Source organism: Streptomyces sp. NPDC052301 (assembly GCF_044593395.1).
Lineage (GTDB): Bacteria > Actinomycetota > Actinomycetes > Streptomycetales > Streptomycetaceae > Streptomyces.
Genome location: NZ_JBIUBE010000007.1, coordinates 1 through 453,495, shown reverse-complemented (window position 1 = coordinate 453,495; position 453,495 = coordinate 1). Strand labels below are relative to the sequence as shown.

Below are 453,495 nucleotides of genomic sequence, written 5' to 3'. Positions count from 1 at the left end.
TCACCACGAATGAACGACGAGGTACGGACTTCATGAACGACCAGAACCAGCCCGGCGACTCGGCTGAGCACGAGTACGACCACGGGGCTCTCGGCGACGCCGAGTACGCGGAGTTCATGGAGCTCGCGGCGGAAGAGGGCTTCGACCTCGAGGACGTCGAGGGCGCCATCGAGGCGGCCGGACACGGGCCGCTGCCGGTCCTCGCTGTCGTCGGCCGGCCGAATGTCGGCAAGTCGACGCTCGTCAACCGGATCATCGGCCGCCGCGAGGCGGTCGTCGAGGACAAGCCCGGCGTCACCCGCGACCGCGTCACGTACGAGGCCGAGTGGGCCGGCCGCCGCTTCAAGGTCGTCGACACCGGCGGCTGGGAGCAGGACGTCCTCGGTATCGACGCCTCCGTGGCGGCCCAGGCCGAGTACGCGATCGAGGCGGCCGACGCGGTCGTCTTCGTCGTGGACGCCAAGGTCGGCGCGACCGACACCGACGAGGCGGTCGTCCGGCTGCTGCGCAAGGCGGGCAAGCCGGTCGTGCTGTGCGCCAACAAGGTCGACGGCCCGAGCGGCGAGGCCGACGCGGCCTACCTGTGGAACCTGGGCCTCGGCGAGCCCCACCCGGTCTCCGCGCTGCACGGCCGGGGCACCGGCGACATGCTGGACGCGGTCCTGGAGGCGCTCCCCGAGGCGCCCGAGCAGTCCTTCGGCACCGCCGTCGGCGGCCCCCGCCGTATCGCGCTCATCGGCCGCCCGAACGTCGGCAAGTCCTCGCTGCTGAACAAGGTGGCCGGCGAGGAGCGCGTCGTCGTCAACGAGCTGGCGGGCACCACCCGCGACCCCGTCGACGAGCTGATCGAACTGGGCGGCGTGACCTGGAAGTTCGTCGACACGGCGGGCATCCGCAAGCGCGTCCACCTCCAGCAGGGCGCCGACTACTACGCCTCCCTGCGCACGGCGGCGGCCGTGGAGAAGGCCGAGGTCGCGGTCATCCTGATCGACGCCTCCGAGAACATCTCCGTGCAGGACCAGCGGATCATCACGATGGCCGTCGAGGCGGGCCGCGCGATCGTCGTCGCCTACAACAAGTGGGACACCCTCGACGAGGAGCGCCGCTACTACCTGGAGCGGGAGATCGAGACCGAGCTGGGCCAGGTCGCCTGGGCCCCGCGTGTCAACGTCTCGGCGCGCACCGGCCGCCACATGGAGAAGCTGGTTCCGGCGATCGAGACCGCCCTCGCCGGCTGGGAGACCCGCGTGCCCACCGGCCGGCTGAACGCCTTCCTCGGTGAGCTGGTCTCGGCCCACCCGCACCCGGTCCGGGGCGGCAAGCAGCCGCGCATCCTGTTCGGCACCCAGGCCGGCACCAAGCCGCCGCGGTTCGTCCTCTTCGCCTCCGGCTTCATCGAGGCGGGCTACCGGCGCTTCATCGAGCGGCGGCTGCGCGAGGAGTTCGGCTTCGAGGGCACCCCGATCCACATCTCGGTGCGGGTGCGCGAGAAGCGCGGCGCGAAGAAGAAGTAGGCCGGGAAGAACCAGGCCGGGAACAAGCAAGGCTCCACCACGACGTGAAGGGCGGCCCCTGGAGGACCAGGGGCCGCCCTTCACGGTCCGTCACACACCCCGGCGCGGCCCCGGAGGCAGCGCCGCCAGGACGGGGTGCATCCCGGTGTCCTGGTGGTGCCGCCCGAGCATGCCGACCCGCTGCCACTGCGACTGCTGGCGCGCGCTGTAGGCCCCGGCGCTGTAGGCGCTGTAGGAGCTGCTGAACGAGCCCGAGCGGTGGCCTCCGTAGGTGCCCGTGCCGTCCGGGTGGCTCCCGAAGGCGCTGAACTGCAACTCCTCCTCACCGCTGCGGTCGCCCGGCAGCGCGCGGAAGGCCTTGACCCACTCCGCGTAGAGCGAGTCGTAGATCGGCGTGGCCGATGGTCCGCCGACGCCGTCGTGCGCCGTCCGCGCGGACGGAACGGAGGCGAAGGAGGACCGGCGAGGAGGAGTGTCGTATGCGTGCACGTATGTCCAAACGACCGGAACCTCAAAGAGATGCGGTCGCCGCGTCAGGGGCGCGGGCGGGCGACGCTCACGTACCGGCGAGAGGCAGCGCCGCCGCCACCAGCTTCCCGTTCGCCGCAGCCTTGTCCAGCGCGTCCCGGAGCAGGTCCTCCCGAGGCTGCCGGCCGATGGACCCCACCGGCGCCGCGAACATCAGCACCTGCTGGTGCTTGTTCGCCGCGGCCCGCCAGCTGTCCGTCACCTGCAGCGGCTGGTGCGCCTGCCACCAGGCGACCGGCTGTCCGCCCGCGGACGGCTGGAGCACGGCGTGCAGCTGACCGACGGCGAGCAGCACCGACCAGCCGTGCAGCACCGGAGGGACGGACGCCAGCTCGATCACCGGCATGAAGCCCTGCTCGATGAGCAGCGGCAGGAAGTCGTCGCCGGTCCCCAGACTGCCCGGGCGGACGACCGGCGAGGTCGGCTCGACGACGAGCGCGGGGTGCAACTCGCCCTCGATCAGGACGAGTCCGCTGGTCACACCGAGCACCGCCTGCTCGGGCACCGTCTGCTGGGGCTGCCCGGCGGCGGCCATGTCACCGCCGGTGCCGCCGATGGAGCGGACGGCGCCCTGGAGCTGCTCCTCGGTCACCTGGACGACCTGCGAGGGCAGGCAGCTGGCGTGGGCGAAGGCGAGGACGGCGGTCTCGTCGCCGACGAACAGAACGGTGCTGGTGCGCTCCTGCTCGGAGTCGCCCGGGGTGCGACAGGACGTGCAGTCGTAACTGCCCAGGGCGTTCTCTCCGGCGAGCAGCCGGTCGGCTTCTTCGTCGCCGATCTCGGCGCGTACGGCGTCGCTGACGTCGAGCATGCGCGGCACGGGTGGCTCCCTCGGGATGCGGTGCTGGGTCGGCCGGGTGGCTCCCGGTCGCTGAGCCCCGGGGGTTCCGGGCTCATGAAGAAGACAACGGGCGTCCTGTGGTGGGAGTCACGCCCCGAGAGGGACCGGTTCGAACCAACCACCGCATCTGGTCACCATCGGTGCGGAATTGACCACTCCCGGTCAACTCGGCGTCAGGTCAAGGAACTTGCGGGGGTGAGGTGGGTCACAGATCGCTTCGGCGTATGGTCGAGAAATCGGTATATCGGCGCATAAAGTGTGTGACCGAAAATCGCCGATACCCACGGTAACGCCCAACTGGCCTCGGACGACGGGCAGTTGGTTGATTCCGGGCGCTCGACCTTCCTACAGTCCTCCGCCGTGTGCAGCGAGCACCGCTCGGGTACGTCCGCCGGCCGGCACCGAACAGAGCACGAACACGGTGCCGGCGGCGGCGGACGGGGCGGGCGCGACGAACCACGGTCCTGCGTGGGGAGACGTGTCCCGTCCGGGGGAGCCCGGGTACGTGGAGAGGGAATTACATGTCCGAGTGTGCCGATACCACCCGCAACGCCACCCGTCCCGACAGCGCCCGCAAGGGCCGTACGACGGCCGCTCTCGCCGGAGCCGCCCTGCTGGCCCCGCTGGGACTGCTGGCCGCCACCGGCAACGCCGCCGCGGCGGACAACGGAGTGTGGGACCGCATCGCCCAGTGCGAGAGCGGCGGCAACTGGCACATCAACACCGGCAACGGCTACTACGGCGGGCTCCAGTTCTCCGCCGGCACCTGGCGCGCGTACGGCGGCTCCGCCTACGCCCCGACCGCCGACCAGGCCTCCAGGAGCGCCCAGATCGCCGTCGCCACCAAGGTCCAGAGCGCCCAGGGCTGGGGCGCCTGGCCGGTCTGCTCGGCCCGCGCCGGAGCCTCCGGCGCCGCCCCGGCGGCCGCTTCCACCGGGAACACCGGTTCCACCGGCTCCTCTCGTGCGACCACGGACAAGGGCAGCGCGACGACGAAGTCCGCCCCGGCGAAGGCGCCGGAACGCTCCGCGGCGCACACCGGCCGCAGCTCCGCCCGCGGCGACTACACCGTCCGCGAGGGCGACACCCTGAGCCTCGTCGCCGCCCGGCACGGGACCACCTGGCAGCGCCTCTACGCCGCCAACAAGGCGGTCATCGGCGGCGACCCGAACCTGATCGTGCCCGGCCAGCGCCTGACGCTCTGACCGCCGGTCACCTCTGCCCCGGACAGCCGCCGTCCCGCCCGGGACGGCGGCTGTCCGCCGTCCGGTACGCAGCGGCAGGAGGCATACGGCGGTTGTGTGCTCGAGCCGTGAAATTCCTATGCGGCGTCAGCTGCCGCGACGTGCCACCGCATTGCGCGGGGAATCACGCGCCGAACCCCGCCTCGACGCCTCTTCCGGCGCTTTCCGTCGGGTAATTGCAAGCGGCCCGTCGGCACGCGTGAATTTCGTTCGATTACCCCGGTAAGCCGTACGGGAACCCCCGTACGTGTGACGCCCGCCGGGCCCCGGTGGATGTCACGGCGACCGAATCGAGGGGCCGGGAACCTGTGACGGAAGTGTGACCGGACTCGGATACGGCTCTTACCGTGGTCCGGCAGGTTCCGGCTTCCGTCGGCCCCCGATGCGGCCTAGCGTGGGCCGCATGGCACCGATTCCCACTCCGTCAGCGGAGCCCCAGGACAGTCCGGACGGTTACGTCGGTCTCGACGCCGCCGACGCCGAGCGGCTCGCTCGGCAGCGGGGGTGGCCGACGGTACGGTCGCTGCCGCCGGGCGCGATCATCACCATGGAGTACCGCACGGGCCGGCTGAACTTCGAGGTGCGGGACGGCCGGGTGGCCCGCGCCTGGAAGGGCTGAACAGCTCGTCGTTCCTGCACGGGTACGGCGAAGGCCCTGTCTCCCCCGAGGGGGAGACAGGGCCTTCGCCGTGGTGCGGGGGTGGTGTGCGTACCGGGGCCCCGCTGCCCTCCCTGCCGTCAGCCGCCTGTCAGGGGGCGGGCCGGCTGGGACGTACCGCGCGGGAGCCGGTCGGCGTGCGGCGGGCGGCGGCTGCCCACCGGGGTGACCGGGCTGCGTTCGGAACGGGCCGTGTGCGGTCCGGGTGCCAGATGGATCGGGCCCCGCGACGCCCGCGTCGAGGCGACCGGCTCGCGCGCCGCGGCCGGTTCCTCGGCCGGGGAACCGAACGGCTTGAGCAGGACCACCGGGGCGACCGGGACGACGGGCTCGGGGACCGGCCGACCACGGCGGGCGCGCCAGCGGTCGCGCAGGTCGAAGAGTCCCGCCTCCGCCTTGGCGATCAGCGGCTCGAACCAGGGCAGGGCGAGCAGGATCAGCAGGCCCGCGGCCCAGCCCAGCAACACGTCGCTCAGCCAGTGCGTACCGAGGTAGACGGTGGTGAGACCGACGCCCAGGGACGTGATCGCGGACAGCGCCGAAAGCCAGCGGCGCGCTCTCGGGGTGGAGGCCAGATACGCCAGGATGCCCCAGGTCACCACCGCGTTGGCGGTGTGGCCGCTGGGAAATATATCGCCGCCCAGGCCCATCTCGTTCGAGCCGATCACGGTCGCGTAGTGCGGACCGAGCCGCCCCATGCCGAGCTTGGCGGCGCCGACCGTGATGTTCAGCAGCAGCAGCGAGGTGGCCAGGGTGAGCAGCGGTCGGAGGGTGTGCTGCCGCCAGGAGCGCCAGCCCAGCCAGGCCGCCACCATCACGGCGGTGGGGCCGCGCTGGCCGAGGACCACGTAGTAGTCGAGGAAGGCGTGGATCTGCGGCCACTGCTGGTACGGCCGGAAGAACATGACCTGCCAGTCGAGCCGGACCAGCCATGAGCTGATCACGACGGCCCACACGATCGCGAGGTAGAAAGCCAGGGTCGCGGTGAACAGGACGACCCGGTGCCGGCTCATCCTCGGCACATCGATGTGGGCCGGTCGTTCCGGCTCACGGTCCAGTCTGGCGAACACCCGGTCCAGACGCCGGGTGACGTTTCGTTCGGTACGCACCCAATCGACGTTACAGCGAGTGAGCTGTGTTCCCGGTCGAAACAGCGGCTTTGTGATGACGATGTGATGTGGGAAACCTCTCAAGGGCAGCTCGAATTCCGTGGATTCCACAATGCTGTGCCCTCGGCCCCGTCAATTCCTTTGATCATGCCGGGCGTTGTTTATATGGCGCTTATGAATGCGTTAACCCGGTCCTGGGGCGGAATTCTCCGGAGCGTCACCGCCGCAGAAGTCGATCAAGGTGGGCCGGAGCCGTTCAGCCAGAACGCCCCGTAGACCGCCGAGACGACCGCCAACGCGGCCGTGACCAGCACCGATCGGGACGTGCGCGGACGGGCGAGGGCGCGCGCGAGCGGCAGCAGGACCGGGAAGGCCGGCATCAGCAGCCGGGGCTTGGACCCGAAGTAGCTCGACGCGCACAGCGCCAGCGCGAGCACGACACCCGTGTACACCAGCAGGGCGACGGGCTGGCGCTGCCGCACGCAGATGACGTACAGCCAGATCAGCAGCGCGACCCCGGTGATCAGGCCGACGCCCGCGAGAGCCGACGGAATTGACGTGAACTTGGCGGCCACGAAGCGGGCAAAGGCATACCCGCCGTCGAAGCCATTACGCCATCCGGCCTGGACGTCCAGGTATCCGAGCGGACCCTTGCCGGTGCGGTGACCGACCCAGAGAACATAGGCGGCGGCACCCAGCGGGGCGAGCAGCATGCCGAGAGCACGGCGCCAGACGGGGGCGTGCCCCTCCTCGTGCGCGCCTTGGGCGCGCGCCGCGCTTCGCTCCCGCACGAACGAGACCACGCCCGCCGTCCACACCGCGGCGACCACCGCCGCTCCCACCGGCCGGGTCAGTCCCGCGAGGGCGGCCAGCGCACCGGCACTCACCCACCGCCCGGCGAGCACCGCGTACAGCGACCAGGCCGCCAGTGCCGTGAACAGCGACTCGCTGTACGCCATCGACTGCACGATCCCGACCGGCAGCACCGCCCACAGCAGCACCGCGCAGATACCCACCCGCGCCCCGTAGACGCGCTCCGCCACGGCGAAGATCCCGCAGGCCGCGGCGAGCGAGGCGAGCAGGCTCACCACCAGGCCGGCGTCCGCGTACGACAGCGGGGTGACCGCGTGCAGCAGCCGCTCCAGCCACGGCAGCAGCGGGAAGAACGCGAGATTGGAGTGGACGTCGCCGTTCGGCAGCCGCACCTCGTAGCCGTAGCCCAGCTCGGCGACCCGGGTGTACCAGAGCGAGTCCCAGCGGGCGGTCAGCAGGGTGTGCGCGCTCTTGCCGCGCGCGGCGCTCCACACCGCCAGCGCGACCAGCCCCAGGGCGCGCACGGCGGCGTAGCCCAGGAGGGCCGGGGCCGCCCGGCGCAGAAGGGGGGCGTGGGGTGGGACCACGCGCGTTTCAAGATCGGTCACGGGCTCGATTATCGACCGGGTCGGGAACCGGACGAGTCGTCGGGTTGTGGTCAAGAGGGGGCGACGTGGTGTACGCCACACGGGTTCCGTCCCGCGTGTGAGAGGTCCGCCACGTGACCGTGGGGTGAACTCGCGTACGCTGACGAGTCACCCGCGTGCGTTGCGCTGGCCGGAGACACCGCTCCTCTCCGGCCGTACGACAGGGCGTCCCCACCCCGTCGGTCCGCCGCACGCGAGGGATCATCTGGGAGGTACGTACATGTCCGGGACGACCACGGCTGCCGTACGGCCGCGCCGTCGGGCGGCCGGGGTGAGTGCCAACCGCTGGGTCGTCCTCGTCGTCCTCTGCGTCAGTCTGCTGCTCGTCGCCCTCGACGCGACCGTGCTGCACGTGGCGGTTCCCGCCGTCACCGAGGACCTCAGGCCCGGCGCCGTACAGCTGCTCTGGATCGTCGACGTCTACCCGCTGGTCTGCGCCTCGCTGCTGATCCTCTTCGGCACCCTCGGCGACCGGGTCGGCCGCAGACGCGTCCTGCTGCTCGGATACGGCCTGTTCGGCGTCGCCTCCGCGGTGGCCGCCTTCGCGCAGACCGCCGAGATGCTGATCATGGCGCGTGCCCTGCTCGGCGTCGGCGGTGCCATGATCATGCCCGCGACCCTGTCGATCCTGCGCCAGGTCTTCCCCGACCGGCGCGAGCGCGCGCTCGCCATCGGCATCTGGAGCGCGGTCGCCGCCGTCGGCGCGGCCGTCGGTCCGCTGCTCGGTGGCTTCCTCCTCGAGCACTTCTGGTGGGGCGCGGTCTTCCTCGTCAACATCCCGCTGATGCTGGTCAGCCTGCCCGTGGGCCGGATCCTGCTGCCCGAGTCGCGGGGCGAACGCGACGGCCCGTGGGACGTGACCGGTGCGCTCATGGCGGCGGCCGGTCTCTTCGGGATCGTCCTCGGCGTGAAGCGGCTGGGCGGCGGGGAGGCCCCGGCGAGCCCGTTGACCGTGCTGCCGCTGCTGGCCGGTGCGGCCCTCCTCTACTTCTTCGTGCGACGCCAGCGGCGGCTCCTGCATCCGCTGGTCGAGCTGCGGATGTTCCGCCGGACCGCGTTCAGCACCTCGGTCGGCTGCATCGTGCTGGCGATGCTCGCGCTGGTCGGCCTGGAGCTGATCGCCGCGCAGTACCTCCAGCTGGTGCTCGGCCTGTCGCCGCTGCAGACCGGCCTCAGGCTGCTGCCGCTGACCCTTGCCGCGATGGCGGCGGGCCTCGCGGGCGCGCGCATGCTGCGCCGGTTCGGGCCGCGCCGGATGGTGAGCCTCGGCTTCTGCCTCACCGCCGCCGCGGTCGTGACGCTCACCGCGATGGGCGGCACCGACGATGCGCCGCTGCTGCTCGCCGGGTTCGTGCTGCTGGGCTTCGGCCTGGAGACGACCCTCTTCGGCGCCTACGAGTCGATGCTCAGCGAGGCCCCGGCGGACCAGGCCGGCGGCGCGGCGGCGATAGGCGAGACCTCGTACCAGCTCGGCGCGGGGATCGGTATCGCACTGCTGGGCAGCGTGATGAACGCGGCCTACACGCCGGGGCTCCGCTCCGTGCCCGGTGTGCCCGAGCGCGCGTCGGACGCGGCCGGGCACTCGCTCGGCGAGGCCTATGAGATCGCCGGCCGGCTTGGCGGCAGCGCCGGGGACGCCCTGCGCCGGGCCGCGCGGGACTCCTTCGTGCACGGGCTGCACATCACGCTGCTGGTGAGCGCGGGCCTGTTGCTGCTGGGCGCGGTGATGGCGCTGCGGCTGCCGCGGACCATGCAGTGCGGGGAGGAGACCGCCGAGGTGGAACTGCCGGCGCCGCGGGAGGCGGAGGCCGAGAAGCCGAGGGTGTCCGCCTGACCCCCGCTCTGGACGTGCGGGACACTGCACCGTAACGTCGGCTGCACCATCGTAACTAGCGCTGCTAGTTTTCAGTGTGCGTGCCTGAGTGTCCCGGAGGATGTTCCATGTCCGCGAAGCTGCCCCCGTTCGACGCCGCCGACCCGCTCGGGATCGACGACCTCCTGGACCCGGAGGACCTGGCCGTCCGGGACACCGTCCGCAGCTGGGCCGCCGACCGGGTGCTGCCGTACGTGGCCGACTGGTACGAGAAGGGCGAGCTGCCCGGCATCCGGGAGCTGGCGCGTGAACTCGGCTCCATCGGGGCCCTCGGCATGTCGCTCACCGGGTACGGCTGCGCGGGCGCGACCGCGGTGCAGTACGGCCTCGCCTGCCTGGAGCTGGAGGCGGCCGACTCGGGCATCCGCTCCCTGGTCTCCGTGCAGGGCTCCCTCGCCATGTACGCGATCCACCGCTTCGGCAGCGAGGAGCAGAAGCAGCAGTGGCTGCCCCGCATGGCCGCCGGCGAGGTGATCGGCTGCTTCGGGCTGACCGAGCCCGACCACGGCTCCGACCCCGCCTCCATGCGCACCCACGCCAAGCGCGACGGCGACGACTGGGTCCTCAACGGCCGCAAGATGTGGATCACCAACGGCTCGGTCGCCGGGGTGGCTGTCGTCTGGGCGCAGACCGAGGAGGGCATCCGCGGGTTCGTGGTCCCCGCCGACAGCCCCGGCTTCTCGGCGCCCGAGATCAAGCACAAGTGGTCCCTGCGCGCCTCGGTGACCAGCGAACTCGTCCTGGACGACGTGCGCCTGCCCGCGGACGCCGTGCTGCCCGAGGTCACCGGGCTGCGCGGGCCGCTCAGCTGTCTCTCGCACGCCCGCTACGGCATCGTCTGGGGCGCGATGGGTGCCGCGCGCAGCAGCTTCGAGGCGGCCGTCGAGTACGCGAAGACGCGCGAGCAGTTCGGGCGGCCCATCGGCGGCTTCCAGCTCACCCAGGCCAAGCTCGCCGACATGGCGGTCGAACTGCACAAGGGGATTCTGCTCGCCCACCACCTGGGGCGGCGGATGGACGCCGGCCGCCTGCGCCCCGAGCAGGTCAGCTTCGGCAAGCTCAACAACGTCCGCGAGGCCATCGAGATCTGCCGCACCGCACGGACCGTCCTCGGTGCCAACGGGATCTCCCTGGAATACCCCGTGATGCGGCACGCGACGAACCTGGAGTCGGTGCTCACCTACGAGGGCACCGTGGAGATGCACCAGCTCGTGCTGGGCAAGGCGCTCACCGGGCTCGACGCCTTCCGGTGAGCACCCGGGGAGGCAGGGCCGGTGAGCGGCCCTGCCTCAGCTCTGGTTGAAGAAGCCGTCCGAGCGGTGCGCGGACGCCTCACCGCTGATGATCTCCGTGTCGGCCGGGGTCAGCAGGAACACCCGGTTCGAGACACGGTCGATGGAGCCGCGCAGACCGAAGATGAGCCCCGCGGCGAAGTCCACGACCCGCTTGGCGTCACCGGGCTCCATGTTGGTGAGGTTCATGATGACCGGGACGCCCTCCCGGAACAGCTCCCCGATGGCGCGGGCGTCCCGGAAGCTGTCCGGGGTGACCGTGCCGATCCGGCGGCCCTTCTCCTCCGCCGTGTCCGTGGCCACCTTCACCCGGGGGTCGGTCACCCAGGCGCCCTCGGACCCGGACTCGGTGCCCTCGGAGTAGTCGTCGTCGTAGTAGCGCTCGTCATCGTTGTCGTCGACGAGGCCGAGCCACGCACTCGCCTTGCGTACCGATCCCATGGACGCCTCCTCTCACAGCGGTTCTTCTTGCTTTCCGCATCCCTATGGTCATCCATGATGCGGACGGTGCGCCAAGTGGATAGACGCCGCGCGGGGGGTTTGTGACGGTACTGGTGCACAGCCGATCCGTCGAGAGTCCTTGTGCCCCAAGGGGCGCGTCCCATACGGCTGCTGACTGAGAGTGAAATATGATGTTCGACGGCGGATGGGTGACGAGCGGTGCGTACGGGTGAACGCATGACGGGGGATTGCGATGTTCGGAATAGTCAGACCCTGCTCCCACCGGCTCGGTGAGCGCCTCAAGACCGAGTGGATGGCGCACTTGTGCGGGATGTGTCTCGCGCTGCGCCGTGACCACGGACAGTTCGCACGGATCGTGACGAACTACGACGGCCTGCTGCTCTCGGTTCTGACGGAGGCTCAGTCCGGACCGGTGACCGGATCGCGGCGCACCGCCGGGCCGTGCGCGCTGCGCGGGATGCGCACGGCGCCCGTCGCGCAGGGAGAGGGGGCTCGGCTCGCCGCCGCCGTCTCGCTGGTGCTCGCCTCGGCCAAGGTGCGTGACCATGTCGCCGACCAGGACGGACTGCTGGCCCGCCGGCCCGTCGCGGCCGCCGCGCGCCGGGTCGCCGCGGGCTGGGGGCGGGCCGGGGCCCACAGCGGGGCGGCGGTCGGCTTCGACACCGGCGTCCTCGTCGACGCCGTCGACCGGCAGCTCGGCATCGAGGCCCTCGCCGGGTTCGGCACCCCGGTCCTGACGGTCACCGAGCCGACCGAGACCGCGACCGCCGCCGCCTTCGCCCACACCGCTGTGCTGTCCGGGCGGCCGGGCAACGCCGTGCCCCTGGGCGAGGCCGGCCGGCTCTTCGGCCGGCTCGCGCACCTGCTGGACGCCGTCGAGGACCAGGAGGCCGATGCCCTCTCGGGCGCCTGGAACCCCCTGACCGCCACCGGGACGTCGTGGGTCGAGGCCCGCCGGCTCGCCGACGACGCCCTGCACGGCATACGCCTCGCCCTGCGGGAGGCCGAGTTCGCCGACGGAAGGCTGGCCCACCTGCTCCTCGTCCACGAGCTGGGACGTTCGGTGGAGCGCGCGTTCGGCACGCGGTCGTGCGGGCACGAGCCGGAAGCCTCCTTCGGGCCGCCGCCGGGTCACCAGGCGCCGAAGGTGCCCGGCCATTCGTACGGCAACCCTTTCGACGGCCGGCCGCCGCACCCGGACAAGCGGGGCTTCTGGGCCGGTTGCGCGGCGGCCCTCGGCCTGTGCTGCACCTGCAAGGTGTGCTGTGCCGACGAGTTCGAGGGCCCCTGGTCGCGGAAGAAGCGCGAGGGCTGCTGCGGCACCTGCGACTGCAACTGCGACTGGTCGTGCTGCGAGGCCTGCGAGTGCTGCGAGTGCTGTGAATGCTGCTCGTGCTGCGACTGCGGGCTGTGACCGCGCCGCTCGGTTCTCCAGCCCGCGCCGCTCAGTTCTTCGGCTCGGGCGGGCTGATCCGTGACGTCTCGATCGCCGAGCCCGTCGTCCCCCACTTCTTCAGGATCCTGTCGTACGTGCCGTCGGCGATCAGCCGGTTCACCGCCGCCTGGAAGGCCGGTGCCAGCTTCGTGCCCTTCTTGAAGGCGAAGCCGACGTCCAGGCGGTGGTACTCGTTGAGGAACCTCAGGCCCGACTGGTGGGCGACGGCGTAGCGCAGGCCGTTGATCGTGGACATCACCACGTCACTGCGGCCCTGCTGGATCGACGACCAGATCGCGCTCGGCTCGGCGTACGTCTGCACCTGGTACGCCTTCTTGCCCGCGTCGGCGCACAGGTGCTTGTTCTCCTCCAGGGTGGCCTCGAAGGTCGTGCCGGCGCCGGTCGCGACGTTCAGGCCGCACAACTGCTTCAGATCGGTGACCTCGGACAGTTTGCTGTCCTTGCGGGTGACGAAGCCCTGGCCGTCGTTGACGTAGGTGACGAAGTCGATGGTTCTGCGCCGCTCGTCGGTGACACCGAAGTTGCTCGCGCCGAAGTCGTACTTGCCACTGTCCAGCGCGGGCAGGATCGCCTCGAAGCTCGCCTGCTCCACCTTCAGTCTGACCCCGAGGACCTTGGCGACCGCCTTGGTGAAGTCGACGTCCTGGCCGGTGAGCGTCTTGCCGTCGGACAGATAGGTGGTGCCGGGCGGGGTGCCGCCGACGCTGATCGCGACGGTGAGGCGCGTGGTGCCGGCGGGCAGCAGCCGCGCGGCTGCCGCGTCCTTCTTCTCCGCGGAGACGACGTCGGTGGCGGGGACCCGGCCGGAGTCGGCCGCCTCCGCGGACGCGTCCGGTCCGCCCGAGCCGCAGGCGGTGACGAGGAGAGTGGCGGACGTAATGGCGATAAAAGGCATGAAAAGCCGCGTGCGCATCGGTGGCGATCTCCTGGGAGCAGACAGGTGCAGAGCGCGAGGGGAGGGGCGCGTGTGTGAAGGCGGTGAAAGGAGAGGGAGAGCGCGAGTACGCCCGCCCTGAGGGCAGGCGCATGCAGGGGGTCAGCTCAACAGGAAGAGGACCACACGCGACCGAAGTCGATGTGGGAGCGCGTGACCAGCCACTGCTGTGGATGCATGGGCCAAGTGGAACAGGCATCCGGTTCCGCGTCAACTCGCTTGAGACGTAAGGCTCACAGTCCGGACAGCCTTGACAGCGAACCGAAACGCCCGCGTACTCTCGGTGGACGGCCCTGCTGAGGGGCTCGGCCGTATCCGCGCCGCATGGCGCGCTTCCGTGTGAAGGCACCACCCGTGTTCTGACGTCACTCGCGTCACGGAGCCTTCACATGTCATCCGACACCCTCGCCGAAGTCCCCACCGCACCGGAGATACCCGAGCCCGCGGACGCCCCGCGGATCGTGCCGCAGCGCCGGTACGGGCAGTGGGCCGCCGCCGTCGTGGTCCTCGTCCTGCTCGGGTCCGCCGTCAACTCCGTCCTGCGCAACAAGGCGTTCCAGTGGGACGTCGTCGCCGACTGGTTCACCTCGGACTCCGTCCTGCGCGGCCTGTGGCTCACGCTCTGGCTCACCGCGGTCGTGATGGTCCTCGGCTTCGCCCTCGGCACCCTGCTCGCCGCGTTCCGGCTGTCCGCCAACCCCGTGCTGCGCGCCGTCAGCCGGGGCTACGTGTGGCTGTTCCGGTCGATCCCGATCCTGGTGCAGCTGCTGCTCTGGTTCAACATCGGGGCGCTGTACCCGCAGGTGCTCGGCGTGAAGACCGTCAACCTGCTCAGCCCGGTCGCCGTCGCGATCGTCGGGCTGACCCTGCACGAGGCCGCGTACGCCGCCGAGGTCGTCCGGGGCGGCATCCTCTCCGTCGACCGCGGGCAGATCGAGGCCGCCCAGGCGCTCGGGCTGAGCCGGTGGCGGCGCGGGCGGCGGATCGTCCTGCCCCAGGCCATGCGCTCCATCGTGCCGCCCGCCGGCAACATGCTGATCGGCACCCTCAAGGGCACCTCGATCGTCAGCGTCATCGCCGTCGGCGACCTGCTGTTCTCCGCCCAGTTGATCTACCACCGCACCTACCAGGTCATCCCGCTGCTGATGGTCGCCACCCTCTGGTACGCCGTCGTCACCACGCTCCTCGGCATCGGCCAGCACTACCTGGAGAAGCACTACGCGCGCGGCACGGAGCACGCCCGATGAGGCCGCAGCTGGTGATCGTGGGCGCCGGTCCGCGGGGGGCCGGCCTCCTCGAACGCCTCGCCGCCAACGCGCCCGAGCTGTACGCCGGTCGGGGCCTGGACGTCCACCTGGTCGACCCGCATCCGCCGGGCGGCGGCCGCATCTGGCGCCAGGAGCAGTCACCGCTGCTGTGGATGAACTCGCACGCCGAGGACGTCACCATGTTCACCGACGACACGGTGCGGATGGACGGCCCGGTGCGCGAGGGCCCCACCCTGCACGAGTGGGCCGCCGTGGACGGCCGTACCTTCGCCGGCCGGCAGCTGCAGGGCCGGTACCTGCGGTGGTTCTACGAGCGCGCGGTCGCCGGCCTGCCCCCCGACGTCACCGTCCACCACCACCCCCGGCGCGCCCTGCGGATCAGCGGCCCGCGCGAGGGCCGCCAGCGGGTGTGGCTGGAGGGCCGTGCGCGCCCCCTCCTCGCCGACCTGGTGATCCTCGCCCTCGGCCACCTGGACGCCGAACCCGACGCAGGGCAGACCGAGTTGACGACGTACGCCCGCGAGCACGGCCTGATCCACCTGCCGCCGGACTTCACCGCCGACAGCGACCTGTCCGCGCTGCGACCCGGCGAACCCGTCCTCGTCCGCGGCTTCGGGCTGGCCTTCGTCGACCTGATGGTGCTGCTCACCGAGGGCCGGGGCGGGCGGTACGACGGTGACACCTACCTTCCCTCGGGGCGGGAGCCGGTGCTGTACGTCGGCTCGCGGCGCGGGGTGCCGTACCACTCGAAGATCGGCTACGACTGGACCGGCGACCGGCCCCCGCTGCCCCGCTTCTTCGGCCCCGCCGAGGTCGAGGCCCTGCTGGCAAGACCGGGCGGGCACGACTTCCGGCGCGATGTGTGGCCCCTGGTGGCGAAGGAGCTGGGCTTCGCCCACTACCACCGGCTGTTCACCGCGCATCCCGGGCGGACAGCCATGGCCTGGGCCGACTTCGAGGAGAAGTACGCCGCCGCGAGCGATCCCGCCGAGACCCAGGCCCTCGTCGCCGCCGCCGTGCCCGACCCGGCCGACCGCCTCGACCTCGCCGCGCTCGACCATCCGCTCGCCGGGATGCGGTACGCCTCCCACGACGACTTCCAGGAAGGGCTGCGCGGGTACATCGAGGCGGACCTGGGACGTCGGCACGATCCTTCCTTCAGCCCGGACCTGGGGGTCTTCCTGGGGCTGCTCTCCGTCTACGGGCAGCTCGTGCGGCTCGGCGGCCTCGGCCCCTGGTGGCACGGATTCTTCAGCTGTCTGGCGTCCGGGCCGCCGGGACCCCGGCTGCGGCAGATGCTCGCGCTGTCCCGGGCGGGCCTGCTCCGGTTCGTCGGGGCCGACATGGCCGTCACCGCCGAGGACGGGGTGTTCCGGGCGACCAGCCCCACCGTGCCGGGCTTCTGCGTCGACGCCCGGGCGCTGGTCGAGGCCCGGCTGCCCGAGCCCACCCTCGGGCGGACCCGCGACAGCCTGCTGCGCGAGCTGCGCGCCGACGGCGCCGCCGAGACCCCCGAGGGGCTGCTCCGGGTCGACCCCGCCGACGGACGGATCCTCGACGGGGCCGGGCACCCGCATCCCCGGCGCTTCGCGCTCGGCCCGTACACCGACGCCCGTACCCCCGGCGCCTTCACCCGGCCGCATACCGGCGGCCCCGCCTTCCGGCAGAACGACGCGACCGCCCGGTCAGTGCTCTCACTTGTAAAGGAACTCACGCGATGAGCGTCATGGTCGACATCAGGTCGGTGCACAAGAGCTTCGGTTCGCTCGACGTCCTCAAGGGCATCGACCTCCAGGTCCGGGCCGGCGAGGTCACCGTCGTGCTCGGCCCCTCCGGCTCCGGCAAGTCCACGCTGCTGCGCACCATCAACCACCTGGAGAAGGTGGACCGGGGCTGGATCAGCGTCGACGGCTCCCTGGTGGGATACCGGCGCGCCGGGGACAAGCTGTACGAGCTGCCCGAGCGCGAGGTGCTCCGGCAGCGCACCCGGATCGGGTTCGTCTTCCAGAACTTCAACCTCTTCCCGCACCTCACCGTCCTGGAGAACGTGATCGAGGCACCGGTGTCCGCGCTGAGACGGCCCCGGAAGGCGGCGGTGGAGAGCGCGCGCCGGCTGCTGGAGCGGGTGGGCCTCGGGGACAGGGCCGGCGCCTATCCACGGCAGCTGTCCGGCGGGCAGCAGCAGCGGGTGGCCATCGCGCGGGCCCTGGCCCTGGAGCCGAAGCTGCTGCTGTTCGACGAGCCGACCTCGGCCCTGGATCCCGAGCTGGTCGGTGAAGTGCTCGATGTCGTCCGGGACCTGGCCGGCCGGGGCACGACCATGATCGTCGTCACGCACGAGATCGCGTTCGCCCGCGAGGTCGCCGACACGGTGGTGTTCATGGCCGACGGCAGGATCGTCGAGCAGGGGCCGCCGGACGAGGTGCTGGGCGCTCCGCGCGAGGAGCGGACGCGGGCGTTTCTGGCGAAGGTGCTGTGAGTGGGGGCGCACGGGAGCGGGGCGTACGTCAGGGGGGTGGTGAGGTGAGGGGGCGGTTGTTGCATCTCGCCGGGGCCGTCGATCTGCCGGGGTGCCTCGATGCCGGGGGCCATGTCGAACTGGCCCGGCTCGCCGAGCGGGGCGGGCTGGACTTCGTGACGCTGGACGACTCGTCCGCCCGGCCGGGGCCCGACGCGCTCGCCGTGCTGTCCCGGGTGGCGCCCGCCACCCGACGGATCGGGCTGGTCCCGACGGTCACCACGACCCACACCGAGCCCTTCCGCGTACAGGCCGCCGTGGCGACCCTGGACCGGGTGAGCCAGGGCCGGGCCGGGTGGCGGATCGACGTGTCCGCCGAGAGGGAGGGGCGGCTGTCCGGGCACCGTTCCCCGGTACCCGCCGACGCGCTGTGGCAGCAGGCGGGCGAAGTCGCCGAGGCGGCCGGGAAGCTGTGGGACAGCTGGGAGGACGGCGCCGAGATCCGGTCCGCGGCGACCGGCCGTTGCCTCGACCGGGGCCGGCTGCACCGCGTCGACTTCACCGGCACCGGCTTCTCGGTCCGGGGCCCCTCGACCGCCCCCCGGCCGCCGCAGGGGCACCCCGTCCGCGTGGTCGACGCCACCGGGGGACCGGCCCGTGAGGTCGCCGCACGGTACGCGGACGTGGCCCTGGTCCACGCCACGACCCCGGCGCAGGCCGCCGCCGCACGCGGCGAACTGCGCGCCCGGGCGGCCGAGTCCGGGCGGAACCCGGAGACCCTGCGGGTCCTGGTGAGCCTGCTGGTGGACCTCGGCGACGGGGAGTACGCGGCCGAGCCGGGGCTCGGAGGAGGAGGGCCGCGCTCGACCGCGCGGGGCCCGCTGTACCGGGGTGGGCCGGTCGGCCTGGCCGAGCTGGTCGGAGCCTGGCACGCCGACGGGGTGACCGACGGATTCCACTTCGTCCCCGTCGCACCGCGCCGCGACCTGGAACGGCTGGTGAACGGCACGGTGGCGCTGCTCCAGCACCGCGGCCTGTTCCGTACCTTCTACCCGGGCGGCACCCTGCGCGAGCACCTGGGCCTGGCCCCGCCCGCCGACCGGTACGCCGTGACCGGGGGAACGTCATGACCGTACGACGGCATACGAGCGCCTCGCCCGTGTCGTCGAGTGCGGGCTCCGCTCCCACCTCGGGCTCTCTCACCCGACGGGGGAGGACTGACCACGGATGAAAGGAAACGACGGCATGACGACGGACGCATCCGATGCGTGGAAGCAGTGGCACGAGAGGCGCGTGGAGACGGTCTCGGCGCCCTACGGCCCGCTCGCGCTGACCGCCACGCACTGGGTCGAGGACGATCCGGAGGGGCGACTTCCGGACATTCCCGGGAACTGGGTGGCCGATGGTGCGGGGGTGGTGCTCAGCGCCGGTGGGAGCGACGGCCTGAGCGTGGACGGCCGGCCCTTCACCGGTGAGATCCACCTGGCCGCCGACCAGGGCCCGGAGGCCGAAGCGCGCGTCGCGCTCGGCGAGAAGCGGCTGGTCGTGCTGGTCCGCGAGGGGGTGTGGGGGGTGCGGGTCTACGATCCCGGGTCCGAAGGCCGCCGCGCCTTCCGGGGCATCGAGGCCACGCCCTACGACCCACGCTGGTCGATGCCCGGACGCTTCACGCCGTACGACGCCACGCGCACCGTGCGGGTCGGCAACGCGGACGGCCGCGAACGCGGGCTCGCCCTCGCCGGTGAACTCGCCTTCACCCTGGCCGGCCAGGAACGGACGCTGCAGGTCGCCCAGCAGGGCGACGGGCCCCTGTGGGCGGTGTTCGCCGACGCCACCAGCGGCGACACCAGCTTCCGGTTCCGCTTCCTCCATCCGCAGGCACCGGACGCCGAGGGCCGTACCACCGTCGACTTCAACCGCGCCCAGCTCCCGCCGTGCGCCTTCGCCGACCACTTCATCTGCCCCTTCCCGCCGCCCGGCAACAGGCTGGACGTGGCGATCGACGCGGGAGAGCGTGCGCTGAACTGACGTCAGGAGTGCGCCGGGGAAAGGTGGTTTAAAGTCCAACGGCCGAAAGGCACCCTTGTGCCGACCGGCCGTTCGGCCGAATACTCCCCCCAGCGCTTGCCAGGGGGCATGTGTGTTCGGAATCCGGCCCCACCCCTGGCTGCGCCTCACCGGGCCCCGACCCCACGCGGGCCCCCGACTTCCCTTGGAGGGAACGAAAAGTGAGGATCAAGCGCACCACTCCCCGCAGCGGCACCGCGAGACGGACCCGACTGACCGCCGTGGCCACCGGCTTCCTCGCCGCTGCCGCGTTCGCCGCCCCCACGGCGCACGCGAGCGACGCCCACACGTTCAGCGCCACCCAGCTCACCAAGGTGAACGACTCCGTCCGCAAGGCCGACATACCCGGCACGGCCTGGGCGGTGGACAGCAGCACCGACCGCGTCGTCGTCACCGTCGACAGCACGGTGTCCCAGGCCGAGATCGCCAAGATCAAGCGGCAGGCCGGAACCGACGCGGGCGCGCTCACCATCAAGCACACCCCCGGCACGTTCAACAAGCTCATCAGCGGCGGCGACGCCATCTACGGCGGGCAGTACCGCTGCTCGCTCGGCTTCAACGTGCACAGCGGCAGCACGTACTACTTCCTCACCGCCGGGCACTGCGGCCAGGTCGCCTCGACCTGGTACAGCAACTCCAGCCACAGCACGGTGCTCGGCACCAACGTGGGCTACAGCTTCCCGGGCAACGACTTCGCGCTGGTGCGGTACACCAACTCCTCGGTCTCGCACCCGAGCGCGGTGGGCAGCCAGACCATCTCCAGCGCGGCCACGCCCAGTGTGGGCACGACCGTGTACCGGCGCGGCTCGACCACCGGTACGCACAGCGGGCGGGTCACCGCGCTGAACGCCACCGTCCACTACAGCAGTGGTGAGACCGTGTCCGGTCTGATCCAGACCACGGTCTGCGCAGAGGGCGGCGACAGCGGCGGTCCGCTCTACGGCGGGTCCGTGGCCTACGGCCTGACCTCCGGCGGCAGCGGTGACTGCACCTCCGGCGGTACGACCTTCTTCCAGCCGGTGACCGAGGCGCTGAGCTACTACGGGGTCACGCTTCCCTGACAGTTCGGCCCGGGCCCCCGTACGCGACTCGCGTGCGGGGGCTCTTCCTTGCCGGGAAGCGTCGAGAACGAGCCACGCACTGTCATCACGTTCTGCTGAAAGCTACTTGCACGTAGTGTTTGCAGTGCGAATTTCCCGGTGTGGCCCGTGGCCGATCGAGCCGGTGGGGGTGCGCGCCCCCTCTCTGCGCGCGTCCTGAAGTCAACCTTGTGTGCTCCCTGTGCCGTTCGGAAGAGTAGGCGCCCGTCAACCAGCCTTCCGGCCCGTCAGGCCCCCACAGCCTGACCGGCCGTCCCCCCACAGGAGGACGTGAGTTGAAGCACCGACGGATATCCCGGCGGCGGGTCGCCGTGGCGGGCGCGGGAATCGCCGCGCTGGCCGCAGCGGGAGTCACCTTGCAGAATGCGAACGCCAGCGAGCCCGCGACGTCCGGCCCGCAGTTGCGGGTCCTGTCCGCCCCCGCGGCCGGAAACCTCGCCTCGACGCTGCTGAAGGACCTCGGCTCCGACGCGGCCGGCAGCTACTACGACGCCCAGGCGAAGAGCCTCGTCGTCAACGTGCTCGACCGGAGCGCGGCGCACACGGTCGAGGCGGCCGGGGCGAAGGCCAGAGTCGTCGCCAACTCGCTCGCCGAACTCGACGGCGCCCGGACCCTGCTGAAGAAGGACGCGAGCATCCCGGGAACCTCCTGGGCGACCGACCCGGTCAGCGACAAGGTCGTCGTCACCGCCGACAGGACGGTGTCCGGCGCGCGGTGGACCAAGCTGAGCAAGGTGGTCGACGGGCTGGGCGGCAAAGCCGAACTGCAGCGCTCGAAGGGGGAGTTCAAGCCCTTCGTCGCCGGCGGTGACGCGATCGGCGGTTCCGGTGGGCGCTGCTCGCTGGGCTTCAACGTCGTCAAGGACGGGCAGCCGTACTTCCTGACCGCCGGGCACTGCACCGCGTCGATCTCCACCTGGTCGGACGCCAGTGGCAAGCAGATCGGGCAGAACGCGGAGTCGCACTTCCCGGGGACCGACTTCGGTCTGGTCAAGTACACCTCCCAGGTCGACCACCCGAGCGAGGTCGACCTCTACAACGGCTCCACCCAGAAGATCACCGGTGCCGCCGAGGCGACGGTGGGGATGAAGGTGACGCGCAGCGGGTCGACGACCCATGTGCACGACGGGACGGTCACCGGTCTGAACGCGACCGTGAACTACCAGGAGGGCACGGTCAGCGGGCTGATCCAGACCGATGTGTGCGCCGAGCCCGGCGACAGCGGTGGCTCGCTCTTCTCGGGCGGCAACGCCGTCGGGCTGACCTCCGGGGGCAGCGGTGACTGCACCTCCGGCGGGGAGACCTTCTTCCAGCCGGTCACCGCGGCGCTTACGGCCACCGGGACGCAGATCGGCTGATCCCGTTCCGTGGAGCCCCGCCCCGTGCGCGTCCGGGGGCGGGGCTCCACGGTGTTTGCGCAGGTGGGAGGCGGCCCCGCGCCTGTCGCACAGATGTTCGGGAATGGGGGTATGGTGGGTGAGGAAGTAGGGAACTGATGTTCGAGAGCCGTTCGGGACTCACGAGTGCGGGAGGTGCGTGTGCCGGGCTTCGCGCATCTGCACACCGTCTCCGGGTTCTCCCTGAGATACGGGGCGTCCCACCCGGAGCGGCTGGCCGAGCGTGCCTCGGAACGAGGTATGGACGCGCTCGCGCTGACCGACCGCGACACGCTCGCCGGTGCGGTCCGCTTCGCCAAGGCCTGCGCCGGGGTGGGGGTCCGTCCCGTCTTCGGGGTGGACCTGGCGGTGGAGGAGAGGAGCGGGGCACGACAGGCGCGTCGGCGTACGCCGGTGCGCGGGGGCGCCTTCGTCGACGAGTCGGCGCCCCGGGTGACTTTCCTGGCCCGGGACGGCGCCCGCGGGTGGGCCGAGCTGTGCCGGCTCGTCACGGCCGCGCACGCCGGTGAGGGGGCTCCGCTGCTGCCCTGGTCCGGTCACCGGGGCGAGGGTCTCGTCGTGCTGCTCGGGCCGGGGTCCGACGTGGGCCGCGCCCTTGCCGCGGGGCGGCCCGACCGCGCCGCCGAGCTGCTGGACGCCTGGCGCGCGGCGTACGGGGACGCGCTGCGGCTGGAGGCCGTGTGGCACGGGCGGTCGGGCACCGGGCCCGGGTCGCTGCGGCTGGCCTCCCGTACCGTCGGCTTCGCCGCCGAACAGCGGGTGCGGCCCGTGCTGAGCAACGCCGTCCGGTACGCCGACCCGGGGATGGGCCAGGTCGCCGACGTCCTGGACGCCGCGCGGCGGCTGGTGCCGATCGACCCGCGCGGGGAGCTGGACTCCGGGGAGGCCTGGCTGAAGGACGCGCAGGCCATGCTGGGCGTCGCCGAACGGGTGGTGGAGGCGGCCGGGTACCGGCGGGACACCGCTCACCGGCTGCTGGAGCAGACCTGGGCCACGGCCGAGGAGTGCCGGGTCGACCCCGAGGCGGGCCTGGGCATCGGGACCGTGCACTTTCCCGAACCGCAGCTGGTGGGCGCCGGGCGGCGCACCGCCCAGCGGGCGCTGGCCTCGCGGACAGCGGCGGGGATGGTGCGGCTCGGGTACGGCGGCCGGCGCGCGTACTGGGAGCGGATGCACCAGGAGCTGGACATCATCGCCCACCACGGATTCGCCTCCTACTTCCTGACGGTCGCCCAGGTCGTCGACGACGTACGGGGGATGGGGATCCGGGTGGCCGCCCGCGGATCCGGGGCCGGCTCCCTCGTCAACCATCTGCTGGGGATCGCGCATGCCGATCCGGTCGAGCACGGGCTGCTGATGGAGCGCTTCCTCTCCAAGGAGCGCGTGGTGCTGCCCGACATCGACATCGACGTGGAGTCCGCGCGGCGGCTCGAGGTGTACCGGGCGATCATCGGGCGGTTCGGACAGGAGCGGGTCGCGACCGTCTCCATGCCGGAGACCTACCGGGTACGGCATGCCGTCCGGGACGTGGGTGCCGCGCTGTCCATGGATCCCGCCGAGATCGACCGGGTGGCCAAGTCCTTTCCGCACATCCGGGCCCGGGACGCGCGGGCCGCGCTGGAGGAGCTGCCCGAGCTGAAGCGGCTCGCGGGGGAGAAGGAGAAGTACGGCAGGCTGTGGGAGCTGGTCGAGGCGCTCGACGCCCTGCCGCGCGGGGTGGCCATGCATCCGTGCGGGGTGCTGCTGTCCGACGCCTCGCTCCTCGCCCGTACGCCGGTCGTGCCGACCAGCGGCGAGGGGCTGCCGATGTCGCAGTTCGACAAGGAGGACGTGGAGGACCTCGGGCTGCTCAAGCTGGATGTGCTGGGCGTGCGGATGCAGTCGGCCATGGCGCACGCGGTGGCCGAGGTGGAGCGGGCCACGGGGGAGCGGATCGACCTGGACGCGGTGGAGCCGGGGGATCCGGAGACGTACCGCTTGATCCGGTCCGCCGAGACGCTGGGCTGCTTCCAGATCGAGTCGCCGGGGCAGCGGGACCTGGTGGGGCGGCTGCAGCCGAGCACGTTCCACGATCTGGTCGTCGACATCTCGCTGTTCCGGCCCGGACCCGTCGCCGCCGACATGGTCCGGCCGTTCATCGAGGCGCGGCACGGACGGGCGCCGGTGCGGTATCCGCACCCGGACCTGGAGGAGCCGTTGAAGGGGACGTACGGGGTCGTCGTCTTCCACGAGCAGGTCATCGACATCGTCGCCGTCATGACCGGCTGTGGCCGGGGCGAGGCCGACCGGGTGCGGCGGGGGCTGTCCGACCCGGAGTCGCAGGGGCGGATCAAGGTGTGGTTCGCGCAGTGCGCGGCGGCCGGGGGGTACAGCGCGGAAACGATTCAGCGGACCTGGGAGATCGTGGAGGCCTTCGGGTCGTACGGCTTCTGCAAGGCGCATGCCGTCGCCTTCGCCGTGCCGACGTACCAGTCGGCCTGGCTGAAGGCCCATCACCCGGCCGCCTTCTACGCCGGGCTGCTCACGCACGATCCCGGGATGTACCCGAAGCGGCTGCTGCTGGCGGATGCGCGGCGGCGCGGGGTGCCGATCCTGCCGTTGGACGTGAATGTCTCCGGAGTCGCTCATCGGATCGAACTGGTGTCTGAATCAAGGGTGTGGGGGCTGCGGCTCGCCCTGTCCGACGTGCACGGCATCAGTGAGGCCGAGGCGCGGCGGATCGCGGACGGGCAGCCGTACTCCTCCCTGCTGGACTTCTGGGAGCGGGCCCGGCCGAGCCGTCCGCTGGCCCAGCGACTCGCCCAGGTGGGCGCGCTGGACGCGTTCGGTGCCAACCGGCGTGATCTCCAGCTGCACCTGACCGAGCTGCACCGGGGCGCCCGGGGCGGTGGCGGCGGTCAACTCCCCCTCGCCGGGGGCCGGAAGACCGCCCCGGCCGGACTGCCCGACCTGACCTCGGCGGAGCGGCTCAGCGCAGAGCTGGGTGTGCTGTCCATGGACGCCTCGCGCAATCTGATGGACGACCACCGGGAGTTCCTGAAGGAGCTGGGCGTGGTCTCCGCGCGCCGGCTGCGGGAGGCCCGGCACGGGGAGACGGTGCTGGTGGCGGGCGCCAAGGCGGCCACCCAGACCCCGCCGATCCGGTCCGGCAAGCGGGTCATCTTCTCCACGCTGGACGACGGCACGGGCCTGGTCGACCTCGCCTTCTTCGACGACTCGCACGACGCCTGTGCCCACACCGTCTTCCACTCCTGGCTGCTGCTGGTGCGCGGAGTGGTGCAGCGGCGCGGTCCGCGCAGTCTGAGCGTGGTGGGCTCCGCCGCCTGGAACCTCGCCGAGCTGGTCGACGTGCGGCACGAGGAGGGGCTCGACGGGGTCGCGGTCCGGCTGGCCGAAGTCCCCGGTCCGGCCGGGGACGGACCCTCGGCGGGCGACGGCGGCCCGTCCCGGGCCCGGCTCGCCGGTTCCGACGGGCTGCCCGCGCCGGCCGGCTCCGCGGCCCGTGACCCGATGGAGGGCCGGACGATCCGCATGCCCACGGGGTACGAGATGCACCCCTGGGCCGATCTGCGGCCCGCCGGTCAGGACGCCGCACAAGGGCCCGCGGCGATCAGGAAGTTGTGGCACCAGAGTCCGGGGAGTGCGGGATGACCATCCTCTGCGTACGTTTCCAGCTGCCGCCGATGTACGAAGCGGCCCTGCCGGGGCTGCTCGGGCTGCTGGAGGACTTCACCCCGGTGGTCGAGGCGCTGCCACCGGACGGGGCGCTGGCCGATCTCCGAGGTGCCGAGCGGTACTTCGGGCGCAGCGCCGTGGAGCTGGCCTCGGTGATCCGGGTGCGCGCGCTCGCACGGTACGGCGTCGACTGTGTGATCGGTGCCGGTCCGGGGCCGATGCTGGCCCGTGTGGCGCTGCGCGACGCCCGGCCCGGGGTGACCTGTGCGGTGCCCGAGGACCCGGACGGCATCGCGGAGTTCCTCGCCGAGCGGCCGGTGTCCGCGCTGCCCGGCGTCGGTACGGCGACCGCCCGCACGCTGTGCGAGTACGGCCTGGACACCCTGGGCCTGGTCGCCGCCGCGCCGCCGTCCACGCTCCAGCGGCTGATCGGCGCGAAGGCGGGCCGTGAGCTGCGCGAGAAGGCGAGCGGCGTCGACCGGGGCCGGGTCGTGCCGAACGCCGTCTCACGGTCGCTGGCGACGGAACGGGCCTTCGAGCTCGACGAGCTGGACCCCGGCCGGCACCGCAGGGCGCTGCTGTCGGCCGCCGAGGAGATCGGCGCCCGGCTGCGCGCGGTGGGGAAGGTCTGCCGCACGCTGACCCTCACCGTGCGCTACGCCGACCGCTCCTCCACCACCCGCAGCCGCACCCTGAAGGAACCGACCGCGCACTCGGCGGCCCTGGCCGGGACGGCGTACGGCATGTACGAGGCGCTCGGTCTGCAGCGCGCCCGGGTCCGCGCGCTCTCCTTGCGCGCCGAGGGGCTCACCCCCGCCGACCAGGCCACCTACCAGCTCACCTTCGATCCCGTGGACGAGAAGGTGCGCCGCATCGAGGAGGTCGCGGACCGGGCCCGGGCCAAGTTCGGACCGCGCGCGGTGATGCCGGGGACGCTGGCGGCCTGACTCCTCCCGGGGTCGTTGTCAGTTGGCCCACGGCGGGGTGACGAGGGTGCCGTCGGCCAGCTCGGCCGTGAGGCCGACGGAGGTGGTGACCCAGGAGATCGCGGTGTGGTCGGTCGGGTTCTCCACGGCGAGGGTCGCGCCGGCGCCGACGATCACCGTGTCGCCCGCCGAGATCCGCTCGGTGCGGCCGTCCAGGGTGATCAGCAGGTCACCGACGAGCAGATGGAAGATCTCCTCCCGGCTGACGGTGTGGGCGGGCGCCTGGGTGCCGGGCGGGATCTCGCCGCGCCAGGCGCACAGCTCCTTGCTGCCGGTGAGCGGGGTGGCGTACGAGACGAAGCGAGCGCCGTGGATCTCGTGGGTCACGGCCTCGGACGAGCGGATGACGGGCATGGCGGAGAACTCCGTTCAAGTGGTCAAGCTGCTTGACTACATGGTCAAGCAGCTTGACCGATGCGTCAAGGGTGTTTCAATGCCTCCGTGCAGAACTCCGAAGCCATGGCCCTGTCCGCCGCACTGCTCGCCGTCGCGGGTGATCTCACCCAGCGCATTCATGACGGGGTGACGGCTCGCGGGTTCACCGATCTCCGGCCCGCACACGGCTTCGCCTTCGGGCGGCTCGCCCCGGACGGCGCCACCGTCACCGACCTCGCCGTGCACCTCGGAGTGACCAAGCAGGCGGCGAGCCAGCTGGTGGACGAGATCGTGCGCAAGGGGTACGCCGAGCGCCGGCCGCATCCGCAGGACGCGCGGGCCCGGCTGGTGGTCCTGACCGACCGCGGCTGGGCCTGCACCCGGGCGGCCGAGGCGGCGGCGGCCGAGGTGGTGGGGGCATGGGTCGAACTGCTGGGCGAGGGTGACGTGCGCGTGTTGCGGGAGTCCCTGGTGCGGATCGCTCCCTACGGTCCGATCAAGCCCGCCTGGTGACGGTCCGCCCGGGCCCGGATGATGCCCCGGTTATCACTGGAAGTTTTTACTGACGCGTAACTTCACGTCTGCACTACCCGCCCGTAACTTGACGAGTGAACAGCATCCTCGTGATCCGGATCACAGGGTTAGGCCGTCGCACCTCCCTTGAGCCGCAAGGAGATCACACGATGCTGCCCTGGAAGCGAGTGCTCAGACCCCTCGCCGCGCTGCTCCTCACCGCCGCCGTCGCCACCGTTCCCGCCGCCACCGCACACGCCGCCGACGCGGCACCGAGCAGCGGGTGGAACAACTACTCCTGCAAGCCTTCCGCAGCCCACCCCCACCCCGTCGTCCTGGTGCACGGCACCTTCGGCAACTCGGTCGACAACTGGCTCGCCCTCGCCCCCTACCTGGAGAGCCGCGGATACTGCGTCTACTCCCTCGACTACGGCCAACTCCCCGGCGTCCCCCTCTTCTACGGCCTCGGCCCCATCGACAAGTCGGCCGAGCAGCTGTCCGCCTTCGTCGACAAGGTGCTCGCCGCGACCGGAGCCGTCAAGGCCGACCTGGTCGGGCACTCCCAGGGCGGCATGATGCCCCGGTACTACCTGAGGTTCCTCGGCGGAGCCGCCAAGGTGAACGCCCTCGTCGGACTCGCCCCCGACAACCACGGCACCGACCTGGACGGTCTCGCCAACCTGCTGCCGTACTTCCCCGGCGCCGCGGATCTGCTCAAGGCCACCACCCCCGGCCTCGCCGACCAGATCACCGGCTCCGACTTCCTCACCAAGCTCAACGCGGGCGGCGACACCGTCCCCGGAGTGCACTACACGGTCGTCGCCACCAAGTACGACGAGGTCGCCACCCCCTGGCGCACCCAGTACCTGAGCGGCTCCGACGTCCACAACGTCCTGCTGCAGGACCTCTGCTCGCTCGACCTCTCCGAACACGTCGCGATCGGCCTGTTCGACCGGATCGCCTTCCATGAGGTCGCCAACGCGCTCGACCCGGCCCACGCCACCGCCACCACCTGCGCGTCGGCCCTCAGCTGACCGTCGCCGGGGCCTGTCCGACCTGAGCCGCCGGACAGGCCCCGGAACCCTCACCGGCGGTGGCCGCCACCCGTCGCCCGCCGCCGCACCGACAGGAACAGCGCCGCCGACCCCAGCGCCAGCGCCGCCGCGCCGCCGATCGCGAGGGTGGAGGTGCCGGCGGATGCGCCGGTCTCGGCGAGATCCCGCGGACTTCCGTCCGCATCAGGCTCGTTGACCTCGCCGGACGCGGTGGAACCGTGGGACGAGTGGGACTCGCGGGACGCGGGCCCGTCGGACGCGGTGGACCGGTCGGACCCTTCGGACCGGTCGGACGCGGTGGTGGGATGCTCCGACGCGCCCGCCTCGTCGCCGCCGTGACCGTGGTGCGTCATCGTCGACTTGTCGGCACCGGCCGCGATCTGCTCGTCGGAGGGCGCCGAGGCGCTCGGGGCGGCGGTACTTCCGGTGCTCCCCGCACCGGTGCCGCCGAAGTCCACGTCCGAGCAGGAGTAGAACGCCTCCGGACTGTCCGAACGCTGCCAGACCGCGTACAGCAACTGTCGCCCCGACCGCTGGGGAAGCGCGCCGGAGAACGTGTAGAAGCCACCCGAGGCGACCGGGTCGGTGACCGTCGCGACCGGGTGCTCCAGATCCAGCTCCGACCAGGCCAGCGGCTTCGCCGGGTCGTAACCCGGCTTGGTCAGATAGACCTTGAAGGTCCCCTTGTGCGGCGCGGTCACCCGGTACCTGAAGGTGTACGACCCGCCGTGCACGCTCGTCGCCGGCCAGTCGGCGCGGGCCAGGTCGAGGCCCTTGAACTCCTCGTTGCCGGCGCTGCACAGCTTGCCGTCGGGGATCAACTGCTGGTGCCGACCGGCCGCGTCACCGATCCGGATGCCGTTCCAGTCGTACAGCGCCTGCGTCCCGCCGGCCGCGACAGCCGCCGTGCACGCGGCCGACCTCGGGCTCTCCGGTCCCTCCGCGTAGCACTGCGAGACACGGCTGACCGGGTCCCCCATCGAGCCGTGGGCGGCGGCGGGAGCGGCGGCGAGCGCGGTCAGGGCGAGCGGCGTCAGGCCGACAGCGGCGACGGCGGCCTTGCGGCGGACGCGAACGGACATGCGGAACTCCTCGGAAACGGTCCTTCAGCGGGGCGGGGATCCCGTGGGGGCTTCAGAAGCTAGCCCCAAGAAACCGTGAAATCGCCTGCTGAGGACCGGTGGAGGAGATCCTTATGGTCCCCTTAAGGGCGGGCTAACCGGGGGCTCAGGCAGGGGTGGAGGAACCTGGTCGCCCACCTGCGGCCGAGCAGCGCGACCGTTCGTGTGGGTCCGGGTTCGTTCGCCGTCGGACGGCTCGCTCGGCTCCCCGTTCGGCTCCCGGCGGCGCGTACGCGTTCATGATGCGGGCCTGCCCTGCCGCCTTTGGACCGGTGCGACGCTGGACGGAGTCCGCTGATGTACCGCTGCGTATGCAGAAGATGCGGGCACGCCGCAGCGAGCCCCGGTTAGATCGTCTGGCGCCGCCACCGCGTCGGGTCGCCGAGCGCCGCTGCCGTCCGCCGTCGTAGCCGTCACGCTGGGCGGAGCAGTGTGACCTCGCGGTACCGAACTCGGTCGTAGACCTGGCAGCGGCCGCCTTCGAGGCGTCCGCACCCCACCTCGCCTGGCCGCCGCCATCGCCGCGACCCTCATATGCCACCGCAGGCCACCGACTGAAACAACCAGGTGAGACCCAAGATCCAGTCCCGCCCAACCCCCCCTCGTTGAAAGGCCAGTTGTAAGCGAGATGCCAGCCGGGGGCGTACTTGGAAACCTCCCCCCCCGCAGGGGAAGAGCCATTCGAAAGGACAGTCGGAAGCAAAGGAGTCGAACGATGGGGACCCGAGACCCCGGCGCGCCCTGGGGCACCACCCGCATGGCAGAAGGGCCCCGAAGCGTGAGCGAGTGCTCGGGCTGCGCTCGGGCAAGTACCGTGACCGCATGATCGACAGGACCGCCCAGTCCGTCCGGGCCGCCGTCGCCGCCGACGTGCCGGCCGTGCAGGCCGTCACGGACGCGGCCTACCAGCCCTACATCGCGCGCATCGGTGTGGTGCCGCAGCCCATGGAGGCGGACCACGCGGCGAACGTGGCCGCGGGCAGGGTGTTCGTCACCGGGGAGCCGGTCGACGGGCTCGTGGTGGTCGAGGCGTTCGCCGACCATCTCTTCCTGGACAGCATCGCCGTCCGCCCCGACGCCCACGGCACGGGCGTCGGGCGGCGGCTGCTGCGCTTCGTCGACACACGCGCGCGCGAGCTGGGTCTCGGCGAGATCAGGCTCTACACGAACGCGATGATGTGGGAGAACCAGGAGATCTATCCGAAGTTCGGATACGAGATCGTGGAACGCCGTGTCGACGGCCCCTACGACCGGATCCACTACCGCAAGCGACTGGGCTGACGGCCCGCGCGACGTCTCAGCTGTCGGGCCACCAGGTGCGCGCGATGTCCTTGCGCACCTCGGGACGCCCCGAGGGGCGCTCCGCCGCCTCTTCACGGGTCCGGCGGCTGTCCGTCCTCTTCAGGGGCTTGTGCACGGTCACACGGCGCATGGCTGCCTCCTCCAGTGCCTACCGAGTTCCGCGTTGTCACGGAGGTAGACGCTTTTGGGGAGAGTTCCTCATCGGCGCCGGGTTGTCAGTGGCGGGTGTCACTGTTGGGGCATGACGAACGAGACCGGTCGAACGGTTGCGCCGGACACCCCTGAAGTGGACTGGGACGCCGAGGCGGCCGCCTTCGACGACGAGCCGGACCACGGCCTGCGCGATCCCGAGGTCCGCGCGGCCTGGGCGGCCAGACTCCGCTCCTGGCTGCCCGGGCGCCCCGCCGACGTCCTCGACCTGGGCTGCGGCACCGGGAGCCTGTCCCTGCTCGCGGTCGAGCAGGGACACCGCGTGACAGCGGTCGACTCGTCCCCGGCGATGGTCGAGCGGGCCCGCGCCAAGCTCGCCGGGCGCGACGCGAGGGTGCTGCGCGGCGAGGCCGCGACCCCGCCGGTGGAGCAGCGGCGCCACGACGTGGTCCTCGTCCGCCACGTGCTGTGGACGCTGCCCGATCCGGCGGGCGTCCTGCGGCACTGGCGGACCCTGCTACGGCCCGGAGGCCGTTTCGTGCTGGTGGAGGGCGTGTGGGGCCCGCTGGACCCGGTCGGCATACCCGCCGACCGGCTCGCCGCGCTGCTGGCGCCGCTGAGCCCGGCCGTGCGCGTGGAGCGACTGTCCGACGACCCGCTGTTGTGGGGGCGGGCCGTGACGGACGAGCGGTACGCGGTGGTGGCGACCGTGTGAGCCGGGCGGAGCGGTCAGGCCAGCAGGGCCCCGAAGCCCTGCTCCCGGGCCAGCGTCTCCAGGGCGTCCAGGGCGGCCACGGCTGCGGACGCGGCCACGGGGTCCGTCTCCGCGAGCCCGCTCTCGGCGAACTCGTCCTCGTCCAGCCGCCGTACGTCCGTACCGTCGGCGGAGCGCCACAGGTCCAGGTCGAGATCCTCCACGACCAGCTCGCCGCCGGACAGCACGGCCGGGCGGGTGATGTCGCAGTACCAGCCCTTCACGGTGCCGTCCCCGGCCCGGACCTCCTTCACCGAGTACCAGCGGTCGCGCCAGTAGTACTCGGTGAAGAGGTCGCCGGGTTCGAAGCGCACGAAGCCGAAGTCCCGGACGCCCGCACCGGCCCAGGGGGCGCGCACCGCGAGGCGTACGCCGTCGTCCGCCAGCAGCTCTGCCGGATAACGGATCTTCGTCCGGCCGCCCTTCACCAGCACGACCTCCACCTGGGCCGCCGGCTCAGCCGAGTTCGCGGACATAGCGCACCTCCGTCGCGCAGATCTCGTACCCGAGCCACTTGTTGATCGCGAGCATCGGACCGTTCCCGGTGTCGTTCCCCGTGAGGGCCTCGGTGTGTCCCGCGGCGCGGGCGCGACGCAGGGAGTCGGTCTTGGCGAGCTTGGCCAGGCCGCGCCCGCGGTACGCGCGTGCGGTACCGGTCATCGCGGTGGCGTACCGGGAGCCGCCGTCGGTGTACGCCACGCTGAACGCGGCGGGACGACCGTCGGCCAGTACCACCGTGGTCAACTCCCGGTTCAGCAGCGGGTGTTCCCAGTACTGCGCCACCCACGCCCGGAAGTCGGAGAACTCGGAGTCCACATCGCCCGGTTCGTCCGCCATCGTCTCCGCGTCCAGTTCGAACAGCGGGCGGGGATCGTCGGTGAAGTCGGCGGCCGTGCGCAGTTCCGTGCCGGCCGGGGGAGCCGGCGGCGGCAGCACGGCCGTCGCCAGGTCCAGGCGCAGGAAGTGGGCGGAGCGGCCGGCGCGGTAACCGCGGCGCTCGGCGAAGGCCCGGTTGGCCGGCTCGTCCAGCAGCCAGGCGAACAGCTTCGTCGCCCCGTGCGCGGCCAGGTGCTCCTCGGCCGCACGGACCAGCGCCCCGCCCGCGCCGCGTCGCGTCCGCTCCGGGTGCACATAGATGTTGAGCATTCCCTGGCCCGGCTCCGGGCTGTCGTGCGCGAGGCTCAGCTGCGCGGTGCCGATCACCTCGCCGTCCTCCTCCGCGACGAGGGACCGGGCGTGGGCTTCGGGAGGGGTGCGGGCGAGGTGGTGGCGGATGGCGTCCGGGGTCCAGAGGATGTGCGGCAGGGCGAGATGCCGTACCCGGGCGAAGGTCTCGACATCGGACCGGTCATCTGGGCGCAGGTCGCGCACGAGCACTGTCATGAGCAGGCACCGTAGGCGGAGTCGTGCCGGGGATGCCTCTCATTTTCCGGCGGGTACGGGAGAATCGCCGTGTGAGCCTGAAGATCCGCATCGATGACAGCGCGCCTCCGTACGAGCAGGTACGGGCACAGATTTCCGAGCAGGCGCGGTCCGGAGTGCTGCCGGTGGGGTACCGGCTGCCGACCGTGCGCGGGCTGGCCGAGTCCCTCGGGCTCGCGGTGAACACGGTCGCCAAGGCGTACAAGGCGCTGGAGGGCGACGGGGTGATCGAGACGCGGGGACGCAACGGCACGTTCGTGGCTGCCGCCGGCTCGGCCGCGGTACGCGAGGCGTCGCTGGCCGCCCAGGCCTACGCCGAGCGGGTGCGGCGGCTGGGGCTGGGCGAGGAGGAGGCGCTGGCCGCCGTGCGGGACGCCCTGCGGGCGGCCTACGGGGAGTAAGGGGTCCCTCACCGGTGCGTCACCGGTTCCGGGGTCCGGGTCACCGTCAGCCCCGCCTTGCGTGCCGCCTTCCCGAACACCACCGCGTCCGCCACCGCCGCACCCCCCGGGTCGTTGTTGAAGTAGGCGTAGACGTCTTCCCCGTGGGACCACGTCGTCGCGATGCGGTCCACCCAGGTGTCCAGGGAGCGGCGGCCGTAGCGGGGCCACGGCCGGGCGCGGCCCTGGTGGAAGCGGACGTAGCCCCAGTCGGCGGTGCGCCACAGCGGGGTGACCGGGCGGGCCAGGACGTCCGCCCAGCACAGGGCCGCACCCCGCAGCGACAGGACCTCGCGCACCTCGGGCGTCCACCAGGAGTCGTGGCGGGGTTCCACCGCGACCTGCGTGCCCGCGGGGAAGCAGGCCAGGCAGGCGTCCAGCAGGGCGGGGTCGGCACGCAGGGTCGGCGGGAGCTGGAGAAGGACCGGGCCCAGCCGGTCACCGAGGCCCGCCGCGTGGGTCATCAGGCGGTGAACCGGTTCCTCGGGGTCCTTCAGGCGCTTGATGTGCGTGAGGAAGCGGCTGGCCTTGACCGCGACCACGAAGTCCGACGGCACCCGCTCGCGCCAGGCGGCGAAGGTGTCGTACGACGGCAGCCGGTAGAACGCGTTGTTGATCTCCACGGTCGCGAAGAGCCGGGTGTACTCCTCCAGCCACAGCCGTGCCGGGACCCCGGCCGGGTAGACCAGGTCCCGCCAGTCCTTGTACTGCCACCCCGACGTGCCGACGAACAGGGTCATGCCACCATCAAAGCACTACAGGTACAGGCCCGCGTCCGCCCCCTCGCGCGCGCCCGGCACCGACGTCGGTGCCGTGCCCCGGCGCAGCGCGTACAGCTCGGCCAGCGTGGCCCCCTCCCGGCCGACGCCCTCCTCGGTGCCCAGCCACTTCACCGCCTCCCTGCGGGTCAGCGGCCCCACCTCGATACGGGCCAGACAGCGGCCGGGGCGCACCACGGCCGGGTGCAGGCGCTCCAGGTCCTCGTTGGTGGTGACACCGACCAGCACATTGCGGCCCTGGCCGAGCAGGCCGTCGGTGAGGTTCAGCAGCCGGGACAGGGCCTGGCCCGCGGTGTGCCGGGCCTCGCCGCGGATCAGCTCGTCGCAGTCCTCCAGGAGGAGGAGCCGCCAGCGGCCCTTGCCCGCGCCGTCCTCCTCACCGATCGCGATGTCCATCAGGTAGCCGACGTCGGAGAAGAGCCGCTCCGGGTCCAGGACGCAGTCCACCTGGCACCACTCCCGCCAGGACCGGGCGAGCGTGCGCAGGGCCGAGGTCTTGCCGGTGCCGGGCGGGCCGTGCAGCAGGAGCAGCCGGCCCGCGATGTCCTCCGGGGTCGTCTTCATCAGACGGTCCATCGCCTCCGCCACCGGCGCCGTGTAGTTGGGCCGGACCTCGTCCCAGGTGCCGGCCGAGATCTGGCGGGTGGTGCGGTGCGGGCCGCGCCGCGGCGAGACGTACCAGAAGCCCATCGTCACGTTCTCCGGCTGCGGCTCCGGCTCGTCGGCCGCACCGTCCGTGGCCTGGTCGAGGATCCGCTCGGCCAGCTCGGCGGTCGTCGCGGTGACCGTGACGTCCGCGCCCCGGTTCCAGCGGGACACCAGCACCGTCCAGCCGTCGCCCTCCGCCAGGGTGGCGCTGCGGTCGTCGTCCCGGGCGACCCGCAGCACCCGGGCCCCGTCCGGCAGCAGGGTCGCGCCGGAGCGGACCCGGTCGATGTTCACCGCGTGCGAATACGGCTGCTCGCCCGTCGCGAAGCGGCCGAGGAACAGCGCGTCGACGACATCGGAGGGCGAGTCGGAGTCGTCGACGTGGAGCCGGATCGGCAGAGCGTCGTGTGGGTTCGCAGACATGCCGCCATGATCCGGCACCGATGCCGTCCGCGCACGGCATTTCCACCGGTTGTCCCGGGTGTTCCACGACTGTTCCGGGTGTTCCCAAGACCTGCCCGAGCGGGGGATTCCGCCGTTACTGTTGCCCTTGATGGGACGTCATGGGTGGGATTCGGATACTCGGCGGTGGCGGCTCACCGCCCTGCTCGGTGTGGGCGCGGCGGCGCTGGCCCTGGTGGTGACCCTGGTCGGCACGCTGTCCGGCGGCCCCAGCACGGCCGGTACGACACGCGACGGCGACCGGGTGCACGGCTCTCCCGCCGCCCCGGCGGCGAAACCGGAGCCGTACGTCGGCTGGGGGTTCACGCACACCCAGTACAGCGCCGACGAGGGTGCGACGGCCGCCACCCGGCGCGTGCAGCAACTGCTCGGCCACAGCGCCGGACTGGCGCAGAACCAGCACATCATGGGCTGGGGCGCCGACAATCCCGAACCGGTCGAGGGCCACTACGACTTCGGCGCGCTGGACCGCCGTGTCGACTTCGTCCGCGCCTCCGGCGGCACCCCGGTCATCACCCTGTGCTGCTCCCCCGACTGGATGAAGGGCGGCAAGGCCGGGGTGGACAACACCGACTGGAGTCGGGCGGCCCTGGAGACCGCCCCCACCCCCGGCCACTACCAGGACTTCGCGGACCTCGCCGCCACCGTCGCCCGGCGCTACCCGGACGTGAAGCACTTCATCGTCTGGAACGAGTTCAAGGGCTTCTGGAACGACGCCAAGTCCCGCTGGGACTACGAGGGTTACACCAAGCTGTACAACCTCGTGTACCGGGCGCTGAAGAAGGTCGACAAGGACATCATGGTCGGCGGGCCGTATCTCGTCATGGACAGCGTCGACCCGCGCGACGAGAACGCCTCCACCACGGTGAAGGGCCCGTGGGGCGCCATGGACCAACGGGTGCTGGACGCCTTCTCCTACTGGAACACGCACAAGGCGGGCGCCGACTTCACCGTGGTCGACGGCTCCAGCTACACCCGCGACGACGAGCTGCTGCCGAACGAGTTCTCGGCCACCGACAAGCTGACCGCGGTCGGTGCGTGGGTACGACGGCAGACCCACGACCTGCCCCTGTGGTGGGCCGAGTACTACGTCGAGCCCGGCGACGGCAACGACGACCGCAAGGGCTGGTCGGAGCCGCACCGGCTGGCCGTCCAGGCCACCGGGATGATCGCCATGGTCAAGGGCGGCGCCGACTCCGGCTTCTACTGGAATCCGGAGGAGAAGACCGGCACCGACTGCCCCGGCTGCCTGTGGACACCGACCGACGGCGCCGGCGGGGGACAGGCGCGTCCCATGGAGGACCTGGTGACCCGGTTCGCCCGGGCCTTCCCGCCCGGGACCAGGTACGAGGCCGTGTCCGTCGCCCCCGACGACGTGCCCAACGTCCGTGTCCTCGGCAGCGGCAGGACCGTCCTGGTGGTCAACACCCTGGGCCGGTCGATCAGCGCCCGGGTCGACGGCAAGCGGTTCGACATGCGCGCGTACGAGGTGCGGTGGCTCGACCGCTGAGCCACCGCGCACCCGTCACTTCATCGTCAGGAACCGCTGCACCAGCGAGGCCAGCACCACCGCCAGCAGTGGCAGCGCGAACCAGAAACCGCCCTGCAGCAGACGCAGTTGGCGTACACCCGGCCGGACCGCGACCCGGACCACCTCGCGGGCGGCCAGCAGCACGATCAGGGCCACGGCGGCCAGTGCGCCGACCACCGACCACGGCGTCCAGGTCACCTGCGGCCCGATCGGCCCGGGATGCGGCTTCGGCACCGCGCCCGCCGGCTGCCTGCGCAGCGCGAACACCGTGACGTCGTCGTTCGCCAGGACCTTCGTCAGCTCCTGCCGGTCGTCCAGGTTCTCGATCAGCCGGGGCTCCCAGGTGGTGGAATAGCCCGCGTCCAGCTCCAGGTACGTCACCTGACTGCGGTTGATCATCAGGTACGAGTTCGGCCCCGCGTCCTTGAGCGCCTTGACCAGACCCGACACCAGCAGCGGGTCGGCCGGCGCGAGCGTCGGCACGTAGTTCACCCGTTCCATGTCCCGCGCGCCCCACGGCATCGCCGGGGTCACGTCGTTGACCGTGTCCTGGGTCAGCCACAGCAGCCGTACGGTCGGCTTGTCGTGGGCGTACACCCAGTTCATGGCCGCGACCTCGCCCGGCCGGACACGCTCGAACGGCTCGTTGCCCCAGCGGGCCACCAGGAAGCCGCCCATCAGCAGCAGCCCGGCGAGCAGCGCGGCCAGCGGGGCGAGGCTGACCCGGTCCTTCTCGCGCTCCTTCGCGGTGACGCCGGTGCGCGGGAAGAGAGCGAGGGCGCCGAGCAGGGCCGCGCCCGGTACCGCGAACATGAAGACGCGCAGCGCCATCTCACCGCCGTACGACTGCATGCCGAAGCCCAGGAACGGCACGAAGGTCAGGACCAGCAGCGTCCGCTCGCGGTACCGGTGGAAGCGGCGGCGCCACCAGCCCCAGCAGGCGAACGCCATCACCGAGCCGGCCAGCAGGACACGGGTGTACAGCACCAGCTTGTGGGTCGAACTGCCGCCCTGGATGCGGCCGGAGACGGAGGTCGAGACATTGCTGCCGACGCCGCCGACCCCGCCGAACAGGTCGTCGAAGTGACCCGACCAGTACGGCTCGGCCATGAAGCCGACCCAGACCGCGACCAGCACCCCGAACAGCAGTGGCAGCCCGCGCAGTTCGGACCGGCCCAGCAGGACCAGCACCGCGAGCACGCCGAGCATCACGAACGGGGTGAGCTGGTGGGCCGGGACGCTCGCCGCGTACAGGCCGATCAGCACCAGCAGCAGCACCGCGCGTTGGCGCCGGTCGGCCGGTTCCACCTCCGCCTCCCCGGGGCGGAACTTCGTCCAGATCACGCGCGGCGGTCGGAACCAGACCAGCAGGATCGCCACGAACATCAGGTACAGCAGGTAGGTGAAGCCCTGCGGGGAGAAGTAGTCCTGGCCGACCCAGCCGCACAGCACGAACAGCCAGACGCCGGTCCACTTCGCCCGCCAGCTCGCCCGCAGCGACCGGGTGAGCAGGAACATCGGGGCGAGGTAGGAGAGCTGGATGGCGGTCGGCCACCAGCGGATGACCTCGGTGAAGTCGGTGACCCCGCACGCCCGGCCGACGAACGCGGCCACCGCGAAGAAGCCCGGCCAGCTCCAGCGGGCGTCCAGGTCCGGTACGGCGGACCCGGTGCGGCCGATGTAGTCGAGGAACCCCAGGTGCTGCCAGGCCGTCGGGAACCGCGGCTCGGTCTCGACGACGGCGGGCAGCGCGTGCAGCGACACCACGGTCGCCACCAGTGTGAGCAGCAGCAGCGCCCGGTGCTCGCGGCGCAGCCGGAGCAGCGCGGCGAAGACGGTGATCAGCAGGGCCGCCCCGACGAGCGTCGGCAGCGGCAGCACCGAGATCAGCCCGAGGCCGCCCATCCGGTCCAGGTCGGCCTCGCCGAGCCGCAGCGCGGGCACCCAGTACAGCAGCAGCGCGGCGATCAGCAGACAGCCGAGGACGACCCCGGAACGGGTGGGCAGCAGCCGCTGCCGCGACGACAGCGGTGCCGGCGACCCGTCGGGCACGGGGTCCTGGGCCACGGACTCGTCCGGTACGGCGTGGCGGGAATCGGCGTGCGGGAAGGGCTCGTGCGGGAAGGCGGCCTCGAACCGGGTGAGCGACGCCTGCCTCTCCTCCTCGGTGAACGGCGCGTCCACCTCCGCCGCCTCCGTCTCCCGCAGCAACTCGGCCTCCGCCGGGCCGGGCGAGGCCTCGCTGCCGGGCTCCCGCTCCTCCACGGGAAGCCCCGCCGCGCCCCCCACCGGAAGCCCGGCGGGCGGCACCGGCGTACCGGTGGGCGGTGTGCCGGGGCCGGGGCGGACGTCCGGACGCCGCTCCACATGGTCGAAGTCCACGTGGATGCCGAGCGCGAGGGTCTCGGAGTCCAGCGCCCACGTCGGGCTGTGCCGGCGGGCCGGAGAAGCGGCGGCGGACTCGGGCGCCCCCAGGTCGGCGAGGTCACCGTCGGGTGCCGCCGTGTCCAGTACGGCGGCGGGCGCGGACCGGATCGTCCTCCACAGTCTCGGCGCGGCGAGCAACGCGATCACCGCGAGGCTGGCGGCTTCGGCGACGCCCGCGCCGGTCAGCCCCATCCGGGGCAGGAGCAGCAGGGTCAGGCCCAGCACCAGTGCGCACAACAGGCCCTGCAGCCAGGCGAGTCCGGCGGTGCGGCTGCGCGCGCGCAGCACCGCGAAGTACGTCTCGATCACGACCCGCAGCACCGAGCCGACCGCGAGCCAGCGCAGCAGCGGGGTCGCCGCGTCCGCGTAGCCGTCGCCGAACACGCCGAGGATCCAGGGCGCGCCGATGATCCACAGGGCCGCGATCGGCAGCATGATCCGGGCCATGCGCTTCAGCGCGGCGCGGGTGTTGGCGGCCAGCCGCCCCGGGTCGTGCGAGCCCTCGACCGTGAGGGACGCGCCCATGTTGATGGCGAGCAGGTCGGTGGTGCCGCCGATGGTGGTGGCGATGTAGAAGTAGGCGTTCTCCGCGGAGCTGACCCGCGCGGCGACGATCACCGGCACGAGGTAGATGACGGCGAGCGAGAACAGCGAGCCGGTGTAGTCCCCGGCCAGGAACCGGCCGACCTGCTGGAGCGTCGGCGGCTCCGTGTGACCCTCGGTCGCCTTCATGTGCCGGGGCACCAGCCGCCGGAACACCAGCCAGCCCAGCGGCACCACCGAGGTGGCGATCGCGGCCACCCACGAGACGAACACACCGGTGGTCGTGAAAGCGGCGGCGAACGCGACGAGCAGGGCCAGCTTCACCGCCGAGAACACGGTGTTGCCCACCGGCACCCAGGTCGCGCTGCGCAGCCCGGTCAGCACACCGTCCTGCAGGGTGAGCAGGTTCCAGGCGGCGACGGCCAGGATGAAGCCGAGCCCGTTGACCGTGCCGTGCAGGAACCGGTACGACGGCCCCCAGGTGTCCAGGGTGACCAGGAAGACGCCTCCCGCGAGCGCCACCAGCAGGGAACTGCCCGCGTAGGTACGGAAGATGAGCTTTCCGGTGCGCGCCCCGGCGACCGGGATGAAGCGGGCCAGGGCCCCGGTCAGGGTCACCGCGGTCAGCCCGGCGAGGAACTTCATCGCGGCGATGGCGGCCGAGCCCTGTCCGACCGCGTCCTCGGAGTAGTAGCGGGCGGCGGCCAGCCAGAAGCCGAGTCCGAGGACGGCGGAGATGCCGGTGTTGAGCATCAGCGCGTAGGCGTTGCGGAACAGCGGGCTGCCGCCCGGGGACCGGCCCGTGCCGGGCAGCCGGAGCCGGCGCCCGGACTTCTCGGGCGCCTCGGCGGCGGGCGTCGTGGCCTCGGTCGTGGTGGTCGTGTCAGACACGGGAACGGATGGCCTTCCGGCGGACCTGGCGGGCTCTGCGGACGAGGGCGTACCCCTTGGTGAGGGCGCGGTCCCTGGCGAAGGAGCGGGCGACGGCCCGGCCCTGGAGCAGTCGCTCGAACTCCTCCACGCCGGTGCCGCGGCGGACCGTGACCCGCTGGAGCGCGTACGGTCCCTGGCGGCGGCGGGCGAGACCGTTGCCGACGGCGAGCGCCTGCGCGTACCCGGCGGCGCGCACCGCCTGACGCACCCGGCGGCTGGAGTAGCCGTAGGGGTAGGCGAACGACACGGGCGGCGCGCCGAGTTCCTCCGCGACGATGTCCGTGCAGCGGCCCAGTTCGGTGCGCAGCTCGCCGTCGGTGAGCTGGTCCAGCTGCGGGTGGGTGTGGCTGTGGCCGCCGATCTCGACGCCCCCGGACGCCAGATCGCGCACCTGTGGCCAGTCGAGCATGGTGTCGAGGCCGCCGCCGGTGTCGTACGCGCCCCTGATCCAGCCGGTCGAGACGAACAGCGTGGCCGGGAAGCCGTGCTTGGCGAGCACGGGCAGCGCATGCCGGTGCACGCCCTCGTAGCCGTCGTCGAAGGTGATCAGCACCGGCCGGTCGGGCAGCGGGCGGCCGGTGCGCCAGCGGACGGCGAGTTCGGCGGTGGTGACCGGGGTCAGGCCGAGGTCGCCGACGAGCGCCATCTGCTCGGCGAACGCCTCCGGGGCGACGGACAGGGCCCGGGTGGCGTCGTTGGGGGCGGCCGCGACGGAGTGGTACATGAGGATCGGTACGGGAGTGTCACTCACCGGTGCCCCCTTCGATCGGCGCCGACGAGAACGCCGTACCGTTCCGGCGCGCCCGCAGGGTTCCCACCGCGTAGCCGCCGGCGGCGCTCAGCACACCCGCGACGATGGCGCCCGCGCGGCCCGGCCCGCCCGGGCGGCCGAGCAGGGCGTCCCGCAGGCCGCGGGCGACCCCGGCGGGCAGTACCCGGGTGGTGTACCGGCGTTCGGACTCCAGGCCCTTGTCCGCGCCGACGCTCCGTGCCACCAGTGCCTTGGACAGCCCCTCGGCGTAGGTACGGGTGCGGAAGTAGGCGAAGTGCTCGCGGGGTGCGGGGACGCGGTGGTGGATCACCGCACGGTCGTCGATGAGCAGGACGGCGTCGGGGCGGGCGCGGGTGAGGCGGATGCACAGCTCCGTCTCCTCGCAGCCCAGCGGGCGGCGGTCGCCGTCGCGGCCGATGCCGGTGGCGAAGCCGCCCGCCGCCTCGAACGCCGTACGCCGGAAGGAGGCGTTGCCGCCGAGCACGTTGCGGACCCGGACCCGGCCCGGGGGCAGCCCCTTGTACGTGCAGCCGACCACCCAGTCGAACTCCTCGGGGAACCAGGCGGGCCGCCGCCCCGACGCCCAGACGGGCAGCGTACGGCCGCCGACCGCCATGACGCGCGGGTCGGCGTAGCCCTCGGCGAAGCGGCGCAGCCAGTCGCGTTCGGCCACGGCGTCGTCGTCGAGGAAGGCGATGACCTCGCCGTGGGAGGCGGCGATGCCGGTGTTGCGGCCTGCGGACAGGCCGCGCGGGCCCGCGTTGGCGAGCACCCGGACGCTCGCGGTCTCCTTGTACTCGCGGGCCAGCCGGTCCTTCAGGGCCGGATTGTGGTCCACGACCAGGAGTGTCTCCAGCGCCGGGTACGACTGCGCGCGCACCGAGGAGACCGCCGCGAGGATGTCCTCCCAGCGGTCCTCGGTGTACACGCAGATCACGACGGAGATGCCGGGATCTCTCAAGACACCTCTCCCCGGACCGTGTCGAGCATCGGCGAGTGGTGTTCCTGGCGTCGCAGCTCGCGCCGGTTGGAGCGCTCCTCGAGGATGACCTTCAGCACCCGGATCCCGTCGCGCACGGCCCGCAGGTTGCTGGTGCCGTGGATGCGCAGGTACTCGTGGCTGGGGATCTCCTGCACCTTCAGGCCGGCCTTGACCACTCTGATGTTCATCAGTGTCTCGACCTCGAAGCCGGTGCAGTCGAGTTCGATCTTGTCCAGGCAGTGCCGCCAGAACGCGTTGTAGCCGTAGCACAGATCGGTGTAGCGGGCGCCGAACTTGCGGTTGACGACGGTGCACAGCGCCCAGTTGCCGAGCTTGCGGATGAAGGTCATGTCGTCGGTGCCGCCGCCGTTGGCGAAGCGCGAGCCCTTGGCGAAGTCGGCGCCGGAGACCAGGGCGGACACGTAGGACACGATCTCGTTGCCGTCGGCGGAGCCGTCCGCGTCGACCATCACGATGATGTCGCCGGTGCAGGCCTCGAACCCGGTGATCAGGGCGTCCCCCTTGCCCTTGCCCCGCTGTTCGACGACCTTGACGTCCGGCCACAGGGACCGGGCCACCTCCACGGTGTCGTCGGTGGAATTGCCGTCCACCAGCACGACTTCGTGGATCCAGTCCGGGAGCGTCTTGAAGACGTAGGGCAGATTCTCCGCCTCGTTCATGGCGGGAATGACCACGCTCACCGGTGGGGTGATCGCGAGGTGGGAGGAGATCGGCCGGTAGTCGGTGGAGATGAAAGGATCTTGACCCGAACTGGGCGGGCGGAGAACGGAACTCATCGGTCTTTTCCCTCTCGTCCGGTGGACCGCCCGCCCCTGGGCGGCCCGGTTGTGTGTCCGGTTCGAAAGGGGGGTTCTCGTCTTCGGCACGGCGCATCGATCTCCGTGCACACGGACGAGCTGGCAAAGCTGGCCGGTCCGCCGGCGAAAGTCGGCAGCCGGTCGCGCGGCACGACTCGGTCACAGTTGCGGTCACCGAGCACGGCACCCCCCTACCGCGCCCCGCCCCGATGACGCCGCGGCCCTGAGCCCTCCCCTGGAGCCGTGGTTCGACGCACCGACGCGGGTGAGATGTATGACGGTATTGACGGTTGAACCCGAAAGGCAAGCCCTGGGGGCTGCCTCACGTTTTTGTTGGTTCGTGCGTTACACAACTTTGGCCCAGATTGCTCAGCCTTGCGCGCGTTTTCGGGAAATTCGTCCCCGGATCAGCGTCAGGAGCACCAGGGCCAGACTCAGCGAGGTCACCGTGACCACGCCGCCGCGCACCGACCAGCGGTGGACGGCGAGCATGCCCTGGGCGACCAGCATGTCGACCACGACCGAGCCCGCGAGAGCGGAGAGCGCCCGGCCGAAGGGATCCAGCCCGCGCAGGGCCGCGGCGATCGCCACGGCCGGCGCCGCGAGCAGGAAGAACAGCGTGCACGGAGCGCGCAGGGCGGACGCGGAGTCGGTGAGCGCGAGCAGCGCCCCGACCGCCCCGATGGCGGTCGCGGCACCGGCGAGCAGCGGCGGCAGGTCCCTCCCCGGTCCTGGCCGTGCCCCCTCGGTGTCCTCCGCGCCGCCGTCTGATGAAGGCGAGTTGATACCCAAGGTCTGCATTGGCGACTTTGCCCCCCGACGCGCCGGATGCCGGGCTTCAATGTGGCGCAGCCTCCGGGGTGGCGTCAAGACGGGGACGGGGTGACCGCTCGTCAACCGGTATGGCATGTGCATGCAATAGATGAGCGGTGAACGTATCGGGCTGATCCTGTTGAGACCTGAAAAGTCTTGGCATGAACACTTCCCGTCAACACGCGTAGTTGCTACGACAGTTGAGGCAGAGATCCTGCTAAAGGGAGGTTCCATGAGACGTTCCCGACTTACCGGATTCGTGACCTCGCTCCTCCTCGCCACCGGGCTCTCCCTCACCGGAGCCGCCTCGGCGCACGCCTCCTCGACCGCCGCGAGCGGCGGCTATGTGGCACTCGGCGACTCCTACTCCTCCGGGGTGGGTTCGGGCAGCTACATCAGTTCGAGCGGCAGTTGCGACCGCAGCACCAAGGCGTACCCGTACCTGTGGAACGCCGCCCACAGCCCGTCCTCGTTCGCCTTCAACGCCTGCTCGGGCGCCACGACGGACGACGTGCTCGCGAACCAGCTCGGCTCGCTGAGCTCCGCCACCTCACTGGTCTCCATCACCATCGGCGGCAACGACGCCGGATTCGCCGACGTCATGACGACCTGTGTGATCCAGTCCGACAGCGCCTGCCTGTCCCGGATCAACACCGCCAAGGCGTACGTCGACTCCACGCTCCCCGGCAAGCTCGACGCCGTCTACAACGCGATCAGCGCCAAAGCCCCGTCCGCCCGGGTGGTCGTCATCGGCTACCCCCGCTTCTATCTGCTCGGACAGACCTGCCTCGGTCTCTCCGACACCAAGCGGTCCGCCATCAACGGCGCGGCCGACTACATGGACAACGCCATCCAGGCCCGCGCCGGCGCCCACGGCTTCACCTTCGGCGACGTCCGCACCCCGTTCGCCAGCCACGAGATCTGCTCGAGCGACTCCTGGCTGCACAGCGTCAACTGGCTCGACATCGGCGAGTCGTACCACCCGACCGCGGCCGGCCAGTCGGGCGGCTATCTCCCGGTCCTCACGAACAACGCCTGACCCGTTCGGGCTCGCCCTTCAGGGTGAACTTCCCGGCGAGCCCGACGCCGAAGCGGAGGCCCCGTCCGACGGGGTCTCCGTCGCCGTCGTACAGGTCACCGAGAACGGCACGGCGTTCGACGAGGTCCGCACCGGGGCGCGCACCTTCACGCTGATCCGGTCCTCGGTCGTGCCACTGCCGGAGTACACCGTCAGGGTCACCCGCACCTGCCGCGTCCTTTCGCCGCCGTCCGGGAACGACAGCGTGTGCCACCCGGGATCGGACACCGAGCCGCGCGTCGTCACCCACCGGTACTCCACCCGCGCGGGCAGCCGCCCCACCGTGAACGTCGCCGTGAAGGACGGCGCCTGCGCGTCCGGCGGCGGACACGTCCCGGCGTACGCGGCGTGCGCGCCGGCCACGGTGACGTGCACCGACTGGGCCGGCGGCGTGCTCGGCGCCGCACTGCTGCGCGGCGCGGTCGGCGACGTCCCGGTGTCCGCGTCGGTACTCCCGTGCCCGGTGGGCGCGTCCGTGCCGCCGCTCGCGCGGGTGGCCCCCGCGCCGTCGGTCCCCCCGCTCCCGCCGTCGCCGTGGTGGAGCAGCGCGTACGTCAGGCCGGCCAGCGCCAGAACGACCGCGAGCGCACCCGCGACCAGGACGAGACCGGCACGGCGGTTGCGCTCCGTCGCGGTGGACGCCGTCGCGGGGACCGGAGCCGGTGGCGTGGGCGACGGCTGACGGGACGGCGCCCGCACGGTCGAGGGGTACGGTGACGACACGGTCGGCGGGTACGGCGACGGCACCTGCACCGGCTCCGTCCGGGGCGTCCCGCCCGCCGCCACGAGCCGCAGCCCCCGCTCCGCCTGCTCGGCGGAGAGCCGCTCCGCGGGATCCTTGCGCAGCAGCCCCTCGACGACCGGCGCGAGCGGCCCCGCCCGGCGCGGTGGCGGCAACTCCTCGTCCACCACGGCACGCAGCGTGCTCAGCGGGGTGTCCTGACGGAACGGCGACATGCCCTCGACGGCGGCGTACAGCAGGACCCCCAGCGACCACAGGTCCGACTCGGGCCCCGGTGTCCGGCCCAACGCCCGTTCCGGGGAGAGGAATTCGGGCGAACCGATCACCTCGCCGGTCATGGTCAGCGCGGAGCTGCCCTCGACCATGGCGATCCCGAAGTCGGTGAGCACCACCCGGCCGTCGTCGGCCAGCAGCACGTTGGCCGGCTTCACGTCCCGGTGCAGCACCCCGGCGGCGTGCGCCGCGCGCAGCGCGGACAGCACCTCGGCACCGACGAACCCGGCCCGCTGGGGCGGCATCGGACCCTCCGCCTCCAGCACGTCGGCGAGCGACAGCCCCCGCACCAGCTCCATCACGATCCACGGCCGGCCGCCCTCCAGCGCCACGTCGTACACCGTGACCACGTTGCGGTTCGCGACCCGGGCCGCCGCCCACGCCTCGCGTTCCAGGCGCGCGTACATCCGCTCCACGTCGGAGGCGGCCAGCCCCGCCGGGGCCCGTACCTCCTTCACGGCCACCTCGCGGTGCAGCACCTCGTCCCGGGCGCGCCACACGGTCCCCATGCCGCCCTCGCCGAGCGGGGTCAGCAGTCGGTAGCGGCCCGCGATCACACGGTCGCGGCCCGGATCTTCGGACACGGGCGCCCCCCAAGGCATCTCGCGCGAATTCTCCCCAAAAGTAGCTCAGCCGAACGCGGATGCGGCCCCCTTGAGCACCAATCCGGCACCGAGGGCGACGACAACCAGGGCGGAGGCGAGCGGCACGGTCCGGCGCACCAGCGCGGCCAGCGGATGGGCGGTCCAGCGCGGGCGCCGCTCCAGCACCCGGGACACCCCCGAACCCAGCCGCACCACGGCGAACCCGGCCGCGGTGAGCGTCAGCGCGAGACCGGCCCCGTAGGCCACGACGAGCAGCAGCCCGAACCACGCCTTCCCGAGGGCCGCCGCACCGACCAGCACGACCACGGCGGACGGACTGGGCACGAGCCCACCGGCGAACCCGAGCAGGAGGGTGCCGCGCAGGGTGGGGGCGGTGGCGTGGCTGTGGGTGTGCCCGCCATGGGAGTGCTCGACATGGACGTGCCCGTCATGGGTGTGCCCGCCATGGGAGTGCTCGACATGGACGTGCCCGTCATGGGTGTGCTCGCCATGGGTGTGCTCACCATGAGGATGGTGATGGTGGTGGTGCCCCGGCCCGTGGTGTGCTCCCACACCGGCCAGTTGACGCTCCTCGGCCTCCTCATGGGCATGGGCGTGGCCATGAGCATGAGCGTGCCCGTGGGCGCGGTTGCGCCAGGCCCGGCGTACGAGGTTGGCGCCGGCCGCCAGCACCAGCGCGCCGCTGGCGAGGCCCAGCCAGGCGATCACCGAGGGCGTGGCGGCGGAACCGGCCGTCACCAGCAGGCCCAGGGCCACCACGCCCAGGGTGTGGGTCACCGTGACCGAGGCGGCCAGCGGCAGCACGTCCCGCGGCCGGGCCCGGCCCCCGCGTGCCGCCGCCGTCGCGGCCATCAGCGTCTTGCCGTGGCCCGGGGCGAGGGCGTGCAGCGCGCCCAGGGCGACCGCGATGAGCAGCGCGAGCGCGGCGAAGCCGACGGTGAGGTCATGGCGGGCGACGAGACCGTCCAGGGCGCGGGTCCAGCGGTCGGCGCCCCGCGGCAGCACGGCGGCGCCCGGCGCGTCCTGGCGCTCCTCGGTGAGCGCCGGCCCGCCGGGCCGCACGCGCAGGGAGGCCGTGACGGTGTCGGCGGGGGAGGACAGCAAGTCCTTCGGGTAGGTGGTCAGTTCATGCGAGACCGACGTCCTGGGGACGTCCGTGGCGGTGAGCGTCATCCGGTCTGCGCGCGCGGTGATCTCGTGCCAGCCGGGCCCGCCCGCGGCGCCCGCGCTGTGGAAGCCGAGGGCGACCGAACGCGCCCGGGGCAGGGAGGCGTCGAGCCGGCACTCCACCCGCAGGGTGTGCAGCCCGGCCTGCCCCGGCCGCAGCCGGGCTCGGGCGGCACCGGCGGTCAGGGGGACGGACCGGCCGTCGACGGTGACCTTGCTGTCCCGCGCGGCCCCGGCACACCGCCGCTCGGCCCATCCGGCCAGGCCGAGCCGCTCGATGTCCGGCTCCGCCTGGGTCGCCGGGATCTCCGCGAGGTCCTCGACATGGTCGACACGGAGCTGCCCGGGGGCGGCGACCAGACCGTCGTAACGGTTGACGGTGAAGTTGCCGAGGGGGTGCGCGCTCGCGGTGCCGGCCGGCAGGAGCGCGAGGACGCAGCCGGCGAGCAGCAGGAACAGGGGACGTCGCTTCACCGGGCGCCCTCCAGAGCCTTGCGGGCCGTGGCGGCGCCCAAGGGGGAGAAACCGGGGTTCAGCCTCAGCGCCGCCCGCAGGGAGGCACGGCCGTCCTGCGCGTGGCCCGTGGCCAGCTCGATCATGCCGAGGTGGTAGCGGAAGGCGGCGTTGCGGTAGCCGGTGGCCGTGGCCCGGCGGGCGTAGGGCAGGGCCGCGGCGTCCTCGCCGTTGACGTGCAGTGCCCAGGCGAGGGCGTCCGCGGTGTGCACGGTGTGCCGACGGGCCCACTCGGCGCGCGCCGCGCGCAGGGCGGAGGCCTTGTCGCCGTGGTCCGCGGCGGCCAGCGCGGTGTCCAGATCGGCGTTGACGCCGTTGGCGCGGGCCAGCGCGATCCAGGCGTCCACGAGGGCGTACTGCCGCTCGGCCCGGGCCCGGTCGCCCGCCGCGCCGCGTGCCTCGTACAGCTCGCCCAGCTCCACGAGTGGTCCCGGCAGCGGGTACCGGGCGACCACGGTCTCCATGCCCTCGATCGCCTCCGCCCGCCGTCCGCCGGCCGCCTGGGCGCGGGCCCGGCCCTCCAGCGCGGGGAGGTAGCTGTCGTCGGCGGCCAGGGCGCGGGCGTAGTAGGTGAGGGCCGTCGGGTAGTCGCCCTGGTTCCAGGAGAGTTGGCCGAGCTGGGAGGCGACGTACGCCGTGTCGCCCGGTGACGTGGCCGCGGCGAGGGCCTGGGTGAGCACACGCCGGGCCGTGGTCACGTCCCCGCGCAGCTCGTGCACGTAGGCGTACCGCGTGAACACCGGTACGCCCGGCTTGCGGGCGTCGGCGGTCTCGGCGGCGCGCGACGCCTCGTCGTACCGGCCGAGTTCGACCAGGGCGTCGATCCGCGAGCACAGGGCGCGTTCGCTGTACGGGTTCTGCTCCAGGGCCCGGTCCGCGTAGGTGAGGGCGTGCCGGAAGTCATGGCGGGCGGCGGCGAGCGCGGCCCGGCCGGCCAGGGCCTGGTCGTTGTCCGGGGCCAGGGACAGGGACCGCTGGAGCGCCTTGTCCGCCTGGGGGTACCGGGACGGATCGCCCTTGGTCCGGGCTTGCTCGTCGTAGGCCAGGCCGAGGGTGGCCCAGCCGTCGAAGTCGCGTGGCTGGGAACGGAGATGGGCCTGCAGTGCGGCGATGCTCGCGTCCAGGCTCCCGCTGCCCAGCAGGCCCGGGTCGACGGCGTCGGCGGCGGCGACGGACACCGGCGCCCGGTCCCGCCCGGCGCCCACGGCGACCGCCCCGCCGGTCACGGCGACGGCCAGCAGCACGGCGCACCCGACGCGTCGGGCGGCACGCCACCGCCGGCCGGCGACGGAGAACCGGCGGAGAGCGGCCACACGCTCCCCGGCCCCGGAAGCGGGGGGCTGCTGGGAGTCGTGGGGCACGCACTGGTCGGAGCCGGCGTCTGTCCCGGGCCCGGGGGTGGAGCCGGAGCTGCTCCCGGAGCCGGAGCCGGAGCGGGAGTCGGCTTCGGTCGCGGTCCCGGAACCGGCGTCGGCGCCTGCGTCGCTCTCGCCCACGGAACCGGAACCGGTGTCGGCCCGGCCCCCGGCGTTGCTCTCGCCCACGGAACCGGAACCGGCGTCGGCCCGGCCCCCGGCGTTGCTCTCGGTCGCGGAGCCGGAGCCGGAGCGGGAGTCGGCTTCGGTCGCGGTCCCGGAACCGGCGTCGGCCCGGCCCCCGGCGTCGCTCTCGGTCGCGGAGCCGGAACCGGCGTCGGGCCGGCCCCCGGCGTCGCTCTCGGTCGCGGAGCCGGAACCGGCGTCGGCCCGGCCCCCGGCGTTGCTCTCGCCCACGGAACCGGAACCGGCGTCGGGCCGGCCCCCGGCGTCGCTCTCGGTCGCGGAGCCGGAACCGGCGTCGGGCCGGCCCCCGGCGTCGCTCTCGGTCGCGGAGCCGGCGTCCGTCTCGGCCCGGGAGTTCGAGGCCGCCTCGGTGCCGGGCGCCGCGGTCTCCGTGCCCCTGCCCCGCGGATCCGCCCCGGTGTCGGTCGCGGCCGTGACCGGAGCCGTGCCGTCCTGCTCCGTGGCCGGCTGCCGCGCGCCGGCCTCGTCGTCGTTCGTACCCGGAGACATGGCCTCTCCTCGGTCGCCTGTCGCTGCTCGGTAGGGGAAGGCGCGGCCCGCCGTGGGGGGAGGGGAAGACGGGCCGCGCCGCTCTGGGGGGTGCGAGGGTCAGTACGGGCGCTGCATGCGCCGGCGCCACCAGGCGAACCCGGTGCCGAGCAGCAGGATCCCGGCCGCCCCGGAGGCCGCCGAGGCGGCGATCAGCACCGTGTCGCCGGACCCGCCGGAGGAGGACCCGGCCGGCTGGAGGGCGTCACCCAGCTGGCTGCGTACGTCCGTTCCCGCGGTCGTGCCCTTGGCGAGCGGGCCGCGAGAGCCCGACGTGGGCTCGGCCACGTACGGGAAGTACTTCTCGAACCCCTTGTCGTTCTTGTCCACCGCGTCGCCCAGGTCGTTCTTGGAACCGACCAGTTCGCCCTCGACGACCTGCAGCGCCTCGTCGATCACGTCGTCGGTGAGCCGGCGCCCGTTCGGGAAGCCCGCGTTGTCGCCGTCCAGCACGCCCAGCCGCTTGGGGTGCATGCTCGGCTTGATGGAGGTGTTCAGCCGCAGTTCCTCCGAAGGCCGCACGCCCGGCGGCTGGTTGAGACCCTTCACGCCCTTCAGGAAGACGTCGACCAGGTCGTTGCGCGGCTCGCTCGGCGCCTTGATCTTGTAGATCGACTCGATGAGCTTCGGCAGTTCGGGGTTGGTGACGTTCTTCAGGAACTGGGCGTCGTACGCGGGCTGCGACGCGTTGAACTTGTCCTTGTCCTTCTGCGGGTTGACCACCTCGTTGACCAGCGGGTTGCCGAGACGCGAGACCTGCGTGTAGTAGCCCTGCGCGTTGCGGCGCTGGGTGGTGGACCAGATCCCGACGACCGGCTGCCCGGCCGACTCGCGGATCAGGTCGTTCGGCACCTGCAGGGCGATGGTGTTGACGTTGTAGCCCTTGAGGGTGTCCCGGCCGACCTCGCTGAGGTTGCCGCCGTAGAGCAGGTCGAAGACGCGCAGGTCGGCGAAGAACGGGTCGTCCGCCTGACCGGCGAAGGTCGTGGCGCCACCCGCCGCCTTGTAGACGGCCTGGTCGCGCAGCTTGCCGTAGTACGGCATGGACGCCTTGCCGACGTTCGACGGCGCCACCGGCACGTCGTCCGCGACCTTCGTCCTCGAGACCGCGTGCCCGTGCTTGAGCTTGAGCAGTTCGAGGTCGTACGTCTGCGTGATGTTGAGGTCGGGGTCGGCCAGGTTGGTGACCGGGCCCGTGTTGTACAGGAACGTGTTCCCGTTCTTCGTGTGCGTCGTGAAGGTGTAGCGGAACACCAGGTCGTCCTGGGCGTCGCCGTTGCTGTCGACGTGCAGGTCGTACTGCGCGTCGTCGGCGAACGTGTAGAAGTTCGGCCCGCCCGCCGGTTCCTCGAACGGGATCCAGTTGGCCACGATCGTCGTCGTGTCCGGCTTGTCCGGGCTGACGAACGCGTACAGGTCCGTGTTGTCGTACTGCGGGGTCCCCGAGATCAGCGGGGCCTCCCGGTGGGAGGAGGCGGCGGCCTCCCCGGGTGCCAGCGTGGCGACGCCGGCGGCCACGAGCCCGCCGGCGGCCAACGCCCCGCAGATGAGCGCCACCAGGCCCGTGCGCCCCGCACCGCCCCTGGAGAAATCAGGTGTCATGCCGTCCGTCCTCCGTGCCGACTTGCCTTGACGGACGGAGATTCGAAGCGGTGCGCCGACCGGATTGGTCGGAGGGGAAGAAATCTTTTCCGGCGCCCGGACCCGCGCTTTCGGCCCGCTGATCCGTATCACCTGCGGGAGGTGTGTGCGGTGCGGATGCGCGGTACGCGAAGAAGAACCGGCTGCGGCCACGACGAGGGGGCCCGCACGGCGGCCGACGAGCTGCTCGTGCGCGTGGCGAGCGGCGACCAGAGGGCCTTCGAGGAGCTGTACGGGCTGGTGTCCGGTCCGGTCTTCGGGCTGGTGCGGAGGGTGGTGCGCGACCCCGCCCAGTCCGAGGAGGTCGCCCAGGAGGTGCTGCTCGAACTGTGGCGCTCCGCCACCCGGTTCGACCCCGGCCGGGGCAGCGCGCTGTCCTGGATCCTCACCCTCGCGCACCGCCGCGCCGTCGACCGGGTGCGCAGCGCCCGCGCGGCCGGTGAGCGCGAGCAGCGCGAGGCGATGCGCGCCGAGGAGCCCGCGTTCGACCAGGTCGCCGAGGAGGTGGAGGCGGGCCTGGAACGCGAGTGGGTGCGCCGGTGTCTGCACCGGCTGACCGCCCTGCAACGGCAGTCCGTGACCCTGGCCTACTACGACGGCTACACCTACCGTGAGGTGGCCGAGCGGCTCTCGCTGCCCCTCGGCACGGTCAAGACGCGGATGCGCGACGGGCTCACCCGGCTGCGCGAGTGCCTGGGAGGCGCCGTATGAGCATCCTCGGCACCCTGCTGCGCCGCGGGGACCTGCACTCGCTCGCCGCGCCCTTCGCGCTGGACGCCCTCGAACCCGGCGAACGGCGCCGCTTCGAGAAGCACCTGCGGGGCTGCGACCGCTGCGCCGCCGACGTCCGCGCCCTGGCCGAGGACGCGGTGCGCCTCGCCTGGTCCACGGCGGCCCCCGCGCCCGCCGCCCTGCGCGACCGGGTGCTGGCCGCCGTCCGCACCACTCCACAGGAGCGGACAGCGGCTCAGGCGCCCGCCCGCGAGCGCGCGGCCCAGCTGCCGCCGCACGTCTGGGGTGCCCAGCCCCCGCCGGGACGCACCCGTACGCCTCGCGCGCGCCCCCTGTTCGCCCCGTTCGCCACGGCGACCGCCGCAGCGGCCCTCGTCGTCGCCTCCCTCTTCGCGGTCCAGGCACACCGCACCCAGGACCGGCTCACCGCCGAACAGGCCCGCTCACGTGAGATCGCCCACGTTCTCGCCGCACCGGACGCCCGCACCACGAGCAGCGCCGACGCGCACGGCCGCGGGATCGGAGTGATCGCTTCCGCATCGGAGGGGGAGGCCGTCGTCACCCTCAGCGGATACGGCACCCCGTCCGGCGGGCGCGTCCACCAGCTGTGGCTCACGCGTCCCGGCGCGCAACCGCGCTCGCTCGGGCTCTTCGCGGGCGACACGCCCTTGCTCGCGAAGGGTCTCGAGCGGTCCTCGTTGTCACTCGCCGTAACCGTCGAGCCTGACGGAGGGTCAGCGCAGCCCACCAGCCAGCCCGTTGTCCAACTCACCCTGAAATCGGTCGGATTCGGAGAGTAGTCAACGAGGGATGGTCAACCGCCTTGCAGGAAAGGTGAATCCTGTGCCCGCGATACACGCGTGCCTCGCCGGGACGATAGGGTTACCCTGCCCGGGCCGGGTGGACTCGTACGGGTGGGGAGTGACATGGAGCAGATAGCAATGCGCAGCAGGGCCAGGGTCCCTGCGATCACCTGCGGGAGCAGCGCGACGAGTTCGCGTCTCGACCGCCATCTGTCGGTACTGGCGGGTCCCGCGATACCACAGGGTGAGACGCTCGAGGCGACCTCGCTGATGCGCGAGCTGACGGCGCGTGACACCGCTCAGCGGCACAGCGACAGGGGTACGCGGGTCAGCCGTGTCTCGCTCTTCGCGCCGCTGCGTCGGCTGCGTCGTTCGTTGTTCGGCAGCCACAAGCACTGAGCGCGACCTGCGCTCAGGCCACCACACCGTCCCGGCGCAACGCTGCGATCTCTTCGTCCGTCATCCCCACGGCACGCAGCAGCGCCCCGGTGTGCTGCCCGAGCGCGGGCACGTCCCCCATCCGCGCCTCGTCCCCGCCCGGCAGTGTGAGGGGAGGCAGCAGCGCCTTCAGCGGCCCGACCGGCGACCCCACCTGACGCCACCGCTCCCGGGCCGCCAGCTGTGGATGCTCCGCCAGTTCGTGCAGATCCCGTAGCCGCGCACAGGCGATGCCCGCCTTCTCCAGCCGGGCCAGCGCCTCCTCGGTGTCCAGCACGCCCAGCGCCCCGGCGACCAGCTCGTCGGTCCGCTCCCGGTGGGCCACCCGCGCCGCGTTGGTCGCGAAGGCCGGGTCCGTCCCCAGATCCGGCCTGGCCATCACCTGTTCGGCCAGCCGCCGCCACTCCCGGTCGTTCTGCACCGACAGCAGCACCCGCCCGCCGTCCGCCGTCGCATAGGCGTCGTAGGGGGCGATGACGGCGTGCGCGAGGCCGGTGCGCGCCGGGGGCTCACCCCCGTGCATCGCATGGTGCAGCGGATGTCCCATCCACTCGGCCAGCGCCTCCAGCATGGACACCTCCACCGGACCGCCCCGCCCGGTCGTCCCCCGCCGCACGAGTGCCGCCAGCACCCCCGAGAAGGCGTACATGGCCGCCGCGATGTCCGCCGCCGGGATGCCCGCCTTGACGGGCTGCTCCGGGGTTCCCGTCACCGACACGAGCCCCGCCTCGCACTGCACGAGCATGTCGTACGCCCGCTTGTCCGCGTACGGGCCCGAGGAGCCGTACCCCGAGATGTCCACGGCGATCAGCCGGGGATGCGCCGCGCTCAGGGTGGCCGCGTCCAGGCCGAGCCGGGCCGCGGCGCCCTGGGCGAGGTTCTGCACGAACACGTCCGCGTCGGCGACCAGCCGCCGTACGACCGCCAGGCCGCGCGGGTCCTTCAGATCGAGGGCGAGGGACTCCTTGCCGCGGTTGCACCACACGAAGTGCGAGGCGAGACCGCCCGCCGCGGTGTCGTAGCCACGCGCGAAGTCGCCGCCGTCGACCCGCTCCACCTTGATGACCCGGGCGCCCAGGTCGGCGAGCTGCCGGGTCGCGAAGGGCGCGGACACGGCCTGTTCGACGGCGACGACGGTGATGCCCTCCAGGGGCAGGGGCTGCTGGTCCATGGGCTGATCCATGAGCGGATCATGGCCTGTGACCGGCAGGTTTGTCAGTACCCCGTCACCGCTCCCCGAAGGAGTGGCGGCGTACCGCGAGCGGCAGGAAGACCGCCGTCAGGACGAGGCACCAGGCGAGCGCCCCGGCGACCGGGTGCGCCACCGGCCAGGCGGCGCCGTGCGGCACGGGGGCGTTGCCGAACAGGTCCCGCAGGGCGGTCGTCACCGCGCTGATCGGGTTCCACTCGGCGAGGGCACGCAGCCACCCGGGCAGGTTGTCCGTCGGGATGTAGGCGTCGGACAGCAGCGGCAGCACGAAGGAGGAGGCGCCGAGCTGTCCGGCCGCGTCCTCGCTGCGGGTGAGCAGCCCGAGGAAGATACCGGCGCAGGTGCAGGCGAACCGGAAGAACAGCAGCAGCCCCACGGCCCCGGCGGCCTCGATCGCGGACCCCTGGATCCGCCAGCCCACCGCGAGCCCGACCAGCAGCAGCGGCACGGTGCCGACGGCCGTGACGACGAGGTCCGCCACCGCCTGCCCGAGCGGTACGGCGGCCCGGCTCACCGGCATCGTGCGGAACCGGTCCGTCACGCCCCGGTGCGTGTCAGCGGCGGCCTGGAACATGCCGGTCATGAGCCCGCCGGCCGCGGTCGCCACCAGCAGCCCCGGTACCAGGAAGGACCGGTACTCGCGGCCGGGCATCGCCAGCGCGCTGCCGAACACGTAGCCGAAGAACAGCAACATGTTGACCGGCATCATCTGGGTCAGGATCGCCAGGCCCGGGTTGTTGCGGACGCGGCGCAGCTGCCGGCCGGCCATCGTCAGTCCGTCGTACGCCAAGGCGCTCATGCGACCAGCTCCTCGCTGTCGGCGATCTGTCCGGTGAGCCGCAGGAAGACGTCGTCGAGGGTGGGCGGACGCAGGCTCGCGTCGAGCAGCGGCACCCCCGCCGTGTCGAGTTCGCGCACCAGACGGGGCAGGGTCAGGGTCGGGTCGGTGGTGAGCGCGCCGACGGCGTGCCGCTCGTGGTCGAACACCGGCTCGCAGCCGGTCAGCCGGTCGAGCACGGCCGCCGCTCGGGGCAGGGCCTCGCCGTCCGCGACCACGGCCTCGGCGTACGATCCGATGAGCGCCTTGAGTTCGGCCGGCGAGCCGCTGTGCGCGACCCGGCCCCGGTCCATCAGGGCGATCTCGTCTGCCAGTTGGTCGGCTTCCTCCAGGTACTGCGTGGTCAGCAGTACCGTCGTCCCGTCCGCCTTCAGGTCGCGCACAGCCTGCCAGACGCGGCTGCGGCCGGCCGGGTCGAGGCCAGTGGTCGGCTCGTCGAGGAAGAGCACGTCGGGCCGGCGGACGAGGCTCGCGGCGAGGTCCAGCCCGCGCCGCATGCCGCCCGAGTAGACCGACGCCCTGCGGTCGGCGACCTCGGCCAGCCCGAAGCGCTCCAGCAGCTCGTCGGCCCGGGCGGCCGGTCCGCGCACCCGGTGCAGCCGGGCGAACAGCCGCAGGTTCTCACGGCCGGTGAGGTCCCCGTCGACGGAGGCGTACTGCCCGGTGACCCCGATCCGCCGGCGCACGGCGGCGGCTTCCCGGACGAGGTCGTGCCCGGCGATCCGCGCCGAGCCCCCGTCGGGCCGCAGCAGCGTGGTCAGCAGCCGTACGGCGGTCGTCTTCCCGGTGCCGTTCGGTCCGAGCAGACCGCAGACGGTCCCCTCCGCCACGGCGAGATCCAGGCCGCGCAGGGCGTGCACAGGGCCGAAGTGCTTCTGCAGCCCCTCACTAAGTACAGCGTACGTAGTTGTCATGGAGCGACCGTACCGCATTACGTACGCCGTACGTAACTACGATGGTGGCCGAGGTGATGACCGATGGCAGTCCGAGGGGCCGTACCCGAGGTGATCTGGGCGCGTCCCGAGCGCACCGGGCGGGGGCCGAGGCCGGCGTACACCCGCGACGACATCGCGGCGGCGGCCGTCCGCATCGCCGACGCGCGCGGGCTCGACGCGGTGTCCATGCGGCACGTCGCGGCCGAGCTGGGCTGCGGCACCATGTCGCTGTACAACTACGTCCCCCGCAAGGAGGACCTCCACGAGCTGATGGTGGACGCGGTCAGTGCGCAGCACGAGTCGTGGGAGCCGACCGGCGACTGGCGGGCCGACATGCTCCGGGTGGCCCGCCAGACCCGCGAGCTGATGCACCGGCACCCGTGGTTGCCGCGCCTGATGTCGCCCGTCTACGGCTTCAGCCCGCACGCCCTGCGCTACCTGGAGCACTGCCTGGCCTGCCTGGACCCGCTGGCGGCGAGCTACGGCACCAAGCTCGAGCTGATCGCGATGCTGAACGGCGTCGTGACGACGTACGTCCGCAACGAGCTCGACACCGCCGAGCGGGTACGGGCGCTGCCGTGGACGGAGGACGAGGAGAACGCGGTGCGCGGTGCCTACCTGGGCCGCCAGGTCGCTTCCGGGGCGTATCCGAGGATGGCGGCGGCGTTCACCGAGGACGCGGGGCCGATCGATCTGGAGGCCGTGTTCCAGCGGGCCCTGGAACGCCTCCTCGACGCCTTCGACCCCGAGCGTGGCAGCCGGTGAACCGGGAGCGCGCCGAACGGCAACTCGCCCTCGTCGCCGAAGCCTTGACGGCAGTCCGCGAGCACGGCATCCCGTTGTGGCTGCGCGGTGGCTGGGCCATGGACTTCTTCCTCGGCGAGGTCACCCGCGACCACGGGGACATCGACTGGTTCGCCCGGGCGGGGGACGCGGTGCGCCTCACCGGCGTGCTCACCCGGCTCGGCCACGCGCCGGTGCCCGGGCCGCCGGCCGACCTTCAGCTCGACTTCGTGAAGGACGGGCTGGACAGCAGCTTCACCCTGGTGGACCGGGACGCGGCCGGCCGGGTCGTCGTCGCCGGCGGCCCCTGGGCCGGCACCCCCTGGCCGGACGGCCTGCTCGGCGCCGAACCGGGACGCATCGGAGCCCTGGAGGCGCCGATCGTCAGCCCTGCCGCCCAGATCGAGATCAAGCGCATGATGCCCGTCTGGGACCCCTCGCGGCCCCGCCGGGCGAAGGACGCCGGGGACATCGCCCGGCTCGAGGCCGCCCTGCGCCGCCGCTAGAGCAGGGCGAACTGGCCCTCCGGGCCCTCTTCCAGGTGGTCCAGGACCGAGGCGGGGCGGCGGGAGGAGGGCGGGGCCGGGAGGACGCCCGCCCGGCGGAGGTCGGTCGCCGTGAGCGGTGACGTCACTTTCAGCCCGGCCCGGCGGGCCCGCACCTCCGCCAGCAGGGCGAGCACCGTGATCAGCTCCAGCAGCTCCGACGTCCAGCCCTGCGGCCAGGTCGCCGGACGGACCGCGGACAGCGTGCCCGGCTCGCCCGGGGTGGTACGGGCCGCGAACCAGGCCTCCAGGACCCGGACACCGGCCAGCTCGTACTCCCAGGCCTCGGGCGGGACGGGGGAGATGCGGCCCTCGTCGAGGTGCAGGGTCTCCTCGTCGCGGTCGTAGCGGAGGGACACGGGCCGGCTCGGCAGGGGCGCGCGGACGTAGGGACGGCGGCCTCCCGGCAGCTTGGGGCGCTCCCCGTCGCGGCGCATCAGCCACAGCATGCGACGGCCCACCCGCACGCCGGCCGACCAGAGGTCGGGATCGCCGGTGAGCGGGACCGTGAGGTCGGGGCGGATCGCCGCCAGTGTCCAGGCCAGCACGTCCACGGCCGTCGGACGCTCGCCGAGGCGCGTCGAGAGGTGCTCCAGCAGACCGGGGGCCAGATTCGGCTCCGTGCCGTGGGGGCGGCGGTAGAGGGGGCGGATGCGGCCGGCGCGCAGGGTGGGCAGGAGCGACGTCACGAGCAGCGGGTCCTCCGCGCCGGTCTCCACCGTGAAGACCTGCTGTTCGTCCGCCACCCGCCACAGCTCCGGGCGGGCCGCGTCGAGCAGCCGGTGGTCCGGGATCAGCCACTGCTCGTCGAAGGGCGCCGCCAGCACACGCACCGGCTCCGCGCACGGCCCCGCGGCGCGCGCGAGCCGCTCGGTACCGCTGGACCGGCCGGGCAGCTGGCCGACCGCCGAGTCGAGGCCACGGGCACGGGTCGGCTCGAACAGCGCCTGGCGCTCAGGCCCTTCGGCCTTCAGCAGGGCGTCCCAGCGGGCCTTCAGACAGGCCGGGTCGGGCGCCGTCGGCCAGGCGCGGCCCGGCCGCAGCGGTGCGACGGACCACGGCATGAGGTCCGCCAGCAGCGGAGCGTCGTCGTGCGTCACGCTGGGCATGGTACGGCGTGCTCAGCAGGGCTGGGGAGGCAGCCGCGGTCGGACAGGACCCCGAAGGGGCGCGAGGAACTGCGCGACCGGCCACGATCCGCGCCGCGGACGACCGACGGCGCCTCGCGGCACTTCCACCCTGTGTCCCCCGGCGGAACGCCTACGCGTCGACGGTGACGGTGAACGAGAACCGGTCCCCCCGGTAATGGATGACCGCCACGTCCAGCACCCGGCCCGCGACGTCGTACGTCACGCCCGTGTAGTGCAGGATCGGGCTGAGCAGCGGGACCTGGAGCAGCCGGGCGGTCTCCGGGTCGGCGAGCCGGGCCTCCACGGTGTCCGTGATCCGGCTGATGTCCGCCTGGACGACGTCCCGCAGCACCTTGGTCATCGGCCAGCGGACCAGGTCCTCCAGGTCGACGCGGGCGGCGAGTTCGGGACGGACGTGGTTGACGGCGTGGTTGGTCGGCTCGCCGGTCTTCTCGTCGCTGCGCAGGCGGTGGTACACCGCCACCTCCGTCAGGTCCGGGAAGTACTCGGCGAGCGCGGCCGGCACCGGCACGTGGCCGTGGTCCAGCAGTTCCGTCGTCATCCCGGACTGCTGGGCCACGATCGCGTCCACCGAGCCGAGCAGGCGGACCGGGGCGCCCCGCCGGACGTCCGGCTCGATGAACGTGCCGCGCCGCCGGTGCCTGCTGATCAGCCCCTCGCCCTCCAGCTCCTTCAGCGCCTGCCGCATGGTCAGCACGCTCACCCCGTAGTGCTCCGCCAACTGCTCCTCGGTGGGCAGGCGCAGCGGGTCCTGCGGCGAGCGGCCGAGTATCGAGGCGCGCAGCGACTGCGACACCTGGTACCACAGCGGCAGCTTGCGGTTCAGGACGATCGAATCCGGAGCGAAGGAGGTCACACGGTTATCCGTACCTGTCGGAGAACGTTCGGCGCAACGGACGTCACGCCCGGAAGTGCCGCTCCAGGCCGCGCCACACGTCGTCGTAGCGCCGCTGGAGATGACCGGCCTGTGCCGCGTGCGGGGCGAGGGTCACCGGCCAGCGGGTCTCGAACATGAACGCCAGCCCGTCGTCGATCTTCTGCGGCCCCAGCTCGGCCGCGCTCGCCCTGTCGAAGGTCTCACGGTCCGGGCCGTGCGCCGACATCATGTTGTGCAGCGAGCCGCCGCCCGGCACGAAGCCCTCGGCCTTCGCGTCGTAGGCGCCCTCGATCAGACCCATGTACTCGCTCATCACGTTCCGGTGGAAGTACGGCGGCCGGAAGGTGTTCTCGCCCACCAGCCAGCGCGGGGCGAAGACGACGAAGTCGACGCCCGCCAGGCCCGGGGTGTCCGAAGGGGAGGTCAGCACCGTGAAGATGGACGGGTCCGGGTGGTCGTAGGAGATGGTGCCGATCACATTGAAACGGCGCAGGTCATAGACGTACGGCACATGGTTGCCGTGCCAGGCGACCACATCGAGGGGGGAGTGGTCGTAGGTGGCCGTCCAGAGGTTGCCGCAGAACTTGTTCACCACCTCCACCGGACCGTCCAGCTCCTCGTACGCGGCGACCGGCGCCCGGAAGTCCCGGGCGTTGGCGAGTCCGTTGGCGCCGATGGGTCCGAGGTCGGGGAGCTGGAACGGCGCCCCGTAGTTCTCGCACACATACCCCCGGGCGGACTCGTCCAGCAGCTCCACACGGAAGCGCACCCCACGGGGGATCAGCGCCACATGGGCGGGCTCCACATGGAGCCGGCCGAACTCGGTGTGCAGCAGCAGCCCGCCGCGCTCCGGCACGATCAGCAGCTCGCCGTCGGCGTCGGAGAAGACCCGCTCCATCGAGGCGTCGGCGTGGTACAGGTGCACGGCCATCCCGGTGCGCTGGGTCGCGTCGCCGTTGCCGCCGAGCGTCCACAGGCCGGCCAGGAAGTCGGTGCCCTCCGGGGGCTCGGGCAGCGGGTTCCAGCGCAGCCGGTTGGGGTCGGGCACCGCCTCGGTGAAGGGGGCCGTGCGGATCGCGCCGTTGTCGGTGCGGGTGAACGCCGGGTGCGCGGCCGACGGGCGGATGCGGTACAGCCACGAGCGGCGGTTGTGCGCCCGCGGCTCGGTGAACGCCGTACCGCTCAGCTGCTCCGCGTACAGCCCGAGCGGCGCCCGCTGCGGTGAGTTGCGCCCCTCGGGCAGGGCGCCGGGCACCGCCTCCGAGGCGTGTTCATTGCCGAACCCCGTGAGATACGACAGTCCCGCGGCGGTCTTCCGCGCGTCCCCGCTCATGATCGCTCCCTTGCGTCCCTGATTCCTATGCATCACCGTAGGAATGAGTGCGGCCGGGCGCAAGAGGTCCCGCTCTCCTCCGTCCGGGGGACGAGCAGAACCAGACTTCAGGGGGATTCGTGGTGACGGATCACCGTTCTACTCTCCGGGGCATGTCGTGGACGCGCAGATCGCTCGCCGCGCTAGCGGTGGGCGTCCTGCTGCCGCTCGCCGCCGCGGGCTGTACCGAGAACCGGGCCCCGGACGGCGCGGCCTCGCCGTCCCCGGTGGGCAAGGTCCTGGACGGCACCGACGAGACCGGCCGGCATCTGCGCGAGGTCGCGCAGAAGAACGCGCCCGAGGTGGGCGTCGAGGTCACCCCGGACTCCCGCGGCGGCTGGGACGTCCGGCTGACCTTCCGCCGCTTCCGCTGCTCCGCGCCCGGCGCGAGGCCCACGGCGGTCACCGGGCGGGGGCTCGTCCACCTCTTCGTCGACGGCCACCGGGTGGCCCTGCTGCGCACCCACGGGTACCACCTGGCCGCCCGCCTGGTGCCGCGCGGCACCCACCACGTCACGGCGCGCCTGTACGCCGACGACGGCACGGTGTGGGCCGTACAGGGCCGGCCCGTCCAGCGCACCGCCGACATCACGGTGTCGGGCCCGGAGCCGGCGGAGCCGTCGGTGAGCACCGCGGCCCGGGGGGCCGGCGCATGAGTGCACCGGCCACCCTCTCCCGTACTGAGGGGTGAGCTTCACCCGACCCCGGCGGAAAGGCATCATGAAGCCCGTGCCCGACGCGACATCCCTCCGCCGTGCGCCCGTCCAGCGGCGCAGTGCCGAACGGCTGACCAGAATCCTCGACGCGTGCGCCGAACTCCTCGACGAGGTCGGCTACGACGCCCTGAGCACGCGGGCGGTCGCCCAGCGCGCCGGCGTGCCCATCGGCTCGGTCTACCGCTTCTTCGGCAACAAGCGGCAGATGGCCGACGCCCTCGCCCAGCGCAACCTGGAGCGGTACGTCGAGCAGGTCACCGAGCGGCTGAAGGCGGCGCGCGCGGGGGACTGGCGGGCCGCGATGGACGCCGTCCTGGACGAGTACCTGGCCATGAAGCGCACCGCGCCCGGCTTCTCCCTGGTCGACTTCGGCAACCAGATACCGGTCGGCGCCCGCCAGTGCGAGCCCAACACCCGCGTCGCCGACCGGCTCACCGCGCTGCTCTCCGGCTACCTCGGCCGCCGCCCCGACGACGATCTGCGCCGGGTCTTCCTGGTCGCCGTGGAGAGCGCCGACACCCTCGTCCAGCTGGCCTTCCGGACGGACCCGCAGGGGGACGAGGCGATCATCAGCGAGACGCGGGAGCTGCTGCGGGCGTACCTGGGGCGCGTACTCGACTGAAACGTCGTCCGGCCCCCGGCCGTCGGCCCGCCTCCTCATGGATCGTGCCGCCGATGGACTCCCCTCCATGCATACCGGTCGGTATGCTCACCTCGAGCCGGACCGCGCTCGCTCCGCGCCGCCGCCGACCCCCGGGAGGACCCGTGTCCCGCACCGCCCTGCGCATCTGCCCCCTGTGCGAGGCCACCTGTGGGCTGACCCTCACCGTCGAGGGCAGCCGTGTCACCGGAGCCCGTGGCGACCGTGAGGACGTCTTCAGCAAGGGCTTCATCTGTCCCAAGGGCGCCTCCTTCGGGGCCGTCGACTCCGACCCCGACCGGCTGCGCACCCCGCTCGTCCGCAAGGACGGCGCGTTGCGCGAGGCCACCTGGGAGGAGGCCTTCGACGCGGTCGCCGCCGGTCTGCGCCCGGTCGTGGAGCGGTACGGGCCGGACTCCGTCGGGGTCGTCCTGGGCAACCCCAACGTGCACACCGTGGCCGGCGCCCTCTACCCGCCCGTCCTGCTCGGCGCCCTGCGCACCCGCAGCCTGTTCACCGCCTCCACGGTCGACCAGATGCCCAAGCACGTCTCCAGCGGGCTGCTGTTCGGCGACGCCCACGCCATCCCGGTGCCGGACCTGGACCACACCGACCATCTGCTCCTCATCGGCGCCAACCCCCTGGAGTCCAACGGCAGTCTGTGCACGGCCCCCGACTTCCCCGGTCGGCTCAAGGCCCTCAAGGCCCGCGGCGGCCGGCTCACCGTGGTCGACCCGCGCCGCACCCGCACCGCGCGGCTGGCCGACCGGCACCTGGCGATCCGCCCCGGCGCCGACGCCCTGCTGCTCGCGGCGATGGCGACCGTGCTCTTCGAGGAAGGTCTGGTGGACCTGAAGGACCTCGCCCCGCATGTGCAGGGGATCGAAGAACTGCGGGACGCCCTGGCGGACTTCACCCCGGAGGCCGTGGCCGGGGCCTGTGACCTCGACGCGGAGCTGATCCGCACCCTCGCCCGCGAGCTGGCCGCGGCCCCCACCGCCGCCGTGTACGCCCGCATCGGCAGCTGCACCGTCCCGCACGGCACCCTGGCGAGCTGGCTGGTCGACGTCCTCAACGTCCTCACCGGCAACCTGGACCGGCCCGGCGGCGCCCTCTTCCCGCAGGCGGCCACCGACAAGGCGCCCCGCCCGGCCGGCCCCGGTCGCGGGTTCACGCTCGGCCGCTGGCGCTCCCGGGTGCGGCAACTCCCCGAAGTCAAGGGTGAGTTGCCGCTGTCCGCGCTCGCCGAGGAGATCGACACCGCCACCGAGGAGGGCGAACCGGTCCGCGCGCTGATCGTCGTCGCCGCCAACCCGGTGCTCTCCGCGCCCGACGGCGACCGCCTCGACAAGGCCCTGGACTCCCTGGACTTCATGGTCAGCGTCGACCCCTACCTCAACGAGACCGCCCGCCACGCGGACGTCGTCCTTCCCCCGCCCCCGCCGTCGCAGAGCCCGCACCACGACTTCGCCTTCAACACCCTCGCCATACGCAACCAGGTCCGCTACACCCGTCCCGCGGTCCCGCTGGAGCCCGGCCGGATGGCCGAGTCCGAGATCCTCGCCCGCCTGATCCTGGCCGCCACCGGCATGCACGGCGCCGACCCCGCCGTCGTGGACGCGATGGTCGTCGACCAGACCCTCGGCAAGGCCGTGACGCAGGAGCACTCCCCGGTGTTCGGCCGCGACCCGCAGGAGCTCGCCGGCCTGCTCACCGGCGACACCGGGCCCGAACGGCGGCTGGACATGATGCTGCGCCTCGGCCCGTACGGCGACGGCTTCGGCGTACGGCCCGACGGGCTGACCCTCGCCGAGCTGCTCGCTCACCCGCACGGCATCGACCTCGGCCCGCTGCGCCCCCGGCTGCCCCAGCCGCTGCGGACCCGCAGCGGCAAGGTCGAGCTGCTCCCCGGGCCGATCGCCGCCGACCTGCCCCGGCTCCGCCGGTCCCTGGAGGAGCGGCCCGAGGGGTTGGTCCTGGTCGGCCGCCGCCACCTCCGCTCCAACAACAGCTGGATGCACAACGTGCCCGCCCTCACCGGCGGCAGCAACCGCTGCACCCTGCACATCCACCCGCAGGACGCGTCTCGCCTCGGCGTCCGCGACGGGGCGGACGTGCGGGTGAAGGGTGCCGGGGGAGAGGTGGTGGCCCCCGCGGAGGTCACCGACGCCGTCCGGCCGGGTGTGGTGAGCCTGCCGCACGGCTGGGGCCACGACCGCCCCGGCACCCGCCTCGGGCACGCCGTCACCGCCCCCGGAGTCAACGTCAACCAGCTCCTCGACGGCAGCCTGCTGGACCCGCTCTCGGGCAACGCGGTACTCAACGGCATCCCCGTCGACGTAGCCGCAAGCCTGTGACCTGGACTTTCGCTCTTATTGCTCGCACGTCAACATCTTGCTGACGCCGGACGACGGGACCTAACGTCAACGCACCGCCGACCCCCAGGTGGGATGTTCAAGGGCGAACGTTAGGTATCCATTCATGCTGACCATCCTCGGCTTCGCCATGATCGCGACCTTCCTGGTCCTGATCATGCTGAAGAAGATGTCGCCGATCGCGGCGCTCGTGCTGATTCCCGCGCTGTTCTGCGTGTTCGTGGGCAAGGGCGCCGAGCTCGGCGACTACGTCATCGACGGCGTCACCGGTCTCGCCCCCACCGCGGCGATGCTCATGTTCGCGATCGTCTACTTCGGGGTGATGATCGACGTCGGCCTCTTCGACCCGGTCGTGCGGGGCATCCTGAAGTTCTGCAGGGCCGACCCGCTGCGCATCGTCATCGGCACCGCTCTCCTCGCCGCGGTCGTCTCCCTCGACGGCGACGGCTCCACCACCTTCATGATCACCGTTTCGGCGATGTACCCGCTGTACAAGCGCCTGAAGATGTCCCTGGTCGTGATGACCGGCGTCGCCGCCATGGCCAACGGCGTGATGAACACGCTGCCGTGGGGCGGGCCGACCGCACGTGCCGCCACCGCGCTGAAGGTGGACGCGAGCGACATCTTCGTGCCGATGATCCCGGCCCTGGCCGTGGGCCTGGTGTCCGTCCTCGTCCTCGCCTGTGTCCTCGGCCGCCGCGAGCGGAAGCGGCTCGGTGTGCTCACGCTGGACGAGGTGCTGGTGGAGGAGAAGGAGACCGTCCTGGTCGGCGGCGGCTGCGGGAAGTCCTCGGCGCGCGCCGGCGGTTCGGGCTCCGGTGCCGGTGCGGACCTGCCCGAGGAGGACGACGAGGGCTTCCAGGGCCTCGACCCGCACCGCCCCACCCTGCGCCCGAAGCTGTACTGGTTCAACGCGCTGCTGACGGTCGCCCTGCTCACCGCCATGATCATGGAATGGCTGCCGATCCCGGTGCTGTTCCTGCTCGGCGCCGCCCTCGCCCTGACCGTCAACTTCCCGCACATGCCGGACCAGAAGGCCCGCATCGCCGCCCACGCGGAGAACGTCCTCAACGTCTCCGGCATGGTCTTCGCCGCCGCCGTCTTCACCGGCGTCCTGCAGGGCACCGGCATGGTCGACCACATGGCGACCTGGCTGGTGGACAACATCCCCGACGGCATGGGCCCGCACATGGCCCTCGTCACCGGCGTGCTGAGCATCCCGCTGACCTACTTCATGTCCAACGACGGCTTCTACTTCGGCATCCTGCCGGTGCTCGCCGAGGCGGGCCACGCGCACGGCGTCTCCTCGCTGGAGATCGCCCGCGCCTCGATCGTCGGCCAGCCCCTGCACATGTCCAGCCCCCTCGTGCCCGCCGTGTACGTCCTGGTCGGCATGGCCAAGGTGGAGTTCGGCGACCACACCCGCTTCGTGGTCAAGTGGGCCGCGCTGACGTCCCTGGTGGTCCTCGGGGCCGGAATCCTCTTCGGCACCGTCTGAACACCTCGAGGAGGTACACCTCATGGCGCCCGGTGGGAACCGCGGCTGGCTGCTCCGCCTCGTCATCGCCTTCGGCTGCGCACAGGGGGCGGTGTCGATGGCCCGGCCCGCCGTCTCCTACCGGGCCCTCGCGCTGGGCGCCGACGAGCGGGCGGTCGGTGTCGTCGCGGGCGTCTACGCCCTGCTCCCGCTCTTCGCCGCCGTCCCCCTCGGCCGCCGCACCGACCACGGCCGCTGCGCCCCCCTGCTCCCGGTGGGCGTGGTCCTGATCGCCGGCGGCTGCGCGCTCAGCGGACTGGTGAACTCCCTGTGGGCGACGGCCCTGTGGAGCGGGGTGATGGGACTCGGCCACCTCTGCTTCGTGATCGGCGCCCAGTCGCTGGTCGCCCGGCAGTCCGCGCCGCACGAACAGGACCGCAACTTCGGGCACTTCGCCATCGGCGCCTCCCTCGGGCAGCTGATCGGGCCCGTCGCCGCTGGCGCCCTGATCGGCGGGCCGGACATGGCCCGCAGCAGCGCGCTCGCCCTGGTCGTGGCGGCCGCGGCCGCGGCCGCCGCGTTCACCTCGCTGTGGCGCATCGAGGACCGTACGGCCGTCGACGCGCGTGCGCCGCAGGGCACCCGGGTGCCGGTCGGTGGCATCCTGCGCGCCCGGGGCGTGCCCGCGGGCATGCTCATCAGCCTGTCCGTGCTGTCCGCCACCGACATCCTCACCGCCTACCTCCCGGTGGTCGGTGAACACCGCGGCATCGCCCCGTCGGTGGTCGGCGTGCTGCTCGGGCTGCGGGCCGGTGCCACCATCGCCTGCCGGCTCGTCCTCACCCCGCTGCTCCGGCTGCTCGGCCGGCCGGCGCTGCTCACGGCGACCTGTCTCCTGGCCGCGGTGCTGTGCGCGGGGGTGGCGCTGCCGGTGCCGGTGTGGGCGCTCGGCGCGATGCTCACGGTCCTCGGGTTCTGCCTGGGGGTGGGGCAGCCGCTGTCGATGACGACGGTGGTCCAGGCCGCCCCCGAGGACGCCCGCTCCACGGCGCTCGCCCTGCGGCTGACCGGCAACCGGCTCGGCCAGGTCGCCGCCCCCGCCGCCGCGGGCCTGGTCGCGGGCGTGGCGGGTGTGGCGGCGCCGTTCGTGATGCTGGGGGCCCTGTTGCTGGTGTCGTCGGGGGTCGCCCTGCGGTCGCCGGGGCGACCCCTGGAGGGGGCCGGACGGGTGACGGAGGGGCGGCCGCAACGGCCGGGATTGCGCCGCACGAGCGATATCTGACGGCGCGCCGGGCGTCGCTGCCGGGGGCTGAGCGGCCCATGAAGGAGAGTCCAGGCGAAAGAGCGATTTGTATGAAAATCGTCTGAACTCGGAGGACTGCCCATGCCCACCCTGTCACTCCCACGTGCCGTCGGCCCCCGCGCGGGCGCCACAGTCGTCCTCACCGCCCTCGCCGCGGCGGGTGCGTCCTGGGTGGTGGCGCCGAGCGCGGTGGCCCAGGGGGAGAACGGCGACATCAGGGTCCACGACGAACGGCATCTCAACGGAACGGCGCTCGTCGGGTCGGCCAAGGACGATCCTGTGGTGTGCAGGTTCTATCTGGAGGCCGTCAACTTCGACACGCTCACCAGCGTCCTGTACACCATCACTCCACAGCCCCCGTTGCCCACCGCCGCCACCGTCACCGGAACCATCCAGCTGGCCGCGGGCGCCGGGCACACCGATCCGCTGGGTCTCGCTGACGGCCAGTACAAGGTCAGCTGGACCGTGGGCACGCCGCCGGCCGTGAAGGAGAAGGTCTTCCGCGTCAACTGCCACGACGGCAAGCTGGACGGGGCGCCCGGCGGCCAGATCGAGGACCACCAGCAGGGCGGCCAGGACCACCAGCAGAACAATCAGCAGGGCGGCCAGGACCACCAGCGGAACGACCAGAACAACGGGTCCTGGGGAGGCCAGGACGACCACGACGGCCCGAAGGGCGGTGTGCACGCGGGCGGCGGCGGTCTCATCGACAGGGCGGCCGCGTACTCGCCGGTCACCGCGGCGGCGGCCGTCGGTCTGGTCGCGGTCTGCGGTGCCGTGTACGTCCGGCTGATCCGCCGGCGGCCCCATGGTGCCGCGTAGGCGCGGACGCAGGCCCTGGTACCGGACCCGCGCCTACCGCCTCGCCAGGACCGCCGCGCTCGTGGTCGTCCTGGTGATGGTGGTGGGCCGGTGCGGGGGACACGACACGCCCCCCGGGGCCGTCCGGGCAGGCGGCCCGGATGCCTCCCGTGCCGACGGCCGGGGCGCGGGCCATGACGGCTCCGGTGCGGACGGCGCCGCTCCCCCCGCCAGTCCGACGCCCCCGCCCCGCCCGCTGCCCCGGTCCCGGCCGACGTCCCTCCGCATTCCCTCGCTGGGCGTCGACGCCCCGATCGCGGCGCTCCGGCTCGACCAGGACCGGCATCTGCAGACGCCACCGGTCGACCGGCCCCAGCTGGTCGGCTGGTACGAGGGCGGCCCCACACCGGGCGAGCCGGGCACCGCGATCGCCGTCGGCCACCGCGACACCACGACCGGTCCCGCCGTCTTCGCCGCGCTCGCCCATGTCACGCCCGGCAAGCTCATCGAGGCCGGACGTGCGGACGGCCGTACCGCCGTCTACACCGTGGACCAGGTGAAGGTCTTCGACAAGGCGGACTTCCCGGACGAGGAGGTCTACGCCCCGACCCGGCGCCCCGAACTCCGCGTACTGACCTGCGGCGGCCTCTTCAGCCGGCGGACGGGCTACACCAGCAACGTGGTGGTCTTCGCCCACCTGACGGCGACGAAGTGACCGGAGGCGGGGGAAGGGCCGAAGCGGCCCGAACCAGATCCTCCGCTTTCCCGGCTGCCTGCGCCGGAGCGGAGCATGACGTGCCGTGTCTTCCCCCGGCCGGGCACATTCCGTTAACTTCCGTGACTCACAAGCCCCGTACGACCCGCACGGGGCCTTCGGACACGGAGCAGCGGCGCTCCGGACAGCCCCCGGGGGCGGCAGCCATGACACGCGCCATCTCTCTGCACGACGTGAGCAAGTCCTACGCACGCGGCCCGCGCGTGGTGGACCGGCTCTCGCTGGACATCACGCCCGGCGAGTTCCTGGTCCTGCTCGGCCCGTCCGGCTGTGGCAAGTCCACCGTGCTGCGGATGATCGCCGGCCTGGAGGACATCGACGAGGGCGTGCTGCTGCTCGACGGCGAGCACGCCAACCACTGGCAGCCCTCCGAGCGCGGCATGGCCATAGTCTTCCAGAACTTCGCCCTCTACCCGAACATGACCAGCCGCGACAACATCGGCTTCCCGCTGCGCATCGAGGCTCCCGGCACCGACCCCTCCCCGCGCGTCACGGCCACCGCCCGCATGCTCGGCATCGAGGACCTCCTCGACCGCTTCCCCGGCCAGCTCTCCGGCGGTGAGCGGCAGCGGGTCGCCATGGGCCGGGCCATCTCCCGCCACCCCTCCGCCTTCCTGATGGACGAGCCGCTGTCCAACCTGGACGCCAAGCTCCGCAACCACCTGCGCACCGAGATATCCCGGCTGACCCGCGAGCTGGCGGTCACGACGGTCTACGTCACCCACGACCAGGCCGAGGCGATGTCCCTCGGCGACCGGGTCGCCGTGCTGCGCGGCGGGGTCCTCCAGCAGGTCGGCACCCCGCGCGAGGTCTACGCGCTGCCCCGCAACGTCTTCGTCGCCGCCTTCATCGGCATCCCGCGCATCAACCTGCTGCGCGGCCTGGTCCGCGCCCCGCTGGACGGCGCCATGACCGTCAGCCTGGGCAAGCAGTACCTGCGCCTGCCCGAACCGCTGTCCCTGGACCACCAGTTGCTGCGGGTGCAGCAGGGCCGTGAGGTCATCGTCGGGCTGCGCTCGGAGGCCGTCCGCATTGCCCGGCACGGCTCCGCCCGGCCCGGCGAGGTGCCGCTCACCGGGCTGGTCGAGCACGTGGAGTTCCAGGGGCACGAGGTCCTCGTCCACTTCGACACCGGCTCCAGCCCCGCCGTCGTACCCGAACTCGAGGCTCCGCGCCCGGCCGCCCGGCCCGCGCGCCGCCGGCGCAGGGAGAGTCTGGGCGTGCTGGACCGGCTCCGGGAGCGGGCGGGGTCGCTGCGCGCCGGTCCGGTGGTGGTGCTCGAACACCCCGACGACGCCGAGCCGGAACCCGCCCCCACGGAGGGCCGCCTCCCCGGCGACCTGGTGGTCCGCACCACCCCGGACATCCGGCTGCACCGCGGCATGCAGGTCCCGCTCCTCGTCGACCTCGCCCACCTCTTCGTCTTCGACCAGCACGGCGACCGCATCTGCCCGTCCCCCGACCGGCTGCCCGACCTGGAGGAGTGAGCGGCCGCCCGCCCGGCGATGATGAGTCCCGAGTGCGTCTGGCGCGTAAAAACTATCGCCGCTAGTTTGTGTGCCGGACCACGCGGACCCGCCGGGAGGAAGCAGCATGAAGGCACACGACGGCCTGTACATCGACGGCGCATGGCGCCCCGCCGAGGGCAGGGACGTGATCGAGGTCGTGAACCCGGCCGACGAGCAGGTCATCGGCCGGGTGCCGGCAGGGTCCGCGCTGGACGTCGACACCGCCGTCCGCGCGGCCCGCGCCGCCCTCCCCGGCTGGGCGGCCACAGCGCCGGCCGAGCGCGCCGCACGCCTCTCCGCCCTCCGGGACGCCCTGGTGGCGCGCAAGGACGAGATCGCCGAGACGGTCACCGCCGAGCTGGGCTCCCCGCTGCAGTTCTCGCAGATGGTGCACGCGGGCGTGCCGATCGCGGTCGCCGGCTCCTACGCCGAGCTGGCCGTCGGCCACCCGTTCGAGGAGAAGGTCGGCAACTCCACCGTCCTGCACGAGCCGATCGGCGTGGTCGGCGCGATCACCCCCTGGAACTACCCCCTGCACCAGATCGTCGCCAAGGTCGCCCCGGCCCTCGCCGCGGGCTGCACGATCGTCCTCAAGCCCGCCGAGGACACCCCGCTCACCGCACAGCTCTTCGCCGAGGCCGTGCACGAGGCGGGCGTACCCGCCGGTGTCTTCAACCTGGTCACCGGGCTCGGACCGGTCGCGGGCCAGGCGCTCGCCGAACACCCGGGCGTGGACCTGGTCTCCTTCACCGGCTCCACCGCGGTCGGCAGGAAGATCGGCGCGGCGGCGGGCGCTGCCGTCAAGAAGGTGGCCCTCGAACTCGGCGGCAAGTCCGCCAACGTCATCCTGCCGAGCGCCGACCTCGCCAAGGCGGTGAACGTCGGTGTCGCCAACGTGATGTCCAACTCCGGCCAGACGTGCAGCGCCTGGACCCGCATGCTGGTCCACCGTGACCGGTACGACGAGGCCGTCGAGCTGGCGGCCGGCGCGGCCGCCAAGTACGGCGACCGCATCGGCCCGGTCGTCAACGCCAGGCAGCAGGCCCGGGTGCGCGGTTACATCGAGCAGGGCATCGCCGAGGGCGCCCGCCTGGTCGCGGGCGGCCCCGACAGCCCGCGCGAGAAGGGCTACTTCGTCAGCCCGACCGTCTTCGCCGACGTCACCCCCGACATGACCGTCGCCCAGGAGGAGATCTTCGGCCCGGTCCTCACCGTCCTCCGCTACGAGGACGAGGAGGACGCCCTGCGCATCGCCAACGGCACGGTGTACGGCCTCGCCGGTGCCGTCTGGGCCGGTGACGAGGCCGAGGCCGTCGCCTTCGCCCGCCGTATGGACACCGGCCAGGTCGACATCAACGGCGGCCGGTTCAACCCCCTGGCCCCCTTCGGCGGCTACAAGCAGTCCGGGGTCGGCCGGGAACTCGGCGCCCACGGACTCGCCGAGTACCTGCAGACCAAGTCCCTCCAGTTCTAAGGAAGTTCGCGAGTCATGGCCGTACGAGCCGCTGTCCTGCCCGCCATCGGCGCCCCGCTGGAGATCACCGCCGTCGAGCTGCCCGACCCGGGCCCCGGGCAGGTCCGGGTCCGCCTCGCCGCCGCCGGCGTCTGCCACTCCGACCTGTCCCTGTCCAACGGCACCATGCGCGTGCCCGCCCCGGCGGTCCTCGGCCACGAGGGCGCCGGCACGGTCGTGGCGGTCGGGGAGGGCGTCACCCACGTCTCGCCCGGCGCCTCCGTGGTTCTCAACTGGGCTCCCTCCTGCGGCAGTTGCCACGCCTGCACGCTCGGCGAGGTCTGGCTGTGCGCCAACGCCCTGAACGGAGCCGCCGACGTCTACGCCCGCACCGTCGACGGCACCGACCTGCACCCCGGTCTGAACGTGGCCGCCTTCGCCGAGGAGACGGTGGTCTCCGCGTCCTGCGTGCTGCCCCTGCCGGACGGGGTGCCGCTGGTGGACGCCGCCCTCCTCGGCTGCGCCGTCCTCACCGGCTACGGCGCCGTCCACCATTCGGCGCAGGTCCGCCCCGGCGAGACCGTCGCCGTGTTCGGAGTCGGCGGGGTCGGCCTCGCCACCCTCCAGTCGGCCCGCATCGCGGGCGCGTCCCGGATCATCGCCGTCGACGTCTCCCCGGAGAAGGAGGAGCTGGCCCGCGCGGCCGGTGCCACGGACTACGTCGTCGCCTCCGACACGACCTCCCGCGAGATCCGCGCCCTCACCGGCAAGCAGGGCGTCGACGTCGCCGTGGAGTGTGTCGGCCGCGCGGTCAGCATCCGCGCGGCCTGGGACTCCACCCGCCGGGGCGGCCGTACGACGGTCGTCGGCATCGGCGGCAAGGACCAGGAGGTCACCTTCAACGCCCTGGAGATCTTCCACTGGGGCCGCACCCTGTCCGGCTGTGTGTACGGCAACACCGACCCGGCCCGCGACCTGCCGGTGCTCGCCGCGCACGTGCGGGAGGGCCGCCTTGACCTCTCCGCGCTGGTCACCGAGCGGATCGCCCTCGAAGGCATCCCGGCCGCCTTCGAGAACATGCTCGCGGGCAAGGGCGGCCGGGCGCTGGTGGTGTTCTGAGGCGCGGGAGCCTCAGGGCACCTTCTCGGGTCGCGGCTCCTGTCCGGCCGCGACCCGGGCCGTACGGCCGGCGCGCGCCCGGGACCGGGACACCGCCACACCGGCGAGGCACAGCACACCGCCCACGAGCGTGAGCGCGCCCGGCACCTCACCGAGCATCAGCCACGACATCAGCACGACCAGCGCCGGCACCGCGTACGTCGTCGCGCCCATCCGGCTGGCGGTGGTGCGGGCGAGGGCGTACGCCCAGGTGGTGAAGGCGAGCGCGGTCGGAAAGACGCCCAGGTAGACCATGCCGAGGGTGGCCGACACGGGCGCGTGCGCGGCCTGGTGCGCCAACTGCCCGGCGAACGGCAGGCACGCCACCGTCCCGACCAGACACCCGAACGTCGTCACCTGCAGGGCGCTCGCATGTCCCAGGGCCGGCTTCTGCGTGACGACACCCGCGGCGTACGCCATCGCGGCGAGCAGGCACAGCACCACACCCAGCACCGAGGACCCGCCGCCGCCCGACATCGACAGCCCCACGGTCACCGCGCCCGCGAACGACACCGCCATCCCGGCCAGGAGCCTGGGCGGCATCGGATCACCGAGCAGCCGGGCGCCCAGCAGGGCGATCAGCAGCGGGCCGACGTTCACGACGAGGGCCGCGGTACCGGCGTCCACCTGCTGCTCGCCCCAGTTCAGGACGACCATGTAGAAGCCGAACCACAGCAGCCCGGACAGCAGGATCCCGCGCCAGGCGGCTCTCGGGGGCAGCCCTTTTCCGCGTACGCCCCAGATGAGTCCCAGAGCGACCGCGCCCGACGCCAGCCGGCCCAGGGCCAGCGCGCCGGGGGAGTACTCCTGCCCCGCACTGCGGATCGCCACGAAGGCCGACGCCCACAGGACGACGGTCACGATCGCCGCACAGGCGGGCAGCAGCCGGGCGCGACCACGGTCGGCGTTCATCATTCTCCCGAGGTTGGAGACCGGCCGGGTTCCGGACCGGCGGAATTCGGACGGGACGCAGCCACGCGTGGGCGCGAGCAATCACGACGGACCCGCACCCGGCGAACCAACGCACAGCCCGCCCCGGCAGCCGCACTCAGCACAGCTCGCCCGGCGAAATGCCCAGCAGCGCCGACAACTCCCGCTCCCCCGACGGAGTCACTTTCACGGCCCGGGCGGAGCCCACCCGCACGCACCACCCCGCCTCCAGCACGTGCCGGCACAGCGCGGCCCCCGCCGCCCCCGCCAGGTGGGGCCGCCGCTCGGTCCAGTCGAGGCACGCGCGGGCCGGCGGGCGCCGCCGGTTCGACAGGTCGAGGGCGATCCCGGCCGCGCCGAACCACTCCACCCCCGCGTCCGTCAGCGCGAACCCGGTGTCCTGCCGCAGCAGCCCCCGGAGGGTCAGCGCGTCGGTGACCGCGACACCGAGCCGCCCCGCGAGATGGTCGTAGCACGTGCGTCCCCGTGCCATCGCGGCCCCGGCGCTCGACGCCCGCAGCGAGCGTGGCCGTACCTCCGCCGGAGGCACCTGGGCGGCCAGTTCCTCCACCAGCCCCGCCACGCGCGCGTCGGCGAGCCGTACGTACCGGTGCCGCCCCTGCCGCTCCTCGTCGAGCAGGCCGCCGGCCACCAGCTTCCCCAGGTGCTCGCTCAGCGTGGACGCGGCGACCCCGGCGTGCCGGGCCAGCTCACCGGCCGTCCAGGCACGCCCGTCGAGCAGCGCCAGCAGACACGCGGCCCGGGTCTCGTCGGCCACCAGTGCGGCCAGTGCGGCGAGCCCGGCCGCCCGGGGGTCCTTGGTGGTCATGCACCCAGCATGCGGCACCGACACTTCGGCACCCGCCGAACCGTCCCGGCACGCCCCGACCCTTCCCCGCACGCCGCCGGCCTTCCCTACACGATCTGCCGCACCTGCTCGTACTGCTGCGCCAGTCCGTCCAGCAGCGCCGACAGCCCCGCCTCGAAGGCCCGCTCGTCGATCTTCTCCTGCTGCTCGGCGAGCAGGTGCGCCTGGCCCAGGTGGGGGTAGTCGGCGGGGTCGTACGCGCTCGCGTCGTCCACGAAACCCCCGGCGAACGAGCCGAGGGCGGAGCCCATGATGAAGTACCGCATCAGCGCGCCGATGGAGGTCGCCTGCGCCGGCGGCCAGCCCGCGTCGACCATCGCGCCGTACACCGCGTCCGCCAGCCGCAGCGCGGCGGGGCGCCGGCCCGGGCCGCGCGCGAGGACCGGGACGATGTTCGGGTGGTCGCGCAGGGCGGCCCGGTAGGAGACCGCCCAGTCGTGCAGCGCGGTGCGCCAGTCGCGGCCGTCCTCGAACATCGACAGGTCGACCAGCCCGCTCACCGAGTCCGCGACCGCCTCCAGGATCTCGTCCTTGGTGGCGAAATGGTTGTAGAGCGAGGGCCCGCTCACCCCCAGCTCGGCGGCGAGCCGGCGGGTGGAGACGGCCGCCAGGCCCTCCCGGTCCACGAGGTCGCGGGCCGTCTCGACGATCCGGTCGGTGCTGAGGAGGGGCTTGCGCGGTCGGGCCATGGCGCACATAGTAGGGCTGCGACTGGAAACTAGCAGTGCTAATTTAAATGTACGGCTTTCAAGATCTATCGGGTGTGGGTGATCGCGTGGTGCATCTGGGGCTCAGTGAGGAGCAGACCGCCGTACGGCAGCTCGCCCGGGACTTCGTGGAGCGCGAGATCGCCCCCCACACGGTCGCCTGGGACCGGGCCGAGGAGGTCGACCGGGGCATCGTGAAGAAGCTCGGCGAGGTCGGCTTCCTCGGGCTGACCGTCGACGAGGAGTACGGCGGCTCGGGCGGCGACCACCTCGCGTACTGCCTGGTCACCGAGGAACTGGGCCGCGGGGACTCGTCGGTCCGCGGCATCGTCTCCGTCTCCCTCGGGCTCGTCGCCAAGACGATCGCCGCCTGGGGGACCGAGGAGCAGAAGCGGCGCTGGCTGCCGGGACTGACCGCGGGCGACCACGTGGGCTGCTTCGGCCTCACCGAGCCCGGCACCGGCTCCGACGCGGGCAACCTCACCACCCGCGCCGTACGCGACGGCGACGACTTCGTGATCAACGGCAGCAAGATGTTCATCACCAACGGCACCTGGGCCGATGTCGTCCTCCTCTTCGCCCGCTCCACCGACGCCCCCGGCCACAAGGGCGTCAGCGCCTTCCTCGTGCCCGCCGACACCCCCGGCCTGGCCCGCCGGGCCGTCCACGGCAAGCTCGGCCTGCGCGGCCAGGCCACCGCCGAGCTGGTGCTGGAGGATGTCCGCGTGCCCGCCTCGGCGATGCTGGGAGAGGAGGGCAAGGGCTTCTCGGTCGCCATGTCCGCGCTCGCCAAGGGGCGGATGTCGGTGGCCGCGGGCTGTGTGGGCATAGCCCAGGCCGCGCTGGACGCGGCCGTCGGGTACGCCGGCGAGCGTGAGCAGTTCGGCAAGCCCATCGCCGGCCACCAGCTGGTGCAGGAGCTGATCAGCGACATCGCCGTCGACGTGGACGCCGCCCGGCTGCTCACCTGGCGGGTCGCCGACCTCATCGACCGCGGGCAGCCGTTCGCCGTCGAGTCCTCCAAGGCCAAGCTGTTCGCCTCCGAAGCCGCCGTCCGCGCCGCCAACAACGCCCTGCAGGTCTTCGGCGGCTACGGCTACATCGACGAGTACCCGGCCGGCAAGCTCCTGCGGGACGCCCGCGTGATGACCCTCTACGAGGGCACCAGCCAGATCCAGAAGCTGCTCATCGGCCGTTCCCTGACGGGGGTTTCGGCCTTCTGAGTAGCGGTCTGAGTAGGTGTGCGGATGTGGCCGCGGCCACGTCCGCCGATGCTCGGAGCATGAGTGACACACCGGTCAAGCAGCAGAGCACGGCCGCCTTCTACGGTCAGGCCGTCGCTTCGTTCTCCGTCGCCCTCCTGGCGACCGCCTCCGGCATCCTCCGGCTGGACGCCGGCGCCTGGGTGCGCGGCTTCCTCGGCATCGCCGTCCTGTACCTGGTCACCTCCGCCTTCACCCTCGCCAAGGTGATCCGGGACCGGCAGGAGGCCGGCCGGATCGTCAGCCGCGTCGACCAGGCCCGGCTGGAGAAGCTGCTGGCCGAACACGATCCCTTCGAAAAGCTCTGACCGGCTGCACTAAGCGCCCGCTCACCGTCGGCGGTATGGTGGTGCTCCTGTCATCGAGAGGGGCGAGCGAGCGATGAGTACGGCGGAGGAGACGACCGGCGGCGAAGTGGAGCCGTGGGAAGAGGTCACCCCTGACGCGGCACGGCGGCTGCTCGTCGCCGCCGTGGAGGCCTTCGCCGAGCGCGGCTACCACGCGACGACGACCCGCGACATCGCGGGCCGCGCCGGCATGAGCCCGGCCGCGCTCTACATCCACTACAAGACCAAGGAAGAGCTGCTCCACCGGATCAGCCGCATCGGTCACGACAAGGCCCTGGACATCCTGCGCACGGCGGCGCAGCGCGAGGGCACCGCGGCCGAGCGGCTCGCCGACGCGGTCGGCTCCTTCGTCCGCTGGCACGCCGGGCGGCGCACCACCGCGCGGGTCGTGCAGTACGAGCTCGACGCGCTCGGCCCCGAGGCCCGCGCCGAGATCGTCGCGCTGCGCCGCCAGGTCGACGCGGAGGTGCGCGGGATCGTCGAGGACGGGGTGGCCGCGGGCGAGTTCGACGTGCTCGACGTCCAGGGCACCACGCTCGCCATCCTGTCTCTGTGCATCGACGTGGCCCGCTGGTTCACCGTGAACGGCCCGCGCACCCCCGAGGAGGTCGGCGCGCTCTACGCCGACCTCGTGCTGCGGATGGTCGGGGCGAAGTAGCCCCGGCCGCGGCCCCTGGGGCCACCGGGGCCGCTACAGGTAGTACCGGGACACCGACTCCGCGACGCACACCGGCTTGTCGCCGCCCTCGCGCTCCACGGTGAAGGCGACCGTCACCTGGACGCCGCCGGCGACGTCCTCGACACCGGTGATCTTCGCGGTGGCGCGCAGTCGGGAGCCGACGGGGACCGGGGCGGGGAAGCGGACCTTGTTCGTGCCGTAGTTGACGCCCATCTTCACGCCCTCGACGCTGATCAGCTGCGGTCCGAAGACCGGGAGCAGCGAGAGCGTGAGATAGCCGTGCGCGATCGTCGTCCCGAACGGCCCCGCGGCGGCCTTCTCCGGGTCCACGTGGATCCACTGGTGATCCCCGGTCGCCTCGGCGAACAGATCGATCCGCTTCTGGTCGACCTCCAGCCAGTCGCTGTAACCCAGCTGCTCGCCCACGGCCGCCTTCAGCTCGTCGGGGGAGGTGAAGGTCCTCGGTTCTGCCATGTTCCCGGCCTCTCGCTCGCGCGTCTCGCTCACGTCTCTAAGCAACTGCTTAGCATGGTCGCGTCCGGGGCGCCTGTCAACGGATCCCGGTCGGTACCGGACCGCTAGGCTCTCAGGAGTGCCGCAGATTCCCGAGAAGATCCACGAGCTGACCGTCGGACAGCTGTCCGCGCGCAGCGGCGCCGCCGTGTCCGCCCTGCACTTCTACGAGTCCAAGGGCCTGATCAGCAGCCGCCGCACGTCCGGCAATCAGCGCCGCTACAGCCGTGACACCCTGCGCCGGGTCGCCTTCGTCCGCGCGGCCCAGCGGGTCGGCATTCCGCTGGCCACGATCAGGGACGCGCTGGCGGAGCTCCCCGAGGAACGGACCCCCACGCGGGAGGACTGGGCCCGGCTGTCGGAGAAGTGGCGGTCGGAGCTCGATGAACGCATCAAGCAGCTGAACCGGCTGCGCGATCACCTGACCGACTGCATCGGGTGCGGGTGCCTGTCGCTGGAGAACTGCGTCCTGTCCAACCCCGACGACGTGTTCGGCGAACGGCTGACGGGGTCGAGACTTCTGGCGGAGGGGCCCTGAAACTCCTGCCCTGAGGAGGGGCGCCGAGGCCCCCCTCCGCCGACGGCCCCTCACTCGTACTCCGTGCCACCCTTGCGCGTCAGATACGCCGGACTGACCGCCTTGGCGATGGCACGCCCCCCGGTCACCGTGCTGTACCGCTCCGCCGCGGGCCGTATCACCACACCCTCGCGCAGATGCAGCCCCCGCCCGGACACCGTCTCGCGTCCGCTCGCGAACTCCCGCACCCGCTCGATGTCGTACGGCCCCGCGTACAGCCGGGGCACCACCGGCAGCTCCCCCTCCAGCAGCTCCGCCGCGTCGAGCCAGCGCACGGTGCCGTCGATCTCCGCCGAGACGTCGAACGCCGCGTACCCCAGCGTCTCCCGCCGTCCGTCGGCCCCGTACGTCAGGTCCTGCACGCCCGCGCCGTACACCTCACCGAAGACGCCGACCCGGCGCGCTCCGAGCCGCTCGGCCAGCCGGGCGGCCACCTCCGCGACCCCGTGTCCACGCACCGCCCGCCAGTACAGGTTCCGTGGATCCTCGCGCAGCGCCAGGGACTTGGCGCCGAAGCCCTTGGAGGAGACGTGCACCCGCCCCTCGCCGGCGACGTACGTCAGCAGGCACGCCGAACCGTGCAGCTTCTCCGTGAGGACGACCGGCTCGCCCGGCGTGAAGATGTCCGGGTAGCGCTGGATGTTCTCGATGTCGACCCAGGGCAGCAGATCGGGAGCGGACTCCACCTCGCCGTTCATCGTCGGCGGGACCGGCGGCACCCACTTGACGATGCCCAGCCGCTCGGCGAAGTCCGCGCCCTCGGCCGCCGCGCGGGCCAGGTCGACGTCGGCCAGCGCCTTCGGCCGGCACACGATGCCCTGCGACAGCTCCCCGCGCAGCCGTACGGCCTTGACCCGGTTGGCCTCGCCGCCCGCGAGCCGCCCGGTCAGACCCAGCTCCTCGATCAGGGCGTGCGGGAGCACGGCCTGCTCGGGGATGTAGAGGGCGGCCTCACCGGTGCGGTACGCGCCCTTGGCGACGACGGCCCGGTACAGGCCCACCTGGGCCAGCTCGAGCGCGTCGGCGTTCGGATGCTCGTGGACGGTCAGCACTTCGGCGGTGACCCGCAGCGTGGACATGGGACTCCCCGTGTTCATCGGTTCGGTTTCATCGCCTCCACTGTCCGGACGGAAACCGGCTGGAGCGAGGGGATTTGAGGCTGGTAGCGTCACCCTCTTCGGCCGGCGGCGACGCCGTGCACGGAGTACCGGACGGGGATCCACTCCCATGCGTACGCCCGCCCTCACCGCCGCGCTCGCGGACATCGACACCGCCTTCGACGGGTGCACGAGCCCCGGCGAGACCGGCTGCGGCCGCTGTCACCTCCCCGAGGAGACCGCCTATCTGCGCACGCCGTCCGTGCGCGTGCCCCTGGACGTGGTGAAGATGTACCTCTGCGAGGTGTCCGACCACTTCGACGACCAGGCCGCCGCCATGCGGCGCCTGCTGCCGGACGCGGCACGGGCGATGGCCGACGGCACCCTGGACGGCCTCGGCTGGGAGACACAAGCCCTGAGCGGGGCGGAGCGGCGCTCCTGGTCCGCCGAACAGGTCTCGGCCCTGGAGGCGTTCGTCCTCGTGTGGTGGCAGGAGGTGCTCACGGTTCCCGAGCCGCCGTACCCGGTCGAGGACGTCTTCGAGGTCTGCGCCAAGATCCTGCGCACGATGACTCCGCTGCTCGACCGGTGGGAGCCGGGTCCCGTCGCCGACACCCATCTGGTCGGCTGTGCGGACACCTGGCTGTACGACCTGGTCGGGGACCAGTGGCCGTTCCGCTGGTGGGACCCGGACGACGAGGCCGCCGCAATCGCCGAGCTCCAGTGCTGGCTCGCCCGGCACGCGGCCGGCCGCCTGCGGGACCGGGGCGAGACGGACCTCGCGAAACGCGCCGAGCTGGTGGGGCTGCCCTACGACGAGCGCTGGAACGACCGGTACTGGGCCAGCCCCTCCGCCACCAACTGAGCGTTGGACGCGGCCCGTCCGCCGTCCGGCAGGAGCAGCGTGTCCTCCAGGCCGATCCGGGTGGCGAGGCCCAGCCGGCCGGCCAGCCGCAGCACCGGCCAGGTGCCGCCCTCCTCGCCGTGCAGCAGCACCGGCCGGCCGTGGGCGGTGCCCAGCTCGGTCAGCAGGGCCCGCGCCGAGGCCTCGGCGGTCGCCGGGTCCGGGTCGGTCACCTCCGCCAGCACCCGCAGCACCCGCGGCGCCAGCGGCGATGCGGCGAACCGGGCTGCGCCGTCGGTGCCGGACCAGATGCCCGCCTCCACGCCCACGCCACGGTCGAGCAGCGCGGCGGCGACCTCCTCGGCGCCCCGCTCATGCCAGTTGACGGAGGCGAAGTCGGGCAGCGCCGACCAACTGCGCACCCGGGCGAGGCGGGCCGCCGGATCGGGCTCCGCCCAGGCGCCCGTCGTCACCCCGACCGGCACCGGCACCCGCGCCCGGATCGCCTCCAGTGTCGGCGCGAGCACGCGCGGGGAGAGGCTGTCATGCCCGCACGGCGACCTGGGGTGGACATGGACCGACGTGGCTCCGGTCTCGACGGCCTCCGCCGCGGAGCGGGCCAGTTCCTGCGGGGACAGCGGCACCGCCGCACTCTCGGCGGCCGAACGGCGTCCGTTGAGACACACCTGCACCTGCACCATGACCCGATGGTGCCAGGCACCAATCATGAGCGGGGGCACGGCATCCCCTGCGCACCCCCGGTGAAACGCCCCGGTGGAACCCCCCGTTGCACCGCGGCGGTCAGGCAGACATCAACAGCTGTCCCCGCCGGGCGTACTGCAGAGCCCGCGGGGAGAGCACGGGGCGGGGCACGAGGATCCCGCAGTCCGTGCAGACCGGGCCGGACGACGGTGCGTGGTCCAGTCCGTACTTCCAGAGCAGCCGTTCCCCGCCGCACACCGGGCAGCACGAGCCCGGCTCGCGCTCCAGCGCGGCGATCAGCCGGCGCAGCACGTCGGCCAGCGGCCCGTCGGGGTGGATGCGCGGGTCGTCGCACCAGGCGACCCCGAACCCGCCCCAGGTGAGCCGGTGCCAGTCGTCCACGCTGCCGGGGCGGCGCAGCCCGTCGTGCTTCTCCTTCCTGCGCCGCTCGGTGAAATCGGTCTCGTAGGCCAGCCAGACGGAACGGGCCTCCTCCAGCTCCTCCAGCGCGGCCACGAGCCGCGCCGGGTCGGGGGAGCGGTCCTCCGGGCCGAAGCCCGCCCGGGAACACAGGTGGTCCCAGGTCGCCCGATGCCCGTAAGGAGCGAACTTCTCAAGGCACTTGCGCAGTGAGTACCGCCGCAGCGCCAGATCACAGCCCGGATCGCGTACCTGTCTCGCCAGACTCCGGAAACCGGCCATCGTCCTGCACCTCCGTCACACCTGCACCTGTACTTCGGTCACTTCGGCGTCTTGCACGGGCGTCGCCGAATAGACGTATCGACAGGCGATTTGGCTCCATCTCTTCTCGAGGCTCTTCCTGCGGACTCCGAAAAGTGACGCATGTTCATCTTCAAACTCGGGGATACCGGCGGTAACGTGCGCCCACCCCTGTCGCTAGGAGCTGCCATGCCACGGCGAACCCCACGTACCGCCCTTGACAGACTGAGAACGTCCCGCCGCTTTCCCGGGTTCCTGAAGACGGCGTCGATATGCGTCCTCGTCGCCGGACTTCTCTCCCCGCTCACCCAGACGGCGTCCGCCGCCCAGGCCACCGCCTCGAACGACTACTGCGGCGGGCAGTGCTCGGACATCCTGCCGCCCGGTGAGAACGGCAACGCGACGCTCGCCCAGATCCTGCTCAACCAGGCCTTCGGCACCCAGCCCTCGCACGCCGAGGACCAGCTCGGCCCCTACGCCAACCTGGCCAAGGGCTACTCGGGCCTGACCGACGCGACGATCAACTCCTTCTTCAACGACGCCTCGTTCGGCGTCCCGTCCGACCAGGTCGCCTCCACCGAGAAGCCGGGCGGGCGCGGTGACGTGACGATCGTCCGGGACAAGAAGAGCGGTGTGCCGCACATCACGGGCACCACCCGGTACGGCACCGAGTACGGCGCCGGATTCGCGGCGGCCGAGGACCGCCTCTGGCTGATGGACGTCTTCCGGCACGTCGGCCGCGGCCAGCTGACCTCCTTCGCCGGCGGCGCCGCCGCCAACCAGGGCCTGGAGCAGCAGTTCTACCGCAGCGCGCCGTACACCGAGGCCGACCTCCAGGCGCAGATCGACAACGCCGTCGCCAAGAACGGGGCGCGCGGCCGGCAGGCCCTCGACGACGTCAACGCCTACCTCGACGGAGTCAACGCCTACATCGACGCCTCCGACAGCGGCCGTTACTTCCCCGGCGAGTACGACCTGACCGGCCACAAGGACCCGATCACCAACGCCGGCACCATCCAGCACTTCAAGGTCACCGACCTCGTGGCGCTGGCCTCCGTCATCGGCTCCCTGTTCGGCTCCGGCGGGGGCGGCGAGGTCAACAACGCCCTCTCCCTGATCGCCGCCCAGGCCAAGTACGGCGTCGAGGAGGGCACCAAGGTCTGGGAGTCCTTCCGCGAGCGCAACGACCCCGAGGCCGCCCTCACCGTCCACGGCGGCGAGAGCTTCCCGTACGCCACCAAGCCCGCCGACGCCAAGGGCGAGGCCCTGCCCGACGCCGGCTCGGTGACCGAGGAACCGCTCGTCTACGACCGCACCGGCAGCGCCGGCGGCTCGGTGGCGAAGAACGCCTCCGGCAGCGCCGCCAGGAGCGCACTGGGCTCCGCCAGGCGCGGCATGTCCAACGCCCTCGTGGTGAGCGGCAAGCACACGGCGAGCGGCCACCCGATCGCCGTCTTCGGGCCGCAGACGGGCTACTTCGCCCCACAGCTGCTGATGCTCCAGGAGATCCAGGGCCCGGGCATCAGCGCCCGAGGCGCCTCCTTCGCGGGTCTGAGCATGTACGTCGAACTGGGCCGCGGCCAGGACTACTCCTGGAGCGCGACCACTTCCGGCCAGGACATCATCGACACCTACGCCGTCGAGCTGTGCCAGGACGACTACCACTACCTGTACCACGGCACCTGCACGGCCATGGACAAGCTCGAGCAGAAGAACTCCTGGTCGCCGACGACGGCGGACGGCACGCCCGCGGGGTCGTACACGATGCGGGTGTGGCGGACGAAGTACGGGCCGGTGGAGTACCGGGCGACCGTCGGCGGCAAGAAGGTCGCCTACACCAGCCTGCGGTCGTCGTACCTGCACGAGGCCGACTCGATCATCGGCTTCCAGATGCTGAACGACCCCGGCTACGTCAAGGGACCCCAGGACTTCCAGAGCGCTGCGCAGCACATCAACTACACCTTCAACTGGTTCTACGCCGACTCCCAGCACACCGCGTACTACAACAGCGGTGACAACCCGGTCCGCGCCTCCGGTGTCGACGCCGAGTTCCCGGTCTGGGCGCAGCCCGCGTACGAGTGGCGGAACTGGGACCCGGCCGGCAACACCGCCGACTACACCCCGGCCTCCGCCCACCCCAATTCCGTCGACCAGGACTACTACATCTCCTGGAACAACAAGCAGGCCAAGGACTACACGACCGCGTCCTGGGGCGACGGCTCCGTGCACCGCGGCAACCTGCTCGACGACCGGGTGAAGAAACTGGTCGCCGCCGGCGGGGTGACCCGTACGAAGCTCGTCCAGGCCATGGCGGACGCGGCCCTCGCCGACCTGCGCGCCGAGGACGTGCTGCCGAAGCTGCTCAAGGTGATCAACTCCTCGCCGGTGACCGACTCCACGGCCGCCGACGCGGTGGGCAAGCTGCAGGCCTGGGTGACGGCGGGCGCCAAGCGCACCGAGACCTCCGCCGGTTCGAAGGCCTACGCGAACGCCGACGCGATCCGCATCCTGGACGCCTGGTGGCCGCTGCTGGTCAAGGCGGAGTTCGAACCGGGCCTCGGCAGCGACCTGTACACCGCGATCACCAACGGCATCCCCGTGGACGAGGCACCGTCCGCCGGGCACGGCCCGACCGGCTCGCACGCCGGAAGCTCCTTCCAGTACGGCTGGTGGAGCTATGTCGACAAGGACATCCGGGCGGTGCTGGGCGAGTCCGTGCAGGGCGGCCTGGCGCACGAGTACTGCGGCGGCGGCAGCCTCGGCGCCTGCCGTGACACCCTGATCAGCACCCTGAAGCAGGCGGCCGGCGCCACCGCCGTCCAGGTCTACCCGGGCGACGACCAGTGCTCGGCCGGCGACCAGTGGTGCGCCGACTCGATCGTCCAGCGCACCCTGGGCGGCATCAAGCACGGCAAGATCAGCTGGCAGAACCGGCCGACCTTCCAGCAGGTCGTGGAGTACACGTCACACCGCTGAGGTGACCCCGGCGGCGGGTCAGGCGATACGGCCCGCCGCCAGGACCACCCGCGCCAGCTCGGGGTGCAGGATGTCGCTGTGCGCCCCGGCCGGCGGGCCGCCCCGCCGGACGACGGCCGCCGCGTCCACGTTCACGCACCCCGACGCCGGCAGCGCCCCGCCCAGCGCCGCCGCGAGGTCGAGGCGGGCGGTGTCCGGCACCGCCTGCACCCCGTCGTGGCCCATGGCGCCCCACCGCGGACCCAGCACCGCCGCGATCTCGCCGCCCGCGCACGACCGGTCGTCCCCGGCCAGCCGGGAGGCGAGCGGATAGAACGTGCCGAGCGCCGAGTCGAAGTGCGAATGGCAGCACACCAGCGGCCCGTCGATCCGCCCCTGGCGGTCCTTGAGCGCACCGGCCCTGTGGGCGTCCTGCGGCAGCCGGTCCGCGAACGCGTAGTGCGAGAAGGCGCCCTGGAGGAGGGTCACCGACTTCACCGTACGCACCCCGTCCGTCAGTCCGAGCAGTGCGAACGCCACCAGCCGCCCGCCGAAGCTGTGCCCGGCCAGATGCACCCGCACCCCGGGCGCCGCCTGGGCCAACTGCCCGAGCAGCGGCCCGAGTCCGTGCTCGCCGACCGTCCCGGCGCGCCGCTTCATCGCGTAGTACGTCGCCTGCCGCAGCAGCTCCTTGGCACCGTCCCAGGGGTTCGGGATGCCGAACCCGGCCGGTGCGCCCGGGGACCCCACCGCGGCGAGCGCCTCGGCGAACTCGTCGCACGCGTTCGCCGGGTCCCCGGTGAGGACGGCCGGCTCGCCGTCCTCACCGGTGTCGCCCATGCCGGGGCGCTCCCCGTCCGCCAGCAGCCGCACCAGCCGCCCGAACTCCGTCAACCCCTGCTCGCCGGTGGGGCGTTCGTCCAGCATCCGGGCCAGCTGGTCGATCACGGGCGCGCGGCCCGGGAACGCCTCCAGCAGCGCGCGCCGGGTGTCCTTGTCCAGCGCCGGGCGCGGCACCGCCTCCGCCTCCACGGCCGCCACGGACTTCGGGAAGTCGGGGATCGGCTCGTCGCTGAACCGCATCGACGGCCAGATCACACCCACGTACCCGAGGCGGGCCTTCGGCGCCAGCCGGGGGATCGGTGCGAAGAACCGGCGGTAGAGCGCGGTCGCGCCGGAGCGGTCGTTGTTCCAGCCGTGGGCGAAGACGATCAGGTCACGGACGCCGTGCTCCGTGACCTGCGCCAGCAGCCGGTCGCGTTCGGGGCCGTCCACGTCCCCGTCCGCGTCGAAGGTCAGCTCCCAGTAGGGAGTCACGCTCATCCCAGGATCCGCCATGCCAGGCTCCCTCGTCCCGCCTGAAACGATGCGTTACGGGCGCATCGTCCTGCGGCGGGGCGAAGTTGGCCATAGACCGCGCCTCACCCGTACCGGAGATAGCCCTTTCGGGTGCGCCGGAACGCCTCCAGCTCCTCCTGCCAGGCCCCGACCACCTCGTCCGTGGCCGCGCCCGCGTCGATCATCGTGCGGACCCGGTCGGAGCCGGTGAGCTTGTCGATCCAGTTGTCCGGCCGCCACGCGAACCCGTCCCACACCTGCTTCGCGGTCACCAGCAGTGCGATCCCGGTGCGTACGGGGTCGTAGGCCCCCCGGTCGGTCACATGGATCTGCACCCCGCCGACCGTCTTGCCCTGGAACTTGGAGAACGTCGGCGTGAAGTACGCCTCCCGGAACCGCACGCCCGGCAGTCCGAGCGCGTTCACGGCGGCGGCCCACCGCCCGTCGATCCCGTCCGCGCCGAGCAGCTCGAAGGGCCGGGTCGTGCCGCGCCCCTCGGAGACGTTGGTGCCCTCGAACATGCAGGTGCCGGAGTACACCAGCGCCGTGTCCGGGGTCGGCATGTTCGGGCTCGGCGGCACCCAGGGCAGCCCGGCGCCGTCGTACCAGTCCGACCGCTTCCACCCGGTCATCAGGACGGTGGCCGGCGCGACCGACTTGTTCAGGAACTCCCCGTCGAACAGCTCCGCCAGCTCCGCGACGGTCATGCCGTGCGCCTGCGCGATCGGTTGCCGGCCGACGAACGTGGCGAACTCCTCGTGCAGCACCGGACCCTGGGCCGCCCGCCCGGTCACCGGGTTCGGGCGGTCCAGGACGACGAAGCGCCGGCCCGCGAGCCGCGCGGCCTCCATGCAGTCGTAGAGCGTCCAGATGTACGTGTAGAAGCGGGCGCCCACGTCCTGGATGTCGAAGACGACCGTGTCGACGCCGGAGGCGGTGAAGATGTCGGCGAGCGGCTTGCCGCTCTTGAGGTAGGTGTCGTAGACCGGCAGGCCCGTCGCCGGGTCGTCGTAGCGGCCCTCCGAGCCGCCGGCCTGTGCGGTGCCCCTGAAGCCGTGTTCGGGGCCGAAGACCGCGGTCAGCTTCACCCGGGGGTCCTCGTGCATGACGTCGACGATGTGACGGGCGTCTCTGGTGATGCCGGTGGGGTTGGTGATGATGCCGACGCGTTGTCCCTGCAGCAGGGAGTAGCCGTCGGCCGCGAGTCTCTCGAAGCCGGTGCGCAGCTCTTCACGGTGGGCGGGGGTGTCCGGGCGTCCGGGGCCGGCCGGAAGGGCGGCCATCGTTGCCGAGGTGAGGAGGTTCCGTCGGGACAGGTCCATGGCTGGAGGTTGGTGCGACGGGCCTTCCTTCACACATACCGACCGGTTAGTCTGGTCCGGTCAGAGCCGATGCGCGCCGCGCGAGTCGTGTCGAAGGAGACCGATGGTGGAAGCCGTGCAGGATGCGGGAGTGGTCGTCACCGGGGCCGGCGGCGGGATCGGGGCCGCGCTGGCCCGGCGGTTCGCCGCGGAGGGGGCCCGGGTCGTGGTGAACGACCTGGACGGCGAGAAGGCCAAGGCGGTGGCCGAGGAGATCGGCGGGATCGCCGTGCCGGGCGACGCGTCCGCGATCGTCGGCGACGCCCGCGACGCGCTCGGCGGCACCGTCGACGTGTACTGCGCCAACGCCGGCGTCGCCTTCGAGGACTCGGGCGAGGGCGGCCCGCTCGACGAGAGGTCCTGGGCGGTGTCCTGGGACGTCAATGTCATGGCGCACGTCCGCGCGGCCCACGAGCTGCTGCCGCACTGGCTGGAGCGGGGCGCCGGGCGGTTCGTGTCCACCGTGTCGGCCGCCGGGCTCCTCACCATGATCGGCGCACCCTCCTACAGCGTCACCAAGCACGGTGCCCTGGCCTTCGCCGAGTGGCTGTCGCTGACGTACCGCCACCGGGGCCTGAAGGTCCACGCGATCTGTCCGCAGGGCGTCCGCACGGACATGCTGGCCGCGACCGGCAGCGCCGGCGACCTGGTGCTCCATCCGACCGCGATCGAGCCCGAGGCCGTCGCCGACGCCCTGTTCCGGGGCATCGAGGAGGACCGCTTCCTCGTCCTGCCGCACCCCGAGGTCGCCGAGTACTACGCGGCCCGGGCCGCCGGCCCCGACCGCTGGCTGGCCGGCATGAACCACATCCAGCGCAAGTGGGAGGAGGCCCGGTGAGCACCCTCCGGTACGCGGACCGCCCCTGGCTGGCCCTCCTCGACGACGTCCAGCGCGGTCCGGTCGCCCCCGCCGACTCCCTCGTGCACGCCCTGCGGGCCGCCGTCGCCGAGGCCCCCGAGCGCACCTTCCTCGCCTACTTCGACGCCCGGCTGAGCTATCGCGAGGTGGACGAGCTGAGCGACTCCGTCGCCGCCCACCTCGCCGCGCGCGGGCTGGAGCGCGGCGACCGGGTGGCCGTGCTGCTGCAGAACTCCCCGCACTTCGCGCTCGCCGTCCTCGGTGCCTGGAAGGCCGGCGCGACCGTCGTCCCGGTCAACCCCATGTACAAGTCGGCCGAGGTCGGGCACGTCCTGCGGGACGGCGAGGTGGCCGCGCTGGTCTGCTCCGACCGGGCGTGGGAGTCGTATCTGCGGGCCACGGCCGCCGACTCGCCCGTGCGGGTCGTCCTCACCGCGTGCGAGCGGGACTTCCAGACCCGCGACGACGCGCGCGTGCTCGGCTTCGAGCGGCTGCCGCAGGCGCCGGACGCCGACGACCTCGTGGCCGTCGCCCGACAGGGCGGCACGGCACCCGGCGGGCGCGACCCGCGACCGGACGACATCGCGCTGATCAGCTACACCTCCGGCACCAGCGGCACCCCCAAGGGCGCCACCAACACGCACGGCAACATCATGTACAACGCCGAGCGGCAGCGGACCGGGCTCGGACTGCCCGAGGCGCCCGTCTACTACGCGCTCGCACCGCTGTTCCACATCACCGGCATGGTCTGCCAGTTCGGCGCCTGCCTGAACAGCGCGGGCACCCTGGTGCTCACGTACCGCTTCGAACCGGGACTCGTCCTGGAGTCCTTCGCCGAGCACCGCCCGCACTACACGGTGGGCCCGTCCACCGCCTACATGGCGCTCGCCGCCCACCCGGACGCCACCCGGGAACACTTCGCCTCCTTCGTGAACCTGTCCTCCGGCGGCGCGCCCGTGCCGCCCGCCCTGGTGGAGAAGTTCCGCGGACTGTTCGGGCCGTACATCCGCGTCGGTTACGGCCTCACCGAGTGCTCCGGCCCGTGCGCCGCCGTCCCGCCCGCCCTGGAGGCCCCCGTGGACCCCGTCTCCGGGACGCTGTCGGTGGGCGTGCCCGGCGCCGACACGCTCGTCAGGATCGTGGACGAGCAGGGCGCGGAGGTGCCGTTCGGGGAGCAGGGCGAGATCGTCGTACGCGGGCCACAGGTGATCCCGGGCTACTGGCGGCGCCCCGACGCCACCGCCGAGACCTTCCCGGACGGGGAGCTGCGCACCGGCGACATCGGCTTCATGGACGAGCGGGGCTGGCTGTACGTCGTCGACCGCAAGAAGGACATGATCAACGCGTCCGGGTTCAAGGTGTGGCCCCGTGAGGTCGAGGACGTGCTGTACACCCACCCGGCGGTGCGCGAGGCGGCCGTGGTGGGTGTCGCCGACGGCTACCGTGGCGAGACCGTCAAGGCCTACATCAGCCTGCGTCCGGGCGCGGAGGCGGACCCGGACGAACTCGCGGTGTACTGCAAGGAGAGACTGGCCGCCTACAAATATCCGCGTCAGGTGGAGATCCTGCCCGACCTGCCCAAGACGGCGAGTGGCAAGATCCTCCGTCGGGAACTGCGTTCCCGCGCGCACGACACCCAGTAGACAACACGGAAAGGCAGGTGGCGGCAGTGCCCAGGACGACGGACACCGAGGGAGCACCTGTTCCGCAGCGGCTCCTCGCCGCCGCCACCCGGCTCTTCGCGGAGCAGGGTTACGACCGCACCTCGGTGCAGGAGATCGTGGAGGCGGCCGGCGTCACCAAGGGGGCGCTGTACCACTACTTCGGCTCCAAGGACGACCTCCTGCACGAGGTGTACGCGCGCGTGCTGCGCGTACAGATGGAGCGGCTCGACCACTTCGCGGACATGGACGCGCCGGTGGAGAAGCGGCTCAGGGGCGCGGCGGCGGACGTGGTCGTCACGACGATCGAGAACCTCGACGACGCGTCGATCTTCTTCCGCTCCATGCACCACCTGAGCCCGGAGAAGAACAAGCAGGTCCGCGCCGAGCGCCGGCGCTACCACGAGCGCTTCCGCGCGCTGATCGAGGAGGGCCAGCAGGCGGGGGTCTTCTCCACGTCGACCCCGGCCGACCTGGTCGTGGACTACCACTTCGGCTCGGTCCACCACCTGTCGACCTGGTACCGCCCGGACGGCCCCCTCACCCCGCAGCAGGTCGCCGACCAGCTCGCCGACCTGCTGCTGCGGGCGCTGCGTCCGTGAGGTGACGCACGAGGGCCACGGCCGCCGGATTACGGGGCCGTGCGCCGCGTCCCGCGAGCACGACCCTGCGGCCGGGCTCCGGCTGCCTTATCCGCACACAGGGCAGCCCGGCCCGCTCTCCGATGGCCCGGGGCACGAAGGCCACCCCGATCCCGGCCCGCACCAGCTCGACCAGCAGCCCGATCTGGGTGACGTCACAGGTGATACGGCGTTCCAGGCCGCAGTGCGCCGCCAGGCGCCGCACGGCGGTCTCCAGGCCGGTCCCGGCGCGGAAGTCCACGAAGGGCTCGTCGGCGAGGTCCCTGATGAGCGTGCGACCCGCCTCGGCCAGCGGATGCCCCGGTGCGGTGATCAGCACCAGGTCCTCGTGCCAGTCGGCGTACAGGTGCAGCCCCTCGGGCAGCTCGTGCGCGTCCGGGGCGAGAAAGGCCAGGTCCAGTTCGCCGGCCCGCAGCGCCTCGGTCAGCTCACCGACGGTCGCGTCCCGCACGGACACCTGGATGCCGGGGTGCTCCTGGTGGAAGGCGGCCAGTTCGGCGGGCAGGTCGACGCAGGTCAGCGTCTGGATGGTGCCGATGGACACACGCCCCGTGGAAAGACCCGCCACGGCGGCCACCGCGTCCCGGGCGGCCTGCGCGCCGGCGAGCAGCGCACGCGCCTGGGGGAGAAGGGCGCGGCCGGCCTCCGTGAGCACCGCCCGGCGGCCCGTGCGGTCGAACAGGTCGGCGCCCAGCTCCCGTTCCAGGTTCCTGACGGACGTGCTGAGCGCCGACTGGACGATGAGTTCGGCGCGGGCGGCGGCCGTGAAGCTGCCCTCGGTCACCACCGCCATGAAGTGGCGCAGCTGACGCATCTCCATCCATCCATTTTAGAGTTGGTGGTCAGCGAAACCATCTGTTGGACCGGTGGGTGGTCTGCGGGCCACGCTGGTCGCATGACACGCAGACCCCTTCTCCTGCACCGGTTCCTCGACTTCCTCCGGGCACTGGCCCGCGAGGATCATCACTACTCGGGCGGCTATTAGAGGTACTTCTTCAGCTCCCGCCGCGCCAGCGACCGCTGGTGGACCTCGTCCGGGCCGTCGGCAAGCATCAGGGTGCGGGCGCTCGCGTACAGCTCGGCCAGCGGGAAGTCCTGGCTCACGCCGCCCGCGCCGTGCAGCTGGATCGCCCGGTCCAGGATGCCGACCACGGCACGCGGGGTGGCGATCTTGATGGCCTGGATCTCCGTGTGGGCGCCCTTGTTGCCGACGGTGTCCATCAGCCAGGCCGTCTTCAGCACCAGCAGTCGCAGCTGCTCGACGGTGACCCGGGCGTCCGCGATCCAGTTCTGGACCACGCCCTGCTGGGCCAGCGCCTTGCCGAAGGCCGTACGGGACACCGCCCGCCGGCACATCAGCTCGATCGCCCGCTCGGCGATGCCGATCAGCCGCATGCAGTGGTGGATCCGGCCGGGACCGAGCCGGGCCTGGGCGATGGCGAAGCCGCCGCCCTCCTCGCCGATCAGGTTCGACACCGGCACGCGCGCGTGGTCGAAGACCACCTCGGCGTGGCCGCCGTGCGAGTGGTCCGCGTAGCCGAAGACCTGCATGGCGCGCTCGACGGTGACACCGGGTGTGTCGCGCGGGACCAGGACCATCGACTGCTGGCGGCGGACGTCCGCGCCGTCCGGGTCCGTCTTGCCCATCACGATGAAGATCTTGCAGTCCGGGTTCATCGCCCCGGAGATGTACCACTTGCGGCCGGTGATGACGTACTCGTCGCCGTCCCGCTCGATGTGCGTGGTGATGTTCGTCGCGTCCGAGGAGGCGACCTCCGGCTCGGTCATCGCGAACGCCGAGCGGATCTCCCCGGCGAGCAGCGGCTCCAGCCACTGCTTGCGCTGCTGCTCGTTGCCGAACTGGGCCAGCACCTCCATGTTCCCGGTGTCCGGCGCGGCGCAGTTCGTCGCGGTGGGCGCGAGGTGCGGGGAGCGGCCGGTGATCTCGGCGAGCGGCGCGTACTGCAGGTTGGTCAGCCCCGCCCCGTACTCGGCGTCGGGCAGGAACAGGTTCCACAGCCCCTGCCTGCGGGCCTCGGCCTTCAGCTCCTCGACCACGGCCGGGGTGTCCCAGGGCGAGGCGAGCGCGGCCCGCTGCTCCTCGGCGACCGCCTCGGCGGGGTACACGTACTCGTCCATGAAGGCGAGGAGCTTGGCACGCAGCTCCTCCGTGCGCGCGTCGAACGCGAAGTCCATGGCCGGTCAGCCTTCCTGAAGAGTGGTCAGTCCGTGGTCGATGAAGACGGGAACGAGGTCGCCGATCCGGTCGAAGCCCTGCCCGACCGTCTGGCCCAGCGTGTACCGGTAGTGGATGCCCTCCAGGATCACGGCGAGCTTGAACCAGGCGAACGCCTCGTACCAGGAGACGGCCGAGACGTCCCGCCCCGAGCGCTCGGCGTACCGCTCGATCAGCTCCTGCGGGGACGGATGCCCGGCGGCCTCGGCGGTGGTGGAGACGGGCGAGTTCGGCATGCCCAGCGACCGGCTGTACATCACCAGCAGGCCGAGGTCGGTCAGCGGGTCGCCGAGCGTGGACATCTCCCAGTCGAGGATCGCCTTGATCGTGTCGTCGGCGCCGATCAGGACGTTGTCGAGCCGGTAGTCCCCGTGGACGACGGCGGGCGCGGGCGAGGCGGGCAGCTGTCGGCCCAGAGCCGCGTGCAGCTCGTCGATGCCGGCCAGGTCGCGGTTGCGGGAGGCGTCCAGTTGCTTGCCCCAGCGGCGCAGCTGGCGGTCCAGGAAGCCCTCGGGGCGCCCGAAGTCCTGCAGGCCCGCTTCGGTGAAGTCCACCGCGTGCAGCTCGACCAGGGTGTCCACGAGGGACAGCACCGCGTTCCGGGTCCGCTCGGGCCCCAGCGGGGCGAGCTGCTGGGCGGTGCGGTACGGGGTGCCCTCGACGAACTCCATGACGTAGAACGGCGCGCCGAGCACCTCCTCGTCCTCCCACAGCAGTACCGGCCGGGGCACCGGCACGTCCGTCGGGTGCAGGGCGCTGATCACCCGGTGCTCGCGCTTCATGTCGTGCGCGGTGGCGAGGACATGGCCGAGCGGGGGCCGCCGTACGACCCACTTCGAGGTGCCGTCGGAGAGTGCGTAGGTGAGGTTCGACCGTCCGCCTTCGATCAGCCGTCCCGTCAGGGGGCCGTTGACCAGACCGGGGCGCTCGCGGTCGAGCAGGGCACGCAGCCGATCCAGGTCGAGACCGGGCGGGTGGTCGGCGCTCATACATCACTCCCTAGGGGCGGGTGGACCAGACCCGACCAATGATGCCGACCGGTCGGTATGTCGTCCAGTGTGCAGGCCGAACACGGTGCCGAACGTGACCGGAGCCACGATAGGCCGACGGCTCTCCGGCGCGCTGCCCGGGGAGCCGTCGGCCGGCCGCCGGCGCGGCCGTTCCGTGGTCGTCCCGGTGCCCCTCGTGTGCGGCGTGCCGGTGGCCGTCGTGCAGATGGTCGACGGGGTCGCCGTGCGGCACGGCGCCGTGGCCGCAGTCAGCGCCGTGCCGGTGCGTCCCGTGTGTGTTCCCGGTGAACGAGAGTCATGGTGCTCACCTCGGGGGGTACGGGGTTCCGGCGACGGACAGCGACGGACGGACCGTGCGTGCGATCCGGTGCACAACGGTGCACACCGGTTGCGCGGCGGACGAGTACCCCGGAGGGTCGGAAAACATGAAGGGCATCAGCTACAGCCGCTACGGCGGACCCGAGGTGCTGGAGTACGGCGAGGTGCGCGACCCCAAGGTCGGCCCCGACCAGGTGCTGGTCAAGGTGCGCGCCGCGGCCGTCAATCCGGTCGACTGGAAGTGCCGCGAGGGCCATCTCGACACCCTCCTCGACGCCGTCTTCCCGGTGATCCCCGGCTGGGACGTGAGCGGGGTGGTCGTCCAGCCCGGCGCCGCGGTCACGGAGTTCTCCGTCGGCGACGAGGTGATCGGCTACGTGCGCGAGGACTTCCTCTCCCGCGGCACCTTCGCCGAGTACGTCGCCGCGCCCGTGCGCACGCTGGCCCGCAAGCCGCGCAACCTCTCCTTCGAGGAGGCCGCCGGGCTCCCACTGGCCGGGCTCACCGCCTATCAGGTGCTGGTCAAGGCGCTGGAGATCAAGCGTGGCGAGACCGTCCTGGTGCACGCGGCGGCCGGCGGCGTCGGCTCGCTCGCCGTCCAGATCGCCGTCCATCTCGGTGCCCGGGTGATCGGCACGGCGAGCGAACGCAACCACGACTACGTCCGCGGCCTCGGCGGCGAGCCGGTGACGTACGGCGAGGGCCTGGCCGAACGGGTGCGCGCGCTCGCGCCCGACGGCGTCGACGCGGTCTTCGACACCGTCGGCGGCGACACGCTGAGGACCTCCGCCAACCTGCTCGCCCCGGAGGGCCGGCCGGCCTCGATCGCCGACCCTGAGGTGGTCGGCTACGGCGGTCGCTACTGCTTCGTCCGCCCCGACGCCGAGGACCTGGCGGAACTCGCCCGGCTGGTGGAAGAGGGAGCCGTGTCCGTGCACGTCCAGGAGACGTTCCCGCTGGAACGGGCGGCGGACGCGCAACGGGTGAGCCAGGAGGGCCGCACCCGCGGGAAGATCGTCGTCACCGTGGACTGGGAGACCGAGACGGACTAGCCGCGAGAAACCGGTCGACGGCGCCCAGCCAGGGGGGACCGGCTGAACCGGACTTGCCGAGGCGGACCGGCCGAGGGGGGGGGCGGCTGAGGCGGATTTGCCGAGGCGGGCCAGCCGAGGCGGGCCGGCCGAGGGGGGCCGGCTGAGGCGGACCGGCCGAGGCGCACCGACTGGCGGGACCGGGCGACATGGGCGGGCCGCCGATGCCGAGGCCGACCGGTCGACATGGACGGGCCGATGCCGAGTGAGACCGGTCGACGGCGCCCAGCCAGGGGGGGACCGGCTGAGCCGGACTTGCTGAGGCGGACCGGCCGAGGGGGGCCGGTTGTCGGGGGCCGGCCGAGGCGCACCGACTGGCGGGACCGGTCGACATGGACGGGCCGATGCTGAGGCCGACCGGTCGACATGGGCGGGCCGAGGCCGAGTGAGACCGGTCGACGGCGCCCAGCCAGGGGGGACCGGCTGAGCCGGACTTGCCGAGGCGGCCTGGCCGAGAGGGAACCGGCCGAGGTGGCACGGCTGGCGCGGCCGAGGCGGACCGGCTGGCGCGGAGCGGCATGGCGGACCGGCAGAAGCCTGACCGGGCGAGGCGGACCGGCTGGAGCCGCCGGCATGGACCGCTCGGCATGGACCGGTCGGCGGGGGTCGGCCGCGGCGGACCGGCCGGTGTCGAGAGAGGCCGGTCGAGGCCGACCGGCCGGCGCGGAGCGGTCGCGGCGGACCGGTTGGCGCGGACCGGCCGGCATGGACCCGTCGGTATGGACCCGTCGGTGCTGGTCAGACGACGAGCACGGCCGCGCACACGGCCGTCGCCACCGCGCACAGCACCGCAGCCGTCGCGTGCCGGGGCGCCAGCGCCGGCGGGCGCACACCGGCCGCGAGGGCCCGGATCCGGTGGTGGGCCACCCACAGAAAGCTCAGCCACAGCGCACAGCACAGCGCGCACAGCACCACTCCGGTGGCCGACGGCCCGCCGTGCAGCGAGGTCTTCACCGCGAGCACGGCGGCCACGGCGGCCGACAGCGTCGTCCGTCGCCACGCCAGCCGGGTCCGTTCGGGCTGCAGCCCCGGGTCCCGGCCGTCCGGGCCCGTCCCCGCGGTCACCCCTCCCACCCGAGCAGCACCACCACGACCATCGCCACGGCCACCACCGCGACCACCAGGCTGAGCAGCGCCGGGAACCGGGAGGCGGGCAGGTCCTCGCCGCGCCGGATCGCCCGCTCGCAGCGCACCCAGTGGTTCACCGCGCGCAGGGCGCACAACACCCCGGCCCCCAGCAGCGCCAGCGCGAGACCGACACGCCACGCCCGGCGCAGGTCCGGCAGGAACTGGTCCACCGCGAATCCGCCGCCGATCAGCGCGAGCGAGGTCCGCAGCCAGGCGAGGAAAGTGCGCTCGTTGGCCAGCGAGAACCGGTAGTCGGGTGTGCCGCCCTCGTCGCGCACCAGCTCAGGCGCGAACCACAGTCGGATGTTCCGTACGAATTCGCTCACGCAACCGACCCTACCGGCGCCTCACCGGCCCGCCCGGAACGCCCTCAGCCGCTCGTACGCGGCCAGCCCGTCCGGCACCCACTCCCACGTGCCGAGCCGCTGCTCGACCTCCTCCTCGGGCAGGAAGGCGTGCCACTGGACCTCCTCCACCTGGGGCCGTACGGGCAACTCGCAGCGGACCTCGTACACCGCCGACCACCAGCTGTGCCCGGCCCCGTTCTCGTACAGGAACTTGAAGAGGAACGCCGGCTGCGGCAGGCCCGTCACGCCCAGCTCCTCCTCCGCCTCGCGCAGGGCCGCCCCGTCGTAGGACTCGCCCGCCCCGACGACCCCGCCGACGAACATGTCGTACAGGGAGGGGAACACCAGCTTGGTCGCCGTGCGGCGGTGGACGAAGAGCCGGCCGGCCCTGTCCCGGGCCTGGATGAACACGCAGCGGTGGCGCAGTCCGCGGGCGTACGCCTCACCGCGCGGGCGCCGGTCGACGACCCGGTCGTGCTCGTCGACGATGTCGAGGATCTCGTCAGCAGGGTTCATGCCCCCCATCCAAGCAGGCATGATCGGCGCCGCCGCGGCTCCCGGGGCGGCGATCCGGGCGGGCCTGTTCAGCGCCGCCGCGGGTCCGGGCCGGGTGCGTCCGGGCAGGCGAGTCGATCGTCGTCGCGGGTCCGGCGCGGGGGTGGGCGAGACGTGTGCTCAGCGCCGCTGGAGGTCCCGGGCCGGAGGTTCCGCTTCCGCCGCGCCGCACGGCATCGCCGGGTGCAGCCCGAGCAGCACGATGCCCACGACCACCGCCGCGAGTCCGCTCGCCTCCCAGGCCAGCGCCCCGGTGTCGGTGCGCAGCCGGTCCCCGAGGAAGCCCACCCCGCACAGGATCCCGGCCAGCGGTTCGGCGGCGGTGAGCGCGGGCAGCGACATGCGCAGCGGGGCCGTCTCGAAGGCGCTCTGCACCAGGACCAGCCCGGTCACCCCGCAGGCCAGCACGCCGTACGGCTGCCAGCCGGTGAACAGCTCCGTGAGGCCGCCCTCGGCGAAGCGGGTGCCGCTCACCCGGGTCAGCGCGTCCTGCACGCCGTACAGCAGCCCGGCGGCGGTGGCCAGCAGCACCGGGCCCCAGCTCAGCCGGGACCGCTTGCCGTACGTCGTGAGCACCAGCGCCGCGCCCACCATCGCGCCGATGATCAGCCAGTGCCGCAGTGGATCGGCGATCGCGTGGCCGCCACGGGGCTCGCCCGCCACGATGAACGCGCTCACCCCGCCCGCGAGCAGGGCCAGCCCCGCCCACCCCTGGCGGCCCAGGGACTGCCTGGTCTGGTACCGGGAGAGCGCGAGCGCGAACAGCAGGTTGGTCGCGAGCAGCGGCTCGACCAGGGAGATCTCGCCCTTGCCGAGGGCGAACGCGCCCAGCACCATGCCGGCCACCATCAGACCGAGCCCGCCCAGCCAGCGCGGCACCCGCATCAGGTCCAGCAGCAGCCGGAAGGACAGGAAGTCGCTCAGCGGAGCCTTCTGTGCGGCGTCCTGCTGGAGCACGAACCCGAAGCCCAGACAGCAGGCAGCACTCACGGCGAGAACAAGAACCAGAACGGACACGCTGCGTACCTCGATCATCCGGCCGGACCACGGACGCGTAGTGGCCGACTGTAGCGTCCCGGGGGCGGCATTGACCCGGAAGTACCCTCGACCGGGCGGTTGACCCGCCATGCTCCGCGGCCGGTCGGCCGGGCGCCATGGCGTACGCCACATAATTCCGCCGGTGTGTCGCCGCCCACGGTCCGACCACCGGTGTGGAGCGCCTCAAGTTCCCGTCCAGTCACGCTAGTTGAACCCAGCAACAGCGGCGTTCCGCTTGACGTGATCCTTGGCTGGGGGTTTGCTGTGCGTGATCGGTCGATGGCAGCCCGAGAAACAGGAAGTCCCGCGGTGCCCCCTCTCCCACCCCTGCTCGGCGCCCCCCGGGCCCCCGCTCACCCGTCCGGCGACACCGCCGAGGACGACCCGGGCGCCTTCGACGACGCCCTCGACGACGCCGAACTGCGCACCGCCCGCGCCGCCTTGGCCCAGGGCCGCCGACAGGCCGCCCGCTCGCTGCTGCTGCACACCGGCGACGACTGGGACCGCCGGGGGCACCGCCTCACCGTGCTCGCCCAGGAGCCGTACGCCGCCGCCTGGGCCCGCGACTGGCTGCACGCCGAGCCCTGCTCGGCCGACCCCGCCGTACTGCTCGCCCTGGCCCTCGTCCACCGCGCCCTGCGCGGCAAGGAGGACCCCGAGCGGGCCCGCGAGGCCTGCGCCACGGCCGCCGGTCTGGCACCCGCCGACCCCACCCCCTGGCTCGGCCTGCTCCTGCTGGCCCGCGCCCTCGGCCCCGAGCGCGAACTGCGCGCCGACTTCGCCGAACTGCGCCGGCGCCACCCCGAGCACCACCACGCCCACCACCTGCTCGTCGCCCGTGTCGCGGAGCGGCCCTCGGGCGGCCGGGCCGAGTCCCACGAGGTGTACGACCTCGCCGAGCTGGCCGCGGCAGGGGCGCCCGCCGACTCCCCGCTGGCCGTCCTGCCGGTCGTGGCCTACGCAGAGCGCTACCGGGCGCTCGCCGCCACCGGCCTCGCCCCGGCCGACCCGGCCGCCTCCGGGCACTGGTCCGGCCCGCGCGCCCGCCGGATCCTGAACGCCTGCTTCGACTGGTGGCTGGAGTGGGAGCACGACGACCACCCCCGCCGCCACATCGACCTCAACCACCTCGCGTTCGCCCTGACCTGCGCCGGCCGCCCGGCCGAGGCGGCGGCCCTGTTCCAGCGCATCGGCCCGCACGCCACCCCGGCGCCCTGGTCCTACGGCCGCCGCGATCCGGGGGCGGCCTTCCACGCGGCCCGCACACGCGCGCTGGGACGCTGAACGGCCGGGGCCGCCCAGCCGTACGGGTGTGCGAGACCTGCGTGAGAAGTGCTTACGGAAGTCTGACCACCGACCCGTTTCCCTGGCTCCACGAGCCACCGAGTGCTCGAATGAACACGTGAACGCTGAACCATCCGAGGAGCGGGACGGCAGGCCCATAGGCCGCCGCGTCTTCCTCGGCACCCTCGGCCTGGGCGCGCTCGGCGTCGCCGCCGCGCCCGTGCTCCAGCGCGGCCTGGAAGGCCTCCTCGGCACCGTCGCCGGCAAGGACCCCACGGGCCTGACCGGCCTGCTGCCCAACGGCGGCGGCTTCCGGTACTACTCCGTCGCCGCCTCGGTGCCGCACCGGAGCGCCGCGGACTACCGGCTGAAGATCGACGGACTGGTCGACCACGCGCGCACCTACACCCTGGCCGACCTGCGGGCCCTGCCGCAGACCCGGCTGGTCAGGGACGTCCAGTGCGTCACCGGCTGGCGGGTGCCCGGCACCCCCTTCGAGGGCGTCCGCCTCTCCCGCCTCCTGGACCTCGCCGGTGTCCGCTCCTCCGCGAGGGCCGTCCGCTTCACCTGCTTCGACGGCACCTACACCGAGAGCCTCACCCTCGCCCAGGCCCGACGGGCGGACGTCCTGGTCGCCCTGCGCATGCAGGACGAGGACATCGGCCACGACCACGGCGGCCCGGTCCGCCTCTATGTGGCGCCCATGTACTTCTACAAGTCGGCCAAGTGGCTCTCCGGTATCACCGTCACGGACCGGGTCGAGCCCGGCTACTGGGAGCGCCTCGGCTACGACGTCGACGCCTGGGTGGGCCGTTCGAACGGACGGACCGATGACCCTACGAGCTGAGACCCCGGCCCCGCCCGGCGCCCGGATCCGCCGCTTCGGCCGGGCCGAGCGGTGGGTGCACCGCACGACGGCCGCGCTGATGGGCGTCTGCGTGGTGACGGCGGCCGTCCTCTACATCCCGCAGCTGGCGGTCGCGGTCGGCCGCCGCGAGCTGGTCGTCCGCGTCCACGAGTGCGCGGGCCTCGCCCTGCCGGTGCCGGTCCTGCTCGGCCTCGCCTCCCGCGCCTTCCGCGCCGACCTGCGCTTCCTCAACCGTTTCGGCCCGCACGACCGGGTGTGGCTGTGGGCCGCGCTGAGCCGCGACAGACGCCGGTCCTCGCGCCCGGCGGGCAAGTTCAACGCGGGGCAGAAGGTCTACGCGGCCTGGATCGCCGGCGCCACGCTGGTCATGCTCGGCACGGGGCTGATGATGTGGTTCACCCGTCTGACCCCGCTCATGTGGCGCACCTCGGCGACCTTCGTCCACGACTGGCTGGCCCTGACCATCGGGGTGGTCCTGGCCGGCCACATCGGCATGGCCCTGGGCGACCCCGAGGCCAGACGGGGATTGCGGACGGGGCTGGTGAGCGCGGAGTGGGCGAAGCGGGAGCACCCGCTGTGGCGCCCCTGACCGCGAGCCGACGGCCCTCGAACGCGGGCGGACGGCCCTCGGCCGCGAGCGGACCCCGCTGACGGGAATCGGCCTTCCGCCGACGGTACTTGGCCCCCGCGCGGCCCGCCGTCCCGGGACCGGCGGGCCGACGGCGCCTCGAAGGCGCCGACGCGGGGTAACCGGAATCTATGCTTCCGCAAAGCAAAATGGAAGCCCTGATTCCTGTTGACTCGCGACGTGCGACGACGCACCCTGAACGGCACGCGCACCAAGGGAGCAGCCCGATGAGCAGAGCCACCGACACCCTCCGCGTCGTCGAGTACTGGACCGACCAGGACACCCACGTGATCTTCCCCGTCCAGCGCAGCGACGAGGTCGACCGCATGAGCGACGCACAGCTCATCTCGGAGTACGGGGACCCCGAACACGGAACGGTCGCCCGCATCGTCCACTAGGGCGGCCGGGTCACCCCGCGAAGTCCAGCAGCACCTTGCAGGACCGCTCACGGTCGGCGGCCAGCACGAACGCGGCCCCGGCCTCCGCCACGGGCACCACGGCGCTGATCAGCCCGTCGAACTCCCCGCGGGCCGCCAGCAGTTCCAGAGCCTCGTCGAACTCGGCGTCGAACCGGAACGCGCCGCGCAGCTCGATCTCCCGGCTCACCACCAGGTTCCCGGCGAACGGACTGTGACCCGGCGGCAGCATCCCCAGCTGGACGACCACACCCCCGCGCCGCACCAGTCGCACACAGGTGTCCAGGCCGGCCGCCACCCCCGACGCCTCGACGGCCACGTCCACCTCCTCGGGCCACCCGGCATCCTCCGGATCGTCGGCCCGTACGAGCGTGTCGGCCCCGGCGACGGCCGCGTACCGCAGCGCCTCCGGGACCAGGTCGGTCACCGTCACCCGCGCCGCACCGGCCGCCTTCGCCGCCGCAACCACCAGGCACCCGATCGGCCCGGCCCCGGTCACCAGCACATGCCGGCCGGCCGGCTCCCCGGCCCGGCGCAAGGCATGCAGCGCCACCGACAGCGGCTCCGCGAGCACGGCCCGGCGCAGCCCGAGCCCGGCCGGCAGCGCCCTCAGCTGCCCGGCCGGCACGGCCACGCGGCCCGCGAAGGCGCCCTGCACATGCGGAAAGCGGGCCGCGCTGCCCAGATACCGGGTGTCCCGGCAGACGTTCGCCCGCCCATCGGCACACTCCGGGCAGGCGCCGCACGGTGTGGCGGGGTGCACGGCGACGTCCGTACCCGGAGCGGGTCCCGAGGCGTCCGGCCCGTGGGCCAGCACCGTCCCCACCGCCTCGTGCCCGAGCACCATCGGCTCGCGCAGCCGGAAGTCACCTACGCCGCCGTGCCGCCAGTAGTGCAGATCGGACCCGCACACCCCGCCGTACCGTAGGGCCACCAGCGCCTGCCCGGGCCCGGGTTCGGGGTCCGGCAGCTCCTCGACCCGCAGGTCCCCCGCCCCGTGGATCACACAACCCAGCATCGCCGCAGCCCCTTTCAGAGCACGCTCGTCATGCCGCCGTCGACGTACAGGATCTGACCGCTGACGAAGTCGGCGGCGGGGGAGGCGAGGAAGAGCAGGCCGCCCACCAGGTCCTCGGCACGGCCCCAGCGGCCGGCCGGGGTGCGCCCGCGGACCCAGGCGCTGAACTCCTCGTCCTCGACGAGCGGTCGGGTCAGCTCGGTCTCGATGTAGCCGGGACCGAGCCCGTTGACCTGGACGCCGTACGGTCCCCAGTCCGCACACATGCCCTTGGTGAGCATCTTCAGCGCGCCCTTGGCCGCCGCGTACGGCGCGATGCCGGGGCGGACCACCTCGCTCTGCAGCGAGCAGACGTTGACGATCTTGCCGTGGCCGCGTTCCGTCATCCGCCGGGCCGCCTCCCGGCCGACCAGGAACGCACCGGTGAGGTTGGTGTCCAGGACGCGGTGCCAGTCCGCGTCGGCGAACTCCAGCAGCGGGGCGCGCAGTTGCATGCCCGCGTTGTTCACCAGGATGTCGAGCGGGCCCACCCGCTCCTCGACGTCCGCGATCCCGGCGGCCACGGCCGGGCCGGCGGTCACGTCGAACACCGCCGTGCGGACCCGGTCCCCGGGCAGTTGGGACGCCGCCTCGGCCAGCCGGCCGGGGTCGCGCCCGTTGAGGACCACCGTGCAGCCCGCCTCGGCCAGGCCCCGGGCCAGCGCGAGGCCGATGCCCCGGCCGGCGCCCGTGACCAGAGCCGTACGGCCGCCGACGTCGAAGAGCGGGTGACTCATCCCGTACCCCTAGATGATCAGTGAGAGGAGCAGGACCAGAGCGCCGCCGACCACCGACAGGATCGTCTCCATGATCGACCAGGTCTTGACGGTCTGCCCGACGGTCAGCCCGAAGTACTCCTTCACCAGCCAGAAGCCGGCGTCGTTGACGAAGCTGAAGAAGAGCGAGCCCGAGCCGATCGCCAGGACGAGAAGGGCCGTGTCGGCGGTCGACATCCCGGCCGCGAGCGGCGCGACCAGACCGGCCGCGGAGACCGTCGCCACCGTCGCCGAGCCGGTCGCCAGCCGGATCACCACCGCGATCAGCCAGGCCAGCAGCACCGCCGGGATCGACCAGTTCTTGGATATGTCCAGGATCATCTGGCCCACACCGCAGTCGATCAGCGTCTGCTTGAAGCCGCCGCCCGCGCCGACGATCAGCAGGATGCTGGCGATGGGCATCAGACCCCTGTCGACCGTCTGCTGCAGCCGCTCCTTGCTGAACCCGGCGGGCCGGCCCAGCGTGAAGAACCCGACGATCACGGCGGTGAGCAGGGCGATCAGCGGGGAGCCGATGACGTCGAAGACGCGCTGGGTCGTGTTCGCCGGGTCGTCGACGACGATGTCCACCAGCGCCTTGGCCAGCATCAGCACCACCGGCAGCAGCACGGTCCCCAGGGTCGCGCCGAAGCCGGGGCGGCGCTCCAGCTCCTCGGAGGCACGCTGGGGCAGCATCCGGTCGGGGGCCGGGACGTCCACCCAGCGGGCCGCGACCTTCGAGAACAGCGGACCGCCGACGATCACGGTCGGTACGGCGACGAGGATGCCGAGCGCGAGCGTCACGCCGAGGTTGGCGTGGAGCGCGTCGATGGCGACCAGCGGGCCGGGGTGCGGCGGGATCAGGCCGTGCATCACCGACAGGCCGGCGAGCGCCGGGATGCCGATGCGCATCAGGGAGTAGTTGCCGCGCTTGGCGACCATCAGCACGACCGGGATCAGCAGCACGATGCCGACCTCGAAGAACAGCGGCAGGCCGATCACGGAGGCGATGAGCACCATCGCCCAGGGCATGGCGCGCCCGCCCGCCCTGGCGAGGATCGTGTCCACGATCTGGTCGGCGCCCCCGGAGTCGGCGAGCAGCTTGCCCAGGATCGCCCCGAGCGCGATCAGGACGCCGACGCCGGCCACCGTGGAGCCGAGCCCGGTGGTGAAGCTGGTGATCGCCTTGTCGAGCGGCGCTCCGGCCGCCGCCCCGAGCGCCAGTGACCCGATGGTCAGCGCCAGGAAGGCATGGAGCTTGAACTTGGTGATGAGCAGGACGATCACGACGATGCCCACCAGGGCGGCGATGCCCAGCTGGGCGTGGCCTGCGGAGGTGATCGGCGGAGGTGCGTCCGCTGCCAGCATCTCGACGCTGAGTCTGGTCACGGGGGTTCCCTTGCGGTGACGTGGGGACTTTTTCGGGGGTGCTACGCGGATGCCGCGGGAAGCGCGTCCAGTGCCCGCACCGCGCGCTCGGTGATCTCCTGGGGGCCGCCGCTGACGTCGACGGCGACTCCCGCCTCGTCCGGCCCCAGGGGCTGCAGCGTGGCGAACTGGGAGTCCAGCAGCGCGGTCGGCATGAAGTGCCCCTGCCGCTGCGTCATCCGGTCCTCGATCAGCTGCCGGTCGCCCGTGAGGTGCACGAAGACGATCCCGGGAGCGACGGCCCTGAGCCGGTCGCGGTACGCCCGCTTCAGCGCCGAGCTGCTCACCACCCCGCCCAGCCCGGCCCGCCCGTGCGCCCAGCGGCCGATGGCGTCCAGCCAGGGCCAGCGGTCGGCGTCGTCGAGCGGAACACCGGCCGACATCTTGTCGATGTTGGCCTGCGGGTGGAAGTCGTCGCCCTCGGCGTACGGAACGCCCAGCCGCGCGGCGAGCAGCGGACCGATCGTGGTCTTGCCCGTCCCCGCGACGCCCATCACGACGACGACCTTGGGGGTACGCATCACTGCCTCGCTGTCTTCCTCGACATCCGACGCCACATCGGCGTCGCCACACTGAAACCCATTAGGTACGACGAATTCAAGAGTCTGTGATGTATAAGTCTGACTTTTTGTGTCTGTGATCCAAGTCGTACGCTGAGTGCATGAGCACACCGGGCCGGGGGCTGCACGGCCATGTACTGGACACCCTCGGCCCCGCGATCACCGCGGGCGAGTACCCGCCGGGCAGCGTTCTTCGCACGGACGAACTCGCACAGCACTTCGAGGTGTCACGCTCCGTGATGCGCGAGGCGGTCCGCGTGCTCGAGTCGATGCACCTGGTCGAGTCCCGCCGCCGGGTGGGCGTGACCGTCCGCCCGAAGCCCGAGTGGAACGTCTACGACCCCCAGGTCATCCGCTGGCGCCTCGCGGGCGCCGACCGCCCGCACCAGCTGCGCTCCCTGACCGTGCTGCGCTCCGCCGTCGAACCGGTCGCGGCCGGCCTCGCCGCCCGGCACGCCACGGCCGAGCAGTGCGCCGAACTCACCGAGTGCGCCCTCGGCATGGTGGCCAACTCACGCGGCCACCACCTGCAGGAGTACCTGGTCCACGACGTCGCCTTCCACCGCGTCATCCTGAGCGCCTCGGGCAACGAGATGTTCGCCCGGCTCGGCGACGTCGTCGCGGAGGTGCTGGCCGGCCGGACGCATCACGAGGTCATGTTCGAGGACCCCGACCCGGCGGCCGTGACCCTGCACGTGCAGGTGGCCGAGGCGGTCCGCGCGGGCGACGCGACCCGCGCCGAGGAACTGACCAGGGAGATCACCGTGGGCGCCCTCCACGAACTGGACATCCTGGCGCCCTGACCGGCCCTACTCCAGGAAGTCACCGTCCACGTACACCCACGCCCCGTCCACCCGCTCGAACCGGCTGCGCTCGTACAGGGAGCCGCCCCGGTAGGAGGCGCGGAAGGTCACCGTCCCGGTGGTGTGGAAGGCCGACCCGTCGGTGGCGCCGAGGATCTCCAGACCGGTCCACCGCATGCGGGGATCGAGGTCCAGCCGCTCGGGCCGGGTCCGGGGATGCCAGGTCCGCAGCAGATACCCCGCGTCCCCCCGCACGAACGCGCTGTACCGCGAGCGCATCAGCAGCTCGGCGGTCGGCGCCGCCGCCGAGCCCGTGTGGAAACGGCCGCAGCAGGCGTCGTAGGACAGGGGGAGCCCGCAGGGGCAGGTGCGCGAGGTCATGGGCCACATTGTGCCCGGACCGGGGGAGGCGTCCGCCGTCGGCGGGGTGCACAGTGGAGGGGCAAGACCAGCCCGCAGCGGAGTGAGGAGAGACGGACGATGACCGAACCCGTCCGCAGCCGTCCTCCGGCCGTCAAGGAGTGGCGGCTGAACCTGTACCTCTCCGAGCACGACCCGGACACCACCGCCCGGATCGTGCTGGACACCGGCGACGGCGTCCTGGAGAGCCACGCGGAGGCCCGCCGCAACCCCTACGACCCGGCGATGCCCGACATCGGCGACGAACTCGCCGCCGGACGCGCGCTCATCGCCATGGGCCGCATGCTGCTGCGCGCCGCCGACGGCGACATGAAGGCGACCGGAGCGGCCGACACGGACACGTCCCCGGCACCGCTCTGGCTCACCCGGGAATGAGCCCCCGCACCCGGGAACGACACCCCCTCACCCCGGGGACGGCCCACCCCCCGGTCACCTCCCGGCCTTGCGCAGGAAGCGGCGCAGCCGGGTCAGCGGCCAGGTGTTGATCACGTCGTCCCGGGTGAGGCGGCCGCGCTGCGCGGTACCGACGCCGTACCGCATCTGCGCGAGGTGCGGAACCGAGTGGGCGTCGGTGTTCACCGCGAACTTCACACCGTGCTCCACGGCGCGCAGGATGTCCTCGTCGCACAGGTCCAGCCGGTCCGGCTGGGCGTTGACCTCCAGCGCCGTGCCGGTGCGCGCGCACGCCGCGAACACCTCGTCCCAGTCGGCGTCCACCCCCGGCCGCCGGCCGATCAGCCGGGTCGTCGGATGCCCGATGACATGGATGTACGGGTTCTCGCACGCCCGCACCAGCCGCCGGGTCATGGCCGCGCGGCCCTGGTCGAAGTGCGAGTGCAGCGACGCCACGCACAGATCGAAACCGGCCAGGAACTCGTCCGGCCAGTCGACCTCTCCGTCCGGGCCGATGTTCAGCTCCGTGCCGTGCAGCAGCCGCATCCGGCGCCGGGTGCCGTCCAGCTCCCGCAGCCGCTCCCGCTGGGCCAGGATCTTCTCGTCCGTCATCCGCTGCATGTACAGGTTGGGCGCGTGATCGGTGACCGCGTAGTACGCGTAGCCCCGCCCGGCCGCGGCCTCCACCATCTCCTCCAGCGGTGCGAGGCCGTCCGTGAGATCGGTGTGGGTGTGCAGGTCACCCCGGATGTCCCGCTCGGTCACCACCTCGGGCAGCTCCCCGCGCAGGGCCGCCTCGATCTCCCCGCGGTCCTCCCGCAGCGTCGGCGGGATCCACGGCAGCCCGAGCCGCGCGTACACCTCCTCCTCGGTCCGCGACGCCACCGACTCCCCGCTCTCGCTGTCGAACAGGCCGTACTCCGACAGCTTCAGCCCCTGGTGCACGGCGATCGTCCGCGTGCGGATGTTGTGCGCCTTGGAGCCGGTGAAGTACTGCAGCCCCGCGCCCCACGACCGAGGCGGCAGCACCCGCAGATCCACCTGGAGGCCCTTGGCGGTGCGCACCGACGTCTTCTTCGCCCCCTGCGCGATCACCTCGGCGGTGGCCGGCAGCTCGCACAGTGCCGTCATGAACGGCTCCGACCGCCGCGCCGCCACCAGCACGTCAAGATCCCCGATCGTCTCCCGCATCCGGCGCAGCGAACCGGCGTACGCACAGCGCGCGCAGCCCGTCACCCGGGACAGCTCCCCGACGATCTCCTCGGCGGTGTCCAGGGCCAGCGGCAGCGGCACCCGGCCCCCCGACCGCTGCAGCAGCTCGATGCCGTGCCGGATGTTCTCCTGCGTCCGCTCGCCGAAGCCCTTCAGATCGGCCAGCGCGTCCGCCTCGACGGCCGACGCCAGCTCGCTCACCGACGAGATGTGCAACTCCTCGTAGAGCCGCAGCGCCTTCTTCGGGCCCAGCGTGGGGATCGTGATCAGCTCCCGCACCCCGGCGGGGATCTTCGCCCGGCGCTCCTCGACCACCGCCAGCTTCCCGGTGCGCAGGTACTCGCTCACCTTGTCGGCGATCGACCGTCCCACGTTCGGGATCTCCCGCAGCCCGTCCTCGTCCAGCCGGGAGATGTCGGCCGGATACCCGCCGATCGCGCGCGCCGCCTTCTCGTAGGCGCGCGCCTTGAAGGCGTCGCCTCCCGTGATCGCGATGAGGTCCGCGTACTCCCGCAGGAGCGCCTCGACCTCGTCGTTGGGCCGGGCCACCCCTCAAGTGTAGGAAGCCCCGGCTGCGCGGGCATGCAAAAGGCCCCTGCTGAGCAGGGGCCTTGCTGGTGTCCGAGGGGGGACTTGAACCCCCACGCCCGATAAAGGGCACTAGCACCTCAAGCTAGCGCGTCTGCCATTCCGCCACCCGGACAAGGTGTCTGTCGTGCGAGCCCTGCCTTTCGGCGGGGTTTCCCCTCGCGGCGACGAAGGAAACATTACCAGGCTTTCGGGGGTGGCTGATCACCCCCCGTCCCGGGGGCCGCCGCGCGTGAACGGCGTGTGACGCACCGGGACCACTCTTGGGCGGGGGGCGGGACGGAGAGAGGATGAGAAGGACCACCAGCAGTGACAGTGGGAGGAAGCAGCGTGAGCGACACGGACACGGCCAGGAGCGTCACCGGTGAGGACGAGGTCGTGGACCTCTGCCGCGAGCTGATCCGGTTCGACACCAGCAACTACGGCGACCACTCCGGACCCGGCGAGCGGAAGTCCGCCGAGTGGGTCGCCGAGAAGCTCGCCGAGGTCGGGCTGGAGCCGAAGATCTTCGAGTCGCACCCGGGACGCGCCTCCACGGTGGCCCGCATCGAGGGCGAGGACCCGTCCCGGCCGGCCCTGCTGATCCACGGCCACCTCGACGTCGTACCGGCCAACGCCGGCGACTGGACCCACCACCCGTTCTCCGGCGAGATCGCCGACGGGTGCGTGTGGGGGCGCGGAGCCGTCGACATGAAGGACATGGACGCCATGACCCTCGCGGTCGTGCGCGACCGGCTCAGGAGCGGGCGGCGGCCCCCGCGGGACGTCGTCGTCGCCTTCCTCGCCGACGAGGAGGCGGGCGGCACGTACGGCGCCCGGTACCTGGTCGACCACCACCCCGAGCTGTTCGAGGGCGTCACCGAGGCGATCAGCGAGGTCGGCGGCTTCTCCTTCACCGTGAACGAGCAGCGGCGGCTCTATCTGATCCAGACGGCCGAGAAGGGCATGCACTGGATGAAGCTGACCGTCGCCGGCACGGCCGGGCACGGTTCGATGATCCACCGCGACAACGCCATCACCGAGCTGTCCGAGGCCGTGGCCCGGGTCGGCCGGCACAAGTTCCCCGTGCGGGTCACCAAGACCACCCGGGCCTTCCTCGACGAGCTGGGCGACGCCCTCGGCACGGAGCTGGACCCGGAGGACATGGAGTCCACACTCGCCAAGCTCGGCGGCATCGCCAAGCTGATCGGCGCGACCCTGAGCAACACCGCCAACCCCACCCAGCTGACCGCCGGTTACAAGGTCAACGTCATCCCGGGCGAGGCCACCGCGCACATCGACGGGCGGTTCCTGCCGGGCCACGAGGAGGAGTTCCTCGGCGACCTCGACCGCCTGCTCGGACCGAACGTCCGCCGCGAGGACGTGCACGCCGACAAGGCCGTCGAGACCACCTTCGACGGCGCTCTGGTGGAGGCCATGCAGTCGGCGTTGCTGGCCGAGGACCCCACCGCCAAGGCGATCCCCTACATGCTCTCCGGCGGCACCGACGCCAAGTCCTTCGACGACCTCGGCATCCGCGGCTTCGGCTTCGCCCCGCTGAAGCTGCCCCCGGAGCTGGACTTCGCGGGCATGTTCCACGGCGTGGACGAGCGGGTGCCGGTGGACGGGCTGCGGTTCGGCGTACGGGTGCTGGACCGCTTCATCGACGCGTCGTGAGGCTCTCCCCCGGAGTAATCGGGCGCGCGTACGAGATCGACTGAGAAGGGTGAATCGGACCATAAGCTCGTAGCTCCATTACTCCCTCCTCGTTACAGGTGATGCGATCACCGCACATTGGGATCGCATTGCCAACGAGGAGGAACAATGATCAAGAAGGTCGTCGCCGCTGCGGCTGCCACCGGTGGGCTGGTTCTCGCGGGCGCGGGCCTGGCCGTCGCCGACTCCGGTGCCCAGGGTGCCGCCGTGCACTCGCCGGGTGTCGTCTCCGGCAACGTCATCCAGGTGCCCGTGCACGTCCCGGTGAACGTGTGCGGCAACACGATCAACGTGATCGGGCTCCTGAACCCCGCCTTCGGCAACACCTGCGTCAACAAGTGACGTCGGCTCCCTGAGGGGCGGCTGTCCCGAGGGGGCGTCTTTTACGAGCCGTCGGCCTCGGAGCGCGCGCCAGGCGCTCCGAGGCCGACCGGTCTTTACCTCGGAAATCGAAGGCAGGGGGGACTCAACATGCGACAGGGCACCCGCAAGGGCCTGATGACCATGGCCGCAGCGACCGGTGTGATCGCCGCCGCGAGCGGCTACGCACACGCCGACGCGGGGGCGGCCGGAGCCGCCACCGGTTCACCCGGCGTACTGTCCGGCAACACCGTACAGGCGCCGGTGCACGTGCCGGTGAACATCTGCGGCAACACCGTGAATGTCGTCGGGCTCCTCAACCCGGCGGCGGGCAACAAGTGTGCCAACAACTCGGGCGGCTACGGCGACAGTGGCGGCCACACCGGCTCGGGCGGCTCGCACGCGGGGGGCCATACCGGCGGCTCGCCGGGCGTCGGCTCCGGCAACACCGTGCAGGTACCGATCGACGTCCCGGTGAACGTGTGCGGCAACAGCGTCAACGTGATCGGTGTCGGCAACGCCACCACCGGCAACGACTGCGCCAACGGCGGCGGTCAGCACGGCAACCCCGGTCACCCGGGTCATCCCGGTCACCCGGGCCAGCCTGGACACCCGGGTCATCCCGGTCACCCGGGCCAGCCTGGACACCCGGGCCATCCCGGTCACCCGGGCCAGCCGGGTCACCCCGGTCAGCCGGGCAAGCCAGGGCACCCCGGTCACCCGGGCACCCCGACCACGCCGCCCACCCGGGGCGGGCACTCGCCGCACGGGGGCACCCAGGTCGACCAGCAGGGCGGCCGGTCCGGCCAGGCGCCCGGCACCGCGCAGCTCGCGCACACCGGCAGTGACCTGCCGCTCGGTCTCGCGCTGCCCGTCGGCGCGGGCGCGCTGCTCGCGGGCGCCGTGCTCTACCGCAAGGCACGGGCCGCGGCGTAACCGGGCGGGCCACCGGCGGTGAACGGAGCGGGCCCTGCCGATGCCGGCGGGGCCCGCTCCGTTCAGCTGTCCTGTCTCACCACGTGGCACGCACCTGACGGATGATCCGCCGGCGCAACCGCACCCTGCGGCTGCCGTCGCGCAGCAGGCTCAGTCGGTCCAACTCCCAGTGTCCGTACTCGGCATGGTCCGTCAGCAGACGTGTGGCCTCCTTGCGGGACACCCCGCGAGGCACGTACACGTCGACAAATTCGTATTCCGGCATCGCATCTATTGTGCGGGCTGGTGCCCGGTACGGATAGCGTCTGCACTATGTCTGATGCTGCGCAGCCCACCGCTGCCGAGGTACGCGCCGCCGCCGAGGCGGTCAAGACCGCGCTCGACCGTCATCTCGCGGCGGTCGAACGCAGGTCCGGAGACGACGACCCGGCCGTCTTCGAGGCGTTCAACCAGCTGGCCGCGGCCGCCGAGGTGTACGACGAGCTGCTCTACGACCGCTACGACGAGGTCACGCCCTTCGAGATCCCCGGCGCGGAGGACGCGCTGCCGCCGTACGCCGGGCCCGAGGAACCGAACGCGATCAGCGTCCTGATCCGCCGCGACTACGCCGTGGCCGAACCCCAGCGGCTGCTGGCGCAGGCCCAGCGGGTCGAGGCGGCGGAGTACGAGGAGGACGCCGCCGCGGGCGAGGGGGCCGCCGCTACGGTCCCCGGCGCGCTCGGCGTGCTCTTCGGCGAGTTCGAACCCGACGAGATCGCCTCCCGGCACAAGGAGTTCGGTCTCGAGGAGGGCGACTCCACGCTCTGGGTCACCGCGGCGGACGAGGCCCCCGAGGCCGGGGAGTGGCTCGAGACGCCGTTCGAGCACATCGAGCCGCAGCAGGTGGTGTGCCGGTTCGACGTCAGCGCCGTCTTCGACGACGAGGACGACTCCGACGAGGAGGACGATCTCGAGTTCGTCGAGGAGGACGAGCTGGAGCCGCTGGACGCCGAGAAGTGAGGTGGACGGCGGTGCCGTGCCGTGGGGCCCGAGGCCGGTACGGCACCGCCGGATTCCTTCCCAGCGGCTGATCACCGTTGCGGTCGATCGCCGTCGTGGCCGATCGCCGTCGCGGCGGACCCTATGCCGGTACCTGGGGGCGCAGCAGGGTCTGCAGGCGGGTCGTGCGGGGCTTGGCCGGGGTCTCCGCCACCGCCCTCGGGAGCGCCTGCTCCACGCCGTGGACCACGGACAGGTGCCGCTCCGCCCGGCCGAACGCCGTGTACACCCAGGGCCTGCTGAGCGCCTGAGCGGCATCGCCGGGGAGCACCACGACCACCGCCGGCCAGCGGGTGCCCACCGCCTGGTGCGCGGTCAGCGCCCAGCCGTGCCGCACCCGGCTCTCCACCCGCTCCCGCGGGACGACGACGGGGGCGCCCGCGCACGACAGGTGCAGCCCTTCGGCGTCGGCCTTCACCACCACGCCCGGCACCGTGCGGCCCGGGGCGGGGGAGTAGGCGATCCGGTCGCCGGGGTCGAAGCCGCCGAACCGGCCGGGGCCGGGGTTGAGGCGTTCCTTCAGCGCGGAGTTGAGGGCGCGGGTGCCCGCGGCGCCGCCGTGTCCCGGGGTGATCACCACGGTCTGGTCGGCCGGGACGCCGATCGCCCGCGGCACCGAGTCCGCGACCAGCTGCACGGTCCGGTGCACGGCCTCGCCCGCGTCTCGCACCGGGACGATGACGATCTCCTTGCCGGGTGCCTCGACCTGGTTCAGCTCACCGATGCCGATGCCGGAGACCAGCTCGCCGATCGGCCCGGGGTCGGGGACGCGGGAGGCGAGCTGCGGGCAGGCACGGGCCGCGAGCAGGTCGGCGAAGACGCGCCCGGGACCGGCCGACCACAGCACCGCCGGGTCGCCGCTGAGCACCAGCCGGGCCCCGTCGGGCAGCGACTCCACCAGCATCGCGGCGTTCTCCACGTCGAGCTGCGGGGCGTCCGGCACGATCAGCAGGTCCAGCTCCAGGGCGCCGTCCGCGTCCCGGCCCGGTCCCTCGGCACCCGCCAGCAGACCGGCGACCGTGCCCACGCTCCGCTCCGCCGGTTCGGCGCCCGCGAGCGCGGCGAGCCGGTGCCGTCCGTCGGACGTGTGGCAGACGGCGAAGGCGCGCAGGCCGGCGGCCCGGGCGGCACCGAGGAGCGCGGCCGGTTCGGCCAGGGCCGCCTCCCCGCCGGTGTGCAGCACCAGGCCGTGCCCGGCGACCGCGCGGGCCAGTTCGGCCGCACCGCCGGTCAGCCCGGCGGCGGCCGTCTGCCAGGCCTGATCGTCCTCCTTGGACAGGGAGTTGACCAGCCGGGCCAGTCCGTCGGCGAGGCTCTCCTCGGCCAGGGCGTACCGCTCCAGGCCGACCAGGACCCGCACCGGCCGCTCCTCCTCGCCTTCGCCCTCGCCCTCTTCCTCCGTCTGCGGGGCGACGGCTCCGGGCTCCTCCAGGGCGTCCTGGAACAGCAGCGCCTCGCCCTCCGCGAGGGCGCTCTGCACCGCCGCGTCCGGGTCCGGCACGGACTGCCGGGCCAGTGCCGTGGTGAGCGTGGACAGTTCCAGGGCGGTGTGTCCGGCCGCCGCCGCCTGCTCCAGCAGCCAGACGGTCAGCGCACGGGCGCGCCGTTCGTCGTCCGGGCCGCAGTCCGCGCCGAGCAGGGCCCGGGCGAAGCCGTCCGCCTGCTCGGGCCGTACGCCGGCGATCCGGAGCAGCTGCCAGGGGTCTTCGCGGAGCACGGTGTCGGCGCCCTCGCCGAGCGCCTCGGCCACCTGGGGGGCCAGGGCGTCGGGCGCACCGCCCTCGGTCAGCACCCGGCGGACGGCGGCGACGGCCTCCGGCGCGGGGGCGCCGGCGGCGACCGGGGCGGGGGCGGGCTGCGGTCGCTGTACCGGCTCGGGGGCCGGGCGGCGCGGGGCCGGCGCCGGCTCGTCGAACGCCGTGGCCGCCGGCTTCTCGCCGCTCTCCACGGCCCGTACCGCCGCGAGCAGGTCGGCCGCCGTGCCGCTGAGCTTGGCGCCGCTCGCGATCGGGCCGTGCCGCTCGGCCTTGCGCCGCTCGATCCGCTCCCGCTCGGCCCGCTGCGCGGCCAGCTCGGCCTGCGCCTCGGAGAGCCGGCTCGCCTCGTCGCCGTCGTCACCCTCGCCGGCACCGCCCCCGGAGGCCGCGCTCTCGTCGCCGCTCGCCCCGGCCTCGTCCTCGGCGCCGCCGCTCGCCCCGGCTTCGTCCCCGGCGCCGCCGCCCTCCTCGGTCCGGTCGGCCCGACTCTCCTCGGGTGCGGTGCCGGGCGCGGGCGCCTCGGGTGTGTCCGGCGTCCCCGGCCCGGCTTCCTCCGTGGTCTCCGGCTCCGTGCTCACAGCGTGCTCCAGTCGTGATCGGGATAGCGGTGCACAGGCGCCGACACATCGTCCAGCGCCCGGCAGATCTCGTCAGGAAGACTAAGGGCCTCCACTGACAACGCTGCCGTGAGCTGCTGCGCGTTGCGCGCGCCGACGATCGGCGCGGTCACCCCGGGCCGGTCCCGGACCCAGGCGAGGGCCACCTGGAGCGGGGTGACGGCGAGCCCGTCGGCGGCCGTCGTCACCGCGTCCACGATGCGGGTCGCCGTGTCGTCCAGGTACGGCTCGACGAACGGCGCCAGGTGCTCGGAGGCGCCGCGCGAGTCCGGGGGAGTGGTGTGCCGGTACTTGCCGGTGAGCACGCCCCGGCCGAGCGGGGAGGAGGGCAGCAGGCCGACGCCGAGGTCGAGCGCGGCGGGCAGCACCTCACGCTCGACGCCGCGTTGGAGCAGCGAGTACTCCAGCTGCGTACTGGCCAGCCGGGTGCGGGTGCCCGGCGCCGCGAGCTGCCAGGTGGCCGCCTTCGCGAGCTGCCAGCCGCAGAAGTTGGAGACGCCGGCATAGCGGGCGCGACCGCTGCTCACCGCTATGTCGAGGGCCTGCAGCGTCTCCTCCAGCGGGGTGCCGGGGTCGTAGGCGTGGACGTGCCACACGTCGACGTGGTCGGTGCCCAGGCGGGCCAGGGAGGCGTCGAGCGCGGCGAGCAGATGACCGCGGGAGCCGTCGAAGCGGCGGTCGGGGTCCGGGACGCTGCCCGCCTTGGTCGAGACGACCAGGTCGCGGCGCGGGACCAACCCGTCCATGAGCTGTCCGAGCAGGTACTCCGCCTCGCCGTCGCCGTACACGTCCGCCGTGTCGACCAGCGTTCCGCCGGCCTCCCAGAACGCCTTCAGCATGTCCGCGGCGTCATGCTGATCGGTGTCCCGGCCCCAGGTGAGGGTGCCGAGTCCGATCCGGGACACACGCAGGCCGGTACGGCCGAGATGCCTCTGCTCCATGCGGGCGAGATTACTGGCCAGAGCCCATGCGGTGGGTTGCCTGTGGATAACTGCCGCGGCCGCGCATCCGCGCTAAGGTCACCCCCGACAGCGACGTTACTCGCGGGTAAGGGGATTCGGTCATGAAACTCGGACTCAACCTCGGCTACTGGGGTGCCGGAATGGACGGGGACAATCTGGCCGTGGCGCAGGAGGCCGACCGGCTCGGCTTCTCCGTGTGCTGGGCCGCCGAGGCGTACGGCTCCGACGCGGCGACCGTGCTCAGCTGGGTCGCCGCGCAGACCGAGCGCATCGACGTCGGCTCCGCCATCTTCCAGATCCCGGCCCGGCAGCCCGCGATGACGGCCATGACCGCGGCGACGCTGGACTCCCTCTCCGGCGGCCGCTTCCGGCTGGGCCTCGGCGTCTCCGGCCCGCAGGTCTCCGAGGGCTGGTACGGCGTCAAGTTCGACAAGCCGCTGGCACGCACGCGCGAGTACGTGGAGATCGTCCGCAAGGCGATGACCCGGGAGCGGCTGACGTACGAGGGCGAGCACTGGACCCTGCCGCTGCCCGGCGGCCCGGGCAAGCCGATCAAGCTGACCGTCCATCCGCAGCGGGAGCACATCCCGCTGTACATCGCGGCGATCGGCCCGAAGAACCTGGAGCAGACCGGCGAGATCGCCGACGGCGCGCTGCTGATCTTCCCCGCCGCCGAACACCTGGAGGAGACCACCCTGAAGTACCTGCGTGCGGGGCGCGAGAAGGCGGGCGCCACCCTCGACGGGTTCGACGTGTGCCCGACGCTGCCGCTCGCCGTCGGCGACGACAAGGACGTGGCCCGGCTCGCGGACACCTTCCGCCCCTACACCGCCCTGTACGTCGGCGGCATGGGCAGCGCCAAGCAGAACTTCTACAACCAGCTCGCCCAGCGCATGGGGTACGCGAAGGAGGCCGCCGAGATCCAGCAGAAGTACCTGGCCGGCGACAAGCAGGGCGCCGCCGCCGCGGTCCCGCAGGACCTCATCGACAAGACCGCGCTGCTCGGCTCCGTCGACCGCATCGCCGACCGGATGAAGGCCTACGCCGCCGCCGGGGTCACCACCCTCAGCCTGGCCCCGGCCGGCTTCACGCTGGAGGAGCGGATCGCCTCGCTGCGGGCCGGCAGCGAGGCACTGGAGCGCGCCGGGCTCGCCTGAGGAAGAGGGAAGTCCTGCGGCCGTGGTGGGGGCTCGGGGGTCTTCCCCGCCACGGCCGTCACGGGGAACAACGCTCCGGCCGCCCCGCGGTTACGACCCCGTCCTTCCCTCTTTCGGCCGAGCCGGCCCGCACCCCCGGACCGTCCCGGCCGACGGCGTGCCTGAGCCGCACCGCCGGTCTCACAGCCAGCCGCGCTGCTTGAACAGCCGGAACAGCAGCACCTCCAGCAGCGCCATCAGCAGGATCACCGCCGGGTACGACCACAGCCAGTGCAGCTCGGGCATGTGGTCGAAGTTCATGCCGTAGATCCCCGCGATCATCGTGGGGACCGCCGCCATCGCCGCCCACGCGGAGATCTTCCGCATGTCGTCGTTCTGCCGCACGCTCATCTGCGCCAGGTGCGCCGACAGGACGTCCGACACCAGCCGGTCCAGCGCCTCCACGGACTCGTTCGCCCGCATGAGGTGATCACCCACGTCCCTGAAGAACGGCCGCGCCTTGTCGTTCACGAACGGCTCCCCGCCCATCGGGCCGCTCCCCGCCAGCCGGGTCAGCGGCAGCGCCAGCGGGCCGGTGGCCCGGCGGAACTCCAGGACCTGCCGCTTGAAGCCGTAGATCCGGGACGCGGTGTTCCGCGAGCCGCCGCCCTCCGGCCGGAACACCTCCGCCTCCAGCTCCTCCAGGTCGGTCCCCAGCTCCGTCGCCACCTCCAGATAGTGGTCCACGATGGCGTCGGAGATCGCGTACAGCACGGCGGTCGGGCCCTTGTCCAGCATCTCCGGCTCGTCCTCCAGCCGTCGCCGTACGGCCGCCAGCGGCGAGCCCTCGCCGTGCCGGACGGTCACCACGAAGGAGTCACCGATGAACACCATGACCTCGCCGGCCGACACGGTGTCGCTCTCCGGCTCGTACACGACCGGCTTGAGCACCATGAACAACGAGTCGTCGTACACCTCCAGCTTGGGCCGCTGATGCGCCTTGAGCGCGTCCTCCACCGCCAGCGGATGCAGCCCGAACTCCCGCGTGACCAGGTCGAACTCCCGTTCCGACGGCTCGTGCAGCCCGATCCACACGAATCCGCCCGCCGCCCGCGCCTCGGCGAGCGCGTCGGACAGGTCCTCCGGCCCCTCGGTGCGATGGCCATGCCGGTAGATGGCGCAGTCCACGATCACGGAGCGCATTCTCCCTTCGCCCGTTCACCGGTGCATATCTCGATACGCCTACCCTGGGCCGCATGCCCACGCTCATCCTCGTAAGGCACGGACGTTCCACCGCCAACACCTCGGGCGTGCTCGCCGGCTGGACGCCGGGCGTCGCCCTGGACGAACGCGGCGCCGCACAGGCCGCCGCGCTGCCCGGACGGCTCACGGGCCTGCCGATCTCCGAGGTCGTCACCAGCCCCCTGCAGCGCTGCCAGGAGACCGTACGGCCGCTGCTCGAGGCCCGCCCGGAACTGCGGGTCCACACCGACGAGCGGATCGGGGAGTGCCACTACGGCGACTGGTCCGGCCGCAAGCTCGCCGAGCTGAAGGACGAGCCGCTGATGGACGTGGTGCAGGCGCACCCGTCGGCCGCCGCCTTCCCGGGCGGGGAGTCCATGCGGGCCATGCAGACCCGCGCCGCCGAGGCCGTACGCGAGTGGAACGCGCGCGTGGAGCGCGACCACGGCGCCGACGCCGTCTACCTCATGTGCTCCCACGGGGACATCATCAAGTCCCTCGTCGCCGACGCCCTCGGACTCCATCTCGACCTCTTCCAGCGGATCTCCGTGGAGCCGTGTTCCGTCACCGCGATCCGTTACACCCGCCTGCGGCCCTTTCTCGTCCGCCTCGGCGACACCGGCGATTTCGCTTCGCTCGCCCCGCGCGAGGAACCCGGCGAGGGCGACGCACCGGTCGGGGGTGGTGCGGGCGCACCGTGATCGTCGCCCGCAGTAGGGTGAAGCGGTCCACCCCGTCGCGTACCAGCATGGCCCGCACCGCACAGACTCTCGAATCCAATGGAGACAGGACGTGTCCCGTCAGGTGTTCCTCTACGACCAGCCGGACCGTTTCGTGGCCGGCACGGTCGGACTGCCCGGGCGCCGTACGTTCTTCCTCCAGGCCACCGCAGGCCCCCGGGTGACCAGCGTGGTCCTGGAGAAGACCCAGGTCGCCGCGCTCGCCGAGCGCATGGACGAACTGCTCGACGAGGTCGTACGGCGCAGCGGCGGCAGCGCGGCCGTCCCCGCCGTGGCGCCCACGGAGATCTCCGACAGCGCGCCCCTCGAGACCCCCATCGAGGAGGAGTTCCGGGTCGGCACCATGGCGCTGGCCTGGGACGGCGAGGAACAGCGCATGATCGTCGAGGCGCAGGCCCTGGTGGAGCTGGAGGCCGACACCGAGGAGGACCTCGCCGAGGCCGAGGAGCGGCTGCTCCAGGACGAGGAGAACGGGCCCCCCATGCTGCGGGTCCGGCTGACCGGCGCGCAGGCCAGGGCCTTCGCCAAGCGTGCCCTCGACATCGTCAACGCCGGGCGGCCGCCGTGCCCGCTGTGCAGCCTCCCGCTCGACCCGGAAGGACACGTATGTCCGCGCCAGAACGGATACCGCCGAGGAGCGTGACGCTCACCGACGCGGCAGCCGCCGAGCTGCTCGCGCACGGTGAGCTGACCGTGCGCGGCCGGATCCGCGAGGCGTCCAACGCGGCGCTGTTCTGCACGGTCGCGTACGACGGCCGGGAAGCCTCCTGCATCTACAAGCCGGTGGCCGGGGAACGTCCGCTGTGGGACTTCCCCGACGGCACCCTCGCAGGCCGCGAGGTGGCCGCCTACCAGGTCTCCGAGGCCACCGGCTGGGGACTCGTACCGCCGACCGTCCTGCGCGACGGGCCGTACGGCGAGGGCATGTGCCAGCTGTGGATCGACGTCCTCGCCGAGGCCGAGCTGCTCGCCCTGGTCGACGGCGAGGAAGCCGGGCCCGGCTGGAAGGCGATCGGCCTCGCCGAGGTCGGCGAGGGCCGTACGGCACTCCTGGTGCACGCCGACGACGAGCAGCTGCGCCGGATGGCCGTCCTGGACGCCGTGATCAACAACGCCGACCGCAAGGGCGGCCATCTGCTGCCCACCGCCGACGGCCGCCTCTACGGCATCGACCACGGCGTCACCTTCAACGTCGACGACAAGCTGCGCACCCTGCTGTGGGGCTGGGCCGGGGAACCGCTCACGGCGGACGCCGTCGACGCCCTCGAAGGGCTGCGGGAAGGCCTCGGCGGGGAACTGGGCGAGCGGCTCGCCGCCCTCATCACGCCGGCCGAGATCGACGCCACACGCGCGCGTGTCGACGCCCTGCTCGCCTCGGGCGTGCACCCGGAGCCCGGCGGGGAGTGGCCCGCGATCCCCTGGCCACCGGTCTGAGCACACCGGCCGGCGATGCACAAGAGGGCCTCACCGGCCATCCGGCCCGATCCCGTTCGTATCCGCAGCTCGACGCCGGTTAGGCTCATGTACATGCATGCCTGGCCCGCTTCCGAGGTCCCCGCCCTGCCTGGTCAGGGCCGCGACCTGAGGATCCACGACACCGCGACCGGCGGCCTCGTCACCCTCGACCCCGGTCCCGTCGCCCGTATCTACGTCTGCGGCATCACGCCGTACGACGCGACCCACATGGGTCACGCGGCGACCTACAACGCGTTCGACCTCGTTCAGCGCGTGTGGCTCGACACCAAGCGGCAGGTCCACTACGTCCAGAACGTCACCGACGTCGACGATCCGCTGCTGGAGCGGGCCGATCGGGACGGCGTCGACTGGGTCGCCCTCGCCGAGAAGGAGACGGCCCTCTTCCGCGAGGACATGACCGCCCTGCGGATGCTCCCGCCGCAGCACTACATAGGTGCCGTCGAGGCGATACCCGGCATCGTCCCGCTCGTGGAGCGGCTGCGTGAACTCGGCGCGGCCTACGAGCTCGAGGGCGACATCTACTTCTCCGTCGAGTCCGACCCGCACTTCGGCAAGGTCTCGAACCTCGACGCGGCAGCGATGCGGCTGCTGTCCGCCGAGCGCGGCGGCGACCCGGACCGCCCGGGCAAGAAGAACCCGCTGGACCCGATGCTGTGGATGGCGGCCCGTGAGGGCGAGCCCAGCTGGGACGGCCGCTCCCTCGGCCCGGGACGCCCCGGCTGGCACATCGAGTGCGTCGCCATCGCCCTCGACCACCTCGGCATGGGCTTCGACGTCCAGGGCGGCGGCTCCGACCTGGCCTTCCCGCACCACGAGATGGGCGCCTCGCACGCCCAGGTGCTCACCGCCGAGTTCCCCATGGCCAAGGCCTACGTCCACGCCGGCATGGTCGCCCTGGACGGCGAGAAGATGTCCAAGTCCAAGGGCAACCTCGTCTTCGTCTCCCGGCTGCGCCGCGACGGCGTCGACCCCGCCGCGATCCGTCTGACGCTGCTGGCCCACCACTACCGCGCGGACTGGGAGTGGACCGACCAGGTCCTCGAGGACGCCGTGGCCCGCCTCGGCCGCTGGCGCGCCGCCGTCTCCCGGCCCGACGGGCCGTCCGCCGACGCGCTCGTGGAGGAGATCCGCGAGGCCCTGGCGAACGACCTGGACGCCCCGACCGCGCTCGCCGCTGTGGACCGCTGGGCGGCCCGCCAGGAGGAGAGGGGCGGCACGGACACGGGCGCCCCGGGCGTGGTCACGCGGGCGGTGGACGCGCTGCTCGGGGTGGCCCTCTAAGCACCGCCACGGCGACGGAAAGCAGGGGCGCTTCCCCCCGGGGAAGCGCCCCTGCTCCGTACCTCAGTCCTCCGGACTGTCGTCGTCGTCCTCCTTGGTCCCGCCCCCACCGGCGGCCGGAGGCCTCTGCTTGCCGCCGGGAGGGCCCACGTCCCGGCGCCGCAGATACCGCTCGAACTCGCGGGCGATCGCCTCACCGGACGCCTCCGGCAGGTCCGCGGTGTCCCGGGCCTCCTCCAGCGTCTGCACGTACTCGGCGACCTCACTGTCCTCGGCGGCCAGTTGGTCCACGCCCACCTGCCAGGCGCGCGCGTCCTCGGGCAGCTCGCCCTGCGGGATGCGCAGGTCGAGCAGGTCCTCCAGGCGGTTCAGCAGCGCCAGCGTCGCCTTGGGGTTGGGCGGCTGGGAGACGTAGTGCGGCACGGCAGCCCACAGCGACACCGCCGGGACACCGGCGTGCGTGCACGCCTCCTGCAGGACGCCGACGATGCCCGTCGGGCCCTCGTACTTGGTCTCCTCCAGGTCCATCCGCTGGGCCAGGTCCGGGTCGGACGTGACCCCGCTGACCGGCACCGGACGCGTGTGCGGGGTGTCACCGAGCAGGGCGCCCAGGACGACCACCAGCTCCACGCCCAGCTCGTGCGCGAATCCCAGCAGTTCGTTGCAGAACGACCGCCAGCGCATGGACGGTTCGATCCCGCGGACCAGCACCAGGTCGCGCGGCTTCTCGCCCCCGACACGGACCACCGACAGCCGGGTCGTCGGCCAGGTGATCTTGCGCACACCGGCGTCCATGAACACTGTGGGGCGGTTCACCTGGAAGTCGTAGTAGTCCTCGGCGTCCAGCGCCGCGAACACCTCGCCCTTCCACTCGCGTTCCAGATGCGCGACCGCCGTGGAGGCGGCGTCGCCGGCATCGTTCCAGCCCTCGAACGCGGCCACCATGACTGGGTCGATCAGCTCGGGAACCCCCTCCAGCTCGATCACCCAGTGCCTCCTTCCGACGTGCCCTCGCTTGACCCACCAACCTTACGGCGTCCGGCGGGGGCGCCCGCAGCCCCCTTGCACGGGGGAGTGACCGGATCACTGCCCCGTTCACCACCACGGGACACCCCCCGTCCGCACGCAGGCTCGCGCAGGGTGCGGCCGACCCCCCCCGGGCGAGATCCCCACCGGACACGGGTCCGTGCCGTCCCGGACAGCCCTCGGCGGCCGTCCTGCGGGCGGCACGTCGAACCACTCCCGCCCGGCCGCCCAGTGCCGCACCCAGCCGGTGAAGCCCGGCTCGGCGGTGGTGTGACCGAACTCCGCGCCGAAAGGTGCCGCGCCCTCGCCCGTGATCACCCATATGTGACCGCGGTGCGGGCCGGTGACCACGAGACGCCAGGACATTCCGCAGCCGTCGGTGCCGAGCCTGAGCGAACCGTGCCGGAAGACCCGGTCGATCACGGTGTCCGGGTCGTCGTAGGGGCCGTCGTCGTCCTCCCATGTCCACGCCCGGGTCAGCGGGAACGGTTTGCCGAGGTCCTCCTGCGGCTCGGCACTCTCACGAGGCTCAGGAGTCCCTGCTCCGGCGGCCCGTGGAGCGAGCCGTCGGTCCCCTCCGACACGAACGTGCGGTACGGCTCGGGCAGTACCATCCCGTGCTCCGCCTCGAAGGCCCGCACCGCCTGCCGGCCCGGTACCGACCCGCCCCCGTCGTCGACACCGAACGCCTCCCGCAGGAGTGCGAGTTCCGCCGGATCCGCCTGGTCGTCGTTCATGACCCCAGGGAAACACCCGGCACCGACAACGGCCCGGGGCAGACGGAAGGGGCGGCCTCATCCGGCGAAGACCGCCCCTTCCGCGGTTCCGGACCCGGTGCGGCGGGGTCCGGCGTGCGGGCGGAGCCGGTCCCGGTCAGGGGGGTGGGACCGGCCGCCGCACGGGTCTACTTCTTGTCGAGCAGGTCCTGCACCTTCGTCCGGACCTCGTCCGTGGCCAGGCCGCGGATGGTCAGCGTCGTCCGGCGGCGCAGCACGTCGTCCGGCGTCTCGGCCCACTCGTGGTCACGGGCCCAGACGACCTGCGCCCAGATCTCCGGGGCGTCGGGGTGGACGCGCTCGGCCAGCGCCGGATCGTCGTTGGCCAGGCGGGCGATGTCGAAGGCCAGGGAGCCGTAGTGGGTGGCCAGGTGCTTGGCGGTGTCGGCGGCCATGCGCGGGCCGGGCGCCGGGTTGTCCACCAGCAGGCGGTGCGCGACCGCGCGCGGGTTGGCGACACCGGGCAGCGGCAGCTTCCTCGGCAGCGAGGAGATGGGCTCGAAGTCGTCGCCGAGCGGGTGACCCGGCAGCGCCTCCAGCTTCTTCATGATCGTACGGCCGATGTGCCGGAACGTGGTCCACTTGCCGCCCGCGACGGACAGCATGCCGCCCCTGCCCTCGGTCACGACCGTCTCGCGCTTGGCCTTGGCGGTGTCACCGGGACCGCCCGGCAGCACCCGCAGGCCGGCGAAGGCGTAGGTGATGAGGTCCCGCTCCAGCTGCTGGTCCCGGACGGAGAACGCGGCCTCGTCCAGGATCTGGGCTATGTCCTTGTCGTTGACGGACACGTCCGCCGGGTCGCCCTCGTACTCCTCGTCGGTGGTGCCGAGCAGCAGCATGTCCTCCCAGGGGAGGGCGAAGGTGATGCGGTACTTGTCGATGGGGGTGGCCAGCGCGGCCTTCCACGGGGACGTCCGCTTCAGGACCAGGTGCGCGCCCTTCGACAGGCGGATGGACGGCGCCGCGTTCGGGTCCTCCATCCGGCGCAGGTGGTCGACCCAGGGGCCGGTCGCGTTCAGCACCAGGCGGGCGTTCACCCCGAACTCCTCGCCGGAGACCCGGTCCTTGAGGTCGGCGCCGGTGACGCGGCCGCCCGTGAAGCGCAGCCCGCTGACCTCGGCGTGGTTGAGCACGACCGCGCCCGCCTCGACGGCCGCGCGGACCGTCATCAGCGCCATCCGCGCGTCGTTCATCTGGTCGTCGCCGTACACGGCCACGGCCTTCAGGTTCTCGGTGCGCAGCTCGGGCACGTCCTGCGCCGCCTTGGCGGGGGAGAGCAGGTGGCCGACGCCGTCGCCGAACGCGGAGAGCGCGGAGTAGGCGAAGACGCCCGCGCCGAGCTTCGCCGCGCCGTGCGGCCCGCCCTTGTACACGGGGAGGTAGAAGGTGAGCGGGTTCGCCAGGTGGGGGGCCACCTGACGGGAGACCGCACGGCGCTCGAAGTGGTTCTCCGCCACCAGCTTCACCGCGCCGGTCTGCAGGTAGCGCAGACCGCCGTGGAGCAGCTTGGAGGAGGCGGAGGAGGTGGCGCCGGCGAAGTCACCGGCGTCGACCAGCGCCACCCTGAGACCGGCCTGCGCGGCGTGCCAGGCGGTGGAGATGCCCAGGATGCCGCCGCCGATCACAAGAAGGTCGTACGACGCCTTGGAGAGCTGCTCCCTGGTCTCGGCCCGGCTCGGGTTCGAGCCGGAGGCCGGGTGCGTCCCCAGGGCAGGCACGGAACTCAGGGTGGACTGACTGGTCATGTCGGGTACTTACTCCTCGTCAGAGATGTCTGAGCCGGTGGGACCGCTCAGCTCTCGTCCTCGATCCAGCCCATGGTCCGGTCGACGGCCTTGAGCCAGTTCTTGTACTCACGGTCGCGGGTCTCCGCGTCCATCTGGGGGGTCCATTCGGCGGCCCGGCGCCAGTTGGCGCGCAGTTCGTCGGTGCTGGACCAGAAGCCGACGGCGAGGCCGGCGGCGTAGGCGGCGCCGAGGCAGGTGGTCTCGGCGACCATCGGGCGCACCACCGGGGCGTCCAGAACGTCGGCGAGGGTCTGCATCAGCAGGTTGTTGGAGGTCATGCCGCCGTCGACCTTGAGCGCCACCAGCTCGTCGCCGGAGTCCTTCACCATGGCGTCGGCGATCTCCCGCGTCTGCCAGGCGGTGGCCTCCAGGACGGCGCGCGCGAGGTGCGCCTTGGTGACGTACCGGGTCAGGCCGGCGATCACACCGCGGGCGTCGGAGCGCCAGTGCGGGGCGAACAGGCCGGAGAAGGCCGGCACGAAGTAGGCGCCGCCGTTGTCCTCGACCGAGAGCGCGAGGGTCTCGATCTCGGCGGCGGTGGAGATCAGGCCCATCTGGTCGCGCATCCACTGCACCAGGGAGCCCGTGACGGCGATCGAACCCTCCAGGGCGAAGACCGTCGGCTGGTCACCGATCTTGTAACCGACCGTGGTCAGCAGACCGGCGTACGAGTTGATGATCTTGTCACCGGTGTTCATCACCATGAAGGTGCCGGTGCCGTAGGTGGACTTGGTCTCACCCTCGGAGAAGCAGCACTGGCCGAACAGGGCCGCCTGCTGGTCACCGAGCGCGGAGGCGACCGGGATGCCGCCGATGAGGTCGCCCAGCTTGCCGCCGGTGACCTCGCCGTAGACCTCGGCCGAGGAGCGGATCTCGGGCAGGATCTGCATCGGCACGCCGATGGACTCGGCGATCTTCTCGTCCCACTGCGTCGTGTGCAGGTTCATGAGAAGGGTGCGGGAGGCGTTGGTGACGTCGGTGACGTGCTTGCCGCCGTTGACACCGCCGGTCAGGTTCCAGATGACCCAGGTGTCCATGGTGCCGAAGAGGATGTCGCCCGCCTCGGCGCGCTCCTTCAGGCCGTCGACGTTGTCGAGCAGCCAGCGGGCCTTGGGCCCGGCGAAGTAGGAGGCCAGCGGCAGACCGGTCTCGCGGCGGAAGCGGTCCTGGCCGACGTTGCGGCCCAGCTCCCGGCAGAGGGCGTCGGTGCGGGTGTCCTGCCAGACGATGGCGTTGTGGACGGGCTCACCGGTGTTCTTGTCCCACAGCACGGTGGTCTCGCGCTGGTTGGTGATGCCGATGGCCTTGATGTCGTCCCGGGTGATGCCGGCCTTCTGGATGGCTCCGGCGACGACTTCCTGGACGTTGGTCCAGATCTCGTTCGCGTTGTGCTCGACCCAGCCCGGCTTCGGGAAGATCTGCTCGTGCTCCTTCTGGTCGACGGCGACGATCCGGCCGTCACGGTCGAAGACGATGCAGCGCGAGGAGGTGGTGCCCTGGTCGATCGCCGCGATGAACGGGCCTGCGGTGTGGGCGTCGGTCACTGTGTGCTCCTGAAAGATCCGTGGTGAGGGGGCTGAACGTACGGCGTGTGCTTCGAGACGATCTCTAGGCGAAGGCGACGTTGTATATGCCTGCGGCGACAGCGCCGCCGATCAGCGGGCCGACCACCGGGATCCAGGCGTAGGCCCAGTCGGAGCCGCCCTTGTTGGGCAGCGGCAGCAGGGCGTGCACGATGCGCGGACCCAGGTCACGGGCAGGGTTGATCGCGTAGCCCGTCGGGCCGCCGAGGGACAGACCGATCGACACCACCACGAACGCGGTGATCAGACCGCCGAGGACGCCGAGGCCGTTGCCCTTGTCGTTCAGGCCCTGCGTGAGGACCGCGAGGATCAGCACGACGGTGCCGATGATCTCCGTGGCGAGGTTCTGCACCGCGTTCCGGATCTCCGGACCGGTGGAGAAGACGCCGAGGACCGGGCCGGCGCCCTTCTCCTGGGCCTCGACGGCCTTGGCCGTGGTGGCCTGCGCGCCCGGACCGCCGACGATCTCCTTGTCGGTCAGGTGCGCGTGGAACTGGCCGTAGTAGGCCACCCACACCAGGGCCGCGCCGATCATCGCGCCGAGCAGCTGACCGGCGAAGTAGACCGGGACGTTGCTCCAGTCGCTGTTCTTGATGGCGAGGGCGACGGTCACGGCCGGGTTGAGATGGGCACCGGAGAGGGGACCGGAGATGTACACGGCCGTCATGACGGCGAAGCCCCACCCGAAGGCGATGGCGAGCCAACCGGCGTTACGGGCCTTGGAGGCCTTCAGCGTGACGGCCGCGCAGACGCCGCCGCCGAGCAGGATGAGTATGGCGGTACCGATGGTCTCGCCGATGAAGATGTCGGAGCTGGACACCCGCGACTCCTTTGTCCTTCGTCCAGGGGTCGCAGAACCCCGGGTCCCACCGGAGGTTCTGGCCGCCCTCGGGGGTGAGAGCGATGCCGGCCCTTGGCGTTGTCACACTCTAGCGCGTATTGCCGGTAGGTGTTCGACAATGCCGACCGATGGACGGGAGTCTTGCTTCGGCGTTACGCATGCGTCAAGGGTTCTGTTATCGAAAACAGGATCGTTATTGATCGCTGTCGCTTATCACTCTTCGCCCGTTGACGTACCTACTCGCCCGTTATGTCCATTTCAGGGTATGGCGAGAACCGGAACGCCGCCCGGCGTCCCGGTCGCCCCCGGATCGGCCCGCAGGCCTCAGAAGCGCGCCGCGCCCAGATCCCTGGACACCGCCCGGGCGCAGTCGCGCACCGCCGCGATCAGCTCCGGGCGCACCTCGTCCTCGCGGCACAGCCGCTCCACCGCGCCGGTGATGCCGACCGCGCCCACCGGCATACGGCGCCGGTCGTGGATCGGCGCGGCGACGGACGCCACGCCCTCCCAGGTCTCCTCCACGTCCGCCGCGTACCCACGCGCGCGCGTGACGTCGAGAACGTGCTCGAAGGCGTCGGCGTCGCACACCGTGCGGTCCGTGAAGGGCTTGCGGTCCGCCTCCAGGACCTCACTGTGCGCCACCGGGTCGTAGGCGGAGAGCACCTTGCCCAGGGCCGTGGAGTGCAACGGCTGCATGGCCCCGATCTCCAGCACCTGCCGGCTGTCGTCCGGCCGGAAGACGTGGTGCACGATCAGCACGCCCTGCTGGTGCAGCACGCCCAGGTACACGCTCTCCCCGCTGGAGCGGGCCAGGTCGTCGGTCCACACCAGGGCCCGCGCCCGCAGCTCGTGCACGTCCAGGTACGTGGTGCCGAGCCGGAGCAGCTCCGCGCCCAGCTGGTAACGACCGGAGATGTCGTCCTGCTCCACGAAACCCTCCTGCTGGAGGGTGCGCAGGATGCCGTGGGCGGTGCCCTTGGCGAGGCCGAGCGACGAGGCGATGTCCGACAGGCCGAGCCGCCGCTCGCCGCCCCCGAGCAGCCGCAGCATCGCGGCCGCCCGTTCGAGCGACTGGATGTTCCGTGCCATCGCCGTTCTGCCTCCGCTTCATCGACTGCCGGCGAACGCCGGTGCGCTCCGCCCACCGGTGCCGACCCTTGTCGTGCACTCTCGTACGTCCCGCTACCCGCCGTTCGGCAATGTCGAACACTACCGGTCCATGCCGACCTCCCGCTAATGGTCGGACGACACCTGTTACATCACACGTGGCCGGGCTGTGGCGTACGGGCCACCCCCGTCCGCCTCGTGGACGCCTGTGCCCATCCAAGCCGACTCCCGGTTACTCTGGCGCCGTGCGGCATCCCTGCCCGTCGGGGAAACCGCATAGCCGACAGCCGTCGCATCCCAGGGAGCCCCTTCATGGCCTCGTTGCCCACGTCCCCTACGACCGACAGCCGGACCCGTGTGTCCGCGCTCCGAGACGCGCTCGCCACCCGTGTGGTGGTGGCCGACGGAGCCATGGGCACGATGCTCCAGGCCCAGGACCCGACCCTCGACGACTTCCAGCAGCTCGAGGGCTGCAACGAGATCCTCAACCTCACCCGCCCCGACATCGTGCGCTCCGTCCACGAGGCGTACTTCGCGGTGGGGGTCGACTGCGTCGAGACCAACACCTTCGGGGCCAACCACTCCGCGCTCGGCGAGTACGACATCCCCGAGCGGGTGCACGAGCTGTCCGAGGCCGGCGCCCGCGTCGCCCGCGAGGTCGCCGACGAGTTCACGGCGAAGGACGGCCGCCCCCGCTGGGTCCTCGGCTCCATCGGCCCGGGCACCAAGCTGCCCACCCTCGGCCACGCCCCCTACACCACCCTGCGGGACGCCTACCAGCGCAACGCCGAAGGCCTGGTCACCGGCGGCGCCGACGCGCTGCTCGTCGAGACCACCCAGGACCTGCTGCAGACCAAGGCGGCCGTGCTCGGCGCCCGCCGCGGCCTGGCCGCCCTCGGCCTCGACCTGCCGGTGATCGTGTCCGTGACCGTCGAGACCACCGGCACGATGCTGCTCGGCTCGGAGATCGGTGCGGCGCTGACCGCGCTGGAGCCGCTGGGCATCGACATGATCGGCCTGAACTGCGCCACCGGTCCGGCCGAGATGAGCGAGCACCTGCGCTACCTCGCCCGCAACGCCCGCATCCCCCTGTCCTGCATGCCCAACGCGGGCCTGCCGGTCCTCGGCAAGGACGGCGCCCACTACCCGCTGACCGCGCCCGAGCTGGCCGACGCGCAGGAGACCTTCGTCCGCGAGTACGGCCTCTCCCTGGTCGGCGGCTGCTGCGGTACGACCCCCGAGCACCTGCGCCAGGTCGTCGAGCGCGTCCGGGAGCTGACCCCGGGCGAGCGCGACCCGCAGCCCGAACCGGGGGCGGCGTCGCTGTACCAGTCGGTGCCGTTCCGGCAGGACACCTCCTACCTGGCCATCGGTGAGCGGACCAACGCCAACGGGTCGAAGAAGTTCCGCGAGGCCATGCTGGAGGGCCGCTGGGACGACTGCGTGGAACTGGCCAGGGAGCAGATCCGCGAGGGCGCGCACATGCTCGACCTGTGCGTGGACTACGTCGGCCGGAACGGTGTGGCCGACATGGAGGAGCTGGCGGGCCGCTTCGCGACCGCGTCCACGCTGCCGATCGTGCTGGACTCCACCGAGGTCGACGTCATCGAGGCGGGCCTGGAGAAGCTCGGCGGCCGTGCGGTGATCAACTCGGTGAACTACGAGGACGGCGCCGGCCCCGACTCCCGTTTCGCCAAGGTCACGCAGCTGGCGCGGGAGCACGGGGCGGCGCTGATCGCGCTGACCATCGACGAGGAGGGCCAGGCCCGCACGCCGGAGAAGAAGGTGGAGATCGCCGAGCGGCTGATCGCCGACCTGACCGGGAACTGGGGCATCCGTGAGGAGGACATCCTCATCGACGCCCTGACCTTCACCATCTGCACCGGTCAGGAGGAGTCCCGCAAGGACGGCCTGGCCACCATCGAGGCGATCCGCGAGCTCAAGCGCCGCCACCCGGCGGTGCAGACCACGCTGGGCCTGTCGAACATCTCCTTCGGCCTGAACCCGGCCGCCCGCATCCTGCTCAACAGCGTCTTCCTCGACGAGTGCGTCAAGGCCGGCCTGGACTCCGCGATCGTCCACGCCTCCAAGATCCTCCCCATCGCCCGGTTCAGCGACGAAGAGGTCACCACCGCCCTGGACCTGATCTACGACCGCCGCAGCGACGGCTACGACCCGCTGCAGAAGCTGATGCAGCTGTTCGAGGGTGCCACGGCGAAGTCGCTGAAAGCGGGCAAGGCCGAGGAGCTGGCGGCACTGCCGCTGGAGGAGCGGCTGAAGCGGCGCATCATCGACGGCGAGCGCAACGGCCTGGAAACCGACCTCGACACGGCCCTCGAGGACCGTCCGGCCCTGGACATCGTCAACGACACCCTGCTGGACGGCATGAAGGTGGTCGGTGAGCTGTTCGGCTCCGGCCAGATGCAGCTGCCGTTCGTGCTGCAGTCCGCCGAGGTGATGAAGGCCGCCGTGGCCTACCTCGAGCCGCACATGGAGAAGTCGGACGCCGAGGGCAAGGGCACGATCGTGCTGGCCACGGTGCGCGGGGACGTGCACGACATCGGCAAGAACCTGGTCGACATCATCTTGTCCAACAACGGCTACAACGTGGTCAACCTGGGCATCAAGCAGCCGGTCTCGGCGATCCTGGAGGCCGCCGAGGAGCACCGGGCGGACGTGATCGGCATGTCCGGGCTGCTGGTGAAGTCCACGGTGATCATGAAGGAGAACCTGGAGGAGCTCAACCAGCGCGGCCTGGCCGCCCGCTTCCCGGTCATCCTCGGCGGCGCCGCCCTCACCCGCGCCTATGTCGAACAGGACCTGCACGAGGTCTACGAGGGCGAGGTCCGCTACGCCCGCGACGCCTTCGAAGGCCTGCGCCTGATGGACGCCCTCATCGGCGTCAAGCGGGGCGTCCCCGGCGCGAAGCTGCCCGAACTCAAGCAGCGCCGGGTGCGGCCCACGGCCACGGTCGAGATCCAGGAGCGCCCGGAGGAGGGGCACGTCCGCTCCGACGTCGCCGTCGACAACCCGGTACCGACCCCCCCGTTCTGGGAGACCCGGATCGTCAAGGGCATCCAGCTCAAGGAGTACGCGTCCTGGCTGGACGAGGGCGCCCTCTTCAAGGGCCAGTGGGGGCTGAAGCAGGCCCGCACCGGTGAGGGGCCGACGTACGAGGAGCTGGTGGAGTCCGAGGGCCGCCCGCGCCTGCGCGGTCTGCTCGACCGGCTGCAGACCGACAACCTCCTCGAAGCGGCCGTGGTCTACGGCTACTTCCCCTGTGTCTCCAAGGACGACGACCTGATCATCCTGGACGAGCGGGGCAACGAGCGCACCCGGTTCACCTTCCCGCGCCAGCGCCGCGGCCGACGGCTGTGCCTGGCCGACTTCTTCCGCCCGGAGGAGTCGGGCGAGACGGACGTGGTCGGCCTGCAGGTCGTCACCGTCGGCTCGCGCATCGGCGAGGAGACGGCGAAGCTCTTCGAGGCCAACGCCTACCGCGACTACCTCGAACTCCACGGCCTGTCGGTCCAGTTGGCCGAGGCGCTCGCCGAGTACTGGCACGCCCGCGTCCGCGCGGAACTCGGCTTCGCAGGCGAGGACCCGGCCGAGATGGAGGAGATGTTCGCCCTCAAGTACCGGGGCGCCCGCTTCTCCCTCGGCTACGGCGCCTGCCCCGACCTGGAGGACCGGGCCAAGATCGCCGAGCTGCTCGAGCCGGAGCGGATCGGCGTCCACCTCTCGGAGGAGTTCCAGCTCCACCCGGAGCAGTCCACGGACGCGATCGTGATCCATCATCCGGAGGCGAAGTACTTCAACGCCCGCTGAGCCCTCCCGGGACCCGCCCGCTGCCGCCCGCCCGCCGGGTCCGCGTACGCCCGTGCGCGAGCGTGGGAGGGAGCGGGTTGTCCGCGCGGTTCCCCGCGCCCCTCCGGGACGCTCCGGCCGGCCCTCGCTGCGGCATGCCGAAGGGCCTCTGGGCTGCGCCGGGGGTGTTCCAGGAGATACCCCCGGCCGCGAGTGATAAACGAGGCGCTTCGGGCGGCATCGTCGTACACTGGTCGGTCCACTGCAGGCCGGTTCCCCGCACGGGAACCGGCCTGGTCGTCCCTCAAGGAGGTGCGCCCGGATGACCAGCACGGTCCCCGCGCTCGGAACCTGTACGGCCGAAGGCTCTGCCCTGGAGGCGGTACTCCTCGACATGGACGGCACCCTGGTGGACACCGAGGGATTCTGGTGGGACGTCGAGGTCGAGGTCTTCGCGGCGCTCGGCCACACCCTGGACGAGTCCTGGCGGCACGTCGTGGTCGGCGGCCCCATGACCCGCAGTGCCGGCTTCCTCATCGAGGCCACCGGCGCCGACATCACCCTCGCCGACCTCACGGTGCTGCTCAACGACGGATTCGAGGACCGTATCGGCCGGGCCCTGCCGCTGATGCCGGGCGCCGCCAGGCTGCTCACCGAGCTGCACGAGCACGCCATCCCCACGGCCCTGGTCTCCGCCTCCCACCGGCGCATCATCGACCGTGTGCTGACCGTGCTGGGCCCGCACCACTTCGACCTCTCCATCGCGGGCGACGAGGTCTCGCGCACCAAGCCGTTCCCGGACCCCTACCTGCTCGCCGCCGCCAAGCTCGGTGCGGCCCCCACCAGGTGCGCCGTGGTCGAGGACACCGCGACCGGTGTCGCCGCCGCGGAGGCCGCGGGCTGCCGGGTGGTCGCCGTACCCTCCATCGCGCCCATCAGCCCGGCCGCCGGGCGCACCGTGGTCACCTCCCTGGAAGAGGTCGACCTGACATTTCTGCGCGGCCTGATGACGGAAATGGGATAGCCGTTCACCCAGCGTGCAAGGCGTTCATCCGGGGGGTTGGACAAATTTCCGGGGAAGTACACCCGGGGGGAATTCCCGGCGGGCCGCCCGGCCGAATTCCACTGACCGGCCGCACAGTTGGAAGTGTGACGTTTCCCACGCCGACCGGCCTCGACAACGCCGGGCCGAGCGTGCTGAAGCGTCCCGTTCGTGCGGGATCGGTGGATCCTTGTGTCCCGATTGGTGGGATGCTGCACTAATCCTGCCGCTGTCGGGTTTTCGGTGTGTCCGCAACCGGTTTCTCTGCGTGATGGGGGGTCAACTCACGGGGCCGTGAGCCCTCCTGCGGGCGCGGACTAATCTCATCGCGAGAACATCGCCGCAACCCCCCGTGAGCCGCCGCACCACCCCTGCATGCCGGTTACACGGACTCGAACAGCTCTGGAGAAACTCCCGCATGAACCGCAAGACTTTGGTGCTGCCGGCGGTGGCCGGCCTGCTCACCCCGGTTCTCGCCGCGTGCGGCGGATCCGACAGCGGGAGCAAGAGCGGCGACGCCATCGTCGTCGGTACCACGGACCGGTTCACCGCCACCCACGACGCCCCCGCGCCCATCGACCCGGCCTACGCCTACGACGTCGGCACGTGGAACATCCTGCGCCAGACCGTGCAGACCCTGATGGCCCAGCCCAAGGGCGAGGGCGACCCGGTCCCGGACGCCGCCGAGAGCTGCTCCTTCACCGACAGCGGCAGCGAGCGCTACGCCTGCCGGCTCCGCGACGGACTGAAGTTCGCCAACGGCGACGCGGTGACCGCCCAGGACGTCAAGTACTCCATCGAGCGTGCCCTGCGGATCAAGGCCGACAGTGGTGTGGCAGCCCTGCTGAACACCATCGACACCATCGAGACCCAGGGCGACCGCGAGGTCATCTTCCACCTCAAGACCGCCGACGCCACCTTCCCGTACAAGCTGTCCACCCCGGTCGCGGGCATCATCGACCCGAAGGACTACGAGAAGGACAAGCTGCGCGACGGCTTCGACGTGGACGGCTCCGGCCCCTACACCTTCCACGCGGACGTCAACGGCAACGCGATGGCCAGCGCCACCTTCACCAAGAACCCCTCCTACAAGGGTGCCGTGAAGGTGAACAACGACAAGGTCGTGCTGCGCTCCTTCGACAGCGCCGAGGCCATGAGCGCCGCCATCGACAAGGGCGGCGTCGACGTGATGACCCGCACCATGTCGCCCGCGCAGATCCAGAAGCTGGACGCCGGCACCGACCAGAACGTCGATCTGGTCGACATGCCGGGCCTCGAGATCCGCTACCTGGCCTTCAACACCGACGCCCCCAGCGTGAAGTCCAAGGCCGTGCGGCAGGCCATGGCCCAGCTCATCAACCGCGGCGAACTGGTCTCCAAGGTCTACGGCACCCAGGCCGAGGCGCTGTACTCGCTGGTCCCGGCCACGGTCACCGGCCACTCCAATGCGTTCTTCAACAAGTACGGCAACCCCAGCGTCGCCAAGGCCAAGGACCTGCTCACCAAGGCCGGCATCACCACCCCGGTGAAGCTGACCCTGCACTACACCACCGACCACTACGGCTCGGCCACCAAGCAGGAGTTCGAGATCCTGCAGAAGCAGCTCAACGACAGTGGCCTGTTCGACGCCTCCATCCAGGGCCACCCCTGGGAGACCTTCCGGCCCGCCGAGCGGAAGGGCCAGTACGACGTCTACGGCATGGGCTGGTTCCCCGACTTCCCGGACGCCGACAACTTCCTCGCGCCCTTCCTCGACAAGGACAACTTCCTCGGCTCGCCGTACTCCAACAGCACCATCCAGCGCACGCTGATCCCGCAGTCCCGCCGCGAGGCCGACCGGCTCAGCGCCTCCAAGAGCCTGACCGCCATCCAGGACACCGTCGCAGAGGACGTCCCGGTCCTGCCGCTGTGGCAGGGCAAGCAGTATGTCGCCGCACGGGACGACATCACGGGCACCGCGTACGCCCTCAACTCCTCCTCGACGCTTCAGCTGTGGGAGCTCGGCCGTGGTGTGAGCGGCTGACGGCTCTCTCATCCGGGGACCAGGGACGGCTGCCCCGGAACCCGGGGCCAGGACGGTGGCCCCGGGGTGACGAACCGACGACAAGGCACATTTCAAGTGAACATGCGCAACCAGTGGCCAGTCCTGCCCATCGTGGCGGGACTGGCCTCCGGCCTGTTGACCGGCTGTGGCTCGGAGTCCGGTGAATCCGGGGGTACCGGCTCTTCCGTGGTGCTGGGGATGTCCGACGACGTCCTCGCCACGGACCCGGCTTCCGGCTACGACCCCGGCTCCTGGCTGTTGTTCGACAACGTCTTCCAGTCGCTGCTGAGCTTCCCCAAGGGCGGCACCGAACCCCAGCCCGAACTGGCGAGACAGTGCACCTTCACCGACACCCGGGCCATGGTCTACAAGTGCGAGCTGAAGGACGGCCTGAAGTTCAGCAACGGTGACGCCCTCACCTCCGAGGACGTCAAGTTCTCCTTCGACCGCATGCTGAAGATCAACGACTCCGCCGGCCCCGCGATCATGTTCCCGATGCTCGGCGACGTCGAGACACCGGACGCGAAGACGGTCGTCTTCCATCTGAAGGTCCCCGACGCCACCTTCCCCAGCAAGCTCGCCTCCGGCGCCGGCTCCGTCGTGGACCACCGCCAGTACGACGCCAACGGCCTGCGCACCGACCACAAGGCCGTCGGCTCCGGTCCCTACGAGCTGGACTCCTTCGACGACGACCAGGCGGTCTTCTCGGTCAACGGCAACTACAAGGGCACCGCCAAGGTCAAGAACTCCGGCATCACCCTGAAGTTCTTCCACGGCGACCGCACCGCCCTGAAGAAGGCACTGCTCGACGGAAGCGTCGACATCGCCTACCGAGGCCTGCCCGCCTCCGACATCGCCGGCCTCGACAAGCAGGACGACAGCAAGGGCGTCGACGTCATCGAGGGCAGCAGCGCCGAGGTCCAGCACCTGGTCTTCAACGTGAAGGACCCGGTCGCCGGAAGGCTCGGCGTCCGCAAGGCCATCGCCTACCTCCTCGACCGCGACGCCCTCATCAAGAACGTCTACCAGGGCACCGCCACCCCGCTGTACTCGATCATCCCGGCGGGCATCGTGGGCCACAACACGGCCTTCTTCGACACCTACGGCGCCCGTCCCTCGCGGGCCAAGGCCGCCGCCGCGCTGCGGGCCGACGGCGTCACCGGCAAGGTCAAGCTCACCCTGTGGTCCACGCCGTCCCGCTACGGCCCCGCCACCGACGAGGAACTGAAGGCCATCGCCGGTCAGCTCAACGCCAGCGGGCTCTTCGACGCCGACGTGAAGTCCGTCGCCTTCGACCAGTACGAGAAGGACATCGCGGCCGGCAAGTACGGCGTGTACGTCAAGGGCTGGGTGCCCGACTACCCGGACGCGGACAACTTCACCGCCCCGTTCTTCGGCAAGGGCAACGTGCTGGACAACCGCTACAGCAACAGCACCATCACCGGCTCCCTCATCCCCGGCACGGCCGCCCAGAGCGACCGTGCCGCGACCGACAAGGACTTCGGCCGGCTGCAGAACATCGTCGCCGCCGAACTGCCCGTCCTGCCGGTCTGGCAGGCCAAGCAGTACGCGGTCGCCCGCGACGGCGTCTACGGCCTGGAGTACTGCCTGGACGCCTCGACGGTGTTCCGGTTCTGGGAACTCAGCAAGAGCTGACACCGGACACGGCCCGGTCGGTCACGACGGCGAAGGGCGCCCCTCCCGCGCGGGAGGGGCGCCCTTCGCCGTCACGGGCAAGACCCTATTGCGCGCCGGGGCGCACCAGACCGCTCTCGTAGGCGTACACCGCCGCCTGCACCCGGTCCCGCAGGCCCAGCTTGGTCAGCACATGCCCCACATGCGTCTTCACCGTCGTCTCGCTCACGAACAGATCCGCGGCGATCTCGGCGTTCGACAGCCCGCGCGCCACCAGTTTCAGCACCTCCACCTCACGGTCGGTGAGCGTGGTCAGCGTGTCCGGCACCGGCTCCTCACCGGACGGCAGATGCGTGGCGTACTTGTCCAGCAGCCGACGTGTGATGCTCGGCGCCAGCATCGCCTCACCGGCCGCGACCACCCGGATCGCCTGCACCAGCTCGTTGGCGGGCGCGTCCTTCAGCAGGAAGCCGCTCGCCCCGGCCCGCAGCGCCTCCACCACGTACTCGTCCAGGTCGAACGTGGTCAGCACCAGCACCTTCGCCGGTCCGGACCGGTCCGGCCCGGTGATCTGCCGGGTCGCCTCCACCCCGTCCATCCGCGGCATACGGATGTCCATCAGGACCACGTCCGGCTGCAGGGCCCGTACCTGATCGAGGGCCTGCAGACCGTCACCGGCCTCGCCCACGACCGCGATGTCCTGCTCGGCCTCCAGGATCATCCGGAAACCCGTACGCAGCAGAGGCTGGTCGTCGACCAGTAGGACGCGGATGGCCACGTGACACTCCTTCGCTAGTCCGGCCCCATTCTGCCCTGCGCCGCACCGCCCGACTCCGCCGCCCTCACCGGCAGCGGATAGGGCGGGGGAGTGCCGCCGAACTCCGGGCAGCGCGCCTGGTGGTCGCACCAGCCGCACAGCTTGGTCGGCCGGGGCCGCCACTCACCGGTCTCCGTCGCCTGACGGATCGCCTGCCACAGCGCGTGCAGCTTGCGCTCGACCCGCTCGAGGTCGGCCGGGACCGGGTCGTACGTCAGCACGTCCCCGCTGCCCAGGTAGACCAGCTGCAGCCGGCGCGGGATCACCTGCTTCAGACGCCGGACGACCAGGGCGTAGAACTTCATCTGGAACAGCGCGCCCTCGGCGTACTCGGGCCGAGGCGCCTTGCCCGTCTTGTAGTCGACGATCCGCACCTCGCCGGTCGGCGCCACGTCCACCCGGTCGATGATCCCGCGCAGCCGCAGCCCCGACTCCAGCTCGGCCTCGACGAACAGCTCCCGCTCGGCCGGCTCCAGACGCGTCGGATCCTCCAGCGTGAACCACCGCTCGACCAGCCGCTCGGCCTCGGTCAGCCACCGGGCCAGCCGCTCACCCTCCGGATCGTCGGCGAACAACTCACCCACCTCGGGCCTGCTCTCCCGCAACCGGTCCCACTGCTCCGGGATCAGCGCCTTCGCCCGCGGCGCGGTCCGCTCCCCGGCCGGCGCGTCGAACAGCCGCTCCAGCACCGCATGCACCAACGTGCCCCGAGTCGCCGCCTCGCTCGGCTTCTCCGGCAACCGGTCGATCACCCGGAACCGGTACAGCAACGGACACTGCATGAAGTCACTGGCCCGAGAGGGCGACAGGGAAGTGGGCGCGACGGCGCCACGGCCACCCCCCACGCCGGGGACACCCACCGGCACCCCGGGGCCGGCCTCCTCAGCTCGGGGCGCCACCGCCCCCGCCGTCTCCGGTGCGTGCGCGCCCCCCTCCACCGCCCCCGGCACGGAGCCCCCCGCCGCGGAACCGGCCCCGCCCGGCACGGCTTCCGTGTCCTCGATGCTGCTGTCCATGTCCACAGACCTTACGGCCCACCACTGACAGTCACCCAGTCCCCGCCCGCGCCGCCCGTGCGACCACGGGGCGAACACAAGGGGTGCCGGGGCGAAACACGCCACCACGGCCGCATACCATCGACGAGAGACCCTTCCGTCCGGCAGGTACGGAAGACGCTTCGAACGAGGGGACACCGTGGACGTGAGCGGCGGGAGCGGGCAGCCGCGGTCCGGCAACGACGAGCCGGCCGAGCACCCCGCAGGTCCTACGACCCCGGCGACCGGACCCACCGGCCACCCCGGGCCGACGCCCCCCGAGACCCCGACGCCCCCCGAGACCCCGAGGCCCCCCGAGGACACCCCCCGCACCGACCGCGCCCCGGACACCGACGACACCGGCACCGGGACCGACGCCACCCACCGCGGCCCCTCCGCGGACGCACCGACACCCGACCCCGCACAGGAACACCGCTCCCTCGCCCACTCCGGCATCGCCAAAGGCGAACCCCCGCAGCCAAGGCCCAAAGAACCCGGCGGCGGCATCCTCATGGGCCGCCCCTTCGGCGTACCGGTCTACGTGGCACCCAGCTGGTTCCTGGTCGCCGCACTGATCACCTGGGTCTTCGGCGGCCAGCTCGACCGGGTGCTGCCCGAACTGGGCGCCGCCCGCTACCTGGTCTCCCTGTTCTTCGCGGTCGCCTTCTACGCCTCCGTCCTGGTCCACGAGCTGGCCCACACGGTCGCCGCGATCCGCTTCAAGCTCCCCGTCCGCCGCATCCAGCTGCAGTTCTTCGGCGGCGTCTCGGAGATCGAGAAGGAGGCCGAGACCCCCGGCCGGGAATTCGTCCTCGCCTTCGTCGGCCCCCTGCTCTCCCTCGTCCTCGCCGGCCTGTTCTACCTCGCCATGAAACCCGTCGAGGCCGGCACCGTCCCCGGAGTCCTCCTCGCCGGCCTGATGATCTCCAACCTCATCGTGGCGATCTTCAACCTCCTGCCCGGCCTCCCCCTCGACGGCGGCCGCATGCTCCGCGCCGTCGTCTGGAAGATCACCGGCAAACCGATGAGCGGCACCGTCGCCGCCGCCTGGGTCGGCCGCGCCCTCGCCGTCTCCGTCCTCATCGGCCTGCCCCTGCTCAACCAGTCGGGCGCCCTCGGCGGGAACAGCGCCGACACGGGCGGCATGGACACCGTCACCGACGCCCTGCTCGCCGCCATCCTCGCCGCCATCATCTGGACCGGCGCGGGAAACAGCCTGCGCATGGCCCGGCTGCGCGAACACCTCCCCGAACTACGCGCCCGCACCCTGACCCGGCGCGCCGTACCCGTCGAGACCGACACCCCGCTCTCCGAGGCCCTGCGCCGCGCCAACGCCGCCGGCGCCCGCGCCCTGGTCGTCGTCGACGCCGACGGCCACCCCCTCGCCCTCGTCCGCGAATCCGCCATCGTCGGCGTACCCGAGCACCGCCGCCCCTGGGTCGACGTCAGCGGCCTCGCCCAGGAGCTGACCGACGGCATGCGCGTCTCCGCCGAGCTCGCCGGCGAAGACCTGCTGGACGCCCTGCGAGCCACCCCCGCCACCGAGTACCTGGTGGTCGAGGAGTCCGGCGAGATCTACGGCGTCCTCTCCGCCGCCGACGTCGAGCGCGCCTTCGTGAAGGCCATGGCCCGCCCCAGCTAGTGGTCGGCGGGCCGCCCAGCTGCCGGTAGGCTGGTCACATGTCCGAACCGACCGGTGCCGCCCGCAGGCGCGGGCCCTTCAAGGTCGGGGACCAGGTACAGCTGACCGACCCCAAGGGCCGCCACTACACGTTCACGCTCGAAGCCGGGAAGAACTTCCACACCCACAAGGGCTCCTTCCCGCACGACGAACTGATCGGCGCTCCCGAGGGCAGCGTTGTCCGCACCACCGGCAACGTCGCCTACCTCGCGCTGCGCCCCCTGCTCCCCGACTACGTCCTGTCCATGCCCCGCGGGGCAGCCGTCGTCTACCCCAAGGACGCGGGGCAGATCCTCGCCTTCGCCGACATCTTCCCCGGCGCACGCGTCGTCGAGGCCGGCGTCGGCTCCGGCTCGCTCAGCAGCTTCCTGCTGCGCGCCATCGGCGACCAGGGCATGCTGCACTCCTACGAGCGCCGCGAGGACTTCGCCGAGATCGCCAAGCAGAACGTGGAACGCTACTTCGGCGGCCCCCACCCCGCCTGGCAGCTCACCGTCGGCGACCTCCAGGACAACCTGTCCGACACCGACGTCGACCGCGTCATCCTCGACATGCTCGCCCCCTGGGAATGCCTGGAGGCCGTCTCCAAGGCACTCGTCCCCGGCGGTATCCTCTGCTGCTACGTGGCCACCACCACCCAGCTCGCCCGGACCGTGGAGTCCATCCGCGAGATCGGCTGCTTCAACGAGCCGACCGCCTGGGAAACCATGATCCGCAACTGGCACATCGAGGGCCTGGCCGTCCGCCCCGACCACCGGATGATCGGCCACACCGGCTTCCTGCTCACCGCCCGCCGCCTCGCCGACGGCGTCGAGCCGCCCATGCGCCGCCGCCGCCCCGCCAAGGGCGCCTACGGCGAGGACTACGCAGGACCCAACGCCGACGCCGGAACCGGCCGCTGACCGGCCCCCGCCGAGCACAACACAAGGGCGCCGTGCCCGAGTTCCCCACCCCCCACGGGAACTCGGGCACGGCGTCCGTCCGTTGACACAGCACCAGGACCCCGCACCACCCGTGCTCCCGAACGCCCGCGCACGGCGCACAGCCTGCGGAAATCCCGGACCCCGCCGTTCCCCCGCACTGTGACGTGTGGCACCATGCTGGCCACCCCACCGGCACAGCCCTCACAGGAGACACTCCTAGTGCAGCAATCCGCCGTTCCGGAGCTCGCCCACGCCCAGACCCGGCCCATCCACTGGGTCGCCACCGCCACCGCCGTCGCCGGCGTCGTGGCGCTCTCCTCCGTCGTACAGCCCAGCCCGGCCACAGCCGCCCAGACCGCCACCGGCCCGCGGGCCACCCCCGCACCCGCCGCCGTCGCACCCCCCGGCACCACCGGCGTGGCCTTCCCCCTGCAATGCGGCCCCGTCAAAGCCGTCGTCGCTAAGAAAGCCACCGGAGACCTCGACGGCGACCGCAGGCCGGAAACCGTCGCCGTCGTGCACTGCGACTCCGCCATGGGCACCCCACCCGACGGCGTCTACGTCCTCACCCGCCCCACCGACGGCGGCGCCCCACGCATCGTCGCCACCCTCGTCGACCCCAAGGACCGGCTCACCGTCACCGACTTCACCATCCGCGCCAAGACGGTCGGCGCAACCCTGCTCGGCTACTCGTCGGACGCCGTACCCAACTGCTGCCCCGACCTGAAAACCCCCGTCACCTGGCGATGGAACGGCACCGCGTTCCTCCGCTCCACCGCCGGCGACACCCACAGCGTCTGACCCGGCCGCCCCGCCTCAGTCCGCGTCGGGCCCGTACACCTCGACCCCGTCCGCGACCCGGCGCACATGGATGCACTCGCCCGGACACTCCTTCGCCGAGTCCACCACATCCGCCAACAGCGGCAGCGGCACCGGGGTCGTCGCCCCCGCGGCCTGCAGCAGCTCGTCGTCCGCGCCCTTCACATAGGCCAGCCCGTCGATGTCCAGCTCGAACACCTCCGGCGCGTACTGGGCACAGATCCCGTCGCCGGTACACAGGTCCTGGTCGATCCAGACCTCCAGCGCCTCGCCGCCCGGGGCCTCCTGCTGCACGGTCACCTCTCCTGCCGTCGAATCGCCGGACGGCCCGGCGCCACGCGGGCCAGCCGGGTCCGCACCAGCGGCGGTTGAACACCCCCGACCCTACCTCCGCCCACATTCCGGCCGTGTTCGACCGCTCCCGGGTTTCCACCCCCACCCCCTCGGGTACGAGCGCCCGACCGGAACAGGAGGCACCCGGCCCGCGGACGACCGGAACCGGCCGCACCCGCAGTGACACAAGCCACCCAAATCATCGCTCTGCGTGATGATCGCACGAGCGTCCCCCAGGGCTGCCCGCGCACCGGCCGCTCACACCGGAACCGACAACTCCGGCCACTCCCGAAGGGTTTCGACCACGCCATGCATGGAACAAGCTGCTTCCGCAAGACGTTGAGTGGGTATTCCCTCCGTGCGAGGGAGAGCGCACCGGGTGACCGACGACACACCTTGACAGTCTTGGTGATCTAGGGGTTTCAATCGACACCCACCCAGGTAGGGTCTGGAAGCGTCCAGCTCCCCTTGGAGGAGGTGAGGACCGTGGCAGCCCACGACGACGACATGAACCGCGGCATCCGCCCGGGACGCGGGTCCGACGACCCGGCCGGGCAGATCGCCTACCTTGAGCAGGAGATCGCCGTCCTGCGCCGCAAGCTCGCCGACTCTCCGCGACACACGAGGATTCTCGAAGAGCGGATCGTCGAGCTGCAGACGAACCTGGCCGGCGTGTCCGCCCAGAACGAACGACTGGCCAACACCCTCCGCGAGGCCCGCGACCAGATCGTGGCCCTCAAGGAGGAAGTCGACCGGCTCGCCCAGCCACCGGCCGGCTTCGGAGTCTTCCTGCAGGCGAACGAGGACGGCACCGCCGACATCTTCACCGGCGGCCGCAAACTCCGGGTCAACGTCAGCCCCAGCGTCGAGCTCGACGACCTCCGGCGCGGCCAGGAAGTCATGCTCAACGAAGCGCTCAACGTGGTCGAGGCCATGGAGTACGAGCGCGTCGGCGACATCGTCACCCTCAAGGAGATCCTCGAGGACGGCGAGCGCGCCCTCGTCCTCGGGCACACCGACGAGGAGCGGGTGGTGCGGCTCGCCGAGCCCCTGCTGGACGTCACCATCCGCCCCGGCGACGCCCTCCTGCTCGAACCCCGCTCCGGCTACGTCTACGAGGTCGTGCCCAAGAGCGAGGTCGAGGAACTCGTCCTCGAAGAGGTCCCCGACATCGGCTACGAGCAGATCGGCGGCCTCGGCAACCAGATCGAGGCGATCCGCGACGCGGTCGAGCTGCCGTACCTCTACCCCGACCTGTTCCGGGAGCACGAGCTGCGCCCGCCCAAGGGCGTCCTGCTCTACGGCCCGCCCGGCTGCGGCAAGACACTCATCGCCAAGGCCGTCGCGAACTCGCTCGCCAAGAAGGTCGCCGAGGTCACCGGCCAGGCCGCCGGCAAGAGCTTCTTCCTCAACATCAAGGGCCCCGAGCTCCTCAACAAGTACGTCGGCGAGACCGAGCGGCAGATCCGCCTCGTCTTCCAGCGCGCCCGCGAGAAGGCCAGCGAGGGCACCCCCGTCATCGTCTTCTTCGACGAGATGGAATCCCTCTTCCGCACCCGCGGATCCGGCGTCAGCTCGGACGTGGAGAACACCATCGTCCCCCAGCTGCTCGCCGAGATCGACGGCGTGGAAGGCCTGCAGAACGTGGTCGTCATCGGCGCCTCCAACCGCGAGGACATGATCGACCCCGCCATCCTCCGCCCCGGCCGGCTCGACGTGAAGATCAAGATCGAGCGTCCCGACGCCGAAGCGGCCAAGGACATCTTCGGCAAGTACCTCACCGAGCGCCTCCCGCTGCACGCCGACGACCTCGGCGAGCACGGCGGCGACAAGTCCACCACGGTCCAGGGCATGATCCAGACCGCGGTCGAGCAGATGTACGCCGAATCGGAGGAGAACCGCTTCCTGGAGGTCACCTACGCCAACGGCGACAAGGAAGTCCTCTACTTCAAGGACTTCAACTCCGGCGCCATGATCGAAAACATTGTCGGACGCGCCAAGAAGATGGCCATCAAGGACTTCCTCGAGAAGAACCAGAAGGGCCTCCGCGTCTCCCACCTCCTCCAGGCATGCGTGGACGAGTTCAAGGAGAACGAGGACCTCCCCAACACCACCAACCCGGACGACTGGGCCCGCATCTCCGGAAAGAAGGGCGAGCGGATCGTCTACATCCGTACCCTCATCACCGGAAAGCAGGGCGCGGACACCGGCCGCTCCATCGACACGGTGGCGAACACCGGTCAGTACCTGTAAAAGCAGGGCGGCTGCGGGTGCCCTCACCGGGGTACCCGCAGCCGACTGTTTTTCCGGCCACGACCGGAGCAGTCAATGACGCAAATGATCTCCCCACCAGCACAAAGGCGTTCTAGGCTCGTTCCTACCGCCGAAACGCGCAGTGCGGGGACGGGCACCGCACACGCACCGGAGCGCCAGCGGTACGCGAGCGGCGCCCACGACCGAGGGTGCCGCCGGGCAAGGAGGGCCGCATGACCGTACGGCGAGTAATGGGCATCGAGACGGAGTACGGGATCTCCGTCCCCGGCCACCCCAACGCCAATGCCATGCTCACCTCGTCCCAGATCGTCAACGCCTACGCGGCGGCGATGCACCGGGCCCGCCGGGCCCGCTGGGACTTCGAGGAAGAGAACCCGCTGCGAGACGCCCGAGGCTTCGACCTCGCCCGGGAAGCCGCCGACGCCAGCCAGCTCACCGACGAGGACATCGGCCTCGCCAACGTCATCCTCACCAACGGCGCACGGCTCTACGTCGACCACGCCCACCCCGAATACAGCGCCCCCGAGGTGACCAACCCCCGCGACGCCGTCCTCTGGGACAAGGCCGGCGAGCGCATCATGGCCGAGGCCGCCGAACGCGCCGCCCAGCTCCCCGGCGCCCAGCCCATCCACCTCTACAAGAACAACACCGACAACAAGGGCGCCTCCTACGGCACGCACGAGAACTACCTGATGAAGCGGGAAACCCCCTTCTCCGACATCGTGCGCCACCTCACCCCCTTCTTCGTCTCCCGCCAGGTCTTCGCCGGCGCCGGCCGCGTCGGCATCGGCCAGGACGGCCACGAACACGGCTTCCAGCTCAGCCAGCGCGCCGACTACTTCGAGGTGGAAGTAGGCCTGGAGACCACCCTCAAGCGCCCCATCATCAACACCCGCGACGAGCCCCACGCCGACGCAGAGAAGTACCGCCGCCTCCACGTGATCATCGGCGACGCCAACCTCTCCGAGATCTCCACCTACCTCAAGCTGGGCACGACCGCCCTGGTCCTGTCCATGATCGAGGACGGCTTCATCGCCGTGGACCTCGCCGTCGACCAGCCCGTGCGCACCCTCCACCAGGTCTCCCACGACCCCTCCCTCAAGCGCCTGGTCACCCTCCGCAGCGGACGCACACTCACCGCCGTCCAACTGCAGATGGAGTACTTCGAGCTCGCCCGCAAGTACGTCGAGGAGCGCTACGGCGCCGACGCCGACGACCAGACCAAGGACGTCCTGACCCGCTGGGAGGACACCCTCACCCGTCTGGAGAACGACCCCATGAGCCTCGCCGGCGAACTGGACTGGGTCGCCAAGCGAGAACTCATGGAGGGCTACCGCCGCCGCGACGGCCTCGACTGGGACGCCGCCCGCCTCCACCTCGTCGACCTCCAGTACGCCGACGTGCGCGCCGAGAAGGGCCTCTACAACCGTCTGGCGGCCCGCGGACGCATCAAGCGGCTCCTGGACGAGTCCGAGGTCGACAGAGCCCGTACGAAGCCCCCGGAGGACACGCGGGCCTACTTCCGCGGCCGCTGCCTGGAGCAGTACGCCGACGACGTGGCCGCGGCCTCATGGGACTCGGTCATCTTCGACCTCCCGGGCCGGGACTCCCTCCAGCGTGTCCCAACCCTGGAACCGCTACGCGGAACGCGAAATCACGTCAAGGAGCTGCTGGACCGCTGCCGCACGGCGGAAGACCTGGTCAGGGTCCTGTCGGGCGGGTGAGCGCGATCAGCGGGTACTCGTACCGCCCCGGGCGGTCAGGGTGGAAACCCCGCCGTCCGGGAATCATCGAGGTGGCCCCCGCAGGTTGAGGAAACTGCGGGGCCGATGTCGGACCCGGCTTGTAGGGTCTGATCATCACCGATCGGCAGGCGAACTGAGCGGGGTGAGGGTTATGGCAACCAAGGACACCGGCGGCGGTCAGCAGAAGGCCACGCACTCGACGGAACAGGTCGAGGAGCAGACGCAGGACGCGCAGGCCTCGGAGGACCTGAAGGAACGGCACGAGAAGCTGTCGGACGACGTGGACTCGGTGCTGGACGAGATCGATGACGTACTCGAGGAAAATGCCGAGGACTTCGTGCGCTCGTTCGTGCAAAAAGGCGGGGAGTAAAGGCGAACTGGCCACTTTGCCTTCGAATTGAAAGTCGCGGGGGGATTCGGTGGCTGAGGAACCGGACGCGAAGGAATGCGGCAGGTGCGGGCGAGTCCAGTCTCGTGCGGCATTCGCACGGGACCGGAACCGGCGTGACGGCCTCCAGGTGTACTGCCGGGAGTGCGTGGCGGAGTACAGCGCTGCGCACTACCGGCTCCGCCGGGAGGCCGTGGGCAAGCCGGTCCGGGAGAAGGTCGACGTCCCGGCCGGGCACAAGCTCTGCCGGACGTGCGGCGAGGTCAAGCCTCACGGCGAGTGGCACAAGAACGCGACGGCGTCCGACGGGCTCTCTACGCGTTGCAAGGCATGCCGTGCGACCCAAGGGCGTGCCGACCATCTCAAGCGGAACTACGGCCTCACCGAAGCCGAGCGTGACGCCATGGTCGCCGCCCAGCGCGGACTGTGTGTGATCTGCCTGAATGCTCCGGCCGTACATGTGGATCACTGCCACAAGACGGGTAAGGTCCGTGGCGTACTGTGCTTCAACTGCAATTCGGCCATCGGCAAGTTGGGAGACGATCCCGACGCCGTTCGCCGGGCCGCCTCTTACCTGGAAGGAAACTCGTGGAAGCCAATACTCGTGGCACCGGGCGTCTACCAGCTGCCTTCCTGACGCCAGGGTCCTCCTCCTTCATGGACTTCCTCTCCGAGCACCAGCCCGAGCTGCTGCCCGGCAAGCGGCAGCTGCCGCCCACCCAGGGGGTGATCGAGGCGCCGCACGGCACGACCATCGTGGCGGTGACCTTCCCGGGGGGCGTGGTGCTCGCCGGTGACCGTCGGGCCACCATGGGCAACATGATCGCCCAGCGGGACATCGAGAAGGTGTTCCCGGCGGACGAGTACTCGGCGGTGGGCATCGCCGGCACCGCCGGTCTGGCCGTGGAGATGGTCAAGCTCTTCCAGCTGGAGCTGGAGCACTTCGAGAAGGTCGAGGGTGCTCAGCTGTCCCTGGAGGGCAAGGCGAACCGGTTGTCGACGATGATCCGTTCCAACCTGGGCATGGCCATGCAGGGTCTGGCCGTGGTGCCGCTCTTCGCGGGGTACGACGTGGACCGGGAGAAGGGGCGCATCTTCTCGTACGACGTCACGGGCGGCCGTTCGGAGGAGCACAACTTCGCGGCGACGGGTTCCGGCTCGATCTTCGCGCGGGGTGCGATGAAGAAGCTGTTCCGTGAGGATCTGACCGAGGAGCAGGCCACGACGCTGGTGGTCCAGGCTCTGTACGACGCGGCTGACGACGACTCGGCGACCGGTGGTCCCGATGTCGCCCGCCGGATCTACCCGATCATCACCGTGATCACCGAGGACGGTTTCCGCCGGCTGACGGAGGAGGAGTCCTCCGAGCTGTCCCATGCGGTGCTCCAGCGGCGGCTGGAGGAGCCCGACGGTCCGAAGGCCGCCCTGCTCTGAGGGCGGGCCCCGGTTCTTAACAAGGTGATCCAGTGACCATGACAGAAAGGGACGGATAACCGGTGTCGACGCCGTTCTATGTCTCACCTCAGCAGGCCATGGCCGACCGGGCGGAGTACGCCCGCAAGGGCATCGCCCGGGGCCGCAGCCTGGTCGTGCTGCAGTATGCCGACGGCATCGTGTTCGTCGGTGAGAACCCGTCCCGTGCGCTGCACAAGTTCAGCGAGATCTATGACCGGATCGGTTTCGCCGCGGCCGGCAAGTACAACGAGTACGAGAATCTGCGGATCGGTGGTGTGCGGTACGCGGATCTGCGGGGCTACACGTACGACCGTGATGACGTCACCGCGCGGGGTCTGGCGAACGTGTACGCGCAGACGCTGGGCACGATCTTCTCGTCGGCCGCGGAGAAGCCGTACGAGGTGGAGCTGGTGGTGGCCGAGGTGGGGGAGACCCCGGAGGGCGACCAGATCTACCGGCTGCCGCATGACGGCTCGATCGTGGACGAGCACGGCTCGGTCGCGGTGGGTGGCAATGCGGAGCAGATCAGCAGCTTCCTGGATCAGCGTCATCGGGACGGGATGTCGCTGGCGGAGGCGCTGAAGCTGGCGGTGCAGGCGCTGTCCCGGGACACCAACGGCAGCGAGCGGGAGATTCCCGCGGAGCGCCTGGAGGTGGCGGTGCTGGACCGTACGCGTCCGCAGAAGCGCAAGTTCAAGCGGATCGTCGGGCGCCAGCTGGGCCGTCTGCTGGAGGCGGACGGTGCGGCGACGGAGGCGGAGAGCTCGGAGGAGTCCGAGGAGGAGTAGTCCGCCGCCCTGTTCTGTTCGTGTGTGCCCCGGTCGCAGCTGCGGCCGGGGCACACGGCGTGTGGGTGTCTAGTGGGCTGCTGGTGGGGCGGTGGAGGCTCGGACGACGAGTTCCACCGGGATGTCGCCGCGGTCCGGCTCGCGGCCGTCCAGGACGGCCAGGAGGGCGTGCATGCCGCGTTCGCCGAACCGTTCGGCGTCGAGCCGCACGGTGGTGAGTTCGGGGTCGATGGCGGTGGCGAGGCCGAGGTCGTCGACGCCGGTGACGGAGATGTCGTCGGGGATGCGCAGGCCGAGGCGGCGCAGGGCCTTGTAGGCGCCGGCGGCGAGTTTGTCGTCGTCGCAGATGACGGCGGTGGGGCGGGGGCCGGGTGCGGTGAGGGCGGTCTCGGTGGCGGTGAGTGCTCCGTCGATGGAGATGGGGGCGCGGGCGGTGCGGATCCGGGTGCCGGGCAGGGCGGCCATGCGTGCGGCGAGTTCGCGGGCGCGTACGTCGAAGGTCCAGGAGGGGACGTCGGCGGCGAGGTGGAGGACGTGGCGGTGGCCGAGGGCGAGGAGGTGGTCGGTGATCTGGCGGATGCCGTCGGCGATGTCGAGGTTGACGGTGGCGGCGCCGAGGCTGCCGTGGGGGTCGCTGTCGAGCATGACGAGGGGGAGTTGGTCGCCGCGGATGGCGGTGAGGGCGTCGGCGGCCATGGAGGAGGCGATGACGCCGTCGAGGGCGGCCTGGGCGGAGGCGAAGGGGTCGCGGGCGGGGCCGATGCCTTCGGGGGAGGGGTAGAGCACGACGCCGAAGCCGTTCTCGGCGGCGATGCGTGCGGCGCCGGTGTAGACGCCGGCGAAGAATTCGGTGGTGAGGGCGGGGACGACGAGCAGGACGGTGCGGGTGTGGCCGAGGCGGAGGTTGCGGGCGGCGAGGTTGGGGCGGTAGCCGAGGTCGCGTGCGGCTTCGCGGACGCGTTCGGCGGTGGCCTCGGAGACGCGGCCGCGCCATTTGTCGCCGAGGACGAGGGAGACGGCTGCCTGGGAGACCCCGGCCGCGTGGGCGACGTCACGGCTGGTCGGGCGCGTGCTGCTGCGTGCCACCGTGGGTCTGCTCCTTGGGGTGCGGTCGTTCGTCTGGACGTGTGAACAGCGCACATGGTACGTATGGGCGAGGAAGTTATACGTACAACCTGAGGCGTCGCGGCGCCGCGACGGAGTCGGTGGAGGGCAGCAGATGGCCACGGGATACCTCGAGATCCTGCGGGCGCGGCATGCGCTGCGGCTGCTCACCGGCACCTTGGTGGGCCGGTTGCCGAACGCGACCGCCGCGATCGCCCTGGTGCTGTTCGTCCGTGCCCAGGGCGGTACGTACGCTCTCGCGGGCGGGCTGGCGGCGGTGTACGGGGTGGCGAACGCCGTGGGTCAGCCGGTGCTGGGCCGGCTGGTGGACCTGTACGGCCAGCCGCGCGTCCAGCTGCCCGCGGCGGTCCTGGCGGCCGTGTCGATGACGGTGTTCGCGTTCACCGGTGTGGATCCGCTGCCGCTCGCCTACGGGGCGGTCGCGGCGGCGGGGCTGTTCGCGCCGCCGCTGGAGGGCGGTCTGCGGGCGTTGTGGCCGTCGGTGCTGAGCCGTGAGGAGCAGGTGCACACGGCGTACGCCATGGATGCCGTGGCGCAGGAGATCATGTTCACGGTGGGTCCGCTGCTGGTCACCTTGTGCGTGTCGCTGTGGGACGAGCGTGCGGCTCTGCTGGTGCTGAATCTGCTCGGTGTGCTGGGTGCGCTGTCGGTGGTGGTGTCCGCGCCGTCGCGTGCGTGGCGTTCGGCGCCGCGTGAGGCGCACTGGCTGGGTGCGCTGCGTTCGCCGGGCCTGCTGGCGCTGCTGGGCGCGTTCCTGTTCGTGGGGATCGCGCTGGGTTCGATCACGGTGGCGTCGGTGTCGTACGCGGACGGGCACGGCGGTGACGCGGTCTACGGCTGGCTGATGGCCGGGCTGGGGCTGGGGGCGCTGGTCGGTGGTGCCGGGTACGGGGCGCGGCGGTGGGCGGGTGCGCCGGAGCGGCGACTGCGGGTGCTCGTGGCTCTTCTGGCGGTGTGTTACCTGCCGCTGATGCTGATGCCGGGGGCGTTCGCGATGGTGCTGCTGAGTGTCGTGTCCGGGGTGTTCCTGGCGCCGTGCATCGCCTGTGCGTTCATCATCGTGGACCGGCATGCGCCGAGCGGGACGGTCACCGAGGCTTTCTCCTGGCTTGTGACGACGTTCACCGTGGGTGCCTCGGTGGGTACGGGGCTGGCGGGGCCGGTGGTGCAGGCCGGTGGTGCCCTGTGGGGTTTCGCGCTTCCGGGGGTGGCGGGGGCGGTGTCGCTGCTGGTCCTGCTGGCGACCGGGCGGGTCCTCGCAGCTCCCGCGCGGGGCGGGGTTGTTGCGGCTTCATCGGAAACTGATCCAAATCGTGCTGTCGAACCCCGTTTCAGCTCAGGGGATCGGGCGTAATGTTCACTCATGGACCGCCGCATTTTCGGGCTGGAGAACGAGTACGGCGTCACGTGCACGTTCAGGGGACAGCGCCGCCTGTCGCCTGACGAGGTGGCGCGGTACCTCTTCCGCCGTGTCGTGTCATGGGGCCGCAGCAGCAATGTCTTTCTGCGAAACGGCGCCCGGCTCTATCTCGACGTGGGCTCACATCCGGAATACGCGACACCCGAATGTGACAATGTGATCGAACTGGTCACCCACGACAAGGCCGGCGAGCGCATTCTCGAAGGACTCCTGGTGGACGCGGAACGACGCCTGCACGAGGAGGGAATCGCGGGCGACGTCTACCTGTTCAAGAACAACACCGATTCGGCGGGCAACTCCTACGGCTGTCACGAGAACTATCTGGTGGCGCGGCACGGGGAGTTCTCCCGGCTGGCGGACATCCTCATCCCGTTCCTGGTGACGCGGCAGCTGCTGTGCGGTGCGGGCAAGGTGCTGCAGACGCCGCGCGGGGCGGTGTACTGCGTCAGCCAGCGCGCGGAGCACATCTGGGAGGGTGTCTCCTCGGCGACGACCCGTTCGAGGCCGATCATCAACACGCGTGACGAGCCGCACGCGGACGCCGAGCGTTACCGCCGGCTGCATGTCATCGTCGGCGACTCGAACATGTCGGAGACGACGATGCTGCTGAAGGTCGGCGCGACCGACCTGGTGCTGCGCATGATCGAGGCGGGCACCGTGATGCGTGACCTCACCCTGGAGAACCCGATCCGGGCGATCCGTGAGGTCAGTCATGACATCACCGGCCGGCGCAAGGTGCGGCTGGCGAGCGGGCGGGAGGCCTCGGCGCTGGAGGTGCAGCGCGAGTACTTCGACAAGGCCGTGGACTTCTGCGACCGCCGTGGCATCCGTACGGGTACGGTCGCGCAGGTCCTGGAGCTGTGGGGCCGTACGCTGGACGCGATCGAGACCGAGGAGCTGGACCGGATCGCCACCGAGATCGACTGGGTGATGAAGTACAAGCTCATCGAGCGGTACCGGGCCAAGCACAACATGACGATGTCGCATCCGCGGGTCGCGCAGATAGACCTCGCCTACCACGACATCCACCGCCGTCGTGGCCTGTACTACCTGCTGGAGAAGAAGGGTCAGACCGCCCGGGTCTGCAACGACTTGAAGATCTTCGAGGGCAAGTCGGTTCCGCCGCAGACCACTCGGGCCCGGCTGCGCGGCGACTTCATCCGGCGGGCACAGGAACAGCGCAGGGACTTCACGGTCGACTGGGTGCACCTGAAGCTGAACGACCAGGCCCAGCGCACCGTGTTGTGCAAGGACCCGTTCCGTTCGGTGGACGACCGGGTCGAGAAGCTGATCGCCGGAATGTAGCGGAAGCAGGACGAGTCAAGCGTTGCGGCTCCGAAATGCCGGAACGCCACACGGGCGCCGTACGTTTCCCGTACGGCGCCCTTCTCACGTCGTAGAGTTGCGCGCACGCCATCCACAAGATCGACCGATTACGAGGCTCTGCCGTGCGCCGACGTTCACTCCTCCTCGCAGCCGTCCCCGCGGGACTGGTCACGCTCGCCGCTTGCGGTGACGACAAGTCCGGCTCCGGCAAGGTCAGCGCCTCGCCGTCGCCGTCGGCGTCGAGCGCGCCCCCGCCCAAGATCGTGGACGGGCCGTTGCCGGCGATCACGGCGGGCACGAAGTTCGGCGAGAAGCCGACCGTGGCCAAGGGGCAGGGGGAGCCGTCGAAGGACCTGGCGGTGAAGACGGTGATCGCGGGCAGTGGCCGTCCGGTCGCGGAGAACGACTTCGTCCAGGCGAACTACCTGGGCCAGATCTGGGCCACCGGCAAGGTCTTCGACAACTCCTACGACCGTAAGAGTCCGCTGGTCATCCAGCTCGCCCAGGGCCGCAGCATCGACGGCTGGCGGTATGCGCTGGCAGGCAAGAAGGTCGGCAGCCGTGTCCTGATGGCGGTGCCGCCCACCTGGGGCTACGGCACGTCGGGGGAACCGCAGGCGGGCATCAAGGGCACCGACACGATGGTCTTCGTGGTCGACGTGATCGACTCCTTCAACTCCTCGAGCTCCGCCCACGGCAAGGCGGTCCCCCCGAACGACCCCGCCCTGCCGACGGTGGACGCCGGCACCAACGCCAAGGGGGAGGCGCCGAAGGTGACCGTTCCCCCGAAAGCGGCCCCGCCGAAGAAGCTCGTCTCGACGTATGTCCTGGAGGGCGACGGTCCCGAGGTCAAGGCGGACCAGACGGTCCTGTGCCAGTTCCAGGGCCTGGTCTGGGAGGGGGGCAAGACCTTCGTGCAGACGTACGGCTCGGGGCGTCTGGCCCAGTTCTCGCTGGCGGAGATCCAGCAGGTGGTCAAGGGGCTGGCGCAGGGCCTGACCGGGAAGAAGGTGGGCAGCCGCGTGCTGGTCGTCGTACCGCCGGGGCTGGGGTACACCACCACTCCGCCCGGCGGGGTCGTCAAGAAGGACTCCACGCTCGTCTACACGGTGGACATCCTCGCGACGATGTAGCGCGATGCGGCCGGGTGTGCTGGCGGGCGGGCGGGCTGCGGAGATGAAAGACTGTCCGCGTTTCGTGTCGTACACAAGCAGGAGCTTTTGACGTGAGCATCGAGAAGCCCGAGATCGACTTCCCGGGCGGCGAGCCCCCGGCGGACCTCGAGATCAAGGACATCTGGGAGGGCGACGGGCCGGTCGCGCAGGCCGGCCAGAACGTCAGCGTCCACTACGTGGGTGTCGCTTTCAGCACGGGCGAGGAGTTCGACGCCAGCTGGAACCGTGGCACCCCGTTCCGCTTCCCCCTGGGCGGCGGCCGTGTGATCAAGGGCTGGGACCTGGGTGTGCAGGGCATGAAGGTGGGTGGCCGTCGTCAGCTGACGATTCCGGCTCACCTCGCCTACGGCAACCAGAGCCCCACGCCGGCGATCAAGCCCGGCGAGACCCTGATCTTCGTGGTGGACCTGCTCGGGGTCTGATCCCCGTCCGGTGCCTGCCCGGTCCACGGGCCGGGTCCGACCGGATCCGATCACCTGGGGCCCATGCCTGTTCGGGCGTGGGCCCTCGGCTTTTGTCCGCGCGCCGCGGAGCGGTACGGTCATCGGTCGTAAGCACCATAGGGAAGGCGAAGGGCGTCGATGGCCATTGCCAAGGCCGAGCGGCTGATGAACCTCGCGCTGTGCCTGCTGGGGACGCGCCGGCCGCTCAGCAAGCGCGAGCTGCGTGATTCCATCGAGGCTTACGTCGAGGCCGTCAGGCCGGAGAAGGGCGCAGCGGGGTCGGACGACTCCTTCAACCGTATGTTCGAGCGGGACAAGGACGACCTGCGCGAGCTGGGCCTGGTCATCGAGACCGTCGAGAACCTCGACGGCGAGGTCGGCTACCTGGCCCGCCGCGACAGCAACCGCCTGCCGCCCATCACCCTGGACGCCGAGGAGGCCGCCGCCCTCGGCCTGGCCGCGAAGGTCTGGCAGCAGGCCCGGCTCGCCGGCGCGGCCAGCGGCGCCCTGCAGAAGCTGCGCGCCGCGGGGCTGCCCGAGGGCGTCGACCCCTACGGGGCGCACGGCGCGCTGGAGCCGCGCATCCCGGTGCACGAGGCAGCCTTCGAGCCGCTGATGCTGGCCTGCCGCGACCGCCGACCGGTCGTCTTCGACTACCGCAAGGCCTCCGCCGTCCACCCCGAGCCCCGGCACGTCGAGCCGTGGGCGCTGGAGTGCTGGCGCGGGCACTGGTACCTGGCCGGCTTCGACCGCGACCGGGGTGCCGAGCGTGTCTTCCGGCTGTCGAGGATCACCGGCCGGGTCCGCTCGCGCGGTACGGGCTTCACCGCGCCGGTGCCCGACGTCGTCACCGTGCGTGAGACCGTCGCGAGCTGGGCGGGTGAGATCGCGGACGGCACGGCGCTGATCCGGCTGCGCACCGGCTCCGGCTACCCCCTTCGGGCGAAGGCCACCGCGGTCCGGGAACTCGGGGACGGCTGGGACGAGTTGGAGATTCCGTACGGGCACGGCCTGGACGCCTGGCTGGTGGAGTTCGGGCCGGACGTGGTGGTCCTGGAGCCGGCCGAGCTGCGCGCGGACGTGGTGGACCGGCTGCGTGCCGTGGCCAAGGGTTGAGAGGCGGAGCAGGACTGTGGCAGGCAAACCGGTCAGGCCCGTGAACGCCATCGACCAGACCCGGCGGATGCTCTCCCTGGTGACGTATCTGCGCGAGCGCCCGGGCGCTCGGATCGCGGACGTCGCCCGCGCGTTCGGCATCACCGAGGACGAGCTGGTCGCCGATCTCGATCTGCTGCCCATGTGCGGCACCAGTTTCCGCGGCGGCGACCTGCTGGACATCGACACCGACGGCGAGCGCATCTGGTGGCACAATCCGGCCGCGCTCGGCGAGGAGGCCGCCGAGCCGCTGCGGCTGGCCGCCGACGAGGCAACCGCGCTGCTGGTGGCCGCCCGTGCGGTCTCCACGCTGCCCGGCCTCAGGGAGAGCGACCGGCAGGCCCTGCTGCGGGCCACCGCCAAGGTGGAGACCGCCGCCGGTGAGGCCGCGGGAGCCAGCTCGCGGCTGTCGGTCACCTTTGAGTCCGAGGGCGGGGTCTTCGCCGACGTCGACCGGGCGATCTCCGAGCGCCGCCGCCTGTGGATCCGCTACTACTCCCCGGCCCGGGACGAGGTCACCGAGCGCGAGATCGACCCCATCCGCCTGGTCAGCGTCGGCCACACCTATGTCGAGGCCTGGTGCCGCCGCTCCGAGGCCCGGCGCACCTTCCGGCTCGACCGGGTCGCCGAGATCAGGATCCTGGACGAACCGTCCGCGCCGCCCGAGATAGAGCTGCGCGACCTCTCCGAGGCCCTGGTGCAGCCGGCCGCCGAGGACCCGGAGGTCGTCGTCGAGGTCGGCCCCGGCGGTCGCTGGGTCGCCGAGTACTACCCGCACGACAGCGCCGATGAGCTTGCCGACGGCGGGCTGCGTATCACTCTGCGCACCCCCGATCCGGCCTCCCTGCGCCGGCTGGCGCTGCGGCTCGGCCGCGACGGCCGGATCGTCTCCCCGCCCGAGCTGGCCGACAGCGCCCGCCGGGCGGCCCGCGAGGCACTGACGGCGTACGACGCGCCGGCGACGGGGGAGCGCGGCGCGCACGCCGGGCCGGACGACGGGCACGGCGGGTACGACAGGCCGGAGTGAGCCGCCGGGGCGCGCCGGTGCCGCGACGGCGGGCCCGGGCGGGCCGGGAGGACCGGCTCCGTCGCGTCCTCGCCTCCGGCGCCGGCCTGCCCCCGCAGGCGTACGACCACGACAGGAGGAGCGAGGGTGTTGGACGAGTCTCCGGTGTCCGGTGCGAGCGAGATGACGGTGGCGGCCGCCTTCGCCGGGATGAAGAGAGTGGTCCCCGTGATGTTCAAGGCGGGCTGCCCGGACTGCCGGGGCCGCTTCGAACTCGCCGCGAGCGCGCTGCGCCTCGCCATCGGCGCCACCAGCCGTACGACGTTCTACTCCTTCACCTGCCCCGAGTGCGGTGCCTCGGTGCGCAAGCCCGCGGGGGAGCGCATCGTCGAGCTGCTCACCGGCGGCGGGGTCAGGACCCTGCGGCTGCACTCCACGGTGTAGTCGGCTGCGTGCGCCGCGCGGGGACGGTCTAGGCTCGACGTCATGTTCTGGCCGATGTTCGCGGTAGCCATGGGTTTCCTGGGTCTCGCCGTCCTGGGGGTGCTCGCCGTCCGGGTCTTCCTGGAGGCGCGGCGCCTCGGCGAGCAGGTCGCGGACTCCGCGCGCCGTATCAACCGCGCGGCCGAGGACCTGGAGCGGGCGGCCGTCAGCACGGCCCGCGCCGTGGACGCCCTGTGAGGGCCGCCGAGCGGTTGCTGTGAGTCCCGGGGCACACGCGCTTTGCGTCACTTCGCCCTGTCATGCTGCCCGCCCGGAAAGGTACGCTGCTGGTCGCGGCGCGGAGAACGAGGCCCGTACCGCGGAATTGGGAGTACGCACGGGGATTGCCTGACGTTTACCCCCGAGCGTTACGATCGCTGCCAGCACGACCATCGGACACATGTCCGACTGGTCGGACAGCACCCCATACAGCCGCCTCGGTGAGAAGGTAAAGACTTATGTTCGGAAGGCTCGGAGCCCCCGAGATCATTCTCATCCTCGTCGTCATCGTCCTGCTGTTCGGCGCGAAGAAGCTTCCGGACATGGCCCGCTCGCTCGGCAAGTCCGCGCGCATCCTGAAGAGCGAGGCCAAGGCGATGAAGGAAGAGGGCAACACCTCCGCCCAGGCCCCCGGCTCCGGCGAGCAGCCCCCGGCCCAGCGCACCATCCAGGCGGCCCCCGGTGACGTGACCAGCTCGCGGCCGGTCAACGAGCCGACGGACACCCCCCAGCGCTGACGCAGGGCCGGTTACGCCCGGCCCGCCGCACGAGATGAGGACGTGGGTTGCTCAAGCCTGCCCGCAAGAAGGAGAAGGATCCCGAGGGACGGATGCCCCTTGCGGATCACCTTCGTGAGCTCCGCAACCGGCTCGCGAAGGCGCTGCTGGCCATCGTCGTCGTGACGATCGTCGCCGCCTTCTTCTACAACGACATCATCAACTTCCTGACCAAGCCGATCCTCGACTCGGTCGGTTGCGCGGAGACCTTCGAACAGCTGGCGAAGTCCTCCAACAAGCACCAGTGCGCGGAGATCACCATCAACGGCCTTCTCGCGCCGTTCACACTGGCGCTCCAGGTGTCGCTGATGGCGGGCGTCGTCGCCGCCTCTCCGATCTGGCTCTACCAGCTGTGGGCGTTCGTCGCGCCGGGTCTGCACAGGCACGAGAAGAAGTACGCCTACGCCTTCGTCTTCACCGGCGCCCCGCTGTTCTTCGCCGGTGCCTTCTTCGCGTACAAGGTGCTGCCGACCACCGCGAAGGTGCTGATCGACTTCACCCCGAACGGCAACATCAAGAACCTGCTGCCGCTCGACGACCTGCTCCAGCTGGTCACCCGCATGGTGATCGTCTTCGGCCTCTCCTTCGAGCTGCCGCTGCTGCTGATCATGCTCAATCTCACCGGCATCCTCACCGGCCGGCGCATGCTCGGCTGGTGGCGCGGCATGATCCTCGGCATCACGGTCTTCGCGGCCGTCGCCACGCCGAGCACCGACCCGCTCTCCATGCTGGCGCTCGCCGGCCCGATCTGGGTGCTGTACTTCGGCGCGGTCCTCTTCTCGCTGCTCAACGACAAGCGCAAGCGCCGCCGCGAGGCCGAGGGCCCCGCCGACGACGAGGCCTCCGAGCTGGACCTCACGCCGGACGACATCGGCGAGATCGAACCCGTCTCGGCCGGCCGGGCGGTGCCCGGGCAGGCGAGCACGGACCGGGTCAACGGCTACGACGACGTGACCTGACCCACCCCGCACCGAGCTGCTGCGTCGATGCCCCCGTACCCGGGCGAGTCACGGGACGGGGGCATCCGTCGTACCGCCGGACGCGGTACGGGCACACGATCGGGATAATGATCGTCCTGTTGTCAGTGGGGCCCGGTACGCTCGAAAGCACGATGACAGAGGATCTCTCACCGGCCGAGCGGTACGCGGCAGCCCGCAGGCGGGCAGCCGAGCAGGCCACCGCGCTCGCGTCCTTCCGCGAGATGTACGACTTCGGCCTCGACCCCTTCCAGATCGAGGCCTGCCAGGCGCTCGAGGAGGGGAAGGGCGTGCTGGTGGCCGCCCCCACCGGCTCGGGCAAGACGATCGTGGGCGAGTTCGCCGTCCACCTCGCGCTCCGGCAGGGCAAGAAGTGCTTCTACACGACACCCATCAAGGCGCTGTCGAACCAGAAGTACGCCGACCTGTGCCGCCGTTACGGCACCGAGAAGGTCGGCCTGCTCACCGGCGACAACAGCGTCAACTCCGACGCACCCGTGGTCGTGATGACCACCGAGGTGCTGCGGAACATGCTCTACGCCGGTTCCCAGACCCTCCTCGGCCTCGGCTACGTGGTCATGGACGAGGTGCACTACCTCTCCGACCGCTTCCGCGGCGCCGTCTGGGAAGAAGTGATCATCCACCTGCCCGAGTCGGTGACCCTGGTCTCGCTGTCGGCGACCGTGTCCAACGCCGAGGAGTTCGGTGACTGGCTGGACACCGTCCGCGGCGACACCGAGGTGATCGTCTCCGAGCACCGGCCCGTGCCCCTGTTCCAGCACGTGCTCGCCGGGCGGAGGATGTACGACCTGTTCGAGGAGGGCGAGGGCCACAAGAAGGCCGTCAACCCCGACCTCGCGCGCCTCGCCCGCATGGAGGCCACCCGGCCGTCGTACCAGGACCGCAGGCGCGGCCGGTCGATGCGCGAGGCCGACCGCGAGCGGGAGCGCAGACAGCGTTCGCGCGTGTGGACGCCCGGCCGGCCCGAGGTCATCGAGCGCCTCGACTCCGAGGGCCTGCTGCCCGCCATCACCTTCATCTTCAGCCGCGCCGCCTGCGAGGCCGCCGTCCAGCAGTGCCTGTACGCGGGCCTGAGGCTCAACGACGAGGAGGCCCGGGAACAGGTCCGCGACCTGGTCGAGGAGCGCACCGCCTCCATCCCGCAGGAGGACCTGCACGTCCTCGGCTACTACGAGTGGCTGGAGGGCCTGGAGCGCGGTATCGCCGCGCACCACGCGGGCATGCTGCCGACCTTCAAGGAGGTCGTCGAGGAACTGTTCGTGCGCGGCCTGGTCAAGGCCGTGTTCGCCACCGAGACCCTCGCCCTCGGCATCAACATGCCCGCCCGCTCGGTGGTGCTGGAGAAGCTCGTCAAGTGGAACGGCGAGCAGCACGCCGACATCACCCCCGGCGAGTACACGCAGCTCACCGGTCGCGCCGGCCGCCGCGGCATCGACGTCGAGGGCCACGCGGTCGTGCTCTGGCAGCGCGGCATGAGCCCCGAGCACCTGGCGGGCCTGGCGGGCACGCGCACCTATCCGCTGCGCTCCAGCTTCAAGCCGTCGTACAACATGGCGGTCAACCTGGTCGAGCAGTTCGGCCGGCACCGCTCCCGCGAACTGCTGGAGACCTCCTTCGCGCAGTTCCAGGCCGACAAGTCGGTCGTGGGCATCTCCCGGCAGGTGCAGCGCAACGAGGAGGGACTGGAGGGCTACAAGGCCTCCATGACCTGCCACCTCGGCGACTTCGAGGAGTACGCCCGGCTGCGCCGCGAACTGAAGGACCGCGAGACGGAACTGGCCCGGCAGGGCGCCCACCAGCGGCGTGCCGAGGCCGCCGTCGCCCTGGAGAAGCTGAAGCCGGGCGACGTCATCCACGTGCCCACGGGCAAGTACGCGGGCCTCGCCCTGGTTCTGGACCCGGGTCTGCCCGCCGGCCGCTCCAACGGCCACCGCGGCTTCGACGCCCACGACGGGCCGCGCCCGCTGGTGCTGACCGCCGAGCGGCAGGTGAAGCGGCTGGCGTCCATGGACTTCCCGGTGCCGGTCGAGCCGCTGGACCGGATGCGGATCCCGAAGAGCTTCAACCCGCGTTCCCCGCAGTCGCGTCGGGACCTGGCCTCGGCGCTGCGCACCAAGGCCGGGCACATCCCGCCGGAGCGGGCCCGCAAGAAGCGCTCGCAGGCCGCCGACGACCGGGAGATCGCCCGGCTGCGCACGGAGCTGCGCGCACACCCCTGTCACGGGTGCGACGACCGCGAGGACCACGCCCGGTGGGCCGAGCGGTACCACCGGCTGCTGCGCGACACCTCGCAGCTGGAGCGCCGCATCGAGGGCCGTACGAACACCATCGCGCGCACCTTCGACCGGATCGTCGCCCTGCTGACCGAGCTGGACTACCTGCGGGCCGACGAGGTCACCGAGCACGGCAAGCGGCTCGCCCGGCTGTACGGTGAACTCGACCTGCTGGCCAGCGAATGCCTGCGCGAGCGGGTCTGGGAGGACCTCGCCCCGGCCGAACTCGCCGCCTGCGTCTCGGCGCTGGTGTACGAGGCCCGGGTCGGCGACGACGCGATGGCGCCCAAGCTGCCGTCGGGCAAGGCGAAGGCCGCCCTCGGTGAGATGGTGCGGATCTGGGGCAGGCTCGACGCCCTGGAGGAGGACTTCCGGATCAACCAGACCGAAGGCGTCGGACAGCGCGAGCCCGACCTCGGATTCGCCTGGGCCGCGTACATGTGGGCCTCCGGGAAGGGCCTCGACGAAGTGCTGCGCGAGGCCGAGATGCCCGCGGGCGACTTCGTCCGCTGGTGCAAGCAGGTCATCGACGTGCTGGGGCAGATCTCGGCGGCGGCGCCCGCCGAGGGCTCGACCGTGGCCAAGGCGGCGCGCAAGGCCGTCGACCAGTTGCTGCGGGGCGTGGTCGCCTACTCGTCGGTGGGCTGAGAGCCCCCCTGGGGGTGACGCTTCCGCCCTTCCCCCCGGCGATCCAGGTCGCCGGGGCGGGAGGGCTCTTTTCACTCGCCACGATGAGGCGCTTTCGCATGCCCGTACGCCGTCACCGAACGTATTCGAACGGCGCCTCACCGTGTAAATGCACTGAGGCTACTCCTGTCCCACGGGCGATTTCAGGCGCTTGCTGAATATGACACGGCGATGATCCGGTCGGACTAAGCTCGCCCGCGGCGCACCGAGTTGAGATGAATTCGTGCGCCTGTTCCCAATCCTGCCGTCATTCCCGACAGTTCCATGAACTTTCCCCTCACAAGCTCTCCCCACACCCAGCCGATTCGTCTCAGAAGGCATCCATGGTGAGTGTTCAGAAGCCTCCCGGTCGCCGCGAACGTCCGTACGCGCGCGTGCTCCTGCCGCCGGCCACAGTGATGGCCGCCGCGACCGGCACCGCCGTCGCCCTGGTACCGGCGTCGGCCCGGGTCGCCGTCGGTGTGCTCGGGGCGGTGGCCGTGCTGCTGGTCCTGGTCACGGCCGCGGAGGCCGCCCGCCGCGGCCGCCTGCTCCGCGAGGAGCGGGCCGAACGCGCCCGGCACACCGCGTATCTGGAACACCGGCTCGCCGCCCACGACCAGCTGATCACCCGTTACGTCGACGACATCCTGCCCACCGGCTTCTTCCGGCTGCGCGCCGGCGAGCACATGCGGGACGTGCTGCGCAACGTCTACGACGTCGACCCCGAACTGCGCGGCCTGCCCGAGCAGTACCGCGAGATGTTCCGCGTCGCGCTGAAGGGCGCCGACCACGAGATCTCGATGCGCGACGCCACCGAGCGCTCGTACGTGAGCGTCGCCCGCCGCGTCCAGGCCATCGTGCACCAGCAGGCCAAGGAACTGAGGGAGATGGAGGAGGACCACGGCCGCAACCCCGAGGTCTTCGACGACCTGCTGCGCATCGACCACGGCACCTCGCTGATCGGCCGCCTCGCCGACACCATCGCCGTCCTCGGCGGCGGGCGGCCGGGCCGCCAGTGGCCGCTGCCGGTCTCCCTCTACAGCACACTGCGCGGTGCCATGTCGCGCATCCTTGAGTACCGGCGCATCGAGCTGAGCTCCATCGTCAACATCAACATCAAGGGCACCGCGGTCGAGCCGATCATCCACGCCGCCGCCGAACTCCTCGACAACGCCACCCGCTACTCGCCGCCCACGGCCAAGGTGTACGTCACCGCCACCGAGGTGCAGGCGGGCGTCGCCATCGAGATCGAGGACGCCGGCGTCAGCCTCAGCGAGGAGTCCCGGGCCCGTATCGAGGGCGCCATCGAGGCCGCCAAGGCGGGCGACGACGCGGACAACCTCGGCGAGAACCCGCGCCTCGGCCTCGCCGTCGTCGGCCGGCTCTGCAAGCAGTTCGACATGGAGGTCTCGCTGCGCGCCTCCGCCTACGGCGGCGTCCGCGCCATCCTCGTCGTGCCGCGCGTGATGACGACCACCGAGCCCGGCGTCGGCGCCGCGCACGGGATCGGCGCCACCGGCATCCCGATGCGTGAACTGGGCGCCGTCGACGGCCCCAAGCGCCCGCCCAAGAAGCGCCGCCCCACCAGCCCCAAGATCCCCGCCGGGATCTCCATGGAGGACGACGTCCCCGAGGTCACCGAGTGGACCGCGGGCGGCCTGCCGCAGCGCCGCAGCCGGGTGAAGACCCCGCTGAGCCAGCGGTACGCCGAACAGGCCGCCATCGAGCGGGCCGAGCGTGAGGGCAGGCCGACCATCTGGTCACAGTCCAAGCCGGCACCCGAGCCCGAGATCGACCCCGAGCGCAAGAAGCTCATGGACCGGCCGATCGGCCAGGGGATCGAGGACTTCTGGAACGGCTTGCGCAAGGGCATGCCCGAGGGCGCCACCGGGCCCGAACTGACCGACTTCACGAGGCACCCGGAAATGTACGTGCACCTGCTCAACGATTCGGACACCACCACCGAGGCCGCCACCGGGGCCGACGACGAGGGAGACCTCAAGTGATCCAGCAGCGAGGCAACATCGACTGGATGCTCAAGCAGTTGAACGACGGCGTGCCGGGCATCGAGATGATCGTGGTCCTCTCCGCGGACGGACTGCGCATCGCCCGCTACGGCGGCGATCCCGACGCCGCCGACCGGGTGGCCGCCGCCTGCGCGGGCGTGCAGAGCCTGGCCGGCGCCATCATCAAGGAGCTGCCCGGCGCCGGTGACATGCAGGTCGTCGTCTTCGAGATCGACGGCGGCTACTTCTACCTCATGAACGCCGGCGACAACGCCTATCTCGCCGTACTCGCCGACGTCACCTGCGAGCCCGGCCGGATGAGCGGCATGATGCGCGACCTCGTCGTCCGGATCGGCGCCCATCTCACCAGTCCGCCCCGGCGGAACGGGCAGACCGTATGACCCCTCCACGACGCAAACGGCGCCTGCCGAAACCGCCCCGGCCTCCTCAGCCGCCCGCCCCGCCCACACCATCGGCGGACGGCCAGGCCCCGCCCCGCAACCCGGAACGGCTGTACACCATCGCCGGCTCCGCCGACGGGAAACGGGCCGAACTGGACCTGGTCACCCTGATCGTGTCCCGTGCCGCACCGGCGCGGCACGCCCCGCCGGAACACGCGGCCGTCCTCCGGCTCTGCGACGCTCCCCTGTCCGTGGCCGAACTGTCGGCCTACCTCAATCTGCCGTTCAGCGCGGTGACCGTCCTGATCACCGAGCTGATCACGGCCGAACTGGTGCAGGCGCGCGCCCCGATCGTCCGCCAGGCGCTCCCCGACCGTTCACTCCTCGAAGCGGTGATGCATGGACTTCAACGGCTCTGACACCCTCCCCGGCCCACGCACCGAGGACCATCTGCCGCACACGGCGCAGGCCGCGGTGAAGATCGTGATCGTGGGCGGCTTCGGTGTCGGCAAGACCACCATGGTCGGCTCCGTCAGCGACATCAGGCCGCTGACCACCGAGGAGACCATGACCCAGGCGGGCATCGGTGTCGACGACAACTACGGCTCCGACTCCAAGACGGCCACCACCGTGGCCATGGACTTCGGCCGCATCAGCATCACCGACAAGCTGGTGCTCTACCTGTTCGGCACCCCCGGCCAGGAACGCTTCTGGTTCCTGTGGAACGGCCTGTTCGAAGGCGCCCTCGGCGCGGTGGTCCTCGTCGACACCCGGCGCCTGGAGGTCAGCTTCGACGTCATGGGCCGGCTGGAGGAACGCGGCGTGCCCTTCGTCGTCGCCGTCAACTCCTTCCCGGACGCGCCCCGTTACCCCGTCGAGGAACTGCGCACCGCGCTGGACCTCGCCCCGGAGATCCCGATCATCGACTGCGACGTCCGTCGCCGTGCCTCCAGCAAGGACGTGCTGATGACCCTGACGCGCTTCCTGCACTCCCTCGCCCTCTCCGGCGCCCTCATGTGAACCCCGCAGCCGACCGACCTCCACACCTTCCGTCCCGGAGCGACACCGTGACCTCTGAACCCCAATCCCTGACCGGCACAGACCCCGCCCCCACCCCGCCGCCGGGCTGCCCGGCGCACCGCCTCGGCCCCGGGGGACTGCACCGGCTCTACGGCCCCGACGCGGAGGACCTCGGCGACCTCTACGAACGACTGCGCGAGGCGCACGGCCCCGTGGCCCCCGTCCTGCTGCACGACGACGTACCGATGTGGGTGGTGCTCGGACACGCCGAGAACCTGCAACTGGTGCGCACCCCCTCGCAGTACACCCGCGACAGCCGGATCTGGACCCCGCTTCTCGAGGGCATGGTCAAGCCCGACCACCCGCTCATGCCGCACATCGCCTGGCAGCCCATCTGCTCCCACGCCGAGGGCGACGAGCACGAGCGGCTGCGCGCGGCGGTCACCGCGGCCATGGCCACCATCGACCACCGCAGCATGCGCCGGCACATCGGCCGGCACACCCAGGGCCTGGTCAACCGCTTCTGCGAGCGCGGCCGGGCCGACCTGGTCTCGCAGTTCTCCGAGCACCTGCCGATGGCCGTGATGTGCGAGATCCTCGGCATGCCCGAGGAGTACAACGACCGGATGGTGCAGGCCGCGCGAGACGCGCTGAAGGGCACCGAGACCGCCATCCAGAGCCATGCCTACGTCATGGACGCGCTGAGCCGGCTCACCACCCGGCGCCGCGCCCGGCCCGAGGACGACGTCACCAGCCACCTCATCACCCACTCGGCCGGACTCACCGACGACGAGGTCCGCGAACACCTGCGCCTCGTCCTGTTCGCGGCCTACGAGGCCACCGCGAACGCGCTCGCCAACGCGCTGCGCATGGTCCTCACCGAGCCGGGCTTCCGGGCCCAGCTCAACGGCGGCCAGATGACCGTGCCCGAGGCGATCGAGCAGTCCCTGTGGGACGAGCCGCCGTTCAGCACCGTCCTCGGCTACTTCGCCAAGCAGGACACCGAGCTGGGCGGTCAGCGCATCCGCAAGGGCGACGGGCTGCTCTTCGCTCCCGCACCCGGCAACGTCGACCCGCGGGTGCGGCCCGACCTGTCCGCCGGCATGCAGGGCAACCGCTCCCACCTCGCCTTCGGCGGCGGCCCGCACGAGTGCCCCGGCCAGGACATCGGCCGCGCCATCGCCGACGTCGGCGTCGACGCGCTGCTGATGCGGCTGTCCGACATCCAGCTGGACTGTGCCGAGGAGGACCTGCGCTGGCGGTCGTCCATCGCCTCCCGGCACCTGGTGTCCCTGCCCGTGCGCTTCGAACCGAAGCCGCAGCAGGACGTCAACCTGCCACCCCGGCCGCTGCCCGTCCCGCCGCCGCGCACCGACTGGCAGGTCGGCACCCTCAGCAGCGACCCGGCCCCGGCCCCGGCGCCCACACCTCGGCAGGCGGCTCCCCGCCCCGCCGTGCCCGATCCCGTGCCGGCGCTCCCGGCTCCGGAGCCGGTCCGTCACAGGAACGTCTGGCGCCGCCTGCTCAGCTGGTGGCGCGGGGAGTGACCGGAAGGGGCCGGTCCGCACCGGCCCAGGCCTCGTAGGACGACCAGGCCAGGAGCTCGCGTCCACTGACGAACGCGTGCTCCCCGCCGGTGACCGGGTCGGTGAACTCCAGCCTCCGCGCGAGCAGTTGCAGCGGCCGCCGGAAGTCACCGGCCGGCACCGGGCCGGTCACCTCGGGGTACAGCGGATCGCCGAGGATGGGCACGCCGAGCGCGCTCAGATGCACCCGCAGCTGATGGGTCTGCCCGGTCGCCGGTACGAGCCGGTAGCGACCCCGCCCGTCCCGGTGCTCGGCGAGCTCCACGTACGTCTCGGCATTGGGCTCGCCCCCGACCTCCCGGGCGGCCTGCACCCCGCGCTCCTTGACGATCCTGCTGCGCACGGTGCGGGGCAGGGCCAGCGCGGGATCGTACGGTGCGACCGCCTCGTACTCCTTGCGCACCAGCCGGTCCCGGAACAGCGTCTGGTAGGCGCCGCGTTCCTCCGGACGCACGGTGAACAGCACCAGTCCCGCCGTCAGCCGGTCCAGGCGGTGCGCCGCCGTCAGCGTGGGGATGCCCAGCTCGTGGCGGAGCCGGGCCAGCACGGTCTGGACGACATGCGTGCCGCGCGGGGTCGTGGCCAGGAAGTGCGGCTTGTCGGCCACGACGATGTGCGCGTCCCGGTACACCACCTCCACCGGGAACGGCACCGGGACCTCGGCGGGCAGCTCGCGGTGGAACCACACGAACATCCCCGGCTCGAACGGCGCGTCCCCCGCCACGGCCCGCCCGTCGGCCCCCACGACCGCCCCCGCGTCGAACATCCCCTCCACCACCCCGGCCCCGGCCCCGCTCAGCCGCTCCACCAGGTACTCCCGCACCGTCCGCCAGCCCCCGGCGACCGGCAGCCGCACCCGCACGGGGTCGACCCCCTCGCGCTGGGGGAGCGGGGCGGGAGGGGGCGGGGTGCGGCGTCTCACCACGCCAAGGGTACGGGGAGGGGGGCAGAATGCGGATCATGCCCTTTCTCACCGACCCGGTCCTGCTCCCGGGAGCCCTCGCCCGCACCCCGCAACCCACCCTGCCCACCGGCGACGGCCTGCTGCTGCGCCCCTGGCGGGCCGAGGACGCGCCCGCCGTCCACGCCGCCTTCCAGGACCCGCTGATGCACCAGTGGCACCTCAGGTCCACCGACTCCGTGGAGGAGGTCGCCGGCTGGATCGAGGGCTGGCGGGGGGAGTGGCAGGGCGAGCAGCAGGCCCAGTGGGCCGTCGTGGACGCGGACACGGACGCGCTGCTGGGCCGGGTCGCGCTGCGCCAGATCCTGCTCACGGACGGCACCGCGGAGATCGCGTACTGGACGGTGGCGCAGGCACGCGGCCGGGGTGTCGCGGTGCGCAGCGCGACGGCCCTGAGCCGCTGGGCGTTCGAGGAGATCGGCTTCCACCGGCTGGAGTTGCTGCACGCCCTCGCCAACGAGGCGTCCTGCCGGGTGGCCGTCAAGGCCGGCTTCGTCCATGAGGGGACCAAGCGCAGCGCCTGCCTCCACCCGGACGGCTGGCACGACATGCATCTCCACGCGCGCGTGCGCGGCGACTGAACCCCGACGCCCCGGCGGCGCCCCGCCGCCGCCCCTGTGAAGATGGGGCGCATGCCACCCTATGAGCTTGCGGACCGACTCGTCGTCGGTGTCGCCTCCAGCGCCCTGTTCGATCTGCGGGAGTCGGACGCGGTCTTCCGGGAGCAGGGCGAACAGGCCTACCGGGCCTACCAGGAGGAGAAGCGCGACGACACGCTCCAGCCGGGCGTCGCCTTCTCCTTCATCCGGCGGCTGCTGTCGCTGAACGACCTCGGCGAGCCGGGGGACCCGCTCGTCGAAGTGATCATCCTGTCCCGCAACGACCCCGACACGGGTCTGCGCGTCATGCGGTCGATCCAGACCCACGAACTGCCCATCAGCCGGGCGGTGTTCATGCAGGGCCGGTCCCCGTACAAGTTCATGCCCGCCCTGAACATGTCCCTGTTCCTGTCGGCGAACGGGAACGACGTACGGGAGGCCGTCGCCGCCGGACTGCCCGCGGGACACGTGCTCGGGTCGGCGTACCCGGACGACCCCGCCGACCGGGAGCTGCGGATCGCGTTCGATTTCGACGGGGTGCTCGCCGGCGACGCCGCCGAGCAGGTGTACCAGTCCGGCGGCCTGGAGGAGTTCCGGGCGCACGAGGCCCGCAACGCGGCCACCCCGCACGACCCCGGGCCGCTGCGGGACTTCCTCGCCGGGGTGAACCGGATCCAGCGCCGCGAGGAGGAACGGCGCACGCGCGACCCCGGCTACGGGCTGCGGGTGAGCGTGTCCATCGTGACCGCGCGCAACGCGCCGGCGCACGAACGGGCCGTGCGCAGCCTCAAGCAGTGGGGTGTGCGGGTCAACGACGCGTTCTTCCTCGGCGGCATAGACAAGGGCGCGGTCATGAAGGTGCTCGACCCGCACATCTTCTTCGACGACCAGGTGACGCACCTGCAGAGCACGTCCCGGACCACGCCCAGCGTGCACATCCCGTTCGGCAAGATCAACGAGACGGCGCCCTGACGGCGGACCGCCCTCAGGCGGCCGCCGCGCCGCCCTCCTGCTCGGCCTCCACCCGGGCGTTCCACTCCCGCTTGGAGGCCTGCCAGCCGTCCTCGTCGTGCCCGAGGCGCCAGTAGCCGGAGATCGACAGGTCCTCGCGCGGGATCTGCCGCTCGACGCGCAGCAGCCGGCGCAGCTCCTTCACGAAGCCCGCCTCGCCGTGCACGAACGCGTGCAGCCGGCCCGCCGGGAAGTCCAGCCCCCGCACCGCCTCCAGCAGGGCCTCGCCGACCGGCCGGTCCCCGCGGTGCAGCCAGCGGACGTCCACCTCGCTGTCGATCTTCTGCTCCTCCGCGGGGCCGGAGACCTCCACGAAGGCGTGCGCACGGGCGTCGGCGGGCAGCGTCTCCAGGGCGCGGGCAATGGCGGGCAGCGCGCTCTCGTCCCCGACGAGCAGGTGCCAGTCGGCGTCCGGGGCGGGCGCGTAGGCACCGCCGGGACCCATGAAGCGCACGGTCTCACCGGGCCGGACGCGCGTCGCCCAGGGACCGGCCAGGCCCTCGTCGCCGTGGATCACGAAGTCCAGGGTCAGCTCACGGTGTTCCGGGTCCCAGGCGCGCACGGTGTACGTCCGGGTCACCGGCCACTGCTCCCGCGGGAACTCCGCGCGGATCCGCTCCAGGTCGAAGGGTTCCGGGTAGCTCACGCCCTCGGGTCCGAACAGCAGCTTCACATAGTGGTCGGTGCAGGTGTCCGCCGCGAAGTCGGCCAGCCCCTCGCCACCGAGCACCACGCGCTGCATGTGCGGGGTGAGCCGCTCGGTGCGCACCACGTGGGCGGTACGGGGCTTGCGCGGCTTTCGTCCCGGACGCTCTGCCATCACGGCCTCCTGCAGTATTGGTTAGGTTTACCTAAGCTAGCACCTCTCCCAGAGTGAACACCTCTTCCCCGAGGGCTCGATGAGAGCCCTTTGCCGGAGCTTTCCGGTCGTGGTCACCGGGCGAGCGTGCCCAGCAGCCGCTGCAGGGAGCCGCCGAGCCCCCAGCGCCGGGCAAGTTCCTCCAGGGCCGCCGGGTCGCGCGGGGAGTGCGGCAGGGCGGTGTCGACCTGCGGCAGCGGCACGTCGTCGGCCACCCGGACCACCTTCGGCGCGACCGCGACGTACGGGCGGGCCTCGGTGAGCCGCTTGCGCTGCGACGGCGTGAGCTTCGCCTTCGGGTCGTCCACCGCGGCCATGATCCCGGCCAGGTCGCCGAACTCGGCGAGCAGCTTGGCGGCCGTCTTCTCGCCGATGCCGGCCACGCCCGGCAGTCCGTCGCTCGGGTCGCCGCGCAGCAGCGCCAAGTCCGCGTACCCGCGCCCGTCGACCCCATACTTCTCACGCAGCACCGCCTCGTCGGTCAGCTGCAGCGTGCCCACGCCCTTCAGCGGGTAGAGCACGCGCACCTCGCGCTCGTCGTCCACCAGCTGATAGAGGTCGCGGTCGCCCGTGACGATGTCCACCGGGCCGTCCGCGCGCGCGGTGAACGTGCCGATCACGTCGTCCGCCTCGTACCGTGCGACGCCGACGCGGGCGATGCCGATCGCGTCCAGCACGGCCTCGATCACCGGCACCTGCGGCGCGAGGGTGTCCGGCACCTCCTCCTCGTCCGGTCCGCCCTCGTGCTCCTCGGCGACCCGGTGCGCCTTGTAGGTGGGGATCAGGTCCACCCGCCACTGCGGCCGCCAGTCGGCGTCCATGCAGGCCACCAGCCGCTCCGGCCGGTGGTCCTTCACCAGCCGGTCGATGAAGTCCAGCAGCCCGCGCACGGCGTTCACGGGTGTGCCGTCGGGTGCCTTCACGGAGTCGGGGACGCCGAAGTAGGCGCGGAAATACAGCGAGGCGGTGTCGAGGAGCATGAGTCGTCCGGTCACGCTCGCATCATGCCGTACGGCCGAGTCGCCGCCGTCCCTGTGAGCTGGGTCACTTAAAAGTTTGACCATGTCGATCGTGGGGAGGGGCGGCCTCTGTCATGTCCCCGAAGACGAGAGGTACGCGTGGCAGCGAGGCTTGAGGCGGAGCACCTGTTCAAGGTGTTCGGCAGACGACCGGACGAGACAGTGGAGCGCCTGAGGCGGGGCGCCGACCGCGAGGAGCTGCGTGCCGACGGCACCACCGCCGCCGTCATCGACGCCTCCTTCCGGGTGGAGGCCGGCGAGATCTTCGTCGTCATGGGCCTGTCCGGCTCCGGCAAGTCCACGCTGCTGCGCATGCTGAACGGACTGCTGGAGCCGACCGCGGGCAGCGTGCGCTTCGACGGCCAGGACCTGACCGCCCTCAGCGACCGTGAGCTGCGTGAGCTGCGCTCCAGGAAGATCAGCATGGTCTTCCAGCACTTCGCGCTCTTCCCGCACCGCAGCGTCCGCGACAACGCCGCCTACGGCCTGGCCGTGCAGGGCGTTCCCCGCGCCGAGCGCGAGCGCCGCGCCGACGAGGCGCTCGCCCTGTGCGGCCTGGCCGGCTGGGAGAAGTCCTGGCCCGACGAGCTGTCCGGCGGCATGCAGCAGCGCGTCGGCCTCGCCCGCGCCCTCGCCACCGACGCGGACCTGCTGCTGATGGACGAGTCCTTCAGCGCCCTGGACCCGCTGATCCGCCGCGACATGCAGGACCAGCTCCTGGAGCTGCAGAAGACCCTGAAGAAGACCATCGTCTTCATCACCCACGACCTCAACGAGGCCATGCGCCTCGGCGACCGCGTCGCCGTCATGCGCGACGGCCGCATCGTGCAGACCGGCACCGCCGAGGACATCCTGCTGCGTCCCGCGAACGACTACGTCGCCTCCTTCATCCAGGACGTCGACCGCTCCCGCGTCCTGACGGCGGGCGCCCTCATGGACACCTCCGTCACCGGCGACGCCCCCCTGTGCGGCTGCGAGACCGCGACCCCCGAGACGCCGTTCACGCAACTGTGCGCGATCAGCGCCCGGCTCTCCCACCGCGTCTGCGTGGTCGACGAGGCGAACCGGGTCGTCGGCGTCGTCCCGAGGCAGCGCCTGGTCGGTTTCCTCGGCGAGGAGACGGCCGGTCCCGCGCCCTGTGACAACCCGGACGGGAAGGCGAAGGTGATCAGCCGTGCCTAGGATCCCCCTCGGCGACTGGGTCGACTCCGGCGTCAACTGGCTGGTCGGCCACCTCTCCTGGCTCTTCGACGCCGTCAAGGCCGTCATGGAGGGCATGTACGACGGCATCGACGCCGTGCTCGGCGCACCCCAGCCCCTGCTGATGGCCGGCATCCTCGCCGTCGTCGCCTGGTGGCTGCGCGGCCTGCTCGCCGGTGTCCTCGCCTTCGCCGGGTTCGCGCTGGTCGACTCCCTCGAACTGTGGGACCGGGCGATGTCCACGCTGGCCCTGGTCCTCGTGGCCACCGTGATCGCCCTGGCCGTCTCGCTCCCGCTGGGCATCTGGGCGGCCCGTTCCAAGGCCGTCAGCGCCGCCGTACGGCCCGCCCTGGACCTGCTGCAGACCATGCCGTCGATGGTCCTGCTGATCCCGGCCATGCTGTTCTTCGGCCTCGGCACCGCCGCCGGTGTCGTCGCCACCCTGATCTTCGCGCTCGCCCCCGGCGTCCGCATGACCGAGCTGGGCATCCGCCAGGTCGACGCCGAACTGGTCGAGGCCGCCGAGGCGTTCGGCACCACCCCGCGCGACATCCTCTGGCGCGTGCAGCTGCCGCTCGCCCTGCCGACCGTCATGGCCGGCGTCAACCAGGTGATCATGCTGGGCCTGTCCATGGTCGTCATCGCCGGCATGGTCGGCACCGGCGGCCTCGGCGGCGCCGTCAACGAGGCCATCGGCCAGCTCGACATCGGCTACGGCTTCGAGGCGGGCGTCGGCATCGTCGTCCTCGCCATCTACCTGGACCGCGTCACCGGCGCGCTCGGCACCCAGCTCTCCCCGCTGGGCCGCAGGGCCGCCGCCAAGGCCCCCACGCGTGTGTGGTCGTACCGTCCGCGTCCCGCGGTCGCGGGCGTCGGCGTGGTCGTCCTCGCCCTGATCGCGGGCGGGACGGGCGTCCTCGGCTCCTCCAGCGGCACCTCCGTGGCCTCCGGCACGGACGTCGGCAAGGGCAAGGAGATCCGGATCGGCTACATCCCGTGGGACGAGGGCGTCGCCTCCACCTTCCTGTGGAAGGAGATCCTGGAGGAACGCGGCTTCAAGGTCACCACCACCCAGTACGCCGCCGGACCCCTCTACACCGGCCTCGCCACCGGCCAGCTCGACTTCGAGACCGACTCCTGGCTGCCCACCACCCACGCCGAGTACTGGAAGAAGTACGGCAAGCAGCTCGACGACCTCGGCTCCTGGTTCGGCCCGACCTCCCTGGAACTGACCGTCCCCTCCTATGTGAAGGACGTGAACTCCCTGGCGGACCTGAAGGACCACGCCTCCGAGTTCGGCGGCAGGATCGTCGGCATCGAGCCCAGCGCGGGGGAGATGGGCCTGCTCAAGAGCGAGGTCCTCCAGCGGTACGGCCTGCAGGGCACGTACGACGTGGTCGACGGCTCCACCCCGGCCATGCTCGCCGAGCTCGAGCGTGCCTACGCCAAGAGGCAGCCGGTCGTCGTCACCCTGTGGTCCCCGCACTGGGCCTACAGCGACTACGACCTGAAGAAGCTCGAGGACCCGCAGAACGCCTGGGGCAAGGGCGACGGCGTGCACACCCTCGCCCGCAAGGGCTTCACCGCCGCCAACCCCGAGGTCGGCCGCTGGCTGAAGGGCTTCTCGATGACCGAGCGGCAGCTCACCGGCCTGGAGTCGCGGATCCAGCGGGCCGGCAAGGGCAAGGAGCAGGACGCCGTCCGCGCCTGGCTGCGCGACCACCCGGGCCTGGTCGACACGTGGGCCCCGGTCGACCGCAAGGGCGGCAGGAGCCAGGCGGCCGGGTGACCTGACCGGCCCGGACCGCCACCCGAGGGGCGGGCGCGCGGGACGTCGTACGGCGTCCGGTGCTGCCCGCCCCTCGTGGTCCGCGGCCTACGACAAGGATCCGGCCAACCACAGGGCGTGACGATCCGTGGCCCGAGGAGAGGCACCTGGCGCAGCTGGTCGGCATGTTCGTCCCCCGGGGGGACGGTGCCGAGGGCCGCCCCGGGCTGCCCCTGCGCTGGCGCGAACTGTGAGGGTGGGAGTCCATGCGCATGTCAGGGATGTGGCAGCCGCGTGAAACGGTTTGCCGAACATGCGTAGGGTGCAGAGAAGTCATCGGAAGAGGTGTGCGCCACAGCGGGCACTCGTACAGCGGCACGACGAGCGAGGGAGGGAGCCGGAGCGATGGGCGACCACAAAGAGCAGCAGCCCGTGCGGGTGGGCGCGGCCGTCCGGCGTCGCCGCCGTGCGCTGGAGCTGACCCTCGCCGCCGTGGCCGAGCGCACCGGCCTGTCGGTGCCCTTCCTCAGCCAGGTCGAGAACGACCGGGCCCGCCCCAGCCGCACCTCACTGGAGAAGCTGGCCGACGCCCTGCGCACCACCGCCGTCGAACTCCTCGCTGCCGCCGACCCGGCCGCCAGCGTGGACGTGGTCCGCGCCGAGCCCGTCGCCGAGGGCGACTTCGACGCCCGCACCCGCTCCCTGGTCCGCGGCCACCACCAGTTGCACGCCTCCGAGTTCACCGGCGACCACGACGCCGGCCGCGAGTTCCAGCACCGCAACGACGAGCTGATGTACGTGGCCGACGGGGCCGTGGAGATCGAGGCCGAGGGCCGCGCGTACCGCCTCGGCCGCGGCGACACCCTGTACCTGACCGGCGGGGTCCGGCACCGCTGGCGGGCCACGGTGCCGGACACGCGGGTCATCGTGGTCGCGGTCGCCGAGCACATCGAGGCCGTGCAGGACCGGTCCCGGTAGTGCGGGTCGTCTCCCTGGTCCCGTCCCTCACCGAGGCGGTGGCGGTGACGCTGCCCGGTGTGCTGGTCGGGGCGACCGACTGGTGCAGCCATCCGGCCGACCTGGACGTCACCCGGATCGGCGGCACCAAGAACCCGAAGACCGACCGCATCCTCGCCCTCGCTCCCGACCTGGTGATCGCCAACGAGGAGGAGAACCGGCCCGCCGACCTCGACGCCCTGCGCGCGGCCGGCCTGGAGGTGCTGGTCACCGAGGTCCGCGGGGTCCCGCAGGCGCTCGCCGAGCTGCGCCGGGTGCTGACCGCGTGCGGCGCGCCGGAACGCCCCCGCTGGCTCGCGGAGGCCGAGTCGGCATGGGCGTCCCTGCCGGAGCCGGCCCGGCGCACGACGGCGGTCGTGCCGGTCTGGCGCCGGCCCTGGATGGTGCTCGGCCGGGACACCTTCGCCGGTGACGTCCTGGCCCGTCTGGGCGTCGACCACCTCCACGCCGCCCACCCGGACCGCTACCCGCGCGTCCCCCTGGCGGAGCTGAACGCGGCGGCCCCCGACCTGGTCGTGCTCCCCGACGAGCCCTACCGCTTCACCGCCGACGACGGCCCCGAGGCCTTCCCCGGCCTGCCCTGCGCCCTGGTCAGCGGACGCCACCTGACCTGGTACGGCCCGTCCCTGACGGAAGCCCCCCGGGTGCTGGCGCGGGCCCTGCGAGCAGCTCGCCGCTGAGCAGCCCGCGCACGGTCCCGGAGCCCGCCGCCAGCCAGGCCGCGACGAGAACGGCGTACAGCCCGAGGGCCAGCCCGTCGTAGACCGCGAGGCCGGTGTGCCGGGCGAGGGACGCCGCGCCGGTGACGCAGGTGCCCACCGGGAAGGTGAACGCCCACCAGGTCATCGCGAACCCCATGCCCTGCCGCCGGGCCCGCACCACCAGCGCGGTCGCGAAGGCCAGCCACAGCAGCGCGAATCCCATGACCGGCACCCCGTACAGCACGGCGAGGACGTCGAGGGCGCGGTCGTACGGCGCCGGAACGACACCCGGAGCGGCCTTCGCGATCGCGCCGACCGCGGTGGTGGACTGCCCGAGCGGGCCGAGGACCAGGAAGACGGTCGGGGTCAGCGCGAGGGGCAGCGGGCCCGCGGTGAGCAGCCGGGCGAAGACCAGCGGCAGCGTGATCAGCGTCGCGAACAGGCTCAGCCCGAACAGGGCGAAGCACCCGAGGAGCAGGGTCTGGCGTGGCTGCCCCGGCGGGAGGTACGGCACCAGCAGCGGGCCAAGCGCCGCCGACACCATGGGCGCGACCAGCGGCAGCAGCCACACCGGGGACGCCTGGGAGGGCTCGGCGCGATGCCGTGCGGCCATCAGGTACGGGACGGCTACGGCGGATCCGAGCCCGACCGCCGTACCGGCGGTGAACAGCACCGCGTCCAGGCCGAGGGCCGGCCCGGTGCCGATCCAGCGCCGGCCGACGGTGAGGGCGCCGCCGCCCACCGCCAGCAGGGCCATCGCCAGACAGCCGTAGAAGGGCGCCACGGCCGGGTCCAGCAGGTGGGCGCGGGCCTGGTCGCGGTGGCGGGTCCAGTGCAGCGCGCGGGCGGCGAGAAGGGCCACGAGCAGGACCAGGCCGAGCGTCCAGACCGCCGGGAGGACACCGCGCAGCGCCTCGGCGCCGACGGGGAGCGCGGTGCCGGCCGTGGCGATCACGGCGGTGCCCATGACGGAGGCGTACCAGTGGGGGCCCAGGTGGCGGACCCGGGCGACGCGGGGGACGGCGAGGGGCTGGGCTGCGGTGACCATGGCTCCACGCTGCCGTCCCAGGACGGCGCCGACCAGGGAGTTCCCGCCTATGGGGGCATAAGCTGGTCTTATGAGCGAGGTGGAGGGACAGCGAGATCCGGCCGGTACCCTGGCGCACCGGGTGCCGGACCTCGCCGCGCTGGAGCTGCTGCTGGCGGTGGCACGGCTGGGCAGTCTCGGCGCGGCGGCCCGGGAGGTGGGCATCACCCAGCCCGCCGCGAGCAGCCGGATCCGCTCGATGGAGCGGCAGCTCGGCGTGGCCCTGGTGGACCGCTCGCCGCGCGGCTCCCGGCTCACCGACGCGGGCGCCCTGGTGACGGACTGGGCCCGCCGGGTCGTGGAGGCGGCGGCGGCCTTCGACGCGGGGGCGCGGGCGCTGCGGGACCGGCGGGACTCGCGGCTGCGGGTCGCGGCGAGCATGACCATCGCCGAGTACCTGCTGCCCGGCTGGCTCCTCGCGCTGCACGCCGAGCGCCCGGATACGGCCGTCTCGCTGCTCGCGGGCAATTCGGCGAAGGTCGCGGAGCTGCTGCTGGCCGGTGAGGCGGACCTGGGGTTCGTGGAGGGGCTGTCGGTCCCCACGGGCCTGGACTCCACCGTGATCGCCCGGGACCGGCTCGTCGTCGTCACCGCGCCCGGCCACCCCTGGGCCCGCCGTCGGCGCCCGCTGACGCCGCAGGAGCTGGCGACGACCCCGCTGATCCTCCGTGAGCGCGGCTCCGGCACCCGCCAGGTTCTGGACGCGGCGCTCGGCGGACTCGCCCGCCCGCTGATCGAACTGTCCTCGACGACGGCGGTGAAGGCCTCCGCGGTGAGCGGCGCGGGCCCTTCGGTCCTCAGTGAGCTGGCGGTGGGGGAGGAGCTGTCGCTGCGGCGACTGGTGAGCATCCCGGTGGAGGGTATGGCGCTCCGCCGCGACCTGCGGGCGGTCTGGCCGACGGGGCACCGCCCCACGGGCCCGGCACGGGAGCTGCTGTCGCTGACGCGGGGGTGAGAACGGGGGGTGCGACGGTGAGGCGCCCGGTGCCCGGTGTTCCGGCCGGCCGGAGTGGGTCGCGCGCGCCGGCGTCGGCAGGATCTGCCCGCGGCAGCGGCGCCACGAGGCCGTCCGGCACCTCAGGTCCCTACGAGCCCGCCGCCGCGACCAGGGCGCGCATCTGCTGACGCGGGGGTGAGAACGGGGGGGTGCGACGGTGAGGCGCCCGGTGCCCGGTGTTCCGGCCGGCCGGAGTGGGTCGCGCGCCGGCGTCGGCAGGATCTGCCCGCGGCAGCGGCGCCCACGAGGCCGTCCGGCACCTCAGGTCCCTACGAGCCCGCCGCCGCGACCAGGGCGCGCATCACCCGCAGGTCCTCGCCCATCTCCGGATGCCACTGCACGCCCAGCACCCAGCCCCGGTCCGCCGGCAGCTCCAGCGCCTCCACCGTGCCGTCCGCCGCGTAGGCCGAGGGCACCAGTCCGGCGCCGATCCGGTCGACCGCCTGGTGGTGGTACGTCGGCACCGTCGTCTCCTCCGGGACGATCCCGGCGTACAGGCTCCCCGGCACCGGCTTCACCGGGTGCCCGCCGAACACCCCGACCACCTCCGCGTGCCCGTCGAGGTGCTGCACCAGCGTCCCGCCGAGCGCCACGTTCAGCAGCTGCATGCCCCGGCAGACGCCCAGCAACGGCGTACCCCCGTCCAACGCGGCCCGGATCAGCGCAAGTTCCCAGGTGTCGCGGGCCTGGGCGGGCGGGCCCGTGCGGGGGTCGCGCTCGGCGCCGTAGCGGGCTGGGTCCACGTCGGGACCGCCCGCGATCACCAGCCCGTCCAGCCGGGCCACGGCCGCCGCGGCCCGGTCCGGGTCGTCCGGCGGCAGGAGCGCCGCCAGGCCGCCGGCCCGCTGCACCAGCCGGGGGTACGCGGCCGGCAGCAGGGCCGCCTCCAGCTCCCACACGCCCCAGCGGGCGCCGGTCTCCAGATACGTGCTCACACCGATCAACGGCCGTCCGGTCACGTCGCCCTCCCAGTCATCCAAAGGTTCACCCCCATACCTTTGCAGACCTGCCCTAGGCCAGGAAGCCCCGCAGCAGGGCCGCCGTGCCCGCGCAGTGCTCGCGCATCATCTCCCGCGCGCCGTCCGCGTCCCCGTCCAGCACCGCCTCCACCAGCGCGGTGTGCTGCCGCTGCGAGTGCTCCAGGTTGCGCACCAGCAGCGGGATGCAGTCCAGCAGGTCGTTGACCGTGGCCCGGACCGCCGCGTACTGCGCGGTCAGCGACGGCGAGCCGCACAGCTCGGCCAGCGTCAGGTGCAGCAGCGTGTCCGCCCGGCGGTAGTCCGCGAGCGGGGCCTCGTGGGTGCGGTCCAGCGCCTCGCGCAACCGGTCCGCCTGCTCCCCGGTCAGCCCGTGCGCCGCACACAGCCCGGCCGCGCCCACCTCCAGCACCTCCCGGAAGCGCAGCACGTCCTCGATGTCCACCTCGGCGATGCGCCGCCGCAGCTCGTCCTCGCCGCCCGCGTCCGTGCGCGGCAGCACGAACGTTCCGCCGTACCGCCCGCGCCGCGCCTCGACCAGCCCCTGGTCCTGGAGCACCTTCAGCACCTCGCGCAGCGTCACCCGGCTGATCCCGAGCCGCTCCGCCAGCTCCCGCTCGGCCGGCAGCCGTTCGCCGCCCGGCACCAGGCCCAGCCGTACGACCTGCAGTATCTGCTCCAGCGCCTCCTCGAAGCCGTTGCCCGCCCGCACCGGCCGCAGCACCGGAGCGAGCCGGTCACCCAGTCCGTAGGGACCGATGTCCTGCGACATCCGCCGTACCCCCTTCCCAAGCAATGGTTCTCCGCAATACCTTATGGCTCCCGGCCCCGCCGAAAAAGCGCACAGGCGCCCAAGGAGGCTCTCCCGTGGCAGACCGCACACCCCCGCTCGGCGTCGAGGAACTGCACGCCCTCGTCGCGAGCGGTGAGATCGACACTGTCGTCCTGGCCTTCCCCGACATGCAAGGGCGGCTCCAGGGCAAGCGGTTCGCCGCCCGCTTCTTCCTCGACGAGGTACTCCAGCACGGCACCGAGGGCTGCAACTACCTCCTCGCCGTCGACACCGAGATGAACACGGTCGACGGCTACGCGATGTCCTCCTGGGACCGCGGCTACGGCGACTTCGCCATGCACCCCGACCTGGCCACCCTGCGCCGCATCCCCTGGCACCCCGGCACGGCCCTGCTCGTCGCCGACCTGGCCTGGAACGACGGCTCCCCGGTCGTCGCCGCGCCCCGCCAGATCCTGCGCCGCCAGCTGGAGCGGCTCGCCGGACTCGGCTGCACCGCCCAGGTCGGCACCGAGCTGGAGTTCATCGTCTTCAAGGACAGCTACGAACAGGCCTGGGACGCGAACTACCGCGGCCTCACCCCGGCCAACCAGTACAACATCGACTACTCCGTCCTCGGCACCGGCCGCATCGAACCCCTGCTGCGCCGGCTGCGCAACGACATGGCCGGCGCCGGCCTGACCGTCGAGTCCGCCAAGGGTGAGTGCAACCCCGGCCAGCACGAGATCGCCTTCCGCTACGACGAGGCCCTCGTCACCTGCGACCAGCACGCCCTGTACAAGACCGGCGCCAAGGAGATCGCCTCCCAGGAAGGCGTCTCGATCACCTTCATGGCCAAGTACAACGAGCGCGAGGGCAACTCCTGTCACATCCACCTCTCGCTCACCGACGCCGACGGCACCAACGTCATGGCGGGGGACCAGGAAGGGGGCATGTCCGAGCTGATGCGCCACTTCCTCGCCGGGCAGCTCGCCGCCCTGCGCGACTTCTCCCTCCTCTACGCCCCCAACATCAACTCCTACAAGCGGTTCCAGCCGGGCTCCTTCGCCCCCACCGCCGTCGCCTGGGGCCACGACAACCGCACCTGCGCCCTGCGCGTGGTCGGCCACGGCCGCTCCCTGCGCTTCGAGAACCGCCTCCCGGGCGGCGACGTCAACCCCTACCTCGCCGTCGCCGGACTGATCGCCGCCGGCCTGTACGGCGTCGAGCAGAAGCTCGAACTCCCCGAGCCCTGCCCGGGCAACGCCTACACCGCCGGCTTCGAGCACGTTCCGACCACCCTGCGCGAGGCCGCCGAGCTGTGGGAGAACAGCACGATCGCGAAGGCCGCCTTCGGCGACGAGGTCGTGGCCCACTACCGCAACATGGCGCGCGTCGAGCTGGAGGCCTTCGACGCCGCGGTCACCGACTGGGAGCTGCGCCGCTCCTTCGAACGCCTGTGAAAGGTCGACACGTGTCCGAATCGGACGAGTTGAAGGTCCTCAACCCCGCCACGGAAGAGGTCGTCGCCACCGTCCCCGCCGCGAGCGAGGAGGACGTGGCCGCCGCCGTCGTACGGGCCGCACGCGCCCAGACCGGCTGGGCCGCCCTCGCCCCCGCCGACCGGGCCCGGCTGCTGCGCCGCTTCGCGGACACCGTGGACAGCCACCTCGAGGAGCTCGCCCAGCTGGAGGTCCGGGAGGCCGGCCACACCGTCGCGGGCGCCCGCTGGGAGGCCGGCAACGCCCGTGACCTGCTGCTGTACGCGGCCGGCGGCGCCGAACGCCTCCTCGGCAAGCAGATCCCGGTCCCCGGCGGCTGGAACGTCACCTTCCAGGAACCCCTCGGGGTCGTCGGAGTGATCGCGCCCTGGAACTTCCCGATGCCGATCGCCGCCTGGGGCTCCTTCCCGGCGCTGGCGGCCGGCAACGCGGTCGTCCTCAAACCCGCCGAGACCACCCCGCTCACCGCGCTCCGGCTCGCCGAACTCGCCCTGGAGGCGGGCCTGCCCGAGCACCTCTTCCAGGTGCTGCCCGGCCACGGCCACACCGCCGGGCGCGCCTTGGTCGACCACCCGGACGTCGCCAAGATCGTGTTCACCGGCTCCACCCGCACCGGCCGCGAGGTCATGGAGCGCTGCGCGAGGCTCGTCAAGCCGGTCACCCTGGAACTCGGCGGCAAGAGCCCCAACGTCGTCTTCGCCGACGCCGACCTGAAGGCGGCCCTCGACCCCTTCTCCTTCCTGGACAACTCCGGCCAGGACTGCTGCGCCCGCACCCGCATCCTGGTGCAGGAGCCGCTGCTGGAGGAGGCGCGGGAGTTCCTCGCCGACGCGCTGGCCGCCGTGGTCGTGGGTGACCCGGCCGACGAGAAGACCCAGATGGGCCCGCTGATCTCCCGTGGGCAGCTCGAGCGCGTACGGTCCTACGTCCCCGGGGACACGCCCGCCCTGCGCGGCAGCGCCCCCGACGGGCCCGGCTTCTGGTTCCCGCCGACGGTCCTCATCGGCGAGGCGCACGACAGCCGGGCGGCCCGCGAGGAGATCTTCGGCCCGGTCGCCGTCCTGCTCCCGTTCACCGACGAGCAGGACGCCGTCCGCCTGGCCAACGACACCCCCTACGGCCTCTCCGGCTCCCTGTGGACCCGGGACCTCGGCCGCGCCCTGCGCGTCTCCCAGGCCGTCCGCGCGGGCAACCTGTCCGTCAACTCCCACTCCAGCGTCCGCTACTGGACCCCGTTCGGCGGCTACAAGCACTCCGGCATCGGCCGTGAACTGGGCCCCGACGCCCTGACCGCCTTCACCGAAACCAAGAACGTCTTCATCAGTACGGAGGGCCCCGCACAGTGACCGCATCGACTGGAGAGAACGTCTGCCGCCGCCTGGTCGGCCGCACCGCCGTCGTCACCGGAGCCGGCAGCGGCATCGGCCTCGCCACCGCCCGCCGGCTCGCCTCCGAGGGCGCCCACGTGGTCTGCGCGGACGTCGACGAGGCCCGCGGCAAGGCCGCCGCCGACGAGACCGGCGGACTCTTCGTGAAGGTCGACGTCACCGACCCCGAGCAGGTGGAGGCGCTGTTCCGGACGGCGTACGACACCTACGGCAGCGTCGACATCGCCTTCAACAACGCCGGCATCTCCCCGCCCGACGACGACTCCATCCTGGAGACCGGCCTGGAGGCCTGGAAGCGCGTCCAGGAGGTCAACCTCACCTCCGTCTACCTGTGCTGCAAGGCCGCCATCCCCTACATGCGCCGCCAGGGCAAGGGGTCCATCATCAACACCGCGTCCTTCGTGGCGCGGATGGGCGCGGCGACCTCGCAGATCTCGTACACGGCCTCCAAAGGCGGCGTGCTGGCCATGTCCCGCGAGCTGGGCGTGCAGTTCGCCCGGGAGGGCATCCGCGTCAACGCCCTGTGCCCCGGGCCGGTCAACACCCCGCTGCTGCAGGAGCTGTTCGCCAAGGACCCCGAGCGGGCCGCCCGCCGCCTGGTCCACGTCCCGGTCGGCAGGTTCGCCGAGGCCGAGGAGATCGCCGCCGCCGTCGCCTTCCTGGCCAGTGACGACTCCTCCTTCGTCAACGCCACCGACTTCCTGGTGGACGGCGGGATCGCGGGGGCGTACGTCACGCCTCTGTAGGAAGTGTCAGAGGAACGTCCGTCCCTCACCCCGGTAGGTCGGCACGCTCGCCGTCACCTCGTCGCCCTCGACGAGGTGCAGCGCGTCGAACCGCTCGCACAGCTCGCCCGCCTTGGCGTGCCGGAACCACACCCTGTCGCCGACGAGGAGGTCGTCGGCGGGCGAGCCGAGCAGCGGGGTCTGCACCTCACCGGGGCCCTCCTGCGGGTCGTACCGCAGCCCCTCCGGCAGGTACGGCACCGGCAGCCGGTCGGGGCCGGCGACGCCGGAGGCCGGGTAGCCGCCGCCCAGCACGGTGACGACCCCGACACCGGGCCGCCGCACCACCGGCAGGGCGAAGAGGGCGGCCGGGCGGCCGGTGAACGACGTGTAGTTGTCGAACAGGCGCGGCACGTAAAGCCCGGAGCCGGCCGCTATCTCCGTGACGGCGTCCTCGGCGGCGGTGTGCTGCACGCTGCCGGTACCGCCGCCGTTGACGAACTCCAGGTCGGGCACGACGGCCCGTACGGCACGCACCACGTCCGCCCGCCGCTCGGCCAGCTCCCGCCGGGCGGCGGCCTGCATCAGCCGGATCGCCCGCGAGCGCAGCGGCCGGCCGGCCACCGCGTCACCGACCCCGGCGATGTGTCCCTCGTACGCCATGATCCCCACCAGCCGGAAGCCCGGCCGGCGGGCCACCGACCGGGCCAGCTGGGCGAGTTGGGCGGGGGAGTGCAGCGGCGAGCGGCGGGCGCCGACCCGGACCCGGCCGCCGAACAGTTTCAGCGAGGTGTCCAACTCCAGGCAGACCCGCACCACTTCACGCCCGCCGTCACGGGCGGCGTCGATGAGGTCGAGCTGGGCCACGTCGTCCACCATCACGGTGACGGCACCGGCCAGCTTGGGGTCGGCGGCCAGCTCGGCGAAGGCGGCCCGGTCGGCGGAGGGGTAGGCCAGCAGGACGTCCTCGAACCCGGAGCGCGCGAGCCACAGCGACTCGGCCAGCGTGAACGACATGATCCCCCGGAAGCCGTCCCTGGCCAGGACGCGTTCCAGCAGGGCCCGGCAGCGCACGGACTTGCTGGCGACCCGTACCGGCTTCCCGGCGGCACGGCGCACCAGGTCGGCCGCGTTGGCGTCGAAGGCCTCCAGATCCACGATCGCGAGAGGGGCGTCGAGATGGGCGGTGGCCCGGTCGTAACGGGCCCGGTCGGCGGCGCGCGCAGTCATGACGGAAGCCTGCCAGACGGGATTACCGCAGGGTAGGGGGACGTTCCGGGCAGATGCCCCGGGGTCGTGGACTGGTTCTCGGTCTCCCCCCGACAAGCCGTAGAGTGACGCGCACGTACGACGGAACATGCCCGGCCGCTTCGATGAACCGGGATGCCGATCCGGCCGTACGGGTATGCGTGCCCGGACGACTCTCGCACCGGGCGCGGCCGATGAGCCGGACGGCCCGCGCACGAGGACGCGGCCCGGGCACGAGGAAACGGGGGGTGCATGAGCACGGAAGCGCGCCACGCCCCCGTCCCGCCGCGCCCCTCCTCCCCGCCCGCCGCCCCCACGGCCGACCCGTCACCGCAGGGCGCCGCCCGCACCACCCCGGCACCCGTCCCGCCCGCCCGGCCGGGACCGGGAGCGGGGCCGAGCGCAGAGCCGGACCCGGGTGCCGGGGGAACCGCTGCGGGAAGGGCCACCCCGCGGGCGGCCGGCTCCGGGCGAGGCGCCGGTGACCCGGCCGGGTACCGCGCCGCAGCGGTGTCCGCCGACGATCCCGACGACGAGCCTTCCGTCTTCGCCCCGCGCGCTCCCCGGCCGTCCCCGGGCGCCCCGGCACCCGACGACCGGCCGCACTCCGAGCGCCCCGGCTCCGAGACCGGCACCGGTCCCGGCCCGGCGTTCCGGCGCGCCGCCGTACCCGGGTTCACCGATCCGGTGAACCCGCCCCCGCCCCCGGCCTCGGCCCGCTTCCCGGACACCCCGCCGAGCACCCTGCGGGAGAGGCTGCGCGCCGCCACCGTCACGCGCCCCGGCGGAGGTTCCGTCGTTGCGGCTGCCGCCGCGGAGCCCCCGGCCGGTACGGCGGGCCCGCTGCCGCCTGTCCGGCGTCCTGAGGGTGCCACCCGCGAAGGAGCCGGCGCCGCACAGGCCCCTGCCGGTGCCGCCGGCCCGCCGCCCCCTGCCCGGCGTCCTGGCGGAGCATCCGCTCGGCCTGCCGGCCCCTCGGAGTCCACGGCCGCGGGACGGCCTCCCGCCCCCGCGGAGAACTTCTCCGAGACCACGGCCCGGATGCGCCCCTCGGGACCGGCCCGGCGGCCTGGAGGCCCGGCCGGGAACCCCCCGGCCGAGAGCCCCTCGGAGACCACCACCCGGCTCCGCCCGGTCCCCGCGGACCCGTCCCCGGCACCGCGGCGGCCCGGCGCCCCGCTGCCCGGCTCCGCGCCCGCCGGGTCCGCCGAGCCGGGCCGCGACTCCCGTGGCGTCCCCGGCACCGGTGCGGCGGCCCGCTCCACGGCTGCTGCGGGCGGGGCCGACGGCTGGAGCCCGGGGGTACCCGGCGCGCCCGATCCGGCTCTCTCCTGGAGCAGCGGCTCCGCCGTGCGGCCGGTCGTGTCGTTCGGGGAGCCCGAGGCGTTCGGGGAGCGGACATGGCCCCGGGTGGGCCCCCGTACCGCCGCGGCCGCCGCCTGCCTGGTGCTCGGCCTCGGTCTCATCGGCGGTGCCGTCACCGGGAGTTGGCTCACCGGAGGCGACGACGACGCCCCCGGGAACGCGTTCACCGCCGCGGGCACGCTCTGGCACGACGTGCCCGTCGACCAACTGTTCCCGCCCACCGTCCAGGGCACCGGCGCCGGACCCGGCGGCGCCGACCGCACCTGGACCAGGATCGCCGTGGCCCCGGACAGCGGCTGCGCCCACGCCTTCGACCCGCTGCTGCACAAGGTCCTCGCCCCGCTCGGCTGCCGGCGGCTGCTGCGCGCCACCTACACCGACGCCACCCAGACCTACGTCACCACCGTCGGCCTGCTGTTCACCGACGCCGACCCCGCCGCCATGTCCGCGCTCGCCCGCCGCTTCCGCGCCGAGCGCCTGGACCGGCGTGCCGACCTGATGCCCCGCCCGTACGCGGCCAAGGGCACCGCGGCGGCCGGCTTCGGTGACCAGCAGCGCGCCTCCTGGACCGTCTCCGTCCTCACCGACGCCCCCGTCGTCGCCTACGCCGTCTCCGGCTGGGCCGACGGCCGCGGCGTCGCCGCCCCGCAGCCCGCCGCGGAAGCCGTCGCCTCCGGGGCCACCACGCCACAGGCCCAGGCCGGTCTCGGCAACGAGGCCCAGGGCCTGGCCGACCGCATCGAACGCCGGCTGCGCCAGACCGTCGGCTCGGCCACGGAGAGACCTTCATGAGGCATGTCCCCGCAGCCGCGGTGAGCCTGCTGCTCGCCGGCTCCCTCGCCCTGCTGCCGGCCACCGCGGCCCACGCCGACGGCATCCGCGCCCAGCAGTGGGCCCTGTCCGCGCTGCACCTGGACGAGGCCTGGCGCACCACCAAGGGCCACGGCGTGACCGTCGCCGTCCTGGACACCGGAGTCGAGGCCGACCACCCGGACCTCGCCGGCAACGTGCTGCCCGCCCAGGACATGATCGGTTTCGGCGCCCAGCCGGGGGACCGCACCTGGGCCCGGCACGGCACCGCCATGGCCGGCATCATCGCCGGACACGGCCACGGCCCCGGCGACGCCGCCGGCGTCATGGGGGTCGCCCCCGAGGCGAAGATCCTGCCCGTGCGGGTGATCCTGGAGGACGGCGACCCCGCCCGCACCAAGGCCCGCACCACCCGCGGCAACGCCCTCGCCGACGGCATCCGCTGGGCCGCCGACCACGGCGCCGACGTCATCAACCTCTCCCTGGGCGACGACTCGAACTCGGCCCACCCCGAGCCGAGCGAGGACGAGGCCGTGCAGTACGCCCTGAAGAAGGGGGTGGTCGTCGTCGCCTCCGCGGGCAACGGCGGCGAAAAGGGCGACCACATCTCCTACCCGGCCGCCTACCCGGGCGTCATCGCCGCCACCGCCGTGGACAAGTACGGCACCCGCGCCTCCTTCTCGACCCGTCGCTGGTACGCGGCCGTCAGCGCGCCCGGCGTCAACGTGGTCATCGCCGACCCCGACCACAAGTACTACGAGGGCTGGGGAACCTCCGCCGCCTCCGCCTTCGTCTCCGGCGTCGCGGCGCTCGTCGAGGCCGCCCACCCCGGTCTGCCCCCGGCCCAGGTCAAGAAGCTCCTGGAGGACACCGCCGACGATCCGCCGGCCGGCGGCCGGGACGACTCCCGCGGCTTCGGCATGATCGACCCGGCGGCGGCCCTGCAGGCGGCCGGCCGGATCCGGCCGCAGAGCCTGCGCGCGGCGTCGTACGGCGAGAAGTACTTCGGCGCCGGACCGGACTCCCCCAAGGCCACGTCCTCCGCCTCGGACTGGGCGGCCCCGCTGGCCGGCGGTGCCGGCGGGGTCCTCCTGGTCGCGGGCGTCGTGCTGTGGCGTGGCCGCAGGAAGGCGGTCTGAGGGCGTCCGGGGTGCTGCCCGGCCGGCCGGCGATGTACTGGATCTCCGGGCAGCGCGGCGACGCTCCGCGCAGCAGACGCCCGGTGTCGGGGCGACCGCGCGAGGACGGGCGAAGGCCGCGCGGGCCCATGACTTCGTCACACGGGTCCGACCTGCTCGGCCGTGTTGCATCGTGGCTGCCGACGCGGCGCTGCACCGGCAGCCGCGAGGACTTTGCCGGGAGCCGGGCCGCGATCGCCGGTCCGGTCGCCGACCGCTCGGCCCGCCGAGCCACCCGCCGCGAGACCGGAACCGAACCGGTGCCGGCCCGCCCGACGGCCTGCTGATCGTGCCAGGGCCGAAACGCCGGGCCGTGACGCCCCGACGTCAATCGCTCCCCGAGCCGGCACCGGCGAACGCCGACACCGCCGTCTGCGCCGCCGCCTCCACCAGTGCGATGCCCTGGGCCAGGGTGGTGGTGCCGTTCGACAGCACCGCCACCAGATACTCGCTCCCGTCCACCGTCACCCGCCCGATGCTGTTCACGTCCCACAGTCCCGTCGTACTGCGCGCCAGCCAACCGTTCTTCAGCGCCCAGGAGTTGCCCTCCGCCGCGGCCGACACCCCCCACTGCTGGTCCGCCTCGACCGACTTCAGCAGCCCCTGGAGATACGTCCGAGAGGCCGCGCTCAGCTTCGAATCCTTACCGAACACCTGCTGGAGCAGCACCAGTTGATCGGCGGCGGTGGTCTGGGTCAGCCCCCACAGCTCACCGTCCCCGCCCGAGGTCTCCGTCAGCCCGAACCGCCGGTTCGCCGCGTCCAGCCCGGCCGCCCGCCCGATCGTGTGCCACAGTGCCGTCGCGGACGCGTTGTCGCTGCTCTCGATCATCTTCGTGGCGTACACCCGCTCGGCCGCCGTCAGCCGCCGGTCCGCGTCCTGCGCCTGGAGCAGCAGTGCGGCGAGGATGTCGACCTTGACGATGCTCGCGGTGTCGAAGGCCGCGGTCCCGTGCACCGCGCTGTCCCCGGAGTCCGTCGCCAGCACCGCCACCGACACCTTTGCACCCGACGGCACGGCCACCGCCGCCATCGCCTCGTCCAGCCGCGCCTTCCGGTCGACCGCCGCGGGATGTGTCATGGCTGCCTCCTTTCCCGTCCCGGCCGGGGAGGAGGCCGAGGGCGACGCCGACGATACGGCCGCCGGCCCGGCGTGCGCCCGCGCCTTCACATAGACCGTGCCGCCGGCCGGCACCCCGCCCACGGCAGCGACGGCGAGCGCGGTGTACAGCAGCGGACGGCGCCGGGACGGGCGCGCGCGACGGCGAGAGCGGGCTGTGGAGGACTCCATGGCCGCGATGCTCGGGGCGCGGGCTGTGCGCACCGTCGGGCCGGCCTGAGACAGGGCTCAGGGAAGGCTGAGATTCCTGTGAAGACTCCCGTGCGAGGGGCCCGGAGTGTGCCTATAGGGTCGATGACCGTGGCGAACAAGAACATTCCCGACCCCGGCTTCTCCGACGACGACGGCTCCGCCGACCCCCGGCTGAGCGCGGCGCTCGCCGCCTGGGCGGAGGACCGCGGCGCGCTCGGACCCGTCCTGGAGGCGTTGAAGGGCGCCCGCCTGCTGGTCCCCGTCGTCGCCGTGCTCGGCGAGGTCGAGGAGGACGAGAACGGGCTGCGCCGCGAGAAGAACAGCGACATGGCCGTACCCACGCTGAAGGCCGGCTCCCGCACCGCCCTGCCGGCCTTCACCTCCACCGACTCCCTGGCCCGCTGGGACCCGGCGGCGCGCCCCGTCGCCGTACCCCTGCACCAGGCACTGGAGGCCGCCGCGCACGAGAAGGCGGACACGGTGGTGCTGGACCTGGCCGGGCCCGTCCCCTTCGAGCTGACCGGTCCCGCACTGCTGGCCCTCGCCGAGGGCCGTACCAGCACGGACCCGCTCGCCGATCCGGCGGTCGTGGCCGCGGTGCGCGCCGTGGTCGCCGACGTGCCCGCGGTGGTGCGCGCCTACCTCGGCCCCGGCCGGGCCGACGGCACCCTCGCCCTGGTCTTCGAGCCCGCCGTGCCGCACGACGCCGGCGTCCACGCGGTCGCGCGGCGCCTCGCCGCCGACGAGACGCTGAGGGCCCGCCTGGTGCGTGGCCTCGACCTGGCAGTGATGCCGGCCGGGGCGACGCCTCCGGGCGAGCCCTTGTTCGTTCGGTGATCGACAGGAGCGGCTGGGCCGACTAGCCGTAGACGGGGCCGGTGTACTTCTCGCCCGGCCCCTGGCCCGGCTCGTCCGGGACGATCGACGCCTCACGGAAGGCGAGCTGCAGCGACTTCAGGCCGTCGCGCAGCGGGGCCGCGTGGAAGGAGCTGATCTCGGTCGCGCCCCCGTCCAGCAGGCCGGCGAGCGCGGTGATCAGCTTGCGGGCCTCGTCCAGGTCCTTGTACTTCTCGCCCTCCTCGCTCAGCCCGAGCTTCACGGCGGCGGCGCTCATCAGGTTGACGGCGACCGTCACGATCACCTCGACGGCGGGGACCTCGGCGATGTCCCGGGTCATCGCGTCGAAGTCGGGGTTCTCAGGAGGGGTCTCACTCATGCCCCACACGATAAGCGGTGCACCGGTACGGCCTGCGATTCGCCCTTGTCAAGCGATCCTGCTAACCTGAATGACGACCGGCCGGACCGCCCTGTTCAGACAGAGTGCCCGGCCCACAAGTGGAGGCTCCGATCTCCCACCCGACCGTCCTCCGGGACGGCGGGTCACCCGGTCAGGCGGCCACCATCGTTCCGTACGGACGATGGAGTCGCCCGAAAGTGCGCCCCGCGGTCACCGCGGCGGTGCTCCGGTTGTCATTGGAGCCCCGCCTGTGATCGTCCGGGGCATTTTTTGTGCCGTCGGCGCGGTTAGGTCTAACGAACAGAGACGTTACGCGGCTGTCCGCCAGACCGCCGTGTGGTGCTACCGAGGAGGATCCATCAGCGCCGAGCCCCGCATCAACGACCGGATTCGCGTTCCCGAGGTGCGACTTGTCGGTCCCAGTGGCGAGCAGGTGGGCATCGTCCCGCTGGCCAAGGCACTGGAGCTTGCGCAGGAGTACGACCTGGACCTGGTCGAGGTCGCGGCGAACGCCCGTCCGCCCGTGTGCAAGCTCATGGACTACGGGAAGTTCAAGTACGAGTCGGCCATGAAGGCCCGTGAGGCGCGCAAGAACCAGGCGCACACGGTCATCAAGGAGATGAAGCTCCGGCCGAAGATCGACCCGCACGACTATGACACCAAGAAGGGTCACGTCGTACGGTTCCTCAAGCAGGGCGACAAGGTCAAGATCACGATCATGTTCCGTGGTCGCGAGCAGTCCCGGCCCGAGCTGGGCTACCGACTGCTGCAGCGTCTCGCGGAGGACGTCCAGGACCTCGGTTTCGTCGAGTCGAACCCGAAGCAGGACGGCCGGAACATGATCATGGTTCTCGGTCCGCACAAGAAGAAGACCGAGGCGATGGCCGAGGCCCGTCAGGCGCAGGAGGCCCGCAAGGCCGAGGCGAAGGCGAACCCCGGCAAGTCGCAGAACCCTGCCGAGGCTGAGGCGCCGTCCGAGGAGCCCGCCGAGGCGTGATCCCGGGGGACACCCAGTCCCCGAGGATGTAACCGACAGAAGAGAGCGACGCTCCACCGTGCCCGGTTTTCGTGACCGGGCACCGGAGCGCCACCGACGAGGAGATAACGGCGCTATGCCGAAGAACAAGTCGCACAGCGGTGCCAGCAAGCGCTTCAAGGTCACCGGCTCCGGCAAGGTGCTCCGCGAGCGCGCCGGCAAGCGCCACCTGCTCGAGCACAAGTCGTCCCGCGTCACGCGTCGCCTCACCGGCAACGCCGAGATGGCCCCGGGCGACGCCGCGAAGATCAAGAAGCTTCTCGGCAAGTGACGTACCGGCGCTCACCATCCGCTGAGCGCCGTACGCCAGGACCGGGACCCAGTCGTTTCCGGGTCGTGTGAAGACCACCACGACCCCGCTACAAGGAGTTAACAAGTGGCACGCGTCAAGCGGGCAGTCAACGCCCACAAGAAGCGCCGGGCGATCCTCGAGCAGGCCTCCGGCTACCGCGGTCAGCGTTCGCGCCTGTACCGCAAGGCCAAGGAGCAGGTCACCCACTCGCTGGTCTACAACTACAACGACCGCAAGAAGCGCAAGGGCGACTTCCGTCAGCTGTGGATCCAGCGCATCAACGCCGCTGCCCGCGCCAACGGCATCACCTACAACCGCTTCATCCAGGGTCTGAAGGCCGCGAACGTCGAGGTCGACCGCAAGATCCTGGCCGAGCTCGCCGTGAACGACGCGAACGCCTTCGCGGCGCTCGTCGAGGTCGCGCAGAAGGCGCTGCCGAGCGACGTGAACGCGCCCAAGGCTGCGTGACGCTGCGCCGGCTCCAGCCGACGCTCACTGTAGGACCCGCAGGCTCATGGCTTGCGGGTCCTGTTGTTGCTGCGGCTCCCGTTCCGGCCGCCGCCGGCGCCGCAGAGTGAAGACTTTCTTGAAGGTGAAGGACAGGATGCCCACCCCCGAGCTGATCTCCCCCCGGTCCGCCCGCGTGTCCGCTGCCCGTCGGCTCGAGAAGCGGAACTTCCGGGGGAAGGACCGGCTGTTTCTCGCGGAGGGGCCGCAGGCCGTCAGGGAGGCGGCCGGGCATCGGGTCGACGGCACCCCCACCCTCGTCGAGCTGTTCGCCACCGTCGAGGCCGCGGAGCGGTACGCCGACATCGTCGGAGCCGCGCGGGACGCCGGGGCACGGCTGCACCTGGCCTCCGAGGACGTCATCGCCGACATCTCCACCACCGTCACCCCGCAGGGCCTGGTCGGCGTCTGCCGGTTCCTGGACACCCCGTTCGAGGAGATCCTCGCCGCCCGGCCACAGCTCGTCGCCGTCCTCGCGCACGTGCGCGACCCCGGCAACGCCGGGACCGTGCTGCGGTGCGCCGACGCCGCCGGTGCCGAGGCCGTGATCCTCACCGACGCCTCCGTCGACCTGTACAACCCCAAGGCCGTGCGCGCCTCCGTCGGCTCGCTGTTCCACCTGCCCGTCGCCGTCGGCGTGCCCGTCGAGCGGGCCGTCGCGGGGCTGAAGGACGCCGGTGTGCGCATCCTCGCCGCCGACGGCGCCGGCGACCGCGACCTGGACGAGGAGCTGGACAAGGGCACCATGGGCGGCCCCAGCGCCTGGGTGTTCGGCAACGAGGCCTGGGGTCTGCCCGAGGAGACCCGCGCCCTCGCCGACGCCGTCGTCCGCGTCCCCATCCACGGCAAGGCCGAGAGCCTGAACCTCGCCACCGCCGCCGCCGTATGTCTCTACGCGTCGGCCCGTGCACAGCGCGCCTCCGGAGGGTGCCGCTCCGTCACCCAGAGCTAGTAGGGTGACCAGCTCGGGGCCCTGCGCCGTCTGAGAGGTGGGGTACGGGGATGAGTGTGGCCGGCACGAACGCCGCGCCGGAGGGACAGGACGCGCGGCACACGCCCGCGCCCGGGTCCGGCGACCGTACCGGGACCGGTCCCGGCATCGACCCCGACCAGCTGCCCGACGGCCTCGTGGTCGCCGACGAGCACGGCCGGGTCGTCTGCTTCAACGCCGCCGCCGCCCGCATCACCGCCGTACGCCCCGCCGACGTCCTCGGGCAGCCCCTGGAGAAGGCGCTGCCGCTGGAGGACCTGGAGGGGCGCCGCTGGTGGCAGCTCACCGACCCCTACGGGGGGCTCGCGACCCGGACCCGGCAGCCGGAGCGCAACCTGCTGCTGCCCGGGGTGCGGGAGGTGCTCGTCTCCGCTCGCTATGTGCGCGCCGAGCCCCTCGGGCCCGTGCAGCGCGTCGTCGTCTCGCTGCGCGACACCGAGGCCCGCCGCCGTACCGAGCGCAGCCACGCCGAGCTGATCGCCACCGTCGCCCATGAGCTGCGCTCTCCGCTGACCTCGGTGAAGGGCTTCACGGCCACGCTGCTCGCCAAGTGGGAACGCTTCACCGACGACCAGAAGCGGCTGATGCTGGAGACCGTCGACGCCGACGCCGACCGGGTCACCCGGCTCATCGCCGAGCTGCTCGACATCTCGCGGATCGACTCGGGACGGCTGGAGGTGCGCCGCCAGCCCGTCGACATTGGGGCCGCCGTCTCCCGGCACATCCAGGCCTACGTCGCCGCCGGCCAGCCCGCCGACCGGTTCCTGCTCCGCATCGAGCAGCCCCTGCCCGGCCTGTGGGCCGACCCCGACAAGATCGACCAGGTGCTCAGCAACCTCATCGAAAATGCCGTGCGGCACGGCGAGGGAACCGTCACGATTGACGTCATGCCCTCGGCGTCCCCGCGCGAGGGTGAGGAGAACGGCACGTCGGTCACGGTGAGCGACGAAGGGCCCGGCATCCCGGAGGAGTCCATGAACCGCGTCTTCACCCGCTTCTGGCGGGGCAGCAAGCGCGGCGGCACCGGCCTCGGGCTGTACATCGTCAAGGGCATCGTCGAGGCCCACGGCGGCACCATCACGGTCGACCGCGCCCCCGTGGGCGGCGCCGAGTTCCGATTTACGCTGCCCGTGGGAGCCCCGGCGTATCTCGCCTGACGAGAGCCGGAGCGGCCCGCGGGCGCATTCGCCTGCCTCCACCCCGTTAGACTCGGCCTTTGGCACCTTTGTGTCCTTCACACGGCCCACCAACGGTCACGGGGACCATCCGCCAGCCAACCGGAAGCACGGGAAGAGATGTCGGCACCGAATAAGTCGTACGACCCTGTAGAGGTCGAGGCGTTGAAACCGGAAGAGATCGAGCGCATGCGGGACGAGGCGCTCGCCGCCTTCGCCGCCGCGGACTCCCTCGACGCGCTCCACGAGGCCAAGGTCGCCCACACCGGCCCGGCCTCCCCGCTGGCCCTCGCCAACCGCGAGATCGGCGCCCTGCCCCCGCACGCCAAGGCCGAGGCCGGCAAGCGCGTCGGCATGGCCCGTGGGGCCGTGAACAAGGCCCTCGCCGGCCGCCAGGCCGAGCTGGAGGCCGAGCGTGACGCCCGCGTGCTGGTCGAGGAGGACGTCGACGTCACGCTGCCGTACGACCGCGTCCCGGCCGGGGCCCGCCACCCCCTGACCACGCTCTCGGAGCGCATCGAGGACATCTTCGTGGCCATGGGCTACGAGGTCGCCGAGGGCCCGCAGGTCGAGGCGGAGTGGTTCAACTTCGACGCCCTCAACATCGGCCCCGACCACCCGGCGCGCGGCGAGGCCGACACCTTCTTCGTGCAGGGCCCGGACGGCGGCACCGAGTCCGGTGTCGTGCTGCGCACCCACACCTCCCCGGTCCAGATCCGCTCGCTGCTCGACCGCGAGCTGCCGGTCTACGTGATCTGCCCCGGCCGCGTGTACCGCACCGACGAGCTGGACGCCACGCACACGCCCGTCTTCCACCAGGTCGAGCTGCTCGCCGTGGACGAGGGCCTGACCATGGCCGACCTCAAGGGCACCCTGGACCACATGGTCCAGTCGCTGTTCGGCGAGGGCATGAAGACCCGGCTGCGGCCGAACTTCTTCCCCTTCACCGAGCCGAGCGCCGAGATGGACATGCTCTGCTACGTCTGCAAGGGCGAGTCCGTCGGCAACCCCGACCGGCCCTGCCGCACCTGCTCCAGCGAGGGCTGGATCGAGCTGGGCGGCTGCGGCATGGTCAACCCGCGGGTGCTCACCGCCTGCGGCGTCGACCCGGAGAAGTACAGCGGCTTCGCCTTCGGGTTCGGCATCGAGCGGATGCTGATGTTCCGCCACAACGTCGAAGACATGCGAGACATGGTCGAGGGTGACGTCCGATTCACCCGGCCGTTCGGGATGGAGATCTGATGCGGATCCCGCTTTCTTGGCTGCGGGAGTACGTCGACCTGCCGGCGACGGAAACCGGCCGCGACGTCCAGGAGAAGCTCGTCTCGGCCGGCCTCGAGGTCGAAACCGTCGAACAGCTCGGCGCCGACCTCAAGGGCCCGCTGGTCGTCGGCCAGGTGCTGACCATCGAGGAGCTGGAGGGCTTCAAGAAGCCGATCCGCTTCTGCACGGTCGACGTCGGCCAGGCCAACGGCACCGGTGAGCCCCAGGAGATCGTCTGCGGCGCCCGCAACTTCCAGGTCGGCGACAAGGTCGTCGTGGTCCTCCCCGGCGCCACGCTGCCCGGCGGCTTCTCCATCGCCGCCCGCAAGACCTACGGCAAGACGTCCCACGGCATGATCTGCTCCACCGGCGAGCTGGGCATGGGCGACGACGGCACCCACGGCATCATCGTGCTGCCGCCGGAGACCGAGGTCGGCAAGGACGCCATCGAGCTGCTCGAACTGGTCGACGAGGTCCTGGACATCGCCGTCACCGCGAACCGCGGCGACTGCCTGTCCATCCGCGGTGTCGCCCGCGAGGCCGCCATCGCCTACGGCCTGCCGCTGCGCGACCCGGCCCTGATCGACGTACCGGCGCCGAACGCCTACGGCTACCCGGTCCAGGTCACCGACCCGTTCGGCTGCGACCGCTTCACCGCGCGCACGGTCACCGGCCTGCGCCCCGAGGCCCGCTCCCCGATCTGGCTGCAGCGCCGCCTGCAGAAGGTCGGCATGCGCCCGATCTCGCTCGCCGTCGACGTCACGAACTACGTGATGATGGAGCTGGGCCAGCCGCTGCACGCCTACGACCGGTCCCTGATCCAGGGCACCGTCGGCGTGCGCCGCGCCCAGGAGGGCGAGAAGCTCGTCACCCTCGACGGCGTCGAGCGCACGCTGCACGCCGAGGACCTGGTCATCACCGACGACCGCGGCCCGATCGGCCTCGCCGGCGTGATGGGCGGCGCGAACACCGAGATCGCCGACCACGAAGTGACCGAGGACGGCGTCAACGGCACGACGGACGTGGTCATCGAGGCCGCCCACTTCGACGCGGTGGCCATCGCGCGGACGGCCCGCCGCCACAAGCTGCTGTCCGAGGCGTCCCGCCGCTTCGAGCGCGGCGTCGACCCGCAGGCCGCCGCTGCCGCCGCGCAGCGCACCGTGGACCTGCTGGTGCTCCTCGCGGGCGGTACGGCGGAGGCCGGCGTCACCGAGATCGTCGCGCCCTCGGCCCCGCACACCATCACCCTCCCGGCCGGTCACCCGGACAAGGTGGCGGGCGTCGTCTACGGCCGTGAGACGGTCGTACGCCGCCTCCAGGAGGTCGGCTGCGACGTCTACGGGCAGGACGAGCTGATCGTCACCGTCCCGTCCTGGCGTCCCGACCTCGCCGACCCGAACGACCTCGCCGAGGAGGTCATCCGCCTCGAGGGCTACGAGAACCTGCCCTCCACGCTGCCCAAGCCGCCCTCGGGCCGTGGCCTCACCCACCGCCAGCGGCTGCACCGCAGGGCCGGCCGGGCGCTGGCCGGCGCGGGCTACGTCGAGGCGCCGAACTACCCGTTCGTCAGCGAGCAGGTCTTCGACCAGCTCGGCCTGGAGGCCGACGACCCGGCCCGCCGCGTCGTGAAGCTGGTCAACCCGCTCAGCGACGAGGAGCCCGCGCTGCGGACGACGCTGCTGCCGGGCCTGCTCGGTGCGCTGCGGCGCAACGCCGGCCGGGGCTCGCACGACCTGGCCCTGTTCGAGACCGGTCTGGTGTTCCTGCCCCGCGAGGAGCAGGGAGTCGCCACGCACCTGCCCGTCGACCGGCGGCCCACCGACGAGGAGATCGCCGCGCTGAACGCCGTGCTGCCCGAGCAGCCGCGGCACGTGGCCGTCGTCCTCGCCGGTGCCCGCGAGCAGGCCGGCTGGTGGGGCAAGGGCCGTCCGGCCGACTGGGCCGACGCGGTCGAGGCGGGTCGTGCCGTCGCGCGGGAGGCCGGTGCCGAGCTGATCGTCCGCAAGGGCCAGTACGGACCGTGGCACCCGGGCCGCTGCGCCGAGCTGGTGATCGCCGCCGACGGCACGGAGCGGATCGTCGGCCACGCGGGAGAACTGCACCCGCGCGTCCTGAAGGCCCTGGGCCTGCCCGAGCGCACCTGCGCGATGGAGCTGGACCTGGACGCCCTGGAGACGGTGGGGGACGGTACCCCGCAGGCGCCGAGCATCTCCACGTTCCCGGTCGCCACGCAGGACGTCGCCCTCGTCGTCGACAAGCCGGTCCCCTCCGCAGAGGTCGAGGCGGCGCTGCGCGAGGGCGCGGGTGAGCTTCTCGAGTCCATCCGGCTGTTCGACGTGTACGAGAACGCCGAGCAGTTGGGTGAGGGGCGGAAGTCGCTGGCGTACGCGCTGCGCTTCCGTGCGGGTGACCGCACGCTGACCGTGGACGAGGCGTCCGCCGCCCGGGACGCGGCGGTTGCCCTCGCGGGCGAGCGGACCGGGGCGGTTCTCAGGGCCTAGTCCGCCCACGGGGCGGGGGAGCTGCGCCCGTTCGGCGGCCTCGGGTCGTCCGTGGATCGTCGCGCAGTTCCCCGCACCCCTTCGGGGGGCTTTTCGCCTCCGCCAGCTGCATAAATGCAGGCCGGCCCGGGATGCCTCACTCGTTCGGGTGGGACCTGACGGCGATCCGGCCCGCCCGGGTCATGCCGTGGACAGAATCGGACCGGCCTTTCGGGGCCGGTCCGTCTGCTCTTTCGGGGCCTACATGGGGGATCAGAGACATGATCCGCATCAAGGCACGGGCGCCCACCGCGCGGGGAGCCGTACTGCCCACGCTCTGGGGAGCCGTGGCCGTCGCCTACAAGTTCGGCTGTCCTGTCGCCCGGCAGGACGGGTTCGGTGCGCGCATCGTCACCAGCGCCGTCTTCCTCGCCGTAGGCACCGGGCTGATAGTCCATGTGCGCCGCGCCCTGCTGCGGGAACTGCGGCAGGCCCGCCGGGTGGCGCGGGTCGCGCAGAGCGTCGTCCTGCGTCCGCTGCCCCCGCGGCTCGACGGACTGAACGTGGCCGCCGCCCAGCTGTCCGCCGAGCGTGGCGCGGTCGTCGGTGGCGATCTGTACGAGGCCGTCGCCACCGAGTACGGGGTCCGCGTGGTCATGGGCGATGTGCGCGGTCACGGTCTGACCGCCCTGGGAACCGTCGCCGCCGTGCTCGGCAGCTTCCGTGAGGCGGCCCACGACGAGCCCGAACTCGGCGGCGTGCTGCGCCGGTTGGAACGCGCCCTCGCCCGCCACCTGCGCGAACGGGCCCGCGCCGAACACCCCGCGAACGGCACGCCGGACCCCGATCACCCGGTCGCCGAGGAGTTCGTCACCGTCCTGCTGCTGGAGATCGGCCGGGACGGCGAGCTGCGCGCGTTCAACTGCGGCCACCCGTGGCCGTATCGGATCAGCGGCGCGCGGGTCGAGCCCCTGACACGCGACGATCCGCTGCCGCCGCTGGGCCCGTTCCCGCTCCCGGCCGAGCTGGAGGCCCAGTCCTGCGGTCAGCTGCTTCGGGGCGACTCCCTGGTCCTGTTCACGGACGGTGTGGAGGACGCACGGGACGTGCGGGGCCGCTTCTTCGCGCTGCCCGACGTGCTGCGAGAGACCGTACGAGATCATCCGGTGTCCCCTCAGGCGGTTCTGCGTACGGTCTTCAGGGCCCTCCTGCACCACACGACCGGCCGCCCGACGGACGACACCGCACTCCTGGTCCTGCGCAACGACCGCGGCAGAGGTCGGCCCGGCCAAGCCACCGCTTTTCGAGGGGGAGCCGGCGGCCTGGCCGGTGCCTCTTGCGAGGCACCTCAGTCAACCGGCCCGACACGCTGAGCGACAGCGCGCGCACAGCGCGGATGCTCGTGTTCCGTTCACACCCCGTGTGAAGGCGCACCCACTACGCTGACCGCACCAGGCCACTCGGGGGGCATCTCATGCAGCCCAACACTCTGCTCGACGCGATCCTGGACGAGGCGGGGATCTCGCACGCCGGTCTCGCCGCTCACGTCAACCAGGCGGGCCGCAGACGCGGTCTCGCGCTGCGGTACGAACACACCGCCGTGGCACGGTGGTTGAAGGGCCAGCGGCCGCGCGGCCAGGTGCCCGACCTGATCTGCGAGGTGCTGGCCGCCCGGCTGCACCGGCCGGTCACCCTGGACGACATCGGCCTCGGCGTGCCCGGCGAGCCGAGCAGCCCGCACGCCGGGTCGCTCTCCGGCTTCGTGGAGCGGGCGACCGCCCTGTGGCGCTCCGACGAACAGCAGCGGCCGCATGTGCTGGGCGCCCCCGCCGTCACCGGCACGCCGGCCGTCATGCCGGTGTGGGAGTGGGAGAACCCGCCCGAGGACGTGGACGTCTCCCGGGGCGGCCGGCACCGGGTCACCACGGCCGACATCGAGATGCTGCGGGCCGCCCGCACGCACTACGAGCAGATGTACCGCAAGGCGGGCGGCATCGCGACCCGGACGCGGATCGTCGGTTTCCTGAACGCGGAGGCGGCGCCGCTGCTGCGCGGCAGTTACACCGACGCCACCGGACGCCAACTGCACCGGGCCACCGGCGGGTTGGTGGCGATCGCGGGCATCTGCGCGTACGACTCCGACGCCCACGGGCTCGCCCAGCGCTACTTCCACCAGGCGCTGCGGCTGGCGAAGGCCAGCGGGGACCGCGGACTCGGGGCCTACGTGATAGCGCTGCTGGTCAACCAGTCGCTGTTCATGCGGGAGTACCGGCAGGCCGTCGCCTTCGCCGAGGCCGCGCTGCGCACCGCCGGCAAGCACATCACACCGGCGCTCGCCTCCGACCTGTACGCGATGCAGGCCAAGGCGTACGCGCACCTCGGGGACAGCGGCAGTGCCCTGTCCTGCATCCGGCGCGCGGAGACCGCCGCCGAGCGGATCCGGCGCGGGATCGAGCCCGACGAGACCGGTTACGTCCAGCCGGGGCTGGTCAACGTGCAGGTGGCCGAGGCGCTGCTCAGCCTCGGGGAACTCGCCGCCGCCCGGGAGCACGCGGCGGCGGCCGTCGACAACCCGGCCCACGACCGGGGGAGGGTGCACCGGCTCGCCATGCTCAGCACCATCGAACTGCGCCAGGGCAACGCCGACAAGGCGGTGGCCACGGCCGTGCAGATGGCCGAGCAGGCGCGCGGGATGGAGTCCCAGCGGCTGCGCGACAGACTCCGCGCGGTGCGCGAGCATCTGGTGCGCTGCGGCTCGGCCGGCACCGCCGAGGCCGCCGAACTCATCGACGGGGCACTGCGCGTGCCGCTGTAGGCCCCCTGTAGGTGCACAGTTCCTGCTGCGATATTGCCACTTACTCGGCGGAAGGTGGCAGAACCGTGCAGTGGACGAAACAGAACGAACAAACTGTGTATGCAAATCGCTGGTTCAGCGTCAACCTCGCAGATGTCGAGCTGCCGGACGGCCGGCACCTCGACCACTTCCTGATCCGGCTGCGTCCCGTGGCCGTGGCCACGGTCGTCAACGAGGCCAACGAGGTGCTGCTGCTGTGGCGGCACCGGTTCATCACCGACAGCTGGGGCTGGGAACTGGCCGCGGGTGTGGTGGAGGACGGCGAGGACATCGCGAGCGCGGCCGCCAGGGAACTGGAGGAGGAGACCGGCTGGCGGCCGGGGCCCCTGCACCACCTGATGAGCGTGGAGCCGTCCAACGGCCTCACCGATGCCCGGCACCACATCTACTGGTCCGACCGGGGCGAGTACGTCGGACACCCCGTGGACGACTTCGAGTCGGACCGCCGGGAATGGGTTTCCCTCAAACTCGTCCCCGATCTGATCGCCCGTGGGGAGGTCCCGGCCGCCAACATGGCGGCCGCGTTACTCCTGCTGCACCACCTCAGGCTCGCCGAGGGCTAGCGGGCCCGGTGCCCGGCGCCTAACGGGCGGCCAGCGCCTGCCAGATCGTCACGACGAGCGCACCCAGCGCCGTGAGCGCGGCGAGCGAGGGCAGCGGCCAGCGGGCGTGTTCCAGCGAGACCATACGGGAGTTCAGCTCGTCCAGTTCCTTGGCGGTCTCCTCGGTGCGGTGACTGAGCAGGGCCAGCCCTCCCTCGACGCGGGCGTAGGCCACATCGAGGCGGCGCCGTAACTCTGCGAGTTCTCCGTGGACCACGGGATGCTCCGGTTCGGCGGTCACGGGTCCGCTCCTTTCGGTGGTCGAAATGGATGGTTCCGCATCCCTTGCATGCGCATGATGAGTCAACTCGCCTGGTGGGCGCGTGGGGAGCGTGTGCGAGGGGCATATGCGTGCCCGGCGCGCACACGGGGAGTGAAACAGATGGACCCGGCACCGATGTCGGTGCCGGGCCCACAAGGCGTAGCTGTGCGTGATCAGCCGTAGGTGTAGAAGCCCGACCCGGTCTTCCGGCCCAGCCGGCCCGCCTCGACCATGCGCTGGAGCAGCGGGGGAGCGGCGTACAGCGGCTCCTTGTACTCGGCGTACATCGAGTTGGCGATGGAGACCACGGTGTCCAGACCGATCAGGTCGGACAGCTTCAGCGGGCCCATGGGGTGGGCGCAGCCCATCTCCATGCCGTTGTCGATGTCCTCGCGGCTCGCGATGCCCGACTCGAACATTCGGATCGCCGAGAGCAGGTAGGGCACGAGCAGCGCGTTGACCACGAAGCCGGAGCGGTCCTGGGCGCGGATGGCGTGCTTGCCGAGCATCTTCTCGGCGAAGACCTGGGCGCGGCCGAGGGTGCCCTCGGAGGTGGTGAGCGCCGGGATCAGCTCGACCAGCTGCTGCACCGGGGCGGGGTTGAAGAAGTGCACGCCGATGACGTGGTCGGGGCGGGAGGTGGCGACCGCCAGCTTCACCAGCGGGATGGAGGAGGTGTTGGAGGCCAGGATCGCGTCCGGCCGGGTCACGACCTGGTCCAGCACCTGGAAGATCTCGGTCTTCACCTGCTCGTTCTCCACCACGGCCTCGATGACCAGGTCGCGGTCGGCGAACTCGCCGAGGTCGGTGGTGAAGGACAGCCGCGCCTGCGTGGCGTCCCGCTCCTCCTCGGTGATCTTGCCGCGCTCGGCGGCCTTGGCCAGGGAGTTGAACAGCCGGGTACGGCCGATCTCCAGTGCCTCGCCGGTGGTCTCGGCGACCATGACGTCCAGTCCCGCGCGGGCGCACACCTCGGCGATGCCCGCGCCCATCTGGCCGCAGCCCACGACCCCGACGCGCTCGATGTCGGTCACATCGTTCCCTTCGCTGGTTCTCCGGCTCGCTGGCAGGACTCCGGGTTCGGCGCCTGCTCCGATCGTGCACGTTACCGCCAAGTATCGATGATCGATCGTCCGGGTGGGTGCATTCTGGGGCGCGGAACGATCCGTGACGGAGCGGATCCGGATGGTACGGGGGTGTACGGATGGGGAGACTGTCACGGCGGGCCTTCACCCTGGCGGCGCTGTCCACGCTGGCCACGGCGCCGGGCGCGGTCGCCGCACCGGATCACCGGCACCGCGCGGGCGCCGAGATGCGGGGTGTGTGGATCGCCACGGTGGCCAACCGGGACTGGCCCTCGCGGCCCGGTCTGACCGCCGACGAGCAGCGCGACGAGCTGATCGCCCACCTCGACAGGGTGGCCCGTGACCGGTTCAACACGGTGATGTTCCAGGTGCGGCCCACCGCCGACGCCCTGTGGCCGTCACCGTACGAGCCGTGGTCCGAGTATCTCACCGGCACCCAGGGCGAGGACCCCGGCTGGGACCCGCTCGGTACCGCCGTGCAGGAGGCTCACGCCCGCGGTCTGGAACTGCACGCCTGGTTCAACCCGTACCGGATCGCCAACCACACCGACCCGAGCCGCCTCGCCGACGGGCACCCGGCCCGCATCCACCCCGACTGGGCGGTGCCCTACGGCGGGAAGCTGTACTACAACCCCGGCCTGCCGCAGGTCCGCGCCTTCGTCCAGCGGGCCATGCTGGACGCGGTCGCCCGGTACCCGGTCGACGCCGTCCACTTCGACGACTACTTCTACCCCTACCCGGTCGCCGGGCAGACCTTCGACGACGACGAGGCCTACGACCGCTACGGCGGCGACTTCGACAGCCGGGCCGCCTGGCGGCGGGACAACATCGACCTGCTGGTGCGGGAGATGGCCGCCGGCATCAAGCGGATCAGGCCCGGCACCCGCTTCGGGATCAGCCCCTTCGGGGTGTGGCGTAACGCCGCCACCGACCCCGACGGCTCGGACACCCGGGCGGGCGTCCAGACGTACGACGACCTCTACGCGGACACGCGGAAATGGGTCAGGGACCACTGGATCGACTACATCGTCCCGCAGGTGTACTGGAACATCGGCTTCGCCGCCGCCGACTACGCGACTCTCGTGCCCTGGTGGGCGGAGGTCGCCAAGGGTACCCGGACCCGTCTCCACATCGGTGAGGCGCTCTACAAGGCGGGGGCCGCAGGACAGCCCTCGGCCTGGCAGGACCCGGTCGAGCTGTCCCGGCACCTCACCTTCGCCGCCCAGTACCCGCAGGTCCGCGGCCACGTCTTCTTTGCCGCCAAGGACGTGGCCGCGGACCCGATCGGGGCGATGGCGCGGGTGATCGCCGACCACTACGGACGGTCGGCGAACCCTCCGCGCTGATGTGCTGCTTGCTCTTCCCTGTGCTTGACCTGGCAGTCGGGTCCGGGGGACATGATCGCCTCGTGCCCGTCCTGGAAACGGACGCGGTACGGCGGGTTGCCCTCGGCCCCCAGCACTTCGACGACTTCCGAGACCTGGTCGTGTTGGCCGACCACCCTGCCGTGCTGGACAAGACGGTCGCCCTTGGATGCGTGCATCTACAGGCCCTCCTCACGATCACGACCGCTGCGTGACGGCGATGCACACGAGCACGGCCACGGCGGTCAGCGGAGCGGCCGGCGTGAAGTGCTCGCCCAGCAGCAGCGCCGACCACACCAGTGTGAGCAGCGGTTGAGCCAACTGCAACTGGCTGGCCTTCGGGATGCCGATGACCGCCATGCCCCGGTACCAGACGACCAGGCCGAGGAACTGCGAGCCCAGCGCCACCCACAGCAGACCGGCGACGCCGTGCCCGGTGAGGTGGACGGGCTCGTACGTCAGCGCCACCGCGGCCGCCGGCACGCTCAGCGGCAGACACAGCACCAGCGCCCAGCCGATGACCTGCCACCCCGGCATGAGCCGGGCCAGCCGGCCGCCCTCGGTGTACCCGGCGGCGCACACCAGCAGGGCCGCGAACAGATAGCCGTCGGCGACCGTGAGGGCACCGCCGCTCTGCCCGACGGTGAAGGCGACCACGGCCGCCGCCCCCGCCAACGCGGCCAGCCAGAACCGGCGCGAGGGCCGGCTGCCGGTGCGCAGGGCCGAGAACACGGCGGTGGTCAGCGGCAGCAGCCCCACCACGACGGCGGCGTGCGCGGTGGTGGAGGTCTCCAGCGCGAGCGTGGTCAGCAGCGGGAAGCCCAGCACCACGCCGGCGGCGACCACGGCCAGCCCCGGCAGATGGCGCCGCTCGGGAAGGGGGATCCGCAGGACGAGGAGACAGCCGCCCGCGACGAGCGCGGCGAGGACGCTGCGCACGGCCACCAGCGACCAGGGCCCGAAGCTCTCCAGGCCCCAGGCGGTGGCCGGGAAGGTCAGGGAGAAGGAGGCGACGCCCAGGGCGGCGAGTCCGGTGCCGAGGGCCCGGCGCTCTCGCGGGGCGGTCACCGCTATCGAGGTGGGAACAGTAGCGCTACTCTGTGTTCTCATGTCTGAGCGTAGCAGCGTTGGTGAACTGGCAGAACAGCTCCGACGGGAACTTGACCGCTACTCTCCCGGTGGAAAGCTCCCGTCGAGCCGGGCTCTGGTCGACCGGTTCCGGGTGAGCCCGGTGACCGTCTCGCGGGCCCTCGCCCAGCTGGCCGCCGAGGGGCTCGTGGTCACCCGGCCCGGCGCCGGCGCCTTCCGGGCCCGGCCGCGTACGGCCGAGTCACCGGCCGGGGACACCTCCTGGCAGGAGGTCGCACTGAGCGCCGGCGGCACCGGCGACCTCGTCCCGCGCACCGTGGACGCCTCCGGCGTCACCGTCTCGCTGGCCGCCCCGCCGCCCGGGGTGCTGGAGTTCAACGGCGGCTATCCGCATCCCTCGCTGCAGCCGGAACGGGCCATGGCGGCGGCGCTCGCCCGCGCCGGGCGGCGGCCCGGCGCCTGGGGGAGACCGCCGCTGGAAGGACTGCCCGAACTGCGGGAGTGGTTCGCGCGCGGGATCGGCGGGGCGGTCACGGCGGCCGAGGTGCTCATCGCCGCCGGCGGCCAGTCCGCGCTGGCCACCGCCCTGCGCGCGCTCGCCCCGCCCGGCGCCCCGGTCCTCGTGGAGTCCCCCACCTACCCCGGAATGCTGGCTCTCGCCCGGGCCGCCGGACTGCGGCCCGTCCCGGTGCCCGTCGACCCCGACGGCGTCCGCCCCGAGCTGCTCGCCGACGCCTTCCGGGCCAGTGGCGCCCGGGTGTTCGTCTGCCAGCCCCTGTTCCAGAACCCCACCGGCGCCGTGCTGGCCCCCGAGCGGCGCGGGGAGGTGCTGCGCATCGCCCGCGAGGCCGGCGCCTTCGTCGTCGAGGACGACTTCGTACGGCGCCTCGTGCACGCCGACGCGGGACCGCTGCCCCGCCCGCTGGCCGCCGACGACCCCGACGGCGTGGTCGTGCACGTCGGCTCGCTGACCAAGGCGACCTCGCCCAGCTTCCGGGTGAGCGCACTGGCCGCGCGCGGGCCGGTGCTGGAGCGGCTGCGCGCCATCCAGGTCGTGGACAGCTTCTTCGTGCCCCGCCCGCTGCAGGAGGCCGCGCTGGAACTCGTCGGCTCCCCGGCCTGGCCGCGCCATCTGCGCGCGCTTTCGGCCGAGTTGAAGGACCGCCGGGATGCCATGACGAGCGCCCTGGCCCGCCGTCTGCCGGAGCTGGCCCTGCCGCACATCCCGTCCGGCGGCTACCACCTGTGGCTGCGCCTGCCCGAGGGCGTCGAGGAGTCGGCCCTGGACGCCGCCGCCCTGCGCGCCGGCGTCGCCCTCACCCCCGGCCGCCCCTACTTCAGCGCCGAACCTCCCGCGGCCCACCTGCGCCTGAGCTTCGCCGCGGTCGCGGGGACGGGAGAGATCGCGGAGGGCGTGCGGCGGCTGCGCGGGGCGTTCGACGAGGTGCGCCAGGTGGGCTGACGGGACAGGCCGGTGACGCGGCCGGCGATGTCGGTGCGGGGTCGACGGTGGTCGTACCGGTCCAGCCGGTCGGGGAATGCCGCCGGCGGGTGACCGGGCGGTCCGCGCCGGCCGGGCCGTCGTACGCCGCGTGCAACGGCTCCGTGGGCACGACCACGGAACTGATCGCTCCGGTCCCCCGGGGTCGTACGGCGGGCAGCACGCCCCCAGCCGTCCGTACCGTCCGTGAGTGACCGCGTACGCCCGGTGACTCACGGCGTCCGGCCCTTGACCTGCCCGCACGCACGGCTCACCATCACCGCATGCCACTGAGGGTGACGTTCGTCGCCGCCGCACGCAGTTCCCCGCTGCTCGCGGAGCGCTTCGAGGACGACCGGCAGCTGGACCAGGCCGGCTGGGACGAGGTGCAGCGCGTCGCCGGGGAGCTGCTGCCGCTGGCCGCGGCCGAGCTGCGCTACTGCTCGCCGACCCCGCGCAGCCGGGCCACCGGCGATGCCCTGGGCTACGCTCCGCTGGTCCAGCCGGCGCTGCGGGACTGCGACATGGGCCGCTGGCGCGGGCTGACCCTGGGCGAGGCGATGGCCCGCGAGCCGCAGGCGGTGGACGCCTGGCTCGCCGACCCGCGGTCCACCCCGCACGGCGGCGAGTCCCTGCTGGACTTCATCTCCCGGGTGGGTGGCTGGCTCGACACCCGGCCGGTGGAGGACGGCGGCCGGATCGTCGCGGTCGCCGAGCCGTCGGTGATCCGCGCGGCCCTGGTCTACGCCCTGAAGGCGCCGCCGGCGACCTACTGGAACATCGACGTGCGCCCGCTGTCCACGACCACCGTCAGTGGCCGCTCCGGCCGCTGGAACCTCCGGCTCGACGGAGCCTCCGCTCAGCCCTCGCGCACGTAGTCGGTGGTGAGCAGCAGATCCTTCGCCGGGCCGCCGACCCGCCACACCGTGCGCCAGTGGTCCGCGTCCCGGACGGTGAACTCGCCCCGGTAGAGGTCGGCGGCACAGGGGTGCTCGGCGACGTACCGGCCCGAGGTCAGGTCCAGGTCGTGGAACGGCCGCCCGTCCGCGAACCGCACGTCCGCGGTGCCGGGCGCGGGCCCCGGCAGGAACCGCAGCGTCCGCGTCGCGGGCCGCGTCACGCCCTGCCAGGTGAAGGTGCCGGACTCCTCGTGGAGCAGGCCGCCGCCGTCGAGGGGGCCGAAGACGGTGGTCCCGGAGAAGCGCCCCTCGTCACCGCCGTCCAGGTCCCGCACGCTCCGCTCCACGCGCCACCGCCCGGCCAGATGCGCCAGCACGTCGGCGACCGGCCACACCTCTCCCGTCACCGAGGCCTCCGGGACCTGTGGTGCGGGCCGTCGGGGGAGTCGGCGGGCGTCCTGCATGCCGCCGAGCTTACGCGCCGGACCTCACCCCCTCCCTGCCCGCCCCATTGACGTGTCCATACCCCTTCCTTATCTTGCCGTTCGAAGTGCTGACGCATGTCTGATATTTCGAACAACGAGCCGCGGAGTGTCCATGTCACGCACCACCCGCACCAGGCTGGGACTCGGCCTCACGGCAAGCGCTTTCCTGCTGGCCGCCGCCGTCGTCCCGGCCCCCGCCCGTGCCGAAGGCGTCACCGACTACGCGATCACCGTCGACCCCTCCGCGAAGGGGCCCGCGATCGGCAGGACGATGTACGGCGTCTTCTTCGAGGACATCAACCGGGCCGCCGACGGCGGTCTGTACGCCGAACTCGTGCAGAACCGGTCCTTCGAGTACTCCACCGCAGACAATGCCTCGTACACCCCGCTGACCGCCTGGACGGTCTCCGGCACCGGTCAGGTCGTCGACGACTCCGGCCGCCTGAACGCCCGTAACCGCGACTACCTCTCCCTGGGCGCCGGCTCCTCGGTCACCAACTCCGGCTACGACACCGGCATCGCGGTCGGGAGCGGCAGGAAGTACGACTTCTCGGTGTGGGCCCGTGCCGACGCCGGCAGCACGCTCACCGTGCGCCTCCAGGACTCCGGCGGCACGCTCGCGCCCGCGCGGCGGATCGCCGTGAGGAAGGGCGGCTGGGCCCGCTACGAGGCCGCCTTCACCGCGGACCGCACCAGTACCAACGGCCGCCTCACCGTCGCCTCCGACGCCGCCACGGCCCTGGACATGGTGTCCCTCTTCCCGCGCGACACCTACAAGCACGAGCCGAACGGCCTGCGCAAGGACCTCGCGGAGAAGGTCGCCGCCCTGCACCCGGGTTTCGTCCGCTTCCCCGGCGGCTGCCTGGTCAACACCGGCTCCATGCAGGACTACAGCGAGGCCTCCGGCTGGCAGCGCAGGCGTTCCTACCAGTGGAAGGACACCGTGGGCCCGGTCGAGCAGCGCGCCACCAACGCCGACTTCTGGGGCTACAACCAGTCGTACGGCCTCGGCTACTACGAGTACTTCCGCTTCGCCGAGGACATCGGCGCGATGCCCCTGCCCGTCGTACCGGCCCTGGTGACCGGCTGCGGCCAGAACGAGGCCACCGACGACGAGGCCCTGCTGAAGCGGCACGTCCAGGACACCCTGGATCTGATCGAGTTCGCCAACGGCCCGGCGACCTCGACCTGGGGCAAGGTCCGCGCCGGGATGGGCCACCCCCGGCCGTTCCACCTCACCCACATCGAGGTCGGCAACGAGGAGACCCTGCCGACCGAGTTCTTCGCCCGGTTCTCGCAGTTCCGCGCGGCCATCCAGGCGAAGTACCCGTACATGCGGGTGATCTCCAACGCCGGCCCGGACGACTCGGGCACGACCTTCGACACGGCCTGGAAGCTCAACAAGGACGCCGGTGTCGACATGGTCGACGAGCACTACTACAACAGCCCGCAGTGGTTCCTGCAGAACAACGACCGCTACGACTCCTACGACCGCGGCGGCCCGAAGGTCTTCCTCGGCGAGTACGCCTCCGGTGGCAACGCCTTCAAGAACGGCCTCGCCGAGGCCGCGTACATGACCGGTCTGGAGCGCAACGCGGACGTCGTCGAGCTCGCCTCCTACGCCCCGCTGTTCGCCGACAAGGACGACGTGCAGTGGAGTCCGGACATGGTGTGGTTCGACAACCACGCCTCCTGGGGTTCGGCGAACTACGAGGTGCAGAAGCTGTTCATGAACAACGTCGGCGACCGGGTCGTACCCTCCACGGCCACCGGCACCCCGTCCCTGCGGGCTCCCGTCACCGGCGCCGTCGGCCTGTCCACCTGGAACACCAGCGCCGCCTACGACGACGTGTCGGTCACCGCGGCCGACGGCACGAGCCTGCTCGGCGACGACTTCTCCGGTGACGCCTCGAAGTGGACCCACACGGGCACCGGAAGCTGGAGCGTCCGGGACGGCCAGTACGTCCAGACCGACACCGCAGCCCAGAACACCATGGTCTCCGCCGGTGACCCCTCCTGGCACGACTACGACCTGCATGTGAAGGCCACCAAGAAGGCCGGCCAGGAGGGCTTCCTCGTCGCCTTCGGTGTCAAGGACACCGGCACCTACTACTGGTGGAACATCGGCGGCTGGAACAACACCCGGACCGCCGTGGAGCAGGCGGTGGACGGCGGCAAGTCGACGCTGATCGCCAAGCCCGGGTCGGTGGGGACCGGCCGTGCCTACGACGTCGACATCAAGGTGCGCGGCCGCCAGGTCACCCTCTACCTCGACGGCCAGGAGTGGGGCAGCTTCACCGACGACAAGCCGGCCGAGCCGTTCCGCCAGGTCGTCACCGAGGACGCGAAAACCGGTGACCTGATCGTCAAGGTGGTCAACGCCCAGCCCTCGGCGGCCCGTACGGCGATCGACCTCGGCGGTGCGAAGACCGCGGCGAAGGCCCGGGTGACCACGCTCGCCGCCGCACCGGACGCGGTGAACACCGAGACCGGCACGGCGGTCGCGCCGGTGACGTCCACCTTCTCGGGCGTCGCCGACACCTTCACCTACACCTTCCCGGCCGACTCGGTCACCTTCCTGCGGATCAGGCGGAAGTAGCGCCCCGCGTGGGCCGCGGCCCGGGCGGCAGCGGCCCACGCCCGGCGAAGGTCAGCCGCCGAAGTACCTCTGAGCCGCCCGGACGCCGTCCACCAGGGCGTCCACCTCGGCCTGCGTGTTGTACACGTAGAAGCTCGCCCGGGTCGTCGCCGGGACGCCGTACCGCTTCACGATCGGGCGCGCGCAGTGGTGGCCGACGCGGACGGCCACGCCCCGCTCGTCCAGCACCTGGCCCACGTCGTGCGGGTGGATGCCGTCGACCGTGAAGGAGACGGCCGAACCACGGTCGGCGAGGTCGCGCGGGCCGACGATCCGCACGCCCGGGACCTCGGCGAGCAGTTCCAGGGCACGGGCGGTCAGCGTCTCCTCGTACGCCGCCACCTCCGCCATGCCCAGCCGCTCCAGGTACTCCACCGCGGCGGCGAGCCCCACCGCCTGCGCCGTCATCGGCACGCCCGCCTCGAAGCGCTGCGGCGGCGGCAGGAAGGTGCTGCGGTCCATCTCCACGACCTCGATCATCGAACCGCCGGTGAGGAACGGCGGCAGCTCCGCGAGCAGGTCCGCCCGGCCCCACAGCACGCCGATGCCGTTCGGGCCGAGCATCTTGTGCCCGGAGAAGGCGAGGAAGTCAGCGCCCAGCTCCGTCACGTCGACCGGGCGGTGCGGGACGGACTGGGCGCCGTCCACGACCACCAGGGCGCCGAAGGCGTGCGCCCGGTCGGCGAGTTCCCGCACCGGGTTGAGCGTGCCGAGGACGTTGGACTGGTGGGTGAGGGCCAGCACCTTGGTGCGCGCGTCCAGCAGCTCCGCGGCCCGGGACACATCGAGCCGGCCCTCGTCGGTGAGCCCGAACCACTCGAGGCGCGCCCCCGTCCGCTCGGCCAGCTGCTGCCAGGGGACCAGGTTCGCGTGATGCTCCATCTCCGTGACCACGATCCGGTCGCCGGGGCCGATCCGGCCGGCGTTGCCGAGGGCGTAGGCCACGAGGTTCAGGCCCTCGGTGGTGTTCTTGGTGAAGACCACCTCGTCGGCGGCGGCACCGATGAACCGGGCGACGGTGTGCCGCGCCCCTTCGTACGCCTCCGTCGCCTCGCCCGCCAGCTGGTGCGCCCCGCGGTGCACGGCCGCGTTGCGGGTCAGACAGAAGTCCCGCTCGGCGTCCAGGACCGGCAGGGGCTTCTGGGTGGTGGCCCCGGAGTCCAGGTAGACCAGCGGGGCGCCGCTGTCCAGGGTCCGCTCCAGGATCGGGAAGTCCTTGCGCAGCGCGTCCACGTCGAAGGCCACGACGTCTCACCTCTCACGGTTTTATGCTCAGTTCTCCGTGAGGAACGCTAAGCCTTCCTCACGGAGAACCGCAAGCATTACCATGAGAGCCGTGGATCACGAGGCCCCCGTCTACCTGCATCAGCTCCCGGTCCCCGGCGAGGACCGCTACGTGTGTCTGGCGCTGGTCAACACGCGGTTCACCGTCAGCCACGGGCGCGTCGACCTGCTCGACGACGCCGAGGCGGCCCATCTGTGGCTCGTCCGGCACGCACTGCTGCCCGACCGGGTGGATCTGGGCGCCCGCCAGTCCGGCAGGCTCCGCGCCCTCCGTGAGGCCCTGCGTGCCCTCTTCGAGGCCCGCACCGCCGGAACGCGGCCGCCCGCCGACGCCCTGGAGGGACTGAACACCGCCCTCGCCGCCGCCCCCGCCACCCCCCAACTCGCCTGGACGGCCGACGGCCCCCGCCGCGCCGACGTCCCCGACACGGGCAACCCGGCCGCCGCCGCGCTCTCCCTGCTCGCCGAGGACGCAGTGGACCTGCTCACCGGCGTCGACGTCGAGCAGCTCACCGAGTGCGCCGCCCAGGGCTGCGCCCGCTGGTTCCTGCGCTCCCACGGCGCCCGCCGCTGGTGCACCACCAAGTGCGGCAACCGGGTCCGGGCGGCCCGCGCCTACGCCCGCAAGGCCGGTTCACCTTGAGAACACCTCCCGGAAATCAGAGATTTCCCCGGTATTCATGAAATTCATTCGGCGTTTCCCGTATTCGGAGTGCGGCGCGCCACTTTTCCGTGAGCGCACAACCAACCGGAAAGACGGACCGTCTACCTGGGCGAAATGACGGACACGCGTTCATGGGGGACCGCCGGAAATGCAAAAGGCTGCGAAATCGGCAATCCCCGCCGCGCGCGCCGCCGCCCTGCTCGCGGCGGCCGTCACCGCGAGCGTGTTCTGCGTCGCCGACGCCCTCGCCCGCAGTTATCCCTTCGGCCCCCGCACCCGCAGCGTCAACGACCTGGGCAACCAGTACGTGCCCTTCCACGCCCACCTGTGGGACCTGGTGCACGGCCGCGCCGACGGCGGTCTCCTCGTCAACTGGCAGTCCGGCTACGGCTCCAGCTTCCTGCCCGATCTCGGCACCTACCTCGGCAGCCCCTTCGCCCTGCTCGTCGCCGTCTTCCCGCGTGACCGGATCGACCTCGCGGTGTACACCGTCACCGTCCTGAAGGCCGCGTCCGCCGCGGCCGCCATGGCGTGGCTGCTGCTCGTCCTGCGACCGGGCCGCTGGTGGGCGGCGGGTCTGCTCGGTGCCTCCTACGCACTGTGCGGCTGGACCCTGGCCGACGCCGCCTACAACCCGATGTGGCTCGACGGCCTGATCGCCCTGCCCCTGCTGTGCCTGGCCGGTGAGTGGGCCCTCGCCGGGCGGCGCCGGCTCCTCGGTGTCCTGATCGTCGCCCTCTCCTGGACCGCCAACTTCTACACCGCCTACATGGCCACCCTCGGTGCCGGACTGGTCCTGCTGCTGCGCCTGCTGCTCATCCGCCCGCCGCGCCGGCAGGCCCTCGCCGCGGCCGGCCGGGCCGTCCTCACCGTCACCCTCGGCATGGGCCTCGCCGCCCCGCTCGTCACGGTGATCTGGTTCGGCACCCGTCACGCCTACCCCGGGCGTGTCCGCCCGTTCACCCCCGTACCCGGCGAGGACCTGCTGGCGCGGCTGCTGCCCACCACGTACGGCTTCGGCTCCCCGGCCCTCTACGTCGGCACCACGGCTCTGCTGCTCGCCCTCGCCCTGCCCTTCCACCGGGCGGTCCCCGGCCGGGTCCGCGCGGGCTGGCCGGCGCTGGTGCTCGTGGTGGCCCTCTCCCTGCAGTGGGCGCCCACCAGCCTGGTCTGGCACGCCTTCGCCACCCCGCAGGGCAGTTCCTACCGGCAGGCCTTCGTGGTGTGCGGGCTGCTCGTGATCGCCGCCTGGCACGCGCTGTCGTACGGCCCTCCGGACCGGCGGGCGCTGGCCGCAGCGACCGCGCTGCTCGCCCTGCTCACCGTCCTCGCGAGCCGCAGCGACCTGGTACGCCCCCACACCTGGCCGGTGCTGCTGCTCGCCGTCGGCGGCAGCCTGTGCGGACTCGTCCTCCTGGGGCGCGCCGGGCCGCGGACCGCGCTCGCCGGTATGGCCGTCGTCCTCCTGTTCGGCGCCCAGTTCGGCGAGACCGCCGCCACCTCCGCCGTCGCCACCCGGCTGCGCCTGAAGCACCTCGACGACTACGCGCCCTGGGGTCAGCGGCAGGAGCGGCAGGCGGCGGCGATCGCCGAGGCCGACGGCTGGCCCCGCCACCGCACGGACCCGGGCCGCGAACAGACCGTCGGCAACGACCCGTTGCTGGTGGGCGGCCAGGGCGCCCAGTACTACAGCAGCCTGACCTCCGACGTCCTCAGCCGTACCCTCACGGCCCTCGGCGGCGGCTGGACCTCGCGCGGCCGCAGTGTGCAGAGCCTGGACAACGCGGTCACCGACGTCCTGTTCTCCGTCGGTGCCCGGCTGCACAACCCGCCCGACCCGCACCAGGCGGCGCCGCCCGGGGCCGGCGCCCCACCCGGCGTGGCCCGGCGCGACGTGCCGCCCCTGGTGACCGTGCGGACCGCTCCCGACACCGCGCCCTTCGGGCCGTCGCCGTACCGCAACCAGGAACTCCTCCTCGGCAGCCGCGTCTACACCGTGCCCCGCCTCGGCGTACGGGACGACACCGGGGAGCCGGTCCCGTCGCGCACGGTGGGCGTGGGCCACGCCCTGACGGGTCCGACGCTCACGGCCCGTTGCCCGGCCGGGACCCAGGTGAACCTGTGGGCCCCGCACTTCTCCGGGGCCGCCCGGCTCACGGGCACCGGCACCGGCGTCCCCTTCGGGTTCGCGTACCCGCGCAACCGGGCCGCGATGGAACCGCTCGGCCGGACGCCGGCCTCCGGCGTCGTGCGCATCGAGCTGACGCCGAACCGTCCCGGCCGCATCCCGGCCGGCGCGATCGGCTGCCTGGACACCGCCCGGCTGCGCACCGCCGCCGCCCAGCTCACGGCCACCGGCGCCACCGGGGTGAGCGTCGACGACGGCACCCTGCGCGCCCGGCTGCCCGCCGGCAGCACGGGGATCGCGGTCGTCGCCGCGCCCCGGATCGCCGGCTGGCGGTGCGCCACGGGCGGCGGCGCGGCCAGGCCCGCGGGCGAGTACCACGGGCTGATCGCCGTCCCCCTCGACGGTCGGTCGACCTCCCTGGCCTGCACCTTCCACCCACCCGGCCTGCGGCTGGGCACGGCCGTCGGGGCCACCTCGCTGGTGACCCTCGTGCTGCTCTGCGCCCTCACCGCCGTCCGCCGCCGACGCGTTCCCGCGCCGCCCACGACCACACCACCGCGCGAGCGCGTGACCACCGCTTGCTGACCGCGTTCTGGGGGAACCCGCCATGCTCATATCCATCGTCGCGCCCTGTTACAACGAGGAAGGCGTCGTCGCGCGCTTCCACGAAGAGGTCCAGAAGGTCGCCGAGGAGCTGCTGCCGCTCGGCCACGACATGGAGTTCGTGTACGTCGACGACGGCAGCCGCGACCGCACCCTCGCCGTGCTGACCCGCCTCGCGGACCTCGACGCCCGGGTGCGGTACGTCTCCTTCAGCCGCAACTTCGGCAAGGAGGCCGCCCTGCTCGCGGGACTGCGGCACGCCTCGGGCGACGCGGTGATCGTCATGGACGCCGACCTGCAGCACCCGCCGGAACTGATCAAACGGATGGTGGACCTGCGTGAACAGGGGCACGACCAGGTCATCGCCCGGCGCAGCCGCACCGGCGACCGTCTCACCCGGACCCTCACCGCGCGCCTGTACTACCGGCTCGTCAACCGCCTGGTCGACGTCGAACTCGTCGACGGCGTGGGCGACTTCCGACTGCTGTCGCGCCGCGTGGTGGACGCGGTGCTGGACCTGACCGAGTACAACCGCTTCTCCAAGGGCCTGTTCGCCTGGGTGGGCTTCCCGAGCACCACCTTCGAGTACGAGAACGCCGTACGGGAGGCGGGCAGCAGCTCCTGGAACCTGCGCGGGCTGCTCAACTACGGCCTCGACGGCCTGCTGTCCTTCAACAACCGGCCGCTGCGCGCCGCCCTCTGGCTCGGCATGGGCCTGCTGCTGTGCGCCGGGCTCTACACGGCCTGGATCGTGGGTGCCGCGCTGATCCACGGGGTGCAGACCCCCGGCTATGTGACCATCATCACCGCCGTCACGGCCCTGGCCGGCGTGCAGATGGTCATGCTGGGAGTGATCGGGGAGTACACCGGCCGCATCTACTACGAGGTGAAGGGTCGTCCGCACTTCCTGGTGAAGGCGACCAACGTGGAACGCACGAAAGACCTCATACCTTGAAGCGACAGATTGCCACCTTTGCCGTGGTCGGTGTGATCAACACCGCCACTTATTACTGTCTCTACCTTTTGTTCCTCACCTGGCTGCCCTATCTGGCCGCACATGTTCTCGCCTTTGTGCTCAGCATGGTCGGATCCTTTTTCCTGAACGCCCGCTTCACCTACCGGACGCGGCCCACCTGGCGGAAATTCCTGCTGTTCCCGCTGACCAACGTCACCAACTTCCTGATCACGACGGTTGGCGTGTACGTGATCGTCGACGTCCTGCACGCCGGGAACCGCTTCGCCCCGCTGCTCGCCTCCGCGGCGGCGATCCCGGTGACCTTCGTCGTCTCCCGCTGGGTGATGCTCCCCAGGTCGATCGCATAGTCGTTGCATAAAACTGCAGCGCTACGTATAGTCATGCCATCACGAGGAGGATGGACATGGCGGTACGTGCGGCGGTGGCCGGAGCGAGCGGGTACGCGGGCGGAGAGGTCCTGCGCCTGCTCCTCGCGCACCCCGAGGTCGAGATCGGTGCCCTGACCGGGAACTCCAACGCCGGCCAGCGGCTCGGCGCGCTCCAGCCGCACCTGCTGCCGCTGGCCGACCGCGTGCTCACCACCACCACGCCCGAGGCGCTCGCCGGACACGACGTGGTCTTCCTGGCGCTGCCGCACGGCCAGTCCGCCGCCGTCGCCGAGCAGCTCGGTCCCGAGGTCCTCGTGATCGACATGGGCGCCGACTTCCGGCTCGAGGACCCGGCCGACTGGGAGACGTTCTACGGCTCCCCGCACGCCGGCACCTGGCCCTACGGCCTACCCGAACTTCCGGGTGCCCGTGCCGCACTGGAGGGGTCCAAGCGCGTCGCGGTGCCCGGTTGCTACCCCACCGCCGTCTCCCTCGCCCTGTTCCCGGCGTACGCGGCGGGGCTCGCCGAGCCCGAGGCGGTGGTCGTCGCCGCGTCCGGCACCTCGGGCGCGGGCAAGGCCCCCAAGCCGCACCTGCTCGGCAGCGAGGTCATGGGCTCCATGTCGCCGTACGGCGTCGGGGGCGGACACCGGCACACCCCCGAGATGATCCAGAACCTCAGCGGGGCGGCGGGGCAGCGGGTCTCCGTCTCCTTCACCCCGACCCTGGCGCCGATGCCCCGCGGCATCCTCGCCACGTGCAGCGCGTCCGCCGTCGACGGGGTGACCGCGGACTCCGTCCGCGCGGCCTACGAGAAGGCCTACGCCGACGAGCCCTTCGTCCACCTGCTCCCCGAGGGCCAGTGGCCCGCGACGGCGTCCGTCTACGGTTCCAACGCCGTTCAGGTGCAGGTCGCGTACGACGCCGCCGTGGGCCGCATCATCGCGATCAGCGCCATCGACAACCTGACCAAGGGCACCGCCGGCGGTGCCGTCCAGAGCATGAACCTCGCCCTGGGTCTTCCCGAGACCACCGGGCTTCCCACGATCGGAGTCGCACCGTGAGCGTCACGGCAGCCAAGGGATTCAGGGCGGCGGGCATCGCCGCCGGGATCAAGGAGAACGGCAACCCCGACCTGGCCCTCGTGGTCAACGACGGGCCCCGCCGTGCCGCCGCCGGCGTCTTCACCTCCAACCGCGTGAAGGCCGCGCCCGTGCTCTGGTCCGAGCAGGTGCTGAAGAGCGGCCAGGTCTCCGCCGTCGTCCTCAACTCCGGTGGCGCCAACGCCTGTACCGGCCCCAAGGGCTTCCAGGACACCCACGCCACCGCCGAGAAGGTGGCCGAGGTGCTCGGCCGCGGTGCCATCGAGGTCGCCGTCTGCTCCACCGGCCTGATCGGTGTCCTGCTGCCCATGGACAAGCTGCTCCCGGGCGTCGAGACGGCCGCCGCGCAGCTGTCCGAGCACGGCGGCGAGAAGGCCGCCATCGCCATCAAGACCACCGACACCGTCCACAAGACGTCCGTCGTGACGAACGACGGCTGGACCGTCGGCGGCATGGCCAAGGGCGCCGGCATGCTCGCCCCGGGCCTCGCCACCATGCTCGTCGTCCTCACCACCGACGCCGACCTCGACGACGACACCCTGGACAAGGCCCTGCGCGCCGCCACCGAGGTCACCTTCGACCGGGTCGACTCCGACGGCTGCATGTCCACCAACGACACCGTGCTGCTGCTCGCCTCCGGCGCCTCGGGCATCGCCCCGCAGTACGCCGAGTTCGCCGAGGCCGTGACGCGGGTCTGCGACGACCTCGGCCGGCAGCTCATCGGCGACGCCGAGGGTGCCAGCAAGGACATCAAGGTCGAGGTGATCAACGCGGCGAGCGAGGAGGACGCCGTCGAGGTGGGGCGCTCCATCGCCCGCAACAACCTCCTCAAGTGCGCGATCCACGGCGAGGACCCCAACTGGGGCCGCGTCCTGTCCGCGATCGGCACGACGAAGGCCGCCTTCGAGCCGGACCGGCTCAACGTCGCCATCAACGGCGTCTGGGTGTGCAAGAACGGCTCGGTCGGCGAGGACCGGGAGAAGGTCGACATGCGTTACCGCGAGGTGCACATCGTCGCCGACCTCGCCGCGGGCGCCGAGACCGCGACGATCTGGACCAACGACCTGACCGCCGACTACGTCCACGAGAACAGCGCCTACTCGTCATGAGCACTCGTAAGCACACGGCCCTGCCCAAAGCCCAGATCCTCATCGAGGCGCTGCCCTGGCTGACCCGGCACCACGGCAAGATCGTCGTCATCAAGTTCGGCGGCAACGCCATGGTGAACGAGGAGCTGAAGGCCGCCTTCGCCCAGGACGTCGTCTTCCTGCGGCACGCCGGCCTCAAGCCCGTCGTCGTGCACGGCGGCGGCCCGCAGATCAGCGCCGCGCTCGACCGGCACGGCATCGTCAGCGAGTTCAAGGCGGGGCTGCGCGTCACCACCGAGGACGCCATGGACGTCGTACGGATGGTGCTGGCCGGGCAGGTCCAGCGCGAGCTGGTCGGCCTGCTCAACCAGCACGGCCCGCTCGCCGTCGGCCTGACCGGCGAGGACGCGCACACCATCACCGCCGTCAGGCACCAGCCGGAGATCGACGGCGAACGGGTCGACATCGGCCGCGTCGGCGAGATCACCGACATCGACACGGGCGCGATCGAGGCGCTGCTGGCCGACGGCCGGATCCCGGTCGTCTCCTCGATCGCCCGCTCCCAGGACGACCACCATGTCTACAACGTCAATGCTGATACGGCGGCTGCGGCACTCGCTGCGGCACTGGGCGCCGAGACCCTCATGGTCCTCACCGACGTCGAGGGCCTCTACGAGGACTGGCCGAACTCCGACGAGGTGATCAGCCGCCTCACCGCTTCCCAACTGGAGAAGCTGCTGCCGGAACTGAGCTCCGGCATGGTGCCGAAGATGGAGGGCTGCCTGCACGCCGTGCGCAACGGCGTGACGACCGCCCGGGTCATCGACGGCCGGGTCCAGCACTCGATCCTGCTGGAGATCTTCACCGACGAGGGCATCGGCACCATGGTCGTGCCCGACGAGCCCGAGGGGGACGCACAGTGACGGGCAACCAGGAGCTGACCCAGCGCTGGCAGGGCGCGCTCATGAACAACTACGGCACTCCGCGCCTGCCCCTCGTCCGGGGCGCGGGCGTGAAGGTGTGGGACGCCGAGGGCCGGGAGTACCACGACTTCGTCGGCGGCATCGCCACCAACGCCCTCGGCCACGCCCACCCGGCGATCGTCGAGGCCGTCAGCAAACAGATCGCGTCCCTCGGCCACATCTCCAACTTCTTCATGGCCGAGCCCACCGTCGCCCTCGCCGAACGGCTCCTGCAGCTCTTCGGCCGCGAGGGCCGCGTCTTCTTCTGCAACTCGGGCGCGGAGGCCAACGAGGCCGCCTTCAAGATGGGCCGGCTGACCGGGCGGACCCACATGGTCGCCACCACCGGCGGCTTCCACGGCCGGACGATGGGCGCCCTCGCACTCACCGGCCAGCACGCCAAGCAGGAGCCGTTCCTGCCGCTGCCCGGCGACGTCACGCACGTGCCCTACGGCGACGCACAGGCGCTGGCCGCCGCCGTCACCGAGGAGACCGCCCTGGTGGTCATCGAGCCGATCCAGGGCGAGAACGGCGTCGTGGTCCCGCCCGCCGGCTACCTCAAGGCCGCCCGCGCGATCACCGCCGCCACCGGCGCCCTGCTGGTCCTGGACGAGGTGCAGACCGGCATCGGCCGCACCGGCACCTGGTTCGAGTACCAGGCGCACGAGGGCGTCCTGCCCGACGTCGTCACCCTCGCCAAGCAGCTCGGCGGCGGACTGCCGCTCGGTGCCACGGTCGCTTTCGGCCGGGCCGCCGAACTGCTCCAGCCCGGCCAGCACGGCACGACGTTCGGCGGCAACCCCGTCTCCTGCGCCGCCGGTCTCGCCGTCCTCGACACCATCGACGACCAGGGCCTGCTGGAGAACGTCAAGCGGCAGAGCGCGGCCCTGCGCGAGGGGATCGAGGCGCTGGCCCATCCGTTGATCGACCACGTCCGGGGCGCGGGCCTGCTCCTGGGTATCGTGCTCACCGGGCCACACGCGCCGCAGGTGCAGCAGGCGGCCCAGGAGGCCGGGTTCCTGGTGAACGCCCCCGCCCCCGACGTCGTACGGCTCATGCCGCCGCTGAACCTCCACGACGACGAGACGGGTGCCTTCCTCCAGGCGCTGCCCGGCATCCTCGAGCAGGCCCACGGGGACGGACGATCCGGAGAATGAGACGACGATGAGCCAGGCGCAGGACCACGAGCAGGCGGGCACCGGCCCCGCCGTACCGCAGACCCGCACCGCTCGGCACCGCCGGATCGTGGACATCCTCAACCGGCAGCCGGTGCGGTCGCAGAGCCAGCTGGCGAAGCTGCTCGCCGACGACGGGCTGAGCGTCACCCAGGCGACGCTCTCCCGGGACCTCGACGAGCTGAACGCGGTGAAGATCCGCAACAACGACGGTGAGCTGATCTACGCGGTGCCCAGCGAGGGCGGCTTCCGCACCCCGCGCGCCCCGCTGGGGGAGTCGGCGAAGGAGGAGCGCATGCGGCGCCTCTCCCAGGAACTGCTGATCTCCGCGGAGGCGTCCGCCAACCTCGTGGTCCTGCGCACCCCGCCCGGCGCGGCCCAGTTCCTCGCTTCGGCGATCGACCAGGCCGAACTGCACGACATCCTCGGCACGATCGCCGGTGACGACACCCTGATGCTGATCAGCCGGGACCCGAGCGGGGGCCAGGCGCTGGCGGACCACCTGCTGCGGCTGGCGCAGAACGGGCACTGAGCCCGCGTGCGGGGCCGGGCCGGGCGGCGGAGAATGAGTGTGTGATCTTCCGCGGCGAGCGGGCAGGCGGGCGGGCAATCCCGTGGCGCCCGTCGGCCGTATACAGAAGTGTGTCGGGTTTGCGGTTCCCCGTGGGTCGCCTCCCGGACGAGGCTCTGCTGGCCGGGCTGGCCACCGGAGACCCGGAACTGGCCGGCGTCTTCGTCCGGCGTTTCCAGCACCGGGTCTTCGGTGTCGCCATGGCCGTCACCGGGGACCAGCAGCTCGCCGAGGACGTCGCTCAGCAGACGTTCGAGCGTGCCTGGCGGCATGCGCAGATCTACGACTCGCGCCGTGGTTCGGTCACCACCTGGCTGACCACCATCGCGCACAACCTCGCCATCGACGCCGTCCGGGCGCGTCGTACGGATCCGGTGGCCCCCGAGGACCTGGACGCCCTCCTCGGCGTCGTCACCGAGACCCCCGAGCAGTGGGCACTGGCCGACGAGGCCTCCGCCCAACTCCGGGCCGCGGTGGCGCGGCTGCCGCGGGAACAGGCCCGGGCTCTGATGATGGCGGGTGTCTACGGGATGACGGCCCAGCAGGTCGCCGACGCGGAGGAGATCCCGCTGGGCACTGCCAAGACGCGCATCAGGGCGGCGATGGCCAAACTGCGCATCACACTGGCGGCTCCGAGGCGAGGCGACCATGCCGAGTGACGCGAACTGCGAGAAGCTGCGGGAGATCGGCGCCGAGCTGGCGCTGGGCGTGCTCCCCGGCCGGGAGCGGGCGGAGGCGATCTCCCACCTGGACCGGTGCGCGGGCTGCCGCGAGTTCGTCCGGCAGATGACGCTGCTCGGCGACCGGTTGATCGGCCTGCTGCCGGACAGCGAGCCGCCGCTCGGATTCGAGACCCGGGTGGCGCGCAGCCTGGCCCAGCAGATGACGGACCAGGACGGACGCAAGCCGGTGCCCGGCTCCGGCCTCGCGCGGCTGGGCCTGCGCGGCCGGGCGCGCCGGATCCGGGTGCGGCTGGCGGCGGTCACGGCCGGCCTCGTGGTCGCCGTCGGGTTCGCCGGCTGGGGGATCGGCACCGCCGTCGAGACGATCACGGCCTCGCCCCCGGCCACCGTCGAGTCCGAGCCCATGCTGGTCGGGGACATGACCGCGGCCGGGCCCGGCGGGCGGCCCGTCGGTGAGGTCTACGCCCATCCCGGCGACCCCGGCTGGATCTTCATGTCCGTCGACATCTCCGGCCACGGTACCTCCTACACCGGCAAGGTCACCTGCCTGCTCGAGCGCCCGGACGGCACGAGCGTGCGCGTCGGCGACTTCGACGTGCGCGACGGACGCGGTCACTGGGGTGCCGCGACCGTGATCGACCCGCACGCGGTCTCCGGTACCCGCCTCACGTCCGCCGACGGCACCGTCCTCGCCACGGGCCGTCTGCAGACCGGCACGGTGACGACCCAGGACGCGCACGAGATGATCCGGGAGACGTGAGCCCCCTCAGTCCGGCAGGGAGCCCTTGAGGGCGGCGGTCAGTTCGGCGACCGTGGGCCGGGCCGCCGGGCGGGTCCGGAGGCAGGCGTCGACCGCGGCGGCCAGAGCGGCCGGCAGGCGGCGCCGGGACCCGATCGGCGGGACGCCCTCCTCCGCCCGCGGATGCCGGCCGCCCGTGTCCGTCCCGTCCGAACTGGCGCAGTCGAACGGCACGCTTCCGCACGCCACTTCGTACAGCGTGACACCGACGCCCCACACGTCGGCGGCGGCCGTGAGCGGTCCCTCGCGGGCTTGCTCCGGCGCGCGATAGCAGCAGGTGCCCAGCCCCGCGGGCGCGGGTCCGGGGGGCCGGGCCACGCTCAAATCCAGCAGCTTGGCGTGACCGCGGTCGACCACCACGTTGGACGGCTTGAGGTCCAGGTGCAGCAGGCCCCGGCCGTGCAGGTAGTGCACCGCCGAGCACAGCTGCACCCCGAGCAGCGCCACATCGGCGGCGGCCGGCCGGCGCCGCAGCCGGTGCACCAGGTGGGCCAGGGTCTCCCCGGTCAGCGTCTCCAGGACGACGAGCGGCTCGGGCGAGGCGAAGGTGTCGTAGCCGCGGACCAGATGCGGATGGCAGAGGTCCCGCAGCCACCGCCCCTCGCGCAGCAGCCGCTCGGCCAGTCCCTCCTCGCCCCGGCGGTCGGGACGCACCACCTTGATCACGCACCGGCAGTCGCGTTCCTCGCTCCAGGCGTCGTACACGTCGAGCCAGCCGGTGCGTGCCAGATGGCCCAGGATCTCGTAACCCGGCACCGGTCTGGTGCCCGGTGCCAGGGGCGGGCCGCTCATGACAGCACCGCGCCCGCGCTCAGCCGGTGCAGCCGGGCGTACGTGCCGTCGCGCCCCAGCAGACCGGCGTGGTCACCGTCCTCGACGATCCGGCCGTGGTCGAGCACCACGATCCGCGTGGCGTCGCGGACGGTCAGCAGGTTGTGGGAGATGACGACGGTCGTCCGCCCCGCCATGAGCCGGCGCAGCGGGTCCATGATCCGGCGGCCCGACCGGACGTCGAGCCCGGTGGTCGGCTCGTCGAGGAGGAGCACGGGCGCGTCCCTGATCATCGCGCGCGCGATCGCCAGGCGCTGGCACTGCCCTCCGGACAGGGTCCGGCCGCGCTGCCCGACCAGCGTGTCGTACCCCTCCGGGAGCCGCTCGACGAACTCGTGCGCGTCCGCGGCGCGCGCCGCCGCGACGATGTCCGCCTCCGACGCCTCGGGCCGGCCGTAGGCGATGTTCTCCCGCACGGTGCCGTGGAAGACGAGCGTCTCCTGCAGGACGACGGCGACGTTCTCCCGTACGCAGGACAGGCTCAGGTCCCGCAGGTCGGTGCCGTCGAGGAGGACGGCGCCCCGGTCGGGGTCGTAGAAGCGCAACTGGAGCTTGGCGACGGTCGACTTGCCGGCGCCGCTCGCCCCGACCAGCGCCAGTGTCTGACCGGGTGCCACCTGGAAGGACACGTCCGACAGCGCCCACGCGGACGCGCCGGGATAGCGGAACCAGACGCCGTCGAACTCCACGGCGCCCCGCGCGCGGCCGATCTTCCGGGCGCCCGGGGCATCGGCGACCTGCGGCTTCTGGTCCAGCAACTCGATGATCCGCTCGGCCGAGGCGGAGGCCGCGTAGAAGGTGGTGCCGAGCCCGGACAGGCCGTGCACCGGGCCGTAGAGCTTGCCGATCAGCGCCAGGAAGACCAGCAGCCCGCCCAGCGTGAGCTGTCCCTGGGCCAGCTTCCAGGTGCCGAGGCCCAGCACCGCGAGAACGCCGCTCACTTCGATGATCTCGACGAGGGGCCCGTAGACCGCCCGGATCCGTGCCGAGGCCATCGCCGCCCGGAACCTGCCGACGTTCTCCTGGTCGAACCGGCGCTCCTCCCACCCCTGCCGGTTGTACGCCTGCACCAGGGCGACGTTGCCGAGCGCCTCCTCGGCGATCGCGCTGAGCGAGCCGCTGCGCCGCCTGCGCTCCCGGGACGCCGCCTTGATCAGCCGTGAGAAGTGCCGGGCGGCGGCCCAGAACAGCGGCACGATGGCCAGGGCCAGCAGGGTCAGGTCCCACCGCAGATAGATCAGCAGGCCCAGGAAGACGCCCAGTTGGGTCACGTAGTAGAGGACGTCCGCCACGCCCGAGAGCAGGAACGTCTCCACCGCGTCGACGTCCCCCGTGACACGGGACAGCACGTCGCCGAGCCGCCGGCGTTCGAAGAAGCCGAGCGACAGCCCCTGGACGTGCCGGAACACGTCGGAGCGCAGAGAGAGCAGAAAGCGTTCACCGACCCAGGTGGAGAGCACGTCGTCGGCGAACCCCAGGATCCCGGAGCAGACGATGAGCCCCAGATAGGCCGGCGCGATCCACACCAACGGCCGCAGGTCACGCGGGACGAGCACCCCGTCGATGACGATCTTGAAGAGCCAGATCTCCGCGGCGTCGACGGCCGGACCGGCCAGGCTGAAGAACAGCACGGGGACGAGCCAGCGACGGCCGCCCCGCGTGTAGGGCCAGAACCGCCGGAACACGTCGCGCGGTGAGACAGGAGGCGCGGCGGCGACGACGGCGTCCGAGGTGTCCCCGACCGACAGCAGACGCCGCAGGAGATGCGCCATGGGATGCGTTCCTCGGGGATCGGCCGAGCGGACCGGGTCCTCCGGCCCCTGGTCCGCCCGGCCTCATGGGTGATCAGTAGCCGCCGTGGCCGCCGTGGCCGCCGTGGCCACCGTGACCGCCGTGGCCGTGGCCGCCGTGGCCGTGGTCGCCGTGACCGTGACCGTGACCGCCGTGACCGTGACCGTGGTCGCCGTGGTCGTGACCGTGCCCCGAGAAGTCATGCCCCGACGAGTCATCGCCGTGGTCCCGGCGCATGGCGGGGAACAGACTGGTGAAGATGGCCATCGCGTTCCTCCTGAAACTTGGCGCACTTGAGATACGTCCCAGGGGGGAACTCGGATGGCTTTTCCCGGAAAAAAATTCCGCTTTCAACCCAATCATTGCGGTTTCAACCCAATCGCGAGGCCAGCCCCCCGGTGCACCGCACCTCGTCCCCGGCCGTGATCAGCAGGGCCTCCACGCCGGGCAGCGACTCCAGCCAGGCGAGTCCCGCCCGTGAACCCATCGCGAACGCGGCCGTGGCCCAGCAGTCCACCCACGTCAGCCGCGGCCCCACCACCGTGACCGACACCAGGTCCGTCACCGCCGGCCTCCCGGTGCGCGGATCCACGATGTGCGCCCCGCGCTCCGCCGTGCCGGACGTCGCCACCGACAGCTCGTCCACTCCCGCCGCCGAGATCACCGCGGCCAGCCCGCCCGGGCGCAACGGGTCCGCGACGCCGACGCGCCACGCCCGCTGCGGCTCCGGCGCGCCCAGCATCTGCACGTCCCCGCCGCCGTTCACGCTGACCCCGCAGACCCCGGGCACCTCCGTCAGCAGCCGTGCCGCCCGCTCGGCCGACCAGCCCTTGACGATGCCGGTGGGATCCGGCGAACCCCGGTAACGGGCGCTGAACCATCCGTCGCTCACCCGCTCCGCCTCGGCCGCCAGCTCCAGCACCTCGGCCACCTCGGGAGCGCACCGGTCCACGGTCAGCTCGCCCCGGGCCAGCCGGGACACCTCGCTGTCCTCGCGGTAGGTGCTGAACAGCGCGTCCACCCGGTGCAGGCCGGCGACGGCCTCGGCGAGCGCCGCCCGTACGGCACCGGGTTCCCCGCCGCGGACATCGAAGGAGAAGACGGTCCCCATGACCTCCTCCGCATGGCGCACCGCGGCGGGAGCCTCAGCCGGTTCGGCCACCGTCTCAGCCACCGGCCTGGTCCAGCGCCGACTGCAGCGACTGCCGGTAGCCGGTGCTGGTGTAGGTGGCGCCGGAGACGGCGTCGATGTTCGCGTTCCCGGCCGCCACCGCCTCCTGGTTGAGCTTGGGCACGGCCAGCGCCGTCTTCTGGTCGCTGAGGCCGCCCTTGGGTGCCTGGACCGCCGCCGCCTGAGTGATCTTTCCGCCGCTGACGGTGATCCGCACCTGGACCGGTCCGTACTGGGTCTGTGCGACCTTCCCGGTGACGGTACGCGCCCGAGCGGACCCCGACGACCCGGCGGACGGCCCCGACGATCCCGCGGCCGACCCGGCCGACGACGCCGACTTCACCTTGTCCAGTGCCGACTGCAGCGACTTCTTGTAGCCGTCGCTCGTGTACGTCGCCCCCGACACCGCGTCGATCCCCGCGCTCTGCGCGGCCACCGCCTCCTGGTTGAGCTTGGGCACGGCGAGCGCCGTCTTCTGGTCGCTGAGGCCGCCCTTGGGTGCCTGCACCGCCTCCGCCTTGGTGATCTTCCCGTCCGCGACGGTCAGCCGTACCTGCACGGTCCCGTACTGCGTCTGCGTCGCGTCACCGGTGACCGTGCCGGAGCCCGCGGCGGCCTGCGCGCCGCCCTGCGGGGACTTCTGTCCCGCCGCGGTCTGCTGCGGGGCCGCGCCCACCGCCGACGCGGACGCCGGGTCCGACGCGGGCTTCAGCGAGAGCAGCAGCACGACACCGGACACCGTCGCCGCCGTGGCCAGCACGACCCGCCGAACGGGGTGGCTCTTCCTCATCTTTCCCTAGCTCCTAGCTGCCGCTCACATCTCGAACGACTCGTGATGGATGCGGCGGGCGGGGACCCCCGCGCCGCGCAGTGCCTCGTACACCGACTGCGCGAACCCGGGCGGGCCGCACATGAAGACGTCGTGCCGGTCGATGTCCGGGATCTTCCGCTCGAGGTTCTCCGCGGAGATGTCCGGCCGCTCACCCTCCGGGCTGTTGACCGCGTACATCAGCCGGGCGCCCCGCTCGTCGGCGATCTTCGACAGCTCGTCCCACAGCGCCAGGTCCTGCGTCGTGTTGGCCCGGTAGAGCAGGGTGATGTCCCCGGCCGCGCCCGGCAGCGTCTCGAACAGCGCCCGCATCGGCGTGATGCCGACCCCGCCCGCGACCAGCAGCACCTTGCCCCGGCTGCGGCGCTGCGCGGTGAGCGCGCCGTAGGGGCCCTCGGCCCACACCTTGGTGCCGGGCGTCAGCTCGCGCAGCCGGGCGCTGTGGTCGCCGATCGCCTTCACCGTGATCCGCAGCATGTCCGGGCGGGGCGCCGCCGACAGCGAGTACGGGTGCGAGCTGAACCGCATCCCCGGGGCGAGGAACCGCCAGCGGAAGAACTGTCCCGCCTCGGCACCCATCCGGTGCAGCTTCCGTCCGCCGATCAGCACCGACACGATGCCCGGCGTCTCCTCGATCACCGCCTCGACGCGCATCCGGTGCTTGAGGTTCAGCCGGATCGGGGCGAGGATCCGGTACCAGACCACGAGCGCGGTGACCACGCCGTACAGGCCGTACCAGAAGGTCTTGGCGGCGGGTTCGACCGCGAAGTCGTTGCCGGTGGTGATCTGGTGCCAGAACGTCAGGAACACCGCCGCGTACGTCAGCAGGTGCACGTGGTACCAGGCGTCGTACGGCAGCCGGCGGCGGACCGGGCCCACCGACGTCAGCCCGATGACCACGAACAGGCCCATGCCGATGGCGGCCTTGCCCATGTCCGGCAGCTGGTCGACGGAGTCGACGGTCTGCTGGACGATGTCGCCGAGCGACTTGCCCGCCTGGAGCGCGTACCCCCACATGGTGAGGAAGACGTGCGCCACGATCAGGCAGAGCGTGTACCGGCCGCTCATCGCGTGCCAGCGGGCCACCCGGTCCGAGCCGACCCGCCGCTCCAGCGCCGGCACCCGTGCCATCTGGAGCACGACCAGCGCCATCAGGTAGCCGGCCAGCAGACCGGTGATCCGGCCCGCGTTGAGGATCCTGCCGTTGTCGTCGGCGATGGACGGGGTGTTGTGCCACCACAGCCACAGCACGGCCGCCGCGCCCGCCCAGACGGCGAGCAGCAGCGGGACGGCCGGGGAGCGGCGCGGGCGGATGCGGCGCATCGTCTGTCGGCGGGCGGCACGTCCGCCTGCGAGCGTGGTGGACACGGTTCCTCCGTGGGCACTTGTCCGTTGGCCCACAGATACGTGCCGCGTCGGCCGAGTGTTCAGAGCCCCGCCGAGTCCAGCGCGGACTGGAGTGACTGGCGGTAACCGCCACTGGTGTACGTCGCTCCCGACACGGTGTCTATCCGTGCGCTCTGCGCCGCGAGCGCCTCGCGCCGCAGCTGGGGCAGGGCGTAGCTGTTGATCTCCTGGTCGCGCGGGTTGTCCTGCGGGTAGTCGACGGCCGTCACGTCGGTGAGCGTGCCGCCCTTGATGGTCACCCGCACCTGGACCGGGCCCCAGCGGGTCTGGACGGTGTCCCCGGTGACCGTCCTGCTGCCGGTACCCGTCCCCGGGCCGGCGCCGCCCGTCGAGCTGGATCCGCCGGAGGATGGTGCCGAACTGCTCGACACAGAAGGCGACTTGCCGCTCGCCGAGGCCAGCGTGGGGGCGGCGTGCGGCTTCAGCGACAGCAGCAGCACCATCCCGGAGACGGTGGCGGCGCTCGCCAGCACGATCCGGCGCAGGGGGCGGTTCTTCCTCAGGGCGTGCATCAGGTCCTGCCTCACAGCTCGAACGACTCGTGGTGGATACGGCGGTCCGGCACCCCGGCCGCCCTCAGCGCCGCGTACACGTCCTGCGCGAAGCCGTGCGGACCGCAGACGTAGACGTCGTGGCCGGCCAGGCCCGGGAAGGTGGCGCGCAGCGACTGAGCCGTGATGCTCGGGCGTTCGCCGCCCGGCCCGTTCAGCGCGTACAGCACCTGCCCGCCCCGCCGGCGGGCGATCGCCTCCAGCTCACCGCCCAGCGCCAGGTCCTCGGCGGAACGCGCCCGGTACAGCAGGGTGACCTCGCCGGGCAGCGTCTCGAACAGTGCCCGCAGCGGGGTGACGCCGACACCGGCCGCGATCAGCAGCGCGTGGTGGCTGGTGGCCCGGTCTGCGGTCAGGGAGCCGTAGGGACCCTCCGCCCACACCCGGGTGCCGGGCCTGAGCAGGGCGACGGCCGTGCTGTGGTCGCCGAGCGCCTTGACCGTGATCCGCAGCAGGTCCGGCCGCGGTGGCGCGGACAGCGAGTAGGGCGTCGACGCCCAGCCCATGCCCTCGCCGAGGAAGCGCCAGCGGAAGAACTGCCCGGGCCGCGCCCCCAGCTCGTCCAGGTGCCGCCCGCGCAGGACGACCGAGTACACGTCCGGCGCCTCCTTGTGCACCGACTCCACCCGCAGCCGGTGCCGCCTGTTGAGCCGCACAGGAACGAGGACCCGGTACCAGAGCACCAGGGCCGCGACCCCCAGGTACAGCGCGTACCAGACGCCGGTCGCGACCGGCTTGCCGTTGAACTCGTCGCCCAGTGTCAGCTGGTGGAAGAAGGCCAGGAAGACCGCGGCGTACGTCAGCAGATGGACGTAGTACCAGAACTCGTAGCTCGTGCGGCGGCGCGCGGCCCGGGCCGAGGTGATGCCGACGGCGAAGAGGATCACCGTGCCGGCGGTGGCCTTGAGCATGTCCGGGTAGTCCAGCACGACGGTGACCGCCTCGTGCCACAGCGAGGTCCGGTCCTGCGCCGCGTACCCGGTGAGGATCAGCACGATGTGCGCGACGAGCAGGCAGAGCGTGTACCGGCCGGCCATCGCGTGCCAGCGGGCCACCCGGTCCGAGCCGACCCGGGTCTCCAGCAGTGGCACCCGCGCCATCAGGCCGACGAGCACCGCGCAGGCGTACCCGCACAGCAGCCCCGCGATCCGCCCGGCGCCGGTCAGCCAGCCCGCCGTACCGACCACGGACCCGGTGTCCGCCCACCACAGCGCGACCACGGCCGCCGCCCCGGCCCACAGCACGGCCGGCACGGCGTCCGCGGGGAAGCGCCGTGCGGTCACGGGCAGGGGCGGGGCCGTCCCCCTCGTCTCCACGGTGGTCATCAGTACCGTTCCCTTCGTCCGTCGTGCCAGGCCACTGTGCGGGCCGAAACTCTGAGCGACCTCTGAGAAGGGCGTCTCCAGAGCGGACTCAGAAGGTGTTCTCAGACTCCTCTCACGACCCGCGGCACCACTCAGAGGAAACTCACAGCCGCCGGGAGCACCGGCCGCCCGGCGCACGAGCGATGCTGGTAGGCGCGATGAACACCACTCGTTCCGGCCGCCCGGCCGTCACCCGGCCCGACGGCACCCCGCTGCGCGTCCTCGTCGTCGACGACGACCCCGACCTCGCGGAGGTGCTCACCGGTGCCCTGCGCTACGAGGGCTGGGAGGTCCGCGCGGCGGCCGACGGCGCCACCGCCCTCACCGCCGCGCGCGAGCTGCTGCCCGACGCCGTCGTGCTGGACGTGATGCTCCCGGACACCGACGGCTTCGCCGTGCTGCGCCGGCTGCACGAGGTGAAGCCCGACGTGTGCGTGCTCTTCCTCACGGCCCGGGACGCCGTCGAGGACCGGATCGCCGGCATCACGGCGGGCGGCGACGACTACGTCACCAAGCCCTTCAGTCTGGAGGAGGTCGTCGCCCGGCTGCGCGGCCTGCTGCGCCGCGCGGGCATGGCCCGGCAGTCGGAGGAGGGGCCGCGGCTGGTCGTGGGCGACCTGGTGATGGACGAGGAGGCCCGTGAGGTCACCCGGTCGCGCGAGCTGATCGAGCTCTCCCCGACCGAGTTCGAACTCCTCCGCTTCCTCATGCGCAACCCGCGCCGCGTGCTCAGCAAGGCCCAGATCCTCGACCGGGTGTGGTCCTACGACTTCGGCGGCCGGGCCCATGTCGTCGAGCTGTACATCTCCTACCTGCGCAAGAAGGTCGACGCGGGCCGCGAGCCGATGATCCACACCGTGCGCGGGGCGGGCTACGTACTCAAGCCGGTGACCCGGTGAGCCGCCCGACCGGCTTCCCGTGTCCGCGCCGGCTGCCCCGCCCCCGCACCCTGCGCGCCCGGCTCACCGTCGGTCTGGTGGTGTTGCTGGCGGTGAGCTGCGCGGCCGTCGGCCTGGCCGCCGTCGTCGAGCTGAACGGCTTCCTCACCCAGCGCCTGGACGAACAGCTCGCCCAGGTCGGCACCCGGTTCCCGGAGAGCCTGGAGCACAAGGGCCTGCTGCCGGACGATCACGACGGCGACGAGCACGGCGACACCCGCCGAATGGCCACCGGCACCTTCGGCGCCCGGCTGCTGGACGGCACGGTCACCAACAAGGGCCTGATCCGCAGCGGCGACCCGTCCGCCGACCTGGCCGTCACCCTCACCGCACAGGACGCGGGGCGGCTGGCCGAGGTGCCGGTCGACGGCCGGGCCCACACCGTCGAGCTCTCCGCCCTGCACGACTACCGGGTCGTCGCCTCCGCGGGCCGGGACGGGGACGTGCTGATCGTCGGCCTCCCGCTGGAGCCGGTCGAGGCCACGGTCCACCGGCTGGAGCTGGTCGCCGGGGCCGTCTTCGGCCTGGCGCTGGTGGCGACCGGCGTGGCCGGGGCGTTCTGGGTGCGCTGGTCGCTGCGGCCGCTCAGCCGGGTCGCCGCCACCGCGACCCGGGTCAGCGAACTGCCGCTGGCCAGCGGGGAGGTGGCGCTGCCGCCCCGGGCCCCGGACAGCGACCCGCACAGCGAGGTCGGCCAGGTGGCCGGGGCCTTCAACCGGATGCTGGGCCATGTCGAGGACGCCCTGACCAAGCGGCACGCCGGCGAGGAGCGGCTGCGCCGGTTCGCCGCCGACGCCAGCCATGAGCTGCGCACCCCGGTCGCCTCGGTGCGCGGGCACGCCGAACTGGCCCTGCTGCACCCCGGGCCGGTGCCGCCCGAGGTCACCCGGGCCCTGGAGCGCATCACCGCGGAGTCCTCCCGGATGGGCGAGATGGTGGACGACCTGCTGCTGCTCGCCCGCCTGGACGCGGGCCGCCCGCTGGAGCGCCACCCGGTGGACCTGACCCACCTGGTCCTGGACGCCGTCACCGACGCCCGGGCCGCGGGTCCGGAGCACCGCTGGACGCTGGACCTGCCGGAGGACCCGGTGACGGTCACGGGCGACACCCACCGCCTCCACCAGGTGCTGGCCAACCTGTTGGCCAACGCGCGTGTGCACACACCCGTGGGCACGAAGGTCACCGTCACCTTGGAGACCGGCACCGACATGGCTCTCCTCTCCGTCCACGACGACGGCCCCGGCGTGCCCGAAGCCGTCCAGCCCGACGTCTTCGAGCGCTTCACCCGAGCGGAGCACCGCCGCCGGGCGGATGCTCCCGGCGGCGGGGCGGGCCTGGGCCTGTCGATCGTGGCGGCGGTGGTGGAGGCGCACGGGGGGACGGTGGGGCTGGAGAGCGCACCGGGGTCCACGACCTTCACGGTGCGTCTGCCGGCGCCCGGCGTCAGTACCGGGTGAGAGCCGTGGCTCCGTCCACGGTCCCGATGGCGACATGCGGCCGTTTCCCGGGCTCCGCCCACCGCAGGATCCGCTCCATCGCGTCCTCCGGCACCGAGACACAGCCGGCGGTGGCACCGCTCCCGTTGACATGGAGGAAGATGCCGGCGCCGCGGCCCTTCACGGGCCGGTCGTAGTTGAAGCCGATGACGAGTGCGTACGCGTACTGCGTCGCATAGGCGTTCAGGTGCTCGGACTCGGAGGCGCGGCAGTCGGCCGGCAGCGGCTCGACCCACCGGTTGTACGACTGTGAGTCGTTGTCCTGGCACCACCAGGAGTCGTCCTTCACCGGCCGGTACGGCACGGTCGTCCCCTCCGGCGCGGGCTTGGTCCCGAAACCGAAGGGGAGGTCGTACAGCCCGGTCGGTGTCGTCTTCGTGCCCTGCTGCCGCGAGGCGCCCTCCACCAGTCCGTTCGCCCCGAAGCGGGCCGGTGCGGTACCGGCCTGCACCCACTGACCGTCCTTCAGGTCCCACCACGCGAGCGTGCCCGAGGTGGAGCCGGTGCTCGGGGCCTGAGCGGTGATCAGCTGGCTGCCGCCGCCCGTGTCGGCCAACTGCGCGGGCAGCGGCACGGACGCGGCGCCCGGCCGGAGACCGAGCAGGGCGAGCGAGGACGCGGACACGAGGGCGAGTACGAAACCGGGGCGCATGGCTCAGACGGTAGACGGCGGCAGCGGCAACGGCAGCCCGGGTAGTCCGTCCAGGCTCGTCGCGACGTGCTCCTTCTTGGTGAAGTACGCGCTCAGCGAGGCGTCGTCCTCGCGGGCGAAGCGCTTGCCGTGCAGGTCGCGGTCGTCCTCGTACGCCATGCGGGGGACGGCGTAGCCGCAGGTGTCGCGTACCAGTTCGGCGTGCACGACGATGATCGCGCGCAGGCCGTGGGCGGTGTGGTCGATGTCCGGGAAACGCGCGAGCAGTTCCGGGAACCGGGGGTCGTCACGGAACACCGGCTCGCCCCGCCCGTGGACGCGCACGATGTTGGGCGGGCCCTGGAAGGCGCACCACATCAGCGTGATCCGCCCGTTCTCGCGCAGGTGCGCGATGGTCTCGGCGTTGGACCCGGCGAAGTCCAGGTAGGCCACGGTGAGCTCGTCCAGTACGGCGAAGGAGCCCTTGAGGCCCTTGGGGGAGAGGTTGACCGTGCCGTCGCCGCGGAGCGGGGCGGTCGCGGTGAAGAAGAGGGGCTGTTCCTCGATGAACGTCCGGAGCCTGCCGTCGATGCGCTCATAGGTCTTTCCCATGGCCGCATTATCGGCGCACTTCGTTCGCCTGTCTAAGGAGTTCGCCCGACCCGATCCGCGGATCGATGGATTGACGAATCATGCATAGCTCTGCATACTCATGCATGAGAGTGGTGCAGCACGGCGCGGGCGACCTGCACCGCCCGTCGTCGCAGATCGCGGCCGAGCGGGACCCGGCCTGAGTACGGTTCGTCCATCCACACCCCTTATCGAGGAGCAGCGCAAGTGAGCAGCAACAGCGGTGACGTACGGCTCTGGGGCGCCCGTTTCGCCGACGGTCCCGCCGAGGCCCTGGCGAAGCTGTCCGCCTCCGTCCACTTCGACTGGCGGCTCGCGCCGTACGACATCGCCGGTTCGCGTGCCCATGCCCGCGTCCTGAACAAGGCCGGCCTCCTCACCGAGGACGAGCTGCAGCGCATGATCGCCGGGCTCGACCAGCTCGAGGCCGACGTGGCCTCGGGCGTGTTCGTGGGCACGATCGCCGACGAGGACGTGCACACCGCCCTGGAGCGCGGCCTGCTGGAGCGCCTCGGCCCCGACCTCGGGGGCAAACTGCGCGCCGGCCGGTCGCGGAACGACCAGGTGGCCACCCTCTTCCGGATGTACCTGCGCGACCACGCCCGGACGATCGGCGGTCTGATCGCCGACCTCCAGGACGCCCTCGTCGGTCTCGCGGAGGCGCACCCGGACGTCGCGATGCCCGGCCGCACCCACCTGCAGCACGCCCAGCCGGTCCTCTTCGCCCACCACGTCCTCGCCCACGTCCAGTCCCTGTCCCGGGACGCCGAGCGGCTGCGGCAGTGGGACGAGCGCACGGCCGTGTCGCCGTACGGTTCCGGCGCCCTCGCCGGCTCCTCGCTCGGCCTGGACCCGGAGGCGGTGGCGCAGGACCTGGGTTTCGAGCACGGCAGCGTCGGCAACTCCATCGACGGCACGGCCTCCCGCGACTTCGTCGCCGAGTTCACCTTCATCACCGCGATGATCGGCGTGAACCTCTCCCGGATCGCCGAGGAGATCATCATCTGGAACACGAAGGAGTTCTCCTTCGTCACCCTGCACGACGCGTTCTCCACGGGTTCGTCGATCATGCCGCAGAAGAAGAACCCGGACATCGCCGAGCTGGCGCGCGGCAAGTCCGGCCGCCTGATCGGCAATCTCACCGGGCTGATGGCCACCCTCAAGGCTCTGCCCCTCGCCTACAACCGCGACCTGCAGGAGGACAAGGAGCCGGTCTTCGACTCCTGTGACCAGCTGGAGATCCTGCTCCCCGCCTTCACCGGCATGATCGCCACCCTCACCGTCCACCGCGAGCGCATGGAGGAACTGGCCCCGGCCGGCTTCTCGCTCGCCACCGACATCGCCGAGTGGCTGGTCAAGCAGGGCGTCCCGTTCCGGGTCGCGCACGAGGTCGCCGGCGAGTGCGTGAAGGCCGCCGAGTCCGAGGGCAAGGAACTGGACGAGCTCACGGACGAGCAGTTCGCGAAGATCTCCGCGCACCTGACGCCGCAGGTGCGGACGGTCCTCAACGTCCCGGGCGCCCTGGCCTCCCGCAACGGCCGCGGCGGCACGGCCCCGAGCGCGGTCGCCGTCCAGCTGGCGGAGGTCAAGGCCGACGTGGCGGCCCAGCACGCATGGGCGGACGCCAGGAAGAAGAGCTGACCCGGCGCCCCTGAGCCCCGCGCCCCGGAAGAGGCGCGGGGCCGTGTCGAGGTGCGGCTGCGCCGCGGGGGCGGGGTCAACCACAGTGCCTCCGCACTCGACCAAGCACCGGACGCACCGAGTTCTCGGACGGACCCGAAGGTCATCGCGGGTTAGGTTGGTCGCAAGCCCCACCGGAGCCGACCGAACGGAGCCCGTGATGCCCTTCGCCCGACTGGCCTCAGCGACGACCCCCACCTGCCACATCGGGCTGGGCCTCGCCGCCGTCGGCCGCCCCGGTTACATCAACCTCGGCCGCGACAGGGACCTCGGCGAGAACCGCAGCGCGGAATCGCTGCGCACCCGCACCCACGACCTCCTCGACGCCGCGTACGCCCAGGGGGTGCGCTACTTCGACGTGGCCCGCTCCTACGGGCGTTCGGAGGAGTTCCTCGCCGACTGGCTGAACGCCCGTCCCGACATCGACGACGTGGTCGTCGGCAGCAAGTGGGGCTACACCTACACCGCAGGCTGGTCCACCGACGCCGCCCAGCACGAGGTCAAGGACCACAGTCTCGCCACGTACGAGCGGCAGCGCGCCGAGACCGACGCGCTGCTCGGCGACCGGCTCGACCTCTACCAGATCCACTCGGTGACCCCGGACAGCCCCGCGCTCACCGACAAGGAACTGCACTCCAGGCTCGCCGAGGCCGCCGCCCAGGGCCTGACCGTCGGCTTCTCCACCAGCGGTCCCGCCCAGGCCGACGCCATCCGCGCCGCCCTCGAGGTGACCGTCGACGGCGAGCCCCTCTTCCGTACCGTCCAGTCGACGTACAACGCGCTGGAGACCTCGGCCGGAGCCGCTCTCGCCGAGGCGCACGACGCCGGGCTCACCGTGATCGTCAAGGAGGGCATGGCCAACGGCCGGCTCGCGGCGCCGGCCGCCCCGGACGTACTGAAGGCCGTGGCCGAGGAGACCTCCCTCGGCTGCGACGCCGTCGCCCTCGCGCTGATCCTGTGCCGGCCCTGGGTGGGCGTCGTCCTCTCCGGCGCCGCGACCGTCACCCAGCTCGGCTCCAACCTGCACGCCCCCGCCGTCGACCTCGACGAGGACCAGCTGACCCGCCTCGCCACCCTGGTCGAGGACCCGCGCGCCTACTGGGAGCGGCGCGGGGAGCTGCCCTGGCACTGAGCCGTCACCGCGGTGACCAGCAGCGTTGAGTCACGCATGCTCAAGATGAGACAAAGATGTCTCATGTGGGTTACCCTTGTCTCATGGCCCTCGATCGTGACCAGGTGCTGCGCAGCGCGGCCGCCCTGCTGACCCGTAAGCCCACCGCGACGATGGACGAGGTCGCCAAGGCCGCCGGGATCAGCCGCGCCACGCTGCACCGGCACTTCGCCGGCCGTGACGCGCTCGTCCGCGCGCTGGAGTCGCTCGGCATCGCCGAGTGCGAGGCGGCGCTGGACCGGGCCCGGCTCGACGAGGGCTCCGCGAGCGAGGCCGTACGCAGACTCGTGCGGGAGATCCAGCCCGCCGCGGGGCTGCTCGCCTTCCTGTACGGCGAGAGCCAGCTGTGGGAGACCGACCGGCAGGACGACGGCTGGCAGCGGCTGGACGCCCAGATCGGCGCGCTCTTCCAGCGTGGGCAGCAGAGCGGTGAACTGCGCATCGACCTCACTCCCGTCTGGCTCACCGAGGCGCTGTACGGGCTCATCGCCTCCTGTGCCTGGGCCACCCTGGACGGCCGCGTGGCCTCCCGGGACTTCCCGACCATGGTCGCCGAGCTGCTGCTCGGCGGCGCGCTCCGAAGAGAGGAATCATGACCAGCACCCTGCAGCCGGCACCCGCGACCGAGGCGGTGAAGCGCCCGGGCCGCTGGCTCGCGCTGTCCGTCCTCGTCCTGGCCGTGCTGCTGGTGGCCGTCGACGCCACCGTGCTCGGCCTGGCGACCCCCTACATCAGCGAGGACCTCGACCCCTCCGGCACCCAGCTCCTGTGGATCGGTGACGTCTACTCCTTCGTCATCGCCGGTCTGCTGGTCTCCATGGGCAGCCTCGGCGACCGCATCGGCCGCAAGCGGATCCTGCTCGTCGGCGCGACGGCGTTCGGCGCGATCTCCGTGCTCAACGCCTACGCGACGACACCCGGGCTGATGATCCTGGCGCGGGCGCTGCTCGGTGTCGCCGGCGCGACCCTGATGCCGGCCACCCTCGCCCTGATCCGCAACATCTTCCACGACCCGCGCGAGCGCAGCCTCGCCGTCGGCATCTGGGGTGCCACCGCGTCCGCCGGTACGGCCGTCGGCCCGATCGTCGGCGGCTTCCTGCTCGAGCACTTCTGGTGGGGCTCGGTCTTCCTGATCAACCTGCCGGTGATGGCCGTGCTGGTCCTGGTCGGCATCCGTACCCTGCCCGAGTCCCGCAACCCGAACCCGGGCCCCTGGGACCTGCTCAGCGTCCTGCTGTCGCTGGTCGGCATGATCGGCGTCGTGTACGCGGTCAAGGAGGTCGCCACCCACGGGGTCTCCTGGCCGACGCTCGCCGCGGGTCTGCTGGGCGCGGCGGCAATCCATGGCTTCGTCCACCGTCAGCTCACCATGCCCACCCCGCTGCTGGACATGCGGCTGTTCCGGCGCCGTGGCTTCAGCGGGGCGGTCCTCGCCGACCTGCTGACCGTGCTCGGCATGTCCGGTCTGGTGTTCTTCCTCTCCCAGTACCTTCAACTCGTCCAGGGCAGGCGCCCGTTCGAGGCGGGTCTGGCCGAGCTGCCCGCGGCCGTCGGCGCGGTCGCGGCCGGCCTGATCGCGGGTGGCGCGGCCCGCCGCTTCTCGGTCCGCGCGGTGGTCTCCGGCGGACTGGCCGCGGTGGGCCTGGCGCTGGCCGTTCTGACCACCCTGAGCGAGTCGACGGGTTACCCGCTCCTCGGCGCCGCGCTCCTGGTCGTCGGCATCGGCGCGGGCTTCTCCTTCACGGTCACCGCCGACGTGATCCTCTCCAGCGTGCCCCGCGACCAGGCGGGCGCCGCCTCGGCGGTCTCCGAGACGGCGTACGAACTCGGTGCGGCCCTGGGCATCGCTCTGCTGGGCTCGATCGTGACCGCCGCCTACCGCGACTTCACCGGCCCGGCCGGCACCCCCGCCCAGGCACACGAGTCCCTGGGCGCGGCGGCGGAGGCAGCGGCCCACCTGCCCCCGCACACCGCGCAGACCCTGCTGGAGGCGGCCCGCACCTCCTTCGTCCACGGCCTCCACCTGGCCTCGGGCGCGGGCGCGGTGGTCCTGCTCGGGACAGCGGCGGCGGCGTGGTTCCTGCTGAAGGGGCAGAGGCTGGAAAGCGCGGGGTAGCCGAGGTTCAGGCCCTCATCTCCGATACCCGAGCACTGTCATCATCCCGCTCTCCGAGTGGTACTGGTTGTGGCAGTGCAGCATCCACAGCCCCGGATTGTCGGCGTCGAACTCGATCACCAGCTTGCGGTGCGGCAGCACGATCGCGGTGTCCTTGCGCGCGCCCACCCCGTCCAGACCGGCGATCGCGAACGTGTGGCCGTGCAGATGCAGCGGATGCCACATGTCGGTGGCGTTGATGAGGGTGAGCTTCACCCGTTCCCCGGCGCGCACCGGGTGCCGCTGCCGCACGGAGTAGGGCTGGTGGTCGAATCCCCAGTCGTACTTGTTCATGGTGCCGGTGACCCGGATGCGCAGCTCGCGGTCGGGATGGCGGTCCGGCAGGGCCACGGAGTCGGCCGGGACGAGGCGCCGCGCCGGGACGGTCTCCCCGTCGAGCTCGTCCGGGCGGACGTCGGCCGCGGGGACGTTCTTCCCCTTGTCGGTGCGCAGCAGCGCGAGGGCCTGGCCCTCCTTTCCCTCGGCGAGGGCGACGAGCGGGAAGACGCCGTCCTTGGCGGTGACGAGGACGTCGTAGCGCTCGGCCATGCCGATGAGCAGGGCGTCGGTGCTCCGGTGCTCGACGGGGTAGCCGTCGGTGTGCGTGACCGTCATGCTGTGGCCGCCCAGCGCGACCCGGAAGGCGGTCTCCGAACCGGCGTTGATGATGCGCACCCGGACACGGTCGCCGGGACGGCACCGGAACACGGAAGGGCTGCCGGGCAGGCGCCCGTTGGCCAGGTAGTAGGGGTAGGCGACGCTGCCGCCCTCGCCGTGGAGCATGCGGCTGTGGGAGTTGTGCAGCACCCGGGAGGGCCCCGTGGACTTCGCCTTTTTGGACGGCGACGGGTGCCCGCCCGCCGAGTGGTGGGGGGTCGGGCTGCCGTGGCCGGGCCCCATCGCCATGCCCCCCATGTCCATGGCGCCGCCGGGCTTGAGCTGGCTCAGCACTCCCTCGGGGGTGGAGCCGTTCACGCCGTCGACCCAGTCGTCCAGGACCACGACCCACTCGTGGTCGTAGCGGAGGGGCTCCTTGGGGTCGTCGACGATGAGCGGCGCGTACAGGGCCCGGTCGGGCTGCATGCCGACGTGGGAGTGCAGCAGATACGTCCCCGGGTGCTTGACGGTGAAGCGGTAGCCGAACTCGGCGCCGGGGCTGATGGCGCGCTGGGTCAGGTCCGGCACGCCGTCCATGTCGCAGCGCAGCCGCACCCCGTGGGAGTGCAGCGTCGTCGTGGTGGGCAGCCGGTTGGCGAGGGTGAGGTCGAGGAGGTCACCGGCGGTGGCCCGCACCAGCGGGCCGGGCAGCGACGCGTTGTACGACCAGCTCCGGACGGACCGTCCGCCCAGGTCCAGCGTGCTCTCGGCGGCCGTGAACCTGTACCTGCGTACGGCACCGGATCCCCGTTTCCGCTCGGCGGCGAGGACCTCCGGATCCGAGGGGTTGACGTACCCCCGGGGCCCGTCCGGGACGAACTTTCCTTCGTCACGGACATGTTGGGGTCCGGAGTCGGGCTCTGAACCGAAGCCGGTGCAGGAAGCCAGGAGTCCCGCGCCGACGGCGGCGATCGGGGTACGGAGGAGGGTACGCCGAGAAGGTTTGAACATGTCTAAATAAGACATGTCACTCGGTCATACAGCCGGGTAATTCGGCCGAATGCTGGATGTGTCGGCGACAGATTCCACCGGCAGGCGGACGGACGCGGGTCGCCGCGCCCGTCGGGCCGAAGGTGTCAGGCGGCCTTGGCCTTCGTGGCGTACATGTCCACGTACTCCTGCCCCGACAGTCGCATGACCTCGGCCATCACGGAGTCGGTGACGGCCCGCAGCACATAGCGGTCCCGGTCCATGCCGTCGTACCGCGAGAACTCCATCGCCTCACCGAAGCGCACGGTGACCCGGCCGGGCCGCGGAATACCCCGGCCCCCCGGCTGCAGCTTGTCGGTGCCGATCATCGCGAAGGGGACCACCGGCGCGCCGGTCATCAGCGTCAGCCGCGCGATGCCGGTGCGTCCGCGGTACAGCCGGCCGTCGGGCGACCGGGTGCCCTCGGGGTAGATCCCGAAGACCTTGCCCTCCTCCAGGACCCGGCGCCCTGTCATCAGCGCGGCCACACCGCCGTTCGCCCCGTCCCTGTCCACCGGGATCATGCCGACACCGGTGAAGAACCAGGCCATCAGCCGGCCCTTGACGCCCTTGCCGGTGACGTACTCGTCCTTGCCGATGAAGAGCACCTGCCGCTTGGTGACGATCGGCAGCACGATCGAGTCGATGAACGTGAGGTGATTGCCGGCCAGGATCACCGGGCCGTCCCCGGGGATGTTCTCCACGCCCTCCACCTGTGGGCGGAACATCAGGCGCATGATCGGTCCGAGCACTGCCTTGATGAGCGCGAAGCGGGACAACGGGTCCTCCGATGTCGAGGGGCGATATGTGTCTGTGCAGGTGAGGACATTACTCGCGGCCCCCGGGCGAACGCACATCGGGTACGCCCGGTTCACCGATGTCTTACGAACTGTTGACACGGGTTTACCTGCGGTGACGGGCCGGAGTCCACGCGTGGCGTGCCGCTGACGATGTGACGGAACTCGCGTGAGCCCTCACCCGTCCGGATGCCCGCCCCGCTCCCGCCGACACCGACGGGCCGTCACTTCCCGCCACTCATCGGACATACGGCATCACCCGGGTGTTCCGGCCGCGGTCTCCCTTCGGTCATGTGTACGCCCCTACGATCGGCCGCACCGAAGGGCACAGGCGGCAGGAGGGCGCGCATGCACAGCGACCAGGCGAACGAGCAGACACAGGGCACCGGACGGCGGGCGATCCTCGGCGCCGCGATGCTCGGCGCGGGCGGAGCGGTCCTCGGACTGCCCGGCACGGCCGCCGCCGCCGAGGCCCGCACGGCCCGGCACGGGGGACGCGGGCTGAAGAGCCTGCCGGTGCCGACGATCATCGGCCACCGCGGCGCCAGCGGCTACCGCCCCGAGCACACCTTCGGCTCGTACGACCTGGCCCTGGACCTGGGCGCCGACATCGTCGAGGCGGGCGACCTGGTGCCCACCAAGGACGGCCATCTGGTCTGCCGGCACGAGCCGGAGATCGGCGGCACCACGGACGTCGCCTCCCACCCGGAGTTCGCGGGCCGCAGGACCACCAAGGTCGTGGACGGGGTGTCGACCACCGGCTGGTTCACCGAGGACTTCACGCTCGCCGAGCTGAAGACGCTCCGCGCCGTCGAGCGCATCCCGGCCAACCGGCCGCACAACACCCTCTACAACGGACGCTGGGAGATTCCCACCTTCGAAGAGGTCCTGAAGTGGCAGGACGAGCAGACCCGCAAGCGCGGCAGGCAGGTCTGGATCTACCCCGAGACCAAGCACCCCACCTACTTCCGGAAGCGCGGCCTCGCCCTGGAGGAGCGGGTGGCGAAGCTGCTGCGCAAGTACGGCAAGGACGGCCGGAACTCGCCGGTCGTCCTGCAGTCCTTCGAGCCCACCAGCATCCAGAAGCTCAACCAGCTGGTCGACAACCCGCTCGTCGTGCTGCTCTCCACGGCCGACAGCCGCCCCTACGACTTCGTCGAGGCGGGCGACCCGCGCACGGTCGCCGACCTCATCACACCCAAGGGCCTCAGGGAGATCGCCGGCTACGCACAGGGCATCGGCCCGACCCTCGACCTGGTCGTCCCGAAGAACGCGGACGGCACCCTGGGCACGCCGAGCACGCTGGTCGCCGACGCGCACAAGGTGGGCCTGGTCCTGCACCCCTACACCATGCGCAACGAGAACCCCTTCCTCCCGGCGGAGTTCCGCAAGGGCGGCGCGGCCGACGGCTACGGTGACCCCTTCGGCGCCTTCAAGGCGTACTTCGCGACCGGCATCGACGGCGTCTTCACCGACAACGCCGACACCGGCGTCCTCGCCCGCGCCGACTTCCTGGCCGGCTGAGCCTGCGTCAACGGCCCGGTACGCCGCACCACGTTCGGATTGACTCCACACCGCCCCGGAAACCTCCGTCCGGGGCGGCGCGTCGTTCCGCATATGACGCACGACCTGGTGGCCGCCCTGCACCCCCTGCTCACCGCCGAGGCCTCTGCCGAGGCACATGCCGCCGGGAGTGAGCCGGGCGATCTGGAACAGGCCGTCTGGCTCCGGCTGCTGGAGCGGCTGGAGACCGATGGGCCGCCCCCGGATCCGCAGGGCTGGCTGCGCAAGGCCGTCCGCGCCGAGGCGCGCCGCAGCCGCCGTACCACCCGCCTCGAACGGCCGTACGGCGCCGAGCCGGCCGACGACGTCCGCCGTGGACCGGAACAGCTCGTCCTCTCGGCCACCCGGCACCGCGCCCTGCGCGAGGCGGTCCGCCGGCTGCCCGGCCGCTGCCCCCGTCTGCTGGAGGCCCTGCTGTCCCCGAGGGACCTGACATACCGGGAAATCGCGGGGGAGTTGGGTATCTCACAAGGCAGTCTCGGCCCGGAACGCTCCAGATGTCTGGGATGTCTGCGCCGATTGCTCACGCCGGAGGTTGCGGCCCGCGAAGTGCGGGGATAGGAGTGGGGGACGACAGGTGATCAGGTGAGCGGGAGGCATGCGCACATGGGCATGAGCGTGACCATCTCGGAGGCGACCGAGCAGGACGCGGAGCAGATCTTCCGGCTCCAGTACCTGTGCTTCCAGAGCGAGGCGGCGCTGTACGGCAACTACCGCATCGACCCGCTCGTGCAGACCCTGGATTCCGTCCGTGAGGAAGTCGCGTCCGACTGCGTCTTCGTCGCGCGTCTCGGCGACGAGGTGGTCGGTTCGGTCCGCGGCAAGATCACCGAGGACGGCGCCGCCGCCATCGGCAAGCTCTGCGTCCATCCCCGTCTCCAGGGCCACGGCATCGGCGCACGCCTGCTCCGCGCGGCCGAGACGGCCCTGTCCCAGCAGCGCGGCGCCACCAGGTTCCGTCTCTTCACCGGCCACCGCAGCGAGGGCAACCTCCGTCTGTACCGGCGATCCGGCTACGAGACGGTGGGCAGGTCCCGGGGCACGGACGGGGTGGAGCTGATCATCCTGGAGAAGCAGGCAGGCACGTACGCGGCTACGGCGTGACGGTGTCGCGGGCCCTGCGCAGCCAGTACATCGCGGAGACCGGGAGCAGCACCGGGATGAAGACGTACCCCGCCCCGTAGTACGACCAGACGGTCGAGTCCGGGAAGGCCGAGCGGTCGATCAGGGTCCACGTACCGACGAGAAGGACACCCGCGAGCTCGGCGGCGCAGCACACCAGGGCCGCCCGCCGAGCCGTCTCCCCGCCCCGGATCAGCGTGTACGTGATGAACCCGTACACCACCCCGGCCACGGCCGACAGCGCGTAGGCGAGCGGCGCCCGCTGGAAGTCCGTCGAGATCTCGTACGCGGAACGTGACACCGCGCCCACCACCATCACGCCGTAGAACCAGACGAGCAGCATGCCCGGCCCGCTGATCAACCGGGTCGGCTTCTCCTCCACCGCCGTCACCTCAGCCTCCCCAGATGTCGAAGAGCCGCACTTCCAGTACGGCCAGCACCACACCGCCGGCGGCGACCGTCACCGAGCCCCACCTGGTCCGCTCGGCGAGGGACATGAACCCCGCCGCCGGAACGCACGCGAACGCGCCCAGCAGGTACGCCACGAAGATCGTCGTACCCTGCTCCGGCTTCTCGCCCCGCGCCAGCTGCACGATCCCGACCACCAGCTGGACCACGGCCAGCAGCGACACCACGGCCATGCCGATGAAGTGCCAGTCCTTGGTCGGCTGATCACGGTAGGCCGCCCAGCCGCACCAGGCGGCGAGCAGCAGCGCGGCGACCCCGGTCACCAGCGTCAGGGCGTTGAGCATGCCGCGACCTTATTACGGCGCAATCGGCCCATCGCCGCCGACCCCGCCGTACGCCGTAGGGTCTAGACCATGACGATCCACGCGCAGGCCCTTCTGTTCGACAACGACGGCACCCTCGTCTCCTCCCTCGACTCCGTCGAGCGCTGCTGGACCCGCTGGGCCCGGGAGTACGGGATCACCGCCGAGAAGTTCCGGAGCGTCGAGCTGCACGGGCGGACGGCCGTGGAGATAGTCGCCGACCTGCTGCCCGGCCGGCTCGTCCCCGAGGCGGTCGCCCGGGTCGAGCAGCTCGAGGTCGAGGACGTGCCGAACGGCGGCGTCCGCCTGCTGCCCGGCACCCGGGACTTCCTGGACTCCCTCCCGGCCGACCGCTGGACCGTGGTCACCTCCGCCACCCGTCGCCTCGCCGAGGCCCGTCTCGACGCCGTCGGCATCCGCCCGAAGGCCCTGGTCAGCGCCGACGACGTCACCCGCGGCAAGCCCGACCCCGAGCCCTATCTGCTCGCCGCCCGGCAGCTCGGCGTGGACCCGGCCCGCTGCGTCGTCTTCGAGGACGCACCCGCCGGACTCCGGGCGGGACGCGCGGCCGGCATGACGACCGTGGCGTTGGCCACAACCCACCGGGCCGAGGAGCTGGCCGCCGACCTCGTGGTCAAGGACCTGTCGGCCCTGTCCGCACTGGTCTCCGACGGGGGCGTGGAGATCTCCGTCCGCGGCTGAGCGGCCGGCCGGCGCTGTCCGCCCCTGTCCACCATCCGGACAGCGGCGGCAGGTCAGGACCGTAGGTCTGGTTTACTGATCGCATGACCACGACGAGCTGCCGCACCCTTGCGACCGAGGCGACCATGACGCCCGGTGCTCGTTGTATGTGTCGCCTGATGTGTCGAATGTGCGCCTTCTAGAGGGCCCCCGCATCAGCTGAGCCTCGCGCCCCGAAGCGAGAGCCGTGGCATGTCCGTGCGCCGCAGTCCGTACGAGACGCACATCCACCCCTCATGCCTGAACCGCATGCACCCGTGCCCGGGCACACCCACGCCCGCGCAACTGACAGTGACGGAAATCCTGTGATCACCACCTCGGGCCTGACCAAGGTCTACCGCTCCCGCGGCCGCGAGGTCACCGCCCTCGACGGCGTCGATCTCCACGTCCGCGAAGGCGAGGTCTACGGCGTCATCGGCCAGTCCGGCGCCGGCAAGTCCTCCCTCATCCGCTGCGTCAACCTCCTGGAGCGTCCCACCTCCGGCACCGTGACCGTCGCCGGACAGGACCTCACCGCGCTCGCCGGCCGCGGCCCGCGCGCCGGCAAGCAGCTGCGCCAGGCGCGCAGCCGTATCGGCATGGTCTTCCAGCACTTCAACCTGCTGTCCTCGCGGACCGTGCAGGACAACGTCGAGCTGCCGCTGGAGATCCTCGGCGTCTCCGGGAAGGAGCGCTCCCGCAAGGCCCTGGAACTCCTCGACCTGGTCGGCCTCGCCGACAAGGCCCGGGCCCACCCGGCCCAGCTCTCCGGCGGGCAGAAGCAGCGCGTCGGCATCGCCCGCGCCCTGGCCGGCGACCCCAAGGTGCTGCTCTCCGACGAGGCCACCAGCGCCCTCGACCCGGAGACCACCCGCTCCATCCTCCAGCTGCTGCGCGACCTGAACCGGCAGTTGGGCCTCACCGTCCTGCTCATCACCCACGAGATGGACGTCGTGAAGGCGGTCTGCGACTCCGCCGCCCTCATGGAGAAGGGCCGGATCGTGGAGTCCGGCACGGTCAGCGAACTGCTCGCCACCCCCGGCTCCGAGCTCGCCGCCGCGCTGTTCCCGGTGAGCGGCGAGCGCACCGGCGCCGACCGGACCGTGCTCGACGTCACCTTCCACGGCGAGGCCGCGACCCAGCCGGTCATCTCCCAGCTCTCGCGCACCTACAACGTCGACATCTCGATCCTCGGCGCCGCCATCGACACCGTCGGCGGACTGCAGATCGGCCGCATGCGCATCGAGCTGCCCGGCCGCTACGAGGACAACGTGGTGCCGATCGGGTTCCTGCGCGAACAGGGCCTGCAGATCGATGTCGTCGGAGCCGAGGCACAGGCGCCCGAGCTGGTGAAGGAGGGGGCCAAGTGACCTGGTCCGAGATGCAGCCGCTGCTGTCGCAGGCGTGTACCGAGACGTTCCAGATGGTGCTCTGGTCCACCCTGATCGCCGTCGCCGCCGGCCTTCCGCTCGGTCTCCTCCTCGTCCTCACCGACCGGGGCGGTCTGCTGCAGAACGTGGTCGCCAACAAGGTGATCGGTCAGATCGTGAACGTCGGCCGGTCCATGCCGTTCATCATCCTGATGGTCGCGCTGATGAGCTTCACGCGCTGGGTCACCGGGACGACCATCGGGACGACCGCCGCGATCGTGCCGCTCGCCATCGGCGGCATCCCGTTCTTCGCCCGCCTGGTCGAGACGGCCGTCCGGGAAGTGGACGGGGGCCTGGTCGAGGCCGTGCAGTCCATGGGCGGCAACAGCTGGACGATCGTCCGCAAGGTCCTCGTCCCCGAGGCCCTGCCCTCGCTGATCGCCAGCACCACCACCACGGTCATCGCCCTCATCGGCTACTCCGCCATGGCCGGCACGGTCGGCGGCGGCGGCCTCGGCGACCTCGCCGTCCGCTACGGCTACCAGCGCTTCGAGACCGAGCTGATGTGGATCACCGTCGCGATCCTCGCCGTCGTGATCTCGCTGATCCAGTTCGCCGGCGACTTCGCCGCCCGCTCCCTGCACAGCCGCGGCGGCCGCTCCGGCCCCGCGCCGAAGCTCCGCCTGCTGAAGGCGACGGAGCCCGCGGCGGCCGACGTCAGCAAGGTCGCGTAAGCGGCCCACAGTCCCCCGTCCCCACCCACGACGGGTCGCACCACCCTTAAGGAAAGGCACTTTTCGTGCGTAACACCGCCAAGCTCACCACCGCCGTCCTCGCCGCCGGAGCCCTCACCTTCGGGCTGACCGCCTGCGGCTCCGGCAAGGACTCCGCCGGCTCCTCCGACCGCAGCGGTCCGCTGGTCGTCGCCGCGAGCCCGACCCCGCACGCCGAGATCCTGAACTTCGTCAAGAAGAACCTGGCGAAGAAGGCGGGCCTCGACCTGGAGGTCAAGGAGTTCACGGACTACATCACGCCGAACACGGCGACCGAGGACGGCTCGGTGGATGCCAACTACTTCCAGAACCAGCCGTACCTGGACGACTTCAACAGCAAGCGCGGCACCCACATCGTGCCCGTCGTCACGGTGCACCTGGAGCCGCTCGGCCTGTACTCCCACAAGGTCAAGAAGGCCGACGCCCTGAAGAGCGGTGCGACCGTCGCCGTCCCGAACGACGCCGTCAACGAGGCCCGTGCCCTGAAGCTCCTCGCCGACAACGGGCTCATCACCCTCAAGTCCGGCGTCGGCAACGAGGCCACCCCGCAGGACATCACCAAGAACCCCAAGAGCCTCAAGTTCAAGGAGGTCGAGGCGGCCCAGACCCCGCGCTCCCTGGACGACGTGGACGCGGCCGTGGTGAACGGCAACTACGCCATCTCCGCCGGTCTGAAGCCCGCCAAGGACGCGATCGTCCTGGAGTCCGCCAAGAACAGCCCGTACGGCAACTTCCTCGCCGTGAAGAAGGGCAACGAGAAGGACCCGCGGGTCGAGAAGCTCGCCAAGCTCCTCACCTCGCCCGAGGTGAAGAAGTTCATCGAGGACAAGTACCAGGGCTCGGTCATCCCCTCCTTCTGAGCCGGCCGTACAACTGCGGGGCCCGCTCCCTCACGGGGAGCGGGCCCCGCAGTGCGGTTCAGTGGTTACATGCTGCATGCTGGGCAGTTCAGCAGGACCTGAAGGTTTTTCCGAAGTTACGGAGCGGCGCATGATGAGCACCTTCCCCAACATCTCCATCAGCACGGAGCGGTTGGTGCTGCGCCCCCTCGACGAGGACGACGCGCCCGCGCTGGCCGAGACGATGAACGACGAACAGGTCACCGCCTGGGCCGGCTCCCCCCAGCCCTGCACCGAGGACCGGGCGCGGCGCTGGATCACCCGGGACGCCCCCGCCGAACGCGTCGCGGGGCGCGGTCTCGAGCTCGCGGTGACCGAATTCCTCACCCAGCGCCTGGTCGGCATCGTCCGGCTCGCCAGGACCAACTGGCGCGTGCGCTCCACCGAGATGTCGTACATCATCGCCCCCTGGGCCCGCGGCGAGGGCTACGCCTCGGAAGCCGCGCTCGCCACCGCCCAGTGGCTGTTCCACGACCGGAAGTTCGAGCGCATCGAACTGCGCACCGCCGCCGACAACACCGCCGCCCAGCAGGTCGCCCAGAAGATCGGCTGTATCAGCGAGGGCGTCCTGCGCAACGCCTGCATAGCGCACCACCGCGCCGACGACGGCACCTGGACCGAGGTGCGCACCGACTACATCGTGTGGAGCCTGCTGCCGGAGGACCTCGAGGGCGCCGACGGACAGCTCGCCGACACCGGCGGTTTCACGTCGTACTCCGACTGGAACTGACCTCGCCGGGACCGCGGGCCCTGCCCCGGCGCGCGACCGACAGCTCCACCAGGTACTCTCACGGAGCCTGCCCACGGGCCCGTACCCTCACGACCTGCGCAAACCTGGAGACAAACGACGATGGCCGACCGGGTCACGGTGATCGGCTGGGACGGTTCGCCGCTGACCGACGCGGCACGCTCCGCCCTCGGCGCCGCCACGCTCGTGGCGGGCGCGGCCCACCACCTGGCGCTGCCCGAGGTCCCGCCCACCGCCGAACGCGTCCGCCTCGGCAGCGTCGCGCTCGCGGCCCGCCGGATCGCCGCCCACCGTGGCACCGCCGTGGTGTTCGCCGACGGCGACCCCGGCTTCTTCGGCGTCGTACGGACCCTGCGCGCACCGGAGTTCGGCCTCGAGGTCGAGGTCGTCCCCGCCGTCTCCGCCGTGGCCGCCGCCTTCGCCCGGGCCGGCATGCCCTGGGACGACGCCCAGGTGGTCGTCGCCCACCCGCGCACCCTGCGCCGTGCCGTGAACGTCTGCCGCGCCCACACCAAGGTCGCCGTCCTCACCGCACCGGGCGCCGGTCCCGCCGAACTCGGCCTCCTCCTGGACGGCGTCCACCGGACCTTCGTCATCTGCGAGGAACTGGGCACCGAACGCGAGCAGGTGACCGTCGTCACCTCCGACAAGGCGGCCGACCACACCTGGCGCGACCCCAACGTGGTCATCGTCATCGGCGGACGGGCGGTCGCCGCCGAGAGCGGCGGCTGGATCGCCGGACGCGACCCGGGCGCCGGCCCGCGCGGCTGGGTCCAGCCCGACGCGGCCTACGCCGACGGACACTCCGGCGCACTCGGCGGCCGACTCGGGGAGGGCGAGACGGAACTGCTCCGCGCCGCCCAACTCGCCCGCCTGGGACCCCGGATCGGCGACCTCGTCTGGGACATCGGCTCCGGCTCAGGCGCGTTCGCCGCCGAGGCCGCCCGGGCCGGGGCGGCCGTCATCGCCGTCGACCTGGACCCGCGGGCGTGCGCCCGGACCGAGGCCGCCGGCCGCCGGTCCGGCGTACAGCTCCAAGTGGTGCGCGGCAGCGCCCCGCACGTCCTGGAGAACCTGCCCGAACCGGACGTCGTACGGGTCGGCGGCGGGGGAGTGGCCGTCGTCTCTGCGGTTGCCGACCGGCGCCCGCAGCGCATCGTCACCCACGCCGCGACCCGCGACGCCGCCGAACTCGTCGGCCGCGACCTGACCGAGCACGGCTACCGGGTCGAGTGCGCCCTGCTGCAGTCCGTCGAACTCGACACCCGGGCCTGGACGGAGACCGAGCGGAGCGTCGCGTTCCTGCTCAGCGGCATTCTTCCGGATCGCGCCCCGTGATCCTGTTGTCGTACTGCGCGCGGTAGGCTGGCCGATCGTTGTGCCACACCGGGCGGCCCGGAACTTCGTTCGCCAATGTCCGGAAAGCACGCCCGTTTTGGGGTGGGTGTGGTACTGCGGAACCGGAGGACGCGCAACGTGGCGCAGTCCACAGCGGCCTGTCGCGGATCATGCTGTCGCGACGGCGCAACGACCGGGACAATGCCACTGAATGGCTTTGTCGCCTTTTCCGGCGGGTCGTTCGTGCCGCTGGGCACGGACGCTCGTTCTTCACTGCGGGGCGGTCGGTGCGCCGTTCCGGGTGAGCTGGTCGTAGGAGCACTAACCGATGGGCGAGGGGTACGCATGACCGACACCGGCCAGGTCCCGGGCGACGGGCAGCCGGAGAGCGCAGGCATGGTGGAGCAGCCGGGCGCCCCCGCGCACGGCGCGTACACCTACCTCTCCGAGGCACCCGCCGAGGACGAAGACCTGCTGCTGCCGGGTGCCCAGGGCGCGTGGGGCAACGAGGTGCCGCCACCCGCTCCGGAACCGGTGGTGGAGGCCGTCCATGAGCCGGGGCCGCACGAGACGGCCGGCCGCGACAGCGGCTCCGTCGACCTCAGCGGCGTCCGGCTGCCGAACCCGGCCCCGGCGTCCGTGCCGCCGTCACCCATCCTCTCCGCCCCGCACGACCTGACGGGCGCCCCGCAGCAGCCGCGCCGGCCGTTGCACCTCGGCCCGCCGATCCCCGACGCCTCGGCCAGCCCGGTCCGCTCCCTCGCCGACCGCGGGCCCGCGGGTGCGCCGGTACGGCAGCCGGGCCCGGCCCCGGCCGGCCCCGAGTACCTTGACGCGCAGCCACTGCGCGAGACGGCCCCGCAGACCGCGACGCCCTGGGGCGCGGCACCGACGGCCACGGCCCAGGTGAGCGCCCAGGTACCGGCTGCCGAAACGGTTGACCCGAGCGTTGTTCCGGCGGCCGTGCCGGAACCGGCGGACGTGACTCCTGCCGTGGCCGTGTCGGAACCGGTGGACGTGACGCCTGCCGTGGCCGTGGCGGACCCGATCGTCGCCGCGACGCCGGTGGCCGCGACGGACCCGGGGGAAGCGGTGGCGCCCTCCGCCGACCACATCGACCCCTCCGACGCCGCCCAGGCCGCCGTCGCCCGCCTCGCGACCCAGGCAGCCGCGGGCACCACGCAGCTGGTGCACGGCCATGACGGCGTGCAGCCGGCGCAGGGGCACGACGGGGTGTACGTGGGTCCCGAGGGCACCTACGCGCCCTCCGCCCAGCCCGCCGCCGAGGCCGAGCAGGCCCCGCTGAACCCGGAGGACGCTCCCGGCGGGCAGCCGATCGCGGCCGAGGCGCCGACGGCCGCGGAACCGGAGCGGACGGTCGTCCCGGAGGCTGTGGTCGAGCAGCCCGCCGTCGCGGAGGCGGCTCAGCCGGGCGAGGGCCCGGAGCAGGGCGTGGGCCCGGAGTTCGCCGACGCCGGGCAGGTGCCCGCGGGCGCCGACGGGGCCGCCGCCGCGCAGGACGCGAGCCTGCGGGCGGATGCCGTCCCCGCGGAGGGACTGCCGGACGCCGTCGCCGTTCAGGGCGTGGCCGAGGCCGCTCCCGGCGCCGGTGCGCCCGAGGCGGTTCCCGCCCAGGCCGTACCGGAGGCCGCTCCCATGCAGACCGCGCCGGACGCCGAAGCCGCGCAGCGGATGGCTGAGGCCGCCGCCCCCACGGCCGAGGCGGTGCCGGCGCCCAACGTGGTCCAGGCCCCGGAGACCGCTCACGCCTCGGAAGCCGCTCAGGCGCCGGCCGCTGAGGCGCCGGCCGCTGAGGCGCCGGCTGCTCAGGCGCCGGAGGCCGTCCAGGTTCCCGAGGCCGCACAGGCGGTGGACGCCGGCCCGGCACCCGAGACCGTACAGACGGCCCCCGAAGCCGTCCAGAACGCGGACGCTCTCCAGGCCCCCGAAGCCGCACAGCTCACCGACGCCGGCCCGGCCCCCGAGCCGGCAGAGGCGCCCGAGTCCGTGGCCCCGGCCTCCGCGCCGGTCGCCGGGGAAGCCGAGGCGGCCGCGGTCGCCCCGGCCGAGGCCGCCGTTCTGGTGCGGGCCCCCGTCGACGGCACCGCCGAACCCGTCGCTCCCACCGCCGAGGGTGTGCCCGGCGCGCCGCAGCCCCAGCCCCAGCCCGAACCCGCGGCCGTCCAGGACGCGGTCCGGCAGCCCGCTCAGGTCGCCCCGGCTGCCGACGCGGCCCCGGTAGCCGCCCCGGCCGCGCCGGTCGACCCCCAGGCCCAGCCCGCCGAGGCCGCCTCCGTACCGGCAGCCGCCGAAGCCGCCCCCGCGTCCGCGGAGGCCCCCGGGCAGCAGGCCACCGACGGTGCCGGGGTGCCGCTGCCGTCCCACGTGTCGCTGGAGCCGGCCGCGCAGCAGCCGCTCGGGCAGTTCGTGCCCGTGGACGGCCAGGTGCCCACCACCCCGCACCTGGCGCCCACCCCGCCGCAGCCCCTCGTCCTCCCCGCGGAGATCACGCAGGACGTGTCGGCCGTCCAAGGGCCGCAGGATCCGCAGGAGCCGCAGATGGCACAGGCGTCGCAGGAGCCGCAGGTCGCACAGGAGCCCCACGGCCCGCAGGTGCCGCAGGGACCGCAGGGCCCCCAGACCCAGCCGGAACCCGTGGCCACCGTGCCCGCCCCCCGCGAGGCCGAGCCGGACCTCGTCCCGCCCGCCCCGGACGCGGAGCACACCCCCGACGTCGTCCAGCACGCGGAGGACCTGCAGACCAGGGCCGCCGACCAGGAAGAGAGCACGGCCGACGTGGCAGAGGCACAGCAGTCCACCGGTCCGGCCGCGCCCGGTTACGCGGACGCCGAGCGCGAGGCCGTTCTGAAGGTGATGCGCGAGCGGCGCGACATCCGCAACGGCTTCCGCAGCGACCCGATCCCGCACGAGGTGCTGCTGCGTGTCCTGGAGGCCGCCCACACGGCGCCCTCCGTGGGCCACTCGCAGCCCTGGGACTTCGTCGTCATCCGCTCCGCCGAAACCCGGCGGACGATGCACGAACTGGCGATGCGACAGCGCGAGGCGTACGCCAAGTCGCTGCCGAAGGGCCGGGCCAAGCAGTTCAAGGAACTGAAGATCGAGGCCATCCTCGACACCCCGGTCAACATCGTCGTCACCGCGGACCCCACCCGCGGCGGGCGGCACACCCTCGGCCGTCACACCCAGCCGCAGATGGCGCCCTACTCCTCGGCGCTCGCGGTGGAGAACCTCTGGCTCGCCGCCCGCGCCGAAGGCCTCGGCGTCGGCTGGGTCAGCTTCTTCGACGAGCGGGAGATGGTCCGCACGCTCGGCCTGCCCGAGCACCTGGAGGTCGTCGCCTACCTGTGTGTCGGGTACGTCGACGAGTTCCCGGACGAGCCGGAGCTGATGCAGGCCGGCTGGTCCAAGCGACGCCCCCTGTCCTGGGTGGTGCACGAGGAGACGTACGGCCGCCGCGCCCTGCCCGGAGAGGAACCCCACGACCTGCTTGCCGAGACCGTCGCACAGATCCGCCCGCTCGACGCCAAGGCGCTCGGTGAGGCCTGGGAGCGCCAGAAGCGCATGACCAAGCCGGCCGGCGCACTCGGCATGCTGGAGATCATCTCCGCGCAGCTGTCGGGGCTGTCCCGGCAGTGCCCGCCGCCGATCCCGGAGCCCGCCGCCGTCGCCATCTTCGCCGGTGACCACGGCGTGCACGCTCAGGGCGTCACCCCCTGGCCGCAGGAGGTCACCGCCCAGATGGTGGCCAACTTCCTCGGCGGGGGAGCGGTCTGCAACGCCTTCGCCACCCAAGTCGGCGCCGAGGTGTGCGTCGTGGACGTCGGTGTCGCCGCCGACCTGCCCGCCACCCCCGGCCTGCTGCCCCGCAAGATCCGCGGCGGCACGTCCGACATGACCACCGGTCCCGCGATGAGCCGCGAGGAGGCCAAGGCCGCCATCGAGGTCGGCATCGAGACCGCCCGCGACCTGGTGGCAGCCGGCAACAAGGCGCTGCTCACCGGCGAGATGGGCATCGCCAACACGACGGCGTCGGCCGCGCTGATCTCCGTCTTCACCGGCGCCGACCCGGCCGAGGTCACCGGCCGTGGCACCGGCATCAACGACGAGACCCTGGCCCGCAAGACCGAGGTCGTGCGCCGTGCCCTGGAACTCCACCAGCCGGACCCGGCCGACCCGATCGGCGTTCTCGCGGCCATCGGCGGCTTCGAACACGCGGCCATGGTCGGCCTGCTCCTCGGCGGTGCCTCCCTGCGTACGCCGGTCATCCTGGACGGCGTCAGCGCCGGCGCCGCGGCCCTCGTCGCCCGCGCCATCGCCCCCGAGGTCCTCGCGGCCTGCATCGCGGGCCACCGCAGCGCCGAGCCGGGCCACGTGGCCGCGCTCAACAAGCTGGGCCTGCGCCCCCTGGTCGACCTCGACCTCCGCCTCGGCGAGGGCACGGGCGCACTGCTGGCCCTGCCGCTGGTGCAGAGCACGGCGAGAGCGATGCACGAGGTGGCGACGTTCGATTCGGCGGGCGTCACGGAGAAGTAGGCGTCACAGCGCGGGTGGTCCGGCGTTCAGTTGCCGGACCACCCGTGCCGTCTGCCCTGCCCACCGCTAAAATCCGCACGTCAGGGCCGCTCCGAAGGTGCAGCGCGCCCCCACAACGCAGAGCTGCACGAGGAGCCGTCCCTCATGGCCGAACACCCCGCCTACCCCGTAGGCCTCCGCCTCTCCGGCCGCCGTGTGGTCGTCCTCGGCGGCGGCCAGGTGGCCCAGCGCCGCCTCCCCGCGCTGATCGCGGCAGGCGCGGACATCGTCCTCGTGTCCCCCGAGGCCACCCCCTCCGTCGAGGCCATGGCGGACGCGGGCGAGATCACCTGGGCCAGGCGCCCGTACCGGGACGGCGACCTCGCCGAAGCCTGGTACGCGCTGATCGCCACCAGCGACGCCGAGGCCAACGCGCAGGCCTCCGCCGAGGCGGAGCGCCACCGCGTCTGGTGCGTGCGCTCCGACGACGCCGACCAGGCCACCGCATGGACCCCGGCCACCGGCCACAGCGAGGGCGTCACCGTGGCCGTGCTCACCACGGACGCCCGCGGCCGGGACCCCCGGCACACCGCCGCCATCCGGGACGCGGTGGTGGAGGGCCTGCGGGACGGCACCCTGGTGGCGCCCCACCACCGCACCCGCACCCCCGGCGTCGCCCTGGTCGGCGGCGGCCCCGGCGACCCCGACCTGATCACGGTCCGCGGCCGCCGGCTGCTCGGCGAGGCGGACGTCGTCATCGCCGACCGGCTGGGCCCGCGCGACCTGCTCGCCGAACTCCCGCCGCACGTCGAGGTCATCGACGCGGCGAAGATCCCGTACGGCCGCTACATGGCCCAGGAGGCCATCAACGACGCGCTCATCGAGCACGCCAAGCAGGGCAAGTCGGTGGTACGGCTCAAGGGCGGCGACCCGTTCGTCTTCGGCCGGGGCATGGAGGAGGTCCAGGCGCTCGCCGAGGCCGGCATCCCGTGCACGGTCGTGCCGGGCATCTCCAGCTCCATCTCGGTGCCGGGTGCGGCCGGCATCCCGGTCACGCACCGGGGCGTCGCCCACGAGTTCACCGTGGTCAGCGGGCACGTGGCCCCCGACGACGAGCGTTCCCTGGTCGACTGGCCGTCGCTGGCCAAGCTCACCGGCACGCTGGTGATCCTGATGGGCGTCGACAAGATCGGGAAGATCGCCGAGACGCTCGTCGCGCACGGCAAGTCCCCCGAGACCCCCGTCGCGCTGGTCCAGGAGGGGACGACGGCCGCTCAGCGCCGCGTCGACGCCACGCTCGCCACGGTTGCCGAGGCCGTACGGGCCGAGGAAGTCAAGCCCCCGGCGGTCATCGTCATCGGCGAGGTCGTCGCGGTCGGACCGCGGTCCGCCTCCTGAGGCCGCACCTTCATGCCCACTTGATCGACGGTAACCCCGGGTAACAGACCCGTTCCCAGCCGTTGGCACCACACCCAGGACAAGGCAGTATCACCCTGTGGCCGATCTCATCACCGTCGAGGACCCCGACGACCCCCGCCTCTCCGACTACACGGGCCTGACCGACGTCGAGCTGCGCCGCAAGCGCGAGCCGGCCGAGGGCCTGTTCATCGCCGAGGGCGAGAAGGTCATCCGCCGGGCCAAGGAAGCGGGCTACGAGATGCGCTCGATGCTGCTGTCCGCCAAGTGGATCGACGTCATGCGCGACGTCATCGACGAACTGCCCGCCCCCGTCTACGCCGTGAGCCCCGAACTCGCCGAGCAGGTCACCGGCTACCACGTGCACCGCGGCGCCCTCGCCTCCATGCAGCGCAAACCGCTGCCGACGGCGGGGGAGTTGTTGCGCAGCGCCCGCCGGGTCGTGATCATGGAATCGGTCAACGACCACACCAACATCGGCGCGATCTTCCGCTCGGCCGCCGCCCTCGGTATGGACGCGGTCCTGCTGTCGCCCGACTGCGCCGACCCGCTGTACCGGCGCAGCGTCAAGGTCTCCATGGGCGCGGTGTTCTCCGTGCCGTACGCCCGCCTGGAGACCTGGCCGAAGGGGCTGGAGTCGGTCCGCGAGGCCGGGTTCACCCTGCTCGCGCTCACCCCGGACGACAAGGCCCGCACCCTGGACGAGGCCGCCCCGCACCGGATGGACCGGGTGGCGCTCATGCTCGGCGCCGAGGGCGACGGACTGTCCACCCAGGCCCTGGTCGCCGCCGACGAATGGGTCCGCATCCCGATGGCCCACGGCGTCGACTCGCTCAACGTGGGCGCGGCCGCAGCGGTCGCCTTCTACGCCGTGGCCACCGGCCGACCGGAGTCCTGACCCGGCCCCGGGCCGACGCTCACCACCCGGAGGCGCGGCCCAGGGTCGACTCGTACCGCCGGGACATGAGCGCACCGGCGACCGGGGGCCGGTGACCCGGCTGCGCGTGCTGCTGCCGCCGTACGCCGCCGTCGTCGCCGAGCCCGCGGGCCGGGCCCTGGCAGCCCTGCGCGACCGCGATGCCGAGCGCCACGAGCAGCGTCACCACCACGAACACGAACAACCGCTGCCGCAGCAGCCGGGGATTGGCCGGCCGCCGCCCGGAGCCCGTCGTCCGCTGCGCCGGCCGCCCGGAGCCGCGCCGCCCGGTGGGCCGGCTCCCGTTGCCGGAGCGCGGCGCGGTGCCGCGCGGGACCGGGGTCGGGCGCACCGTACCCGGCCGGCCCGCGGCACCTGCGCCGCGCGCGCCGCTGCCGCCGCGCGAGGGCACACCGCGCACCGGGGCGCCGCCCCGTGGCGGCGTACCGGCGCGTGGCACCGGGGTGCCGGGGGAGGTGCGCCGCTGGATGCGCTGCGGCTCGGGGTAGGTGTCGACGAGCCGGCCGGTGGGCCGGTCCGCCTCGGCGGCGCGCGGCGCGGGCGGACGCACGTCGGCCAGGCCCTGTGCCTCCCGGGTGGCGATCTCCTTCAGCCGCAGCGACAGCTGCAGGGTGCTGGGCCGCTCCTCGGGGTCCTTCGCCAGGCAGGCCCGGATCAGCGGGGCGAGCGCGTCCGGTACGCCGTGCAGCTGCGGTTCCTCGTGCACCACCCGGTACAGCATCACCTCGGAACTGCCCTGCCCGAAGGGCGAGTCGCCCGTGGAGGCGTACGCCAGGGTCGCGCCCAGGGAGAACACGTCCGTGGCCGGGGTGACGACGGCGCCGCGCACCTGCTCCGGGGCGAGGAAGCCGGGCGAGCCGACCGCGGTGCCCACATGGGTGAGGGTGGAGGCGCCGGTGGCCCAGGCGATGCCGAAGTCGATGATCCGGGGTCCCTTGGGGGACAGCAGGATGTTGGAGGGCTTCAGGTCCCGGTGGACGACACCCGCCTCGTGCACGGCGACCAGCCCCTCCGACAGGGCGGCGCCGACGGCCGCGGTGTCGGCCGCGCCGAGCGGGCCCTCGTCGGCGACCTTGTCGTGCAGGGAGGGCCCGGGCACGTACTGGGTGGCGAACCAGGGGCGGTCGGCCTCCAGGTCCGCGGCGACCAGCCGGGCCGTACACCCTCCCCTGATGCGCCGGGCCGCCGAGACCTCACGCGCGAACCGGGACCGGAACTCCTGGTCCTCCGCCAGGTCGGGCCGGATCACCTTCAGCGCGACCCGCTGCCCCTTCTTGTCGGAGCCGAGATAGACCACGCCCATCCCACCCGCGCCGAGCCGTCGGTGAAGCCTGAACGAGCCGACGACGCGCGGGTCCTCGCGCCTCAGGCGCATCATCGCCATGTTCATCCCCGCTGCCCGGTCCCTGTGACGTGGCACAGCTTACGTTTCCCCGGCCGCCTGCGCGCAGAGGCCGCGCCCTCTCGGCCGGATGGATTGTGCGCGCCGTCCGTACGACGTGAAAGACGGTCAGGAAGCCATGCAACACGGCGCCCTTGAACCGACTGTGCCCCCAACGGGCCCATGCCGTAAGGACGTTGGATCGGCGCCAGGTCCGGATCCGCGCCTCCGCCCGTCCGCCGCACACGCTTCCGGCACAACCGCCGGACCCCGTCCCCGCACGGACCACGCACCACGCACGGCCTCCCACGCGCCGCGGACCGAAGTGATCGAAGTCACCCTTTCCGACCCTGTGGACGCTTCGGAAATGACGGGACAGAGCGGGCGGCCCCTCAGGGAAGACCCCGAGGCCTGCGACCGCGTCTCCACCCAGGGGAGTACGTCCCCGCCGAGGGCTCATCCTCCGGGAGGCCCGCCAATCGGTACGAAGGCATGACGTGCGGCGAGCGCTCCCCACCTAGATTTGAGGTCAAGCGGCGGGTGCAGCACTCGTCCCCCGAGGTCAGGCACCCGCCGCTGCCGAAGGACAACCGAAACGGTCAGGAGAGGGACCATGGCCCACACGGCACCGCGACGTACAGCGTTCGCCCCCCGCCGGACGGGCCGTCGACACCCCCTGGTGGCGACACTCATGGCCCTTCCCCTGGCGGCCCTGCTCCTGCTCGTCTTCGACGGCTGGGAGACGGTGGCCACACAGGCGTCGTCCGTGGGTGCGATGCTGGGGCGCTGAGCGGCGCCCCAGGCCCGGAAGAGCGGTCCGGGCGGGGACATCCACCCATGAAACCCCGTGGGGACGGGGGTGCGGCGGACGGCACGAATGCCGGCGCAGCTGGGGAGCTGCGCCGGCATTGCGCCGTTCACGGCCGAGGCCGGGCGTACCGACGCAGCCGCGGGCAGCCGGACCGCTGCCCCCTCAGGAGGCACCTCGCCGGCGCGGGCAGGCGTGTCCCCCCGTGCAGCTTCGGCACCGAGCACCGTCACGGCCGCCCGTCCGCGTACGCTCGCTCCGCAGCCCACCCCACCCCGAGGCCCCCGTGACTCTCCTCCCCGCTCTCACCGCGCAGGCCGAAGCCGCCGCCCACCCGGACTCCGGCGGGGCCCTCTGCGCCTGCGCCCCCACCGCCCCCTTGGCCGACCGCCCGGACGCCACCGTCGTACGTCACGCCGACACCGTCGCCAAGGCGCACGCCCCGGACACCGACCCCGCCCACCTGGCCCTCCGCCTCGCCACGGCCGCCGGGTTCCCCGACCTCCTCCTCGCCCCGCTCGCCCCCGCCCCTGCCCCCCTCCACGGCCGCCTGGTGAGCTTCTGGCCGTACGGCGCCCCGGTGGACCCGGACGAGCTCGACGAGGCCCCCTGGGAGGCCGCCGCCACCCTTCTCGCCCGTCTGCACCGGACGGAGCCGCCGGGCCCGCTGCCCCCCATGCGCGGCCCCGCCAAGGCCGCCGCCGCGACGAGCCGGCTCGGTGCAGCCCTGTGCGCCGCATCCGGACCCCCGTCCTCGCCCGCCCCCACTTCGGCACCCGAACCCCCGCCCACCCTCCTCGAAGCCGCCCACCCCGTCCTGAAGGCCTGGGCCGCCCTCCCCGCCTGGGCCCGGGCCGAGGCCCCCATGCCCGGCACCCTCGGCCTCTGCCACGGTGACCTGCACCTCGGCCAGCTCGTCCGCCATCCGGTGCCGGACGGGCCATGGAAGCTGATCGACGTGGACGATCTGGGACTCGGTGTCCAGGCCTGGGACCTCGCCCGCCCCGCCGCCTGGTACGCCTGCGGGCTCCTCCCGCCCGACGAGTGGACCCGCTTCCTGACCGCCTACCGCCAGGCCGGCGGCCCGGCCGTACCCGCGGACGGCGATCCGTGGCCCGCGCTGGACGTCCCGGCCCGTGCCGTCACCGTGCAGACGGCCGCCCGCGCCCTCACCAAGGCGCACGCGGCGGGCCGCCCGCTGGACGGGGTGGAGCAGGCCCTGGTCGACGCCTGCGCCCGAATGACTTCGGTACCCCACCAGTTGACCCGGGAAATCCCGGACTAGGCTGCAACCGACCGAGGCCGGACGGAGTCTGTCCTGGGGAAACACGAAGCAGGACCTACCGGCGAGGAGTTGAGCCGAGCATGCAGTGTCCGAAGTGCCATGCGCCGATGCACACCTACAACCGCAGCGGCGTCCAGATCGAGCAGTGCAGCGGTTGTCGCGGCATCTTCCTCGACTACGGCGAGCTGGAGGCGCTGACCCAGATGGAGTCCCAGTGGTCCAAGCCCGTCCCGCCGGCCCCGCAGGCGTACCCGGCGCCGCCCGCCCCGGCCTGGGGTGCCCCGCACGGCGGTCACCACGGTGGCCACCACGGCGGTCACGGGCACCACGGTCACCACAACAAGAGCTGGGCCCACATGCTCTTCTCCAGCTGAGCGCACGAAGAAGCCCCCGGTCGCGCGACCGGGGGCTTCCTGCTGTGTGGACGATACTGGGATTGAACCAGTGACCTCTTCCGTGTCAGGGAAGCGCTCTCCCGCTGAGCTAATCGTCCGCGGGCTGTGACCCGGGAGTCACAGTCTGTGCGCGATACTGGGATTGAACCAGTGACCTCTTCCGTGTCAGGGAAGCGCTCTCCCGCTGAGCTAATCGCGCGGGTTCGGATCTTGCCGTACGAGCCGACGGATCCAGTGGACGATACTGGGATTGAACCAGTGACCTCTTCCGTGTCAGGGAAGCGCTCTCCCGCTGAGCTAATCGTCCTTGGAGGTGGAGACGGGATTTGAACCCGTGTAGACGGCTTTGCAGGCCGTTGCCTCGCCTCTCGGCCACTCCACCAGGAGTGTAGGGGATCGGGATGACCCCTTCTTCCTTCGAGCGGACGACGAGGCTCGAACTCGCGACCTCAACCTTGGCAAGGTTGCGCTCTACCAACTGAGCTACGTCCGCTTGTCGTTTCGGTCCGCTTCCGCGTCCCGGCGACGTGTTGAACTCTAGCGGATTCCCGGGCCAGCACAAAAACGCGTTTGCGCAGCGTGCTGCGGTGCGTCCGACGGACCCGGTGGTCAGGGGCCCTGCCGGGACATCCGCGGGCCACCTCTCGGACACCCGACCTAGACTCGACAACGTGCTCCATCACCCATCCGGCCTGCCCCCTCTGGCCCGCTTCGGCGACCGCGTCGCCACCGGTCTCCTCGACGTCACCAGCGATCCGGCCGCCCTCGACTCCTCCGGCTTCTGGGCCGTCTGCGCGGACTTCGAGGGCAGGCTGACCTGCGCACGCTTCGCGGACGTACGGAAGGCGCCCGTGCCCGCGCCGGTGCCGGGCGGCTGGCGGGGCCCGGCTGCGGGGGACTGGACCTCGTCCCTGGACCGCGCCGGGTACACGGCGGCCGTCGGCCGGATCCGTGCGCACATCGCGGCCGGCGAGGTGTACCAGGCCAACCTGTGCCGGGTGCTGAGCGCGCCCGTCGCCCCCGGCGCCGACGTGGACGCCCTGACCGCCGTGCTGGCCCGCGGCAACCCTGCGCCGTACGCAGGAACGATCCGCCTGCCGGAGCACGGCGTGGAGATCGCCACCGCCTCGCCCGAGCTGTTCCTGCGCCGCGACGGCCGGACCGTGGAGTCGGGGCCGATCAAGGGCACCGGGCGCACCGAGGCGGACCTCCTGGAGAAGGACTACGCCGAGAACGTGATGATCGTGGACCTGGTCCGCAACGACATCGGCCGTGTCTGCGCGACCGGCAGCGTCACCGTCCCCGACCTGTGCGCCGTGGAGAAGCACCCCGGCCTGGTCCACCTCGTCTCCACCGTCCGCGGCGAGCTGCGCCCCGACGCCGGCTGGCCGGAGCTGCTCGCCGCCGCCTTCCCGCCCGGCTCGGTCACCGGCGCGCCCAAGTCCAGCGCCCTGCGGATCATCGAGGCGCTGGAGACGGCACCGCGCGGCCCGTACTGCGGCGGGATCGGCTGGGTGGACGCCGACCGCAGGACCGGCCAGCTGGCCGTCGGCATCCGCACCTTCTGGATCGACCGCGCCGCCGGGGCGCTCCGCTTCGGCACCGGCGCCGGCATCACCTGGGGATCGGACCCGGAGGGGGAGTGGCGGGAGACCGAGCTGAAGGCGTCCCGGCTGCTCGCGGTAGCGTCGGGGGTGTACGAGGAACGCTGGGCGGGTGGGGCGGGAAGCAACGAAGGGGCGCTCACATGAGGATCTGGCTGGACGGCGGGCTGCGGGACCTGGAATCCGCCCGTGTCTCCGTCTTCGACCACGGGCTGACCGTCGGCGACGGCATCTTCGAGACGGTGAAGGCGGTCGACGGGAAGCCGTTCGCGCTCACCCGGCACCTGGACCGGCTGACCCGCTCGGCCCGGGGGCTCGGCCTGCCCGACCCCGACCACGACGAGGTCCGCGAGGCCTGCGCGGCGGTCCTGGAGGCCAATCCGATGCCGCTCGGACGGCTGCGGATCACCTACACCGGCGGCCACGGCCCGCTCGGCTCCGACCGCGGTGAGCACGGCCCGACCCTGGTGGTCGCCCTCGGCGCCACCACCCGACGCCCGGACTCCACCGCGGTGATCACCGTCCCGTGGACCCGTAACGAGCGGGGCGCGCTGACCGGCCTGAAGACGACCTCGTACGCCGAGAACGTCGTCGCCCTGGCCCGCGCCCACGAAGACGGCGCCTCCGAGGCGCTGTTCGGCAACACCGTCGGCCGGCTCTGCGAGGGCACCGGGTCGAACGTCTTCGTCGTCCTGGACGGCGAGATCCACACCCCGCCGGTCGCCTCCGGATGCCTCCCCGGCATCACCCGCGCCCTGGCGGTCGAGTGGACGGGCGCCAAGGAGACCGACCTGCCGCTGGACGTGCTGGACCGCGCCGACGAGGTGTTCCTGACCTCCACGCTGCGGGACGTGCAGGCTGTCCACCGGGTCGACGACCGGGAACTGTCCGGCACCCCGGGCCCGGTGACCGCCAAGGCGATGCGCGTCTTCGACGAGCGGTCCGGGCAGGACCTGGACCCCTGAGCCGGGGGACCGGCCGAGGGGAGCCCGGGAGACCGGCGGAGGGGTGTCCGCAGGAGCGGGCTGACGCGGGCGTGGAAGGGCCGGGCCGCCGGGAGCGCGGAAAAACTGGCTGACGGGGCCGGGCGCTGCGGGTAGAACACCTGTGATGACCACGACCCTGCGGCCGGCCGAGCCGCTTCAGCAGCACGCCGACGGGACCCGTTCGCGCCGCTACCAGGTGTGTGTGAACAGCCGCCCCGTCGGTGAGGTCCACCTCGGCACCTCACCGTCCCTCGGCGACTCGGTGGCCCGCGTCCTCGACATCCGGATAGCCGAGCCCGACCGGCGGCGCGGCCGGGCCACGGTGGCCGCGCTCGCCGCCGAGGAGGTGGCGCGCGGCTGGGGCTGCCGGCAGATCGAGACCGTGGTCCCCGCGTCGGCGGACATCGCCCTGCGGCTGTTCGAGACGCTCGGCTACACCTTGCGCAACCGCGGCATGGAGAAGGGCCTCGGCACCGCCCCGCCCGCGCTCCCGCCGGGCAGCGGCGCGCGGCCCATGACGCCGGCCGAGTTCGACACGTGGCAGGCGCACGAGAGCGAGCACTACGCCCTGGAGTGGATGGCGCGCGGCGTGCCCGAGGCGACGGCCCGCGCCAAGGCCCGCGACGACCACGACAGGCTGCTGCCCGACGGGCTCGCGACCGACGGCATGCTCTTCAGCGTTCTGGAGCACGAGGGGATCCGGGTGGGCACGCTGTGGGTGGCGCTGCAGGGCACCAGGGGGGCGTTCGTGTTCGACGTGGCCACGGACGCGGCCCACCGCGGGCATGGCCACGGCCGTACGCTGATGCTGCTCGCGGAGCGCCAGGCGATCGAGGCCGGGCGGCCGGTCCTCGGCCTCAACGTGTTCGCCGGCAACGCCCCGGCCGAGCGGCTGTACGAGTCACTCGGATACGAGACGACGACCCGTTCCCTGTCCAAGCCCCTGCTGTAGACGATGCGCCGCGGGTCAGGCCTCCTGCCCGCCCAGCAGCCGGTCGGCGATCTCCTCGATCCGCTGGCGCAGGCCCTCCTGGCTCTTGCCGCCGTCGAGGCGTTCGCCGCCGATGACGTAGGTCGGGGTGCCGGTCACGCCGATCGCCTTGCCCTCGGCCTGGTCGGCGTCGACGATCAGGATGTGCCGGCCGTCGATCAGCGCGGTGTCGAACTCCTCGGCGTCCAGGCCGAGTTCCCGGGCGACCTCGACCAGGAAGGGTTCCCCCTCACGGTCCAGCTCCGCCACCCGCTCCAGCACGGCCTCCACGTACGGCCAGCCCTTGCCCTGCTCCAGGGCCTCCTCGGCGGCCTGGGCGGCGGCGAAGGCGTGCTTGTGCTTCTCCAGCGGGAAGTGCCGCAGCCGCGGCTCGAGCCGGTCGCCGTAGCGGGCACGCAGGGCGCGGACGTCGTCCAGGGCGGTGCGGCAGTCGGGGCACTGCAGTTCGCACCAGACGTCGAGAACGACGGCGTCGGTGCGGGCAGGGGAGGAGTCGCTCATACGGGCCAGTGTTCCAGGCCGGACGCGGGCGACCCAATCGGGACGGTACGGCGCCGCGCGCCACGGCGTCCCGTGGCTGCGGGGGGAGCGCCGGCGGCCACGGCATCCGGCGACCACGGCATCCGGTGGCGGCGGGGCCCGGCGGCCGGCTTTGGGCGACCGGACCCCGCATCGGCGCCCCGCATCGGCGCCCCAGGAGGAGGCGACCCGGAGATGTCCCTGATGTCCGGCCGGGAGCATGGCATCGGGACGGCCGGGCGGTGCACGATGGACGGGGACGCGACGCACCTCGCCGGAGCGCCCCGTGCATCCGTCCACGCTTCCCATGCTTTCCACCCACGCGACCGAGCCCGCCAGGAGGACCGGATGATTGCCGAGACCGTCTGCTCCGCCGTGTCCGCGGCAGGCCTGGGCATCGGGGTGGTCACGGCCTACCGCAGGCGCTTCCACGCGGCGGCGCGCATCGTGGCCTACTCGCTGGTGCCGGTCGGCCTGGTGATGACCGGGGTCGTCGGCTGGCTCGCCGACACCGCTTTCAGCCCCACCGCCTGGGCGGGCTTCGGCGTGCTGGGCGCGGCCTGGCTCCTCTTCGCCGGCACCCGCGCGGTCGAGCGCCGGCGCGCCGGAACCGGGCCCGAGCGCAAGGCGGCCAGGGGGAGGCGGCAGGAGGCGGTGACGCCCGCGGGTTCGGCGCCCGCCCTGGGCCAGGAGACCCGTCCCGCGGCGCGACCGGCCGCCGCTCCCGGCAACTCCGGGTCGGGTGACGACTTCAGCGACATCGAGGCCATCCTCAAGAAGCACGGCATATGACAGTCGTACGACTCACTGAAAGGACACAGTGTGTCGGTCGGTGTCCGGAATCGTTCACCATCCGAAGCGAGTCGGACGAGAGATCACGGTATTCGGTGAACTCCCGCAAGATCCTCGTGCGTTGATCGCGCGGCGGGTGCCGGGTGCGTCATCATCGGCCGCGAGATGCTGGACACGAAACAGAGCGAGGCCGCGCCGCCGAAGGACGAGCCGCGCGGGTGCCTCTTCGCCCTTTCCCAGCCACCGCTGATGATCTTCCTGACGGTGATCGGGTGTCTGCTCCTCATGGCTGCGCTGCACGACCTGCTGTTGCTGTGAGCCGTACACGTCCGTCCCGGCGCCACCCGCCGGGACCGACGTCGCCCCGGGACGACGCCGGTCAGCCCGTGGCCTCCTTGCGCCGGGCCCGGTAGGCGGCGACATGCAGCCGGTTCCCACAGGTGCGGCTGTCGCAGTAGCGGCGCGAGCGGTTGCGGGAGAGATCGACGAAGGCGCGCCGGCAGTCCGGTGCCTCGCAGCGACGCAGCCGCTCCTGCTCGCCGGCCACCACGAAGAAGGCCAGCGCCATCCCGCAGTCCGCGGCGAGGTGATCGGCCACGGAGGCGCCCGGCGCGAAGTAGTGCACATGCCAGTCGTAGCCGTCGTGGTCCGTCAGGCGTGGCGTGGTGCCCGCCGCGGCCACCAGGTCGTTGATCGCCCCGGCCGCGGCCCGGGCGTCCGGGGCCGCGAAGATCGCCGCGAAGCGCCCCCGCACCCTGCGCACCGCCGAGAGGTCGAGCTCCGACAGCACACCGACATCGCTGATCTCGTGGTTTCGCACGAAATCAGCGAGAGCCGGGACATCGGGCAGTCCGTCCGCCGCCGCATCGTCCTCCGGCGCGGTGTTCACCAGATCCACCACGGTGTCGAGCGCGCACCGGGTGTCGTGGGTGATCAGCACATTTCGCTCCCTGGCCTGGGGGTCGGGCGGGCGCCCGCCGATGGGGGCCGATGGTAGCGACAACCGCGCCCACCGCACCGGTCCCGTCCGCCCCGATTGCCGGTAGAACGCCTCCGTGCCCGAGCCGGTTCCCGGCCCGGCCGACTCCGCCCGGCCGAGCCGGCGAAGGCCACCGGCACCGCCCTACGGCGCCCCGCTCATCCTGGCCACGGACAGGCCGACGCCGCCCCGGGAGCGCTGAACACTCCCGGAGACGGCGTCGGCCCGTGCCGTATGCGGTTGTCTTGGCCCGAGCCGTCTCCCCGAGTGGACGGCGCCGGGCTGCTTGCGAAGGCCGCGACCTAGCTCTCCGCCAGGATGTGCGAGAGCTCCTGATCCAGGTCGAAATGCCGGTGCTCCGTGCCGGGCGGCACGGCGGCGTCAGTCCGCTTCAGGAAGGACTCCAAGGCCCGCGCCGGGGCCTCGAGCAGCGCCTCCCCCTCCGGGGAGCTGAGGGCGATGCACACGACGCCCTGACCATGACTACGAGATGGCCAGACGCGGACGTCGCCGGTGCCGGTGGGCCGGTGAAGCCCCTCGGCGAGGAGGTCGCGGGCGAACACCCACTCGACGGTCTCCTCGGCTCCGGTGTGGAAGGTGGCGTGCACGGCGTAGGGGTCGGCCGTGTCGTACCGCAGGCCTGCGGGGACAGGCAGGGAGGACTCGCTCGACACAACGAGGCGCAGGTGCAGCTCGCAGCTGACCGTGGTGTTCATAAGCGCCAGGGCCTTTCGCTCAGTGTGCGCTCGGGGATTCGCACGTCGGCGAAATCGACATGCCACCTACGGTGCCGTTGTAAACCCCTCTGAGGGTTTTGCGTGTGTTTACGTAACTCTTCCGGCCGAGAACTCGTATCAGACCTTGGACCATTCCAGTGACCTGAATCACTCGGGTAGGGTTCGGCTGTATGAATACGGGGAGTGACGAGCCGGGCGAGGCCGTCGGGACAGCGGGTAGTGTGGAGGCGGTCCGGCACGTGGCAGAGGAAGACTCCGGGCGGGGGCTCGGTTCCCGGGCGCCGGAATTCATCAGGTCCCGCCGCGTGCTCCACCTGAGCTGGCAGGTCGGGGTCTTCGTGGTCGGGCTGGCGGTGGTCGCCGCCGGGATCGTCATGCTGCCGCTGCCGGGTCCCGGCTGGGTCGTGATCTTCGGCGGCATGGCGATCTGGGCGACCGAGTTCGTCTGGGCGCAGCTCGTGCTGCGCTGGACCAAACGCAAGGTCACCGAGGCGGCCCACCGGGCGCTCGACCCCAAGGTGCGCCGCCGCAACCTCACCGTGACCGCGGTCGGGCTCGTGATCGTGGGGGCGCTGGTCGGGACGTACCTGTGGAAGTACGGCCTCGTCATGCCGTGGAAGATCAAGGATCAGTGAGCGGCGCGCGGGCGGCCGCCCGCCGGACTCCGCCCTGGTCGGAGGCACCCCCTGACATGGGGTAATGTTCTTCCTGCGCCCGGGCGATTAGCTCAGTGGGAGAGCGCTTCGTTCACACCGAAGAGGTCACTGGTTCGAACCCAGTATCGCCCACCCGGACCGACGGCCCATCTGCAACAGAGCAGGTGGGCCGTCGGCGTGTGAGCTGCGATTCCTGGTCGCTCCGGCGGTGACCGATGCCGCCCCCCGGGCCATCGGCCTCGCGCGGCGGCCGTAGGCGGCCGCAGCCGCGGCTGCGGCCGCTCCTCGGACCCGGCGATCGCCCCCGGCTACCGGATGCCGGATCTGGTCGCGGTCGGATCGCGGCGTGGAGCGCCGGAGAACTCTCCGTCATGGCCGGAGGGCGTCCCCGGGTACGGCCGTCACCCCGCCCCGCTCGGCGCCGGCCCGCCAGGCCCCGGCCCGCCGGTCCCCTGCCCTGTGGCGCGGTCGGCCCCCCTGCCCTGTGGCCGGCCGCCCATGTCGTGCAGCCGGCCGCGTGGTCCATGGGCTGGGCGAGGTGGCGTACGCGGGCGGGTGGGTGGCGTCCTGGGGCGCCCCGCCCCCGGCTTCATCCTGCGCTAGCAAGCGCTTACTCGAAGCGATTCATCCCACTGTTCGGGCAGGCCGCGGTGGCGGGCCGTTACTCCCGTGGGGTGCCGAGGAGCGGGCCAGGAAGATCAACCGGACCGTCGCGCTCTTCGAGAAGAAGTACCCGAAGATCAAGGTCACGACCGACTTCCAGACGTATCAATCGTTCTGGGAGAAGTTCCAGCCCCAGGCCGCGGGTGGAAATCCCCCGGACGTTTTCCGGAACGCCGTCACGTTTCTCCGGAAGTATGACAAGCGCGGAATTCTGCTCGACCTCAAGTCCCAGGTGCAGGCAGGCAATCTGACCCTGGGTCACTTCCGGGACGGTGTGACGAAGGTCGGCGAGGTCGACGGAAAACAGCTCGGAATTCCGGTCGCTTCCAACGCGATGGCACTCGTCATCGACAAGAAGGTCTTCCGGAAGGCTCGCGTCGAGCCGCAGCCCGGCTGGACCTGGGACGCGTACTTCAAGGCCCCGAAGACCGTCCACGACAGGACGAGGGCCCCCGGGGACACCGGCTACTTCGCCATCATGTACCTGTACGACCTCTTCCGCCGCGGCAGAACGGCAATGCCTTCTACACCGACAAGGGACTCGGCTTCGACAAGGCCGATCTGACGGAGCGGTGGACGGACGGCCACCACCGCCTCAAGGCGGGGACGTCACCCGCCGGCGACGGCAGACGGCCTCCGGCGCTACGGCTCCGACGGCTGCAGCGAGTCCTCGCCATGGAGGACCGAGAAGCTGACCGGCCCGGCCGCGCTGGTCGAGGGCGCCGAGGCGCCGGGTGTCCACCGACGGCACCGCGCTCCACGGCCTCGCGGCCCTCGAGAACCTGGCCCTGCTCGGCGACAGGATGCCGGCGTGGCAAAGGCGCGTGGGACGCGTGGGGGAGCGCCGTCGCACGGGCGGCGGCGCTCGCCCCCCGAGTGTGGTCACCGCCGCGGTGCGGCGCATGAGTACGCGTACTCAGGTCGATGCGCGCGCCCGGGCAGACTCTTGCCATGGACTGGACCCACTACCGCTTTTGCAGCCTGTGGTCCCTGCCCGCCCCGCCGGGCGCCGTGTACACGGTGCTGGAGCGGGCCGAGGACTATCCCCGCTGGTGGCCGCAGGTGCGCGCGGTGACCCGGCTGGACGACGACACCGGTGTCCTCACCATCCGGTCCGTACTGCCGTACGCCATGACCTTCACCGCCCGCGCCACGCGCCACGACCGCGTCGCCGGGATCCTGGAGGTCGTCATGTCCGGAGACATCGACGGCTGGGCCCGCTGGACGGTCACCGCGGACGGCCCCGGCACCCTCGTCCGGTACGACCAGGTCGTCGACGTGCGCAAGCCCCTGCTCAGGCTGCTGGCCGTGCCGGGACGCCCGGTCTTCCGCTTCAACCACCGGCTGATGATGCGGGCCGGCCGGCGCGGGCTGCTGCGCCGGCTGCGCGCGGTTTGAACGAAGGGCGCCGGGACCTGTATTGTTCAGTGCGTTCCCGGGCGATTAGCTCAGTGGGAGAGCGCTTCGTTCACACCGAAGAGGTCACTGGTTCGAACCCAGTATCGCCCACCGGGAGAGGCCGGTCTGCACCTGCAGGCCGGCTTTTTCGTGTCCGGTGGTACGTCCTGCGGGGCCGTACGGAGGGCGGGGCGGGCATGAGAAGTCGGCTTGAGACCGCCTGCCAAGAGGCCATGGGCGCGTCGACGTCGACGGCGGGGCGGCGCTCCTGCCGCGACGTCACCGACGTCCTGCTCGCCGCAGTCATCCTCTCCAGCGGGGCCCCGCCCGCCCCGTCCGGCGTCCCGCATCCTCACGCCGCCGCCGGCAGCTCCGGACGCAGCGGCCACTCCGTACTGACGATCTCGTCCGAGCCGCTGCGCGCGAACCACGCCTGCAGGCCGCGTGCCTGGGCCGCGTGCCAGTTCGCCTGGAGCGTGTGCAGTTCGCCCGGGGACAGCCGCTCCAGCCGGCTCGCGAAACGGCGGCCCAACGCCCGTACGACCTCCAGGGCGGCCAGCGCGTCGGCGCCCGCGTCATGCGCGCCCTGCAGCGTCACGTCGTAGTGCGCGCACAGGTCGGTCAGTGTGCGCCGGCCCTTGCGGTAGCGGTCCAGGTGCTTGTCCAGCACCCGCGGGTCCAGCACCCGCAGCGGCACCGACTCGAACCAGCGGTCCAGCGACGACGCCCGGTGCCGGCGCAACTCCCGGTCCAGCAACGTCAGATCGAACGGCGCGTTCATCACCACCAGCGGCCGGCCCAGCGCCGCGTGCTCGGCCAGCTGCTCGGCTATCTCGTACATCACCGGAGCCGGCCAGCGGCCGTTGCGCTGCAGGTGCTCCTCCGTCAGCCCGTGCACCGCCGTCGCCGCCTCCGGCATCGGCACGCCCGGGTTCACCAGCCAGCGGATGACCCGCGGCCGGACCCCCGGCGCATCCTGGACGACGACGGCGGCCGACACGATCCGGTCGGTCTCGACGTCCACGCCCGTCGTCTCCGTGTCGAAGGCGGCCAGTGGCCCCTCGTACCAGGTCGTCATCCCAACCCAACTCCTCGTTCACCTACGGCAGGTGACGTGCCGTCTTCTGCCAGTTTGGTGATACCCGGGCCGTTTGCGCCGTACGCCGGGAGGAGACAACAGGAGTACGGGTCTTTGCAGTTCAGCGGCCCGCAGCGGGGAAACTCATTGCTTGGAAGGCTGTTGGTCATGGCCATAGCGCAGCCCGAGCGGGGCGGGCTGCTGCCCGACCGCACGGGCCCCCTTCGCGGCACGCTCGCCACCACCGCCTGCATGGAGACACTGCAGGTCGGCTATCTGCACGCGGTCGCCGCCGCGGCCGGCTGCTCGCTGTCCCAGCCCTTCCCGGACAACGGCATCGACTGGCACGTCAGCCACAGTGCGCCCGGACACACCGTCGACGACGAGGTGACCATCAAGGTGCAGCTGAAGGCCACGTACCAGGTCGCGCCCAACCCGCCGGGACGCTCCTTCTCCTTCACCCTCGACAACGACCACCTGCGCAAGCTCGCCCGCACACCGGTCTCGGTGCACAAGATCCTGGTCGTCATGCTGGTCCCGCGCTCCCAGGACGACTGGCTGCGCGCCAGCCACGACCGGCTCGACCTGAGGCACTGCTGCTACTGGGTCAACCTCGCCGGCCACCCGATCACCGGCCGGCACCGGACCACCGTGCGGATACCGACCTCGCGCATCTTCGACGACCGGGCGCTCTGCGAGATCATGACGCGCGTCGGGACGGGAGGCAGGCCATGAGGATCCGTCCCCACGAGGAGCCGGTGCGGCAGGTCCGCCCGCACCCCGACGACCTCCCCTGGAACCGGTCCCCGGAGCCCACCGAGGTCGACCCCGCCGTGCTCGGTGCCCTGCTGCGCCGGCACGGCTGGCAGCGGCGCGGGGGAGCGGCCGGCCGGTACGGCCGCTGGACCCCGCCCGGCCCGGGCGGCGGCTCGACCAGCCTGCTGGTGCCGGAGAGCCGCGCCTTCCCCGACAGCGACGACCTGCTCGGCGAGGCCCTGGACGCCCTCGCCCGCAGCGACTCGGCCGCCGCCCGCGAGGTGCTGATCTCCCTCGCCGTACCCAGCGACGAGATCCGCTGGTGGCGCGACACCCCGAGCGGACCCGTCGGCGCCGCGCCCTGGACGGCCGACGAGCAACTGCGCGGGGCCGCCCGGCAGATGCTGCTCGCCGCCGCGCTCGCCACCCGCGCGCGTGCCGGCTATTACGGCGCCCGCCACCGCCGCCCCGCCGCCGGCCTGCTGGAGCACGTACTCGTCGGCCCCGCCGCCGAGGGCCGCGACAGTCTCACCGCCTTCGTGCCCGTGCGCCCCGGCCGCCCCCTCGCCGTCCGGCTCCACCAGGCCCTGTACGCCACCCGTGAGGCCATCGACTACCGGCGGGCCACCGGTGGCATGGACGCCTTCGACGGTGCCGTGGAAGCCGGCGTCAGCCGCGAGCTGACCGAGGCGCTGACCGCGCTCGTGCGGGGCACCGAGGGTGCCCGGATCGCCGTCGCCTGGGCGCCCGGCGCCGGTGTCCCCGAGGGCTGCGCCTCCTCCGCCGAGCCCGTCGAGTTCTCACCCGGCGACGTGCCCGTGCTGCGTGAGGCCGCCGCCCGCTACCTGCGCGAAGAACCCTCCGTGCCGGTCCGCATCACCGGCGCCGTCGTCCGCATGCGCCGTTCCGGGCCCGGCGGCGAGGGATCGGTCCGGCTGCGCGTCCTCGCGGGCGCCGAGGTCCCGCACGTCCGCGTCACCCTGGACGAGGAGGACTACCGCATCGCCGGCCACGCCCACCTCGTCGGCCTCCCGGTGCGGGTGCACGGCCGGCTGGAGCGCCGCGGCGGCTTCCGCAGGCTCACCGGGGCCTCCGGGGTCGTACCCGTGCAGGTGGACGAGGGGGAACGGGACCGGCTGATGAAGGCGCTCCAGGAGAATCTCGACTTCTTCGAGGAGGCGTGCGGGGAGGGAGAGCCAGGAGCGTACGAGGACGGGGACTGAGGTGTAGGGGTACGCGGACCGAGGGTGACCGTTTCGCGGTCGGTGCCGTCGGGTCGGTACGATCGCCTGTGCGCGCGCTCCTGGTATGGCGCCGCACCCACCTTCAGTCAGGAGAGACCGGTGTCAGACGTCCGTGTGATCATCCAACGCGATTCCGAGCGGGAAGAACGCGTGGTGACGACGGGCACTACGGCCGCCGACCTCTTCGCGGGCGAGCGTTCGATCATCGCCGCACGCGTGGCCGGTGAGCTGAAGGACCTCGCGTACGAGCTTGCCGACGGTGACGAGGTCGAGGGCGTCGAGATCGCCTCCGAGGACGGCCTGAACATCCTGCGCCACTCCACCGCGCACGTCATGGCGCAGGCCGTGCAGGAGCTGTTCCCCGAGGCCAAGCTGGGCATCGGCCCGCCCGTCAAGGACGGCTTCTACTACGACTTCGACGTCGAGAAGCCGTTCACGCCCGAGGATCTCAAGGCCATCGAGAAGAAGATGCAGGAGATCCAGAAGCGCGGGCAGAAGTTCGCCCGCCGTGTCGTCACCGACGAGGCGGCCCGTGAGGAGCTTGCTTCCGAGCCGTACAAGCTGGAGCTGATCGGCCTCAAGGGCTCCGCGTCGCACGACGACGGCGCGGACGTCGAGGTCGGCGCCGGCGAACTGACGATCTACGACAACCTGGACGCCAAGACCGGCGACCTGTGCTGGAAGGACCTCTGCCGCGGTCCGCACCTGCCCTCCACCCGCCTCATCCCGGCGTTCAAGCTGATGCGCAATGCGGCCGCCTACTGGCGCGGCAGCGAGAAGAACCCGATGCTCCAGCGCATCTACGGCACCGCCTGGCCTTCCAAGGACGAGCTGAAGGCGTACCTGGACTTCCTCGCCGAGGCCGAGAAGCGCGACCACCGCAAGCTGGGCAACGAGCTCGACCTGTTCTCCATCCCGGAGCAGATCGGCTCCGGCCTCGCCGTCTTCCACCCCAAGGGCGGCATCGTCCGCCGGGTCATGGAGGACTACTCGCGCCGCCGCCACGAGGAAGAGGGCTACGAGTTCGTCTACACCCCGCACGCGACGAAGGGGAAGCTCTTCGAGACGTCCGGGCACCTGGACTGGTACGCCGAGGGCATGTACCCGCCCATGCAGCTCGACGAGGGCGTGGACTACTACCTCAAGCCCATGAACTGCCCGATGCACAACCTGATCTTCGACGCCCGCGGCCGGTCCTACCGCGAACTGCCGCTGCGTCTCTTCGAGTTCGGGACCGTGTACCGGTACGAGAAGTCGGGCGTCGTGCACGGCCTGACCCGTGCCCGCGGCTTCACCCAGGACGACGCGCACATCTACTGCACCCGTGAGCAGATGTCCGAGGAGCTGGACAAGACGCTCACCTTCGTCCTCGGCCTGCTGCGCGACTACGGCCTGACCGACTTCTACCTGGAGCTGTCCACCAAGGACCCGGAGAAGTTCGTCGGCTCCGACGAGGTCTGGGAGGAGGCGACCGAGACCCTGCGCCAGGTCGCCGAGAAGCAGGGCCTGCCCCTCGTGCCCGACCCGGGCGGCGCCGCCTTCTACGGCCCGAAGATCTCCGTCCAGGCCAAGGACGCGATCGGCCGCACCTGGCAGATGTCGACCATCCAGCTCGACTTCAACCTGCCCGAGCGGTTCAACCTCGAGTACACCGGCCCCGACGGCGCCAAGCAGCGCCCGGTGATGATCCACCGAGCTCTCTTCGGCTCGATCGAGCGGTTCTTCGCGGTGCTCCTGGAGCACTACGCGGGTGCCTTCCCGGCGTGGCTGGCCCCGGTGCAGGCGCTCGGCATCCCGATCGGTGACGCGCACGTCGAGTACCTGGAGAAGTTCGCGGCGGCGGCCAAGAAGAAGGGCCTGCGCGTCGAGGTGGACTCCTCCTCGGACCGCATGCAGAAGAAGATCCGCAACGCCCAGAAGCAGAAGGTGCCCTTCATGGTCATCGCGGGCGACGAGGACATGTCGAACAACTCGGTGTCCTTCCGCTACCGCGACGGCTCGCAGGAGAACGGCATCCCGTTCGACGAGGCCATCGCGAAGATCGCGCAGGTCGTCGAGGAGCGGACCCAGGTCTGAGCGACGGCTGTGGCGGCCCCCGGCGATTTTCCTCTCGTCGGGGGCCCTGCCCTGTTCGGGGGCACCAAGCCATATGCTGCCTAGCATGACGAGTGAGCCGGAGCAGCAGATCGGAGTGGGGATCCAGGACGCGTTCCAGCGTCTGTGGACGCCCCATCGGATGGCCTACATCCAGGGTGAGAACAAGCCGAGCGGCCCCGGGGCCGAGGACGGCTGTCCCTTCTGCTCGATCCCGGCCAAGTCCGACGAGGACGGGCTGATCGTCCGGCGCGGCGAGCACGTGTACGCCGTCCTCAACCTCTACCCGTACAACGGCGGCCACCTGATGACCGTGCCCTACCGGCACGTGGCCGACTACACCGAGCTGACCGGGCCGGAGACCGCCGAGCTGGCGGAGCTGACCAAGCAGGCGATGACCGCCCTGCGCACCGCCTCGGGAGCGCACGGCTTCAACATCGGCATGAACCAGGGCTCGGTGGCGGGCGCCGGCATCGCCGCGCACCTGCACCAGCACATCGTCCCGCGCTGGGGCGGCGACACGAACTTCATGCCGGTGGTGGGCCACACCAAGATCCTGCCGCAGCTCCTGGGCGACACCAGAAAGATGCTGGCGGAAGCCTGGCCGGCGTGACGGTGCCGTGAGGGGCGCCCCTGCCGGGGTTTCCCCTCACGCGTCGTACAGGTCCGCCTTCCTCGGTGTCGGATCCTGCACCTGCCCGCTGAGGAACGAGGAGCGGGCGCCGAACTTCTCCGTGTCCACGCCGTTCTCCTGCAGGACCTTGATCGCGGACGCGTGCACCACCCGCAGCACCGGGGTGGCCGCGCGCAGCGCGTCGTCGGCCATGAAGCGGTGCCGCCAGGGCTGGTCCGCCCAGGCGTGCCGCAGGCCGAACGGCTCGGGCAGGACGAGCGAACCGCCGAGCCAGTTGAGCAGCGGCGGATACCAGCTCAGCGGGGCGCGGGCGGCGAGCCGTACCACCTCGTCGGCTGTGACCAGCGGCAGCATGACCTTGCGGGTCTCCCACGGCTTGAGGGACCTGGAGACCTCCTTGCTCGGCGGCTCCGGCTTGGTGGTGAACAGCGAGTTCACCGGACCCAGCGCATGCCCGGTCACCTCGATGCGCAGCGTCTGGTGCAGCACCGTCACCGTGATCAGCATGGTGATGATCAACTGCCCGTCCCACAGCGTCCACTGCACGCCCAGGTAGTGCCGGTCGCCGCTGCCGAACTGCTGCTTGTTGCAGATCTCCTGTATCGCGTGCGGCTTGACCTGGAAGGCCTCCACATCGGTGCCCTCGGGCCGGGACACCGCGACGGCCTTCTCGCCGATCGGTGTCACGATCCAGTGCCGTATCGACGGCTTGGGGAAGCCGCCCGTGTTCAGCGGGCCGCGCTCCAGCAGCGCGAGCTGGTCATGGATCGCGCGTATGACGTCCCAGCTGCGGAAGGGGTGGATCTCCCGCGACGGGTCGGCGGGCAGCAGGTCCTCGGCGAGCTGCCAGGACCCCCAGCGGGTGCCCATGCCGAGTATGCCCTTGGGACCGGCGTAGAAGACCGAGTTCGACTGCTGCTCGGCGGTCAGCCGGGCCAGCGACTGGCGCAGCTCCTCGGCCGCGGTCTGGCCGGGGCCCCGCGGCACGGCCTCGGGGACCTTGGCGCCGACGCTGGTGCCTGAGAGCAGGCCGTCCCAGCGGGCCCGTAGGTCCTTGGCGGTGCGCTCGCAGATCTGCTTGGCCAGGAACCAGCCCACCACGGGGAGGACGACGCACGCGCGCGCGTACCACGCCCAGAAACCGGTGAACGGCATCTTGATCAGGAACAGCGCGGCGAGCAGGCCGACACCGAGGAGCAGCGCGGTGGCCAGGGTGCCGGCCCGCTTGTCGTCACGCCCGGCGACGAACGTGCGCAGCTGGAAGACGAGCAGCCAGCCGATCAGCCCGGGCAGGAACAGCACACCGCACAGGACCGTGACGGTCGTCAGGCGGTTGTCGCGCTCCCGGCGGATGTTGTTGGCCGCGAGGCAGTGCTCGACGACGAACTGGGGCTCGGAGCCGAAGGACTGGATGAGCGGCTTGCGGTCGGGGGCGAGCATGCGGCCGACCACGGCCCGCGAGAACGCCTCACCGAGATTGGGCCTGAGCAGCTTGATCCGGCCGAGCTTGACGGTGGACTGGTGCCACTCGTTGTCCGCCTTCTTGATCTCCTCCATCGGGTTGTCCCGGTAGGCCGCGGAGGCCAGCGCGGAGGTCGCCGCCTGACCCTCGTCGCCCGAGACGGGCACCTGGGGTCCGTCCCACTCCGTTCCAAACGACATTCCCGCCCCCATCGCCGCCGGTGTCGCTCCTGCGGACTTCCCGACTTCCGTGCTCCGCACACCTGTTGCCAGGTCCGCGTTGTGATCAGCGTATCCGCCGCCACCGACACCCCGTGGGCGGACGGCCGAAGCCGCCCGGCCACGCGCCGGGTCGTGCGCCGGTCGACGAACCGGCGGACCGGTCCCCCGCCCCGGCGCGCGTCATGCTCGACTAGTCGTGATCGCCCGCCTGTTCACGGATCCTCTCGGCGATCTGCGGCGGCATCGGCTCGTGCCGGGCGTAGCTCCGGTCGAAGCGTGCCGTGCCGTGCGACAGCGAGCGCAGGTCGACGGCGTACCGGCCGATCTCGAACTCGGGCACCTCGGCGCGGATCAGGGTCCGTCCGGAGCCCACCTGTTCGGTGCCGAGCAACCGGCCGCGCCGGCTCGACAGGTCGCTCATCACGGCGCCCACGTAGTCGTCGCCGACCAGCACCGTCACCTCGGCCACCGGCTCCAGCAGATGGATCCTGGTCTCGGCCGCAGCCTCGCGCAGCGCGAGCGCGCCCGCGGTCTGGAAGGCGGCGTCGGAGGAGTCCACCGAGTGCGCCTTGCCGTCGAGCAGCGTCACCCGCACGTCCACCAGCGGATACCCCGCGGCGACGCCCTTGGCGGCCTGTGCCCGCACGCCCTTCTCGACCGACGGGATGAACTGGCGCGGTACGGCACCGCCGACCACCTTGTCCACGAACTCGATGCCCGAGCCGCCCGGCAGCGGCTCCACCTCGATCTCGCAGATGGCGTACTGGCCGTGCCCGCCGGACTGCTTCACGTGCCGTCCGCGCCCGGCGGCCTTGTGCGCGAACGTCTCGCGCAGGGAGACCTTGTGCGGGACGACGTCGACCTGGACGCCGTAGCGGCTGCGCAGCCGTTCCAGGGCGACGTCCGCGTGCGCCTCGCCGAGGCACCACAGGACCACCTGGTGGGTGTCCTGGTTCTGCTCCAGGCGCATCGTCGGGTCCTCGGCGACCAGCCGGGACAGGCCCTGGGAGAGTTTGTCCTCGTCGGCCTTGCTGTGCGCCTGGATGGCGAGCGGCAGCAGCGGGTCGGGCATCTGCCAGGGCTCCATCAGGAGCGGGTCCTCCTTCGCCGAGAGCGTGTCTCCGGTCTCGGCGCGGCCGAGCTTGGCCACACAGACGAGATCGCCGGCGACGGCCTGCGTCACCGGCCGCTGCTGCTTGCCGAAGGGCATCGACAGCGCGCCGACCTTCTCGTCGACGTCGTGGTCCTCGTGCCCCCGGTCGGTCAGCCCGTGCCCGGAGACGTGCACCGTCCGGTCGGGACGCAGCGTGCCGGAGAAGACGCGGACCAGGGAGATGCGGCCGACGTACGGGTCGGAGGCCGTCTTGACGACCTCGGCGACCAGCGGGCCGTCCGTGTCGCACGCCTTCAGCTCGCGCGGCTTGCCGTCGATCGTGGTGACCCCGGGCAGCGGGTGCTCGAACGGCGTCGGGAACCCGCCCGTGATCAGCTCCAGCAGCTCCACCGTGCCGAGCCCCTGCCGGGCACCGTCGGCTGCGGGCGCGCCGGCCAGGACGGGGAAGAAGCTGCCGCGGGCCACGGCCCGCTCCAGGTCCTTGATCAGCGTCTCGACGTCGACCTGCTCGCCGCCCAGGTAGCGGTCCATGAGGGTCTCGTCCTCGCTCTCGGCGATGATCCCCTCGATGAGCCGGTTACGGGCGGCCTCGATGTCCGGCAGCAGGTCCTCGCCGGGCTCGGACTCCTTGCGCTCCCCGGTCGAGTAGTCGAACAGCTTCTGCGACAGCAGCCCGATCAGACCGGTCACGGGCGCATGCCCGTCCGGACCCTCGGGGCCGCGCAGCGGCAGGTACAGCGGCAGCACGGCGTCGGGGTCGTCGCCGCCGAAGGCCTCCGCGCAGGTCCGGGTCATCTCCTCGAAGTCGGCGCGCGCGGCCTCCAGGTGTGTGATCACGATCGCCCGGGGCATACCGACGGCCGCGCACTCCTCCCACACCATGCGGGTCGAGCCGTCCACCCCGTCGGAGGCCGAGACGACGAAGAGGGCCGCGTCCGCCGCCCGCAGACCGGCCCTGAGCTCCCCGACGAAGTCGGCGTATCCCGGGGTGTCGAGGACATTGATCTTGATGCCGTCCCATTCGACCGGCACCAGCGAGAGCTGCACCGAGCGCTGCTGCCGGTGCTCGATGTCGTCGTAGTCCGAGACGGTGCCGCCGTCCTCCACGCGGCCCGCCCGGTTCACCGCCCCCGCGGTCAGCGCGAGGGCCTCCACCAGGGTCGTCTTGCCCGAACCGGAGTGGCCGACCAGTACCACGTTCCGTACGGACGCGGGCCGGTCGGCCTCCAAAGCCCTGCCGGCGGCCCCAGGGTGGTGTGTCTGTGCCTTGTCGCCCATGATCCTGCCTCCCGTGCACGGTGAGGTCACTGTGGGCGCGGACACGCGGGACCCGCACTGGCGGCTCCGGCGACGCCCGCGGTTATTCGAGCTTTCCACTCCCGTCACGCTGCGTCCATACGAGCGACAGCCGCGGACCCCGATCGCGTCACGGACGCCCCCGGTGCGGGGGCGCACACCGGTTCGCGCGACGGCTGCGGGTGCCCGCCCGCCACGCACACGCGTGCGTGGCTACGATGGGCCAGCCGGCGGCCACCAGGGGCCGCGGCGACACCGACCGTCGGGAAGGCCATGCTGAACAAGTACGCGCGTGCATTCTTCACGCGTGTCCTCACGCCGTTCGCCGCGTTTCTCATCCGCCGGGGCGTGAGTCCCGACACGGTCACCCTCATCGGCACGGCCGGTGTGGTCGCGGGAGCGCTGGTCTTCTACCCCCGGGGCGAGTTCTTCTGGGGCACGGTCGTGATCACCCTGTTCGTCTTCTCCGACCTGGTCGACGGCAACATGGCCCGCCAGCTGGGCCGCTCCAGCCGCTGGGGCGCCTTCCTGGACTCCACCCTCGACCGGGTCGCCGACGGCGCCATCTTCGGCGGCTTCGCGCTCTGGTACGCGGGCAACGGGAACGACAACGCCCTGTGCGCGGTCTCGATCTTCTGCCTCGCCAGCGGCCAGGTGGTGTCGTACACCAAGGCGCGCGGCGAGTCGATCGGGCTGCCCGTCGCCGTCAACGGGCTCGTCGAACGCGCCGAGCGGCTGGTGATCTCACTGGTCGCGGCCGGGTTCGCGGGCCTGCACACGTTCGGCGTGCCCGGCATCCAGTGGCTGCTGCCGATCGCCCTGTGGATCGTCGCCGTGGGCAGCCTCGTCACGCTGGTCCAGCGCGTCGTCACCGTCCGCCGCGAGTCCGCCGAGGCGGAGGCGGCGGGCCGGCAGGGCGCCGACGAGGTGGCGCAGTGAGCACCGCCGACCGGCTCACCGACGCGCTGTACGGGCTCGGCTGGGGCACCGTCAAGAAGCTCCCGGAACCGGTCGCGGTCCGTCTCGGCCGCACCATCGCCGACCTGACCTGGAGACAGCGCGGCAAGGGTGTTCAGCGCCTGGAGGCCAACTACGCGCGCGTGGTGCCCGACGCCACGCCCGAGCGCCTCACCGAGTTGTCCCGCGCGGGCATGCGCTCGTACCTGCGCTACTGGATGGAGTCCTTCCGGCTGCCGGCCTGGAGCCGCGAGCGCGTCAGGACGGGCTTCGACGCCAAGGACATCCATTTCCTGACCGACGGACTGGCCGCCGGCAACGGCGTGATACTCGCCCTGCCGCACATGGCCAACTACGACCTGGCGGGCGCCTGGGTCACCACCGAGCTGGAGACGCCGTTCACGACGGTCGCCGAGCGCCTGAAGCCCGAGACGCTGTACGACCGTTTCGTCGCCTACCGCGAGGGCCTCGGCATGGAGGTCCTGCCGCACAGCGGCGGCTCCGCCTTCGGGACCCTGGCCCGGCGGCTGCGCGACGGCGGCCTGGTCTGCCTGGTCGCCGACCGCGACCTGTCCGCGTCCGGCGTCGAGGTCGACTTCTTCGGCGAGAAGACCCGGATGCCCGCGGGCCCGGCCCTGCTCGCCCAGCAGACGGGCGCGCTGCTGCTGCCCGTCACCCTCTGGTACGACGACTCGCCCGTCATGCAGGGCCAGGTGCATCCCCCGATCGAGGTGCCCGAGTCAGGTACGCGGCCCGAGAAGACGTCTGTGATGACACAGGCGCTGGCCGACGCCTTCGCCCTCGGGATCGCCGACCATCCGGAGGACTGGCACATGCTCCAGCGGCTGTGGCTCGCCGACCTCGACCCCGCGAAGGGACCCTCGTGAGAATCGGGATCGTCTGCCCGTACTCCTGGGACGTGCCCGGTGGCGTCCAGTTCCACATCCGCGACCTCGCCGAGTACTTCATCCGGCTCGGCCACGAGGTCTCCGTCCTCGCCCCTGCGGACGACGACACACCCCTGCCGCCGTACGTCGTCTCGGCCGGCCGCGCGGTCCCGGTGCCGTACAACGGCTCGGTGGCCCGCCTGAACTTCGGTTTCCTGTCGGCCGCGCGGGTGCGGCGCTGGCTGCACGAGGGCGGCTTCGACGTGGTCCACATCCACGAGCCGACCTCGCCCTCGCTGGGCCTGCTGACCTGCTGGGCGGCCTCCGGCCCGATCGTGGCCACCTTCCACACCTCCAACCCGCGCTCGCGCGCCATGATCGCCGCGTACGCGATCCTCCAGGCGGCCCTGGAGAAGATCAGCGCGCGGATCGCGGTCAGCGAGTACGCCCGCCGCACGCTCGTCGAGCACCTGGGCGGGGACGCGGTGGTCATCCCCAACGGCGTCGACGTGGACTTCTTCGCCAAGGCCGACCCGAACCCCGAGTGGCAGGGCAATACCATCGGCTTCATAGGACGGATCGACGAGCCCCGCAAGGGCCTGCCCGTCCTGATGAAGGCGCTGCCGAAGATTCTGGCCGCCCGCCCGCGCACGCGTCTGCTGGTCGCGGGCCGCGGCGACGAGGAGGCGGCCGTCGAGGACCTGCCGAAGGAGCTGCGCGCGCGTGTGGAGTTCCTCGGCATGATCAGCGACGAGGACAAGGCCCGCTTCCTGCGCAGCGTCGACCTGTACGTCGCCCCCAACACCGGCGGCGAGAGCTTCGGCATCATCCTGGTCGAGGCCATGTCCGCGGGCGCGCCCGTGCTCGCCTCCGACCTGGACGCCTTCGTGCAGGTGCTGGACCAGGGTGAGGCGGGTGAGGTCTTCGCCAACGAGGACGCGGACGCCCTCGCCGAGGCGGCCGTACGGCTGCTGGCGGACCCGGCCCGCCTGGCCGAGCTGCGCGAGCGCGGCAGCGCCCACGTACGGCGGTTCGACTGGTCGACGGTCGGCGCGGACATCCTGTCCGTCTACGAGACGGTCACGGCGGGCGCGGCGGCGGTCGCGGCGGACGACCGCGCAACGGGCCTGCGTGCCCGCTTCGGCCTGGCCCGCGACTGACACCGGGACGCACAGCGACGGCGCCCGGTCGGTAAGGGGCCGGGCCGACCCCGGACCGGCTCCGGGGTGCCGAGGGGGCGCCGGGGGATCGCCCCGAGGGCTCTCTCGTCGCAGCCGATAGCCTTCGGCCGTGACCGCAACCCTCATCTGGATCCTCGTCGCGCTCGTCGCGATCGGCGTGTACCTGAGCTGGACGGCCGGGCGTCTGGACCGGCTGCACGTGCGCATGGACGCCGCCCGGGCCGCGCTCGACGCCCAGCTGCTGCGCCGGGCCTCCGTGGCGCAGGAGCTCGCGACCTCGGGCGTGCTGGACCCGGCCGCCTCGATCGTGCTGTACGAGGCCGCGCACGCGGCCCGGCAGTCCGAGGAGGAGCACCGGGAGGTCGCGGAGAGCGAGCTGAGCCAGGCCCTGCGGGCCGTGTTCGAGGATCCCGCCCAGGTGGAGGCCGTCAGAGAGGCCCCGGGGGGCGAGGAGGCGGCCCGCGAGCTGGCCGAGGCCGTCCGCAGGGTGCCGATGGCCCGCCGCTTCCACAACGACGCCGTGGGCGCCGCCCGCAGGCTCCGGGAACACCGCAAGGTCCGCTGGTTCCGGCTGGCCGGTCACGCGCCCTTCCCGCTGGCCTTCGAGATGGACGACGAGCCGCCGACGGCCCTGGTGGAGAGGGCCGCCTGAACCTCAGGTGGACGAAAAGGATCCACCGGCTTGCCATTGGCCCTTGCTGTGGCCTGGTCCACTCGCGTTTCCTCGGCGGTGCACAACACTCTCTTTCACCCAGTGAGGTCACCCGTGTCCACCATCGAGAACCAGGCTCCCGAGACCGGCACCGCCCGCGTGAAGCGCGGCATGGCCGAGCAGCTCAAGGGCGGCGTGATCATGGACGTCGTCACGCCGGAGCAGGCGAAGATCGCCGAGGACGCGGGCGCCGTCGCCGTCATGGCCCTCGAGCGGGTCCCGGCCGACATCCGCAAGGACGGCGGCGTGGCCCGCATGTCCGACCCGGACATGATCGAGGGCATCATCGACGCCGTCTCGATCCCGGTCATGGCCAAGTCCCGCATCGGTCACTTCGTCGAGGCCCAGGTCCTGCAGTCCCTCGGCGTGGACTACATCGACGAGTCCGAGGTCCTCACCCCCGCGGACGAGGTCAACCACTCCGACAAGTGGTCCTTCACCACCCCCTTCGTGTGCGGTGCCACCAACCTGGGCGAGGCCCTGCGCCGCATCGCCGAGGGCGCCGCGATGATCCGCTCCAAGGGCGAGGCCGGCACCGGCAACGTCGTGGAGGCCGTCCGTCACCTGCGCCAGATCAAGAACGAGATCGCCAAGCTGCGCGGCTTCGACAACCACGAGCTGTACGCCGCCGCCAAGGAGCTGCGCGCCCCGTACGAGCTGGTCAAGGAGGTCGCCGAGCTGGGCAAGCTCCCGGTCGTGCTCTTCTCCGCCGGTGGCGTCGCCACCCCGGCCGACGCGGCCCTGATGCGCCAGCTCGGCGCCGAGGGCGTGTTCGTCGGCTCCGGCATCTTCAAGTCCGGCGACCCGGCCAAGCGCGCCGCCGCCATCGTGAAGGCCACCACCTTCTACGACGACCCGAAGATCATCGCGGACGCGTCCCGCAACCTCGGCGAGGCCATGGTCGGCATCAACTGCGACACCCTCCCCGAGACCGAGCGCTACGCCAACCGCGGCTGGTAAGCCACCTCCCTAGGACTGCACCTACATGACTGACGCACCCGTCATAGGCGTCCTGGCCCTCCAGGGCGACGTACGGGAGCACCTCATCGCCCTGGCCGCGGCAGACGCCGTGGCCAGGCCGGTGCGGCGCCCCGAGGAACTCGCCGAGGTCGACGGCCTCGTCCTGCCCGGCGGCGAGTCCACCACCATCTCCAAGCTGGCCGTCCTGTTCGGCGTGATGGAGCCCCTCCGCGCGCGTGTGCAGGCCGGCATGCCCGTCTACGGCACCTGCGCCGGCATGATCATGCTCGCCGACAAGATCCTCGACCCGCGCTCCGGCCAGGAGACGATCGGCGGCATCGACATGATCGTGCGCCGCAACGCCTTCGGCCGCCAGAACGAGTCGTTCGAGGCCGCGGTCGACGTGACGGGCGTACCGGGCGATCCTGTGGAGGGCGTCTTCATCCGCGCCCCCTGGGTGGAGTCCGTGGGCGCCGGGGCCGAGGTGCTCGCCGAGCACGAGGGCCACATCGTCGCGGTCCGCCAGGGCAACGCGCTCGCCACGTCGTTCCACCCGGAACTCACCGGCGACCACCGCGTGCACTCCCTGTTCGTGGACATGGTGCGCGCCAACCGGACACCGGAGTCCTTGTAGGATCTCTGGAGTTCGTTGCAGAGATGGGTTACGCGAAGGAGACAGGCAGATGTCCGGCCACTCTAAATGGGCCACGACGAAGCACAAGAAGGCCGTGATCGACGCCAAGCGCGGCAAACTCTTCGCGAAGCTGATCAAGAACATCGAGGTCGCTGCGCGCATGGGCGGTGTCGACCTCGACGGCAACCCGACGCTCTACGACGCTGTCCAGAAGGCCAAGAAGCAGTCGGTCCCGAACAAGAACATCGACTCCGCCATCAAGCGCGGTGGCGGTCTCGAGGCCGGTGGCGCCGACTACGAGACGATCATGTACGAGGGTTACGGCCCGAACGGTGTCGCGGTGCTCATCGAGTGCCTCACCGACAACCGCAACCGCGCCGCCTCCGACGTCCGCGTCGCCATGACCCGCAACGGCGGCAACATGGCCGACCCGGGCTCCGTGTCGTACATGTTCAGCCGCAAGGGCGTCGTCATCGTCCCCAAGGGCGAGCTGACCGAGGACGACGTCCTCGGTGCCGTCCTGGACGCGGGCGCCGAGGAGGTCAACGACCTCGGTGAGACCTTCGAGGTCATCAGCGAGGCCACCGACCTGGTCGCGGTCCGCACCGCCCTCCAGACGGCGGGCATCGACTACGACTCCGCCGACTCCAGCTTCGTGCCCTCCGTCCAGGTCGAACTGGACGAGGAGGGCGCCAAGAAGATCTTCAAGCTGATCGACGCGCTCGAGGACAGCGACGACGTGCAGAACGTCTTCGCCAACTTCGACGTGAGCGACGAGATCATGGAGAAGGTCGACGCGTAACGCTCATGGCTGGCTGACCGGGCCGACGGGACACACCCCGTCGGCCCGTCGCGTTGTCGGGCGCCGGTGCGAGGCGTTGTCAGTGGCACCCGATAGCCTGCGGAAACAGGTGAGCGAGCCGTCGAAGGGAGGGGCACGGTGCGGGTACTGGGGGTGGACCCGGGGCTGACCCGGTGCGGTGTCGGTGTCGTCGAGGGGATCGCGGGGCGCCCGCTCACCATGCTCGGCGTGGGGGTCGTACGCACACCCGTGGACGCCGATCTCAGCCACCGCCTGCTCGCCGTCGAGCGGGGCCTCGAGGAGTGGCTGGACGAGCACCGGCCCGAGTACGTCGCCGTCGAGCGCGTCTTCAGCCAGCACAACGTGCGCACCGTGATGGGCACCGCCCAGGCCAGCGCCGTCGCGATGCTGTGCGCCGCCCGGCGCGGCATCCCCGTAGCGCTGCACACCCCGAGCGAGGTCAAGGCCGCCGTCACCGGTAGCGGCCGGGCCGACAAGGCCCAGGTCGGGGCCATGGTCACCCGGCTGCTCCGGCTCACGGCACCGCCCAGGCCGGCCGACGCCGCCGACGCCCTCGCGCTCGCCATCTGCCACATCTGGCGCGCCCCCGCCCAGAACCGGCTCCAGCAGGCCGTCGCCCGGCACGCGGGCCACGCAACGAAAGGCCGAACGGCATGATCGCCTTCGTCAGCGGCACGGTCGCCGCGCTCGCCCCGGACGCCGCGGTCGTCGAGGTCGGCGGCGTCGGCATGGCAGTCCAGTGCACGCCGAACACGCTCTCGACGCTCCGGACGGGACAGCCCGCCAAGCTGCACACGTCCCTCGTCGTCCGCGAGGACTCGCTCACCCTGTACGGCTTCGCCGACGACGACGAACGCCAGGTCTTCGAGCTGCTGCAGACCGCGAGCGGTGTCGGCCCGCGCCTCGCCCAGGCCATGCTCGCCGTGCACACCCCGGACGCGCTGCGCCGCGCCGTCGCCACCGGTGACGAGAAGGCCCTCACGGCCGTCCCCGGCATCGGCAAGAAGGGTGCCCAGAAACTGCTGCTGGAGCTGAAGGACCGCCTCGGCGAGCCCATCGGCGCCCCCGCGGTCGGCGCGCCCGTCACCCAGGGCTGGCGCGACCAGCTGCACGCGGCCCTGATCGGCCTCGGCTACGCCACCCGCGAGGCCGACGAGGCCGTCGCCGCCGTGGCCCCGCAGGCCGAGGAGGCGGGCGGCACACCTCAGGTCGGTCAGCTGCTCAAGGCCGCCCTGCAGACCCTGAACCGCGCCCGCTGACCCCACCACGATCGAGGCACACGCATATGAACTGGGACGACACGACCGACCCCCCCGCCTCCGAGCGGCTCGTCGGTGCGTCCGCCGACCGGGAGGACCAGGCCGTCGAGGCCGCCCTGCGCCCCAAGGACCTCGGCGAGTTCATCGGCCAGGAGAAGGTCCGCGAACAGCTCGACCTGGTCCTGCGGGCGGCCCGCGCCCGGGGGGCCACCGCCGACCACGTGCTGCTCTCCGGTGCGCCCGGCCTCGGCAAGACGACCCTGTCGATGATCATCGCGGCCGAGATGGGCGCTCCCATCCGCATCACCTCCGGCCCCGCCATCCAGCACGCCGGCGACCTCGCCGCGATCCTCTCCTCCCTCCAGGAGGGCGAGGTCCTCTTCCTCGACGAGATCCACCGCATGTCCCGGCCCGCCGAGGAGATGCTGTACATGGCGATGGAGGACTTCCGCGTCGACGTCATCGTCGGCAAGGGTCCCGGCGCCACCGCGATCCCCCTGGAGCTGCCCCCCTTCACCCTGGTCGGCGCCACCACGCGCGCGGGTCTGCTGCCGCCCCCGCTGCGCGACCGTTTCGGCTTCACCGCACACATGGAGTTCTACGAGCCGCACGAGCTGGAGCGGGTCGTGCACCGCTCGGCGCACCTGCTGGACGTCGAGATCGATCCGGACGGCGCCGCCGAGATCGCCGGCCGCTCCCGCGGCACGCCCCGCATCGCCAACCGCCTGCTGCGCCGTGTCCGCGACTATGCGCAGGTCAAGGCGGACGGCCTGATCACCCGCGAGATCGCCGCGGCGGCCCTCGCCGTCTACGAGGTCGACGCGCGCGGCCTGGACCGCCTCGACCGCGCCGTCCTGGAGGCGCTGCTGAAACTCTTCGGCGGCGGCCCGGTCGGCCTGTCCACGCTCGCCGTCGCGGTGGGGGAGGAGCGGGAGACCGTCGAGGAGGTCGCCGAACCCTTCCTCGTCCGGGAGGGACTGCTCGCCCGCACCCCGCGCGGCCGGGTCGCCACGCCGGCCGCCTGGGCGCACCTCGGCCTGACCCCGCCCCGCTCGGTGACCGGGGCGAACGGACAGCAGGACCTGTTCGGGACGTGAGGGCGGCCGGACGGCGCCGTCACGGCATGCCGACGGCGAGGGATTGGCCGGGCCAGGAACCCAGGTGCCATGCTGAGCGTTGTTCCATGCACGCGGACTCGCTTAGACTCCGCCGATGCCGCCCTTACAGGCGGCGCCCACCACACCCCCATCCCATAGGCCGCTCTCCGTCGCGGTCGCGCGAAGGAAATTCCGTCCCGTGAATGCCTTTACCCTTCTCCCCTTCATCGTGCTCATCGCGGCCATGTTCCTGATGACGCGCTCGGCCAAGAAGAAGCAGCAGCAGGCTGCCAACATGCGGAACGAGATGCAGCCCGGCTCCGGTGTCCGCACGATCGGGGGGATGTACGCGACGGTCAAGGAGGTCAACGAGGACACGGTCCTCCTCGACGCCGGCCCCGGCGTCGACCTCCTCTTCGCCAAGAACGCGATCGGCGCCGTGCTGACCGACGACGAGTACAACCGCATCGTCCACGGCATCGAGCACGACCTGAAGTCCGACGCCCACATCGTCCCGGACGACGCCTCCTCCCTCACCGAGACCGACGAGACGGACGCGCCCGCTGCCGCCGCCTCCGACGAGAAGGCCGTCGACCTCGGTAAGAAGGACGCCGAGGAGCGGGGGGACGACGCGATCCGGGCCGCCGAGGACAAGGCGGAAGCCGCCGAGGCCAAGGCGGAGGACGAGCCGAAGAAGACCGACGGCGACTCCGACGCGAAGTAGTCACGCCCCGGTGGTGCGCGACGCGGCATAATCACGCCCCGCGCATCCCGGGCGCGTCTGTTTCCCGAACGGGAACCCGACACCATGTGATGGCCGACCGCGCCGACCGGGCGCGGGGCGGCCCGAGAGGGAGTACGAGAAGGTGGCAGCACCTAAGAAGGGCCGGAGCGCGAGCGCCCAGAGCAAACCAGGGCGCTCGCTGGCCCTCATCCTGATCGCCATCGTGGCGCTGACCGGAGGGATGTTCGCCTCCGGGCACAAGACTCCGCGTCTCGGCATCGACCTCGCCGGTGGCACGAGCATCACGCTCAAGGCGAAGGCCGACCAGGGGTCCGCGATCAACAAGGCCAACATGGACACCGCGGTCGACATCATGAACCGCCGTGTCAACGGCCTGGGTGTCTCCGAGGCGGAGGTGCAGACCCAGGGGAACGACAACATCATCGTCAACATCCCCAAGGGCACCAACTCCAAGGAGGCCCAGCAGCAGGTCGGCACCACCGCCAAGCTGTACTTCCGCCCGGTCCTCGCGGCCGGGCCGAGCGGTGCCGCCGCTCAGAGCCCCTCGCCGAGCGCCTCCCCCAGCGGCAGCTCCTCGCCGAACCCGAGCGCGAGCCCCTCCGCCTCCTCGAAGCAGACGGCGTCCTCGCCCTCCTCCGGGTCCCCCTCGGCCTCGGCGACCTCCCAGGGCCGCCCCGTCACCGACGCGCTGAAGACCGGCTCCACCCCCTCGCCGAGCGGCTCCGCGTCCGGCAGCTCCAAGCCGTCGCCCACCCCCTCGGCCTCGTCGGGCAGCGGCACGGACGCCTCCAAGCTCCAGGCCCGGTACACCGCCCTGGACTGCACCAAGCCCGCCGAGCGCGCCAAGGCCGGCTCCGGCACCAAGCCCGGTGACACCATCGTGGCGTGCGGCCAGATCGGCAAGGCCTGGTACAAGTACGTGCTCGGCCCGGCCGGTGTCGACGGCACCGAGGTGAAGAAGGCGCAGGCCGTCTTCGACACCCAGGGGGCCGCCGGCTGGCAGGTGCAGATGACCTTCACCGGCAGCGGCGCCAAGAAGTTCGCCGACGTCACCGGCACGCTGGCGCAGAAGCAGGAGCCGCAGAACGAGTTCGGCATCGTCCTCGACGGCGAGGTCGTCTCCAGCCCCCGCGTGAGCCAGGCCATCACCGGTGGCCAGGCGGAGATCTCCGGCAGCTTCACCCAGAAGGAGGCCCAGAGCCTCGCCAACATGCTGTCGTACGGCGCCCTGCCGCTCTCCTTCCAGGAGCAGTCCGTCACCACCGTCACCGCCGCGCTGGGCGGTGACCAGCTGCACGCCGGTCTGCTGGCCGGCGCGATCGGCCTCGCCCTGGTCGTGATCTACCTGGTGGTCTACTACCGCGGCCTCTCGGTCGTCGCGATGGCCTCGCTGCTGGTCTCGGCGATCCTCACCTACGTGATCATGTCGCTGCTCGGCCCCACCATCCACTTCGCGCTGAACCTGCCGGCCGTCTGCGGTGCGATCGTCGCCATCGGTATCACCGCGGACTCGTTCATCGTGTACTTCGAACGCATCCGGGACGAGATCCGCGAGGGCCGCACGCTGCGCCCCGCCGTCGAGCGGGCCTGGCCGCGCGCCCGGCGCACCATCCTGGTCTCGGACTTCGTGTCGTTCCTCGCCGCCGCCGTCCTGTTCATCGTGACCGTCGGCAAGGTCCAGGGCTTCGCGTTCACGCTCGGTCTGACCACCGTGCTCGACGTCGTCGTCGTCTTCTTCTTCACCAAGCCGCTGATGACGCTGCTCGCCCGCCGCAAGTTCTTCGCGAACGGCCACAAGTGGTCCGGTCTCGACCCGAAGAGCCTGGGTGCCAAGCCGCCGCTGCGCCGCACCCGCCGTCCCGCCGGTCCCGTCTCCGGCCCTGCCGACCCGAAGGAGGCGTGAGCGATGTCGAAACTCGGCAACCTCGGCGCTCGACTGCACCGCGGCGAGATCGCGTACGACTTCGTCGGCAAGCGCAAGATCTGGTACGGCATCTCCATCCTGATCACCATCACGGCCATCGTCGGCCTGGCGGTGCGCGGCCTGAACATGGGCATCGAGTTCAAGGGCGGCGCGGTCTTCACCACGCCGACCAAGATGAGCACCTCGGTGTCCCAGGCGGAGACCTACGCCAAGGACGCCTCCGGCCATGACGCGATCGTGCAGAAGCTGGGCAACGGCAGCCTGCGCATCCAGATCGCCGGTATCGACACCGGCAAGTCCGACCAGATCAAGCAGACCCTGGCCAAGGACCTGAAGCTCAACCCGGAGAACCTTGCCGCCGACCTGGTCGGCCCGAGCTGGGGCGAGCAGATCGCCAACAAGGCCTGGGAAGGCCTCGGCATCTTCATGGTCCTCGTCGTGATCTACCTGGCGATCGCCTTCGAGTGGCGCATGGCCGTCGCCGCGCTGGTCGCGCTGATCCACGACATCACCATCACGACCGGTATTTACGCCCTGGTCGGCTTCGAGGTCACGCCCGGTACGGTCATCGGTCTGCTGACGATCCTCGGTTACTCGCTCTACGACACGGTCGTCGTCTTCGACAGCCTCAAGGAGCAGACCAAGGACATCACCAAGCAGACCCGCTTCACCTACAGCGACATCGCCAACCGGTCGATCAACGGCACCCTGGTCCGCTCGATCAACACCACGGTCGTCGCCCTGCTGCCGGTGGCCGGTCTGCTGTTCATCGGCGGTGGTTTCCTCGAGGCCGGCACGCTGAACGACATCTCGCTGTCGCTGTTCGTCGGCCTCGCGGCCGGGGCCTACTCGTCGATCTTCATCGCCACCCCGCTCGTCGCCGACCTCAAGGAGCGCGAGCCGGCGATGAAGGCCCTCACCAAGCGGGTCCTGGCCAAGCGCGCCCAGGCCGCCGCCGGGGAGGACCTCGTGGCGGACCGCGGCCCGGCCGACGACTCGGACGACGCGGCGCCCGCCGTCGTGGGACCGCGCCACCAGCCCGCGTCCCGCGGCCGGGGCCGCGGCCGACCTTCGGGGAAGCGCCGATGACCGACATCAGGGAACTGCTGCTCAGCCGCATCCGGGACGTCGCGGACTACCCGGAGCCGGGCGTGATGTTCAAGGACATCACGCCGCTCCTGGCGGACCCGGCGGCCTTCACCGCCCTCACGGACGCACTGGCCGAGATCGCAGCGAACACCGGTGCGACGAAGGTCGTCGGCCTGGAGGCGCGGGGCTTCATCCTCGGCGCCCCGGTCGCCGTCCGCGCGGGCCTGGGTTTCATCCCGGTCCGCAAGGCGGGCAAGCTGCCCGGAGCGACCCTGCGCCAGGCCTACGACCTGGAGTACGGCTCGGCGGAGATCGAGGTGCACGCGGAGGACCTGTCTTCCGGCGACCGCGTCCTGATCGTGGACGACGTCCTGGCGACCGGTGGCACCGCCGAGGCGGCGATCCACCTCATCCAGCGTGCCGGTGCCGAGGTCTCGGGTCTGGCGGTGCTGATGGAGCTGGGCTTCCTGGGCGGCCGCGCCCGCCTGGAGCCCGCGCTCGGCGAGGCGCCGTTGGAGGCGCTGCTCCAGGTCTGAGCGGGTTGCTGCACGAGCGGCCTCGGCTTCGCCGCAGGCCGCTTCGTGTTTCCCACCGCACCACCCGGGCGGATCCGTTCCTCGGCCGCGGGTGGCCCCCGTGGACCGTGCCCGCCACCGGCGACTGCGGACCGCGCTCCATCGACCACGCATGGTCTCGGCGGGCCCGCGTCACCGGCGAGAGCGGCCGGGGCTGTCGCGTCCCCGCAGCCGCAGACGGCGAAAACACCCCTCGCCCTGCGCCGAAGGCGCGGCCGAGGTCGCTCGCAGGACACCCCGGCGCCACCTCCCGGAATCCCGTGGAGCCCCCGCGCGTTCCATGGGTACACGGTCCTCACAGCGGCCTGAAGGCGATGACCAGCCGCAGGATCGCTACCATGGGGTCTCCGGAGCCTGACCGGGGGACCCGGATCGCGCACGAGGAGCCCTCTTGCCAGACGAGGCCCAGCACCTGACCGCCGCCAAGCCCGAGTCCGCCTCGGCAGCGGCGGCGAAGCCCGCGCCGAACGCGTCCGACGCGAAGAACGACACCCGCGGGGCGATCGAGCACGCCCAGTCCGCGCCCGTCGAGAAGGCTGCCGAGGCCACGCGTCCCAAGCCCTCCTCCACGCTCGACTCCGCTCGCGCGGGGGGAGCCCCATCGCCCGAGCGCCCGGCACAGCCCCCCGTGGTGCGGCAGCCCGCCCAGCCGCCCCGCAGCGGCTCCTCCAACCGCGTCCGCGCCCGCCTCGCCCGCCTCGGCGTCCAGCGCGCGAACCCGTACAACCCGGTCCTGGAGCCCCTGCTGCGCATAGTCCGCAGCAACGACCCCAAGATCGAGAATTCCACGCTGCGCCAGATCGAGCGCGCCTACCAGGTCGCCGAGCGCTGGCACCGCGGCCAGAAGCGCAAGAGCGGCGACCCGTACATCACGCATCCGCTCGCCGTGACCACCATCCTCGCGGAGCTGGGCATGGACCCGGCCACGCTCATGGCGGGGCTGCTGCACGACACCGTCGAGGACACCGAGTACGGCCTCGACCAGCTGCGCCGCGACTTCGGCGACACCGTCGCCCTGCTCGTGGACGGCGTCACCAAGCTGGACAAGGTCAAGTTCGGCGAGGCCGCGCAGGCCGAGACCGTGCGCAAGATGGTCGTCGCGATGGCCAAGGACCCGCGCGTCCTGGTCATCAAGCTCGCCGACCGCCTGCACAACATGCGCACCATGCGTTACCTCAAGCGTGAGAAGCAGGAGAAGAAGGCGCGCGAGACCCTCGAGATCTACGCGCCGCTCGCCCACCGCCTGGGCATGAACACCATCAAGTGGGAGCTGGAGGACCTCGCGTTCGCGATCCTCTACCCCAAGATGTACGACGAGATCGTGCGGCTCGTCGCCGAGCGGGCGCCCAAGCGGGACGAGTACCTGGCCATAGTGACCGACGAGGTCCAGGCCGATCTCCGGGCCGCCCGGATCAAGGCGACCGTCACCGGCCGCCCGAAGCACTACTACAGCGTCTACCAGAAGATGATCGTGCGAGGCCGCGACTTCGCAGAGATCTACGACCTGGTGGGCATCCGTGTCCTCGTCGACACGGTCCGCGACTGCTACGCCGCCCTCGGCACGGTGCACGCGCGATGGAACCCGGTCCCCGGCCGGTTCAAGGACTACATCGCGATGCCCAAGTTCAACATGTACCAGTCGCTGCACACGACGGTCATCGGGCCCAACGGCAAGCCGGTCGAGCTGCAGATCCGCACCTTCGACATGCACCGCCGCGCCGAGTACGGCATCGCCGCGCACTGGAAGTACAAGCAGGAGGCCGTCGCCGGCGCCTCCAAGATCCGTACCGATGTGCCGAAGGCGTCCGGCAAGGACAAGGACGCCATCAACGACATGGCGTGGCTCCGGCAGTTGCTGGACTGGCAGAAGGAGACCGAGGACCCCAGCGAGTTCCTGGAGTCCCTGCGCTTCGACCTGTCCCGCAACGAGGTCTTCGTCTTCACCCCCAAGGGTGACGTCATCGCGCTGCCCGCGGGTGCCACGCCCGTCGACTTCGCGTACGCCGTGCACACCGAGGTCGGCCACCGCACCATAGGAGCGCGGGTCAACGGCAGGCTCGTACCGCTCGAATCCACCCTGGACAACGGCGACTTGGTGGAGGTCTTCACCTCCAAGGCACCCGGCGCCGGACCGTCCCGCGACTGGCTCGGCTTCGTCAAGTCGCCGCGGGCGCGCAACAAGATCCGTGCCTGGTTCTCGAAGGAGCGCCGGGACGAGGCGATCGAGCACGGCAAGGACGCCATCGTCCGGGCCATGCGCAAGCAGAACCTGCCGATCCAGCGCATCCTCACCGGCGACTCGCTCGTCACGCTCGCGCACGAGATGCGCTACTCGGACATCTCCGCTCTGTACGCGGCGATCGGCGAGGGTCATGTCTCCGCGCCGAACATCGTGCAGAAGCTCGTGCAGGCCCTCGGCGGCGAGGAAGCGGCCACCGAGGAGATCGACGAGAGCGTCCCGCCGTCGCGCGGCCGGAGCCGCAAGCGCCGCTCCAGCGCCGACCCGGGTGTCGTCGTCAAGGGCGTCGACGACGTGTGGGTCAAGCTGGCCCGCTGCTGCACGCCGGTACCGGGCGACCCGATCATCGGCTTCGTCACGCGCGGCAGCGGCGTATCGGTTCACCGCAGCGACTGCGTCAACGTCGAGTCGCTGTCCCGTGAGCCCGAGCGCATCCTCGACGTCGAGTGGGCACCCACCCAGTCCTCGGTCTTCCTGGTCGCCATCCAGGTCGAGGCGCTGGACCGCTCGCGCCTGCTGTCGGACGTCACGCGGGTCCTGTCCGACCAGCACGTCAACATCCTGTCGGCGGCCGTCCAGACCTCCCGCGACCGGGTGGCCACCTCACGGTTCACCTTCGAGATGGGCGACCCCAAGCACCTCGGTCACGTCCTGAAGGCCGTACGGGGCGTGGAGGGCGTGTACGACGTCTACCGCGTGACGTCGGGACGCACCCGGTCGTAGCCCCCCGGCACCGCGGGTGTGAAAGGGCCCCGTACGCGCGCGTACGGGGCCCTTTCACACACTCGGCGGGAAGACCTAGCCCCCGAACTCCTGCAGGCCCTTCAGAGCCTGGTCCAGAAGCGCCTGGCGGCCCTCCAGCTCACGCTCCAGCTTGTCGGCCCTGGCGTTGTTGCCCTGGCCGCGCGCCTGCTCGATCTGCGTGCGCAGCTTGTCCACGGCGGCCTGCAGCTGACCGGTCAGACCCTCGGCACGCGCGCGTGCCTCCGGGTTCGTCCGGCGCCACTCGGCCTCCTCGGCCTCCTGGATCGCCCGCTCGACCGTGTGCATCCGGCCCTCGACCTTCGGGCGCGCGTCCCGCGGGACGTGGCCGATGGCCTCCCAGCGCTCGTTGATCGAGCGGAAGGCGGCCCGGGCGGACTTCAGATCGCCGATCGGCAGGAGCTTCTCGGCCTCCTCGGCCAGCTCCTCCTTCAGCTTGAGGTTCTCCGTCTGTTCCGCGTCCCGCTCGGCGAACACCGAGCTGCGGGCGGCGAAGAACACGTCCTGGGCGCCGCGGAAGCGGTTCCACAGGTCGTCCTCGTGCTCGCGCTGGGCGCGGCCGGCGGCCTTCCACTCGGCCATCAGCTCGCGGTAGCGGGCCGCCGTCGGACCCCAGTCCGTGGAACCCGACAGCGCCTCGGCCTCGGCGACCAGCCGCTCCTTGGTCCTGCGGGCCTCCTCGCGCTGCGCGTCCAGCTGCGCGAAGTGCGCCTTGCGCCGCTTGGAGAACGCCGACCGGGCGTGCGAGAAGCGGTGCCACAGCTCGTCGTCGGACTTGCGGTCCAGACGCGGCAGCCCCTTCCAGGTGTCCACCAGCGCGCGCAGCCGCTCACCGGCGGCCCGCCACTGGTCGGACTGCGCCAGCTGCTCGGCCTCGGTGACCAGGTCCTCCTTGGCCTTGCGGGCCTCGTCGGACTGCTTGGCCCGCTGCGCCTTGCGCTCCTCACGGCGCGCCTCGACCGTCTGCACGAGCTTGTCCAGCCGCTGCCGCAGCGCGTCCAGGTCGCCGACCGCGTGATGGGCGTCGACCTGCTCGCGCAGATGGTCGATCGCGGTCTGGGCGTCCTTCGCCGACAGGTCGGTGGTCTGCACTCGCTTCTCGAGGAGGCCGATCTCGACAACCAGGCCCTCGTACTTGCGCTCGAAGTAGGCCAGCGCCTCCTCGGGGGAGCCGGCCGCCCACGATCCGACGACCTGCTCGCCGTCGGCCGTACGCACGTACACGGTCCCCGTCTCGTCGACGCGGCCCCACGGGTCGCTGCTCACAGCGCCTCCTCCACATGATGCCTGCGGGGCCTCAAGCCCCCGGGCATCGTCCACAGTTTCGTCACCGCCAACATAGGCGACCAGCGGGTTGCCTGTCCGCATCCAGCGCGACCGAAATTCCACGGTCGTCCGTCTCGGGCTGCAGGCCGGCGTCAGGACTTCGTCACCGTCGCCTTGTTGATCACCACGGTCGCGTTCGGCGCGGTGTTCTGCGTGGTCGGGTCGGCCGCCTGGGCACCGGCCGCGGCGATCTTCTTCAGGACCTTCATGCCCGCGTCCGAAATCGTGCCGAACGGTGTGTAGTTGGGCGGCAACGGGCTGTCCTTGTACACCAGGAAGAACTGGCTGCCGCCGGTGTGCTTCTGTCCGGTGTTGGCCATCGCCACCGTGCCCGCCGGGTACGTGTTGCCCTTCAGGCTCTTGTCCTTCAGGTTCTCGTCCGGAATGGTGTAGCCCGGCCCGCCCATGCCGGTGCCCTGCGGGTCACCGCACTGGAGCACGAAGATGCCGTTCGTCGTCAGGCGGTGGCACTTGGTGTGGTCGAAGAAGCCCTGGCCCGCCAGGAAGTTGAACGAGTTCACCGTGTGCGGGGCCGCCGCCGTCTTCAGCGCGACGTCGATGTCACCGCAGGTCGTCGCCAGCTTCATCGTGTACGACGCCGACGCGTCGATCGTCATCGCCGGCTCCTTCTTCCAGCTCAGCTTCTTCACCGAGCCCGCCGCGGGCTTCGCGCACGGGTCCGGGGCCTTGCTGGTCGGCGAGGCGCTGGGCGTGGTCTCGGCGCTCGCGTTCGCCTTCTTGTCGTCGTTCTTGAACGCGTCGGTCGTGTACAGCACGACGCTGCCGATGACGATCACGCCCAGTACCGACGCGATCACGGAGTTGCGCATGCGGGCCTTGCGCCGCGCCTCGGTGCGCCGCTGCTGCTGCCGCAAGAACTTCTCCCGGGCGAGCTGACGCCGCCGCTGCTCCTGGCTGACCACCGGGTTCTCTCCTCATGCGTGTCGTGTGTCGGGCGGTACGCGTGCGTGCTCGTGATCCGACCGCTGCGTGTAGCCCCGTACCGTATATGGGTTCGCTGAGGAAACGGCAGCGCCGGTAGGCTCTGACTGCAGCTGAAGCCGCCCGTAGTCGACACAACGAAGGACGATCGTGCTCATTGCCGGGTTCCCCGCCGGGGCCTGGGGGACGAACTGTTATCTCGTCGCCCCCGCCGCCGGTGAGGAGTGCGTGATCATCGACCCCGGCCACCAGGCCGCCGAAGGCGTCGAGGAAGCGCTGAAGAAGCATCGGCTCAAGCCCGTCGCGGTCGTCCTCACCCACGGCCACATCGATCACGTGGCCTCGGTCGTCCCCGTCTGCGGCGCACACGACGTCCCGGCCTGGATCCACCCCGAGGACCGGTACATGATGAGCGACCCCGAGAAGGGGATCGGCCGGTCCATCGGCATGCCGCTGATGGGGGAGCTGACCGTGGGCGAGCCGGACGACGTCAGGGAGCTGACGAACGGCGCCGCCCTGGAACTGGCCGGCCTGGAGTTCTCCGTCGCGCACGCGCCGGGCCATACCAAGGGGTCGGTGACGTTCCGGATGCCCGAGACCGCCGACATCCCGTCGGTGTTCTTCTCCGGGGATCTGCTGTTCGCCGGCTCCATCGGACGCACCGACCTGCCGGGCGGATCCATGGAGGACATGCTCGCGTCGCTGGCCCGCGTGTGCCTGCCGCTCGACGACTCCACCGTGGTGCTGTCCGGCCACGGCCCCCAGACGACCATCGGCCAGGAGCGCGCCACCAACCCGTACCTGCGGCAAGTGACCGCAGGCCGCCGAGGTCACAGCGCGGAGGCCGACGCTCCCCGACGAGGAATGTGACGAGAGATTCCGTGAGCACTTTCAAGGCCCCCAAGGGCACGTACGACCTGCTGCCGCCGGACAGCGCCAAGTTCCTGGCCGTCCGCGAGGCGATCGCGGCGCCCCTCAGGAGCTCCGGCTACGGCTACATCGAGACGCCCGGTTTCGAGAACGTGGAGCTGTTCGCCCGCGGTGTCGGTGAGTCCACCGACATCGTGACGAAGGAGATGTACGTCTTCGAGACGAAGGGCGGCGACAGGCTGGCTCTGCGTCCGGAGACGACCGCCCCGGTGCTGCGCGCGGTCCTGGAGGCCAACCTGCACAAGACGGGCAACCTCCCGGTGAAGGTCTGGTACTCGGGCTCGCAGTACCGCTACGAGCGCCCGCAGAAGGGCCGCTACCGGCACTTCTCCCAGGTCGGCGCCGAGGCGATCGGCGCGGAGGACCCGGCGCTGGACGCCGAGCTGATCATCCTGGCCGACCAGGCGTACCGCTCACTGGGCCTCAGCAACTTCCGGATCCTGCTGAACAGCCTGGGCGACAAGGAGTGCCGGCCGGTGTACCGGGCCGCGCTGCAGGACTTCCTGCGCGGCCTGGACCTGGACGAGGACACGCTGCGCCGCGCGGAGATCAACCCGCTCCGCATCCTCGACGACAAGCGCGAGTCGGTCCAGAAGCAGCTGACCGGCGTCCCGCTGCTGCGCGACTACCTGTGCGACGCCTGCAAGGCGTACCACGAGGAGGTGCGCGAGCTGATCACCGCGGCGGGCGTGAGCTTCGAGGACGACCCGAAGCTGGTGCGCGGGCTGGACTACTACACCCGCACCACCTTCGAGTTCGTGCACGACGGCCTGGGCTCCCAGTCCGCGGTGGGCGGCGGGGGCCGGTACGACGGCCTGTCCGAGATGATCGGCGGCCCCGCGCTGCCGTCGGTCGGCTGGGCCCTCGGCGTCGACCGCACCGTCCTCGCGCTGGAGGCGGAGGGCGTGGAGCTGGACATCCCGTCCACCACGTCGGTGTACGCCGTCCCGCTCGGCGAGGAGGCCCGCCGCGTGCTCTTCGCGAAGGTCACCGAGCTGCGCAAGGTCGGCATCTCGGCGGACTTCAGCTATGGCGGCAAGGGTCTGAAGGGCGCCATGAAGAACGCCAACCGCAGCGGCGCCCGCTACACGATCGTCGCCGGTGAGCGCGATCTCGCCGAGGGCGTCGTGCAGCTCAAGGACATGGACTCCGGCGAGCAGACGGCGATCGGCGTCAACGAGATCGTGGCGGAACTGGAGTCCCGGCTCGGCTAGTCGGCAGCAGTGAGAAGGGCGCCCGGGGTGTCCGGGCGCCCTTCTCACTGCTCCAGCAACCCGTGTCGCAGCGCGCTGGTGACGGCTGCTGTGCGGTCGTCGACGCCGAGTTTGCCGAAGATCCTCAGCAGGTGGGTCTTGACCGTCGACTCTCCGATGAAGAGCCGGCGGCCGATCTCCGCGTTGGTGCAGCCCTCGGCCACCAGCCGCAGCACCGCCGTCTCACGGGCGGACAGCCGGGGGCGTTCCGGCCTGCTCCGCAGCTGGTCCACCAGGCGGGCCGCCACCGACGGGGCCAGCACGGTCTCGCCGCGCGCCGCCGCCCGTACGGCGTCGGCCAGTTCACGCCGGGGCAGGTCCTTCAGCAGATAGCCCGCGGCACCCGCCTCCACGGCCCGCAGGATGTCCCGGTCGGTCTCGTACGTCGTCAGGACGACCACCCGGCACGGCAGTCCGGCCGCGGTCATCCGCGCGATCGAGTCCACGCCCGAGCCACCCGGCATCCGCAGGTCCATCAGCACGATGTCCGGCCGTAGTTCGGCCGCCAGCGCCTCCGCCCGCGGCCCGCTGGACGCGTCGCCGACCACGTCCAGGTCCGGCTCGGCGCTCAGCATCGCGCGCAGTCCTTCCCGCACGACGGGGTGGTCGTCGGCCAGGACGATCCGGATCACGGGGTCTCACTCCTCAGGGCGGCGGGGACGGGCAGGCGCACGGTCACCGTCGTGCCGACGCCGGGCGCGCTGCGGACGGCCGCCGTGCCGCCCACCTCGGCGGCACGGGCGCGCAGCCCTGCCAGACCGTATCCGCTCGGCGCGGTGGCCGGGTCGAAGCCGCAGCCGTCGTCCCGGACGGAGAGGGCCAGCGTGTCGTCGGCGTAGTCGAGGCGGACCTCGACCCGGGACGAACTCCCGGCATGTCTGCGGGCGTTGGTCAGGGCCTCCTGGCAGGCCCGCAGGACCACCACCTCCACGCCGGCCGGCAACGCCCGCACCGGGCCGGTGACTTCCAGCGCCGCGTCCTGGCGGGCGGTCAGCCGGTGCAGCGCGTCCGGGAGGCTGGCGCCCGCCAGGTCGGCGGGTGCGCCGCCGGCCACCAGGGCACGGGCCTCGGCGAGGTTCCGGCGGGCCGTCTCGTCCATGAGGGCGAGGTGGCGGCGGGCTTCGCCCGGGTCGGAGTCGAGTTCCGCGTCCACGGCCTGGACCAGCATCAGCAGGCTGGTGAAGCCCTGGGCGAGGGTGTCGTGGATCTCCCGGGCGAAGCGTTCGCGTTCGGCCAGGGCGCCGTGCGCGGCCGACAGCCGGGAGATCTCGTGCCGGCTCGCGTCCAGTTCGGCGATCAGTTCGGCCCGCTCCAGGCTCTGCTCGATGATCCGGATGATCCAGCCCCCGACGACCGCCGAGAACACCAGGGTCACCAGGGCGGACAGCGCGTTGACGAGCAGATCCTCGGCGCCCGGCCGCCACAGCACCGCCCAGCCCGCGACCGGGACCACGTTGATCACCGTCACGGCGGTCAACGCACCGCGCATGCGCAGGGTCATGAAGCACTGGGGGATCAGCGCGAAGGCCAGGATCCGTGTCTCGCCGGCCAGTACGGCGGACGGCAGGAACAGGGCCGTCGCCCCGGCCAGGTAGGCGCGGGCGCGGCGCTCGTCCGGCGGATCCTCCTCGAGCAGCCGACGTCCCACCCCCACGTACCAGGGAACCAGCGGCACGATGAGCCCGGCCGCGACCGCCCGGACCGGCCACGCCGGGTGTTCGGCGCCCAGCAGCATGATCTGCGTGGCCACCCAGGCCACCGCGAAGTACACGTCCCAGAGCAGCATCGAACGGTCCCAGGCGTGGACCCCGCGGGCCCTGTCACCGCTCACCCGTCGCGCCGGTTCTTCCACCGGAAGGTCAGCAAGCACAGCGCCAATCCTCCGACGCACCAGGCGGCCAGCACCAGTGCGATCCGCCCGAACTCCCAGCTCCCCGCCTGCTCCAGCACCTTGGCCGAGTCGGGCAGGAACACACCCCTGAGGCCCTGGCAGAGCCACTTCAGCGGGAACAGGGCGCCGATGTCGAGCATCCAGCCGGGGATGGTGTCGACGGAGATGTAGACCCCGGAGATGAACTGGATCACCAGGAAGGGCAGGACCACGACCGAGCTGGCGCTCTTGGCCGACTTGGGCACCGAGCTGATGGCGATGCCGAGCAGCGCGCAACCGGTCAGCCCGAGCACGAAGATCCAGCCGAAGTCCAGCCAGCGTCCGGCGTCCGACGGCAGGTGGACACCGTAGAACGCGGTGCCGACGGCCAGCAGGATCGCGGTCTCCAGGACGGCCGTGAACAGAACCAGCCAGATCTTGCCCAGGAAGTAGGAGGCGGGCGGCATCGGCGTGCCGCGCAGCCGCCGCAGCACCTTCTCGTCCCGCTCGACCGCGATGGAGATGCCGAGCGACTGGAAGCTCGTCGCCATGATCCCGGAGGCCATCATCGCGGGTACGTACAGCTGGGAGGCGGTGACCCCGGTGTGCCCGACGCGATCGCGGAAGATCGACGCGAACAGGAACAGGAACACCACCGGGAAGGAGAAGGTGAACACCACCTGCTCGCGCAGCCGGAAGAACTGCTTGATCTCCAGCGCGCCGCGCAGCAGGCCGATCCGCCAGGCACCGGGCATGATCCCGGCGGACTCGCGGGCGGTGGCACGTACGGCGGTCGTGGTCATCGCACGGCCTCCTGTCCGGTCAGCCGGAGGTAGACGTCCTCCAGGGTGGGGCGGGTCACGGTCAGTGCGGGTATCTCGCCGTCGAAGCGGTGCATGAGCGCGGCGACGGTCCGGGTCGGCGTGGCGGTGTGCTCCGAGCGCGGGGAGCCGTCGGGTTCCATCCAGGTGACGGTGACCTCACCGCCGTACCGGCGGCGCAGGTCGGCGGGTGTGCCTTCGGCGACGACCCGGCCCCGGGCGACGACCGCGAGCCGGTCGGCGAGGGTCTCGGCCTCTTCCAGATAGTGCGTGGTGAGCAGGATGGTCGTGCCGTTGTCGGCGAGCAGCCGGATCAGGTCCCAGAACTGGCGCCGGGCGGCCGGGTCGTAGCCGGTGGTCGGCTCGTCGAGGAGCAGCAGTTCCGGATCGCCGATCACGCCGAGCGCCACGTCCAGGCGGCGCCGCTGGCCGCCGGAGAGGGACTTGACCCGGCTCTCCGCCTTCGCTTCGAGGCCGACCAGCCGGATGACCTCCCGCGGGTCGTGCGGGTGCGGGTAGTAGCGGGCGAAGTGCCGTACCGTCTCGCGGACCGTCAACTCCGCGGGTGCCGATTCGTCCTGCCAGACGATCCCCACACGGGATCTCCACGCGCGCGTACCCGTCGCCGGGTCCGCGCCGAGGACGGACACCTCGCCCCCGTCCCGGGACCGGTTGCCCTGGAGGATCTCGACCGTGGTGCTCTTGCCCGCGCCGTTGGGTCCGAGCAGGCCGAACACCTCACCCCGCCGGACACCGAGGTCGAGGCCGTCCACCGCGGTCAAGTCGCCGTAGCGCTTGCGCAGCCCCCGGACGTCCACCGCGAGGTCGTTCACCTGTGTGGTCATGCACTCGAGCATCGGCCGGAATCGAACGTTCCGTGACCACCGTGCGTACCTCCTTATGTCCTCCGAACGGTGGACACACGGGTGCGTGCGGCACAATGAGGCGTGCCCGAAGACGGTCCAACTCTCAAATGACGGAATCGGCGTGATGAGCAAGACGACAGTCAACGACGCCTCCACGGAGTCCGGTCCCGAGCGTGCCACCGACGCCCCGCGTCTGGTGGGCGGCAGCCGAGCCCTCGCCCTGCTGCTGGTGATCACAGGCGCCGCCGGACTGCTGGCCGCCTGGGTCATCACGCTCGACAAGAACAAGATCCTCGAGGCGAAGATCGCCGGGAAGACGTTCACCCCGGGCTGCAGCGTCAACCCGATCGTGTCCTGCGGCAGTGTCATGGAGAGCAAGCAGGCGACGGCCTTCGGCTTCCCGAACCCCTGGCTCGGCCTGGTCTGCTACGGCATCGTCATCTGCGTCGGCATGAGCCTGCTGGCCCGCGCCCGCTTCCCCCGCTGGTACTGGCTGACCTTCAACTTCGGCACGCTCTTCGGTGTCGGATTCGTCACCTGGCTGCAGTTCCAGTCCCTGTACCGGATCAACGCGCTGTGCCTGTGGTGCTCGCTGGCCTGGGTCGCCACGATCACCATGTTCTGGTACGTGACCTCGTCCAACGTCCGCAACGACTTCCTGCCCGCGCCGGGCTGGCTCAAGCGGTTCCTGGCCGAGTTCACCTGGGTCGTCCCGGTCACCCACTGCGGCGTCATCGCCATGCTGATCCTGACCCGCTGGGGCAGCCAGCTCTGGGCCTGAGCCCCGGCCCCGCCGCGTTGTCACTGCGGTGATTTAGGGTTTCAGCGTGGAACCCGACCTGTTCACCGCCGCAGCAGAGGAACGCCAGGAGAAGGACCCGGCAGCGAGTCCCCTGGCGGTCCGGATGCGCCCGCGCACCCTCGACGAGGTGGTGGGCCAGCAGCATCTGCTGAAGCCCGGCTCCCCGCTGCGCCGGCTGGTCGGCGAGGGCTCCGCGGGCCCCGCCGGGCCGTCCTCGGTGATCCTCTGGGGCCCGCCCGGCACCGGCAAGACCACCCTGGCGTACGTGGTCTCCAAGGCGACGAACAAGCGGTTCGTGGAGCTGTCCGCGATCACCGCGGGCGTCAAGGAGGTCCGCGCGGTCATCGACGGCGCCCGCCGCGCCACCGGCGGTTTCGGCAAGGAGACCGTCCTCTTCCTGGACGAGATCCACCGCTTCAGCAAGGCCCAGCAGGACTCCCTGCTCCCCGCCGTCGAGAACCGCTGGGTCACCCTGATCGCGGCCACCACGGAGAACCCGTACTTCTCGGTGATCTCCCCGCTGCTCTCCCGCTCCCTCCTGCTCACCCTCGAACCGCTCACCGGTGACGACATCCGGGGCCTGCTGAAGCGGGCGCTCACCGACGAGCGCGGCCTGAAGGACGCCGTCACGCTCCCCGAGGACACCGAGGAGCACCTGCTGCGGATCGCCGGCGGCGACGCCCGCCGCGCCCTCACCGCCCTCGAGGCCGCCGCCGGAGCCGCACTGGACAAGGGCGAGAGCGCGATCGCCCTGGAGACCCTGGAGCAGACCGTCGACCGGGCGGCGGTGAAGTACGACCGCGACGGCGACCAGCACTACGACGTCGCCAGCGCCCTCATCAAGTCCATCCGCGGCTCCGACGTCGACGCCGCCCTGCACTACCTGGCCCGCATGATCGAGGCCGGCGAGGACCCGCGCTTCATCGCCCGCCGCCTGATGATCTCCGCCAGCGAGGACATCGGGCTGGCCGACCCGGGCGCCCTCCCCATCGCGGTCGCAGCCGCCCAGGCCGTCGCCATGATCGGCTTCCCCGAGGCGGCCCTCACCCTCAGCCACGCCACCATCGCCCTGGCCCTCGCCCCCAAGTCCAACTCGGCCACGACCGCGATCGGGGCCGCGCGGGAGGACGTGCGCAAGGGCCTGGCAGGGCCGGTCCCGCCCCATCTGCGCGACGGCCACTACCAGGGCGCGGCCGCACTCGGCCACGCCCAGGGGTACGTGTACCCGCACGACCTGCCCGAGGGCATCGCCCAGCAGCAGTACGCCCCGGACGCCCTGAAGGACCGCGAGTACTACACGCCGGGCCGGCACGGCGCCGAGGCCCGCTACGCCGACGCGGTCGAGTGGACCAGGAAGCACCTCGGTCGCAAGCGCTCCTGAGCACCCTGTAGACTGCCCCGAAGTGCTGAGTCCCGTGCTGTCAGAGCGGGACAGCCAGCCGGAGACCCGGTCCTCGCGGACCGGCTCCAGGAGCGTCGCGCACCGTCGAACGGTGTCGCGGGCAGCCCACCACCACCCGGAGTTCCGGGAGCGGTCGGTGGGCCACTCGCGTGCTGCACGTATGTGCCCAGACCAGGGAAGCGGCTGCCCGGCAGGTCCCCTGCGGACCCGGCGGGTTTTCCCGGCTGCGGATGCGACCTCCCTTCAACACTGACGAGCCGAACACTACGAAAGAGATCAGAGACAGTGGCGAACCAGTCCCGCCCCAAGGTCAAGAAGTCGCGTGCCCTCGGCATCGCGCTGACCCCGAAGGCCGTCAAGTACTTCGAGGCCCGCCCCTACCCGCCGGGTGAGCACGGCCGTGGCCGCAAGCAGAACTCGGACTACAAGGTCCGTCTGCTGGAGAAGCAGCGTCTGCGCGCGCAGTACGACGTGTCCGAGCGCCAGCTCGTCCGCGCCTACGAGCGTGCCTCCAAGGTGCAGGGCAAGACCGGTGAGGCCCTGATCATCGAGCTCGAGCGCCGTCTCGACGCGCTGGTCCTGCGTTCGGGCATCGCCCGCACGATCTACCAGGCCCGCCAGATGGTCGTCCACGGCCACATCCAGGTCAACGGCCAGAAGGTCGACAAGCCGTCCTTCCGCGTCCGCCCGGACGACGTCGTGCAGGTCCGCGACCGCTCCAAGGAGAAGACGCTCTTCACGATCGCCCGCGAGGGTGGCTTCGCCCCCGAGGGTGAGACCCCGCGCTACCTGCAGGTGAACCTCAAGGCCCTGGCGTTCCGCCTGGACCGTGAGCCGAACCGCAAGGAGATCCCGGTGATCTGCGACGAGCAGCTCGTCGTCGAGTACTACGCCCGCTGATCCCAGCCCCGGCGTAAGCTCTCAGCCCGCCGTCTCCCCGCCCTTCCGGGTGGGCGAGACGGCGGGTTCGCGCTTTCCGGGCCGGGCGGCCCCGCCCGGCGCACGGGGCGTGGGCAGCGCCGAGAGCGTGCGTACGCCGTTGCCGAGGGCCCGGGCCACCGCCGCCTCCCGGTCCAGCCGTGCTCCCTTCCGCACGCACTCCTCGTACCGCCCGTCGCCCAGTGCCTCCCGCGCCGTGGCCTCGCACAGCTCGTGCGGCGCGTTGTAGTACGCCGAGCCGAACAGCGGCAGCCCCACCGACGGCCACAGCCGGCCCGCCGCGCCCTGCAGCAGCGCCGCCTCGGCCGGGTCGCCCTGGGCGGCCGTCACCAGCGCCAGCAGCTCGATCGACAGCACCGTGCCGAGCAGGTCGCTGAAGGCGTGCGCGTTGTCGAGGCAGTCCGCGAGCAGCTCCCGCGCCCCCGCCGGGTTCCCGGCCCCCCAGGCCGCGTACGCCAGTACGTACAGTGCGTACGACCGGGCCCAGCGCTCCCCGTGGTCCTCGCACACCTGTCGCACGTCCTCGCACAGCCGCACCGCCTCCGGCAGGTCCCCCTGGAACGCCCGCGTCATCGCCAGCTCGACCTGCCCCATCAGCACATTGCTGTTGAGCTCGCCGATCTCCCCGTACCGGTCCAGCGCCGATCGCAGCAGCGTTTCTGCACGGGCCATGTCATCGGTGACCAGGGCCAGACAGCCGGTGCGGTGCTCCGCGTACGCCACCGCCGTCGCATCCCCGGCCCGCTCCGCCTGGTCCCGGCACTCCCGCAGTGCCGCCAGCGCCGGCACGGCGTCGCCCTGCAGGAGCGCCACATAGCCGAGCACCCACAGCGCCTTCAGCCGCGACTGCTCGTACCCAGACTCCAGCTCCACGCTGCGTTCCAGCCAGCGCCGCCCCTCCGCCAGCCGCCCGCAGCCCACCCAGAAGAACCACAGCGAGCCCGCCAGGTACTGGCCGAAATGGGCCTCGTCCGGCTCCGTCAGGGAGAACTCCAGCGCGTCGCGCAGATTGGGCAGCTCGGCCTCCACGCGCCGGGCCACCTCGCGCTGCCGGGGGGAGAACCAGTCCAGCTCGCACAGGGTGGCCAGGCCCAGGTACCAGTCCCGGTGCCGCCGGTGCAGCCGGTCCGCGTCCCCGGTCGCCTCCAGCCAGTCCGCGCCGTAGGCCCGGACGGTGTCCAGCATCCGGTAGCGGGGCCCCGTCGCGGACTCCTCGCGGGAGACGACGGACTGGGCGAGCAGCTCCGACAGCACGTCCAGCACGTCCTCGGCGGGCAGCCCGTCCCCGCTGCACACGTATTCGGCCGCCTCCAGGTCGAAGGTCTGCGCGAACACCGACAGGCGCGACCACAGCAGCCGCTCGGCGGGAGTGCACAGCTCGTGGCTCCAGCCGATGGCCGTGCGCAGCGTCCGGTGCCGGGGCAGGGCGTCCCGGCCGCCACCGGTCAGCAGCCGGAACCGGTCGTCCAGCCGGTGCGACAGCTGGGCGGGGGACAGGGCCCGCAGCCGTCCGGCCGCCAGCTCCACCGCCAGCGGGATCCCCTCCAGCCGGCCGCACAGCTTCCGCACCTCCGGGCCGTCGGCCACCTCCAGCCCCTGCTCCCGGGCCCGGTCGGTGAACAGCTCCACCGCCTCCTCCTCGCCGAGCGGCGCCAGCGGGAAGAGCCGCTCGCCCGCGAGCCCCAGCGGACGCCGGCCCACCGCCAGCACCCGCAGCTCCGGCAGCTTGCGCAGCAGCTCCGCGGTCAGCTCGGCGCAGGCCTCCACCAGGTGCTCGAACCCGTCCAGCACCAGCAGCACCGGGCGGCCGGCGAGATGCTCCAAAAGCATCTCGCGGGGCACGCGGGTGGTGTGGTCGGTCAGTCCGAGCGCCTCCATGACCGCGTACTCCACGAAGTGCGGATCGCGCACCGGCGCCAGCTCCACCCGCCCGGACCCGGCACCCCACCCCGCGGCGACCCGCCCGGCCAGCCGGGACTTGCCGACCCCGCCGACCCCGGTCACGGTCACCAGCCGGGCGCGGCCGAGCGCCGCCGCCAGCCCGGCCAGTTCGACCGAGCGCCCGACGAACGTGGTCAGTTCCAGGGGCGGATCGCCGTCGCGGAAGGGGTCTGGGCGCTGAGGACCTCGCATGGGACACGGAGCGTACTGAAGCGTGTTCAATCCGTACAATCGCTTCCCGCGACTCCACCGCTGACGCCCGGTAATCCGGTACGGAGCCTCCGTCCCGGCGCGATAGGCTCGGTGCACGACTTTTTCGACGTTCTTCAGGCACGTTTCAGGGAGCGGGTGCGCACAGTGTCCGGTGGAGAGGTGGCCGGGATCCTGGTGGCCGTCTTCTGGGCGATCCTGGTCTCCTTCCTCGCCGTCGCCCTGGTGAGGCTGGCCCAGACGCTCAAGGCGACCACCAAACTCGTGGCGGACGTGACCGACCAGGCCGTCCCGCTGCTCGCCGACGCCTCGCAGGCGGTGCGCTCCGCGCAGACCCAGATCGACCGGGTCGACGCGATCGCCTCCGACGTCCAGGAGGTCACGTCGAACGCCTCGGCGCTGTCGACCACCGTCGCCTCCACCTTCGGCGGCCCCCTGGTCAAGGTCGCGGCCTTCGGTTACGGCGTCCGCCGGGCGCTCGGCGGCCGCAAGGAGGACGTGCCTGCCAAGTCGCCCCGGCGTACCGTGATCGTGGGCCGCGCGGTCCCCGCCGCACGACGCAAGCGGAAGTAAGGACTGAGACCGAGCGATGTTCCGCCGTACGTTCTGGTTCAGCACCGGCGTCGCCGCCGGTGTGTGGGCCACCACCAAGGTCAACCGCAAGCTCAGGCAGCTGACCCCGGAGAGCCTCGCCGTGACCGCGGCCAACAAGGCCCTGGAGACCGGTCAGCGCCTGAAGGACCGCGCGGTGGGCTTCGCGCTCGACGTCCGCGACAACATGGCCCAGCGGGAGGCCGAGCTGGGGGAGGCCCTCGGCATCCACGAGGACCCGGAACTCCCCGCACCCCGGCGGTACGCCGTCATCGAGAACAACCGCAGCAATCCGCAGTACATCGAAGCCCCGATGTCTACGAAGCACCCGTACAACCGGAATGAGGACCACTGATGGAGTCGGCCGAGATTCGCCGCCGCTGGCTGAGCTTCTTCGAGGAGCGCGGGCACACCGTCGTCCCTTCGGCGTCGCTCATCGCGGACGACCCGACTCTGCTCCTCGTCCCCGCCGGCATGGTTCCCTTCAAGCCCTACTTCCTCGGTGAGGTCAAGCCGCCCTTCCCGCGCGCCACCAGCGTGCAGAAGTGTGTGCGCACGCCCGACATCGAAGAGGTCGGCAAGACCACCCGTCACGGCACGTTCTTCCAGATGTGCGGCAACTTCTCCTTCGGCGACTACTTCAAGGAAGGCGCCATCAAGCACGCCTGGGAGCTGCTCACCAGCCCCCAGGACAAGGGTGGTTACGGCCTGGAGCCGGAGAAGCTCTGGATCACCGTCTACAAGGACGACGACGAGGCCGAGCGCATCTGGCACGAGGTCGTCGGTGTGCCGAAGGAGCGCATCCAGCGCCTCGGCATGAAGGACAACTACTGGTCCATGGGCGTACCCGGCCCGTGCGGCCCCTGCTCCGAGATCAACTACGACCGCGGCCCCGAGTTCGGCGTCGAGGGCGGCCCCGCCGTCAACGACGAGCGGTACGTGGAGATCTGGAACCTCGTCTTCATGCAGTACGAGCGCGGCGAGGGCATCGGCAAGGACAACTTCGAGATCCTCGGCGAGCTGCCGAGCAAGAACATCGACACGGGCCTCGGCCTGGAGCGCCTCGCCATGATTCTGCAGGGCGTGCAGAACATGTACGAGATCGACACCTCCATGGCCGTCATCAACAAGGCCACCGAGCTGACCGGCGTGGCCTACGGCGACGCCCACGACTCGGACGTCTCCCTGCGCGTGGTCACCGACCACATGCGCACCTCCGTGATGCTCATCGGCGACGGCGTCACCCCCGGCAACGAGGGCCGCGGCTACGTCCTGCGCCGCATCATGCGCCGCGCCATCCGCAACATGCGCCTGCTCGGCGCCACCGGTCCGGTCGTCAAGGACCTGATCGACACCGTGATCGGCATGATGGGCCAGCAGTACCCCGAGCTGATCACCGACCGCGAGCGCATCGAGAAGGTCGCCCTCGCCGAGGAGAACGCCTTCCTCAAGACGCTGAAGGCCGGCACCAACATCCTCGACACCGCCGTCACCGAGACCAAGCAGTCCGGCGGCACCGTCCTCCCCGGCGACAAGGCGTTCCTGCTCCACGACACCTGGGGCTTCCCGATCGACCTCACCCTCGAGATGGCCGCCGAGCAGGGGCTGGCCGTGGACGAGGAGGGCTTCCGCCGCCTGATGAAGGAGCAGCGGGAGCGCGCCAAGGCCGACGCCCAGGCCAAGAAGACCGGCCACGCCGGCGCCGGTGCCTACCGGGAGATCGCCGACAAGGTCGGCGAGACCGACTTCATCGGCTACAGCGACACCGAGGGCGAGTCGACGATCGTCGGCATCCTCGTCGACGGCACCTCCTCCCCGGCCGCCACCGAGGGCGACGAGGTCGAGATCGTGCTCGACCGCACCCCGTTCTACGCCGAGGGCGGCGGTCAGATCGGCGACACCGGCCGGATCAAGGTCGACTCCGGTGCCGTCATCGAGATCCGCGACTGCCAGAAGCCGGTCCCGGGCGTGTACGTCCACAAGGGCGTCGTCCAGGTCGGCGAAGTGACGGTCGGGGCCAAGGCCCACGCCTCGATCGACTCCCGTCGCCGTCACGCCATCGCCCGCGCCCACTCGGCCACGCACCTGACCCACCAGGCGCTGCGCGACGCCCTCGGCCCGACGGCCGCCCAGGCCGGCTCCGAGAACCAGCCCGGCCGCTTCCGCTTCGACTTCGGCTCCCCGTCCGCCGTACCGACGGCCGTGATGACGGACGTCGAACAGAAGATCAACGAGGTGCTCGCCCGCGACCTCGACGTGCACGCCGAGGTCATGGGCATCGACGAGGCCAAGAAGCAGGGCGCCATCGCCGAGTTCGGCGAGAAGTACGGTGAGCGGGTCCGCGTCGTGACCATCGGCGACTTCTCCAAGGAGCTGTGCGGCGGCACGCACGTGCACAACACCGCCCAGCTGGGCCTGGTGAAGCTGCTCGGCGAGTCCTCCATCGGCTCGGGTGTCCGCCGTATCGAGGCCCTCGTCGGCATGGACGCCTACAACTTCCTCGCCCGCGAGCACACGGTCGTCAACCAGCTGACCGAGCTGCTCAAGGGCCGTTCCGAGGAGCTGCCGGAGAAGGTCTCCGCCATGCTCGGCAAGCTGAAGGACGCCGAGAAGGAGATCGAGAAGTTCCGCGCCGAGAAGGTGCTGCAGGCCGCCGCCGGACTCGCCGAGTCCGCCAAGGACGTCCGCGGTGTCGCCCTGGTGACCGGCCAGGTCCCGGACGGCACCACCCCGGACGACCTGCGCAAGCTGGTCCTCGACGTGCGTGGCCGCATCCAGGGCGGCCGGGCCGCCGTGGTCGCCCTGTTCACGGTCAACAACGGCAAGCCGCTCACGGTCATCGCCACCAACGAGGCCGCCCGCGAGCGTGGCCTGAAGGCCGGTGACCTGGTCCGTACCGCCGCCAAGACCCTCGGCGGCGGCGGTGGCGGCAAGCCGGACGTCGCCCAGGGCGGCGGCCAGAACCCGGCCGCCGTCGGCGAGGCCGTCGACGCCGTCGAGCGTCTCGTCGCCGACACGGCCAAGTGACGGCGAAACCGACGGCAAAGTAAGGAAACGGTCGGAAATGCGCAGAGGACGTCGGTTGGCGATCGACGTCGGGGATGCCCGGATCGGAGTCGCCTCATGCGACCCCGACGGGATCCTCGCCACCCCGGTGGAGACGGTCCCGGGCCGGGACCTCCCCGCCGCCCACCGCCGGTTGCGCCAACTGGTGGAGGAGTACGAACCGATCGAGGTCGTCGTCGGCCTCCCTCGCTCCCTCAAGGGGGGCGAGGGGCCGGCCGCGGTCAAGGTCCGCGCCTTCGCCCAGGAGCTGGCCAGGGGCATCGAGCCGGTGCCGGTCCGCCTCGTCGACGAGCGGATGACGACCGTGACGGCCAGTCAGGGACTGCGCGCCTCGGGTGTGAAGTCCAAGAAGGGCCGGGCGGTCATCGACCAGGCCGCGGCCGTCATCATCCTGCAGCAGGCCCTGGAATCCGAACGGGTGTCAGGCAAAGCACCCGGCGAGGGCGTCGAAGTGGTCATCTGATCGCGATACGGTAACGTTCCGCGCGATGCGCCGGTGTTCGAACAGCCGGGGCACAGCAAGAGGCGGAACGGAAGCCGGCCCACCGGCCGCGTGACCGTCGGCCTCGCGGCTCTAGGGGATCGATGACTGAGTATGGCCGGGGCCCAGGCTCCGAACCGTGGCATCCGCAGGACCCGTTGTACGGGGACGGCGGATGGGAAGGGCAGCAGGCACACGCCGGTCATCAGCCTGCCTACGGCGGCCAGCAGCAGCATTACCCGCAGCAGCCGCAGCAGCCGCAGTACGGCGGCTGGAGCCAGGAGCAGCAGCCCGGGTACGGCGGGCAGCCGCACCAGTACTACGACGAACAGGGCCATCCCCAGTACGACCAGAGTTACGCCGGTCAGACCCAGCAGCAGTACCCCCAGCAGGGAGGCTGGGACGCGACCGGCACCCACGGCCATGTGCCGTACGCCGCCGACCCCGGCGACCCGTACGGCCAGCAGCCCGCGGCCTACGGCGGTCAGCAGCCCGACTTCTACGGCACCGAGGACGCCTACCCGCCACCGGTACCGCCCGGCCGCAGGCGCCCCGAGGCGGAGCCGGCGCCCGAGCCGGAGGCCGCGCCCGGGGAGGAGGCCGCGCCCGAGGAGGAGGAGCACGCCTTCTTCGCCGGGGGCGGCGAGGACGACGACGAGGAACACGAGCGGCAGAGCCGGCGCGACCGGCGCGGCGGCGGCAAGAAGCCCGTCAAGAAGGGCAAGAAGAAGCGCACCGGCTGCGCCTGCATGGTCGTGGTCCTGGTGTTCGGCGGCGGTCTCGGCGGAGTCGGCTACTTCGGCTGGAAGTTCTACCAAAATCGTTTCGCCCCGGCTCCGGACTTCGCGGGCGAGGGCGCCAGTGCGACGGTGACCGTCGAGATCCCCAAGGGCGCGGGCGGCTACGACATCGGCCGGAAGCTGAAGGAAGCCGGTGTCGTCAAGTCCGTCGACGCCTTCGTGCACGCGCAGGCGCAGAATCCCGAAGGCGACCGCATCCAGGCCGGTGCCTACCTCCTGCACAAGGAGATGTCCGCCGCCAGCGCCGTGAAGCTGATGCTGGACCCGCGGAGCCAGAACAACATCGTCGTGACTCCGGGCGAGCGAAACTCCGGCGTCTACGAGGCGATCGACAAGAAGCTCGAACTCTCCACCGGCACCACACGCAAGACCGCCCAGAAGGAGTACCGCAGCCTCGGCGTGCCCACCTGGGTGCAGAGCACCGGCCAGGTCAAGGACCCGCTGGAGGGCTTCCTCTTCCCGGGCACCTACCCTGCCGCCAAGGGCATGAAGCCGGACGCGATCCTGAAGCAGATGGTCGCCCAGGCCAAGCAGCGGTACGCCGCCTACGGCCTCACCGCCAAGGCGAAGGCGCTGGGTCTGAACAACGCGTTCCAGCTCGTCACGGTCGCGAGCCTGGTCCAGGCCGAGGGCAAGACCCACGAGGACTTCCGCAAGATGGCGGAGGTGGTCTACAACCGCCTCAAGCCCACCAACACCGAGACGAACCAGCTGCTGCAGTTCGACTCGACGTACAACTACCTCAAGGGCACGAGCAACATCCACATCTCCGAGAAGGAGATCAACAGCAACAGCAACCCGTACAACACGTACACCCACAAGGGACTACCGCCCGGCCCGATCGGCAACCCCGGCGAGGACGCGATCAAGGCGGCACTGAATCCGACCCACGACGGCTGGATCTATTTCGTGGCGACCGACGGTACGACCAATACCGAATTCGCCAAGACGTACGAAGAATTCAAGCAGCTCAAGGACAAGTTCAATGCCACCTCGGGCAACTGACGCCCGCCGGGCCGCCGTGCTCGGTAAGCCCATCGCCCACTCCCTCTCCCCGGTGCTGCACCGGGCCGCGTACGACGAGCTCGGGCTCACCGACTGGTCGTACGAGCGCTTCGAGACGGACGAGGCCGGGCTGCCCGGTTTCTTCGAGCGGCTCGGGCCGGGGTGGGCGGGGCTGTCGCTGACCATGCCGCTCAAGCGGGCCGTCATCCCGCTGCTGGACGAGGTCAGTGAGACGGCTGCCTCCGTCGACGCGGTCAACACCGTCGTGTTCACGGAGGACGGCCGCCGGGTCGGCGACAACACCGACATCCCGGGCATGGTGGCCGCCCTGCGCGAGCACGGCATCGAACAGGTCGACTCGGCCGCCGTCCTCGGCGCCGGTGCCACCGCCTCCTCCGCGCTCGCCGCGCTGGCCCGGATCTGCACCGGTGAGGTCGTCGCCTACGTGCGCAGCGAGGCCCGCGCCGCCGAGATGCGGCACTGGGGCGAGCGGCTCGGCGTCGAGGTCCGTACGGCCGACTGGGCGGAGGCGGCCGACGCCCTGCGCGCCCCGCTGGTGATCGCCACGACCCCCGCCGGTACCACCGACGCCCTCGCCGCCGCCGTGCCCGAACGCCCGGCCACCCTCTTCGACGTGCTGTACGACCCCTGGCCCACCGAGCTGGCGGCCCGCTGGTCCATGTTCGGCGGCGCCGTCGTCAGCGGCCTGGACCTGCTCGTCCACCAGGCCGTCCTCCAGGTCGAGCAGATGACCGGCCGCTCCCCGGCCCCGCTGGAGGCCATGCGCCACGCCGGCGAGAAGGCGCTGGCCATCCGCTGAGCCACCGCCTTTCCTCCGCCCCTCCGTCCCGCTTGCTGGACCGGCGGCCGGACACGGCTGCGGACGTGGGAGGATCGGAGGTGGCGTACCGGGGTCGCGCACCCGGCCGCGCCGTCGCCGTACGCGAGCACGCGCGTACGCAGGGCAGTACCGGGCGCGAGCACTGAGGAGCACCGTTGAGCAGGCTGCGTTGGCTGACCGCGGGGGAGTCCCACGGTCCCGCACTTGTCGCGACGCTGGAGGGGCTTCCCGCCGGCGTGCCGATCACCACGGAGATGGTGGCGGACCACCTCGCGCGGCGGCGGCTCGGGTACGGCCGCGGTGCGCGCATGAAGTTCGAGCGTGACGAGGTCACCTTCCTGGGTGGTGTGCGGCACGGTCTGACGCTGGGTTCGCCGGTGGCGGTCATGGTGGGCAACACCGAGTGGCCCAAGTGGGAGCAGGTCATGGCCGCCGACCCGGTCGACCGCGAGATCCTCGACGGTCTCGCCCGGAACGCGCCGCTGACCCGCCCGCGCCCCGGTCACGCCGACCTCGCCGGCATGCAGAAGTACGGCTTCGACGAGGCCCGCCCGATCCTGGAGCGCGCCTCCGCCCGGGAGACCGCCGCCCGGGTGGCGCTCGGCGCGGTCGCCCGCTCCTACCTCAAGGAGACGGCCGGCATCGAGATCGTCTCGCACGTCGTGGAGCTGTGCTCGGTGAAGGCTCCGCAGGGCGTCTACCCGACCCCGGCCGACGTCGAGAGGCTGGACGCCGACCCGCTGCGCTGCCTGGACGCGGACGCCTCGAAGGCGATGGTCGCGGAGGTCGACCAGGCCCACAAGGACGGCGACACGCTGGGCGGTGTGGTCGAGGTCCTCGCCTACGGCGTCCCGGTCGGCCTGGGCTCGCACGTGCACTGGGACCGCAAGCTCGACGCCCGTCTCGCGGGTGCCCTGATGGGCATCCAGGCGATCAAGGGCGTCGAGATCGGCGACGGCTTCGAGCTGGCCCGGGTGCCGGGTTCGAAGGCCCACGACGAGATCGTCAACACGCCCGAGGGCATCCGGCGCGTCTCCGGCCGCGCCGGCGGCACCGAGGGCGGCCTGAGCACCGGTGAGCTGCTGCGCGTGCGGGCCGCGATGAAGCCGATCGCGACCGTGCCCCGTGCCCTGAGGACCGTCGACGTCACCACCGGCGAGGAGGCCCAGGCCCACCACCAGCGCTCGGACGTCTCCGCGGTGCCGGCCGCCGGCATCGTCGCCGAGGCCATGGTGGCGCTCGTCCTCGCCGACGCGGTCGCCGAGAAGTTCGGCGGGGACTCCGTCGCGGAGACCCGCCGGAACGTGCGGTCCTACCTCGACAACCTGCGGATCCGGTGAGCGCGGTGCCTGCGGTCGTCCTGGTCGGCCCGATGGGGGTGGGCAAGTCCACCGTCGGCCGGCTGCTCGCCGAACGGCTCGGGCTCGGCTACCGGGACACCGACGACGACATCGTCGCCGCCGAGGGCCGCACCATCGCCGACATCTTCGTGGACGAGGGCGAGCCGGTCTTCCGGGCGATCGAGAAGCGGGCGGTGCACGCCGCCCTGGCCTCGCACGAGGGCGTCCTCGCGCTCGGCGGCGGGGCCGTCCTCGACGCGGACACGCGCGCGCTGCTGGCGGCGCACCGGGTGGTCTACCTCTCCATGGACGTGGAGGAGGCGGTCAGGCGGACCGGTCTGAACGCGGCCCGGCCACTGCTCGCGGTCAACCCGCGCAAGCAGTGGCGGGAGCTGATGGAGGCCCGCCGGCACCTGTACGAGGAGGTCGCCACGGCCGTCGTACCGACGGACGGCCGCACCCCCGAAGAGGTCACCCAAGCAGCCCTGGACGCTTTGGAGTTGAAGGAAGCATGAGCGAGGCAGTCACCCGGATCCAGGTCGCCGGCACCGCGGGCACCGACCCGTACGAGGTGCTGGTCGGCCGGCAACTCCTGGGCGAACTGGCCGGGTTGATCGGGCAGAAGGCCAAGCGGGTCGCGGTGATCCACCCCGAGGCGCTGGCCGAGACCGGGGACGCGCTCCGCGCCGACCTGGCCGAGCAGGGCTACGAGGCCGTCGCGATCCAGGTGCCGAACGCCGAGGAGGCCAAGACCGTCGAGGTCGCCGCCTACTGCTGGAAGGCGCTCGGCCAGTCCGGCTTCACCCGCACCGACGTCATCGTGGGCGTCGGCGGCGGTGCGACGACCGACCTCGCCGGTTTCGTCGCCGCGACCTGGCTGCGCGGGGTCCGCTGGATCGCCATCCCGACCACCGTGCTGGCCATGGTGGACGCGGCGGTCGGCGGCAAGACCGGCATCAACACCGCCGAGGGCAAGAACCTGGTCGGCGCCTTCCACCCGCCGGCCGGCGTCCTGTGCGACCTGGCCGCGCTGGACTCCCTCCCGGTGAACGACTACGTCTCCGGGCTCGCCGAGGTCATCAAGGCCGGCTTCATCGCCGACCCGGTGATCCTCGACCTGATCGAGTCCGACCCCGAGGCCGCCCGGACGCCCGCGGGGCCCCACACGGCCGAGCTGATCGAGCGCTCCATCCGGGTGAAGGCGGAGGTCGTGTCGAGCGACCTGAAGGAGTCGGGTCTCAGGGAGATCCTCAACTACGGCCACACCCTCGGCCACGCCATCGAGAAGAACGAGCGCTACAAGTGGCGGCACGGTGCCGCGGTCGCGGTCGGCATGCACTTCGCCGCCGAACTCGGCCGCCTCGCCGGGCGCTTGGACGACGCGACGGCGGACAGGCACCGTACGGTCCTCGAGTCCGTCGGTCTTCCGCTGCACTACCGCTACGACCAGTGGCCCAAGCTGCTGGAGACGATGAAGGTCGACAAGAAGTCCCGCGGTGACCTGCTGCGCTTCATCGTCCTGGACGGCCTCGCCAAGCCGACCGTCCTGGAGGGCCCCGACCCGGCGGTGCTGCTCGCCGCCTACGGAGAAGTGGGCCAGTAGGCACCGTACGTCCGTTTCGTCGCGTCCGATTCCCTTTGCGTACCGGGCACTTCGGACCGCCCCCGGCCGTTGCACCAAAGGACGGCCGGGGACGGTACCGTTCGGTAGGGAGCGGGGCTCGCCCCCGCTGCCAGCACGAATTGCCTGTACGAGACGGAGTGGCAACGGATGCAGCACGCAGTGGGGTCTCCGCTGCCGCCGCCCCAACAACCGGGGCAGGGGCCGCACGCCGGCTGGGCGTCGGCCGCCCACCACCCGGGCCCGCACCCGGGAACCTCCCAGGGTCCCGCCCCCGTGCCCCCACCGCCACCGGCGCCTGGCTTCCCGGCCCCGTCCGGCCCCGTGCCGGCGGCCCCTCCGCACCCCGTGGCCGGCCCGCCGGCTGCCCCTGACGCCACCGGTCATGTGCCCCTGCCTCCCGGCGGCCCGGTCGGCGTGCCCGCGGCGGCCCCCGCCCCGGCGGCGGTGCCCGACCCGACGGCCACCACGCTGGCCGTCCTGCTGATCGGTCCCGCCGGGGCGGGCAAGACCAGCGTCGCCAAGTACTGGGCGGACCACCGCCGGGTGCCCACCGCCCACATCAGCCTCGACGACGTCCGCGAATGGGTGCGCTCGGGCTTCGCCGACCCCCAGTCCGGCTGGAACGACAACTCGGAGGCGCAGTACCGCCTGGCCCGCCGCACCTGCGGCTTCGCCGCCCGCAACTTTCTGGCGAACGGCATCAGCTGCATCCTGGACGACGCCGTCTTCCCGGACCGCCCCGTCGTCGGCCTGGGCGGCTGGAAGCGGCACGTCGGCCCCGGCCTGCTCCCGGTCGTCCTCCTCCCGGGCCTGGACATCGTCCTGGAGCGCAACGCCGAGCGCAGCGGCAACCGCCGCCTCACCGACGAGGAGGTGGCCCGCATCCACGGCCGCATGGCGGGCTGGTACGGCTCGGGCCTCCCGATCATCGACAACTCCCAGCTGGACGTCCCGGCCACGGCACGGGTCCTGGACGAGGTCCTGGCCAGAGCGATAGCGAGTCCGCCGAGCTGGTGAGCGGGGGGTGGCCGCTCCCACCCCACTCGGCCCCTGTCGAACGGCACAATCCGCACAAAACTCCTACGCTCATCTCATGTCAGAGGTGTACGCGAACCGCCGATCCCGGCTGAGGGACCACTTCACCGCGGCCGGCACCGCGGCAGCCCTCGTCACCCGCCCCGCCAACGTGCGCTACCTCGCGGCAGCGGCCCCGCAGGGCTCCGTGCTGCTGCTCGGCAGACGCGAGGATCTCCTCGTCTGCACGGGTCCGCCCGAGGACCGCCCTTACGAAGGCCGCCCGGACGAGAGCCTGCGGCTGCACATCCTGCCCGTCCCCGGCGGTGATGCGGCGGTCGTGGCAGCCGGCCTCGCCGCGGGCCAGGGCGCCGACAGCCTCGCCGTGGAGGAGCACCACCTCACGGTCAGCCGGCACCGGGCCCTCGCCTCGGTCGCCCCCGTCCTCCGCCTCACCGACCTCGGTGGCGCCGTGGAACAGCTCAGGGTGGTCAAGGACGAGGAGGAGATCTCCTGCCTCCGCATCGGCGCCGAGATCGCCGACCAGGCCCTCGGTGAGCTGCTGGAGTCCATCCTGGTCGGCCGCACCGAGCGGCATCTCGCGCTGGAGCTGGAGCGCCGCCTGGTCGACCACGGCGCCGACGGTCCGGCCTTCCCCACCTCCGTGGCCACCGGCCCGCACTCCGGCCGACGCGGCCACCGTCCCACCGACCGGCGCGTGGAGGAGGGCGACTTCCTCTCCGTGTGCCTGGGCGCCACCTACCGCGGCTACCGCTGCGAGATCGGCCGTACCTTCGTCATCGGCACCTCGCCCGCCGACTGGCAGATCCAGCTCTACGACCTGGTCTTCGCCGCCCAGCGCGCCGGTCGCGAGGCTCTCGCGCCGGGTGCCGCCTACCGCGACGTGGACCGGGCGGCACGCCAGGTGCTGGACTCCGCCGGCTATGCGGAAGCACTGCCACCGCTCACCGGACACGGCGTCGGCCTCGAAATCGACGAGGACCCGCAGCTGGCGCCCGCGGCCATGGGTAAACTGGACGCTTGCGTGCCGGTCACCGTCGAACCGGGGGTCCACCTCCCGGGCCGGGGCGGTGTCCGGATCGATGACACGCTCGTCGTACGCCCCGAGGCGGACGGCGGACCCGAGCTACTCACCATCACGACCAAGGAGCTGCTCGCGCTCTAGCCTCGCGCTGTGCGCGTGATCCGGGGTCGTACGTCAGTCCAGGAGATTCCGCAACCGTGGCTTCCACGAACGACCTCAAGAACGGCCTGGTGCTCAAGCTCGAAGGCGGCCAGCTCTGGTCCGTCGTCGAGTTCCAGCACGTCAAGCCCGGCAAGGGCCCGGCCTTCGTGCGCACCAAGCTCAAGAACGTGCTGTCCGGCAAGGTGGTCGACAAGACCTTCAACGCCGGCGTCAAGGTCGAGACCGCCACTGTCGACAAGCGCGACATGCAGTTCTCGTACATGGACGGCGACTACTTCGTCTTCATGGACATGGAGACCTACGACCAGCTGATGGTCGACCGCAAGGCCGTCGGCGACGCCGCCAACTTCCTGATCGAGGGCTTCACCGCCACCGTCGCCCAGCACGAGGGCGAGGTGCTCTTCATCGAGCTGCCCGCCGCCGTCGAGCTGGTCGTGCAGGAGACCGAGCCCGGCGTCCAGGGCGACCGCTCCACCGGTGGCACCAAGCCCGCCACCCTGGAGACCGGCCACCAGATCCAGGTCCCGCTCTTCATCACCACCGGCGAGAAGATCAAGGTCGACACCCGCACCAGCGACTACCTCGGCCGGGTGAACAGCTAACCGTGGCTGCCCGCAACACGGCCCGCAAGCGCGCCTTCCAGATCCTCTTCGAGGGCGATCAGCGCGGCGCCGACGTCCTGACGGTCCTCGCCGACTGGATCCGGCTGTCCCGGTCCGACACCCGGCAGCCGCCGGTCAGCGAGTACACGATGCAGCTGGTCGAGGGCTACGCGGCACACGCGAAGCGCATCGACGAGCTGATCGCCCAGTACGCGGTCGGCTGGACGCTGGACCGGATGCCGGTCGTCGACCGCAACATCCTGCGGCTGGGCGCGTACGAGCTGATCTGGGTCGACGAGACCCCCGACGCCGTCGTCCTGGACGAGATGGTGCAGCTGGCGAAGGAGTTCTCGACGGACGAGTCGCCCTCGTTCGTGAACGGCCTGCTGGGCAGGCTGAAGGAGCTCAAGTCGTCCCTCCGCCGGGACGAGGCGTAGAGCCCCGTACGACACAACGCCGGAGGGCCCGCAGCACGCTCGTGCTGCGGGCCCTCCGGCGCTCTTCGGATGAGCGGGACAACGCCGCCGGGGCAGCCGGAACCGCAAAGTTCCGGCCACCCCGGCGGCACGTTTCTGCGCTGATGTCGAGCGGCTCAGGCCTCTTCGTGCGCGGCCACCGCGCGGCGCGCGTCCGCGTCCAGGACGCCCCAGCTGATCAGCTGCTCGGTGAGGACCGAGGGGGACTGGTCGTAGATGACGGCCAGTGTGCGCAGGTCGTCCTGGCGGATCGAGAGCACCTTGCCGTTGTAGTCACCGCGCTGGGACTGGATCGTGGCCGCGTAGCGCTGCAGCGGGCCCGCCTTCTCGGCCGGCACGGTGGCCAGCCGCTCCAGGTCCAGGACCAGCTTCGGCGGCGGCTCGGCGGCGCCACCCGGCGTGGTGCCCGGCAGGAGCTCCTGCACCGGGACGCCATAGAAATCGGCCAGCTCGGCGAGGCGCTGCACGGTCACCGCACGGTCGCCGCGCTCGTAGGAACCGACCACCACGGCCTTCCAGCGACCCTGGGACTTCTCCTCGACACCGTGGAGGGAAAGGCCCTGCTGGGTGCGGATGGCCCGGAGCTTGGCCCCGAGCTGTTTGGCGTATTCGCTGGACATATAGCTCCCCGGACACTGTGTCGACGCGGCCGGCTGTTTTCCCGCCGCGCGGCTGGTAACTCACTGTGAGGTTACGCAGCGTGACTCTCTTGCGTCAAGCCGAATGGTCCACACCGACTCTTCCGTGGCAGCGCCGGCCCGTTACGCCGAGGGGGTGATCGGGGGGCTGTCGAAGACCTGCTACGGTGGATGGCGCAAATCCGACGTCCTTTAAGGTCCGTCCCGTGAGGCGGAGAAGGGGGTCCGTTTCGTATGGACAAGCACGACTCGTCTGCTTCCGCGCAGGCGTCCGATGCCCGGCCCGTACTCGAAGGCCCTGACATCGCGCGGGTACTGACCCGCATCGCCCACGAGATCGTCGAACGCGCCAAGGGCGCCGACGACGTGGTGCTCCTCGGCATCCCCACCAGGGGCGTCTTCCTCGCCCAGCGGCTCGCCGCCAAGCTGGAGCAGATCACCGACCGCAAGGTCCCCGTCGGCTCGCTCGACATCACCATGTACCGCGACGACCTGCGCATGCATCCGCCGCGTGCGCTGGCCCGCACCGAGATCCCCGGTGACGGCATCGACGGCAAGCTGGTCGTCCTCGTCGACGACGTGCTCTTCTCCGGCCGCACCATCCGCGCCGCCCTCGACGCCCTGAACGACATCGGGCGCCCGCGCGCGGTGCAGCTCGCGGTCCTGGTCGACCGCGGCCACCGGGAGCTGCCGATCCGCGCCGACTACGTCGGCAAGAACCTCCCCACGTCGCTGCGCGAGACGGTCAAGGTCCAGCTCGCCGAGGAGGACGGTCGCGACACCGTGCTGCTCGGCGTGAAGGCCGGCCAGTAGCAACTCGGGCGCAGGGCTGCTTCGGCATGCCCGCACACGCGCCGGTTTGCCCCCCATCTCCTGAATGAACTGCCTTACGGAGCCTGACAGATGCAGCGTCATCTCATCTCGGCCGCCGACCTCACCCGCGACGACGCCGTCCTGATCCTCGACACCGCCGAGGAGATGGCCCGGGTCGCCGACCGGCCGATCAAGAAGTTGCCGACCCTGCGCGGCCGCACGATCGTCAACCTCTTCTTCGAGGACTCCACGCGCACGCGTATCTCCTTCGAGGCCGCCGAGAAGCGCCTGTCCGCCGACGTCATCAACTTCACCGCCAAGGGTTCGAGCGTCTCCAAGGGCGAGTCCCTCAAGGACACCGCGCAGACCCTGGAGGCCATGGGCGTCGACGCCGTGGTCATCCGGCACGGCGCCTCCGGAGCCCCGTACCGCCTGGCGAACTCCGGCTGGGTCGACGCCGCCGTCATCAACGCGGGTGACGGCACCCACCAGCACCCCACCCAGGCCCTGCTGGACGCCTTCACCATGCGCCGTCGGTTGATCGGCCGCGACACCGGCCTCGGCCAGGACCTGTCCGGCAGGCGCGTCACCGTCGTCGGCGACATCCTGCACAGCCGGGTCGCCCGCTCCAACGTCGACCTGCTGCACACCCTCGGCGCCGAGGTCACCCTGGTCGCCCCGCCCACCCTGCTCCCGGTCGGCATCGAGTCCTGGCCGTGCGCGGTGTCGTACGACCTCGACAGCACGCTGCCCAAGTGCGACGCGGTGATGATGCTGCGCGTCCAGCGCGAGCGGATGAACGCCGCCTTCTTCCCGACCGAGCGCGAGTACTCCCGCCGCTACGGCCTCGACGGCGACCGCATGGCCAAGCTGCCCGAGCACGCCATCGTGATGCACCCCGGCCCGATGGTCCGCGGCATGGAGATCACCGCCGAGGTCGCCGACTCCGACCGCTGCACCGCCGTCGAGCAGGTCGCCAACGGCGTCTCCATCCGGATGGCCGTGCTCTACCTGCTGCTCGGTGGCAACGAGCCCGCCGTCACCCACTCTCGTACCGAGGAGAAGTAAGACCCATGAGCAAGATCCTGATCCGTGGTGCGAAGGTGCTCGGCGGCGAGCCGCAGGACGTGCTGATCGACGGCGAGACCATCGCCGAGGTGGGGACCGGTCTCAGTGGCGAGGGCGCCGAGGTCGTGGAGGCCGCCGGCAAGGTGCTCCTCCCGGGCCTGGTCGACCTGCACACCCACCTGCGCGAGCCCGGCCGTGAGGACTCCGAGACGGTGCTGACCGGCACGCGCGCGGCCGCGAGCGGCGGCTACACCGCCGTGTTCGCCATGGCCAACACCTTCCCGGTCGCCGACACCGCCGGCGTCGTCGAGCAGGTCTGGCGGCTCGGCAGGGAGCACGGCTACTGCGACGTGCAGCCCATCGGTGCCGTCACCGTCGGCCTGGAAGGCAAGAAGCTCGCCGAGCTGGGCGCCATGCACGAGTCCGCCGCCGGCGTCACCGTCTTCTCCGACGACGGCAAGTGCGTCGACGACGCGGTGATCATGCGCCGCGCGCTGGAGTACGTGAAGGCCTTCGGCGGTGTCGTCGCCCAGCACGCGCAGGAGCCGCGCCTCACCGAGGGCGCCCAGATGAACGAGGGCGTCGTCTCCGCCGAACTGGGCCTGGGCGGCTGGCCGGCCGTCGCCGAGGAGTCGATCATCGCGCGGGACGTGCTGCTCGCCGAGCACGTCGGCTCCCGCGTCCACATCTGCCACCTGTCGACCGCCGGCTCCGTGGAGATCGTCCGCTGGGCCAAGGCCCGCGGCATCCAGGTGACCGCCGAGGTCACTCCGCACCACCTCCTCCTCACGGACGAGCTGGTGCGCACCTACAACCCCGTCTACAAGGTCAACCCGCCGCTGCGCACCGAGCGCGACGTGCACGCCCTGCGCCAGGCCCTGGCCGACGGCACGATCGACATCGTCGCCACCGACCACGCCCCGCACCCGCACGAGGACAAGGACTGCGAGTGGGCCGCCGCGGCCATGGGCATGGTGGGCCTGGAGACCGCGCTGTCGGTGGTCCAGGAGACCATGGTCGACACGGGCCTGCTGGACTGGGCCGGCGTCGCCGACCGCATGTCCGCCACGCCCGCGCAGATCGGACAGGCCACCGGGCACGGCCGTCCCGTCTCGGCTGGTGAGCCCGCCAACCTCACCCTCGTCGACACGGCATACCGTGGCCAGGTGGACCCCGCGGGCTTCGCCTCGCGCAGCCGCAACACCCCGTACCAGGGGCGCGAGCTGCCGGGCCGTGTGACGCACACGTGGCTGCGGGGCAAGGCCACGCTCGTCGACGGGAAGCTCACGTGACACCTGTAATCCTGCTGGCGGAGGCCAAGCGGTCGGCCGACGTCACCGACTGGCCGGCCCGCATCGGCTGGCTCGTCGGACTCCTGCTGTTCATCGCGCTCGTCTACTGGCTGATGCGCGAGGGCTGGAAGTGGCGCGGCACGCTGCAGAGCGATCTGCCCCCGCTGCCCAGCGCGCCGGACGAGACCGGGCCGGTGAAACTGAGCATGAGTGGCCGCTACCACGGCTCCACCACCGCCGGACAGTGGCTGGACCGCATCGTGGCCCACGGCCTGGGCACCCGCAGCCGGGTCGAGCTGACCCTGACGGAGCAGGGCCTGGAGGTCGAGCGCCCCGGAGCGACCGACTTCTTCGTCCCCACCGCCGCGCTGCGCGGGGCCCGGCTCGACAAGGGCATCGCCGGCAAGGTCCTGACCGAGGGCGGCCTGCTGGTGGTGACCTGGGCGCTCGGCGAGAAGCTGATCGACTCCGGCTTCCGCTCCGACCACGCGGCCGAGCACGCCGAGTGGGTCGACACCCTGAACCAGATGATCAACGACACGGAAGGCGCACGATGACGACCTCCACAAGGGGAGCTGCCAGGGTTCCCGCCGTACTCGTCCTGGAGGACGGCCGCATCTTCCGCGGTCGCGCCTACGGGGCCGTGGGGGAGACCTTCGGCGAGGCCGTGTTCTCCACCGGTATGACCGGCTACCAGGAAACCCTCACCGACCCGTCGTACGACCGCCAGATCGTCGTCGCCACCGCCCCGCAGATCGGCAACACGGGCTGGAACGACGAGGACGACGAGTCGGGGCGCATCTGGGTCTCCGGCTACGTCGTGCGCGACCCCGCGCGCGTGCCGTCCAACTGGCGGGCCAAACGCTCGCTGGACGACGAGCTGGAGCGCCAGGGCGTGGTCGGCATCTCCGGCATCGACACCCGGGCCCTCACCCGCCACCTGCGCGAGCGCGGCTCGATGCGCGCCGGCATCTTCTCCGGCGAGGGCGTGGCCCCCGAGGCCGAGCTGCTGCAGCGCGTACAGGCCCAGCCGCACATGAAGGGCGCGAGCCTGTACGAGGAGGTCGCGACCAAGGAGGCGTACGTCGTCCCCGCGGTCGGCGAGAAGCGCTTCACCGTCGCCGCCATCGACCTCGGCATCAAGGGCATGACCCCGCACCGCATGGCCGAGCGCGGCATCGAGGTGCACGTCCTGCCCGCCACCGCCACGGCCGACGACATCTACGCGGTCGACCCGGACGGAGTCTTCTTCTCCAACGGCCCCGGCGACCCGGCCACGGCCGAGGGCCCGGTCGCGCTGATGAGCGCAGTCCTGGAACGCAAGACCCCGCTGTTCGGCATCTGCTTCGGCAACCAGATCCTCGGCCGCGCCCTCGGCTTCGGCACCTACAAGCTGAAGTACGGCCACCGGGGCATCAACCAGCCGGTCCAGGACCGTACGACCGGCAAGGTCGAGGTCACCGCGCACAACCACGGCTTCGCCGTCGACGCGCCGCTCGACAAGGTCAGCGAGACGAAGTTCGGCCGCGCCGAGGTCTCGCACGTCTGCCTGAACGACAACGTCGTGGAGGGGCTGCAGCTGCTCGACCAGCCGGCCTTCTCCGTCCAGTACCACCCCGAAGCGGCAGCGGGCCCGCACGACGCCGCCTACCTGTTCGACCGCTTCGTTTCCCTGATGGAGGGCCAGCGTGCCTAAGCGCACCGATATCCAGTCCGTCCTGGTCATCGGCTCCGGCCCGATCGTCATCGGCCAGGCCGCCGAGTTCGACTACTCCGGCACCCAGGCGTGCCGGGTGCTCAAGGCCGAGGGCCTGCGCGTGGTCCTCGTCAACTCCAACCCGGCGACGATCATGACCGACCCGGAGATCGCCGACGCCACCTACGTGGAGCCGATCACCCCGGAGTTCGTCGAGAAGATCATCGCCAAGGAGCGCCCCGACGCCCTGCTGCCCACCCTGGGCGGCCAGACGGCGCTGAACACCGCCATCTCGCTGCACGAGAACGGTGTCCTGGAGAAGTACGGCGTCGAGCTGATCGGCGCCAAGCCCGAGGCGATCCACAAGGGCGAGGACCGCGACCTGTTCAAGGACGTCGTGGAGGAGGTCCGCAGGAAGATCGGGCACGGCGAGTCCGCCCGCTCGGTCATCTGCCACACCATGGACGACGTCCTCAAGGGCGTCGAGACCCTCGGCGGCTACCCGGTCGTCGTCCGCCCGTCCTTCACCATGGGCGGCGCCGGCTCCGGCTTCGCGCACGACGAGGAGGAGCTGCGCCGCATCGCCGGGCAGGGCCTCACGCTCTCCCCGACCACCGAGGTGCTCCTGGAGGAGTCCATCCTCGGCTGGAAGGAGTACGAGCTGGAGCTGATGCGCGACAAGCACGACAACGTCGTGGTCGTCTGCTCCATCGAGAACTTCGACCCCATGGGCGTGCACACCGGCGACTCGATCACCGTCGCGCCCGCGATGACGCTGACCGACCGCGAGTACCAGGTGCTGCGCGACGTCGGCATTGCGATCATCCGCGAGGTCGGCGTCGACACCGGTGGCTGCAACATCCAGTTCGCGGTGAACCCCGAGGACGGTCGCGTGATCGTCATCGAGATGAACCCGCGCGTGTCGCGCTCGTCCGCGCTGGCCTCGAAGGCGACGGGCTTCCCGATCGCCAAGATCGCCGCCAAGCTGGCCGTCGGCTACACCCTGGACGAGATCCCGAACGACATCACCCAGGAGACCCCGGCCTCCTTCGAGCCCACGCTCGACTACGTGGTCGTCAAGGCCCCGCGGTTCGCCTTCGAGAAGTTCCCGCAGGCCGACTCCACGCTGACCACCACCATGAAGTCGGTCGGCGAGGCCATGGCCATCGGCCGCAACTTCCCCGAGGCCTTCCAGAAGGCGCTGCGCTCGCTGGAGAAGAAGGGCAGCCAGTTCACCTTCGTCGGCGAGACGGGTGACAAGGAAGCACTGCTGCGCGAGGCCGTGCGCCCCACCGACGGCCGCATCAACACCGTCATGCAGGCCATCCGCGCGGGTGCCACGCCGGAGGAGATCTTCGAGTACACGAAGATCGACCCGTGGTTCGTCGACCAGCTCTTCCTGATCAAGGAGATCGCGGACGAGCTGGCCGAGGCGCCCGAGCTGACCGCCGACCTGCTCGCCGAGGCCAAGCGGCACGGCTTCTCCGACCAGCAGATCGGCGAGATCCGCGGCCTGCGCGAGGACGTCGTCCGCGAGGTCCGGCACGCGCTCGGCATCCGCCCGGTCTACAAGACGGTCGACACCTGCGCCGCCGAGTTCGCCGCGAAGACGCCGTACTTCTACTCCGCGTACGACGAGGAGTCCGAGGTCGCCACCCGCGAGAAGCCGGCCGTCATCATCCTGGGCTCCGGCCCGAACCGCATCGGCCAGGGCATCGAGTTCGACTACTCCTGCGTCCACGCCTCCTTCGCGCTGTCCGACGCCGGGTACGAGACCGTGATGGTCAACTGCAACCCGGAGACCGTCTCCACCGACTACGACACCTCCGACCGGCTGTACTTCGAGCCGCTCACGCTGGAGGACGTGCTGGAGATCGTCCACGCCGAGCAGCAGGCCGGACCGGTCGCGGGCGTGATCGTGCAGCTGGGCGGCCAGACCCCGCTCGGCCTGTCGCAGGCACTGAAGGACAACGGTGTGCCGATCGTCGGCACGTCCCCCGAGGCCATCCACGCCGCCGAGGACCGGGGTGCCTTCGGGCGGGTCCTCGCCGAGGCCGGCCTGCCCGCCCCGAAGCACGGCACGGCCACCACCTTCGCGGAGGCCAAGGCCATCGCGGACGAGATCGGCTACCCGGTCCTGGTCCGGCCGTCGTACGTCCTCGGCGGGCGCGGCATGGAGATCGTCTACGACGAGACCCGCCTCGCCGCCTACATCGCCGAGTCGACCGAGATCAGCCCGTCCCGGCCGGTCCTCGTCGACCGCTTCCTGGACGACGCCATCGAGATCGACGTCGACGCCCTCTACGACGGCGAGGAGCTGTACCTCGGCGGCGTGATGGAGCACATCGAGGAGGCCGGCATCCACTCCGGTGACTCGGCGTGCGCCCTGCCCCCGATCACCCTCGGCGGCTTCGACATCAAGCGCCTGCGCGCCTCCACCGAGGCCATCGCCAAGGGCGTCGGCGTGCGCGGCCTGATCAACATCCAGTTCGCGATGGCCGGCGACATCCTCTACGTCCTGGAGGCCAACCCGCGCGCCTCCCGTACGGTCCCCTTCACCTCGAAGGCCACCGCGGTGCCGCTCGCCAAGGCCGCCGCCCGGATCTCGCTGGGCGCGACCGTCGCGGAGCTGCGCGCGGAGGGTCTGCTTCCGGCGAACGGCGACGGCGGCGAGCTGCCGCTGGACGCGCCGATCTCCGTGAAGGAGGCCGTCATGCCGTGGTCGCGCTTCCGCGACATCCAGGGTCGCGGTGTGGACACCGTCCTCGGCCCGGAGATGCGCTCCACCGGCGAGGTCATGGGCATCGACTCCGTCTTCGGCACGGCCTACGCCAAGTCGCAGGCGGGCGCCTACGGCCCGCTGCCCACCAAGGGCCGCGCGTTCATCTCGGTCGCCAACCGCGACAAGCGCTCGATGATCTTCCCGGCGCGCGAGCTGGTCGCCCACGGCTTCGAGCTGCTCGCCACCTCCGGCACCGCCGAGGTCCTCAAGCGCAACGGCATCAACGCCACGATCGTCCGCAAGCAGTCCGAGGGCACCGGACCGAACGGCGAGAAGACCATCGTCCAGCTGATCCACGACGGCGAGGTCGACCTCATCGTCAACACCCCGTACGGCACCGGCGGCCGCCTCGACGGCTACGACATCCGCACGGCGGCGGTGGCCCGCTCGGTCCCGTGTCTGACGACGGTCCAGGCGCTCGCCGCCGCGGTCCAGGGCATCGACGCCCTGAACCATGGGGACGTGGGCGTCCGCTCGCTCCAGGAACACGCGGAACACCTGACCGCGGCCCGCGACTAGCAGCCCCGAGGGGGACATCGGAAACGGTGTCCCCCTCTTCATGAGGACACAGGGACATGTACGAGCTTTTCTTCCGTCTGGTTTTCAAACGGATGGACCCCGAGAAGGCCCACCACCTGGCCTTCCGCTGGATCCGTCTCGCGGTCCGCATCCCGGTGCTGCGCACCTTCGTCGCCGCGGCCCTCGCGCCCCGCTACAAGGAGCTGCGCACCGAGGCCTTCGGCCTGCGGATGCACGGCCCCTTCGGGCTCGCGGCCGGCTTCGACAAGAACGCCGTGGCCGTCGACGGCATGACGATGCTGGGCTTCGACCACGTCGAGATCGGCACGGTCACCGGTGAGCCGCAGCCCGGCAACCCCAGGAAGCGGCTGTTCCGGCTGGTCGCGGACCGCGCGCTGATCAACCGCATGGGCTTCAACAACGACGGCTCGCTGGCCGTCGCCGCCCGCCTCGCGACCCGCGAGCCGGTCTTCAGGACGGTCGTCGGCGTCAACATCGGCAAGACCAAGGTCGTCCCGGAGGCCGAGGCCGTCGGCGACTACGTGAAGTCGGCCGAGCGCCTCGCGCCGTACGCCGACTACCTGGTCGTCAACGTCTCCTCGCCGAACACGCCCGGCCTGCGCAACCTCCAGGCCACCGAGGCACTGCGCCCGCTGCTGACGGCCGTCCGCGAGGCCGCCGACCGCACGGTCGCCAACCGGCGCGTCCCGCTCCTGGTGAAGATCGCCCCGGACCTCGCCGACGAGGACGTCGACGCCGTCGCGGACCTGGCCGTGGAGCTGGGCCTGGACGGCATCATCGCCACCAACACCACCATCGCGCGCGAGGGCCTGGGCCTGCGGTCGCAGCCCTCGCTCGTGAAGGAGACCGGCGGTCTGTCCGGCGCCCCGCTCAAGGCCCGCTCCCTGGAGGTGCTGCGCCGCCTGTACGCGCGCGTGGGCGACCGGATCACGCTCGTGGGTGTCGGGGGCATCGAGACCGCCGAGGACGCCTGGCAGCGCATCCTGGCCGGTGCCACGCTCGTCCAGGGGTACAGCGCCTTCATCTACGAGGGCCCCTTCTGGTGCCGCGCGATCCACAAGGGGCTCGCCGCCCGCCTGCGCACCAGCCCGTACGCCACCCTCGCCGACGCGGTCGGCGCCGACGTGAGGAAGCCCGCATGACCTCGTACGAGCCCTTCGGCGCCCGCCTGCGCCGCGCCATGGACGAGCGCGGCCCGCTGTGCGTCGGCATCGACCCGCACGCCTCCCTGCTCGCGGAGTGGGGCCTGAACGACGACGTGGCCGGCCTGGAGCGGTTCAGCCGCACGGTCGTCGAGTCGATGGCCGACCGCGTGGCCGTGCTGAAGCCGCAGAGCGCCTTCTTCGAGCGGTTCGGCTCGCGCGGTCTCGCCGTGCTGGAGACGTGCGTGCAGGAGGCGCGCGCGGCCGGCGCCCTGGTCGTGATGGACGCCAAGCGCGGCGACATCGGCTCGACCATGGCCGCCTACGCCGAGGCGTTCCTGCGCAAGGACGCCCCGCTGTTCTCCGACGCGCTGACCGTCTCGCCCTACCTCGGCTACGGCTCGCTCAGCCCGGCCGTCGCCCTGGCCCGGGAGAGCGGCGCCGGCCTGTTCGTGCTGGCGCTGACCTCGAACCCGGAAGGACGCGAGGTCCAGCACGCGGTCCGCGCGGACGGCCGGACCGTGGGTGCGACCATGCTGGCCCACCTGGCGGCCGAGAACGCGGGGGAGGAGCCGCTGGGCTCCTTCGGCGCGGTCGTCGGCGCCACCCTGGGCGATCTGTCCTCCTACGACCTCGACATCAACGGGCCGCTCCTCGCGCCCGGCATCGGCGCCCAGGGGGCGACCCCGGCCGACCTCCCGAAGGTGTTCGGGACGGCCGCGCGCAACGTCGTACCGAACGTCAGCCGGGGTGTCCTGCGTCACGGTCCCGACGTCGGGGCGCTGCGCGGGGCGGCCGAGCGGTTCGCGGAGGAGATCCAGGCGGCCGTCGCCGGCGCCTGACCCCCTCGCGGGGTGCTTCGGCGAGCGGCGCGGGAGCGACTTGAGTATGAATACATCCTCAAATCGAGGGCATTATGTCTGAAATGTCCGTCCTGACGGAGGCTGACCAGGACTTTTCCGCTGTTCTCGCTGACTCTGGCGGACTTGCCCGCTAGTCTCCGAGCTGTGGGGACACCCCCACACCCCTTAGGTAGTGGGGGAGAACGGGCGAAGCGTGTTGCTCGTGGCTCCCCAGGTGTGGGGCGACTAGGTTCCTCACCGGTCCGTATCCGACAGTTCGACATCCGAGGTGACGTAGGCGTGGCTCTTCCGCCCCTTACCCCTGAACAGCGCGCAGCCGCGCTCGAAAAGGCCGCCGCGGCTCGCCGGGAGCGGGCCGAGGTCAAGAATCGACTCAAGCACTCCGGCGCCTCCCTGCACGAGGTCATCAAGCAGGGCCAGGAGAACGACGTCATCGGCAAGATGAAGGTCTCCGCGCTGCTCGAGTCCCTGCCGGGCGTGGGCAAGGTCCGCGCCAAGCAGATCATGGAGCGTCTGGGCATCTCCGAGAGCCGCCGTGTGCGGGGTCTCGGGTCCAACCAGATCGCTTCCCTGGAGCGTGAGTTCGGCAGCACCGGCTCCTGAGTCCGGGCCTTGACCGGACCAGGAGTCCCGGGCACTCCGGGATTGCTGGAATAATCGCTGCATGGCTGCAACATTCCGGGGGATGACCCCCGAGCCCCCGGACGTACGTCCGCGGCTGACCGTGCTCTCCGGCCCCTCGGGGGTCGGCAAGAGCACGGTCGTCGCCCATATGCGCAAGGAACACCCCGAGGTCTGGCTCTCGGTGTCGGCCACCACCCGCAAGCCGCGCCCCGGCGAGCGGCACGGGGTCCACTACTTCTTCGTCACCGACGACGAGATGGACAAGCTGATCGCCAACGGTGAGCTGCTGGAGTGGGCCGAGTTCGCCGGCAACCGCTACGGCACGCCCCGCGCGGCGGTGCAGGAGCGGCTGGAGAACGGCGAGCCCGTCCTGCTGGAGATCGACCTCCAGGGCGCCCGGCAGGTCCGCGAGTCCATGTCCGACTCCCAGCTGGTGTTCCTGGCTCCCCCCTCCTGGGAGGAGTTGGTGCGCAGGCTGACCGGCCGGGGCACCGAGGCGCCCGAGGTCATCGAGCGCCGCCTGGAGGCGGCCAGGACCGAGCTGGCGGCCGAGCCGGAGTTCGATACGACCTTGGTCAACACCTCCGTCGAGGACGTGGCCCGTGAGCTGCTAGCCTTGATGGACGTTGTGTGATCGTGACTGTGATCACGTGATCGATTCTTTTCCATCCATCGGAAGGTAGAGCGTGTCCTCTTCCATCACCGCGCCCGAGGGCATCATCAACCCGCCGATCGACGAGCTTCTCGAGGCCACCGACTCGAAGTACAGCCTCGTGATCTACGCGGCCAAGCGTGCCCGCCAGATCAACGCGTACTACTCGCAGCTCGGCGAGGGCCTCCTCGAGTACGTCGGTCCGCTCGTGGACACCCACGTCCACGAGAAGCCGCTCTCGATCGCCCTGCGCGAGATCAACGCGGGTCTGCTGACGTCCGAGGCCATCGAGGGCCCCGCTCAGTAGTCCTGGCAGCAGGCACAGTCCGGAGCAGTAGTACTTTCAGACTGCGATCGACTTATCCACAGGCCCGGTAGTCATCCTGCCGGGCCTGTGGTGTGTCATGGGTGGTGCAGGGTTCCGAGTCCGGGGAGTGAGCGTGGACAAGCCGAGGGTCGTTCTGGGTGTCACTGGTGGCATCGCCGCCTACAAAGCCTGTGAGCTGCTGAGAAGGTTCACGGAGTCGGGCCACGACGTCCGCGTGGTGCCCACCGCCTCCGCGCTGCACTTCGTCGGCGCCGCCACCTGGTCGGCCCTGTCCGGCAACCCGGTCTCGACCGAGGTCTGGGACAGCGTCCACGAGGTCCCGCACGTCCGCATCGGCCAGCACGCCGACCTGGTCGTCGTCGCGCCCGCGACGGCCGACATGCTCGCCAAGGCCGCCCACGGGCTCGCCGACGACCTGCTGACCAACACGCTCCTCACCGCCCGTTGCCCGGTCGTCTTCGCGCCCGCGATGCACACCGAGATGTGGGAGCACCCGGCCACCCAGGAGAACGTGGCCACGCTGCGCCGGCGCGGAGCCGTCGTCATCGAGCCCGCCGTCGGCCGGCTCACCGGCGTGGACACCGGCAAGGGCCGGCTGCCCGACCCGGTGGAGATCTTCGAGGTCTGCCGCCGGGTGCTGGCCCGGGGTGTCACCGAGCCCGACCTCCACGGACGGCACGTCGTCGTCTCCGCGGGCGGCACCCGCGAGCCCCTCGACCCGGTCCGCTTCCTCGGCAACCGCTCCTCCGGCAAGCAGGGCTACGCCCTCGCCCGCACCGCCGCGGCCCGCGGCGCCCGGGTGACGCTGATCGCCGCCAACACCGGCCTGCCCGACCCGGCGGGTGTGGACGTCGTCCCGGTCGGGACGGCCGTCCAGCTGCGCGAGGCCGTCCTGAAGGCGGCGGCGGAAGCCGACGCCGTGGTCATGGCCGCGGCCGTCGCCGACTTCCGCCCGGCGGCCTACGCCGCGGGGAAGATCAAGAAGAAGGACGGCCAGGACCCCGACCCGATCGTCCTGGTGCGGAATCCGGACGTTCTCGCGGAGATCTCGGCCGACCGTGCCAGGCCCGGCCAGGTGATCGTCGGCTTCGCCGCCGAGACCGACGACGTCCTCGCCAACGGCCGCACCAAGCTCGCCCGCAAGGGTTGTGACCTGCTCGTGGTCAACGAGGTGGGAGAGCGCAAGACCTTCGGCTCCGAGGAGAACGAGGCCGTCGTGCTGGGCGCCGACGGCAGTGAGATCCCGGTGCCGTACGGGCCCAAGGAGGCCCTCGCCGAGACCGTCTGGGACCTGGTCGCGCAGCGGCTGGGCTGACCCCCCGGGGCAGCCCGGGGTCCCGCTTTCGGAGTACTGAAGGGTCACTGAAGGAACTCTGAATTCGGGCGTGGCGGCCCTGGCCAAGCCCTCTCGGCATTGTGCAGAATGCCCGTGCCGCAGGTCACAGCGCTCCCGAGAGGCGAGACGGTGGCCCACGGGCCGAGTGCGACCGATAAACTGTTCACGGTCGACGCCGGGCTGCAGCCCCGTGTCGTCCGCAAATGATCAGCCAGCAGCCGCTGCAACCACAGGGAGCGTTGTGTCCCGTCGCCTGTTCACCTCGGAGTCCGTGACCGAGGGTCACCCCGACAAGATCGCTGACCAGATCAGCGACACCATTCTCGACGCGCTTCTGCGCGAGGACCCGACCTCCCGGGTCGCCGTGGAGACGCTGATCACCACCGGCCTGGTCCATGTGGCCGGCGAGGTGACCACCAAGGCCTACGCGGACATCGCGACCCTCGTCCGCGGCAAGATCCTCGAGATCGGCTACGACTCCTCCAAGAAGGGCTTCGACGGCGCCTCCTGCGGCGTCTCGGTGTCCATCGGCGCGCAGTCCCCGGACATCGCGCAGGGTGTCGACACGGCGTACGAGTCCCGGGTCGAGGGCGACGAGGACGAACTGGACCGACAGGGCGCGGGCGACCAGGGCCTGATGTTCGGCTACGCCTCCGACGAGACGCCGACGCTGATGCCGCTGCCGATCTTCCTGGCGCACCGCCTGTCCAAGCGTCTGTCCGAGGTCCGCAAGAACGGCACGATCCCCTACCTGCGCCCGGACGGCAAGACGCAGGTCACCATCGAGTACGACGGTGACAAGGCGGTCCGCCTGGACACGGTGGTCGTCTCCTCGCAGCACGCCTCGGACATCGACCTGGAGTCGCTGCTGGCTCCCGACATCCGTGAGTTCGTCGTCGAGCCGGAGCTGAAGGCGCTGCTGGACGAGGGCATCAAGCTGGACACCGAGGGCTACCGCCTGCTGGTCAACCCGACCGGCCGTTTCGAGATCGGCGGCCCGATGGGTGACGCGGGTCTGACCGGCCGCAAGATCATCATCGACACGTACGGCGGCATGGCCCGTCACGGTGGTGGCGCGTTCTCGGGCAAGGACCCGTCCAAGGTGGACCGCTCGGCCGCCTACGCGATGCGCTGGGTCGCGAAGAACGTCGTCGCGGCCGGCCTGGCCTCGCGATGCGAGGTGCAGGTGGCGTACGCGATCGGCAAGGCCGAGCCCGTCGGCCTGTTCGTGGAGACCTTCGGCACCGCCAAGGTCGACGCCGAGAAGATCGAGAAGGCGATCGACGAGGTCTTCGACCTCCGCCCGGCCGCCATCATCCGCGACCTCGACCTGCTCCGCCCGATCTACGCCCAGACGGCCGCCTACGGCCACTTCGGCCGTGAGCTGCCCGACTTCACCTGGGAGCGCACGGACCGCGTGGACGCGCTCCGCAAGGCCGTGGGCATGTAGGTCCCAGAGCCACTGACCGAGGCCCGGCTTCCCCTCGGGGGGCCGGGCCTCGGCATGTCCGCCGGTCAGCCGACCGCCGCCAGGCGGACGCGGCGCAGGTCGCGGTCGGCCTCCAGGACCCGGACGATCAGTTCCTGCCCCGGTACGGCGACCTGTCCCTGCAGGTCGGAGACGTGCACCAGGCCCTCCACGGCCTCACCGACCCGCACGAAAACGCCGAACGGGACGACCTCCGTCACCGGGCCCGCCACCACGTCTCCCACAGCCAGGCCGAAGGTGTCCCAAGGGTCCTCCTGCAGTGCCTTGAGGGAGATGACCACTTCCCCCTGGTGCGAGTCGGTGACGATCACCTCGGCGGTGACGCGCTGCCCCGGCCGGACCGCATCGCGCGGGTGTCCGATGCGCGACCAGGTCAGATCCGGGACACGGATGAAACCCGTGCCGGGATACGCGGGGTGCGGAGGCTCCCCGTCGAGGCGTACGAAGACCCCGAAGCCGTGCACGGCGGCCACCGTGCCCGTGACGACGTCCCCCGGGCGCGCACCGAGCAGATGGCGGTACAGGGCCTCGTCCTCACAGGCCCGCGAGGAGAGCACGACGTGACCTCCGCCCTCACGGACGCCCTGCACCTCGGCGGTGACGCGCTGCCCGACCGTGACGACCTCGCAGGGGTGCTCGAACGCGGTCCAGGACAGCAGGTGCCGGGGGATGCGGCCCGTCGGCTCCCCCGGAGCGTCACCTTCCAGGCGCACGACGACGTCCCCCTCGTCGAACCCGGCCACCGTGCCCGTCGTCACCTCCCCCTGCGGTCGTGCCGCGAGGCGTGCGCGCAGGTCGTCCAACAGGCTGGAGGCGGGATCGGTCATGAGCACGAGCCTAGATGCGGTCCGGGCGGCCGCGGGGCCGTGACGGCCGTCCGGCGCCGATGTCGGTGCCGTTTGGTAAGAATGCAAGCGTGAGCAGCGAGAACGGGGCGTCCCGGGCAGAGGGGGACGGTGCGGCCGCGGAGGCCGCGCCGGAGCAGCTCGCGCTCATTCGGGAGAGCGTGCGCCGGGCGAGGACGCCCCGGGCCAAGCCGCGGACCTGGCGGGGGGCCGCGCTCGCCAAGGAGCTGCCCGTCGCGCGGGTGCTGGTCGACAAGGGCGTGCTGCACCTCGACCGGTACTTCGACTACGCCGTGCCCGAGGAGCTGGACGAGCAGGCGCAGCCCGGCGTGCGGGTGCGGGTGCGGTTCGGCGCCGGGCGGCACCGGGTGCGGGAGGGCCGCCGGGAGGGCGGGGGGCTCATCGACGGGTTCCTGATCGAACGGCGGGCCGAGTCCGACTACTCGGGCCCGCTGGCCGCGCTGGCCCAGGTCGTGTCACCCGAGCCGGTCCTGAGCGAGGAACTGCTCGCGCTCGCCCGGGCGGTCGCCGACCGGTACGCGGGCAGCCTCGCCGACGTGCTGCAGCTCGCCGTGCCGCCGCGCAGCGCACGCGCCGAGCAGCGGCCGTCCCCCGCACCGCTGCCGCCCCCGAAGGCCCCGGAAACGGGCTCCTGGGGCCGGTACGAGCACGGGGCCGCCTTCCTGGACGCGCTGGCCACCGGCGGCGCGCCCAGGGCCGTGTGGAGCGCCCTGCCGGGGCCGCGGTGGAGCGAGGAACTGGCCCGGGCCGTGGCCGCCACGCTCGCCTCGGGCCGCGGCGCCCTCGTCGTCGTACCGGACGGCCGGGCCGCCGCGCGGGTCGACGCCGCCCTCACCGCGCTGCTCGGCCCGGGTCGGCACGCGACACTCACGGCCGACGCCGGGCCCGAGAAGCGGTACGCGCAGTGGCTGGCGGTGCGGCGGGGGGCCGTGCGCGCCGTCGTGGGGACCCGGGCGGCGATGTTCGCCCCCGTGCAGGACCTCGGCCTCGTCGCCATCTGGGACGACGGCGACGACAGCCACAGCGAGCAGCACGCTCCGCAGCCGCACGCACGCGACGTGCTGCTGCTGCGCGCCGCTCTGGACAAGTGCGCCTTCCTGCTCGGCGGATTCGGCTGCACCGTGGAGGCCGCCCAGCTCGTGGAGAGCGGCTGGGCCCGGCCACTGGCCCCCGGCCGCGAACAGGTACGGCGCACCGCGCCCCTGGTGCGGACCGTCGGGGACGACGATCTCGCGCGCGACGAGGCCGCCCGCGCCGCCCGGCTGCCGACCCTCGCCTGGCAGGTGGCCCGGGAGGGTCTTCGCCACGGGCCGGTGCTGGTCCAGGTGCCCCGGCGTGGCTATGCGCCCCGCATGGCCTGCGCCCGCTGCCGGGAGCCCGCCCGGTGCCGGCACTGCTCCGGGCCGCTCCAGGGACAGGACGCGGGCGTGCTGCGGTGCGGCTGGTGCGGGCGTGACGAGAGTGCCTGGCACTGCCCCGAGTGCGGTGGCTTCCGGCTCCGCGCCCAGGTGGTGGGCGCGCGGCGGACCGCCGAGGAACTGGGACGGGCGTTCCCCGCCGTCCCGGTGCGCACCTCGGGCCGGGAGCACGTACTGGACACCGTGCCGGGCACACCGGCACTGGTCGTCAGCACCCCGGGGGCCGAACCGGTCGCCGAGGGCGGCTACGCGGCGGCCCTGCTGCTGGACGGCTGGGCCATGCTCACCCGCCCCGACCTGCGGGCCGGTGAGGACGCGCTGCGCCGCTGGATCGACGCGGGCGCGCTCGTACGGCCGCAGGGCGAGGGTGGGACGGTGGTCGTGGTGGCCGAGCCGACGCTGCGGCCCGTGCAGGCGCTGGTGCGCTGGGACCCCGTCGGGCACGCGGTGCGGGAGCTGGCCGAGCGGGCCGAGCTGGGATTCCCGCCGGTGTCGCGGATGGCAGCCGTGTCCGGGCCGCCCGACGCCGTCGCCGAGTTCCTGGCGGCCGTCGAACTGCCGCCGGACGCCGAGGTGTTGGGGCCGGTGCCGCTGCCGCCCACGCTGCCCGGCCGGCCACGCAGGACCGGCGCGCCGCCGCCCGGTGAGCAGTGGGAGCGGGCGCTCGTCCGCGTCCCGCCGGGCAGCGGGGCCGCGCTGGCCTCCGCCCTGAAGACCGCGCAGGCTGCTCGGATGGCGCGGGGGAGCGGGGAGGCGGTCCGGGTGAGGATCGATCCGCCGGACATCGGGTGACACGCGCTACGGCCGTGCGGGCGTCGCCCCGAGCGGTGACGCCGCCTTCCCGGACGCGTCCCGGGAGGGCGGCGCGGCGCGGCCGTCAGCCGTTGCGCGGGCTGGGGAAGGTCGTCGGCCGGGCGTCGTCGCGCGGGACCGGGAAGACGGTCGGCCGGGCGTCGTCGCGCGGGACCGGGAAGACGGTCGGCCGGGCGTCGTCGCGCGGGACCGGGAAAGCGGCCGACCGGGCGTCGTCGCGCAGCGCCGGGCTGCCCGCCGTCGGCTGGGTCGGCATGGAGCGGGCCGCGGGGACCGTCGGCACGGTGGGCAGGTCGGCGGTCGGGTTGAGCGTGCGGGCGCCGGACGGTTCGGGCGCCCGTTCGGCCTCGGCGGCCGCCTGAGCGGCGGCGCGGCGGGCGCCGTAACGGCGGTGCACGGCCTGCTTGGTGACCCCGAGCGCCGAGCCCACCGCGTCCCACGAGAAACCGAGCGAGCGGTCGAAGTCCACGGCGGCCGTCACCAGGGTCTCGACACTGTCCCGGAGTTCCTGGGCGAGGCGCACCGTGGGGGCGGGGGCACGTCCGTAGACGACGAAGCCCGTGGACGGGCCGGAGCGGCGCGGGCGGTAGACGTTGCCCAGCTGGGCGGTGAGCGTGCGCAGCGCGTCCACCTGTCGGCGGACCCGCTCGATGTCCCGCACCAGCAAGTGCAGGCTGGCCCGGGCCTGGGCGTCGTGGGTTGCGTGGTCGGCCATGAACAAGCCTCTCGAACCGGCGTTGAAAGGAGGGGGCCGCGCAAGCGGCCCGTAGTGGTCAACTCTCTCTTGACCAACGCGTAGGCGCTCCGCTGGTCACGGGGTGGGGGCGTACGGGCATATGCGTACGCCGCACTCGACGGGCGCACCACCTTTGTCCCCCTCGGGGTCATAGACTGGTGCGCTGCCCGTCCAACTCCGCCCCGAGAGGCCCGATCCCGCCCATGAAGCTCGTCTTCGCCGGTACCCCCGAGGTCGCCGTTCCCGCCCTGGACGCCCTGATCGCCTCCGGGCGGCACGAGGTGGCCGCAGTCGTCACGCGGCCCGACGCGCCGGCCGGGCGCGGGCGCAGGCTGGTCGCGTCGCCCGTGGCCGAGCGGGCGGAGGAGGCCGGGATCGAGGTGCTGAAGCCGGTCAAGCCGCGGGACCCCGAGTTCCTGGAGCGGCTGAGGGAGATCGCCCCGGACTGCTGCCCGGTCGTCGCCTACGGCGCCCTGCTGCCGAGGGTCGCCCTGGACATCCCCGCTCACGGCTGGGTCAACCTGCACTTCTCGCTGCTGCCCGCCTGGCGCGGGGCGGCGCCGGTGCAGCACTCCATCATGGCGGGTGACGAGATCACGGGTGCCTCCACCTTCCTCATCGAGGAGGGCCTCGACTCCGGTCCGGTGTACGGGACGGTGACCGAGGAGGTCCGGCCCACCGACACCAGTGGTGACCTGCTCACCCGGCTCGCCTTCGCCGGTGCCGGCCTGCTCGCCGCCACCATGGACGGCATCGAGGACGGCACCCTGAAGGCGCTGCCGCAGCCGGGCGAGGGCATCACCGTCGCACCGAAGATCACCGTGGAGGACGCCCAGGTGGACTGGGCGGCGCCCGCCCTGCGGGTCGACCGCGTGGTGCGCGGCTGCACCCCGGCGCCCGGTGCCTGGACCGTCTTCCGGGGCGAGCGGCTCAAGCTCATCCAGGTCACGCCCGTACCCGAGCGGACCGACCTCGCCCCGGGGCAGCTCGCGGTCGGCAAGAACAGCGTGCACGTGGGCACCGGGTCGTACGCCGTCGAGCTGCTCTGGGTGCAGGCCCAGGGAAAGAAGCCGATGCGCGCCGCCGACTGGGCGCGGGGCGTGCGCATCGCCGAGAGCGAGACGCTCGGGGGCTGAGCCCCAGGAACGGGGGAGGCGGCCGGGGACCGGACCGCGAAGGCGGCGGTGTGCCGACGTAGGCTGGACACCGCATCCTCTTCTTCACATCCGGAGCACCTTTTTCGTGAGCGAGCAGTCCCGGCGGCCCCGTAAACCCGCCAAGCCCTACCGCCGTCCCCAGAAGGACCCCGTCCGCATCCTGGCCTTCGAGGCGCTGCGCGCGGTGGACGAGCGGGACGCCTACGCCAACCTCGTGCTGCCGCCGCTGCTGCGGAAGGCGCGCGAGAAGGAGGGACCGGAGAAGTTCGACGCCCGGGACGCCGCACTCGCCACCGAACTGGTCTACGGCACGCTGCGCCGGCAGGGCACGTACGACGCCGTCATCGCCGCCTGTGTCGACCGGCCGCTGCGCGAGGTCGACCCGCCGGTGCTCGACGTGCTGAGCCTGGGCGCGCACCAACTGCTCGGCACCCGGATCCCGACGCACGCGGCCGTGTCCGCGACCGTGGAGCTCGCCCGGGTCGTGCTCGGCGACGGGCGGGCCAAGTTCGTCAACGCCGTGCTGCGCAAGGTCGCGCAGGACGACCTCGACGGCTGGCTCGCGAAGGTCGCGCCGCCCTACGACGAGGACCCGGAGGACCACCTCGCCGTCGTGCACTCCCACCCCCGCTGGGTCGTCTCCGCGCTCTGGGACTCCCTCGGCGGCGGCCGTGCCGGGATCGAGGATCTGCTGGAGGCCGACAACGAGCGGCCCGAGGTGACCCTCGTCGCGCGACCCGGGCGGGCCACCACCGAGGAACTGCTGCGCGAGGACGCGGCCGTGCCGGGGCGCTGGTCTCCGTACGCCGTGCGGCTGGCCGAGGGCGGCGAGCCTGGTGCCGTCGAGGCCGTGCGCGAGGGGCGGGCCGGTGTGCAGGACGAGGGCAGCCAGCTGGTCGCCCTCGCGCTGGCCGGCGCGCCGATCGAGGGCTCCGACCGCAGGTGGCTCGACGGGTGCGCGGGCCCCGGGGGCAAGGCCGCGCTGCTGGCCGCCCTCGCCGCCGAGCGCGGAGCCACACTGCTCGCCTCCGAGAAGCAGCCGCACCGGGCCGGACTGGTGGCCAAGGCGCTGGCCGGCAACCCCGGGCCGTACCAGGTGATCGCCGCCGACGGGACCCGGCCGCCGTGGCGGCCCGGCAGCTTCGACCGCGTCCTCATGGACGTGCCGTGCACCGGGCTGGGCGCCCTGCGCCGGCGCCCCGAGGCCCGCTGGCGCCGCCGCCCCGAGGACCTGGAGAACTTCGCGCCGCTCCAGCGGGCTCTGTTGCGCACCGCGCTGGACTCGGTGCGGATCGGTGGGGTCGTCGGCTACGCCACCTGCTCGCCGCACCTCGCCGAGACCCGCGCGGTCGTCGCCGACGTGCTCAAGCAGCGCCCCGAGACGGAACTGATCGACGCGCGTCCGCTGCTGCCGGGCGTGCCGGCGCTCGGCGAGGGACCGGACGTGCAGCTGTGGCCGCATCTGCACGGCACGGACGCGATGTATCTGGCGCTGATCCGGCGTACCGGCTGAGACCGGTGCCCTCCCGGGAGTCATCCACAGGCGGCCGTACACGTACGATGAACGGGCCTGCCTGTGGACCGGCGCGAACATCAGTGCCCCGGACATGGCAGGCTTGGGTCATGGCCGCGCAGATCAACCCCAGCATCCTGTCCGCCGACTTCGCCCGCCTCGCGGAGGAGGCCAAGGCGGTTCAAGGCGCCGACTGGCTCCATGTCGACGTCATGGACAACCACTTCGTCCCGAACCTCACGCTCGGCGTGCCGGTCGTGGAGTCCCTGGCCCGTGCGACGGAGACCCCGCTGGACTGCCATCTGATGATCGAGGACCCCGACCGCTGGGCGCCCCAGTACGTCGAGGCGGGCGCCTCTTCCGTCACCTTCCACGTGGAGGCGGCCGCCGCCCCCGTGCGGCTGGCCCGGGAGATCCGTGCCAAGGGGGCCCGTGCCTCCATGGCACTCAAGCCCGCGACGCCGATCGAGCCGTTCGAGGACCTGCTGCCGGAACTCGACATGCTGCTCGTCATGACGGTCGAGCCGGGCTTCGGCGGTCAGGCGTTCCTCGACATCATGCTGCCGAAGATCCGCCGCACCCGGGAGCTGATCGCCAAGCACGGCCTCCAGCTGTGGCTGCAGGTCGACGGCGGTGTCTCGGCCTCGACGATCGAGCGGTGCGCGGACGCGGGAGCGGACGTGTTCGTGGCCGGTTCCGCCGTGTACGGCGCGCAGGATCCGGCGGAGGCGGTCCGCGCCCTGCGCGCCCAGGCGGACGCGGCCACCGCCAAGGCGTCCTGGGCATGCGACCACTGAGCCACGACTACATGAACGGTTAAGTGAACGGCGCCCATCAGGGCGGATCAGCAGCGCCGAATCTGCAAGGATGAACGGCGAATCCAGAGTGTGAACAGCAGTGAGGAGATCGCCGTGTCGGGTATGTCGGCGGGCCGGTCAGCCATGCGGATGGGACCCGCTGAGCTGGTGCAGGCGGCGGCCATGGCCCGCCGCTTCTACCTCGAGGGCAAGTCCAAGATCCAGATCGCGGAGGAGTTCGGCGTCAGCCGCTTCAAGGTGGCCCGGGTCCTGGAGACGGCCCTCGAACGGGATCTCGTGCGCATCGAGATCCGCGTCCCGGCCGAGCTGGACGCGGAGCGCTCCGACGCGCTCCGCGCCCGCTACGGCCTGAGGCACGCCGTCGTGGTCGAGTCCCCGGCCGAGGCCGAGGAGACCCCCGACCCCGAGAATCTGGGCGAGGTCGCCGCCGACCTGCTCGGCGAGCTCGTCAACGAGGGGGACGTCCTCGGACTGGCCTGGGGCCGGTCCACCATCCACATGGCGGCGGCGCTCGACCGGCTGCCGCCGTGCACGGTGGTGCAGCTGACGGGCGTGTACGACGCCGGGACCGCGGAGCGCGGCTCGGTGGAGGCCGTGCGCCGGGCCGCCCAGGTGTCGGGCGGCGACGCGCACCCCATCTACGCGCCGATGCTGCTGCCGGACGCGGCCACCGCGGCGGCGCTGCGCAACCAGACGGGGATCGCCCGCGCCTTCGAGTACTTCGACAAGGTCACGGTCGCCTGCGTCTCCATCGGCTCCTGGGAGCCGGGCATCTCGACGGTGCACGACATGCTCAGCGACGAGGAGCGCGCGCACTACGCCTCGCTCGGTGTCGCCGCCGAGATGTCCGCGCACCTCTTCGACGCCGAGGGGCGTCGGATCGGGCGGGACCTGGGGGAGCGGTGCATCACGGTCAAGGCCGACCAGCTGCGCCGTATCCCGGAGGTGGTGGCCATCGCCGGCGGTCAGCGCAAGGCGTCGGCGATCGACGCGGTGCTGCGCTCCGGGCTGGTCACCAGCCTGGTCACGGACACCTCGGCCGCGGACTACCTGATGACGGCGGGACCCACGCCGAAGCCCGCGCTCAGCCGTCAGGACCCGGACGGGCTCTGACAGCACCACGCCGGGGGAGCGGCCGTGGCAGCATCATCGGCATGCTGCTGCGGTTCGCCCCTCACCGACTCCCGCGGTCGATGTCCCGTGCGTGCGCGGGGCTGCTCGCCGTCGTCCTCGCCGTCCTGCTGACAGCGTGTTCCCCGGGCGCGTCCGGCGCGGGGACGAGCGGGGGTGCGAGTCCGGGCCCGTCGGCCCCGGCCGTGTCCGCGCCCGCCTGGGCCCACGGCACGGCCACCGTCAGCGCGTCGCGGCTGCCGCCCGAGGCCCGGCAGACCCTCGCGCTGATCGACAAGGGTGGCCCCTACCCCTATGCCAGGGACGGGATCGTCTTCGGGAACGTGGAAGGACATCTGCCCAGGCACCAGCGCGGCTACTACCACGAGTACACCGTGAGGACGCCCGGTTCACACGACCGCGGGGCCCGGCGCATCGTCACCGGGCAGGGCGGGGAGATCTACTACACCGATGATCACTACAACTCCTTCCGGGCGGTGCTGAGATGACCGAACTCGTGGTCACGCTGGATCTCGACGGGGTCGCGGACAAGGCCGGTCTGATGGACCGTGCCGCCCGTGCCCTCGCGCTGCCCGACTGGTTCGGCCGTAACTGGGACGCCCTGGCCGACTCTCTCGGCGACCACACCGTGTGGCCCGAGGACGCCGTCGAGCGGGGCCTGCTGGTCGTCGTGCGGAACTGGCGGCCGTACGCCGAGGCGCAGCCGGAGGAGTGGCGGATCGCGCGGGAGGTGTTCACCGAGGCCGCGGACCACACACCGGCCCTCTCCGTCGCCCTGGCCCTTGGAGGATCCTCCTAACGCCCTGGTGACCGGCCTGGATGTTCTGTGAGGGCATCGCACGGGGGGTGGCATGGGAGAATGAAGTACGTGCTCTTTCCCCCTGGCGCACCCGTCCGGGGGTCACCTCTGATCAACTGGGATGTGCAGCACGTGCGTTTCCTCAATGACATCCAGCCCGCGTACGACCTGACGTACGACGACGTGTTCATGGTGCCGAGCCGCTCCGCGGTCGGTTCGCGTCAGGGCGTGGACCTCAGCTCGCCGGACGGCACGGGCACCACCATCCCGCTCGTCGTCGCCAACATGACCGCCATCGCCGGCCGCCGCATGGCCGAGACGGTGGCCCGCCGCGGTGGCCTGGTGGTCATCCCGCAGGACATCCCGATCGACGTCGTCACCGACGTCGTCTCCTGGGTGAAGAGCCGCCACCTGGTGCTCGACACCCCGATCGTGCTGGCCCCGCACCAGACCGTCGCCGACGCCCTCGCCCTGCTGCCGAAGCGGGCGCACAACGCCGGTGTGGTCGTGGACGAGAACCAGCGGCCCGTCGGTGTCGTCACGGACGCGGACCTGACCGGCGTCGACCGCTTCACCCAGCTCGAAGTGGTCATGTCGAAGGACCTGCTGCTCCTCGACGCGGACATCGACCCCCGCGAGGCCTTCAACACCCTCGACCAGCACAACCGCCGCTACGCCCCGGCCGTCGACAAGGACGGCAGGCTCGCCGGCATCCTGACCCGCAAGGGCGCCCTGCGCGCCACGCTGTACACCCCCTCCGTCGACGCCCACGGCAAGCTGCGCATCGCCGCCGCCGTCGGTATCAACGGCGATGTGGCGGGCAAGGCCAAGCAGCTGCTCGACGCGGGCGTGGACACGCTCGTCATCGACACCGCGCACGGCCACCAGGAGTCGATGATCAGCGCGATCAAGGTGGTGCGCGCCCTCGACCCGCAGGTGCCGATCGCCGCCGGCAACATCGTCTCCGCCGAGGGCGTCAAGGACCTGATCGACGCCGGCGCGGACATCATCAAGGTCGGTGTCGGCCCCGGTGCCATGTGCACGACCCGCATGATGACCGGCGTGGGCCGGCCGCAGTTCTCCGCGGTGCTGGAGTGCGCCGCCGAGGCGAAGAAGTACGGCAAGCACGTGTGGGCCGACGGCGGTGTCCGGCACCCGCGCGACGTGGCGATGGCCCTCGCGGCCGGCGCGTCCAATGTGATGGTCGGCTCGTGGTTCGCGGGCACCTACGAGTCCCCGGGCGACCTCCAGCACGACGCGAGCGGCCGCGCCTACAAGGAGTCCTTCGGCATGGCGTCCGCCCGCGCGGTGCGCAACCGTACGTCGGAGGAGTCGGCGTACGACCGGGCTCGCAAGGCGCTGTTCGAGGAGGGCATCTCCACCTCCCGCATGTTCCTCGACCCGGCCCGCCCGGGCGTCGAGGACCTGATCGACTCGATCATCGCGGGCGTGCGCTCCTCCTGCACCTACGCCGGCGCCGGCTCGCTGGAGGAGTTCGCCGAGAAGGCGATCGTCGGCATCCAGAGCGCGGCCGGCTACGCCGAGGGCAAGCCGCTGCACGCCAGCTGGAGCTGACCCGCAACTGCCTGCCGCACGGCCCCCGTTGGTCCCGCTCACCGGGACCTTCGGGGGCCGTCGGCATACCCGGGGCCCGTGGGCGGCGGAACGTGACGAAAGGGACCTGCGGGGTCGTTGCGCAACGGTCGGCAGCCCGGGCGCAACGATTTGGCGTTCCGGTCGGATGAACGCAATGATCATGCAGGGACACGCAAGGTTGCTGCATTACGCCCGTGAAGGCCGCCCCCGTAGGGTGCTGCGCTGTACGTGGTGTGGCGGGGACTCCGCTCGGTGGGTTCCTGCTCGCGCAGGGCTGCCACCGGTCCCCGTCCGCAATGACCGGCAGCGATGAAGGAGCCAGCGCGTGCTCGACCAAGGCGCACCCCCGCACGACCGCACAGCGACCGCCCCCGTGTCCCCGGGCGTCGCCGCGCGCCTCATGCGGCGCAAGCCCGTGGAACGCCTGGTCGCGGAGGGCGGCCACGGCGAGGGAGGAACGCTTCGGCGGTCCCTCGGGCTGTGGCAGCTGACCATGATCAGCATCGGAGCCACGCTTGGCACCGGCATCTTCGTCGTCCTCGGCGAGGCGGTCCCGAAGGCGGGCCCGGCCGTCGTCCTGTCCTTCGTGATCGCGGGCCTCACCGCGCTGTTCTCGGCCCTGTCCTACGCCGAGCTCGCGGGCACCATCCCGGTCTCCGGCTCCTCGTACTCGTACGCATACGCAACCATGGGTGAACTGATCGCCTGGGTCTGCGGCTGGTGCCTGCTGCTCGAGTACGGCGTCTCGGTCGCCGCCGTGGCCGTCGGCTGGGGCGAGTACCTCAACGAGCTGCTGTCCGGCACCATCGGGGTCACCATCCCGAAGGCCCTGGCCAACCCGCCCGGCGTCGACGGCGGCGTCTTCAACCTGCCCGCCCTGATCGTCGTGCTCCTCGCGATGGCGTTCCTGCTCGGCGGCGCCAAGGAGTCCGCGCGGGCCAACACCGTCATGGTGTGCGTGAAGATCGCCGCGCTGATCCTGTTCTGCGCGATCGGCTTCATGGGCTTCAAGTCCGGCAACTACTCCCACTTCATGCCGCTCGGCATGGGCGGGGTCAGCGCGGCCGGCGCCACGCTGTTCTTCTCCTACATCGGCTTCGACGCCGCCTCCACCGCGGGTGAGGAGGCCAAGAACGCCCAGCGCGACCTGCCGCGCGCGATCATGCTCTCCCTGGTCATCGTGACCGCCCTGTACGTGCTGGTCGCGGCTGTCGCCGTCGGGGCCAAGCCGTGGCGGAGCTTCAACGACTCCGAGGCCGCGCTCGCCCAGATCATGAAGGACGTCACCGGGCAGAGCTTCTGGGGCACCCTGCTGGCCTTCTGCGCCGTCATCGCCATCGCGAGCGTCGTGCTGACCGTGCTCTACGGCCAGACCCGCATCCTGTTCGCCATGTCCCGCGACGGCCTGGTGCCCAAGGTGTTCGCCAAGGTCCACCCGAAGACCGGCGCCCCGCGCGCCAACACCGTCATCGTCTCGGTGTTCTGCGGTGTCCTCGCCGCAGCAATCCCGCTGGGCCAGCTGGCGGACGCCACCAGCATCGGCACGCTCTTCGCCTTCGCGCTGGTCAACGTGGCCGTGGTGGTGCTGCGCCGGACCCGCCCGCACATGAAGCGGACCTTCCGTGTCCCGCTGGCCTGGGTGCTCCCCGCGCTGGGCTTCATCTGCTGCGCCTGGATGATGGCCAGCCTGTCCGCCGTCACCTGGGTCGTGTTCGGTGTCTGGATGGCCGTCGGGCTCGTGTTCTACTTCGTGTACGGCTATCGCCGTTCCCGTCTCGCCGCGGACACGGACCTCGCGGCGACGGCAGAGAAGTGACCGAACCGAAGAAGTGAACCACCCCCTGTGCTGAACGATCTCGACGAACGCATCGTGCACGCCCTCGCCGAGGACGCCCGCCGCTCCTACGCGGACATCGGGCAGCTGGTCGGCCTGTCCGCGCCCGCCGTCAAGCGGCGCGTGGACCGGTTGCGGGCCACCGGAGCCATCACCGGATTCACCGTGCGGGTGGACCCGGCGGCGCTGGGCTGGGAGACCGAGGGGTTCGTCGAGATCTACTGCCGGCGCAACACCTCGCCCGACACCATCCAGCGCGGCCTGGAGCGCTACCAGGAGGTCGTGGCCGCCTCCACCGTCACCGGGGAGGCGGACGCGGTCGTCCAGGTCTTCGCCTCCGACATGCGGCACTTCGAGCGGGTCCTCGAGCGGATCGCCGGGGAGCCGTTCGTCGAGCGGACCAAGTCCGTGCTGGTGCTGTCGCCGTTGCTGCGCCGCTTCTCCTCCGGGGCGCCGGGTTAGGGCGGATTCCGGCCTGGGGTGCGTCGTTCGTGTGCCGGGCGCGGCGGGTGCTTCGTGGTTCCTCGCGCGGTTCCCCGCGTCCCTTCAGGGCGCTCGGCGCCCGGGCCCTACTCCGCGGTCTTCCTCGCCAGCGCGTTGTTGTCGATCGAGTTGTGCACGCTGAAGCTCACCGCGTCCGAGCGGTAGCGGTCGTCCGACCACTCCACCGGGCGCCCTTCACGCGTCGTCGTCACCCGGCGGACGCGCAACAGCGGACTGGTACGGCGCACCCCCAGCAGCTCCGCGTCCTGGGCGCCGGCGGCCACCGCGTCGATGATGTGCTCGCCGTACGCGAAGACCAGGCCCGTGTCGTCGTACAGCCGTTGGGTGACGGACGGGCAGTCCGGCTCGATCGACTCCACCGCCGGGGAGATCCAGTCGGCGTACACCGTCCGCTCCAGCAGCACCGGCTCGCCGTCCAGGCCGCGGGTGCGCAGGACGCGCAACACCGGTGTACCGACGGGGAGTTGGAGGCGTACGGCGTCCTCGTGCGTCGCCGGGCGGTACTCCTGTGACACGACGTGGCCCGTCGCCTCGCGGCCCATCGCGCGCGCCCACTGGGCGAAGCTGCGCAGCTCCTCGAAGCTCTGACTGCGGCGGCTGGCCAGCACCACGCGGCGGGCGCCCTGCCGGGAGCCGATCAGTCCCTCGGTGGTCAGGGCGGCGACGGCCTGGCGGACCGTGCCGCGCGACACGCCGTAGTGCGCGGCCAGCTCCGACTCCGAGGGCAGCCGGCTGCCGACCGTGTACTGCTCGCGGTCGATCGACCGCCGCAGCTCGTCGGCGATCTCCTCGTGTCGCGCCGTCATGCTTCCCCTCTGTTCAGGTCGCTGTGCACAACGTGACCAGCCTAATCGAGACCTGGGCGTGATCTGCAACGGTCTGGATTGTGCAGCCAACCAGGGACCAAAGTTTCGCTCCCGTTTACAGACAGGACACCGCGGGCGGGCGTACTGTGACGCAACTTGTTCAGACAAGTTCTCCGCACTGCCTCAACCCTCGTGTGCACCCCTGGAGAGACCGTGACCGTGTCCCTGCCGAGAAACGCCGTCCTCGGCGGCTGCATCGCCGTCGCCGCCGCGTTCGCGCTGAGCGCCTGCGGCGCCGCCCCCGACAAGGCATCGACCACCACCAAGGACGGCAAGAGCGCCGCCACCGCCACCTCCGCCGCCGACTTCGGCGGCATGGACGCCCTGGTCAAGGCGGCCAAGAAGGAGGGCACGCTGCACATCATCGCGGTGCCCCGCGACTGGGCCAACTACGGCGCCCTGATCGACGGCTTCCAGAAGAAGTACGGCATCAAGATCGAGGACGAGAGCCCCGACGGCTCCAGCCAGGACGAGATCAATGCCGTCACCACCCGCAAGGGCCAGGACCGTACCCCCGACGTCCTCGACCTCGGCAGCTCGTTCGCGCTGAGCGCCGCCCAGCAGGGCCTGCTCGCGCCGTACAAGGTCGCCTCCTACGCCGACATCCCCACGGCCCAGAAGGACCCGCAGGCCCGCTGGTACAACGACTACGGCGGCTACATCTCGATCGGCTGCGACGCCAAGCGGGTCAAGAGCTGCCCGACCACTTTCAAGGACCTGCTCAAGCCCCAGTACAAGGGCCAGGTCGCCCTCAACGGCAACCCCACCAAGTCCGGCTCCGCCTTCGGCGGCGTCTACGCGGCGGCCCTCGCGAAGGGCGGCTCGTTCGACGACATCCAGCCCGGCCTGGACTTCTTCGCCGAACTGAAGAAGAACGGCAACTACACGCCCGTCGAGTCCACCCCGGCGACCGTCGAGAAGGGCGAGACCCCGATCTCGATCGACTGGGACTACCTGAACGCCGGGTACGCCGACGAGTTCAAGTCCAAGGGTCTGGACTGGAAGGTCGCCATCCCGACCGACGGCCAGTACGCCCAGTACTACTCCCAGGCCATCAACAAGGACGCCCCGCACCCGGCCGCCGCCCGCCTGTGGCAGGAGTACCTCTACAGCACCGAGGGCCAGAACCTGTGGCTCAAGGGCTACGCCCGTCCGGCCCTGATGGCGGCCATGGACAAGGCCGGCACCCTCGACAAGACGGCCGCCGCCAAGCTGCCCGAGGTCACCGGCACGCCCTCCTTCCCGACCGAGACCCAGCAGAGCAAGGCCAAGACGGTCCTCGCGCAGGGCTGGGGGAAGGCCGTCTCCGGATGACCGCCGCTCTCCCGCGTGCGGACGTGGCGCCCGTCGCTTCGGCGAAGCGGCGGCGCCGCGCCCCCGGCTGGCTCGCCGTCGTGCCGCTGCTGGTGTTCGCGGCCGTCGCCTTCGGCCTGCCCGCCTCCGCCATCCTCGACGGCGCCTTCACGGTCGAGGGTCACTACGGCGCGCAGAACCTGACCACCTCCCTGCAGGGCCCGTACCTGACCGCCCTGCTCGGCAGCGTCAAGCTGTCCGCGCTTTCCGCCGCGCTCGGCGCCCTGTTGGGGCTGCCGCTCGCCCAGGCCGTGGTCAGCTCCCGCTCCCGCTGGCTGCGCGAGGCCGTGCTGACGGCCTCCGGTGTGCTCGCCAACTTCGGCGGGGTCCCGCTGGCCTTCGCCTTCGTCGCCACCCTCGGCAACGCGGGCGTCCTCACCGTGCACCTGGGCCTGAAGGACAGCGGCTGGGACCTCTACAGCTTCTGGGGCCTGGTCCTCGTCTACCTGTACTTCCTCGTCCCGCTCATGGTCCTCACCATCACCCCGGCGCTGGACGGCCTGCGCACCCAGTGGCGGGAGGCCGCGCTGAACAACGGCGCCACCGGCGTGCAGTACTGGCGCCATGTGGCCCTGCCCGTCCTCGCGCCGTCGCTGCTCGGCGGCCTGGTGCTGCTGTTCGGCAGCGCCTTCGCCGCCTACGCCACCGCCGCCGCGATGGTCGGCAGCGCGGTCCCGCTGGTCACCCTGCAGATCGCCGACGCCCTGTCCGGCAACGTGCTGGTCGGCCAGGAGAACGTCGCCCTCGCCCTCAGCCTCGACATGGTCCTGGTCGCGGGCCTGGTGATGGCCGTGTACCTGCCCCTGCAACGACGGAGCGCCCGATGGCTCGACGCCTGACCCCCTGGCGCTGGGCCGTCCTCGGCCTCGCCGCGCTGTACTTCCTGGTGCCGCTCGCCGCGTCCGTGATCTTCACGGTCGACGTGCCCGGCCAGGGCGTCACCTTCGACGCCTACACCAGGATCCTCTCCGCCGACGGGTTCCTTTCCAGCCTGCAGCTCTCGCTGGAGCTGTCCGTCGCCACCATCGCCGTCGTCCTGCTGCTGCTGGTGCCCGCCGTGGTCGCGCTCAGGCTCGGCGCGCCCCGGCTGCGCCCGGTGGTGGAGGTGGTCTGCTCGCTGCCGCTCGTGGTGCCGCCGATCGCGTTCGTCGCCGGCATCGCCACCGTCCTGAAGTGGGGCCCGGAGCATCTCTCCCGGACCCCCCTGTTCCAGACGTTCGTGGCGATCCAGAACCCGGACTTCCCGGTCGTGCTGGTCCTCGCCTACGTCGTGATGGCGCTGCCGTTCGTGTACCGGGCTCTGGACGCGGGCCTGCGCGCCATCGACGTCCGCACCCTCGTCGAGGCCGCCCGCAGCTGCGGCGCCTCCTGGCCGCAGGCCCTCGTCCGGGCGATCCTGCCCAATCTGCGGGGAGCGCTGCTGAACGCCTCCTTCCTCACCCTGGCCCTGGTGCTCGGCGAGTTCACGGTCTCCCATCTGCTCGGCTACACCCCCTTCGCCGTGTGGATCTACAACGTCGGCGGCGAGCAGGCCCAGATGTCCGTCGCCGTCTCCGTGCTCAGCCTGCTCGTCACCTGGGCCCTGCTCCTCGCGCTCGCCGGTGCCGGCGGACGCACCCGAACCGCTTCCTCCCGGGGATGACACACACCATGACCGCCACCACGCTCGAGAAGACCGCGACCGAGAAGGCCGCCACCGTCGAATTCCGGGAACTGCGAAGGGAGTTCGGTGCGACCGTCGCCCTCGACGGCCTCGACCTCACCGTCCGCCCGGGGGAGTTCCTGGCCCTGCTCGGCCCGTCCGGCTGCGGCAAGACCACCGCGCTGCGCATGCTCGCCGGCTTCGAACACCCCGACTCCGGCGCGGTGCTGGTGGACGGCGAGGACGTCACACACGTCCCGGCCCACCGCCGCGACGCCGGCATGGTCTTCCAGTCGTACAGCCTCTTCCCGCACCTGAACGCCGTGGACAACGTGGCCTTCGGGCTGCGCATGCGCGGGGTCCGGACGGCCGAACGGCGCTCCCGGGCCGCCGAGTTGCTGGAGCTGGTCGGCCTCGGTGACAAGGGCGAACGGTACCCGCACCAGCTGTCCGGCGGGCAGCAGCAGCGCATCGCGCTGGCCCGCGCCCTCGCCCTGCGCCCCCGCGTGCTGCTGCTGGACGAGCCGCTGTCGGCCCTCGACGCCAAGGTGCGGCTCACTCTGCGCGAGGAGATCCGCCGCCTGCAGCAGGAGCTCGGGATCACGACCCTGTTCGTCACCCACGACCAGGAGGAGGCCCTCTCCATCGCCGACCGGGTCGCCGTCATGCGCGCCGGGCGCCTCGAACAGTGCGCGGAGCCCGCCGAGTTGTACGGGCGTCCCGCCACCGCCTTCGTCGCCGAGTTCGTCGGCACGATGAGCCGGGTCCCGGGCGCGCTGAAGGACGGCACGGTCGAGGTGCTCGGACAGCGGCTGCCCGCCGAGGGCGAGGTGCCGGACGGCGACGTGGACGTGCTGGTGCGGCCCGAGGCCGTCCGGGTGCGCGCCGACGAGCAGGGCACCGCCCGCGTCGTCGCCACCGCCTTCCTGGGCGCCGTCGTCCGGGTCACCGTACGGCTCGCCGACGGCACCGAGGCCAAGGCCGACCTGCCCGCCCACGAGGCCGCCGGGCTCGGCGCCGGGGCCGCCGTCGCCGTGTCGCTGCCGGAGCGCCCGGTGCTGGTGGCCGAACGTACCCAGAAGTGAGGAACGACAGACACGTGATCCCCCCCACCCCCACCCTCCCGCTCCAGGCCGTCCTGTTCGACATGGACGGCACGCTCGTCGACACCGAGCAGCTCTGGTGGGAGGCGGTCGAGCAGGTCGCCGGGCGCCCGCTGACCGAGGCCGACCAGCCCGACGTGCTCGGCCGTGCCGTCGAGCACACCGCCGCCTGGCTCGCCGGAGCCACCGGCAGGGCCGGCGCGGAACTCGCCGCCGACCTGCACCGCGAGTTCGCCGCGCGCGTGCGTACCGGGATCGTGCCCCGCCCCGGCGCCCTGGACCTGCTGGACGCGCTGGCCGCCGCCGGCCTCCCCACCGCCCTGGTCACCGCGTCCCCGCGCGCGGTCGCCGAGGTCGTCCTCGACGCCCTGGGCGCCCACCGGTTCGCGGCGTCCGTCACCGCCGACGACACCGTCCGCACCAAGCCCGCCCCCGACCCCTACCTGGCGGCCTGCCGCGCCCTCGGTGTCGACCCGGCGGCCTGCGTCGCCGTCGAGGACACCGAGACCGGCGTGGCCTCCGCCGAGGCCGCCGGATGCGCCGTGCTCGCCGTGCCGTCCCTCGCCCCGATCGGCGCCGCGCCCGGCCGGACCGTGCGGGACAGCCTGGCCGGGACCACGGTGGAGGAGCTGAGCCGCATGGTCGCGCCCGCTCTGACGGTCATGAGCTGGAACCTGTGGCTGGGCGGCAGCAGGGTCGACGACCACCGGGCCAAGCAGCTGAAGGTGATCCTGGAGAGCGGGGCGGACGTCGTCGGGCTCCAGGAGACGGCGGGCACCGCCGCCCAGGAACTGGCCGAGGCCCTCGGCTGGCACCACCACCGGGCCGGCGAGAACCTCGGCATCCTCAGCCGCCACCCGATCACCGCCCGCTTCGGTGACCCGGACGTCGGCTTCTACGGCGCCGCGGGCGTCCGGATCGCCGTCGCCGCCGGCCGCGAGGTCGACGTGTGGACCGCGCACCTGCACTACACGCCGTACGGCCCCTACGAGTCCGTCTTCGACGGGCTGCCGGCGGCGCAGCTGGTCGCCCACGAGGAGCTCCGGCTCGCGCAGATGCGGGACGCGCTGCACCGCATCGGCGCGGCCTCGTCCGAGGGGGTGCCGGTCGTCCTCGTCGGCGACTTCAACTGCCCGTCGCACCTGGACTGGCCGGACGTGGAGTGGCCGGTGACGAAGGCGGCCGAGGAGGCGGGCTTCGCCGACTCCTTCCGCGAGGCCCACCCCGACCCCGCCGTCGAGCCCGGACACACCTGGTCGCCCATCCACCCCGTCCACGAGGACGGCAGCGGGCGGCCCGAGCCGCAGGACCGGATCGACTACGTCCTGCACCGGGGCCTGACCGTGCGGGACGCGCGCACCCTGGTCACCGGCAGCCCGCGCCCCTGGCCCGACGTGGCGGGCAACGACTGGCCCTCCGACCACGCGGCGGTGGTCGCCACCTTCGCCACGTCCCTCGGGTGACTCGGGGTTACCGCAGGTCACCATTGCGAAACGGGGCGGTCGTCCCGTAGGTTGTGCCGCACTTTCTACTGACTGGTAACCCCGGCAGGTATCCATGCGCTGGCCCCTCGGCCGTCCCACCACCGTCCGCACGCGGATCGTGGCGCTCGCGCTCGCCCCGGCCGTCGCGCTGATGGGGCTGTGGAGCTTCGCCATGTGGTCCGTCACCGGCGAGCTGCGCGCGCTGGTCCGGCTCCAGGGGGTGTACGAGGACTTCGGCACCCCCGTGGACACCGCGATCGGGCAGATCCAGATCGAGCGCCGGATGTCCGCCGCCTACCTGGGCACCGGCCTCGACACGGCCGCCGCCGGTCAGCTGCTGGGGCAGCAGCGCCGTACCGACCGGGCCGTGGACGCCATGCGGCAGGCGGTCCAGGACGGCGACCGGGACCGGCTCACGACGCGGCAGCGGCGGGCGCTCGACGCCATGGTCGCGGCGACCGGGAAGCTGGAGGGGCTGCGCGAACGCGTGCTGTCCCGGCACATCACCTGGGACCGGGCCGTGGCCGAGTACAGCGCGCTCGTGGAGCCCGGCTTCGACGTGCAGTCCACACTCACCGCACTGCAGGCCGGACAGCTGGCGCGCGAGGCGCAGGTCGTCGTCGAGCTGGTGCGGGTACGGGAGTTCGTCTCGCGCGAGGACGCACTGGTCGCCGGCGCGCGGGCGGCAGGCACCCTGACCGACGGGCAGTACGACACCCTCACCGCGACCGTCGAGGACCGTCGCGTCTTCGAACGGACGTACGTGCCGGACCTGCCCGCCGACTCACGGGCCCTGTTCGAGGGCTTCCAGCGCGGAGAGCTGTACCGGTCGCTGGCACAGGGCGAGGACGCGCTGCTGCGGGCCGGAGCCGGCGGGGCGGGCAAGGCCGTCGCCGCCGACACCTGGCGGTCCACCACGGACCGGGCCGTCAAGCGGTACATGCAGCTGTGCACACGGTCCGCCGAGAACTCCGCCGCGCGCGGGCGGGCCTTCGCCTACCGCGAGCTCACCAAGGCGGCCGTGGTCGGCGCGGTCGGGCTGGCCGCCGTCGCGCTGTCGCTGTGGTCCGCGGTGCGCGGGGCGCGGCGGATCTCGCGCCGCCTGGAGACCCTGCGGGACGCCGCCGACGTCCTGACCACACGCCAACTGCCGGACGTGATGCGCAGGCTGAGCGCCGGTGAGGACGTGGACGCGCTGACCGAGGCGCCGCCGCTCGCCGCCGAGGAGGTCCGCGACGACGAGATCGGGCAGGTCGGCCGGTCCTTCAACACCGCGCGCCTGGCCGCCGTCGAGGCCGCCGTCACCCAGGCCGGCCTGCGCCGGGGCCTGTTCGCCGTCCTGCTCACCATCGCCCGCCGGAACCAGGCACTGGTGCACCGGCAGCTGAAACTCGTGGACACCCTGGAGCGGCGCACCGAAGACCCGGACATCCTGCGCGAGCTGTTCCGTATCGACCATCTGACCACGCGCATGCGGCGGCACGCGGAGAGCCTGATCATCCTCTCCGGCGCCGCGCCCGGCCGCCGCTGGCGCCGGCCCGTGCCGATCGCGGACGTCGTCGCCTCGGCGGTCGGTGAGATCGAGGACTACGCGCGCGTGGTCGTACCGCCGATGCCCGAGGTGGGCGTCGCCGCGGACGCCGTCGCCGACGTGGTGCACCTCATCGCCGAACTCCTGGAGAACGCCACGGTTTTCTCGCCGCCGCACACCCAGGTCACCCTGCGCCCCGGGCGGGTCGGCAGCGGTTTCGTGCTGGAGATCGACGACCGGGGCCTCGGCCTGGACGCCGAGGCCCGCGCCGCGGCCCACCGCACCCTCACCGACCCCGACACCTTCGACCCCACCCGCCACGACCGCCTCGGCCTCTACGTCGTCGGCCGCCTCGCCGCCCGGCACGGCATCGAGGTGAGTCTGCAGGACTCTCCGTACGGCGGCACGACGGCCGTGGTGCGGCTGCCTTCGGCCGTGCTGGCGGAGGTCGAGCCGGTGACCGCGGGGGCGGGGCCCGGGGCGGGGCGTGCGAGGTCCGGGGCGGCCGGGGTCCGGGCGGGGCAGGCGGAGTCCGGGGCGGCCACTGCCGTCGTACGGGAGCTGCCGTCCAGGAAGCGGACCGGACCCCGGCCCGCCGCCGCAAGGGGCGTGCAGTCCGGGGAGCCGTCGGGGGTCGGGCCGCTGGGCGTGCCGTCCGGGGAGCCGTCGGGGGTCGGGCCGCTGGGCGTGCAGTCCGGGGAGCCGTCGGGGGTCGGGCCGCTGGGCGTGCCGTCCGGGGAGCCGTCGGGGGTCGGGCCGCGGGCCGACGCCGTACGGGAGCTGCCCGTGGAGCCACGGCCCGCCTCCGGGCCGGGCGGCGTCCCCGCCCTGCCGAGCCGGATCCGTCAGGCCTCCCTCGCCCGTGAGCTGCGCGAGGAGCCACCGCCGCGGGACGAGAACCCGGAGCGCGCGGTGGACGCCGACGAGATGCGGGCCATCTTCGGCGCGTTCCAACGAGGTCTGGAGCGCGGACGTCAAGGGGTGCCCCTCGCCGGTGACCCCGAGGACGCGGCGGGTGCCGCGGCGGGTACGGCGGGCGGCGCGGCGCGTGGGGCGGCCATCGCCGACGGGCACGCGCCCGGCGCCCGTTCCGAAGGCGGCGGGCGCGAGTCGCGCACCGTCCCGGAGCCCCGGCCGGCCGGCTCCACGTCCCGCGACACGACAGCCGGCGATCCGGACCACGCGCTCCCAGCCATCGACGAAGGGACGGACACCGACGATGCACGGTGACGAGGACCAGGCACCCGAGAACCCCGCCGCACCCGGTACCGGTCTCGACTGGCTGCTCGACGACCTCGTGGCACGTACCGAGCACGTCCGCCAGGCCGTGCTGCTCACCGCCGACGGCCTCCCGCTGAGCAGTTCCGAGGGCATGCGCCGACGGGACGTCGAGCACCTGGCCGCGGTCTGCTCCGGCTTCCACGGGCTCGCCCGCTCGGCGGGGGAGCGGTTCGGCGCGGGCCAGGTGCGGCAGACCATGGTCATGCTGGACGACGCCTACCTCTTCATCACCCCGGCCGGGCACGGCAGCCGGCTCGCCGTGCTGAGCGAGGCCCGGACCGACGTCGGGCAGCTCGCCCACGAGATGGCCCTGCTCGTCCGCCGACTCGGCCGCCACCTGGACGCGGCCGCCCGCGCCACCCCATGATCCCGCCGTGAGCGACGAGCACTGGTACGAGGACGAGACCGGGTCGATGGTGCGCCCCTACACGGTGACCCGGGGCAGGACCCGGCCCGTGGACGGACACGCCATCGACCTGATGTCCCGTGTCACCCCGCTGGAGACCGACGCGCCGGGCTCCACGGTCGACCACGCCCGGGCCGCCCTGCTCGAGCTGATCCGGCGCGGCCCGCGCCCCGTCGTGGAGCTGGCCGCGGACGCCGACCTGCCGCTGACCGTCGTCCGCGTCCTGCTCGGCGACCTGGCCGAGGCGGGCCTGATCCGCATCGACCCGCCCCGCCGTCTCACGTCCGCGGGCCCGGCCACCGATCCGGAGCTGCTGCGGGAGATCATGCAGCGGCTGAAGGAGCTGTAGGCCGGTCCCGCACCGGTTCGGCGAGCGGGGCGGCCGTCGCCCCGTCCGCGGGACGGAGGGCCGCCAGACGTACCTCGGCGACGGTGACGTCGGTCGTGGTGCCGAAGCGGCTGAGCGTGGTGAGCGGTGTCTGCTCACGCCCGCTGCAGCCGGTCGACGCTCACAGCGCCGGATTCCACGGCACGACCCTGAAGTCACCCGTGCCCGGCTTCACCTTCTCGAAGGGAGCCGACGACACGCAGGGCGGCAGGTCCGCGGTGTCCGTGGGGCTGCCGACCCCGGCCCAGCTGTAGCCCAGCCGGTCGTGCCGGCCGAGGTCGTGGACGGTGACACCGACCCGCTTGCCCTTGGCCCCCGGCAGGTCGGAGTCCGTGATCACACCGGAGACGACGGCCACCTTGCCGCCGGTGACCAGGCAGTCCACCTTCGCCTCGGCCCAGGCGCCGTCGCCGTGCAGGTAGTGGCTGAACCGGAAGGTGCCCATGGCCTTCCGCGGGTTCCTGGTGTCCTGCGCGGCCAGGTGCGCGTCGAAGGAGAACGTGATGTCGTCACCGGCCGACCGGTACAGCTCGGCGGTACCCGTCAGCGAGGCGGCCTCGCGCTGGGGATGATGGATCGCGGCTCCCGAGGCCACTGCCGCTCCGGCCGTCCCGGCGGCGATGAGCAGGCCGGTGGCGAAGGAGACGGCAGCGATCTTCGTACGGCGCTTCATGACGGTCCTTTCCGCAGGTCAAGCGCGTGAACTGAACGCTCACCACTCTCCCGGGACCGCACCGCCCGCACATCGCCCCATGGGCGGCACCCCGCCTCCCCCGTCCGGGGGGGAACCCGCAGGCGCTCCTGCGCCGCAGGGAGGACGGGCACGGCCGCCCGCGGTGTGCAACGAATCGCCGTCCGGTGCCCGCTTCACGCAACGAACCGTGCACCGGCGCGCAACGGCTCCTCCTTGTACGGCCGAGTGCGCCGACCGTACCTTCTAACTGGCCCCCAAACATCCCATTCCGGTGAGGACCCCGCATGCGCACCGCCCTGCTCCAGAGCTCCGGCCGCCCCGGCTCCGTCGTCGAGAACCTCAAGGTCCTCGACGCGGCCGCGGGCCGTGCCGCCGCCGCGGGCGCCGCGCTGCTGGCGGCCCCCGAGATGTTCCTCACCGGGTACGCGATCGGCGACGACATCGCCCGCCTCGCCGAGCCCGCCGACGGCGCCTCCGCCGGCGCGATCGCCGAGATCGCCACCCGGCACGGGCTGGCCCTCGTCTACGGCTACCCGGAGCGGGACGGCGAGACCGTCTACAACTCCGCCCAGATGATCTCCGCCGACGGCACCCGCCTCGCGAACTACCGCAAGACGCACCTCTTCGGCTGCGCCGAGCGCGACCACTTCACCCCCGGCGAGCAGTCGCTCGTCCAGGCCCGGCTCGGCGGCCTGACCGTCGGCATCATGATCTGCTACGACGTCGAGTTCCCGGAGAACGCCCGCGCCCACGCCCTGGCCGGCACCGACCTGCTGGTCGTGCCGACGGCGAACATGCACCCGTTCCAGTTCGTCGCCGAGGCGATGGTGCCGGTGCGCGCCTGGGAGAACCAGATGTACGTCGCGTACGTCAACCGGGTCGGCCCCGAGGGCGAGTTCGAGTTCTTCGGACTCTCCGCCCTGGCCGGGCCCGACGGGATCGCCCGCAGCCGCGCAGGCCGCGGCGAGGAGCTGATCGTCGCCGACGTCGACCCCGCCTTCCTCGCCGCCTCCCGTGAGGCCAACCCGTACCTGAAGGACCGCCGCCCCGGTCTGTACGGGTCCCTCGTCTGATCTCCCCGAGCCTTCCCCCGAACCACCCCCGCGCAAGGAGTCCGTACCCCATGACGTCCACGGTGCCCAACGCCGTCGAGCACACCGACGAGCAGCAGCCGCCGATCACCATGTTCGGCCCGGACTTCCCCTACGCCTACGACGACTTCCTCGCCCACCCGGCGGGCCTCGGTCAGATACCCGCGACCGAGCACGGCACCGAGGTCGCGATCATCGGCGGCGGTCTGTCCGGCATCGTGGCCGCGTACGAGCTGATGAAGATGGGCCTCAAGCCCGTCGTCTACGAGGCCGACCAGCTCGGCGGCCGGCTGCGCACCGTCGGCTTCGAGGGCTGCGACGACGAGCTCAACTGCGAGCTGGGCGCCATGCGCTTCCCGCCGTCCTCCACCGCCCTGCAGCACTACATCGACATGGTCGGCCTGGAGACCAGGCCCTTCCCGAACCCGCTGGCCGAGGCCACCCCCTCGACCGTCGTGGACCTCAAGGGCGAGTCGCACTACGCCGAGACCATCGCCGACCTGCCCCAGGTGTACCGGGACGTCGCCGACGCCTGGAACAAGTGCCTCGAAGAGGGCGCCGACTTCTCGGACATGAACCGCGCGATGCGCGAGCGGGACGTCCCGCGCATCCGCGAGATCTGGGCGAAGCTCGTCGAGAAGCTCGACAACCAGACCTTCTACGGCTTCCTCTGCGACTCCGAGGCCTTCAAGTCCTTCCGGCACCGCGAGATCTTCGGCCAGGTCGGCTTCGGCACCGGCGGCTGGGACACCGACTTCCCGAACTCCATCCTGGAGATCCTGCGCGTCGTCTACACCGAGGCCGACGACCACCACCGCGGCATCGTCGGCGGCTCCCAGCAGCTGCCGCTGCGGCTGTGGGAGCGCGAGCCGGAGAAGATCGTCCACTGGCCGTACGGCACCTCGCTGAAGTCCCTGCACGTGGACGGCGAGCCCAAGCCGGCCGTGACCCGGCTGCACCGCACCGCGGGCAACCAGATCACCGTGACCGACGCGAACGGCGACATCCGCACCTACAAGGCGGCCGTCTTCACCGCCCAGTCCTGGATGCTGCTGTCCAAGATCGCCTGCGACGACTCGCTCTTCCCGATCGACCACTGGACGGCGATCGAGCGCACCCACTACATGGAGTCCAGCAAGCTCTTCGTGCCCGTGGACCGGCCGTTCTGGCTGGACAAGGACGAGGAGACCGGCCGGGACGTCATGTCGATGACACTCACCGACCGCATGACCCGCGGCACCTATCTGCTGGACGACGGCCCGGACAAGCCCGCCGTGATCTGCCTGTCCTACACCTGGTGCGACGACAGCCTGAAGTGGCTGCCGCTGTCCGCGAACGAGCGGATGGAGGTCATGCTGAAGTCGCTCGGCGAGATCTACCCGAAGGTCGACATCAGGAAGCACATCATCGGCAACCCGGTGACGGTGTCCTGGGAGAACGAGCCCTACTTCATGGGCGCCTTCAAGGCCAACCTGCCCGGTCACTACCGCTACCAGCGCCGCCTGTTCACGCACTTCATGCAGGACCGGCTGCCCGAGGACAAGCGCGGCATCTTCCTCGCCGGCGACGACATCTCGTGGACGGCCGGCTGGGCCGAGGGCGCGATCCAGACCGCGCTGAACGCGGTCTGGGGCGTCATGCACCACCTCGGCGGCCGGACCGACACGACGAACCCGGGCCCGGGTGACGTCTACGACGAGATCGCCCCCGTGGAGCTGCCCGAGGACTGACGGCGAGCGCGAGCAAGGACCAAGGCGCGGGCGGCCGGCCTCAGACTCCGGCCGCCCGCGCCTTTTCAAACACCTCCGCGGCGACGTCCTTCAGTTCCTGGGCGTCCCGCGCTGTGCCCTGGAGGTCGATGAGGATCTCCTCCAGGCCGATCGCCGCGTGCTCCGCCAGGTCCTCCACGATCTGGTCGACGCTGCCCTGGAAGGGACGGCGGTCCGCGCCCTCGTACGCCTTGGGCAGGCGGACGGTGTTCACCCGCAGGACGGTCCGGATCGGCTCCGTGCGCCCCCGCTCCTCGGCCAGCTCCTGCAGCTGCCGCCACTGGGCGGCGACCTGCTCGGCGCCCATGCCCACCGGCAGCCATCCGTCGGCGTGGTCCACCAGCCGGCGCCACGCCCGCCTGTTGCCCGCGGCGAGCAGGACGGGGATCGGCCGTGCCGGCTTGGGCCCGACCACCGCGGACGCGATCTTGGCCAGCGGGCCGTCGTGGACGACCGGGTCCGGACCCCATACCGCCCGGCACACCTCGATGATCTCGTCCAGCACGGCGCCCCGCTCCTCGATGGGACGGACGCCCGAGGCCGCGTACTCGTCGGTCGACCAGCCGGTGCCGAGGCCCGCGACCACCCGGCCGCCGCTCGCCGCGTCCAGCGAGGCCAGCGACTTGGCGAGCTGGAACGGCAGGTGCAGCGGCGCCACCAGGACGCTGGAGCCCAGCTCCGCCCGCTCGGTGGCCGCCGCGGCCAGGGTGAGGGTGACCAGCGGGTCCGCCACGTTCCGGTACTGGTCGGGCCAGGGCAGGCCCTCGATGCCGTAGAGACCCTGGGTGGCGGGCTCGGGGAACAGGGCTCTCTCGAAGACCCACAGGCTGTCGTATCCGACCGCCTCGGCGGCGCGGGCCACGTCGGACACGTCCGTGCCGAGGGAGTACTGCTGCATCTGGGGAAGGCCGAGACCGAGCCGGGTCGTCATACCGCCACCACTCCTCTGCGATCGGGTGTCGCTCAGCCAACGTCCCGCGCAGGCACGGAAGTTCCAGGCGCCGGGTTCAGTCCGTGAGCGGAGTGAGCAGCATCCGTCCCGCGAACCCCACCGCCGTGTCCAGCCGCTCGGTGAACTCCTCGGCCATGTCGCCGCAGTGGCGCAGCGTCCACAGGGTCCGTGCCGCCACCCAGGCGGCGTCGCGGGCCCGTTCCAGGCTCCAGGAGCTCAGCAGATGGGTGAGTGGGTCGGCGATCTGGAGCAGGTCGGGTCCCGGCATCAGATCCTCGCGGATACGCTCCTCCAGCGAGACGAGCAGGTCCCCCACGCGGTCGAACTCGTCCTCCAGCTCGGGTGGTTCGCAGCCGAGCGTACGACAGGCGTCCACCACGGCGAGTGCCAGGTCGTGCCCGATGTGCGCGTTGATGCCCGCCAGCGCGAACTGCAGCGGCCGTACCCCGGGATGGCGGCGGAGCTGGAACAGCGGGCGCCAGCACGCCGGTGGCCGGCGGTCCGAGGCCGCCGCCTCGACCGCCGCCAGGTACCGCTCGGCGAACCGCACGTCCAGCGCCGTCGCCGCCCGTCGGTCGGGGAACTCCCGGCCCCCCAGGCGCCGGTCGATCTCCTCGGTGACGGCGAGGTAGACGCGGTTGAACACGGCGACACCGTCCCGCTCGGGCAGCGCCGCGGCCAGAGCGCGCATCCGGGAGACGACCGCGTCGACAGAAGGGGCGAAGTGTTCCAACCGCGTCATGGGGGAAGGGTCCCAGCCCTCGGCCGCCCGGCGTGCCGACCGGCCCGGTGCTTCCCCGGAACGGGGGAACGCCACAGGGAGAGGGGGGAACGGCAGCGGTGTCAGGCCTCCGTGTCCGGCGCCTCGCCGCGCGCAGACGTGCCGTGCGGCACGCCCTGACGGTCACACGGCCCCGGTGGTGCCCCTGGTCGGCTCGGTCACCGGGACCGTCCGGCGCTCGGCCCCGGCCACGGCTGCGGACGGCCCGCACCGCGGCGACGCCCCGTACGCCGGCGCCCGTGCCGGCCGTACCGTCACCGCCATGGTCCCGGCCGCCCACGCCGAGCGCGCCCGCACGGCCGAGCCGGCCACGTCGGAGACCGTCCCCGCCCCCTGCGCGGCGAGCGCCCGGCCGCCCCCGTCCTGGAGCGGACTCGATCGCCCGGGCCGGCTGTCCGCCGCAGGCCGGTCGCGCCGCCCGGTTCGCCTCGTGGGCACAGGCGGGAGCGGCGGTCTCGGACGGCGTCTTCGGCAACGTCTCCCACTTCCGCACCACGGCCGACGAGATCGCCTACGACCGTCCGGTCCTGGACGCCCTCGGCGGCCGGCGGGCCTCGGCGCGGTCATCGACACCCGCCGCGGAGCAACGGCGCCCCGCCGGACGGCCGGTGGTGCGACCCGGCGGGGCGGGAGACCGGCCGGCCGCCGACGCCGCCCACCGGGAAGGCGCGCATCGACGCCTACCTGTGGGTCGAGCCGGCGTCCGCCTACGACTTGGCGCGCTGACCCGGCTCGTCGTAGGAGCTGGTGCCCTCGTCCAGGAGCGGCTCCTGCGTCTTCAGATGGGCCGGGGCGAAGGCGCGCAGCGCGTGGTAGCCGGTGATGACGACCAGGGTGCCGAGGGCGATGCCGCTGAGCGAGAAGTTGCTGGTGAACTTCATGCTGACGTTGCCGACGCCGATGATGATGCCCGCGGCGGCCGGCACCAGGTTCAGCGGGTTGCGCAGGTCGACCTTGGCGTTGAGCCAGATCTGGGCGCCGAGCAGGCCGATCATGCCGTACAGGATCACGGTGATGCCGCCGAGGACCCCGCCGGGGATCGCGGCCACGATCGCGCCGAACTTGGGGCAGACACCGAAGAGCAGGGCGAAGCCGGCGGCGGCCCAGTAGGCGGCGGTGGAGTAGACGCGCGTCGCGGCCATGACGCCGATGTTCTCGGAGTAGGTGGTGTTCGGCGGGCCGCCCACCGCGGTCGAGAGCATCGAGGCGACGCCGTCCGCCGAGATCGCCGTACCCAGCTTGTCGTCCAGAGGGTCGCCGGTCATCTCGCCGACCGCCTTGACGTGGCCGGCGTTCTCCGCGACCAGGGCGATGACGACGGGCAGGGCGACCAGGACCGCCGACCACTGGAAGGCCGGCCCGTGGAAGTGCGGCAGGCCGATCCAGTCGGCCTTGGAGACGCCGGACAGGTCGAGGCGCCAGTGGTCGGTGACCTTGCCGCTCGGGCTCATGGAGTGGATCTTGCCGAAGATCCGGTCGAAGGCCCAGGAGATGCCGTACCCGAAGACCAGCCCGAGGAAGATCGCGACACGGGACCAGAAGCCGCGCAGACACACCACGGCCAGCCCGGTGAACAGCATGACCAGCAGGGCCGTCCACTGGTCCTGCGGCCAGTAGGTGGAGGCGGTCACCGGGGCGAGGTTGAAGCCGATCAGCATGACGACCGCGCCGGTGACGATCGGGGGCATGGCAGCGTGGATGATCCGCGCCCCGAACCGCTGCACGGCGAGGCCCACGAGGAAGAGCACGGCGCCGACGACGAGGACCGCCCCGGTCACCGTGGCGCTCGTCCCGCCCTGGGCGCGGATGACGGCGGCGACCCCCACGAAGGACAGGGAGCAGCCGAGGTAGCTCGGCACCCGGCCGCGGGTGGCGAGCAGGAAGATCACGGTCGCCACGCCCGACATCATGATGGCCAGGTTCGGGTCGAGGCCCATCAGCACGGGGGCCACGAACGATGCGCCGAACATGGCGACCACGTGCTGGGCACCGAGGCCGATCGTGCGGGGCCAGGAGAGCCGTTCGTCGGGGCGTACCACCGCTCCGGGCGCGGGGGTGCGCCCGTCACCGTGCAGTTTCCAGCGCACGCCGAGGTCCATGGTGGGGGTTTCGCTTTCTTACGTACGTGAAGGGTTCCGAACCATTGTCACGGGTAGCCCGCGGCTCTACGCTCACACGGTCTTCCTTCTGAACCACATTCATGTGGATGAACGCATAGGTCGAGACGTCGATCGGAGAGCCGATGAGTGGAAGATCCCGTGCGGCCGTGCTCCTGGCCGCGGTGCTGACCTGTGGGGGCGCGCTCGTCCCGTCCGCGCACGCCGCGCCGAAGGCCCCGCGGACCGCCGTCCTCGACGGCACCCGCCTCCAGCGGACCCGGGCCCGCCTCGACCACGACCCCCGGCTGCGGCGCGCGCTCGGCCGGCTGACGGCCCGCGCGGACGGCTGGCTGGACCAGGGCCCCTGGACGGTGGTCGACAAGCCCAGGCCCGCACCCGGCGGCGACGTCCACGACTATCTGAGCCAGGCCCCGTACTGGTGGCCCACGACCACCCCCACCGCCGGCAACCCCTGGGGATGCCCGTACGTGCAGCGCGACGGACAGCGCAACCCGGAGGTCGACAGCGGAACCGACCGCCAGGACGCGGAGAAGGTCTTCGACTCCACGTACGACCTCGCGCTCGCCTGGTACTACACCGGCGAGCGGACCTACGCCGAGAAGGCCGGGCAGATCCTGCGCACCTGGTTCCTCGACCCGGCCACCCGGATGAACCCGAACCTGGACCACGCCCAGTTCATCCCGTGCAAGTACGACGGCCGGGCCATCGGGATCATCGACTTCTCGCAGTCGTACACCAGCGTCCTCGACGCCCAGGCGATCCTCGCCACGGGCGCCCCCGGCTGGAGCGCGAAGGACCGGACCGCGATGGACACGTGGAACACCGCCTTCCGTGACTGGCTGGAGAACAGCGACTTCGGCAAGGAGGAGGGTGCCGCCGCCAACAACCACGGCACCTTCTACGACCTGCAGCTCGCCGCCCTCGCCTACGCCACCGGGGACACCGCCCTGGCCCGGCGGACCGTGCTGGACGTGCGCGGCAGGCGAATCGACCCGCAGATCGCCGGCGACGGCACTCAGCCCCAGGAGCTCGCCCGCACCCGCAGCTGGCACTACTCGACGTTCGACCTGGTCGCCTACACCCGGCTCGCGGCCATCGGCCGGCACCTGGGAGTGAACCTCTGGGCCTACCGCGGGCCGGACGGGCAGAGCCTGTTCAAGGCGGTCGACCAGTTGCTCCCGGCCGCGACCGGAGCCGCCGCCTGGGCGTATCCGGAGCTGGAGTTCCACCGGTACGCCGCCACCGACGTGGTGCACGCGGCGGCGGACGCCGGGGACGCGGCGGCGAAGGCGGCGGTGGCGCAGCTGGAGGCTCCCCCCGGCGGCGACCTGTGGGCCCTGCGGCCCGCCGCGGAGCAGCTGGACTCCATCGCGGGCTGACGGGGGCGGGGGTGGCACCGGGGCAGGGCTCCTGAGCGGTCGCTTAGGATGAATCGTCAACAACAGCGACGCTCAGGAGTCCCACCCGTGACCGCCGAAGCCCCGATCGCCCCCGCCGTCTCCCAGGGCCGGCTGATCCCCGTCACCGTCCACTTCGACGACCTCGACGCGCTCGGACTCCTGCACAACGCCCGCTACCCGCTGATGGTCGAGCGTGCCTGGACCGAGCTGTGGAGCGAGCACGGCGTGCGCTTCGACGGCGACTGGGAGGCCGCGGGCGACGCCTGCAACGCGGTCCGCGAGCTGCGCATCAGCTATGAGGCACCGGTGACCCGCCCCGGCACCTACGCCGTCCACCTCTGGCTGGAACGGCTCGGCACCACCGGCCTCACCTACGGCTTCCGCTTCTGCTCGGCCGATGGCGCGCGGACCTACGCCCGGGGCAGCCGGGTGCTGGTCCGGCTGGACGCGACGACCATGCGGCCCGCGCCCTGGAGCGACGCCTTCAGGGCCGCGGGTCGGGAACTGCTGCGGGCCGCGGACTGACCTCGCCGCGGCTGTGGCGCTCGGCGCTGCGCAGCACGCCCGCGCACGCCGCGAGCCCGCAGGCCAGCGCCGTCACCACGCAGAACGACACCACCAGGCTGGTGGCCTGGGCCACCCCGCCGATCAGGCTCGGCGCGATCAGCCCCGAGGTGTAGGTGATGGTCGCCACGCCCGCGATGGCCTGGCTCGGATTCGGGCCGGCGTGCCCGGCCGCCGCGAAGCACAGCGGGACGACGACGGCGATGCCGAGCCCCATGAGCGCGAACCCGGTCATCGCCACCGCCGGATGCCCCGCGACGACGATCAGCAGGCCGCCCAGCACGGCCAGCACCCCGCCCGCGCGCACCGTGCGCACCGCCCCGAACCGGTTGACCACCACGTCGCCGGCGATCCGGGCCACCGCCATGGTCAGCATGAAGCCGGTCGTCGAGGCCGCCGCCAGCCCGGCCGAGCTGTCCAGCCGGTCCCGCAGGAACACCGCCGACCAGTCGAGGCTCGCGCCCTCCGCGAACACCGCGCAGAAGCCGACCGCGCCGATCAGCAGCGCCGAGCGGGGCGGCAGTGCGAACCGCGGGGGCGGCTCCTCGTGGTCGGCCGGCTGCACGTCCAGCACCCAGCCGCAGGCCGGCACGCCGAGCACGGTCAGGACGGCCGAGGCGAGCAGGAAGTGCAGTCGGGCGTCGGCGCCCAGGTGGGCGGCGAGCGTGCCGGCCGCCGAGCCGGTCAGGGCGCCCGCACTCCACATCCCGTGCAGCCCCGACATGATCGACTTGCCGAGCAGCCGCTCGACCTCGACGCCGAGCGCGTTCATCGCGACATCGGCCATGCCGGCGCTCGCGCCGTAGGTGAACATCGCCAGGCACAGCGTGTAGAGGTTCGGCGCGAGGGACGGCAGGACCAGGGAGAGCGTCCACAGGGCGATCAGCCCGCGCAGTGCCGTACGGCTGCCGAAGGTATGGCTGATCCGGCCCGCCAGCGGCATCGAGCACGAGGCCCCGAACGCCGTGAACGCCAGCGCGAGACCCAGCCGGCCCGTGCTGAGCGAGGCGTGGTCCTGGATCCAGGGCACACGGGTGGCGAAGGAGCCGGTCACGGCGCCGTGCACGGCGAACACGGCCGCCACGGCGTACCGGGCGCGCCTGACCTCTTCACGCGTGTGCCCCACGTCACTCATGTTCCAGCCCCTCCCCGGGCGTTCCCCGCCACGGCCACCCTGCGTCGCCGTAAACTATCAGGGACCCTGCCTGATAGATAGGGAGCGATGCGGCCGCCCGAGTCTGGGAGGATTCCGTCATGCCCGCATCACCGAGCACCGCCCGGGCCATCAACGACCGGCTCGCCCTGCGGCTGCTGCAGCAGGAAGGCCCGCTGACGGCGGGGCAGTTGAAGCAGCTGACCGGACTGTCCCGGCCGACGGTCGCCGACCTCGTCGAACGGCTCACCGCCTCCGGTCTGATCACGGTGGTCGGCGAGTCCGGCGAACAGCGCCGGGGCCCGAACGCCCGGCTCTACGGCATCGTCGCCGACCGCGCCCACCTCGCCGCGCTCGACGTCCGCACCGAGGGTGTCTTCGTGCTCGTCTCCGACCTGGTCGGGCGGGTGCTCGCCGAGAGCTCCGTGCCGATCCGGGGCGACACCGGCACCGGGCCCGCCGTGGAGCAGGCGGTGGCCGCGGTGGAGCGCACCGCCAAGGAGGCCGGCGCCGACCGGCTGCACACCGTCGGGATCGGCGCACCGGGCCTCATCGACCCGGCCACCGGCGACCTGCGCGACTCCGCGGGCCTGCCCGCCTGGCACCGCAGCCTGGCCGCCGCCCTGCAGGAGCGGCTGCCCGGCTCCCGCGTCACCGTCGAGAACGAGACCAACCTCGCCGCACTCGCCGAACAGCGCGAGGGCGCGGCCCGGGACCGGGACACGTTCGTCCTGCTCTGGCTGGGCCACGGCGTAGGCGCCGCGGTCGTCCTGGACGGCACCCTCCGCCGCGGCGCCTCGGGCGGCACGGGCGAGATCGGCTTCCTGCCGGTCCCGGGCACGGCCTCCCTGCCCTCGACGACGGACTGCGACGGCGGCTTCCACTCGCTGGCCGGCGCGGCGGCGGTCGGGGCACTGGGCCGGGAGTGCGGCCTTCCGGTGCCGGGCACGACGGACGGACCGGGGGCCGCGGTGGTGGTCCGTGGCGCGGTGGCCCGCGTGACGGAAGTCCCCGAGCGGGCGGCGGGCGGCACCGGTGCGGGCACGGGAGACGCGGCCACCGGGCCGGGCCCGTGCGAGGGCGCCGGACCCGGCGGTGCTGCTGCCGGCCCCGGCCCGGGCGGGCACCGCGGTGCGGGCGAGCGCGCCTCCACCGAGCCCACCGAGGCCTCGCCCGCCGGCCCCGCCCCGGCCGAGGCGGGCGCCGCCGCCCGCTTCCTCGACGCCCTCGCCGACCGGATCGTCGTCGGCGTCGCCTCCGTGGTCGCCGTCCTGGACCCGGGGTGCGTGGTGCTGGGCGGCGAGGTGGGACAGGCCGGGGGAGCGGCGCTCGCCCAGCGCGTGGAGGAGCGCCTGCGCCGCATGTCCCCGCTGGCCACCGAGGTCCGGGCCAGTAGCCTCGGCGGCACCGCCGTACTGCGCGGGGCGCTGCTGACGGCCCGGGAGCGGGCGCAGGACGAGCTGTTCCCGCTGCCGGCGCGGGCCTGACGGCAGGTCCGCCGACGCCGCCGGGCCCGTCCCCTCAGCCCGCGAACCGCCGCTCCAGGTACTCCTCGAACGTCCCCTTCCCCACCGCCCGTTCCGGAGTCAGATGACCTCCCGCGCGGAAGGCGCGGTACGTCCTGCCGAAGAGCGGCGCGTTCACCACGGCCCGGCGCCGGCCCGTCGTCCGCAGATACGCGCGGGCCAGCGACTCGAAGGACCGCACCTGAGGTCCGCCCATGTCCGGCACCCGTCCGGCCGGTGCCGCGAGGGCCAGCTCGGCCAGCCGGTCCGCCACTTCGGCCACCTCCACCGGCTGGTCCGAGACCCCGGCGGGCAGCGCCATCACCGGCGACCTGCCCAGCGCTCCCAGCAGCTGCACCACGAGGTCGTGGAACTGCGTCGTCCGCAGCACGGTCCAGCCGAGCCCGGACCGCTCGACCAGCCCCTCCACCGCCAGCTTGGACCGGTAGTAGCCGACCGGCACCCGGTCGACGCCGACGATGGAGATGTACACCAGATGGCCCACCCCGGCCCGCCGTGCCGCCGCGATCAGGTTCTCGGCCGCCTTCTCGTCCCCGCCGCGCGCGTTCGTCGCGCAGTGCACGACGGTCTCCACACCCGCGAGCGCCGTGTCGAGGGCGGCCCCGCCCACCCGCAGATCCACGGCGTACGGCCGGCTGTGCCGGCTGAGCACCCGCACCTCGTGCCCGTCGGCCGACAGCCGTTCCGTGACGTACCGGCCGAGCGTGCCGGTCCCGCCGGTCACCAGGATCGTGGTCATGCTGTTCCCGTCCCTCCGGACTCCGGGCGCCCCCGGTCGGGGCGCCCCTCACCAGCTGGGACCGGACAGCCGCGGGAAATGTGACAAGCCCCGCCGCGGGCCCCGCTACGGCCGGGCGAGCTGGCGCCGTACGAAGCCGAGCTTGTCCGGGTTCAGCACGGCCCGCGCCTGTGCGACGAGCCCGCCGTGCAGTTCGAGGGCCGCCACCCCGACGAGCGCGCCGTCCGCCCACATGACCAGCGCCGGCTCGCCGTTGACCTCCGCCGCCGTGAACTCCCAGCCCGCCCCGAACCGCTGCGCGGCGCCCGCCAGGAAGCGGACGACCTTGTCGCGTCCCCGGACCGGCCGCCGGGCCGCCGACACCTTGCCCCCGCCGTCGCTCCACCACGTCACGTCCGCCGTGAGCAGCTTCTCGAGACCGGCCAGATCACCCTCCCGCGCGGCCGTGAGGAACGACGTGACCAGCTCCTCCCGCCGCTTCGGCGACGGGTCGAACCGCTCCGCGGGAACGGCGACCCGCGCCACCGCGCGCCGGTACAGCTGGCGGCAGTTGGCCTCGCCCAGCTCCAGCACCTCCGCGATCTCCCGGTGGCCGTAGCCGAACGCCTCGCGCAGCACGTACACCGCGCGCTCGGTCGGCGTCAGCCGCTCCAGCAGCACCAGCACGGCCAGGGAGACCTGTTCCCGGCGCTCCGCCGACTCCAGCGGGCCGAGCGTGCCGTCGGAGGTGACCACCGGCTCCGGCAGCCAGGCGCCGACGTACTCCTCGCGCCGGGCGCGGGCCGAGGTCAGCCGGGTCAGACAGAGATTGGTCACCGCCTTGGCGAGCCAGGCCCCCGGTTGCCGGATCGCCGACCGGTCGGCCCCGGCGAACCGCAGATACGCGTCCTGCACCGCGTCCTCCGCCTCCTGGGCGGAGCCGAGCAGGCGGTAGGCCAGGCCGAACAGGCGTGGGCGGTGGGACTCGAACTCGTCGGCGAGTGGTGACGATGCCATGCCGTCACCCTGCCAGAGCAGCCCTGAGCAGGGACGCAGAGGGGCTCCAGGAGGTCGTGGCGGCCCGGCGGCGGGCAAGGGCCGTCGTCACCGCCACCGGGCCCGTCCGCACCCTAAAAGGACTAGACCAGTGGGGTCAATGGGTCCGGGCCAAGGTCAACGCTCCTGGCCTGCCCGGCAGTTGACCAGGGTGGTTGCGGGGCGCAAGGTCGACGGCACACGGTGTGAGGGAACCCACACTCATCCCCTGTCTGGGTGAGCGGCGGGCGTGGCACACTGGCCCTGTACCAGAAGCAGCGCACTCCGGGGTCGGTGAAACTCCGAACCGGCGGTTACAGTCCGCGACCCGGTCGCTTCCAGCGGCCGGTTGACCAGGTGAAATTCCTGGACCGACGGTTAAAGTCCGGATGGGAGGCAGTGCGCGGCGGGCGGGCATGCGTCACGTGTGCGCGCCGCCGTCTTTGGGCTCGTCCGTATGCGGACGGTCCCTTTTCGGCGACGCCCCCGGTGTGTGCTCACCCGTACCTGCTGTCGTCATCGACAGGCCCCGGAGTCCGTGCCCGAAGAGGCAGGAGGACCCGGGAAGTGTTCACCGGAATCGTCGAAGAGCTGGGTGAGGTCACCGCCGTCGAGAACCTCGGCGACGCCTCCCGTTTCCGGCTCCGTGGCCCCGTCGTGACCGAGGGCGCGCAGCACGGCGACTCCATCGCCGTGAACGGGGTCTGTCTCACCGTCGTGGACCATGAGGGCGACGAGTTCACCGCCGACGTGATGGCCGAGACCCTGAAGCGGTCCAGCCTCGGTGTGCTCACCGTCGGCTCCCGCGTCAACCTCGAACGGCCCACCGCCGTGGGCGCCCGCCTCGGCGGGCACATCGTGCAGGGCCATGTCGACGGCACCGGCGAGGTGCTGGCGCGCACGCCCTCCGAGAACTGGGAGATCGTCAAGATCTCGTTGCCCGCCGACCTGTCCCGGTACGTCGTCGAGAAGGGTTCCATCACCGTCGACGGCATCAGCCTGACGGTCGTGGACGCCGGCCCCGATCACTTCACCGTGAGCCTCATCCCGACCACCCTCGCCCTGACCACGCTCGGCCACAAGCAGCCCGGCGACCCGGTCAACCTCGAGGTCGACGTCATCGCCAAGTACGTGGAGCGGCTGCTCGCGGCCGGTCAGGGGGCCGGCCGGTGAACTGGCTGAACTCCGAGGCGTTCACGCTGTTCGGCCAGCACATCATCTGGTCGGACATGGTCGGCAACATCCTCGGCCTGATCACCCTCGCCCTCGGCTGGCGCCGCTCCCTCCTCACCTGGCCCGTGCAGTTCCTCTCCGGTCTCGTCCTCTTCGGCGCCTTCTACGGCCATCTCACGGGCAGCGCCGGCAAGCAGGTCGTCGTCATGGCCGTCGCCCTGTACGGCTGGTGGCAGTGGCAGCGCAGCAAGGACCGGTCCGACGACGGTCACATCGCCCCGCGGTTCGCCACCTGGGGCGAGCGCACGGCGATGCTCGGCGCCGCCGCTGCCGGCACGGTCGCGGTGGCCCTGCTCTTCAAGGCCCACCCGTCCCTGTCCTGGGACCCCTGGCCCGACGCCTACATCTTCGTCGGCACCATCGTCGCCATGTACGCCCAGGCCAAGGGCATGGTCGAGTTCTGGATCGCCTGGCTGCTGGTCGACGTCGTCGGCGTGCCCCTCAACTTCACCCACGGCTACGCCTTCTCCGGTTTCGTCTACGTCATCTACGGCGCACTCGTCCTGTGGGGCATGCGCGACTGGTGGCTGCGCTCCCGCCGGGCCGCGCAGCCGGTCCTGGAAGGAGCACCGGCATGAGCACGGCACCCATCCTCTACAGCGCGGACGACCTCGAGGACTTCACGCTCGACCCGGTCGAGCAGGCCATCGCCGACATCGCCGCCGGCCGCCCGGTCGTCGTCGTGGACGACGAGGACCGGGAGAACGAGGGCGACCTCGTCATCGCCGCCGAACACGCGACCCCCGAGATCGTCGCGTTCATGATGAGTGAATGCCGGGGTCTGATCTGCGCCCCCATGGAGCCCGAGGAACTGGAGCGGCTCCAGCTCCCGCAGATGGTCCAGGACAACACCGAGTCGATGAAGACCGCGTTCACCATCTCCGTGGACGCCTCCGCCGCTCACGGTGTGAGCACCGGTATCTCGGCCGCCGACCGAGCGACCACGCTTCAGCTGCTCGCGAGCGGTACGGCCGAGCCCTCGGACTTCGTCCGCCCCGGCCACATCTTCCCGCTGCGCGCCAGGCCCGGCGGCGTGCTCGTGCGCAACGGCCACACCGAGGCCGCCGTCGACCTCGCCCGGCTCGCGGGCCTGCGCCCGGCCGGCGCCATCGTCGAGATCGCCGGCGAGGACGGCCGGATGCTCCGGCTGCCCGAGCTGGTCCCGTTCGCCCGCAAGCACGGCCTGACGATCATCTCCATCGAGGAGCTGATCGCCTACCGCCGTGGCAGCGAGCCCACCGTCCGCCGTGAGGCCGAGACCCGCCTGCCCACCAGGCACGGCACCTTCACCGCGTACGGCTACCGCTCCACCGTCGACGGCGTCGAGCACGTCGCCCTCGTCCACGGTGAGATCGGCACCGGCGAGGACGTCCTGGTCCGCGTCCACTCCGAATGCCTCACCGGTGACGTCTTCGGCTCCCTGCGCTGCGACTGCGGCCCCCAGCTGGACACCGCCCTGGAGCGCATCCAGGAGGAGGGCCGGGGCGTGGTGGTCTACCTCCGCGGCCACGAGGGGCGCGGCATCGGCCTGCTGTCCAAACTGAGGGCGTACGAGCTGCAGGAGCAGGGCCGGGACACCCTCGACGCCAACCTGGAACTCGGCCTGCCCGCCGACGCCCGCGACTACGGCGCCGGGGCGCAGATCCTGGCGGACCTCGGCGTCCGCAGCGTGCGCCTGATGACCAACAACCCCGAGAAGACCGACGCGCTGCTGCGGCACGGCCTGAAGGTCAGCAGCCGCGAGCCCATGCCCGTCCAGGCGGGCGAGCACAACCTCCGCTACCTGCGCACCAAGCGGGACCGGATGGGACACGACCTGCCCTGGCTGGACACGCCCGCCGTGTCCACGTGCGGCAACCAGTAAGACCAGTACGCAAGAACCCGACGAGGAGAGACGTGAGCGGCAAGGGTGCACCGGAGCTGTCCGTACGCAACGTGAGCGACCTCAGGGTCGCCGTCATCGCGGCGCAGTGGCACGAGAAGGTGATGGACGGTCTGGTGGACGGCGCCCTGCGCGCCCTGCACGAGCTGGGGATCGACGAGCCGACCCTGATCCGGGTGCCGGGCAGCTTCGAGCTCCCGGTCGCCGCCAAGGTGCTGGCCGGGCGCGGCTACGACGCGGTGGTCGCGCTCGGTGTCGTCATCCGCGGCGGCACGCCGCACTTCGACTACGTGTGCCAGGGCGTCACCCAGGGCCTCACCCAGGTCAGCATCGAGACCGGCGTCCCCGTCGGCTTCGGCGTGCTCACCTGTGACACCGAGGAACAGGCCCTGGACCGGGCCGGTCTGGAGGGCTCCAACGAGGACAAGGGCCACGAGGCGGTGACGGCCGCCGTGTCGACCGCGGCCACGCTGCGCTCAGTATCTGAACCCTGGCACTGAGGAGTCGCCCGAACCGCGTAGGGTGGGCATCACCATGTCCAAGAAGACGTTCGAGGAGCTCTTCACCGAGCTCCAGCACAAGGCCGCCCAGGGCGATCCCGCCACCTCCCGCACAGCAGAGCTGGTCGGAAAGGGCGTCCATGCCATCGGCAAGAAGGTCGTCGAAGAGGCCGCCGAGGTCTGGATGGCCGCCGAGTACGAGGGCAAGGAGGCGGCCGCCGAGGAGATCTCGCAGCTGCTTTACCACGTCCAGGTGATGATGGTCGCCCGCGGGATCTCCCTGGACGACGTCTACGCCCACCTGTAAGCCCGCCCGCTGTCACCCCGTAGAACACCCCTTCACGCAAAGGAAGCCGACCTCATGCTGCGCATCGCCGTCCCCAACAAGGGTTCACTCTCCGGCCCTGCGGCGGAGATGCTGCATGAGGCCGGCTACCAGCAGCGCCGCGAGTCCAAGGAGCTGCGGATCGTCGACCCGGTGAACGAGGTCGAGTTCTTCTACCTCCGTCCCCGTGACATCGCGATCTACGTCGCCTCCGGCCGTCTCGACGTGGGCATCACCGGACGCGACCTGCTGATCGACTCCGGTGCCGACGCCGAGGAGATCCTGCCGCTGGGCTTCGCCCGCTCCACGTTCCGCTTCGCTGCCAAGCCGGGCACCGCGAACGGCATCGAGGACCTCAAGGGCAAGACGGTCGCCACCTCCTACGAGGGCATCGTCGCCGGGCACCTCGCCGACAGCGGCGTCGACGCCTCCGTCGTCCACCTGGACGGCGCCGTGGAGACCGCGATCGAGCTGGGCGTCGCCGAGGTCATCGCCGACGTCGTCGAGACCGGCACCAGCCTGCGCAACGCGGGCCTGGAGGTCTTCGGCGAGCCGATCATGAAGTCCGAGGCGATCGTCATCCGCCAGACCGGCGGGGACGCCGAGGAGCCGAAGGTCCAGCAGTTCCTGCGCCGCCTCCAGGGCGTCCTGGTCGCGCGGACGTACGTGATGATGGACTACGACTGCCGCGTCGAGCAGCTCGAGAAGGCCGTCGCCCTCACGCCCGGCCTGGAGTCCCCGACCGTCTCCCCGCTGCACAACGAGGGCTGGGTCGCCGTCCGCGCCATGGTCCCCGCCAAGGAGGCGCAGCGGATCATGGACGACCTGTACGCCATCGGTGCCCGCGCCATCCTGACCACGGCCATCCACGCCTGCCGCCTGTAAGGGGTGCGCACCGTGATGTCCGACACTTCCTCCCTTCCCACGCTTCCCGTCACCTTCCGGCCCGGTCACACCCGCGCCATCCTGCTCACCGCCGGTGTCGCGATATTCCTCACCATCTCCGGGGTCGCGTTGCTGCTCGAGCAGCTCGGCCCGGGGGAGCAGGCCAGCTTCGTCATCACCGGGGCACTGATCTTCTGGGTGCTCGCCCAGCTGGCCCGGGTGAAGGTCGTCGCCGACGAGTCCGGTGTCACCGTGGTGAACATCGCCGGCAAGCGGCGCCTGGACTGGGCGGAGATCCTTCAGGTGAACCTCCGTCCGGGCGATCCCTGGGTCTTCCTCGACCTCAGCGACGGCACCAGCCTGCCGGCGCTCGGCATCCAGCCCGGCCTCGCCAAGCAGCGGGCCATCGCCGATGCGCGGGCCCTCCGGGCCCTGGCCGAAGCCCGTGCGACGGCCCCACGGGCGGAAGATCAGGGCTGAGTCGGGGGCGTCCACCCTGCCCGTCCGGGCCGTGTCTTGATTAATCTGGTGACGGAGGCCGTTCCGCTGTGCCTCCACCCCTGCGTGCCGCCCGGTGCACAGGGGTTCCTGCTACCCGAGGAGTGACTCCCTCCGGCGATGGACGGATCGTCCTGTAGTACCTGCGCCGCCCCGACCCGACATACCGGGAAGGCGGTGGCAGCGTGACCATCTCCCTGCTGCTCCTGGCAGCTGCGTTCCTGCTGATTCTCGCCAACGGCTTCTTCGTGGCGGCCGAGTTCGGCCTGGTGACGGTCGAGCGGCCGGACGCCGAGCAGGCCGCCGCCGCCGGCGACAGACGCGCCCGTACGGTCGTGGAGTCGCTGAAGGAGCTCTCCTTCCAGCTCTCCGGCACCCAGCTCGGCATCACCATCACCTCCCTGGTCGTCGGCATGCTCGCCGAGCCGGCCCTGGCCAGGCTGCTGCACGGCCCGTTCGCCGCGATCGGGATCCCGGGCGGCGCGGTCTCCGGTGTCGCCGTGGTCGTCGGCATGCTGCTGGCCTCCGCGATCCAGATGGTGGTCGGCGAACTCGTGCCCAAGAACTGGGCGGTGTCCAAGCCCCTGCAGGTCGCGCGCTTCGTCGCGGGCCCGCAGCACCGCTTCGCCCGCCTGTTCCGCCCGGTGATCGCCGCGCTGAACACGGTCGCCAACCGCCTGGTGCGCGCACTCGGCGTCGAGCCCGCCGACGAACTGGCCTCCGCCCGCACCCCGGGCGAACTGGTCTCCCTGGCCCGGCACTCCGCCCAGGCGGGTGCCCTGGAGCAGGACACGGCCGACCTGTTCGTCCGCACCCTGTCCCTCGGCGATCTGACCGCGCAGCACGTCATGACCCCCCGGGTGAAGGTCAGCGCGCTGCAGGCCTCGGCCACCGCCGAGGACGTGGTCAACCTCACCCGGGCCACCGGCCTGTCCCGCTTCCCCGTGTACCGGGACAAGATCGACGAGATCGTGGGCATGGCGCACCTGAAGGACGCCCTCGCCGTCCCGGTGCACGAGCGGCTGCGCACCCCGGTCAGCCGCATCGCCCGCAAGGCGCTCCTGGTGCCCGAGACCCTGCCGGTCCAGCCGCTCCTGGCGCGCCTGCGCAGCGAGCAGCCCATCGCGGTCGTGATCGACGAGTACGGCGGCACGGCCGGGGTGGTCACCCTGGAGGACATCGTCGAGGAACTCGTCGGCGAGGTCCGCGACGAGCACGACGCCAAGGACATGCCCGAGCTGGCCGCCGCCCCGCCCGAGGACGGCAAGCCCGCCTGGGACGTCGACGGCAGCTGCCGCGTCGACATCCTGCAGCGCATAGGCCTCGACGTGCCCGAGGGGCCGTACGAGACCGTCGCCGGGCTGGTCGCCGATCTGCTCGGCCGGATCCCGGCCCCCGGCGACAAGGCCGAACTGCCCGGCTGGCGGCTCTCGGTCCGCCAGGTCGGCCACTACCGGGCGGAACGGGTCCGCCTGGTCAGGACGGTCCCGGCGGTCAATGTGCTGGAGGCCGTGCGATGAGCCTCCTCCAACTGGTCTTCGCCGCGCTGCTCGTGCTCGCCAACGGCTTCTTCGTCGGCGCCGAGTTCGCGCTCGTCTCCGTCCGCCGCAGCCAGATCGAACCGCTCGGCACCACCCGGGCCCGCCAGGTGCTCCACGGCCTGGAGCGGCTGCCGCAGATGATGGCGGCGGCCCAGTTCGGCATCACGGTGTGCTCGCTGACGCTGGGCGCGGTGGCCGAGCCCACCGTGGCGCATCTGCTGGAGCCGGTGTTCGAGGCGATCCGCCTGCCGGACGGTGTGGTCCACCCGCTCGGCTACGTCATCGCCCTGGCGGCAGTGGTCTTCTTCCACCTGGTCATCGGCGAGATGGTGCCGAAGAACCTCGCGATGGCGGCCCCCGAGAAGGCGGCGCTCCTGCTCAGCCCGGGCCTGGTCTGGTTCGCCCGCCTGTGCAAGCCGATCACCGTGGCCCTCGGCGCCTGCGCCCAGGGCATCCTGCGGCTGTTCCGGGTCGAGCCGAAGGACGAGGTGGAGGCGGTGGTGACCACCGAGCAGCTCAACCGCCTCCTGGAGGACTCCGGCCAGGCCGGCCTCCTCGACCCCGAGGAGCAGGAGCGCCTGGAGGACGCCCTGGAGCTGGGTTCCCGTCCGGTGACGGACGTCCTGCTGCGCCGTGAGTCCCTGGTCACGGTGACCCCGTCGGTCACCCCCGGCGAGATCGTCGCGCTGACGGCCCGCACGGGCTACTCCCGCTTCCCGGTGTCGGCGACCGAGAAGGGCCCCTTCATGGGGTACGTCCACGTCAAGGACGTCCTCGACCTGGAGGACTCCGAGCGGGCCGTCCCGCAGCACGTGTGGCGACCGATGACGACGCTGCGGGCGGAGCTGCCGCTCGACGACGCGCTGACCGTGATGCGCCGGGCGGCCACCCATCTGGCCCAGGTCGCCGGTGCCTCCGGCAAGGTGCTGGGCCTGGTGGCGCTGGAGGACGTCCTGGAGATGCTGGTCGGCGAGGTCCGGGACCCGGCCCACCGGGAAATGCCCGAGCCGCGCGTGAGCGGGGAGCCGGAAGGGGTGCTCGCCACCTAAGGGCTTCGCCCGGATCGATGCGGGGAACTGCGCGGCCGCCGGTGCGCCGTGGCCGATTCGCGCAGTTCCCCGCGCCCGTCAGGGGGCGCTCCTACATACCCGGCGGATCATGTGGCCCGCGCCCCGACAGCACCTCTCCGTAGGCCTGCATCAGATCGGGCAGCCGCAACGTCGCCAGGTCGTCCCGCGACAACGCCCCCGCGAACGTCGACAGCCGCAGGTCCCGGTAGGCACAGCTCTTCTCGTACAGCGTCCGCAGGAACCGCCCGTTGCCCAACTCGTCGATCCACCCCTGATCGACCACATGCCCGGCGATCGACCGCAGCTCTTCCAGCGCCTCCTCGTCCCACAGGTCCCCGTTCTCCGCCGCCAGCACCTTGCCGATCTCGGTGAGTTCCAGCGGCCGGTAGGACGGGAAGTCGACGCGGGTGGTGAACCGTGAGGACAGCCCGGGGTTCGCGGCCAGCAGCCGGTCCATCCCCTCCGGATAGCCGGCCAGGATCACCACCAGATGGTCCCGGTTGTCCTCGGCCCGCTTCAGCAGCACCTGCAGGGCCTCGTCGCCGTACGCGTCGCCCTTGCCGTAACCGGAGTTGGACAGTGAGTACGCCTCGTCCACGAACAGCACCCCGCCGATCGCGGAGTCGATCAGCTCATTGGCCTTCACGGCCGTCTGCCCCAGGTACTCGCCGACGAGGTCGGCCCGCTGCGCCTCCACCAGGTGATCCCCGCCGAGCAGCCCCAGCGCGTAGAACACCCGCCCGAGAATCCGGGCCACCGTGGTCTTCCCGGTCCCCGACGGCCCGGAAAAGACGAAGTGCCGCTTCGGTGGCTGCACCGGCAGCCCCTGCCCGGCCCGCAGCCGCGCCATGTTCAACTGCGCGGACAGCGCCTTGACCTGGCGCTTCACCGGCTCGAGCCCCACCATGCGCTCCAGCTCGGCGAGCGCTTCCTCGAGTAGGGCGGGGTCGGTCGGCCCGGCCGGGATCGGCGACGAGGGGGTCCCGGTCTTCACCCGCACCGTCGGATCGGTCACCGACGGCAGGGGCCCGGTCGGCAGGTCCGGCTCCGGCAGCCGCAGATCCCGGCCCTCGGTACCGAAGACGGGGTCGTACCCGTCCGTCCCGTCCACGCTGTCCTGCCCGACGCCGGTCAGCGTGATCGCGGCGAGGTCGGCGGTGTCGTCGTACCCGTCGCCCTCCGCGATCGCCGCGAGCCGCGCCGAGGTGTCCATGAACGCCGGGTCGGCGCGGTGCACGGCCCGGTACAGGGGGAGTGCGGCGGCGGAGCGTCCCGTGCCCTCGTGCGCCCGCGCCAGCCAGTACCGCAGCTCCTTGCGCTGCGGCTGCTCGCTGCGGCAGCGCATCAGGGCCGCCGAGAGCAGCGGCTCCGCCTGGCCGTACATCTCCAGCCGGACCCGGGCCATCCCGCCGAACAGGCCGGCCTCGATGCCCAGCATGGGGTCGTCCAGCAGCGGATCGGTGTGCCGGACCAACTGCTCCCAGTCCTTGACCAGGTAGGCGCGGCAGGCGTGCAGGAAGCGGACCTGCGGGTCGGTGTCCACCGGGGGGAGTCCGGCGAGGGCCCGATCGAGTTCGGGCACGTGCCGTCCGTCCAGCCAGTGGGAGGCGTGCGCCAGCAGCAGATCGCGCGGGCTCTCCAGCACCGGCTGCACCCACCAGCCCAGCCAGTACCAGGAGTTGAGGGCCCGGCGGTGCCGGGCGCGCTGTTCGCCGAAGCGGTCGCGGTGCCGGAACATCCTCAGCAGCGCCGTCGTGGTGTCGACCCGCAGCGCGTGCAGGCCGAGCCAGGCGTCCGCCATGCCCGAATCCATCCGCACCGCGGTGCGGAACTCCTCCTCCGCCTGCGGGTAGGCACCCATCGTGTAGGCGTCCACCCCCCGCAGCCAGGCGAGGTCGGCCGGGGCCTCGGGGCCCTGCGTGCCGAAGTCCATCCCGTCCCCCCACAGACCGTGTCCCCGTGGTTCACCATCGGGCAGTCGCCCGACGGCCGCCGCGGTCGAACCGCTGTGCCGCGGACCGGAGTTGCAGGTGCGCGAGGCAGCCGCTCGAAGGTCGCACCGAGGGCATCGTACCCGCGGTACGACCGTGCACCGAAGGGTGCCGCACGGGCCGTTCGAGGAGGTGGGAGCAGACGGGACGCGCACGGCGTCGTGACCGAGGGTGATCGCGTCGGTGCGGCGGGCGCCCCGAAAACAGGGCGCGGGCAGAACGAAGCCCCCGGTCACGGGGGAACAACCGGGGGCTTCGCGTCAAGGGGCGGCTCCAAATCGCCGCACATGGGAAACGTAAGTCCTGTACGGCCTGCGGGTCAAGCAGAGTTGAGGCACTCGGAGAACTTCAGCCGCAAGGGTCTTCACACCTTCACCACATTGCGGGGGGATCGTCACCCTGGGTCACATTCTGGTCCGGCTCGGAGGGCAACTTCGGCCCCGAAAGCACCTCATATCCCTCCGGTGTCTGCAGTACCAGAAGATCGGCATGGGGGCGCGAAGGGTCGAAGGCGAAGTGCGCGCGCTCCGCCCGCACCCATCCTTCCCAGAACTCCCGCTGCTCCGCCCCGTCCCGCCGGCGTCCCCGCGACCAGGACTCGTCCCGGGGCAGCTCCATCCAGAGCAGCCCCGCCAGATGCGGCCGCAGCGCACGCCGGCCGGCGCCGACGCCCTCGACGAGCACCACGGGCGCGGGCGGCAGCGGGCGCGGCGCGCCGAAGGAGCGGGCCCGCCAGTCGTAGGGGGAGTAGTGGGCACACTCGCCCCGGGCGAGGGGAGCGATCACCTGGGACGTCAGACGCTCGGTCCAGGCGAACAACTGATCGTGGCTGGCGATGTCGTCGAGGTGCAGCACCGGTGCCCCGCCCAGGGCGGCGGCCAGCCGCCCGGCGAACGTGGACTTCCCGGATCCGGCGTGCCCGTCGACGCCGATCAGCCGGACCGGCCCCAGGGAGGGCGGCAGCCCGCGCAGTCGGGCGGCGAGGTCGTGAATGGCGGATCCCGAGGTGTGGTGCGGTGTGCGAGGTTTTCCGGAAACAGTCTAGTAGCGGCCCGTGGTGGCCGGGCCGCCAGGACCGGCCACCGGGCGAAAGTCGCGGTTTGAACCATCGGCTGGCGGCCAGTCAATGGCAACGATAAACATTTCCCGAATCCCCTGACCGATATGTCGAATTCGGCGTTCCGGGTGCGCGCGGTGCTGAGTATGGTGCCTGCAGCGCAACCGACCATGCGTCGTACGGGGACTGGCAGGGGGACATGGCCGCGGAGTTATTCGAGGGGCACTACGTGTGGCATCCGGCGGCCGACGACCGTGTCCTGGCGAGCGTATGCGTCGATGTACGCGCCGGGCGTTATCGATACGCGTCCGAGGCCCTCGTCGAGACGCGTTCCGACTTCGCCCTGCGCGCGCATCGCTCGCTCGTACTCGCCTCCGAGGCGGCCGGCACCGACCTGGTGGAGCGCTGGCTCGCCGAGGAGCCGACGCCCGAGGCGGCGCTGATGTGGGCCCGGGTCGCGGTGCAGCGCGCCCTGCGCGCCGCCGACGGGCGCGACGAGCGCGCCGAGGTGCTGGAGCGCATCGCGCTGACCGCGTGCGACCGGGCCGCCGCGCAGGCCCCGGAGGACCCCACCCCCTGGGTCGCCAAGCTGGCCATGGCCCGGCTGCACCGGCTGCGCGACCCGGCCCCGCAGGGGCTGCTCACCGCCCCGCCCGGCCCCTGGCGGTTGTTCGCGCACATCCTCTCCCTGGACCCGTGGCACCGTGAGGCGCACCACCGCTTCCTCTCCTTCTTCTTCACGCGCCACGGCGGCTCCGTCAACGCCGCCTGGGATGTGGCCGCCTTCCTCAGCCAGCGGGCGCCCGCCGACTCCGCTCTCCGGCTGCTGCCCCTGGTCGCCCTGGTGGAGAGCTACAACCCGACCCAGCTGCTCGCCGACCGGATCTGGGAAGAGCCGCAGTGGCGCTCCACCGCGCTGGCGATCTACCACAACTGGCTGCCCGCAGTGGGCGGTTACCGCTTCACCCCGGTGCTCGACCTGGCCTACCTCGCCCACGCGCTGGTCATGGCCCAGCGCGAGTTCGAGGCCCGGGCGGTGTTCGCGGCGATGGGGCCGTACGCCTCGCGCATGCCGTGGAGTGCCTTCGGTGAGCCCGCCGAGCAGCTCTCCCGGGCCCGGCGCGCCTGCGGGCTGCCCGTCCCGGGACCCGCCTGACCCCGCTCGTCCCCCGCTCCCCATGAGAGAAAGGCCGAACTGTGTCGGAACGGATGTCGACTCCACGGGCCAAAGCCCGCGCGGGAGAAGACCCGGTCGTGCTCGACGACGACGCGACCCTGCACGCGATGGGTTATCCGCGGAAACTCACCCGGCGCTTCCAGGCGTTCGACAATTTCGCGATCTCCTTCACCATCATCAATATCCTCTCGGGTATTTTCTCGTCCTTCGGATACGGTATGAACGCGGGTGGTCCCCGCGTTCTCATATTCGGCTGGATCGGCGTCTCGATCATGGTGCTCCTCATCGGTGCTGCCATGGCGGAAGTCGCCTCGGCCTTTCCGACGAGCGGTGCGTTGTATTTCTCCGCCGGTAAACTCGCCAAGCGGCACCAGGGCGCCTGGTCCTGGTTCACGGGCTGGCTGAACTTCGTGGGCCAGATCGGCGGCACCGCCGCCACCGGCTATGCGGCGGCCACCTTCATCCAGGCCTTCGTGCACCTGCAGTGGCCCTCCTACCAGCCGACCACCCACCAGACGGTCCTGATCACGGCCGTGATCATCGTCGCGCAGGGGCTCGCCAACACCTACACCGTCCAGCTCGTCGCCGCACTGAACCGGATTTCCGTGTGGTGGCTGCTGATCGGACTGGTCGTGATCGTGGGCGCACTCATAGTGATGCCCGATCATCATCAGCCGGCGTCCTTCGTGACGCATTTCGAGAACAACACCGGCTTCACGAGCGGGCTTTACGGGGGCATGCTCGGCCTGCTGGTCACGAGCTGGACGTTCACCGGGTTCGACGGCAGCTTCCACATGTCCGAGGAAACGGTCCACGCGACGGTCAACGCGCCCAGGGGGATCACCCGCGCGATCGGCTATTCGGCGATCACCGGCCTGATCCTGATGCTGGCACTGGTCTACAGCATTGGCGACTACGCCGAGGTGGCCGGTTCCGAGGCGCCGCCCGTCCAGATTCTCATCGACGGTCTCGGCCTCGCCGCCGCCAAGGTCATGCTCCTCATCGTCATCGGCGCGATGCTCTTCTGCGGTCTGGCCAACCTCACCAGCAACACCCGGCAGATCTTCGCCTTCTCCCGGGACGGCGCCATGCCCGGCTCCCGCTGGTGGCACTCGGTCTCGCTGCGCACCCGCACCCCGGTGAAGGCGGTGTGGCTCGCGGTGGGCTGCTCGCTGGCCCTGGTGGTGCCGGGCTGGTGGTCGCACACGGCGTTCACCGCGATCGTCAGCGTCAACGTGGTCGGTCTCTTCCTCGCCTACGCGGTGCCGATCTTCCTGCGCCTGCGACTCGGGGACGAGTTCCAGCCGGGACCCTGGCACCTGGGCCGCTGGGGCCGGCCCATCGGCTGGCTCGCGGTGATCTGGATCGTGCTCAGCAGCGTCCTGTTCATGCTTCCGCAGGCCTCGCCGATCACCGTCGACTCCTTCAACTACGCGCCGATCGCGCTCGCCGTCGTCCTGCTCGTGGCGACGGTGTGGTGGTTCGCCACCGCTCGCCGCCGTTTCCAGGGCCCGGTCAGCTACGGCCGCCCCGACGAGGTGGCGGCGATGGACCTGGTCTGACCGCCCCGGCCCCGGGGGGGGGGGGGGGGGGGGGGGCCCCCGGGGCGGGGGGGGGGGGGGGGGGCGCCCCGCGGGGGGGGGGGGGGGGGGGGGGGGGGGCCGGGCGGGCGGCCGGCGGGGGGCCCCCCCCCCCCCCCCGGGGGGGGGGGGCGGGGGGTCGGGGGGGCCCCCCCCCCCCCCCCGGCCCCCGCCCCCCCCCCGCCCCCCGGGGCCGGGCGCCGGCAGCGCCCCGCCGTGATCGTGGGTCGCGGCGGGGCGGGTCCACGACAAGCGCGCCCGGCCTGCGGGAGGACCGCGCTGCCGCGCCTTCTCCGAGGGTCCGACGACGTGGCGGCGCGGCGCGCGATGCGCCGGAAGCGGCGGCGGCGCGCCGATGACCGCGCGCTCGCAGCGGCGAACCGGTCGCCGTCCCGCTCTCGGCGGCACACCGGAAGGGGCCTGCCACTGGTTGAGACCAATATTCGTGGCGTGGCATACGCGGAAGTGCTGGCAGGGGCATGGCGGCTGCTCCATAGTTGGCCCACGACCGTGCACCGGACCCGCCCCGAATCGGACACCTGGGGGTAAGCGCGCCCATGAGCAGAGCCCGACAGCCCTCCCGCAGAACCGTCCTCACCGCCGCCGTCGCCGCGGCGGTGACCGCCGGAACGGTCCCCGCTGCCGCAGCCGCGCAGCGGACCGACCCCGGCGCCGACGACCCGGGCCCGGCACAGGCCCGGCCGATCGACTACCACGCCTGGACCACGTACCGCGAATGGCGCCTCGGCACCGCCCAGGGCGTCCGGGCCGTCTCCGGCGTCCGCCCCGGTGTCGTGATCGGCGCCCCGGCGGGCCGCAGCGACTACACCGACCCGCACACCGGAACGACGGCCACCTGGGAGTACGCCACCTGGACCGCCCCGGTCCACCGGCTTGCCGTGCCCGCCACCGAGGTCGTCGCCTCGTGGAACGCGCACACCCCCGACGGCACCTGGCTCCAGGTCGAGCTGCAGGGCACCTACTCCGACGGCACCGACACCCCCTGGTACGTGATGGGCCGCTGGGCGGCCGGCGACCAGGACATCAAGCGGACCTCGGTCGACGGCCAGAGCGACGGCAAGAGCACCATCTGGACCGACACCTTCGCCATCGACGACGCGAGCACCGGCCTGCGCCTGACGTCGTACCGGCTGCGCCTGACCCTCTACCGCAGGCCCGGCACCCGCCTGACGCCCACCGTGTGGCGGCTCGGCGCCATGGGCTCCGACATCCCCGACCGCTTCACCGTCCCCGCCTCCACCCCCGGCCTCGCCCAGGAACTGGCCGTCCCGCGCTACTCGCAGGAGATCCACAAGGGCCAGTACCCCCAGTACGACAACGGAGGCGAGGCCTGGTGCAGCCCCACCTCCTCGCAGATGATCATCGAGTACTGGGGCGGCCGGCTCACCCCCGAGCAGCTGTCCTGGGTCGACCCCTCCTACGCCGACCCGCAGGTCGACCACGCGGCCCGCTTCACCTACGACTACCAGTACGAGGGCTGCGGCAACTGGCCCTTCAACGCCGCCTACGCGGCCACCTACCACGGTCTGCAGGGCGTGGTCACCCGCCTCGCCTCGCTCGGCGACCTGGAGACGCTGATCGCGGCCGGCATCCCGGCCATAACGTCCCAGTCCTTCCTGAAGACCGAGCTGACCGGCGCCGGCTACGGCACCTCCGGCCATCTGATGACGGTGATCGGCTTCACCGCGGACGGCGACGTGATCGCCAACGACCCCGCTTCGCCGGGCGACGAGGCGGTGCGGCGCGTCTATCTGCGCCGGGAGTTCGAGAACATCTGGCTCAGGACCAAGCGGTACAACGCCTCCGGCAACGTCGCCTCCGGCACCGGAGGGGTCTGCTACCTGTACTTCCCGGCCCATCCGAGCCCGCGCCAGCGCAAGGCGCTCGCCGCGGTGGGTGTGCGCTGACCGTGTGAGCAAGCTCATCGCCGCAAACGCCGTCGCGGGTGGCAAGGTGGACGAACGAATGGGGGGATTTCCACTTGTACGTCCGACCTCTGCGAGAACCAGCATGACCGCACACCCGGCCACCGCCACCCGCGTCCGCGCCCGCACGGGCGGTCCCCAGGAAGACGGCCCGAAGATCCTCGAGCACCTCATGGGCTGGGTCCTCGTCGTGGTCGTCGCGATGTTCGTGACCCAGCTCGGCCTGCTCTGAACCGACGCCTTACGCGCGCGGCATGTTCTGACATACTGCGGTGGTCCCGCCGACCGCCTGGAACAGGGTCGACCTTGAACATGCCGCAGCAGCGTGCCGCCACCGGTCCCCGGGTGCGCGGCACCGAGCGCTCCGCCGCCCGTCGCGCCGAACTCATCGCCATCGGACGGAAGTTGTTCGCCGACACGTCCTACGACGCGCTGTCCATGGACGACATCGCGCGTCAGGCGCATGTCGCCAAGGGGCTGATCTACTACTACTTCCAGTCCAAGCGCGGCTACTACCTGGCGATCATCCAGGACTCCGTCGCCGGCCTGGTCACCTTCGCCGCGAGCTCGTCCGAACTGCCCGCCGTGGACCGCGTCCACCGCACGATCGACAGCTACCTGCGCTACGCCGAACACCACCAGGCCGCCTACCGCACCATCGTCAGCGGCGGCGTCGGCTTCGACGCCGAGGTGCACGCCATCCGGGACAGCGTGCGCGAGGCGATCATCGACACCATCGCCGCGGGGGCCTACGGCCGCAGCGGCATCTCCCCGCTGGCCCGGATGGGCCTGCTCTCCTGGGTGTGCAGCGTGGAGGGTGCGGTCCTGGACTGGATCGACCGGCCCGAGCTGCCCCGGGACACCATGCGCGAGCTGCTGGTGAAGACGCTCGGCGGAGCCCTGCGCGCCGTCGAGGAACTGGACCCGGCCCACCCGGCCCCGCAACCGGCCCGCCGGGACGCCTGAACACGAGGGAGCGGAGGCTCGTGGTCCTCCGCTCCCGGTCCCCCGTTGCCAGGGGCTACTTGATGGCCTTGATCAGCTCACCGTTCGCGGTGTCGCCGCTCAGCTCCCAGAAGAAGGTGCCGCCGAGGCCCTGCTGGTTCTTGTACGTCATCTTCGTGGCGATCGTCCCCGGGGTGTCGTAACTCCACCAGTTGTCGCCGCACTTGGCGTAGGCGGTGCCGCCCACGGTGCCCGTCGCCGGGCACTTGGCCTTGAGCACCTTGTAGTCGTCGATGCCCTGCTCGTACGTGCCCGCCGCCGGGCCGGTCGCCGTGCCGCCGGGCGCCGCCTGCGTCACTCCGGTCCAGCCGCGCCCGTAGAAGCCGATGCCGAGCAGCAGCTTGGACGCCGGGACGCCGAGGCCCTTGAGCTTGGCGATGGTCGAGGAGGTGTCGAAGCCCGCCTTGGGGATGCCCGGGTAGGAGGTCAGCGGGGAGTGCGGCGCGGTCGGGCCGGTGGCGTCCCAGGCGCCGAAGTAGTCGTAGGTCATGGGGTTGTACCAGTTGACGTACTGGGCGGCGCCCGCGTAGTCCGCGGCGTCGATCTTGCCGCCGCTGGTGGCGTCCGCCGTGATCGCGGCGGTGACGAGCGCGCTGCCGCCGAACTTGGAACGCAGCGCCGCCAGCACGTTCCTGAACGCTTCCCGGCCGCTGGTGTCGCAGGTGTTGCCGCAGGCGTTCGGGTACTCCCAGTCGATGTCGATGCCGTCGAACAGGCCCGCCCACTTGGAGTTCTTCACCAGGTCGTAGCAGGACTGGGCGAAGGCGGAGGGGTTCTTCGCGGCCTCGCCGAAGCCGCTCGACCAGGTCCAGCCGCCGAAGGACCACAGGATCTTCAGGCCCGGGTGCTTCTTCTTCAGCTTCAGCAGCTGGTTGAAGTTGCCGCGCAGCGGCTGGTCCCAGGTGTCGGCGACGCCGTCCACGGACTCGGCCGCGGTGTAGGCGCGGTCGGTCGCCGCGTAGGAGTCGCCCATGGCGCACTTGCCGCCGGTGACGTTGCCGAAGGCGTAGTCGATGTGGGTGAGCCGGGCCGCGGAGCCCGAGGTCTCGACGTTCCGCACGTAGTACTTGCGGTCGTACGTGCCCCATTCGGTGAAGTAGCCGACGACCTTGGAGCCGGCGACCTTGGAGCCGGCGACCTTGGAGCCGGCCCCGACCTGGGGCACGGTCGGAGCGGCGGCGGTCGCGGTGCCCGCGCCGGCCAGCAGTCCGGCGCCGAGAACGGCGGTACACGCGGCCGACAGGAGGGCCCGTATCCGGGAGCGGTGGGGTGAGTGCATCGGGTGTCTCCTCGTGGGGGGAGGGGAACGCGCGCCGATTGGCATGAACGCGGTAAAGCGTTGGTCATGCACAGTAGGAGGACTAGACCAGTTGGGTCAATGGTGCGGACCAATTTCGGGATACCGGAAGCCGGTGTTCCGCAGCCTCGGGCGCTCCGGACTGGATTCTTGAAGTAAGCGGTCGTTAACTGGTGACTGGAGGTCGCCGATCGGGCATACTCACAGCGCACAGCCGCTGGTCAGCAGCTTCCGAGACCCGGGAGCAGCCCCTTCGGCGAACCGGAACGACGAGGCGGAGCCGCCCCCACCCCACGGGCCACCGCCAGCGCCCGAAACAGGGAGGAGACCGACGCCATGTCCGACCGCGACCCGCAGCCGGTGGAGCGTCAGCTGCCGACGGAAGAGGCGAGAGACCTGCTCGCACTCGTCCGCGAGATCGCCCAGCGCGAGATAGCGCCGAAGGCGGCCGAGGAGGAGGACGCGGGACGTTTCCCGCGCGAGGTCTTCACCCTGCTCTCCGAATCCGGCCTGCTCGGCCTGCCCTACGACTCCGAGTACGGCGGCGGCGACCAGCCCTACGAGGTCTACCTCCAGGTCCTGGAGGAGCTGGCCGCGGCCCGGCTCACCGTGGGCCTCGGGGTCAGCGTGCACACCCTCGCCTCCTACGCCCTCGCCACCTACGGCACCAAGCAGCAGCAGGTCGAGCACCTGCCCGCGATGCTCGGCGGCGGACTGCTCGGGGCGTACTGCCTCTCCGAGCCCTCCTCCGGCTCCGACGCGGCCTCCCTGCGCACCAGGGCCGTCCGGGACGGCGACCACTGGGTGATCACCGGCACGAAGGCCTGGATCACGCACGGCGGGATCGCCGACTTCTACACCGTCATGGCCCGCACCGGCGAGGACGGGCCGCGCGGGATCACCGCCTTCCTCGTCCCCGGCGACGCGCCGGGCCTCGGCGCGGCGGTGCCCGAGAAGAAGATGGGCATGAAGGGCTCACCCACCGCCCAGGTGCACCTCGACGGCGTCCGGGTCCCCGACGACCGGCGCATCGGCGAGGAGGGCCAGGGCTTCCCCATCGCCCTGTCCGCCCTGGACTCCGGGCGGCTCGGCATCGCGGCCTGCGCCATCGGCGTCGCCCAGGCCGCGCTGGACGAGGCGGTCGGCTACGCCACCGGGCGCAGGCAGTTCGGCCGGCCCATCGCCGACTTCCAGGGCCTGCGCTTCATGCTCGCCGACATGGCCACCCAGATCGAGGCCGGCCGCGCGCTGTACCTCGCGGCGGCCCGGCTGCGCGACGCGGGCAAGCCGTTCGCCAAGCAGGCCGCCATGGCCAAGCTGCACTGCACCGACACGGCCATGAAGGTCACGACGGACGCCGTGCAGATACTCGGCGGCTACGGCTACACCGCCGACTTCCCGGCCGAGCGCTACATGCGCGAGGCCAAGGTGCTGCAGATCGTCGAGGGCACCAACCAGATTCAGCGCATGGTCATCGCCCGTCACGTGGCGGGACCCGAAGGTCGCTGAACTGCCCCGTGCGGACCGTCGGGGCCGCCAGCCTGATCCACTCAGGATCGTGGCGGCCCGGCAGGGTGCGGCCCCGGTCGGCCCACACGCGCATCAGGTCACGGTAGATCGGCGGGTCCTGGGGCGCAGGCGGCGGAACCGATTCTGCGGGGCGCGGCACGAAGATGCGGCGCTGACGCCCGGTGGCCGAGTACATGGGGGTCATGCCTGGGCAACGCGCCGGCGGGCGGACAGGTCACCGCCCGGCGGAATCGCGCGTCAGTCCAGACGCGTCCGGTTCCCTCTCTGGTCACCTGCGGTCGGCTGACGTACCGTCAGCTGACCGTTCAGCAGGGGGTGCCATGGCCGACGACCGTCCCGTACCGCTCGACGAATACCCCGTGCACCAGGTGCCGTTGTCCATGAAGCACGTGGCGACCGGGGACCGCAACGCCTACGACCGCTGCATCTTCCACGTCCTCGACCACGCCGGCCGCGCCCTGCTCATCCTCGGCCTCGGCGTCTACCCCAATCTGGGCGTGATCGACGCCTACGCCACCCTGCGCACCGGCGAGACGCTGCACGCAATCCGTGCCTCGGACGCCCTGGGCGAGGACCGCATGCGGCTCACCGTCGGCCCGCTGCACATCGACGTCCAGCAGCCGCTCCGGCGTCTGCGTCTGACGTGCGCGGACGACCACCTCGCCTACGACCTCACCTGGACGGCCGCCTTCCCCGCCCTGTGGGAGCCGCACCACCTGCAGCGCAGGGGCGACCGGCTCACCCTGGAGGGCCGCCGCTTCGTCCAGGCCGGCACGGTCGAGGGCCTGATCCGGGCCGGGGGAGAGGAGTTCCGGGTCTCACCGCGGGACTGGACCGGCACCCGGGACCGCAGCTGGGGCGTGCGGCCGGTGCCCGGCGAGGACGGCGGACGGCTCGCCACGGACCACCCCGCCGAGGGCTTCCACTGGATCTGGTGCCCGGTCCGCTTCGAGGACCGCTTCCTGATGGTCGTCGTCCAGGAGGACGCCGACGGGCACCGCTCGCTGAACGACGCCACCCTGGTCCGCCCCGGCCACCGCGACCGCCAACTGGGCTGGCCCCGGGCCGAGATCGGCTACCGGTCCGGCACCCGGCACCCCGAGCGCGCCGTCATCCACCTCGGCGACTCGCGCGAACCGCAGGAGCTGGAGGTCGAGGTGCTCGCTTCCTCCCCGCTGGCCGTCGGCGCCGGCTACCCACCGGCCGACGACTGGCAGCACGGGACCTGGCGGGGGCCGGGCTGGGTGGACCGCCGTACCTACGACATGAAGGCGCCCCACCCGCTCGCCGCCTACGGAGTCACCGACCACTCCGCCCGCTTCCGTCTCGACGGCCGGACGGGCCACGGCATCTTCGAGCACGGCTCCTTCGGACGGCACGACCCGAGCGGCTTCACCGGCTTCGACTCGTCCGCGCCCTGAACCGCGACCCCGAGGAGGGCGAGATGGCCACGGCACCGCGTCCCCGCACCACCACCCGCGACCCCGAGGACCTGGCCCGGCGCCTCACGGCCTGGCTCGGCGCCCGGCTGCCCGGCGCCCGGGCCGGCGGCGTCACCGTCCCGGCCTCCAACGGGATGTCCAGCGAGACCCTGCTCTTCGATCTCGAGCACCCCAGCCCGCCCGTGCGCTCCTGCGCGCTGCGGCTCGCGGCGGACCCCGCGGCGTACACCGTCTTCCCGGAGTACGACATGGCCCGCCAGTACCGCACCCTGCGCCTGGTCGCCGAGCACACGGACGTCCCCGTGCCCCGGGTGCTCTGGCTGGAGGAGGACCCCGGCCCGCTCGGCGCGCCGTTCTTCGTCATGGAACGGGTCACCGGACGTGTCCCCCCGGACGTCATGCCGTACACCTACGAGGGCAGCTGGCTGCACGCCGCGAGCGACGTCCAGCGGGAGCGCCTGGAGGCGGGCAGCGTCGGGCTGTTGGCGCGACTGCACGACCAAGTGCAGGTGTCCGAGGCCGAGTTCCTCACGCTGCCCGGCGAAGGAGACGCCCTGCGCCGGCACGTGAGCGCCCAACGCGCCTACTATGCCTGGGTGGTCGACGGACTGCCCCGCTCACCCCTCATCGAGGCCGCGTTCGACCGGCTGGAGGAGCTGTGGCCGCGCGAGCCCGGCGCACCCGTCCTCTCCTGGGGCGACGCACGCATCGGCAACGTCGTCTACGACGCGTTCGAGCCCGTCGCCGTCCTCGACTGGGAGATGGCGGCGCTCGCCCCGCGCGAGGTCGACCTCGGCTGGATGATCTTCCTGCACCGCTTCTTCCACGACCTCACCGTCGGCTCCGGCCATCCGGGCCTGCCCGGCCTGCTGCGCCGCGACCGCGTCGAGGCACGCTACGCGCGGCTGACCGGTCACACCCTGCGGGACATGGACTTCTTTCTCCTCTACGCCGCCCTGCGGCACGCGATCGTCATGCTGCGCATCGCCTACCGGCAGGTGCACTTCGGGGAGACCGCCGTCCCCGCGGACCCGGACAGGCTGATCCTGCACCACGACACGCTGCGGGCCATGGTGCAGGGCGGTGACCGGGAAGCGGTGGGGTGACTCAGGCCGCCTGGCGGCGCATCGCCGGCACGCGCATCGGGCGCGAGCCCGGGCCGCCGGCGTGCGAGAAGGGCTGCGTCCGCCAGTCCAGACCCTGGGGCAGCGTCAGCAGCAGGGCGGTGTCCTGCTCCTGCGGCTCGGACGACTCGTCCGCGGGGCGGGCGTCGGCCGCCGCACGGCCCGTGCCCGCACAGACCGTGAGCCCGAACGGGTTCCACGGCGAGGCGCACAGCGCGTGCTCCGGCAGGACCTCCTCGTCCGCCAGCAGCGCGATCGGCTGCGCGCAGTCCGGGCAGATCACCCGATACATCTCGAAGGTCTCGTAGGCGTCCAGTTCGTCGTCGAAGGCGTCGGGTTCGACGCCCTCCGGCTCGGGCTCGACGACCGGCTGCTGACGCTTGGACGCGGATCGACCAGGGCGCTTGACACTCTGCATGGGACTCCCCCTAAGGCTGGGCCGTGAAGGCGCTGCGGCCTCGACCACACCAAGCATTTCCCGCCCGCTCTCGGGGGTAATCACGAGAGCATCACGGAGCCCGTTCGAAGTGTGTGGCATTCGTCACATGCCGTGCGCAGGGGCCCCCGGGGCCCGCTGCGGTGCTTTTTGTATCGAACCGGCCATGACCTGCGGTCTCGGCTATCCGAGGAGATCAGGCGCCCTGTAGGTTCTTGCGTCATGGAGGAGCTGGACCGTCAGATCGTGCAGCTGCTCGTCAAGGACGGGCGGATGAGCTACACAGACCTGGGCAAGGCCACGGGCCTGTCCACGTCGGCCGTGCACCAGCGGGTGCGCCGGCTCGAACAGCGTGGCGTCATCCGCGGCTACGCCGCGGTGGTCGACCCCGAGGCCGTCGGGCTGCCGCTCACCGCGTTCATCTCGGTGAAGCCGTTCGACCCCAGCGCACCCGACGACATCGCGGACCGTCTCGCAGACGTCCCCGAGCTCGAGGCCTGCCACAGCGTCGCCGGCGACGAGAACTACATCCTCAAGGTCCGCGTGGCCACCCCGCACGAACTCGAGGAGCTGCTGGCCCGGCTACGCAGCCTGGCCGGGGTGTCGACCAGGACGACGGTGGTCCTGTCGACACCGTACGAGGCGCGGCCGCCGCGGATCTGAGCCGGCGGCCGCCGCGGACGCCGGGGCCCGCACCGCCGGGCGCCGTTTCCAGGTGCCCCAGGTGCGGCCGCGCCCCCGTGGCAGGGGAAACTGTCGGCTATGAGTGAGCGCACCGCCGAGCCCCCCAAGACCGTCCTCCTGCGCCGCGGCGAGGTGCACAGTCCGGCCGACCCCTTCGCGACGGCGATGGTCGTCGAGGCGGGGCACGTCGCCTGGGTCGGCTCCGAGGGTGCCGCCGACGCCTTCGCCGACGGCGTGGACGAGGTGGTCGACCTCGACGGCGCCCTGGTCACCCCCGCCTTCACCGACGCCCACGTCCACACCACCGCCACCGGACTCGCCCTGACCGGCCTCGACCTGTCCGGCGCCCCCTCCCTGGAGGCGGCCCTCGCGCTGGTCCGTGAGTTCGCCGCCGCCCGCCCGGACGACCGGGTCCTGCTGGGCCACGGCTGGGACGCCGCCCGCTGGCCCGGCGGGCGCCCGCCGACGCGGGCCGAACTGGACGAGGCCACCGGCGGACGCCCGCTGTACCTGTCCCGCATCGACGTGCACTCGGCCGTGGTGACCTCGGCACTGCTCGACCTCGTGCCCGCCCTGGGCCCGGTCGACGGCCCGCTCACCGCCGACGCCCACCACACCGTGCGCGAGGCCGCCCTCGCCGCCGTGACCCCGGCCCAGCGCACCGAGGCCCAGCGCGCCGCCCTCGCCCACGCGGCCTCCCTCGGCATCGGCTCGGTGCACGAGTGCGGCGGCCCGCAGATCTCCTCCGAGGACGACTTCACCGGCCTGCTGAGGCTCGCCGCCGAGACACCCGGGCCCCGGGTCGTCGGCTACTGGGCCGAACAGAACGTCGACAAGGCGCGGGACCTGGGGGCCGTGGGCGCCGCGGGCGACCTCTTCGCCGACGGCGCCCTCGGCTCGCACACCGCCTGCCTGCACGAGCCGTACGCCGACGCCGGCCACACCGGCACCGCCTACCTGGACGCCGACGCCGTCGCCGCCCATGTCGTCGCCTGCACCGAGACCGGCCTCCAGGCGGGCTTCCACGCCATCGGCGACGCCGCCGTGACCGCCGTCGTCGAAGGGGTACGGGCCGCCGCGGAGAAGCTCGGCCTCGCCCGGATCCGCGCCGCCCGGCACCGGGTCGAGCACGCCGAGATGCTCACCCCCGAGACCGTCGCAGCCTTCGCCGAGCTGGGCCTGATCGCCTCCGTGCAGCCCGCCTTCGACGCGCTGTGGGGCGGCGAGGAGGGGATGTACGCCCGCCGTCTGGGCCCCGGGCGGGCCCGCACCCTCAACCCCTTCGCCGCCCTGCTCCGGGCCGGCGTGCCCCTCGCCTTCGGCTCCGACAGCCCCGTCACCCCGCTCGACCCGTGGGGCACGGTCCGCGCCGCCGCCTTCCACCACACGCCCGAGCACCGGGTCTCCGTGCGCGCAGCCTTCACGGCGCACACGCGTGGTGGCTGGCGGGCGATCGGACGCGACGACGCGGGGATCCTGGTCCCGGGCGCGCCCGCCGACTATGCCGTCTGGCGGACCGACGAACTGGTCGTCCAGGCCCCCGACGACAGGGTGGCCCGCTGGTCGACCGACCCCCGTTCCGGCACCCCCGGCCTGCCCGATCTCACCCCGGGCCGCGACCTGCCGGTCTGCCTGCGCACCGTGGTGGGCGGGCGGACGATGTTCGTACGGCCGGGCGAGTGATCTCCCGGGGTGGCGCGGCGGCGACGGTCACCGCCCGCCGCGTCGCCCGACCTGCACATCCTCCCCCCGCACCGCATCCGAGTGACTGTTTGCACAGGTCAGGCCACTGTTGACAGTCGACGGCCGGGGGCCGGTAGGTTCGGCCGAGTCCACCACCGGACCCCGACCGGGGAGCGTTCACGCAACTCGTCGCGGCGCCGCTGGGTCAGGGACGGTGTGCCGCACCGGGGCACCGTCGCTGGGAGCCAGGCTCAGCGCCCGCGCCGACGAGGGAACGTTACGGCCGGTCGGAAAGGTGTGACCCGGGTGGGGCCCGGGCGCTCAGTAGACAACGGCTTTCGGTCGATCCGCAGCCAGCGGGTCCCAGGTCGGCCCGAAGGGCGCCGGGGCCCCCATCCGTAGCGGCGAAAAGGTACCGAAAGACGATTCTTACCCCACTCTTGTGGAATCGACACCACCGTCCGCACGAGCCGTCACGTCTTACCAGGCGGCGGCCACTATGGTGGAGCCCTGAGTGCGACCAGAAGGGGCAGCAGTGAACGACGGCGACGGGACCGGAGCGGCCGAGGTCCAGGGAAGGCAGTTCGGTCCCCTCGGCACGACCTTGGTGATCATTCCGACCTACAACGAGTCGGAGAACATCAAGACCATCGTCGGCCGGGTGCGATCGGCCGTGCCCGAGGCGCACATCCTCGTGGCCGACGACAACAGCCCCGACGGCACGGGCAAGCTCGCCGACGAGCTGGCCGCCGAGGACGAGCACGTCCACGTCATGCACCGCAAGGGCAAGGAGGGCCTGGGCGCCGCGTACATCGCGGGCTTCCGCTGGGGCCTGGAGCACGGCTACGGCGTCCTGGTGGAGATGGACGCCGACGGCTCCCACCAGCCCGAGGAACTGCCGCGCCTGCTGACCGCCCTGAAGGGCGCCGACCTCGTGCTCGGGTCCCGCTGGGTGCCGGGCGGGCGGACCGTGAACTGGCCCAAGTCCCGCCAGTTCATCTCGCGCGGCGGCAGCCTCTACTCCCGCCTCGCCCTCGACCTGCCGCTGCGCGACATCACCGGCGGCTACCGCGCCTTCCGCCGGGAGACCCTCGAGGGCCTGGGCCTGGAGGAGGTCGCCTCGCAGGGCTACTGCTTCCAGGTCGACCTGGCCCGCCGGGCGGTCAAGGCCGGCTATCACGTGGTCGAGGTCCCGATCACCTTCGTCGAGCGTGAACTCGGCGACTCCAAGATGAGCAAGGACATCCTCGTCGAGGCGCTGTGGCGGGTCACCGCCTGGGGCGTCGGGGAACGCGTCGGCAAGGTCACGGGCAAGGGCCGCCGGACCTCGTAGTCCGCCGCCGGTGTCTCCCGTCGCCGGCTGATCATCCCCTTATCCCGCGCTGAGCCGCGCCCAGGCACACTGGGAGCATGACGACTGGCGCTCCGACCTCTCCGTACACCGCCCGGCAGCGACGCTCCCGGCTGCGCAGGTACCTGCCGCTGGGCATCGCCGCGTGGCTGGTGCTGGAGATCTGGCTGCTGACCGTGGTCGCGGGCGCGGCCGGCGGCCTCACCGTGTTCCTGCTTCTGGTGGCGGGCGTCGTCGCCGGGTCCGTGGTCATCAAGCGGGCGGGCCGTCGCGCCTTCCAGAGCCTCAACGAGGCGATGCAGCGGGGTGGCTCGCCCGAGCGCGGCGGGGGAAACGGCCTGATGATGCTGGCCGGCCTGCTGCTGATCATCCCGGGCCTGGTCTCGGACGCGGCCGGCCTCCTGCTGCTGCTCCCGCCGGTCCAGAAGGCCGTGAGCCGTTACGCCGAGAGCGCCCTGGACAAGAGGCTGCGCAGGTCCGCTCCGGGCAGCCTGGGCGACGCGTTCCAGCAGGCCCGCATGCACCGGCCCGACGGCAAGGTGGTGCAGGGCGAGGTCATCCGGGACGACCGGGCCGGGCAGGGGGACGCGCAGGGGGAGCAGCGGCCGCCGCTGACGCGCTGAGGGGCCGGGGAGCGACCGGCTCGACGCATCGGGCGCGGACACGGACAACACGACACCGCGGGCGCCGTACGTGAGATCACGTACGGCGCCCGCGGTGTCGTGCAGCGTTATGCGGACTTGCGGCTGTCCCGAGGGTGAACGGCGATGTTCATCGCCCCCGAGCGCAGAACCGCCAGGCGTTCCTCGAGGACCTCTTCGAGCTCCTCACGGGTGCGCCGCTCCATCAGCATGTCCCAATGGGTACGCGCGGGCTTGGCCTTCTTCTCCTCAGGGCCGTCGCCGTCGACCAGGAGTGCCTGGGCCCCGCAGACCTTGCACTCCCACTCCGGCGGGATCTCCGCCTCGACCGAGAAGGGCATCTCGAAACGGTGCCCCTTCTCGCATGCGTACTCCACGGCCTGGCGCGGAGCCAGGTCGATACCGCGGTCCGTCTCGTAGCTGGTCACCACGAGGCGGGTACCGCGAAGAGCTCGCTCACTCATGAATCGTGCCTCCCGGGCTTGTCGCCCACAGGACAGGTGTCGCTGTCGTCGTCATCCGGTCAACGTCCGGTCGGCGGTAAAGATTCCCGTTCCGGGTCATGCGTCGCCGTCGTAGCCGCCCCTTGTTCTACCCACAGGCGCCCGGTTTGTCACATCTGCTAGCAGATGTCACCCAGCGTTTCGGCATCTTTGACGCGCAGTAACGGTACGCCTGGCAGGCCAAACGCGTACACTACCGCCCTTTCGCGTTGAACGCTAAATCGGTACTAGATCTTTTCCGGAACCGGGTTGCCCGCTTCGCCGATCGCCCTCCGCACCGGGACCCGGGCGAGCAGGGCGAAGCCGATGACGAAGAAGGCCACCAGCGAGACGATGGCGGAGCGATAGCTCCCGGTCAGCTGATAGGTGATGCCGAACAGCAGCGGCCCGAGCCAGCTCATCCCGCGGTCGCTCATCTCGTACGCCGAGAAGTACTCGGCCTCCTTCCCCGGCGGCACCAGGTGGGAGAACAGTGACCGCGACAGCGCCTGGCTGCCGCCGAGGACCAGCCCGATCCCGCCGGCCAGCACGAAGAACCACACCGGTGCCCTCGCGGGCAGGAAGTAGCCGGCCGCCAGGGTGACGGTCCAGGCCACGAGCGAGCCCAGGATCGTCCGCTGGGCGCCGTACGCCCGGGCCAGCCGCCCCATGGCCAGCGCGCCGGCCACGGCCAGCACCTGGACCAGCAGGACGGCCACGATGAGCGTCGACTGCCCGAGCCGCAGCTCCTCGGAGCCGTAGACCGAGGCCTGCGAGATCACCGTCTGGATGCCGTCGTTGTAGATGAGGTACGCCAGCAGGAACGCCAGCGTCAGCGGATGCCGGCGCATGTCCCGGACCGTCGCCGCCAGCTGCCGCAGCCCGGGTGCCGTGGCCCCCGCCACGCGCGCGTGCCGGTCGCGCAGTCTGCGCAGCGGTACGAGGGTGAAGGCGCCCCACCACAGGCCGGCCGAGGCGAGACAGATCCGTACCGCGGCCGTCTCGGACAGGCCGAAGGAGTCGTGCGCCGAGTACAGCACCAGGTTGGCGACGAGGACCGTGGAGCCCGCCGCGTACCCGAAGGCCCAGCCGCGCGAGGAGACCGCGTCGCGCTCCTCGGGCGGGGCGATCTGCGGCAGGTAGGAGTTGTAGAGCATCATCCCGACGGACTGTGCCGCGTTCGCCACGATCAGCAGCACCCCGCCGAGCAGATACCGGTCGCCGTCCAGGAAGAACAGGCCCGTGGTGGCCGCCGCGCCGGTGTACGCGGCCGCCGCGAGCAGCGGCTTCTTCCGGCCCGTGCGGTCGGCCGCGCTGCCCACGAGCGGCATCACGACGACGGCCAGGACCACCGACAGGGACACCGAGTAGGCGAAGAAGGAGCCCGCCCGGACCGGGACGCCCAGCGGGTGCACATAGCCGTCGGCGTCCGCCGCGTGCTCGGCGACCGAGGTGAGGTACGGGCCGAGGAACACGGTCAGGACGGTCGTCGAATAGACCGAGCACGCCCAGTCGTAGAAGTACCAGCCGCGCTGCTCGCGCCGCAGACCGGCGGTCTCGTCCGCCGCCGGTGTCCGCACGGTCTCGGTGTCCACCCGTGCCCTCGCTTCCCCGCTCAACTGCGAAGGCTCGGCCGGGGCGCCCGGGTGCTCAGACCCAGACGCCGCGCTCCTCCATGACCTTGCGCAACGTGTCGATGTGATCGGTCATGATGCCATCGACACCGAGATCCAGGAGCCGGTGCATCCGCTCCGTATCGTTGATCGTCCACACGTGCACCTGCAGCCCGCGCGCGTGGGCGGCGCGGACGAAGCGGTGGTCGACGACCGGGACGCCGGACTGCGCCTCGGGCACCTGCGCGGCGACGGCGGAGCGGCGCACCGCGGCCGGCAGCCCCCAGGAGCGCAGCCGCAGGCTGAGCACCCCACGCGTGCCGAACGAGGTGGCCAGACGTGGCCCCGCCAGCCGCTGGGCGCGCAGCACGCGAGCCTCGGAGAAGGAACCCACGCAGACCCGGCCCCAGGCGTCCGTGCGCTCGATCAGCTCCAGCAGGGGCCGCAGCGCGGGCTCCGCCTTGATGTCGACGTTCCAGCGGACCTCGGGGAACGTCTCCAGCAGCTCCTCGAACAGGGGCACCGGTTCCCGGCCACCCACGCGCGCGTGCCGTACGTCCTCCCACGGCAGGTCGGCGATGCGGCCCGCCCCGTCGGTGACCCGGTCCAGGGTCGCGTCGTGGAAGGCCACGAGACGGCCGTCCGCCGTGGCGTGCACGTCGGTCTCGATGTACCGGTAGCCCAGCTCCACGGCGCGCCGGAACTGCGCCACGGTGTTCTCCAGCCCGTCGGCGGCTCCGCCCCGGTGGGCGAAGGCGAGAGGACCGGGGTGGTCGAGGTACGGGTGGCGTACGGGCGGCGTCGTGAGGGTCACCCCGGCAGTATGGCGCGCTCCGGTGTCGCGCCGGCAACGACGGTGCTGCCGCGCGATGCCGCCGGGACGGCGAACACCCGCAGGAACAGCTGCGCCAGCGGGCCGATGGACACGGCGTACAGCACGGTGCCCACCCCGATGGTGCCGCCCAGGGCGAATCCGGTGACCACCACCGCCACCTCGACCACCGTCCGCATGAGCCTGATCGAGCGGCCGGTGCGCCGGTGCAGCCCCGTCATCAGCCCGTCGCGTGGGCCCGGCCCGAAGCTCGCCGCGATGTACAGCCCGGTGGCCGCGCCGTTCAGGGGGATCCCCGCGAGCAGGAGCGGGACGCGCACGGCGAGGGAGCGGGCGTCCGGGACGAGCGCGAGCGTGCCGTCCATGGCCAGGCCGACGACGAAGACGTTGGAGACCGTGCCCAGTCCGGGACGCTGGCGCAGCGGTATCCACAGGAGCAGCACCGCCGCCCCGACGACGATCGAGACGACGCCGATGGTGAGACCGGTCAGCTTCGCGATCCCCTGGTGCAGCACGTTCCAGGGCTCCAGGCCCAGGCCCGCCTCGACGAGCAGCGCGGAACTCGCGCCGTAGAGCGCGAGACCGGCGTACAGCTGGATCAGCCGTCGTCCCCGACGGCCCGGAGTGGACACGAAATACCCCCTGAGTGGTGGCGGTGGCCTGACGCATGTCACTCTGTGGCTTGGGATGGAACGCCATCCATGGCCAATTCGGGGAAGGTGGACTGATCGTCATGGCGCAGTGGACCTCGGCGATGGGAGCCGCGCAACTCGCCCGGCTCCTCAACTCCCAGCAGGACCGCCCGGCCGGCCCCGGCACCCGCCGTCCTCCCGCCTACCGCGCTCTCGCCGACGGCATCCGGCTGCTGGTCCTCGAAGGCCGTGTCCCGGTGGCCGCCCGGCTCCCCGCCGAACGCGAACTCGCGCTCGCCCTCTCCGTGAGCCGCACCACCGTCGCCGCCGCCTACGAGGCGCTGCGCGGCGAGGGCTTCCTGGAGTCCCGGCGCGGAGCCGGCAGCTGGACCGCCGTGCCCGCCGGGAACCCGATCCCGGCCCGTGGCCTGGAGCCGCTGCCCCCGGAGGCCCTGGGCTCGGTCATCGACCTGGGCTGCGCCTCGCTCCCGGCCCCCGAGCCGTGGCTGACCCGCGCGGTGCAGGGCGCCCTGGAGGAACTGCCTCCCTACGCCCACACGCACGGCGACTATCCGGCCGGACTCCCGGCACTCCGCTCGATGATCGCCGAGCGATACACCGCGCGCGGCATCCCCACGATGCCGGAGCAGATCATGGTGACGACCGGCGCGATGGGCGCCATCGACGCGATCTGTCACCTCTTCGCGGGCCGGGGCGAGCGCATCGCCGTGGAGTCCCCGTCCTACGCCAACATCCTCCAGCTGATGCGCGAGGCGGGCGCCCGGCTGGTCCCCGTCGCGATGGCGGAGGGGCTGTCGGGCTGGGACCTGGACCGCTGGCGCCAGGTGCTGCGCGAGGCCGCGCCGCGCATGGCCTACGTGGTCGCCGACTTCCACAATCCCACCGGCGCGCTCGCCGACGAGGACCAGCGGCGCCGGCTGGTGGACGCGGCCCGTTCGGCGGGCACGGTGCTCATCTCGGACGAGACGATGTCCGAACTGTGGCTGGAGGACGAGTTCGCGGGCGGTGGCATGCCACGCCCGGTCTGCGCCTTCGATCCCGCGGGTTCGACCGTCATCACGGTCGGCTCGGCCAGCAAGGCGTTCTGGGCGGGCATGCGGATCGGCTGGGTGCGCGCGGCGCCGGACGTCGTCCGCAGCCTGGTCGCGGCGCGCGCGTACGCCGACCTGGGCACGCCCGTGCTGGAGCAGCTCGCCGTGAACTGGCTGTTCAGCACCGGCGGCTGGGAACAGGCGGTCGAGCTGCGCCGGGCTCAGGCCCGCGAGAACCGGGACGCGCTGGTGGCGTCGCTCCGCCGGGAGCTGCCCACCTGGGAGTTCGAGGTGCCGCGGGGTGGTCTGACCCTGTGGGTCCGCGCCGGCGGCCTCTCCGGCTCCCGGCTCGCCGAAGCGGGCGAGCGGACCGGCGTCCGCGTGCCGTCCGGGCCGCGCTTCGGTGTCGACGGCGCGTTCGAGGGGTACGTGCGCCTGCCGTTCACGGTCGGGGGAGCGGTGGCGGACGAGGCGGCGGTAAGGCTGGCTGCCGCGGCGCGGCTGGTGGAGACGGGGGCGACGGGTGGCACGGAGGCGCCGCGCACGTTCGTGGCGTAGCAGGGGGGCCGGGAACTCTAGGACGAGGGCTCCGCGGCCATGGCCTCCGTGGTCACCGGAACCACGTCAGCCGCCGGCTTCGTGAGGTCCGTCGGTGCGGCCTCGACCGCGCTTCCCCGCGTCGGGAGCAGCGCCAGCACCGCCTGCCGGTCGGCGTCGCTCGTGGCGTCGTCGTACGGATCCGGCGTACGCGGCACCTGAAGCCGGTGGACGGGACCGTTCCCGAGCCGGGCGTACCCCCGCCCGGGCGGCACGTGCCCGAGCGGCGTGGTGTGCGGCGGAGCCCCCAGCACCGACTCCACCTGCCGAGGCGCCGCGACGCCGAGGACGACACGCGCGCGCGTGTGCTGCCGTACCGCGTCGCTCAGCGCCTCCGCGCCGTCGAACTGCTCGGCCACGACGACGGTCACGTTCGCCGCGCGCCCGTGCCGCAGCGGCACCTGGAGGAGGGCCTGCGGATCCTTGCGGCCGTCCGCCACCGCGAGGTGCGCGAAGACGCTCGGCCGGTCCACCAGGATCCACAGCGGGCGCCGGGTGTCCTCGGGCGGCGGGTCGCCCGCCTGCCGGGCCAGGTTGATGGCGATCAGCCGCCGCTCGGTCTCCTGCGCGGCCCATTCCAGGCTGGCCAGCGCCCCGGGCAGGGCGCACTCCACGGCCAGTACGCCGTCCCGGCCGGTCAGGCACGCGTACTCGCCGGTGCCGCCGCCGTCGACGATCAGGACATCGCCGTACTGCAGCGCCTGCAGGGCGATGGAGCGCAACAGCGTCGACGTGCCGCTGCCCGGGTGGCCCATGGCCAGCAGGTGCGGCTCGGTGGACCGGATGCCGGTGCGCCAGACGACCGGCGGAATGTCGATCTGTTCCTCGCCGTAGGCGAGGGGAAGCGTGCGCTGGACCTCGCTCGGGTCGGTGAAGCCGAGGACGGTCTCGCCGGGCGTGGTGACGAAGCGCTGGGCGGCGATGTCGGTGGGCAACGGGGCGAGGACGGTGACCGCCAACTGGTTGCCCGCCTCGTCCCACGCGAAGTGGTACTCGCGGCCCCGCCCGGCCTTCGCGGTGAGCAGCTGCTCGATCCGGGCGCGGGCGTCAAGCTCCCCGTCGGGGAAGTAGGCGGGATAGCGGATCACGAGGTGACCGATGCGCCCGGCGTCGTCGAACTCGTGCGCGGTGAAGACCTTCTCCCACTCCCCGCCGTGCGCGTACAGCGGCGCCGGGTCCTCGGGGCCGGAGAAGTACGGCACCAGGGCCTCGTAGAGCGACTGGAGCCGTTCGACCTGGGACTCGTCGGGCCCCTCGGGGGCCGTCGGGGCCTGGTCGCGGCCCTGCCAGGCCGCTGCCGCCATCACGGCGATGACGGCCAGCAGCGGCCCGTACGGCACCAGAGTGACGACCAGGACCACGGAGGCCGCCAGGAACAGCAGGGGGCCCCGTTTGTCCTTGGGCGTGTCCGCCCACCTGCGCCGCCCGGCCGCGGCCAGCCGGCGCATCCCGCGCGTGACGGTGATCAGCGGGTGGAGGATGTCGGTGGCGCTGTCGGCCGCCGTCCGGGCCAGCTCCCTGCTCCGGGCGATCTGCATCCGGGCGATCTGGGCGCTGTCTTTGCTCAGAATGCGGGGGAGAGGGCGCCGGGCCACTGCTGTCTCCTGGTGGTGCGTGCGGGCGGGGCGGGTGGGGTCAGAACTTGAGGCCGCCGAGGAGGCTGGCCAGGCTCTCGCCGCCGGCCTTGATGCTCGGGGCGATGGCCGTGCTCGACAGGTAGAAGCCGAACAGGGCCGAGACCGTGGCGTGCGAGCCCTTCAGTCCGTCCTTGCGGAAGAAGAGGAAGACGATGACGCCGAGCAGGAACACGCCGGACAGGGAGAGGATCATTTCGGGCCTCCTGGTGTCGAAGGTGGGGGACAGTCACCATGAGTTCTTCCAGGATCACAGGATGTATCCATACGATTAAAGGTGCAACTGGGTGAAATCCGGTTGATTTCGCCCACTCGGTGGAGTCCTCCTGACCCGGTTGACCAGGTCTGTTCCCTCCGGTGCGGCCTGTAGTCGATCTTTACCTCGGGCACATCGGGTCATGTGCCGCGAGAGCCAGTACGCTGGCGATTCACTCGTACGGCCGTGGTCCGCTCGGTGTCGTACGCTCCATCAGTCCCGAGAACCGGTCCCGGAACCGGTCCGAAATCCAAGGAGAGGCGGTCCGGATGAGTGAAGCCCCCGACCCCGAGGTCGTGGAGCTGGCGACCAAGATCTTCGATCTGGCCCGCCAGGGGCAGACCGAGGCGCTGGTGGCGTACGTCGACGCCGGTGTTCCGGCCAACCTCACCAACGACCGGGGCGACTCCCTGGTGATGCTCGCCGCCTACCACGGCCACGCCGACGCGGTGCGTGCGCTGCTCGCCCGAGGCGCGGAGGCGGACCGGATCAACGACCGCGGCCAGACTCCCCTCGCGGGGGCGGTCTTCAAGGGTGAGACGGACGTGATCAAGGCCCTGCTGGAAGGCGGAGCCGATCCCGCGGCGGGTACGCCGTCGGCCGTCGACACAGCACGCATGTTCGCCAAGACGGACCTCCTGGAGCTGTTCGGCGTCAGCTGACACGCCGTCCTGACCAGGTACGACACAGAAAACGGGGGAGGCGGTAAAGGGCCGCCGGAAATACGGTCGCGGCAGCACACACCGCGGGTCATCATGACGACGTGATGCACGGACGCGATGGCTGGGCAGGTGTTGCCGCACCGCGCGGGCCGTGATCGGTCCGCATGGGCCACCGACGAGAGGCAGAGAGAGATGGTCTACAGCAAGCAAGAGACGGCGGGCGCTCCGACGTTGTGTCACGCGGCCAGGTAGTGCGTGTTCCCCGGTTGCGTCGACGCTTGATGTGAGGCTGTTTCCCATGTTCGATCCGGTCATAGCGCCCAGCGGTACGCTGCTCGGCCTGCTGCAGCGGGGCCGCGGCGACGGCACGCTGCACGCGCTCACCGCCCCCCGCGCGGAAGCGCTTGCCGCCCTGAACCACTGTGTGTTGCGCGATCCCCGCCACGACTGGCAGGTGGAGAACCGCTCCCTGTACTACGCCCGGCTCTACCTCGACCTGAACGGCGAGCTGGACGCCGTAGAGGCGCACCTCTTCGATCCCGACGACGTCCTCGACACCGACGAGTCCCGCACCGGCCTCGCGCTGGCCGTCCTCGGGCACCTCGCCTCCTACGGCCGGCGGGACGCGCTCGAACTGCTGCGCAGGTACGCCGCCCACGGCTCCAACTGGGCCTGGGCCCTCGACGAGCTGGCCCTCAGGGACGACGACGCGGGACTGCGTGCCCTCGCCGCCCCCGTCCTGGCCCGCTTCCCTGCCGACCCCGAGGGTGAGGCCGAGCTGGCCGTCGCCGTCCGTGACGCCTTCGAGCCGCGCCCCTGGCGGCTGTGGGCCGAGGATCCGCGCGAATCGATCGCCACGCGTGTGCGTGCCGCCCAGGAGACCGGCTGTTTCGACCGCTGGCAGCGGCAGATGCGGCCGACCGGCCCACGCCCCGGCTGGAGCGTGCGCGCCGTCTTCGAGTGGGCGCAAGCGGGCATGGAGCGCGGCGCCGCCCTCCATGTGCCGGCCGCCCGCTGTCTGGTCGCCGTGGCCGGCCCCGAGGACCGCCCGGAGATCCTCCAGGCCGCCCGGGACGGCATCGACGGCGCACGCTGTACAGCCCTGCGCTACCTCGCCGACGGCAACGACGCGGCGGCTCTCGACCTGATCGAAGCCGCGGTCACCGACGGAACGACCGTCGTCGTGGAGGCCGCCGTCGACGCCTTCGAACGCATGCGCAGTGTCGCCGCCGTGGACCGCGCCCGCGGCTGGGCCCAGCGCCCCGACGCGCTCGGCGCCGCCGCCGGACGCATGCTCGCCTGCCGTGGCGGGGCTCGGGACAGCGACCTCGTCCTCGGCGCCCTGCGCGAGGCCGTACGCGGCGAGGGCCCCGACGCACCCACCCTGTGGACCCTCGTCGACGGCGCCGGGCGCCTCGGCATCGCCTGCGCGGCCCCCGTGCTGCGCCACGTCTACCGCGAGACGGCCTCCTCCCACCTCCGGGGCCGCGCCGCCCGGGCCCTGGCCGCGACGGACCCCTCCTTCGCCACCGGCTTCGCGGTCGAGTGCCTGTGGGACTGCGAGGAGACCACCCGCGAACTCGCCGCCCGGCACGCCGAGACCGGCGACGCCCGGGTGGTGGAGCGACTGCGCCGCCTGGCCGCCGATCCGGCCGAGGAGGCCGAGGTGCAGACCGCGGTGCGCAGCCGCTTCGAACCGGACATCCCCACCGGCTGACCCCCGTCCGCGCACACGGATCGGGCGGACGACCGCCCGCTGCGTGAACACCGGGTGACCCGCAGGTCAGGCGGCCATGACGGCCGTCTGACCTGCTCGGGTGTGCAGCCCAACGCTCATGGGACGTTCCCCGGGCGGAAAGATCGAAGTTGACGCGGCCACGTTCGGCGCGGCGACAACACCCCTATGCGTGTCGTCATCGTGACCGAATCCTTTCCCCCCGATGTGAACGGCGTGGCCCACTGCGCGCTCCAGACCGCCCGGCACCTCGTAGATCGCGGTCACTCCCCGCTCGTCGTCGCGCCGGCCCCCGCCCCCGGCAGCGCGCCGGACACGGACGCCCCGTGCCCGGTCGTCCGCGTCCCCTCCCTCCCCCTGCCCGGCTACCCCCAGGTCCGTGTCGCCCTCCCCAGCAGGCGGCTCGCCGCGGCCCTCCTCGACCACCGCGCCGACCTGATCCATCTCGCCAGCCCCTTCGTCCTCGGCGTCCGCGGCATGGCCGCCGCCGCCCGGCTCGGCATCCCCGCCGTCGCCGTCTACCAGACCGACCTCGCCGGTTACGCCCGCACCTACATGGGCGCCGGGGAGGCGGCGGCCTGGCGGCGGATCCGCTCCGTGCACTCCGCCGCCGACCGCACGCTGGCCCCGTCCAGCGCCGCCCTGAACGACCTGGAGACGCACGGCGTGCCCCGGGTGCGGCTGTGGCCGCGGGGCGTCGACACCGTACGTTTCCGGCCAGAGCTGCGGGACGAGGTCCTGCGCCGCGAACTCGCCCCCGACGGCGAACTGATCGTCGGCTACGTCGGCCGGCTCGCCCCCGAGAAGCACGTCGAGCTCCTCGCCGGCGTGTGCGGTCTGCCGGGTGTGCGGGTCGTGGTCGTCGGCGACGGGCCCAGCCACGCCCATCTCACCGAGGCCCTGCCCGGCGCCGTCTTCCTCGGCCGCCGCACCGGCGACGACCTGGCCCGGATCTTCGCCTCGCTGGACGTGTTCGCGCACACCGGCCCCTTCGAGACCTTCTGCCAGACCGTGCAGGAGGCCATGGCCGCCGGAGTCCCGGTGGTCGCCCCGGCCGCGGGCGGCCCCCTCGACCTGGTCGCCCACGGCCGCACCGGCCTGCTCGTGCCCCCGCGCGACGCCGACGCCGTACGGGAGGCCGTCCGCACCCTGGCGGCCGACCCCGGCCGGCGGGCCGCGTACGGCGCCGCCGCCCGCGTGATGGTGGAGGGCCGCACCTGGGCCGCCGTGGGCGACCAGCTGATCGCCCACTACGACGACGTCCTCGCGGCGCGGAGGACGGCGGTGGCGGCATGACCGGCCCGTCCCTGCGCATCGTCCGGCTCGCCAACTTCGTCGCCCCCGCCTCCGGCGGCCTGCGCACCGCCCTGCGCGAGCTGGGCAAGGGCTTCCGTGCGGCGGGCCACGAGCCGGTGCTGATCGTGCCGGGCGAACGGCACACCGACCGCGACACCGAGCAGGGCCGGGTCATCACCCTGCCCGGCCCGCTGCTGCCGGGCACCGGCGGCTACCGCGTCCTCACCGACAAGCGGCGCGTCGCGACCCTCCTGGAGGACCTGGCCCCCGACCGGCTGGAGGTGTCCGACCGCACGACCCTGCGCTGGACCGGCCGCTGGGCCCGCCGCGCGCGCGTGCCCGCCGTGATGGTCTCCCACGAGACCGCCGACGGCGTGCTGCGCACCTGGGGCCTGCCCGAGAACCTCTCCCGGCGCGCCGCCGACGCCCTCAACACCCGCACCGCGCACGTCTACTCGCGGGTGGTGTGCACCACCGAGTTCGCCGAGCGCGAGTTCGTCCGCATCGGCGCGCGCAACGTCGTACGCGCTCCCCTGGGCGTCGACCTGATGGAACGCCACCCGGTCCTGCGCGACCCGGGCCTGCGCGCACGGCACGCGCGCGGGAACGAGGCGCTGCTCGTGCTCTGCTCCCGGCTGTCCGTGGAGAAGCGGCCCGGTACGGCCCTGGACGCCCTGGAGGCGCTGCTGCGGCGCGGGCGGCCGGCGGTGCTGGTCGTGGCCGGGGACGGGCCGCTGCGGGCCCGGCTGGAGCAGCGCGCCCGGGAGCACGGGCTGCCGGTGACCTTCCTGGGCCACGTCTCCGACCGGACGGCGCTCGGTGCGCTGCAGGCGTCCGCGGACGTGTGTCTCGCGCCCGGGCCCGCCGAGACCTTCGGGCTGGCCGCCCTGGAGGCCATGGCGTGCGGTACGCCCGTGGTGGCGAGCGCGTCGTCCGCGCTGCCCGAGGTCATCGGCTCCGCAGGGGCGACCGCGGCCGGCAGCGGCGAGGCGTTCGCGGACGCCGTGGAGCTGCTCCTGGAGCGCCGTGAAACCGAGCGGCGGGAGGCGGCACGCGCGCGTGCCGAGTGCTTCGGATGGGGGGCGGCCGTGGAGGCGTTCCTCGCCGCGCACGACGCCCCGGTGACCGCCCCCCGGCGCGGTGTCGTCCCGGAGGGCGTGGCATGAGATCCGTCCGCTTCGTCGCCCTCGGGGACTCCCTGACCGAGGGCGTGGGCGACCCCACCGGGGACGGCTGGCGGGGCTGGGCCGCCCTGCTGGCCGCCTCGCTCGGCGAGGGCTCGGAGTTCACCAACCTCGCGGTCAGCGGGGCGCAGACGCGGGACGTGCTGGAGCGGCAGACCCCGGCCGCCCTCGACCTGCGTCCCGACCTGGTGTCCGTGGTCATCGGCATCAACGACACGCTGCGCGCCACCTTCGACATCCACGCCGTGGCCGCCCGGCTCGACCAGGTCTTCGCGTCCTTCGCCGGGCAGGGCGCCACCCTGCTCACCGCCTGCCTGCCCGACCCCGGCGCGATGCTCGGTCTGCCGGGCGCCCTGGCCCGCCCGCTCGCCCGCCGGCAGCGTGCGGTCAACACGGTCGTCCACGCCCTCTCCGACCGGTACGGCGCGGTCCACCTGCACGCGGCGGAGGGCGCCTGGATCACCGACCGGGCCCTGTGGAGCGCTGACCGGCTGCATCCGGGCGAGCGGGGGCACCGGCGGCTCGCCGCCTGCTTCCACGCCCTGCTCACCGAGGCCGGCCTGGTGGCGGGGGAGGCGCCGTCGCCGGAGCCGGAGTTCGCCGCACCGACCCGGGCCGCGCGCCTGCTGTGGCTCGCCACGGCCGGCACCGGCTGGGTGGCGCGGCGGTGCACCGATCTGCTGCCGCAGCTGCTGAGCCTCGCCGCCGACGAGCTGGGCCACCGCGCCCGGGGCACCAGCGCCCGCCTCGACCTGCGGGCGTCGGCGGCGGTGGCCGCAGCGCTCGCGGCCCTGTCGGACGGCACGGGGGACGGCGCCGTGGCTCAGCGGCGCCGCATGGCGACGAACCTCACCGGGGTGCCCGGCACCGCCGGTCCGCCTCCCGGGAGACCGGCGGTGCGGGCCACCGCGAGCACCGGGTAGTCGGCGGTCGCGGGCGGTCGGCCGCAGGAGGACCAGCGGCCGGCCGTCCGGCTCCGCCCCGGCCGAGGCCGGCGTCCGGTGTCGGTCTCCGTCGTGGGGTTCTCACGCCTGCCGTCTGTCGTCGGGCCGTCGGCCGGTCGGCCCGGCGGCTGGTCGACCCGAACGCCGGCCTCGGCGGGGCAGAGCCGGTCGGCCGGATCGTCGTCGGGCCGTCGGCTGGTCGGCCTCAGTCGATGCCGACCAGCCGGTACTGCTCGTCGCGGGCGTCGGTCAGGAACATCTGGCCCGGCGCATGGGTGATCGCGAACGGCGGCCGGGAGGCCATCACCGCCGCCTGCGGGGTCACGCCGCAGGCCCAGAACACCGGGATGTCGCCCTCGTCGGCCGTCACCGGGTCGCCGAAGTCGGGCCGGCCCAGATACTCGATGCCGAGTGCCGTCGGGTCACCGCAGTGCACCGGGCCTCCGTGCACGGCCGGCAGCAGGCTGCTCTCCCGGATCGCGGCCCCGAGGTGCTCCGGCGGCACCGGGCGCATCGACACCACCATCGGCCCGCGCAGCCGGCCCGCCGCGCGGCACTGGCGGCCGGTGACGTACATCGGCACGTTGCGGCCCTGCTCGACGTGCCGGATCGGCACGCCCGCGCGGGCCAGCGCCCACTCGAAGGTGAAGCTGCATCCGAGCAGGAACGACACCAGATCGTCCCGCCAGTACGCGCGCACGTCCGTGGGCTCCTCGACCAGCTCGCCGTCCTGCCACACCCGGTAGCGCGGCAGGTCGGTGCGCAGGTCGGCGCCCTCGGCGAGGACGGTCGTCGGCGAACCGGCGTCCGTGACGTCGAGCACCGGGCAGGGCTTGGGGTTGCGCTGGCAGAACAGCAGCATGTCGTAGGCCCAGTCGGCGGGCACCGCGATCAGGTTGGCCTGCGTGTGGCCCCGCGCCACACCGGCCGTGGGACCGGCCAGACCCTCCCGGAAGCGGGCCCGCGCGGTTTTCGGGCTCCACGCGTGCGCGTGGTCATCGGCGGTGGTGACGGGCCGGTCCTGCGTACGGGGTGTTCGCGTCACGCCAGTTCCTTTCCGCGGGTCTCCGGAAGTCCGAGCAGCGCGAGGGCCGCGAGTCCGTAGCCGATCGCGCCGAACACCAGCGCCCCGCCCACGCCCCAGCTGCCGGCGAGGAAGCCCACCAGGGTCGGGAACACCGCGCCCACCGCGCGGCCCGTGTTGTACGTGAAGCCCTGCCCGGTGCCGCGCACCGCCGTCGGGTACAGCTCGCTCAGATAGGAGCCGAAGCCGCTGAAGATGGCCGACATGCAGAAGCCGAGCGGGAAACCGAGCACCAGCAGCAGGGTGTCCGCGCCGTGCGGGATGTGGGCGTACGCCAGGATGCACACCGCCGACAGCAGCGCGAACAACCAGATGTTGTTGCGCCGGCCGAGCCGGTCGGTGAGGTGGCCGCCGGTCAGATAGCCGAGGAACGCGCCGGAGATCAGGAAGGTCAGATAGCCGCCGGTTCCGACGACCGACAGGCCGCGCTCGGACTTGAGGTACGTCGGTACCCAGGTCGCCAGCGTGTAGTAGCCGCCCTGCACGCCCGTGGAGAGCAGGCTCGCGAGGACGGTGGTGCGCAGCAGACCCGGGGTGCCGTCCCGGCCCGGCCGGAAGATCGCCGTGAACGAGCCCCGCGCCGCGTCCTGTTCGCGCGCCGCCGTCGCCGTGGGCGCGTCGTGCACCCGGCGGCGCAGCCACACCACGAGCAGCGCGGGCAGCGCGCCGGTCCAGAACATGATCCGCCAGGCCCAGTCGTCACCGGCGACGGAGAAGACCAGCGTGTAGACGATCGCCGCCAGCGCCCAGCCGACCGCCCAGGAGCTCTGGACCGCGCCGAGCGTACGGCCCCGGTGCCGGGCGGAGGCGTACTCGGCGACCAGGATCGCCCCGACCGCCCACTCGCCGCCGAAGCCGAGGCCCTGGAGGGCGCGGAAGACCAGCAGCGTCTCGTAGGTCGGCGCGAAGCCGCACGCCACGGTGAAGACGGCGTAGGCGGTCACCGTGATCATCAGCGCCCGGACCCTGCCGACCCGGTCCGCGACGACGCCCGCCACGGCGCCGCCGACCGCCGAGACCACCAGCGTGACGGTGGTGAACAGGCCGGCCCGGCCGTTGTCCAGGCCGAAGTACGCCGTGAGCGCGACCATGCTCAGCGGCAGCGTGAAGTAGTCGTAGGAATCCAGGGCGTAGCCGCCGAAAGCGCCGGCGAACGCGCGCCTGCCGTGCGGCCCGAGGGCACGCAGCCAGCCGAACGCGCCGTCCTCGGCGGTGTGTTCACCTCCGGCCGGCCGGACGCCCGAGACGGAGTGGGGTGGTGGGGTCGTGCTCATGGGCACCTCGCAGAAGGGGGACGGAGGGTGCTGGACAGTGAGCCGTGACGAGCACCGTAGAGGATCGTTCAACGATCCTTCAATACCCACGTTGTCTCGTTCCGTTGTCTGCGATTGAATTCCGGGCATGACAGAGCAGCTGACGGGACTGGCCGACGACCGTGCGCTCCTGGGGCGGACGAGCACGGCGGAGCGGGTCTCGGACATCCTCAGGAGCCGCATCTCGGAGGGCTACTTCCCGCCCGGCACCCGGCTGTCCGAGGACGGCATCGGCGGGGCCCTCGGCGTCTCCCGCAACACGCTGCGCGAGGCGTTCCGGCTGCTCACGCACGAACGCCTGCTGGTCCACGAGCTCAACCGGGGCGTGTTCGTGCGGGTCCTGACCGTCGAGGACGTCGAGGACATCTACCGCACGCGTGCCCTCGTCGAGTGCGCCGTCGTCCGTGGGCTCGGCGAGCCGCCGTACTCACTGCAGGGGCTGGCCGCGGCGGTCGCCGAGGGCGAGGCGGCGGCGGCCGGCCATGACTGGAAAGCGCTGGGCACCGCCAACATCCACTTCCACCGGGAACTCGTCGCCCTCGCCGGCAGCGAGCGCACCGACGAGCTGATGCGCAGCGTCTTCGCGGAGCTCCGGCTCGCCTTCCACGTCGTGGACGACCCGCGCCGGCTGCACGAGCCGTACCTCGCCCGCAACCGCCGGATCCTGCAGGCGCTGCAGACCGGCGACAGGCGCGAGGGCGAACGGCTGCTGGAGACCTACCTCGCGGACTCGCTGGAGCGGGTCGTCGAGGTGTACCGGCGCAGGGTCGGCGAGGAGAGCGCCTCGTAGGCGCCTGCGCCGACCAAACCGGCGGAGCCGCTCGTTTGGGTCGATGTCAGACCTAGGACCTAGTCTGTGCACCGTGACTTCGCCTGCATCGACGGACAGCGTTCCGCCCCAGCTCAGCGCGGGGCCGCGCCCGGCTCCGGGCCCGGCCGCCGACGAGGGGCTGGCGCGTCGGCTGCGCGCGCTCGCCTGCACCGCGCCGCTGCACGACCTCGACGCGCGCAAGGCCAACCTGGCCGGCGAGTACTCGGTGTACGGCATGGCCGAGGTGGCCCTGGCCGCCATCGACCTGGTCACGCTCAACATGGACTTCGACACCGGCGCCGACCACGAGCAGATCGTCGCCCGTCTCGTCCCGCGCATCGCCGCCCAGGCCCCGCACCGGCCCGGCGCGGAGCACGAGCGCGTGGCCCGCTGGGTGCTGGAGAACCTGATCAACGTCGGCAGCGTCGACCGCGGCTTCCGCGCGGTGTACGGCACCTTCGCGCCGGACGGCACGTACGTCCGCCGTGACTACGACTTCAAGCTGATCGAGGAGGTCCCCGGCCCCGGCGGCACGGTGTACCTGCGGACGACGGACGAAGCGGTCAACGTCCTCGTCGGTGCCCTCGACACCGATGTCACCAGCGCCCAGATCGCCGCCGAGGTCAAGCTGGAGGTGCTGATCAGCCGGGGGCGGCTCGCCGACGCCCAGCTCGCCGCCGAGCAGGCCCGCTACCGCACCGTGCAGTACTCCGAGACCCTGCGCCGCGCCCTCGACGCCACCCGGCGCAACGTCCGTGCGGTGGACTGGCTGGGCGCCGTGCCCGACATGATCGCCGAGGCCCTGGACCACGTGGCCGACCGCTACCGCCACGAGAACGCGATCCTCACCAACATCCGCAAGGCCCGCGACGAGACCGAGGAACCCGAGCACAAGCGCCGCGCCGCCGAGCTCGTCGACATCGTCAAGGACTGCATCCGCCGGCACACCCAGCTCCAGTCGCGCCTGCTGGAGGCCGGTCCGCTGTTCCGCGCCGAACAGGACCGGCAAGCCTTCGCCACACCGGTGACGACGTCCGGGATCGACCTCTACGGCCATCTGGTCGCCCCCGTCCTGCCGCTGCCCGCGGAGCAGGCCGTCCGGGTCACCGACGCGTTCTTCGCGAGCGGGACGGGACTGCGGACGCCGGTGTCGGTGCGGGTGGCGGATCTCGTGGACATACTGCTGACCCCGCCCGTGGAGCGCGAGCACCTGGGCGCGGAGATGCCGGAGCCCGACCTGATCGCCACGCCGGACGACAGCCGGTTCAGCGAGGAGCAGCTGGCCGCCGCCCTGGAGTTGCTGGACCTCCCGGCGGACGCTCCGCGCAGACTGTCCGGACTGCTGGCCGAGGCCCGGCGCACCGGTGACCCCGAGCTCGCGTACCTGGTCGCCCTGCTGGCCGTCCACGCGGCCAGTCCGGCCGTCGGCACCGCCTACCGGCAGGGCGAGGAGAAGCTGCTGTTCGCCGTGGACGACGGAACCGAGCTGGACGATCCCGAGTTCGGCGGGGCGGACCTGATCGTGGGGACCGCGCTGCTCGACGCCGCGGGGATGGCGGCGGACCGGACGGAAGCAGCATGAGTGAGCAACGACGCGACAAGGAGCCCAAGCCGTGACCGAGCACGTCGACTGGAGTGAGCCCGAGCCTGCCGCCGCGCCGGCGGGCTCCGTCGTCACCCCCGCCGACGCCGCCGACGCGGCGCGGCTCGTCGCCTTCGGGCTGCAGCCCAAGCTGCAGCCCGCACGCGACCAGGAGTACACGGAGCTGCTGCGCCGCTACCGCGAGGACCCGGCGTTCGCGCGCCTCGCGGACGCCGTCGCCGCCGGGCTCGGGCTCGTCGTGCTCGAGGTGTCCCCGCGCGCGGGGATGGCCGTCACCGCCGCCGAGGACTCGGTGTTCGCCGTCCGCATGGGCGACTACGCGCGTCGCACCACCGCCGACTCCGGCGACCGCTTCCTGCACGGACTAGCCCATCTCGCCGTCGCCGCACTGGCGTTCCCGCGCCCGGAGGACCTGGCCGACGACACCTACATCGGCCGCGTCACGGTCAACGGCGTCGACGCGTTCGTACGACAGGCCTGCCGTCGCCTGGAGGAGCGCGCCGAGGAACTGGGCGAGAACACCGACCCGGCGACCGACGCACCCGGCCTCGAGGCCGCCTGGCGGATCTGGGCCAGGCGCAGCGCCACCGGCGCCACCAAGGACGCCCGCCGCCCCGCCTCCTCGACCACCGGCATCGTGGCCAAGGCCCTGGCCTTCCTCACCGACTCGGGTTTCCTGCAGCGCACCGGCGACGACAGCGGCGGCACCTACCGCACCACGGCCCGCTACCAGCTCCAGGTCCGCGACATGGCCGGCGGCGCCGCCATGGCCGAACTGCTCGAGCTGGGCGTCGTCCCGGTGACCGACGGCACGGCCACGCTGCTGCCCGCCGAGGACACCGACGACCTGGAGCTGGTGGCCGACGCCGGTCTGCCGTTCCACTCCTGAACCTCCCGCACCTGCAAGAAGACTGACGAGAGTCCGCCATGTACGAGCTGTCCCGGGTCCGCCTCTACTCCATCGGGCCCGCCGGTGCGCGCTACGCCGACACCGTGCTTGACCTGCGGGGCGTGGGCGAGCCCGTGCCCGACCCGGCGCCCACGCAGGCGGAGTTCTTCGAGGAGGAGCCCGCCGGCCCGCCCCGCCGGCCCGCACCCGCGGGCGTGCTGTTCCTGGAGAACGGCGGCGGCAAGTCCGTGCTGCTCAAGCTGATCTTCTCGGTGATGCTGCCGGGCCACCGCAACACCCTCGGCGGCGCCAGCTCCGGCGTGCTGCGCAAGTTCCTGCTCGCCGACGACTGCGGACACGTGGCCCTGGAGTGGCAGCACGTGCAGACCGGCGAGTGCGTCGTCGTCGGCAAGGTCAGCGAGTGGCGCGGCCGGCAGGTCTCCAACGACCCGCGCAAGTTCGCCGAGGCCTGGTACTCCTTCCGGCCCGGCCCCGGACTCAGCCTGGACAACCTGCCCGTGGCCGAGTCCACGGCCGTACGGCCGCCCGTCGAGGGCAGCTCCGGCGCCCAGGGCCGCCGCCGCACCATGAAGGGCTTCCGCGACGCCCTCATGGAGGCCGGCAAGGCATATCCGCACCTGGAGGTGCACTGGGAGGAGATCCACGACCGCTGGATCGAGCACCTCGGCGACCTCGGCCTCGACCCCGAACTCTTCCGCTACCAGCGGGAGATGAACGCCGACGAGGGCGAGGCGGCCGGTCTCTTCGCGGTCAAGAAGGACTCCGACTTCACCGACCTATTGCTCCGCGCGGTCACCGACACCCGGGACACCGACGGCCTCGCCGACCTCGTCAGCGGCTTCGGCAACAAGCTCGGCCGGCGCGCCGAACTGATCGCCGAACGGGACTTCACCGCCGGCTCGGTCGACCTGCTCGGGCGCATCGTCGAGGCCGCCGACGCCCGTTCCCGCGCGCGTGACATCCACACCGGCGCGGAGCGCCGCACCCGCACGCTGGCCCGGCGGCTCTCCGCCCGGTCCGTGCGGGAGCGGGTGCGCGCCGCCGACCTCGCCCAGCGGGTCACGGCCGCCGCGTACGCCGTCACGCACTCCGAGGGCGCGCGCGAACGCAGCGCACTGATCGCCGCCGAACTGGCCTACCGGCACGCCTCCCTGGCCCTCGCCGCCGCCGAGAAGGCCGCCGCCGCGCAGAAGCGCGAGCTGGCCGACGCCCGCACCCTGCACTCCGCCTGGCAGGCCGCCGAGGCCGTGCTGCGCCACCGCGCCGCCGCCGACCGCGTCGCGCGCGTCTCCGCCGCCATCCAGGAGGCGGAGCGGGACGCCGCGCCCGCGCTCGCCGCCCGTGCCAAGGCCGCCGTGGACCTCGTACGGGCCCTGCACGCCGCCGCCGAGAGCGCCGAGACCCTGGCCAACGAGGAGGAGGAGCGCTCCGCCGCCCTCCAGGAGGTCAGCGACTCCGCCTACCGGGACTCCACCACCGCCGCCACCGAGGCGCAGCGCGCCCGCAGCGAGGCGGGTCACCTGCGCCAGCGGCTCACCGAGGTCGAGCAGGAGACCGCCGAGGCGGTCCGCGCCGGCTGGCTCGACGACAGCGCCCCCGACGCCGACCCGGCCCGTGCGGCGCTCGCCGCCAGCGACGCCGAGAAGACCGCCGTCGCCGCCTGGGACGCGGCCCGCGAGGCCGCCCGCAAGGCCACCGAGCACGCGCGCGAGGCGGCCTCCGCCGAGTCCCGCGCCGAGCTGACGGCCGCCCGCGCCGCCGACGCGGCGACCGCGGCCGAGCGGGCCCACGAGGCCGAGCGGCGCCTGGCCGAGTCGCTGGCCGCCGAGGAGCGGCTCGCGGAACTGCTGAGCCTGCCCGGGGCCCCCGGCAGGCCGCGCGTTCCCGGCCCGCGGACGGAGGCGGGCGACGCCCCGCGTGCGGGCACCGCCGCGGTGCCCGCGGTGCCCACAGAGGGCCCGCTCACCCCCGAGGAACTCGACCGCTTCGCCGACGAGTTGCGCGCACTCCTCGACGACGCCGTGTCGACCGCGGAACGGCAGCTGTTCGAGCTGCGTACGGCCGCCGCCGACGACGCCCGGATCCTCGGCGCCCTCGGTGACGGCGGACTGCTGCCGCCGGGCCCGGACGTGCTGGCCACCGTCGAGTTCCTCGGCGAACACGGCATCCCCGCCCTGCCCGGCTGGCGCTACCTCGCGCAGGCCGTCGACCCCGCCGACCACGCGCGCGTGCTCGCCGCCCGCCCCGAACTGGTCGACGGCGTGATCATCACCGACCCGGACACGCACGCGCGTGCCCGCGAGGCGCTGAGCGACGCCGCCCTGCTGCCGCGCTCCGCCGTGGCCGTCGGCACGGCCGCCGCCCTGCTGGCCCCGACCCCCGCCGCGGACGCCACGCCGGCGGACGTCTTCCTCGTGCCGCCGAACCCCGCCATGCACGACGAGCACGCCGCCGACGAGGAACGGCAGGCCCTGCGGGCCCGGACCGGTGAGCGCGACGAGGAGATCCGCACCCTGGCCGCCCGCCTCGGCAAGGACCGCGAACTGGCCGCCCGGCTCGCCTCCTGGCGCACCGGCTGCCCCGCCGGACGCCTCACCGAGTTGGCCGAGGCCGCCCAGGAGGCCCGTGCCTTCGCCGAGGAGTCCGAGGCCGAACTCGCCGAGGCACGCACCGCGCGCGCGGAGACCGACGAGGTCGCCGCGGAGGCCGGGCAGGTGCGCGACGAGCGGCAGGAGGCCGCGCAGAAGGCCCGCCGCGCCGCCGACGCCCTCGCCGGCCTCGCCTTCCGGCTCCGCGAGCGCGCCGGCTGGCAGGTCAAGCTCCGTGAACTCGCCGACGAGGGCGCGGAGTCCGAGGCCCGCGCCCAGGCCTGCCTGGAGCGCGCCCGCGCCGCCGACGAGGACCGCCGCGCCGCCCAGCGCGCCGCCGACGACGCCCGCCGCACCGCACGCGCCCTGCGCGCCGAGCGCGCCGAGATCGCCGGCGCCCCCGACGACGTACCGGTCGAGGACTCGGACGCACCGAAGGCGTCCCTGCCCGCGCTCCGCGAGGCCTACCGGGCCGCCTCCCAGGTCTACGAGAAGGTCGGCGTCGGTGCCGACCTGCGCGCCGAACAGGCCCGCGCCGAGAGCGACGACAGCGCGGCACTCGCGGAGCTGGACCGCCTGAGCAACAAGGTCCGTACGCGCGCGGAGCAGTTGCTGCAGTCACCCGACGGCTCGGACGGGCCCAGCCGCCAGGCGGCCGCCGCCCGCGCCGAGGAGCTGGTGCAGCTGCTGGAGACCCGTACGTCCAGCGCGAGCGAGCAGCTCGGCCGGCTGCGCGGCGAGGCGGAGCGGCACGCACCGCAGGACGGCGAGGCGCACACCGAGCTGCCCGAGGAACTCCTCCCGCGCGACGCCGAGCACGCCCAGGCGCTGCTGCGCACCGCCACGGGCGAACTCGCGGCCCGTACCGAGGCGCTGGCCGAGGCCCGCGACGCCCACGCGGAGCTGCTGGCGGCCCACCGCGCCGCGGAGGACGCAGCCGGCGGCTTCGACGAGGTCGCCGCGATGCTCCGCGACCTGCTGCGCGAACACGCCCCCGAGGAGGACCAGGAGGAGCCGGAGCCGTACCCCGGCAGCCTGGAGGAGGCCCGGCACTCCGCCGCCGAGGCCCGCCGCTCGCTGCGCGGCTGCGCCGCCGACCTGTCCGCCGCCGAGGCCGCGGTGCGCGAGGCCGGTGACGTCCTGGTCCGGCACGCCAACTCCACGCGCTACGAGCAGGTCCGGACCCCGGCCCGGCAGCAGATCCGCGAGCTGCCCGCCGCCGCTCTGCCCGAGCACGCCCAGAAGTGGGCGGACGCTTTCGCGCCCCGCCTGCGCGTGCTGACCGACGAACTGGCCCAGCTGGAGCGCAACCGCGACTCGATCGTGGACCGGCTGCGGGGCCTCGTGGAGTCGTCCCTGGCGACGCTGAGGTCCGCCCAGCGGCTCTCCCGGCTGCCCGAGGGGCTCGGCGAGTGGTCCGGGCAGGAGTTCCTGCGCATCCGCTTCGAGGAGCCCGACCAGGCCACGCTCACCGAACGGCTCGGCGAGGTCATCGACGACGCCACGCGCGCGGCCGTCAGGAAGAACTCCGACCTGCGCCGCGACGGCATGTCTCTGCTGCTGCGGGGCGTCGCCGCGGCCCTGCAGCCCAAGGGCGTCGCCGTCGAGATCCTCAAGCCGGACGCCGTACTGCGTGCCGAGCGGGTGCCCGTCGGCCAGATGGGTGACGTCTTCTCCGGCGGCCAGCTGCTCACCGCGGCCATCGCCCTGTACTGCACGATGGCAGCGCTGCGAAGCAACGACCGGGGCCGCGACAGGCACCGGCACGCGGGCACGCTGTTCCTCGACAACCCGATCGGCCGCGCCAACGCGACGTACCTGCTGGAGCTCCAGCGGGCCGTGTCCGACGCGCTCGGCGTGCAGCTGCTGTACACCACGGGTCTGTTCGACACGACCGCACTGGCCGAGTTCCCGCTGGTCATCCGCCTGCGCAACGACGCCGACCTGAGGGCCGGCCTGAAGTACATCAGCGTGGAGGAACACCTCCGGCCCGGCCTGCCGCAGCAACCCCAGGCCGGAGAGGTGGTGCACAGCGAGATCACGGCGACGCGCATGTTCAAACGCCCTGCCTCTGCAACCTCCTGAACGGGGGCACGGGATCGTGCCGGCAGGTGCAGCAGTGAGGAACTCCCGGCTCTCCGAGGTAAGTTCGGGCCCCACCCGTTGTCCGAAGAGAGGAACGCTGCCTTGCGCACGCCCTACCGTGGTCCGGCGACCGTTCTCGGGACCGCCGCGGCCTCCGCGGCGGTGTTGGTCCTGGGCATCGCCCCCGCCCAGGCCGACGGCACCATCTACCGGGCCTACAACGCACTCACCTCGCCCACCGCGGCGACCGAGTTCGCCGCGGACGGCGAGATCCTCACCGCCCTCGACATGCTGAAGGACGGTCACGGCACGGCCGCCCAGTGGCGCTACAACTCGAGCTCGCCCACCCACTCCTACTACAACGGCAACGGCTACGCCGTACCCCGGAACTGGGACCTGTCCTTCGCGGAGGGCACCACCCTGCAGATCCGCGCCTGCCTGCAGGACACGTCCAACGGCACGCCGTACAGCTGCGGCGGCTGGGAGTACGCCAAGGCCTGACGGCCGGAAGGCGGCGAAGGGGCGGGTCCTCGGGCGCGCCCCTTCGCGCTCGCGGGCGGGCCGGTCCTCAGGAGTGCGACAACTGCCCGGTGCCGCCCCTGCGGCGTATGCGCTCCTGCTCCCGCAGGCCGGCCCGCTCCAGACGCCGCCGGGCGCGCCGGTCCCGGCGCAGGGCCCGGGCCGTGCTGCTCGGTTCGGAGACCACGCCGTACCGCTGGCTCCACACCTGGCGGGTCACCCACACGTCCACCACCGCCCAGGTGGCCACCACCGTGCTCGCCACACTGCTGACCACCATGGGGAAGGCCAGCCACGACCCGGCCAGCGTGCACAGGAACGCCACCATCGCCTGGATCAGCGTCACCGCCGTGACCAGGACCGCCCGCACCGCCGCCGTACGCACCGGATCGGGCAGCGGGTGCCGGCGGGCGGGCTCCTCCACCCACAACGGCCGGTATTCCTGCAGCTGTTCGTCGGTCACGGACTCCCGGGTGCGCCCCGGACCCGGGATGTCGCGATCCGGTGCCTCGGTGCCCCGCCGCGCCTCCGGGCGCCCCCTCACACTCTGTCCGGGCGCCCCGCGCCGCTCCGCCGTCCCCATCACCGTGTCACTCCCCACCGCCAGCAGACCGCTCGCCTCGATGTCCGAAGACCCCGACTCCCCAGTGGCTGCCCGGCTTGCGCTGTTTTACGCCGCCGGGATGCGGGATGCGGCACCTGTGGCCCATTCCGCCCCCATCTCCCGCAGAGAAGGACGCGCGAGATCGCGGAAAGATTCCCCATCGGCGAAAAAATCCAGCCAACCGCCCGTCCACGAGGGCGAAATCGGGTCGTCCCCAGGTGCCCGGATCGCGGTGGCAATCTCCCGCAATGGCCGGACAGATCGCCATGTCTCGCCGCCGGTGCGGAAGTTCACCCTCCGGACATGTCTTCGAGTTATCTGTGGGGCGGTAGTAGGCTCGCGCCGTTTGTTGACGTACATGTGTACCCCCGGCCGGTGGGGGTCGAGCTGGGGGAGGCCATGCGCTTTCGCGGGAAGTCGATCCGCCGGAAGATCGTGGCGCTGCTTCTCGTGCCGCTGGTGTCCCTGACCGCCATCTGGGGCTTCGCCACGGTACTCACGGGACGTGACGTCGCCCAGCTGTTCCGCGTGTCCCGTGTCGTGCAGGACATCGGATACCCCACCGAGGACACCGTCCGTGTGCTCCAGCAGGAGCGCCGCCAGACCCTCGTCTACCTCGCCGACCCACGGGCCGCCGACGCCCTCGCCGCGCTGCACCGCACCCGCACCGCCACCGACCGGGCGGTCACCAAGATCCGCAAGAACGTCCGGCGCCACGACATCGTCGACGGCATGGACGGAAGCGACAGCGAGCGTCTCACCACCGTCCTGGACGCGTTCGACGGCCTGGACTCGCTGCGCCACGGCGTCGAGAACGGCACGATCACCCGCACCCAGGCCTTCAGCCAGTACAACCGCCTCGTCGACCCCTGCTACGCGTTGCTGGACGCCCTCGACGGCATCGACGACGTCGAGATGGACCAGCAGGGCCGCGCCCTGGTCAACGTCACCCGCGCGCGCGAGCTGCTCTCCCGCGAGGACGCCCTGCTCGGCTCCTCCCTCGTCGTCGGCCGGCTCACCCACGCGGAGACCCGCCAGATCTCCGACCTCGTGGCCCAGCGCACCCTCCTGTACGACATCAGCCTGCCGTTGCTGCCCGCCACGGAGCGCGGACGCTACGAACGCTTCTGGAACAGTGCCACCACCGCCCCGCTGCGCACGGCCGAACAGGCCGCCGTCGACGCGGACTCCGGGACCCCCCGCGGGGTGACCGCGCAGAGCTGGGACAGCGCCGCGGCGAACGCCCTGGACGAGCTCGGCACCCTCGACGACCGTGCGGGCGACCGTCTCCAGGAGCGCACCCGCCCCGTGGCCATGGGGGTCATCGTCCAGGCGGCCGTCGCGGGTCTGCTCGGTCTGATCGCCCTCCTGCTCTCCATCGTCCTGTCCGTCCGCGTCGGCCGCACCCTGATCCGCGACCTGCGGCAGCTGCGCCTGGAGGCGCACGAGGCCTCCGGCGTCCGGCTGCCCAGCGTGATGCGCCGCCTGTCCGTCGGTGAACAGGTCGACGTCGAGACCGAGGTGCCGCGCCTGGAGTACGACAAGAACGAGATCGGCGAGGTCGGCCAGGCCCTCAACACCCTGCAGCGCGCCGCCGTCGAGGCCGCCGTCAAGCAGGCCGAACTGCGGGCCGGAGTCTCCGAGGTCTTCGTCAACCTCGCCCGTCGCAGCCAGGTCCTGCTGCACAAGCAGCTCACCCTGCTCGACACGATGGAACGCCGGACCGAGGACACCGACGAACTCGCCGACCTGTTCCGCCTGGACCACCTCACCACCCGCATGCGCCGGCACGCCGAGGGTCTGGTGATCCTCTCCGGCGCCGCCCCCTCCCGGCAGTGGCGCCGCCCGGTACAGCTGATGGACATCGTCCGGGCCTCCGTCGCCGAGGTCGAGGACTACGAGCGCATCGAGGTACGCCGCCTGCCGCGGGTCGCCGTGACCGGACCGGCGGTCGCCGACCTCACCCACCTCGTGGCCGAACTCCTGGAGAACGCCACGGTGTTCTCGCCCCCGCACACGGCCGTCCAGGTCCTCGGCGAGCGGGTGGCCAACGGCTTCACCCTGGAGATCCACGACCGGGGCCTCGGCATGACGGCCGAGGCACTCCTGGACGCCAACCTGCGCCTGGCCGAGACTCCCGAGTTCGAACTGTCCGACACCGACCGGCTCGGACTGTTCGTGGTCAGCCGTCTCGCCCAGCGCCAGAACGTGCGGGTCTCGCTCCAGCCCTCGCCCTACGGCGGCACCACCGCCGTCGTGTTCATCCCGGACGCGCTGCTGTCCGACGACGTCCCGGACACCAACGGCATCGGCTTCCGCCTGGACCGGGAGCGCCCGGTGAAGGAAGGCGGCCGTCCGGCGAACCGTGCCGCCGGACGGTCCCCGGTCGCGGCGCAGCTGCCCGGCCTGCCCACCTCCCTGCTGGACGGCCCGGTCGAGCTGGAGGCACCCGTCGACCTCGACGCCCTCGACGACTTCCCCGGCGTCCTCACGGACCAGGACAGCGAGCGCGGCGGCCTGTTCCGCTCCCGCGGCCTCACCCGCGACGACGACCGTACGGCCTCCCCGTCGGCCGAGCGCCTGTCACGGGACGAGACCGCCGAGCTCGGGCCCGTACCGCTGCCGCGGCGGCAGACGCCCAAACTCGTCAGCTCGCACGGCAAGCCCGTCACCGACCAGCGCTCCCGCCGCGGCGAACCGGACGACGAGCAGCCCTCCGCCGCTCCGCGCCGCCCCGAGACGGGAGGCCTGGCCCCGCTGCCCGCCCGCCGCCGCGGCGCCTCCACCCGGCGCCCCGCCGGACCCACCGACCGGACCGACGGACGCGAGACGGCCCAGGCCGTCGGCGAGACACCCGACGTACCGGCACTGCCGAGGCGTACCCGGCCGACGGCACCCGCCGCGGAAGGCACCCCGGGCCCGCCCGACGGACCCGCGGCCCTGCCCGCCGGCGGGGCGGCCGGGGAACCGGGCACCGGCCCGCTGCCCCGACGAATACGTCAGGCCAGCCTGGCCCCCCAGCTCAAACAGGACACCGAGCGGCGCGCCGACAGCGCGGCGCCGCCCGCCGACCGTGACGCCGAGGAGGTCCGCAGCCGGATGGCCTCGCTGCAGCGCGGCTGGCAACGCGGCCGAGAGGAGAACGCCGCGGGCGACGGGGTCGACAACGGCACAGCACAAGGAACGACTAAGGGGGACGGTCGATGACCGCACCGAACGCGACCGGCCACACGGCGGCGAACAAGGGGGAGCTGAACTGGCTCCTGGACGATCTCGTCGACCGGGTCGCCAGCATCCGCAAGGCCGTCGTACTGTCCGGCGACGGCCTGGCCACGGGGGCGTCCAAGGACCTGACGCGGGAGGACAGCGAGCATCTGGCTGCCGTCGCGTCCGGCTTCCACAGCCTCGCCAAGGGCGTGGGCCGGCACTTCGAGGCGGGCAGCGTCCGGCAGACGGTGGTCGAGCTGGACGACGCCTTCCTGTTCGTCACCGCCGCCGGCGACGGCAGCTGCCTGGCCGTCCTCTCGGACGCCGACTCCGATGTCGGACAGGTCGCCTACGAGATGACGCTGCTGGTCAAGCGGGTCGGCGTGCACCTGGGCAGCGCCCCGCGCACCGATCTGTCCGCCGGTGGGTAGTGGGATGGCATGAGCGGAGACGGTCAGGGAAGAAACCACTGGTTCGACGACGAGGCCGGACCGGTGGTCCGTCCGTACGCCATGACGCGCGGCCGGACCTCCAGTCCGGCCCAGCATCGCCTCGACCTGATCGCGGTGGTCGTCACCGAGCCCGACGCGGGCGACCCGGAAGCGGACCCGACACTGTCCCCGGAGCACGTGGAGATCGTCGGCCTCTGCGGGGAAACTCCGCAGTCGGTCGCCGAACTCGCCGCGGAACTGGACCTGCCCATCGGTGTGGTCCGCGTCCTCATCGGCGACCTCGTGCACGCGGAACTCGTCCATGTGACCCGCCCGGTGCCACCGGCCGAGCTGCCGGACGAGAGCATCCTGCGCGACGTGATCAGCGGCCTCCGGGCGCTGTGACGGGCGCGGAAGCGGCAACCCTTATCTGGCAGGAGAAGAGATCGATGATCTTCGGGCGTTCTGAGCGCGGCAAGCCCCCGGTCGAGCCCGTCACGCTCAAGATCCTGGTGGCCGGCGGCTTCGGCGTGGGCAAGACGACCCTCGTCGGCGCGGTCAGCGAGATCAGGCCGCTGCGCACCGAGGAACTGCTCACCGAGGCCGGGCGGCCGGTCGACGACACCAGCGGTGTGGAGGGCAAGCACACCACCACCGTGGCCATGGACTTCGGCCGCATCACGCTGCGCGAGGACCTGGTTCTCTACCTGTTCGGCACGCCCGGGCAGGAACGGTTCTGGTTCATGTGGGACGAGCTGTCCGAGGGCGCTCTCGGCGCCGTGGTGCTCGCCGACACGCGCCGCCTGGAGGACTGCTTCGCCGCCGTCGACTATTTCGAACGGCGGTCCATCCCCTTCGTCGTCGGCGTCAACTGTTTCGAGGGAGCGGCCCGTTACCCGGTGGATTCCGTCCGCCAGGCCCTCGACCTGGACCCCGGAGTGCCCGTGCTGCTCTGTGACGCGCGCGACCGGGAGTCGGTCAAGGAGGTGCTCATCGGCGTCGTCCAGCATGCGATGGACTACGCCGCCGAGCACCGTCAGGCCGTCCTCGGCTGACCGGGGGCACGACGACGGCACGGCCCGTACCCCCGCCGACAGGGGTACGGGCCGTGGTCCTGGGCAGCCTCACGCGCGCGTACCGCTACTTCTGCACGCCGTCCTCCTCCAGCCAGTCGAAGCTCTTCTCCACGGCCTTGCGCCAGTTGCGGTACTCGCGGTCACGCACCGACGCCTCCATGGCCGGGGTCCACTCGGCGTCCTTGCGCCAGTGGGACTTCAGCTCGTCCAGGTCGTGCCACACGCCCGTCGCCAGACCGGCGGCGTAGGCGGCGCCCAGACAGGTCGTCTCCGACACCCGGGGCCGGATCACCGGCACGCCGAGTACATCAGCCTGGTGCTGCATCAGCAGGTTGTTCCCGGTCATGCCGCCGTCGACCTTGAGGGTGGTGATCCGCACCCCGGAGTCCTGGTACATGGCGTCCACGACCTCCCGGGTCTGCCAGCTCGTCGCCTCGAGCACCGCGCGCGCGAGGTGCGCCTTCGTGACGTAGCGGGTCAGGCCGGTGACGACCCCGCGCGCGTCGGAGCGCCAGTAGGGCGCGAACAGGCCCGAGAACGCGGGCACGATGTAGGCGCCGCCGTTGTCCTCGACGCTCGCCGCCAGGGGCTCGATCTCGTCGGCGGCGCGGATGATGCCGAGCTGGTCGCGGAACCACTGCACCAGCGCGCCCGTTATCGCTATGGATCCCTCCAGGCAGTACACCGGCGCCTCCCCGCCGATCTTGTAGCCCATCGTCGTCAGCAGCCCGCTCTTGGACGGCACCGGCCGGTTGCCGGTGTTCAGCAGCAGGAAGCTGCCGGTGCCGTAGGTGTTCTTCGCGGTGCCGACGTCGTAGCAGGCCTGCCCGAAGACGGCGGCCTGCTGGTCGCCCAGTGCGGAGGCCACGGGCACCCCGGCGAGCTGCCCGACCGCGGTGCCGTACACCTCGGCGGAGGACCTGATCTCGGGCAGGACCGTCTCGGGGATGTTCATGGCGGACAGGATGGAGGTGTCCCACTGGAGCGTTTCCAGGTTCATCAGCAGGGTGCGGCCGGCGTTCGTGACGTCGGTGACGTGCCGGCCGCCGTCGGTGCCGCCGGTGAGGTTCCAGATCAGCCACGAGTCGATCGTGCCGAAGGCGATCTCGCCGCGTTCGGCGCGCTCCCTCAGACCGGGCACGTGGTCCAGCAGCCAGGCCGCCTTGGGCCCGGAGAAGTAGCTGGCCAGGGGCAGTCCGGTCCGCTCGCGGAAACGGTCCTGGCCGTCCGTGCCGCCCAGTTCGTGGCAGAGGGCGGCGGTGCGGGTGTCCTGCCAGACGATCGCGTTGTGCACGGGCTTGCCGGTGGCGCGGTCCCACAGGACCGTCGTCTCGCGCTGGTTGGTGATGCCGAGCGCGCTCAGCTGGTCGGCGCGCAGCCCGGCCCTGGCCAGCGCTCCGGCCACCACGGCCTGCACCTTGGCCCAGATCTCGGTGGCGTCGTGCTCCACCCAGCCCGGCCTCGGGAAGATCTGGCGGTGCTCGCGCCGGTCGACGGCGACGATGGCGCCGTCGTGGTCGAAGACGATGCAGCGGCTGGACGTGGTGCCCTGGTCGATGGCGGCGACATACGTGTCGGCGGTGTCCGTCATGGCTGTCCCTGGGTCGCTGGGTCGGAAGGACGCGTGCGGGGGATGCGAGGGCGGCGTACGGGTCAGAAGGCCGCGTTGTAGATGACGCCGGCGAGCACCCCGCCGATCAGCGGGCCGGCGACCGGTATCCAGGCGTAACCCCAGTCGGACGTGCCCTTGTGGGGTATCGGCAGGAGCGTGTGCACGATGCGCGGCCCGAGGTCGCGGGCCGGGTTGATGGCATAGCCGGTGGGGCCGCCGAGGGAGAGCCCGATGCCGACGACGAGCAGCGAGACGATCAGCACGGTGGTGCCGGACTCCCCGAGCCCCTTCGTCAGCCCGAAGGCGAGGACGGGCAGCACGAGCGCGACGGTCGCGATGATCTCGGTGATCAGATTGGCGAGCGGATTCCGGATCTCCGGGACGGTCGAGAAGATGCCGAGGGTCGGCACCGGTTCCCCGGCCGTGCCCTCGGTGGTGCCTTCCGTGCGGACGTTGGCCTGGAACTGGGCGAGGTAGACCAGATAGGCCAGCACGGCGCCGAGCATCGCGCCGACGATCTGGCCCAGTAGATACACCCAGACCTTGCCCCACTTGCCGGTGTCCACGGCGATGCCGATGGTCACCGCGGGATTGAGCTGGCCGCCGGAGAGAGGAGCGGCGGTGTACGCGCCCGCGAGCACGCCGAACCCCCAGCCGAACGCGATGACGACCCACCCCGCGGCCCGCGCCTTGGAGTGTCTGAGGGTGACGGCGGCGCAGACGCCGGCACCGAACAGGATCAGGATCGCGGTGCCGATGACCTCGCCGACGAAAATGTGTCCGTTGCTCATGGCGGCTCCCTTGGCGCCGGTGGGGGCGATCGGCCCCCAGGCCCTCCGTGCAGGACGGTTCCTTGGCGACTTCAGCCGAAGGCAGGGAGGCCCGCGCCCCGCCCGGCATCCGTGACGAGCGTGCCGTCGCAGCCGGATCACCAGGCAGGGACGGGCCCGGAACAGGACGGACCCATGGCGCAGTGCCTGATAACGCCGAGAATGTACGGCGATGTCGGCTGACACCGGGAAGTGTTCACCGGCGTCCCGGGGCCGTCAAGGTTGCCGACGGCGCCGGTGTCCGCCGGCTCACCGGGCGGTCCGCCGGCCACGGCACACGACAACGGACGTATGCCGGAAGGCCGTTCACCACCCTGGCTCGGCGGCCGCGTATCCCGCCTGCGCCGGTGCAGCCCCCGCACCGCCACGCCGGACCTCGTGGCCGGGCAGCCCGGCGCGCCCCAGCACCCAGCTGGCGCCCCGCAGCGCCTTGGCCGCCTTCTTCAGCGGAGCGAGCTGGGCGGCGGCCTGGCGGTGGTCACGCACGCTGCCCGGGGCGCAGACGACCGTGGCGAGGGAGAGCGTGACCGGCCTGTCGCCCGCCGACCAGTACGCATCGAGCACCGTGCCGACCAGCGGATCGAGCGCCTCCTCCTCGGCCAGCACCAGGAAGTCGTCCCCGCCGATGTGCCCCACGTGCGCGTGCCCCACGACCGCCTGTTGCAGCGCCTGTCCGACCGACCGGATCAGCTCGTCGCCCGCGGCGAACCCGGCACCGTCGTTGACCTGCTTGAAGTGATCGATGTCCAGCCAGCTGAGCGCGAACGCCCGGCCGTCCTCGATCCACCGGTCCACCTCGCCGGTGATCGCGTCCGAACCGGGCAGCCGGGTCAGCGGGTTCAGCCCCGCCGCTTCCTCGACACGGCTCTCGGCCAGCGCCCGTACGAGGTCGGCGAGCCGTACGACGCCCACGCACCGGCCCTGTGCGTCGACCACCGCCACATCGTCCGAGGTCCGGTCCCGGCCGCCGACGGCGACCACGTCGAGCACCTCCCAGGCCGTGGCGTCCACGCCGACCGCGCGGGGCGCGTCACCCAGCTTCGCGGCCGGCCGGTCGGCGTACAGCGCGTGCCCGTAGCGGCCGGACATCGACAGCAGGAAGCGCGAGCGGTGCACCGACCGGACGGGCCGGCCGGCCTGGTCCACCAGCAGCACCCCGGACACGTCCGGCGACCCGGTCAGCAGTGCCCGCACCTGCCCCGCCGAAGCGGTCACCGGCAGGACGGCGGCGGGGCGCACGAACTCCCGCACCGACGGCCCGGACCGGGGCACGGCCACCATGCCGGGGGAGCGGGGCGGAACGTATACGTCCGCCGCGGGAATCCGGGCGGGCGGCGCGAACAGCTCGCCCTGGGCCAGCTGCGCGCCTGCCGACAGCGCCACCGCGCACTGCAGTTCGGTCTCCACACCCTCGACCGCCACCAGGGCGCCCAGCTCCTCGCACAGCGTCCGCATCGCCCGCACCGCGGCCGGCCGCGCCAGCAGCGAGGCGTCGAGCTTGACCAGGTCCGGGGAGAGGTCGGCGAGCAGCCTGAGGGGTACGTCGCCGTCCCCGATCCCGTCCGCGCTGATCCGGAACCCCTGCGCCCGCAGCGAGGCGACGGCCTCCAGCAGCGCCTGTTGCGGCACGTGGGTGTAGGGCGGGACGACGTCGAGGGTCACCTCCCAGGGCATGCGTCCGGCCGCGCGCACGGCGTCGTGCAGCGGTGTGAGACCACCGAGGTCGGCGAGCGTGGCCGCGAACACGTTGAGATGCAGCGGCAGCATCGTCTCCTGGCGTGTCGCCGCACGGAGGGCCAACACGGCCAGGCGGCCGTCCAGTTCGGGGTTGCGGCGGGCCTCGGCCAGGATGTCCCCGGTTTCCGGGCGGGCGAGCGTCTCCAGAGCGGCGACCACGCCGGTCCTCAGATTGACCACCGGCTGGAAGGCGAAGCGGAGAGTGTCCGTCCAGGAGTGCACGGGAGCATGATGGCGCTGCCCGCGTACGCCCAGGCGCAGTTCATGAGACGTTCACGCAGGATTCCGGGCTGATCACAGAGAGTGCAAAACTCATGGGTCCCGTGCGTCACACGGCCCCCTCCGGCCGAATTCTCACCGCACCGCGACCACCGACGATCCGTGCCCGAAAAGCCCCTGGTTGGCGGTGATGCCCACCCGCGCCCCGGCCACCTGGCGGTCGCCCGCCTCGCCCCGCAACTGCCAGGTCAGCTCGCACACCTGGGCAAGGGCCTGAGCCGGCACGGCCTCGCCGAACGAGGCGAGTCCGCCACTGGTGTTGACGGGTGTCCGGCCGCCCGGCGCGGTCACGCCCTCCCGCAGCAGCTTCGCGCCCTCGCCCTCGCCGCACAGCCCCAGGTCCTCGTACCACTGCAGCTCCAGCGCGGTGGACAGGTCGTACACCTCGGCCAGGGAGAGGTCCTCGGGGCCGATGCCCGCCTCCTCGTAGGCGGTCCGGGCGATGGACGCCCGGAAGGTCTCGGCCGATGGATCCATCGCCACCGCGGAGTCGGTGGCGATGTCCGGCAGGTCCAGCACCGTGTTCGGGAAGCGGGGGGTCACCGTCGACACCGCGCGGATCCGCACCGGCCGCGCCACCCCGTGCCGGTGCGCGAACTCCACGCTGGACAGCACCAGGGCCGCGCCGCCGTCGGAGGTGGCGCAGATGTCGAGCAGCCGCAGCGGATCGGCGACCACCGCGGAGGCGGCCACCTCCTCGACGGTGACCCGGGTGCGGTAGCGGGCATACGGATTCAGCGCCCCCAGTGCCGCGTTCTTCACCTTGACCAGCGCGAAGTCCTCCGGTGTGTCCCCGTGCACCGCCATCCGGCGCCGGGCGTACAGCCCGAAGTACGCCGGGTTCGTCGCACCCAGCACACGGAAGCGCAGCCAGTCCGGATCATCGGGACGGTCCCCGCCGGCCGGCCGGAAGAATCCCTTCGGCGCGGCGTCCGCACCCACCACGAGCACGACGTCCGCGAGCCCCGCCAGGATCTGCGCCCGGGCCGCGGCTATCGCCTGGGCCCCGGACGCGCAGGCCGCGTACACACTGGCGACCCGGGCCCCCTGCCAGCCCAGGGCCTTGGCGAACGTGGCTCCCGCCACGTATCCGGGATAGCCGCCACGCACCGTGTCCGCGCCCACGACGGAGCCGACGTCCCGCCAGTCCACTCCGGCGTCCGCGAGCGCCGCGCGGGCCGCCGCCGTCCCGTACTCGACGAAGCCGCGCCCCCATTTGCCCCAGGGATGCATGCCCACGCCGAGCACCGCCACATCCGCCGTCATGCCGTCACCCCCGTCGGCCGCCAGTGCCAGGTCGTCCAGGTCGTCTCCGCCTCCTCGTGCAGCACGCCGGGGACGACCTCCACCTCCATGCCCACCGCCAGCCCGGCGACGGTGACCCCGGGAGCCGCCTGCCCCAGCACCACGATCCGCTCGGCCTCCAGCTCCACAGCGATCAACGCGTACGGCTCCCACGGAAGTTCCGGATCGCTCACATAGGGTGACGGCGGACGGTACCGGCTGTCGGTGTACGACCAGACGCGGCCCGTCCGCGACAGCGGCACCTCCTCCAGTGCGCCGCCCGCGCAGCGCGGATTGCGGCAGTGGACGTCCTCGCGGGGGAAGAACACCGAGGTGCAGGCCGAACAGCGGGTGCCGAGGAGCCGGAAGCGGTCCCCCTCACCGGTGAACCAGCCGACGACGGCGGGTGTGCGTGTGTGCGGCAACGGGCCTCCTCAAGAAGCTGACGGAGCGTCAGGAGTGTGCCACGGGCGGCCGGAAAAGGGCAGGGTGCGTCGGTGAACCGAACGCGCGCCGCGGGCGTCGTGGTCCAGGAGGGGCGTCCGGGGCCGACGGGGGTGGTGCCGGCCGCCCCTCCCGCGCCCGGGGGAAATCTCATCCGATCGCTTCCCGGCCGGAACTCCCGCCTGGTAGATGCAGGGGGCATGACACGACTCACCAGCGCAGTCCGCGGTCTCGTCACCGCCCTCACCGCCCTGCTGGCCGTGACCACCGCCTCCGCCACGGCCCAGGCGAAGACGGAGCCCAAGGCGCCGAAGGACTTCGTGGCCCTGTCCGCCGTGGACCCGACGATCATCCAGGAGATCCGCTACTTCACCCCGCACAACTTCGTCGGCGAGCGCGTCGACGGCTACGAGCAACCGATCTGCATCCTCACCCGCCCCGCCGCACAAGCCCTCCACCAGGCCCAGCTGAAGCTGCTGCGCCAGGGCTACACCCTCAAGGTGTACGACTGCTACCGGCCGCAGCGGGCCGTGAACCACTTCGTCCGCTGGGCCGAGGACCTCGACGACCAGGCGATGAAGGGCGAGTTCTACCCGAACGTCGACAAGACCCGGCTGTTCGAGGACGGCTACATCGCGGAGAAATCGGGCCACAGCCGCGGCTCGACCATGGACCTCACCATCGTGAAGCTTCCCGCGAGGCCGACGCGGCCCTACCACCCCGGACAGCCGCTCGTTCCCTGCTACGCGCCCAAGGGCGAGCGTTTCCCTGACAATTCCGTGGACATGGGGACCGGATTCGACTGCTTCGACACCCTCGCCCACACCCTCGACCCCCGCATCCAGGGCGCACAACGCGCCAACCGCCTGCTGCTCAAAAACACCCTGGAGGGCCTCGGATTCGTGAACCTCGCCGAGGAGTGGTGGCACTACACCTACAAGCCCGAGCCCTATCCGGACACCTACTTCGACTTCCCCGTGTCCCGGAAGTCGCTCGTCAGCGCAGACTGAACCGCCTGCACAAGACGCCCCTCTTCTGATCGGATACAGTCCGCGCGTGTCCGAAACTCAACACCCAACTGACAACTTCGCACCGGACTCCCACTGTTCGAGCTGCGGAGCGCCCTATGGAGAGGGCGTCTCCGGCTGGCCCCGCACCTGCCCGTCCTGCGGGGCCGCCGCCTATCGCAACCCGCTCCCGGTCGCGATCGCGCTCCAGCCCGTGTACGACACCAAGGGCACCGCCCTGGTCGTCATCACCCGAACCATCGCCCCCGCGCGCGGAGGCACCGCCCTGCCCGGCGGCTACATCGACGACCGGGAGGACTGGAGGCAGGCCGTCGTACGCGAACTCAAGGAGGAGACCGGTATCGACGCGGCCGCCCGCGACGTCCGCCTCGTCGACGCCATGAGCTCGCCCGACGGGCACCTGCTGCTGTTCGGACTCCTCCCGGAACGGCCGGCCGAGGGCCTCCCACCCTCCGACCCCACGGACGAGACCGAGGGCTGGCACCTGCTCCGCCGGCCCGAGGAGCTCGCCTTCCCGCTGCACACCCTGGCCGTACGGGCCTGGTTCGAGGGCCGGTACTGAGCCGGGCCGCTCAGCCCAGCCCCCGTATGCGCACCGGATAGGGCGGCTCACCGACGCCGTCCTCCCGCTCCCGGGTGACCACCACCCGCCGGCCCTGCCAGCGGGCGACGTAGCGTTCGATCTCCGGCTCGTCCCAGCCGTCGCCCGTGTCCGGCACCACCAGGCCGCCCCCCGTGCGGCCTCGGGCGGGAGCCCACACCTCCAGCTCCACACCACCGTCGTCCGCGCGCACGGGAACCACCGCCCCCGCGCGCGCGAACACGGGAGTCCGGGACAGCGGCGCGTCCACCAGCACCTGCGCCGGCCCCTCGTACACCGCCTCCGTCACCGTGTCGTACCAGCGGCCCCGCGGCAGTTGCACCGCCCGCCGGTCCGCACCCGGGTCCAGGACCGGGGCCACCAGCAGGCAGTCGCCCAACAGGAACGCGTCCTCGCAGTCCCGCAGCGCCCGGTCCTCCGGCGCCCGCCACCACAGCGGCCGCACATAGGGCGCGCCGGTGCGCCGGGCCAGATGGGCCAGCGTCACGAAGTACGGCCGCAGCCGACGGCGCTCCAGCAGGGCCACGCGCGCGTGCTCCAGCACTTCGGCACCGAATTCCCAGGGCTCCCGCCGCCCCGCCCGCAGACCCGCGTGGGTGCGGAACAGCGGCAGATACGCGCCGAGCTGGAACCACCGCAGATAGAGCTCCGGCGACGGACTGCCGTCGAATCCGCCCACGTCCGGACCCGAGTACGGCACCCCGCACAGCCCGAGCCCCAGCACCAGCGACAGCGACGCCCGAAGCCCCGGCCAGCCTGTCGCCACGTCCCCGGACCAGGTGCCCCCGTACCGCTGCATCCCCGCCCAGCCGGACCGGGAGAACAGGAAGGGCCGCTCACCGGGCGACAGTTCGCGCAGTCCCTCGTAACCGGCCCGCGCCATGCACAGCCCGTACACGTTGTGCGCCTCCCTGTGGTCGCCACCGCGTCCCTCCAGGGCGTGCCGGGCCGAACGCGGCAAGGTCGGCTCGCCGAAGGCGTTGAACGACGTCGGCTCGTTCATGTCGTGCCAGAACCCCGCGAAGCCCTGCCCGAGGCGCTCCTCGTAGAGCCCGCCCCACCACTTGCGCACGCGCGCGTGCGTGAAGTCCGGATAGACCGACTCGCCGGGCCACACCACCCCCCGCACCGTCCGCCCCGAGGCGTCCCGCACGAACGCGTCCACGGCCGCACCCCCGTCGTACACCGCGTTTCCCGGCGCCGCCTTCACGGCCGCATCGACGATCGACACCAGCCGGACGCCCTCCCGCCGCAGCTCCTCGGCGAGCACCGGCAGCTTCGGGAACCGCTCCTGGTCGACGGTGAACACCTGGTGGTCGTCGTAGTGGTCGATGTCCAGATGGACCGCGTCCAGCGGCAGACCGCGCTCGTGGTAGCCGGCGACGATCCGGCGCACCTCCTGCTCACTGCCGAAGCCCCACCGCGCGTGATGATGACCGAGCGCCCACGCGGGCGGCAGCGCGGGCGCCCCGGTCAGCGAGGCCCACGTGTGCAGCACGCGCGCGGGAGTACCCACCATCACCCAGCAGCGCAGCGGACCGCCGTCCATCCGCACCTCACAGCGCCCCGACCGGTCGTGCCCGGACCCCGCGCCCTCCTCGCCCTCCCGCAGGACCACCGTTCCGTCCCACGTGGTGTCGTGGAACACCAGATGCGTGCCGGCGTCGGCGACCACCAGCTGCACCGGCATGGTCAGGTACAGCGGATCGTCGCCCGGCCCGAACGCACGCCCCGGATCGGTGTTCCACAGCCGGTACGAGCCGTCCCGCAGCCGGGGCCCGGACGACCGCCCGCCCAGACCGAAGAACCGGGCGTCCGCGGCCACCTCCGACCGCTGCATCCACCGTGCCGTGCCCCCGCCCACCGGCTCCCACCAGCGCGGCGGCAGATCCCGGCGCAGGGTCACCCCGCCCGGCGTGCACACCTCCACCGCGCCGTGCCGGGAGACGACGACCGTCACCCGCTCGGCGACCACCCGCCAGCCACCGTCCTTGTCCGGCTCCAGCACCGCCCGCGGATCCGGCTCGGGACAGCTCCCGGCGAGCGCGTACGACGGCTGCGGAGCCGCCCCGTCCCACCCCCAGAAGACCGCCCCGCTGACCGCGACCGTGATCCGCAGCTCGGACCGGCCGAACCGGATCAGCCCACCCCCCGGACCCGGCTCCACGTCCTGCATCTGCCCGGGGACGCGCGCCCGCTCGGGCCCCCGCTGCGGCAGCCCCGCGGAGTCGATACGCCTCCGCCGCCACGCGGCCCGTACGGTACGCAACCCCCGTGCCGCCCTTCCCGAACCGACCCCACTCACCGAACGCACCAGGTCACGACCGTCCATGCTGCTCACCCTGCCACTGAGCACCCCACGCGCGCGTGTCGTTCAATTGCCGTTCACCCAGGCCGGGGCCACATCTTCACGACACGGACTATGTGGGGCGCACCCTGGTGCAGAAGTCGATCACATGGCATCGTCCCTGTCAGCCGCGTCACGCGCACACCCCAGCCCGTGCGCGGACCGACGCACACGACGCGCACAGTCCGGGAGCCGCCCCATGTCGACCGCGAACCCCCAGCCGCTCTGGCAGCCCGATCCCCAGCGGATCGCCCAGGCCCGCATCACCCGGTTCCAGGCGTGGGCCGCCGAACACCACGGCGCCCCGGCCGAGGGTGGCTACCCGGCCCTGCACCGGTGGTCCGTCGACCAGCTGGACACGTTCTGGAAGGCCGTCACGGAGTGGTTCGACGTCCGCTTCTCGACCCCCTACGCGCGCGTGCTCGGCGACCGCTCGATGCCCGGCGCCCAGTGGTTCCCCGGAGCCGCCCTCAACTACGCCGAGCACGCCCTGCGTGCCGCGGCCGACCGCGCGGACGAGCCCGCCCTCCTCCACGTGGACGAGACCCACGAACCGCGCCCGGTGACCTGGTCCGAGCTGCGCCGCCAGGTCGGATCCCTCGCCGCCGAACTGCGCGCCCTCGGCGTGCTCCCCGGTGACCGCGTCAGCGGCTACCTCCCCAACATCCCCCAGGCCGTCGTCGCCCTCCTCGCCACGGCCGCCGTGGGCGCCGTCTGGACCTCCTGCGCACCCGACTTCGGCGCCCGCAGCGTCCTGGACCGCTTCCAGCAGGTCGAACCCGTCGTCCTGTTCACCGTCGACGGCTACCGCTACGGCGGCAAGGAGCACGACCGCCGCGAGATCGTCGCCGAGCTGCGCCGCGAGCTGCCCACCCTGCGCGCCGTCGTCCACATCCCGGTCCTCGGCAGCGAGGCACCCGAGGGCGCCCTGGAGTGGGCGGCCCTGACCGCGGCCGACACCGAACCCGTCTTCGAGCAGGTGCCGTTCGACCACCCCCTGTGGGTGCTGTACTCCTCCGGTACGACAGGCCTGCCCAAGGCCATCGTCCAGTCCCAGGGCGGCATCCTGGTCGAGCACCTCAAGCAGCTCGGACTGCACTGCGACCTCGGTCCCGAGGATCGTTTCTTCTGGTACACGTCGACCGGCTGGATGATGTGGAACTTCCTCGTCTCCGGTCTGCTCACGGGCACCACGATCGTCCTCTACGACGGCAGCCCCGGCTATCCGGACACGGGCGCCCAGTGGCGCGTCGCCGAACGCACCGGAGCCACCCTCTACGGCACCTCGGCCGCGTACGTCATGGCCTGCCGCAAGGCCGGCGTGCACCCGTCCCGCGACTTCGACCTGTCCAAGGTCGCCTGCGTGGCCACCACCGGCTCCCCGCTCCCGCCGGACGGCTTCCGCTGGCTGCACGACGAGGTCCGCGACGACCTGTGGATCGCCTCCGTCAGCGGTGGCACGGACGTCTGCTCCTGCTTCGCCGGAGCCGTACCGACCCTCCCCGTGTACACCGGAGAACTCCAGGCCCCCGGTCTCGGCACCGACCTGCAGGCCTGGGACCCGAGCGGCAAGCCCCTGGTCGACGAGGTCGGCGAGCTGGTCGTCACCAACCCCATGCCGTCCATGCCGATCCACTTCTGGAACGATCCCGACGGCAGCCGCTACCACGACAGCTACTTCGACACCTACGCCGGTGTCTGGCGCCACGGCGACTGGATCACGCTCACCCCACGCGGCTCCGTGATCATCCACGGCCGCTCCGACTCCACCCTGAACCGCCAGGGCGTGCGCATGGGCTCGGCCGACATCTACGAGGTGGTCGAGCGCCTGCCCGAGATCAAGGAGTCCCTGGTCATCGGCGTCGAGCAGCCCGACGGCGGCTACTGGATGCCGCTGTTCGTGCACCTCGCGCCCGGCGCCGTCCTCGACGAGGCACTGCTGAACCGGATCAAGCGGGCCATCCGCGAACAGCTCTCGCCGCGGCACGTACCCGACGAGATCATCGAGGTGCCCGGCGTCCCGCACACCCTGACCGGCAAACGCATCGAGGTCCCGGTCAAGCGCCTCCTGCAGGGCACCCCCATGGAGAAGGCGGTCAACCCGGGATCCATCGACAACCTCGCCCTGCTGGGGTTCTACGAGGAACTCGCCCGCAAGCGCGCCTGACGCCGCCGGGCCGCGTCACCCTCCGTAGGTGGCCTCGGACTCGCCCAGCACGGCGGCGAAGTCCGAGGCCAGCCGCGCGGCGTCGGCCGGATCCAGGCCCGCGCACGTGATCCGGACCCCCGGAGCCGCATCCAGCCGGAACCGCGCCCCGGCCCCGACCCACCAGCCGTACGACCGCAGCCCGTTCACCACCGCCGACTCGTCCCGCACGGGCACCCACACGTTCATCCCGCTCACGCCGTGCGACGCGATGCCCCGGACGGCCAGCTCGCCGGTCAGCGACGTACGGCGCAGCGCGTACGCCTCCCGCGCGCGTGTCACCAAAGCGCGCGTGACCTCGTCGGTCATCAGCCCGAGCACGGTCTCCTGCAACAGGTGACTGACCCAGCCCGAGGTCACCAGCAGCCGGCCGTCGTGCCGCGCGAGCGTGACCGGGTCACAGGCGGCGGCCGCCCACCGCAGGTCGGTCCCCAGGAACTTGCTCACCGTCCGCACATGCACCCAGCGGGCCAGTCCCGCGCCGGTCACCGTGTGCAGGGCCGCGTCGGCCACCTCGGAGGCGTGATCGTTCTCCACCACCAGCACATCGGACGCGTCGCGCAGCACCTCGGTCAGCGCATCCCGCCGCTCCCCGGAGAAACGGCCGCCGTACGGATTCTGCGCCCGCGGACTGAGCACCACCGCCCGCACCCCGGCCCGCAACGCCCCCCGCAGGGCCTCCGGACGCATCCCCTCGTCGTCCACCGCGACCGGGACGATGCGCAGACCCGACGCGGTGACCAGATCCAGCAGATGGTGATAGCCCGGATCCTCCATGGCCACGCCGTCCCCGGGCCGCAGCTCCACCGACAGCACCCGGCCGATCAGGTCCAGCGCCCCGTGCGCGAACGTCACGTGCTCCACGGGGACGCCGTCCGCCCCCAGCCAGTCGCGTACGGCGTCCTCGAGCCGCGCCAGCCGCGGGGCGGCGCGATGGGAGCGGGCGCCGGGGGAGAGCCGGGACGGCGGCACCAGAGCGGGCAGCAGCGCCGGATCGGGGTGCCCGCTCGCCAGGTCGCGCAGCCCCGCGGGAACCCTGGGCGGTCGCCGCGACGCCACCGCCGGGGCCGGCGCGACCACCGTGCCGCCCCGCCCTCGCGTGACGACGATGCCCCGCGTCCGCAACTCCCTGTAGGCGGTGGCGACCGTTCCCGGACTCACCCCCAGCTCGTCCGCGAGCCGCCGCACGGGCGGCAGCGCGGCTCCGGGCGCCAACCACCCCTCGGCGACACCTCGTTCGACCGATCCGGCAATTCCCTTGGCCGTCGTACCCCTGACCTCATATTGTGTTACCACGTTACCAATTATGTATCAGTACATAATTCCGGAGCAAGCTCCACCCGAGGGGGAACAGTGGACGCCAGGCACCGGGCCGCCAACCGGCCGCCGCGCATACCAGGAGGCCGCGACGGACGCCGGATGCTCCTCGTCACCTTCATCGACCGCATCGGCAGCGGCCTGTGGGCATCCGTCTCCGTCCTGTACTTCACCTACGTCTCCGGCCTCTCCCTCGCCCAGGTGGGCACCCTCGCCGCCGTCTCCGGCGCCGTCGGCATCGCGGGCGCGCCCCTGGGCGGCCGCATCGCCGACCGCTTCCCCCTCACCCGGATCCTGATCCCCCTCCAACTCCTGCGCGCCCTGGCCTCATTCGCCCTGCTCACCACCGACCACTACCTGCCGCTGCTCGCGATCTCCGCCGTCGGCAGCCTCGGCGACCGCGCCGCCAGCGTCCTCACCAAGCTCTACGCCGCACGCATCGCCGGCCCCGACCGCGTCCGCTACCAGGCCGTCAACCGCACCGCCTCCAACGCAGGCTGGGCCCTGGGCGGCCTCGCAGCCGCCGCCGCCGTCACCCTCGGCACCACCACCGCCTACCGCTGGCTCCTCACCGGCGACGCCCTCTCCTTCGTGGCGGTGGCCCTCCTCACGCTCACCTGCGCGGAACCACCGTCCGGCCACCGCGTCGCCATCGACGCCGGCAGCACACCCCCCGGCACCAGGCCCGCCACCCCCTGGCGCGACCGCACCTATCTCGCCTACGTCGCGACCGAGACGGTCCTCTTCCTCGACGACACCGTCTTCCAGGTCGGACTGCCTCTGTGGATCGCCCACAGCGAGGGAGTACCGCACGGCCTCGCACCCCTCCTGCTCGTCCTCAACAACGTCATGGTCGTCGCGCTCCAGGTGCCCCTCGCCCGTCACGGCACCACCACCGAGGCAGCCCGCAGGCTCCTCGGCCCGCTGTCCGCCGCCTTCGCCGCCGGCGGCATCACCATGGCCCTGTCCGCCACCGGCGGCACCCTCCAGGCCATCTGCATGCTCACCGCGTCCGCCGCCCTCTTCACCCTCGCCGAGATCCTGCACGCCGTCGTCTCCTGGGAACTCTCCCTGGCCCTGGCCCCGGACACCGCACAGGGCGCCTACCTGGGCGTCCACGGACTCGCCCAGTCCGGCCAGCGCACCATCGGCCCCCTCGTCGTCACCGCCGCCATCGCCACCGGACCCCTCGGCTGGGCCGCCTTCGGCACCACCATCGCCGTGACCTGCGCAATTCAGCACCGCCTGGTCCGCGACCGCCTCCAGCGACCCCCGTTGTCAGTGCCGCCGGTTACGGTGAGTGAGCATTGATCGACTGCGCACAGGGGGAAACATGGCGCACACCGACCACCAGACCATGCGACGCGTCCTGCGCCGCGAAATCGCCGGCACCATCGGTCTGCTCACCGACGAACACGACTTCCGCGCCATGCGGCGCTACCGCAGCTTCACCTTCGACGACCACACGACCTACCTCCGGCAGACCGAAGCCGTCCTCAAAGCCCGCGCCGCCCAGGGCGGCCACACCACCCTCGCCCTCTTCGACCCCGAGGAATACGCGGACTTCTGCGCCGACACCGGCCTCGACCCCGACCTCCCCGCCAGCCGGACCCGGTTCACCGCGGAACTCGCGGCCACCGGCCCCACCATCCCCTACGACGGCCGGCCTCTCGCCACACTCCTCACCGCACTCGTCGACGAGGCCGTCCGACAGGCCACCTGGGAGTACGCCGCCACGCTCCTGACCCGGCTCGGCCCCTGCCCGACGTGCGGCGAGGACATCGGCCGTGCGGCCTTCACCCGCGCCTCCGAACTCCTGGCCCGCATCCTCGACACCGCACAACCCGGCGACCGGCACCTCGTCTGCAGCGTCTGCGGCCCCCCGGACACCCTCGTCTCCGTCCTGCACGGCGACCAGGAACCCGAGGGCGACACCCGGCTCGACGAAGCAGAGGCCCTGGAATTCACCAGCGTCCTCGCCCTCGGCCTCGCGACCCGCAGCCCCGGCGGACTCGTCATGCGCACCAGCGCCCCCGGGACCACCGACCGCGTCTACGGCTGGCGACTGCGCGGCGGCGCCCTCGAACCACTCACCGCCGCCGAAGTCTTCGACGCCTACTGCACCGACGTCGAATCCGGCGATCTCATCTCCCCGGAGTCCGGCGTCAACTACTGCGAACCACCCGACCTGGGAGAGGAGAGCACCCCACCCGGCCACCACCACTGAAACACCTGGGAACCGGCCGGACGCACCAGGGGCGCCCCACCCGAAGGCAGGACGCCCCTGAAACGGCGCACCGGACCGTCCGGTACGACCACGCGCCGGACCTATTCGCCGGACAGCACCGCCTGAGCCGCGGCACGCGCCTCCTCGGCGCTGTCCGCCGCACGCGCGGCCGCCGCGGCCCGCTCGCACTGCGCCAGCGTGTACTTCGCCAGCGTCGCCCGCACATAAGGAATCGACGCCGCACCCATGGACAGAGAGGTGACACCCAGACCGGTCAGCACACAGGCCAGCAGCGGATCGGACGCGGCCTCACCGCACACACCGCAGCTCTTGCCCTCGGCCTTGGCCGCCTCGGCGGACAGCGCCACCAGGTCGAGCAGCGCCGGCTGCCACGGGTCCTGCAGTCGCGACACCGCACCGACCTGCCGGTCCGCCGCGAACGTGTACTGCGCGAGGTCATTGGTGCCCAGCGACAGGAACTCGACCTCCTGCAGGATCGAGCGCGCCCGCAGCGCGGCCGACGGGATCTCCACCATGGCCCCGAACTTGGCCTGCAGCCCCGCCTCACGGCAAGCGTCCGCGAACGCCTTCGCGTCCCTGCGGTCCGCCACCATGGGCGCCATGACCTCGAGGTACACGGGCAGCCCCTCGGCCGCCCTGGCCAGCGCGGTCAGCTGCGTACGCAGGACCTCGGGATGGTCGAGCAGCGTCCGCAGGCCCCGCACCCCGAGCGCCGGGTTCGGCTCGTCCGCCGGCGTCAGGAAGTCCAGCGGCTTGTCCGCCCCGGCGTCCAGCACCCGCACGACCACACGTCCCTCGGGGAAGGCCTCCAGCACCTGCCGGTAGGCCTCGACCTGCTTCTCCTCGGAAGGAGCGTTCTTGCTGTCGTCCAGGAACAGGAACTCGGTACGGAACAGACCGACGCCCTCGGCCCCGGCCTCCACCGAAGCCGGTACGTCAGCCGGCCCGCCCACGTTGGCCAGCAACGGCACCTTGTGCCCGTCCGCCGTCGCACCCGGCCCGCTCGAGGCGGCCAGCGCGGCCTTGCGCTCGGCGGCCGCGGCCTCCAGCTGTGCCTTCTTCTCCTCGCTCGGGTTCACGAAGATGTCGCCGGTGCTGCCGTCGACAGCGATCACCGTGCCCTCGGTCAGCTCACCGGCACCCGGCAGCGCCACCACGGCCGGCACACCCAGCGCACGCGCCAGAATCGCGCTGTGGCTGGTCGGCCCGCCCTCCTCCGTCACGAAACCGAGGACCAGCGAGGGGTCCAGCAGCGCCGTGTCGGCGGGAGCGAGGTCCCGCGCCACGAGTACATAGGGCTGGTCACTGTCCGGGACACCCGGCATCGGAACGCCCAGCAGCCGGGCGACGATACGATTCCGCACGTCATCCAGGTCGGCCACACGGCCGGCGAGGTACTCACCGGCACCGGCCAGCAGCTCCCGATACGCCGCGAACGCGTCGTACACCGCGCGCTCGGCCGTGCTGCCGACGGCGATCCGCCGGTCCACGTCCGCCATCAGCTCGGGGTCCTGGGCCATCATGGCCTGCGCCTCGAGCACCGCCTGGGCCTCGCCCCCCGCCAGGTTGCCGCGCGCCATCAGATCGGCGGCCACCGCATCCACGGCCTGGCGAGCGCGCCCCTGCTCCCGCTCCGCCTCTTCCTTGGGGATCTGCTTGGCCGGCGGCTCCAGCACCGCCGTGCCCATGTGCCGAACCTCGCCGATCGCCACACCATGGCTCACGCCGACGCCTCGCAGCGTTGTCTCCATCTCACCCGTCTCCGAGTAGTGCGGCGGGTCCCGCCGCCGCAGTGGATTTCCTGTTCGCCGTCCTAGGACGGCCGTGCCGTCAGTTCCAGGAGAACAGGCTGTCTCCGGCCTTCACGTCACCGCTGTCACGGAGGTCGGACAGGGCTTCGGCCGTGGCTTCCAGCGCGACGACCGGGCACACCGGCGACTTGCCGGCGGCCTCGACGGCGGCCGGGTTCCAGCGGACGATGACCTGGCCCCGAGTCACGGTGTCCCCCTTGTTCACAAGGAGCTCGAAGCCCTCGCCGTTGAGCTGCACGGTGTCGATGCCCAGATGCGTGAGCACGCCGTGCCCGCTCTCGTCCACCACGACGAACGCGTGCGGGTGCAGGGAGACGATCACGCCGTCCACGGGCGCCACGGCCTCGGAGGGCTCACGCACGGGGTCGATCGCGGTGCCCGGGCCGACCATGGCCCCGGAGAAGACCGGATCCGGCACTGCGGCCAGTCCGATGGCGCGTCCGGCGAGCGGGGACGTCACGGTGGTCATGGGAAGCCTCCCAAGGAATGGAGCTGCTCACGGGCCGTCACAGCCTGTCCCGAACGGCGCCTGAGCAGCAGGGTATGTCATGTGAAGTGGCGGTTCCGTATAGAAGTTACCAGTAAGTGGTCTAGACCACCAACCCCCCGGATTTGCACCCTCTTCGAGGCCGCGTGTACAGTCGTACTCCTGCTTGGGGCGGAGAGACGTGCGAACGTCGTCGCTCGAGCAGCATCCAAACTCGTCAGATCCTATCTCTGGGTCTCCTTCGGCATGTCCGCCGGGGGGTGGTCAGAGAGACGGAAAAAGCCTGATAGAGTTGGAAACACCGAAGGGAAGCCCGGAGGAAAGCCCGAGAGGGTGAGTACAAAGGAAGCGACCGTTCCTTGAGAACTCAACAGCGTGCCAAAAATCAA

409 protein-coding genes, 8 tRNA genes, 2 pseudogenes and 1 riboswitch are annotated in these 453,495 nt (G+C 72.1%); of the genes and pseudogenes, 273 read left to right on the top strand and 146 right to left on the bottom strand.

The features are described 5' to 3' along the window. Positions 1-32: 32 nt before the first annotated feature. A complete protein-coding gene (gene der, locus ACIHEJ_RS22605; RefSeq protein ID WP_400138269.1) occupies positions 33-1,514 on the top strand; it encodes a ribosome biogenesis GTPase Der in 1,482 nt (493 codons plus the stop codon). 90 nt (positions 1,515-1,604) lie between these two features. On the opposite strand, the gene ACIHEJ_RS22600 is transcribed toward der, so the two are convergent. After that, a complete protein-coding gene (locus ACIHEJ_RS22600) occupies positions 1,605-2,003 on the bottom strand; it encodes a hypothetical protein (protein WP_400138268.1) in 399 nt (132 codons plus the stop codon). 67 nt (positions 2,004-2,070) lie between these two features. Beyond that, positions 2,071-2,862 (bottom strand): hypothetical protein, encoded by a 792-nt coding sequence (locus ACIHEJ_RS22595; protein WP_400138267.1) that lies wholly within the window; start codon positions 2,860-2,862, stop codon positions 2,071-2,073. A 542-nt stretch (positions 2,863-3,404) separates the two neighbouring features. Between ACIHEJ_RS22595 and ACIHEJ_RS22590 the strand changes: the two genes are divergently transcribed. Next, positions 3,405-4,088: a transglycosylase family protein gene (locus ACIHEJ_RS22590; RefSeq protein ID WP_400138266.1), complete on the top strand. Its 684-nt coding sequence runs from the start codon at positions 3,405-3,407 to the stop codon at positions 4,086-4,088. 442 nt (positions 4,089-4,530) lie between these two features. Further along, positions 4,531-4,746 carry an I78 family peptidase inhibitor gene (locus ACIHEJ_RS22585; protein ID WP_400138265.1) on the top strand — a complete coding sequence of 72 codons (216 nt, stop codon included), beginning with the start codon at positions 4,531-4,533 and terminating at the stop codon, positions 4,744-4,746. 119 nt (positions 4,747-4,865) lie between these two features. Here ACIHEJ_RS22585 and ACIHEJ_RS22580 read toward each other — a convergent pair whose 3' ends face one another. Then, entirely contained in the window at positions 4,866-5,894 is a 1,029-nt protein-coding gene (locus tag ACIHEJ_RS22580) for a phosphatase PAP2 family protein (RefSeq protein ID WP_400138264.1), read from the bottom strand. A gap of 236 nt (positions 5,895-6,130) precedes the next feature. Beyond that, positions 6,131-7,315, bottom strand: a complete 1,185-nt coding sequence (locus ACIHEJ_RS22575; RefSeq protein WP_400138263.1) for a glycosyltransferase family 39 protein — start codon at positions 7,313-7,315, stop codon at positions 6,131-6,133. 259 nt (positions 7,316-7,574) lie between these two features. On the opposite strand from ACIHEJ_RS22575, the gene ACIHEJ_RS22570 reads away from it, so the two are divergent. Beyond that, positions 7,575-9,188 (top strand): MFS transporter, encoded by a 1,614-nt coding sequence (locus tag ACIHEJ_RS22570; RefSeq protein ID WP_400138262.1) that lies wholly within the window; start codon positions 7,575-7,577, stop codon positions 9,186-9,188. Between the two features lie 107 nt (positions 9,189-9,295). Further along, positions 9,296-10,480 (top strand): acyl-CoA dehydrogenase family protein, encoded by a 1,185-nt coding sequence (locus tag ACIHEJ_RS22565; RefSeq protein WP_400138261.1) that lies wholly within the window; start codon positions 9,296-9,298, stop codon positions 10,478-10,480. A gap of 36 nt (positions 10,481-10,516) precedes the next feature. Here the strand turns inward: ACIHEJ_RS22565 and ACIHEJ_RS22560 are convergent, their stop codons facing one another. Beyond that, positions 10,517-10,960 (bottom strand): cell division protein SepF, encoded by a 444-nt coding sequence (locus tag ACIHEJ_RS22560; RefSeq protein WP_400138260.1) that lies wholly within the window; start codon positions 10,958-10,960, stop codon positions 10,517-10,519. Between the two features lie 253 nt (positions 10,961-11,213). On the opposite strand from ACIHEJ_RS22560, the gene ACIHEJ_RS22555 reads away from it, so the two are divergent. Next, positions 11,214-12,395: a DUF5685 family protein gene (locus tag ACIHEJ_RS22555; RefSeq protein WP_400138259.1), complete on the top strand. Its 1,182-nt coding sequence runs from the start codon at positions 11,214-11,216 to the stop codon at positions 12,393-12,395. 31 nt (positions 12,396-12,426) lie between these two features. Here the strand turns inward: ACIHEJ_RS22555 and ACIHEJ_RS22550 are convergent, their stop codons facing one another. Then, entirely contained in the window at positions 12,427-13,350 is a 924-nt protein-coding gene (locus tag ACIHEJ_RS22550; protein ID WP_400138258.1) for an ABC transporter substrate-binding protein, read from the bottom strand. A 410-nt stretch (positions 13,351-13,760) separates the two neighbouring features. Between ACIHEJ_RS22550 and ACIHEJ_RS22545 the strand changes: the two genes are divergently transcribed. The 9 genes from ACIHEJ_RS22545 to ACIHEJ_RS22505 all read left to right on the top strand — a co-directional run bounded on the left by ACIHEJ_RS22545 (position 13,761) and on the right by ACIHEJ_RS22505 (position 26,283). Beyond that, positions 13,761-14,618 (top strand): amino acid ABC transporter permease, encoded by an 858-nt coding sequence (locus tag ACIHEJ_RS22545; RefSeq protein ID WP_400138257.1) that lies wholly within the window; start codon positions 13,761-13,763, stop codon positions 14,616-14,618. Then, positions 14,615-16,360 (top strand): FAD/NAD(P)-binding protein, encoded by a 1,746-nt coding sequence (locus ACIHEJ_RS22540; protein WP_400138256.1) that lies wholly within the window; start codon positions 14,615-14,617, stop codon positions 16,358-16,360. Before ACIHEJ_RS22545 ends, ACIHEJ_RS22540 begins: the two co-directional genes overlap by 4 nt. Next, entirely contained in the window at positions 16,357-17,118 is a 762-nt protein-coding gene (locus tag ACIHEJ_RS22535; RefSeq protein ID WP_400138255.1) for an amino acid ABC transporter ATP-binding protein, read from the top strand. The genes ACIHEJ_RS22540 and ACIHEJ_RS22535 overlap by 4 nt, the downstream gene beginning before the upstream one ends. A 56-nt stretch (positions 17,119-17,174) precedes the next feature. Continuing rightward, positions 17,175-18,227, top strand: coding sequence for an LLM class flavin-dependent oxidoreductase (locus ACIHEJ_RS22530; protein WP_400138254.1), 1,053 nt, complete (start codon positions 17,175-17,177; stop codon positions 18,225-18,227). Between the two features lie 115 nt (positions 18,228-18,342). Next, positions 18,343-19,125 (top strand): DUF1684 domain-containing protein, encoded by a 783-nt coding sequence (locus ACIHEJ_RS22525; protein WP_400138253.1) that lies wholly within the window; start codon positions 18,343-18,345, stop codon positions 19,123-19,125. A gap of 200 nt (positions 19,126-19,325) precedes the next feature. After that, positions 19,326-20,225 (top strand): S1 family peptidase, encoded by a 900-nt coding sequence (locus tag ACIHEJ_RS22520; protein ID WP_400138252.1) that lies wholly within the window; start codon positions 19,326-19,328, stop codon positions 20,223-20,225. A 314-nt stretch (positions 20,226-20,539) separates the two neighbouring features. Then, on the top strand, positions 20,540-21,622 hold the full coding sequence (locus tag ACIHEJ_RS22515; RefSeq protein WP_400138251.1) for a S1 family peptidase: 1,083 nt from the start codon (positions 20,540-20,542) through the stop codon (positions 21,620-21,622). Between the two features lie 180 nt (positions 21,623-21,802). Then, positions 21,803-25,312, top strand: a complete 3,510-nt coding sequence (locus tag ACIHEJ_RS22510) for a DNA polymerase III subunit alpha (RefSeq protein ID WP_400138250.1) — start codon at positions 21,803-21,805, stop codon at positions 25,310-25,312. Next, complete coding sequence (locus ACIHEJ_RS22505; RefSeq protein WP_400138249.1) at positions 25,309-26,283, top strand: DNA polymerase thumb domain-containing protein; 975 nt, start codon at positions 25,309-25,311, stop codon at positions 26,281-26,283. The genes ACIHEJ_RS22510 and ACIHEJ_RS22505 overlap by 4 nt, the downstream gene beginning before the upstream one ends. Before the next feature lie 18 nt (positions 26,284-26,301). Here the strand turns inward: ACIHEJ_RS22505 and ACIHEJ_RS22500 are convergent, their stop codons facing one another. Continuing rightward, the gene (locus tag ACIHEJ_RS22500; protein WP_400138248.1) at positions 26,302-26,676 is read right to left on the bottom strand and encodes a cupin domain-containing protein; all 375 of its coding nucleotides are present in this window, start codon (positions 26,674-26,676) and stop codon (positions 26,302-26,304) included. Positions 26,677-26,763: 87 nt separating this feature from the next. On the opposite strand from ACIHEJ_RS22500, the gene ACIHEJ_RS22495 reads away from it, so the two are divergent. Together ACIHEJ_RS22495 and ACIHEJ_RS22490 are read left to right on the top strand one after the other, a co-directional pair. Further along, the gene (locus ACIHEJ_RS22495) at positions 26,764-27,210 is read left to right on the top strand and encodes a MarR family winged helix-turn-helix transcriptional regulator (RefSeq protein ID WP_400138247.1); all 447 of its coding nucleotides are present in this window, start codon (positions 26,764-26,766) and stop codon (positions 27,208-27,210) included. 170 nt (positions 27,211-27,380) lie between these two features. Beyond that, a complete protein-coding gene (locus ACIHEJ_RS22490; RefSeq protein ID WP_400138246.1) occupies positions 27,381-28,244 on the top strand; it encodes an esterase/lipase family protein in 864 nt (287 codons plus the stop codon). Between the two features lie 50 nt (positions 28,245-28,294). Here the strand turns inward: ACIHEJ_RS22490 and ACIHEJ_RS22485 are convergent, their stop codons facing one another. Further along, positions 28,295-29,347, bottom strand: a complete 1,053-nt coding sequence (locus ACIHEJ_RS22485) for a lytic polysaccharide monooxygenase (RefSeq protein WP_400138245.1) — start codon at positions 29,345-29,347, stop codon at positions 28,295-28,297. An 861-nt stretch (positions 29,348-30,208) separates the two neighbouring features. Between ACIHEJ_RS22485 and ACIHEJ_RS22480 the strand changes: the two genes are divergently transcribed. Further along, positions 30,209-30,667 (top strand): GNAT family N-acetyltransferase, encoded by a 459-nt coding sequence (locus ACIHEJ_RS22480; RefSeq protein ID WP_400138244.1) that lies wholly within the window; start codon positions 30,209-30,211, stop codon positions 30,665-30,667. Between the two features lie 16 nt (positions 30,668-30,683). Here the strand turns inward: ACIHEJ_RS22480 and ACIHEJ_RS22475 are convergent, their stop codons facing one another. Next, positions 30,684-30,818: a hypothetical protein gene (locus ACIHEJ_RS22475; RefSeq protein ID WP_400138243.1), complete on the bottom strand. Its 135-nt coding sequence runs from the start codon at positions 30,816-30,818 to the stop codon at positions 30,684-30,686. Between the two features lie 111 nt (positions 30,819-30,929). On the opposite strand from ACIHEJ_RS22475, the gene ACIHEJ_RS22470 reads away from it, so the two are divergent. Beyond that, on the top strand, positions 30,930-31,553 hold the full coding sequence (locus tag ACIHEJ_RS22470) for a class I SAM-dependent methyltransferase (RefSeq protein ID WP_400138242.1): 624 nt from the start codon (positions 30,930-30,932) through the stop codon (positions 31,551-31,553). Positions 31,554-31,567: 14 nt separating this feature from the next. On the opposite strand, the gene ACIHEJ_RS22465 is transcribed toward ACIHEJ_RS22470, so the two are convergent. Both ACIHEJ_RS22465 and ACIHEJ_RS22460 read right to left on the bottom strand, forming a co-directional pair. Beyond that, entirely contained in the window at positions 31,568-32,068 is a 501-nt protein-coding gene (locus tag ACIHEJ_RS22465; RefSeq protein WP_400138241.1) for a DUF402 domain-containing protein, read from the bottom strand. After that, on the bottom strand, positions 32,049-32,975 hold the full coding sequence (locus ACIHEJ_RS22460) for a GNAT family N-acetyltransferase (RefSeq protein WP_400138240.1): 927 nt from the start codon (positions 32,973-32,975) through the stop codon (positions 32,049-32,051). Before ACIHEJ_RS22460 ends, ACIHEJ_RS22465 begins: the two co-directional genes overlap by 20 nt. Before the next feature lie 71 nt (positions 32,976-33,046). On the opposite strand from ACIHEJ_RS22460, the gene ACIHEJ_RS22455 reads away from it, so the two are divergent. Then, positions 33,047-33,415, top strand: a complete 369-nt coding sequence (locus ACIHEJ_RS22455) for a GntR family transcriptional regulator (RefSeq protein ID WP_400138239.1) — start codon at positions 33,047-33,049, stop codon at positions 33,413-33,415. An 8-nt stretch (positions 33,416-33,423) separates the two neighbouring features. On the opposite strand, the gene ACIHEJ_RS22450 is transcribed toward ACIHEJ_RS22455, so the two are convergent. Beyond that, a complete protein-coding gene (locus tag ACIHEJ_RS22450; RefSeq protein WP_400138238.1) occupies positions 33,424-34,194 on the bottom strand; it encodes a DUF72 domain-containing protein in 771 nt (256 codons plus the stop codon). 15 nt (positions 34,195-34,209) lie between these two features. After that, positions 34,210-35,304, bottom strand: a complete 1,095-nt coding sequence (locus ACIHEJ_RS22445) for a DUF5925 domain-containing protein (protein ID WP_400138237.1) — start codon at positions 35,302-35,304, stop codon at positions 34,210-34,212. 130 nt (positions 35,305-35,434) lie between these two features. On the opposite strand from ACIHEJ_RS22445, the gene ACIHEJ_RS22440 reads away from it, so the two are divergent. After that, positions 35,435-36,853: a xylan 1,4-beta-xylosidase gene (locus ACIHEJ_RS22440; RefSeq protein ID WP_400138236.1), complete on the top strand. Its 1,419-nt coding sequence runs from the start codon at positions 35,435-35,437 to the stop codon at positions 36,851-36,853. Positions 36,854-36,868: 15 nt separating this feature from the next. On the opposite strand, the gene ACIHEJ_RS22435 is transcribed toward ACIHEJ_RS22440, so the two are convergent. The 5 genes from ACIHEJ_RS22435 to ACIHEJ_RS22415 all read right to left on the bottom strand — a co-directional run bounded on the left by ACIHEJ_RS22435 (position 36,869) and on the right by ACIHEJ_RS22415 (position 44,150). Continuing rightward, positions 36,869-40,735, bottom strand: a complete 3,867-nt coding sequence (locus ACIHEJ_RS22435) for a lipopolysaccharide biosynthesis protein (RefSeq protein WP_400138235.1) — start codon at positions 40,733-40,735, stop codon at positions 36,869-36,871. Then, positions 40,728-41,528, bottom strand: coding sequence for a polysaccharide deacetylase family protein (locus ACIHEJ_RS22430; RefSeq protein WP_400138234.1), 801 nt, complete (start codon positions 41,526-41,528; stop codon positions 40,728-40,730). Before ACIHEJ_RS22430 ends, ACIHEJ_RS22435 begins: the two co-directional genes overlap by 8 nt. Further along, complete coding sequence (locus tag ACIHEJ_RS22425; protein WP_400138233.1) at positions 41,521-42,510, bottom strand: glycosyltransferase; 990 nt, start codon at positions 42,508-42,510, stop codon at positions 41,521-41,523. Before ACIHEJ_RS22425 ends, ACIHEJ_RS22430 begins: the two co-directional genes overlap by 8 nt. Beyond that, a complete protein-coding gene (locus ACIHEJ_RS22420; protein WP_400138232.1) occupies positions 42,507-43,328 on the bottom strand; it encodes a glycosyltransferase family 2 protein in 822 nt (273 codons plus the stop codon). The genes ACIHEJ_RS22425 and ACIHEJ_RS22420 overlap by 4 nt, the downstream gene beginning before the upstream one ends. A 390-nt stretch (positions 43,329-43,718) precedes the next feature. Next, positions 43,719-44,150, bottom strand: a complete 432-nt coding sequence (locus tag ACIHEJ_RS22415; protein WP_400138231.1) for a hypothetical protein — start codon at positions 44,148-44,150, stop codon at positions 43,719-43,721. Positions 44,151-44,394: 244 nt separating this feature from the next. On the opposite strand from ACIHEJ_RS22415, the gene ACIHEJ_RS22410 reads away from it, so the two are divergent. Further along, entirely contained in the window at positions 44,395-45,201 is an 807-nt protein-coding gene (locus ACIHEJ_RS22410; protein WP_400138230.1) for an SGNH/GDSL hydrolase family protein, read from the top strand. A gap of 18 nt (positions 45,202-45,219) precedes the next feature. Here the strand turns inward: ACIHEJ_RS22410 and ACIHEJ_RS22405 are convergent, their stop codons facing one another. The 4 genes from ACIHEJ_RS22405 to ACIHEJ_RS22390 form a co-directional block, all read right to left on the bottom strand. Continuing rightward, a complete protein-coding gene (locus ACIHEJ_RS22405; RefSeq protein ID WP_400138229.1) occupies positions 45,220-46,857 on the bottom strand; it encodes a serine/threonine-protein kinase in 1,638 nt (545 codons plus the stop codon). A 27-nt stretch (positions 46,858-46,884) separates the two neighbouring features. Further along, on the bottom strand, positions 46,885-48,501 hold the full coding sequence (locus ACIHEJ_RS22400; protein ID WP_400138228.1) for a sulfite exporter TauE/SafE family protein: 1,617 nt from the start codon (positions 48,499-48,501) through the stop codon (positions 46,885-46,887). After that, a complete protein-coding gene (locus ACIHEJ_RS22395; RefSeq protein ID WP_400138227.1) occupies positions 48,498-50,591 on the bottom strand; it encodes a tetratricopeptide repeat protein in 2,094 nt (697 codons plus the stop codon). The genes ACIHEJ_RS22400 and ACIHEJ_RS22395 overlap by 4 nt, the downstream gene beginning before the upstream one ends. 99 nt (positions 50,592-50,690) lie before the next feature. Further along, positions 50,691-52,232, bottom strand: a complete 1,542-nt coding sequence (locus tag ACIHEJ_RS22390; RefSeq protein ID WP_400138226.1) for a DUF4331 domain-containing protein — start codon at positions 52,230-52,232, stop codon at positions 50,691-50,693. A gap of 156 nt (positions 52,233-52,388) precedes the next feature. On the opposite strand from ACIHEJ_RS22390, the gene ACIHEJ_RS22385 reads away from it, so the two are divergent. The 3 genes from ACIHEJ_RS22385 (at position 52,389) to ACIHEJ_RS22375 (ending at position 54,205) form a co-directional block, all read left to right on the top strand. Next, positions 52,389-52,982 (top strand): sigma-70 family RNA polymerase sigma factor, encoded by a 594-nt coding sequence (locus tag ACIHEJ_RS22385; protein WP_400138225.1) that lies wholly within the window; start codon positions 52,389-52,391, stop codon positions 52,980-52,982. Beyond that, positions 52,979-53,803 carry an anti-sigma factor domain-containing protein gene (locus tag ACIHEJ_RS22380; RefSeq protein WP_400138224.1) on the top strand — a complete coding sequence of 275 codons (825 nt, stop codon included), beginning with the start codon at positions 52,979-52,981 and terminating at the stop codon, positions 53,801-53,803. The genes ACIHEJ_RS22385 and ACIHEJ_RS22380 overlap by 4 nt, the downstream gene beginning before the upstream one ends. 126 nt (positions 53,804-53,929) lie before the next feature. After that, positions 53,930-54,205, top strand: coding sequence for a hypothetical protein (locus ACIHEJ_RS22375; RefSeq protein WP_400138223.1), 276 nt, complete (start codon positions 53,930-53,932; stop codon positions 54,203-54,205). Positions 54,206-54,218: 13 nt separating this feature from the next. On the opposite strand, the gene ACIHEJ_RS22370 is transcribed toward ACIHEJ_RS22375, so the two are convergent. From ACIHEJ_RS22370 to ACIHEJ_RS22360, 3 genes are read right to left on the bottom strand one after another with little or no spacing between them, the layout of a single operon-like run. Continuing rightward, positions 54,219-55,415: a CaiB/BaiF CoA transferase family protein gene (locus tag ACIHEJ_RS22370; protein WP_400138311.1), complete on the bottom strand. Its 1,197-nt coding sequence runs from the start codon at positions 55,413-55,415 to the stop codon at positions 54,219-54,221. A 55-nt stretch (positions 55,416-55,470) separates the two neighbouring features. Beyond that, positions 55,471-56,253, bottom strand: coding sequence for an ABC transporter permease (locus ACIHEJ_RS22365; RefSeq protein ID WP_400138222.1), 783 nt, complete (start codon positions 56,251-56,253; stop codon positions 55,471-55,473). Continuing rightward, the gene (locus ACIHEJ_RS22360) at positions 56,250-57,206 is read right to left on the bottom strand and encodes an ATP-binding cassette domain-containing protein (RefSeq protein ID WP_400138221.1); all 957 of its coding nucleotides are present in this window, start codon (positions 57,204-57,206) and stop codon (positions 56,250-56,252) included. The genes ACIHEJ_RS22365 and ACIHEJ_RS22360 overlap by 4 nt, the downstream gene beginning before the upstream one ends. Positions 57,207-57,269: 63 nt before the next feature. Here ACIHEJ_RS22360 and ACIHEJ_RS22355 point away from each other — a divergent pair, with 63 nt between their 5' ends. Both ACIHEJ_RS22355 and ACIHEJ_RS22350 read left to right on the top strand, forming a co-directional pair. After that, complete coding sequence (locus tag ACIHEJ_RS22355) at positions 57,270-57,992, top strand: TetR/AcrR family transcriptional regulator (RefSeq protein WP_400138220.1); 723 nt, start codon at positions 57,270-57,272, stop codon at positions 57,990-57,992. Further along, positions 57,989-58,516 (top strand): nucleotidyltransferase domain-containing protein, encoded by a 528-nt coding sequence (locus ACIHEJ_RS22350; RefSeq protein ID WP_400138219.1) that lies wholly within the window; start codon positions 57,989-57,991, stop codon positions 58,514-58,516. Before ACIHEJ_RS22355 ends, ACIHEJ_RS22350 begins: the two co-directional genes overlap by 4 nt. Here the strand turns inward: ACIHEJ_RS22350 and ACIHEJ_RS22345 are convergent. From ACIHEJ_RS22345 to hmgA, 3 genes are all read right to left on the bottom strand, one after another. Continuing rightward, positions 58,513-59,664, bottom strand: coding sequence for a type ISP restriction/modification enzyme (locus ACIHEJ_RS22345; protein ID WP_400138218.1), 1,152 nt, complete (start codon positions 59,662-59,664; stop codon positions 58,513-58,515). The two genes, ACIHEJ_RS22350 and ACIHEJ_RS22345, sit on opposite strands and share 4 nt — an antisense overlap. A 151-nt stretch (positions 59,665-59,815) precedes the next feature. Next, the gene (locus ACIHEJ_RS22340) at positions 59,816-60,562 is read right to left on the bottom strand and encodes a GntR family transcriptional regulator (protein WP_400138217.1); all 747 of its coding nucleotides are present in this window, start codon (positions 60,560-60,562) and stop codon (positions 59,816-59,818) included. A gap of 43 nt (positions 60,563-60,605) precedes the next feature. Further along, positions 60,606-61,916, bottom strand: coding sequence for a homogentisate 1,2-dioxygenase (hmgA, locus tag ACIHEJ_RS22335; RefSeq protein ID WP_400138216.1), 1,311 nt, complete (start codon positions 61,914-61,916; stop codon positions 60,606-60,608). 152 nt (positions 61,917-62,068) lie between these two features. Between hmgA and ACIHEJ_RS22330 the strand changes: the two genes are divergently transcribed. The 10 genes from ACIHEJ_RS22330 to ACIHEJ_RS22285 all read left to right on the top strand — a co-directional run bounded on the left by ACIHEJ_RS22330 (position 62,069) and on the right by ACIHEJ_RS22285 (position 74,122). Next, positions 62,069-62,611, top strand: a complete 543-nt coding sequence (locus tag ACIHEJ_RS22330) for a hypothetical protein (RefSeq protein WP_400138215.1) — start codon at positions 62,069-62,071, stop codon at positions 62,609-62,611. Positions 62,612-62,675: 64 nt separating this feature from the next. After that, positions 62,676-63,293 (top strand): TetR family transcriptional regulator, encoded by a 618-nt coding sequence (locus ACIHEJ_RS22325; RefSeq protein WP_400138214.1) that lies wholly within the window; start codon positions 62,676-62,678, stop codon positions 63,291-63,293. A 143-nt stretch (positions 63,294-63,436) separates the two neighbouring features. Continuing rightward, complete coding sequence (locus ACIHEJ_RS22320) at positions 63,437-65,668, top strand: molybdopterin oxidoreductase family protein (protein WP_400138213.1); 2,232 nt, start codon at positions 63,437-63,439, stop codon at positions 65,666-65,668. Positions 65,669-65,792: 124 nt separating this feature from the next. Then, complete coding sequence (locus tag ACIHEJ_RS22315) at positions 65,793-67,184, top strand: CitMHS family transporter (protein ID WP_400138212.1); 1,392 nt, start codon at positions 65,793-65,795, stop codon at positions 67,182-67,184. 22 nt (positions 67,185-67,206) lie between these two features. Further along, positions 67,207-68,445: an MFS transporter gene (locus ACIHEJ_RS22310; protein ID WP_400138211.1), complete on the top strand. Its 1,239-nt coding sequence runs from the start codon at positions 67,207-67,209 to the stop codon at positions 68,443-68,445. A gap of 102 nt (positions 68,446-68,547) precedes the next feature. Continuing rightward, positions 68,548-69,288 carry a hypothetical protein gene (locus ACIHEJ_RS22305; RefSeq protein ID WP_400138210.1) on the top strand — a complete coding sequence of 247 codons (741 nt, stop codon included), beginning with the start codon at positions 68,548-68,550 and terminating at the stop codon, positions 69,286-69,288. Then, entirely contained in the window at positions 69,275-69,982 is a 708-nt protein-coding gene (locus tag ACIHEJ_RS22300; RefSeq protein WP_400138209.1) for a class F sortase, read from the top strand. Before ACIHEJ_RS22305 ends, ACIHEJ_RS22300 begins: the two co-directional genes overlap by 14 nt. Before the next feature lie 206 nt (positions 69,983-70,188). Continuing rightward, the gene (locus ACIHEJ_RS22295; RefSeq protein WP_400138208.1) at positions 70,189-71,529 is read left to right on the top strand and encodes an ABC transporter ATP-binding protein; all 1,341 of its coding nucleotides are present in this window, start codon (positions 70,189-70,191) and stop codon (positions 71,527-71,529) included. A 106-nt stretch (positions 71,530-71,635) separates the two neighbouring features. Next, complete coding sequence (locus ACIHEJ_RS22290; protein ID WP_400138207.1) at positions 71,636-73,024, top strand: aldehyde dehydrogenase family protein; 1,389 nt, start codon at positions 71,636-71,638, stop codon at positions 73,022-73,024. Between the two features lie 15 nt (positions 73,025-73,039). After that, positions 73,040-74,122: a Zn-dependent alcohol dehydrogenase gene (locus ACIHEJ_RS22285; RefSeq protein WP_400138206.1), complete on the top strand. Its 1,083-nt coding sequence runs from the start codon at positions 73,040-73,042 to the stop codon at positions 74,120-74,122. A gap of 12 nt (positions 74,123-74,134) precedes the next feature. Here ACIHEJ_RS22285 and ACIHEJ_RS22280 read toward each other — a convergent pair whose 3' ends face one another. The 3 genes from ACIHEJ_RS22280 to ACIHEJ_RS22270 form a co-directional block, all read right to left on the bottom strand. Then, a complete protein-coding gene (locus ACIHEJ_RS22280) occupies positions 74,135-75,073 on the bottom strand; it encodes a DMT family transporter (RefSeq protein WP_400138310.1) in 939 nt (312 codons plus the stop codon). Positions 75,074-75,209: 136 nt separating this feature from the next. After that, entirely contained in the window at positions 75,210-75,920 is a 711-nt protein-coding gene (locus ACIHEJ_RS22275) for an ArsR/SmtB family transcription factor (RefSeq protein ID WP_400138205.1), read from the bottom strand. Positions 75,921-76,006: 86 nt separating this feature from the next. Next, a complete protein-coding gene (locus ACIHEJ_RS22270; RefSeq protein WP_400138204.1) occupies positions 76,007-76,648 on the bottom strand; it encodes a TetR/AcrR family transcriptional regulator in 642 nt (213 codons plus the stop codon). Positions 76,649-76,737: 89 nt separating this feature from the next. On the opposite strand from ACIHEJ_RS22270, the gene ACIHEJ_RS22265 reads away from it, so the two are divergent. The 3 genes from ACIHEJ_RS22265 to ACIHEJ_RS22255 all read left to right on the top strand — a co-directional run bounded on the left by ACIHEJ_RS22265 (position 76,738) and on the right by ACIHEJ_RS22255 (position 78,933). Beyond that, positions 76,738-77,889 (top strand): acyl-CoA dehydrogenase family protein, encoded by a 1,152-nt coding sequence (locus ACIHEJ_RS22265; protein WP_400138309.1) that lies wholly within the window; start codon positions 76,738-76,740, stop codon positions 77,887-77,889. A gap of 59 nt (positions 77,890-77,948) precedes the next feature. Further along, positions 77,949-78,236, top strand: a complete 288-nt coding sequence (locus ACIHEJ_RS22260) for a YiaA/YiaB family inner membrane protein (protein WP_400138203.1) — start codon at positions 77,949-77,951, stop codon at positions 78,234-78,236. A gap of 73 nt (positions 78,237-78,309) precedes the next feature. Continuing rightward, on the top strand, positions 78,310-78,933 hold the full coding sequence (locus ACIHEJ_RS22255; RefSeq protein ID WP_400138202.1) for a TetR/AcrR family transcriptional regulator: 624 nt from the start codon (positions 78,310-78,312) through the stop codon (positions 78,931-78,933). A 33-nt stretch (positions 78,934-78,966) separates the two neighbouring features. Here ACIHEJ_RS22255 and ACIHEJ_RS22250 read toward each other — a convergent pair whose 3' ends face one another. After that, positions 78,967-79,428 (bottom strand): MaoC family dehydratase, encoded by a 462-nt coding sequence (locus ACIHEJ_RS22250; protein ID WP_400138308.1) that lies wholly within the window; start codon positions 79,426-79,428, stop codon positions 78,967-78,969. Between the two features lie 118 nt (positions 79,429-79,546). Here ACIHEJ_RS22250 and soxR point away from each other — a divergent pair, with 118 nt between their 5' ends. After that, a complete protein-coding gene (soxR, locus tag ACIHEJ_RS22245) occupies positions 79,547-80,005 on the top strand; it encodes a redox-sensitive transcriptional activator SoxR (RefSeq protein ID WP_400138201.1) in 459 nt (152 codons plus the stop codon). Positions 80,006-80,055: 50 nt separating this feature from the next. Here soxR and ACIHEJ_RS22240 read toward each other — a convergent pair whose 3' ends face one another. Next, positions 80,056-81,123, bottom strand: a complete 1,068-nt coding sequence (locus ACIHEJ_RS22240; RefSeq protein WP_400138200.1) for an RNA ligase (ATP) — start codon at positions 81,121-81,123, stop codon at positions 80,056-80,058. A gap of 148 nt (positions 81,124-81,271) precedes the next feature. Here ACIHEJ_RS22240 and ACIHEJ_RS22235 point away from each other — a divergent pair, with 148 nt between their 5' ends. Beyond that, the gene (locus tag ACIHEJ_RS22235) at positions 81,272-82,006 is read left to right on the top strand and encodes a hypothetical protein (protein WP_400138199.1); all 735 of its coding nucleotides are present in this window, start codon (positions 81,272-81,274) and stop codon (positions 82,004-82,006) included. Here ACIHEJ_RS22235 and ACIHEJ_RS22230 read toward each other — a convergent pair. Both ACIHEJ_RS22230 and ACIHEJ_RS22225 read right to left on the bottom strand, forming a co-directional pair. Further along, positions 81,952-82,686, bottom strand: coding sequence for a 3-keto-5-aminohexanoate cleavage protein (locus tag ACIHEJ_RS22230; protein WP_400138198.1), 735 nt, complete (start codon positions 82,684-82,686; stop codon positions 81,952-81,954). The two genes, ACIHEJ_RS22235 and ACIHEJ_RS22230, sit on opposite strands and share 55 nt — an antisense overlap. A 100-nt stretch (positions 82,687-82,786) precedes the next feature. Then, the gene (locus tag ACIHEJ_RS22225) at positions 82,787-83,389 is read right to left on the bottom strand and encodes a hypothetical protein (RefSeq protein WP_400138197.1); all 603 of its coding nucleotides are present in this window, start codon (positions 83,387-83,389) and stop codon (positions 82,787-82,789) included. A 207-nt stretch (positions 83,390-83,596) separates the two neighbouring features. Between ACIHEJ_RS22225 and ACIHEJ_RS22220 the strand changes: the two genes are divergently transcribed. After that, the gene (locus ACIHEJ_RS22220) at positions 83,597-86,383 is read left to right on the top strand and encodes a penicillin acylase family protein (protein WP_400138196.1); all 2,787 of its coding nucleotides are present in this window, start codon (positions 83,597-83,599) and stop codon (positions 86,381-86,383) included. Positions 86,384-86,401: 18 nt separating this feature from the next. Here ACIHEJ_RS22220 and ACIHEJ_RS22215 read toward each other — a convergent pair whose 3' ends face one another. After that, the gene (locus ACIHEJ_RS22215; protein WP_400138195.1) at positions 86,402-87,700 is read right to left on the bottom strand and encodes a serine-threonine protein kinase; all 1,299 of its coding nucleotides are present in this window, start codon (positions 87,698-87,700) and stop codon (positions 86,402-86,404) included. 83 nt (positions 87,701-87,783) lie between these two features. Then, positions 87,784-89,022 (bottom strand): exo-beta-N-acetylmuramidase NamZ domain-containing protein, encoded by a 1,239-nt coding sequence (locus tag ACIHEJ_RS22210; protein WP_400138194.1) that lies wholly within the window; start codon positions 89,020-89,022, stop codon positions 87,784-87,786. A 103-nt stretch (positions 89,023-89,125) separates the two neighbouring features. Between ACIHEJ_RS22210 and ACIHEJ_RS22205 the strand changes: the two genes are divergently transcribed. From ACIHEJ_RS22205 to ACIHEJ_RS22195, 3 genes are read left to right on the top strand one after another with little or no spacing between them, the layout of a single operon-like run. Beyond that, entirely contained in the window at positions 89,126-89,899 is a 774-nt protein-coding gene (locus ACIHEJ_RS22205; protein WP_400138193.1) for an SDR family oxidoreductase, read from the top strand. Then, complete coding sequence (locus ACIHEJ_RS22200; RefSeq protein ID WP_400138192.1) at positions 89,896-91,563, top strand: class I adenylate-forming enzyme family protein; 1,668 nt, start codon at positions 89,896-89,898, stop codon at positions 91,561-91,563. The genes ACIHEJ_RS22205 and ACIHEJ_RS22200 overlap by 4 nt, the downstream gene beginning before the upstream one ends. Positions 91,564-91,589: 26 nt before the next feature. Beyond that, on the top strand, positions 91,590-92,183 hold the full coding sequence (locus ACIHEJ_RS22195) for a TetR/AcrR family transcriptional regulator (RefSeq protein ID WP_400138191.1): 594 nt from the start codon (positions 91,590-91,592) through the stop codon (positions 92,181-92,183). Here ACIHEJ_RS22195 and ACIHEJ_RS22190 read toward each other — a convergent pair. The 3 genes from ACIHEJ_RS22190 to ACIHEJ_RS22180 all read right to left on the bottom strand — a co-directional run bounded on the left by ACIHEJ_RS22190 (position 92,122) and on the right by ACIHEJ_RS22180 (position 95,447). Further along, a complete protein-coding gene (locus ACIHEJ_RS22190) occupies positions 92,122-93,042 on the bottom strand; it encodes a LysR family transcriptional regulator (protein WP_400138190.1) in 921 nt (306 codons plus the stop codon). The genes ACIHEJ_RS22195 and ACIHEJ_RS22190 overlap by 62 nt on opposite strands. 161 nt (positions 93,043-93,203) lie before the next feature. Then, on the bottom strand, positions 93,204-94,418 hold the full coding sequence (locus ACIHEJ_RS22185) for an acyl-CoA dehydrogenase (protein ID WP_400138189.1): 1,215 nt from the start codon (positions 94,416-94,418) through the stop codon (positions 93,204-93,206). A 6-nt stretch (positions 94,419-94,424) separates the two neighbouring features. After that, on the bottom strand, positions 94,425-95,447 hold the full coding sequence (locus ACIHEJ_RS22180) for a phosphotransferase family protein (protein ID WP_400138188.1): 1,023 nt from the start codon (positions 95,445-95,447) through the stop codon (positions 94,425-94,427). 446 nt (positions 95,448-95,893) lie between these two features. Between ACIHEJ_RS22180 and ACIHEJ_RS22175 the strand changes: the two genes are divergently transcribed. Beyond that, positions 95,894-96,838 (top strand): NADP-dependent oxidoreductase, encoded by a 945-nt coding sequence (locus tag ACIHEJ_RS22175; RefSeq protein WP_400138187.1) that lies wholly within the window; start codon positions 95,894-95,896, stop codon positions 96,836-96,838. 777 nt (positions 96,839-97,615) lie between these two features. Here ACIHEJ_RS22175 and ACIHEJ_RS22170 read toward each other — a convergent pair. From ACIHEJ_RS22170 to ACIHEJ_RS22155, 4 genes are all read right to left on the bottom strand, one after another. Beyond that, entirely contained in the window at positions 97,616-97,942 is a 327-nt protein-coding gene (locus ACIHEJ_RS22170; protein WP_400138186.1) for a DUF202 domain-containing protein, read from the bottom strand. After that, positions 97,939-98,331 (bottom strand): YidH family protein, encoded by a 393-nt coding sequence (locus ACIHEJ_RS22165; protein WP_400138185.1) that lies wholly within the window; start codon positions 98,329-98,331, stop codon positions 97,939-97,941. Before ACIHEJ_RS22165 ends, ACIHEJ_RS22170 begins: the two co-directional genes overlap by 4 nt. A gap of 21 nt (positions 98,332-98,352) precedes the next feature. Then, positions 98,353-98,868: an NUDIX hydrolase gene (locus tag ACIHEJ_RS22160; RefSeq protein ID WP_400138184.1), complete on the bottom strand. Its 516-nt coding sequence runs from the start codon at positions 98,866-98,868 to the stop codon at positions 98,353-98,355. Between the two features lie 159 nt (positions 98,869-99,027). Then, a complete protein-coding gene (locus ACIHEJ_RS22155; protein ID WP_400138183.1) occupies positions 99,028-99,924 on the bottom strand; it encodes a DMT family transporter in 897 nt (298 codons plus the stop codon). A gap of 330 nt (positions 99,925-100,254) precedes the next feature. Between ACIHEJ_RS22155 and ACIHEJ_RS22150 the strand changes: the two genes are divergently transcribed. The 4 genes from ACIHEJ_RS22150 to ACIHEJ_RS22135 all read left to right on the top strand — a co-directional run bounded on the left by ACIHEJ_RS22150 (position 100,255) and on the right by ACIHEJ_RS22135 (position 103,123). Next, positions 100,255-101,229 carry a hypothetical protein gene (locus ACIHEJ_RS22150; RefSeq protein ID WP_400138182.1) on the top strand — a complete coding sequence of 325 codons (975 nt, stop codon included), beginning with the start codon at positions 100,255-100,257 and terminating at the stop codon, positions 101,227-101,229. A gap of 118 nt (positions 101,230-101,347) precedes the next feature. Continuing rightward, a complete protein-coding gene (locus tag ACIHEJ_RS22145) occupies positions 101,348-102,076 on the top strand; it encodes a molybdopterin-dependent oxidoreductase (protein WP_400138181.1) in 729 nt (242 codons plus the stop codon). Further along, the gene (locus ACIHEJ_RS22140) at positions 102,060-102,686 is read left to right on the top strand and encodes a cytochrome b/b6 domain-containing protein (RefSeq protein ID WP_400138180.1); all 627 of its coding nucleotides are present in this window, start codon (positions 102,060-102,062) and stop codon (positions 102,684-102,686) included. The genes ACIHEJ_RS22145 and ACIHEJ_RS22140 overlap by 17 nt, the downstream gene beginning before the upstream one ends. Before the next feature lie 266 nt (positions 102,687-102,952). Then, the gene (locus ACIHEJ_RS22135) at positions 102,953-103,123 is read left to right on the top strand and encodes a hypothetical protein (RefSeq protein WP_400138179.1); all 171 of its coding nucleotides are present in this window, start codon (positions 102,953-102,955) and stop codon (positions 103,121-103,123) included. 10 nt (positions 103,124-103,133) lie between these two features. On the opposite strand, the gene ACIHEJ_RS22130 is transcribed toward ACIHEJ_RS22135, so the two are convergent. Genes ACIHEJ_RS22130 through ACIHEJ_RS22115 form a run of 4 tightly spaced genes read right to left on the bottom strand, consistent with a single transcriptional unit; the run spans position 103,134 to position 106,902 of the window. Then, entirely contained in the window at positions 103,134-104,159 is a 1,026-nt protein-coding gene (locus tag ACIHEJ_RS22130; protein WP_400138178.1) for an L-idonate 5-dehydrogenase, read from the bottom strand. Between the two features lie 14 nt (positions 104,160-104,173). Further along, entirely contained in the window at positions 104,174-104,935 is a 762-nt protein-coding gene (locus ACIHEJ_RS22125; RefSeq protein WP_400138177.1) for an SDR family oxidoreductase, read from the bottom strand. Between the two features lie 9 nt (positions 104,936-104,944). Next, positions 104,945-106,342 (bottom strand): GntP family permease, encoded by a 1,398-nt coding sequence (locus tag ACIHEJ_RS22120; protein ID WP_400138176.1) that lies wholly within the window; start codon positions 106,340-106,342, stop codon positions 104,945-104,947. 41 nt (positions 106,343-106,383) lie between these two features. Continuing rightward, positions 106,384-106,902 carry a gluconokinase gene (locus ACIHEJ_RS22115; RefSeq protein WP_400138175.1) on the bottom strand — a complete coding sequence of 173 codons (519 nt, stop codon included), beginning with the start codon at positions 106,900-106,902 and terminating at the stop codon, positions 106,384-106,386. A gap of 140 nt (positions 106,903-107,042) precedes the next feature. Here ACIHEJ_RS22115 and ACIHEJ_RS22110 point away from each other — a divergent pair, with 140 nt between their 5' ends. Beyond that, a complete protein-coding gene (locus tag ACIHEJ_RS22110; protein ID WP_400138174.1) occupies positions 107,043-107,744 on the top strand; it encodes a FadR/GntR family transcriptional regulator in 702 nt (233 codons plus the stop codon). A 6-nt stretch (positions 107,745-107,750) separates the two neighbouring features. On the opposite strand, the gene ACIHEJ_RS22105 is transcribed toward ACIHEJ_RS22110, so the two are convergent. Beyond that, the gene (locus ACIHEJ_RS22105) at positions 107,751-108,125 is read right to left on the bottom strand and encodes a YchJ family protein (RefSeq protein WP_400138173.1); all 375 of its coding nucleotides are present in this window, start codon (positions 108,123-108,125) and stop codon (positions 107,751-107,753) included. Positions 108,126-108,224: 99 nt separating this feature from the next. Here ACIHEJ_RS22105 and ACIHEJ_RS22100 point away from each other — a divergent pair, with 99 nt between their 5' ends. Next, positions 108,225-108,539: a dsRBD fold-containing protein gene (locus tag ACIHEJ_RS22100; protein WP_400138172.1), complete on the top strand. Its 315-nt coding sequence runs from the start codon at positions 108,225-108,227 to the stop codon at positions 108,537-108,539. 54 nt (positions 108,540-108,593) lie between these two features. On the opposite strand, the gene polX is transcribed toward ACIHEJ_RS22100, so the two are convergent. Next, on the bottom strand, positions 108,594-110,318 hold the full coding sequence (gene polX, locus ACIHEJ_RS22095) for a DNA polymerase/3'-5' exonuclease PolX (protein ID WP_400138171.1): 1,725 nt from the start codon (positions 110,316-110,318) through the stop codon (positions 108,594-108,596). Positions 110,319-110,384: 66 nt separating this feature from the next. Next, positions 110,385-110,472 (bottom strand) — tRNA-Leu (locus tag ACIHEJ_RS22090). A 215-nt stretch (positions 110,473-110,687) separates the two neighbouring features. Between ACIHEJ_RS22090 and ACIHEJ_RS22085 the strand changes: the two genes are divergently transcribed. The 3 genes from ACIHEJ_RS22085 (at position 110,688) to ACIHEJ_RS22075 (ending at position 113,348) form a co-directional block, all read left to right on the top strand. After that, complete coding sequence (locus tag ACIHEJ_RS22085; RefSeq protein WP_400138170.1) at positions 110,688-112,013, top strand: M20/M25/M40 family metallo-hydrolase; 1,326 nt, start codon at positions 110,688-110,690, stop codon at positions 112,011-112,013. 147 nt (positions 112,014-112,160) lie between these two features. After that, the gene (chpH, locus tag ACIHEJ_RS22080; RefSeq protein ID WP_400138169.1) at positions 112,161-112,394 is read left to right on the top strand and encodes a chaplin ChpH; all 234 of its coding nucleotides are present in this window, start codon (positions 112,161-112,163) and stop codon (positions 112,392-112,394) included. 129 nt (positions 112,395-112,523) lie between these two features. Further along, positions 112,524-113,348 carry a chaplin gene (locus ACIHEJ_RS22075; RefSeq protein ID WP_400138168.1) on the top strand — a complete coding sequence of 275 codons (825 nt, stop codon included), beginning with the start codon at positions 112,524-112,526 and terminating at the stop codon, positions 113,346-113,348. A 76-nt stretch (positions 113,349-113,424) separates the two neighbouring features. Here ACIHEJ_RS22075 and ACIHEJ_RS22070 read toward each other — a convergent pair whose 3' ends face one another. Continuing rightward, positions 113,425-113,613, bottom strand: a complete 189-nt coding sequence (locus tag ACIHEJ_RS22070; RefSeq protein WP_014671721.1) for a DUF5703 family protein — start codon at positions 113,611-113,613, stop codon at positions 113,425-113,427. Positions 113,614-113,660: 47 nt separating this feature from the next. Here ACIHEJ_RS22070 and ACIHEJ_RS22065 point away from each other — a divergent pair, with 47 nt between their 5' ends. Next, complete coding sequence (locus tag ACIHEJ_RS22065) at positions 113,661-114,347, top strand: hypothetical protein (protein ID WP_400138167.1); 687 nt, start codon at positions 113,661-113,663, stop codon at positions 114,345-114,347. A gap of 121 nt (positions 114,348-114,468) precedes the next feature. Here ACIHEJ_RS22065 and ACIHEJ_RS22060 read toward each other — a convergent pair whose 3' ends face one another. Together ACIHEJ_RS22060 and ACIHEJ_RS22055 are read right to left on the bottom strand one after the other, a co-directional pair. Next, positions 114,469-116,721, bottom strand: a complete 2,253-nt coding sequence (locus tag ACIHEJ_RS22060; protein ID WP_400138166.1) for a helix-hairpin-helix domain-containing protein — start codon at positions 116,719-116,721, stop codon at positions 114,469-114,471. Then, positions 116,718-117,701: an aldo/keto reductase gene (locus ACIHEJ_RS22055; protein WP_400138165.1), complete on the bottom strand. Its 984-nt coding sequence runs from the start codon at positions 117,699-117,701 to the stop codon at positions 116,718-116,720. The genes ACIHEJ_RS22060 and ACIHEJ_RS22055 overlap by 4 nt, the downstream gene beginning before the upstream one ends. Positions 117,702-117,823: 122 nt before the next feature. Here ACIHEJ_RS22055 and ACIHEJ_RS22050 point away from each other — a divergent pair, with 122 nt between their 5' ends. Next, entirely contained in the window at positions 117,824-118,879 is a 1,056-nt protein-coding gene (locus ACIHEJ_RS22050; protein ID WP_400138164.1) for an LLM class F420-dependent oxidoreductase, read from the top strand. Between the two features lie 180 nt (positions 118,880-119,059). Here the strand turns inward: ACIHEJ_RS22050 and corA are convergent, their stop codons facing one another. Then, positions 119,060-120,052 (bottom strand): magnesium/cobalt transporter CorA, encoded by a 993-nt coding sequence (gene corA / locus ACIHEJ_RS22045; protein ID WP_400138307.1) that lies wholly within the window; start codon positions 120,050-120,052, stop codon positions 119,060-119,062. Positions 120,053-120,114: 62 nt separating this feature from the next. Here corA and ACIHEJ_RS22040 point away from each other — a divergent pair, with 62 nt between their 5' ends. From ACIHEJ_RS22040 to mshC, 4 genes are all read left to right on the top strand, one after another. Further along, on the top strand, positions 120,115-120,801 hold the full coding sequence (locus ACIHEJ_RS22040) for a histidine phosphatase family protein (protein WP_400138163.1): 687 nt from the start codon (positions 120,115-120,117) through the stop codon (positions 120,799-120,801). A 91-nt stretch (positions 120,802-120,892) separates the two neighbouring features. Further along, positions 120,893-121,483, top strand: coding sequence for a DUF3090 domain-containing protein (locus ACIHEJ_RS22035; protein WP_366011014.1), 591 nt, complete (start codon positions 120,893-120,895; stop codon positions 121,481-121,483). Further along, positions 121,447-122,274 (top strand): SCO1664 family protein, encoded by an 828-nt coding sequence (locus tag ACIHEJ_RS22030; protein WP_400138162.1) that lies wholly within the window; start codon positions 121,447-121,449, stop codon positions 122,272-122,274. The genes ACIHEJ_RS22035 and ACIHEJ_RS22030 overlap by 37 nt, the downstream gene beginning before the upstream one ends. A gap of 93 nt (positions 122,275-122,367) precedes the next feature. Further along, positions 122,368-123,597 carry a cysteine--1-D-myo-inosityl 2-amino-2-deoxy-alpha-D-glucopyranoside ligase gene (mshC, locus tag ACIHEJ_RS22025; RefSeq protein WP_400138161.1) on the top strand — a complete coding sequence of 410 codons (1,230 nt, stop codon included), beginning with the start codon at positions 122,368-122,370 and terminating at the stop codon, positions 123,595-123,597. A 63-nt stretch (positions 123,598-123,660) separates the two neighbouring features. Here the strand turns inward: mshC and ACIHEJ_RS22020 are convergent, their stop codons facing one another. From ACIHEJ_RS22020 to ACIHEJ_RS21995, 6 genes and pseudogenes are all read right to left on the bottom strand, one after another. After that, positions 123,661-124,584 carry a PAC2 family protein gene (locus tag ACIHEJ_RS22020; RefSeq protein ID WP_400138160.1) on the bottom strand — a complete coding sequence of 308 codons (924 nt, stop codon included), beginning with the start codon at positions 124,582-124,584 and terminating at the stop codon, positions 123,661-123,663. Positions 124,585-124,827: 243 nt separating this feature from the next. Continuing rightward, positions 124,828-125,360, bottom strand: a pseudogene (locus ACIHEJ_RS22015) (SMI1/KNR4 family protein); the annotation flags it as partial. 167 nt (positions 125,361-125,527) lie between these two features. Beyond that, a complete protein-coding gene (locus tag ACIHEJ_RS22010; protein ID WP_400138159.1) occupies positions 125,528-127,144 on the bottom strand; it encodes an FAD-dependent oxidoreductase in 1,617 nt (538 codons plus the stop codon). Between the two features lie 47 nt (positions 127,145-127,191). Then, positions 127,192-128,730 carry a glycerol kinase GlpK gene (gene glpK / locus ACIHEJ_RS22005; RefSeq protein WP_400138158.1) on the bottom strand — a complete coding sequence of 513 codons (1,539 nt, stop codon included), beginning with the start codon at positions 128,728-128,730 and terminating at the stop codon, positions 127,192-127,194. A 64-nt stretch (positions 128,731-128,794) separates the two neighbouring features. Beyond that, entirely contained in the window at positions 128,795-129,589 is a 795-nt protein-coding gene (locus ACIHEJ_RS22000) for an MIP/aquaporin family protein (RefSeq protein WP_400138157.1), read from the bottom strand. 345 nt (positions 129,590-129,934) lie between these two features. Then, positions 129,935-130,699, bottom strand: coding sequence for an IclR family transcriptional regulator (locus ACIHEJ_RS21995; RefSeq protein WP_400138156.1), 765 nt, complete (start codon positions 130,697-130,699; stop codon positions 129,935-129,937). Between the two features lie 330 nt (positions 130,700-131,029). Between ACIHEJ_RS21995 and metH the strand changes: the two genes are divergently transcribed. The 4 genes from metH to ACIHEJ_RS21975 all read left to right on the top strand — a co-directional run bounded on the left by metH (position 131,030) and on the right by ACIHEJ_RS21975 (position 139,266). Then, complete coding sequence (gene metH / locus ACIHEJ_RS21990) at positions 131,030-134,545, top strand: methionine synthase (protein ID WP_400138155.1); 3,516 nt, start codon at positions 131,030-131,032, stop codon at positions 134,543-134,545. A 301-nt stretch (positions 134,546-134,846) separates the two neighbouring features. Beyond that, positions 134,847-135,548, top strand: coding sequence for an HAD family hydrolase (locus ACIHEJ_RS21985; RefSeq protein WP_400138154.1), 702 nt, complete (start codon positions 134,847-134,849; stop codon positions 135,546-135,548). A 436-nt stretch (positions 135,549-135,984) separates the two neighbouring features. Next, a complete protein-coding gene (locus ACIHEJ_RS21980; protein ID WP_400138153.1) occupies positions 135,985-137,589 on the top strand; it encodes an ABC transporter substrate-binding protein in 1,605 nt (534 codons plus the stop codon). Positions 137,590-137,685: 96 nt separating this feature from the next. Then, on the top strand, positions 137,686-139,266 hold the full coding sequence (locus tag ACIHEJ_RS21975) for an ABC transporter substrate-binding protein (RefSeq protein ID WP_400138152.1): 1,581 nt from the start codon (positions 137,686-137,688) through the stop codon (positions 139,264-139,266). Between the two features lie 85 nt (positions 139,267-139,351). Here ACIHEJ_RS21975 and ACIHEJ_RS21970 read toward each other — a convergent pair whose 3' ends face one another. Both ACIHEJ_RS21970 and ACIHEJ_RS21965 read right to left on the bottom strand, forming a co-directional pair. Continuing rightward, positions 139,352-140,023: a response regulator gene (locus ACIHEJ_RS21970; protein ID WP_400138151.1), complete on the bottom strand. Its 672-nt coding sequence runs from the start codon at positions 140,021-140,023 to the stop codon at positions 139,352-139,354. Between the two features lie 14 nt (positions 140,024-140,037). Next, the gene (locus ACIHEJ_RS21965) at positions 140,038-141,078 is read right to left on the bottom strand and encodes a RecB family exonuclease (RefSeq protein ID WP_400138150.1); all 1,041 of its coding nucleotides are present in this window, start codon (positions 141,076-141,078) and stop codon (positions 140,038-140,040) included. A 178-nt stretch (positions 141,079-141,256) separates the two neighbouring features. Between ACIHEJ_RS21965 and ACIHEJ_RS21960 the strand changes: the two genes are divergently transcribed. The 3 genes from ACIHEJ_RS21960 (at position 141,257) to ACIHEJ_RS21950 (ending at position 144,501) form a co-directional block, all read left to right on the top strand. Then, positions 141,257-142,738 carry a site-2 protease family protein gene (locus ACIHEJ_RS21960; RefSeq protein WP_400138148.1) on the top strand — a complete coding sequence of 494 codons (1,482 nt, stop codon included), beginning with the start codon at positions 141,257-141,259 and terminating at the stop codon, positions 142,736-142,738. Between the two features lie 38 nt (positions 142,739-142,776). After that, positions 142,777-143,679, top strand: coding sequence for a tRNA (adenine-N1)-methyltransferase (locus ACIHEJ_RS21955; protein ID WP_400138146.1), 903 nt, complete (start codon positions 142,777-142,779; stop codon positions 143,677-143,679). Positions 143,680-143,919: 240 nt separating this feature from the next. After that, the gene (locus ACIHEJ_RS21950; RefSeq protein WP_400138144.1) at positions 143,920-144,501 is read left to right on the top strand and encodes a hypothetical protein; all 582 of its coding nucleotides are present in this window, start codon (positions 143,920-143,922) and stop codon (positions 144,499-144,501) included. A 15-nt stretch (positions 144,502-144,516) separates the two neighbouring features. Here the strand turns inward: ACIHEJ_RS21950 and ACIHEJ_RS21945 are convergent, their stop codons facing one another. Then, the gene (locus ACIHEJ_RS21945; protein WP_400138142.1) at positions 144,517-144,819 is read right to left on the bottom strand and encodes a ferredoxin; all 303 of its coding nucleotides are present in this window, start codon (positions 144,817-144,819) and stop codon (positions 144,517-144,519) included. A gap of 519 nt (positions 144,820-145,338) precedes the next feature. Between ACIHEJ_RS21945 and arc the strand changes: the two genes are divergently transcribed. The 6 genes from arc to prcA all read left to right on the top strand — a co-directional run bounded on the left by arc (position 145,339) and on the right by prcA (position 151,502). Further along, on the top strand, positions 145,339-147,105 hold the full coding sequence (arc, locus tag ACIHEJ_RS21940) for a proteasome ATPase (RefSeq protein WP_400138140.1): 1,767 nt from the start codon (positions 145,339-145,341) through the stop codon (positions 147,103-147,105). Positions 147,106-147,338: 233 nt separating this feature from the next. Then, positions 147,339-148,850, top strand: a complete 1,512-nt coding sequence (dop, locus tag ACIHEJ_RS21935) for a depupylase/deamidase Dop (RefSeq protein ID WP_400138138.1) — start codon at positions 147,339-147,341, stop codon at positions 148,848-148,850. Between the two features lie 172 nt (positions 148,851-149,022). Then, the gene (locus ACIHEJ_RS21930; protein WP_366011036.1) at positions 149,023-149,241 is read left to right on the top strand and encodes a ubiquitin-like protein Pup; all 219 of its coding nucleotides are present in this window, start codon (positions 149,023-149,025) and stop codon (positions 149,239-149,241) included. Between the two features lie 49 nt (positions 149,242-149,290). Beyond that, complete coding sequence (locus tag ACIHEJ_RS21925; RefSeq protein ID WP_400138136.1) at positions 149,291-149,896, top strand: endonuclease VII domain-containing protein; 606 nt, start codon at positions 149,291-149,293, stop codon at positions 149,894-149,896. Continuing rightward, positions 149,848-150,693 carry a proteasome subunit beta gene (gene prcB / locus ACIHEJ_RS21920; RefSeq protein ID WP_400138134.1) on the top strand — a complete coding sequence of 282 codons (846 nt, stop codon included), beginning with the start codon at positions 149,848-149,850 and terminating at the stop codon, positions 150,691-150,693. The genes ACIHEJ_RS21925 and prcB overlap by 49 nt, the downstream gene beginning before the upstream one ends. Positions 150,694-150,755: 62 nt before the next feature. After that, positions 150,756-151,502, top strand: coding sequence for a proteasome subunit alpha (prcA, locus tag ACIHEJ_RS21915; protein WP_400138132.1), 747 nt, complete (start codon positions 150,756-150,758; stop codon positions 151,500-151,502). A gap of 69 nt (positions 151,503-151,571) precedes the next feature. On the opposite strand, the gene ACIHEJ_RS21910 is transcribed toward prcA, so the two are convergent. After that, a complete protein-coding gene (locus ACIHEJ_RS21910) occupies positions 151,572-152,588 on the bottom strand; it encodes a LacI family DNA-binding transcriptional regulator (protein WP_400138131.1) in 1,017 nt (338 codons plus the stop codon). Between the two features lie 133 nt (positions 152,589-152,721). Here ACIHEJ_RS21910 and ACIHEJ_RS21905 point away from each other — a divergent pair, with 133 nt between their 5' ends. The 16 genes from ACIHEJ_RS21905 (at position 152,722) to ACIHEJ_RS21830 (ending at position 169,325) form a co-directional block, all read left to right on the top strand. Beyond that, complete coding sequence (locus ACIHEJ_RS21905; protein WP_400138130.1) at positions 152,722-153,981, top strand: MFS transporter; 1,260 nt, start codon at positions 152,722-152,724, stop codon at positions 153,979-153,981. A gap of 9 nt (positions 153,982-153,990) precedes the next feature. Next, positions 153,991-155,352 carry a Pup--protein ligase gene (pafA, locus tag ACIHEJ_RS21900; RefSeq protein WP_400138128.1) on the top strand — a complete coding sequence of 454 codons (1,362 nt, stop codon included), beginning with the start codon at positions 153,991-153,993 and terminating at the stop codon, positions 155,350-155,352. A 143-nt stretch (positions 155,353-155,495) separates the two neighbouring features. Further along, positions 155,496-156,506, top strand: a complete 1,011-nt coding sequence (locus ACIHEJ_RS21895) for an FKBP-type peptidyl-prolyl cis-trans isomerase (RefSeq protein ID WP_400138126.1) — start codon at positions 155,496-155,498, stop codon at positions 156,504-156,506. Between the two features lie 92 nt (positions 156,507-156,598). After that, the gene (locus ACIHEJ_RS21890; RefSeq protein WP_400138124.1) at positions 156,599-156,970 is read left to right on the top strand and encodes an FKBP-type peptidyl-prolyl cis-trans isomerase; all 372 of its coding nucleotides are present in this window, start codon (positions 156,599-156,601) and stop codon (positions 156,968-156,970) included. Positions 156,971-157,129: 159 nt separating this feature from the next. Beyond that, complete coding sequence (locus tag ACIHEJ_RS21885) at positions 157,130-158,107, top strand: helix-turn-helix transcriptional regulator (RefSeq protein WP_400138123.1); 978 nt, start codon at positions 157,130-157,132, stop codon at positions 158,105-158,107. 16 nt (positions 158,108-158,123) lie between these two features. Continuing rightward, the gene (locus tag ACIHEJ_RS21880) at positions 158,124-159,173 is read left to right on the top strand and encodes a helix-turn-helix transcriptional regulator (protein WP_400138122.1); all 1,050 of its coding nucleotides are present in this window, start codon (positions 158,124-158,126) and stop codon (positions 159,171-159,173) included. Positions 159,174-159,335: 162 nt separating this feature from the next. Beyond that, positions 159,336-159,596, top strand: a complete 261-nt coding sequence (locus tag ACIHEJ_RS21875) for a hypothetical protein (protein ID WP_400138306.1) — start codon at positions 159,336-159,338, stop codon at positions 159,594-159,596. A 42-nt stretch (positions 159,597-159,638) separates the two neighbouring features. Continuing rightward, positions 159,639-159,833: a hypothetical protein gene (locus ACIHEJ_RS21870; protein WP_358647951.1), complete on the top strand. Its 195-nt coding sequence runs from the start codon at positions 159,639-159,641 to the stop codon at positions 159,831-159,833. A gap of 260 nt (positions 159,834-160,093) precedes the next feature. Continuing rightward, a complete protein-coding gene (gene tatA / locus ACIHEJ_RS21865) occupies positions 160,094-160,372 on the top strand; it encodes a Sec-independent protein translocase subunit TatA (protein WP_400138120.1) in 279 nt (92 codons plus the stop codon). Between the two features lie 47 nt (positions 160,373-160,419). Continuing rightward, positions 160,420-161,370, top strand: coding sequence for a twin-arginine translocase subunit TatC (gene tatC / locus ACIHEJ_RS21860; protein ID WP_400138119.1), 951 nt, complete (start codon positions 160,420-160,422; stop codon positions 161,368-161,370). A 107-nt stretch (positions 161,371-161,477) separates the two neighbouring features. Further along, positions 161,478-164,330, top strand: a complete 2,853-nt coding sequence (locus tag ACIHEJ_RS21855; protein ID WP_400138117.1) for a DEAD/DEAH box helicase — start codon at positions 161,478-161,480, stop codon at positions 164,328-164,330. Between the two features lie 362 nt (positions 164,331-164,692). After that, positions 164,693-166,357 (top strand): ATP-binding protein, encoded by a 1,665-nt coding sequence (locus ACIHEJ_RS21850; protein ID WP_400138116.1) that lies wholly within the window; start codon positions 164,693-164,695, stop codon positions 166,355-166,357. Continuing rightward, the gene (locus ACIHEJ_RS21845; protein ID WP_351242683.1) at positions 166,354-166,758 is read left to right on the top strand and encodes a roadblock/LC7 domain-containing protein; all 405 of its coding nucleotides are present in this window, start codon (positions 166,354-166,356) and stop codon (positions 166,756-166,758) included. Before ACIHEJ_RS21850 ends, ACIHEJ_RS21845 begins: the two co-directional genes overlap by 4 nt. Then, entirely contained in the window at positions 166,755-167,177 is a 423-nt protein-coding gene (locus ACIHEJ_RS21840; RefSeq protein ID WP_400138114.1) for a DUF742 domain-containing protein, read from the top strand. The genes ACIHEJ_RS21845 and ACIHEJ_RS21840 overlap by 4 nt, the downstream gene beginning before the upstream one ends. Then, positions 167,158-167,778, top strand: coding sequence for a GTP-binding protein (locus tag ACIHEJ_RS21835; protein WP_400138112.1), 621 nt, complete (start codon positions 167,158-167,160; stop codon positions 167,776-167,778). The genes ACIHEJ_RS21840 and ACIHEJ_RS21835 overlap by 20 nt, the downstream gene beginning before the upstream one ends. A gap of 47 nt (positions 167,779-167,825) precedes the next feature. Then, on the top strand, positions 167,826-169,325 hold the full coding sequence (locus ACIHEJ_RS21830) for a cytochrome P450 (protein ID WP_400138110.1): 1,500 nt from the start codon (positions 167,826-167,828) through the stop codon (positions 169,323-169,325). Here ACIHEJ_RS21830 and ACIHEJ_RS21825 read toward each other — a convergent pair. Beyond that, positions 169,303-170,286 (bottom strand): pseudouridine synthase, encoded by a 984-nt coding sequence (locus tag ACIHEJ_RS21825; RefSeq protein ID WP_400138108.1) that lies wholly within the window; start codon positions 170,284-170,286, stop codon positions 169,303-169,305. The two genes, ACIHEJ_RS21830 and ACIHEJ_RS21825, sit on opposite strands and share 23 nt — an antisense overlap. 38 nt (positions 170,287-170,324) lie before the next feature. On the opposite strand from ACIHEJ_RS21825, the gene ACIHEJ_RS21820 reads away from it, so the two are divergent. Together ACIHEJ_RS21820 and ACIHEJ_RS21815 are read left to right on the top strand one after the other, a co-directional pair. Then, positions 170,325-170,906 carry a GNAT family N-acetyltransferase gene (locus ACIHEJ_RS21820; RefSeq protein WP_400138107.1) on the top strand — a complete coding sequence of 194 codons (582 nt, stop codon included), beginning with the start codon at positions 170,325-170,327 and terminating at the stop codon, positions 170,904-170,906. A 51-nt stretch (positions 170,907-170,957) separates the two neighbouring features. After that, the gene (locus ACIHEJ_RS21815; protein ID WP_400138106.1) at positions 170,958-171,896 is read left to right on the top strand and encodes a 5'-nucleotidase; all 939 of its coding nucleotides are present in this window, start codon (positions 170,958-170,960) and stop codon (positions 171,894-171,896) included. Between the two features lie 13 nt (positions 171,897-171,909). Here the strand turns inward: ACIHEJ_RS21815 and ACIHEJ_RS21810 are convergent, their stop codons facing one another. Both ACIHEJ_RS21810 and ACIHEJ_RS21805 read right to left on the bottom strand, forming a co-directional pair. After that, complete coding sequence (locus ACIHEJ_RS21810) at positions 171,910-172,755, bottom strand: siderophore-interacting protein (protein ID WP_400138104.1); 846 nt, start codon at positions 172,753-172,755, stop codon at positions 171,910-171,912. Positions 172,756-172,868: 113 nt separating this feature from the next. Continuing rightward, entirely contained in the window at positions 172,869-173,789 is a 921-nt protein-coding gene (locus ACIHEJ_RS21805; RefSeq protein ID WP_400138102.1) for a 5'-3' exonuclease H3TH domain-containing protein, read from the bottom strand. A gap of 123 nt (positions 173,790-173,912) precedes the next feature. Between ACIHEJ_RS21805 and ACIHEJ_RS21800 the strand changes: the two genes are divergently transcribed. The 4 genes from ACIHEJ_RS21800 to ACIHEJ_RS21785 all read left to right on the top strand — a co-directional run bounded on the left by ACIHEJ_RS21800 (position 173,913) and on the right by ACIHEJ_RS21785 (position 178,478). Beyond that, positions 173,913-174,995, top strand: a complete 1,083-nt coding sequence (locus ACIHEJ_RS21800) for a glycine betaine/L-proline ABC transporter ATP-binding protein (protein WP_400138100.1) — start codon at positions 173,913-173,915, stop codon at positions 174,993-174,995. After that, a complete protein-coding gene (locus ACIHEJ_RS21795) occupies positions 174,988-176,802 on the top strand; it encodes an ABC transporter permease/substrate binding protein (RefSeq protein ID WP_400138098.1) in 1,815 nt (604 codons plus the stop codon). Before ACIHEJ_RS21800 ends, ACIHEJ_RS21795 begins: the two co-directional genes overlap by 8 nt. Before the next feature lie 384 nt (positions 176,803-177,186). Then, the gene (locus tag ACIHEJ_RS21790; RefSeq protein WP_400138096.1) at positions 177,187-177,759 is read left to right on the top strand and encodes a helix-turn-helix domain-containing protein; all 573 of its coding nucleotides are present in this window, start codon (positions 177,187-177,189) and stop codon (positions 177,757-177,759) included. Next, entirely contained in the window at positions 177,759-178,478 is a 720-nt protein-coding gene (locus tag ACIHEJ_RS21785; RefSeq protein ID WP_400138094.1) for a helical backbone metal receptor, read from the top strand. Before ACIHEJ_RS21790 ends, ACIHEJ_RS21785 begins: the two co-directional genes overlap by 1 nt. Here ACIHEJ_RS21785 and ACIHEJ_RS21780 read toward each other — a convergent pair. Further along, positions 178,390-179,547, bottom strand: coding sequence for a TDT family transporter (locus ACIHEJ_RS21780; RefSeq protein WP_400138092.1), 1,158 nt, complete (start codon positions 179,545-179,547; stop codon positions 178,390-178,392). The two genes, ACIHEJ_RS21785 and ACIHEJ_RS21780, sit on opposite strands and share 89 nt — an antisense overlap. Positions 179,548-179,617: 70 nt before the next feature. Between ACIHEJ_RS21780 and ACIHEJ_RS21775 the strand changes: the two genes are divergently transcribed. Beyond that, positions 179,618-180,541 carry a LysR family transcriptional regulator gene (locus tag ACIHEJ_RS21775; protein WP_400138091.1) on the top strand — a complete coding sequence of 308 codons (924 nt, stop codon included), beginning with the start codon at positions 179,618-179,620 and terminating at the stop codon, positions 180,539-180,541. A gap of 311 nt (positions 180,542-180,852) precedes the next feature. Here ACIHEJ_RS21775 and ACIHEJ_RS21770 read toward each other — a convergent pair whose 3' ends face one another. Both ACIHEJ_RS21770 and ACIHEJ_RS21765 read right to left on the bottom strand, forming a co-directional pair. Further along, positions 180,853-181,542, bottom strand: a complete 690-nt coding sequence (locus tag ACIHEJ_RS21770; RefSeq protein ID WP_400138089.1) for a gamma-glutamyl-gamma-aminobutyrate hydrolase family protein — start codon at positions 181,540-181,542, stop codon at positions 180,853-180,855. 52 nt (positions 181,543-181,594) lie between these two features. Then, positions 181,595-182,332: a FadR/GntR family transcriptional regulator gene (locus ACIHEJ_RS21765; protein WP_400138088.1), complete on the bottom strand. Its 738-nt coding sequence runs from the start codon at positions 182,330-182,332 to the stop codon at positions 181,595-181,597. 95 nt (positions 182,333-182,427) lie between these two features. Here ACIHEJ_RS21765 and ACIHEJ_RS21760 point away from each other — a divergent pair, with 95 nt between their 5' ends. From ACIHEJ_RS21760 to ACIHEJ_RS21750, 3 genes are read left to right on the top strand one after another with little or no spacing between them, the layout of a single operon-like run. Continuing rightward, positions 182,428-183,792, top strand: a complete 1,365-nt coding sequence (locus ACIHEJ_RS21760; protein WP_400138087.1) for a glutamine synthetase family protein — start codon at positions 182,428-182,430, stop codon at positions 183,790-183,792. Between the two features lie 11 nt (positions 183,793-183,803). Next, positions 183,804-185,177 carry an aldehyde dehydrogenase family protein gene (locus ACIHEJ_RS21755; RefSeq protein WP_400138086.1) on the top strand — a complete coding sequence of 458 codons (1,374 nt, stop codon included), beginning with the start codon at positions 183,804-183,806 and terminating at the stop codon, positions 185,175-185,177. After that, positions 185,174-185,965, top strand: a complete 792-nt coding sequence (locus ACIHEJ_RS21750) for a 3-oxoacyl-ACP reductase (RefSeq protein ID WP_400138085.1) — start codon at positions 185,174-185,176, stop codon at positions 185,963-185,965. Before ACIHEJ_RS21755 ends, ACIHEJ_RS21750 begins: the two co-directional genes overlap by 4 nt. Before the next feature lie 6 nt (positions 185,966-185,971). On the opposite strand, the gene ACIHEJ_RS21745 is transcribed toward ACIHEJ_RS21750, so the two are convergent. Next, positions 185,972-187,174 carry an amino acid deaminase/aldolase gene (locus tag ACIHEJ_RS21745; protein ID WP_400138084.1) on the bottom strand — a complete coding sequence of 401 codons (1,203 nt, stop codon included), beginning with the start codon at positions 187,172-187,174 and terminating at the stop codon, positions 185,972-185,974. A gap of 270 nt (positions 187,175-187,444) precedes the next feature. Here ACIHEJ_RS21745 and ACIHEJ_RS21740 point away from each other — a divergent pair, with 270 nt between their 5' ends. Together ACIHEJ_RS21740 and mycP are read left to right on the top strand one after the other, a co-directional pair. Next, complete coding sequence (locus ACIHEJ_RS21740; RefSeq protein WP_400138082.1) at positions 187,445-189,349, top strand: hypothetical protein; 1,905 nt, start codon at positions 187,445-187,447, stop codon at positions 189,347-189,349. Further along, on the top strand, positions 189,346-190,506 hold the full coding sequence (mycP, locus tag ACIHEJ_RS21735) for a type VII secretion-associated serine protease mycosin (protein WP_400138081.1): 1,161 nt from the start codon (positions 189,346-189,348) through the stop codon (positions 190,504-190,506). Before ACIHEJ_RS21740 ends, mycP begins: the two co-directional genes overlap by 4 nt. A gap of 366 nt (positions 190,507-190,872) precedes the next feature. On the opposite strand, the gene ACIHEJ_RS21730 is transcribed toward mycP, so the two are convergent. Continuing rightward, entirely contained in the window at positions 190,873-191,835 is a 963-nt protein-coding gene (locus tag ACIHEJ_RS21730) for a serine hydrolase (RefSeq protein ID WP_400138080.1), read from the bottom strand. 129 nt (positions 191,836-191,964) lie between these two features. On the opposite strand from ACIHEJ_RS21730, the gene ACIHEJ_RS21725 reads away from it, so the two are divergent. Beyond that, a complete protein-coding gene (locus ACIHEJ_RS21725) occupies positions 191,965-192,693 on the top strand; it encodes an SseB family protein (RefSeq protein WP_400138079.1) in 729 nt (242 codons plus the stop codon). A 22-nt stretch (positions 192,694-192,715) separates the two neighbouring features. Here ACIHEJ_RS21725 and ACIHEJ_RS21720 read toward each other — a convergent pair whose 3' ends face one another. Then, positions 192,716-193,072 carry a DUF1844 domain-containing protein gene (locus tag ACIHEJ_RS21720; protein WP_400138078.1) on the bottom strand — a complete coding sequence of 119 codons (357 nt, stop codon included), beginning with the start codon at positions 193,070-193,072 and terminating at the stop codon, positions 192,716-192,718. Positions 193,073-193,427: 355 nt separating this feature from the next. Here ACIHEJ_RS21720 and infC point away from each other — a divergent pair, with 355 nt between their 5' ends. From infC to ACIHEJ_RS21670, 10 genes are all read left to right on the top strand, one after another. Further along, a complete protein-coding gene (gene infC / locus ACIHEJ_RS21715) occupies positions 193,428-194,090 on the top strand; it encodes a translation initiation factor IF-3 (protein WP_030654735.1) in 663 nt (220 codons plus the stop codon). Between the two features lie 115 nt (positions 194,091-194,205). After that, a complete protein-coding gene (gene rpmI / locus ACIHEJ_RS21710; RefSeq protein WP_004933563.1) occupies positions 194,206-194,400 on the top strand; it encodes a 50S ribosomal protein L35 in 195 nt (64 codons plus the stop codon). 105 nt (positions 194,401-194,505) lie between these two features. After that, positions 194,506-194,889 (top strand): 50S ribosomal protein L20, encoded by a 384-nt coding sequence (rplT, locus tag ACIHEJ_RS21705; protein WP_006141703.1) that lies wholly within the window; start codon positions 194,506-194,508, stop codon positions 194,887-194,889. Between the two features lie 136 nt (positions 194,890-195,025). Continuing rightward, a complete protein-coding gene (locus ACIHEJ_RS21700; RefSeq protein WP_400138077.1) occupies positions 195,026-195,880 on the top strand; it encodes a TrmH family RNA methyltransferase in 855 nt (284 codons plus the stop codon). Between the two features lie 50 nt (positions 195,881-195,930). Beyond that, positions 195,931-197,076 carry an ATP-binding protein gene (locus tag ACIHEJ_RS21695; RefSeq protein WP_400138076.1) on the top strand — a complete coding sequence of 382 codons (1,146 nt, stop codon included), beginning with the start codon at positions 195,931-195,933 and terminating at the stop codon, positions 197,074-197,076. Between the two features lie 138 nt (positions 197,077-197,214). Further along, positions 197,215-198,336 (top strand): phenylalanine--tRNA ligase subunit alpha, encoded by a 1,122-nt coding sequence (gene pheS, locus ACIHEJ_RS21690; RefSeq protein ID WP_055704006.1) that lies wholly within the window; start codon positions 197,215-197,217, stop codon positions 198,334-198,336. Next, on the top strand, positions 198,336-200,858 hold the full coding sequence (pheT, locus tag ACIHEJ_RS21685) for a phenylalanine--tRNA ligase subunit beta (protein WP_400138074.1): 2,523 nt from the start codon (positions 198,336-198,338) through the stop codon (positions 200,856-200,858). Before pheS ends, pheT begins: the two co-directional genes overlap by 1 nt. A 260-nt stretch (positions 200,859-201,118) precedes the next feature. After that, on the top strand, positions 201,119-202,210 hold the full coding sequence (locus tag ACIHEJ_RS21680; protein ID WP_400138073.1) for a PP2C family protein-serine/threonine phosphatase: 1,092 nt from the start codon (positions 201,119-201,121) through the stop codon (positions 202,208-202,210). Positions 202,211-202,311: 101 nt separating this feature from the next. Continuing rightward, positions 202,312-203,652 carry a transcriptional regulator gene (locus ACIHEJ_RS21675; RefSeq protein WP_400138071.1) on the top strand — a complete coding sequence of 447 codons (1,341 nt, stop codon included), beginning with the start codon at positions 202,312-202,314 and terminating at the stop codon, positions 203,650-203,652. Between the two features lie 65 nt (positions 203,653-203,717). Then, positions 203,718-204,254, top strand: coding sequence for an NUDIX hydrolase (locus ACIHEJ_RS21670; RefSeq protein WP_400138070.1), 537 nt, complete (start codon positions 203,718-203,720; stop codon positions 204,252-204,254). Between the two features lie 19 nt (positions 204,255-204,273). Here the strand turns inward: ACIHEJ_RS21670 and ACIHEJ_RS21665 are convergent, their stop codons facing one another. Further along, positions 204,274-204,534, bottom strand: a complete 261-nt coding sequence (locus ACIHEJ_RS21665) for a hypothetical protein (RefSeq protein WP_400138069.1) — start codon at positions 204,532-204,534, stop codon at positions 204,274-204,276. 194 nt (positions 204,535-204,728) lie between these two features. Next, positions 204,729-205,589 carry a 3-hydroxybutyryl-CoA dehydrogenase gene (locus ACIHEJ_RS21660; RefSeq protein WP_400138068.1) on the bottom strand — a complete coding sequence of 287 codons (861 nt, stop codon included), beginning with the start codon at positions 205,587-205,589 and terminating at the stop codon, positions 204,729-204,731. Positions 205,590-205,759: 170 nt separating this feature from the next. Here ACIHEJ_RS21660 and ACIHEJ_RS21655 point away from each other — a divergent pair, with 170 nt between their 5' ends. Further along, a complete protein-coding gene (locus tag ACIHEJ_RS21655; RefSeq protein WP_400138066.1) occupies positions 205,760-206,986 on the top strand; it encodes a glycoside hydrolase family 10 protein in 1,227 nt (408 codons plus the stop codon). Here the strand turns inward: ACIHEJ_RS21655 and ACIHEJ_RS21650 are convergent. Together ACIHEJ_RS21650 and ACIHEJ_RS21645 are read right to left on the bottom strand one after the other, a co-directional pair. Further along, positions 206,956-207,183 (bottom strand): DUF1918 domain-containing protein, encoded by a 228-nt coding sequence (locus ACIHEJ_RS21650; RefSeq protein WP_400138064.1) that lies wholly within the window; start codon positions 207,181-207,183, stop codon positions 206,956-206,958. The two genes, ACIHEJ_RS21655 and ACIHEJ_RS21650, sit on opposite strands and share 31 nt — an antisense overlap. Before the next feature lie 19 nt (positions 207,184-207,202). Then, a complete protein-coding gene (locus tag ACIHEJ_RS21645) occupies positions 207,203-208,114 on the bottom strand; it encodes a DMT family transporter (protein WP_400138062.1) in 912 nt (303 codons plus the stop codon). Here ACIHEJ_RS21645 and ACIHEJ_RS21640 point away from each other — a divergent pair. Together ACIHEJ_RS21640 and ACIHEJ_RS21635 are read left to right on the top strand one after the other, a co-directional pair. Further along, on the top strand, positions 208,113-209,555 hold the full coding sequence (locus ACIHEJ_RS21640; protein WP_400138061.1) for a PLP-dependent aminotransferase family protein: 1,443 nt from the start codon (positions 208,113-208,115) through the stop codon (positions 209,553-209,555). The genes ACIHEJ_RS21645 and ACIHEJ_RS21640 overlap by 2 nt on opposite strands. A 302-nt stretch (positions 209,556-209,857) precedes the next feature. Further along, positions 209,858-210,451, top strand: coding sequence for a histidine phosphatase family protein (locus ACIHEJ_RS21635; protein WP_400138060.1), 594 nt, complete (start codon positions 209,858-209,860; stop codon positions 210,449-210,451). Here ACIHEJ_RS21635 and ACIHEJ_RS21630 read toward each other — a convergent pair. Continuing rightward, positions 210,433-210,936, bottom strand: a complete 504-nt coding sequence (locus ACIHEJ_RS21630) for a DUF6314 family protein (RefSeq protein WP_400138059.1) — start codon at positions 210,934-210,936, stop codon at positions 210,433-210,435. The genes ACIHEJ_RS21635 and ACIHEJ_RS21630 overlap by 19 nt on opposite strands. A 133-nt stretch (positions 210,937-211,069) precedes the next feature. Here ACIHEJ_RS21630 and ACIHEJ_RS21625 point away from each other — a divergent pair, with 133 nt between their 5' ends. Next, a complete protein-coding gene (locus tag ACIHEJ_RS21625) occupies positions 211,070-213,556 on the top strand; it encodes an alpha-L-arabinofuranosidase C-terminal domain-containing protein (protein WP_400138057.1) in 2,487 nt (828 codons plus the stop codon). A 51-nt stretch (positions 213,557-213,607) separates the two neighbouring features. Here ACIHEJ_RS21625 and ACIHEJ_RS21620 read toward each other — a convergent pair whose 3' ends face one another. Next, positions 213,608-214,840, bottom strand: a complete 1,233-nt coding sequence (locus ACIHEJ_RS21620; RefSeq protein ID WP_400138055.1) for a cysteine desulfurase — start codon at positions 214,838-214,840, stop codon at positions 213,608-213,610. 82 nt (positions 214,841-214,922) lie between these two features. Between ACIHEJ_RS21620 and ACIHEJ_RS21615 the strand changes: the two genes are divergently transcribed. From ACIHEJ_RS21615 to ACIHEJ_RS21565, 11 genes are all read left to right on the top strand, one after another. After that, on the top strand, positions 214,923-215,522 hold the full coding sequence (locus tag ACIHEJ_RS21615; RefSeq protein ID WP_400138053.1) for a CGNR zinc finger domain-containing protein: 600 nt from the start codon (positions 214,923-214,925) through the stop codon (positions 215,520-215,522). Between the two features lie 169 nt (positions 215,523-215,691). Continuing rightward, on the top strand, positions 215,692-218,256 hold the full coding sequence (locus ACIHEJ_RS21610) for a YfhO family protein (protein ID WP_400138051.1): 2,565 nt from the start codon (positions 215,692-215,694) through the stop codon (positions 218,254-218,256). A gap of 22 nt (positions 218,257-218,278) precedes the next feature. Next, positions 218,279-219,229 (top strand): glycosyltransferase family 2 protein, encoded by a 951-nt coding sequence (locus tag ACIHEJ_RS21605; RefSeq protein ID WP_400138049.1) that lies wholly within the window; start codon positions 218,279-218,281, stop codon positions 219,227-219,229. Then, complete coding sequence (locus ACIHEJ_RS21600; protein ID WP_400138047.1) at positions 219,226-219,597, top strand: GtrA family protein; 372 nt, start codon at positions 219,226-219,228, stop codon at positions 219,595-219,597. The genes ACIHEJ_RS21605 and ACIHEJ_RS21600 overlap by 4 nt, the downstream gene beginning before the upstream one ends. A gap of 56 nt (positions 219,598-219,653) precedes the next feature. Further along, the gene (argC, locus tag ACIHEJ_RS21595; protein WP_400138045.1) at positions 219,654-220,682 is read left to right on the top strand and encodes an N-acetyl-gamma-glutamyl-phosphate reductase; all 1,029 of its coding nucleotides are present in this window, start codon (positions 219,654-219,656) and stop codon (positions 220,680-220,682) included. Beyond that, on the top strand, positions 220,679-221,830 hold the full coding sequence (gene argJ, locus ACIHEJ_RS21590; RefSeq protein ID WP_400138043.1) for a bifunctional glutamate N-acetyltransferase/amino-acid acetyltransferase ArgJ: 1,152 nt from the start codon (positions 220,679-220,681) through the stop codon (positions 221,828-221,830). The genes argC and argJ overlap by 4 nt, the downstream gene beginning before the upstream one ends. After that, the gene (gene argB, locus ACIHEJ_RS21585) at positions 221,827-222,732 is read left to right on the top strand and encodes an acetylglutamate kinase (protein WP_400138041.1); all 906 of its coding nucleotides are present in this window, start codon (positions 221,827-221,829) and stop codon (positions 222,730-222,732) included. Before argJ ends, argB begins: the two co-directional genes overlap by 4 nt. Beyond that, entirely contained in the window at positions 222,729-223,928 is a 1,200-nt protein-coding gene (locus ACIHEJ_RS21580) for an acetylornithine transaminase (protein WP_400138040.1), read from the top strand. The genes argB and ACIHEJ_RS21580 overlap by 4 nt, the downstream gene beginning before the upstream one ends. A gap of 7 nt (positions 223,929-223,935) precedes the next feature. Further along, on the top strand, positions 223,936-224,478 hold the full coding sequence (locus ACIHEJ_RS21575; RefSeq protein WP_400138038.1) for an arginine repressor: 543 nt from the start codon (positions 223,936-223,938) through the stop codon (positions 224,476-224,478). A 110-nt stretch (positions 224,479-224,588) separates the two neighbouring features. Continuing rightward, the gene (locus ACIHEJ_RS21570) at positions 224,589-225,176 is read left to right on the top strand and encodes an RNA polymerase sigma factor (RefSeq protein WP_400138036.1); all 588 of its coding nucleotides are present in this window, start codon (positions 224,589-224,591) and stop codon (positions 225,174-225,176) included. Next, positions 225,166-225,960 carry a hypothetical protein gene (locus tag ACIHEJ_RS21565; RefSeq protein WP_400138034.1) on the top strand — a complete coding sequence of 265 codons (795 nt, stop codon included), beginning with the start codon at positions 225,166-225,168 and terminating at the stop codon, positions 225,958-225,960. The genes ACIHEJ_RS21570 and ACIHEJ_RS21565 overlap by 11 nt, the downstream gene beginning before the upstream one ends. Before the next feature lie 6 nt (positions 225,961-225,966). Here ACIHEJ_RS21565 and ACIHEJ_RS21560 read toward each other — a convergent pair whose 3' ends face one another. The 8 genes from ACIHEJ_RS21560 to ACIHEJ_RS21525 form a co-directional block, all read right to left on the bottom strand. Further along, entirely contained in the window at positions 225,967-226,791 is an 825-nt protein-coding gene (locus ACIHEJ_RS21560) for a serine/threonine-protein kinase (RefSeq protein WP_400138032.1), read from the bottom strand. Continuing rightward, entirely contained in the window at positions 226,788-228,602 is a 1,815-nt protein-coding gene (locus ACIHEJ_RS21555; protein WP_400138030.1) for an ABC transporter ATP-binding protein, read from the bottom strand. Before ACIHEJ_RS21555 ends, ACIHEJ_RS21560 begins: the two co-directional genes overlap by 4 nt. Positions 228,603-228,675: 73 nt before the next feature. After that, positions 228,676-228,888 carry a hypothetical protein gene (locus tag ACIHEJ_RS21550; RefSeq protein ID WP_400138029.1) on the bottom strand — a complete coding sequence of 71 codons (213 nt, stop codon included), beginning with the start codon at positions 228,886-228,888 and terminating at the stop codon, positions 228,676-228,678. Positions 228,889-228,991: 103 nt separating this feature from the next. Continuing rightward, positions 228,992-229,783: an FAD:protein FMN transferase gene (locus tag ACIHEJ_RS21545; RefSeq protein WP_400138305.1), complete on the bottom strand. Its 792-nt coding sequence runs from the start codon at positions 229,781-229,783 to the stop codon at positions 228,992-228,994. Between the two features lie 4 nt (positions 229,784-229,787). Continuing rightward, positions 229,788-230,582, bottom strand: a complete 795-nt coding sequence (locus ACIHEJ_RS21540; protein ID WP_400138028.1) for an FMN-binding protein — start codon at positions 230,580-230,582, stop codon at positions 229,788-229,790. Between the two features lie 24 nt (positions 230,583-230,606). Continuing rightward, a complete protein-coding gene (locus ACIHEJ_RS21535; protein ID WP_400138027.1) occupies positions 230,607-231,989 on the bottom strand; it encodes a ferric reductase-like transmembrane domain-containing protein in 1,383 nt (460 codons plus the stop codon). Between the two features lie 59 nt (positions 231,990-232,048). Continuing rightward, a complete protein-coding gene (locus ACIHEJ_RS21530) occupies positions 232,049-232,540 on the bottom strand; it encodes an FMN-binding protein (protein WP_400138025.1) in 492 nt (163 codons plus the stop codon). Positions 232,541-232,551: 11 nt separating this feature from the next. Continuing rightward, positions 232,552-233,904, bottom strand: coding sequence for a ferric reductase-like transmembrane domain-containing protein (locus ACIHEJ_RS21525; RefSeq protein WP_400138023.1), 1,353 nt, complete (start codon positions 233,902-233,904; stop codon positions 232,552-232,554). Between the two features lie 197 nt (positions 233,905-234,101). On the opposite strand from ACIHEJ_RS21525, the gene ACIHEJ_RS21520 reads away from it, so the two are divergent. Both ACIHEJ_RS21520 and ACIHEJ_RS21515 read left to right on the top strand, forming a co-directional pair. Next, a complete protein-coding gene (locus ACIHEJ_RS21520) occupies positions 234,102-234,842 on the top strand; it encodes a response regulator transcription factor (protein WP_400138022.1) in 741 nt (246 codons plus the stop codon). Further along, a complete protein-coding gene (locus ACIHEJ_RS21515) occupies positions 234,839-236,338 on the top strand; it encodes a sensor histidine kinase (RefSeq protein WP_400138020.1) in 1,500 nt (499 codons plus the stop codon). The genes ACIHEJ_RS21520 and ACIHEJ_RS21515 overlap by 4 nt, the downstream gene beginning before the upstream one ends. On the opposite strand, the gene ACIHEJ_RS21510 is transcribed toward ACIHEJ_RS21515, so the two are convergent. Next, positions 236,325-237,029, bottom strand: a complete 705-nt coding sequence (locus ACIHEJ_RS21510) for a L,D-transpeptidase (RefSeq protein WP_400138018.1) — start codon at positions 237,027-237,029, stop codon at positions 236,325-236,327. The two genes, ACIHEJ_RS21515 and ACIHEJ_RS21510, sit on opposite strands and share 14 nt — an antisense overlap. 3 nt (positions 237,030-237,032) lie before the next feature. Next, positions 237,033-237,620, bottom strand: a complete 588-nt coding sequence (locus ACIHEJ_RS21505; RefSeq protein WP_400138015.1) for a pyridoxamine 5'-phosphate oxidase family protein — start codon at positions 237,618-237,620, stop codon at positions 237,033-237,035. Positions 237,621-237,845: 225 nt separating this feature from the next. Here ACIHEJ_RS21505 and argH point away from each other — a divergent pair, with 225 nt between their 5' ends. The 4 genes from argH (at position 237,846) to ACIHEJ_RS21485 (ending at position 242,605) form a co-directional block, all read left to right on the top strand. After that, a complete protein-coding gene (argH, locus tag ACIHEJ_RS21500) occupies positions 237,846-239,279 on the top strand; it encodes an argininosuccinate lyase (RefSeq protein ID WP_400138012.1) in 1,434 nt (477 codons plus the stop codon). Positions 239,280-239,478: 199 nt separating this feature from the next. Continuing rightward, on the top strand, positions 239,479-240,450 hold the full coding sequence (locus ACIHEJ_RS21495; protein ID WP_400138009.1) for an aldo/keto reductase: 972 nt from the start codon (positions 239,479-239,481) through the stop codon (positions 240,448-240,450). Between the two features lie 83 nt (positions 240,451-240,533). After that, on the top strand, positions 240,534-241,085 hold the full coding sequence (locus ACIHEJ_RS21490) for a TetR/AcrR family transcriptional regulator (RefSeq protein ID WP_400138006.1): 552 nt from the start codon (positions 240,534-240,536) through the stop codon (positions 241,083-241,085). Beyond that, entirely contained in the window at positions 241,082-242,605 is a 1,524-nt protein-coding gene (locus tag ACIHEJ_RS21485; protein WP_400138003.1) for an MFS transporter, read from the top strand. The genes ACIHEJ_RS21490 and ACIHEJ_RS21485 overlap by 4 nt, the downstream gene beginning before the upstream one ends. Before the next feature lie 15 nt (positions 242,606-242,620). Here ACIHEJ_RS21485 and ACIHEJ_RS21480 read toward each other — a convergent pair whose 3' ends face one another. Together ACIHEJ_RS21480 and ACIHEJ_RS21475 are read right to left on the bottom strand one after the other, a co-directional pair. Beyond that, positions 242,621-244,252, bottom strand: coding sequence for a multicopper oxidase family protein (locus ACIHEJ_RS21480; protein WP_400138001.1), 1,632 nt, complete (start codon positions 244,250-244,252; stop codon positions 242,621-242,623). Between the two features lie 125 nt (positions 244,253-244,377). Further along, a complete protein-coding gene (locus ACIHEJ_RS21475; protein WP_400137998.1) occupies positions 244,378-245,127 on the bottom strand; it encodes a lysophospholipid acyltransferase family protein in 750 nt (249 codons plus the stop codon). Between the two features lie 288 nt (positions 245,128-245,415). Between ACIHEJ_RS21475 and ACIHEJ_RS21470 the strand changes: the two genes are divergently transcribed. From ACIHEJ_RS21470 to ACIHEJ_RS21460, 3 genes are all read left to right on the top strand, one after another. After that, the gene (locus ACIHEJ_RS21470) at positions 245,416-246,591 is read left to right on the top strand and encodes a glycerophosphodiester phosphodiesterase (RefSeq protein WP_400137996.1); all 1,176 of its coding nucleotides are present in this window, start codon (positions 245,416-245,418) and stop codon (positions 246,589-246,591) included. Between the two features lie 93 nt (positions 246,592-246,684). Next, positions 246,685-247,191 carry an RNA polymerase sigma factor gene (locus tag ACIHEJ_RS21465; RefSeq protein ID WP_400137994.1) on the top strand — a complete coding sequence of 169 codons (507 nt, stop codon included), beginning with the start codon at positions 246,685-246,687 and terminating at the stop codon, positions 247,189-247,191. A gap of 45 nt (positions 247,192-247,236) precedes the next feature. Next, the gene (locus ACIHEJ_RS21460) at positions 247,237-247,734 is read left to right on the top strand and encodes a GNAT family N-acetyltransferase (protein WP_400138304.1); all 498 of its coding nucleotides are present in this window, start codon (positions 247,237-247,239) and stop codon (positions 247,732-247,734) included. Here the strand turns inward: ACIHEJ_RS21460 and ACIHEJ_RS21455 are convergent. Next, positions 247,724-248,143, bottom strand: coding sequence for a hypothetical protein (locus ACIHEJ_RS21455; RefSeq protein ID WP_400137991.1), 420 nt, complete (start codon positions 248,141-248,143; stop codon positions 247,724-247,726). The genes ACIHEJ_RS21460 and ACIHEJ_RS21455 overlap by 11 nt on opposite strands. Position 248,144: 1 nt before the next feature. Next, the gene (locus ACIHEJ_RS21450) at positions 248,145-248,504 is read right to left on the bottom strand and encodes a hypothetical protein (RefSeq protein ID WP_400137989.1); all 360 of its coding nucleotides are present in this window, start codon (positions 248,502-248,504) and stop codon (positions 248,145-248,147) included. A gap of 69 nt (positions 248,505-248,573) precedes the next feature. Between ACIHEJ_RS21450 and ACIHEJ_RS21445 the strand changes: the two genes are divergently transcribed. From ACIHEJ_RS21445 to ACIHEJ_RS21405, 9 genes are all read left to right on the top strand, one after another. After that, on the top strand, positions 248,574-249,224 hold the full coding sequence (locus ACIHEJ_RS21445; protein ID WP_400137987.1) for an HAD family hydrolase: 651 nt from the start codon (positions 248,574-248,576) through the stop codon (positions 249,222-249,224). Between the two features lie 344 nt (positions 249,225-249,568). Continuing rightward, positions 249,569-250,612 carry a methionine ABC transporter ATP-binding protein gene (locus ACIHEJ_RS21440; RefSeq protein ID WP_400137984.1) on the top strand — a complete coding sequence of 348 codons (1,044 nt, stop codon included), beginning with the start codon at positions 249,569-249,571 and terminating at the stop codon, positions 250,610-250,612. After that, positions 250,609-251,346 carry a methionine ABC transporter permease gene (locus ACIHEJ_RS21435; RefSeq protein ID WP_400137981.1) on the top strand — a complete coding sequence of 246 codons (738 nt, stop codon included), beginning with the start codon at positions 250,609-250,611 and terminating at the stop codon, positions 251,344-251,346. Before ACIHEJ_RS21440 ends, ACIHEJ_RS21435 begins: the two co-directional genes overlap by 4 nt. 65 nt (positions 251,347-251,411) lie before the next feature. Beyond that, complete coding sequence (locus ACIHEJ_RS21430) at positions 251,412-252,245, top strand: MetQ/NlpA family ABC transporter substrate-binding protein (RefSeq protein ID WP_400137979.1); 834 nt, start codon at positions 251,412-251,414, stop codon at positions 252,243-252,245. A 130-nt stretch (positions 252,246-252,375) separates the two neighbouring features. Continuing rightward, positions 252,376-253,014, top strand: a complete 639-nt coding sequence (locus tag ACIHEJ_RS21425) for a GNAT family N-acetyltransferase (protein WP_400137976.1) — start codon at positions 252,376-252,378, stop codon at positions 253,012-253,014. 120 nt (positions 253,015-253,134) lie between these two features. After that, positions 253,135-254,370 carry a precorrin-6y C5,15-methyltransferase (decarboxylating) subunit CbiE gene (gene cbiE, locus ACIHEJ_RS21420; protein ID WP_400137973.1) on the top strand — a complete coding sequence of 412 codons (1,236 nt, stop codon included), beginning with the start codon at positions 253,135-253,137 and terminating at the stop codon, positions 254,368-254,370. Positions 254,371-254,715: 345 nt separating this feature from the next. Continuing rightward, on the top strand, positions 254,716-258,924 hold the full coding sequence (gene cobT, locus ACIHEJ_RS21415; RefSeq protein ID WP_400137971.1) for a nicotinate-nucleotide--dimethylbenzimidazole phosphoribosyltransferase: 4,209 nt from the start codon (positions 254,716-254,718) through the stop codon (positions 258,922-258,924). Positions 258,925-259,068: 144 nt separating this feature from the next. Next, positions 259,069-260,301, top strand: coding sequence for a uroporphyrinogen-III C-methyltransferase (gene cobA / locus ACIHEJ_RS21410; protein ID WP_400137968.1), 1,233 nt, complete (start codon positions 259,069-259,071; stop codon positions 260,299-260,301). Between the two features lie 97 nt (positions 260,302-260,398). Then, the gene (locus ACIHEJ_RS21405; RefSeq protein ID WP_400137965.1) at positions 260,399-261,217 is read left to right on the top strand and encodes a TrmH family RNA methyltransferase; all 819 of its coding nucleotides are present in this window, start codon (positions 260,399-260,401) and stop codon (positions 261,215-261,217) included. A 19-nt stretch (positions 261,218-261,236) separates the two neighbouring features. Here ACIHEJ_RS21405 and ACIHEJ_RS21400 read toward each other — a convergent pair whose 3' ends face one another. Continuing rightward, positions 261,237-262,646 carry a protein kinase gene (locus ACIHEJ_RS21400; RefSeq protein ID WP_400137963.1) on the bottom strand — a complete coding sequence of 470 codons (1,410 nt, stop codon included), beginning with the start codon at positions 262,644-262,646 and terminating at the stop codon, positions 261,237-261,239. Between the two features lie 1,085 nt (positions 262,647-263,731). Between ACIHEJ_RS21400 and ACIHEJ_RS21395 the strand changes: the two genes are divergently transcribed. After that, positions 263,732-264,730 (top strand): phosphotransferase, encoded by a 999-nt coding sequence (locus ACIHEJ_RS21395; protein WP_400137961.1) that lies wholly within the window; start codon positions 263,732-263,734, stop codon positions 264,728-264,730. An 80-nt stretch (positions 264,731-264,810) separates the two neighbouring features. After that, positions 264,811-265,104 (top strand): zf-TFIIB domain-containing protein, encoded by a 294-nt coding sequence (locus ACIHEJ_RS21390; protein WP_400137959.1) that lies wholly within the window; start codon positions 264,811-264,813, stop codon positions 265,102-265,104. A 47-nt stretch (positions 265,105-265,151) separates the two neighbouring features. Here the strand turns inward: ACIHEJ_RS21390 and ACIHEJ_RS21385 are convergent. The 5 genes from ACIHEJ_RS21385 to ACIHEJ_RS21365 form a co-directional block, all read right to left on the bottom strand. Beyond that, positions 265,152-265,223, bottom strand: a tRNA-Val gene (locus ACIHEJ_RS21385). Positions 265,224-265,252: 29 nt separating this feature from the next. Then, positions 265,253-265,324: transfer RNA gene (locus tag ACIHEJ_RS21380), tRNA-Val, on the bottom strand. A gap of 36 nt (positions 265,325-265,360) precedes the next feature. Beyond that, a tRNA-Val gene (locus ACIHEJ_RS21375) sits at positions 265,361-265,432 on the bottom strand. A 1-nt stretch (position 265,433) separates the two neighbouring features. Then, a tRNA-Cys gene (locus ACIHEJ_RS21370) sits at positions 265,434-265,507 on the bottom strand. Between the two features lie 38 nt (positions 265,508-265,545). Further along, positions 265,546-265,618, bottom strand: a tRNA-Gly gene (locus tag ACIHEJ_RS21365). Between the two features lie 178 nt (positions 265,619-265,796). Here ACIHEJ_RS21365 and ACIHEJ_RS21360 point away from each other — a divergent pair. The 3 genes from ACIHEJ_RS21360 (at position 265,797) to ACIHEJ_RS21350 (ending at position 268,667) form a co-directional block, all read left to right on the top strand. Next, entirely contained in the window at positions 265,797-266,876 is a 1,080-nt protein-coding gene (locus ACIHEJ_RS21360) for a chorismate-binding protein (protein WP_400137958.1), read from the top strand. After that, positions 266,873-267,694 (top strand): aminotransferase class IV, encoded by an 822-nt coding sequence (locus ACIHEJ_RS21355; RefSeq protein WP_400137954.1) that lies wholly within the window; start codon positions 266,873-266,875, stop codon positions 267,692-267,694. The genes ACIHEJ_RS21360 and ACIHEJ_RS21355 overlap by 4 nt, the downstream gene beginning before the upstream one ends. A 145-nt stretch (positions 267,695-267,839) precedes the next feature. Next, positions 267,840-268,667, top strand: coding sequence for a GNAT family N-acetyltransferase (locus tag ACIHEJ_RS21350; protein WP_400137951.1), 828 nt, complete (start codon positions 267,840-267,842; stop codon positions 268,665-268,667). 15 nt (positions 268,668-268,682) lie between these two features. Here ACIHEJ_RS21350 and ACIHEJ_RS21345 read toward each other — a convergent pair whose 3' ends face one another. Beyond that, positions 268,683-269,207, bottom strand: coding sequence for a DsbA family protein (locus ACIHEJ_RS21345; protein WP_400137948.1), 525 nt, complete (start codon positions 269,205-269,207; stop codon positions 268,683-268,685). A 366-nt stretch (positions 269,208-269,573) separates the two neighbouring features. Here ACIHEJ_RS21345 and ACIHEJ_RS21340 point away from each other — a divergent pair, with 366 nt between their 5' ends. Together ACIHEJ_RS21340 and ACIHEJ_RS21335 are read left to right on the top strand one after the other, a co-directional pair. Next, positions 269,574-270,017: a hypothetical protein gene (locus tag ACIHEJ_RS21340; RefSeq protein WP_400137945.1), complete on the top strand. Its 444-nt coding sequence runs from the start codon at positions 269,574-269,576 to the stop codon at positions 270,015-270,017. Between the two features lie 165 nt (positions 270,018-270,182). Beyond that, complete coding sequence (locus ACIHEJ_RS21335; protein WP_400137943.1) at positions 270,183-270,335, top strand: hypothetical protein; 153 nt, start codon at positions 270,183-270,185, stop codon at positions 270,333-270,335. 61 nt (positions 270,336-270,396) lie between these two features. Here the strand turns inward: ACIHEJ_RS21335 and ACIHEJ_RS21330 are convergent, their stop codons facing one another. Next, positions 270,397-270,957: a CGNR zinc finger domain-containing protein gene (locus ACIHEJ_RS21330; RefSeq protein WP_400137940.1), complete on the bottom strand. Its 561-nt coding sequence runs from the start codon at positions 270,955-270,957 to the stop codon at positions 270,397-270,399. Between the two features lie 341 nt (positions 270,958-271,298). Further along, positions 271,299-271,712 (bottom strand): SsgA family sporulation/cell division regulator, encoded by a 414-nt coding sequence (locus tag ACIHEJ_RS21325; protein WP_004002642.1) that lies wholly within the window; start codon positions 271,710-271,712, stop codon positions 271,299-271,301. Between the two features lie 191 nt (positions 271,713-271,903). On the opposite strand from ACIHEJ_RS21325, the gene ACIHEJ_RS21320 reads away from it, so the two are divergent. The 5 genes and pseudogenes from ACIHEJ_RS21320 to ACIHEJ_RS21300 all read left to right on the top strand — a co-directional run bounded on the left by ACIHEJ_RS21320 (position 271,904) and on the right by ACIHEJ_RS21300 (position 274,561). Further along, entirely contained in the window at positions 271,904-272,368 is a 465-nt protein-coding gene (locus tag ACIHEJ_RS21320) for a TIGR02611 family protein (protein ID WP_400137938.1), read from the top strand. A gap of 81 nt (positions 272,369-272,449) precedes the next feature. After that, positions 272,450-272,521: transfer RNA gene (locus ACIHEJ_RS21315), tRNA-Val, on the top strand. 490 nt (positions 272,522-273,011) lie between these two features. After that, positions 273,012-273,658 (top strand): annotated as a pseudogene (locus tag ACIHEJ_RS21310) (ABC transporter substrate-binding protein); the annotation flags it as partial. 345 nt (positions 273,659-274,003) lie between these two features. Then, on the top strand, positions 274,004-274,450 hold the full coding sequence (locus ACIHEJ_RS21305; protein WP_400137935.1) for an SRPBCC family protein: 447 nt from the start codon (positions 274,004-274,006) through the stop codon (positions 274,448-274,450). Between the two features lie 39 nt (positions 274,451-274,489). Next, positions 274,490-274,561, top strand: a tRNA-Val gene (locus ACIHEJ_RS21300). Between the two features lie 241 nt (positions 274,562-274,802). Here the strand turns inward: ACIHEJ_RS21300 and ACIHEJ_RS21295 are convergent. After that, positions 274,803-275,528 carry a 3'-5' exonuclease gene (locus ACIHEJ_RS21295; RefSeq protein ID WP_400137932.1) on the bottom strand — a complete coding sequence of 242 codons (726 nt, stop codon included), beginning with the start codon at positions 275,526-275,528 and terminating at the stop codon, positions 274,803-274,805. 168 nt (positions 275,529-275,696) lie between these two features. Here ACIHEJ_RS21295 and ACIHEJ_RS21290 point away from each other — a divergent pair, with 168 nt between their 5' ends. The 4 genes from ACIHEJ_RS21290 to ACIHEJ_RS21275 all read left to right on the top strand — a co-directional run bounded on the left by ACIHEJ_RS21290 (position 275,697) and on the right by ACIHEJ_RS21275 (position 280,235). Next, on the top strand, positions 275,697-276,263 hold the full coding sequence (locus ACIHEJ_RS21290) for a DUF4365 domain-containing protein (RefSeq protein WP_360157368.1): 567 nt from the start codon (positions 275,697-275,699) through the stop codon (positions 276,261-276,263). Then, positions 276,260-277,507, top strand: a complete 1,248-nt coding sequence (locus tag ACIHEJ_RS21285; RefSeq protein ID WP_400137929.1) for a hypothetical protein — start codon at positions 276,260-276,262, stop codon at positions 277,505-277,507. Before ACIHEJ_RS21290 ends, ACIHEJ_RS21285 begins: the two co-directional genes overlap by 4 nt. Before the next feature lie 120 nt (positions 277,508-277,627). Further along, complete coding sequence (gene thrS / locus ACIHEJ_RS21280; RefSeq protein ID WP_400137927.1) at positions 277,628-279,604, top strand: threonine--tRNA ligase; 1,977 nt, start codon at positions 277,628-277,630, stop codon at positions 279,602-279,604. A gap of 73 nt (positions 279,605-279,677) precedes the next feature. Then, positions 279,678-280,235, top strand: a complete 558-nt coding sequence (locus ACIHEJ_RS21275; protein ID WP_400137925.1) for an HIT family protein — start codon at positions 279,678-279,680, stop codon at positions 280,233-280,235. 36 nt (positions 280,236-280,271) lie between these two features. Here the strand turns inward: ACIHEJ_RS21275 and ACIHEJ_RS21270 are convergent, their stop codons facing one another. Continuing rightward, the gene (locus tag ACIHEJ_RS21270; RefSeq protein WP_400137922.1) at positions 280,272-281,918 is read right to left on the bottom strand and encodes a hypothetical protein; all 1,647 of its coding nucleotides are present in this window, start codon (positions 281,916-281,918) and stop codon (positions 280,272-280,274) included. A gap of 211 nt (positions 281,919-282,129) precedes the next feature. Next, positions 282,130-284,331, bottom strand: coding sequence for an elongation factor G-like protein EF-G2 (locus tag ACIHEJ_RS21265; RefSeq protein ID WP_400137920.1), 2,202 nt, complete (start codon positions 284,329-284,331; stop codon positions 282,130-282,132). 291 nt (positions 284,332-284,622) lie between these two features. Here ACIHEJ_RS21265 and pgsA point away from each other — a divergent pair, with 291 nt between their 5' ends. From pgsA to ACIHEJ_RS21190, 15 genes are all read left to right on the top strand, one after another. Beyond that, positions 284,623-285,288 carry a phosphatidylinositol phosphate synthase gene (pgsA, locus tag ACIHEJ_RS21260; RefSeq protein ID WP_400137918.1) on the top strand — a complete coding sequence of 222 codons (666 nt, stop codon included), beginning with the start codon at positions 284,623-284,625 and terminating at the stop codon, positions 285,286-285,288. Then, the gene (locus tag ACIHEJ_RS21255; protein WP_400137915.1) at positions 285,285-286,193 is read left to right on the top strand and encodes a phosphatidylinositol mannoside acyltransferase; all 909 of its coding nucleotides are present in this window, start codon (positions 285,285-285,287) and stop codon (positions 286,191-286,193) included. Before pgsA ends, ACIHEJ_RS21255 begins: the two co-directional genes overlap by 4 nt. Continuing rightward, positions 286,190-287,353, top strand: a complete 1,164-nt coding sequence (locus ACIHEJ_RS21250; protein WP_400137912.1) for a glycosyltransferase family 4 protein — start codon at positions 286,190-286,192, stop codon at positions 287,351-287,353. Before ACIHEJ_RS21255 ends, ACIHEJ_RS21250 begins: the two co-directional genes overlap by 4 nt. A 130-nt stretch (positions 287,354-287,483) precedes the next feature. Beyond that, positions 287,484-288,026 (top strand): hypothetical protein, encoded by a 543-nt coding sequence (locus tag ACIHEJ_RS21245; RefSeq protein WP_400137911.1) that lies wholly within the window; start codon positions 287,484-287,486, stop codon positions 288,024-288,026. Positions 288,027-288,140: 114 nt separating this feature from the next. Beyond that, positions 288,141-289,046, top strand: coding sequence for a pyridoxal 5'-phosphate synthase lyase subunit PdxS (gene pdxS / locus ACIHEJ_RS21240; RefSeq protein ID WP_201840303.1), 906 nt, complete (start codon positions 288,141-288,143; stop codon positions 289,044-289,046). Between the two features lie 25 nt (positions 289,047-289,071). Further along, on the top strand, positions 289,072-289,680 hold the full coding sequence (gene pdxT / locus ACIHEJ_RS21235) for a pyridoxal 5'-phosphate synthase glutaminase subunit PdxT (RefSeq protein WP_400137907.1): 609 nt from the start codon (positions 289,072-289,074) through the stop codon (positions 289,678-289,680). A 49-nt stretch (positions 289,681-289,729) separates the two neighbouring features. Next, positions 289,730-290,482, top strand: a complete 753-nt coding sequence (locus ACIHEJ_RS21230) for a YebC/PmpR family DNA-binding transcriptional regulator (protein WP_400137904.1) — start codon at positions 289,730-289,732, stop codon at positions 290,480-290,482. 138 nt (positions 290,483-290,620) lie between these two features. After that, on the top strand, positions 290,621-291,160 hold the full coding sequence (gene ruvC / locus ACIHEJ_RS21225) for a crossover junction endodeoxyribonuclease RuvC (RefSeq protein WP_400137902.1): 540 nt from the start codon (positions 290,621-290,623) through the stop codon (positions 291,158-291,160). After that, positions 291,157-291,762 carry a Holliday junction branch migration protein RuvA gene (gene ruvA, locus ACIHEJ_RS21220; protein ID WP_400137900.1) on the top strand — a complete coding sequence of 202 codons (606 nt, stop codon included), beginning with the start codon at positions 291,157-291,159 and terminating at the stop codon, positions 291,760-291,762. The genes ruvC and ruvA overlap by 4 nt, the downstream gene beginning before the upstream one ends. 26 nt (positions 291,763-291,788) lie before the next feature. After that, positions 291,789-292,859, top strand: a complete 1,071-nt coding sequence (gene ruvB / locus ACIHEJ_RS21215) for a Holliday junction branch migration DNA helicase RuvB (protein ID WP_400137898.1) — start codon at positions 291,789-291,791, stop codon at positions 292,857-292,859. Positions 292,860-293,058: 199 nt separating this feature from the next. Further along, entirely contained in the window at positions 293,059-293,583 is a 525-nt protein-coding gene (gene yajC / locus ACIHEJ_RS21210) for a preprotein translocase subunit YajC (RefSeq protein WP_400137896.1), read from the top strand. 142 nt (positions 293,584-293,725) lie between these two features. Continuing rightward, positions 293,726-295,507, top strand: coding sequence for a protein translocase subunit SecD (gene secD, locus ACIHEJ_RS21205; RefSeq protein WP_400137894.1), 1,782 nt, complete (start codon positions 293,726-293,728; stop codon positions 295,505-295,507). 3 nt (positions 295,508-295,510) lie between these two features. Beyond that, the gene (gene secF, locus ACIHEJ_RS21200; RefSeq protein ID WP_400137891.1) at positions 295,511-296,617 is read left to right on the top strand and encodes a protein translocase subunit SecF; all 1,107 of its coding nucleotides are present in this window, start codon (positions 295,511-295,513) and stop codon (positions 296,615-296,617) included. Further along, positions 296,614-297,153 (top strand): adenine phosphoribosyltransferase, encoded by a 540-nt coding sequence (locus ACIHEJ_RS21195; RefSeq protein WP_400137888.1) that lies wholly within the window; start codon positions 296,614-296,616, stop codon positions 297,151-297,153. The genes secF and ACIHEJ_RS21195 overlap by 4 nt, the downstream gene beginning before the upstream one ends. Positions 297,154-297,583: 430 nt before the next feature. Then, positions 297,584-300,154 carry a RelA/SpoT family protein gene (locus tag ACIHEJ_RS21190; protein ID WP_400137886.1) on the top strand — a complete coding sequence of 857 codons (2,571 nt, stop codon included), beginning with the start codon at positions 297,584-297,586 and terminating at the stop codon, positions 300,152-300,154. A gap of 75 nt (positions 300,155-300,229) precedes the next feature. Here ACIHEJ_RS21190 and ACIHEJ_RS21185 read toward each other — a convergent pair whose 3' ends face one another. Next, entirely contained in the window at positions 300,230-301,459 is a 1,230-nt protein-coding gene (locus ACIHEJ_RS21185) for a DUF349 domain-containing protein (protein WP_400137884.1), read from the bottom strand. A 152-nt stretch (positions 301,460-301,611) separates the two neighbouring features. Beyond that, positions 301,612-302,442 carry a peptidylprolyl isomerase gene (locus ACIHEJ_RS21180; RefSeq protein WP_400137881.1) on the bottom strand — a complete coding sequence of 277 codons (831 nt, stop codon included), beginning with the start codon at positions 302,440-302,442 and terminating at the stop codon, positions 301,612-301,614. Positions 302,443-302,611: 169 nt separating this feature from the next. Between ACIHEJ_RS21180 and ACIHEJ_RS21175 the strand changes: the two genes are divergently transcribed. Together ACIHEJ_RS21175 and hisS are read left to right on the top strand one after the other, a co-directional pair. Next, entirely contained in the window at positions 302,612-303,331 is a 720-nt protein-coding gene (locus ACIHEJ_RS21175) for an MBL fold metallo-hydrolase (protein ID WP_400137878.1), read from the top strand. An 11-nt stretch (positions 303,332-303,342) separates the two neighbouring features. Further along, a complete protein-coding gene (gene hisS / locus ACIHEJ_RS21170) occupies positions 303,343-304,605 on the top strand; it encodes a histidine--tRNA ligase (RefSeq protein WP_400137875.1) in 1,263 nt (420 codons plus the stop codon). Between the two features lie 44 nt (positions 304,606-304,649). Here hisS and ACIHEJ_RS21165 read toward each other — a convergent pair whose 3' ends face one another. Genes ACIHEJ_RS21165 through ACIHEJ_RS21150 form a run of 4 tightly spaced genes read right to left on the bottom strand, consistent with a single transcriptional unit; the run spans position 304,650 to position 308,180 of the window. Beyond that, a complete protein-coding gene (locus ACIHEJ_RS21165; protein ID WP_400137872.1) occupies positions 304,650-305,276 on the bottom strand; it encodes a response regulator in 627 nt (208 codons plus the stop codon). After that, positions 305,273-306,430: a sensor histidine kinase gene (locus ACIHEJ_RS21160; RefSeq protein ID WP_400138303.1), complete on the bottom strand. Its 1,158-nt coding sequence runs from the start codon at positions 306,428-306,430 to the stop codon at positions 305,273-305,275. The genes ACIHEJ_RS21165 and ACIHEJ_RS21160 overlap by 4 nt, the downstream gene beginning before the upstream one ends. Positions 306,431-306,471: 41 nt before the next feature. After that, positions 306,472-307,317, bottom strand: a complete 846-nt coding sequence (locus tag ACIHEJ_RS21155; protein ID WP_400137869.1) for an ABC transporter permease — start codon at positions 307,315-307,317, stop codon at positions 306,472-306,474. Next, complete coding sequence (locus tag ACIHEJ_RS21150; RefSeq protein WP_400137866.1) at positions 307,314-308,180, bottom strand: ABC transporter ATP-binding protein; 867 nt, start codon at positions 308,178-308,180, stop codon at positions 307,314-307,316. The genes ACIHEJ_RS21155 and ACIHEJ_RS21150 overlap by 4 nt, the downstream gene beginning before the upstream one ends. A gap of 145 nt (positions 308,181-308,325) precedes the next feature. Between ACIHEJ_RS21150 and ACIHEJ_RS21145 the strand changes: the two genes are divergently transcribed. From ACIHEJ_RS21145 to rpsD, 3 genes are all read left to right on the top strand, one after another. Further along, on the top strand, positions 308,326-308,982 hold the full coding sequence (locus ACIHEJ_RS21145) for a vitamin K epoxide reductase family protein (protein ID WP_400137864.1): 657 nt from the start codon (positions 308,326-308,328) through the stop codon (positions 308,980-308,982). Between the two features lie 46 nt (positions 308,983-309,028). Then, positions 309,029-310,384: a replication-associated recombination protein A gene (locus ACIHEJ_RS21140; protein WP_400137861.1), complete on the top strand. Its 1,356-nt coding sequence runs from the start codon at positions 309,029-309,031 to the stop codon at positions 310,382-310,384. 306 nt (positions 310,385-310,690) lie between these two features. Further along, positions 310,691-311,305 carry a 30S ribosomal protein S4 gene (rpsD, locus tag ACIHEJ_RS21135; protein WP_018570215.1) on the top strand — a complete coding sequence of 205 codons (615 nt, stop codon included), beginning with the start codon at positions 310,691-310,693 and terminating at the stop codon, positions 311,303-311,305. Positions 311,306-311,326: 21 nt separating this feature from the next. On the opposite strand, the gene ACIHEJ_RS21130 is transcribed toward rpsD, so the two are convergent. Then, entirely contained in the window at positions 311,327-313,477 is a 2,151-nt protein-coding gene (locus tag ACIHEJ_RS21130) for an ATP-binding protein (RefSeq protein ID WP_400137857.1), read from the bottom strand. Between the two features lie 156 nt (positions 313,478-313,633). Here ACIHEJ_RS21130 and ACIHEJ_RS21125 point away from each other — a divergent pair, with 156 nt between their 5' ends. From ACIHEJ_RS21125 to nusB, 13 genes are all read left to right on the top strand, one after another. After that, entirely contained in the window at positions 313,634-314,068 is a 435-nt protein-coding gene (locus ACIHEJ_RS21125; RefSeq protein ID WP_400137854.1) for a DUF948 domain-containing protein, read from the top strand. Between the two features lie 16 nt (positions 314,069-314,084). Next, positions 314,085-314,441 carry a hypothetical protein gene (locus ACIHEJ_RS21120; RefSeq protein WP_400137851.1) on the top strand — a complete coding sequence of 119 codons (357 nt, stop codon included), beginning with the start codon at positions 314,085-314,087 and terminating at the stop codon, positions 314,439-314,441. Further along, positions 314,441-317,113 (top strand): alanine--tRNA ligase, encoded by a 2,673-nt coding sequence (gene alaS, locus ACIHEJ_RS21115; protein WP_400137848.1) that lies wholly within the window; start codon positions 314,441-314,443, stop codon positions 317,111-317,113. Before ACIHEJ_RS21120 ends, alaS begins: the two co-directional genes overlap by 1 nt. 37 nt (positions 317,114-317,150) lie before the next feature. Then, positions 317,151-317,615: a Holliday junction resolvase RuvX gene (gene ruvX / locus ACIHEJ_RS21110; protein WP_400137846.1), complete on the top strand. Its 465-nt coding sequence runs from the start codon at positions 317,151-317,153 to the stop codon at positions 317,613-317,615. A 122-nt stretch (positions 317,616-317,737) separates the two neighbouring features. Further along, complete coding sequence (mltG, locus tag ACIHEJ_RS21105) at positions 317,738-319,438, top strand: endolytic transglycosylase MltG (RefSeq protein WP_400137843.1); 1,701 nt, start codon at positions 317,738-317,740, stop codon at positions 319,436-319,438. Then, on the top strand, positions 319,419-320,258 hold the full coding sequence (locus ACIHEJ_RS21100; RefSeq protein WP_400137841.1) for a shikimate dehydrogenase: 840 nt from the start codon (positions 319,419-319,421) through the stop codon (positions 320,256-320,258). The genes mltG and ACIHEJ_RS21100 overlap by 20 nt, the downstream gene beginning before the upstream one ends. A gap of 176 nt (positions 320,259-320,434) precedes the next feature. Then, positions 320,435-321,619, top strand: coding sequence for a chorismate synthase (gene aroC / locus ACIHEJ_RS21095; RefSeq protein WP_400137838.1), 1,185 nt, complete (start codon positions 320,435-320,437; stop codon positions 321,617-321,619). Further along, a complete protein-coding gene (locus ACIHEJ_RS21090; protein WP_400137836.1) occupies positions 321,616-322,134 on the top strand; it encodes a shikimate kinase in 519 nt (172 codons plus the stop codon). The genes aroC and ACIHEJ_RS21090 overlap by 4 nt, the downstream gene beginning before the upstream one ends. Continuing rightward, on the top strand, positions 322,131-323,222 hold the full coding sequence (gene aroB, locus ACIHEJ_RS21085) for a 3-dehydroquinate synthase (RefSeq protein WP_400137834.1): 1,092 nt from the start codon (positions 322,131-322,133) through the stop codon (positions 323,220-323,222). The genes ACIHEJ_RS21090 and aroB overlap by 4 nt, the downstream gene beginning before the upstream one ends. 168 nt (positions 323,223-323,390) lie before the next feature. After that, positions 323,391-324,260, top strand: a complete 870-nt coding sequence (locus ACIHEJ_RS21080; protein ID WP_400137831.1) for a Pro-rich N-terminal domain-containing protein — start codon at positions 323,391-323,393, stop codon at positions 324,258-324,260. A 76-nt stretch (positions 324,261-324,336) separates the two neighbouring features. After that, positions 324,337-325,443 (top strand): aminopeptidase P family protein, encoded by a 1,107-nt coding sequence (locus ACIHEJ_RS21075; protein ID WP_400137828.1) that lies wholly within the window; start codon positions 324,337-324,339, stop codon positions 325,441-325,443. Positions 325,444-325,499: 56 nt separating this feature from the next. Beyond that, positions 325,500-326,066 carry an elongation factor P gene (gene efp / locus ACIHEJ_RS21070; RefSeq protein ID WP_366011915.1) on the top strand — a complete coding sequence of 189 codons (567 nt, stop codon included), beginning with the start codon at positions 325,500-325,502 and terminating at the stop codon, positions 326,064-326,066. Between the two features lie 2 nt (positions 326,067-326,068). Next, positions 326,069-326,503, top strand: a complete 435-nt coding sequence (nusB, locus tag ACIHEJ_RS21065; RefSeq protein WP_366011914.1) for a transcription antitermination factor NusB — start codon at positions 326,069-326,071, stop codon at positions 326,501-326,503. 155 nt (positions 326,504-326,658) lie between these two features. On the opposite strand, the gene bldD is transcribed toward nusB, so the two are convergent. After that, the gene (gene bldD / locus ACIHEJ_RS21060) at positions 326,659-327,162 is read right to left on the bottom strand and encodes a transcriptional regulator BldD (protein ID WP_019984640.1); all 504 of its coding nucleotides are present in this window, start codon (positions 327,160-327,162) and stop codon (positions 326,659-326,661) included. A 252-nt stretch (positions 327,163-327,414) separates the two neighbouring features. On the opposite strand from bldD, the gene pyrR reads away from it, so the two are divergent. From pyrR to metK, 13 genes are all read left to right on the top strand, one after another. After that, on the top strand, positions 327,415-327,993 hold the full coding sequence (gene pyrR / locus ACIHEJ_RS21055) for a bifunctional pyr operon transcriptional regulator/uracil phosphoribosyltransferase PyrR (protein ID WP_400137823.1): 579 nt from the start codon (positions 327,415-327,417) through the stop codon (positions 327,991-327,993). Between the two features lie 90 nt (positions 327,994-328,083). Beyond that, the gene (locus ACIHEJ_RS21050; RefSeq protein WP_400137820.1) at positions 328,084-329,061 is read left to right on the top strand and encodes an aspartate carbamoyltransferase catalytic subunit; all 978 of its coding nucleotides are present in this window, start codon (positions 328,084-328,086) and stop codon (positions 329,059-329,061) included. Between the two features lie 5 nt (positions 329,062-329,066). Further along, complete coding sequence (locus tag ACIHEJ_RS21045) at positions 329,067-330,353, top strand: dihydroorotase (protein WP_400137817.1); 1,287 nt, start codon at positions 329,067-329,069, stop codon at positions 330,351-330,353. Then, positions 330,350-330,910: a hypothetical protein gene (locus ACIHEJ_RS21040; RefSeq protein ID WP_400137814.1), complete on the top strand. Its 561-nt coding sequence runs from the start codon at positions 330,350-330,352 to the stop codon at positions 330,908-330,910. Before ACIHEJ_RS21045 ends, ACIHEJ_RS21040 begins: the two co-directional genes overlap by 4 nt. Beyond that, positions 330,907-332,049, top strand: a complete 1,143-nt coding sequence (carA, locus tag ACIHEJ_RS21035; protein WP_400137811.1) for a glutamine-hydrolyzing carbamoyl-phosphate synthase small subunit — start codon at positions 330,907-330,909, stop codon at positions 332,047-332,049. Before ACIHEJ_RS21040 ends, carA begins: the two co-directional genes overlap by 4 nt. Beyond that, positions 332,042-335,350 (top strand): carbamoyl-phosphate synthase large subunit, encoded by a 3,309-nt coding sequence (gene carB, locus ACIHEJ_RS21030; RefSeq protein ID WP_400137808.1) that lies wholly within the window; start codon positions 332,042-332,044, stop codon positions 335,348-335,350. The genes carA and carB overlap by 8 nt, the downstream gene beginning before the upstream one ends. A gap of 56 nt (positions 335,351-335,406) precedes the next feature. Further along, positions 335,407-336,513, top strand: a complete 1,107-nt coding sequence (locus ACIHEJ_RS21025; protein ID WP_400137805.1) for a quinone-dependent dihydroorotate dehydrogenase — start codon at positions 335,407-335,409, stop codon at positions 336,511-336,513. Further along, positions 336,510-337,355, top strand: a complete 846-nt coding sequence (gene pyrF, locus ACIHEJ_RS21020; RefSeq protein WP_400137803.1) for an orotidine-5'-phosphate decarboxylase — start codon at positions 336,510-336,512, stop codon at positions 337,353-337,355. The genes ACIHEJ_RS21025 and pyrF overlap by 4 nt, the downstream gene beginning before the upstream one ends. A 300-nt stretch (positions 337,356-337,655) precedes the next feature. After that, positions 337,656-337,979: an integration host factor gene (locus ACIHEJ_RS21015; RefSeq protein WP_003977346.1), complete on the top strand. Its 324-nt coding sequence runs from the start codon at positions 337,656-337,658 to the stop codon at positions 337,977-337,979. 61 nt (positions 337,980-338,040) lie between these two features. Further along, positions 338,041-338,634, top strand: coding sequence for a guanylate kinase (gene gmk / locus ACIHEJ_RS21010; protein ID WP_400137800.1), 594 nt, complete (start codon positions 338,041-338,043; stop codon positions 338,632-338,634). Between the two features lie 52 nt (positions 338,635-338,686). After that, positions 338,687-338,959 (top strand): DNA-directed RNA polymerase subunit omega, encoded by a 273-nt coding sequence (gene rpoZ / locus ACIHEJ_RS21005; RefSeq protein ID WP_005319902.1) that lies wholly within the window; start codon positions 338,687-338,689, stop codon positions 338,957-338,959. A gap of 133 nt (positions 338,960-339,092) precedes the next feature. Further along, positions 339,093-340,295, top strand: coding sequence for a bifunctional phosphopantothenoylcysteine decarboxylase/phosphopantothenate--cysteine ligase CoaBC (gene coaBC, locus ACIHEJ_RS21000; protein ID WP_400137798.1), 1,203 nt, complete (start codon positions 339,093-339,095; stop codon positions 340,293-340,295). A 262-nt stretch (positions 340,296-340,557) separates the two neighbouring features. After that, positions 340,558-341,766: a methionine adenosyltransferase gene (metK, locus tag ACIHEJ_RS20995; RefSeq protein ID WP_400137794.1), complete on the top strand. Its 1,209-nt coding sequence runs from the start codon at positions 340,558-340,560 to the stop codon at positions 341,764-341,766. 65 nt (positions 341,767-341,831) lie between these two features. Here metK and ACIHEJ_RS20990 read toward each other — a convergent pair whose 3' ends face one another. Continuing rightward, positions 341,832-342,632 carry a S1 RNA-binding domain-containing protein gene (locus ACIHEJ_RS20990; protein WP_400137791.1) on the bottom strand — a complete coding sequence of 267 codons (801 nt, stop codon included), beginning with the start codon at positions 342,630-342,632 and terminating at the stop codon, positions 341,832-341,834. An 89-nt stretch (positions 342,633-342,721) separates the two neighbouring features. Here ACIHEJ_RS20990 and ACIHEJ_RS20985 point away from each other — a divergent pair, with 89 nt between their 5' ends. Then, positions 342,722-344,881: a primosomal protein N' gene (locus ACIHEJ_RS20985; RefSeq protein WP_400137788.1), complete on the top strand. Its 2,160-nt coding sequence runs from the start codon at positions 342,722-342,724 to the stop codon at positions 344,879-344,881. An 85-nt stretch (positions 344,882-344,966) separates the two neighbouring features. On the opposite strand, the gene ACIHEJ_RS20980 is transcribed toward ACIHEJ_RS20985, so the two are convergent. After that, positions 344,967-345,617, bottom strand: a complete 651-nt coding sequence (locus ACIHEJ_RS20980) for a hypothetical protein (protein ID WP_400137785.1) — start codon at positions 345,615-345,617, stop codon at positions 344,967-344,969. Positions 345,618-345,841: 224 nt separating this feature from the next. Here ACIHEJ_RS20980 and fmt point away from each other — a divergent pair, with 224 nt between their 5' ends. The 9 genes from fmt to ACIHEJ_RS20935 all read left to right on the top strand — a co-directional run bounded on the left by fmt (position 345,842) and on the right by ACIHEJ_RS20935 (position 354,948). Continuing rightward, a complete protein-coding gene (gene fmt, locus ACIHEJ_RS20975) occupies positions 345,842-346,774 on the top strand; it encodes a methionyl-tRNA formyltransferase (protein ID WP_400137782.1) in 933 nt (310 codons plus the stop codon). A gap of 106 nt (positions 346,775-346,880) precedes the next feature. Continuing rightward, the gene (locus tag ACIHEJ_RS20970) at positions 346,881-348,308 is read left to right on the top strand and encodes an RsmB/NOP family class I SAM-dependent RNA methyltransferase (RefSeq protein WP_400137779.1); all 1,428 of its coding nucleotides are present in this window, start codon (positions 346,881-346,883) and stop codon (positions 348,306-348,308) included. A 110-nt stretch (positions 348,309-348,418) separates the two neighbouring features. Then, the gene (rpe, locus tag ACIHEJ_RS20965) at positions 348,419-349,105 is read left to right on the top strand and encodes a ribulose-phosphate 3-epimerase (RefSeq protein WP_400137776.1); all 687 of its coding nucleotides are present in this window, start codon (positions 348,419-348,421) and stop codon (positions 349,103-349,105) included. 90 nt (positions 349,106-349,195) lie between these two features. Continuing rightward, the gene (locus ACIHEJ_RS20960; protein ID WP_400137773.1) at positions 349,196-350,239 is read left to right on the top strand and encodes a sugar-binding transcriptional regulator; all 1,044 of its coding nucleotides are present in this window, start codon (positions 349,196-349,198) and stop codon (positions 350,237-350,239) included. A gap of 41 nt (positions 350,240-350,280) precedes the next feature. Beyond that, complete coding sequence (locus ACIHEJ_RS20955; protein ID WP_400137770.1) at positions 350,281-350,745, top strand: ribonuclease domain-containing protein; 465 nt, start codon at positions 350,281-350,283, stop codon at positions 350,743-350,745. Next, complete coding sequence (locus ACIHEJ_RS20950; RefSeq protein WP_400137767.1) at positions 350,742-351,056, top strand: barstar family protein; 315 nt, start codon at positions 350,742-350,744, stop codon at positions 351,054-351,056. The genes ACIHEJ_RS20955 and ACIHEJ_RS20950 overlap by 4 nt, the downstream gene beginning before the upstream one ends. Positions 351,057-351,188: 132 nt before the next feature. Next, entirely contained in the window at positions 351,189-352,631 is a 1,443-nt protein-coding gene (locus tag ACIHEJ_RS20945) for a GuaB1 family IMP dehydrogenase-related protein (RefSeq protein WP_400137764.1), read from the top strand. A gap of 346 nt (positions 352,632-352,977) precedes the next feature. Continuing rightward, positions 352,978-354,468, top strand: coding sequence for an amino acid permease (locus ACIHEJ_RS20940; protein ID WP_400137761.1), 1,491 nt, complete (start codon positions 352,978-352,980; stop codon positions 354,466-354,468). Between the two features lie 27 nt (positions 354,469-354,495). Next, complete coding sequence (locus ACIHEJ_RS20935; protein ID WP_400137758.1) at positions 354,496-354,948, top strand: Lrp/AsnC family transcriptional regulator; 453 nt, start codon at positions 354,496-354,498, stop codon at positions 354,946-354,948. A gap of 107 nt (positions 354,949-355,055) precedes the next feature. Here the strand turns inward: ACIHEJ_RS20935 and ACIHEJ_RS20930 are convergent, their stop codons facing one another. Continuing rightward, entirely contained in the window at positions 355,056-355,796 is a 741-nt protein-coding gene (locus tag ACIHEJ_RS20930; protein WP_400137756.1) for a GntR family transcriptional regulator, read from the bottom strand. 213 nt (positions 355,797-356,009) lie between these two features. Between ACIHEJ_RS20930 and ACIHEJ_RS20925 the strand changes: the two genes are divergently transcribed. The 8 genes from ACIHEJ_RS20925 to ACIHEJ_RS20890 all read left to right on the top strand — a co-directional run bounded on the left by ACIHEJ_RS20925 (position 356,010) and on the right by ACIHEJ_RS20890 (position 365,005). Further along, positions 356,010-357,170 (top strand): ABC transporter substrate-binding protein, encoded by a 1,161-nt coding sequence (locus ACIHEJ_RS20925; protein WP_400137753.1) that lies wholly within the window; start codon positions 356,010-356,012, stop codon positions 357,168-357,170. Next, positions 357,167-358,048 (top strand): ABC transporter permease, encoded by an 882-nt coding sequence (locus ACIHEJ_RS20920; RefSeq protein ID WP_400137751.1) that lies wholly within the window; start codon positions 357,167-357,169, stop codon positions 358,046-358,048. The genes ACIHEJ_RS20925 and ACIHEJ_RS20920 overlap by 4 nt, the downstream gene beginning before the upstream one ends. Beyond that, complete coding sequence (locus tag ACIHEJ_RS20915; RefSeq protein ID WP_400137748.1) at positions 358,033-358,851, top strand: ABC transporter permease; 819 nt, start codon at positions 358,033-358,035, stop codon at positions 358,849-358,851. The genes ACIHEJ_RS20920 and ACIHEJ_RS20915 overlap by 16 nt, the downstream gene beginning before the upstream one ends. An 8-nt stretch (positions 358,852-358,859) precedes the next feature. Beyond that, positions 358,860-359,936: an ABC transporter ATP-binding protein gene (locus ACIHEJ_RS20910; RefSeq protein ID WP_400137746.1), complete on the top strand. Its 1,077-nt coding sequence runs from the start codon at positions 358,860-358,862 to the stop codon at positions 359,934-359,936. A gap of 62 nt (positions 359,937-359,998) precedes the next feature. Then, on the top strand, positions 359,999-361,417 hold the full coding sequence (locus ACIHEJ_RS20905; protein ID WP_400138302.1) for an HAD-IA family hydrolase: 1,419 nt from the start codon (positions 359,999-360,001) through the stop codon (positions 361,415-361,417). Positions 361,418-361,511: 94 nt separating this feature from the next. Further along, positions 361,512-364,199 carry a nitrate- and nitrite sensing domain-containing protein gene (locus ACIHEJ_RS20900; RefSeq protein WP_400137743.1) on the top strand — a complete coding sequence of 896 codons (2,688 nt, stop codon included), beginning with the start codon at positions 361,512-361,514 and terminating at the stop codon, positions 364,197-364,199. Further along, positions 364,189-364,617 carry a roadblock/LC7 domain-containing protein gene (locus ACIHEJ_RS20895; RefSeq protein WP_400137741.1) on the top strand — a complete coding sequence of 143 codons (429 nt, stop codon included), beginning with the start codon at positions 364,189-364,191 and terminating at the stop codon, positions 364,615-364,617. Before ACIHEJ_RS20900 ends, ACIHEJ_RS20895 begins: the two co-directional genes overlap by 11 nt. A 7-nt stretch (positions 364,618-364,624) precedes the next feature. After that, positions 364,625-365,005 (top strand): DUF742 domain-containing protein, encoded by a 381-nt coding sequence (locus ACIHEJ_RS20890; RefSeq protein WP_400137738.1) that lies wholly within the window; start codon positions 364,625-364,627, stop codon positions 365,003-365,005. 160 nt (positions 365,006-365,165) lie between these two features. Here the strand turns inward: ACIHEJ_RS20890 and ACIHEJ_RS20885 are convergent, their stop codons facing one another. Continuing rightward, positions 365,166-365,717, bottom strand: coding sequence for a Repetin (locus ACIHEJ_RS20885; RefSeq protein ID WP_400137735.1), 552 nt, complete (start codon positions 365,715-365,717; stop codon positions 365,166-365,168). Positions 365,718-366,022: 305 nt separating this feature from the next. On the opposite strand from ACIHEJ_RS20885, the gene ACIHEJ_RS20880 reads away from it, so the two are divergent. Both ACIHEJ_RS20880 and ACIHEJ_RS20875 read left to right on the top strand, forming a co-directional pair. Next, positions 366,023-366,811: a carbon-nitrogen hydrolase family protein gene (locus tag ACIHEJ_RS20880; protein WP_400137732.1), complete on the top strand. Its 789-nt coding sequence runs from the start codon at positions 366,023-366,025 to the stop codon at positions 366,809-366,811. A 50-nt stretch (positions 366,812-366,861) separates the two neighbouring features. Then, positions 366,862-368,559: a flavin monoamine oxidase family protein gene (locus tag ACIHEJ_RS20875; protein WP_400137729.1), complete on the top strand. Its 1,698-nt coding sequence runs from the start codon at positions 366,862-366,864 to the stop codon at positions 368,557-368,559. A gap of 40 nt (positions 368,560-368,599) precedes the next feature. Here ACIHEJ_RS20875 and ACIHEJ_RS20870 read toward each other — a convergent pair whose 3' ends face one another. The 3 genes from ACIHEJ_RS20870 to ACIHEJ_RS20860 all read right to left on the bottom strand — a co-directional run bounded on the left by ACIHEJ_RS20870 (position 368,600) and on the right by ACIHEJ_RS20860 (position 372,430). Continuing rightward, positions 368,600-369,529, bottom strand: a complete 930-nt coding sequence (locus tag ACIHEJ_RS20870) for an LLM class F420-dependent oxidoreductase (protein WP_400137726.1) — start codon at positions 369,527-369,529, stop codon at positions 368,600-368,602. Between the two features lie 76 nt (positions 369,530-369,605). After that, positions 369,606-370,292: a DUF5995 family protein gene (locus ACIHEJ_RS20865; RefSeq protein WP_400137724.1), complete on the bottom strand. Its 687-nt coding sequence runs from the start codon at positions 370,290-370,292 to the stop codon at positions 369,606-369,608. 746 nt (positions 370,293-371,038) lie between these two features. Then, positions 371,039-372,430, bottom strand: a complete 1,392-nt coding sequence (locus ACIHEJ_RS20860) for a uracil-xanthine permease family protein (RefSeq protein ID WP_400137722.1) — start codon at positions 372,428-372,430, stop codon at positions 371,039-371,041. Positions 372,431-372,573: 143 nt separating this feature from the next. On the opposite strand from ACIHEJ_RS20860, the gene ACIHEJ_RS20855 reads away from it, so the two are divergent. Together ACIHEJ_RS20855 and ACIHEJ_RS20850 are read left to right on the top strand one after the other, a co-directional pair. Further along, complete coding sequence (locus ACIHEJ_RS20855; RefSeq protein WP_400137720.1) at positions 372,574-373,830, top strand: alginate lyase family protein; 1,257 nt, start codon at positions 372,574-372,576, stop codon at positions 373,828-373,830. Positions 373,831-373,917: 87 nt separating this feature from the next. Continuing rightward, positions 373,918-374,376, top strand: a complete 459-nt coding sequence (locus ACIHEJ_RS20850) for an acyl-CoA thioesterase (RefSeq protein WP_400137718.1) — start codon at positions 373,918-373,920, stop codon at positions 374,374-374,376. Here the strand turns inward: ACIHEJ_RS20850 and ACIHEJ_RS20845 are convergent. Further along, entirely contained in the window at positions 374,336-375,550 is a 1,215-nt protein-coding gene (locus ACIHEJ_RS20845) for an MFS transporter (protein ID WP_400137716.1), read from the bottom strand. The two genes, ACIHEJ_RS20850 and ACIHEJ_RS20845, sit on opposite strands and share 41 nt — an antisense overlap. A 119-nt stretch (positions 375,551-375,669) precedes the next feature. Between ACIHEJ_RS20845 and ACIHEJ_RS20840 the strand changes: the two genes are divergently transcribed. Further along, entirely contained in the window at positions 375,670-377,055 is a 1,386-nt protein-coding gene (locus tag ACIHEJ_RS20840) for an ROK family transcriptional regulator (RefSeq protein ID WP_400137713.1), read from the top strand. A gap of 34 nt (positions 377,056-377,089) precedes the next feature. On the opposite strand, the gene ACIHEJ_RS20835 is transcribed toward ACIHEJ_RS20840, so the two are convergent. Both ACIHEJ_RS20835 and ACIHEJ_RS20830 read right to left on the bottom strand, forming a co-directional pair. After that, a complete protein-coding gene (locus ACIHEJ_RS20835; RefSeq protein WP_400137711.1) occupies positions 377,090-377,833 on the bottom strand; it encodes an SDR family oxidoreductase in 744 nt (247 codons plus the stop codon). 105 nt (positions 377,834-377,938) lie between these two features. Further along, entirely contained in the window at positions 377,939-378,829 is an 891-nt protein-coding gene (locus tag ACIHEJ_RS20830) for an RNA polymerase sigma-70 factor (protein WP_400137709.1), read from the bottom strand. 294 nt (positions 378,830-379,123) lie between these two features. Beyond that, a riboswitch (FMN riboswitch) is annotated at positions 379,124-379,254 on the top strand. A 160-nt stretch (positions 379,255-379,414) separates the two neighbouring features. Here ACIHEJ_RS20830 and ACIHEJ_RS20825 point away from each other — a divergent pair. From ACIHEJ_RS20825 to ACIHEJ_RS20785, 9 genes are all read left to right on the top strand, one after another. Further along, complete coding sequence (locus ACIHEJ_RS20825; protein WP_400137706.1) at positions 379,415-380,020, top strand: riboflavin synthase; 606 nt, start codon at positions 379,415-379,417, stop codon at positions 380,018-380,020. After that, the gene (gene pnuC, locus ACIHEJ_RS20820; RefSeq protein ID WP_400137704.1) at positions 380,017-380,658 is read left to right on the top strand and encodes a nicotinamide riboside transporter PnuC; all 642 of its coding nucleotides are present in this window, start codon (positions 380,017-380,019) and stop codon (positions 380,656-380,658) included. Before ACIHEJ_RS20825 ends, pnuC begins: the two co-directional genes overlap by 4 nt. After that, positions 380,655-381,944 carry a bifunctional 3,4-dihydroxy-2-butanone-4-phosphate synthase/GTP cyclohydrolase II gene (locus tag ACIHEJ_RS20815; protein ID WP_400137702.1) on the top strand — a complete coding sequence of 430 codons (1,290 nt, stop codon included), beginning with the start codon at positions 380,655-380,657 and terminating at the stop codon, positions 381,942-381,944. The genes pnuC and ACIHEJ_RS20815 overlap by 4 nt, the downstream gene beginning before the upstream one ends. A gap of 32 nt (positions 381,945-381,976) precedes the next feature. Then, entirely contained in the window at positions 381,977-382,462 is a 486-nt protein-coding gene (gene ribH, locus ACIHEJ_RS20810) for a 6,7-dimethyl-8-ribityllumazine synthase (RefSeq protein ID WP_400137700.1), read from the top strand. A gap of 34 nt (positions 382,463-382,496) precedes the next feature. Beyond that, positions 382,497-382,769, top strand: coding sequence for a phosphoribosyl-ATP diphosphatase (locus tag ACIHEJ_RS20805; RefSeq protein WP_019983911.1), 273 nt, complete (start codon positions 382,497-382,499; stop codon positions 382,767-382,769). 54 nt (positions 382,770-382,823) lie between these two features. Beyond that, positions 382,824-383,672: an ATP phosphoribosyltransferase gene (gene hisG, locus ACIHEJ_RS20800; protein WP_400137697.1), complete on the top strand. Its 849-nt coding sequence runs from the start codon at positions 382,824-382,826 to the stop codon at positions 383,670-383,672. Between the two features lie 15 nt (positions 383,673-383,687). After that, positions 383,688-384,152 (top strand): PH domain-containing protein, encoded by a 465-nt coding sequence (locus ACIHEJ_RS20795; protein ID WP_400137695.1) that lies wholly within the window; start codon positions 383,688-383,690, stop codon positions 384,150-384,152. A gap of 203 nt (positions 384,153-384,355) precedes the next feature. Further along, positions 384,356-385,690 carry a hemolysin family protein gene (locus tag ACIHEJ_RS20790; RefSeq protein ID WP_400137692.1) on the top strand — a complete coding sequence of 445 codons (1,335 nt, stop codon included), beginning with the start codon at positions 384,356-384,358 and terminating at the stop codon, positions 385,688-385,690. Then, complete coding sequence (locus ACIHEJ_RS20785) at positions 385,687-386,760, top strand: hemolysin family protein (RefSeq protein ID WP_400137690.1); 1,074 nt, start codon at positions 385,687-385,689, stop codon at positions 386,758-386,760. Before ACIHEJ_RS20790 ends, ACIHEJ_RS20785 begins: the two co-directional genes overlap by 4 nt. A gap of 91 nt (positions 386,761-386,851) precedes the next feature. Here ACIHEJ_RS20785 and ACIHEJ_RS20780 read toward each other — a convergent pair whose 3' ends face one another. Then, positions 386,852-388,714 (bottom strand): AAA family ATPase, encoded by a 1,863-nt coding sequence (locus tag ACIHEJ_RS20780; protein WP_400137688.1) that lies wholly within the window; start codon positions 388,712-388,714, stop codon positions 386,852-386,854. Between the two features lie 430 nt (positions 388,715-389,144). Continuing rightward, on the bottom strand, positions 389,145-389,765 hold the full coding sequence (locus tag ACIHEJ_RS20775; protein WP_400138301.1) for a uridine kinase: 621 nt from the start codon (positions 389,763-389,765) through the stop codon (positions 389,145-389,147). Positions 389,766-390,028: 263 nt separating this feature from the next. Here ACIHEJ_RS20775 and ACIHEJ_RS20770 point away from each other — a divergent pair, with 263 nt between their 5' ends. From ACIHEJ_RS20770 to ACIHEJ_RS20750, 5 genes are all read left to right on the top strand, one after another. Beyond that, the gene (locus ACIHEJ_RS20770) at positions 390,029-390,985 is read left to right on the top strand and encodes a hypothetical protein (RefSeq protein ID WP_400137687.1); all 957 of its coding nucleotides are present in this window, start codon (positions 390,029-390,031) and stop codon (positions 390,983-390,985) included. 41 nt (positions 390,986-391,026) lie between these two features. Then, positions 391,027-392,568 (top strand): amino acid permease, encoded by a 1,542-nt coding sequence (locus ACIHEJ_RS20765; RefSeq protein ID WP_400137684.1) that lies wholly within the window; start codon positions 391,027-391,029, stop codon positions 392,566-392,568. 575 nt (positions 392,569-393,143) lie between these two features. Next, entirely contained in the window at positions 393,144-394,514 is a 1,371-nt protein-coding gene (locus ACIHEJ_RS20760) for a peptidase C39 family protein (protein WP_400137682.1), read from the top strand. Between the two features lie 103 nt (positions 394,515-394,617). Beyond that, the gene (locus ACIHEJ_RS20755; protein ID WP_400137679.1) at positions 394,618-394,764 is read left to right on the top strand and encodes an SCO1431 family membrane protein; all 147 of its coding nucleotides are present in this window, start codon (positions 394,618-394,620) and stop codon (positions 394,762-394,764) included. An 80-nt stretch (positions 394,765-394,844) separates the two neighbouring features. Continuing rightward, positions 394,845-395,498 (top strand): TetR/AcrR family transcriptional regulator, encoded by a 654-nt coding sequence (locus ACIHEJ_RS20750; RefSeq protein WP_400137676.1) that lies wholly within the window; start codon positions 394,845-394,847, stop codon positions 395,496-395,498. Between the two features lie 55 nt (positions 395,499-395,553). Here ACIHEJ_RS20750 and ACIHEJ_RS20745 read toward each other — a convergent pair whose 3' ends face one another. Continuing rightward, complete coding sequence (locus tag ACIHEJ_RS20745; protein ID WP_400137673.1) at positions 395,554-396,816, bottom strand: glycoside hydrolase family 18 protein; 1,263 nt, start codon at positions 396,814-396,816, stop codon at positions 395,554-395,556. Between the two features lie 354 nt (positions 396,817-397,170). Between ACIHEJ_RS20745 and ACIHEJ_RS20740 the strand changes: the two genes are divergently transcribed. The 3 genes from ACIHEJ_RS20740 to ACIHEJ_RS20730 all read left to right on the top strand — a co-directional run bounded on the left by ACIHEJ_RS20740 (position 397,171) and on the right by ACIHEJ_RS20730 (position 400,912). Continuing rightward, a complete protein-coding gene (locus ACIHEJ_RS20740) occupies positions 397,171-398,343 on the top strand; it encodes an acyl-CoA dehydrogenase family protein (RefSeq protein WP_400137670.1) in 1,173 nt (390 codons plus the stop codon). 341 nt (positions 398,344-398,684) lie between these two features. Continuing rightward, positions 398,685-399,785, top strand: coding sequence for a hypothetical protein (locus ACIHEJ_RS20735; protein WP_400137667.1), 1,101 nt, complete (start codon positions 398,685-398,687; stop codon positions 399,783-399,785). Positions 399,786-399,808: 23 nt separating this feature from the next. Beyond that, on the top strand, positions 399,809-400,912 hold the full coding sequence (locus tag ACIHEJ_RS20730; protein ID WP_400137664.1) for a phosphotransferase family protein: 1,104 nt from the start codon (positions 399,809-399,811) through the stop codon (positions 400,910-400,912). Position 400,913: 1 nt separating this feature from the next. On the opposite strand, the gene ACIHEJ_RS20725 is transcribed toward ACIHEJ_RS20730, so the two are convergent. Beyond that, on the bottom strand, positions 400,914-401,348 hold the full coding sequence (locus ACIHEJ_RS20725; RefSeq protein WP_400137661.1) for a hypothetical protein: 435 nt from the start codon (positions 401,346-401,348) through the stop codon (positions 400,914-400,916). 240 nt (positions 401,349-401,588) lie between these two features. Here ACIHEJ_RS20725 and ACIHEJ_RS20720 point away from each other — a divergent pair, with 240 nt between their 5' ends. From ACIHEJ_RS20720 to fxsA, 4 genes are all read left to right on the top strand, one after another. After that, on the top strand, positions 401,589-402,029 hold the full coding sequence (locus tag ACIHEJ_RS20720; protein WP_400137658.1) for an Lrp/AsnC family transcriptional regulator: 441 nt from the start codon (positions 401,589-401,591) through the stop codon (positions 402,027-402,029). 99 nt (positions 402,030-402,128) lie between these two features. Beyond that, entirely contained in the window at positions 402,129-403,733 is a 1,605-nt protein-coding gene (locus ACIHEJ_RS20715; protein WP_400137656.1) for an amidohydrolase, read from the top strand. Positions 403,734-404,268: 535 nt separating this feature from the next. Then, positions 404,269-405,066, top strand: a complete 798-nt coding sequence (locus tag ACIHEJ_RS20710; RefSeq protein ID WP_400137654.1) for a polyprenol monophosphomannose synthase — start codon at positions 404,269-404,271, stop codon at positions 405,064-405,066. A 77-nt stretch (positions 405,067-405,143) separates the two neighbouring features. Beyond that, complete coding sequence (fxsA, locus tag ACIHEJ_RS20705) at positions 405,144-405,707, top strand: FxsA family membrane protein (RefSeq protein ID WP_400137652.1); 564 nt, start codon at positions 405,144-405,146, stop codon at positions 405,705-405,707. Between the two features lie 107 nt (positions 405,708-405,814). On the opposite strand, the gene ACIHEJ_RS20700 is transcribed toward fxsA, so the two are convergent. The 4 genes from ACIHEJ_RS20700 to ACIHEJ_RS20685 form a co-directional block, all read right to left on the bottom strand. Continuing rightward, entirely contained in the window at positions 405,815-406,189 is a 375-nt protein-coding gene (locus ACIHEJ_RS20700; RefSeq protein ID WP_003977404.1) for an RNA polymerase-binding protein RbpA, read from the bottom strand. A 266-nt stretch (positions 406,190-406,455) separates the two neighbouring features. After that, on the bottom strand, positions 406,456-407,802 hold the full coding sequence (locus tag ACIHEJ_RS20695; protein ID WP_400137649.1) for an MFS transporter: 1,347 nt from the start codon (positions 407,800-407,802) through the stop codon (positions 406,456-406,458). A gap of 55 nt (positions 407,803-407,857) precedes the next feature. Continuing rightward, on the bottom strand, positions 407,858-408,634 hold the full coding sequence (locus tag ACIHEJ_RS20690; RefSeq protein ID WP_400137646.1) for a glycerophosphodiester phosphodiesterase: 777 nt from the start codon (positions 408,632-408,634) through the stop codon (positions 407,858-407,860). Next, positions 408,631-409,284 (bottom strand): YitT family protein, encoded by a 654-nt coding sequence (locus ACIHEJ_RS20685; protein WP_400137643.1) that lies wholly within the window; start codon positions 409,282-409,284, stop codon positions 408,631-408,633. The genes ACIHEJ_RS20690 and ACIHEJ_RS20685 overlap by 4 nt, the downstream gene beginning before the upstream one ends. 101 nt (positions 409,285-409,385) lie before the next feature. Here ACIHEJ_RS20685 and ACIHEJ_RS20680 point away from each other — a divergent pair, with 101 nt between their 5' ends. Beyond that, positions 409,386-410,894 carry a PLP-dependent aminotransferase family protein gene (locus ACIHEJ_RS20680; RefSeq protein WP_400137641.1) on the top strand — a complete coding sequence of 503 codons (1,509 nt, stop codon included), beginning with the start codon at positions 409,386-409,388 and terminating at the stop codon, positions 410,892-410,894. A 17-nt stretch (positions 410,895-410,911) separates the two neighbouring features. Here the strand turns inward: ACIHEJ_RS20680 and ACIHEJ_RS20675 are convergent, their stop codons facing one another. Both ACIHEJ_RS20675 and ACIHEJ_RS20670 read right to left on the bottom strand, forming a co-directional pair. Next, positions 410,912-412,528: a hypothetical protein gene (locus ACIHEJ_RS20675; RefSeq protein ID WP_400137639.1), complete on the bottom strand. Its 1,617-nt coding sequence runs from the start codon at positions 412,526-412,528 to the stop codon at positions 410,912-410,914. A gap of 40 nt (positions 412,529-412,568) precedes the next feature. After that, the gene (locus ACIHEJ_RS20670) at positions 412,569-412,763 is read right to left on the bottom strand and encodes a hypothetical protein (protein WP_073899278.1); all 195 of its coding nucleotides are present in this window, start codon (positions 412,761-412,763) and stop codon (positions 412,569-412,571) included. A gap of 329 nt (positions 412,764-413,092) precedes the next feature. Here ACIHEJ_RS20670 and ACIHEJ_RS20665 point away from each other — a divergent pair, with 329 nt between their 5' ends. From ACIHEJ_RS20665 to ACIHEJ_RS20645, 5 genes are all read left to right on the top strand, one after another. After that, positions 413,093-413,485, top strand: coding sequence for an ankyrin repeat domain-containing protein (locus ACIHEJ_RS20665; RefSeq protein ID WP_400137635.1), 393 nt, complete (start codon positions 413,093-413,095; stop codon positions 413,483-413,485). Positions 413,486-413,783: 298 nt separating this feature from the next. After that, positions 413,784-415,202, top strand: a complete 1,419-nt coding sequence (locus ACIHEJ_RS20660; RefSeq protein WP_400137632.1) for a HEAT repeat domain-containing protein — start codon at positions 413,784-413,786, stop codon at positions 415,200-415,202. Positions 415,203-415,388: 186 nt separating this feature from the next. Then, the gene (locus ACIHEJ_RS20655; protein ID WP_400137630.1) at positions 415,389-416,516 is read left to right on the top strand and encodes a glycosyltransferase family 4 protein; all 1,128 of its coding nucleotides are present in this window, start codon (positions 415,389-415,391) and stop codon (positions 416,514-416,516) included. Further along, positions 416,513-417,682, top strand: coding sequence for a glycosyltransferase (locus ACIHEJ_RS20650; RefSeq protein ID WP_400137627.1), 1,170 nt, complete (start codon positions 416,513-416,515; stop codon positions 417,680-417,682). The genes ACIHEJ_RS20655 and ACIHEJ_RS20650 overlap by 4 nt, the downstream gene beginning before the upstream one ends. Further along, positions 417,679-418,623, top strand: a complete 945-nt coding sequence (locus tag ACIHEJ_RS20645; RefSeq protein ID WP_400137624.1) for an SGNH/GDSL hydrolase family protein — start codon at positions 417,679-417,681, stop codon at positions 418,621-418,623. The genes ACIHEJ_RS20650 and ACIHEJ_RS20645 overlap by 4 nt, the downstream gene beginning before the upstream one ends. A gap of 226 nt (positions 418,624-418,849) precedes the next feature. On the opposite strand, the gene ACIHEJ_RS20640 is transcribed toward ACIHEJ_RS20645, so the two are convergent. Both ACIHEJ_RS20640 and ACIHEJ_RS20635 read right to left on the bottom strand, forming a co-directional pair. Beyond that, complete coding sequence (locus tag ACIHEJ_RS20640) at positions 418,850-419,689, bottom strand: putative hydro-lyase (protein WP_400137621.1); 840 nt, start codon at positions 419,687-419,689, stop codon at positions 418,850-418,852. Beyond that, positions 419,686-421,002, bottom strand: coding sequence for an MFS transporter (locus ACIHEJ_RS20635; protein WP_400137618.1), 1,317 nt, complete (start codon positions 421,000-421,002; stop codon positions 419,686-419,688). The genes ACIHEJ_RS20640 and ACIHEJ_RS20635 overlap by 4 nt, the downstream gene beginning before the upstream one ends. 127 nt (positions 421,003-421,129) lie before the next feature. On the opposite strand from ACIHEJ_RS20635, the gene ACIHEJ_RS20630 reads away from it, so the two are divergent. The 5 genes from ACIHEJ_RS20630 (at position 421,130) to ACIHEJ_RS20610 (ending at position 429,539) form a co-directional block, all read left to right on the top strand. Then, positions 421,130-421,831: a GntR family transcriptional regulator gene (locus ACIHEJ_RS20630; RefSeq protein WP_400137615.1), complete on the top strand. Its 702-nt coding sequence runs from the start codon at positions 421,130-421,132 to the stop codon at positions 421,829-421,831. Positions 421,832-421,904: 73 nt separating this feature from the next. Further along, positions 421,905-423,434, top strand: a complete 1,530-nt coding sequence (locus tag ACIHEJ_RS20625; protein ID WP_400137612.1) for a hypothetical protein — start codon at positions 421,905-421,907, stop codon at positions 423,432-423,434. A 31-nt stretch (positions 423,435-423,465) separates the two neighbouring features. Beyond that, complete coding sequence (locus ACIHEJ_RS20620; RefSeq protein ID WP_400137609.1) at positions 423,466-424,344, top strand: hypothetical protein; 879 nt, start codon at positions 423,466-423,468, stop codon at positions 424,342-424,344. A gap of 38 nt (positions 424,345-424,382) precedes the next feature. Further along, entirely contained in the window at positions 424,383-429,038 is a 4,656-nt protein-coding gene (locus ACIHEJ_RS20615; RefSeq protein WP_400137606.1) for a hypothetical protein, read from the top strand. A gap of 102 nt (positions 429,039-429,140) precedes the next feature. Beyond that, positions 429,141-429,539: a hypothetical protein gene (locus tag ACIHEJ_RS20610; protein WP_400137603.1), complete on the top strand. Its 399-nt coding sequence runs from the start codon at positions 429,141-429,143 to the stop codon at positions 429,537-429,539. 67 nt (positions 429,540-429,606) lie between these two features. Here the strand turns inward: ACIHEJ_RS20610 and ACIHEJ_RS20605 are convergent, their stop codons facing one another. Next, positions 429,607-430,140: a hypothetical protein gene (locus ACIHEJ_RS20605; protein ID WP_400137600.1), complete on the bottom strand. Its 534-nt coding sequence runs from the start codon at positions 430,138-430,140 to the stop codon at positions 429,607-429,609. 420 nt (positions 430,141-430,560) lie between these two features. On the opposite strand from ACIHEJ_RS20605, the gene ACIHEJ_RS20600 reads away from it, so the two are divergent. The 4 genes from ACIHEJ_RS20600 to ACIHEJ_RS20585 are packed head-to-tail and all read left to right on the top strand — an operon-like array spanning position 430,561 to position 434,854. Beyond that, complete coding sequence (locus ACIHEJ_RS20600; protein ID WP_400137597.1) at positions 430,561-433,368, top strand: nitrate- and nitrite sensing domain-containing protein; 2,808 nt, start codon at positions 430,561-430,563, stop codon at positions 433,366-433,368. After that, positions 433,365-433,799 carry a roadblock/LC7 domain-containing protein gene (locus ACIHEJ_RS20595; RefSeq protein WP_366011836.1) on the top strand — a complete coding sequence of 145 codons (435 nt, stop codon included), beginning with the start codon at positions 433,365-433,367 and terminating at the stop codon, positions 433,797-433,799. The genes ACIHEJ_RS20600 and ACIHEJ_RS20595 overlap by 4 nt, the downstream gene beginning before the upstream one ends. Before the next feature lie 9 nt (positions 433,800-433,808). Further along, positions 433,809-434,204 carry a DUF742 domain-containing protein gene (locus ACIHEJ_RS20590; protein ID WP_400137593.1) on the top strand — a complete coding sequence of 132 codons (396 nt, stop codon included), beginning with the start codon at positions 433,809-433,811 and terminating at the stop codon, positions 434,202-434,204. A gap of 44 nt (positions 434,205-434,248) precedes the next feature. Further along, positions 434,249-434,854, top strand: a complete 606-nt coding sequence (locus ACIHEJ_RS20585) for a GTP-binding protein (RefSeq protein WP_400137590.1) — start codon at positions 434,249-434,251, stop codon at positions 434,852-434,854. Between the two features lie 85 nt (positions 434,855-434,939). Here the strand turns inward: ACIHEJ_RS20585 and glpK (ACIHEJ_RS20580) are convergent, their stop codons facing one another. The 5 genes from glpK (ACIHEJ_RS20580) to ACIHEJ_RS20560 form a co-directional block, all read right to left on the bottom strand. Continuing rightward, positions 434,940-436,466, bottom strand: coding sequence for a glycerol kinase GlpK (gene glpK / locus ACIHEJ_RS20580; RefSeq protein ID WP_400137587.1), 1,527 nt, complete (start codon positions 436,464-436,466; stop codon positions 434,940-434,942). Positions 436,467-436,528: 62 nt separating this feature from the next. After that, the gene (locus ACIHEJ_RS20575; protein WP_400137584.1) at positions 436,529-437,278 is read right to left on the bottom strand and encodes an MIP/aquaporin family protein; all 750 of its coding nucleotides are present in this window, start codon (positions 437,276-437,278) and stop codon (positions 436,529-436,531) included. Positions 437,279-437,623: 345 nt separating this feature from the next. Beyond that, on the bottom strand, positions 437,624-439,276 hold the full coding sequence (locus ACIHEJ_RS20570; RefSeq protein WP_400137582.1) for an EAL domain-containing protein: 1,653 nt from the start codon (positions 439,274-439,276) through the stop codon (positions 437,624-437,626). Positions 439,277-439,408: 132 nt separating this feature from the next. After that, positions 439,409-440,599, bottom strand: a complete 1,191-nt coding sequence (locus ACIHEJ_RS20565) for a lipid-transfer protein (protein WP_400137579.1) — start codon at positions 440,597-440,599, stop codon at positions 439,409-439,411. After that, positions 440,596-441,042: a Zn-ribbon domain-containing OB-fold protein gene (locus tag ACIHEJ_RS20560; RefSeq protein ID WP_400137577.1), complete on the bottom strand. Its 447-nt coding sequence runs from the start codon at positions 441,040-441,042 to the stop codon at positions 440,596-440,598. Before ACIHEJ_RS20560 ends, ACIHEJ_RS20565 begins: the two co-directional genes overlap by 4 nt. A gap of 219 nt (positions 441,043-441,261) precedes the next feature. On the opposite strand from ACIHEJ_RS20560, the gene ACIHEJ_RS20555 reads away from it, so the two are divergent. Further along, entirely contained in the window at positions 441,262-442,071 is an 810-nt protein-coding gene (locus tag ACIHEJ_RS20555) for a M15 family metallopeptidase (RefSeq protein WP_400137574.1), read from the top strand. A 46-nt stretch (positions 442,072-442,117) separates the two neighbouring features. Further along, entirely contained in the window at positions 442,118-442,651 is a 534-nt protein-coding gene (locus tag ACIHEJ_RS20550; RefSeq protein WP_400137572.1) for an NUDIX domain-containing protein, read from the top strand. A gap of 10 nt (positions 442,652-442,661) precedes the next feature. Here ACIHEJ_RS20550 and ACIHEJ_RS20545 read toward each other — a convergent pair whose 3' ends face one another. Then, on the bottom strand, positions 442,662-445,022 hold the full coding sequence (locus tag ACIHEJ_RS20545; protein WP_400137569.1) for a TIM-barrel domain-containing protein: 2,361 nt from the start codon (positions 445,020-445,022) through the stop codon (positions 442,662-442,664). Between the two features lie 214 nt (positions 445,023-445,236). Here ACIHEJ_RS20545 and ACIHEJ_RS20540 point away from each other — a divergent pair, with 214 nt between their 5' ends. Continuing rightward, complete coding sequence (locus ACIHEJ_RS20540; RefSeq protein WP_400137565.1) at positions 445,237-447,204, top strand: acetoacetate--CoA ligase; 1,968 nt, start codon at positions 445,237-445,239, stop codon at positions 447,202-447,204. 15 nt (positions 447,205-447,219) lie between these two features. Here ACIHEJ_RS20540 and ACIHEJ_RS20535 read toward each other — a convergent pair whose 3' ends face one another. Beyond that, positions 447,220-448,539: an aminotransferase class I/II-fold pyridoxal phosphate-dependent enzyme gene (locus ACIHEJ_RS20535; RefSeq protein ID WP_400137562.1), complete on the bottom strand. Its 1,320-nt coding sequence runs from the start codon at positions 448,537-448,539 to the stop codon at positions 447,220-447,222. A 123-nt stretch (positions 448,540-448,662) separates the two neighbouring features. On the opposite strand from ACIHEJ_RS20535, the gene ACIHEJ_RS20530 reads away from it, so the two are divergent. Beyond that, on the top strand, positions 448,663-449,871 hold the full coding sequence (locus ACIHEJ_RS20530) for an MFS transporter (RefSeq protein WP_400137560.1): 1,209 nt from the start codon (positions 448,663-448,665) through the stop codon (positions 449,869-449,871). A gap of 22 nt (positions 449,872-449,893) precedes the next feature. Beyond that, the gene (locus ACIHEJ_RS20525; protein ID WP_400137558.1) at positions 449,894-450,787 is read left to right on the top strand and encodes a hypothetical protein; all 894 of its coding nucleotides are present in this window, start codon (positions 449,894-449,896) and stop codon (positions 450,785-450,787) included. A gap of 101 nt (positions 450,788-450,888) precedes the next feature. On the opposite strand, the gene ptsP is transcribed toward ACIHEJ_RS20525, so the two are convergent. Continuing rightward, positions 450,889-452,559: a phosphoenolpyruvate--protein phosphotransferase gene (gene ptsP / locus ACIHEJ_RS20520; protein ID WP_400137555.1), complete on the bottom strand. Its 1,671-nt coding sequence runs from the start codon at positions 452,557-452,559 to the stop codon at positions 450,889-450,891. Between the two features lie 79 nt (positions 452,560-452,638). Continuing rightward, on the bottom strand, positions 452,639-453,088 hold the full coding sequence (locus ACIHEJ_RS20515) for a PTS glucose transporter subunit IIA (protein WP_400137552.1): 450 nt from the start codon (positions 453,086-453,088) through the stop codon (positions 452,639-452,641). Between the last annotated feature and the right edge of the window lie 407 nt (positions 453,089-453,495).

What these genes read in the sequence shown, in the direction of transcription:
- der (WP_400138269.1), top strand. Translation starts at nt 33, where the DNA reads ATGAACGACCAGAACCAGCCCGGCGACTCGGCTGAGCACGAGTACGAC.
- ACIHEJ_RS22590 (WP_400138266.1), top strand. Translation starts at nt 3,405, where the DNA reads ATGTCCGAGTGTGCCGATACCACCCGCAACGCCACCCGTCCCGACAGC.
- ACIHEJ_RS22585 (WP_400138265.1), top strand. Translation starts at nt 4,531, where the DNA reads ATGGCACCGATTCCCACTCCGTCAGCGGAGCCCCAGGACAGTCCGGAC.
- ACIHEJ_RS22570 (WP_400138262.1), top strand. Translation starts at nt 7,575, where the DNA reads ATGTCCGGGACGACCACGGCTGCCGTACGGCCGCGCCGTCGGGCGGCC.
- ACIHEJ_RS22565 (WP_400138261.1), top strand. Translation starts at nt 9,296, where the DNA reads ATGTCCGCGAAGCTGCCCCCGTTCGACGCCGCCGACCCGCTCGGGATC.
- ACIHEJ_RS22560 (WP_400138260.1), bottom strand. Translation starts at nt 10,960, where the DNA reads ATGGGATCGGTACGCAAGGCGAGTGCGTGGCTCGGCCTCGTCGACGAC.
- ACIHEJ_RS22555 (WP_400138259.1), top strand. Translation starts at nt 11,214, where the DNA reads ATGTTCGGAATAGTCAGACCCTGCTCCCACCGGCTCGGTGAGCGCCTC.
- ACIHEJ_RS22550 (WP_400138258.1), bottom strand. Translation starts at nt 13,350, where the DNA reads ATGCGCACGCGGCTTTTCATGCCTTTTATCGCCATTACGTCCGCCACT.
- ACIHEJ_RS22545 (WP_400138257.1), top strand. Translation starts at nt 13,761, where the DNA reads ATGTCATCCGACACCCTCGCCGAAGTCCCCACCGCACCGGAGATACCC.
- ACIHEJ_RS22540 (WP_400138256.1), top strand. Translation starts at nt 14,615, where the DNA reads ATGAGGCCGCAGCTGGTGATCGTGGGCGCCGGTCCGCGGGGGGCCGGC.
- ACIHEJ_RS22535 (WP_400138255.1), top strand. Translation starts at nt 16,357, where the DNA reads ATGAGCGTCATGGTCGACATCAGGTCGGTGCACAAGAGCTTCGGTTCG.
- ACIHEJ_RS22525 (WP_400138253.1), top strand. Translation starts at nt 18,343, where the DNA reads ATGACGACGGACGCATCCGATGCGTGGAAGCAGTGGCACGAGAGGCGC.
- ACIHEJ_RS22505 (WP_400138249.1), top strand. Translation starts at nt 25,309, where the DNA reads ATGACCATCCTCTGCGTACGTTTCCAGCTGCCGCCGATGTACGAAGCG.
- ACIHEJ_RS22500 (WP_400138248.1), bottom strand. Translation starts at nt 26,676, where the DNA reads ATGCCCGTCATCCGCTCGTCCGAGGCCGTGACCCACGAGATCCACGGC.
- ACIHEJ_RS22490 (WP_400138246.1), top strand. Translation starts at nt 27,381, where the DNA reads ATGCTGCCCTGGAAGCGAGTGCTCAGACCCCTCGCCGCGCTGCTCCTC.
- ACIHEJ_RS22485 (WP_400138245.1), bottom strand. Translation starts at nt 29,347, where the DNA reads ATGTCCGTTCGCGTCCGCCGCAAGGCCGCCGTCGCCGCTGTCGGCCTG.
- ACIHEJ_RS22480 (WP_400138244.1), top strand. Translation starts at nt 30,209, where the DNA reads ATGATCGACAGGACCGCCCAGTCCGTCCGGGCCGCCGTCGCCGCCGAC.
- ACIHEJ_RS22475 (WP_400138243.1), bottom strand. Translation starts at nt 30,818, where the DNA reads ATGCGCCGTGTGACCGTGCACAAGCCCCTGAAGAGGACGGACAGCCGC.
- ACIHEJ_RS22470 (WP_400138242.1), top strand. Translation starts at nt 30,930, where the DNA reads ATGACGAACGAGACCGGTCGAACGGTTGCGCCGGACACCCCTGAAGTG.
- ACIHEJ_RS22465 (WP_400138241.1), bottom strand. Translation starts at nt 32,068, where the DNA reads ATGTCCGCGAACTCGGCTGAGCCGGCGGCCCAGGTGGAGGTCGTGCTG.
- ACIHEJ_RS22460 (WP_400138240.1), bottom strand. Translation starts at nt 32,975, where the DNA reads ATGACAGTGCTCGTGCGCGACCTGCGCCCAGATGACCGGTCCGATGTC.
- ACIHEJ_RS22450 (WP_400138238.1), bottom strand. Translation starts at nt 34,194, where the DNA reads ATGACCCTGTTCGTCGGCACGTCGGGGTGGCAGTACAAGGACTGGCGG.
- ACIHEJ_RS22445 (WP_400138237.1), bottom strand. Translation starts at nt 35,304, where the DNA reads ATGTCTGCGAACCCACACGACGCTCTGCCGATCCGGCTCCACGTCGAC.
- ACIHEJ_RS22440 (WP_400138236.1), top strand. Translation starts at nt 35,435, where the DNA reads ATGGGACGTCATGGGTGGGATTCGGATACTCGGCGGTGGCGGCTCACC.
- ACIHEJ_RS22420 (WP_400138232.1), bottom strand. Translation starts at nt 43,328, where the DNA reads ATGAGTTCCGTTCTCCGCCCGCCCAGTTCGGGTCAAGATCCTTTCATC.
- ACIHEJ_RS22415 (WP_400138231.1), bottom strand. Translation starts at nt 44,150, where the DNA reads ATGCAGACCTTGGGTATCAACTCGCCTTCATCAGACGGCGGCGCGGAG.
- ACIHEJ_RS22410 (WP_400138230.1), top strand. Translation starts at nt 44,395, where the DNA reads ATGAGACGTTCCCGACTTACCGGATTCGTGACCTCGCTCCTCCTCGCC.
- ACIHEJ_RS22405 (WP_400138229.1), bottom strand. Translation starts at nt 46,857, where the DNA reads ATGCCTTGGGGGGCGCCCGTGTCCGAAGATCCGGGCCGCGACCGTGTG.
- ACIHEJ_RS22395 (WP_400138227.1), bottom strand. Translation starts at nt 50,591, where the DNA reads ATGTCTCCGGGTACGAACGACGACGAGGCCGGCGCGCGGCAGCCGGCC.
- ACIHEJ_RS22390 (WP_400138226.1), bottom strand. Translation starts at nt 52,232, where the DNA reads ATGACACCTGATTTCTCCAGGGGCGGTGCGGGGCGCACGGGCCTGGTG.
- ACIHEJ_RS22385 (WP_400138225.1), top strand. Translation starts at nt 52,389, where the DNA reads ATGCGCGGTACGCGAAGAAGAACCGGCTGCGGCCACGACGAGGGGGCC.
- ACIHEJ_RS22380 (WP_400138224.1), top strand. Translation starts at nt 52,979, where the DNA reads ATGAGCATCCTCGGCACCCTGCTGCGCCGCGGGGACCTGCACTCGCTC.
- ACIHEJ_RS22375 (WP_400138223.1), top strand. Translation starts at nt 53,930, where the DNA reads ATGGAGCAGATAGCAATGCGCAGCAGGGCCAGGGTCCCTGCGATCACC.
- ACIHEJ_RS22370 (WP_400138311.1), bottom strand. Translation starts at nt 55,415, where the DNA reads ATGGACCAGCAGCCCCTGCCCCTGGAGGGCATCACCGTCGTCGCCGTC.
- ACIHEJ_RS22365 (WP_400138222.1), bottom strand. Translation starts at nt 56,253, where the DNA reads ATGAGCGCCTTGGCGTACGACGGACTGACGATGGCCGGCCGGCAGCTG.
- ACIHEJ_RS22360 (WP_400138221.1), bottom strand. Translation starts at nt 57,206, where the DNA reads ATGACAACTACGTACGCTGTACTTAGTGAGGGGCTGCAGAAGCACTTC.
- ACIHEJ_RS22355 (WP_400138220.1), top strand. Translation starts at nt 57,270, where the DNA reads ATGGCAGTCCGAGGGGCCGTACCCGAGGTGATCTGGGCGCGTCCCGAG.
- ACIHEJ_RS22345 (WP_400138218.1), bottom strand. Translation starts at nt 59,664, where the DNA reads ATGCCCAGCGTGACGCACGACGACGCTCCGCTGCTGGCGGACCTCATG.
- hmgA (WP_400138216.1), bottom strand. Translation starts at nt 61,916, where the DNA reads ATGAGCGGGGACGCGCGGAAGACCGCCGCGGGACTGTCGTATCTCACG.
- ACIHEJ_RS22330 (WP_400138215.1), top strand. Translation starts at nt 62,069, where the DNA reads ATGTCGTGGACGCGCAGATCGCTCGCCGCGCTAGCGGTGGGCGTCCTG.
- ACIHEJ_RS22325 (WP_400138214.1), top strand. Translation starts at nt 62,676, where the DNA reads ATGAAGCCCGTGCCCGACGCGACATCCCTCCGCCGTGCGCCCGTCCAG.
- ACIHEJ_RS22315 (WP_400138212.1), top strand. Translation starts at nt 65,793, where the DNA reads ATGCTGACCATCCTCGGCTTCGCCATGATCGCGACCTTCCTGGTCCTG.
- ACIHEJ_RS22310 (WP_400138211.1), top strand. Translation starts at nt 67,207, where the DNA reads ATGGCGCCCGGTGGGAACCGCGGCTGGCTGCTCCGCCTCGTCATCGCC.
- ACIHEJ_RS22305 (WP_400138210.1), top strand. Translation starts at nt 68,548, where the DNA reads ATGCCCACCCTGTCACTCCCACGTGCCGTCGGCCCCCGCGCGGGCGCC.
- ACIHEJ_RS22300 (WP_400138209.1), top strand. Translation starts at nt 69,275, where the DNA reads ATGGTGCCGCGTAGGCGCGGACGCAGGCCCTGGTACCGGACCCGCGCC.
- ACIHEJ_RS22295 (WP_400138208.1), top strand. Translation starts at nt 70,189, where the DNA reads ATGACACGCGCCATCTCTCTGCACGACGTGAGCAAGTCCTACGCACGC.
- ACIHEJ_RS22290 (WP_400138207.1), top strand. Translation starts at nt 71,636, where the DNA reads ATGAAGGCACACGACGGCCTGTACATCGACGGCGCATGGCGCCCCGCC.
- ACIHEJ_RS22285 (WP_400138206.1), top strand. Translation starts at nt 73,040, where the DNA reads ATGGCCGTACGAGCCGCTGTCCTGCCCGCCATCGGCGCCCCGCTGGAG.
- ACIHEJ_RS22280 (WP_400138310.1), bottom strand. Translation starts at nt 75,073, where the DNA reads ATGAACGCCGACCGTGGTCGCGCCCGGCTGCTGCCCGCCTGTGCGGCG.
- ACIHEJ_RS22275 (WP_400138205.1), bottom strand. Translation starts at nt 75,920, where the DNA reads ATGACCACCAAGGACCCCCGGGCGGCCGGGCTCGCCGCACTGGCCGCA.
- ACIHEJ_RS22270 (WP_400138204.1), bottom strand. Translation starts at nt 76,648, where the DNA reads ATGGCCCGACCGCGCAAGCCCCTCCTCAGCACCGACCGGATCGTCGAG.
- ACIHEJ_RS22260 (WP_400138203.1), top strand. Translation starts at nt 77,949, where the DNA reads ATGAGTGACACACCGGTCAAGCAGCAGAGCACGGCCGCCTTCTACGGT.
- ACIHEJ_RS22255 (WP_400138202.1), top strand. Translation starts at nt 78,310, where the DNA reads ATGAGTACGGCGGAGGAGACGACCGGCGGCGAAGTGGAGCCGTGGGAA.
- ACIHEJ_RS22250 (WP_400138308.1), bottom strand. Translation starts at nt 79,428, where the DNA reads ATGGCAGAACCGAGGACCTTCACCTCCCCCGACGAGCTGAAGGCGGCC.
- ACIHEJ_RS22240 (WP_400138200.1), bottom strand. Translation starts at nt 81,123, where the DNA reads ATGTCCACGCTGCGGGTCACCGCCGAAGTGCTGACCGTCCACGAGCAT.
- ACIHEJ_RS22235 (WP_400138199.1), top strand. Translation starts at nt 81,272, where the DNA reads ATGCGTACGCCCGCCCTCACCGCCGCGCTCGCGGACATCGACACCGCC.
- ACIHEJ_RS22230 (WP_400138198.1), bottom strand. Translation starts at nt 82,686, where the DNA reads ATGGTGCAGGTGCAGGTGTGTCTCAACGGACGCCGTTCGGCCGCCGAG.
- ACIHEJ_RS22225 (WP_400138197.1), bottom strand. Translation starts at nt 83,389, where the DNA reads ATGGCCGGTTTCCGGAGTCTGGCGAGACAGGTACGCGATCCGGGCTGT.
- ACIHEJ_RS22220 (WP_400138196.1), top strand. Translation starts at nt 83,597, where the DNA reads ATGCCACGGCGAACCCCACGTACCGCCCTTGACAGACTGAGAACGTCC.
- ACIHEJ_RS22215 (WP_400138195.1), bottom strand. Translation starts at nt 87,700, where the DNA reads ATGGCGGATCCTGGGATGAGCGTGACTCCCTACTGGGAGCTGACCTTC.
- ACIHEJ_RS22210 (WP_400138194.1), bottom strand. Translation starts at nt 89,022, where the DNA reads ATGGACCTGTCCCGACGGAACCTCCTCACCTCGGCAACGATGGCCGCC.
- ACIHEJ_RS22205 (WP_400138193.1), top strand. Translation starts at nt 89,126, where the DNA reads ATGGTGGAAGCCGTGCAGGATGCGGGAGTGGTCGTCACCGGGGCCGGC.
- ACIHEJ_RS22190 (WP_400138190.1), bottom strand. Translation starts at nt 93,042, where the DNA reads ATGGAGATGCGTCAGCTGCGCCACTTCATGGCGGTGGTGACCGAGGGC.
- ACIHEJ_RS22185 (WP_400138189.1), bottom strand. Translation starts at nt 94,418, where the DNA reads ATGGACTTCGCGTTCGACGCGCGCACGGAGGAGCTGCGTGCCAAGCTC.
- ACIHEJ_RS22180 (WP_400138188.1), bottom strand. Translation starts at nt 95,447, where the DNA reads ATGAGCGCCGACCACCCGCCCGGTCTCGACCTGGATCGGCTGCGTGCC.
- ACIHEJ_RS22175 (WP_400138187.1), top strand. Translation starts at nt 95,894, where the DNA reads ATGAAGGGCATCAGCTACAGCCGCTACGGCGGACCCGAGGTGCTGGAG.
- ACIHEJ_RS22160 (WP_400138184.1), bottom strand. Translation starts at nt 98,868, where the DNA reads ATGAACCCTGCTGACGAGATCCTCGACATCGTCGACGAGCACGACCGG.
- ACIHEJ_RS22140 (WP_400138180.1), top strand. Translation starts at nt 102,060, where the DNA reads ATGACCCTACGAGCTGAGACCCCGGCCCCGCCCGGCGCCCGGATCCGC.
- ACIHEJ_RS22135 (WP_400138179.1), top strand. Translation starts at nt 102,953, where the DNA reads ATGAGCAGAGCCACCGACACCCTCCGCGTCGTCGAGTACTGGACCGAC.
- ACIHEJ_RS22130 (WP_400138178.1), bottom strand. Translation starts at nt 104,159, where the DNA reads ATGCTGGGTTGTGTGATCCACGGGGCGGGGGACCTGCGGGTCGAGGAG.
- ACIHEJ_RS22125 (WP_400138177.1), bottom strand. Translation starts at nt 104,935, where the DNA reads ATGAGTCACCCGCTCTTCGACGTCGGCGGCCGTACGGCTCTGGTCACG.
- ACIHEJ_RS22115 (WP_400138175.1), bottom strand. Translation starts at nt 106,902, where the DNA reads ATGCGTACCCCCAAGGTCGTCGTCGTGATGGGCGTCGCGGGGACGGGC.
- ACIHEJ_RS22110 (WP_400138174.1), top strand. Translation starts at nt 107,043, where the DNA reads ATGAGCACACCGGGCCGGGGGCTGCACGGCCATGTACTGGACACCCTC.
- ACIHEJ_RS22105 (WP_400138173.1), bottom strand. Translation starts at nt 108,125, where the DNA reads ATGACCTCGCGCACCTGCCCCTGCGGGCTCCCCCTGTCCTACGACGCC.
- ACIHEJ_RS22100 (WP_400138172.1), top strand. Translation starts at nt 108,225, where the DNA reads ATGACCGAACCCGTCCGCAGCCGTCCTCCGGCCGTCAAGGAGTGGCGG.
- chpH (WP_400138169.1), top strand. Translation starts at nt 112,161, where the DNA reads ATGATCAAGAAGGTCGTCGCCGCTGCGGCTGCCACCGGTGGGCTGGTT.
- ACIHEJ_RS22075 (WP_400138168.1), top strand. Translation starts at nt 112,524, where the DNA reads ATGCGACAGGGCACCCGCAAGGGCCTGATGACCATGGCCGCAGCGACC.
- ACIHEJ_RS22070 (WP_014671721.1), bottom strand. Translation starts at nt 113,613, where the DNA reads ATGCCGGAATACGAATTTGTCGACGTGTACGTGCCTCGCGGGGTGTCC.
- ACIHEJ_RS22065 (WP_400138167.1), top strand. Translation starts at nt 113,661, where the DNA reads ATGTCTGATGCTGCGCAGCCCACCGCTGCCGAGGTACGCGCCGCCGCC.
- ACIHEJ_RS22055 (WP_400138165.1), bottom strand. Translation starts at nt 117,701, where the DNA reads ATGGAGCAGAGGCATCTCGGCCGTACCGGCCTGCGTGTGTCCCGGATC.
- ACIHEJ_RS22050 (WP_400138164.1), top strand. Translation starts at nt 117,824, where the DNA reads ATGAAACTCGGACTCAACCTCGGCTACTGGGGTGCCGGAATGGACGGG.
- ACIHEJ_RS22040 (WP_400138163.1), top strand. Translation starts at nt 120,115, where the DNA reads ATGCCCACGCTCATCCTCGTAAGGCACGGACGTTCCACCGCCAACACC.
- ACIHEJ_RS22030 (WP_400138162.1), top strand. Translation starts at nt 121,447, where the DNA reads ATGTCCGCGCCAGAACGGATACCGCCGAGGAGCGTGACGCTCACCGAC.
- mshC (WP_400138161.1), top strand. Translation starts at nt 122,368, where the DNA reads ATGCATGCCTGGCCCGCTTCCGAGGTCCCCGCCCTGCCTGGTCAGGGC.
- ACIHEJ_RS22010 (WP_400138159.1), bottom strand. Translation starts at nt 127,144, where the DNA reads ATGACCAGTCAGTCCACCCTGAGTTCCGTGCCTGCCCTGGGGACGCAC.
- ACIHEJ_RS21995 (WP_400138156.1), bottom strand. Translation starts at nt 130,699, where the DNA reads ATGGCACGGAACATCCAGTCGCTCGAACGGGCGGCCGCGATGCTGCGG.
- metH (WP_400138155.1), top strand. Translation starts at nt 131,030, where the DNA reads ATGGCCTCGTTGCCCACGTCCCCTACGACCGACAGCCGGACCCGTGTG.
- ACIHEJ_RS21985 (WP_400138154.1), top strand. Translation starts at nt 134,847, where the DNA reads ATGACCAGCACGGTCCCCGCGCTCGGAACCTGTACGGCCGAAGGCTCT.
- ACIHEJ_RS21980 (WP_400138153.1), top strand. Translation starts at nt 135,985, where the DNA reads ATGAACCGCAAGACTTTGGTGCTGCCGGCGGTGGCCGGCCTGCTCACC.
- ACIHEJ_RS21965 (WP_400138150.1), bottom strand. Translation starts at nt 141,078, where the DNA reads ATGGACAGCAGCATCGAGGACACGGAAGCCGTGCCGGGCGGGGCCGGT.
- ACIHEJ_RS21955 (WP_400138146.1), top strand. Translation starts at nt 142,777, where the DNA reads ATGTCCGAACCGACCGGTGCCGCCCGCAGGCGCGGGCCCTTCAAGGTC.
- dop (WP_400138138.1), top strand. Translation starts at nt 147,339, where the DNA reads ATGACCGTACGGCGAGTAATGGGCATCGAGACGGAGTACGGGATCTCC.
- ACIHEJ_RS21930 (WP_366011036.1), top strand. Translation starts at nt 149,023, where the DNA reads ATGGCAACCAAGGACACCGGCGGCGGTCAGCAGAAGGCCACGCACTCG.
- ACIHEJ_RS21905 (WP_400138130.1), top strand. Translation starts at nt 152,722, where the DNA reads ATGGCCACGGGATACCTCGAGATCCTGCGGGCGCGGCATGCGCTGCGG.
- pafA (WP_400138128.1), top strand. Translation starts at nt 153,991, where the DNA reads ATGGACCGCCGCATTTTCGGGCTGGAGAACGAGTACGGCGTCACGTGC.
- ACIHEJ_RS21885 (WP_400138123.1), top strand. Translation starts at nt 157,130, where the DNA reads ATGGCCATTGCCAAGGCCGAGCGGCTGATGAACCTCGCGCTGTGCCTG.
- ACIHEJ_RS21875 (WP_400138306.1), top strand. Translation starts at nt 159,336, where the DNA reads ATGACGGTGGCGGCCGCCTTCGCCGGGATGAAGAGAGTGGTCCCCGTG.
- ACIHEJ_RS21870 (WP_358647951.1), top strand. Translation starts at nt 159,639, where the DNA reads ATGTTCTGGCCGATGTTCGCGGTAGCCATGGGTTTCCTGGGTCTCGCC.
- tatA (WP_400138120.1), top strand. Translation starts at nt 160,094, where the DNA reads ATGTTCGGAAGGCTCGGAGCCCCCGAGATCATTCTCATCCTCGTCGTC.
- ACIHEJ_RS21855 (WP_400138117.1), top strand. Translation starts at nt 161,478, where the DNA reads ATGATCGTCCTGTTGTCAGTGGGGCCCGGTACGCTCGAAAGCACGATG.
- ACIHEJ_RS21850 (WP_400138116.1), top strand. Translation starts at nt 164,693, where the DNA reads ATGGTGAGTGTTCAGAAGCCTCCCGGTCGCCGCGAACGTCCGTACGCG.
- ACIHEJ_RS21840 (WP_400138114.1), top strand. Translation starts at nt 166,755, where the DNA reads ATGACCCCTCCACGACGCAAACGGCGCCTGCCGAAACCGCCCCGGCCT.
- ACIHEJ_RS21835 (WP_400138112.1), top strand. Translation starts at nt 167,158, where the DNA reads ATGGACTTCAACGGCTCTGACACCCTCCCCGGCCCACGCACCGAGGAC.
- ACIHEJ_RS21820 (WP_400138107.1), top strand. Translation starts at nt 170,325, where the DNA reads ATGCCCTTTCTCACCGACCCGGTCCTGCTCCCGGGAGCCCTCGCCCGC.
- ACIHEJ_RS21815 (WP_400138106.1), top strand. Translation starts at nt 170,958, where the DNA reads ATGCCACCCTATGAGCTTGCGGACCGACTCGTCGTCGGTGTCGCCTCC.
- ACIHEJ_RS21810 (WP_400138104.1), bottom strand. Translation starts at nt 172,755, where the DNA reads ATGGCAGAGCGTCCGGGACGAAAGCCGCGCAAGCCCCGTACCGCCCAC.
- ACIHEJ_RS21790 (WP_400138096.1), top strand. Translation starts at nt 177,187, where the DNA reads ATGGGCGACCACAAAGAGCAGCAGCCCGTGCGGGTGGGCGCGGCCGTC.
- ACIHEJ_RS21780 (WP_400138092.1), bottom strand. Translation starts at nt 179,547, where the DNA reads ATGGTCACCGCAGCCCAGCCCCTCGCCGTCCCCCGCGTCGCCCGGGTC.
- ACIHEJ_RS21775 (WP_400138091.1), top strand. Translation starts at nt 179,618, where the DNA reads ATGAGCGAGGTGGAGGGACAGCGAGATCCGGCCGGTACCCTGGCGCAC.
- ACIHEJ_RS21765 (WP_400138088.1), bottom strand. Translation starts at nt 182,332, where the DNA reads ATGTCGCAGGACATCGGTCCCTACGGACTGGGTGACCGGCTCGCTCCG.
- ACIHEJ_RS21745 (WP_400138084.1), bottom strand. Translation starts at nt 187,174, where the DNA reads ATGACTGCGCGCGCCGCCGACCGGGCCCGTTACGACCGGGCCACCGCC.
- ACIHEJ_RS21740 (WP_400138082.1), top strand. Translation starts at nt 187,445, where the DNA reads ATGAGCACGGAAGCGCGCCACGCCCCCGTCCCGCCGCGCCCCTCCTCC.
- mycP (WP_400138081.1), top strand. Translation starts at nt 189,346, where the DNA reads ATGAGGCATGTCCCCGCAGCCGCGGTGAGCCTGCTGCTCGCCGGCTCC.
- ACIHEJ_RS21730 (WP_400138080.1), bottom strand. Translation starts at nt 191,835, where the DNA reads ATGGAGTCCTCCACAGCCCGCTCTCGCCGTCGCGCGCGCCCGTCCCGG.
- ACIHEJ_RS21720 (WP_400138078.1), bottom strand. Translation starts at nt 193,072, where the DNA reads ATGAGTGAGACCCCTCCTGAGAACCCCGACTTCGACGCGATGACCCGG.
- rpmI (WP_004933563.1), top strand. Translation starts at nt 194,206, where the DNA reads ATGCCGAAGAACAAGTCGCACAGCGGTGCCAGCAAGCGCTTCAAGGTC.
- ACIHEJ_RS21700 (WP_400138077.1), top strand. Translation starts at nt 195,026, where the DNA reads ATGCCCACCCCCGAGCTGATCTCCCCCCGGTCCGCCCGCGTGTCCGCT.
- ACIHEJ_RS21695 (WP_400138076.1), top strand. Translation starts at nt 195,931, where the DNA reads ATGAGTGTGGCCGGCACGAACGCCGCGCCGGAGGGACAGGACGCGCGG.
- pheS (WP_055704006.1), top strand. Translation starts at nt 197,215, where the DNA reads ATGTCGGCACCGAATAAGTCGTACGACCCTGTAGAGGTCGAGGCGTTG.
- pheT (WP_400138074.1), top strand. Translation starts at nt 198,336, where the DNA reads ATGCGGATCCCGCTTTCTTGGCTGCGGGAGTACGTCGACCTGCCGGCG.
- ACIHEJ_RS21680 (WP_400138073.1), top strand. Translation starts at nt 201,119, where the DNA reads ATGATCCGCATCAAGGCACGGGCGCCCACCGCGCGGGGAGCCGTACTG.
- ACIHEJ_RS21675 (WP_400138071.1), top strand. Translation starts at nt 202,312, where the DNA reads ATGCAGCCCAACACTCTGCTCGACGCGATCCTGGACGAGGCGGGGATC.
- ACIHEJ_RS21655 (WP_400138066.1), top strand. Translation starts at nt 205,760, where the DNA reads ATGGGGAGACTGTCACGGCGGGCCTTCACCCTGGCGGCGCTGTCCACG.
- ACIHEJ_RS21650 (WP_400138064.1), bottom strand. Translation starts at nt 207,183, where the DNA reads ATGCACGCATCCAAGGGCGACCGTCTTGTCCAGCACGGCAGGGTGGTC.
- ACIHEJ_RS21640 (WP_400138061.1), top strand. Translation starts at nt 208,113, where the DNA reads ATGTCTGAGCGTAGCAGCGTTGGTGAACTGGCAGAACAGCTCCGACGG.
- ACIHEJ_RS21645 (WP_400138062.1), bottom strand. Translation starts at nt 208,114, where the DNA reads ATGAGAACACAGAGTAGCGCTACTGTTCCCACCTCGATAGCGGTGACC.
- ACIHEJ_RS21635 (WP_400138060.1), top strand. Translation starts at nt 209,858, where the DNA reads ATGCCACTGAGGGTGACGTTCGTCGCCGCCGCACGCAGTTCCCCGCTG.
- ACIHEJ_RS21630 (WP_400138059.1), bottom strand. Translation starts at nt 210,936, where the DNA reads ATGCAGGACGCCCGCCGACTCCCCCGACGGCCCGCACCACAGGTCCCG.
- ACIHEJ_RS21625 (WP_400138057.1), top strand. Translation starts at nt 211,070, where the DNA reads ATGTCACGCACCACCCGCACCAGGCTGGGACTCGGCCTCACGGCAAGC.
- ACIHEJ_RS21615 (WP_400138053.1), top strand. Translation starts at nt 214,923, where the DNA reads ATGAGAGCCGTGGATCACGAGGCCCCCGTCTACCTGCATCAGCTCCCG.
- ACIHEJ_RS21610 (WP_400138051.1), top strand. Translation starts at nt 215,692, where the DNA reads ATGCAAAAGGCTGCGAAATCGGCAATCCCCGCCGCGCGCGCCGCCGCC.
- ACIHEJ_RS21605 (WP_400138049.1), top strand. Translation starts at nt 218,279, where the DNA reads ATGCTCATATCCATCGTCGCGCCCTGTTACAACGAGGAAGGCGTCGTC.
- argC (WP_400138045.1), top strand. Translation starts at nt 219,654, where the DNA reads ATGGCGGTACGTGCGGCGGTGGCCGGAGCGAGCGGGTACGCGGGCGGA.
- argB (WP_400138041.1), top strand. Translation starts at nt 221,827, where the DNA reads ATGAGCACTCGTAAGCACACGGCCCTGCCCAAAGCCCAGATCCTCATC.
- ACIHEJ_RS21575 (WP_400138038.1), top strand. Translation starts at nt 223,936, where the DNA reads ATGAGCCAGGCGCAGGACCACGAGCAGGCGGGCACCGGCCCCGCCGTA.
- ACIHEJ_RS21565 (WP_400138034.1), top strand. Translation starts at nt 225,166, where the DNA reads ATGCCGAGTGACGCGAACTGCGAGAAGCTGCGGGAGATCGGCGCCGAG.
- ACIHEJ_RS21560 (WP_400138032.1), bottom strand. Translation starts at nt 226,791, where the DNA reads ATGAGCGGCCCGCCCCTGGCACCGGGCACCAGACCGGTGCCGGGTTAC.
- ACIHEJ_RS21555 (WP_400138030.1), bottom strand. Translation starts at nt 228,602, where the DNA reads ATGGCGCATCTCCTGCGGCGTCTGCTGTCGGTCGGGGACACCTCGGAC.
- ACIHEJ_RS21550 (WP_400138029.1), bottom strand. Translation starts at nt 228,888, where the DNA reads ATGGCCATCTTCACCAGTCTGTTCCCCGCCATGCGCCGGGACCACGGC.
- ACIHEJ_RS21540 (WP_400138028.1), bottom strand. Translation starts at nt 230,582, where the DNA reads ATGAGGAAGAGCCACCCCGTTCGGCGGGTCGTGCTGGCCACGGCGGCG.
- ACIHEJ_RS21530 (WP_400138025.1), bottom strand. Translation starts at nt 232,540, where the DNA reads ATGCACGCCCTGAGGAAGAACCGCCCCCTGCGCCGGATCGTGCTGGCG.
- ACIHEJ_RS21525 (WP_400138023.1), bottom strand. Translation starts at nt 233,904, where the DNA reads ATGACCACCGTGGAGACGAGGGGGACGGCCCCGCCCCTGCCCGTGACC.
- ACIHEJ_RS21520 (WP_400138022.1), top strand. Translation starts at nt 234,102, where the DNA reads ATGAACACCACTCGTTCCGGCCGCCCGGCCGTCACCCGGCCCGACGGC.
- ACIHEJ_RS21510 (WP_400138018.1), bottom strand. Translation starts at nt 237,029, where the DNA reads ATGCGCCCCGGTTTCGTACTCGCCCTCGTGTCCGCGTCCTCGCTCGCC.
- ACIHEJ_RS21505 (WP_400138015.1), bottom strand. Translation starts at nt 237,620, where the DNA reads ATGGGAAAGACCTATGAGCGCATCGACGGCAGGCTCCGGACGTTCATC.
- ACIHEJ_RS21495 (WP_400138009.1), top strand. Translation starts at nt 239,479, where the DNA reads ATGCCCTTCGCCCGACTGGCCTCAGCGACGACCCCCACCTGCCACATC.
- ACIHEJ_RS21490 (WP_400138006.1), top strand. Translation starts at nt 240,534, where the DNA reads ATGGCCCTCGATCGTGACCAGGTGCTGCGCAGCGCGGCCGCCCTGCTG.
- ACIHEJ_RS21485 (WP_400138003.1), top strand. Translation starts at nt 241,082, where the DNA reads ATGACCAGCACCCTGCAGCCGGCACCCGCGACCGAGGCGGTGAAGCGC.
- ACIHEJ_RS21480 (WP_400138001.1), bottom strand. Translation starts at nt 244,252, where the DNA reads ATGTTCAAACCTTCTCGGCGTACCCTCCTCCGTACCCCGATCGCCGCC.
- ACIHEJ_RS21475 (WP_400137998.1), bottom strand. Translation starts at nt 245,127, where the DNA reads ATGTGCGTTCGCCCGGGGGCCGCGAGTAATGTCCTCACCTGCACAGAC.
- ACIHEJ_RS21470 (WP_400137996.1), top strand. Translation starts at nt 245,416, where the DNA reads ATGCACAGCGACCAGGCGAACGAGCAGACACAGGGCACCGGACGGCGG.
- ACIHEJ_RS21465 (WP_400137994.1), top strand. Translation starts at nt 246,685, where the DNA reads ATGACGCACGACCTGGTGGCCGCCCTGCACCCCCTGCTCACCGCCGAG.
- ACIHEJ_RS21460 (WP_400138304.1), top strand. Translation starts at nt 247,237, where the DNA reads ATGGGCATGAGCGTGACCATCTCGGAGGCGACCGAGCAGGACGCGGAG.
- ACIHEJ_RS21450 (WP_400137989.1), bottom strand. Translation starts at nt 248,504, where the DNA reads ATGCTCAACGCCCTGACGCTGGTGACCGGGGTCGCCGCGCTGCTGCTC.
- ACIHEJ_RS21445 (WP_400137987.1), top strand. Translation starts at nt 248,574, where the DNA reads ATGACGATCCACGCGCAGGCCCTTCTGTTCGACAACGACGGCACCCTC.
- ACIHEJ_RS21425 (WP_400137976.1), top strand. Translation starts at nt 252,376, where the DNA reads ATGATGAGCACCTTCCCCAACATCTCCATCAGCACGGAGCGGTTGGTG.
- cbiE (WP_400137973.1), top strand. Translation starts at nt 253,135, where the DNA reads ATGGCCGACCGGGTCACGGTGATCGGCTGGGACGGTTCGCCGCTGACC.
- cobT (WP_400137971.1), top strand. Translation starts at nt 254,716, where the DNA reads ATGACCGACACCGGCCAGGTCCCGGGCGACGGGCAGCCGGAGAGCGCA.
- cobA (WP_400137968.1), top strand. Translation starts at nt 259,069, where the DNA reads ATGGCCGAACACCCCGCCTACCCCGTAGGCCTCCGCCTCTCCGGCCGC.
- ACIHEJ_RS21400 (WP_400137963.1), bottom strand. Translation starts at nt 262,646, where the DNA reads ATGAACATGGCGATGATGCGCCTGAGGCGCGAGGACCCGCGCGTCGTC.
- ACIHEJ_RS21390 (WP_400137959.1), top strand. Translation starts at nt 264,811, where the DNA reads ATGCAGTGTCCGAAGTGCCATGCGCCGATGCACACCTACAACCGCAGC.
- ACIHEJ_RS21355 (WP_400137954.1), top strand. Translation starts at nt 266,873, where the DNA reads ATGAGGATCTGGCTGGACGGCGGGCTGCGGGACCTGGAATCCGCCCGT.
- ACIHEJ_RS21350 (WP_400137951.1), top strand. Translation starts at nt 267,840, where the DNA reads ATGACCACGACCCTGCGGCCGGCCGAGCCGCTTCAGCAGCACGCCGAC.
- ACIHEJ_RS21345 (WP_400137948.1), bottom strand. Translation starts at nt 269,207, where the DNA reads ATGAGCGACTCCTCCCCTGCCCGCACCGACGCCGTCGTTCTCGACGTC.
- ACIHEJ_RS21340 (WP_400137945.1), top strand. Translation starts at nt 269,574, where the DNA reads ATGATTGCCGAGACCGTCTGCTCCGCCGTGTCCGCGGCAGGCCTGGGC.
- ACIHEJ_RS21335 (WP_400137943.1), top strand. Translation starts at nt 270,183, where the DNA reads ATGCTGGACACGAAACAGAGCGAGGCCGCGCCGCCGAAGGACGAGCCG.
- ACIHEJ_RS21325 (WP_004002642.1), bottom strand. Translation starts at nt 271,712, where the DNA reads ATGAACACCACGGTCAGCTGCGAGCTGCACCTGCGCCTCGTTGTGTCG.
- ACIHEJ_RS21320 (WP_400137938.1), top strand. Translation starts at nt 271,904, where the DNA reads ATGAATACGGGGAGTGACGAGCCGGGCGAGGCCGTCGGGACAGCGGGT.
- ACIHEJ_RS21305 (WP_400137935.1), top strand. Translation starts at nt 274,004, where the DNA reads ATGGACTGGACCCACTACCGCTTTTGCAGCCTGTGGTCCCTGCCCGCC.
- ACIHEJ_RS21295 (WP_400137932.1), bottom strand. Translation starts at nt 275,528, where the DNA reads ATGACGACCTGGTACGAGGGGCCACTGGCCGCCTTCGACACGGAGACG.
- ACIHEJ_RS21290 (WP_360157368.1), top strand. Translation starts at nt 275,697, where the DNA reads ATGGCCATAGCGCAGCCCGAGCGGGGCGGGCTGCTGCCCGACCGCACG.
- ACIHEJ_RS21285 (WP_400137929.1), top strand. Translation starts at nt 276,260, where the DNA reads ATGAGGATCCGTCCCCACGAGGAGCCGGTGCGGCAGGTCCGCCCGCAC.
- ACIHEJ_RS21275 (WP_400137925.1), top strand. Translation starts at nt 279,678, where the DNA reads ATGCTGCCTAGCATGACGAGTGAGCCGGAGCAGCAGATCGGAGTGGGG.
- ACIHEJ_RS21270 (WP_400137922.1), bottom strand. Translation starts at nt 281,918, where the DNA reads ATGTCGTTTGGAACGGAGTGGGACGGACCCCAGGTGCCCGTCTCGGGC.
- ACIHEJ_RS21265 (WP_400137920.1), bottom strand. Translation starts at nt 284,331, where the DNA reads ATGGGCGACAAGGCACAGACACACCACCCTGGGGCCGCCGGCAGGGCT.
- pgsA (WP_400137918.1), top strand. Translation starts at nt 284,623, where the DNA reads ATGCTGAACAAGTACGCGCGTGCATTCTTCACGCGTGTCCTCACGCCG.
- pdxT (WP_400137907.1), top strand. Translation starts at nt 289,072, where the DNA reads ATGACTGACGCACCCGTCATAGGCGTCCTGGCCCTCCAGGGCGACGTA.
- ACIHEJ_RS21230 (WP_400137904.1), top strand. Translation starts at nt 289,730, where the DNA reads ATGTCCGGCCACTCTAAATGGGCCACGACGAAGCACAAGAAGGCCGTG.
- ruvA (WP_400137900.1), top strand. Translation starts at nt 291,157, where the DNA reads ATGATCGCCTTCGTCAGCGGCACGGTCGCCGCGCTCGCCCCGGACGCC.
- ruvB (WP_400137898.1), top strand. Translation starts at nt 291,789, where the DNA reads ATGAACTGGGACGACACGACCGACCCCCCCGCCTCCGAGCGGCTCGTC.
- secF (WP_400137891.1), top strand. Translation starts at nt 295,511, where the DNA reads ATGTCGAAACTCGGCAACCTCGGCGCTCGACTGCACCGCGGCGAGATC.
- ACIHEJ_RS21195 (WP_400137888.1), top strand. Translation starts at nt 296,614, where the DNA reads ATGACCGACATCAGGGAACTGCTGCTCAGCCGCATCCGGGACGTCGCG.
- ACIHEJ_RS21160 (WP_400138303.1), bottom strand. Translation starts at nt 306,430, where the DNA reads ATGCTGCTCTGGGACGTGTACTTCGCGGTGGCCTGGGTGGCCACGCAG.
- ACIHEJ_RS21155 (WP_400137869.1), bottom strand. Translation starts at nt 307,317, where the DNA reads ATGACCACGACCGCCGTACGTGCCACCGCCCGCGAGTCCGCCGGGATC.
- ACIHEJ_RS21150 (WP_400137866.1), bottom strand. Translation starts at nt 308,180, where the DNA reads ATGACCACACAGGTGAACGACCTCGCGGTGGACGTCCGGGGGCTGCGC.
- ACIHEJ_RS21145 (WP_400137864.1), top strand. Translation starts at nt 308,326, where the DNA reads ATGAGCAAGACGACAGTCAACGACGCCTCCACGGAGTCCGGTCCCGAG.
- ACIHEJ_RS21130 (WP_400137857.1), bottom strand. Translation starts at nt 313,477, where the DNA reads ATGCGAGGTCCTCAGCGCCCAGACCCCTTCCGCGACGGCGATCCGCCC.
- ACIHEJ_RS21120 (WP_400137851.1), top strand. Translation starts at nt 314,085, where the DNA reads ATGTTCCGCCGTACGTTCTGGTTCAGCACCGGCGTCGCCGCCGGTGTG.
- alaS (WP_400137848.1), top strand. Translation starts at nt 314,441, where the DNA reads ATGGAGTCGGCCGAGATTCGCCGCCGCTGGCTGAGCTTCTTCGAGGAG.
- ruvX (WP_400137846.1), top strand. Translation starts at nt 317,151, where the DNA reads ATGCGCAGAGGACGTCGGTTGGCGATCGACGTCGGGGATGCCCGGATC.
- mltG (WP_400137843.1), top strand. Translation starts at nt 317,738, where the DNA reads ATGACTGAGTATGGCCGGGGCCCAGGCTCCGAACCGTGGCATCCGCAG.
- ACIHEJ_RS21100 (WP_400137841.1), top strand. Translation starts at nt 319,419, where the DNA reads ATGCCACCTCGGGCAACTGACGCCCGCCGGGCCGCCGTGCTCGGTAAG.
- aroB (WP_400137834.1), top strand. Translation starts at nt 322,131, where the DNA reads ATGAGCGAGGCAGTCACCCGGATCCAGGTCGCCGGCACCGCGGGCACC.
- ACIHEJ_RS21080 (WP_400137831.1), top strand. Translation starts at nt 323,391, where the DNA reads ATGCAGCACGCAGTGGGGTCTCCGCTGCCGCCGCCCCAACAACCGGGG.
- ACIHEJ_RS21075 (WP_400137828.1), top strand. Translation starts at nt 324,337, where the DNA reads ATGTCAGAGGTGTACGCGAACCGCCGATCCCGGCTGAGGGACCACTTC.
- bldD (WP_019984640.1), bottom strand. Translation starts at nt 327,162, where the DNA reads ATGTCCAGCGAATACGCCAAACAGCTCGGGGCCAAGCTCCGGGCCATC.
- pyrR (WP_400137823.1), top strand. Translation starts at nt 327,415, where the DNA reads ATGGACAAGCACGACTCGTCTGCTTCCGCGCAGGCGTCCGATGCCCGG.
- ACIHEJ_RS21050 (WP_400137820.1), top strand. Translation starts at nt 328,084, where the DNA reads ATGCAGCGTCATCTCATCTCGGCCGCCGACCTCACCCGCGACGACGCC.
- ACIHEJ_RS21045 (WP_400137817.1), top strand. Translation starts at nt 329,067, where the DNA reads ATGAGCAAGATCCTGATCCGTGGTGCGAAGGTGCTCGGCGGCGAGCCG.
- carA (WP_400137811.1), top strand. Translation starts at nt 330,907, where the DNA reads ATGACGACCTCCACAAGGGGAGCTGCCAGGGTTCCCGCCGTACTCGTC.
- ACIHEJ_RS21025 (WP_400137805.1), top strand. Translation starts at nt 335,407, where the DNA reads ATGTACGAGCTTTTCTTCCGTCTGGTTTTCAAACGGATGGACCCCGAG.
- pyrF (WP_400137803.1), top strand. Translation starts at nt 336,510, where the DNA reads ATGACCTCGTACGAGCCCTTCGGCGCCCGCCTGCGCCGCGCCATGGAC.
- gmk (WP_400137800.1), top strand. Translation starts at nt 338,041, where the DNA reads ATGGCTGCAACATTCCGGGGGATGACCCCCGAGCCCCCGGACGTACGT.
- ACIHEJ_RS20990 (WP_400137791.1), bottom strand. Translation starts at nt 342,632, where the DNA reads ATGACCGATCCCGCCTCCAGCCTGTTGGACGACCTGCGCGCACGCCTC.
- ACIHEJ_RS20980 (WP_400137785.1), bottom strand. Translation starts at nt 345,617, where the DNA reads ATGGCCGACCACGCAACCCACGACGCCCAGGCCCGGGCCAGCCTGCAC.
- fmt (WP_400137782.1), top strand. Translation starts at nt 345,842, where the DNA reads ATGAAGCTCGTCTTCGCCGGTACCCCCGAGGTCGCCGTTCCCGCCCTG.
- rpe (WP_400137776.1), top strand. Translation starts at nt 348,419, where the DNA reads ATGGCCGCGCAGATCAACCCCAGCATCCTGTCCGCCGACTTCGCCCGC.
- ACIHEJ_RS20955 (WP_400137770.1), top strand. Translation starts at nt 350,281, where the DNA reads ATGCTGCTGCGGTTCGCCCCTCACCGACTCCCGCGGTCGATGTCCCGT.
- ACIHEJ_RS20950 (WP_400137767.1), top strand. Translation starts at nt 350,742, where the DNA reads ATGACCGAACTCGTGGTCACGCTGGATCTCGACGGGGTCGCGGACAAG.
- ACIHEJ_RS20930 (WP_400137756.1), bottom strand. Translation starts at nt 355,796, where the DNA reads ATGACGGCGCGACACGAGGAGATCGCCGACGAGCTGCGGCGGTCGATC.
- ACIHEJ_RS20920 (WP_400137751.1), top strand. Translation starts at nt 357,167, where the DNA reads ATGACCGCCGCTCTCCCGCGTGCGGACGTGGCGCCCGTCGCTTCGGCG.
- ACIHEJ_RS20915 (WP_400137748.1), top strand. Translation starts at nt 358,033, where the DNA reads ATGGCTCGACGCCTGACCCCCTGGCGCTGGGCCGTCCTCGGCCTCGCC.
- ACIHEJ_RS20910 (WP_400137746.1), top strand. Translation starts at nt 358,860, where the DNA reads ATGACCGCCACCACGCTCGAGAAGACCGCGACCGAGAAGGCCGCCACC.
- ACIHEJ_RS20905 (WP_400138302.1), top strand. Translation starts at nt 359,999, where the DNA reads ATGGACGGCACGCTCGTCGACACCGAGCAGCTCTGGTGGGAGGCGGTC.
- ACIHEJ_RS20900 (WP_400137743.1), top strand. Translation starts at nt 361,512, where the DNA reads ATGCGCTGGCCCCTCGGCCGTCCCACCACCGTCCGCACGCGGATCGTG.
- ACIHEJ_RS20895 (WP_400137741.1), top strand. Translation starts at nt 364,189, where the DNA reads ATGCACGGTGACGAGGACCAGGCACCCGAGAACCCCGCCGCACCCGGT.
- ACIHEJ_RS20885 (WP_400137735.1), bottom strand. Translation starts at nt 365,717, where the DNA reads ATGAAGCGCCGTACGAAGATCGCTGCCGTCTCCTTCGCCACCGGCCTG.
- ACIHEJ_RS20880 (WP_400137732.1), top strand. Translation starts at nt 366,023, where the DNA reads ATGCGCACCGCCCTGCTCCAGAGCTCCGGCCGCCCCGGCTCCGTCGTC.
- ACIHEJ_RS20875 (WP_400137729.1), top strand. Translation starts at nt 366,862, where the DNA reads ATGACGTCCACGGTGCCCAACGCCGTCGAGCACACCGACGAGCAGCAG.
- ACIHEJ_RS20870 (WP_400137726.1), bottom strand. Translation starts at nt 369,529, where the DNA reads ATGACGACCCGGCTCGGTCTCGGCCTTCCCCAGATGCAGCAGTACTCC.
- ACIHEJ_RS20865 (WP_400137724.1), bottom strand. Translation starts at nt 370,292, where the DNA reads ATGACGCGGTTGGAACACTTCGCCCCTTCTGTCGACGCGGTCGTCTCC.
- ACIHEJ_RS20860 (WP_400137722.1), bottom strand. Translation starts at nt 372,430, where the DNA reads ATGGACCTCGGCGTGCGCTGGAAACTGCACGGTGACGGGCGCACCCCC.
- ACIHEJ_RS20855 (WP_400137720.1), top strand. Translation starts at nt 372,574, where the DNA reads ATGAGTGGAAGATCCCGTGCGGCCGTGCTCCTGGCCGCGGTGCTGACC.
- ACIHEJ_RS20845 (WP_400137716.1), bottom strand. Translation starts at nt 375,550, where the DNA reads ATGAGTGACGTGGGGCACACGCGTGAAGAGGTCAGGCGCGCCCGGTAC.
- ACIHEJ_RS20840 (WP_400137713.1), top strand. Translation starts at nt 375,670, where the DNA reads ATGCCCGCATCACCGAGCACCGCCCGGGCCATCAACGACCGGCTCGCC.
- ACIHEJ_RS20835 (WP_400137711.1), bottom strand. Translation starts at nt 377,833, where the DNA reads ATGACCACGATCCTGGTGACCGGCGGGACCGGCACGCTCGGCCGGTAC.
- ACIHEJ_RS20830 (WP_400137709.1), bottom strand. Translation starts at nt 378,829, where the DNA reads ATGGCATCGTCACCACTCGCCGACGAGTTCGAGTCCCACCGCCCACGC.
- ACIHEJ_RS20815 (WP_400137702.1), top strand. Translation starts at nt 380,655, where the DNA reads ATGAGCACGGCACCCATCCTCTACAGCGCGGACGACCTCGAGGACTTC.
- ACIHEJ_RS20805 (WP_019983911.1), top strand. Translation starts at nt 382,497, where the DNA reads ATGTCCAAGAAGACGTTCGAGGAGCTCTTCACCGAGCTCCAGCACAAG.
- hisG (WP_400137697.1), top strand. Translation starts at nt 382,824, where the DNA reads ATGCTGCGCATCGCCGTCCCCAACAAGGGTTCACTCTCCGGCCCTGCG.
- ACIHEJ_RS20795 (WP_400137695.1), top strand. Translation starts at nt 383,688, where the DNA reads ATGTCCGACACTTCCTCCCTTCCCACGCTTCCCGTCACCTTCCGGCCC.
- ACIHEJ_RS20785 (WP_400137690.1), top strand. Translation starts at nt 385,687, where the DNA reads ATGAGCCTCCTCCAACTGGTCTTCGCCGCGCTGCTCGTGCTCGCCAAC.
- ACIHEJ_RS20780 (WP_400137688.1), bottom strand. Translation starts at nt 388,714, where the DNA reads ATGGACTTCGGCACGCAGGGCCCCGAGGCCCCGGCCGACCTCGCCTGG.
- ACIHEJ_RS20770 (WP_400137687.1), top strand. Translation starts at nt 390,029, where the DNA reads ATGGCCGCGGAGTTATTCGAGGGGCACTACGTGTGGCATCCGGCGGCC.
- ACIHEJ_RS20760 (WP_400137682.1), top strand. Translation starts at nt 393,144, where the DNA reads ATGAGCAGAGCCCGACAGCCCTCCCGCAGAACCGTCCTCACCGCCGCC.
- ACIHEJ_RS20755 (WP_400137679.1), top strand. Translation starts at nt 394,618, where the DNA reads ATGACCGCACACCCGGCCACCGCCACCCGCGTCCGCGCCCGCACGGGC.
- ACIHEJ_RS20750 (WP_400137676.1), top strand. Translation starts at nt 394,845, where the DNA reads ATGCCGCAGCAGCGTGCCGCCACCGGTCCCCGGGTGCGCGGCACCGAG.
- ACIHEJ_RS20745 (WP_400137673.1), bottom strand. Translation starts at nt 396,816, where the DNA reads ATGCACTCACCCCACCGCTCCCGGATACGGGCCCTCCTGTCGGCCGCG.
- ACIHEJ_RS20740 (WP_400137670.1), top strand. Translation starts at nt 397,171, where the DNA reads ATGTCCGACCGCGACCCGCAGCCGGTGGAGCGTCAGCTGCCGACGGAA.
- ACIHEJ_RS20735 (WP_400137667.1), top strand. Translation starts at nt 398,685, where the DNA reads ATGGCCGACGACCGTCCCGTACCGCTCGACGAATACCCCGTGCACCAG.
- ACIHEJ_RS20730 (WP_400137664.1), top strand. Translation starts at nt 399,809, where the DNA reads ATGGCCACGGCACCGCGTCCCCGCACCACCACCCGCGACCCCGAGGAC.
- ACIHEJ_RS20725 (WP_400137661.1), bottom strand. Translation starts at nt 401,348, where the DNA reads ATGCAGAGTGTCAAGCGCCCTGGTCGATCCGCGTCCAAGCGTCAGCAG.
- ACIHEJ_RS20720 (WP_400137658.1), top strand. Translation starts at nt 401,589, where the DNA reads ATGGAGGAGCTGGACCGTCAGATCGTGCAGCTGCTCGTCAAGGACGGG.
- ACIHEJ_RS20715 (WP_400137656.1), top strand. Translation starts at nt 402,129, where the DNA reads ATGAGTGAGCGCACCGCCGAGCCCCCCAAGACCGTCCTCCTGCGCCGC.
- fxsA (WP_400137652.1), top strand. Translation starts at nt 405,144, where the DNA reads ATGACGACTGGCGCTCCGACCTCTCCGTACACCGCCCGGCAGCGACGC.
- ACIHEJ_RS20700 (WP_003977404.1), bottom strand. Translation starts at nt 406,189, where the DNA reads ATGAGTGAGCGAGCTCTTCGCGGTACCCGCCTCGTGGTGACCAGCTAC.
- ACIHEJ_RS20680 (WP_400137641.1), top strand. Translation starts at nt 409,386, where the DNA reads ATGGCGCAGTGGACCTCGGCGATGGGAGCCGCGCAACTCGCCCGGCTC.
- ACIHEJ_RS20670 (WP_073899278.1), bottom strand. Translation starts at nt 412,763, where the DNA reads ATGATCCTCTCCCTGTCCGGCGTGTTCCTGCTCGGCGTCATCGTCTTC.
- ACIHEJ_RS20665 (WP_400137635.1), top strand. Translation starts at nt 413,093, where the DNA reads ATGAGTGAAGCCCCCGACCCCGAGGTCGTGGAGCTGGCGACCAAGATC.
- ACIHEJ_RS20660 (WP_400137632.1), top strand. Translation starts at nt 413,784, where the DNA reads ATGTTCGATCCGGTCATAGCGCCCAGCGGTACGCTGCTCGGCCTGCTG.
- ACIHEJ_RS20655 (WP_400137630.1), top strand. Translation starts at nt 415,389, where the DNA reads ATGCGTGTCGTCATCGTGACCGAATCCTTTCCCCCCGATGTGAACGGC.
- ACIHEJ_RS20650 (WP_400137627.1), top strand. Translation starts at nt 416,513, where the DNA reads ATGACCGGCCCGTCCCTGCGCATCGTCCGGCTCGCCAACTTCGTCGCC.
- ACIHEJ_RS20645 (WP_400137624.1), top strand. Translation starts at nt 417,679, where the DNA reads ATGAGATCCGTCCGCTTCGTCGCCCTCGGGGACTCCCTGACCGAGGGC.
- ACIHEJ_RS20635 (WP_400137618.1), bottom strand. Translation starts at nt 421,002, where the DNA reads ATGAGCACGACCCCACCACCCCACTCCGTCTCGGGCGTCCGGCCGGCC.
- ACIHEJ_RS20630 (WP_400137615.1), top strand. Translation starts at nt 421,130, where the DNA reads ATGACAGAGCAGCTGACGGGACTGGCCGACGACCGTGCGCTCCTGGGG.
- ACIHEJ_RS20615 (WP_400137606.1), top strand. Translation starts at nt 424,383, where the DNA reads ATGTACGAGCTGTCCCGGGTCCGCCTCTACTCCATCGGGCCCGCCGGT.
- ACIHEJ_RS20605 (WP_400137600.1), bottom strand. Translation starts at nt 430,140, where the DNA reads ATGGGGACGGCGGAGCGGCGCGGGGCGCCCGGACAGAGTGTGAGGGGG.
- ACIHEJ_RS20600 (WP_400137597.1), top strand. Translation starts at nt 430,561, where the DNA reads ATGCGCTTTCGCGGGAAGTCGATCCGCCGGAAGATCGTGGCGCTGCTT.
- ACIHEJ_RS20595 (WP_366011836.1), top strand. Translation starts at nt 433,365, where the DNA reads ATGACCGCACCGAACGCGACCGGCCACACGGCGGCGAACAAGGGGGAG.
- ACIHEJ_RS20590 (WP_400137593.1), top strand. Translation starts at nt 433,809, where the DNA reads ATGAGCGGAGACGGTCAGGGAAGAAACCACTGGTTCGACGACGAGGCC.
- ACIHEJ_RS20585 (WP_400137590.1), top strand. Translation starts at nt 434,249, where the DNA reads ATGATCTTCGGGCGTTCTGAGCGCGGCAAGCCCCCGGTCGAGCCCGTC.
- glpK (WP_400137587.1), bottom strand. Translation starts at nt 436,466, where the DNA reads ATGACGGACACCGCCGACACGTATGTCGCCGCCATCGACCAGGGCACC.
- ACIHEJ_RS20575 (WP_400137584.1), bottom strand. Translation starts at nt 437,278, where the DNA reads ATGAGCAACGGACACATTTTCGTCGGCGAGGTCATCGGCACCGCGATC.
- ACIHEJ_RS20565 (WP_400137579.1), bottom strand. Translation starts at nt 440,599, where the DNA reads ATGACGGCGGATGTGGCGGTGCTCGGCGTGGGCATGCATCCCTGGGGC.
- ACIHEJ_RS20555 (WP_400137574.1), top strand. Translation starts at nt 441,262, where the DNA reads ATGACACGACTCACCAGCGCAGTCCGCGGTCTCGTCACCGCCCTCACC.
- ACIHEJ_RS20545 (WP_400137569.1), bottom strand. Translation starts at nt 445,022, where the DNA reads ATGGACGGTCGTGACCTGGTGCGTTCGGTGAGTGGGGTCGGTTCGGGA.
- ACIHEJ_RS20540 (WP_400137565.1), top strand. Translation starts at nt 445,237, where the DNA reads ATGTCGACCGCGAACCCCCAGCCGCTCTGGCAGCCCGATCCCCAGCGG.
- ACIHEJ_RS20530 (WP_400137560.1), top strand. Translation starts at nt 448,663, where the DNA reads ATGCTCCTCGTCACCTTCATCGACCGCATCGGCAGCGGCCTGTGGGCA.
- ACIHEJ_RS20525 (WP_400137558.1), top strand. Translation starts at nt 449,894, where the DNA reads ATGGCGCACACCGACCACCAGACCATGCGACGCGTCCTGCGCCGCGAA.
- ptsP (WP_400137555.1), bottom strand. Translation starts at nt 452,559, where the DNA reads ATGGAGACAACGCTGCGAGGCGTCGGCGTGAGCCATGGTGTGGCGATC.
- ACIHEJ_RS20515 (WP_400137552.1), bottom strand. Translation starts at nt 453,088, where the DNA reads ATGACCACCGTGACGTCCCCGCTCGCCGGACGCGCCATCGGACTGGCC.